General features: G+C 51.6%; 444 protein-coding genes, 11 tRNA genes, 1 other RNA gene, 3 pseudogenes and 2 riboswitches (2 of these 461 only partly in view). Of the genes and pseudogenes, 262 read left to right on the top strand and 197 right to left on the bottom strand.

Annotation, left to right across the window (positions count from 1 at the left end; translation table 11 throughout):
* The 6 genes in view from SK38_RS10430 to otnK are tightly spaced (at most 28 nt apart) and all read right to left on the bottom strand, a layout consistent with a single transcriptional unit that may run on beyond the window.
* Nucleotides 1-32, bottom strand: partial view of a bile acid:sodium symporter family protein gene (locus tag SK38_RS10430; protein WP_048235850.1) — the 5' portion only. It extends 1315 nt beyond the left edge of the window; only the first 32 of its 1347 coding nucleotides appear in the window; its start codon is at nt 30-32; its stop codon lies off the left edge, out of view.
* Between the two features lie 21 nt (nt 33-53).
* Complete coding sequence (locus SK38_RS10425; protein WP_048235849.1) at nt 54-866, bottom strand: beta-keto acid cleavage family enzyme; 813 nt, start codon at nt 864-866, stop codon at nt 54-56.
* A gap of 28 nt (nt 867-894) precedes the next feature.
* Entirely contained in the window at nt 895-1671 is a 777-nt protein-coding gene (locus tag SK38_RS10420) for a hydroxypyruvate isomerase family protein (protein ID WP_048235847.1), read from the bottom strand.
* A complete protein-coding gene (locus tag SK38_RS10415) occupies nt 1652-2461 on the bottom strand; it encodes a DeoR/GlpR family DNA-binding transcription regulator (RefSeq protein WP_188110117.1) in 810 nt (269 codons plus the stop codon). The genes SK38_RS10420 and SK38_RS10415 overlap by 20 nt, the downstream gene beginning before the upstream one ends.
* Nucleotides 2462-2467: 6 nt before the next feature.
* The gene (otnC, locus tag SK38_RS10410) at nt 2468-3112 is read right to left on the bottom strand and encodes a 3-oxo-tetronate 4-phosphate decarboxylase (protein ID WP_048235844.1); all 645 of its coding nucleotides are present in this window, start codon (nt 3110-3112) and stop codon (nt 2468-2470) included.
* The gene (otnK, locus tag SK38_RS10405) at nt 3109-4365 is read right to left on the bottom strand and encodes a 3-oxo-tetronate kinase (RefSeq protein WP_048235842.1); all 1257 of its coding nucleotides are present in this window, start codon (nt 4363-4365) and stop codon (nt 3109-3111) included. The genes otnC and otnK overlap by 4 nt, the downstream gene beginning before the upstream one ends.
* A 372-nt stretch (nt 4366-4737) precedes the next feature.
* On the opposite strand from otnK, the gene SK38_RS10400 reads away from it, so the two are divergent.
* Entirely contained in the window at nt 4738-5631 is an 894-nt protein-coding gene (locus tag SK38_RS10400) for a PocR ligand-binding domain-containing protein (RefSeq protein WP_048235841.1), read from the top strand.
* On the opposite strand, the gene cobA is transcribed toward SK38_RS10400, so the two are convergent.
* On the bottom strand, nt 5610-6398 hold the full coding sequence (gene cobA / locus SK38_RS10395; RefSeq protein ID WP_003831416.1) for a uroporphyrinogen-III C-methyltransferase: 789 nt from the start codon (nt 6396-6398) through the stop codon (nt 5610-5612). The two genes, SK38_RS10400 and cobA, sit on opposite strands and share 22 nt — an antisense overlap.
* Before the next feature lie 405 nt (nt 6399-6803).
* On the opposite strand from cobA, the gene SK38_RS10390 reads away from it, so the two are divergent.
* On the top strand, nt 6804-7706 hold the full coding sequence (locus tag SK38_RS10390) for a LysR substrate-binding domain-containing protein (RefSeq protein ID WP_003022936.1): 903 nt from the start codon (nt 6804-6806) through the stop codon (nt 7704-7706).
* An 82-nt stretch (nt 7707-7788) separates the two neighbouring features.
* On the opposite strand, the gene cobO is transcribed toward SK38_RS10390, so the two are convergent.
* The 10 genes and pseudogenes from cobO to glmS form a co-directional block, all read right to left on the bottom strand.
* The gene (gene cobO, locus SK38_RS10385) at nt 7789-8391 is read right to left on the bottom strand and encodes a cob(I)yrinic acid a,c-diamide adenosyltransferase (RefSeq protein WP_048235839.1); all 603 of its coding nucleotides are present in this window, start codon (nt 8389-8391) and stop codon (nt 7789-7791) included.
* Nucleotides 8392-8400: 9 nt separating this feature from the next.
* Entirely contained in the window at nt 8401-10053 is a 1653-nt protein-coding gene (locus SK38_RS10380; RefSeq protein WP_048235838.1) for a class I fumarate hydratase, read from the bottom strand.
* A gap of 109 nt (nt 10054-10162) precedes the next feature.
* Nucleotides 10163-11164 carry a glutaminase A gene (gene glsA / locus SK38_RS10375; RefSeq protein ID WP_048235836.1) on the bottom strand — a complete coding sequence of 334 codons (1002 nt, stop codon included), beginning with the start codon at nt 11162-11164 and terminating at the stop codon, nt 10163-10165.
* A gap of 151 nt (nt 11165-11315) precedes the next feature.
* Nucleotides 11316-12597, bottom strand: a pseudogene (locus SK38_RS10370) (dicarboxylate/amino acid:cation symporter); the annotation flags it as partial.
* A gap of 169 nt (nt 12598-12766) precedes the next feature.
* Nucleotides 12767-13084, bottom strand: a complete 318-nt coding sequence (locus SK38_RS10365) for a DUF4387 domain-containing protein (protein WP_003831425.1) — start codon at nt 13082-13084, stop codon at nt 12767-12769.
* Entirely contained in the window at nt 13081-14451 is a 1371-nt protein-coding gene (locus SK38_RS10360; protein WP_003022951.1) for an acyclic terpene utilization AtuA family protein, read from the bottom strand. The genes SK38_RS10365 and SK38_RS10360 overlap by 4 nt, the downstream gene beginning before the upstream one ends.
* A gap of 3 nt (nt 14452-14454) precedes the next feature.
* Nucleotides 14455-15696 carry a methylaspartate ammonia-lyase gene (locus SK38_RS10355; protein ID WP_048235834.1) on the bottom strand — a complete coding sequence of 414 codons (1242 nt, stop codon included), beginning with the start codon at nt 15694-15696 and terminating at the stop codon, nt 14455-14457.
* A complete protein-coding gene (locus tag SK38_RS10350) occupies nt 15696-17141 on the bottom strand; it encodes a methylaspartate mutase subunit E (RefSeq protein ID WP_003831428.1) in 1446 nt (481 codons plus the stop codon). The genes SK38_RS10355 and SK38_RS10350 overlap by 1 nt, the downstream gene beginning before the upstream one ends.
* 18 nt (nt 17142-17159) lie before the next feature.
* Nucleotides 17160-18548 carry a methylaspartate mutase accessory protein GlmL gene (glmL, locus tag SK38_RS10345; RefSeq protein ID WP_003831429.1) on the bottom strand — a complete coding sequence of 463 codons (1389 nt, stop codon included), beginning with the start codon at nt 18546-18548 and terminating at the stop codon, nt 17160-17162.
* Nucleotides 18548-18997 (bottom strand): methylaspartate mutase subunit S, encoded by a 450-nt coding sequence (gene glmS / locus SK38_RS10340; RefSeq protein WP_003022963.1) that lies wholly within the window; start codon nt 18995-18997, stop codon nt 18548-18550. Before glmS ends, glmL begins: the two co-directional genes overlap by 1 nt.
* 1217 nt (nt 18998-20214) lie before the next feature.
* Here glmS and cydA point away from each other — a divergent pair.
* The 19 genes from cydA (at nt 20215) to pnuC (ending at nt 32143) form a co-directional block, all read left to right on the top strand.
* A complete protein-coding gene (gene cydA, locus SK38_RS10335) occupies nt 20215-21783 on the top strand; it encodes a cytochrome ubiquinol oxidase subunit I (RefSeq protein WP_048235833.1) in 1569 nt (522 codons plus the stop codon).
* A 15-nt stretch (nt 21784-21798) separates the two neighbouring features.
* Nucleotides 21799-22938, top strand: coding sequence for a cytochrome d ubiquinol oxidase subunit II (gene cydB / locus SK38_RS10330; RefSeq protein ID WP_003831431.1), 1140 nt, complete (start codon nt 21799-21801; stop codon nt 22936-22938).
* 14 nt (nt 22939-22952) lie between these two features.
* Complete coding sequence (gene cydX / locus SK38_RS23940; protein ID WP_003022970.1) at nt 22953-23066, top strand: cytochrome bd-I oxidase subunit CydX; 114 nt, start codon at nt 22953-22955, stop codon at nt 23064-23066.
* Nucleotides 23066-23359 (top strand): cyd operon protein YbgE, encoded by a 294-nt coding sequence (ybgE, locus tag SK38_RS10325; RefSeq protein ID WP_003831434.1) that lies wholly within the window; start codon nt 23066-23068, stop codon nt 23357-23359. The genes cydX and ybgE overlap by 1 nt, the downstream gene beginning before the upstream one ends.
* A 275-nt stretch (nt 23360-23634) precedes the next feature.
* A complete protein-coding gene (gene ybgC / locus SK38_RS10320; RefSeq protein ID WP_003831439.1) occupies nt 23635-24039 on the top strand; it encodes a tol-pal system-associated acyl-CoA thioesterase in 405 nt (134 codons plus the stop codon).
* On the top strand, nt 24036-24728 hold the full coding sequence (tolQ, locus tag SK38_RS10315) for a Tol-Pal system protein TolQ (protein WP_003022976.1): 693 nt from the start codon (nt 24036-24038) through the stop codon (nt 24726-24728). Before ybgC ends, tolQ begins: the two co-directional genes overlap by 4 nt.
* Before the next feature lie 3 nt (nt 24729-24731).
* Nucleotides 24732-25160, top strand: coding sequence for a colicin uptake protein TolR (gene tolR, locus SK38_RS10310; RefSeq protein WP_003022978.1), 429 nt, complete (start codon nt 24732-24734; stop codon nt 25158-25160).
* 64 nt (nt 25161-25224) lie between these two features.
* A complete protein-coding gene (gene tolA, locus SK38_RS10305) occupies nt 25225-26481 on the top strand; it encodes a cell envelope integrity protein TolA (RefSeq protein WP_008784157.1) in 1257 nt (418 codons plus the stop codon).
* Nucleotides 26482-26609: 128 nt separating this feature from the next.
* The gene (gene tolB, locus SK38_RS10300) at nt 26610-27902 is read left to right on the top strand and encodes a Tol-Pal system beta propeller repeat protein TolB (protein ID WP_003022981.1); all 1293 of its coding nucleotides are present in this window, start codon (nt 26610-26612) and stop codon (nt 27900-27902) included.
* Nucleotides 27903-27936: 34 nt separating this feature from the next.
* Nucleotides 27937-28455: a peptidoglycan-associated lipoprotein Pal gene (gene pal / locus SK38_RS10295; RefSeq protein ID WP_003022983.1), complete on the top strand. Its 519-nt coding sequence runs from the start codon at nt 27937-27939 to the stop codon at nt 28453-28455.
* Nucleotides 28456-28464: 9 nt separating this feature from the next.
* Nucleotides 28465-29256, top strand: a complete 792-nt coding sequence (gene cpoB, locus SK38_RS10290) for a cell division protein CpoB (RefSeq protein ID WP_003831441.1) — start codon at nt 28465-28467, stop codon at nt 29254-29256.
* Between the two features lie 165 nt (nt 29257-29421).
* Nucleotides 29422-29497: transfer RNA gene (locus SK38_RS10285), tRNA-Lys, on the top strand.
* A gap of 36 nt (nt 29498-29533) precedes the next feature.
* Nucleotides 29534-29609: transfer RNA gene (locus SK38_RS10280), tRNA-Val, on the top strand.
* Between the two features lie 3 nt (nt 29610-29612).
* A tRNA-Lys gene (locus tag SK38_RS10275) sits at nt 29613-29688 on the top strand.
* Between the two features lie 45 nt (nt 29689-29733).
* Nucleotides 29734-29809, top strand: a tRNA-Lys gene (locus tag SK38_RS10270).
* A 32-nt stretch (nt 29810-29841) separates the two neighbouring features.
* Nucleotides 29842-29917, top strand: a tRNA-Lys gene (locus tag SK38_RS10265).
* Nucleotides 29918-29939: 22 nt separating this feature from the next.
* Nucleotides 29940-30072: non-coding RNA, RtT sRNA (locus SK38_RS23935), on the top strand.
* Nucleotides 30073-30353: 281 nt separating this feature from the next.
* Complete coding sequence (nadA, locus tag SK38_RS10260) at nt 30354-31397, top strand: quinolinate synthase NadA (RefSeq protein WP_048235831.1); 1044 nt, start codon at nt 30354-30356, stop codon at nt 31395-31397.
* Between the two features lie 26 nt (nt 31398-31423).
* Complete coding sequence (gene pnuC, locus SK38_RS10255; protein ID WP_048214653.1) at nt 31424-32143, top strand: nicotinamide riboside transporter PnuC; 720 nt, start codon at nt 31424-31426, stop codon at nt 32141-32143.
* Here the strand turns inward: pnuC and zitB are convergent.
* Nucleotides 32140-33081 (bottom strand): CDF family zinc transporter ZitB, encoded by a 942-nt coding sequence (zitB, locus tag SK38_RS10250; protein WP_032942740.1) that lies wholly within the window; start codon nt 33079-33081, stop codon nt 32140-32142. The two genes, pnuC and zitB, sit on opposite strands and share 4 nt — an antisense overlap.
* Nucleotides 33082-33194: 113 nt before the next feature.
* Entirely contained in the window at nt 33195-33569 is a 375-nt protein-coding gene (locus SK38_RS10245) for a YbgS-like family protein (RefSeq protein WP_003022994.1), read from the bottom strand.
* A gap of 317 nt (nt 33570-33886) precedes the next feature.
* On the opposite strand from SK38_RS10245, the gene aroG reads away from it, so the two are divergent.
* Nucleotides 33887-34939: a 3-deoxy-7-phosphoheptulonate synthase AroG gene (gene aroG / locus SK38_RS10240; protein WP_020996538.1), complete on the top strand. Its 1053-nt coding sequence runs from the start codon at nt 33887-33889 to the stop codon at nt 34937-34939.
* A gap of 108 nt (nt 34940-35047) precedes the next feature.
* Here aroG and gpmA read toward each other — a convergent pair whose 3' ends face one another.
* From gpmA to modE, 7 genes are all read right to left on the bottom strand, one after another.
* Complete coding sequence (gene gpmA, locus SK38_RS10235) at nt 35048-35800, bottom strand: 2,3-diphosphoglycerate-dependent phosphoglycerate mutase (RefSeq protein ID WP_003022999.1); 753 nt, start codon at nt 35798-35800, stop codon at nt 35048-35050.
* A 232-nt stretch (nt 35801-36032) separates the two neighbouring features.
* Nucleotides 36033-37073, bottom strand: coding sequence for a galactose-1-epimerase (gene galM, locus SK38_RS10230; protein WP_048235829.1), 1041 nt, complete (start codon nt 37071-37073; stop codon nt 36033-36035).
* Complete coding sequence (galK, locus tag SK38_RS10225; protein ID WP_032942744.1) at nt 37067-38215, bottom strand: galactokinase; 1149 nt, start codon at nt 38213-38215, stop codon at nt 37067-37069. Before galK ends, galM begins: the two co-directional genes overlap by 7 nt.
* Nucleotides 38216-38218: 3 nt before the next feature.
* Complete coding sequence (gene galT / locus SK38_RS10220) at nt 38219-39265, bottom strand: galactose-1-phosphate uridylyltransferase (protein ID WP_048235827.1); 1047 nt, start codon at nt 39263-39265, stop codon at nt 38219-38221.
* A 9-nt stretch (nt 39266-39274) separates the two neighbouring features.
* Complete coding sequence (gene galE, locus SK38_RS10215) at nt 39275-40291, bottom strand: UDP-glucose 4-epimerase GalE (RefSeq protein ID WP_003831462.1); 1017 nt, start codon at nt 40289-40291, stop codon at nt 39275-39277.
* A gap of 217 nt (nt 40292-40508) precedes the next feature.
* On the bottom strand, nt 40509-41981 hold the full coding sequence (modF, locus tag SK38_RS10210) for a molybdate ABC transporter ATP-binding protein ModF (RefSeq protein ID WP_048235824.1): 1473 nt from the start codon (nt 41979-41981) through the stop codon (nt 40509-40511).
* A 67-nt stretch (nt 41982-42048) separates the two neighbouring features.
* A complete protein-coding gene (gene modE / locus SK38_RS10205) occupies nt 42049-42837 on the bottom strand; it encodes a molybdenum-dependent transcriptional regulator (protein WP_003831465.1) in 789 nt (262 codons plus the stop codon).
* A 129-nt stretch (nt 42838-42966) separates the two neighbouring features.
* Between modE and SK38_RS23930 the strand changes: the two genes are divergently transcribed.
* The 4 genes from SK38_RS23930 (at nt 42967) to modC (ending at nt 45824) form a co-directional block, all read left to right on the top strand.
* Nucleotides 42967-43116: an AcrZ family multidrug efflux pump-associated protein gene (locus SK38_RS23930; RefSeq protein ID WP_020996536.1), complete on the top strand. Its 150-nt coding sequence runs from the start codon at nt 42967-42969 to the stop codon at nt 43114-43116.
* 184 nt (nt 43117-43300) lie between these two features.
* The gene (modA, locus tag SK38_RS10195) at nt 43301-44074 is read left to right on the top strand and encodes a molybdate ABC transporter substrate-binding protein (protein WP_003831470.1); all 774 of its coding nucleotides are present in this window, start codon (nt 43301-43303) and stop codon (nt 44072-44074) included.
* Nucleotides 44074-44763, top strand: coding sequence for a molybdate ABC transporter permease subunit (gene modB / locus SK38_RS10190; protein ID WP_008784169.1), 690 nt, complete (start codon nt 44074-44076; stop codon nt 44761-44763). Before modA ends, modB begins: the two co-directional genes overlap by 1 nt.
* A 2-nt stretch (nt 44764-44765) precedes the next feature.
* Complete coding sequence (modC, locus tag SK38_RS10185; protein ID WP_048235822.1) at nt 44766-45824, top strand: molybdenum ABC transporter ATP-binding protein ModC; 1059 nt, start codon at nt 44766-44768, stop codon at nt 45822-45824.
* Here the strand turns inward: modC and SK38_RS10180 are convergent, their stop codons facing one another.
* Nucleotides 45825-46643: a pyridoxal phosphatase gene (locus SK38_RS10180; protein ID WP_003831476.1), complete on the bottom strand. Its 819-nt coding sequence runs from the start codon at nt 46641-46643 to the stop codon at nt 45825-45827.
* Between the two features lie 165 nt (nt 46644-46808).
* Between SK38_RS10180 and pgl the strand changes: the two genes are divergently transcribed.
* Complete coding sequence (gene pgl, locus SK38_RS10175) at nt 46809-47804, top strand: 6-phosphogluconolactonase (protein ID WP_048235821.1); 996 nt, start codon at nt 46809-46811, stop codon at nt 47802-47804.
* Nucleotides 47805-47859: 55 nt separating this feature from the next.
* Here the strand turns inward: pgl and SK38_RS10170 are convergent, their stop codons facing one another.
* Nucleotides 47860-48810 carry a LysR family transcriptional regulator gene (locus SK38_RS10170; protein WP_048235819.1) on the bottom strand — a complete coding sequence of 317 codons (951 nt, stop codon included), beginning with the start codon at nt 48808-48810 and terminating at the stop codon, nt 47860-47862.
* 178 nt (nt 48811-48988) lie between these two features.
* Here SK38_RS10170 and SK38_RS10165 point away from each other — a divergent pair, with 178 nt between their 5' ends.
* From SK38_RS10165 to SK38_RS10155, 3 genes are all read left to right on the top strand, one after another.
* Complete coding sequence (locus tag SK38_RS10165) at nt 48989-50041, top strand: 4-oxalomesaconate tautomerase (protein ID WP_048235817.1); 1053 nt, start codon at nt 48989-48991, stop codon at nt 50039-50041.
* A 79-nt stretch (nt 50042-50120) separates the two neighbouring features.
* Entirely contained in the window at nt 50121-51554 is a 1434-nt protein-coding gene (locus SK38_RS10160) for an anion permease (RefSeq protein ID WP_048235815.1), read from the top strand.
* A gap of 68 nt (nt 51555-51622) precedes the next feature.
* Nucleotides 51623-53887, top strand: a complete 2265-nt coding sequence (locus SK38_RS10155; protein ID WP_048235814.1) for a hydratase — start codon at nt 51623-51625, stop codon at nt 53885-53887.
* Nucleotides 53888-53982: 95 nt separating this feature from the next.
* On the opposite strand, the gene SK38_RS10150 is transcribed toward SK38_RS10155, so the two are convergent.
* Nucleotides 53983-55266, bottom strand: coding sequence for a putative acyl-CoA thioester hydrolase (locus SK38_RS10150; RefSeq protein ID WP_048235812.1), 1284 nt, complete (start codon nt 55264-55266; stop codon nt 53983-53985).
* A gap of 224 nt (nt 55267-55490) precedes the next feature.
* Here SK38_RS10150 and hutI point away from each other — a divergent pair, with 224 nt between their 5' ends.
* From hutI to hutH, 5 genes are all read left to right on the top strand, one after another.
* Complete coding sequence (gene hutI / locus SK38_RS10145; protein ID WP_048235811.1) at nt 55491-56714, top strand: imidazolonepropionase; 1224 nt, start codon at nt 55491-55493, stop codon at nt 56712-56714.
* Nucleotides 56711-57652 (top strand): formimidoylglutamase, encoded by a 942-nt coding sequence (gene hutG / locus SK38_RS10140; RefSeq protein ID WP_048235810.1) that lies wholly within the window; start codon nt 56711-56713, stop codon nt 57650-57652. The genes hutI and hutG overlap by 4 nt, the downstream gene beginning before the upstream one ends.
* An 87-nt stretch (nt 57653-57739) precedes the next feature.
* On the top strand, nt 57740-58459 hold the full coding sequence (locus SK38_RS10135; protein WP_003831502.1) for a histidine utilization repressor: 720 nt from the start codon (nt 57740-57742) through the stop codon (nt 58457-58459).
* Nucleotides 58460-58596: 137 nt separating this feature from the next.
* Nucleotides 58597-60282 carry a urocanate hydratase gene (hutU, locus tag SK38_RS10130; RefSeq protein ID WP_048214639.1) on the top strand — a complete coding sequence of 562 codons (1686 nt, stop codon included), beginning with the start codon at nt 58597-58599 and terminating at the stop codon, nt 60280-60282.
* A gap of 1 nt (nt 60283) precedes the next feature.
* Nucleotides 60284-61804 carry a histidine ammonia-lyase gene (hutH, locus tag SK38_RS10125; protein WP_048235808.1) on the top strand — a complete coding sequence of 507 codons (1521 nt, stop codon included), beginning with the start codon at nt 60284-60286 and terminating at the stop codon, nt 61802-61804.
* Between the two features lie 95 nt (nt 61805-61899).
* On the opposite strand, the gene SK38_RS10120 is transcribed toward hutH, so the two are convergent.
* A complete protein-coding gene (locus SK38_RS10120; protein ID WP_048214637.1) occupies nt 61900-62376 on the bottom strand; it encodes a kinase inhibitor in 477 nt (158 codons plus the stop codon).
* Between the two features lie 57 nt (nt 62377-62433).
* The gene (bioA, locus tag SK38_RS10115; protein WP_048214636.1) at nt 62434-63723 is read right to left on the bottom strand and encodes an adenosylmethionine--8-amino-7-oxononanoate transaminase; all 1290 of its coding nucleotides are present in this window, start codon (nt 63721-63723) and stop codon (nt 62434-62436) included.
* 76 nt (nt 63724-63799) lie between these two features.
* On the opposite strand from bioA, the gene bioB reads away from it, so the two are divergent.
* From bioB to bioD, 4 genes are read left to right on the top strand one after another with little or no spacing between them, the layout of a single operon-like run.
* The gene (bioB, locus tag SK38_RS10110; RefSeq protein ID WP_008784180.1) at nt 63800-64840 is read left to right on the top strand and encodes a biotin synthase BioB; all 1041 of its coding nucleotides are present in this window, start codon (nt 63800-63802) and stop codon (nt 64838-64840) included.
* Nucleotides 64837-65994: an 8-amino-7-oxononanoate synthase gene (gene bioF, locus SK38_RS10105; protein WP_048235807.1), complete on the top strand. Its 1158-nt coding sequence runs from the start codon at nt 64837-64839 to the stop codon at nt 65992-65994. The genes bioB and bioF overlap by 4 nt, the downstream gene beginning before the upstream one ends.
* Nucleotides 65978-66733 (top strand): malonyl-ACP O-methyltransferase BioC, encoded by a 756-nt coding sequence (bioC, locus tag SK38_RS10100; protein ID WP_048235805.1) that lies wholly within the window; start codon nt 65978-65980, stop codon nt 66731-66733. The genes bioF and bioC overlap by 17 nt, the downstream gene beginning before the upstream one ends.
* The gene (gene bioD, locus SK38_RS10095; protein ID WP_048214633.1) at nt 66726-67424 is read left to right on the top strand and encodes a dethiobiotin synthase; all 699 of its coding nucleotides are present in this window, start codon (nt 66726-66728) and stop codon (nt 67422-67424) included. Before bioC ends, bioD begins: the two co-directional genes overlap by 8 nt.
* On the opposite strand, the gene SK38_RS10090 is transcribed toward bioD, so the two are convergent.
* On the bottom strand, nt 67390-68112 hold the full coding sequence (locus SK38_RS10090; RefSeq protein ID WP_048235803.1) for an ABC transporter ATP-binding protein: 723 nt from the start codon (nt 68110-68112) through the stop codon (nt 67390-67392). The two genes, bioD and SK38_RS10090, sit on opposite strands and share 35 nt — an antisense overlap.
* A gap of 768 nt (nt 68113-68880) precedes the next feature.
* Between SK38_RS10090 and uvrB the strand changes: the two genes are divergently transcribed.
* Nucleotides 68881-70902, top strand: a complete 2022-nt coding sequence (gene uvrB / locus SK38_RS10085) for an excinuclease ABC subunit UvrB (protein WP_048235802.1) — start codon at nt 68881-68883, stop codon at nt 70900-70902.
* Between the two features lie 235 nt (nt 70903-71137).
* On the opposite strand, the gene yvcK is transcribed toward uvrB, so the two are convergent.
* The gene (yvcK, locus tag SK38_RS10080; RefSeq protein ID WP_003831525.1) at nt 71138-72046 is read right to left on the bottom strand and encodes a uridine diphosphate-N-acetylglucosamine-binding protein YvcK; all 909 of its coding nucleotides are present in this window, start codon (nt 72044-72046) and stop codon (nt 71138-71140) included.
* A gap of 329 nt (nt 72047-72375) precedes the next feature.
* A riboswitch (molybdenum cofactor riboswitch) is annotated at nt 72376-72521 on the top strand.
* Here yvcK and moaA point away from each other — a divergent pair.
* The 6 genes from moaA to SK38_RS10050 all read left to right on the top strand — a co-directional run bounded on the left by moaA (nt 72509) and on the right by SK38_RS10050 (nt 75956).
* Nucleotides 72509-73498 carry a GTP 3',8-cyclase MoaA gene (gene moaA / locus SK38_RS10075; protein WP_048235800.1) on the top strand — a complete coding sequence of 330 codons (990 nt, stop codon included), beginning with the start codon at nt 72509-72511 and terminating at the stop codon, nt 73496-73498. Its footprint overlaps the riboswitch before it by 13 nt.
* A 19-nt stretch (nt 73499-73517) precedes the next feature.
* A complete protein-coding gene (moaB, locus tag SK38_RS10070; RefSeq protein WP_003035187.1) occupies nt 73518-74030 on the top strand; it encodes a molybdenum cofactor biosynthesis protein B in 513 nt (170 codons plus the stop codon).
* 2 nt (nt 74031-74032) lie between these two features.
* Entirely contained in the window at nt 74033-74518 is a 486-nt protein-coding gene (moaC, locus tag SK38_RS10065; RefSeq protein WP_003035188.1) for a cyclic pyranopterin monophosphate synthase MoaC, read from the top strand.
* A complete protein-coding gene (gene moaD / locus SK38_RS10060; RefSeq protein ID WP_003831530.1) occupies nt 74511-74756 on the top strand; it encodes a molybdopterin synthase sulfur carrier subunit in 246 nt (81 codons plus the stop codon). The genes moaC and moaD overlap by 8 nt, the downstream gene beginning before the upstream one ends.
* 1 nt (nt 74757) lies before the next feature.
* Entirely contained in the window at nt 74758-75210 is a 453-nt protein-coding gene (moaE, locus tag SK38_RS10055; protein WP_008784190.1) for a molybdopterin synthase catalytic subunit MoaE, read from the top strand.
* Nucleotides 75211-75251: 41 nt separating this feature from the next.
* On the top strand, nt 75252-75956 hold the full coding sequence (locus SK38_RS10050) for a Bax inhibitor-1/YccA family protein (RefSeq protein ID WP_003831536.1): 705 nt from the start codon (nt 75252-75254) through the stop codon (nt 75954-75956).
* A 72-nt stretch (nt 75957-76028) separates the two neighbouring features.
* Here SK38_RS10050 and SK38_RS10045 read toward each other — a convergent pair whose 3' ends face one another.
* From SK38_RS10045 to SK38_RS10035, 3 genes are read right to left on the bottom strand one after another with little or no spacing between them, the layout of a single operon-like run.
* Nucleotides 76029-76991 (bottom strand): lysylphosphatidylglycerol synthase domain-containing protein, encoded by a 963-nt coding sequence (locus SK38_RS10045; protein WP_048235798.1) that lies wholly within the window; start codon nt 76989-76991, stop codon nt 76029-76031.
* Nucleotides 76991-78232, bottom strand: a complete 1242-nt coding sequence (gene clsB, locus SK38_RS10040) for a cardiolipin synthase ClsB (protein WP_032942766.1) — start codon at nt 78230-78232, stop codon at nt 76991-76993. Before clsB ends, SK38_RS10045 begins: the two co-directional genes overlap by 1 nt.
* A complete protein-coding gene (locus tag SK38_RS10035; RefSeq protein WP_048214630.1) occupies nt 78229-78990 on the bottom strand; it encodes an endonuclease/exonuclease/phosphatase family protein in 762 nt (253 codons plus the stop codon). Before SK38_RS10035 ends, clsB begins: the two co-directional genes overlap by 4 nt.
* A gap of 132 nt (nt 78991-79122) precedes the next feature.
* Here SK38_RS10035 and SK38_RS10030 point away from each other — a divergent pair, with 132 nt between their 5' ends.
* Nucleotides 79123-79533: a YbhQ family protein gene (locus SK38_RS10030; protein WP_048235797.1), complete on the top strand. Its 411-nt coding sequence runs from the start codon at nt 79123-79125 to the stop codon at nt 79531-79533.
* Here SK38_RS10030 and SK38_RS10025 read toward each other — a convergent pair.
* From SK38_RS10025 to cecR, 5 genes are all read right to left on the bottom strand, one after another.
* Nucleotides 79495-80601: an ABC transporter permease gene (locus tag SK38_RS10025; protein ID WP_008784194.1), complete on the bottom strand. Its 1107-nt coding sequence runs from the start codon at nt 80599-80601 to the stop codon at nt 79495-79497. The two genes, SK38_RS10030 and SK38_RS10025, sit on opposite strands and share 39 nt — an antisense overlap.
* 115 nt (nt 80602-80716) lie before the next feature.
* Complete coding sequence (locus SK38_RS10020; RefSeq protein WP_003831545.1) at nt 80717-81850, bottom strand: ABC transporter permease; 1134 nt, start codon at nt 81848-81850, stop codon at nt 80717-80719.
* Nucleotides 81843-83579: an ATP-binding cassette domain-containing protein gene (locus tag SK38_RS10015; RefSeq protein WP_048235795.1), complete on the bottom strand. Its 1737-nt coding sequence runs from the start codon at nt 83577-83579 to the stop codon at nt 81843-81845. Before SK38_RS10015 ends, SK38_RS10020 begins: the two co-directional genes overlap by 8 nt.
* Nucleotides 83572-84567 (bottom strand): secretion protein HlyD, encoded by a 996-nt coding sequence (hlyD, locus tag SK38_RS10010; RefSeq protein ID WP_008784196.1) that lies wholly within the window; start codon nt 84565-84567, stop codon nt 83572-83574. The genes SK38_RS10015 and hlyD overlap by 8 nt, the downstream gene beginning before the upstream one ends.
* Nucleotides 84564-85241, bottom strand: coding sequence for a transcriptional regulator CecR (gene cecR, locus SK38_RS10005; RefSeq protein ID WP_048235794.1), 678 nt, complete (start codon nt 85239-85241; stop codon nt 84564-84566). The genes hlyD and cecR overlap by 4 nt, the downstream gene beginning before the upstream one ends.
* 221 nt (nt 85242-85462) lie before the next feature.
* Between cecR and rhlE the strand changes: the two genes are divergently transcribed.
* From rhlE to SK38_RS09985, 4 genes are all read left to right on the top strand, one after another.
* A complete protein-coding gene (rhlE, locus tag SK38_RS10000; RefSeq protein WP_048235792.1) occupies nt 85463-86809 on the top strand; it encodes an ATP-dependent RNA helicase RhlE in 1347 nt (448 codons plus the stop codon).
* A 96-nt stretch (nt 86810-86905) separates the two neighbouring features.
* On the top strand, nt 86906-89056 hold the full coding sequence (gene dinG, locus SK38_RS09995; protein ID WP_048235790.1) for an ATP-dependent DNA helicase DinG: 2151 nt from the start codon (nt 86906-86908) through the stop codon (nt 89054-89056).
* Nucleotides 89057-89085: 29 nt separating this feature from the next.
* Nucleotides 89086-90054: a DNA-binding protein YbiB gene (gene ybiB, locus SK38_RS09990; RefSeq protein ID WP_048235788.1), complete on the top strand. Its 969-nt coding sequence runs from the start codon at nt 89086-89088 to the stop codon at nt 90052-90054.
* 162 nt (nt 90055-90216) lie between these two features.
* On the top strand, nt 90217-91302 hold the full coding sequence (locus tag SK38_RS09985; RefSeq protein WP_048226018.1) for a malate/lactate/ureidoglycolate dehydrogenase: 1086 nt from the start codon (nt 90217-90219) through the stop codon (nt 91300-91302).
* A gap of 97 nt (nt 91303-91399) precedes the next feature.
* Here the strand turns inward: SK38_RS09985 and ybiJ are convergent, their stop codons facing one another.
* The 5 genes from ybiJ to mcbA form a co-directional block, all read right to left on the bottom strand.
* Nucleotides 91400-91660, bottom strand: coding sequence for a DUF1471 family protein YbiJ (gene ybiJ / locus SK38_RS09980; protein WP_003831561.1), 261 nt, complete (start codon nt 91658-91660; stop codon nt 91400-91402).
* A gap of 300 nt (nt 91661-91960) precedes the next feature.
* Nucleotides 91961-92227, bottom strand: a complete 267-nt coding sequence (locus SK38_RS09975) for a DksA/TraR family C4-type zinc finger protein (RefSeq protein WP_048235787.1) — start codon at nt 92225-92227, stop codon at nt 91961-91963.
* A gap of 75 nt (nt 92228-92302) precedes the next feature.
* Complete coding sequence (gene ybiX / locus SK38_RS09970) at nt 92303-92980, bottom strand: PKHD-type hydroxylase YbiX (RefSeq protein ID WP_048235784.1); 678 nt, start codon at nt 92978-92980, stop codon at nt 92303-92305.
* A 43-nt stretch (nt 92981-93023) separates the two neighbouring features.
* Nucleotides 93024-95309 (bottom strand): catecholate siderophore receptor Fiu, encoded by a 2286-nt coding sequence (locus SK38_RS09965; RefSeq protein ID WP_048236464.1) that lies wholly within the window; start codon nt 95307-95309, stop codon nt 93024-93026.
* 290 nt (nt 95310-95599) lie between these two features.
* A complete protein-coding gene (mcbA, locus tag SK38_RS09960; protein ID WP_048235782.1) occupies nt 95600-95860 on the bottom strand; it encodes a DUF1471 family periplasmic protein McbA in 261 nt (86 codons plus the stop codon).
* A gap of 210 nt (nt 95861-96070) precedes the next feature.
* Here mcbA and rlmF point away from each other — a divergent pair, with 210 nt between their 5' ends.
* Nucleotides 96071-96997 carry a 23S rRNA (adenine(1618)-N(6))-methyltransferase RlmF gene (rlmF, locus tag SK38_RS09955; protein WP_048226015.1) on the top strand — a complete coding sequence of 309 codons (927 nt, stop codon included), beginning with the start codon at nt 96071-96073 and terminating at the stop codon, nt 96995-96997.
* Here the strand turns inward: rlmF and ybiO are convergent.
* From ybiO to rhtA, 6 genes are all read right to left on the bottom strand, one after another.
* Complete coding sequence (ybiO, locus tag SK38_RS09950; RefSeq protein WP_048235780.1) at nt 96994-99231, bottom strand: mechanosensitive channel protein; 2238 nt, start codon at nt 99229-99231, stop codon at nt 96994-96996. The genes rlmF and ybiO overlap by 4 nt on opposite strands.
* A 118-nt stretch (nt 99232-99349) precedes the next feature.
* Nucleotides 99350-100072 carry a glutamine ABC transporter ATP-binding protein GlnQ gene (gene glnQ, locus SK38_RS09945; protein WP_003035246.1) on the bottom strand — a complete coding sequence of 241 codons (723 nt, stop codon included), beginning with the start codon at nt 100070-100072 and terminating at the stop codon, nt 99350-99352.
* Entirely contained in the window at nt 100069-100728 is a 660-nt protein-coding gene (gene glnP, locus SK38_RS09940) for a glutamine ABC transporter permease GlnP (RefSeq protein ID WP_003035248.1), read from the bottom strand. The genes glnQ and glnP overlap by 4 nt, the downstream gene beginning before the upstream one ends.
* Before the next feature lie 137 nt (nt 100729-100865).
* Nucleotides 100866-101612: a glutamine ABC transporter substrate-binding protein GlnH gene (gene glnH / locus SK38_RS09935; RefSeq protein WP_048235778.1), complete on the bottom strand. Its 747-nt coding sequence runs from the start codon at nt 101610-101612 to the stop codon at nt 100866-100868.
* A 365-nt stretch (nt 101613-101977) separates the two neighbouring features.
* The gene (gene dps / locus SK38_RS09930; RefSeq protein WP_003035253.1) at nt 101978-102481 is read right to left on the bottom strand and encodes a DNA starvation/stationary phase protection protein Dps; all 504 of its coding nucleotides are present in this window, start codon (nt 102479-102481) and stop codon (nt 101978-101980) included.
* A 303-nt stretch (nt 102482-102784) separates the two neighbouring features.
* On the bottom strand, nt 102785-103672 hold the full coding sequence (gene rhtA / locus SK38_RS09925; RefSeq protein ID WP_008784209.1) for a threonine/homoserine exporter RhtA: 888 nt from the start codon (nt 103670-103672) through the stop codon (nt 102785-102787).
* A 411-nt stretch (nt 103673-104083) separates the two neighbouring features.
* On the opposite strand from rhtA, the gene ompX reads away from it, so the two are divergent.
* Complete coding sequence (ompX, locus tag SK38_RS09920) at nt 104084-104599, top strand: outer membrane protein OmpX (protein WP_048214619.1); 516 nt, start codon at nt 104084-104086, stop codon at nt 104597-104599.
* 140 nt (nt 104600-104739) lie between these two features.
* Here the strand turns inward: ompX and SK38_RS09915 are convergent, their stop codons facing one another.
* On the bottom strand, nt 104740-106320 hold the full coding sequence (locus SK38_RS09915) for a phosphoethanolamine transferase (protein ID WP_048235776.1): 1581 nt from the start codon (nt 106318-106320) through the stop codon (nt 104740-104742).
* A gap of 276 nt (nt 106321-106596) precedes the next feature.
* Nucleotides 106597-106725, bottom strand: coding sequence for a manganase accumulation protein MntS (mntS, locus tag SK38_RS09910; protein ID WP_003831584.1), 129 nt, complete (start codon nt 106723-106725; stop codon nt 106597-106599).
* A 186-nt stretch (nt 106726-106911) separates the two neighbouring features.
* On the opposite strand from mntS, the gene mntR reads away from it, so the two are divergent.
* Both mntR and SK38_RS09900 read left to right on the top strand, forming a co-directional pair.
* Nucleotides 106912-107385 (top strand): manganese-binding transcriptional regulator MntR, encoded by a 474-nt coding sequence (gene mntR, locus SK38_RS09905; protein WP_003831586.1) that lies wholly within the window; start codon nt 106912-106914, stop codon nt 107383-107385.
* Nucleotides 107382-108491 (top strand): anion transporter, encoded by a 1110-nt coding sequence (locus tag SK38_RS09900; protein ID WP_048235774.1) that lies wholly within the window; start codon nt 107382-107384, stop codon nt 108489-108491. The genes mntR and SK38_RS09900 overlap by 4 nt, the downstream gene beginning before the upstream one ends.
* A 94-nt stretch (nt 108492-108585) precedes the next feature.
* Here the strand turns inward: SK38_RS09900 and ldtB are convergent, their stop codons facing one another.
* Nucleotides 108586-109506, bottom strand: coding sequence for a L,D-transpeptidase (ldtB, locus tag SK38_RS09895; protein WP_003845438.1), 921 nt, complete (start codon nt 109504-109506; stop codon nt 108586-108588).
* A gap of 232 nt (nt 109507-109738) precedes the next feature.
* Between ldtB and SK38_RS09890 the strand changes: the two genes are divergently transcribed.
* Complete coding sequence (locus tag SK38_RS09890; RefSeq protein WP_008784214.1) at nt 109739-111331, top strand: ABC-F family ATPase; 1593 nt, start codon at nt 109739-109741, stop codon at nt 111329-111331.
* A gap of 78 nt (nt 111332-111409) precedes the next feature.
* Here the strand turns inward: SK38_RS09890 and SK38_RS09885 are convergent, their stop codons facing one another.
* The 4 genes from SK38_RS09885 to SK38_RS09870 all read right to left on the bottom strand — a co-directional run bounded on the left by SK38_RS09885 (nt 111410) and on the right by SK38_RS09870 (nt 117248).
* Nucleotides 111410-112672, bottom strand: a complete 1263-nt coding sequence (locus SK38_RS09885) for a DUF1479 domain-containing protein (RefSeq protein WP_048235772.1) — start codon at nt 112670-112672, stop codon at nt 111410-111412.
* A 152-nt stretch (nt 112673-112824) separates the two neighbouring features.
* Nucleotides 112825-113640, bottom strand: coding sequence for a Cof-type HAD-IIB family hydrolase (locus tag SK38_RS09880; protein WP_048235770.1), 816 nt, complete (start codon nt 113638-113640; stop codon nt 112825-112827).
* Nucleotides 113641-113910: 270 nt separating this feature from the next.
* Entirely contained in the window at nt 113911-116343 is a 2433-nt protein-coding gene (locus SK38_RS09875; RefSeq protein WP_048235769.1) for a glycyl radical protein, read from the bottom strand.
* A 5-nt stretch (nt 116344-116348) separates the two neighbouring features.
* Nucleotides 116349-117248: a glycyl-radical enzyme activating protein gene (locus SK38_RS09870; protein WP_048235767.1), complete on the bottom strand. Its 900-nt coding sequence runs from the start codon at nt 117246-117248 to the stop codon at nt 116349-116351.
* Nucleotides 117249-117380: 132 nt separating this feature from the next.
* Here SK38_RS09870 and fsa point away from each other — a divergent pair, with 132 nt between their 5' ends.
* A complete protein-coding gene (gene fsa / locus SK38_RS09865; protein ID WP_048235765.1) occupies nt 117381-118043 on the top strand; it encodes a fructose-6-phosphate aldolase in 663 nt (220 codons plus the stop codon).
* An 86-nt stretch (nt 118044-118129) separates the two neighbouring features.
* Here the strand turns inward: fsa and moeB are convergent, their stop codons facing one another.
* Nucleotides 118130-118879 (bottom strand): molybdopterin-synthase adenylyltransferase MoeB, encoded by a 750-nt coding sequence (gene moeB / locus SK38_RS09860; RefSeq protein WP_048235763.1) that lies wholly within the window; start codon nt 118877-118879, stop codon nt 118130-118132.
* A complete protein-coding gene (moeA, locus tag SK38_RS09855; RefSeq protein WP_048235761.1) occupies nt 118879-120114 on the bottom strand; it encodes a molybdopterin molybdotransferase MoeA in 1236 nt (411 codons plus the stop codon). Before moeA ends, moeB begins: the two co-directional genes overlap by 1 nt.
* A 174-nt stretch (nt 120115-120288) precedes the next feature.
* On the opposite strand from moeA, the gene SK38_RS09850 reads away from it, so the two are divergent.
* The 6 genes from SK38_RS09850 (at nt 120289) to gsiD (ending at nt 127540) form a co-directional block, all read left to right on the top strand.
* Nucleotides 120289-121077, top strand: a complete 789-nt coding sequence (locus SK38_RS09850; protein WP_048235759.1) for an aminoglycoside adenylyltransferase family protein — start codon at nt 120289-120291, stop codon at nt 121075-121077.
* Between the two features lie 191 nt (nt 121078-121268).
* On the top strand, nt 121269-122234 hold the full coding sequence (gene iaaA / locus SK38_RS09845) for a beta-aspartyl-peptidase (RefSeq protein ID WP_003836974.1): 966 nt from the start codon (nt 121269-121271) through the stop codon (nt 122232-122234).
* Complete coding sequence (gsiA, locus tag SK38_RS09840; RefSeq protein WP_048235757.1) at nt 122221-124092, top strand: glutathione ABC transporter ATP-binding protein GsiA; 1872 nt, start codon at nt 122221-122223, stop codon at nt 124090-124092. Before iaaA ends, gsiA begins: the two co-directional genes overlap by 14 nt.
* Nucleotides 124093-124120: 28 nt before the next feature.
* Complete coding sequence (gsiB, locus tag SK38_RS09835; RefSeq protein ID WP_048235755.1) at nt 124121-125659, top strand: glutathione ABC transporter substrate-binding protein GsiB; 1539 nt, start codon at nt 124121-124123, stop codon at nt 125657-125659.
* Between the two features lie 46 nt (nt 125660-125705).
* A complete protein-coding gene (gene gsiC, locus SK38_RS09830) occupies nt 125706-126626 on the top strand; it encodes a glutathione ABC transporter permease GsiC (protein WP_048235754.1) in 921 nt (306 codons plus the stop codon).
* A 2-nt stretch (nt 126627-126628) separates the two neighbouring features.
* Nucleotides 126629-127540, top strand: a complete 912-nt coding sequence (gene gsiD / locus SK38_RS09825; protein WP_003831612.1) for a glutathione ABC transporter permease GsiD — start codon at nt 126629-126631, stop codon at nt 127538-127540.
* A gap of 92 nt (nt 127541-127632) precedes the next feature.
* On the opposite strand, the gene rimO is transcribed toward gsiD, so the two are convergent.
* Nucleotides 127633-128940, bottom strand: a complete 1308-nt coding sequence (gene rimO, locus SK38_RS09820) for a 30S ribosomal protein S12 methylthiotransferase RimO (protein ID WP_003831616.1) — start codon at nt 128938-128940, stop codon at nt 127633-127635.
* A 231-nt stretch (nt 128941-129171) separates the two neighbouring features.
* On the opposite strand from rimO, the gene SK38_RS23905 reads away from it, so the two are divergent.
* Both SK38_RS23905 and glgP read left to right on the top strand, forming a co-directional pair.
* Nucleotides 129172-129357, top strand: a complete 186-nt coding sequence (locus SK38_RS23905) for a glycine cleavage system protein T (RefSeq protein ID WP_231587313.1) — start codon at nt 129172-129174, stop codon at nt 129355-129357.
* 51 nt (nt 129358-129408) lie between these two features.
* On the top strand, nt 129409-131859 hold the full coding sequence (gene glgP / locus SK38_RS09815; protein WP_048235752.1) for a glycogen phosphorylase: 2451 nt from the start codon (nt 129409-129411) through the stop codon (nt 131857-131859).
* Nucleotides 131860-131894: 35 nt separating this feature from the next.
* On the opposite strand, the gene SK38_RS09810 is transcribed toward glgP, so the two are convergent.
* Nucleotides 131895-132818 (bottom strand): LysR family transcriptional regulator, encoded by a 924-nt coding sequence (locus SK38_RS09810; protein ID WP_048235749.1) that lies wholly within the window; start codon nt 132816-132818, stop codon nt 131895-131897.
* A gap of 220 nt (nt 132819-133038) precedes the next feature.
* Between SK38_RS09810 and bssR the strand changes: the two genes are divergently transcribed.
* Nucleotides 133039-133422, top strand: a complete 384-nt coding sequence (gene bssR / locus SK38_RS09805) for a biofilm formation regulator BssR (protein WP_003831623.1) — start codon at nt 133039-133041, stop codon at nt 133420-133422.
* Nucleotides 133423-133524: 102 nt separating this feature from the next.
* The gene (locus SK38_RS09800; RefSeq protein WP_048235748.1) at nt 133525-134622 is read left to right on the top strand and encodes a PQQ-dependent sugar dehydrogenase; all 1098 of its coding nucleotides are present in this window, start codon (nt 133525-133527) and stop codon (nt 134620-134622) included.
* Between the two features lie 5 nt (nt 134623-134627).
* Here the strand turns inward: SK38_RS09800 and SK38_RS09795 are convergent, their stop codons facing one another.
* Nucleotides 134628-135254 (bottom strand): glutathione S-transferase family protein, encoded by a 627-nt coding sequence (locus tag SK38_RS09795; protein WP_003831628.1) that lies wholly within the window; start codon nt 135252-135254, stop codon nt 134628-134630.
* A gap of 328 nt (nt 135255-135582) precedes the next feature.
* Between SK38_RS09795 and dacC the strand changes: the two genes are divergently transcribed.
* A complete protein-coding gene (gene dacC, locus SK38_RS09790; protein ID WP_003831630.1) occupies nt 135583-136785 on the top strand; it encodes a serine-type D-Ala-D-Ala carboxypeptidase in 1203 nt (400 codons plus the stop codon).
* 45 nt (nt 136786-136830) lie between these two features.
* On the opposite strand, the gene deoR is transcribed toward dacC, so the two are convergent.
* On the bottom strand, nt 136831-137589 hold the full coding sequence (gene deoR / locus SK38_RS09785; RefSeq protein WP_003831632.1) for a DNA-binding transcriptional repressor DeoR: 759 nt from the start codon (nt 137587-137589) through the stop codon (nt 136831-136833).
* A 64-nt stretch (nt 137590-137653) separates the two neighbouring features.
* The gene (gene ybjG, locus SK38_RS09780) at nt 137654-138262 is read right to left on the bottom strand and encodes an undecaprenyl-diphosphate phosphatase (RefSeq protein ID WP_003831635.1); all 609 of its coding nucleotides are present in this window, start codon (nt 138260-138262) and stop codon (nt 137654-137656) included.
* A gap of 298 nt (nt 138263-138560) precedes the next feature.
* On the opposite strand from ybjG, the gene SK38_RS09775 reads away from it, so the two are divergent.
* Nucleotides 138561-139793: an MFS transporter gene (locus SK38_RS09775; RefSeq protein ID WP_008784235.1), complete on the top strand. Its 1233-nt coding sequence runs from the start codon at nt 138561-138563 to the stop codon at nt 139791-139793.
* Nucleotides 139794-140010: 217 nt separating this feature from the next.
* Here the strand turns inward: SK38_RS09775 and SK38_RS09770 are convergent, their stop codons facing one another.
* The 3 genes from SK38_RS09770 to SK38_RS09760 all read right to left on the bottom strand — a co-directional run bounded on the left by SK38_RS09770 (nt 140011) and on the right by SK38_RS09760 (nt 142423).
* Nucleotides 140011-140292 carry a hypothetical protein gene (locus SK38_RS09770; protein WP_003831642.1) on the bottom strand — a complete coding sequence of 94 codons (282 nt, stop codon included), beginning with the start codon at nt 140290-140292 and terminating at the stop codon, nt 140011-140013.
* Nucleotides 140293-140399: 107 nt separating this feature from the next.
* Nucleotides 140400-141215 (bottom strand): Cof-type HAD-IIB family hydrolase, encoded by an 816-nt coding sequence (locus tag SK38_RS09765; RefSeq protein WP_048235747.1) that lies wholly within the window; start codon nt 141213-141215, stop codon nt 140400-140402.
* Nucleotides 141215-142423, bottom strand: a complete 1209-nt coding sequence (locus SK38_RS09760) for an MFS transporter (RefSeq protein WP_032934393.1) — start codon at nt 142421-142423, stop codon at nt 141215-141217. Before SK38_RS09760 ends, SK38_RS09765 begins: the two co-directional genes overlap by 1 nt.
* Nucleotides 142424-142508: 85 nt before the next feature.
* Between SK38_RS09760 and SK38_RS09755 the strand changes: the two genes are divergently transcribed.
* Nucleotides 142509-143069, top strand: a complete 561-nt coding sequence (locus SK38_RS09755) for a TetR/AcrR family transcriptional regulator (RefSeq protein WP_048235744.1) — start codon at nt 142509-142511, stop codon at nt 143067-143069.
* Here the strand turns inward: SK38_RS09755 and SK38_RS09750 are convergent.
* From SK38_RS09750 to SK38_RS09735, 4 genes are all read right to left on the bottom strand, one after another.
* On the bottom strand, nt 143056-143853 hold the full coding sequence (locus SK38_RS09750; RefSeq protein ID WP_003831650.1) for an SDR family NAD(P)-dependent oxidoreductase: 798 nt from the start codon (nt 143851-143853) through the stop codon (nt 143056-143058). The genes SK38_RS09755 and SK38_RS09750 overlap by 14 nt on opposite strands.
* A gap of 421 nt (nt 143854-144274) precedes the next feature.
* A complete protein-coding gene (locus SK38_RS09745; protein WP_048235742.1) occupies nt 144275-144658 on the bottom strand; it encodes a hypothetical protein in 384 nt (127 codons plus the stop codon).
* The gene (locus SK38_RS09740) at nt 144655-145332 is read right to left on the bottom strand and encodes a hypothetical protein (protein ID WP_048235740.1); all 678 of its coding nucleotides are present in this window, start codon (nt 145330-145332) and stop codon (nt 144655-144657) included. Before SK38_RS09740 ends, SK38_RS09745 begins: the two co-directional genes overlap by 4 nt.
* An 874-nt stretch (nt 145333-146206) precedes the next feature.
* Nucleotides 146207-147892, bottom strand: a complete 1686-nt coding sequence (locus tag SK38_RS09735; RefSeq protein ID WP_003831652.1) for an aspartate:alanine antiporter — start codon at nt 147890-147892, stop codon at nt 146207-146209.
* A 269-nt stretch (nt 147893-148161) separates the two neighbouring features.
* On the opposite strand from SK38_RS09735, the gene SK38_RS09730 reads away from it, so the two are divergent.
* Nucleotides 148162-148542: an inner membrane protein YbjM gene (locus tag SK38_RS09730; RefSeq protein ID WP_003035356.1), complete on the top strand. Its 381-nt coding sequence runs from the start codon at nt 148162-148164 to the stop codon at nt 148540-148542.
* A gap of 34 nt (nt 148543-148576) precedes the next feature.
* Here SK38_RS09730 and SK38_RS09725 read toward each other — a convergent pair whose 3' ends face one another.
* On the bottom strand, nt 148577-148840 hold the full coding sequence (locus SK38_RS09725) for a GrxA family glutaredoxin (RefSeq protein ID WP_003035358.1): 264 nt from the start codon (nt 148838-148840) through the stop codon (nt 148577-148579).
* 172 nt (nt 148841-149012) lie between these two features.
* Here SK38_RS09725 and SK38_RS09720 point away from each other — a divergent pair, with 172 nt between their 5' ends.
* The 10 genes from SK38_RS09720 (at nt 149013) to rlmC (ending at nt 157878) form a co-directional block, all read left to right on the top strand.
* The gene (locus tag SK38_RS09720; RefSeq protein WP_003831656.1) at nt 149013-149303 is read left to right on the top strand and encodes a DUF1418 family protein; all 291 of its coding nucleotides are present in this window, start codon (nt 149013-149015) and stop codon (nt 149301-149303) included.
* Nucleotides 149287-150009, top strand: a complete 723-nt coding sequence (nfsA, locus tag SK38_RS09715) for a nitroreductase NfsA (RefSeq protein WP_048235739.1) — start codon at nt 149287-149289, stop codon at nt 150007-150009. Before SK38_RS09720 ends, nfsA begins: the two co-directional genes overlap by 17 nt.
* Nucleotides 150010-150068: 59 nt before the next feature.
* Nucleotides 150069-150971, top strand: coding sequence for a 30S ribosomal protein S6--L-glutamate ligase (gene rimK, locus SK38_RS09710; RefSeq protein ID WP_003831660.1), 903 nt, complete (start codon nt 150069-150071; stop codon nt 150969-150971).
* A 90-nt stretch (nt 150972-151061) separates the two neighbouring features.
* Nucleotides 151062-151538: a type III secretion system chaperone family protein gene (locus tag SK38_RS09705; protein ID WP_003831662.1), complete on the top strand. Its 477-nt coding sequence runs from the start codon at nt 151062-151064 to the stop codon at nt 151536-151538.
* A gap of 433 nt (nt 151539-151971) precedes the next feature.
* Nucleotides 151972-153084 carry a spermidine/putrescine ABC transporter substrate-binding protein PotF gene (gene potF, locus SK38_RS09700; RefSeq protein ID WP_003831664.1) on the top strand — a complete coding sequence of 371 codons (1113 nt, stop codon included), beginning with the start codon at nt 151972-151974 and terminating at the stop codon, nt 153082-153084.
* A gap of 138 nt (nt 153085-153222) precedes the next feature.
* Nucleotides 153223-154356 (top strand): putrescine ABC transporter ATP-binding subunit PotG, encoded by a 1134-nt coding sequence (gene potG, locus SK38_RS09695; protein ID WP_003831665.1) that lies wholly within the window; start codon nt 153223-153225, stop codon nt 154354-154356.
* A 9-nt stretch (nt 154357-154365) separates the two neighbouring features.
* Nucleotides 154366-155319, top strand: a complete 954-nt coding sequence (potH, locus tag SK38_RS09690; RefSeq protein ID WP_048235737.1) for a putrescine ABC transporter permease PotH — start codon at nt 154366-154368, stop codon at nt 155317-155319.
* Nucleotides 155316-156161 carry a putrescine ABC transporter permease PotI gene (gene potI, locus SK38_RS09685; protein ID WP_003831669.1) on the top strand — a complete coding sequence of 282 codons (846 nt, stop codon included), beginning with the start codon at nt 155316-155318 and terminating at the stop codon, nt 156159-156161. The genes potH and potI overlap by 4 nt, the downstream gene beginning before the upstream one ends.
* A 59-nt stretch (nt 156162-156220) precedes the next feature.
* Nucleotides 156221-156709 carry a YbjO family protein gene (locus SK38_RS09680; protein WP_003035378.1) on the top strand — a complete coding sequence of 163 codons (489 nt, stop codon included), beginning with the start codon at nt 156221-156223 and terminating at the stop codon, nt 156707-156709.
* A gap of 41 nt (nt 156710-156750) precedes the next feature.
* Nucleotides 156751-157878: a 23S rRNA (uracil(747)-C(5))-methyltransferase RlmC gene (gene rlmC, locus SK38_RS09675; protein ID WP_048235735.1), complete on the top strand. Its 1128-nt coding sequence runs from the start codon at nt 156751-156753 to the stop codon at nt 157876-157878.
* 150 nt (nt 157879-158028) lie between these two features.
* On the opposite strand, the gene SK38_RS09670 is transcribed toward rlmC, so the two are convergent.
* The 3 genes from SK38_RS09670 to SK38_RS09660 all read right to left on the bottom strand — a co-directional run bounded on the left by SK38_RS09670 (nt 158029) and on the right by SK38_RS09660 (nt 159820).
* Nucleotides 158029-158116, bottom strand: a tRNA-Ser gene (locus tag SK38_RS09670).
* A gap of 149 nt (nt 158117-158265) precedes the next feature.
* Nucleotides 158266-158943 carry an isochorismatase family protein gene (locus SK38_RS09665; protein ID WP_003831673.1) on the bottom strand — a complete coding sequence of 226 codons (678 nt, stop codon included), beginning with the start codon at nt 158941-158943 and terminating at the stop codon, nt 158266-158268.
* Nucleotides 158944-158959: 16 nt separating this feature from the next.
* Nucleotides 158960-159820, bottom strand: a complete 861-nt coding sequence (locus SK38_RS09660) for a pirin family protein (RefSeq protein WP_003831674.1) — start codon at nt 159818-159820, stop codon at nt 158960-158962.
* Nucleotides 159821-159928: 108 nt separating this feature from the next.
* On the opposite strand from SK38_RS09660, the gene SK38_RS09655 reads away from it, so the two are divergent.
* Nucleotides 159929-160840, top strand: a complete 912-nt coding sequence (locus tag SK38_RS09655) for a LysR family transcriptional regulator (protein WP_048235733.1) — start codon at nt 159929-159931, stop codon at nt 160838-160840.
* Between the two features lie 79 nt (nt 160841-160919).
* On the opposite strand, the gene infA is transcribed toward SK38_RS09655, so the two are convergent.
* The 5 genes from infA to trxB all read right to left on the bottom strand — a co-directional run bounded on the left by infA (nt 160920) and on the right by trxB (nt 166744).
* On the bottom strand, nt 160920-161138 hold the full coding sequence (gene infA / locus SK38_RS09650; RefSeq protein WP_002211347.1) for a translation initiation factor IF-1: 219 nt from the start codon (nt 161136-161138) through the stop codon (nt 160920-160922).
* A 285-nt stretch (nt 161139-161423) separates the two neighbouring features.
* Nucleotides 161424-162128 (bottom strand): leucyl/phenylalanyl-tRNA--protein transferase, encoded by a 705-nt coding sequence (aat, locus tag SK38_RS09645; RefSeq protein ID WP_048235731.1) that lies wholly within the window; start codon nt 162126-162128, stop codon nt 161424-161426.
* A gap of 44 nt (nt 162129-162172) precedes the next feature.
* Nucleotides 162173-163894 carry a heme ABC transporter ATP-binding protein/permease CydC gene (cydC, locus tag SK38_RS09640; RefSeq protein ID WP_048225901.1) on the bottom strand — a complete coding sequence of 574 codons (1722 nt, stop codon included), beginning with the start codon at nt 163892-163894 and terminating at the stop codon, nt 162173-162175.
* Entirely contained in the window at nt 163895-165661 is a 1767-nt protein-coding gene (gene cydD / locus SK38_RS09635) for a heme ABC transporter permease/ATP-binding protein CydD (protein WP_048235729.1), read from the bottom strand.
* 114 nt (nt 165662-165775) lie between these two features.
* Nucleotides 165776-166744 carry a thioredoxin-disulfide reductase gene (gene trxB, locus SK38_RS09630; RefSeq protein ID WP_003831889.1) on the bottom strand — a complete coding sequence of 323 codons (969 nt, stop codon included), beginning with the start codon at nt 166742-166744 and terminating at the stop codon, nt 165776-165778.
* A gap of 547 nt (nt 166745-167291) precedes the next feature.
* Here trxB and lrp point away from each other — a divergent pair.
* From lrp to SK38_RS09590, 8 genes are all read left to right on the top strand, one after another.
* A complete protein-coding gene (gene lrp, locus SK38_RS09625; protein WP_002439523.1) occupies nt 167292-167786 on the top strand; it encodes a leucine-responsive transcriptional regulator Lrp in 495 nt (164 codons plus the stop codon).
* A 134-nt stretch (nt 167787-167920) separates the two neighbouring features.
* Nucleotides 167921-171985: a DNA translocase FtsK gene (ftsK, locus tag SK38_RS09620; RefSeq protein ID WP_048235728.1), complete on the top strand. Its 4065-nt coding sequence runs from the start codon at nt 167921-167923 to the stop codon at nt 171983-171985.
* Between the two features lie 111 nt (nt 171986-172096).
* Complete coding sequence (lolA, locus tag SK38_RS09615; protein ID WP_003831898.1) at nt 172097-172708, top strand: outer membrane lipoprotein periplasmic chaperone LolA; 612 nt, start codon at nt 172097-172099, stop codon at nt 172706-172708.
* Nucleotides 172709-172718: 10 nt separating this feature from the next.
* Entirely contained in the window at nt 172719-174062 is a 1344-nt protein-coding gene (gene rarA / locus SK38_RS09610) for a replication-associated recombination protein RarA (protein WP_048235726.1), read from the top strand.
* 92 nt (nt 174063-174154) lie between these two features.
* Nucleotides 174155-175447, top strand: coding sequence for a serine--tRNA ligase (serS, locus tag SK38_RS09605; protein ID WP_048214580.1), 1293 nt, complete (start codon nt 174155-174157; stop codon nt 175445-175447).
* Between the two features lie 236 nt (nt 175448-175683).
* Complete coding sequence (gene dmsA / locus SK38_RS09600) at nt 175684-178128, top strand: dimethylsulfoxide reductase subunit A (protein ID WP_048235725.1); 2445 nt, start codon at nt 175684-175686, stop codon at nt 178126-178128.
* A gap of 10 nt (nt 178129-178138) precedes the next feature.
* Nucleotides 178139-178756 carry a dimethylsulfoxide reductase iron-sulfur subunit DmsB gene (gene dmsB / locus SK38_RS09595; protein ID WP_003831905.1) on the top strand — a complete coding sequence of 206 codons (618 nt, stop codon included), beginning with the start codon at nt 178139-178141 and terminating at the stop codon, nt 178754-178756.
* A gap of 1 nt (nt 178757) precedes the next feature.
* On the top strand, nt 178758-179621 hold the full coding sequence (locus SK38_RS09590) for a dimethyl sulfoxide reductase anchor subunit family protein (RefSeq protein ID WP_048235723.1): 864 nt from the start codon (nt 178758-178760) through the stop codon (nt 179619-179621).
* 110 nt (nt 179622-179731) lie between these two features.
* Here the strand turns inward: SK38_RS09590 and ycaC are convergent, their stop codons facing one another.
* A complete protein-coding gene (gene ycaC, locus SK38_RS09585) occupies nt 179732-180358 on the bottom strand; it encodes an isochorismate family cysteine hydrolase YcaC (protein WP_048235721.1) in 627 nt (208 codons plus the stop codon).
* A gap of 385 nt (nt 180359-180743) precedes the next feature.
* Between ycaC and SK38_RS09580 the strand changes: the two genes are divergently transcribed.
* Nucleotides 180744-181892 (top strand): MFS transporter, encoded by a 1149-nt coding sequence (locus SK38_RS09580; protein ID WP_003831907.1) that lies wholly within the window; start codon nt 180744-180746, stop codon nt 181890-181892.
* A 213-nt stretch (nt 181893-182105) separates the two neighbouring features.
* Nucleotides 182106-183527 (top strand): amino acid permease, encoded by a 1422-nt coding sequence (locus SK38_RS09575; RefSeq protein WP_003035749.1) that lies wholly within the window; start codon nt 182106-182108, stop codon nt 183525-183527.
* A 54-nt stretch (nt 183528-183581) separates the two neighbouring features.
* Here SK38_RS09575 and SK38_RS09570 read toward each other — a convergent pair whose 3' ends face one another.
* The 5 genes from SK38_RS09570 to ycaO form a co-directional block, all read right to left on the bottom strand.
* Complete coding sequence (locus SK38_RS09570; protein WP_048235720.1) at nt 183582-184376, bottom strand: PA3715 family protein; 795 nt, start codon at nt 184374-184376, stop codon at nt 183582-183584.
* A gap of 86 nt (nt 184377-184462) precedes the next feature.
* The gene (gene pflA, locus SK38_RS09565) at nt 184463-185203 is read right to left on the bottom strand and encodes a pyruvate formate lyase 1-activating protein (protein ID WP_003035751.1); all 741 of its coding nucleotides are present in this window, start codon (nt 185201-185203) and stop codon (nt 184463-184465) included.
* A 310-nt stretch (nt 185204-185513) separates the two neighbouring features.
* Entirely contained in the window at nt 185514-187796 is a 2283-nt protein-coding gene (gene pflB / locus SK38_RS09560) for a formate C-acetyltransferase (protein ID WP_003035753.1), read from the bottom strand.
* A gap of 59 nt (nt 187797-187855) precedes the next feature.
* Nucleotides 187856-188713: a formate transporter FocA gene (focA, locus tag SK38_RS09555; RefSeq protein WP_003831909.1), complete on the bottom strand. Its 858-nt coding sequence runs from the start codon at nt 188711-188713 to the stop codon at nt 187856-187858.
* A gap of 403 nt (nt 188714-189116) precedes the next feature.
* Complete coding sequence (ycaO, locus tag SK38_RS09550) at nt 189117-190877, bottom strand: 30S ribosomal protein S12 methylthiotransferase accessory factor YcaO (RefSeq protein WP_020996515.1); 1761 nt, start codon at nt 190875-190877, stop codon at nt 189117-189119.
* Nucleotides 190878-191013: 136 nt separating this feature from the next.
* On the opposite strand from ycaO, the gene SK38_RS09545 reads away from it, so the two are divergent.
* The 13 genes from SK38_RS09545 (at nt 191014) to SK38_RS09485 (ending at nt 205986) form a co-directional block, all read left to right on the top strand.
* Nucleotides 191014-191706, top strand: coding sequence for a DUF421 domain-containing protein (locus SK38_RS09545; protein WP_048235718.1), 693 nt, complete (start codon nt 191014-191016; stop codon nt 191704-191706).
* Nucleotides 191707-191918: 212 nt separating this feature from the next.
* Entirely contained in the window at nt 191919-193007 is a 1089-nt protein-coding gene (serC, locus tag SK38_RS09540; RefSeq protein ID WP_032942886.1) for a 3-phosphoserine/phosphohydroxythreonine transaminase, read from the top strand.
* 69 nt (nt 193008-193076) lie between these two features.
* Nucleotides 193077-194360: a 3-phosphoshikimate 1-carboxyvinyltransferase gene (gene aroA, locus SK38_RS09535; protein ID WP_048235717.1), complete on the top strand. Its 1284-nt coding sequence runs from the start codon at nt 193077-193079 to the stop codon at nt 194358-194360.
* A 171-nt stretch (nt 194361-194531) separates the two neighbouring features.
* Nucleotides 194532-195215, top strand: coding sequence for a (d)CMP kinase (cmk, locus tag SK38_RS09530; RefSeq protein WP_003831921.1), 684 nt, complete (start codon nt 194532-194534; stop codon nt 195213-195215).
* Between the two features lie 113 nt (nt 195216-195328).
* On the top strand, nt 195329-197002 hold the full coding sequence (gene rpsA, locus SK38_RS09525; protein WP_003035776.1) for a 30S ribosomal protein S1: 1674 nt from the start codon (nt 195329-195331) through the stop codon (nt 197000-197002).
* A 159-nt stretch (nt 197003-197161) separates the two neighbouring features.
* A complete protein-coding gene (ihfB, locus tag SK38_RS09520; protein ID WP_003035780.1) occupies nt 197162-197446 on the top strand; it encodes an integration host factor subunit beta in 285 nt (94 codons plus the stop codon).
* A 206-nt stretch (nt 197447-197652) separates the two neighbouring features.
* Entirely contained in the window at nt 197653-199917 is a 2265-nt protein-coding gene (locus SK38_RS09515; RefSeq protein ID WP_048235715.1) for a ComEC family protein, read from the top strand.
* 36 nt (nt 199918-199953) lie between these two features.
* Nucleotides 199954-201702, top strand: a complete 1749-nt coding sequence (gene msbA, locus SK38_RS09510) for a lipid A ABC transporter ATP-binding protein/permease MsbA (RefSeq protein WP_048214571.1) — start codon at nt 199954-199956, stop codon at nt 201700-201702.
* Nucleotides 201699-202676 (top strand): tetraacyldisaccharide 4'-kinase, encoded by a 978-nt coding sequence (gene lpxK / locus SK38_RS09505; RefSeq protein ID WP_032942888.1) that lies wholly within the window; start codon nt 201699-201701, stop codon nt 202674-202676. The genes msbA and lpxK overlap by 4 nt, the downstream gene beginning before the upstream one ends.
* Before the next feature lie 41 nt (nt 202677-202717).
* Nucleotides 202718-203950, top strand: a complete 1233-nt coding sequence (locus tag SK38_RS09500; protein WP_048235713.1) for a winged helix-turn-helix domain-containing protein — start codon at nt 202718-202720, stop codon at nt 203948-203950.
* A gap of 51 nt (nt 203951-204001) precedes the next feature.
* Nucleotides 204002-204184: a protein YcaR gene (gene ycaR / locus SK38_RS09495; protein ID WP_003035793.1), complete on the top strand. Its 183-nt coding sequence runs from the start codon at nt 204002-204004 to the stop codon at nt 204182-204184.
* The gene (gene kdsB / locus SK38_RS09490; RefSeq protein ID WP_016152452.1) at nt 204181-204927 is read left to right on the top strand and encodes a 3-deoxy-manno-octulosonate cytidylyltransferase; all 747 of its coding nucleotides are present in this window, start codon (nt 204181-204183) and stop codon (nt 204925-204927) included. Before ycaR ends, kdsB begins: the two co-directional genes overlap by 4 nt.
* 165 nt (nt 204928-205092) lie before the next feature.
* Nucleotides 205093-205986, top strand: a complete 894-nt coding sequence (locus tag SK38_RS09485) for a YcbJ family phosphotransferase (protein WP_003831934.1) — start codon at nt 205093-205095, stop codon at nt 205984-205986.
* 93 nt (nt 205987-206079) lie between these two features.
* On the opposite strand, the gene elyC is transcribed toward SK38_RS09485, so the two are convergent.
* Entirely contained in the window at nt 206080-206844 is a 765-nt protein-coding gene (elyC, locus tag SK38_RS09480) for an envelope biogenesis factor ElyC (protein ID WP_048235712.1), read from the bottom strand.
* A gap of 135 nt (nt 206845-206979) precedes the next feature.
* On the opposite strand from elyC, the gene cmoM reads away from it, so the two are divergent.
* The 7 genes from cmoM to SK38_RS09445 all read left to right on the top strand — a co-directional run bounded on the left by cmoM (nt 206980) and on the right by SK38_RS09445 (nt 217664).
* Nucleotides 206980-207783, top strand: a complete 804-nt coding sequence (gene cmoM / locus SK38_RS09475) for a tRNA uridine 5-oxyacetic acid(34) methyltransferase CmoM (RefSeq protein WP_003035803.1) — start codon at nt 206980-206982, stop codon at nt 207781-207783.
* Nucleotides 207776-209098, top strand: coding sequence for a chromosome partition protein MukF (mukF, locus tag SK38_RS09470; protein ID WP_003831939.1), 1323 nt, complete (start codon nt 207776-207778; stop codon nt 209096-209098). Before cmoM ends, mukF begins: the two co-directional genes overlap by 8 nt.
* Entirely contained in the window at nt 209079-209783 is a 705-nt protein-coding gene (gene mukE / locus SK38_RS09465; RefSeq protein WP_003035809.1) for a chromosome partition protein MukE, read from the top strand. The genes mukF and mukE overlap by 20 nt, the downstream gene beginning before the upstream one ends.
* Nucleotides 209783-214243: a chromosome partition protein MukB gene (gene mukB / locus SK38_RS09460; protein ID WP_048235711.1), complete on the top strand. Its 4461-nt coding sequence runs from the start codon at nt 209783-209785 to the stop codon at nt 214241-214243. Before mukE ends, mukB begins: the two co-directional genes overlap by 1 nt.
* A 267-nt stretch (nt 214244-214510) precedes the next feature.
* Complete coding sequence (gene ldtD / locus SK38_RS09455) at nt 214511-216262, top strand: L,D-transpeptidase (protein WP_048235709.1); 1752 nt, start codon at nt 214511-214513, stop codon at nt 216260-216262.
* A 177-nt stretch (nt 216263-216439) separates the two neighbouring features.
* Entirely contained in the window at nt 216440-216988 is a 549-nt protein-coding gene (locus SK38_RS09450; protein WP_003831948.1) for a peptidoglycan L,D-endopeptidase MepK, read from the top strand.
* Nucleotides 216989-217016: 28 nt separating this feature from the next.
* Nucleotides 217017-217664: an MBL fold metallo-hydrolase gene (locus tag SK38_RS09445; protein WP_003831949.1), complete on the top strand. Its 648-nt coding sequence runs from the start codon at nt 217017-217019 to the stop codon at nt 217662-217664.
* Between the two features lie 53 nt (nt 217665-217717).
* On the opposite strand, the gene aspC is transcribed toward SK38_RS09445, so the two are convergent.
* The 4 genes from aspC to pncB all read right to left on the bottom strand — a co-directional run bounded on the left by aspC (nt 217718) and on the right by pncB (nt 223537).
* Nucleotides 217718-218908, bottom strand: coding sequence for an aspartate transaminase (aspC, locus tag SK38_RS09440; RefSeq protein WP_048235707.1), 1191 nt, complete (start codon nt 218906-218908; stop codon nt 217718-217720).
* Nucleotides 218909-219091: 183 nt separating this feature from the next.
* Complete coding sequence (ompF, locus tag SK38_RS09435; RefSeq protein ID WP_048235705.1) at nt 219092-220168, bottom strand: porin OmpF; 1077 nt, start codon at nt 220166-220168, stop codon at nt 219092-219094.
* A gap of 599 nt (nt 220169-220767) precedes the next feature.
* Nucleotides 220768-222168 carry an asparagine--tRNA ligase gene (gene asnS, locus SK38_RS09430; RefSeq protein WP_020996514.1) on the bottom strand — a complete coding sequence of 467 codons (1401 nt, stop codon included), beginning with the start codon at nt 222166-222168 and terminating at the stop codon, nt 220768-220770.
* A gap of 166 nt (nt 222169-222334) precedes the next feature.
* A complete protein-coding gene (pncB, locus tag SK38_RS09425; protein ID WP_003836860.1) occupies nt 222335-223537 on the bottom strand; it encodes a nicotinate phosphoribosyltransferase in 1203 nt (400 codons plus the stop codon).
* A gap of 266 nt (nt 223538-223803) precedes the next feature.
* On the opposite strand from pncB, the gene pepN reads away from it, so the two are divergent.
* Nucleotides 223804-226416, top strand: coding sequence for an aminopeptidase N (gene pepN / locus SK38_RS09420; RefSeq protein ID WP_048235704.1), 2613 nt, complete (start codon nt 223804-223806; stop codon nt 226414-226416).
* A 96-nt stretch (nt 226417-226512) separates the two neighbouring features.
* Here the strand turns inward: pepN and ssuB are convergent, their stop codons facing one another.
* The 5 genes from ssuB to ssuE are packed head-to-tail and all read right to left on the bottom strand — an operon-like array spanning nt 226513 to nt 230763.
* The gene (ssuB, locus tag SK38_RS09415) at nt 226513-227280 is read right to left on the bottom strand and encodes an aliphatic sulfonates ABC transporter ATP-binding protein (RefSeq protein ID WP_008784274.1); all 768 of its coding nucleotides are present in this window, start codon (nt 227278-227280) and stop codon (nt 226513-226515) included.
* Nucleotides 227277-228068 (bottom strand): aliphatic sulfonate ABC transporter permease SsuC, encoded by a 792-nt coding sequence (ssuC, locus tag SK38_RS09410; protein ID WP_048235702.1) that lies wholly within the window; start codon nt 228066-228068, stop codon nt 227277-227279. The genes ssuB and ssuC overlap by 4 nt, the downstream gene beginning before the upstream one ends.
* Nucleotides 228069-228078: 10 nt before the next feature.
* The gene (gene ssuD / locus SK38_RS09405) at nt 228079-229224 is read right to left on the bottom strand and encodes an FMNH2-dependent alkanesulfonate monooxygenase (protein ID WP_048235700.1); all 1146 of its coding nucleotides are present in this window, start codon (nt 229222-229224) and stop codon (nt 228079-228081) included.
* Nucleotides 229221-230195, bottom strand: a complete 975-nt coding sequence (locus SK38_RS09400; RefSeq protein ID WP_048235698.1) for a sulfonate ABC transporter substrate-binding protein — start codon at nt 230193-230195, stop codon at nt 229221-229223. Before SK38_RS09400 ends, ssuD begins: the two co-directional genes overlap by 4 nt.
* Nucleotides 230188-230763, bottom strand: coding sequence for an NADPH-dependent FMN reductase (gene ssuE, locus SK38_RS09395; RefSeq protein WP_048235697.1), 576 nt, complete (start codon nt 230761-230763; stop codon nt 230188-230190). Before ssuE ends, SK38_RS09400 begins: the two co-directional genes overlap by 8 nt.
* A 243-nt stretch (nt 230764-231006) precedes the next feature.
* Here ssuE and pyrD point away from each other — a divergent pair, with 243 nt between their 5' ends.
* Both pyrD and zapC read left to right on the top strand, forming a co-directional pair.
* Nucleotides 231007-232017 carry a quinone-dependent dihydroorotate dehydrogenase gene (pyrD, locus tag SK38_RS09390; RefSeq protein ID WP_003831973.1) on the top strand — a complete coding sequence of 337 codons (1011 nt, stop codon included), beginning with the start codon at nt 231007-231009 and terminating at the stop codon, nt 232015-232017.
* 165 nt (nt 232018-232182) lie between these two features.
* On the top strand, nt 232183-232725 hold the full coding sequence (zapC, locus tag SK38_RS09385) for a cell division protein ZapC (protein WP_003035852.1): 543 nt from the start codon (nt 232183-232185) through the stop codon (nt 232723-232725).
* Here zapC and SK38_RS09380 read toward each other — a convergent pair.
* A complete protein-coding gene (locus SK38_RS09380) occupies nt 232722-233828 on the bottom strand; it encodes a YcbX family protein (RefSeq protein WP_048235696.1) in 1107 nt (368 codons plus the stop codon). The two genes, zapC and SK38_RS09380, sit on opposite strands and share 4 nt — an antisense overlap.
* Before the next feature lie 98 nt (nt 233829-233926).
* Here SK38_RS09380 and rlmKL point away from each other — a divergent pair, with 98 nt between their 5' ends.
* From rlmKL to rmf, 6 genes are all read left to right on the top strand, one after another.
* The gene (gene rlmKL, locus SK38_RS09375) at nt 233927-236035 is read left to right on the top strand and encodes a bifunctional 23S rRNA (guanine(2069)-N(7))-methyltransferase RlmK/23S rRNA (guanine(2445)-N(2))-methyltransferase RlmL (protein WP_003831977.1); all 2109 of its coding nucleotides are present in this window, start codon (nt 233927-233929) and stop codon (nt 236033-236035) included.
* Nucleotides 236036-236047: 12 nt separating this feature from the next.
* The gene (locus tag SK38_RS09370) at nt 236048-237955 is read left to right on the top strand and encodes an ABC transporter ATP-binding protein (RefSeq protein WP_008784281.1); all 1908 of its coding nucleotides are present in this window, start codon (nt 236048-236050) and stop codon (nt 237953-237955) included.
* A 15-nt stretch (nt 237956-237970) separates the two neighbouring features.
* Nucleotides 237971-239224 carry a membrane integrity-associated transporter subunit PqiA gene (gene pqiA, locus SK38_RS09365; RefSeq protein ID WP_032942902.1) on the top strand — a complete coding sequence of 418 codons (1254 nt, stop codon included), beginning with the start codon at nt 237971-237973 and terminating at the stop codon, nt 239222-239224.
* Nucleotides 239225-239228: 4 nt separating this feature from the next.
* Nucleotides 239229-240869: an intermembrane transport protein PqiB gene (gene pqiB, locus SK38_RS09360; protein ID WP_048235695.1), complete on the top strand. Its 1641-nt coding sequence runs from the start codon at nt 239229-239231 to the stop codon at nt 240867-240869.
* Nucleotides 240866-241429 (top strand): membrane integrity-associated transporter subunit PqiC, encoded by a 564-nt coding sequence (gene pqiC / locus SK38_RS09355; RefSeq protein ID WP_048214507.1) that lies wholly within the window; start codon nt 240866-240868, stop codon nt 241427-241429. Before pqiB ends, pqiC begins: the two co-directional genes overlap by 4 nt.
* 256 nt (nt 241430-241685) lie before the next feature.
* Entirely contained in the window at nt 241686-241853 is a 168-nt protein-coding gene (rmf, locus tag SK38_RS23895) for a ribosome modulation factor (protein WP_003035871.1), read from the top strand.
* Between the two features lie 107 nt (nt 241854-241960).
* Here the strand turns inward: rmf and fabA are convergent, their stop codons facing one another.
* Nucleotides 241961-242479 carry a bifunctional 3-hydroxydecanoyl-ACP dehydratase/trans-2-decenoyl-ACP isomerase gene (gene fabA / locus SK38_RS09350; protein WP_003035875.1) on the bottom strand — a complete coding sequence of 173 codons (519 nt, stop codon included), beginning with the start codon at nt 242477-242479 and terminating at the stop codon, nt 241961-241963.
* Nucleotides 242480-242547: 68 nt separating this feature from the next.
* Nucleotides 242548-244308: an AAA family ATPase gene (locus SK38_RS09345; RefSeq protein ID WP_048235694.1), complete on the bottom strand. Its 1761-nt coding sequence runs from the start codon at nt 244306-244308 to the stop codon at nt 242548-242550.
* 185 nt (nt 244309-244493) lie between these two features.
* Here SK38_RS09345 and matP point away from each other — a divergent pair, with 185 nt between their 5' ends.
* Nucleotides 244494-244946 carry a macrodomain Ter protein MatP gene (matP, locus tag SK38_RS09340; protein ID WP_032942905.1) on the top strand — a complete coding sequence of 151 codons (453 nt, stop codon included), beginning with the start codon at nt 244494-244496 and terminating at the stop codon, nt 244944-244946.
* Nucleotides 244947-245033: 87 nt separating this feature from the next.
* On the opposite strand, the gene ompA is transcribed toward matP, so the two are convergent.
* The gene (ompA, locus tag SK38_RS09335; protein WP_048235693.1) at nt 245034-246092 is read right to left on the bottom strand and encodes a porin OmpA; all 1059 of its coding nucleotides are present in this window, start codon (nt 246090-246092) and stop codon (nt 245034-245036) included.
* Between the two features lie 357 nt (nt 246093-246449).
* The gene (gene sulA / locus SK38_RS09330) at nt 246450-246959 is read right to left on the bottom strand and encodes an SOS-induced cell division inhibitor SulA (protein ID WP_008784287.1); all 510 of its coding nucleotides are present in this window, start codon (nt 246957-246959) and stop codon (nt 246450-246452) included.
* A gap of 217 nt (nt 246960-247176) precedes the next feature.
* Between sulA and SK38_RS09325 the strand changes: the two genes are divergently transcribed.
* Entirely contained in the window at nt 247177-247791 is a 615-nt protein-coding gene (locus SK38_RS09325) for a TfoX/Sxy family DNA transformation protein (RefSeq protein ID WP_048235692.1), read from the top strand.
* Here SK38_RS09325 and yccS read toward each other — a convergent pair.
* Nucleotides 247769-249922: a YccS family putative transporter gene (yccS, locus tag SK38_RS09320; RefSeq protein WP_048236463.1), complete on the bottom strand. Its 2154-nt coding sequence runs from the start codon at nt 249920-249922 to the stop codon at nt 247769-247771. The genes SK38_RS09325 and yccS overlap by 23 nt on opposite strands.
* An 18-nt stretch (nt 249923-249940) precedes the next feature.
* The gene (locus tag SK38_RS09315; RefSeq protein WP_003831998.1) at nt 249941-250387 is read right to left on the bottom strand and encodes a YccF domain-containing protein; all 447 of its coding nucleotides are present in this window, start codon (nt 250385-250387) and stop codon (nt 249941-249943) included.
* A 125-nt stretch (nt 250388-250512) separates the two neighbouring features.
* Here SK38_RS09315 and helD point away from each other — a divergent pair, with 125 nt between their 5' ends.
* A complete protein-coding gene (helD, locus tag SK38_RS09310) occupies nt 250513-252567 on the top strand; it encodes a DNA helicase IV (protein ID WP_048235691.1) in 2055 nt (684 codons plus the stop codon).
* 32 nt (nt 252568-252599) lie between these two features.
* Here the strand turns inward: helD and mgsA are convergent, their stop codons facing one another.
* Both mgsA and csgI read right to left on the bottom strand, forming a co-directional pair.
* Complete coding sequence (gene mgsA / locus SK38_RS09305) at nt 252600-253058, bottom strand: methylglyoxal synthase (RefSeq protein ID WP_003035897.1); 459 nt, start codon at nt 253056-253058, stop codon at nt 252600-252602.
* Nucleotides 253059-253151: 93 nt separating this feature from the next.
* Nucleotides 253152-253814 carry a curli synthesis inhibitor gene (csgI, locus tag SK38_RS09300; RefSeq protein WP_016149882.1) on the bottom strand — a complete coding sequence of 221 codons (663 nt, stop codon included), beginning with the start codon at nt 253812-253814 and terminating at the stop codon, nt 253152-253154.
* A 172-nt stretch (nt 253815-253986) separates the two neighbouring features.
* Between csgI and SK38_RS09295 the strand changes: the two genes are divergently transcribed.
* Complete coding sequence (locus tag SK38_RS09295; RefSeq protein ID WP_032942909.1) at nt 253987-254400, top strand: CoA-binding protein; 414 nt, start codon at nt 253987-253989, stop codon at nt 254398-254400.
* Nucleotides 254401-254467: 67 nt separating this feature from the next.
* Here SK38_RS09295 and hspQ read toward each other — a convergent pair whose 3' ends face one another.
* Entirely contained in the window at nt 254468-254785 is a 318-nt protein-coding gene (gene hspQ, locus SK38_RS09290; protein ID WP_003035905.1) for a heat shock protein HspQ, read from the bottom strand.
* Nucleotides 254786-254842: 57 nt separating this feature from the next.
* Nucleotides 254843-256033 (bottom strand): 23S rRNA (cytosine(1962)-C(5))-methyltransferase RlmI, encoded by a 1191-nt coding sequence (gene rlmI, locus SK38_RS09285; RefSeq protein WP_008784294.1) that lies wholly within the window; start codon nt 256031-256033, stop codon nt 254843-254845.
* A gap of 94 nt (nt 256034-256127) precedes the next feature.
* Between rlmI and yccX the strand changes: the two genes are divergently transcribed.
* Nucleotides 256128-256409: an acylphosphatase gene (gene yccX, locus SK38_RS09280; RefSeq protein WP_020996508.1), complete on the top strand. Its 282-nt coding sequence runs from the start codon at nt 256128-256130 to the stop codon at nt 256407-256409.
* Here yccX and tusE read toward each other — a convergent pair.
* Entirely contained in the window at nt 256406-256735 is a 330-nt protein-coding gene (tusE, locus tag SK38_RS09275) for a sulfurtransferase TusE (RefSeq protein ID WP_008784296.1), read from the bottom strand. The two genes, yccX and tusE, sit on opposite strands and share 4 nt — an antisense overlap.
* 88 nt (nt 256736-256823) lie before the next feature.
* Nucleotides 256824-257483 (bottom strand): FtsH protease modulator YccA, encoded by a 660-nt coding sequence (gene yccA / locus SK38_RS09270; RefSeq protein WP_008784297.1) that lies wholly within the window; start codon nt 257481-257483, stop codon nt 256824-256826.
* 270 nt (nt 257484-257753) lie between these two features.
* On the opposite strand from yccA, the gene SK38_RS09265 reads away from it, so the two are divergent.
* Both SK38_RS09265 and SK38_RS09260 read left to right on the top strand, forming a co-directional pair.
* Nucleotides 257754-259382 carry an ABC transporter substrate-binding protein gene (locus tag SK38_RS09265; protein WP_032942916.1) on the top strand — a complete coding sequence of 543 codons (1629 nt, stop codon included), beginning with the start codon at nt 257754-257756 and terminating at the stop codon, nt 259380-259382.
* Between the two features lie 142 nt (nt 259383-259524).
* Nucleotides 259525-259612 (top strand) — tRNA-Ser (locus SK38_RS09260).
* 153 nt (nt 259613-259765) lie between these two features.
* Here SK38_RS09260 and SK38_RS09255 read toward each other — a convergent pair.
* The 8 genes from SK38_RS09255 to SK38_RS09220 all read right to left on the bottom strand — a co-directional run bounded on the left by SK38_RS09255 (nt 259766) and on the right by SK38_RS09220 (nt 266959).
* On the bottom strand, nt 259766-260569 hold the full coding sequence (locus SK38_RS09255; RefSeq protein ID WP_048235690.1) for a cytochrome c1: 804 nt from the start codon (nt 260567-260569) through the stop codon (nt 259766-259768).
* Nucleotides 260570-260571: 2 nt separating this feature from the next.
* A complete protein-coding gene (locus SK38_RS09250; RefSeq protein ID WP_053069337.1) occupies nt 260572-261732 on the bottom strand; it encodes a cytochrome b in 1161 nt (386 codons plus the stop codon).
* A gap of 1 nt (nt 261733) precedes the next feature.
* A complete protein-coding gene (gene petA / locus SK38_RS09245; protein WP_048235688.1) occupies nt 261734-262285 on the bottom strand; it encodes a ubiquinol-cytochrome c reductase iron-sulfur subunit in 552 nt (183 codons plus the stop codon).
* 27 nt (nt 262286-262312) lie between these two features.
* Nucleotides 262313-262753, bottom strand: coding sequence for a pseudoazurin (locus SK38_RS09240; protein WP_048235687.1), 441 nt, complete (start codon nt 262751-262753; stop codon nt 262313-262315).
* A 10-nt stretch (nt 262754-262763) separates the two neighbouring features.
* Nucleotides 262764-263579, bottom strand: coding sequence for an ABC transporter ATP-binding protein (locus SK38_RS09235; RefSeq protein ID WP_048235686.1), 816 nt, complete (start codon nt 263577-263579; stop codon nt 262764-262766).
* Nucleotides 263576-264643 (bottom strand): FecCD family ABC transporter permease, encoded by a 1068-nt coding sequence (locus SK38_RS09230; protein WP_020996505.1) that lies wholly within the window; start codon nt 264641-264643, stop codon nt 263576-263578. The genes SK38_RS09235 and SK38_RS09230 overlap by 4 nt, the downstream gene beginning before the upstream one ends.
* 65 nt (nt 264644-264708) lie before the next feature.
* The gene (locus tag SK38_RS09225; RefSeq protein ID WP_048235685.1) at nt 264709-265764 is read right to left on the bottom strand and encodes an ABC transporter substrate-binding protein; all 1056 of its coding nucleotides are present in this window, start codon (nt 265762-265764) and stop codon (nt 264709-264711) included.
* A 221-nt stretch (nt 265765-265985) separates the two neighbouring features.
* Nucleotides 265986-266208, bottom strand: a riboswitch (cobalamin riboswitch).
* Between the two features lie 247 nt (nt 266209-266455).
* On the bottom strand, nt 266456-266959 hold the full coding sequence (locus SK38_RS09220) for a GNAT family N-acetyltransferase (protein ID WP_174771592.1): 504 nt from the start codon (nt 266957-266959) through the stop codon (nt 266456-266458).
* A gap of 218 nt (nt 266960-267177) precedes the next feature.
* Here SK38_RS09220 and SK38_RS24985 point away from each other — a divergent pair, with 218 nt between their 5' ends.
* The 4 genes from SK38_RS24985 (at nt 267178) to SK38_RS09205 (ending at nt 270279) form a co-directional block, all read left to right on the top strand.
* Nucleotides 267178-267333, top strand: a complete 156-nt coding sequence (locus tag SK38_RS24985) for a hypothetical protein (protein WP_156183252.1) — start codon at nt 267178-267180, stop codon at nt 267331-267333.
* 112 nt (nt 267334-267445) lie between these two features.
* Nucleotides 267446-268153, top strand: coding sequence for a purine-nucleoside phosphorylase (deoD, locus tag SK38_RS09215; RefSeq protein ID WP_048235683.1), 708 nt, complete (start codon nt 267446-267448; stop codon nt 268151-268153).
* Nucleotides 268154-268191: 38 nt separating this feature from the next.
* Nucleotides 268192-269346, top strand: coding sequence for an MFS transporter TsgA (gene tsgA / locus SK38_RS09210; protein ID WP_048235682.1), 1155 nt, complete (start codon nt 268192-268194; stop codon nt 269344-269346).
* Between the two features lie 96 nt (nt 269347-269442).
* Nucleotides 269443-270279 carry a nucleoside-specific channel-forming Tsx family protein gene (locus tag SK38_RS09205; protein ID WP_048235681.1) on the top strand — a complete coding sequence of 279 codons (837 nt, stop codon included), beginning with the start codon at nt 269443-269445 and terminating at the stop codon, nt 270277-270279.
* Between the two features lie 47 nt (nt 270280-270326).
* On the opposite strand, the gene SK38_RS09200 is transcribed toward SK38_RS09205, so the two are convergent.
* The 4 genes from SK38_RS09200 to dsbA form a co-directional block, all read right to left on the bottom strand.
* The gene (locus SK38_RS09200) at nt 270327-271013 is read right to left on the bottom strand and encodes a Crp/Fnr family transcriptional regulator (RefSeq protein WP_048235680.1); all 687 of its coding nucleotides are present in this window, start codon (nt 271011-271013) and stop codon (nt 270327-270329) included.
* A gap of 121 nt (nt 271014-271134) precedes the next feature.
* Entirely contained in the window at nt 271135-271428 is a 294-nt protein-coding gene (gene cbpM / locus SK38_RS09195; RefSeq protein ID WP_003832033.1) for a chaperone modulator CbpM, read from the bottom strand.
* Entirely contained in the window at nt 271428-272348 is a 921-nt protein-coding gene (cbpA, locus tag SK38_RS09190) for a curved DNA-binding protein (protein ID WP_003832035.1), read from the bottom strand. Before cbpA ends, cbpM begins: the two co-directional genes overlap by 1 nt.
* Before the next feature lie 205 nt (nt 272349-272553).
* Nucleotides 272554-273177 carry a thiol:disulfide interchange protein DsbA gene (dsbA, locus tag SK38_RS09185; protein WP_008784313.1) on the bottom strand — a complete coding sequence of 208 codons (624 nt, stop codon included), beginning with the start codon at nt 273175-273177 and terminating at the stop codon, nt 272554-272556.
* A gap of 396 nt (nt 273178-273573) precedes the next feature.
* Here dsbA and SK38_RS09180 point away from each other — a divergent pair, with 396 nt between their 5' ends.
* From SK38_RS09180 to agp, 8 genes are all read left to right on the top strand, one after another.
* Nucleotides 273574-273978 (top strand): VOC family protein, encoded by a 405-nt coding sequence (locus SK38_RS09180; protein WP_082196951.1) that lies wholly within the window; start codon nt 273574-273576, stop codon nt 273976-273978.
* Nucleotides 273979-274048: 70 nt separating this feature from the next.
* Complete coding sequence (locus SK38_RS09175) at nt 274049-274411, top strand: hypothetical protein (RefSeq protein WP_048235678.1); 363 nt, start codon at nt 274049-274051, stop codon at nt 274409-274411.
* Between the two features lie 48 nt (nt 274412-274459).
* Nucleotides 274460-276340, top strand: coding sequence for a cytochrome c biogenesis protein CcdA (locus SK38_RS09170; protein WP_048235677.1), 1881 nt, complete (start codon nt 274460-274462; stop codon nt 276338-276340).
* Nucleotides 276337-276960 (top strand): DsbA family protein, encoded by a 624-nt coding sequence (locus SK38_RS09165; protein ID WP_048235676.1) that lies wholly within the window; start codon nt 276337-276339, stop codon nt 276958-276960. The genes SK38_RS09170 and SK38_RS09165 overlap by 4 nt, the downstream gene beginning before the upstream one ends.
* Nucleotides 276950-277456: a protein disulfide oxidoreductase gene (locus tag SK38_RS09160; RefSeq protein ID WP_048235675.1), complete on the top strand. Its 507-nt coding sequence runs from the start codon at nt 276950-276952 to the stop codon at nt 277454-277456. Before SK38_RS09165 ends, SK38_RS09160 begins: the two co-directional genes overlap by 11 nt.
* A gap of 134 nt (nt 277457-277590) precedes the next feature.
* The gene (locus tag SK38_RS09155; RefSeq protein WP_048214487.1) at nt 277591-278346 is read left to right on the top strand and encodes a sulfite exporter TauE/SafE family protein; all 756 of its coding nucleotides are present in this window, start codon (nt 277591-277593) and stop codon (nt 278344-278346) included.
* 69 nt (nt 278347-278415) lie between these two features.
* Entirely contained in the window at nt 278416-279123 is a 708-nt protein-coding gene (locus tag SK38_RS09150; protein ID WP_048235674.1) for an ArsR/SmtB family transcription factor, read from the top strand.
* Between the two features lie 87 nt (nt 279124-279210).
* Nucleotides 279211-280452 (top strand): bifunctional glucose-1-phosphatase/inositol phosphatase, encoded by a 1242-nt coding sequence (gene agp, locus SK38_RS09145; RefSeq protein ID WP_048235673.1) that lies wholly within the window; start codon nt 279211-279213, stop codon nt 280450-280452.
* A gap of 37 nt (nt 280453-280489) precedes the next feature.
* On the opposite strand, the gene SK38_RS09140 is transcribed toward agp, so the two are convergent.
* Together SK38_RS09140 and wrbA are read right to left on the bottom strand one after the other, a co-directional pair.
* The gene (locus SK38_RS09140) at nt 280490-280717 is read right to left on the bottom strand and encodes a YccJ family protein (protein ID WP_003036015.1); all 228 of its coding nucleotides are present in this window, start codon (nt 280715-280717) and stop codon (nt 280490-280492) included.
* A gap of 20 nt (nt 280718-280737) precedes the next feature.
* The gene (gene wrbA / locus SK38_RS09135) at nt 280738-281334 is read right to left on the bottom strand and encodes an NAD(P)H:quinone oxidoreductase (RefSeq protein WP_003832057.1); all 597 of its coding nucleotides are present in this window, start codon (nt 281332-281334) and stop codon (nt 280738-280740) included.
* Nucleotides 281335-281720: 386 nt separating this feature from the next.
* Between wrbA and SK38_RS09130 the strand changes: the two genes are divergently transcribed.
* The 3 genes from SK38_RS09130 (at nt 281721) to rutR (ending at nt 283667) form a co-directional block, all read left to right on the top strand.
* Nucleotides 281721-281894: a con-10 family general stress protein gene (locus SK38_RS09130; protein ID WP_003036022.1), complete on the top strand. Its 174-nt coding sequence runs from the start codon at nt 281721-281723 to the stop codon at nt 281892-281894.
* Between the two features lie 161 nt (nt 281895-282055).
* A complete protein-coding gene (locus SK38_RS09125; protein ID WP_048235672.1) occupies nt 282056-282970 on the top strand; it encodes a DMT family transporter in 915 nt (304 codons plus the stop codon).
* Between the two features lie 58 nt (nt 282971-283028).
* Nucleotides 283029-283667, top strand: coding sequence for an HTH-type transcriptional regulator RutR (rutR, locus tag SK38_RS09120; RefSeq protein ID WP_003036026.1), 639 nt, complete (start codon nt 283029-283031; stop codon nt 283665-283667).
* Here the strand turns inward: rutR and SK38_RS09115 are convergent.
* Together SK38_RS09115 and putA are read right to left on the bottom strand one after the other, a co-directional pair.
* On the bottom strand, nt 283664-284059 hold the full coding sequence (locus SK38_RS09115; protein ID WP_048235671.1) for a lysozyme inhibitor LprI family protein: 396 nt from the start codon (nt 284057-284059) through the stop codon (nt 283664-283666). The two genes, rutR and SK38_RS09115, sit on opposite strands and share 4 nt — an antisense overlap.
* A gap of 59 nt (nt 284060-284118) precedes the next feature.
* The gene (gene putA / locus SK38_RS09110) at nt 284119-288081 is read right to left on the bottom strand and encodes a trifunctional transcriptional regulator/proline dehydrogenase/L-glutamate gamma-semialdehyde dehydrogenase (protein ID WP_048235670.1); all 3963 of its coding nucleotides are present in this window, start codon (nt 288079-288081) and stop codon (nt 284119-284121) included.
* Between the two features lie 422 nt (nt 288082-288503).
* Between putA and putP the strand changes: the two genes are divergently transcribed.
* The 5 genes from putP (at nt 288504) to phoH (ending at nt 294845) form a co-directional block, all read left to right on the top strand.
* Nucleotides 288504-290012, top strand: a complete 1509-nt coding sequence (gene putP / locus SK38_RS09100; RefSeq protein ID WP_032942939.1) for a sodium/proline symporter PutP — start codon at nt 288504-288506, stop codon at nt 290010-290012.
* A 213-nt stretch (nt 290013-290225) separates the two neighbouring features.
* Nucleotides 290226-291059 (top strand): iron uptake transporter permease EfeU, encoded by an 834-nt coding sequence (gene efeU / locus SK38_RS09095; protein WP_003036041.1) that lies wholly within the window; start codon nt 290226-290228, stop codon nt 291057-291059.
* Between the two features lie 58 nt (nt 291060-291117).
* Nucleotides 291118-292245 (top strand): iron uptake system protein EfeO, encoded by a 1128-nt coding sequence (gene efeO / locus SK38_RS09090; RefSeq protein WP_048235669.1) that lies wholly within the window; start codon nt 291118-291120, stop codon nt 292243-292245.
* Nucleotides 292246-292250: 5 nt separating this feature from the next.
* Entirely contained in the window at nt 292251-293534 is a 1284-nt protein-coding gene (gene efeB, locus SK38_RS09085) for an iron uptake transporter deferrochelatase/peroxidase subunit (RefSeq protein ID WP_048235668.1), read from the top strand.
* Between the two features lie 522 nt (nt 293535-294056).
* A complete protein-coding gene (phoH, locus tag SK38_RS09080; RefSeq protein WP_048235667.1) occupies nt 294057-294845 on the top strand; it encodes a phosphate starvation-inducible protein PhoH in 789 nt (262 codons plus the stop codon).
* A gap of 326 nt (nt 294846-295171) precedes the next feature.
* Here phoH and SK38_RS09075 read toward each other — a convergent pair.
* Nucleotides 295172-295259, bottom strand: a tRNA-Ser gene (locus SK38_RS09075).
* 236 nt (nt 295260-295495) lie between these two features.
* On the opposite strand from SK38_RS09075, the gene ghrA reads away from it, so the two are divergent.
* From ghrA to SK38_RS09055, 4 genes are all read left to right on the top strand, one after another.
* Nucleotides 295496-296434: a glyoxylate/hydroxypyruvate reductase GhrA gene (gene ghrA / locus SK38_RS09070; protein WP_048235666.1), complete on the top strand. Its 939-nt coding sequence runs from the start codon at nt 295496-295498 to the stop codon at nt 296432-296434.
* A 210-nt stretch (nt 296435-296644) separates the two neighbouring features.
* Nucleotides 296645-297382, top strand: a complete 738-nt coding sequence (locus SK38_RS09065) for a phosphatase (protein WP_008784332.1) — start codon at nt 296645-296647, stop codon at nt 297380-297382.
* Between the two features lie 23 nt (nt 297383-297405).
* Nucleotides 297406-297960, top strand: a complete 555-nt coding sequence (locus SK38_RS09060; RefSeq protein WP_003832084.1) for a TorD/DmsD family molecular chaperone — start codon at nt 297406-297408, stop codon at nt 297958-297960.
* Nucleotides 297961-298061: 101 nt separating this feature from the next.
* Nucleotides 298062-298544, top strand: coding sequence for a DUF1097 domain-containing protein (locus SK38_RS09055; protein ID WP_032934412.1), 483 nt, complete (start codon nt 298062-298064; stop codon nt 298542-298544).
* Nucleotides 298545-298590: 46 nt separating this feature from the next.
* On the opposite strand, the gene csgG is transcribed toward SK38_RS09055, so the two are convergent.
* From csgG to csgD, 4 genes are read right to left on the bottom strand one after another with little or no spacing between them, the layout of a single operon-like run.
* Complete coding sequence (gene csgG, locus SK38_RS09050; protein ID WP_008784335.1) at nt 298591-299424, bottom strand: curli production assembly/transport protein CsgG; 834 nt, start codon at nt 299422-299424, stop codon at nt 298591-298593.
* A 25-nt stretch (nt 299425-299449) separates the two neighbouring features.
* Nucleotides 299450-299863, bottom strand: coding sequence for a curli production assembly/transport protein CsgF (gene csgF, locus SK38_RS09045; protein ID WP_003832089.1), 414 nt, complete (start codon nt 299861-299863; stop codon nt 299450-299452).
* Between the two features lie 25 nt (nt 299864-299888).
* The gene (gene csgE, locus SK38_RS09040) at nt 299889-300287 is read right to left on the bottom strand and encodes a curli production assembly/transport protein CsgE (RefSeq protein ID WP_008784336.1); all 399 of its coding nucleotides are present in this window, start codon (nt 300285-300287) and stop codon (nt 299889-299891) included.
* Nucleotides 300288-300291: 4 nt separating this feature from the next.
* The gene (gene csgD, locus SK38_RS09035) at nt 300292-300942 is read right to left on the bottom strand and encodes a biofilm master transcriptional regulator CsgD (protein ID WP_003832092.1); all 651 of its coding nucleotides are present in this window, start codon (nt 300940-300942) and stop codon (nt 300292-300294) included.
* Between the two features lie 760 nt (nt 300943-301702).
* Here csgD and csgB point away from each other — a divergent pair.
* From csgB to SK38_RS09005, 6 genes are all read left to right on the top strand, one after another.
* On the top strand, nt 301703-302158 hold the full coding sequence (csgB, locus tag SK38_RS09030; RefSeq protein ID WP_048235665.1) for a curli minor subunit CsgB: 456 nt from the start codon (nt 301703-301705) through the stop codon (nt 302156-302158).
* 40 nt (nt 302159-302198) lie between these two features.
* Nucleotides 302199-302648 carry a curli major subunit CsgA gene (gene csgA / locus SK38_RS09025; RefSeq protein WP_008784338.1) on the top strand — a complete coding sequence of 150 codons (450 nt, stop codon included), beginning with the start codon at nt 302199-302201 and terminating at the stop codon, nt 302646-302648.
* 60 nt (nt 302649-302708) lie between these two features.
* The gene (gene csgC, locus SK38_RS09020; protein WP_020996502.1) at nt 302709-303041 is read left to right on the top strand and encodes a curli assembly chaperone CsgC; all 333 of its coding nucleotides are present in this window, start codon (nt 302709-302711) and stop codon (nt 303039-303041) included.
* A gap of 150 nt (nt 303042-303191) precedes the next feature.
* Nucleotides 303192-303512, top strand: coding sequence for a type 1 fimbrial protein (locus SK38_RS09015; RefSeq protein ID WP_048235664.1), 321 nt, complete (start codon nt 303192-303194; stop codon nt 303510-303512).
* Nucleotides 303513-303612: 100 nt separating this feature from the next.
* Complete coding sequence (gene ymdB / locus SK38_RS09010) at nt 303613-304155, top strand: O-acetyl-ADP-ribose deacetylase (protein ID WP_003832103.1); 543 nt, start codon at nt 303613-303615, stop codon at nt 304153-304155.
* A complete protein-coding gene (locus SK38_RS09005) occupies nt 304088-305578 on the top strand; it encodes a phospholipase D family protein (protein ID WP_442854877.1) in 1491 nt (496 codons plus the stop codon). Before ymdB ends, SK38_RS09005 begins: the two co-directional genes overlap by 68 nt.
* A gap of 19 nt (nt 305579-305597) precedes the next feature.
* Here the strand turns inward: SK38_RS09005 and mdoC are convergent, their stop codons facing one another.
* Nucleotides 305598-306758 carry a glucans biosynthesis protein MdoC gene (mdoC, locus tag SK38_RS09000; RefSeq protein WP_032942947.1) on the bottom strand — a complete coding sequence of 387 codons (1161 nt, stop codon included), beginning with the start codon at nt 306756-306758 and terminating at the stop codon, nt 305598-305600.
* 271 nt (nt 306759-307029) lie between these two features.
* Between mdoC and mdoG the strand changes: the two genes are divergently transcribed.
* The 3 genes from mdoG (at nt 307030) to SK38_RS08985 (ending at nt 311390) form a co-directional block, all read left to right on the top strand.
* The gene (gene mdoG, locus SK38_RS08995) at nt 307030-308565 is read left to right on the top strand and encodes a glucans biosynthesis protein MdoG (RefSeq protein WP_103014639.1); all 1536 of its coding nucleotides are present in this window, start codon (nt 307030-307032) and stop codon (nt 308563-308565) included.
* On the top strand, nt 308558-311086 hold the full coding sequence (gene mdoH / locus SK38_RS08990; protein WP_048235662.1) for a glucans biosynthesis glucosyltransferase MdoH: 2529 nt from the start codon (nt 308558-308560) through the stop codon (nt 311084-311086). The genes mdoG and mdoH overlap by 8 nt, the downstream gene beginning before the upstream one ends.
* A gap of 76 nt (nt 311087-311162) precedes the next feature.
* Complete coding sequence (locus SK38_RS08985) at nt 311163-311390, top strand: YceK/YidQ family lipoprotein (RefSeq protein WP_003832117.1); 228 nt, start codon at nt 311163-311165, stop codon at nt 311388-311390.
* Here SK38_RS08985 and SK38_RS08980 read toward each other — a convergent pair whose 3' ends face one another.
* Nucleotides 311391-311768 carry a MysB family protein gene (locus SK38_RS08980; protein WP_008784346.1) on the bottom strand — a complete coding sequence of 126 codons (378 nt, stop codon included), beginning with the start codon at nt 311766-311768 and terminating at the stop codon, nt 311391-311393.
* 692 nt (nt 311769-312460) lie between these two features.
* Between SK38_RS08980 and SK38_RS08975 the strand changes: the two genes are divergently transcribed.
* Complete coding sequence (locus tag SK38_RS08975) at nt 312461-313792, top strand: sensor domain-containing diguanylate cyclase (RefSeq protein ID WP_048236462.1); 1332 nt, start codon at nt 312461-312463, stop codon at nt 313790-313792.
* A 63-nt stretch (nt 313793-313855) separates the two neighbouring features.
* Here SK38_RS08975 and mdtG read toward each other — a convergent pair whose 3' ends face one another.
* Entirely contained in the window at nt 313856-315076 is a 1221-nt protein-coding gene (mdtG, locus tag SK38_RS08970) for a multidrug efflux MFS transporter MdtG (protein ID WP_048235661.1), read from the bottom strand.
* 155 nt (nt 315077-315231) lie between these two features.
* On the bottom strand, nt 315232-316152 hold the full coding sequence (locus SK38_RS08965; RefSeq protein WP_003036136.1) for a Kdo(2)-lipid IV(A) acyltransferase: 921 nt from the start codon (nt 316150-316152) through the stop codon (nt 315232-315234).
* A 220-nt stretch (nt 316153-316372) separates the two neighbouring features.
* Between SK38_RS08965 and trhO the strand changes: the two genes are divergently transcribed.
* Nucleotides 316373-317425 carry an oxygen-dependent tRNA uridine(34) hydroxylase TrhO gene (trhO, locus tag SK38_RS08960; RefSeq protein ID WP_048235660.1) on the top strand — a complete coding sequence of 351 codons (1053 nt, stop codon included), beginning with the start codon at nt 316373-316375 and terminating at the stop codon, nt 317423-317425.
* Between the two features lie 45 nt (nt 317426-317470).
* On the opposite strand, the gene SK38_RS08955 is transcribed toward trhO, so the two are convergent.
* The 9 genes from SK38_RS08955 to mdtH all read right to left on the bottom strand — a co-directional run bounded on the left by SK38_RS08955 (nt 317471) and on the right by mdtH (nt 324217).
* A complete protein-coding gene (locus SK38_RS08955; RefSeq protein ID WP_003832130.1) occupies nt 317471-318046 on the bottom strand; it encodes a YceI family protein in 576 nt (191 codons plus the stop codon).
* Nucleotide 318047: 1 nt separating this feature from the next.
* Entirely contained in the window at nt 318048-318614 is a 567-nt protein-coding gene (locus SK38_RS08950; RefSeq protein ID WP_048235659.1) for a cytochrome b, read from the bottom strand.
* Nucleotides 318615-318876: 262 nt separating this feature from the next.
* A complete protein-coding gene (locus tag SK38_RS23880) occupies nt 318877-318990 on the bottom strand; it encodes a YceO family protein (protein WP_003036148.1) in 114 nt (37 codons plus the stop codon).
* 55 nt (nt 318991-319045) lie between these two features.
* On the bottom strand, nt 319046-320161 hold the full coding sequence (gene solA / locus SK38_RS08945) for an N-methyl-L-tryptophan oxidase (RefSeq protein ID WP_048235658.1): 1116 nt from the start codon (nt 320159-320161) through the stop codon (nt 319046-319048).
* A gap of 114 nt (nt 320162-320275) precedes the next feature.
* Nucleotides 320276-320530: a biofilm formation regulator BssS gene (gene bssS / locus SK38_RS08940; RefSeq protein WP_003036154.1), complete on the bottom strand. Its 255-nt coding sequence runs from the start codon at nt 320528-320530 to the stop codon at nt 320276-320278.
* Between the two features lie 340 nt (nt 320531-320870).
* Entirely contained in the window at nt 320871-321116 is a 246-nt protein-coding gene (gene dinI, locus SK38_RS08935; protein ID WP_003036157.1) for a DNA damage-inducible protein I, read from the bottom strand.
* Nucleotides 321117-321181: 65 nt separating this feature from the next.
* Nucleotides 321182-322228, bottom strand: coding sequence for a dihydroorotase (gene pyrC, locus SK38_RS08930; protein WP_048235657.1), 1047 nt, complete (start codon nt 322226-322228; stop codon nt 321182-321184).
* Between the two features lie 105 nt (nt 322229-322333).
* Complete coding sequence (locus SK38_RS08925; RefSeq protein ID WP_020996498.1) at nt 322334-322894, bottom strand: lipoprotein; 561 nt, start codon at nt 322892-322894, stop codon at nt 322334-322336.
* 114 nt (nt 322895-323008) lie between these two features.
* Entirely contained in the window at nt 323009-324217 is a 1209-nt protein-coding gene (gene mdtH / locus SK38_RS08920) for a multidrug efflux MFS transporter MdtH (protein WP_048235656.1), read from the bottom strand.
* 259 nt (nt 324218-324476) lie between these two features.
* Between mdtH and rimJ the strand changes: the two genes are divergently transcribed.
* The 4 genes from rimJ (at nt 324477) to murJ (ending at nt 328426) form a co-directional block, all read left to right on the top strand.
* Nucleotides 324477-325061, top strand: a complete 585-nt coding sequence (gene rimJ / locus SK38_RS08915) for a ribosomal protein S5-alanine N-acetyltransferase (protein ID WP_003832145.1) — start codon at nt 324477-324479, stop codon at nt 325059-325061.
* A 34-nt stretch (nt 325062-325095) separates the two neighbouring features.
* On the top strand, nt 325096-325743 hold the full coding sequence (locus SK38_RS08910) for a YceH family protein (protein WP_048235655.1): 648 nt from the start codon (nt 325096-325098) through the stop codon (nt 325741-325743).
* A gap of 1 nt (nt 325744) precedes the next feature.
* Nucleotides 325745-326668, top strand: a complete 924-nt coding sequence (locus SK38_RS08905; RefSeq protein ID WP_048235654.1) for a Gfo/Idh/MocA family protein — start codon at nt 325745-325747, stop codon at nt 326666-326668.
* A gap of 222 nt (nt 326669-326890) precedes the next feature.
* Entirely contained in the window at nt 326891-328426 is a 1536-nt protein-coding gene (murJ, locus tag SK38_RS08900; RefSeq protein WP_003832150.1) for a murein biosynthesis integral membrane protein MurJ, read from the top strand.
* A gap of 85 nt (nt 328427-328511) precedes the next feature.
* Here the strand turns inward: murJ and flgN are convergent, their stop codons facing one another.
* The 3 genes from flgN to flgA all read right to left on the bottom strand — a co-directional run bounded on the left by flgN (nt 328512) and on the right by flgA (nt 329984).
* Nucleotides 328512-328934, bottom strand: coding sequence for a flagella biosynthesis chaperone FlgN (gene flgN / locus SK38_RS08895; protein ID WP_003036178.1), 423 nt, complete (start codon nt 328932-328934; stop codon nt 328512-328514).
* Nucleotides 328935-328937: 3 nt separating this feature from the next.
* Entirely contained in the window at nt 328938-329231 is a 294-nt protein-coding gene (gene flgM, locus SK38_RS08890) for a flagellar biosynthesis anti-sigma factor FlgM (protein ID WP_048214469.1), read from the bottom strand.
* 93 nt (nt 329232-329324) lie between these two features.
* Nucleotides 329325-329984 carry a flagellar basal body P-ring formation chaperone FlgA gene (gene flgA, locus SK38_RS08885; RefSeq protein ID WP_048236460.1) on the bottom strand — a complete coding sequence of 220 codons (660 nt, stop codon included), beginning with the start codon at nt 329982-329984 and terminating at the stop codon, nt 329325-329327.
* Nucleotides 329985-330141: 157 nt separating this feature from the next.
* Here flgA and flgB point away from each other — a divergent pair, with 157 nt between their 5' ends.
* From flgB to flgL, 11 genes are all read left to right on the top strand, one after another.
* Complete coding sequence (flgB, locus tag SK38_RS08880; RefSeq protein WP_003036189.1) at nt 330142-330558, top strand: flagellar basal body rod protein FlgB; 417 nt, start codon at nt 330142-330144, stop codon at nt 330556-330558.
* A 3-nt stretch (nt 330559-330561) separates the two neighbouring features.
* Nucleotides 330562-330966, top strand: coding sequence for a flagellar basal body rod protein FlgC (flgC, locus tag SK38_RS08875; protein ID WP_003036191.1), 405 nt, complete (start codon nt 330562-330564; stop codon nt 330964-330966).
* Nucleotides 330967-330977: 11 nt separating this feature from the next.
* Nucleotides 330978-331676 carry a flagellar hook assembly protein FlgD gene (flgD, locus tag SK38_RS08870; protein ID WP_003832158.1) on the top strand — a complete coding sequence of 233 codons (699 nt, stop codon included), beginning with the start codon at nt 330978-330980 and terminating at the stop codon, nt 331674-331676.
* Nucleotides 331677-331702: 26 nt separating this feature from the next.
* Nucleotides 331703-332995 (top strand): flagellar hook protein FlgE, encoded by a 1293-nt coding sequence (flgE, locus tag SK38_RS08865; protein WP_048235653.1) that lies wholly within the window; start codon nt 331703-331705, stop codon nt 332993-332995.
* Nucleotides 332996-333015: 20 nt separating this feature from the next.
* Nucleotides 333016-333771 (top strand): flagellar basal body rod protein FlgF, encoded by a 756-nt coding sequence (locus SK38_RS08860; RefSeq protein WP_003832161.1) that lies wholly within the window; start codon nt 333016-333018, stop codon nt 333769-333771.
* 13 nt (nt 333772-333784) lie between these two features.
* A complete protein-coding gene (gene flgG, locus SK38_RS08855; protein ID WP_003036202.1) occupies nt 333785-334567 on the top strand; it encodes a flagellar basal-body rod protein FlgG in 783 nt (260 codons plus the stop codon).
* A 57-nt stretch (nt 334568-334624) separates the two neighbouring features.
* The gene (locus SK38_RS08850) at nt 334625-335323 is read left to right on the top strand and encodes a flagellar basal body L-ring protein FlgH (RefSeq protein WP_046274759.1); all 699 of its coding nucleotides are present in this window, start codon (nt 334625-334627) and stop codon (nt 335321-335323) included.
* Nucleotides 335324-335356: 33 nt separating this feature from the next.
* Nucleotides 335357-336433: a flagellar basal body P-ring protein FlgI gene (locus SK38_RS08845; protein WP_048236459.1), complete on the top strand. Its 1077-nt coding sequence runs from the start codon at nt 335357-335359 to the stop codon at nt 336431-336433.
* Entirely contained in the window at nt 336433-337383 is a 951-nt protein-coding gene (gene flgJ / locus SK38_RS08840; RefSeq protein ID WP_048235652.1) for a flagellar assembly peptidoglycan hydrolase FlgJ, read from the top strand. The genes SK38_RS08845 and flgJ overlap by 1 nt, the downstream gene beginning before the upstream one ends.
* 64 nt (nt 337384-337447) lie before the next feature.
* Nucleotides 337448-339106: a flagellar hook-associated protein FlgK gene (gene flgK / locus SK38_RS08835; RefSeq protein WP_048214465.1), complete on the top strand. Its 1659-nt coding sequence runs from the start codon at nt 337448-337450 to the stop codon at nt 339104-339106.
* Between the two features lie 14 nt (nt 339107-339120).
* Nucleotides 339121-340074 (top strand): flagellar hook-associated protein FlgL, encoded by a 954-nt coding sequence (gene flgL / locus SK38_RS08830; protein WP_048235651.1) that lies wholly within the window; start codon nt 339121-339123, stop codon nt 340072-340074.
* Between the two features lie 78 nt (nt 340075-340152).
* On the opposite strand, the gene SK38_RS08825 is transcribed toward flgL, so the two are convergent.
* Nucleotides 340153-341352, bottom strand: coding sequence for an MFS transporter (locus SK38_RS08825; protein ID WP_048235650.1), 1200 nt, complete (start codon nt 341350-341352; stop codon nt 340153-340155).
* A 21-nt stretch (nt 341353-341373) separates the two neighbouring features.
* On the opposite strand from SK38_RS08825, the gene SK38_RS08820 reads away from it, so the two are divergent.
* Nucleotides 341374-342399: a LysR family transcriptional regulator gene (locus SK38_RS08820; RefSeq protein WP_075553044.1), complete on the top strand. Its 1026-nt coding sequence runs from the start codon at nt 341374-341376 to the stop codon at nt 342397-342399.
* Nucleotides 342400-342439: 40 nt separating this feature from the next.
* Here SK38_RS08820 and rne read toward each other — a convergent pair whose 3' ends face one another.
* Complete coding sequence (gene rne, locus SK38_RS08815; protein ID WP_048235649.1) at nt 342440-345703, bottom strand: ribonuclease E; 3264 nt, start codon at nt 345701-345703, stop codon at nt 342440-342442.
* 574 nt (nt 345704-346277) lie between these two features.
* On the opposite strand from rne, the gene rluC reads away from it, so the two are divergent.
* Nucleotides 346278-347231 (top strand): 23S rRNA pseudouridine(955/2504/2580) synthase RluC, encoded by a 954-nt coding sequence (gene rluC / locus SK38_RS08810; protein WP_003036228.1) that lies wholly within the window; start codon nt 346278-346280, stop codon nt 347229-347231.
* Between the two features lie 82 nt (nt 347232-347313).
* Here rluC and SK38_RS08805 read toward each other — a convergent pair whose 3' ends face one another.
* Nucleotides 347314-347898 (bottom strand): Maf family protein, encoded by a 585-nt coding sequence (locus SK38_RS08805; RefSeq protein WP_003832177.1) that lies wholly within the window; start codon nt 347896-347898, stop codon nt 347314-347316.
* Between the two features lie 197 nt (nt 347899-348095).
* Between SK38_RS08805 and yceD the strand changes: the two genes are divergently transcribed.
* The 14 genes from yceD (at nt 348096) to ptsG (ending at nt 360710) form a co-directional block, all read left to right on the top strand.
* Nucleotides 348096-348617 carry a 23S rRNA accumulation protein YceD gene (yceD, locus tag SK38_RS08800; protein ID WP_003036239.1) on the top strand — a complete coding sequence of 174 codons (522 nt, stop codon included), beginning with the start codon at nt 348096-348098 and terminating at the stop codon, nt 348615-348617.
* A gap of 16 nt (nt 348618-348633) precedes the next feature.
* On the top strand, nt 348634-348807 hold the full coding sequence (gene rpmF, locus SK38_RS08795; RefSeq protein ID WP_003036242.1) for a 50S ribosomal protein L32: 174 nt from the start codon (nt 348634-348636) through the stop codon (nt 348805-348807).
* A gap of 123 nt (nt 348808-348930) precedes the next feature.
* On the top strand, nt 348931-350010 hold the full coding sequence (plsX, locus tag SK38_RS08790; RefSeq protein ID WP_071846967.1) for a phosphate acyltransferase PlsX: 1080 nt from the start codon (nt 348931-348933) through the stop codon (nt 350008-350010).
* Between the two features lie 77 nt (nt 350011-350087).
* A complete protein-coding gene (fabH, locus tag SK38_RS08785; protein WP_003832181.1) occupies nt 350088-351041 on the top strand; it encodes a beta-ketoacyl-ACP synthase III in 954 nt (317 codons plus the stop codon).
* Nucleotides 351042-351056: 15 nt separating this feature from the next.
* Nucleotides 351057-351986 carry an ACP S-malonyltransferase gene (gene fabD / locus SK38_RS08780; protein WP_003832182.1) on the top strand — a complete coding sequence of 310 codons (930 nt, stop codon included), beginning with the start codon at nt 351057-351059 and terminating at the stop codon, nt 351984-351986.
* Nucleotides 351987-351998: 12 nt separating this feature from the next.
* Nucleotides 351999-352733 carry a 3-oxoacyl-ACP reductase FabG gene (fabG, locus tag SK38_RS08775; RefSeq protein ID WP_003036255.1) on the top strand — a complete coding sequence of 245 codons (735 nt, stop codon included), beginning with the start codon at nt 351999-352001 and terminating at the stop codon, nt 352731-352733.
* 154 nt (nt 352734-352887) lie between these two features.
* Nucleotides 352888-353124 carry an acyl carrier protein gene (acpP, locus tag SK38_RS08770; protein WP_000103754.1) on the top strand — a complete coding sequence of 79 codons (237 nt, stop codon included), beginning with the start codon at nt 352888-352890 and terminating at the stop codon, nt 353122-353124.
* 85 nt (nt 353125-353209) lie between these two features.
* Nucleotides 353210-354451: a beta-ketoacyl-ACP synthase II gene (gene fabF, locus SK38_RS08765; RefSeq protein WP_003036260.1), complete on the top strand. Its 1242-nt coding sequence runs from the start codon at nt 353210-353212 to the stop codon at nt 354449-354451.
* A gap of 134 nt (nt 354452-354585) precedes the next feature.
* The gene (pabC, locus tag SK38_RS08760; RefSeq protein ID WP_048235648.1) at nt 354586-355395 is read left to right on the top strand and encodes an aminodeoxychorismate lyase; all 810 of its coding nucleotides are present in this window, start codon (nt 354586-354588) and stop codon (nt 355393-355395) included.
* 2 nt (nt 355396-355397) lie between these two features.
* Nucleotides 355398-356420, top strand: a complete 1023-nt coding sequence (yceG, locus tag SK38_RS08755; protein ID WP_048235647.1) for a cell division protein YceG — start codon at nt 355398-355400, stop codon at nt 356418-356420.
* Nucleotides 356410-357051 carry a dTMP kinase gene (gene tmk, locus SK38_RS08750; protein ID WP_008784374.1) on the top strand — a complete coding sequence of 214 codons (642 nt, stop codon included), beginning with the start codon at nt 356410-356412 and terminating at the stop codon, nt 357049-357051. The genes yceG and tmk overlap by 11 nt, the downstream gene beginning before the upstream one ends.
* Nucleotides 357048-358052: a DNA polymerase III subunit delta' gene (gene holB / locus SK38_RS08745; RefSeq protein WP_048235646.1), complete on the top strand. Its 1005-nt coding sequence runs from the start codon at nt 357048-357050 to the stop codon at nt 358050-358052. The genes tmk and holB overlap by 4 nt, the downstream gene beginning before the upstream one ends.
* Nucleotides 358053-358062: 10 nt before the next feature.
* The gene (locus SK38_RS08740; protein ID WP_020996495.1) at nt 358063-358860 is read left to right on the top strand and encodes a metal-dependent hydrolase; all 798 of its coding nucleotides are present in this window, start codon (nt 358063-358065) and stop codon (nt 358858-358860) included.
* A gap of 416 nt (nt 358861-359276) precedes the next feature.
* Nucleotides 359277-360710, top strand: coding sequence for a PTS glucose transporter subunit IIBC (ptsG, locus tag SK38_RS08735; RefSeq protein WP_003836725.1), 1434 nt, complete (start codon nt 359277-359279; stop codon nt 360708-360710).
* A 55-nt stretch (nt 360711-360765) separates the two neighbouring features.
* Here ptsG and SK38_RS08730 read toward each other — a convergent pair whose 3' ends face one another.
* From SK38_RS08730 to SK38_RS08710, 5 genes are all read right to left on the bottom strand, one after another.
* Nucleotides 360766-362544, bottom strand: a complete 1779-nt coding sequence (locus tag SK38_RS08730) for an aminopeptidase P family protein (protein ID WP_048235645.1) — start codon at nt 362542-362544, stop codon at nt 360766-360768.
* Nucleotides 362545-362559: 15 nt separating this feature from the next.
* Nucleotides 362560-364014: an AMP nucleosidase gene (locus SK38_RS08725; protein WP_032942969.1), complete on the bottom strand. Its 1455-nt coding sequence runs from the start codon at nt 364012-364014 to the stop codon at nt 362560-362562.
* A 118-nt stretch (nt 364015-364132) separates the two neighbouring features.
* On the bottom strand, nt 364133-365449 hold the full coding sequence (shiA, locus tag SK38_RS08720) for a shikimate transporter (RefSeq protein ID WP_003832199.1): 1317 nt from the start codon (nt 365447-365449) through the stop codon (nt 364133-364135).
* A 244-nt stretch (nt 365450-365693) separates the two neighbouring features.
* Nucleotides 365694-366146 (bottom strand): GNAT family N-acetyltransferase, encoded by a 453-nt coding sequence (locus SK38_RS08715; RefSeq protein ID WP_048235644.1) that lies wholly within the window; start codon nt 366144-366146, stop codon nt 365694-365696.
* A gap of 219 nt (nt 366147-366365) precedes the next feature.
* Entirely contained in the window at nt 366366-367136 is a 771-nt protein-coding gene (locus SK38_RS08710) for a DeoR/GlpR family DNA-binding transcription regulator (protein ID WP_003832721.1), read from the bottom strand.
* Between the two features lie 262 nt (nt 367137-367398).
* Here SK38_RS08710 and SK38_RS08705 point away from each other — a divergent pair, with 262 nt between their 5' ends.
* From SK38_RS08705 to SK38_RS08695, 4 genes are all read left to right on the top strand, one after another.
* Nucleotides 367399-368397 (top strand): MFS transporter, encoded by a 999-nt coding sequence (locus tag SK38_RS08705; protein ID WP_331456306.1) that lies wholly within the window; start codon nt 367399-367401, stop codon nt 368395-368397.
* Nucleotides 368394-368522, top strand: a complete 129-nt coding sequence (locus SK38_RS25330; RefSeq protein ID WP_331456304.1) for a hypothetical protein — start codon at nt 368394-368396, stop codon at nt 368520-368522. The genes SK38_RS08705 and SK38_RS25330 overlap by 4 nt, the downstream gene beginning before the upstream one ends.
* Before the next feature lies 1 nt (nt 368523).
* Complete coding sequence (locus SK38_RS08700) at nt 368524-369639, top strand: gluconeogenesis factor YvcK family protein (protein ID WP_032942972.1); 1116 nt, start codon at nt 368524-368526, stop codon at nt 369637-369639.
* Nucleotides 369640-369711: 72 nt separating this feature from the next.
* Nucleotides 369712-370227, top strand: a complete 516-nt coding sequence (locus SK38_RS08695) for a phosphoribosyltransferase (protein ID WP_048235643.1) — start codon at nt 369712-369714, stop codon at nt 370225-370227.
* Between the two features lie 197 nt (nt 370228-370424).
* On the opposite strand, the gene SK38_RS08690 is transcribed toward SK38_RS08695, so the two are convergent.
* Nucleotides 370425-370937, bottom strand: a complete 513-nt coding sequence (locus tag SK38_RS08690) for a GNAT family N-acetyltransferase (RefSeq protein ID WP_048235642.1) — start codon at nt 370935-370937, stop codon at nt 370425-370427.
* A 97-nt stretch (nt 370938-371034) separates the two neighbouring features.
* Here SK38_RS08690 and SK38_RS08685 point away from each other — a divergent pair, with 97 nt between their 5' ends.
* Nucleotides 371035-371256 (top strand): hypothetical protein, encoded by a 222-nt coding sequence (locus SK38_RS08685; protein ID WP_048235641.1) that lies wholly within the window; start codon nt 371035-371037, stop codon nt 371254-371256.
* Between the two features lie 194 nt (nt 371257-371450).
* Here the strand turns inward: SK38_RS08685 and SK38_RS08680 are convergent, their stop codons facing one another.
* The 10 genes from SK38_RS08680 to SK38_RS08635 all read right to left on the bottom strand — a co-directional run bounded on the left by SK38_RS08680 (nt 371451) and on the right by SK38_RS08635 (nt 382503).
* Nucleotides 371451-372605: an MFS transporter gene (locus SK38_RS08680; protein ID WP_048235640.1), complete on the bottom strand. Its 1155-nt coding sequence runs from the start codon at nt 372603-372605 to the stop codon at nt 371451-371453.
* Nucleotides 372606-372683: 78 nt separating this feature from the next.
* A complete protein-coding gene (locus tag SK38_RS08675; protein WP_032942979.1) occupies nt 372684-373286 on the bottom strand; it encodes a TetR/AcrR family transcriptional regulator in 603 nt (200 codons plus the stop codon).
* Nucleotides 373287-373657: 371 nt separating this feature from the next.
* A complete protein-coding gene (fecE, locus tag SK38_RS08670; RefSeq protein WP_048235639.1) occupies nt 373658-374425 on the bottom strand; it encodes a Fe(3+) dicitrate ABC transporter ATP-binding protein FecE in 768 nt (255 codons plus the stop codon).
* Nucleotides 374426-375382, bottom strand: a complete 957-nt coding sequence (fecD, locus tag SK38_RS08665; protein ID WP_048235638.1) for a Fe(3+) dicitrate ABC transporter permease subunit FecD — start codon at nt 375380-375382, stop codon at nt 374426-374428.
* Nucleotides 375379-376377, bottom strand: a complete 999-nt coding sequence (fecC, locus tag SK38_RS08660; protein WP_008784384.1) for an iron-dicitrate ABC transporter permease FecC — start codon at nt 376375-376377, stop codon at nt 375379-375381. Before fecC ends, fecD begins: the two co-directional genes overlap by 4 nt.
* Nucleotides 376374-377273 carry a Fe(3+) dicitrate ABC transporter substrate-binding protein FecB gene (locus SK38_RS08655; RefSeq protein ID WP_048235637.1) on the bottom strand — a complete coding sequence of 300 codons (900 nt, stop codon included), beginning with the start codon at nt 377271-377273 and terminating at the stop codon, nt 376374-376376. The genes fecC and SK38_RS08655 overlap by 4 nt, the downstream gene beginning before the upstream one ends.
* Nucleotides 377274-377347: 74 nt before the next feature.
* Nucleotides 377348-379672, bottom strand: a complete 2325-nt coding sequence (gene fecA / locus SK38_RS08650; protein WP_048235636.1) for a TonB-dependent Fe(3+) dicitrate receptor FecA — start codon at nt 379670-379672, stop codon at nt 377348-377350.
* A gap of 86 nt (nt 379673-379758) precedes the next feature.
* Nucleotides 379759-380712, bottom strand: a complete 954-nt coding sequence (gene fecR, locus SK38_RS08645; RefSeq protein ID WP_048235635.1) for a ferric citrate uptake sigma factor regulator FecR — start codon at nt 380710-380712, stop codon at nt 379759-379761.
* Entirely contained in the window at nt 380709-381230 is a 522-nt protein-coding gene (gene fecI, locus SK38_RS08640; RefSeq protein ID WP_008784388.1) for a ferric citrate uptake sigma factor FecI, read from the bottom strand. The genes fecR and fecI overlap by 4 nt, the downstream gene beginning before the upstream one ends.
* Before the next feature lie 289 nt (nt 381231-381519).
* The gene (locus SK38_RS08635) at nt 381520-382503 is read right to left on the bottom strand and encodes an alpha/beta hydrolase (protein WP_048235634.1); all 984 of its coding nucleotides are present in this window, start codon (nt 382501-382503) and stop codon (nt 381520-381522) included.
* Nucleotides 382504-382686: 183 nt separating this feature from the next.
* On the opposite strand from SK38_RS08635, the pseudogene SK38_RS24980 reads away from it, so the two are divergent.
* Nucleotides 382687-382773, top strand: a pseudogene (locus tag SK38_RS24980) (type II toxin-antitoxin system PemK/MazF family toxin); the annotation flags it as partial.
* Nucleotides 382774-382848: 75 nt separating this feature from the next.
* Here the strand turns inward: SK38_RS24980 and SK38_RS08630 are convergent.
* Nucleotides 382849-382924 (bottom strand) — tRNA-Asn (locus SK38_RS08630).
* 326 nt (nt 382925-383250) lie between these two features.
* On the opposite strand from SK38_RS08630, the gene nac reads away from it, so the two are divergent.
* Together nac and cbl are read left to right on the top strand one after the other, a co-directional pair.
* A complete protein-coding gene (gene nac, locus SK38_RS08625; protein ID WP_008784390.1) occupies nt 383251-384168 on the top strand; it encodes a nitrogen assimilation transcriptional regulator NAC in 918 nt (305 codons plus the stop codon).
* Between the two features lie 101 nt (nt 384169-384269).
* A complete protein-coding gene (gene cbl, locus SK38_RS08620; RefSeq protein ID WP_048214440.1) occupies nt 384270-385220 on the top strand; it encodes an HTH-type transcriptional regulator Cbl in 951 nt (316 codons plus the stop codon).
* Nucleotides 385221-385838: 618 nt separating this feature from the next.
* On the opposite strand, the gene SK38_RS08610 is transcribed toward cbl, so the two are convergent.
* The 3 genes from SK38_RS08610 to SK38_RS25410 all read right to left on the bottom strand — a co-directional run bounded on the left by SK38_RS08610 (nt 385839) and on the right by SK38_RS25410 (nt 387655).
* Nucleotides 385839-385914: transfer RNA gene (locus tag SK38_RS08610), tRNA-Asn, on the bottom strand.
* A gap of 99 nt (nt 385915-386013) precedes the next feature.
* Nucleotides 386014-387501, bottom strand: coding sequence for an EmmdR/YeeO family multidrug/toxin efflux MATE transporter (locus SK38_RS08605; RefSeq protein WP_003846749.1), 1488 nt, complete (start codon nt 387499-387501; stop codon nt 386014-386016).
* Nucleotides 387502-387547: 46 nt separating this feature from the next.
* Nucleotides 387548-387655, bottom strand: a complete 108-nt coding sequence (locus tag SK38_RS25410) for a DUF5951 family protein (protein WP_223115835.1) — start codon at nt 387653-387655, stop codon at nt 387548-387550.
* A gap of 6 nt (nt 387656-387661) precedes the next feature.
* On the opposite strand from SK38_RS25410, the gene SK38_RS08600 reads away from it, so the two are divergent.
* Nucleotides 387662-387737 (top strand) — tRNA-Asn (locus SK38_RS08600).
* A gap of 83 nt (nt 387738-387820) precedes the next feature.
* Here the strand turns inward: SK38_RS08600 and paaZ are convergent.
* Nucleotides 387821-389866: a phenylacetic acid degradation bifunctional protein PaaZ gene (gene paaZ, locus SK38_RS08595; protein WP_048235632.1), complete on the bottom strand. Its 2046-nt coding sequence runs from the start codon at nt 389864-389866 to the stop codon at nt 387821-387823.
* Between the two features lie 285 nt (nt 389867-390151).
* Here paaZ and paaA point away from each other — a divergent pair, with 285 nt between their 5' ends.
* The 13 genes from paaA (at nt 390152) to paaY (ending at nt 401367) form a co-directional block, all read left to right on the top strand.
* Nucleotides 390152-391081, top strand: coding sequence for a 1,2-phenylacetyl-CoA epoxidase subunit PaaA (gene paaA / locus SK38_RS08590; protein ID WP_032942998.1), 930 nt, complete (start codon nt 390152-390154; stop codon nt 391079-391081).
* Nucleotides 391082-391091: 10 nt separating this feature from the next.
* Complete coding sequence (gene paaB, locus SK38_RS08585) at nt 391092-391379, top strand: 1,2-phenylacetyl-CoA epoxidase subunit PaaB (RefSeq protein ID WP_032943000.1); 288 nt, start codon at nt 391092-391094, stop codon at nt 391377-391379.
* Between the two features lie 7 nt (nt 391380-391386).
* Entirely contained in the window at nt 391387-392142 is a 756-nt protein-coding gene (gene paaC, locus SK38_RS08580; RefSeq protein WP_048235631.1) for a 1,2-phenylacetyl-CoA epoxidase subunit PaaC, read from the top strand.
* A gap of 12 nt (nt 392143-392154) precedes the next feature.
* Nucleotides 392155-392652, top strand: a complete 498-nt coding sequence (gene paaD / locus SK38_RS08575; RefSeq protein WP_032943004.1) for a 1,2-phenylacetyl-CoA epoxidase subunit PaaD — start codon at nt 392155-392157, stop codon at nt 392650-392652.
* A gap of 7 nt (nt 392653-392659) precedes the next feature.
* Nucleotides 392660-393730: a 1,2-phenylacetyl-CoA epoxidase subunit PaaE gene (paaE, locus tag SK38_RS08570; protein WP_048235630.1), complete on the top strand. Its 1071-nt coding sequence runs from the start codon at nt 392660-392662 to the stop codon at nt 393728-393730.
* Entirely contained in the window at nt 393727-394494 is a 768-nt protein-coding gene (gene paaF, locus SK38_RS08565) for a 2,3-dehydroadipyl-CoA hydratase PaaF (RefSeq protein WP_048235629.1), read from the top strand. The genes paaE and paaF overlap by 4 nt, the downstream gene beginning before the upstream one ends.
* A 2-nt stretch (nt 394495-394496) precedes the next feature.
* Nucleotides 394497-395285: a 2-(1,2-epoxy-1,2-dihydrophenyl)acetyl-CoA isomerase PaaG gene (gene paaG / locus SK38_RS08560; RefSeq protein WP_048235628.1), complete on the top strand. Its 789-nt coding sequence runs from the start codon at nt 394497-394499 to the stop codon at nt 395283-395285.
* Between the two features lie 3 nt (nt 395286-395288).
* Entirely contained in the window at nt 395289-396707 is a 1419-nt protein-coding gene (paaH, locus tag SK38_RS08555; protein WP_048235627.1) for a 3-hydroxyacyl-CoA dehydrogenase PaaH, read from the top strand.
* Nucleotides 396700-397122 carry a hydroxyphenylacetyl-CoA thioesterase PaaI gene (gene paaI / locus SK38_RS08550; RefSeq protein WP_003832239.1) on the top strand — a complete coding sequence of 141 codons (423 nt, stop codon included), beginning with the start codon at nt 396700-396702 and terminating at the stop codon, nt 397120-397122. Before paaH ends, paaI begins: the two co-directional genes overlap by 8 nt.
* Nucleotides 397122-398327, top strand: coding sequence for a 3-oxoadipyl-CoA thiolase (gene pcaF, locus SK38_RS08545; protein ID WP_048235626.1), 1206 nt, complete (start codon nt 397122-397124; stop codon nt 398325-398327). The genes paaI and pcaF overlap by 1 nt, the downstream gene beginning before the upstream one ends.
* Before the next feature lie 28 nt (nt 398328-398355).
* Nucleotides 398356-399675 (top strand): phenylacetate--CoA ligase PaaK, encoded by a 1320-nt coding sequence (gene paaK, locus SK38_RS08540; RefSeq protein WP_048235625.1) that lies wholly within the window; start codon nt 398356-398358, stop codon nt 399673-399675.
* A 157-nt stretch (nt 399676-399832) separates the two neighbouring features.
* Nucleotides 399833-400759, top strand: coding sequence for a phenylacetic acid degradation operon negative regulatory protein PaaX (paaX, locus tag SK38_RS08535; protein WP_172111175.1), 927 nt, complete (start codon nt 399833-399835; stop codon nt 400757-400759).
* A gap of 11 nt (nt 400760-400770) precedes the next feature.
* Complete coding sequence (gene paaY / locus SK38_RS08530) at nt 400771-401367, top strand: phenylacetic acid degradation protein PaaY (RefSeq protein WP_048235623.1); 597 nt, start codon at nt 400771-400773, stop codon at nt 401365-401367.
* Nucleotides 401368-401389: 22 nt separating this feature from the next.
* On the opposite strand, the gene fhuE is transcribed toward paaY, so the two are convergent.
* Nucleotides 401390-403576, bottom strand: a complete 2187-nt coding sequence (gene fhuE / locus SK38_RS08525) for a ferric-rhodotorulic acid/ferric-coprogen receptor FhuE (protein WP_032943015.1) — start codon at nt 403574-403576, stop codon at nt 401390-401392.
* A gap of 349 nt (nt 403577-403925) precedes the next feature.
* Between fhuE and hinT the strand changes: the two genes are divergently transcribed.
* The 8 genes from hinT (at nt 403926) to SK38_RS08485 (ending at nt 409971) form a co-directional block, all read left to right on the top strand.
* The gene (gene hinT, locus SK38_RS08520) at nt 403926-404285 is read left to right on the top strand and encodes a purine nucleoside phosphoramidase (RefSeq protein ID WP_048236457.1); all 360 of its coding nucleotides are present in this window, start codon (nt 403926-403928) and stop codon (nt 404283-404285) included.
* A gap of 2 nt (nt 404286-404287) precedes the next feature.
* Nucleotides 404288-404662, top strand: coding sequence for a YcfL family putative periplasmic lipoprotein (locus SK38_RS08515; protein ID WP_008784425.1), 375 nt, complete (start codon nt 404288-404290; stop codon nt 404660-404662).
* 13 nt (nt 404663-404675) lie between these two features.
* Nucleotides 404676-405317 carry a penicillin-binding protein activator LpoB gene (lpoB, locus tag SK38_RS08510; RefSeq protein WP_008784426.1) on the top strand — a complete coding sequence of 214 codons (642 nt, stop codon included), beginning with the start codon at nt 404676-404678 and terminating at the stop codon, nt 405315-405317.
* The gene (gene thiK / locus SK38_RS08505) at nt 405298-406122 is read left to right on the top strand and encodes a thiamine kinase (RefSeq protein ID WP_048235622.1); all 825 of its coding nucleotides are present in this window, start codon (nt 405298-405300) and stop codon (nt 406120-406122) included. Before lpoB ends, thiK begins: the two co-directional genes overlap by 20 nt.
* A 10-nt stretch (nt 406123-406132) precedes the next feature.
* The gene (gene nagZ / locus SK38_RS08500; RefSeq protein WP_032943019.1) at nt 406133-407158 is read left to right on the top strand and encodes a beta-N-acetylhexosaminidase; all 1026 of its coding nucleotides are present in this window, start codon (nt 406133-406135) and stop codon (nt 407156-407158) included.
* A gap of 21 nt (nt 407159-407179) precedes the next feature.
* The gene (gene ycfP, locus SK38_RS08495; protein ID WP_003030817.1) at nt 407180-407722 is read left to right on the top strand and encodes an alpha/beta hydrolase YcfP; all 543 of its coding nucleotides are present in this window, start codon (nt 407180-407182) and stop codon (nt 407720-407722) included.
* 236 nt (nt 407723-407958) lie between these two features.
* The gene (ndh, locus tag SK38_RS08490) at nt 407959-409263 is read left to right on the top strand and encodes an NADH-quinone dehydrogenase (protein WP_003832263.1); all 1305 of its coding nucleotides are present in this window, start codon (nt 407959-407961) and stop codon (nt 409261-409263) included.
* A 168-nt stretch (nt 409264-409431) separates the two neighbouring features.
* Nucleotides 409432-409971, top strand: coding sequence for a glycine zipper 2TM domain-containing protein (locus SK38_RS08485; RefSeq protein WP_003030814.1), 540 nt, complete (start codon nt 409432-409434; stop codon nt 409969-409971).
* A gap of 57 nt (nt 409972-410028) precedes the next feature.
* Here the strand turns inward: SK38_RS08485 and SK38_RS08480 are convergent, their stop codons facing one another.
* Both SK38_RS08480 and comR read right to left on the bottom strand, forming a co-directional pair.
* Nucleotides 410029-412209, bottom strand: a complete 2181-nt coding sequence (locus SK38_RS08480; protein WP_048235621.1) for a TonB-dependent siderophore receptor — start codon at nt 412207-412209, stop codon at nt 410029-410031.
* 255 nt (nt 412210-412464) lie between these two features.
* Entirely contained in the window at nt 412465-413100 is a 636-nt protein-coding gene (comR, locus tag SK38_RS08475; RefSeq protein ID WP_008784432.1) for a TetR family copper-responsive transcriptional repressor ComR, read from the bottom strand.
* Nucleotides 413101-413343: 243 nt separating this feature from the next.
* On the opposite strand from comR, the gene bhsA reads away from it, so the two are divergent.
* Nucleotides 413344-413601 (top strand): multiple stress resistance protein BhsA, encoded by a 258-nt coding sequence (gene bhsA, locus SK38_RS08470; RefSeq protein WP_003030810.1) that lies wholly within the window; start codon nt 413344-413346, stop codon nt 413599-413601.
* An 86-nt stretch (nt 413602-413687) separates the two neighbouring features.
* On the opposite strand, the gene ldtC is transcribed toward bhsA, so the two are convergent.
* The 3 genes from ldtC to SK38_RS08455 form a co-directional block, all read right to left on the bottom strand.
* Nucleotides 413688-414653, bottom strand: coding sequence for a L,D-transpeptidase LdtC (gene ldtC, locus SK38_RS08465; RefSeq protein ID WP_032944376.1), 966 nt, complete (start codon nt 414651-414653; stop codon nt 413688-413690).
* A gap of 155 nt (nt 414654-414808) precedes the next feature.
* Nucleotides 414809-418255 (bottom strand): transcription-repair coupling factor, encoded by a 3447-nt coding sequence (gene mfd, locus SK38_RS08460; protein WP_048235620.1) that lies wholly within the window; start codon nt 418253-418255, stop codon nt 414809-414811.
* Nucleotides 418256-418373: 118 nt separating this feature from the next.
* Nucleotides 418374-419438, bottom strand: coding sequence for an acyltransferase family protein (locus SK38_RS08455; protein WP_048235619.1), 1065 nt, complete (start codon nt 419436-419438; stop codon nt 418374-418376).
* 261 nt (nt 419439-419699) lie between these two features.
* Between SK38_RS08455 and lolC the strand changes: the two genes are divergently transcribed.
* The 5 genes from lolC (at nt 419700) to cobB (ending at nt 424675) form a co-directional block, all read left to right on the top strand.
* Nucleotides 419700-420899 carry a lipoprotein-releasing ABC transporter permease subunit LolC gene (gene lolC, locus SK38_RS08450; protein WP_032934420.1) on the top strand — a complete coding sequence of 400 codons (1200 nt, stop codon included), beginning with the start codon at nt 419700-419702 and terminating at the stop codon, nt 420897-420899.
* The gene (lolD, locus tag SK38_RS08445) at nt 420892-421593 is read left to right on the top strand and encodes a lipoprotein-releasing ABC transporter ATP-binding protein LolD (RefSeq protein WP_003832278.1); all 702 of its coding nucleotides are present in this window, start codon (nt 420892-420894) and stop codon (nt 421591-421593) included. Before lolC ends, lolD begins: the two co-directional genes overlap by 8 nt.
* Complete coding sequence (lolE, locus tag SK38_RS08440; RefSeq protein ID WP_003030804.1) at nt 421593-422837, top strand: lipoprotein-releasing ABC transporter permease subunit LolE; 1245 nt, start codon at nt 421593-421595, stop codon at nt 422835-422837. The genes lolD and lolE overlap by 1 nt, the downstream gene beginning before the upstream one ends.
* An 89-nt stretch (nt 422838-422926) precedes the next feature.
* Entirely contained in the window at nt 422927-423838 is a 912-nt protein-coding gene (gene nagK, locus SK38_RS08435) for an N-acetylglucosamine kinase (RefSeq protein ID WP_020996481.1), read from the top strand.
* 15 nt (nt 423839-423853) lie between these two features.
* A complete protein-coding gene (gene cobB, locus SK38_RS08430) occupies nt 423854-424675 on the top strand; it encodes a Sir2 family NAD+-dependent deacetylase (protein WP_048235618.1) in 822 nt (273 codons plus the stop codon).
* Nucleotides 424676-424696: 21 nt separating this feature from the next.
* Here the strand turns inward: cobB and SK38_RS08425 are convergent, their stop codons facing one another.
* The 5 genes from SK38_RS08425 to potA all read right to left on the bottom strand — a co-directional run bounded on the left by SK38_RS08425 (nt 424697) and on the right by potA (nt 429168).
* Nucleotides 424697-425203, bottom strand: coding sequence for a methyltransferase family protein (locus SK38_RS08425; RefSeq protein ID WP_008784438.1), 507 nt, complete (start codon nt 425201-425203; stop codon nt 424697-424699).
* A gap of 137 nt (nt 425204-425340) precedes the next feature.
* Nucleotides 425341-426387, bottom strand: a complete 1047-nt coding sequence (potD, locus tag SK38_RS08420; RefSeq protein ID WP_003030797.1) for a spermidine/putrescine ABC transporter substrate-binding protein PotD — start codon at nt 426385-426387, stop codon at nt 425341-425343.
* 27 nt (nt 426388-426414) lie between these two features.
* Entirely contained in the window at nt 426415-427194 is a 780-nt protein-coding gene (potC, locus tag SK38_RS08415) for a spermidine/putrescine ABC transporter permease PotC (protein ID WP_003030794.1), read from the bottom strand.
* The gene (gene potB, locus SK38_RS08410; protein WP_032943032.1) at nt 427191-428048 is read right to left on the bottom strand and encodes a spermidine/putrescine ABC transporter permease PotB; all 858 of its coding nucleotides are present in this window, start codon (nt 428046-428048) and stop codon (nt 427191-427193) included. Before potB ends, potC begins: the two co-directional genes overlap by 4 nt.
* Nucleotides 428032-429168, bottom strand: coding sequence for a spermidine/putrescine ABC transporter ATP-binding protein PotA (potA, locus tag SK38_RS08405; protein ID WP_003832287.1), 1137 nt, complete (start codon nt 429166-429168; stop codon nt 428032-428034). Before potA ends, potB begins: the two co-directional genes overlap by 17 nt.
* Nucleotides 429169-429418: 250 nt before the next feature.
* Between potA and pepT the strand changes: the two genes are divergently transcribed.
* A complete protein-coding gene (gene pepT, locus SK38_RS08400; RefSeq protein ID WP_020996480.1) occupies nt 429419-430645 on the top strand; it encodes a peptidase T in 1227 nt (408 codons plus the stop codon).
* 102 nt (nt 430646-430747) lie between these two features.
* Here the strand turns inward: pepT and roxA are convergent, their stop codons facing one another.
* From roxA to SK38_RS08350, 10 genes are all read right to left on the bottom strand, one after another.
* Nucleotides 430748-431869, bottom strand: a complete 1122-nt coding sequence (gene roxA / locus SK38_RS08395; protein ID WP_048235617.1) for a [50S ribosomal protein L16]-arginine 3-hydroxylase — start codon at nt 431867-431869, stop codon at nt 430748-430750.
* 92 nt (nt 431870-431961) lie between these two features.
* Entirely contained in the window at nt 431962-433425 is a 1464-nt protein-coding gene (gene phoQ, locus SK38_RS08390) for a two-component system sensor histidine kinase PhoQ (RefSeq protein ID WP_048235616.1), read from the bottom strand.
* On the bottom strand, nt 433425-434096 hold the full coding sequence (gene phoP / locus SK38_RS08385; RefSeq protein WP_003846709.1) for a two-component system response regulator PhoP: 672 nt from the start codon (nt 434094-434096) through the stop codon (nt 433425-433427). The genes phoQ and phoP overlap by 1 nt, the downstream gene beginning before the upstream one ends.
* Before the next feature lie 73 nt (nt 434097-434169).
* Nucleotides 434170-435456 (bottom strand): site-specific integrase, encoded by a 1287-nt coding sequence (locus SK38_RS08380; RefSeq protein ID WP_048235615.1) that lies wholly within the window; start codon nt 435454-435456, stop codon nt 434170-434172.
* Nucleotides 435456-435671: an excisionase family protein gene (xisR, locus tag SK38_RS08375; RefSeq protein ID WP_003832298.1), complete on the bottom strand. Its 216-nt coding sequence runs from the start codon at nt 435669-435671 to the stop codon at nt 435456-435458. The genes SK38_RS08380 and xisR overlap by 1 nt, the downstream gene beginning before the upstream one ends.
* Nucleotides 435672-435737: 66 nt before the next feature.
* The gene (locus SK38_RS08370; protein ID WP_053069336.1) at nt 435738-438209 is read right to left on the bottom strand and encodes a 3'-5' exonuclease; all 2472 of its coding nucleotides are present in this window, start codon (nt 438207-438209) and stop codon (nt 435738-435740) included.
* Nucleotides 438210-438350: 141 nt separating this feature from the next.
* The gene (locus SK38_RS08365; RefSeq protein ID WP_048236454.1) at nt 438351-438677 is read right to left on the bottom strand and encodes an RrF2 family transcriptional regulator; all 327 of its coding nucleotides are present in this window, start codon (nt 438675-438677) and stop codon (nt 438351-438353) included.
* Nucleotides 438678-438688: 11 nt separating this feature from the next.
* On the bottom strand, nt 438689-439027 hold the full coding sequence (locus SK38_RS08360) for a hypothetical protein (RefSeq protein WP_139239836.1): 339 nt from the start codon (nt 439025-439027) through the stop codon (nt 438689-438691).
* Nucleotides 439028-439188: 161 nt separating this feature from the next.
* Nucleotides 439189-439404, bottom strand: a complete 216-nt coding sequence (locus SK38_RS08355) for a hypothetical protein (protein ID WP_048235613.1) — start codon at nt 439402-439404, stop codon at nt 439189-439191.
* A gap of 228 nt (nt 439405-439632) precedes the next feature.
* Nucleotides 439633-440022 (bottom strand): helix-turn-helix domain-containing protein, encoded by a 390-nt coding sequence (locus SK38_RS08350; protein ID WP_032949520.1) that lies wholly within the window; start codon nt 440020-440022, stop codon nt 439633-439635.
* 101 nt (nt 440023-440123) lie between these two features.
* Here SK38_RS08350 and SK38_RS08345 point away from each other — a divergent pair, with 101 nt between their 5' ends.
* From SK38_RS08345 to arsC, 9 genes are all read left to right on the top strand, one after another.
* Complete coding sequence (locus SK38_RS08345; protein ID WP_032949519.1) at nt 440124-440339, top strand: transcriptional regulator; 216 nt, start codon at nt 440124-440126, stop codon at nt 440337-440339.
* A gap of 2 nt (nt 440340-440341) precedes the next feature.
* Nucleotides 440342-440896, top strand: coding sequence for a toxin YdaT family protein (locus SK38_RS08340; protein ID WP_048235612.1), 555 nt, complete (start codon nt 440342-440344; stop codon nt 440894-440896).
* Nucleotides 440897-441148: 252 nt separating this feature from the next.
* The gene (locus tag SK38_RS25195; protein WP_048236453.1) at nt 441149-442060 is read left to right on the top strand and encodes a DnaT-like ssDNA-binding domain-containing protein; all 912 of its coding nucleotides are present in this window, start codon (nt 441149-441151) and stop codon (nt 442058-442060) included.
* On the top strand, nt 441972-442517 hold the full coding sequence (locus SK38_RS08330; RefSeq protein WP_135912879.1) for a replication protein P: 546 nt from the start codon (nt 441972-441974) through the stop codon (nt 442515-442517). Before SK38_RS25195 ends, SK38_RS08330 begins: the two co-directional genes overlap by 89 nt.
* Before the next feature lie 123 nt (nt 442518-442640).
* Nucleotides 442641-442994 carry an As(III)-sensing metalloregulatory transcriptional repressor ArsR gene (arsR, locus tag SK38_RS08325; RefSeq protein ID WP_044711237.1) on the top strand — a complete coding sequence of 118 codons (354 nt, stop codon included), beginning with the start codon at nt 442641-442643 and terminating at the stop codon, nt 442992-442994.
* Between the two features lie 46 nt (nt 442995-443040).
* Nucleotides 443041-443403: an arsenite efflux transporter metallochaperone ArsD gene (gene arsD, locus SK38_RS08320; protein WP_044711234.1), complete on the top strand. Its 363-nt coding sequence runs from the start codon at nt 443041-443043 to the stop codon at nt 443401-443403.
* Between the two features lie 17 nt (nt 443404-443420).
* Nucleotides 443421-445172 (top strand): arsenite efflux transporter ATPase subunit ArsA, encoded by a 1752-nt coding sequence (arsA, locus tag SK38_RS08315; protein ID WP_048235610.1) that lies wholly within the window; start codon nt 443421-443423, stop codon nt 445170-445172.
* A 47-nt stretch (nt 445173-445219) separates the two neighbouring features.
* On the top strand, nt 445220-446509 hold the full coding sequence (gene arsB / locus SK38_RS08310) for an arsenite efflux transporter membrane subunit ArsB (RefSeq protein WP_044711231.1): 1290 nt from the start codon (nt 445220-445222) through the stop codon (nt 446507-446509).
* Between the two features lie 12 nt (nt 446510-446521).
* Nucleotides 446522-446947, top strand: a complete 426-nt coding sequence (gene arsC, locus SK38_RS08305) for a glutaredoxin-dependent arsenate reductase (RefSeq protein ID WP_038641366.1) — start codon at nt 446522-446524, stop codon at nt 446945-446947.
* A gap of 67 nt (nt 446948-447014) precedes the next feature.
* Here the strand turns inward: arsC and SK38_RS08300 are convergent, their stop codons facing one another.
* Nucleotides 447015-447311, bottom strand: a complete 297-nt coding sequence (locus tag SK38_RS08300; RefSeq protein ID WP_038641364.1) for an ArsR/SmtB family transcription factor — start codon at nt 447309-447311, stop codon at nt 447015-447017.
* Between the two features lie 100 nt (nt 447312-447411).
* Here SK38_RS08300 and SK38_RS08295 point away from each other — a divergent pair, with 100 nt between their 5' ends.
* The 8 genes from SK38_RS08295 to SK38_RS08260 all read left to right on the top strand — a co-directional run bounded on the left by SK38_RS08295 (nt 447412) and on the right by SK38_RS08260 (nt 453871).
* Entirely contained in the window at nt 447412-448503 is a 1092-nt protein-coding gene (locus SK38_RS08295; RefSeq protein WP_048235609.1) for a permease, read from the top strand.
* Between the two features lie 286 nt (nt 448504-448789).
* Entirely contained in the window at nt 448790-449023 is a 234-nt protein-coding gene (locus tag SK38_RS08290; protein ID WP_044700595.1) for a DinI family protein, read from the top strand.
* 45 nt (nt 449024-449068) lie between these two features.
* A complete protein-coding gene (locus SK38_RS08285; RefSeq protein ID WP_048235608.1) occupies nt 449069-449344 on the top strand; it encodes a hypothetical protein in 276 nt (91 codons plus the stop codon).
* The gene (locus SK38_RS08280; RefSeq protein WP_081365446.1) at nt 449334-451331 is read left to right on the top strand and encodes an SIR2 family protein; all 1998 of its coding nucleotides are present in this window, start codon (nt 449334-449336) and stop codon (nt 451329-451331) included. The genes SK38_RS08285 and SK38_RS08280 overlap by 11 nt, the downstream gene beginning before the upstream one ends.
* Before the next feature lie 327 nt (nt 451332-451658).
* Complete coding sequence (locus SK38_RS08275; protein ID WP_048235144.1) at nt 451659-451859, top strand: hypothetical protein; 201 nt, start codon at nt 451659-451661, stop codon at nt 451857-451859.
* Between the two features lie 2 nt (nt 451860-451861).
* Nucleotides 451862-452221 (top strand): RusA family crossover junction endodeoxyribonuclease, encoded by a 360-nt coding sequence (locus tag SK38_RS08270; RefSeq protein WP_048235607.1) that lies wholly within the window; start codon nt 451862-451864, stop codon nt 452219-452221.
* Nucleotides 452218-453258, top strand: a complete 1041-nt coding sequence (locus SK38_RS08265) for a DUF968 domain-containing protein (protein WP_048235606.1) — start codon at nt 452218-452220, stop codon at nt 453256-453258. The genes SK38_RS08270 and SK38_RS08265 overlap by 4 nt, the downstream gene beginning before the upstream one ends.
* Before the next feature lie 13 nt (nt 453259-453271).
* The gene (locus SK38_RS08260) at nt 453272-453871 is read left to right on the top strand and encodes a hypothetical protein (protein ID WP_048235605.1); all 600 of its coding nucleotides are present in this window, start codon (nt 453272-453274) and stop codon (nt 453869-453871) included.
* 318 nt (nt 453872-454189) lie between these two features.
* Here SK38_RS08260 and SK38_RS08255 read toward each other — a convergent pair whose 3' ends face one another.
* Entirely contained in the window at nt 454190-454564 is a 375-nt protein-coding gene (locus tag SK38_RS08255) for a FlxA-like family protein (protein WP_048235604.1), read from the bottom strand.
* 144 nt (nt 454565-454708) lie between these two features.
* On the opposite strand from SK38_RS08255, the gene SK38_RS08250 reads away from it, so the two are divergent.
* The 5 genes from SK38_RS08250 to SK38_RS08230 all read left to right on the top strand — a co-directional run bounded on the left by SK38_RS08250 (nt 454709) and on the right by SK38_RS08230 (nt 456588).
* A complete protein-coding gene (locus tag SK38_RS08250; RefSeq protein ID WP_044700587.1) occupies nt 454709-454897 on the top strand; it encodes a hypothetical protein in 189 nt (62 codons plus the stop codon).
* A 153-nt stretch (nt 454898-455050) separates the two neighbouring features.
* On the top strand, nt 455051-455329 hold the full coding sequence (locus SK38_RS08245) for a phage holin (RefSeq protein ID WP_048235603.1): 279 nt from the start codon (nt 455051-455053) through the stop codon (nt 455327-455329).
* The gene (locus tag SK38_RS08240) at nt 455301-455849 is read left to right on the top strand and encodes a lysozyme (protein WP_048235602.1); all 549 of its coding nucleotides are present in this window, start codon (nt 455301-455303) and stop codon (nt 455847-455849) included. The genes SK38_RS08245 and SK38_RS08240 overlap by 29 nt, the downstream gene beginning before the upstream one ends.
* Nucleotides 455846-456361: a DUF2514 domain-containing protein gene (locus tag SK38_RS08235; RefSeq protein WP_044700581.1), complete on the top strand. Its 516-nt coding sequence runs from the start codon at nt 455846-455848 to the stop codon at nt 456359-456361. The genes SK38_RS08240 and SK38_RS08235 overlap by 4 nt, the downstream gene beginning before the upstream one ends.
* Nucleotides 456358-456588, top strand: a complete 231-nt coding sequence (locus tag SK38_RS08230) for a hypothetical protein (RefSeq protein ID WP_000990801.1) — start codon at nt 456358-456360, stop codon at nt 456586-456588. Before SK38_RS08235 ends, SK38_RS08230 begins: the two co-directional genes overlap by 4 nt.
* Nucleotides 456589-456663: 75 nt before the next feature.
* Here the strand turns inward: SK38_RS08230 and SK38_RS25190 are convergent, their stop codons facing one another.
* A complete protein-coding gene (locus SK38_RS25190) occupies nt 456664-456837 on the bottom strand; it encodes a YnfU family zinc-binding protein (RefSeq protein WP_213083834.1) in 174 nt (57 codons plus the stop codon).
* A gap of 141 nt (nt 456838-456978) precedes the next feature.
* Here SK38_RS25190 and SK38_RS08225 point away from each other — a divergent pair, with 141 nt between their 5' ends.
* From SK38_RS08225 to SK38_RS23840, 6 genes and pseudogenes are all read left to right on the top strand, one after another.
* Nucleotides 456979-457176: a hypothetical protein gene (locus SK38_RS08225; protein ID WP_044700634.1), complete on the top strand. Its 198-nt coding sequence runs from the start codon at nt 456979-456981 to the stop codon at nt 457174-457176.
* A gap of 28 nt (nt 457177-457204) precedes the next feature.
* A pseudogene (locus SK38_RS23850) lies at nt 457205-457369 on the top strand (DUF2514 family protein); the annotation flags it as partial.
* A 378-nt stretch (nt 457370-457747) separates the two neighbouring features.
* The gene (gene cspG / locus SK38_RS08220; RefSeq protein WP_000066494.1) at nt 457748-457960 is read left to right on the top strand and encodes a cold shock protein CspG; all 213 of its coding nucleotides are present in this window, start codon (nt 457748-457750) and stop codon (nt 457958-457960) included.
* Nucleotides 457961-457970: 10 nt separating this feature from the next.
* Complete coding sequence (ymcF, locus tag SK38_RS23845) at nt 457971-458159, top strand: cold shock small protein YmcF (RefSeq protein ID WP_057069020.1); 189 nt, start codon at nt 457971-457973, stop codon at nt 458157-458159.
* Nucleotides 458160-458232: 73 nt separating this feature from the next.
* Nucleotides 458233-458463, top strand: coding sequence for a hypothetical protein (locus tag SK38_RS08215; protein WP_000756041.1), 231 nt, complete (start codon nt 458233-458235; stop codon nt 458461-458463).
* Nucleotides 458464-458667: 204 nt separating this feature from the next.
* Nucleotides 458668-458841 (top strand): GnsA/GnsB family addiction module toxin, encoded by a 174-nt coding sequence (locus SK38_RS23840; protein ID WP_001100119.1) that lies wholly within the window; start codon nt 458668-458670, stop codon nt 458839-458841.
* Between the two features lie 372 nt (nt 458842-459213).
* On the opposite strand, the gene SK38_RS08210 is transcribed toward SK38_RS23840, so the two are convergent.
* Nucleotides 459214-459753, bottom strand: a complete 540-nt coding sequence (locus SK38_RS08210; protein ID WP_044700576.1) for a cytochrome b — start codon at nt 459751-459753, stop codon at nt 459214-459216.
* Nucleotides 459754-460028: 275 nt separating this feature from the next.
* On the opposite strand from SK38_RS08210, the gene SK38_RS23835 reads away from it, so the two are divergent.
* The 3 genes from SK38_RS23835 to SK38_RS08200 form a co-directional block, all read left to right on the top strand.
* On the top strand, nt 460029-460391 hold the full coding sequence (locus SK38_RS23835) for an HNH endonuclease (RefSeq protein ID WP_047715729.1): 363 nt from the start codon (nt 460029-460031) through the stop codon (nt 460389-460391).
* A 233-nt stretch (nt 460392-460624) separates the two neighbouring features.
* Nucleotides 460625-461122 carry a phage terminase small subunit P27 family gene (locus tag SK38_RS08205; RefSeq protein ID WP_003832359.1) on the top strand — a complete coding sequence of 166 codons (498 nt, stop codon included), beginning with the start codon at nt 460625-460627 and terminating at the stop codon, nt 461120-461122.
* On the top strand, nt 461119-461373 hold the 5' portion of the coding sequence (locus SK38_RS08200; RefSeq protein WP_048235601.1) for a terminase large subunit. The gene runs 1473 nt beyond the window's last position; 255 of the gene's 1728 nt are visible here — the first part of the coding sequence; its start codon is at nt 461119-461121; its stop codon lies off the right edge, out of view. The genes SK38_RS08205 and SK38_RS08200 overlap by 4 nt, the downstream gene beginning before the upstream one ends.

Below are 461373 nucleotides of genomic sequence, written 5' to 3'. Positions count from 1 at the left end.
CCGGTTTTGTGAATAACAGTGGTCATAGTCATGTTGAAATGTCCTTGCTGTTGTTATTGCTGCCGGGGTGGAATAGATAACATGCGCCGCGCAATTTCCGGCGTAGCAACTTTTTTATCCATACTGCGAATGAGCGTAGCGAGTTTGGCGACCTGCTGATAATTATGCTGAGCTTTTTCTTCGGCGCTTAAATAATAACTATCTTCATAGCCGATTCGCACTTCACTGGCACCCATAGCGACCGCGGCAGCGATAATATCGAAATTCCTTCTGCCAAAATGAGTAATTCCCCATAAGGCGTCGCGTGGGATCATGCTACGCAGAGCAATTAATGCATCAACGGTTGCAGGCGTACTGCCGCGGTGACCGAGAACAATATTAAAGAGCATAGGTTTTTGAAATTTTATTTTATCTTCAAGGTTCAGGATGTTATTAATCATGCCGATTTCAAAAACTTCAAACTCTGGAATAATATTGCGTTCAGTTATTTGCCGTGAACAATATTCCACGTCCGGACCGGGATTAAAATATACCGTATCACCGAGGTTAACGGAACCGACATTCAGCGAGGCCATCTCCACGCCGGGGCAGGCCAGTGGCGCGCAGCGCTCGGCGATGGACATCGAAGAGACGCCGCCGGTAGAAGCCTGAATAATCAGGTTTGAATGGCGCATAACGCGGTCAATTGTTGCCTGAAAGTCGGTAGTATCTGGCGTCAGGCGTCCCTGTTTATCGCGAACGTGTAAATGGACGATGGACGCGCCATGTTCTACGCTGGCGAGTATTTCCTGCGCCAGTTCTTCGGGTATAACTCTGGGGCAATCTGCGGCAACGGGTGCCAGCGAAATAATAACAGTATCCGACATTTTTTCCTCCGGTACAGAGATATTAAAATTATAGGTAAGGCGTTATCCAGCGTAATGATTCCGGCCCTGATGTTGATGGTTGATATTCACAGCCAATCCAGTCCTGGTAATTCATTTTTCTTATAAAATTAAATAGCCATGCTTCATTTAACTCCCCGGTTCCCGGTTCATGGCGATAAGGAACAGAAGCGATTTGAAAATGTTTAATAAGGGTAAAATAGCGTTCGATATTTTTCGCCACGTTGCCATGAGTTTTCTGACAGTGGTAAATATCAAACTGTAAGCCGATATTCTTCTTACCAACCTCGTGAATGATAGATTCAGCCAGCGGGAAACTGTCAATAAAATAACCGGGCATATCCTGCGAATTTAATGGTTCAATCAGTACATCGATTTCCGCGTCTGCCATCACATCGCAGGCGATGCGCAGTCGATTCGTCAGGAGGTCGCGCTGGGCGTGCAGCGTCAGGTGATTGCAGCGCAAGCCGGACATAACGTGAACCCGGCGACAACCCAGTGCCGTGGCGTAATCTCGCGCCACGTTCAGACTGTGATGAAATTCCTGGTCTCGACCGGGCAATGCTGCGAGTCCCCGTTCACCCTGTGCCCAGTTGCCAGCCGGGGCGTTCATCAGCACCACCGGCAGAGATGTTTCCTGCTGAGCGGCCCGCAAATGCTCCAGCGGGTGCTGCCAGAGAAACAGCCCTTCTACGCCGCGAAAACCGGCTGCTTTTGCCGCCTGAAATCGACCCGCTATCGGTAAATCAGTAAATAACCAGTCGAGGTTAGCCGCTAACTTCAGCATGGCGTGCACCCTCCCGGCCATCAACCAGATGCAGCTTAACGTCCTGGCTGGCAATAGTCTGCTGCGCATTTTCCGGTAACCGGTTATCAGAAATAATGTCGGTTAACTGCTCCAGCCCACAGATGTGGAACATGCCGTATTTGCCAAACTTACTGCTGTCGCAGACCAGCACCCGACGCCGGGAGACGGTGAGTACCGCTTCTTTGACCGAGGCTTTCCCTTCACTCGGTGTCGACATGCCGCGCTCGGTATCCCACGACGATGAACTGAGAAACGCCACATCAATATTAATGGTGCGCAGAAAACTGGCGGCGCTTTTGCCAAGACATGAGCGGTTACGCTGATCCACCAGACCGCCGGTGTGATAGAGCGTAATGTGTGGCATATCCATCAGATAGTGGCTGATGGAAAAATCGTTGGTGACGACCGTCAGATTGAAACAGTGGCTGGCGGCTACCGCTTTCGCCACTTCAAACAACGATGTTCCGGCATCCAGATACAGCGTTTGTCCGGGCTCAATGAGCATTGCGGCGAGCTGGCCCATTTTGCGCTTCACATCATGATTCAACTCGGCTTTTTCCCGCCACGGCAGTTCGGATTTCAGCAGGTTATTGAGCTTCACGCCGCCGTTAATGGCGATAACTTTGCCTTCTTCTTCCAGCAACTGAATGTCGCGACGTACGGTCATATGCGACACGCTCATTAGATCTGCCAGTTCATTAAATGAGGCGGCATTCTTTTCGTGCACATAGCGGTAGATAAAATCACGTCGTTGCTCGGGGATCATCATGTCACCTCACGCTTGCCGGGAATGTTCAAGTTCGGCCACCGCCTCTTCTGAGAGCGGAACATAGCCGAGCGGTTTTAATGTCAGCCAGATGCGGGCGCTGTCTTCTAGTTCCTCGGCGTTAAACACCGCCTCACGCAGCGAGCGACCGCTTACTACCGGCCCGTGATTGGCCAGCAACGCAGCCGTATGGTCTGCCGCGATTTCACTCAGTGCGCTGGCAATGCCTTCATGGCCGGGCTTGAAATAAGGCAGCAGCGGTAGTTGTCCGACGCGCATCACATAGTATGGCGTTAGTGGCGGTAGACAGTTTTCTGGTGTGGAGCAAGGCAGACAGGAGAGCGCGGTCAACCATGGAGAATGCAGGTGCACAACCGCGCCGCAGGATGGCTGATGCCGATACCACGCCAAATGCATGGGCACCTCTTTTGACGGTTTGTCGCCGCTAAGATGCACGCCGTTGGCATCCAGCCTACTTAGCGTGGCAGGATCAAGCTCACCCAGGCAGGAGTTGGTCGGGGTCACCAGATAGCCGCCATCCGGCAATTTGACGCTGAGGTTGCCGGAGCCGCCGCTGCTGTAACCACGCATAAACAAGGAACGGCCATAGTGGACGAGTAGTTCGCGTAGTTGGTGTTCACTCACCGGATTCATAATGCGTACTCCTGGGCTGTAAAAAAGAAATCTTCGTCACCAAAGTTGCCTGACTTCAGCGCCAGCGCCAGACCGGAGGAAAATACCCACGGCACGCCAGGCGCAATGGCTTTGCCAACGGACAGACGCTTCACCTGCAGTGCCTCTACCACGGTGCCGGATGTTTCTCCGCCTGCGACGATAAAGGTGTTTACACCTGCAACTTGTAGCTTTGCGCTCAGTCGGGAAAAAGCGTGTTCGATCGCCTGGCTGGCAGTCTGTTCGCCGTACTCTTGTTGAATGCGTTGGAGTACGTCTGGCGGCTGGGTGGCGTATATCATCGGCGCGAATGGGTCGTTGATATGCGTCATCGCCCAGGCACATAGTTCATCAGTGTAGCGTTCTGTATCAGACAGGCAGCGGGCCACGTCGAGTACACGAGAGGCTGCTGCGGCCTTATAGCGATTGACCTGACGATTACTCATTGCAGAACAGCTACCGGAGAACACCACCGTTTTAGCAGGTAGTGGAAAAGCGTCCAGCGGCATGGTTTGCTGAGTTCCGGTGCAGGCGGCCAGTGCGCCACCGAGCCCGGAGCCCCCGGCTAACAGAGGGCTGGCATGGAGTGCCTGCGCCAGCGTGGTGAGATCTGCTTCATCCAGCGTATCGACGATAACGTGACGCATACCTTCAGCCTGAAGTTGGGCCAGAGCGTTAGTGACCGCTTCCACACCTTGACGCAGTATCGTGAGGTTAATGCAACCAACCTTACCTGGCGTTTGCGCGCTCAGCAGGCGCGGCAGGCTGGCATCGGTCATAGGATTAAGCGGATGCTTTTCCATCCCGGATTCGTTAAGCAGTACGCCGTTTACAAAAAGATGACCATGCACCACCGTGCGCCCGTTTTGCGGCAGGGCGGGGCAGTGGACGATCACGGGTGTATGCAGCTCGTTCATCAACGCATCGCTGACCGGTCCAATGTTGCCTGTTGGCGTGGAGTCGAACGTCGAACAATATTTAAAATAGATCTGGCGGACACCTGCCTTTTGTTTCAGCCAGCGGGCACAGGACAGAGATTGTGCGATGGCCTGTTCTGCGGGTAATGAGCGGCTTTTCAGCGAGATGACGATAGCTTCGACCTCTTCATTCCAGCATTGAGTGGTATCAGGCATTCCGGGCAGTAGCGCAACGCGCCACCCCTGCTGCGCCATAAAGCTTGCAATGTCCGTTGCGCCGGTGAAATCGTCGGCGATAACGCCTGTGGTGACGGCCATGGATCAACTCCGTTCAGATTGTTTGCTAATTGAACATATTATTCAGGAGGGCCTTTCACATTCACATGATGATTATCACAAATAAGCACATCATTGATTCACAGTAAAAATGAGTAATCTATTGAAAATAATGGAGAAAGATGTTTTGTTTTGCGAAAAGAGTCTCACAAGAGAGTGTGAAGATTCGTTAATCTTTGAGAAAGCGAAGTCAGTAGCATGCAGCGGAGTATTATCATGGTCGCTTTAACTCTCTTGCCAATTGATCATAATCATCTGCATAAATGAGATTATTTTTTGCGGTGAGCATCATTCTTTCTCTTGATTAAATTCTGCATATTACCGGCTTTAATTTCATTAATGCCGGAGGATACCGTGTCGTTGAAAATCCAGGATGATTATCTACAACGTTTTTTCTCGATAGCAAAAGTATTCTCCAGTGCGACTGGATTAGCCACGGTTGTGGTTGATGTAAACGGAAAAACTCTCTCGGATTGCCATAACTTTAATTCGTTCTGCACATTAATGCGGGCGGATGAACGCTATTGTACGAGTTGCCAAAAGTGTGACAAATATTGTGCTTTTGAAGGTTTAAAACACCTTAAACCCAGAATACTCAGCTGCCACGCAGGGCTAAGTCTGTTTTCTATGCCATTAATTCGCGATGGGCATCTGTACGGTTTTATGCTCTGTGGGCAGGTGCGGGCAAAATATCAGGAATATAAAACTATCGTTATTGATAATGAATGCTCATGGATGGATGAACCAAAAATAAAAGCTGAATGGAGTCAGGTGGCGGTAGTCGATAATAACACGCTGGTGGCATCAGCTAATTTATTAAATTTTATTGTTGATAATTTTGAGACAGAACAGCAACAACCTGATGAGTTTGTTATCCCACCGACCAGTTACATGCGTCATTATTTTACAGAGCCTTCCCGACACGAGAAAAAACTTCTGGCAGCGTTGCGTTATATTGATGAGAATTTATATAGTGAATTATCCCTGGAATCCGTAGCAGCTCACGTTTGCTTAAGCGCAAACTATTTCAGCCGTTTTTTTAAGAAACGGCAGGGCGTTAACTTTAAAACCTGGGTGAATCAGAAAAAAATGCAAAAAGCGGGGGAGTTATTGCACGATCCCGTTCATTCAATAGACAGCATTGCCCGGAAACTCCAATACGCACAAACCAGTTACTTTTGCCGTGTTTTCCGGGCGGCGCATCAAACGTCGCCCCAGTCTTTTCGTCATGCCAGACTGTCACAGTAAAGGTTTTCTGGCAGCGTGATGGCTTCAGGGATAAAAGAGAGCCGATCGCTCAGGGTTACCACATCACCAATCACTATCAGCGCAGGGGGGAGGATGTTAGCTTCCTGCGCCTTGCTCAGTAGTGAACCGAGCGTACAGGTCAGTCGGCGTTGGTTATCGCGGGTGGCGGACATAATTAGCGCTGCAGGCGTATCTGCTGATTTTCCACCCATCAATAATTCCTCACAGATAAACGCCAGATTGGCGATACCCATGACGATAACCAGCGTACCATTCAGTTTGGCCAGCTGACGCCAGTCCTGCTGTTGGTTGCCCTCCCGCGTATGACCGGTTACCACGTGAAATCCCGAGGCGAAATCGCGGTGTGTTACCGGAATCCCGGCATAGGTCAGGCCACCAATGGTTGAGCTGATACCCGGCACCACTTCAAACGGGATGCCCGTCTCGACGAGATCCTCAACTTCTTCAGCCCCACGTCCAAAAACATACGGATCGCCGCCTTTCAGACGCACAATATTATTGTGCGTTTGGGCATACTGGACAAGCAGTGCATTGATTTCATCCTGCGGTACACAATGGAAGCCTGGGTTTTTGCCGACATTGATAAGCAGACAATCAGGTAATGCCCATTCCAAAATTTTAGGATTGACCAGCCGATCGTAAATAATGACATCCGCCTGTTTAATGCACATCATTGCTTTGAGGGTAAGTAATGAAATATCACCGGGACCTGCCCCAACGAGCCAGACCTTTCCGAAAGTTTTCACATTGTGTCCTTTATCACATCGATCAAAAAAAGGCAGAAACCACATCAAGGAATGATAAAAAGCAGTCGTTTGCCCGTAAGTTATAACGTGAAATTATCCAAAATTATCGCACTGATAATATTGATTAATCTCGCAAAGTTTTTTCTGCAATAAACAAGATAACTTGAAAAATTATTAAGAACTTATTGGCACCATTTGCTTAGGTTTAACCTTATTTAAATTGTGTTTATTGCTGCTCTTGAGTATTATTGGTTAATATTTATCCGCCATCAGTGTGAGTAAATCATGGATTGGATCAATGACATTAATGGATGAAATAAAATATAACTCTCGGTGCTTATCTGGGTAGCTTGAATTATTTTTTATAAATTAAACTATTTTTGTACGCTGCATATGGAAGAGGTTATGAGAGGAAAAATACCCAAGACGGAGTTGCTGGTAACTTTTGAAGTTGTTGCGCGTCACGAAAGTTATACCCGGGCAGCTGAAGAGCTGGCTTTGACACAAAGTGCTGTTTTCCGCCAGGTAAATGCACTGGAGGATTTTCTCAATACCGCGCTATTTAATCATGCCAAAAAACGCATTTTCTTAAATGCGGCCGGCAAACACTATTTAAGTATCGTTAAAGAAACGTTAAATAAACTTGAACGAGATACGACGACGATAATGACCTGGCAGCCGACGGTACAGGTTATTGAGCTGGCGGTGAATCCGACGTTCAGCACGCACTGGCTGATCCCAAACCTGCGTGAATTTAACAAACTTAATCCTGATATTATCGTGAACATTCATTCCCTGGCGAATATTGGTGATTTTCTCAATCGAGAGTATGACGCGGCAATCATGCGCGAAGACTTTTATTCGCCATGGTCAGGGGTTGAGTACCTGTTTGAAGAGGAAATTCTGCCGGTTTGCAGCCGCTGTTTGCTGGCCGAACCGGAACGAAAACTGGCGGTGAACGAATTACTAAACGAATTTCCGCTCTTACACCAAAGCACGCGCATCAAAGGGTGGCAGGAGTGGTTTGCGCTGTCAGATGTCAGCAGTCCGCTGGTGAATAAAGGTCCGAGATTTGATTTGTTATCGATGCTGATCGCGGCGGTCCGCTCTAATCTGGGCGTTGCGCTGCTCCCACGTTTTGCCATTCAGCACGATCTGGACAGCGGTGATATGGTCATTCCTTGCGATGTTCCAATGCGTACCGGGAATCGATTTATTATGACGTGGCGTGAAGAGAAATCGGAATCCGAGCATTTACAGATTTTCCGTAACTGGTTGCTCAGTAAGTCCGTGGTATCGGCTGCCTGAAGGTGGCTTGCGCCTTATCAGGCCTACAACGATGGGTAGGCCGGATAAGACGCGTTAGCATCGTTATCCGGCAAAAGAACGTCTACCAGTCGATCCCAACCTGTGCCTGAATACCGCGGTCAAACGCGTGTTTGACCGGGCGAATTTCACTGACCGTATCGGCCAGTTCCAGTAACAGCGTATGGCATCCGCGTCCTGTGACGATAACGCTCTGACCGGCAGAACGATTTTCGATGGCGCTGATAACCTCCTGGGTATCCAGATAGTGGTAAGCAAGCATGTAGGTGAGTTCATCCAGCACCACTAGATCGTAATGCGCATCAGCCAGCATGCGCTTACTTTCCTGCCAGACAACCGTTGCTGCCTCGATATCTGCTTGCCGATTTTGGGTTTCCCAGGTAAATCCGGTACCCATAATATGGAACTCGACGCCGAGGGGGTGCAGGGTGTTGTACTCGCCATTGTCCCACTGACCTTTAATAAACTGCGCGATGCCAACGGTTTTTCCGTGACCCACTGCGCGCGTTGCCGTGCCAAAGGCTGCGGTGGATTTTCCTTTTCCGTTGCCGGTGAAGACAATCAGGATCCCTTTCTTCTCCGTTGCCGCCGCTACGCGGGTATCAACCTGCTCTTTCAGCTTCTGCTGACGCTGACGGTGTCTGTCGTTATTGGCGCGCGCTTCCATGGAAACTCCTTAATGCCCTGCCGGACAAGTTGCGCAGCGATGCTGCTGCTCGAACTGGCTAAAGAAGTTATTGCCTTTGTCATCCACTAATACGAAGGCCGGCATATTTTTAACTTCCATCATCCATACGGCTTCCATTCCCAGTTCGGGATATTCAAGGCACTGCAGGCTTTTCACGTACTGCTGCGCCAGCAGGGCTGCTGCACCGCCAATGCTGCCGAGGCTAAATCCACCGTGTTTGTGACAGGCATCAGTGACCTGCTGGCTGCGGTTACCCTTGGTGAGCATAATGAGGCTGCCGCCTTGTGCCTGGAAAGCATCGACATACCCATCCATGCGCCCGCCGGTGGTGGGCCCCATTGAGCCACAAGCCTGATTTTCCGGGGTTTTGGCGGGACCCGCGTAGTAAACGATATGCTTTTTCATGTATTCCGGCATCGGTTCGCCGTTATCCAGTCGCGCTTTGATGTTCGCGTGGGCGATATCGCGAGCGACAACAATCGGGCCGCTTAACGACAGGCGTGTACCAATGGGCAGAGCGGAAAGGTCATGCAGGATGTCACGCAGCGGACGGTTCAGATCCAGTTGTACGGTCTGAGCGCCGTTTTCTATCCGGTGAGAATCAGGAATGAATTTGCCCGGATTATGCTCGAGTTTCTCCAGCCAGATACCGTGTTTATTAATTTTGGCCTTAATGTTACGGTCGGCAGAGCAGGAGAGGGCCATCGCGATTGGGCAGGAGCCGCCGTGGCGCGGTAAGCGAATTACGCGGATATCGTGGGCAAAGTATTTGCCGCCAAACTGCGCCCCGATGCCAAACTCGCGGCTGGCATTGAGCAACTCGGCTTCCAGCGCCGTATCACGGAACGCCTGGCCCAGCTCGTTCCCGCTGGTGGGTAGATTATCGTAATATTTGGTTGAAGCCAGTTTGGCGACTTTCAGCGCCTGGTCGGCGGATAAGCCCCCAACCACAAAAGCGATGTGATACGGCGGACAAGCGGCTGTACCCAGTGATTTCATTTTTTCGATCAGGAACGCAGTGAGTTTTTCCGGCTGTAGAATGGATTTGGTTTCCTGGTACAGCGCCGCTTTGTTAGCTGAGCCACCACCTTTATTGACGAACAGGAAACGGTATTCGTTACCTGGGGTGGCGCTAATATCGATTTGTGCGGGCAGGTTGGTCTGGGTATTGACCTCTGTATACATATCCAGCGGGGCATTTTGCGAGTAACGCAAGTTGTTTTCGGTAAAGGTGGAATACACGCCTTTGCTTAATGCTTCTGCGTCATCGCCGCCGGTCCAGACATGTTGTCCTTTGCTGGCCACAATGGTTGCCGTCCCGGTATCCTGGCAGTTGGGCAGTACGCCTTTAGCTGAAACCTCTGCATTGCGCAGCAGCTGCAATGCGACGTACTTATCGTTACTGCTGGCCTGTGGGTCGTGCAAAATGCTGGCAATCTGTTTTAAATGTCCGGCGCGCAGGAAAAATGAAGCCTCATAAAACGCCTGCTGTGCTAACAAGGTTAACGCTTCCGGTGCAACCTTGATCACTTCCTCTCCGTCTAACTCCGTTACCGTAACGTGCTGGTTACTAAGTAATTCATACTCGGTACTATCCTTACTCTGAACAAAGAGTTCCTGCCAGACAAATGGTTTAGACATGTTTACTTCTCACCTCTTCGTGTTGTTTACCGAATGGCGCTTCGCTTTTCCAGCCTACGATTAACGCATTGATGTAGGTCGGATAAGCGAAGCGCCATCCGGCGTAAAGTTATTTGGCTAAAAAGACATTGGCTTTTGTCGCTTCGGCGACATATTCGATAGTTTTCTGGGCACGAACGCTGTTTCCGGCTTCATCAAGCGGTGGAGAATAGACCGCAATCGCATATTCGCCTGGGACAACGGCAACCATGCCGCCGCCGACGCCGCTTTTCGCCGGGATGCCAACGGTGTACAGCCATTTACCGCTACCGTCGTAAAGCCCGGCAATTGCCATTTCTGCCAGCACCTGCGGAACATATTTCTCATTCAGCAACTGTTTACCGTTGAACGGAGATTTGCCTTTGTTCGCGAGTACGGCACCCATTTTGGCCAGTTGCTCAACGGTGATATCCACCGAACACTGGCGGGTATAAATTTCAACGGCTTCGTCAGTGTTGCCATAGAAGCTGTTATAGGATTCCATCAGCTTGGCCAGCGCCTGATTGTGCTGGTTGGTTTCCATTTCAGATTTGAAAACCGGTTCGTTCACGGTGAGAGTGGCATCGGCCCAGACGTTCAGGTTGTCGAGGATTTTGTTCCAACGATCGGTTTTGTCTTTGGCTTCGATCAGGCTAACGGTGCTCATGGCCCCGGCGTTTACCAGAGGGTTTTCAGGCGCGCCTTTGGTCAGTTCAACGGCTAAACCTGAGTTGAATGGCATTCCGGTGGCATTGGCGCCAAGTTTATCCAGCACTACCTGAGGACCGTGCTGCTCCATGGCAAGCGCCATGGTGAACACTTTACTCAGGGATTCCATTGGGAAAGGTTTGTTAACATCGCCAACCTGGTAGATCTTGCCGTCCACCGTCGCAATGGTGATGGCAAAATTTTTCGGGCTATAGGTCGCCAGAGCAGGGATGTAGTCGGCGACTTTTCCATCGTTGTTACTTTTGTACTTCTGATGAGCCTGTTCTATCAGCTTGGCGTAGTCGGGCGTGGTTTGCGCGAATGTGGTTGCGCTAAACAAGACGCTGAAAGAAAAGAGACTCACGCCGAGAATTGTTTTTTTCATTATGCATTCCTGTTGGTGTGCTCATCTTGGTGCCGGATGGCGGCGTACCGCCTTATCCGGCCTACGGATGGTTAAACGTTATGTAGGCCGGATAAGCGCGAGCGCCATCCGGCAATGGCGTTGTGTCAGGACATGGCAACTTCTGACGGTTCGGTAACCGGACGTTCCTGCTCCGGGGACTTCACTGGTGCAGAGCCACGGCAACCCTGGCCGAAGTGTTCACCTTCCCAACGGCTGACAATGGCTGCTCCCATGGCGTTACTCATAACGTTCGTGGCGGAACGACCCATATCGAGGAACGGATCGACACCCATCAGCAGAATCAGACCTGCTTCTGGAATGTTGAACTGGTTCAGGGTTGCAGCGATAACCACCATTGATGCGCGCGGTACGCCTGCCATTCCTTTTGAGGTCAGCATCAGGATTAACAGCATGGTGATTTGCTCGCCCATGCTCAGTTCGATGTTGCACGCCTGGGCAATAAAGACGGTGGCAAATGAGCAATAAGCCATGGAACCGACCAGGTTAAAGGAATAACCGATAGGCAGAACGAAGCTGGCAATTTTTGACGAAACACCGAATTTTTCCAGCTTGTCCAGCGTACCCGGGAAGGCGGCTTCAGAGCTTGAAGTGGTAAAGGCCAGCAGAGCGGGTTCGAGGATTGATTTCGTTAAACGCGCGATGCAAGGCCCGACGATCATCGTAGACAGGCCAATCAGGATCGCCCACAGCATACCCAGCGTCAGGTAGAACTCACCCATGAAGATCCCGGCGCTAACCATCACACCCAGACCACGTTCGGCAATCAGACCTGAAATAGCGGCAAACACGGTCAGTGGTGCAAACAGCATGACGTAACCCGTCAGCTTCAGCATGACGTGCACCAGTGAATCCAGCACTTTCACGATAGGATCGGCTTTTTCACCAATCGCAGCGAGGCTGCAACCGAGGAAGATTGAGAACACGACGATCTGCAGAATTTCGTTACGCGCCATCGCATCGACAATACTGGTCGGTACCGCGTGTGAGATGAATACTTTCAGCGTGAATGGCTCTGACTTAACGGCGGCAACGGCTCCGACGTCATGTGGCACAAAGTTGATACCTGCGCCTGGCTGGAAGATATTAACGATAACCAGACCCAGTGCAATTGACACCAGAGAGGCGCAAATAAACAGGAAGAAGGTTTTCGAAAATATACGTCCCAGCGTTTTGGCATCGCCCATTTTGGCAATACCTACAACCAGAGTTGAAATAACCAATGGAGCGATAATCATTTTCACCATACGTAAGAATATGGTGGTGAAAATGGAAATGTCTGCTGCATAAGATTTTGCTGTTTCAGCCGCGGCCATATTATTTATGGCCACCCCGGCAATCATGCCGAGTATCAGGCCTAATATGATCATCTTCGTTAAACTAATTTTCTTCATGTGTACTCCATCGGATAAAGGCTGGTAATTGGAATTGTGTAGGGTGGCGTGCGCCTGAACCTGGACAGCAGCTCAGACGCACGCCTGTTGTGACCAACCGCATGAATAATTCGAAGCACTGTGATACAGCTGAATTCTGTGCTCCAATGGTTGTTATTGTGTTTTTTTGTTACAAGTCGAACTCAATACTTAATAATGGAGCGTGTTGCTGCGCACCATAAACATCATTGTCACCGACGTTGCCGGAAATAATATCTCGTGGCATGACGATTTTTACGGCATTCGCTGGATCGAACCAGACGATATTGTGAATAAATTCAGGCTCAACATTATATAAACCGGCAATAAGCTGCGGTGTTAATTGCTCGCAGGCTTTTACCCGCTGATAGTCTTCCCTTGTTTTAAATAAAATATCTAAAACCAGTTCGTACGGTCCGGCGTTTTTGGAACGAATTACTTGCGCCAGTGAACAAATTGAGTGTTTCATGCCTGAACTCCTTCTGGCGTCACCTGTTCAATGTGGAAATCAAAACGCAGCGCATCGCTCGCTTCAATCAGGTGATAGATCGAGAACTCATACACCGGTCCACTCTGAATATCAGATGGCGAGAACGGGAAGGCGAGGTTGCCCGCAGTCGCAATACGATTTTCATAGCCGTAGTGCAGCAGGGTAGAGCGCACCAGCGAGCAAACGCTGTTAGCGATATCCTGCGTTGGCGCAACGACATCCAGTAAAATTCCCAGTTCATGGCCCGCAGTTTTCATCGGCTCATGGTTGCCCATCACACCGTTCTTACCGTACAGGTGGAACGTCATGCGGATACTGTCGTCATTCAGTGAGAGGTTACGTGCAACGCTTGCCTGTACCTCTTCAAGAATCGTGTCAATCCCGGCAATCATAATAGGGTCACGTGTTCCGGCGATGGTCAGGCAACGGAAGCCAACCTGGCGTGCACCTTCCAGTTTCAACGCATACGGTGTTTCTTCATGCCGTGAACCGCTGACATACACTTCACCCTCGTTAACCTGGGTGAAAGTGCATGCCTTCAGGTTCAGCACACCGCCTGGCCCTGGCAGGAAGTACGGATCTGACTTCTCGTACAGGGTGTGCGCTGCGGCGGAAGTCTCGGTGAACTTACGCTTGGGATTGAACGCCTTCAGCGTAAAGCCGTTATCGTCAATGATTCCCATCGCACAATCTGAGCCGGAGCCAGGGGTGGCGGCAATGGCTGCACACTCAAGGATCTTACCGCAATGAAGCGCCAGACCTTCATCAAAGCCCTGCATAATCGGCAGAGCGGCGAAGCAGGCCGGATCGTAGGCACGTCCGCCCAGGACCACCTGCGCACCGGCTTTCAGCGCACGCTGGAAAGGCTCGACGCCCATCTGCGCGACAATGTAGGTGCTCTCTTCAATGGCCTCGTGAGTCAGTTCAGGCACAAAATCGAGCGCGGTGATTTTGCCGTTATCCAGCGCCTGATGAACGATTTCTTTGTCGACATCAGACGGAATCAGCGCCATTGAGAAAGACAGTTTTTCTTCCTGCGCGATCTCATGGATTATCTGACGACACCACTCCAGATGCGGAGCTGCGCCAGAACCACCGGCTGTGCCGATCACGACAGGGATGTTGTTCTTAACGCCTGCCACAATCATATAGCGCAGATCGCGTTTCACACCGGCCCTGTCAGTAAAGGGTTTACCTGCCCCCAGGTAGTGAGGGCCAGGATCGGAGGAACCTGCGTCAACAGCAATAAGATCCGGTGACTCTTCCATGGCTTTACGAAAACTTTCTTCCGGGAAGCCATAACCCAGGATAGCCGTAGGCGATAAGATCTTAAATGTGCGTGCCATCTCTTAATCCTTAGTTTGCAACAGCGCGATGGTGCGGTTCATTTCGTTAAACACGATGTTGAGACCTTCATCGAAACCCATACCCGGTTTGATCAGCATGCGCATTGGACGCGCAGCCAGCGCGACGTGTACGCAGGTACGAGCACTGATTTCCGTTTCGTTACAGGTACCGCCCTGATAGGCTTCCATTCCGTGTTTGTTGCAATACAGCACTGCATCAACGATGTTGTGAATACCGCCCAGGTCCGGGGTTTTAATCTGCACCATGTGGCAGCTGCCCGCGTCGGTGAAGTCCACGATGTCCTGATAGGTGTTACACCATTCATCCGCAACGATTTTCACGCCAGAACCCAGACGAGTCAGCTCCTGAGTGATCTCGGTTAACATGCGGATCTGATCCGGCTTGTTACCGGCATCAACCGGGCCTTCAATGTACAGCGGCAGGCCTTGCGCTTCGGCTTCCAGGCTGGCGATGTATTCGGCGCAACGCACTGGTTCCATATCGAAGATCAGACCGATGGTGCCGTAGACATCAATGTGCAGCGTTGGGTGATAGCTATCGTTGGTGCGCAGGCTCAGGATGCGGTTAGACAACCAGCGGACGTACTCACGCAGTTTTTCACCTTTAAAGCCCAGCTTCTCTTCAACGTTATTGATCAGCGCATGCGGCAGGACATCCACACCTTTGAGGATCATCTTGTCGACGGCGATATAACGGTCGTCGCCGCTCTGACCAAATAACGGAATGGCTTCCGGGACGCATGGCAGCTGCCATTCATCACAAACCACTTCGGCTTTCAGACGACCGGTAGCCAGTGCCGCTGCGTCGAGCAGCGCCTGAGACAGACCATAACGTACGGCGGTATGCAGCAGATGGCCATCAATACGCAGTTCGTCAAAGAAACGGGCGTTGGTCAGGAACGAATCAACGTCACGACCTTCCAGCAACGGCTTGATGTGGTCGTTGAGGAACGGAATGAAGTTTTCAGCCAGGAACAGCGGGTCACGACCGCCTGCACCTGAATATTGCACCGCTGCGCAATCGCCCACAGCCACCGCGCCGTTTTCCAGAATCAGCTGTACGGAAACACATTCACCCGCCTGACGAACAGACGTAAATCCAGGCGTTACCGGATCGCCGGTATAGATAAACCCGTCATGACCGGCGCCGTTTTTGATGGCCTGCTGATCGTCAAAATAAAATGAGGAGTAGCCAGCTGTGAAAAGGGCCTGTTTAATTTTCATTATGGTCTTCCTATTAATTTACTGTGGGATACGGCGTTGATGTCATCAATGACCATCTGGAAAGAAGGCTTGCGACCTTCGAAATGTGCGCGCTCTGCAACGTAGTCGTGGTGCAGGGCGAGAATATCTTTCGGCAGCGGCACGGCACCGGCTTCAAGAATACGGATTGCGCCTGTGTTATCGCGAACAGGCAGGATCTTACCGGCGTTACAGGCGGCAGGAGCGAAAGGCACATCCAGCACGCCAGCTTCAAAGGCCAGCACCGTACCGCGCGCAATGTCGCCATTGCCCAGTTCGAAGACTTTCTTCAATACCGCGCGGACTTCGCTCTTAATCAGGTCAACTTCCTGCTCCACGGCAGCGCACTGCGGGAATTTCTGATCGCTGACCATGTTGAGCATCTGGCGTGACGCTTTCAGACCCTGGGCGTTAGCTGCCGCGGTTGGGATACCGAATGCTTCGTGCGGACTTTTGGTAATGACTTTTGTGGCACCAGACATACCGGCAACCGCTGCGCCCCAGGCGATAACGGAGAAGGCTTTTGCTTCATCTTCCGGGAATCCGCCCATCCACTGGTGGAAAACGGTGCTCAGCTCGTAATCGTCGAAGCCATGGTTATGGAAGTATTCGTGGGACAGTTCACGCAGTGCCTGAATAGCAGCGATATCCTGTGTCAGGCTACCGACCTGGCCGTAACCGACGGTAATAGACTTCACGCCCTGCTCCAGCGCCAGCAGACCTTCGATAATCGCGACTGAGTGGGACATGAACGGCGGGATCAGCGTGCCGGTCAGCGGACCAAACGGTTCACGGTTGATGCGAATGCCGTTCTCTTCGTACAGACCCATCAGACGGTCGCAGTACTGCCAGTCGCGGATAGATTTTTCCAGGGTGACGCGTTTGGCGTAAGGGATGTTGTAGGAGATACCGCCGCCTTCGTAGCTGGTAAAGCCACTGGCCATGGCGATTTCTGCCAGCAGACGCGCATCCGGTGTACCGTGGCGAACCTGGATCGGTTTATCCAGCGATTCAGTCATACGACGGCAGGCAGCAACCCCGTGATTGACGACCGGTAAACCATTCAGCTTGGATGTACCTGCTTCGATGGATTTTTGGATCCCGACAGCGGCTTCTTCATAGCGGTTCAGACGGGTATAGGCATCGATAGTACTTGGCAGGAGGTCGCACTCTTCCTGCAATGTTTTGAGCAGCGCAATATGCTCATCCATTAATGCCACACCTGCGCGCGGCTGGCTCAGAGTTTTACCTTCCTGATCGGCCTTCAGCAGGGCGAGGGAGAAACGCTTTTTCTCTGGAATTGATTGCTGGTACTTCACGCCATCTTCGAAGTTCTCAACGTCTTTGCCGGTTTCCCAGGTTTGTAACACCTGATGCCTTTCGGTCATGAATTCGTCGTGGGTCAATTTTTTATTTCGAAGTTCCATTCGTAGCTGCCTTAAGTTTTATAGGGTTAAACACTGAATGCTGGTGCGAGCAGCGGCTTGCGGGTACAGCCTGGCGACGTTTGCCAGTAGAGGGAGCAGGCCATTTGAATCGCGGTAATACTCAAACTGATTCGGTAACAGAATTCTTTTACCCTGGTCGTCCAGCTCCCTGTATTTGAGCCAGTTATGGATATCGAACTGGCTGGCGCGAGAGAGCCATCCCCCTGAACCGACGACTTTGCGTACGGTGGTGAGATCGCGACCCATCTGTAAATCCACATTACCCACGCAGGTGCAAACCTGCTTTTTAGTGCCCGCGTGGCGCTCAGCGGCATAGCCCACGCATAAACCTGCCAGCAGGGTGTCGAAATATTTCTCTTCCTCGCTGAGTGGCAGGTAATCCGGTTGCCCAACCAGGTGGCGTAGATAGCGGTAAAACGCTTCCTCGCGCTGTGGCTGCTGGGCGAAGATGACTTTCACCATATCCTGCGTGCTTTCTCCCACCACAACGGCGGAAACGCGCATTCCAAGGTCGCCTTCAACGGTACGTTTGACGAACGGTTCAGGAACACCATGCAGGACGGTATCGGGGGAGAGGGTATTCGCGCTGGCCGAATAGACATCCGTGGTGGCTCCGCCCATATCAATCAGCATGAATTCCTTCCATGCGCTGTCGTAATCGCTAATGGCTTTGACTAACTCATATACCGTCCATGGCGTCGGCATAGGCTCTTCGCCTGTTTCGCCGACGATAACGTCCAGACCTTTGCCTTTGACGATGCGTGACAAGAACACATCGCAAATCGCCTGGCGCGCGGCAAACGGATTCGGGTGATCGAGGTCTGGCAGAATGTTGTCTACCGTGGTCAGATCCTTATGTCCCAGAATCGTTTGTATTTCGTCCTGAATGTCCCGGTTTCCGGCGTAGATAATGGCGCAATCAAGCTTTGAGCCTGCCAGCGCGTGCGCATTCGCCAGGCCGTAACTTTCTTCGCCACCGTCTGTCCCGCCGGTAAACAACAGAATGTCTGGCGGTGATGATTCCAGCTCCTGGATGTCATGACGGTTCAGCTTGTACGAATAATATTGCGCGATTTTCGCTCCTGCCGAATGGGCGGTAACTTTTGCCGACTCCAGCGTAATGGAAGGCACCAGCCCCATTGCTGCAACGGCGAGCCCACCTTTCGCTGAGGAGGAGTATTTCAACTGCACTTCACCACTTTTCAGTAACGGGCGAGCATCGGCAACATTCAGCACCTGATTCAGGCTGGCAAAAAAACCGTCTGCCAGATGATGTGTGGTGGTTGGGGTCAGGACATGGTTTACCAGGGTTAATTCCTCGCCTTCATGTGCGAAGAGGGCTGCCTTGGTCCATGTCGAGCCGATATCGACAGAAACTGTTTGCATCAGATGGCCTCTTCCAGGCAACGCTGTTCGAGGCCATTGTGTTGGTGAATATCATTAGTGATAAGCGCGCAAACATCTTCCAGATCGTGGCTGGGGGCGAAGACCCGGTTAAAACCCATCTCTTTAAACTTCACTTCCACGTCGGCGAAGTCATGTTTACCGACGACCAGGTTGCCGCCGACGTACAGCAGAATGTCGCCAAGGCCGCGTTCGATGCAGCGCTCACGTAGTCCGAGGCAGTCAATGTCGCCATGACCGTAGATAGAGGACACCACGATGGCATCGGCGCCTGTTTCAATCGCAGCATCAATATATTCATCCTGGCTCACCATCACCCCGAGGTTGATTACGTGAAAATCATGAGCAGTAAAAACGCGATCCAGAACTTTATTACCTACTGCATGGCAGTCAGCACCGATGACGCCAATAACAAGTGTAGATTTCTTCATGGGTAATCCTCTGTAGGGCTGATGGTCAATAAGTGAAATTATTTTCTAATATTTAGAACATGGATTGTGACAACCTCTTAATAGGGTTGGAGTTTCTGTGGAAGCGAAAAAGGAAGCAATTGATCTATTTTCAAAATATCCTGAGAAAAATGATTGTTATATTTGTCACCTATAAAATCCTTTCATAATCAATGTGATAGATTATCTTTTCTTAGCTGGTTTTAATTTATTAGAGAATTGGGTAATAAATGACTTGCCATGTTTGTGATCGAAATCTTATTTTGTTATGCGCGCCGTTTATGACGTGTTTTAAATAATTTCAAAAATCCCAATTACTAATTAACTTGTGAACGACATAACGGTTTTTTATTTTTTAATCTTATATGTCACAATTCATTTTTGTTAAATTTAGGATAAAAATGATAAGGAAATGTTTGTGGCATATTTAATCTTTGCCACATAAGAGAAGAGGGGGTGTTAATGATAACTTTCAGTGATGACTTAAGCGAAACGTCAGCGTTCTCTCGCAGAACGACAAACGCAATGCATCGGTCATTGTGGAACGTTTTCGCTTCCAGTTGAGATAGTTACATCTCGGTGTTAATTATAAGTAAAATTTAAATGAATAATTTGTATGAAATAACAAATCCATGACTTGCTAAACAAAAAACTGTGAGCTACCCAGCATTAGTGATTCTTTATCTTCTATCAATTAAGTCATCCGGGCTGGTTAAAAGATCGTGTACATTTAAATAAATATCCTATCATTTGTAGTAACGGCAATTACTCATTGAAAAACATGTTGTTAACATCGCGTTTACTAGTAGCGTGAGTGCTAAACACTATTAACATTAAATTTGAAAATTGATTTAAATCAATGTTTAAAACTTGGAAAACAGCATCAAAAGAGGGTAAATTGCTTCAGATCAAATTGATCTGAAAGTGGTAAATTAGCTATAAATTGATCACTATCGAAAAATGCAAATTTGTCTCGATAAAAACCTGTTTATTGTAAGGATTTTACGGCGTAATATAATTGCGGGATCAATTTGAGTGTTTTATTAACATGTTTGTAACCTTTCATCATTGTCCTTTCTTCAAATGAGAGGAAAGGGTAGCGGCGGAAGGAAGCAGATAAATTTGTATTGGGGCATGCGTGTGACCCTTTCTAACGGGGTTCACTCTCGGAGTCTTCATGCGATGAGCAAGGAGTCATGATGTTAGATATAGTCGAACTGTCGCGCTTACAGTTTGCCTTGACCGCGATGTACCACTTCCTGTTTGTGCCACTGACGCTCGGTATGGCGTTCTTGTTGGCCATCATGGAAACGGTCTACGTCCTTTCCGGCAAACAGATTTATAAAGATATGACCAAGTTCTGGGGCAAGTTGTTTGGTATCAACTTCGCTCTGGGTGTGGCTACCGGTCTGACCATGGAGTTCCAGTTCGGGACTAACTGGTCTTACTACTCCCACTATGTAGGGGATATTTTCGGTGCGCCGCTGGCGATCGAAGGTTTGATGGCCTTCTTCCTCGAATCCACCTTTGTAGGTCTGTTCTTCTTCGGCTGGGACCGTTTGGGTAAAGTCCAGCATATGTGTGTCACCTGGCTGGTGGCTCTGGGTTCTAACCTGTCCGCGTTGTGGATTCTGGTTGCGAACGGCTGGATGCAGAACCCAATCGCAGCGGATTTCAACTTCGAAACCATGCGTATGGAGATGCTGAGCTTCTCTGAACTGGTGCTCAACCCGGTAGCACAGGTGAAATTTGTTCACACTGTGGCATCTGGTTATGTATGTGGCGCGATGTTCGTTCTGGGTATCAGCTCCTACTATATGCTGCGCGGTCGTGACTTCGCGTTTGCTAAACGTTCTTTTGCTATCGCTGCCAGCTTTGGTATGGCTGCTATTCTGTCTGTTATCGTTCTGGGTGATGAATCTGGTTACGAAATGGGCGACGTGCAGAAAACCAAACTCGCTGCGATTGAAGCAGAATGGGAAACTCAGCCTGCACCGGCTTCCTTCACGCTGTTCGGTATTCCGGACCAGGATGCGCAGGAAAACCATTTTGCGATTCAGATTCCTTATGCGCTGGGCATCATTGCCACCCGCTCTGTTGATACACCGGTCATTGGTCTGAAAGATCTGATGGTGCAACACGAAGAGCGTATCCGTAACGGGATGAAAGCGTATCAGTTGCTGGAAGAACTGCGTGCTGGTACTACCGACCGGGCCGTTCGTGACCAGTTCAACAGCATGAAGAAAGACCTGGGTTATGGTCTGCTGTTGAAACGCTATACGGACAAAGTTACCGACGCGACCGAAGCGCAAATTCAGCAGGCAACGAAAGATTCTATTCCTCGCGTTGCGCCGCTGTACTTCGCTTTCCGTATCATGGTGGCATGCGGCATTCTGATGCTGGCAATTATCGCGGTGTCCTTCTGGACTGTGCTTCGTAACCGTATCGGTGAGAAAAAATGGCTGCTGCGCACCGCGCTGTATGCGATTCCTCTGCCGTGGATTGCTATTGAATCCGGTTGGTTTGTTGCAGAGTACGGTCGCCAACCGTGGGCGATTGGTGAAGTGTTACCAACAGCCGTAGCGAACTCTTCGCTGACTGCTGGCGACCTCATCTTCTCGATGCTGTTGATTTGCGGCCTGTATACCCTGTTCCTGGTGGCTGAACTGTATCTGATGTTCAAGTTCGCACGCCTTGGGCCGAGTAGCCTGAAAACCGGTCGTTATCACTACGAGCAGTCCACTGTGACTTCTCAGCCGGCACGCTAAGACAGGAGTCGTCAAATGATCGATTATGAAGTATTGCGTTTTATCTGGTGGCTGCTGGTTGGCATTCTGCTGATTGGTTTTGCGGTCACTGATGGCTTCGACATGGGGGTGGGCATGCTCACCCGTTTCCTCGGTCGTAATGATACCGAGCGTCGAATTATGATTAACTCCATCGCCCCGCACTGGGACGGTAACCAGGTTTGGCTCATCACCGCGGGTGGCGCACTGTTCGCTGCCTGGCCGATGGTCTATGCCGCTGCGTTCTCCGGTTTCTATGTGGCGATGATTCTGGTTCTGGCGTCCTTGTTCTTCCGTCCGGTCGGTTTTGACTACCGCTCTAAGATTGAAGATATGCGCTGGCGCAACATGTGGGACTGGGGCATCTTCATTGGTAGCTTCGTGCCACCGCTGGTGATTGGCGTGGCGTTCGGTAACCTGCTGCAAGGGGTTCCGTTCCACGTAGATGACTACATGCGTTTGTACTACACCGGTAACTTCTTCCAGTTGCTGAATCCGTTTGGTCTGCTGGCAGGTGTCGTGAGCGTTGGGATGATCATCACCCAGGGTGCGACCTATCTGCAGATGCGTACGGTAGGTGAACTGCATCTGCGTGCTCGTGCAACTTCACAGGTTGCGGCGCTGGTGACTCTGGTCTGCTTCGCGCTGGCCGGTGTGTGGGTGATTTACGGTATTGACGGTTATGTTGTGACCTCTGCACTGGATCATCATGCTGCCTCTAACCCGCTGACCAAAGAAGTGGCTCGTGTGGCTGGCGCATGGATGGTGAACTTTAACAATGCACCTATCCTGTGGCTGGTTCCTGCACTGGGCGTGGTTCTGCCGCTGTTGACCATCCTGACTTCTCGTATGGAGAAAGGGGCATGGGCGTTCGTCTTCTCCTCACTGACGTTAGCCTGCATCATCCTGACTGCCGGTATCGCAATGTTCCCGTTTGTGATGCCATCCAGCACCATGATGAACGCAAGTTTGACCATGTGGGATGCCACCTCCAGCCAGCGTACATTGAATCTGATGACCTGGGTCGCGGCGGTGTTTGTACCGATCATTCTGCTGTACACCAGCTGGTGTTACTGGAAGATGTTCGGTCGCATCACTAAAGAAGATATTGAAAGCAACACCCACTCTCTGTACTAAGTAAGGAGCTTAAAATGTGGTATTTCGCATGGATTTTGGGAACGCTTCTTGCCTGTGCATTTGGGATAATCACAGCGCTGGCGCTTGAGCACGTTGAATCAGGCAAAGCCGGGCAAGAAGATAGCTAATGACCAACATTATCGCGATGGTATACAACGCGATGGACAAGCGCCCCTTGCGGGCGCTTTCATTTGTGCTGGCAATCGTGTTGGCTGGCTGCATATTCTGGGATCCGTCTCGTTTCGCGGCCAAAACCAGCGAGCTTGAAATCTGGCATGGTTTCCTGCTGATGTGGGCGGTCTGCGCAGGCATTATTCACGGCGTTGGCTTCCGTCCTCGCGCCGTACATTGGCAGGGCATCTTCTGCCCGCTGATCGCGGATATTGTCCTCGTTGTTGGTCTGATTTTCTTCTTCTTTTGAATAAGAAACATCCTTAAATATTTATGGGCTTGCATAAGCCCATAATTTTTTACTCTCCGTTTACTTTCCCCCATTCCAAAGCACCATTCCCGCGCGTATAGTAGCGAAGTTTGAAAGCACTAACCTTTTGTTGCATTACCGGGATGTACAGTGAAGACAGCGCGATATACAACGACATTCTTGATGCATCGCGGCGGCAAGAGCGCGAATCACCAGACGCTTACAAAGGTAAGTAACTGGTGTGAGTGGGCGAAGCCAACAAAGAGGCAGTAGGAATGAATAAGTATATGTTTCGATGGCCGGTTCGTGTCTATTATGAAGATACCGATGCCGGTGGGGTGGTTTACCACGCCAGTTACGTCGCTTTTTATGAAAGAGCACGCACAGAAATGCTTCGTCATCATCACTTCAGTCAGCAGGTCCTGTTGGCCGAACGTGTCGCCTTTGTGGTGCGCAAGATGACCCTCGAGTATTTTGCGCCTGCCCGGCTCGACGATATGCTCGAAGTTCAAACCGAAATTACGTCAATGCGTGGCACCTCATTGGTTTTCACGCAACGCATTGTCAACGCAGAGAACACCGTGCTGAATGAAGCCGAAGTTCTGATTGTTTGCGTTGATCCACTCAAAATGAAGCCTCGTGCGCTTCCCAAGTCTATTGTCGCGGAGTTTAAGCAGTGACTGACATGAATATCCTTGATTTGTTCCTGAAGGCAAGCCTTCTGGTTAAACTTATCATGTTGATTTTGATTGGTTTCTCAATCGCATCCTGGGCCATCATCATCCAACGGACCCGTATTCTTAATGCTGCTTCACGTGAAGCCGAAGCATTTGAAGACAAGTTCTGGTCCGGCATTGAATTGTCGCGCCTGTACCAGGAAAGCCAGGGGCGTCGTGATAATTTGGCGGGCTCGGAACAAATTTTCTATAGCGGATTCAAAGAATTTGCGCGTTTGCATCGGGCAAATAGCCACGCGCCGGAAGCGGTCGTTGAGGGGGCTTCCCGTGCGATGCGTATCTCGATGAACCGTGAACTGGAAACGCTGGAAACGCATATTCCATTCCTCGGCACCGTTGGCTCCATCAGCCCGTATATCGGTCTGTTCGGTACCGTTTGGGGGATCATGCACGCATTTATCGCGCTAGGCGCGGTAAAACAGGCGACGCTGCAAATGGTCGCACCGGGTATCGCAGAAGCGTTGATTGCAACGGCTATCGGTCTGTTTGCGGCAATTCCAGCGGTTATGGCCTACAACCGTCTGAACCAGCGCGTGAACAAACTGGAACTGAATTACGACAACTTTATGGAAGAGTTCACCGCGATTCTGCACCGCCAGGCGTTTACCGTTAGCGAGAGCAACAAGGGGTAAGCCATGGCCAGAACGCGTGGACGAGGTCGTCGCGAACTCAAGTCCGAAATCAATATTGTACCGCTGCTCGACGTACTGCTGGTGCTGTTGCTGATCTTTATGGCAACCGCACCGATCATTACGCAGAGTGTGGAAGTCGACCTGCCGGATGCGACCGAGTCGCAAGCCGTCAGCAGTAACGACGAACCCCCGGTCATTATTGAAGTTTCCGGTATTGGGCAATACAGCGTGGTGGTTGAGAAAGATCGTATGGATCAACTACCACCGGAGCAGGTTATTGCGGAAGCGAAAAGCCGCCTGCAGACCAATCCGAAAACGGTCTTTTTAATCGGTGGTGCGAAAGACGTGCCTTATGATGAAATAATTAAAGCGCTGAACTTGTTACACAGTGCAGGCGTAAAATCGGTTGGCTTGATGACGCAGCCAATCTGATGACTGCGTTTTGCTGGCTTGAAAGATAGCACGTAACAGGCGAACAGTTTTTTGGGAACCGAGAGTGTCAAAGGCAACCGAACAAAACGACAAGCTCAAAAGGGCGATAATTATTTCAGCGGTGCTGCATGTCATTTTATTTGCAGCGCTGATCTGGAGTTCGTTCGATGAGCACATTGATGCTTCAGCCGGCGGCGGTGGCGGTTCGTCCATCGACGCCGTTATGGTCGATCCTGGCGCCGTTGTGCAACAGTACGACAGGCAGCAGCAACAGCAGGCAAGTGCGAAACGTGCTGAAGAGCAGCGTGAAAAGCAGGCGCAGCAGCAAGCTGAAGAACTTCGCGAGAAGCAGGCAGCTGAGCAAGAGCGACTGAAGCAGCTGGAAAAAGAACGTTTAGCCGCGCAGGAAAAAGTGCGCGAACAGGCGGAACAGCAGAAGCAAGCTGAAGCCGCCGCAGCGAAAGCGCAAGAGCAACAGAAACAGGCTGAAGAGGCTGCGGCGAAGGCTGCTGCAGACGCGAAGGCTAAAGCTGATGCTCAGGCTAAGCAAGCGGCAGATGCCGCGAAGAAAGCCGCTGCGGACGCACAGAAAAAAGCTGAGGCTGAAGCCGCTAAAGCCGCCGCTGATGCGAAGAAAGCTGCAGAAGCACAAGCTGCTAAGGCAGCTGCGGACGCTGCGAAGAAAGCACAGGCTGAGGCCGCTAAGCAAGCAGCAGCCGAGAAAGCTGCTGCTGAGAAAGCAGAAAAAGCCGCTGCCGCGAAAGCTGCCGCTGCTGAAAAAGCGGCGGCTGATAAGAAAGCCGCTGCAGAAAAAGCAGCTGCAGACAAAAAAGCTGCAGCTGAGAAAGCCGCTGCCGATAAGAAAGCTGCGGCAGATAAAGCAGCTGCTGCTAAAAAGGCTGCGGCCGAAAAAGCCGCTGCAGCCTCTGGCGTTGACGACTTGTTGGGTGACCTGAGCTCCGGTAAGAATGCACCGAAATCGGGTGGTGGAGCGAAAGGAAACGGCCAACCGGCGAAAGATAGTGGTACAAGTGGTGCCAATGGCGGTGCATCTGGCGCTGATATCAGTGCTTACGCATCTCAAATTCGCAATGCGATCCAGAGCCGTCTGTATGGTGCAGATTTGTATGCAGGTAAATCTTGCGTATTACATATCAAGTTAGCACCCGATGGTCTGTTACTGGATGTGACCGAAGAGGGCGGGGATCCGGCATTGTGTCAGGCTGCGCTGACGGCTGCGAAAACCGCCAGAATTCCTAAACCGCCTAGCCAGGCAGTTTATGAAAAAGTAAAAGATGCCAAACTGGACTTCAAACTGTAATAACGACCCCTGAGAAATCAGGGGAAACGGTCTAAGGTTGAGACAGAGTTCTGGTAGTTTTGTGTATTTGAGTTTGTTAACATTCTGCTAAATTATCGTGGGCTTTCCGTCCAGATAAGGGAGATATGATGAAGCAGGCATTACGAGTAGCATTTGGTTTTCTGATGCTGTGGGCAGCGGTGCTGCACGCAGAAGTACGTATCGAGATCACCCAGGGGGTGGACTCGGCGCGCCCGATTGGTGTTGTCCCCTTCCAGTGGGCAGGACCGGGTGCTGCACCTGAAGATATCGGTGGTATCGTAGGTGCTGACCTGCGTAACAGCGGTAAATTTAACCCGTTAGACCGTTCTCGTCTGCCTCAGCAGCCCGGTACCGCGCAGGAAGTTCAACCTGCCGCGTGGTCTGCGCTGGGCATTGATGCCGTAGTCGTCGGCCAGGTTACGCCGAACCCGGATGGTTCTTACAGCGTTGCCTATCAGCTGGTTGACACCGGTGGCGCACCGGGTACCGTACTGGCACAGAACACCTATAAAGTGAATAAGCAGTGGCTGCGTTACGCGGGCCATACTGCAAGTGACGAAGTGTTTGAAAAACTGACCGGCATTAAAGGTGCATTCCGTACCCGTATCGCTTATGTTGTTCAGACCAACGGTGGTCAGTTCCCGTACGAATTACGTGTGTCCGACTACGATGGTTACAACCAGTTCGTGGTACACCGTTCTCCGCAGCCGCTGATGTCTCCGGCGTGGTCCCCGGACGGTTCAAAACTGGCGTACGTTACCTTCGAAAGCGGTCGTTCTGCACTGGTTATTCAGACACTGTCTAACGGCGCGGTTCGTCAGGTAGCCTCGTTCCCACGTCACAACGGTGCGCCTGCGTTTTCTCCGGATGGCAGCAAACTGGCGTTTGCCCTGTCTAAAACCGGTAGCCTGAACCTGTATGTCATGGACATTGGTTCCGGTCAGATCCGTCAGGTGACGGATGGTCGTAGCAACAACACGGAACCTACCTGGTTCCCGGACAGCCAAAACCTGGCCTTTACGTCTGACCAGGCCGGTCGTCCGCAGGTATATAAAGTTAACGTCAACGGCGGTGCTCCGCAGCGCATTACCTGGGAAGGTTCGCAAAACCAGGATGCGGATGTGAGCAGCGACGGTAAATTTATGGTAATGGTAAGCTCGGCCAACGGTCAGCAACACATTGCCAAACAAGATCTGGTAGCGGGTGGCGTACAAGTTCTGTCGTCAACGTTCCTGGACGAAACGCCAAGTCTGGCACCTAACGGCACTATGGTAATCTACAGCTCTTCTCAGGGGATGGGATCCGTGCTGAATTTGGTTTCTACAGATGGGCGTTTCAAAGCGCGTCTTCCGGCAACTGATGGACAGGTTAAATTCCCTGCCTGGTCGCCGTATCTGTGATAATAAATAATTGATTAATAAAGGAATCATTGAAATGCAACTGAACAAAGTGCTGAAAGGGCTGATGATTGCTCTGCCTGTTATGGCTATTGCAGCGTGTTCTTCTAACAAGAACGCCAGCAATGACGGCAGCGAAGGCATGCTGGGTGCCGGCACTGGTATGGATGCAAACGGCAGCGGCAACATGTCTTCTGAAGAGCAAGCGCGTCTTCAGATGCAACAGCTGCAGCAGAACAACATCGTTTACTTCGATCTGGACAAGTACGATATCCGTTCTGACTTCGCTGCAATGCTGGATGCTCACGCTAACTTCCTGCGTAGCAACCCGTCTTACAAAGTCACCGTAGAAGGTCATGCGGACGAACGTGGTACTCCTGAGTACAACATCTCCCTGGGTGAGCGTCGTGCGAACGCCGTTAAGATGTACCTGCAGGGTAAAGGCGTTTCTGCTGACCAGATCTCCATCGTTTCTTACGGTAAAGAAAAACCTGCAGTACTGGGTCATGACGAAGCGGCTTACGCCAAAAACCGTCGCGCCGTACTGGTTTACTAAGAGAATTGCATGAGCAGTAACTTCAGACATCATCTGTTGAGTCTGTCGTTACTGGTTGGCATAGCGGCCCCTTGGGCCGCTTTTGCACAGGCGCCAATCAGTAGTGTCGGCTCTGGCTCGGTCGAAGACCGTGTCACTCAACTCGAGCGTATTTCTAACGCTCACAGTCAGCTTTTAACCCAACTCCAGCAACAACTCTCCGATAATCAGTCCGATATTGATTCCCTGCGCGGTCAAATTCAGGAAAATCAGTATCAACTGAATCAGGTTGTTGAACGCCAGAAGCAGATATTGCTGCAGATGAATAATCTTGGTAGCGGTAGTGCACCTGCGGCGCAATCTGCGGGCGGCGATCAGAGTGGGGCAGCAGCAACCCCTGCACCTGATGCGGGTGCAGCGGCAGCGTCAGGTGCTCCGGTACAAACTGGCGATGCGAATACCGATTACAATGCGGCCATTGCTCTGGTGCAGGATAAATCCCGCCAGGATGACGCGATTGAAGCATTTCAGAACTTCATTAAAAAGTACCCAGACTCAACTTACCTGCCAAATGCGAATTACTGGCTGGGTCAGTTGAATTACAACAAGGGGAAAAAAGATGATGCAGCGTTCTATTTTGCTTCAGTAGTCAAAAACTTCCCGAAATCACCAAAGGCTGCAGACGCGATGTATAAAGTCGGCGTCATCATGCAGGACAAAGGTGATAAAGAGAAAGCGAAAGCCGTTTATCAGCAGGTTATCACTAAATACCCTGGCACTGATGGCGCGAAACAAGCGCAAAAACGCCTTGGCGCGATGTAATGAACACCATGCGACCAGAAATCGTGTTAATTCTGGTCGCGTCGTGTGATTCCTAAGCAGTTGAGTTATTTACATCGAAATTTTTGTTGCGCTAAAATCTGAAATCAGTAATATATGCCGCCGTTGCCAAGGGATATCAAACAGCCCGAAAGCGGCAAAAAAAGTGGGTCGTTAGCTCAGTTGGTAGAGCAGTTGACTTTTAATCAATTGGTCGCAGGTTCGAATCCTGCACGACCCACCACTAACTTAGTTAGTAAGTAGTATCCAGCGCAGTATCGGGTGATTAGCTCAGCTGGGAGAGCACCTCCCTTACAAGGAGGGGGTCGGCGGTTCGATCCCGTCATCACCCACCACTCGGGGCGTTAGCTCAGTTGGTAGAGCAGTTGACTTTTAATCAATTGGTCGCAGGTTCGAATCCTGCACGCCCCACCAACTTATTGGTGGCACCGAGTAAAAATTTTCAGGTTATACCCGAGCGGGTCGTTAGCTCAGTTGGTAGAGCAGTTGACTTTTAATCAATTGGTCGCAGGTTCGAATCCTGCACGACCCACCATCCTGAAAGTATAAAGAAGTAAACCCCATAAGGGGGCGTTAGCTCAGTTGGTAGAGCAGTTGACTTTTAATCAATTGGTCGCAGGTTCGAATCCTGCACGCCCCACCAGTGTAAAAAGGCGCCCTAAAGGCGCCTTTTTGCTATGCGCAGAATTAACGATTCGAACCTGCAGCAGGTTCGGGTCTCACGTAGTGAGACAACGGAGCCGTTTACGGCGACGGCCCGGAGGGCGAGCAAAGCGAGTCATCCTGCACGCCCCACCAGTGTAAAAAGGCGCCCTAAAGGCGCCTTTTTGCTATCTGCGATTTATAAGATTCGAAGCTGCTTGCCTGATGCGCTTCGCTTATCAGTCCTACAGACGACACTATTCACGTAGGCCGGATAAGACGTCAGTCGCCTTCCGGCATTCATCACACGCAATTATTGTGACTTTCTTACGCCAATCCGCTATCTTGTTTAGCATATAAAACAAATCTAACCGAATACGGCGTGCGTCACGCTTTTAATCGGTTATTTCGTTAAGCCAGTAAAACGAGAAAGCAAGATGAGCGTGATGTTTGATCCAGAAGCAGCAATTTATCCGTTTCCGCCAAAGCCAGCCCCGCTGAGTGTGGATGAAAAGCAATTTTATCGTGAAAAAGTCAAGCGCCTGCTGAAAGAGCGTGATGCCGTTATGGTCGCGCACTATTACACCGATCCCGAAATTCAGCAGTTGGCCGAAGAGACCGGTGGTTGTATTTCTGATTCTCTGGAGATGGCGCGTTTCGGCTCAAAACATTCTGCCTCTACGCTGTTGGTTGCAGGCGTGAGGTTTATGGGGGAAACCGCCAAAATCCTCAGCCCGGAAAAGACCATCCTGATGCCGACTCTACAGGCGGAATGCTCATTAGATCTGGGCTGTCCGATTGATGCGTTCAGCGCGTTTTGCGATGCGCACCCCGATCGTACCGTGGTGGTTTACGCCAATACCTCAGCCGCCGTTAAAGCACGTGCGGACTGGGTCGTCACATCCAGTATCGCGGTAGAACTTATTGAGCATCTTGATAGTTTAGGTGAAAAAATCATCTGGGCTCCGGACAGACATCTGGGCAGCTACGTACAAAAACAGACCGGTGCAGACGTTCTTTGTTGGCAGGGGGCCTGTATCGTCCACGACGAATTTAAAACTCAGGCTTTAACACGTATGAAGGGGCTTTACCCTGATGCCGCGGTGTTGGTGCACCCGGAGTCCCCTCAGTCTATCGTTGATATGGCCGATGCGGTTGGCTCAACCAGCCAGTTAATCAACGCAGCTAAATCGTTACCGCATCAACAGCTGATTGTGGCGACTGACCGGGGCATATTTTACAAAATGCAGCAGGCCGTTCCGGATAAAGAATTGCTTGAAGCGCCGACGGCTGGTGAGGGGGCAACCTGCCGCAGCTGTGCGCATTGTCCGTGGATGGCGATGAACGGCCTCAAGGCGATTGCTGAGGGCCTGGAACAAGGCGGAGCGGCTCATGAGATACATGTTGATGCTGCGCTGCGAGAAGGGGCGTTGTTGCCGTTAAACCGCATGTTGGAATTTGCGGCTACACTTCGAGCTTAATTAATTATTTTGCTCTGGGGGAAAAGATGGACTTTTTTAGCACGCAGAACATTCTGGTACATATTCCGATTGGCGCTGGCGGTTACGATCTGTCGTGGATCGAAGCTGTGGGGACGATCGCTGGGTTGCTGTGTATTGGCCTGGCGAGCCTTGAGAAAATCAGCAATTACTTCTTCGGCCTGATAAACGTCACGCTGTTTGCGATTATCTTCTTTCAGATCCAGCTCTATGCAAGCCTGTTGCTGCAAGTTTTCTTCTTTGCCGCCAACATCTACGGCTGGTATGCCTGGTCCAGGCAAACCAACCAGCATGAAGCGGAACTGAAAATTCGCTGGCTGCCGTTACCAAAAGCGATCGGCTGGCTGGCGGCTTGCGTGGTGGCGATCGGCCTGATGTCGGTCTATATCGATCTGGTCTTTGCGTTCCTGACCCGCATTGCGGTGAACATTATGCAGGCACTAGGATTGCAGGTTGTTGTGCCTGAGTTGCAACCCGATGCATTCCCGTTCTGGGACTCCTGCATGATGGTGTTGTCGATTGCGGCGATGATCCTGATGACGCGTAAGTACGTTGAAAACTGGCTGCTGTGGGTGATCATTAACGTAATAAGCGTAGTGATTTTCGCCCTGCAAGGCGTATATGCCATGTCGCTGGAATATGTGATCCTGACTGTTATCGCACTGAACGGTAGCAGAATGTGGATTAACAGCGCGCGCGAGCGGGGTTCCCACGCGCTGTCCCATTAATGGTGATGGTGTGAATGGCCGGATACCCCCTGATACAGGTGGCAGTCCGGCCCATTACACGGCTGATACTCCATCTGGATCGTGGCGTGTTCAATCTGGTAGTGATGGATAAGGAAATGCTGAATACGCTCCAGCAGCGCGTCGTGATCGTGCGGCGGGACCACCTGCACATGCAGCGTCATTACCGGTTTTTCACCCACCATCCAGACATGGACATGGTGCACATTGCGGACTTCGGGGATATCCCGGCTGAGATGGCGCTGTAGTGCGGCGATATCCAGCGTCAGCGGGGCGCCTTCCAGTAATTCATTAACGCTATCCTTTAACAGTCGCCAGGCGCTACGCAGTACCAACACGGAAACCAGAATCGAGAGAATCGGGTCCGCAGGCGTCCAGCCCGTCCAGATAATAATCAGCGCAGCGATGATCGCCCCGACCGAGCCGAGTAAATCGCCCATCACATGTAGTGCCGCGGCGCGGACGTTCAGGTTTTTCTCCTCACTGCCGCGGTGTAGAACCCAAAAAGCCAGCACGTTAGCCAGTAAACCCGCGACAGCTATAACCATCATCATGCCGCCAGCCACGGGGCGGGGCGTATGGAAGCGCTCAATGGCTTCCCAGACGATTAAAATGGTGATCACGACCAATGCGATGGCATTAACAAACGCGGCCAGTGTCGTGAGCCTCAGCCAGCCGAAGGTGTGTCGTATTGTGGGCGGGCGATGGGAAAACCGGACGGCCAGCAGCGCAAAAAGGAGCGCTGCGGCATCAGTGAGCATATGCCCGGCATCGGCCAACAAGGCCAGTGAACCTGAAAGTATGCCACCCACCACTTCAACCAACATAAATCCGGCTGTAATGCAGAATGCAAACATCAAGCGGCGGGCATTATTGTCCTTGGGTTGCTCAGAAGAAGTATGAGTATGCGAGTGCGCCATTATGCCATCCCTTTGTTATTCTCATCTTTACTGTATGCCATCATACCGTTTTTGGGATGATAAAATTAAAAAGGAGAGCTATTGCTCTCCCATTATTAGCTTTATTTTCAGCGTTACTGCGTAGTGCCATCAGTTTTTGTCTCAGCATCATTGTTAATGCCGTTTCCGGTCTCAACCTTCTTATTCACATCAGGGCAGCGACCGTCCTTACACATTGTGTTTTTGTGCATCTCGTCTTTGGTCATCCCTTCATGGTTCATTGATGAACCGTTCGGGTGCAGCATTGTGCCACCCGAATTCACGTTACTGTTGTCGACATTATTTGGTGCCACGTTTTCGCGTGCGTCTGGGGCGACCTGACCGGCATCCGCCGAGGAATTTGCCTGGCCGTTATTGGACTGCGTATTGGTTTCAGCTGCCAGCGCCGCGCCGCTGGCGAGGCTGAGTGTAGCGGTAAGAAAGAGTGAAGCCAGCTTTGTCATATGCATAATATGCTCCTGTTATGGTCGATATGTCGGATAACGTCTTCCAACAGTGCATGTGCCAGTTACATCATCAATATGTGGTTAATAGTTTTGCCAGAGAAATTAAACCCAGCATAGAATCTTGAAATTTATGAAAATTAAAGCTGTTACAGTTATAAATTGTAGGTTGGATCTCGTTTTTCGCTACTTTATTGCGTTTTTTTGGCCAATTCCAGGATTAATCCGTCCAAAGTGTAAAACCCCGTTTACACTTTATGACTGAAGATATAGATTGGAGGGATTGCATTCATTTATATAAGTATGGCAACGCTGGAATAATCATGAATTATCAGAACGACGATTTACGCATTAAAGAGATCAACGAGTTATTACCGCCAGTCGCATTGTTGGAAAAATTCCCCGCTACTGAAAATGCCGCAAACACGGTGGCTCATGCCCGTAAGGCGATTCATAAAATCCTGAAAGGGAGTGACGATCGCCTGTTGGTAGTGATTGGGCCTTGCTCTATTCATGATCCGGCAGCCGCCAAAGAGTATGCCGCTCGCCTGCTGGCACTGCGTGAAGAGTTAAAAGACGAGCTTGAAATCGTTATGCGCGTCTATTTTGAAAAACCGCGAACTACCGTTGGCTGGAAAGGGCTTATCAACGATCCGCACATGGACAACAGCTTCCAGATCAACGATGGGCTGCGCATTGCGCGTAAACTGCTGCTGGATATCAATGACAGCGGATTGCCTGCTGCGGGGGAATTCCTCGATATGATTACGCCGCAATACCTCGCCGACCTGATGAGCTGGGGCGCGATTGGGGCACGTACCACAGAATCTCAGGTGCACCGCGAATTGGCGTCTGGTCTGTCCTGCCCGGTTGGCTTTAAAAACGGTACTGATGGCACGATAAAAGTAGCGATTGATGCGATTAACGCCGCAGGAGCGCCGCACTGCTTCCTGTCTGTGACCAAATGGGGTCATTCGGCGATCGTAAATACCAGTGGTAATGGCGATTGCCATATTATTTTGCGCGGCGGCAAAGAGCCGAACTACAGCGCTCAGCACGTTGCCGATGTGAAAGAAGGTCTGATCAAAGCAGGGCTTTCAGCGCAGGTGATGATCGACTTTAGCCATGCCAACTCCAGCAAGCAGTTCAAAAAGCAGATGGATGTCGCGAAAGATGTTTGCGGACAAGTTGCTGGGGGCGAAAAAGCAATTATTGGTGTGATGATCGAAAGCCATCTGGTAGAAGGTAATCAGAACCCGGATAGCGGTGAGCCGCTGACCTACGGTAAGAGCATCACCGACGCCTGCATTGGCTGGGAAGATACCGATGCAGTATTGCGCCAGCTGGCGGATGCTGTAAAAGCGCGCCGCGGTTAAAAAATTCATCCTGGCTACGCTCGGTAGGCCGGATAAGACAACGCCGTCATCCGGCAATAAAAAAGCGTGGAGCATTCCACGCTTTTTTCGTTTGACCCAGGATGAAAATTACTTCGCTTTACCCTGGTTCGCAACGGCTGCCGCTTTTGCTGCGATCTCGTCAGCATTACCCAGATAGTAGTGTTTGATTGGTTTGAAGTTTTCGTCGAACTCATATACCAGCGGTACGCCGGTCGGGATGTTCAGTTCAAGGATCTCATCTTCGCCCATGTTATCCAGATATTTAACCAGCGCACGCAGAGAGTTACCGTGAGCGGCGATAATTACGCGCTCACCGCTTTTCATGCGCGGCAGAATGGTTTCGTTCCAGTAGGGGATAACGCGATCGATGGTCAGCGCCAGGCTTTCGGTAACCGGTAACTCTTTGTCGGTCAATTTCGCATAACGCGGATCGTGACCCGGATAACGCTCGTCATCTTTGGTCAGTTCCGGTGGTGTTACCGCAAAGCCGCGACGCCATTGCTTAACCTGCTCGTCACCGTATTTTTCAGCGGTTTCAGCTTTGTTCAGACCCTGCAGCGCGCCGTAATGACGTTCGTTCAGTTTCCAGGATTTTTCAACCGGCAGCCAGGCCTGATCCAGTTCGTCCAGTACGTTCCACAGGGTGTGGATGGCACGTTTCAGCACAGAAGTATAAGCAAAATCGAAGCTGTAGCCTTCTTCTTTCAGCAGTTTACCTGCCGCTTTTGCTTCGCCCACGCCTTTCTCTGACAGATCAACGTCATACCAACCGGTAAAACGGTTTTCGTTGTTCCACTGACTTTCACCGTGACGTACCAGAACCAGCTTAGTTACAGCCATACACTCACTCCTATAAATCATATTGAATGATAATAATTCTCATTATATTGCCGTAAAGCGTCAGCGGCAATGCTTACGCATAACCATAGCGAAAATAGCGCCACAGTGTAAGGTTCTTGTGAATTCAAGGTTGCGATTTTGTCTTTGAATGGTGGGGATTTGAGCGGTTCTACTGTGATAAACAAATAACAGGCCCGCTACGTTACGTCATCGGGCCTGTGGGGGGAAAGGATCAGACTGGAATAAACTGATATTCCGTCACGCTGGCATACTCTTCGCCCGGGCGTAAGAAGCAGTCCGGCTGCTGCCACTCTGGATGGTTTGGGCTGTCCGGGAGAAACTCACTTTCCAGCGCCAGACCTTGCCAGTCTTCGTAGGCATCAAGCCCACGAGATGGTGTACCGCCGAGGAAGTTGCCGGAGTAAAACTGCAATGCCGGGGCGGAGGTGTATACCACCATCTGCAGTTTTTCATCCTGGGACCACAGTCGGGCGACCGGCGTACGCGCATTGCCCTGTGCCTGAAGCAGGAAGGCGTGATCGTAACCTTTTACCTTGCGCTGATCGTCATCGGCAAGAAATTCACTGCTAATGATTTTAGCCGAGCGGAAATCGAAAGTGCTACCAGCGACGGATTTCAGCCCGTCATGCGGGATGCCCATTTCATCAACCGGCAAGTACTCGTCCGCCATAATTTGCAGCTTATGCTGGCGCACATCCGTTTTGTCACCGTCGAGGTTAAAATAAACGTGATTCGTCAGATTCACCGGACAGGGCTTATCGACCGTGGCGCGGTAGGTTATCGAAATACGATTATCGTCAGTCAGGCGATACTGCGCGGTGGCGCATAGATGGCCAGGGAAACCCTGGTCGCCATCGTCAGATGTTAAGGCGAACAGCACCTGACGGTCATTCTGATTGACTATCTGCCAGCGACGTTTGTCGAAACCGTCTGGCCCGCCGTGCAGCTGGTTGTCGCCTTGACTTGGTACCAACTCAACGGTTTCGCCGGCAAAGGTATAGCGGCTGTTGGCGATACGGTTAGCGTAGCGACCAATTGAAGCGCCCAGAAATGCAGCCTGCTCCGGGTATTGTTCCGGACTGGCGCACCCGAGCAATGCTTCACGCACGCTACCATCGCTAAGCGGAATACGAGCAGAGAGCAGCGTCGCGCCCCAGTCCATGAGCGTGACGACCATCCCTGCGTCATTGCGCAGGGTGAGCAGGCGAAACGGCTGACCGTCCGGAGCCTGCACAGGGATTTCGCTTAACATTGTCCTGCTCCTTGTGAAGGTTTGCAGACGTAGAATGTTTCTTTGATACCGGTTTTTGCTTCGTATTGTTCCGCGACGGCCTGCTGTACGGCAGGTACCAAATCTTGCGGGATCAGCGCCACGATACAGCCGCCGAAGCCGCCGCCGGTCATACGGACACCGCCTTTATCGCCGATGGTCGCTTTGACAATCTCGACCAGCGTATCAATTTGCGGCACGGTAATTTCAAAGTCATCGCGCATTGAGGCGTGAGATTCCGCCATCAGCTGGCCCATGCGCAGCAGGTCGCCTTTTTCCAGCGCCTGTGCGGCTTCAACGGTACGCGCATTTTCCGTGATCACGTGGCGAACGCGTTTGGCGACAATCGGATCCAGTTCGTGGGCGACAGCGTTGAAGGCTTCAAGGCTGACATCACGCAGCGCTGGCTGCTGGAAGAAACGCGCGCCGGTTTCACACTGTTCGCGACGGGTATTGTATTCGCTACCGACCAATGTGCGTTTAAAGTTACTGTTGATGATCACCACCGCTACGCCCTCAGGCATGGAAACGGCTTTGGTGCCCAACGTTCGGCAGTCGATCAGTAGCGCATGATCTTTCTTACCAAGTGCCGAGATCAGTTGATCCATAATGCCGCAGTTACAGCCGACAAACTGGTTTTCAGCTTCCTGGCCATTCAGGGCAATCTGCGCGCCGTCGAGCGGCAGATGATAGAGCTGCTGGAATACCGTACCCACAGCGACTTCCAGTGAGGCAGAAGAGCTTAAGCCCGCACCCTGCGGGACGTTACCGCTGATCACCAGATCCGCGCCGCCAAAGGCGTTATTGCGCTTTTGCAGATGTTTCACTACGCCACGCACGTAGTTTGACCACTGCTGGCTGTCATGAGCGATAATTGGCGCATCAAGCGAGAACTCATCAACCTGATTGTCGTAATCAGCGGCGATCACACGGACTTTTCGATCGTCGCGTGCCGCACAGCTGATAACGGTTTGATAGTCGATAGCGCAGGGCAGAACGAAGCCGTCGTTATAATCGGTATGTTCACCGATCAGGTTCACACGACCAGGTGCCTGAATAGTATGGGTGGCAGGGTAGCCAAATGTTTCAGCAAACAGAGATTGTGTTTTTTCTTTCAGACTCATTATTTAAACTCCGGATTCGCGAAAATGGATGTCGCTGACCGCACGCAGTCGTTCAGCCGCTTGTTCTGCCGTCAGGTCGCGCTGGGTTTCTGCCAGCATTTCATATCCGACCATAAATTTACGCACGGTTGCGGAACGCAGCAGCGGTGGATAAAAGTGTGCGTGCAACTGCCAGTGTTGGTTTTCTTCACCGTTAAACGGTGCGCCGTGCCAGCCCATAGAATAGGGGAATGAGCACTGGAACAGGTTGTCATAACGACTGGTCAGTTTTTTCAACGCCAGCGCCAGGTCAGCACGCTGTTCGTCGGTCAAATCGGTAATTCGCAACACGTGCGCTTTCGGCAGCAGCAGCGTTTCGAACGGCCACGCGGCCCAGTAAGGGACAACTGCCAGCCAGTGCTCGGTTTCAACGACCGTACGGCTGCCGTCCGCCAGCTCACGCTGGACGTAATCAACGAGCATCGGCGCGCCTTGTTCGGCGAAGTACGCTTTCTGCAGGCGATCTTCACGTTCGGCTTCGTTAGGCAAAAAGCTGTTGGCCCAAATTTGTCCGTGTGGATGCGGGTTCGAGCACCCCATCGCTGCGCCTTTATTCTCAAATACCTGCACCCAGGGATAGGTTTTGCCTAAGTCTTCAGTCTGCTCCTGCCACGTTTTCACAATTTCTGTTAGCGCAGGGACGCTGAGTTCCGGCAGCGTTTTGCTGTGATCGGGCGAGAAGCAAATTACACGGCTGGTACCGCGCGCGCTCTGGCATCGCATTAACGGATCGTGACTGTCCGGCGCGTCCGGGGTATCGGACATCAGCGCCGCAAAGTCATTGGTAAAGACATAGGTCCCGGTGTAATCCGGGTTTTTGTCGCCGGTAACGCGCGTATTGCCAGCGCACAGGAAGCAGTCCGGGTCATGTGCAGGCAGTACCTGCCTAGACGGAGTTTCCTGCGCCCCTTGCCACGGGCGTTTGGCGCGATGTGGTGATACGAGGATCCACTGCCCGGTGAGCGGGTTAAAACGGCGATGTGGATGATCGACAGGATTGAATTGCGTCATGATTGGTCCTTAATCCGAATATCCCTGCGGGTGGCGTGACTGCCAGTGCCAGGTATCTTGTGCCATTTCATCCAGTGTGCGGGTCACGCGCCAGTTGAGCTCGCGATCGGCTTTGCTGGCGTCAGCCCAGTAGGCCGGAAGATCGCCATCACGGCGCGGGGCGAAATGGTAATTCACCGGTTTACCGCAAGCTTTGCTGAAGGCGTTGACCACGTCCAGCACGCTGCTGCCGATGCCTGCACCGAGGTTGTAAATATGTACGCCCTGTTTGCCCGCCAGTTTTTCCATGGCAGCAACATGGCCGTCGGCGAGATCCATCACGTGGATGTAGTCGCGTACGCCGGTACCATCTTCAGTAGGGTAGTCATTGCCAAATATGGCAAGAGATTCGCGACGGCCAACGGCAACCTGCGCGATGTAAGGCATCAGGTTGTTTGGAATACCTTGCGGATCTTCCCCCATATCTCCCGATGGATGAGCGCCAACCGGGTTAAAGTAGCGCAGCAGGGCAATGCTCCAGTCGGGCTGTGCTTTTTGCAGATCGGTCAGGATCTGTTCCACCATCAGCTTGCTTTTGCCGTACGGACTTTGCGGCGTGCCGGTGGGGAAGCTTTCAACGTAAGGAATTTGCGGCTGATCGCCATAGACGGTCGCGGAGGAGCTGAAAATGAAGTTTTTCACGTTGGCAGCGCGCATTGCATTCACCAGACGCAGAGTGCCGTTGACGTTGTTGTCATAGTACTCCAGCGGCTTGGCAACGGATTCTCCAACGGCTTTTAAACCGGCAAAATGGATGACCGTATCAATGGCATGATCGTGCAGAATTTCGGTTATCAGCGCTTCGTTACGGATGTCTCCTTCCACGAAGGTCGGATGCTTGCCGCCTAAACGCTCAATGACGGGCAGTACGCTGCGCTTGCTGTTGCAGAGATTGTCCAGGATCACCACTTCGTGACCGTTTTTCAGCAACTGCACGCAAGTGTGGCTTCCAATGTAACCGCTACCACCTGTAACCAATACTCTCATAATTCGCTCCGTTAAGCCTATGGTATGCAATAACCATAGCATAACAAAGATGCGAAAAGTGTGACACGGAATAAATTAGTGGAATCGTTTACACTCCAGTGTTTTCACTCGATACTGCCAGTTACTTTATTATAAATCATTATGTTAGGTTGTTATTTCAGCACTTGTCTGAAAAAAAAACAGAAAAAAGGGCGTGATAAACGCCCTGGCATGAAAATTAACGCAGAGAGGTTTGTCGATAGGCGTAGATATCACCCTCGGGTACAAACTCTAGCCGATGGGTAATGCAGGCAGGGGCATCTTCGGCGTGATGAGAGACAAACAAAAGCTGAGTTTCACCTTCACCGATCAGGACATCCACAAACCGACGGATCAGTTGACGGTTGAGCGGATCTAATCCTTGCAACGGTTCATCGAGGATCAGCAACGTAGGATGTTTCACCAGTGCACGAACAATCAATGCCAGCCGCTGCTGCCCCCAGGAAAGACTATGAAATGGTGCATCCGCGGTATGTTTATCGATGCCCAGAATATCCAGCCACTGTTGTACCAGCTTGTGCTGTCTGTCGGAGACGGCCTGATAAATGCCGATTGAATCGAAATAACCGGAGAGAATAACGTTGCGAACTGTCGTACTTACCCGGTAATCCAGATGCAGGCTGCTGCTGACATAGCCAATGTGTTTTTTGATATCCCAGATAGTTTCACCGCTGCCCCGGCGGCGGCCAAACAGGGTCAGGTCGTTGCTATATCCTTGGGGATGATCGCCGGTGATTAAACTGAGCAGGGTTGATTTCCCCGCACCGTTGGGGCCGATGATTTGCCAGTGTTCCCCCGGATTTACCCACCAGCTCAGATGATGCAGGATAGGGCGATCGTTATACGAGACGGTGCCGTCGTTAAGCACAATGTGCGGCTCGTTATCTGACAGCGTGTGGCGCACCGAAGGCTCATCCGGTTCAGGTAACTGGATGCCTTCCAGCCGTTCGCTATGGGCAAGCTGAGCGATTAATGCCTGTTGCAGAAGGTCGGGTTTTGCACCGGTTTCCGTCAGCGTGCAGTCGGCAAGTACGCCGGCAAACTGCACGAACTCAGGAATTTCATCAAAGCGATTAAGCACCAGTACCAACGTTAAACCGGCCTGGTGCAACTCAGCGAGCAACTCTGCAAACTGGCGACGGGACGCCACGTCCAGCCCGTCAAAGGGTTCATCAAGGATCAGCAAATCCGGTGTGGACATTAATGCCTGGCAGAGCAGGGTTTTGCGCGTTTCACCGGTGGAAAGGTATTTGAAACGCCTGTTAAGTAGGGATGAAATGCCAAACTGCTGCGCCAGCGCAGCGCAGCGGGCGGGGTCGTGAACTTCGTCCTGAATTATTTCTGCGGTAGTGCGCCCGGTGTCGTCTTCACCGGGACTAAGAAGATCGGTGTTGTTTCGCTGCCACTCGTCGCTGACCAGCTTTTGGAGCTGCTCAAAGGAGAGTCGGGTAATACGTGTGAACTGGCTGCGGCGTTCGCCTTTCAGGAGCGGCAACTCGCCCGCCAGCGCGCGGGCCAGCGCAGATTTCCCGCTGCCGTTAGAGCCAACAAACGCCCAGCTATCGCCCGCGTTTAACGTCAACGCATCTAACTGGAGCGTTTTTGTGTCGCTAAGACGAAACGTGCCTTGCGAAATTTGCAACGATGACATTTTGTATCCCATTATTTGCAGCGATGAATAACAGGGATACGTGTTCTTCAGGCTGATGTCAATTAACTCAGCACAGTGTGGCGATAATCACCCTGTCCGCATTAAAATATGCTGTGACGTTAGCGCCTTCCGTTAATGTGTGGGTCTGCTCTATCGGCAAAGTCGCGCACAGCGTCTGGCCGTCTGGCAAGGTCATCAACACTTCGCACTGCTCCGCTCCGCGTTCGATATGGCTAATCGTGCCCTGCAACTGGTTATCGGCGGCCTGAGCGATGGCGTCGTCCTGAGTGATTCCTACCCAAGGCGCTTTCAACAGAATCAGTACTTCTTTGCCTTCCTCAAGCCCTAGACGCTCGCCGCTTTGTGCAGTGATTGCCACTTTCAGGCGCGTTTCGCCATCCGCCAGTAGCACGTCGACATGCTGTTGAACCTGATCGTGGTCGCGGGCGGTAATGGTGCCAAACCACTGGTTACGGGCGCTGGTTTGCAGCGAAAAGCGAGAGATCGCCGCCAGCAGGCTATTGAGCGGCAGTGCGTCGTCATCGCTCAAAACATCGAAGGCTTTCTGTTGGATTTGCGCTAATAAATCATACAGCTGGATTAAGCGTTGGCCGTAGCGCGTTAATACCGCGCCGCCGCCGCCTTTGCCGCCAGTGGCGCGCTCAACCAGCGTCTGCTCGCTGAGCTGATTCATTTCGTTAATCGCATCCCAGGCGCTTTTATAGCTGATACCTGCATCCTTCGCGCCCTGACTGATGGAGCCGGAAAGCGCAATGTGCTTAAGCAGAGAAATGCGACGGGGATCGGCAAACAGTTTTTGCTGAAGTTTCAGCGTAAGAAGGATTTCGGCCTGCATCACAAGCTCCTAGCAAAAGGGGTATTGTGACGGAAAACCGCGCGCGCGCAAAGCCAACCGCACAAAAGGGGAGTGCTTTTCTGTGTTATGTGGTTAGAATACAACTAAGGACTATATCTGGAGTTGACCATGTTAGAGTTATTGAAAAGTCTGGTATTCGCCGTAATTATGGTTCCTGTGGTGATGGCTGTCATCCTGGGGCTGATTTACGGACTGGGTGAAGTGTTCAACATCTTCTCCTCTATCGGTCAGAAAGACCAGTCCAGACAGAATCATTGATTCCCCAAACGCCCGCTCAGTCGGGCGTTTATATTTTTTGCCTGCCAACTCGTTTTCTCAAGATCTTGCTTTCCCTGCCGATATTTTCTTTGTGTAACCTCTAATTGGTATCAATAACCACTGGGAAAATCCTGGTTTACTCGTTATATTTGCGCCTACATAACGAAACGCAAAGGAGTTACAGATGGCACGTACATGGTTACGCTTGTTTGCAGGGGCAACACTTTCTCTTACCGTTGCCGGGCATGCGCTGGCGGATGAAGGAAAGATTACCGTTTTTGCAGCGGCTTCGCTGACCAACGCGATGCAGGACATTGCAACGCAATATAAAAAAGAGAAGAACGTTGATGTTGTCTCCTCTTTTGCTTCTTCTTCCACACTGGCGCGTCAGATTGAAGCAGGCGCACCGGCCGATCTGTTTATTTCTGCCGATCAGAAATGGATGGACTACGCGGTAGACAAGAAGTCGATTGATACCGCATCGCGTGAAACGCTGTTGGGTAACAGTCTGGTGGTGGTTGCGCCGAAAGCCAGCGCACAGAAAGACTTCACCATTGACAGTAAAACCAACTGGACCAGTCTGTTGAATGGTGGACGCCTGGCTGTTGGCGATCCAGAACATGTTCCGGCGGGCATTTATGCCAAAGAAGCGCTGCAAAAATTGGGTGCATGGGATACCCTGGCCCCGAAACTGGCTCCTGCTGAAGACGTGCGCGGTGCGCTGGCGCTGGTAGAGCGTAACGAAGCGCCGCTGGGGATCGTCTATGGTTCCGATGCTGTCGCCAGTAAGGGCGTAAAAGTTGTTGCGACTTTCCCGGAAGATTCGCACAAAAAAGTGGAATACCCTATCGCGATTGTTGATGGGCACAAAAACGCAACGGTTAGCGCGTTCTATGATTACCTGAAAGGACCGCAGGCTGCTGAAATCTTTAAACGTTATGGATTTACGACCAAGTAATGATACTGACCGATCCTGAATGGCAGGCCGTCATCCTGAGCCTGAAAGTTTCTTCCCTGGCTGTGTTGTTTAGTTTGCCGTTTGGGATCTTCTTTGCCTGGCTGCTTGTGCGATGCAAGTTTCCGGGCAAAGCGCTGCTCGACAGCGTCCTGCATTTGCCACTGGTTCTGCCGCCGGTTGTGGTAGGCTATCTGCTGCTGGTCGCCATGGGGCGGCGCGGATTCATTGGCGAATGGTTGTACGACTGGTTTGGCATTACCTTTGCCTTTAGCTGGCGCGGAGCTGTGCTGGCTGCGGCGGTGATGTCTTTTCCTCTGATGGTACGGGCAATTCGTCTGGCGCTGGAAGGTGTCGACGTCAAGCTGGAGCAGGCGGCCCGCACGCTGGGAGCCGGACGCTGGCGTGTATTCATGACGATTACGCTACCGCTGATGCTGCCCGGCATTATTGTCGGTACGGTGCTGGCGTTCGCGCGTTCCCTCGGGGAATTCGGCGCAACCATTACTTTTGTTTCCAACATTCCTGGTGAAACCCGCACCATTCCTTCGGCGATGTATACCCTGATCCAGACTCCCGGCGGCGAAAGCGCGGCGGCGAGGTTGTGTATCATTTCTATTGTGTTGGCGCTGATTTCGCTGCTGATTTCTGAATGGCTGGCGCGTATTAGCCGTGAGCGGACGGGGCGATAATTATGCTGGAACTCAATTTCTCCCAGACGCTGGGGACGCATTGCCTGACGCTCAACGAAACGCTGCCAGCCAGCGGCATCACCGCTATTTTTGGCGTTTCCGGCGCGGGCAAAACCTCACTGATTAACGCCATCAGCGGCTTGACGCAGCCGCAGTCAGGACGCATCGTGCTCAACGGTCGGGTCTTAAACGACGTCGAGAACGGTATCTGTTTAACGCCGGAAAAACGCCGGGTGGGCTATGTTTTCCAGGATGCGCGCCTGTTCCCGCACTATAAAGTGCGCGGCAACCTGCGTTACGGAATGGCGAAAAGCATGGCCGGACAGTTTGATAAGCTGGTGTCGCTGTTGGGCATTGAACCGCTGCTTGACCGTCTGCCTGGCGGTCTTTCTGGCGGTGAAAAGCAGCGTGTCGCCATCGGTCGGGCTCTGCTGACCGCGCCTGAGTTATTGCTGCTTGATGAGCCGTTAGCCTCGCTGGATATACCGCGTAAACGCGAACTGCTGCCTTACCTGCAACGCCTTGCACGTGAAATCAATATTCCGATGCTGTATGTCAGCCACTCGCTTGATGAGATTTTGCACCTGGCGGATAAAGTGATGGTGCTGGAGAACGGGCAGGTCAAAGCGTTTGGTTCGCTGGAAGATGTCTGGGGTAGCAGCGTGATGCACCCCTGGCTGCCTAAGGAACAGCAAAGCAGTATTCTGAAAGTCAGCGTGCTGGAACATCATCCACACTATGCGATGACCGCGCTGGCGCTCGGCGATCAGCATCTGTGGGTCAATAAGCTGGAGCAACCGCTGCAAACCGCGCTGCGTATTCGTATTCAGGCATCTGATGTTTCACTGGTGCTCCAACCCCCCCAGCAGACCAGTATTCGTAACGTTCTCCGGGCAAAAGTCGCGCAATGCTATGACGATAACGGTCAGGTGGAAGTTCAGCTTGAGGTGGGCGGTAAGACGCTGTGGGCAAGGATTAGCCCATGGGCCAGGGATGAACTGGGTATCAAACCTGGCCTGTGGCTGTACGCGCAAATTAAGAGCGTATCGATTACCGCCTGATTACAGCAGGTGGGAGTAGATAAATTTCGCGATGCTGTCTGTGGTGTTGTCACCAATCACGATGTTGGCGCGGGCTTTGACCGCGTCATCCGCGTTGCCCATCGCCACACCGGTACCTGCGGCTTCCAGCATGCTGATATCGTTAAAGTTATCACCAAAGGCAATCACGTTTTCCATTGACCCGCCCTGTGCTTCAATCCACTGGGTAAGGCGTCGTCCTTTGCTGTTGCCTTTACGGGCAATGTCGACCTGATCGTGCCAGGACCATTCACACTCCAGCCCCAGCTGTTGCTCAACGTACTGGCCAAACTGCTGCAGTTTCGGAATATCTTCGTCGGTCAGGGCAAATTTCCAGACGGCGTTGACGTCATGTGCGGCCTGCGCCAGCGAAGGAACCTGGGTGAAGGTCGGGCGCTGTTCCGGCGGCAGAGTTTGCGCCCAGTTAGCGGTACGCACCACATGCCCGGTTGGGCGCTCATACAGCATGGCCTCATCCACATACATCAGCCCGTGGATCTGATGTTCATCCAGCATTTCGATCAGCTGTAATGCCTGGTCTACCGGGAGGGGATCGGATTCCAGTACCTTTTTTGCCTGATAATCATACAAGTAGGTACCGTTACAGCAAATTGCAGGTGTATCCAGCGCCAGTGCCTGATAAAAAGGATGAATAGCAACGTGATGGCGACCTGTGACAATGATAAGTTGGTAGCCTGCTTCTCTGGCGCGCGAGAGCGCTTCGAGGGAGGATGGCAGCAAGGTTTTTTTCGGGGTCAACAGGGTACCGTCTAAATCCAGGGCAATCACGCGTGCGGTCATAGTTTTTTCCAGATTAAGGTTGAGAATTTTGTCTGCTGGAATGGTACACCGAGACGGGAGCCGGACAAAATTCTGAGCCTTAATTAAGCATTCACCGTTAAAAGCGTCTACCTTAGGCGTGTGTCAGGCAATTGCAGCCACCTGCCAAAAAGCAAAGGAGTATTCATGAAGCAAACCGTTTATACCGCCAGCCCTGAAAGTCAGCAAATCCACGTCTGGAGCCTGAATCACGATGGTTCTCTGACGCTGACGCAGGTGGTTGATGTACCGGGTCAGGTACAGCCGATGGTCGTCAGCCCGGATAAGCGTTACCTCTATGTTGGTGTGCGCCCGGAGTTTCGCGTGTTGGCTTATCGTATTGCGCCTGATGACGGAGCGCTGACCTTCGCGGCAGAGTCAGCGCTGCCGGGTAGCCCGACGCATATTTCTACCGATCATCAGGGACGTTTCGTGTTCGTTGGCTCTTATAACGCGGGTAGCGTGAGCGTCACGCGTCTGGAAGATGGCCTGCCGGTGGAACTGGTTGACGTGGTAGAAGGTCTGGATGGTTGCCACTCAGCCAACATCTCTCCGGATAACCGTACCCTGTGGGTTCCGGCGTTGAAACAGGATCGTATCTGCCTGTTTGACGTTAGCGATGATGGTCATCTGGTTGCGCAGGAACCGGCTGAAGTGACTACCGTTGAAGGCGCGGGCCCGCGTCATATGGCGTTCCATCCGAATAAGCAATATGCCTACTGCGTGAATGAGCTGAACAGCTCTGTTGATGTCTGGGAGCTGAAAGATCCGTACGGCAAGATTGAGTGTGTGCAGACACTGGATATGATGCCTGCTGATTTCGCGGATACCCGTTGGGCAGCAGATATTCACATCACACCGGATGGTCGTCATCTGTATGCCTGTGATCGCACCGCCAGCCTGATTACGGTCTTTAGCGTCTCTGAAGATGGCAGCGTGTTGAACAAAGAAGGTTTCCAACCTACCGAAACTCAGCCACGCGGTTTTAATATCGATAACAGAGGTAAATACCTGATTGCAGCCGGGCAAAAATCGCACCATATCGCGGTATACGAGATTGCTGGCGAACAAGGACTGTTGACGGAGAAAGGTCGTTACGCGGTAGGACAAGGCCCGATGTGGGTGGTTGTTAACGCGTACTAAAACGCCAGGCGTTACAAACGATCCGCAATCTTGTGAAGATTGCGGATTTTTTTGCTTATTTAGCAAACGACATGTTTTCCTGACATTTAGCCACAGATGTCCAACGGCTATCTGTATCATCTGCCCATAAATTAAGCAGAAGAGAGAAGAAACGTTCAGCGGGAGGGGAGAGGATAGCGTCTTTACGCCGAATAACTCCCAGCGTGCGTCTAATCACAGGCTCAACCAGTGGGATCCCTATCAGCGTTGGATGCGGCGTTTGCGGCATTGCTAACCCTGGTAATGCGGAAACACCTAGTCCAGCTTCAACCAGACCCAGCGAAGTGGACAGATGACGAACCTCGTAAAACCAGTTCAACTTCCACGGTTTATCGGACAAATGTTGTTCAATCAATAATCGGTTACCGCTTGAGGAACGAACGCCTATCAGTTTGTAATTCAGCAATTCTTGCCACTCAACCAACTGCTTACTAGCGAGCGGATGATCGCGTCGACAAGCCAGAACAAACGGTTCATTAACCAGTGGAGTGAACTCGATAGAGGAATTTGTGATGTTGTTCATGTTTATTCCAAAATCAGCCTCATTGCAAAGTACGGATTCCATACAATTATTCGTACCTTGTTCAATAATTCGCACTTTGATATTGGGATATCGTTCATTAAATTTTCCAATTGCCAACGGCAAGAAATAGAAAACCGCGGTAGGAATACAGGCTAATGTCACTATGCCGTGATGATGAACATTCATTTCACTGATGTTAAAAATGGTCTCATCCAACGCTCTAATTAATTCTCTGGCTTCAGGTAAAAGCATTGCCCCCGCTTTTGTTAATGTGACTTTGCGAGTTGTTCTTTCAAATAGCTGGGTGTGTAAATACTCTTCCATTTTTTTAATCCTGCGCGTTAATGCAGGTTGCGTAATATTGAGTAACTTGGCGGCATTGTTAAAAGAATCGGACTCTGCCAACGTAACAAATGCCTTCATGCTCGATAACTCGTGTTTCATTTTGACTCCGGACTCAATCAGGGAAGCCCCTGTCTAAGATGAAAGTGTTCAGTGTATCCGCAATTCATAAATTTTAATTAATAAAAATAAATCACTAATCACACAAACAAAGTCATTAGCCACCCTATTCATGACATGCAACCATATATGTAGTGGAAATAATATTGAGAGCATTGTTATGAAAAAAATACCTTGCGTTATGATGCGTGGAGGAACCTCCAGGGGTGCATTTTTATTAGCACAAGATTTACCAGAAGAAGAAAAACAGCGGGATGAAATATTGATCGGGATTATGGGTTCTGGCAATGCGTTGGAAATAGATGGCATTGGCGGTGGCAATCCGTTAACCAGTAAAGTCGCGATTATTAGTCTTTCAAACGACCCCAACGCTGATATCGATTATTTATTTGCTCAGGTACTGGTACATGAGCAACGGGTCGATACCACACCCAACTGTGGCAATATGCTTTCCGCCGTTGGTGCGTTTGCTATTGAAAAGGGGTTGATTGCTGCTTCTACGCCGACCACCCGCGTACGCATTCGCAATGTGAACACCAACACGTTTATCGAAGCTGATATACAGACGCCGCATGGTGTTGTTGAGTATGAAGGAACGGCACGAATTGACGGCGTCCCGGGAACATCGGCCCCTATTGCGTTGACGTTTCTTAATGCCGCAGGTTCTAAAACCGGGCATATTTTTCCGACGGGCCAACACATCGATTATATCAACTCAGTTCCGGTGACCTGTATGGATATGGCGACACCTGTCGTAATTATTCCTGCCGAATACCTTGGGAAAACGGGCTATGAATCAGCGGAAGAACTGGATGCAGACAACGAATTATTGTCGCGCATTGAGTCTATTCGTTTACAGGCCGGTGAAGCTATGGGGCTGGGTGATGTCAGCAATAAGGTTCTCCCAAAACCGATTCTCATCTCTGCACCTCAACACGACGGCGAAATTAATGTTCGTTATTTTATGCCGCACTCTTGCCATAAAGCGCTGGCGATTACCGGGGCGATAGCTATCGCCAGCAGCTGTGTCATTAACGGTACTGTTTCGCGTCAGGTAACGGCGGGGGCGCATTACGGGAATATCACTATCGAACATCCTGGCGGCACTCTTGATATTCATTTAACCAATAAAGGGGATGAACCTGAAATTATCAGAGCTTCGGTTATTCGGACCGCCAGAAAAATATTCGCTGGTGATGTTTTCCTTCCCTGACAGCATTGGCCTCATTTCTCTGCGATCGCAGAAAAACGAAAATACTGTATTGCCTGTACAGATTATTCAGGATTAATAAATGAACGTTAAATCATTATGGAAGCTAATTTTAATATTAGCGATCCCCTGTATTATTGGTTTGATTCCTGCCCCAGCGGGATTAAGTGAACTAGCGTGGGTGCTGTTTGGTATTTATCTTGCGGCCATTGTCGGACTGGTGATCAAACCGTTTCCTGAACCGGTGGTGCTATTGATTGCCGTTGCCGCCTCTATGGTAGTTGTCGGAAATTTAGGCCATGGCGTACTGAAGACCAGCAGCGTACTGAGTGGTTATGCTTCCGGTACGACATGGCTGGTTTTCTCCGCATTTACGTTAAGTGCTGCTTTTGTGACGACGGGGCTGGGTAAGCGCATTGCTTATATTCTGATCGGTAAAATTGGTAACACCACGCTTGGTCTTGGCTATGTGACCGTATTCCTTGATCTGGTATTGGCTCCGGCAACACCGTCAAATACCGCGCGAGCGGGAGGAATTGTATTGCCCATTATCAATAGCGTGGCGGTGGCGCTGGGCTCTGAGCCAGATAAGAGCCCGCGCCGTGTCGGTCACTACCTGATGATGACGGTCTATATGGTTACCAAAACGACCAGCTATATGTTTTTTACTGCGATGGCAGGAAACATTCTGGCGTTGAAGATGATCAATGATATCTGTCATTTACAATTGAGCTGGGGGGGATGGGCACTTGCAGCAGCTTTGCCTGGACTGGTTATGCTGTTGGTAACGCCTTTAGTTATCTATTTTATGTATCCCCCTGAAATTAAAAAGGTTGATAACAAAACTATTGCTAAAGCCGGGCTTCAGGATTTAGGGCCAATGAAAGGGCGCGAAAAAATGCTGCTGGGTATCTTCGTCCTTGCGTTATTGGGATGGATTTTCAGTAAAAGCCTTAGCGTTGATGAATCAACGGTAGCGATTGTCGTAATGGGTATGATGCTTTTGTTAGGCGTGGTTACCTGGGATGATGTGGTTAAAAATAAGGGCGGCTGGAATACCTTAATCTGGTATGGCGGTATTATCGGGTTAAGTTCGTTATTATCGAAAGTGAAATTCTTTGACTGGTTAGCTGAACTGTTCAAAAACAATCTCGACTTTGGTAATCACGGCAATGTGGCGTTCTTCGTTATTTTGTTCCTGAGCATTATCGTTCGATATTTCTTTGCCTCAGGCAGTGCATATATTGTGGCAATGATGCCGGTATTTGCCATGCTGGCGAATGTCTCCGGCGCACCATTGATGTTAACCGCGCTGGCATTACTCTTCTCTAACTCCTATGGTGGAATGGTCACCCATTATGGCGGTGCCGCGGGTCCGGTTATTTTTGGCGTTGGCTATAACGATATTAAATCGTGGTGGCTGGTGGGGGGCATGCTGACCTTACTGACCTTTATTGTCCATATCACCCTGGGCGTGTGGTGGTGGATCATGTTGATTAACTGGAACATGCTGTAAACCATAAGCCAGATTCAAATTATTAATTGACTGCGCACTAATATAAGTACGGGATTACGGAGTATCAAATGATTACGTTGTATGAAAAAGGAGTTTATCTCTCCGATAATAATGAAGTTGTAGCTGAGGATTCTTTGCCAGGGCATATCTGCAAAGAGGATGCGAAAAAAGGAACTATAGCGTGGTCGATTCTCTCCGCGCATAATACGTCCGGTGATATGAATAAGCTTAAAATTAAGTTTGATTCATTAGCCTCACACGATATTACCTTTGTCGGTATTATTCAGACTGCAAAAGCCTCTGGCATGGAACGTTTTCCGCTGCCGTATGTTCTGACTAACTGCCATAACTCATTATGTGCAGTAGGGGGAACTATTAATGGTGACGATCATATGTTTGGTCTGTCTGCGGCACAGCGTTACGGCGGAATCTTTGTGCCGCCACATATTGCTGTTATCCATCAATACATGCGTGAAATGATGGCGGGCGGCGGCAAAATGATCCTTGGCTCAGACAGCCATACACGTTACGGCGCATTGGGTACGATGGCGGTAGGAGAGGGGGGCGGTGAGCTGGTCAAGCAGCTGCTAAACGACACCTGGGACATTGATTATCCTGACGTCGTTGCCGTTTATCTGACCGGGAAACCCGCAGCAGGTGTTGGTCCACAGGATGTGGCGTTAGCGATCATTGGTGCGGTATTTAAAAATGGCTACGTCAAAAATAAGGTCATGGAGTTTGTCGGCCCTGGCATTCGCCATCTCTCAACGGATTTTCGCAACAGCGTTGATGTGATGACCACCGAAACCACCTGTTTGAGCTCCGTCTGGCAAACGGATGATGAAACTCGTAGTTGGTTGGCATTACATGGACGTGAGCAAGACTATCGCCAGCTAAGTCCGCAGCCGATGGCCTGGTACGACGGTTGTATTTATGTTGATTTGAGTGCGATTAAACCGATGATTGCGCTGCCATTCCATCCAAGTAATGTCTATGAGATTGATACTCTCAATGAGAGTCTGACGGATATTCTCCGGGAGATTGAAGTTGAATCTGCACGTATCGCGCAGGGTAAAGCCAGCCTCTCGTTGTTGGATAAAGTAGAAAATGGCCGCTTAAAAGTACAGCAGGGGATCATTGCTGGATGCTCGGGCGGCAACTATGAAAACGTGATTGCTGCGGCGCAGGCATTACGTGGTCAATCCTGCGGTAATGATGCTTTCTCGCTTGCTGTATACCCCTCGTCACAACCGGTGTTTATGGATTTAGCACAGAAAGGTGTCGTTACAGATTTACTGGGCGCGGGGGCTGTCATCAGAACCGCATTCTGCGGTCCATGCTTTGGCGCGGGCGATACGCCAATCAACAATGGTCTTAGCATCCGCCATACCACGCGCAACTTCCCTAACCGTGAAGGCTCGAAACCGGGCAATGGTCAAATGTCAGCCGTTGCGCTGATGGATGCGCGATCAATTGCGGCTACGGCAGCCAACGGAGGATTCCTCACTGCTGCGACGGATCTGGACTGCTGGGATACGGTGCCAGACTATGCGTTTAATCCTGCACCTTATAAGAGTCGCGTATACCAGGGATTCGTGAAAGGGGCTACGCAGCAGCCGCTCATTTACGGCCCGAACATTAAAGACTGGCCGGAACTGGGCGCATTAACGGAAAATATTCTGCTGAAAGTGGCCTCTAAGATCCTTGATGATGTGACAACAACGGATGAGCTTATCCCGTCCGGTGAAACCTCGTCGTATCGCTCTAATCCACTAGGACTGGCGGAATTTACGCTGTCTCGACGAGATCCCGGGTATGTGGGAAGAAGTAAAGCGACGTCGGAGCTGGAAAAAAGGCGCGTGGAGGAGGGCGATGTCAGCGAACTGGCGTCAGTTTTCGAACGCATCCAACAGATTGCCGGTCAGGAAAATGTGCAACCGTTGGATACTGAGATTGGTAGCATGATTTACGCCGTCAAACCTGGCGATGGCTCGGCGCGCGAGCAGGCGGCGAGCTGTCAGCGAGTGATTGGTGGCCTGGCAAATATTGCCCAGGAATATGCCACCAAGCGTTACCGTTCCAACGTTATCAACTGGGGTATGCTACCGCTCCAGATGGCAGAGCAACCTTCATTTGAAGTGGGTGACTATATCTATATTCCCGGTATTCGCCGCGCGTTAGATGAGTGCAGTATAGAAATCGAAGCGTATGTGCTTCACGATGATGGTGCGGTGAGTGAAATCAGTGTGTATATGGAAAGCCTGACCGCAGAAGAGCGTGAAATTATTAAGGCAGGGAGTTTGATTAATTTTAATAAGTCGCGTTTGGTGTAACGCTAATTGTATGCCGGAGAGGGCGATTTTCGTCGCCATCCGGCACATTGCCCGGCAGAGCATGAATCTGCCGGGTTTACATCAGAAAATGACGTTTACTGCTTAGGTTCAGCAACCACTTTGCTACCGATACCGCGGTTGTTGTATTCCCACATACGGTTGAAGTTGGTGTCGTTCAGGTTACGCTGGATTTCACCTTTGTCATCTTCCGCACCGGTATTACCGGCAAACGGGCGTTTTGCGATAACGCTGTCAGCCCATGGTTTTGCCATGTTAAAGCCTTCGTTAATCACGCTGTCACGAATCACGACCTGACCGTTAGTGTTGGAATCGACATCCAGCGAGCGGCCTAACTGCGCCACGCCATCGCCACTTGCCGTGAAGCGACTATTAATCGCCAGGAAACCGTAGTAGATGTTTGACAGGGTAGCCGGTGCGAACACATAGGCTTCCTGCTGGGTACGGGAGTTCACTACGCGGAAATCGGTGTTATCGAACACTACGGCACCGCGGCCGGAAACGATATCCACATCGCCTTCAATGTAGCTGTTGGTAACCAGCGTACGCGGCTGACGATCGTTTTCCAGACGGTTTTGTACGCCGCTATTGGTCACGAAGAAGGTATTCTGGCGGCCCAGGATATTGACCTTGTTGATCTGCACTTGATCGCCATCGGTACGCAGTGCAACGGCCGGGTGGTTACCCGCATCAACGCTGTCACCCAGGTTGTTTTCGATGGTCAGGTTCTGCAATTGCAACCCGTTGTTTTGCGACCAGACGACAGCAGAACACATCACGCCAATATTCGTGCCGCGTTTGTTCTGGCAATTATCAAACATATACCACGCAGGTTTACCCGGCATGTATTTACCGGCTGGGTTCACCGTACGACGCCAGTCCGCGGTGCTCATGTCACCGTCAATGGCCTGGCCAATTTTCACATCAAGCGGTTTTTCGCCCATGCCGTACAGCGTCAGGCTACCTGTTGCTGCCGGGATATATACCGTGCCCTGGTATTCGCCTGGCATAATCGCGATGTACTGACGTTTGTTAGTACGTTTGATGATTGCTGCATCAACAGCGGCTTGAATGCTGGTATGGGTGACGCCCTGAGTCCCTGCCGGGCCAACGACGAAGTCAGGCTGTGCAGGCAGAGAAATAGAAGAAGGGCTCCACGGCGCGGTGTTTGGCGTCAGCGCGGAAAAATAGTGCGCAGCAACGAAGTTTTTCGCTTCATTGGCCGACAGGATCGGGCGCGAAGAGGTGCCTGGCGCGGTCTGATCGGAAGGAATTTGATCGGGCGGCGTAGAGCTACAGGCGGTCAGCGTCACGCCAAAAGCCATAGCCAGCGCCAGACGGGAAACTGATGATATGTTCACAGGTTGCTCCGGGCTTTGAAAAGTTATCCATTGAAGCCTGCTTTTTTATACTAAGTTGAGCGAAACGGGAAGGTTAAAAGGTAAAAAGTTGTTTTTATCACCACAAAGCCCGGCGCGGAGAGTCCTTATATCACAAATACATAACAATTACGGTCCTTCAGGTTGACAACATCCCTATAATCAAAAATAAATGTCTATACAACCTATGACAAGTGGTGAGTCGAATGCAGCAATTCTTCCCTGATGATGTTATCTGGCGCAATGTTCGTCTGGCGACTATGGACCCTGAACGTGGTACCCAATATGGGCTGTTGGATGGTCACGCGCTGATCGTCCGCCAGGGCAAGATTCGCGATATCGTCCCGGAATCATCGTTATATCTCACGCATGACAATACTTTTGATATGCAGGGCAGGCTGATTACGCCTGGCCTGATTGATTGCCATACGCATCTGGTCTTTGGCGGAAACCGCGCAGGTGAGTGGGAGCAGCGGCTAAATGGTGTCTCCTACCAGCAGATAAGCGCTCAGGGTGGGGGGATCAATGCCACCGTATCGGCGACCCGCAGCGCCACGGATGAACAACTCTTACACGTAGCCCATCAGCGGATGGAACAGCTGATCAAAGAAGGTGTTACGCTGCTGGAAATAAAATCCGGCTACGGCCTGGATTTGCCGACAGAAGAGAAAATATTGCGCGTGGTGGCAGCGTTGGCGGCAGAGAATATCGTTGAAATCAGCCCGACGCTGTTGGCTGCGCATGCAACTCCAGCGGAATACCGGGATGATCCTGACGGCTATATTACGCTGGTGTGTGAGACCATTATGCCGCAATTGTGGGAACAAGGGCTGTTTGAGACCGTCGATCTGTTCTGTGAAAGCGTTGGTTTTTCGTTGGCGCAGAGCGAGCGGGTGTTTCAGGCTGCACAGGCGCTGGGCATCCCGATTAAAGGCCATGTCGAACAACTGTCATTGCTTGGCGGCGCACAGTTGGTAAGCCGCTACCACGGGCTATCCGCCGATCATATTGAATACCTCGATGAAGCGGGCGTGGCGGCGATGAGCCAAAGCGGTACGGTCGGTGTGCTGCTGCCCGGCGCATTCTATTTCCTCAAAGAGCAGCAGCGCCCACCGGTAGCGTTGCTGCGTCAATATCAGGTACCGATGGCGGTAGCGACAGATTTTAACCCCGGTACCAGTCCGTTTATCAGCCTGCACTGGGCGATGAATATGGCCTGCGTTCAGTTTGGCCTAACGCCGGAAGAAGCATGGGCGGGCGTAACCCGTCATGCGGCCCGGGCGCTGGGGCGTCATGCCACCCACGGTCAATTGAAGGCCGGGTTTGTGGCCGATTTTGTGGTGTGGGATGCAACCCTCCCGGTCGAGATCCTGTATGAACCCGGGCGCAATCCGCTCTACCAACGCGTATTCAAAGGACAAATAGCATGACCAACTGGCAACCAGCCTCACCTGCGCTGTGGCAGGGACGTGATGACCGCGCCGAATCGCCGAATGCGCTGCGCCTGTTTCAGACTATCACCCTGAGCCCGACGTTTAGCCCAGAAATGTACCGCGAGCAGATAGCGTTACTCGGGTTTGCCTGCGACGAAGGCGTTAAACGTAATCAGGGGCGCACGGGCGCCGCCGGAGCACCCGATGAGCTGCGCAAGGCGCTGGCGAATTTAGCCAGCCACGATGGGCACAATCGGCTGGTGGATCTGGGAAATATTGTGGCGCAGCCTCCCGATCTTGAGGGCGCGCAGCAGGCGTTACGTAATGCGGTACAGCGCTGTCAGCAGGAGAACATGCGTACCTTTGTTTTGGGCGGGGGACACGAAACTGCCTTTGCCCACGGCGCTGGCGTACTGGATGCGTTCCCGCAGGCGAAAGTGGGGATAGTCAACTTCGATGCGCATCTCGATTTGCGCAAAGCTGAACAAGCCACATCCGGTACGCCATTTCGCCAGTTGGCGCAGCTTTGCGATGAACAGCAGCGTGAATTTCACTATGCCTGTATCGGCGTCAGTCGGGCGGCAAACACCCAGGCGCTTTGGGATGAGGCCCAGCGGCTCGGTGTTACCGTGGTGGAGGATCTGCATTGCGATACGGCGCAGGCGCAGTTAGCGCAGTTCATTGCCAATCTGGATGTCATCTATCTGACAATCGACCTCGACGTGCTGCCGGTGTGGGAAATGCCCGGCGTGTCGGCCCCCGCCGCGCTTGGCGTACCGTTGGCGACGCTGCTGAGACTGATTGAGCCTCTGTGTCGTAGCGGTAAACTCCTGGCGGTGGATATGGTTGAATTTAATCCACGCTTTGACGATGATGGCAGAGCAGCACGCGTGGCGGCGCGATTAGGCTGGCAAATCGCCCACTGGTGGCACTGATATACCTGATGGCGTTGCGCTTATCAGGTTCGGGTAATGCCTGTAAACTCTACCCACTCACATTTTCAGCTTAAGGAAGGCTCACGCATGCTCCCATCCCGTTCTGCTCCGGCTCCTTTTTACGAAAAGGTCAAACAGGAGATCAGCGAAAAAATTGCCAGCGGTATCTGGCAGCCTCACGATCGCATTCCTTCTGAGGCAGAGCTGGTGGCGCAATATGGTTTCAGCCGCATGACTATCAACCGGGCGCTACGTGAGTTAACGGATGAAGGTTTACTGGTGCGTTTGCAGGGCGTCGGGACGTTTGTCGCCGAGCCAAAAGGCCAGTCCGCGCTGTTTGAAATCCGCAGCATCGCGGATGAAATCAACGCCCGTCAGCATCAGCACCGGTGCGAAGTGCTGACGCTGGAAAAAACCCAGGCCAACGCGCAGCAGGCTTTGGTGTTAAACGTCAAAGAAGGCACATCCATTTTTCACTCTGTCATGGTGCACTACGAGAACGATCTGCCGGTACAGATTGAAGATCGCTGCGTGAATGCCGAAATTGTGCCGGAGTATCTGGCGCAGGATTACAGCCAGACCACGCCGCACGCATACCTGTCACTGATCGCCCCGCTGACGGAAGGTGAACATATTGTTGAAGCGGTACGTGCCAGCGCTGAAGAGTGCGCGCTGCTGAATATCAAAGAACACGATCCCTGCTTGCTGATCCGCCGCAAAACCTGGTCCGCGTCATCTATTGTCTCTCATGCCCGTTTGTTGTTCCCGGGTTCCCGCTATCGCCTGCAAGGACGGTTTATGTCCTGATGTCGGGATATCAAAACCGTGATTGCTGACGCAATATAATAAAAATGTATCTTAATTGTTAAAATCATCCTTGCGATGACTTGTATAGACAAGTATATATTTCTTATCTATCCGACGTTCGCGAGGAGTTTTCTGTCATGTCCCATAGCAAATATCGTCAGCAGGATATTCGTGCCCCACGCGGCACCACCTTAACGGCCAAAAGCTGGCTGACCGAAGCGCCGCTGCGCATGTTAATGAATAATCTGGATCCCGATGTGGCGGAGAATCCGCATGAGCTGGTGGTATACGGTGGGATTGGCCGCGCCGCGCGGGACTGGGAATGTTATGACGCCATCGTCAATGCGCTGACCAAACTGGAGACCGATGAAACTCTGCTGGTCCAGTCTGGTAAACCGGTAGGCGTATTCAAAACTCACGACAACGCACCGCGCGTGCTGATTGCCAACTCCAACCTGGTGCCACATTGGGCTACCTGGGAACACTTCAACGAACTGGACGCCAAAGGGCTGGCGATGTACGGCCAGATGACCGCCGGGAGCTGGATCTACATCGGCAGCCAGGGCATCGTGCAGGGGACTTATGAAACCTTCGTTGAGGCCGGGCGTCAGCATTATCAGGGTAACCTCAGCGGACGCTGGGTGCTGACCGCCGGGCTGGGCGGCATGGGCGGAGCACAACCGCTAGCCGCTACACTTGCGGGTGCGTGTTCGCTGAACATTGAATGCCAGCAAAGCCGAATTGATTTCCGTCTGCGTACCCGTTACGTCGACGAGCAGGCGACATCGCTTGACGATGCGCTGGCGCGTATCGACAAATACACCCGCGAGGGTAAAGCTGTCTCCATTGCGCTGTGTGCTAATGCCGCCGACGTTGTGCCGGAACTGGTGAAGCGCGGTGTGCGCCCGGATATGGTCACCGACCAGACCAGCGCCCACGATCCGCTGCATGGTTATCTGCCGTGCGGATGGAGTTGGGAAGAGTATCAGGCAAAAGCGGTGTCCGATCCGCAGGGCACGGTGCAGGCGGCGAAACGTTCAATGGCAACGCACGTTGAGGCGATGCTGGCGTTTAGCAAAATGGGCGTGCCGACGTTTGATTACGGCAACAACATTCGCCAGATGGCCAAAGAGATGGGCGTGGAAAACGCCTTTGATTTCCCCGGCTTCGTACCTGCTTATATTCGCCCCCTGTTCTGTCGCGGTATAGGCCCGTTCCGTTGGGTGGCACTGTCGGGCGATCCGCAGGATATTTATAAGACAGATGCCAAAGTGAAAGAGATCGTGGCTGATGATAAGCACCTTCATCACTGGTTGGATATGGCGCGTGAGCGGATCAACTTCCAGGGCTTACCAGCGCGTATCTGCTGGGTCGGCCTGGAGTGGCGACAAAAGCTGGGGCTGGCGTTTAATGAGATGGTGCGCAGCGGTGAAGTATCCGCGCCGATTGTTATTGGCCGTGACCATCTGGACTCCGGTTCTGTTGCCAGCCCAAACCGCGAAACAGAAGCTATGCGCGACGGTTCAGACGCCGTATCCGACTGGCCGCTGCTGAACGCGCTGCTTAACACCGCCAGCGGAGCGACCTGGGTGTCGCTGCATCACGGCGGCGGGGTTGGCATGGGCTTCTCTCAGCATGCCGGGATGGTGATTGTTTGCGATGGCACCGATGAAGCCGCGGCGCGCATAGCCCGAGTCTTACATAACGATCCGGCTACCGGGGTGATGCGCCACGCCGACGCCGGGTATGACATTGCGGTGGAGTGCGCCGTTGAAGAAGGGCTGAATTTGCCAATGATTGCTGCGACGCAGGAGAAACGCTGATATGAACACCATGACACTCACGCCGGGCCAACTGAGTTTTACCCAGCTACGTGAAATCTGGCAGCAGCCGGTCAAATTGAACCTGGATGCCGGGGCGATTGATGCAATCAACGCCAGCGTCGCCTGCGTCAATAATATTGTCGCTGAAGGCCGTACGGCGTATGGCATTAATACCGGCTTTGGCCTGTTGGCTCAGACCCGTATCGCCACGGAAGATTTGCAGAATTTACAGCGTTCGCTGGTGCTTTCGCATGCGGCAGGCGTTGGCGAGGCGCTGGACGACGCGATGGTTCGCCTGATTATGGTGCTGAAAATCAACAGCCTGGCGCGCGGTTTTTCCGGCATTCGTTTGAGCGTGATTGAAGCGCTGATTGCGCTGGTGAATGCCGAGGTGTATCCGCTGATCCCGGCGAAAGGATCGGTGGGCGCATCGGGTGACCTGGCGCCGCTGGCGCATATGTCTCTGACGTTGCTGGGTGAAGGTAAAGCGCGCTGGCAGGGGGAATGGCTTCCGGCGACCGACGCGCTGAAAAAGGCCGGGCTGGAGCCGATAACGCTGGAGGCGAAAGAAGGGCTGGCGTTGCTCAACGGAACTCAGGCTTCCACCGCCTTTGCACTGCGCGGGTTAATTGAAGCTCAGGAGCTGTTCGCGTCTGCGACGGTGTGCGGGGCGTTGACCACTGAAGCCGTGCTGGGCTCCCGTCGTCCGTTTGACGCCCGTATTCATGCCGCGCGAGGGCAGCGTGGACAGATTGATGCCGCAACGCTGTACCGTCATGTGTTGACCGACACCAGCGCGCTTTCCCAGTCGCATCATAACTGTGAAAAAGTGCAGGATCCGTATTCTCTGCGCTGTCAGCCACAGGTGATGGGGGCATGTCTGACACAAATGCGCCAGGTGATGGATGTCCTGCTGGTTGAAGCCAACGCGGTTTCCGACAACCCGCTGGTGTTTGCCGAAGAGGGCGATGTGATCTCCGGTGGGAATTTCCATGCTGAACAGGTGGCGATGGCGGCAGATAATCTGGCGCTGGCGATTGCGGAAATCGGCTCGTTGTCAGAGCGGCGCATTGCGCTGATGATGGATAAACATATGTCGCAGTTGCCGCCGTTCCTGGTGAAAAATGGCGGGGTTAACTCCGGCTTTATGATTGCTCAGGTAACTGCCGCCGCGCTGGCGAGCGAGAACAAAGCGCTGGCGCATCCGCACAGCGTGGACAGCTTGCCGACATCTGCTAACCAGGAAGATCATGTTTCTATGGCTCCGGCGGCGGGGCGCAGACTGTGGGAGATGGCAGCAAATACGCGCGGCGTGATTGCCGTGGAGTGGCTGGCGGCGTGTCAGGGGATTGACCTTCGTGAAGGGTTAACCTCCAGTCCGTTGCTGGAGCAGGCGCGACAGGCGCTGCGCGAGCAGGTTGCCCACTACACGCAGGATCGCTTTTTTGCCCCGGATATTGAGTGCGCGACCGAGTTGTTAGCGCAAGGAACGCTGCTGCAATTGCTGCCTGAATTTCTGTAGAAAATTGCCTGATGTCGACGCTGACGCGTCTTATCAGGCCTACGGTCTGCTTTGTAGGCCGGATGAGGCGAAACCGACATCCGGCACAACACAGCTTAGCTAAACATCGCCGTAATCGAGGCGCTGGCGAGCGAGTGGAAATGGACGTTAAATCCAACCATCGCGCCGCTGGCACCTTCATCGACATCAATACGCTCCACATCCAGGGCGTGAACCGTAAAGATATAGCGGTGGGTTTCCCCCTTCGGCGGCGCAGCGCCACCATAACCAGCTTTACCAAAATCTGTACGGGTCTGAATCACCCCATCCGGTTGTGCAACCAGCCCGGAGCCGAATCCTTGCGGGAGTACGCGGGTATCAGCCGGCAGATTTACCACCACCCAATGCCACCAGCCGGAGCCGGTTGGCGCATCAGGATCAAAGCAGGTCACGACAAAGCTTTTGGTTCCTGCGGGTACGTCATCCCACGCCAGGTGCGGGGAAATATTATCCCCGTCATACCCCATGCCGTTAAAGACGTGGCGATGCCCAAGCTTATCGCCATCGCGCAGATCGTTACTGATTAGTTTCATGCTGACTCCTCTCGTTAGCCAAAAAGTGTAGCCAGAAACCGTAGAGCTTACCGCTGATTAATCGCTAAAAAATGTTGCATTGCGCACAGCCTCGTTCACGGCCTGCGTCAGGCGACGCAACTGATCGGGCTGGATGATGTACGGCGGCATCAGGTAGATGAGCTTGCCAAACGGTCTTATCCACACGCCCTGTTCGACAAAGAACTTCTGTAACGCTGCCATATTCACCGGATGCGTGGTTTCGATGACGCCGATGGCGCCGAGCACGCGTACGTCCGCGACCCAACTGGAGTCCGCCGCCGGGGCGAGTTCTGCCCGCAACTGCGCTTCAATGGCCGCTACCTGCGCGCGCCACTCGCCGGTTTCGAGTAACGACAGGCTGGCGGAGGCGACGGCGCAGGCCAACGGATTGCCCATAAAGGTCGGGCCGTGCATGAAGCATCCGGCTTCACCATTGCTGATGGTTTCTGCAACCTGGCGGGTGGTGAGGGTTGCAGAAAGGGTCATCGTTCCGCCGGTTAACGCTTTGCCCAGGCATAAAATGTCCGGAGTGATGTCGGCATGCTCGCAGGCAAACAGCTTGCCTGTACGACCAAATCCAGTAGCGATTTCATCGGCAATCAGCAGGATCCCTTCACGGTCGCACATCTTACGGATGCGTTTTAACCATTCGGGATGATACATGCGCATACCGCCAGCGCCCTGTACGATTGGCTCTAGGATCACCGCAGCAATCTCGTGGCGATGCGCGGCCATCAGACGGGCAAAAGGCACCATATCCAGCTCGTCCCACTCGCCGTCCATGCGGCTTTGTGGGGCTGGGGCAAACAGGTTCTCCGGCAGGTACCCCTTCCACAGACTGTGCATTGAGTTGTCAGGATCGCAGACCGACATCGCGCCGAAGGTATCACCATGATAACCATTACGAAATGTCAGGAAACGCTGGCGGGATTCGCCTTTAGACTGCCAGTATTGCAGCGCCATTTTCATTGCAACTTCTACTGCGACCGACCCTGAATCCGCGAGAAAAACGCACTCCAGCGCCTCTGGGGTCATCGCCACCAACTGGCGGCACAGCGCAATGGCCGGGGCATGGGTAATGCCGCCAAACATCACATGCGACATGGCATCAATTTGCGTTTTCATCGCGGCGTTCAGCTGCGGGTGATTGTAACCGTGGATTGCCGCCCACCAGGATGACATGCCGTCAATCAGCTTCTCACCGCTGGCTAAGGTCAGTTCGCAACCTTCGGCACGCGCCACCGGATAAACCGGCAACGGGGAGGTCATGGAGGTGTATGGGTGCCAGATATGGCGTTGGTCAAACGCAAGATCGTCCGTTGTCATAATCGACTTGTAAACCAAATTAAAAAGATTTAGGTTTACGAGTCTACACCAAACTAACAACGAAACGTATACCAATATGGCTCATTCTTCTCGCTGGACAATGTCGCAAGTCACCGAATTATTTGAAAAACCGCTGTTGGATCTGCTGTTTGAAGCGCAGCAGGTTCATCGCCAGCATTTCGATCCGCAGCAGGTACAAGTTAGTACGCTGCTGTCGATTAAGACCGGTGCTTGCCCGGAAGATTGCAAATACTGCCCGCAAAGCTCCCGCTATAAAACCGGTCTGGAAACTGAACGGTTGATGGAGGTTGAACAGGTACTGGACTCGGCACGTAAGGCGAAGCAGGCTGGTTCAACGCGGTTTTGCATGGGCGCGGCGTGGAAGAACCCGCATGAGCGCGATATGCCGTACCTGGAACAAATGGTTCAGGGCGTGAAAGAACTAGGGCTGGAAGCCTGTATGACGCTGGGCACGCTGGACGAATCTCAGGCCCAGCGCCTGGCCAATGCGGGTCTGGACTACTACAACCACAACCTCGACACCTCGCCGGAATTTTACGGCAATATCATCACCACCCGCTCGTACCAGGAGCGCCTGGATACGCTGGATAAAGTGCGCGAGGCGGGCATTAAAGTTTGCTCCGGCGGGATTGTTGGGCTGGGTGAAACGGTGACCGACCGCGCGGGTCTGCTGCTACAATTAGCGAATCTGCCGACGCCGCCGGAAAGTGTGCCGATCAACATGCTGGTGAAAGTGAAGGGCACGCCGCTTGCCGATAACGACGACGTAGATGCTTTTGATTTTATTCGTACTATCGCCGTGGCGCGTATCATGATGCCGACCTCATACGTGCGTCTTTCTGCCGGGCGCGAGCAGATGAACGAACAAACCCAGGCGATGTGCTTTATGGCCGGGGCCAACTCGATTTTCTACGGCTGCAAACTGCTGACCACTCCGAACCCGAACGAAGATAAAGATTTGCTGTTATTTCGCAAGCTGGGTCTTAACCCGCAGCAAACGGCGGTACTGGCGGGCGATAACGAACAGCAACAACGTCTGGAGCAGGCGCTGCGTACCCCGGATACCGACGATTACTACAACGCGGCAACCGTATGACCTGGCAGCAAAAAATTGACGATGCGCTAACAGCGCGTCGTCGTGCTGATGCCCTGCGTCAGCGCTATGCAGTGACGCAGGGAGCCGGGCGCTGGCTGCAGGCCGACGGTCGCCAGTATCTGAATTTCTCCAGCAACGACTACCTCGGCTTAAGCCACCATCCGCAGATTATCTGCGCGTGGCAGCAGGGCGCTGAGCGTTTTGGCGTCGGCAGCGGCGGCTCGGGCCATGTCAGCGGTTATTCCGTTGCTCATCAGGCGCTGGAAGAAGAGCTGGCGCAGTGGCTCGGCTATTCCCGGGCGCTATTGTTCATCTCTGGTTTTGCCGCCAATCAGGCGGTCATTGCCGCACTGATGGGAAAAGATGACAAGATTGTTGCCGACAGGCTCAGCCATGCCTCGCTGCTGGAGGCTGCCAGTCTTAGCCCTGCCGTGTTACGTCGCTTTACCCATAACGACTCGCAACATCTGGATCGTCTGCTGACAGCCCCCTGTCCGGGGCAGCAGTTGGTGGTCACCGAAGGCGTGTTCAGCATGGATGGCGACAGCGCGCCGCTGGCAGAAATCCACGCGGTGGCGAAACAGCAGGGCGCGTGGCTGCTGGTGGATGATGCGCATGGGATTGGCGTAAGCGGTGAGGAAGGGCGTGGTTCGTGCTCCCGACAGCAGGTGAAACCTGAGCTGTTGGTGGTGACGTTTGGCAAAGGGTTCGGCGTCAGCGGTGCGGCGATCCTGTGTTCTGATAGCGTGGCCGATTATCTGCTGCAGTTTGCCCGTCATCTGATCTACAGCACCAGCATGCCGCCAGCCCAGGCTCAGGCCTTGCGCGCCGCGCTGGCGGTGATCCGCAGCCGCGAAGGCGATGAGCGCAGAGAAAAGCTGGCGATGCTTATCCAGCGTTTTCGCGCAGGGGTGAATACTACGGATTTGACGCTGGCGCATTCAGACAGCGCGATTCAACCGCTGATCGTTGGCGACAATCATAAAGCCTTGCAACTGGCACAGACGTTACGGCAACAGGGATGCTGGGTGACGGCGATTCGTCCACCGACGGTGCCGGTTGGGACGGCCAGGCTGCGGATTACGCTGACCCAGGCGCATGAAGTCCAGGATATCGACAACTTACTGGAGGTGCTGCATGGCGCAGGTCAATAAGCAGGCGATTGCCGCTGCGTTTGGTCGCGCGGCTATGCACTATGAGCAACATGCGGAGCTTCAGCGCCAGAGCGCCGATGCGTTACTGGCACAACTCGATGGCCGGGCGTTCTCACGGGTTTTGGACGCGGGCTGTGGGCCTGGGCGTATGAGTCGCTACTGGCGGGAGCAGGGGAGCGAGGTATGTGCGCTGGATTTGTCGGCGCAAATGCTTACGCAAGCGCAGCGTCACGATGTCGCCCATCACTATCTGCTGGCGGATATCGAAGCCATTCCGCAGGCCGCTGCCACTTTCGACCTGGCCTGGAGCAATCTGGCCGTGCAGTGGTGCAACGACCTGCGCGGCGCGTTACGTGAGCTATACCGGGTGGTGCGTCCTGGCGGGACGGTGGCGTTTAGTACGCTGGCGCAAGGGTCGATGCCGGAACTTCGTCAGGCGTGGCGAGCAGTTGATGACCAGGAGCATGCCAACCGTTTTTTGCCCGTGGAGCAACTGGAAAACGCTCTGTGCGGCTGGGATGTTGAATACCAGTCTCATGCCGTCACGCTGTGGTTTGACGATGCGCTGAGCGCCATGCGCTCGCTGAAGGGCATTGGCGCGACGCATTTGCATGATGGACGCGAGCAGCGTGTGTTGACCCGCTCGCAGTTGCGCCAGTTACAGCTCGCCTGGCCCTGTCAGCAGGGTAAATATCCGCTGACCTATCATCTTTTTTTGGGAGTAATTCAACGTGACTAACACATATTTTGTCACCGGGACGGACACCGAAGTAGGTAAAACTATCGCCAGCTGTGCGTTGCTTCAGGCGGCGGGACAACTGGGGTTGCGAACGGTCGGCTATAAGCCGGTGGCGTCAGGCAGTGAAATGACGGCTGAAGGTCTGCGAAACAGCGATGCGCTGGCTCTACAGCGCAACAGCGTTGTGGCAGTGGATTATGCGGCCATCAATCCGTATACCTTCGCCGAACCTACCTCACCGCATATCATCAGTGCTGACGAAGGGCGCCCCATTCAGGCCTCAGTGATGTCTGCGGGTTTACGTTTGCTTGAAGAACAGGCTGACTGGGTATTGGTGGAAGGCGCAGGCGGATGGTTTACGCCACTGTCGCCAACGCTGAGTTTTTCTGACTGGGTAAAAGCGGAACAACTGCCGGTGATTCTGGTGGTTGGCGTTAAGCTCGGTTGTATCAATCATGCCATTTTGACCGCCCAGGCAGTGCAGCAGGCCGGGCTGACGCTCGCCGGATGGATTGCCAATGATGTGATGCCACCTGGCAAGCGTCATGCTGAATATATGGCGACGCTAAAGCGTGCGCTTGCGGCTCCGCTACTGGGGGAAATTCCCTGGCTGGCAGAAGAGCCGGAACGAGCATCGACTGGTCGTTATATCGATCTTAGCGTTTTGTCTCTGGCGTCCACCAGTCGTTGATTAGCGGGTCGCTGAATTGTGTTATTTGCCCTTGAGCCACGTTGCGTCCACGATGTAACAAGCAATAGCAGTCGGCGACCCGACGAATGAACGGCAGGCTCTGCTCCGCGAGCATAATGGCGATGCCAAGCTCCTGGCTTAGCCTCACAATCAGATTCCCCAGTTTGTGGATATACGCCTGGCCACTTCCTCGCGTCGGCTCATCGAGGATCAGCAGGCGCGGGCGAGTGACCAGTGCACTGGCGAGTGCAAGCTGGTGCTGATTTTCCTCCGACAATGCCACCCCTTTGGCCTGACGCAGTACAAACAGCTGTGGAAACAGGCGGTAAATATCGCTGCTGTTCATCGCTTCGCTTTCCTCAACCGCCTGGCGCGCAATGTGCAGATTTTCCTCTACCGTCAGCTGCGAAAAAATTCGCCGTTCCTGCGATACACAGTTAATACCCAGCGCAATGCGCTTTGCCGCCGGAATCTGAAGCAGATCGCAAGGTGGTGCGCCAGCCTGATGCCAGAACATGGTTCCGCTCTCAATCGGTAAATTGCCAGTGATGCAATTGGCCAGCGTAGTTTTTCCCATCCCTGGAAGACCCAGCACGGCGGTACATTTACCGGGCAACAGGTCGAGATCGACATCCCAAAGCGAGTGTTGATTACCGTAATAGTGATTCACTGCACGAAGACTCAACATAGATTTCTCCCTCATGATGATATCCGCCTCGCGGGCTGATGGTCGGGAGAAAACTGCAAATCTCTTGCCAGAAGCGGAATTAGGGGAAAATACAGCAGAATAGCGTATTGAGCGGGTTGCGGTATCCGGCTTGTTGTGGATGAGAGCCGCAGTGTGCACATTGTCAGTGCCTGGTGGCGTTGTGATGGTGCAGGCAGGAAAATGATGAAAATGCGAGCAAGATCTCGGCTATCCCAGGTCGCTTCGTTAGCTGATAAATATCAAAAAATAGCGATAATTTTTTTTTATCCCACCAGAAAAGATCATCAGGACGTTTTTGCCAGGCTACAGTCCGTACGGGCTGGAGGCAGTTATCCACTATTCCTGTGGATAACCTTGTGTATTAGAGTTAGAAAACACAAGGTAAGCGAGAGAAGACGCGGCCTGCGACTAAATTGATGCGAAAGACGGCTTGAGATAATAATCATTAAATTACAGTGTGTTAGATAAATGCAATGGCTGTCGCAGAAGTGTCATGTGTTGCCACAAAACTTTCATCGGGTAGCTTGACAAATGTTAAAAAAGTCATTGGTTTGGGGATAACACATTTTTGCTGGTGTTTTATCTTGCCTGCGGACAAATTTTAGCCTGTAGTCACGGCCATTTTGCTGGCGTAACAGAAATATTCTGGCGCGTTACTGTTTTTTCATCCAGTATATTTTACTGGCAAAATATACTGCTGCGAGTAAAATTACACACCTGCCCGCCCATTGCTTCAGGTAGCTGCTCATGAGTAAACCGTTCAAACTAAATTCCGCTTTTAAACCCTCTGGCGATCAGCCTGAGGCGATACGTCGCCTGGAAGAAGGTCTGGAGGATGGTCTGGCGCATCAGACGTTGCTGGGGGTGACGGGGTCGGGGAAAACATTCACCATCGCGAACGTGATTGCGGACCTACAGCGCCCTACCATGGTGCTGGCCCCCAATAAGACGCTTGCCGCGCAGTTGTACGGTGAGATGAAAGAGTTCTTCCCGGATAACGCGGTGGAGTATTTCGTCTCCTACTACGACTATTATCAGCCGGAAGCCTACGTGCCAAGTTCTGACACCTTCATCGAGAAGGATGCTTCGGTTAACGAACACATTGAGCAGATGCGTCTGTCAGCAACCAAAGCGTTGCTTGAGCGACGGGATGTCGTCGTCGTAGCGTCGGTTTCCGCGATTTATGGTCTGGGTGACCCGGATCTGTACCTGAAAATGATGCTGCACCTGACGGTGGGGATGATTATCGACCAGCGCGCGATCCTGCGTCGTCTGGCGGAGCTGCAGTATACTCGCAACGATCAGGCATTCCAGCGCGGGACCTTCCGCGTGCGCGGTGAAGTGATCGACATATTCCCGGCGGAATCTGACGACATCGCGTTGCGCGTGGAACTGTTTGATGAAGAGGTCGAACGTTTGTCGCTGTTTGACCCACTTACCGGACAGGTCGAATCCACTATTTCGCGCTTTACCATCTATCCTAAAACGCACTACGTGACGCCGCGCGAACGTATTGTTCAGGCGATGGAAGAAATTAAGGTTGAGCTGGCCGAGCGGCGAAAAGTCCTGTTGGCAAATAACAAACTGCTGGAAGAACAGCGCTTAAGTCAGCGTACCCAGTTCGATCTGGAAATGATGAACGAGCTGGGTTACTGCTCGGGGATTGAAAACTATTCCCGCTATCTGTCCGGGCGTGGTCCGGGCGAGCCGCCGCCGACGCTATTTGATTACCTGCCTGCCGATGGCCTGCTAGTGGTGGATGAATCTCACGTGACTATCCCGCAAATTGGCGGCATGTATCGCGGTGACCGGGCGCGTAAAGAAACCCTGGTCGAATACGGATTCCGTCTGCCGTCGGCGCTGGATAACCGTCCGCTTAAATTTGAAGAGTTTGAAGCGCTGGCCCCGCAAACCATCTATGTTTCGGCGACGCCGGGCAACTATGAGCTGGAGAAATCCGGTGATGATGTGGTCGATCAGGTCGTAAGACCGACCGGCCTGCTGGATCCGGTCATTGAGGTGCGCCCGGTGGCGACTCAGGTTGACGATCTGCTATCTGAGATCCGCACCCGTGCGGCGATTAACGAACGTGTGCTGGTCACCACGCTGACCAAACGGATGGCGGAAGACCTCACAGAATACCTAGAAGAACACGGCGAGCGGGTGCGTTATCTGCACTCTGACATCGATACCGTGGAACGTATGGAAATCATTCGTGACCTGCGTCTGGGCGAGTTTGACGTGCTGGTGGGTATCAACCTGTTACGTGAAGGTCTGGACATGCCTGAGGTCTCCCTGGTGGCGATTCTGGACGCAGACAAAGAAGGGTTCCTGCGTTCTGAACGGTCACTTATTCAGACCATCGGTCGTGCGGCGCGTAACATCAACGGTAAGGCGATTCTTTACGGTGATAAAATTACCGCCTCTATGGCTAAAGCGATTGGTGAAACCGAACGTCGTCGTGAGAAACAGCAGCTCTATAACGAAGAACACGGTATTACGCCGCAGGGGCTGAACAAGAAAGTGGTCGATATTCTGGCGCTGGGTCAGAATATTGCGAAGACCAAAGCGAAAGGCAAAGGGAAGTCACGCGCAGGCGCGAAGTCTGAGGTTGTCGAACTGGATATGACGCCAAAAGCGCTGCAGCAGAAGATTCACGAGCTGGAAGGGCAGATGTTGCAACACGCGCAGAATCTCGAATTTGAAGAGGCCGCGACAATCCGTGACCAGTTGCATCAGTTGCGCGAGTTGTTTATTGCGGCATCGTAAGACGGTGTCGGATGCGGGGTAAACCCTTATCCGACCTACTGGGTAGATAGCGTACGTAGGCCGGATGCCGGAGCAAATCGTTTTGTAGGCCTGATAAGCGCAGCGCATCAGGCATTGTTTGATGCCGGAGCAAATCGTTTTGTAGGCCTGATAAGCGCAGCGCATCAGGCATTGTTTGATGCCGGAGCAATTCGTTTTGTAGGCCTGATAAGCGTAGCGCATCAGGCAAATCCGTTCAGCCCAGCGCCTGCACCGCTTTCTCCAGCGCACTATGCAATAGCTGGCGGTCATGACGGTAGGGAATATCGCTGGCTTCCAGCACTTCCTGGATCACAACGCGGTCGGTAACGGCGGAAGCATCCACTTTCGGCCCCACAACCACCGCATCAATCACTTTCTTCCCGACGTACTGTTCAATAATGGCCAGCTTATCGCTAAGCGTCAGGCTCGCTGCTGGCAGGCTTAATTCGCGCCCAAGATTGCCTATATAGACCATCGGAGCCGGTGTGCGACGTAATGCCTGTGACATTTCATCGAGTAACAGAATCGGCATCAGGCTGGTGTAAAAACTGCCGGGGCCTATCAAAATTAAATCCGCTTCAGCGATAGCCTCAACGGCCTCCCGTGTAGTCGGGACTTTTGGCGAAAGCATCAGTTCCTGAGGTGGGACGGTGAGCTGATCGATATTCACTTCGCCATAAACTTCGTGTCCCTGGTCATCAATGGCCATCAGATCCACCGGCAGCTCCGACATCGGAATTAAATGTGCGTCAACTTTCAGCAGGCTACGAATTAAATTGATAGCTTCCAGAGGCCGCACGCTGAGGTGATCGAGCGCCTTTAACATTAGATTTCCGAGATTATGCCCGGAAAGTTCGCCATTACCGCCAAAACGATACTCAAACATAGCGGATGCAACGCTGGGTTGGGTAATTAACTGGTTCAGACAGTTACGCATGTCTCCCCAGGCAATCCCTCCTTCAGAGCGACGAATACGACCTGTCGACCCGCCGTTATCGGTGGTGGTGACGATACCCGTCAGGCGGGAACCTAATGGGGAAAGAGAGGAGAGAACGCGTCCTAATCCATGCCCTCCGCCGAGAGCGACAACGCGGTCCAGATCTGCCAGCGTGCGAGTGCGCATATATTTTCCTGATATCAATTGATCGGCGCTACAGTAACGTAAATAGCGTGTTTTCAGCAATTATCCAGTCGGCATCTGCCGTAATTTTTTTCTGCGATCTACTCCTTTCTGACGACACTCACCTGATGGCAAGATGATGTATATCAATGCAAAACTGTGATTTTTGCTTATTCTGTAGCGAAATTGCACGATCATGTCGCTATATACATATTTATACAGCGAAAGTGTACATGGCAAAAGCGCCATTTACACGCTAGTATCGGCATAACCACAAAGTACTCTTAATAATTTGAGTTGTCGGAAGCCAACGCATCTGCAACTCGAAGTATGATGAGTATAAACACTCTAGCCTCTGCACCTGGGTCAAATGATACGGTGCTTTGGCCGTGACAAGACTTGAAAAAGTTTGTCACCAGGGCGCAGGAAGAAATGACTACGTCTCCCGTATTTGGAAAGGTGTACATGGGCTCTCAACTTACCGATGCTTTCGCACGTAAGTTTTACTACTTACGTTTGTCGATTACCGATGTGTGTAACTTTCGTTGCACCTACTGCCTGCCGGATGGCTATAAGCCCGGCGGTGTCACCAATAACGGCTTTTTAACCGTTGATGAAATTCGCCGTGTCACGCGTGCGTTCGCCAGTCTGGGAACGGAAAAAGTGCGTCTGACGGGGGGCGAACCTTCACTGCGTCGCGACTTCACTGACATTATCGCCGCCGTGCGCGAAAACGACGCCATCCGCCAGATTGCGGTAACCACCAATGGTTATCGTCTGGCGCGCGATGCTGCCGCCTGGCGCGATGCCGGACTGACCGCGCTCAACGTCAGCGTCGACAGCCTCGACGCCCGTCAGTTTCACGCCATTACCGGACAGGACAAGTTTCAGCAGGTGATGGCAGGCATTGATGCTGCCTTTGATGCCGGTTTTGAAAAAGTGAAAGTCAACACCGTGCTGATGCGCGACGTAAACCATCATCAACTGGACACCTTCCTGGCGTGGATCCAACCTCGACCAATCCAACTGCGTTTTATTGAACTGATGGAAACGGGCGAGGGCAGCTCTCTCTTCCGTAAACACCATATTTCCGGACAGGTACTGCGCGATGAGCTGCTGCGTCGCGGCTGGATCCACCAGATCCGACAGCGTAGCGACGGCCCGGCTCAGGTTTTCTGTCATCCTGATTATGTTGGCGAAATTGGTCTGATCATGCCTTATGAGAAAGACTTCTGCTCCACCTGTAATCGTCTGCGCGTTTCCTCTGTCGGCAAGCTTCATCTGTGTTTATTTGGTGAAGGCGGCGTAAGCCTGCGTGATTTGCTGGAAGACGATGCTCAGCAACCGGCGCTGGAAGAACGTATTTCAGCCGCGCTGCTGGAGAAAAAGCAGACCCATTTCCTGCATCAGAACAATACCGGTATTACGCAAAACTTATCTTATATTGGCGGCTGATCGCTAAAAGGAGTTTTTCATGAGTCAGGTAAGCGCTGAATTTATCCCGACACGCATTGCTATTCTTACTGTTTCCAACCGTCGCGGCGAAGAAGATGATACCTCCGGCCATTATCTGCGTGACTCGGCGCAAGAAGCGGGTCATCAGATTGTCGATAAGGCGATTGTCAAAGAGAACCGCTACGCCATCCGCGCCCAGGTTTCTGCCTGGATTGCCAGTGACGATGTACAGGTGGTGCTCATTACCGGTGGCACTGGTTTAACCGAAGGGGACCAGGCGCCGGAAGCGCTGCAACCGCTGTTCGACAGAGAAGTCGAAGGGTTTGGCGAAGTATTCCGTATGCTGTCGTTTGAAGAGATTGGCACCGCGACGCTGCAATCCCGCGCGATTGCCGGGGTGGCGAATAAAACGCTAATTTTTGCCATGCCGGGTTCGACCAAAGCGTGTCGTACTGCCTGGGAAAATATCATTGCGCCGCAGCTCGATGCCCGTACGCGTCCGTGTAATTTCCACCCACATTTGAAGAAATAAGTATGTCGCAACTGACTCATATTAACGCCGCTGGCGAAGCGCATATGGTGGATGTCTCCGCCAAAGCGGAAACCGTACGCGAGGCGCGTGCGGAAGCATTCGTAACCATGCGTAGCGAAACGCTGGCGATGATCATCGACGGCAGTCACCATAAGGGTGACGTTTTCGCCACGGCGCGTATTGCCGGTATTCAGGCTGCCAAACGCACCTGGGATCTTATCCCGCTGTGTCACCCACTGATGCTGAGCAAGGTCGAAGTCAATCTTCACGCCGAACCGGAGCACAACCGCGTGCGCATTGAAACGCTGTGTCGCCTGACCGGTAAAACCGGCGTTGAAATGGAAGCGTTAACGGCAGCCTCCGTGGCGGCGTTGACCATCTACGATATGTGCAAAGCGGTGCAAAAGGATATGGTGATTGGTCCGGTGCGTTTGCTGGCAAAAAGCGGCGGCAAATCGGGTGATTTTAAGGTGGATGCACATGATTAAGGTTCTTTTCTTTGCTCAGGTACGGGAACTGGTGAACACCGATGCGTTAGAAGTTGCCGCCGAGTTTGCAACGGTAGAAGCGCTGCGCAAGCATCTGGCGGCGCAAAGCGATCGCTGGGCGCTGGCGCTGGAAGACGGCAAGCTGCTGGCGGCGGTGAATCAGACGCTGGTCAGTTTTGACCATCCTCTTAACGCGGGTGATGAAGTCGCTTTCTTCCCGCCGGTAACCGGAGGCTAAAATGGCTGAAACGCGAATTGTTGTTGGCCATGCGCCGTTCAGCGTCGGGGATGAGTATCCCTGGCTGGCAGAGCGCGATGAAGACGGCGCGGTAGTCACTTTCACCGGTAAAGTGCGCAATCACAATCTCGGTGACAGCGTTAAGGCGTTAACGCTGGAACACTATCCGGGAATGACCGAAAAAGCGCTGGCGGAGATTGTCGACGAAGCGCGTTCGCGCTGGCCGCTGGGTCGGGTGACGGTGATTCATCGCATTGGCGAACTGTGGCCGGGTGACGAAATCGTTTTTGTTGGCGTAACCAGCGCGCATCGCAGCAGCGCGTTTGATGCCGGGCAGTTCATTATGGATTACCTGAAAACCCGCGCGCCGTTCTGGAAGCGCGAGGCTACGCCGGAAGGTGAGCGCTGGGTTGATGCCCGCGACAGCGATAAGCTAGCAGCAAAACGCTGGTAGAGTACAATTGTTGTAGGCTCATACTGATTCAGGAGATTGTCATGGACCGATTCCCACGATCCGATTCTATTGTACAGGCCCGTTCCGGCCTGCAAACGTATATGGCGCAGGTGTACGGCTGGATGACCTGTGGACTGTTGCTGACGGCGTTTATCGCCTGGTATGCGGCAAATACGCCCGCGGTGATGATGTTTGTCTTCTCCAGCAAAATCACCTTCTTTGGCCTGATCATCGCTCAACTGGCGCTGGTGTTTGTCCTGTCCGGCATGGTGCAAAGGCTGAGCGCGGGTATGGCGACCACGCTGTTTATGCTCTATTCGGCATTAACCGGGTTGACGCTATCAAGCATCTTTATTGTCTATACCTACTCGTCTATCGCCAGCACCTTCGTGGTCACTGGTGGGATGTTCGGGATCATGAGTTTGTATGGCTACACCACCAAGCGCGATCTGAGCGGCTTCGGCAATATGCTGTTTATGGCGCTGATTGGTATTGTGCTGGCTTCGCTGGTTAACTTCTGGCTGAAGAGCGAAGCGCTGATGTGGGCGGTGACCTATATCGGGGTGATAGTGTTTGTCGGTCTGACCGCCTATGACACGCAGAAGCTGAAAAATATCGGTGAGCAGATCGACCTGCGCGACAGCTCCAATCTGCGTAAATACGCGATTCTTGGGGCCCTAACGCTGTATCTGGACTTCATCAACCTGTTCCTGATGCTGCTGCGTATTTTCGGCAATCGTCGTTAATTGTCTGTTGCCGGATGGTATAAAAAGTAGGCCGGATAAGGCGTTACGCCGCATCCGGCACTATATACATCCTCATTTCGCCATCGCCTTCTCGTTCTTTGCCCGTAGCTTTTTCGCCCGACTCTCCAACAGCAAATAACACATCAGCGCCAGCAGTAGCGGAATAAAATAGTACAGCACGCGATACGCGAGCAGGGCAGCAATGATCGTGCCCTGAGACGTATTCTCTCCCGCCAGCAGCGCCATAAACACCGCCTCCAGCACGCCGATCCCCGCCGGAATATGCACAATAACCCCGGCAATACTGCTTACCAGCAGCACGCCAAGCACGAAGAAATAGTTAATATTCTGACCCAGCAACAACCAGATAATCGCCCCCATAACCATCCAGTTAGTCCCGGATATCGCCATCTGCGCGAGGGCAAATTTCCAGGAGGGGAGCACCAGCTTTTGGCCCTTGATGGTGATGTGACGATGTTTAGCGAAGGTGCAAAACCACAGATAAACAACAATAATCAGCAGCAGCGCTATGCCTAAAATGCGCAATGTGCCTTCATCGATATACCAGTGAGCGGGCAGTTCGACGACGCCGAAGGTAAATATAAAACCGCCCAGCAGAATATAGCCCAGCCAGTTAGTGGTAATGCTCAGCGAAAAAATCCGCGTTATTGTGCCCCCCGGCAACCCGAGACGCGAGTAGAGCCGATATCGCATCCCAATACCGCCCACCCAGGTGCTTAACGTCAGGTTGAACGCGTAACAGATAAACGACACCAGCATGACCTGGCGTTTTGCCAGCTTGTGCCCACAGTAGTAGCGCCCGAGCAGGTCATAACAGCCGTAAAGTAAATAACTGACGATCACCAACCCCACGGCGCTGAGCAGGGCGATCCGGTTGTAATCGCGAATTACCGTCCACACTTCCTGCCAGTTGACCTTGCTGGCATAAACGACCAGCAACACGATCACCGCAATAAAAAAAAGCCATGTGAGGATCTTTTTCACTGACCGCCAGCGTCGGTGGTTTTTTGCCATCAGGTTTTCCCTCCTGCATCCTCAGTTTGTATACGGTCCTGAGTTTCCAGAGCGGGCTGCGCGGGCGGCTCTACCTCGGCCAGGTGCGGGGTATGCGCCGGAAGCCAGCCGACCAGCGCCGGGAAGTGGCGTAAAAAGTGGAAGGCCAGCACGCTCTTAGTCAGGTTCCACCAGGTGCGTTTTGGCAGCATGGATTCATCAACCCGCTTGCAGTCCTGCGCAATAATAGGGTTCAGGTTGTCGCGCAGGGTCTGGTTAAACGTGCGGTCATGAATAATCAGATTCGCTTCCAGATTCAGCGACAGGCTCAGCGGATCAAGATTGCTGGAGCCAACCGTCGCCCAGTGATCGTCCATCAGCGCCACTTTGCCATGCAGAGGTTTACGGCGGTATTCGTAGACATGGACGCCACCTTTAACCAGATAGTTGTACAGTAGGCGGGCACCCACTTTCACAATCGGCATATCCGGTTCACCCTGCACAATGAGTTTTACCCGAACGCCGCGTCGTGCTGCTTTACGCAGGGCATGCAGCAGGCGATAACCGGGAAAGAAATAGGCATTGGCAATGATCACTTCCCGTCGGGCCTGGGTCAGCATTTTAAGATAATGGCGTTCAATATCATCGCGATGCTCTTCGTTATCGCGCCAGACAAACAGCGCCTGCGCTTCGCCGGGGCGATGATTGTCGATTGCCCGGTGATGACGTCGCCACCAGCGTCGTACGGCGCTTTGCCCGGGCAGGTTTTCCAGTACAAAGTTCAGAATGTCAGCAACGACTGGACCTTCAACGCGCACGGCGTAATCCTGCTTGGCCTCCGGGCCGTAATCCGACATATGTTCAGCGGAGTAATTGATGCCGCCGACAAAGGCAACACGGTCATCAATGACCACTATTTTTCGATGCATACGGCGAAAGAGATTGGTGCGCATTCCAAAAAGACGCGGACGCGGATCGTAGTAGCGGAAAACAACACCGGCTACGGTCAGCTCTTCAACAAAACTGTCGCTCAGATCCGGCGAGCCGTAGCCATCCAGCAGCACCTCTGCTTTGATTCCTCGTCGGGCGGCTTCGAGCAACGCGGCATGCAGCTGTTTTCCTACCGCATCTTCAAACCAGATAAAAGTCTCAAGGATAATTTTTTGCTGTGCCTGCTCAATGGCGTCAAATACGGCGGGGTAGAATTGATCGCCGTTTTCCAGCAGTTGAATTTGATTGCCTTCACGCCAGCCATATTTCATAAATGAATCTCCGCACTCAGAGGGGCATGATCGGACAAATGTCGCCAGTGACGCAGCGCAAGCGTCGTTGGGGTACTGGCATTCGCGTTTTTCACATAGATCCTGTCCAGGCGCAGCAGGGGAAACTGCACCGGAAACGTTCGCGCCGGGCGACCGTGGGCGCGGGTAAAAATCTCGTCAAGGCCAGCTTTGGCTTTCAACGGGCGATTGGCCGTTTGCCGCCAGTCGTTAAAATCTCCTGCGATGACCACGGGTTCCGCGTCGGGCAGGGCGTTGACCCAGTCTGCCAGCATAGCGAGCTGGGCCTGGCGGTGAGCTTCACGTAGGCCGAGATGCACACACATCACATGAATGGGGTGGGAGAGCATTGGCGGTACAATGCGGCAGTAAAGGACTCCGCGCTTTTCACTCGCGCCGACTGACACATCACGATTCTCATAATGCTCAATGGGATACCGCGACAACACCGCATTACCGTGATGTCCTTGCGGGTACACGGCGTTACGCCCGTAGGCGAAGTCGCTCCACATAGTGTCCGCCAGAAATTCGTAGTGCGTGGTGTCCGGCCAGTTTTCCACATGCAGTGGATGCACCTCGTGTGCGCCCATTACCTCTTGTAGGCACACAATGTCCGCACCGACCGTTCTGACGGCTTCTCGCAGCTCAGGCAAAATAAAACGCCGATTGAAGGCGGTAAACCCTTTATGAGTATTAATGGTGAGCACATTGAATGAAAACCGTTCTGTTTGTCTGGCCATGATTCTCCCGTTGGCGTCACTTTCCTGATTAAAATAGTGTAGTCGTCGTCACAAAAAGATGCGGTGTTGCGGAATTTTCCGTAAAGTCCGGTACTCTGAACAATTAGTCGAAAATCCTTCAGGAGAATAGCCATGAGGTGGCAACAACGTGTTCGTGTCGCAACGGGTCTAAGTTGCTGGCAGATAGTGTTGCATTTACTGGTAGTGGCGTTGCTGCTAATGGGCTGGATGAGCGGCAGACTGGTGCATGTCGGCCTGGGATTGTGCGTCGTGTACGGCGTTACCGTTTTATTGATGCTTGCATTGCAACGTCACCACGAACAGCGCTGGCGCGACGTGGCTGATGTGCTGGAAGAGTTGACCACGACGTGGTATTTCGGTGCCGCAATGATTGTGCTGTGGCTGCTGTCACGCGTGCTGCAAAACAACGTCTTGCTGGCACTGGCGGGGCTGGTCATCCTTGCAGGACCCGCCGTGGTCTCGCTGCTGGCGAAAGACAAAAAGCTACATCACCTTGCGTCTAAACATCGCATACGCCGCTGATCCGGTCGTGGCTGCTATCACTAATAGCGGCCACAAGCTTCCCCAGACAATCTGCAGACTCGCATCTTTCAGGTAAATCTGTTTCGTGATGTCCGTAAAATGGCGGATCGGGTTTATCCACGTCAGATTCTGCAACCAGACCGGCATGTTTTCTACCGGTGAGACATAGCCCGAGAGTAAAATCGCCGGCATCATAAACACAAACACCCCGATAAACGCCTGCTGCTGGGTGGCGCACAGTGACGAAATCAGCAGGCCAAAGCCGACCAGCGACAGCCCGTAAATCACCATTGTGAAATAGAACAGCCCCAATGAACCGGCAAACGGAATGTGATAAGCCCAGATGCCGATCGCCAGCACAATGGTGGCCTGAAAAGTAGCCACAATTAGCGCGGGCACAGCTTTACCGATAAAAATCTGCCAGGTGGTAAGCGGGGAAACCAGCAGTTGATCCAGTGTGCCTTGCTCGCGCTCGCGGGCAACCGAGAGCGAGGTGACGATCATTACGCCGATGGTGGTGATCATGGCGATCAGCGACGGAACCACAAACCATTTGTAATCCAGATTCGGGTTATACCAGTTACGCACTACCAGCTCGCTGTTGTTCGGTTTCGGCTTGCCGTCCATCAGCTCCTGCTGATACTCCTTAACGATTTGCTGCAGGTAATTCGCGGCAATTTGCGCGCTGTTGGAGTTACGTCCGTCGAGGATAATCTGCATGGGAGCCTGCTGGAAGGTATCCAGATTACGCGAAAAGTTGGCCGGGAAACGCACCAGTAGCAGGGCTTTTTGCGTGTCGATGGTGGGCTGGATCTCCTGCGGGCTTTTCAACAGCAGAACATGCGTAAAGGCGCTGGCGCGGGCGAAGCGCTGGGTTAGCTCTACCGAATGTTTACCGTTGTCTTCGTTATAGATAGCGATAGTGGCGTTGGTGACTTCCAGCGTTGCCGCGAACGGGAACAGGATAACCTGAATCAGCACCGGTAAAATCAGAATGGCTCGCGTCTGCGGTTCGCGTAACAGCGATTGCAGCTCTTTGCGAATTAATGTCCATAAGCGATGAAACATGCCTGTCCTCTCAGTCCAGTTTGTAGGCCTGATAAGCTAAGCGCATCAGGCATAATGCCGGATGGCGACGTGAACGCCTTATCCGGCCTACGGCTACAATTATCCATACACGAATTTAATCCAGCCGACGTTTGGTTTTAAGCCACGTCAGGCCAATAAACATCACCGCCGAAGCGATTAAAAACAGCACGTTGATAATCAGCACCACCGGAATATTTCCCGCCAGAAACAGGCTTTGCAGGGTGCTGACGAAATAACGCGCCGGAATAATGTAGGTTACCGCCCGGATAATCGCGGGCATGCTGTCTATCTGGAAGATAAATCCCGACAGCATAATCGAGGGCAGGAAGGCGGCGTTCAGTGCGACCTGCGCGGCGTTAAACTGGTTGCGGGTGATGGTGGAAATAAGCAACCCCATGCCGAGCGTACTGAGCAGAAACAGGCTGGTAATGAAAAACAGGATCAGCAACGAGCCACGGTAGGGCACGCCAAGAATAAACACCGACACCAGCATACACAGCAGCATCGCCAGCATGCCCAGAAAGTAATACGGGATCAATTTGCACAGCAGCAGCTCGACGCGGGTGACTTCGGTAGACAGCAGCGCTTCCATGGTGCCGCGCTCCCATTCGCGCGCCACCACTAATGAGGTGAGGATGGCGCCAATGACCGTCATGATGATGGTGACCGCCCCGGGAATAATAAAGTGCTGGCTGATGGCCGCCGGGTTAAACCAGTAGCGGGTTTGCACGTCGATCAAAGGTTTGAACGATTCCCCACGATCTTCTGCCCGCTGTTGCTGCCAGATTTGCCAGATGCCTTCGACATAACCCTGCACAAAGTTGGCGGTATTCGGTTCGCTGCCGTCGGTGATCACCTGGATCGGGGCGACATCGTTAGGTCGCGCCATCTGCTGGGCAAAATCCACTGGGATCACCACCAGACCGCGAATGCGCCCGGCCTGCATTTTCTCAATCAGTTCCTGGCGATTATCGCTGATGGTGGCGTCAATATACGGCGAACCGGTCATGGTATGGGTAAAATCCAGCGCCTCTTCACTCTGCTGTTCAAGCAAAATCCCTACCCGCAGCTTGCTGGAGTCGAGGTTGATCCCATAGCCGAAGATAAACAGCAGCAGCAGCGGGATCACCACAGCAATCAGCCAACTGCTGGGATCGCGGACGATCTGGCGCGTCTCTTTCACGCACAGCGCGCGGACGCGACGCCAGGAGAGAGCGGAGTTACTCATGCGTATGCTCCTTATCCCAGTCATTGATTAGCGTGATGAACGCCTGTTCCATGGTCGGGTCCGGCGTGTCGCTGTCGGCAGCCTGAGCCTTCAGGTCGTCTGGCGTACCGCTGGCTATCAGTTTGCCGCGATACACCAGCCCGATGCGATCGCAGTATTCTGCCTCATCCATAAAGTGGGTGGTCACCATCACCGTGACGCCTTTTTCCACCATGCTGTTGATATGCAACCAGAACTCACGACGGGTGAGGGGATCGACCCCGGAAGTGGGTTCATCAAGGAACAGAATGTCGGGTTCATGCATCAGCGAGCAGGCCAGCGCCAGACGCTGCTTAAATCCCAGCGGCAGTTCATCGGTGGCATGGGAAGCGATACTCTTCAGGCCAAATGCTTCGCTCATACGATCGATTTTCTCTTTCTGCGCCCGACCGCGCAGGCCGTAGACGCCGGAGAAAAAGCGCAGATTCTGTTCAACCGTCAGGTTACCGTACAGGGAGAATTTCTGCGCCATATAGCCCAGATGCTGACGCGCTTTACCGGAGCTAACTTTCAGGTCCATATCCAGCACCAGCGCTTTGCCGGAAGTGGGGACCAGCAGGCCGCACATCATTTTAAAGGTGGTGGATTTGCCAGCGCCGTTGGGTCCTAACAGACCAAAAATCTCGCCGCGCTGCACGGCAAAGTCTACGTGGTCGGTAGCGGCAAAATCGCCAAATTTCTTGGTCAGCGCTTTGGCTTCGATCACCGTTTCTCCAGGCGTGCCTTCCACGGTATGCAGGATAGCGCCCAGCGGGGACTCCGATGTTCCGGCTCCGCCGAGTAAATCGATAAAGGCATCTTCGAAGCGGGGTGCGGTTTCGTTGATGGTTATCTCCGGCATGCCGTCAGCGTTTTGGATCTGCTGAGCAGTAGCCTCTTTTTTCAGGATTAAACGGACGGATTTCCCCTGAATCATTCCGTCGCTGACCAGCGGCAGTTTTAACGCGCGTTGTAGCAGTCGGCGGTTGTTTTCCTGCGGACTGCTCATCAGGAAGCTGCGACCCGCCATGGTTTGTGTAAGCTGGGTAGGATCGCCCTGGTATAACAGTTCACCTTCGTTCATCAGCAGCACATCACGGCATTGCTCTGCTTCATCCAGATACGACGTACTCCAGAGGATCAGCATGCCGTCCCCGGCTAGCTCGTGGACCATTTGCCACAGTTCGCGACGGGAAATAGGATCGACACCTACGCCTGGCTCATCCAGCAGCAACACTTTGGGTTCGCCAACCAGCGTACAGGCAAGCCCGAGCTTCTGCTTCATGCCGCCAGAAAGCTTGCCAGCCAGTCGTCCGGTAAATGGTCCCAGCGAGGTGAATTCCAGGAGTCGGGCAAAGGTTTTTTCTCGCGCTTCACCGGTGACGCTGCGTAAGTCGGCATAGAGATTGAGGTTCTCCATGACGGTTAAATCTTCGTACAGACCAAATTTCTGCGGCATATAGCCCAGCACCGCATGTAGTGCGCTGTCGTCTTTGATGGGGTCAAAACCAATCACTTCAGCACTTCCGGCATCAGGTTTTAATAATCCCGCCAGCATTCGCATCAACGTAGTTTTGCCCGCGCCGTCCGGCCCGACAAGCCCGGTCACGTAGCCTGCATGAACGGTACAGTCGAGCGGGGTGACGGCCGGTTTTTCCATTCCGGCAAAGTTTTTCGTCAGCCCTTTAAGCGTAATGACGGCGTCATTCATGCCGTGCCTCATCGCCAAACTTTATCGTTACCGGCATTCCCTGACGCAGCGCATCGTCCGCGTCGGTCACCACAATTCGCAGGCGATAAACCAGGTCGGTACGCAGGTCAGGAGTCTCGACCGTTTTCGGGGTAAATTCGGCGGTAGGAGAAACGAAGCCGATTTTGCCGTGATACGGTTTGTCCGGGCGGCCATCGGTATAAAGCAGGATCTCACGTCCTGGCTGCGCCTGGCTCAGATTTCGTTCGTCAACGTAAGCACGAACCCAAACCGGACGCGTGAGCGACAGCGTCAGTACCGTGCCCCCTTCGTTCAGCATGCTGCCGGGTTCAACTGCACGGGTGAGAAGCGTGCCGTCAGACGGCGAGGTCAGCGTGGTGTCATGCAAATTCAGCTCTGCCTGTGCCAGCTCGGCCTGAGCTTGTTCGAGCGTGGCTTTTGCCTGCTCGATGTCCTGCACACGATTACCGCTGCGATATTGCGTGAGTTTATCCTGTGCGGATTTCAGCGAAGCTAACGCCTGATCGCGAGATGAACGGGCGTTTTCCAGATCGTTGGCTGAAATGGTGCGGCTTTTCCACAATCCGACCTGCCGATTGTAAAAGTTCTGCGCGTAATCATAGGCGGCCTGCGCCTGTTTGACTGCCGCCGCGGTTTGCGCGATCTCTTCTTCGCGATACCCTGCCAGCATCAGATCGTATTGTGCCTGTGCGGCGGCAACGTTGGCTTTTGCCTGCATTAATGCGTTTTCATACGGTGCGCGGTCCAGTTCACCCAGCACCTGACCGGCGGTAATCGCATCGCCTTCGTCAACCGCCAGCGAGGCCAGCCTGCCGCCGACACGAAAACTCAGGTTGACGCTACGGATATCGACATTGCCGTATAGCGTCAGGCCGTTATCTTGCCGACTCTGATACCACCACGTTCCACCGGCAATCACGGCAACGAGGGCCGCGATAACCAGCCCGAGAACGACAGGTTTTTTCATGACTCCAGACTCCTTTGCGTTAAACCTTGCAGAATAAGATCGATGTGACAGGTGATCGTTTGGTCAATCAGCGCGGTTTTATCCTCATCAAATTGTGACCAGCCTGTACGCAACAGAATGGTTTCTTTCCCCAGACGAAAAGCCAGCACCTCGCCGAGTATGGCGTGGGTGTGCAGAATCATTTGGGTATCATTGGCATCGCCGCCCGTATAGGCGGCAATCAGGCGCGTCAGATGTGTATGCAGCGGATTGATAACCTGGTCGTGCACCAGTTGATAAGCCGCGGTGGGGGAAAGCTGTTCGCGCGAGATAAATTTGCTCAGGTTAACGGTGTCGTCCTGAGTTAACAGCATGATCATATTTTTGCAGGCGCGCAGGATCAGTTCGCGCATCGCGCCACGGTCCGGCTTAGGCTGGGCGAATAAACGCTCGGCCTCTTCAGCGTGCGGGCGAAACTGTGCACCGATAAAATCCGCAATCCACTGGGCGCAGGCGAGATATAAATCCTCTTTTGAGCCAAAATAGTAGGTGATAGCCGCAATGTTTTGCCCGGCCTGTGCAGCGATATCGCGCGTCGTGGCGTGCAGACCATACTCACCGAATTGCGCCAATGCGGCGGCAATGAGCTGGTTCTTCGCCTGTTCACCTTTGGTTGTCATGGTGGGTGTATTCATGGCACGACTCTGATCTTAATCAATCGATTGATTAAGATTATGACTGATGTGCAGCCTTGTCCAGTCCGGAGCGTTATTTTCCAGTGAAGGGATAATTTATGCGGCACATCACAAAAACTGCTACACTCCGCCCCTTCATGACATTGTGGTTTTTGTCATCTCTATTGTATGTATCTCCCTGAAAACGACACCGGTAACGGTCAGGGCGGTTCGGAGTTGTTATGTCTTTTGATTCCCTTGGTTTAAACCCTGAAATTTTACGTGCCGTTGCCGAGCAGGGATACCGTGAACCTACCCCTATTCAGCAGCAGGCTATTCCTGCCGTGCTGGAAGGCCGCGATCTGATGGCCAGCGCCCAGACCGGTACGGGGAAAACGGCAGGTTTTACCCTGCCGCTGTTGCAGCACCTGATCACCAATCAGCCGCATGGTAAAAGCCGTCGTCCGGTTCGTGCGCTGATCCTCACGCCAACCCGCGAACTGGCGGCCCAGATTGGCGAAAACGTCCGTGATTACAGTAAGTATCTGAATATTCGCTCGCTGGTGGTCTTCGGCGGCGTCAGCATTAACCCGCAGATGATGAAGCTGCGTGGCGGCGTAGATGTGCTGATCGCTACTCCGGGTCGTTTGCTCGATCTGGAGCACCAGAATGCGGTGAAACTTGAGCAGGTTGAGATCCTGGTACTGGATGAAGCTGACCGCATGCTGGATATGGGCTTTATTCACGATATTCGTCGCGTTCTGGCAAAACTGCCGGCAAAACGTCAGAACCTGCTGTTCTCGGCAACGTTCTCTGATGACATTAAATCGCTGGCCGAAAAACTGTTGCACAACCCGCTGGAAATCGAAGTGGCGCGTCGTAATACCGCGTCAGAGCAGGTTACTCAGCACGTTCATTTCGTTGATAAAAAACGTAAACGCGAACTACTGTCGCAGATGATTGGTCAGGGCAACTGGCAGCAGGTGCTGGTGTTTACCCGTACCAAACATGGCGCGAACCATCTGGCAGAGCAGCTGAATAAAGACGGCATCCGCAGTGCGGCTATCCACGGTAATAAATCTCAGGGTGCGCGTACGCGTGCGCTGGCTGATTTTAAATCCGGTGATATTCGCGTGCTGGTAGCGACCGACATTGCCGCGCGTGGTCTCGACATTGAAGAGTTACCGCACGTGGTGAACTACGAGCTGCCAAACGTCCCGGAAGACTACGTGCACCGCATTGGTCGTACCGGTCGTGCGGCCGCTACCGGCGAAGCGTTGTCTCTGGTGTGCGTCGATGAACACAAGCTGTTGCGTGACATCGAGAAGTTGCTGAAAAAAGAGATCCCGCGTATTGCAACGCCAGGCTATGAGCCAGACCCGTCCATTAAAGCTGAGCCGATCCAGAACGGTCGTCAGCAGCGTGGCGGCGGCGGTGGTCGTGGGCAGGGCGGAGCAGGGCGTGGACAGCAGCCGCGTCGTCAGGATGGCGGTGCGCCAAAAGCGAAGCCGCGTAATGGCGAAGGCAAACCGGCAGGTGATAAACCTCGTCCACCGCGCCGTCCGCGCAAACCGTCTGCAGCTCAGTAATTGCGAGCCCGGCCGAAAGGTCGGGCTTTTCTTTTTGCGACACGGGATAGAAAGTGCCACAATAGTGGCTGTTTATACAGTATTTCAGGTTTTCTCATGGCACTTACGGCTGCGCTAAAAGCGCAAATCGCCGCCTGGTACAAGGCGCTTCAGGAACAGATCCCCGACTTTATCCCCCGTGCGCCGCAGCGGCAGATGATTGCTGACGTCGCGAAAACGCTCTCCGGGGAAGAAGGGCGGCATCTGGCGATTGAAGCACCGACCGGGGTGGGGAAAACCCTGTCGTATCTGATTCCCGGTATTGCCATCGCGCGTGAAGAACAAAAAACGCTGGTGGTCAGTACCGCCAACGTCGCTTTGCAGGACCAGATCTACAGCAAAGATTTACCGCTGCTGCGCAAAATTATCCCCGACCTGCGTTTTACCGCTGCGTTTGGTCGCGGACGCTATGTCTGCCCGCGTAACTTAGCAGCGCTGGCCAGCACTGAACCCAATCAGCAGGATCTGCTGGCTTTTCTCGACGATGACCTGACGCCCAACAACCAGGAAGAACAAAAGCGCTGTGCCAGGCTAAAAGGCGATCTCGACAGCTACAAGTGGGACGGGCTGCTCGACCACACCGATATTGCTATCGACGATGGACTCTGGCAGCGTCTGAGCACCGATAAAGCCAGCTGTCTGAATCGCAACTGTCACTACTATCGTGAATGCCCTTTTTTTGTCGCCCGCCGGGAGATTCAGGAAGCTGAAGTGGTCGTGGCTAATCATGCGCTGGTAATGGCGGCCATGGAAAGCGAAGCCGTTTTGCCGGAGCCGAAAAACCTACTGCTGGTACTTGATGAAGGCCACCATTTGCCGGATGTCGCGCGCGATGCGCTGGAGATGAGCGCAGAAATCAGCGCCCCCTGGTATCGACTTCAGTTGGATCTATTTTGCAAATTAGTGGCTACCTGCCTGGAGCAGTTTCGCCCGAAGACCACGCCGCCACTGGCAAATGCCGAGCGTCTGAACGGTCACTGTGAGGAACTGTATGAGCTGATTTCATCGCTCAATAACATTCTTAATCTGTATATGCCCGCTACCCAGGAGGCAGAACACCGCTTCGCGATGGGCGAATTGCCTACGGAAGTGATGGAGATTTGTCAGCGTCTGGCAAAGCTAACAGAAATGCTGCGCGGTCTGGCGGAACTGTTCCTCAACGATCTCAGCGAAAAAACCGGCACTCACGATATCGTGCGTCTGCATCGGGTTATTTTGCAGATGAACCGGGCGCTGGGCATGTTTGAGGCGCAAAGCAAACTGTGGCGGCTGGCATCGCTCGCGCAGTCGTCAGGCGCACCGGTGAGTAAATGGGCGACGCGCGAGGTGCGTGACGGGCAGATCCACGTCTGGTTCCACTGCGTGGGGATCCGTGTGAGCGATCAGCTCGAACGACTGCTGTGGCGTAGCGTCCCGCATATTATTGTCACTTCCGCAACGCTGCGCTCGCTCAACAGCTTCTCGCGTTTGCAGGAGATGAGCGGTCTGAAAGAAAAAGCAGGGGACCGGTTTGTCGCGCTGGATTCACCGTTTAATCACGTTGAACAGGGCAAAATAGTCATTCCGCAGATGCGCTACGAACCGTTAATTGATAACGAAGAGCAGCATATCGCGGAAATGGCCGCCTATTTTCGCGAACAGCTGGAGAGTAAAAAGCATCAGGGGATGCTGGTACTCTTTGCCAGCGGTCGCGCGATGCAGCGTTTTCTTGAGCATGTTACCGATCTCCGCCTGCTGTTGCTGGTGCAGGGCGATCAGCCGCGCTACCGTCTGGTGGAGTTGCACCGCAAACGGGTGACCAACGGCGAGCGCAGTGTGCTGGTTGGGCTGCAATCTTTTGCTGAAGGTCTGGACTTGAAAGGCGACCTGCTGACTCAGGTGCATATTCACAAAATTGCTTTTCCGCCTATCGACAGCCCGGTGGTGATCACCGAGGGCGAGTGGTTGAAAAGCCTGAACCGCTACCCCTTCGAGGTGCAGAGCCTGCCTGCGGCGTCGTTCAATTTGATCCAGCAGGTTGGGCGACTCATCCGTAGCCATGGCTGCTGGGGAGAAGTGGTTATTTATGACAAGCGTTTATTGACCAAAAGCTATGGCAAGCGTTTACTAAACGCGTTACCCATATTTCCGATAGAGCAACCTGCTGTGCCAGACGTTATAGTAAAACCAAAAGAAAAAGCGAAACCCACGCGCCGCCGTCGGCGTTAACGATGCGAGCAACAGGCAAGGAGTTATCGATGGATTACCGCAAAATCATTAAAGAGATTGGGCGAGGAAAAAATCACGCGCGTGACCTGGATAAGGATACTGCTCGCGGACTGTATACCCATATGATGAACGGCGACGTACCTGACCTTGAGATGGGCGGGGTACTGATTGCGCTACGTATCAAGGGCGAAGGTGAAGCGGAGATGCTGGGCTTTTACGAAGCGATGCAAAACCACACCATTCGACTGACTCCGCCGGTAACCAAACCCATGCCGATTGTCATTCCCAGCTACAATGGCGCGCGCAAGCAGGCGAATTTGACTCCGCTGCTGGCGATTTTACTGCATAAACTCGGTTTTCCGGTGGTGGTGCACGGCGTCAGCGAGGATCCAACCCGCGTACTGACTGAAACCATTTTTGAACTGATGGGGATTACGCCAACGCTGCATGCCGGGCAGGCGCAGGCAAAGCTGGATGGTAATGAGCCGGTGTTTATTCCGGTGAGCGCGCTGTGCCCTCCGCTGGAGAAACAGCTGGCGATGCGCTGGCGCATGGGTGTGCGTAACAGTGCACATACGCTGGCTAAATTAGCCACGCCGTTTGCTGAAGATGCCGCGCTGCGTCTTTCCAGCGTGTCCCACCCGGAATATGTTTCGCGCGTGGCGAAGTTCTTCGGCGATATCGGTGGGCGCGGCCTGTTGATGCATGGTACCGAGGGCGAAGTGTATGCCAACCCGCAGCGCTGCCCGCAGATAAGCCTGATAGATTCATCCGGTGTGCGAGTGCTACAAGACCGACAGAGCGAGATGCCTGACGAGCCGGTACCGCTACCGGTAGCAAAAGACCCGGAAACCACCGTGCGCTGGATTGAGCGTTGTCTGGCTGGCAGTGAGCCTGTTCCGGCATCGTTGAAAATCCAGATGGCCTGCTGCCTGGTGGCAACCGGTGAGTCCGCCTCACTGGCTGAAGGACTTACCCGCGTCGAGCAAAGTTTCTAAACCATTTGTTATCCCGACGGGCCTGTTGCCTGGCCTGTCGGTTCTCTCTTTTCGGCAATGTGAAATTTCTGCACGTTTATTGACCTCCAGCGCACCGTGGCGCAGCATAGTTTGTTGAAAAATAAGAAACACAACAAACACGCGACACAACAGGAGATAACAATGAACAGTGGACATCGCTTCCATGTGCCAACGCTGCACGCCTTTATCCAGGCCGTTTTTCATCAGATGGGAAGCAATGATCAGGAGGCGCGGCTGGTGGCCGACCATCTGATAGCCTCTAACCTCGCCGGTCACGACTCCCATGGCATCGGTATGATCCCAAGCTATATTCGTTCATTCTCGCAGGGGCATCTGCAGATCAACCGTCATGCCAAAGTGGTAAAAGATGCGGGGGCGGTGATTACGCTTGACGGCGACTGTGCGTTTGGTCAGGTGGCGGCGCACGAGGCAATCACGCTTGGAATCGAAAAAGCGCGTCAGTACGGAATCGCCGCCGTGGCATTACATAATTCGCACCATATCGGCCGTATTGGCTACTGGGCGGAGCAATGTGCGGCGGCAGGTTTTGTCTCGGTGCATTTTGTGAATGTGGTGGGGATCCCGATGGTCGCACCGTTTCATGGGCGCGATAGCCGTTTTGGCACCAATCCTTTCTGCGTCGTATTCCCGCGTAAAAATACCTTCCCACTGTTGCTGGACTATGCAACCAGCGCCATCGCGTTTGGCAAAACCCGTGTGGCATGGCATAAGGGCGAGCCGGTGGCTCCAGGATGCCTGATTGATGTGGCGGGTGTTCCCACTACCGATCCTGCGGTAATGCAGGTTTCTCCGCTGGGGTCGTTGCTGACCTTTGCCGAGCACAAGGGGTATGCGCTGGCGGCGATGTGCGAAATTATGGGCGGTGCGCTTTCTGGCGGTAAAACCACACATGAAGAGAGCCTGCAGACCAGCGCGGACGCCATCATTAACTGTATGACCACCATCATTATGAATCCACAACTGTTCGGCGCGCCGGACTGCGACAACCAGGTCGCGGCATTTGCTGAGTGGGTGAAAGCGTCCCCGCATGCTGAAGATGCCCCGATCCTGTTGCCTGGGGAGTGGGAGGTGAACACTCGCGAGGAACGGCTGGAACACGGTATTCCGCTGGATGCCGGAAGTTGGCAAGCGATTTGTGAGGCGGCACTGCAAATTGGGATGCCAGACGCCGTGTTGCAGGAATTCTGCCAACGGCTGAAACAATAGGCAAAAAAAAGCCCGTCCAGTGGCGGACGGGCAAACAAAGGGTAACAAACAGGGTCAATGAGGGTTGGAGCATTGGGTCGTACAGGTAATCTTTCGGTTATTTATAGATAACCGCGGTGCCGCTCATTTTGTCTTTGCCGATAGCGGAAGTGATGCTGTAGCCAGTTGCGCCAGCAGCATTCGCTTTCTCAGCCAGTTTGGCTTCCAGGCCGTCCAGCGTAGTGGCGCCGTCAGCAGATACCACACCAATTTTGTTCATGTTTTGCGCCTGAGTAGAGGAAACCGGCTCGGCAGCGAAAACGCCAAATGACAGGGTAGACAGGGCGATGGCGGCAACAGCAAATTTGATATTTTTCATGATTAATCTCTCGCAGGGTTGTTCTGTTAGTCAGTGTTCTTTAAGAAGACGTTGTTCCGTCGATGTGATAAGTATCACGTTTTTTTGGGTGAGAGAAAATCGAATAGAATTGACGACATCAATCAAAAAAATTGAATGACAAATAACTTATTGAATATTAATAAATTCGAGTAAGGGATTTACAGTTCTTGTCATTGCGCTTTACAGAGAAGGCGACAACGGCACATTTTGCTACACAGGGTGCAAAAAAGCATGCTCGTAAAGGAAATCGTATGCGCTGAAACTTTTGGTAAAGATAAGTCAACGTAGCTGGCTGTCTTTCGAACCCCTGCGATTATATCCTGAAAATGCTGGGTTATGTGAATCTTTATCCTGTTGGCAGGTGATGCATAAGCGTACCCCTGGCACGGCCTCACGTCTGGCCTGAGGGATAGGATTGCCGCATTCTTCGCATTCATACAGACTTTCCCCCGTCGGTAACTCACCGCGAGCGCGGGCAACAGCATCTTCAATAGTATTGTTGATCTGTTCGTTAACCGCGTCGTCATTTGCCCATCCGGATGCCATGTGTACCTCCTGCTGATGTCTACAGACTAAGTATAGCGAAGGTGATGGCTGAAAAACGACCACGCGCCAGCAGTATCAGATTTCAGACCATTCGCGCAGCAGGTTATGGTAGAGATTGAGTAATGACAGGATCTCCCTGCTCTCCCCATGGCGAGCCTTCAGGGATTGAATGTTTTTATCCAGTTCAAAAAGCATGGCGCGATTTTTGTCGTCACGGACCATCGACTGTATCCACATAAAAGACGCTACACGAACGCCATGGGTCACTGGCGTGACGCAATGTAGGCTGCTGGAAGGGTAAAGCACCAGATCGCCTGCCGGAAGCTTCACCGCATGCTGGCCGTAAGTATCATTGACCAGCAGTTCTCCCCCTTCATAATCATTCGGGTTACTCAGGAATAAAGTTGCGGAAAGGTCCGTGCGCATCCAGCCGTTTTGCGGATGGCTACGCACCGCACCGTCAACGTGAAAACCGTAGGTCTCGTTGTCCTGGTAGCGGTTAAACAGCGGTGTGGAGAGCGTTTTCGGTAGTGCTGCGGCGAAGAAAAGCGCGCTGTTATTTACCGCGGTCTGTACCGCCTGTTGTAAAACGCCGTAGCGTTCACTTTGCGTATTCACCTGCTGGTTGTTTTTAACCTGCGCCCCCTGAGCGCCGGTGGTTGCGCGGCCATCAACCCAGTCGGCAGCCTCCAGTTGTTCGCGAAACCAGGCTACATCCTGCGCCGACAGAACGCCGGGAATGTGGTACATCATCAGTGTTTCTCCTGAAAGTGGGGCTTACGCCCCACGCGATGGATTAGAAATGCATATTGGCGGTGAGCAGGAAAGTTCTTGGCTCGCCCGGATGATAGCGGTATCCACTCTTGTTTATGGAAGATACATAATCGGTGTCGAACAGGTTATAGACGTTTAGCTGGAAATCGAGATTGCGATTCACGCGATAGCCCAGTTTGGCGTCAGCGACCCAGTAACCTTCAGTGTAGGATGGCGTACCCACCGCACCGTCGGAACCGCGATGCATACTGCCCACGTAGCGAGCGCCTGCGCCAACGGAGATATCATCGGTAGCCTGATACTGGTTCCACAGCGTGAATGCATGTTCCGGTGTATATGGCAGGGAAGAGGATCCATCTTGAGCAACGTTTTTACCGCTGTGGATGGTCGCGCGTTGCTGGGTGTAACCCCCAATAATCTGCCATGCGGGAGTGATGTTACCTGCTACCGAGAGCTCGTAGCCTTCAACGCGTTTCTCTCCGTACTGGGAATAGGTACCGTCGTCGTTCTGCTCAACTTCATTCTCAATATCTGTGCGGAAAATCGCGGCGGTTAACAGCAGGCGCTTATCCAGCACCTCCCATTTGGTGCCGATCTCGCTGGTTTTCGCTTTCTGCGGTTTGAAATCGGTACGGTTCGCACTGTTACCGCTGCCGCCCTGAGCAAGAGCAAAGTTGCTGCCGCCCGGTGGTTGCTGAGAAACGGCATAGTTGATGTACACGTTACCGTTATCGGTCAGGTGATACAGCGCGCCAGCTTTCCAGTTCACCAGATTGCCTGATTTGGCTGTATCCACAGTGGTGACCGGGGAACCTTTGGCCACGCCTGTCGGGCACGCGACTGCGCCGCGACCGGAAGCGCCACAAGCGGTGGCGCTGTCATATTCAGTGCGGTAATTGTCGAGGCGAATACCACCGTTCAGTTCGAATTCACGGGTAATTTGTAGCGTATCAAAAGCGTATACACCGAAGGTATCTGTTTGCCCGTTAGCGTTGGCGCCATTACGAGACAATCCGCCGATATTCACATTGCTGTCGGGGTGATAGATATTCACCGGTGGTGGGGTGATCGGCGCCACGCCATAGTTGGTTTGTGTTTCGCGCGTCAGCTCCACGCCGGTGCTGATGTCGTGACCGATGGATCCCGTGTAGAACGTTGAGGTCAGGTTGGTCTGGTTGGTCAAGATCTTATTGCTGACATCCTTGGTATTTGCCAGGCGTGACCAGGTCCAGCTGTCGACGCTGCTGGTGGGTTGGGTGATGTTAGACGCGCCGCCCATCACCGCCGTCATCAGATAATCCTGTTTAATGCGCGACCAGCGGGTGGTGTTGCGAATAGTGGTGCTGTCGTTCAGGTCATGTTCAAAACGCATCGTCGCGGTATCGGTTGTCGAATCGTCGTAATCCGAGTTTGTACCGTAGAAATTATGCGTGTCCACTTTGCCTGAATGATTCAGTGCAGAAGTCCCCGCAGAAGGTGCGGAGTATCCCGGCAGGCCAATGGTAGGGATGCCGCCATCCGGTGTGTTGTGTTGGGTGACATGCAGATAGTTCAGGTACAGTCGGTTCTCAGTCCCTAAGCCAAAAGCGAGAGAGGGGGCCACACCGTAACGTTCATTCTTAACATTATCGCGACCAGCATCATGCGTTTTTTCACCCATCAGGTTTAAACGTGCGGCGGTGGTTTCGCCGATGACCTGGTTAATGTCCAGCGTACCACGGCGGAACCAGGCGCTACCGACGCTGGCCGATGCATCGATTCCTGAGTCGGTGCGTGGCTGCTTGCTGATCATATTGATAGAGCCAGTCGGTGCGCTACGTCCATAGTCGGTACCGGAAGGACCTTTGATTACTTCCACCTGTTCGGTATTGAAGGTGTCGCGCGTGACGCTGCCAATATCACGGATACCGTCGATATAAATACTGTTCGAGGTATCCGCACCACGCATGTAAACCGCGTCACCGGTGCTGGAGTTACCGTTCTCACCGGCGAAAAATGCGCCAACGCCCGGGACGTTTTTCAGCGCGTCGGTCAGATTTGTTGCGCCTTGATCCTTAATCACCTGCTCAGAAATCACCGTCATGGTGCGGGTTGTATCCGCCACCGGACGGGAGAATTTAGGGTCGGCAGACTGTGTTGGGGCGTACAGCGAAGGTTTGGCCGCTTCAACGATCAGAGTGTCTTCTTGTTTTTTATCCTTGTCGTCCGCAGCGACAGCCTGAGCTATAGGGGACAGGCCAATGCACAGACCGGCAAAAAAAGTCAGTGAGTGAAAGCTACTGGACGGCAAGTTGCGATTTTTATCCATGTTAATGAGTGACTTATTATTGTTTGAGTGGACGGTTTCACTCGCGCGAAGGGACATCTCTAAGGATGTTATACCCTGCAGGCCTCGCGGAAATGAATGTGTAATTGATAATGATTTTGATAAGCATTACTAATCAGTGCGACGTTTTAGCATTCATTAATTCAAAAATAAATACATTTATTTACATTGGATTCAAAATGCCAACATATTGATTACAAATTGAACTGCAATGAAGTGAACAGCGCGCAGAAAACTGCATTCGGGATGAATGCAGTTGGGCTGAGAAGGGGTTACTTATAGATGGTTGCGGTGCCGTACATCTGATTTTTACCGCCTGCAGAATTAACGACAAAGCCTTTTGCGCCTTGCTCTTTCGCTTTCTCCGCCAGCTTGTCTTCCAGGTCGCTCAGATTAGAGGCGCCGGTAGCGGATACGGTGCCGGAAGCATGTAGCTGACCGGTTGCAGGGCTAGTGTTGGGCTGTGCAGCAAAGGAGGCAAATGTCATGCCGGAAAGTACGGTAGCAGCAAGTAATGTGAGGCATTTCTTCATGGTGATGTCCTCTGAAAAACAACAGGTGTGCCTGATAAGTTTAGGTCGTCAGCGGATGACATTTACCGCAAAAAATTGGTGATGAACTGTCTGTTTTTTGAACAATTAGCAAGGCGTCAAACAGGTGTAAAAAATCAAATTTCCTTGTTGTGTGTGTTTACCGCGTGGCGTTATGCGGGTATCTTACGCCGCTGTTAAAAGGAGAATGCTATGTCCGCCCAGAAACCGGGATTACACCCACGCAACCGCCACAATGGCCGTTATGATCTTGCGACTTTATGCCAGGTTACGCCCGAGCTGACGCAATTTCTCACCCTCACGCCCGGCGGTGAGCAGAGTGTTGATTTCGCGAATCCGCAGGCAGTAAAGGCGCTCAATAAAGCACTGCTGGCGCATTTTTATGCGGTGAAAAACTGGGATATTCCAGATGGTTTTCTGTGCCCGCCGGTGCCTGGTCGTGCTGACTACATACACCATTTGGCCGACCTGTTGGGTGAAACCAGCGGAACCATTCCGGCAAATGCGAGCGTGCTGGACGTGGGAGTGGGGGCAAACTGTATTTATCCACTGATCGGCGTGCATGAATATGGCTGGCGATTCACGGGTAGTGAAACCAGTAGCGAAGCGTTTAACAGCGCTCAGGCGATCGTCAACGCCAATCCGGGATTAACCCGTGCTATTCGTCTGCGTCGCCAGAAAGATGCAACGGCAATCTTCAACGGCATCATTCACAAAAATGAGCAGTATGAAGCCACATTATGTAACCCGCCATTCCATGATTCTGCGGCCTCAGCCCGTGCCGGAAGCGAGCGCAAACGCCGTAATCTGGGACAGGACAAAGACGATGCGTTGAACTTTGGCGGACAGCAGCAGGAGCTGTGGTGTGAAGGCGGTGAAGTGGCGTTCATCAAGAAAATGATTGCTGAAAGCCAGGCCTTTGGTCGCCAGGTGATGTGGTTCACCACGCTGGTGTCGCGCGGTGAGAACTTGCCTCCGCTGTACCATGCATTAACGGATGCGGGCGCGGTGAAAGTGGTCAAGAAAGAGATGGCCCAGGGACAAAAGCAGAGTCGCTTTATTGCCTGGACCTTTATGGATAACGATCAGCGTCGTCGTTTTATGGCGCGTAAACGCTAAAGCGTTGGCTCGGTTGGCGGTAGCGGTTCGCTTGCCGCCGACGCAGGGCCATTCCCTGGTGCAGGTAACACTTGATACGTCTGTACCGGGGCGCGTATGTTGGCCAGATCGAAGTATTTCTTCACCTGGCTGTCGAGTGCAAAACGTACCGTCCACTGCTTCAGCGGCAAGGTGGTAAACGAGACCCGTAGCGTGAATGCCGTATTGGTTAATCCTACAATCCCGGCAAACGACGGCTCGCCGATAATCAGCCCGCGAATATCATCTTTTTCCATCACCGCAGCAACCGCGTCTTTCAACGCCTGATTTGCTTTATCCGCATCCTCATGGCGGTCTACGTCGTAATTGGCGACGACCGATCCAATTCCACGCACAAAGTTGGCGAAGGTCGTTATTGATGACCAGGGAATGATATGGTACGCCCCGGTGTCCTGACGCACGCCCACAGAACGAATGGACATTCGTTCAACCGTACCGGTGAGTGGGCCGATGGTCACCAGGTCGCCGGTGTTCATGCCATTTTCAAACTGAATAAAAATCCCGGTAATAATATCTTTTACCAGCGTTTGCGAGCCGAAAGAGATTGCCAGCCCCAGCGCCCCGGCCCCGGCCAGTAAAGGGGCGATATTAACGCCAATTTCGGACAGCACAATCATGATGGTGATCGTGCTGATGATCACCGCCAGCGCGTTGCGAAACAGCGTCAACAGGGTGCGGGTACGAGCGCTGGGTAGCGGGCGTCCGTGAATATCGGAAGCCAGACGATTTTCAATCAGGCTGGCAAGGATCGTCCAGCCGATGGCGGAGAAGAATAAAATCAGCGCGATACGGATCAGAATATCCACCGTTTTTTCTCCTGCGCCGTAATGCAGCCAGTTCCAGAAGTCGAACAGTCCCCAGGCATTCAGTAGCAGCATCACCGCAACGCACACCGTCAGGATCCTGGCCACGCTTAACGCCGTCGACAGCCAGCCATTCAGCCGCTTTTGGAGTTCCGGATAGCTGCGCTGGGTGTGTGGCGAAAGGGTAATAGTTTTGGCTATCCAGCGGGAAAACATGCCGGAAACAAAGGCGGCAATTCCAATGATTACCAGGCTGCGCAGCGTAGCGCCCATCATGAATTTCAGGCTGTTGCCCGGATCAAACAGCGAAAAGAAAAACAGCACAATGAAATAGGCGCTGGCCAGCCAGTGCCATACCAACGCAAAGGCGCGGATAAACAGGCTGAAAAAAGCTAACGATCTTTCTGCCAGATTCTGTAAATGCAGCGTTATCTCTTTCTTATTTCTGAAAATCAGGTACAGCGCCCATAGCGTGATACACAGCATGATGATGACGTTGGCCATCGCGCCGACCTGCACATTGACCTGATTGGAGATAATGGGAACGGCAACTATAAGCCCGTAACCAATCAAACTGCTTAATGAACTCAAACGCCGATTCCAGTAGCGCGCACCGGTATCCTGAATGTTAAACGGACGCAGTTCGGCCACCGTTGGGCAAAATATCAGACGCAGAATGGCTTTGAAGAATTCAATCAGGGCAAAGGCATTGAGAAACAGGCTTTGCTGAAAGGCGATGGTGCGACTGCCGGCGTTCATTCTGTCGCTCAGTATCTGCCCGACAAACAATGTCAGCGCCAGCAGAAGCAAATCAATAATGAATGCGCCAACGATCATCGCCGGAAGCTGCAGCCAGTTGCTGCGTTCGCGGTTTTTCCGCCGCGCCCATTGCCCCATTTTGCGATACAGCGGCAGCGCGCACAGGCGGATCAGCCAGTAAAACCCGAACACTGACGCCGCCAGCATTAAAAAATGAGTCAGGGCATTGGTGAACGTTTGCGGGTTAAAGGTCTTGTGCGGTGCATCGGTAATATTGCGATAAAGCTGGGCAAAGCGGCTGGAGAGCGCCTCACCGTAGTGCCGGGTGACATCGGTGACGTTTTCCAGCACCGTTTTTTCTTCCGTTAACGTGGGTGGGACGATCGTGGGCACCGGTTCGGCTGGAGGGGTTGTCGCTACTTTGCGTAATTGATCGATCAGTTCCTTCCGCGAGGTGTCATTTTCCAGCACATCAGCCAGTGCGCCGTAAGCCGCTTTCTTCTGTTCAACATCCGGCTCTTTTGCTGGGGCGGTTTGCGCGTTGGTTGACGTTGGCGTGGTGACGCCAGGTATCGTCACTGCCTGAGTCGGAAGACTCAACAGACAAACAAAGATGAACAGGATCCAGCGCATGACTCCTCCCATGAGAAAATAAATTCAAAAGGATAAGTATAGATGTCAGGGCGGGAGGGAATTGAAATGAGAGGATTCTGGTGAAAAACCTCCCTTCGGGCGAAGGGAGGTTGAGCTATCAGGAAACGTGCTGCAAGAATTCCTGTAAGCGTTGGCTGGGTGGATTTTCAATCAGGGCCTGCGGATTACCGTCTTCGGCAATTCGTCCCTTATCAATGAAAATCAGGCGTGAAGCCACTTTTTCGGCAAAGCCGATTTCGTGGGTCACAATCACCATGGTCATCCCTTCTTCCGCCAAATCTTGCATCACTTTCAGAACTTCATGACGCAGTTCCGGGTCGAGTGCTGAGGTTGGCTCATCAAATAGCATCATTTTCGGTTTTACTGCCAGCGCACGGGCGATAGCCACACGCTGTTGTTGACCGCCGGACAGTTCAGAAGGGTAGTGATGTGCACGTTCGGCCAGACCCACTTTTGCCAGCAGCTCTTTCGCCAGTTTCTCGGCCTGTTCTTTATTCGCCCCGCGTACGCGCTGCGGTCCGAACATGACGTTTTCCAGTGCCGTCAGATGTGGGAACAGGTAAAACTGCTGAAACACCATTCCGGCTTCCTGACGGATTAAGCGCTCGTCTACCTTCGGATCGTTTACTTTCAGACCATCGACGATCAGATCACCGGAGGTTATCTCTTCCAGCTTGTTAATGCAGCGCAGCAGGGTAGATTTACCGGATCCTGACGGCCCGATAATCACCACGACTTCACCCTGCTGAATGTTCAGGTCAATATTGTGCAGCACCTGAGTTGGACCAAAGTGCTTAGAAACGTTTTTAAATTCAATCACAGGATTTTCATCCTTCTTTCCAGACGACGCAGAATGAAGCTCAGCACCAGCGTAATGATCAGATAGAACACCGCAACGGCGCTCCAGATTTCCAGTGCGCGGAAGTTACCGGCAATGATTTCCTGGCCCTGACGGGTCAGTTCAGCGACGCCAATGACAATAAACAGCGAGGTATCTTTAATGCTGATGATCCACTGGTTGCCTAGCGGTGGCAGCATACGACGCAGTGCGAGGGGTAAAATAACGTGGCGGATAGTCTCTGTGCGTGAAAGTCCAAGCGCCAAACCGGCTTCGCTGAACCCTTTATGGATTGAGAGCACCGCACCGCGGGTGATTTCCGCAATATAGGCCCCGGAGTTGATCATGATGGTGACAACGGCGGCGCTAAAGGGGTCAATGCGTAAATCGTTAAATGCCATTGGCAGAGCGAAGTAAATAAACATTACCTGCACAACGATTGGCGTACCGCGAATGACTTCGATAAACACCAGCGCTACGTGGTTGGCGATCCAACCGCCGAAAGTGCGCGCAAACCCTGCTGCAAGTCCGATTATCAGACCGCCAGCCAGACCGAGGACCGAGATCCACAGGGTCATTTTGGCGCCTTCAATCAAAAGCGGGATGGCGGGCCAGATGGCACTCCAGTCAAACTGCATATGTCGTTCCTGTTACCGTGGTGTAAATATTCAAATGCCCGTTTTGCCGGATGTGCTGTGCTTATCCGGCCTACAGGTCTCAAAAATCCAGGCGTAGGCCCGGTAAGCATCACGCTACCGGGCAACGCTGCCGGTTATTATTTAGGTTCAGTACCGAACCATTTTTTGTAGATTTCGTTGTAAGTACCGTTCTCTTTCAGCGTTTTCAGCGCGCCGTTCACTTTCTCACGCAGGTCGTCGCTGCCTTTCGGGAAGGCGATACCGTACTGCTGGGCTTCCAGCGATTCGCCTACAGCTTTGAACTGACCATTGCCAGCTGTTTTGATGAAGTAAAGAATGTTTGGTGTGTCGTGCAGTACAGCGTCTGCGCGGTTGGTGCCCAGTTCCATATATGCGTTATCGATATTCGGGAACTGACGCAGGTCTTTGGTTTTGATATTCGCTTTCGCGTAATCAACGGAACCGGTGCCGCTCTTAACTGCAACGACTTTACCATCCAGATCTTTTACGCTTTTGACGTCGTTGTTATTCGCTTTCACCATCACTAACAGACCGCTTTTGTAGTAGCCGTCGGAGAAGTCGATCGCTTTTTTACGCTCTTCGGTGATGGTGATACCTGCCAGTGCCAGGTCGATATTTTTGGTTTGCAGTGCCGGGATGATGCCGCTGAAATCCATCGGTTTCAGTTCATAATCCAGTTTCAGTTCTTTGGCCACGGCAGCCCACAGATCCACATCAAAACCAACGTATTTGTCACCCTGTTTGAATTCAAACGGTACAAACGCGGTGTCGGTTGCGACAACCAGTTTCTTGTCTGCGGCATGGGAGGACACCGCAAAAGCCAGGGTAAGTGCAGCCAGTGAAACTTTTAATACAGACTTCATAGGATTTCCTTTTATATCCACGGGGCGATCCCCTGCGAGAACATATGGCTTAATGAAAAAATCGTGCCAATTTTGCAACTCATTGTTTTAACAAGAGGGTGTCTCGTTTCTCTGCACAATAAGTAGGGCATAGCGAATAATCTGCACTGTTTTGGGGCACTCATTTGGTGCGAACCAGTCACGGTGCAAACGGTATGACTATTTAGCGTAAAAATTGTTGATAAAACAATCTTTCGTTAACGATTGTGTGAGGTGATTATTACAAATAATTTACTTTGGAGTGACGAATGATCAATGTTATGCACCATAGATGTGCAAAACCCCCGCCGGAGCGAGGGTTATATAGGTAATTCTTATGTCTGCTGTTACTCAATGTTGGCTTCGATAAACCACAGGAATTTATCGAGGTCGCGAGAAGCTGCGGTAAAGATATCCGCGGTATCTTCGTCTTTTGCTTCGCTGATAGCTTTACGTACGCTGTTTGCAACTACGGCATAACGTTCGGCCAGCTCTTTTAAGTGGTCCTGTACGCTATGGATATCCAGCGGGTAACTTTTCAGAGGCGTTTTGCTGTTAATAACCTGAGTTGTGCCCAGTGCCACACCGCCCAACTGTACGGCGCGTTCAGCCATGGTGTCGAGGTGATCGGTCAGAGCTGTACGGAAGCCATCCAGCATTTCATGTACTGCAATGAAGTTTGCACCGCGCATGTTCCAGTGAGCCTGTTTGGTGATCAATGACAGGTCAATGAACTGGATTACTTGCTGATTCAGCAGTTCTACGGTCGCTTTCTTTTCGCTATCAGACACATCGTTGCGGGTATAAAGGAGGGCGGATGCTTTTGTTTTTACCAGTTTCGCGGTACTCATATTTTCATATCCTCTTGATATTTATGTCCCAACTCTTCAACGGAATTAAGTATAGCGCTAAATTTGGATTTTTGTTTCCGGTGTTGCCTATCACTTTAATAGCGAAGACGAGGGTGAATATAAAATATAAAATAAAATCAATGTGATGAGTGTTTTGTTACTTGCGTGGTGTTATTTTTATGTTAATTTTAAGATTAAATGAAATATGCGGATGAGAAAATTATATTTATTAGAATTATTATCACGCAGATTTACAATTGGATATTCTGCATGATTATGCAAACCATGCAGAATAATACGTGGTTAATTCACGTCGACTTGTTTTATTTGTGGCTCTTTACGAATAGTGAGCGTAGAGCCCATTGATGCGACAATAATGGCGCCCAGAGCGAGCGTCTGGATAAGCGTCAGCGTTTCACCGAGGAAGATCATTCCGGAAACCGCTGCCAGCGCGGGTTCCATGCTCATCAATGTACCGAAAGTACGCGTAGGCAGGCGCGTCAACGCAATCATCTCCAGTGAATAGGGAAGCGCAGTAGAGAGGACTGCAATGGCCAGACCTAACGGCAGTATGGACCAGTGCCACAGGGCATCTCCGGCCTGGAGTGCGCCGATTGGTACAAATACCAGAGCTGCAATGAATGACCCTACTGCGACGGTTGCCGGACCGTGTTCCGCCCCGGCTCGCTGCCCGGTAAGAATATAGATGGCCCAGCAGGCGCCAGCCCCCAGCGCCAGCGCTGCGCCGGTTAAATCTACGTGAGAAACGTCCTGACCCAGAGGCAGCAGGAACCAGAGCCCGAGTACTGCCAACGCAACCCAAATGAAATCCACCGGGCGTCGGGATGAAAACAGCGCTACCGCGAGCGGGCCGGTAAATTCCAGCGCCACGGCGATTCCCAGTGGGACAGTTTGGATTGACAGGTAGAAAAGGTAGTTCATCCCGCCCAGAGACAGGCCATAAAACAGTAGCGGCAGGCGTTGTTCTTTGGCGAATCGTAAACGCCAGGGCTTAAAGAAAGCGATAAGAATGAGCGTACCCAGCGCAAGGCGCAGCGCGGTAACGCCCGGCGCACCGACGAGTGGGAACAACGATTTTGCCAGTGATGCTCCGCTTTGAATGGAGGACATAGCAATAAGCAAAACCAAAATAGGCAACCAGACTGGCGCTTTACGTGACAACCCCGGCATCCTTTCTCCTGTCAAATGATGATTACACGTCTCCATCTGTGCCACGCTTCAGCATTGTTCCGACGCAGATGATTTTATGTATAGAAAAGTAAAACAGCGAGTGTAATGGAATTACGCTCAACTGGTTGAGTATTCGTTGAAAAAAAAATTGCTCAGTTCCGTACAATGGCATGAAAATGATGGATTAATAATCTGTGTGATTAGGAATGTTCTGGATGAATGTGCCATATTGTGCGCGCAATAATGGTATTTTCAGTTGAAAAAGTGATGTTAATTGAAAGAGATAGCGGGTTTTTGAAATGTTCTGTTACATGAAAGACCCCGTTAGACATCGCGAATCGCAAAGAGTTTCCCATCAATTTTTGGTATATTTAAAACTTAAGATTTACTTGAAGCACATTTGAGGTGGTTATGAAAAAAATTGCATGTCTTTCAGCACTGGCCGCTGTTCTGGCTTTCTCCGCAGGTACTGCTGTAGCTGCTACTTCTACCGTTACCGGTGGTTACGCTCAGAGCGATGCTCAGGGCGCAGCGAACAAAATGAACGGTTTCAACCTGAAGTATCGCTACGAGCAGGACAACAACCCGCTGGGTGTTATCGGTTCCTTCACTTACACTGAAAAAGATCGTACCGATGCTTCTGGCGACTACAACAAAACCCAGTACTACGGCATCACTGCTGGTCCGGCTTACCGTCTGAACGACTGGGCAAGCATCTATGGTGTAGTGGGTGTTGGTTACGGTAAATTCCAGAACGCAGCATCTCCGGCTGACAACCACAGCACCAGCGACTACGGTTTCTCTTACGGTGCTGGTCTGCAGTTCAACCCGATCGAAAACGTTGCTCTGGACTTCTCCTACGAGCAGAGCCGTATTCGTAGCGTTGACGTTGGCACCTGGATTGCTGGCGTGGGTTACCGCTTCTAATCACTTCGGTGATATGAAAAATCCGCCTCTTGGGGCGGATTTTTTTTGCGTGTAATGCAGGAAGGAATGTCGTTGTAGGCCTGATAAGCGCAGCGCATCAGGCATCGGTAGCAAAATGTCTTATCCGGCCTACAAGCGTATTATTTGGTTGAGAAAATATCGGTACCCAGATGGTTGTAGTCCACCTTCTGCAGTTTGAAGTTGGTGATGTACACCGGCCCGGCTTTTTTCTCTGAGATAAAGCGGTAGTTGTTGGTGATTTCTTTTGCGCTTATCCCCGTCCACTGCGAGAAAAAGCTGAGGAAATCATTGGCGGAGCGACGGGCTTTAATCACCCGATGCGCTTTATCATCGCTCGACAGCACCATGAAAGGCACCTGGAAATTCTGCTGGAACTGATCGTCATGCGCCAGGTACTGCACCTCTTTTCCCCGCTCTTTAAACGCGAGGCCATGATCGGAGAAATAGACCATCGAGAAGCTATTACCGCTGTTACGTAACTGCTCGTAAAGCTGGCGCAGCAGGTCATCCGTCTGCGTCATGGTGTACAGATAACAAGATGTCTCTTTTGACTGGACGAAAGTCTCGTATTTACCCTGCGTTCGGTCACAGGCCTGCGGATGCGAGCCCATTAAATGCAGCACGATGAGCTGTGGCTGGGTGCGCTCGGTTGCCAGCACCTGGGCAGTCATCTTCAACAGCGCTTCGTCACGGGTGTTTTTATCCGCTTCGAAGTCACCGCTTTTGAGGAACTGAACCTCATCAGCGCGCTTCGCAATGCTGGCGATGGCCGTATCGTATTCACCAATCTGTCCCTGATTGGAAAACCACCATGTCTGAAAGCCCGCGCGGTTAGCCAGAGTGACAAAGTTATCCTGGAACTGGGGTTTATTATCCACTACCCGATTAAGCGTTAAGCCGAGCGATTTTTGCGTTGAACCGCTGGCAGCAATGTAATCCGCAAAGATATAGCCGTTAACGGAGCTGGCAAACGGGGTGTTATCCCAGTGACCGCCAAACGCGCCTAACGCATCGCGGCGGGCGCTTTCACCGATTACCACGACGTAGGTGTGATACTTCGGTTTAACGGCGGTTACCGTCCAGCTGTCTTTTACGCTCGACAGTTTCGCCATACGCTCTTGTTCGTCGAGCACTTCGTTGTTATTGACGATAACGTCCTTGGCGAAACGGAAAACCGGATAGCCAGTGTCTTTCAGCTTGAACACGCCGCCCCAGGCCAGGTTTTGTACCGGGGTAACAAAGAATGCGACAACGCTAAACAGCAAACAAATGCTGTCGAACTTATTCCAGCTGCGCTGCTGCACATCTTTTTTACGGCGTACGGCGATAACGCCAAGGGCAAAAATAAACACCCCAACCAGATAACTGTACCAGGGGAAGATGGTCAGGATCTCGGTTGACTCTTCCATATTGGTTGAGTGCAGCGCCAGCAAGGTATTGAAGTTCGGTGAGCCGTAAGCCTGGCCGAACGGAAAGTACATTGCCGCAATGAGTGAGCAAATGCCAATCAGTGCTTTCTGCGCGCGCGGCGCGCTACGCCACAGCAGCATCAATATACAGGTGAAAGCAACGCTATAGAGCAGGCTAAGCGGATAGCCCAGAGCAAGGTTTATTAGCAGAGACTGTAAGAAATAGAGGCCAGTCCACGGACTAATTGCCCGGCTACGAGCAATGATTGAATCTTTGAGGGTTAAATTCATATGCCACTGTTACAAAAACGCCATGTGCTTACCCTGGCGCTAAGGGTCATTGCCTGCCTGAGAGAGCGAGAAGAGGGATAGGGTCCGCATCCGCGAGCCGCAATATACGCAGGGCTGCGAAAAGATAGAGTGTGCGCAAGAGAAGGTCAACTACTACAAAGAAATTGTTTTGCGAGGGACGTGGCAAAACTGACAAAAAGAAGGGTTATTGAGACGAAAACCACCACCGTACCCGAATGACGGCAGGAAAATGAAGCGGCGTACCGCGACGCCGCATTATTTTTCTGAAGGTTTATCCTGCTCTGGTTTGCTGTTAATCATGTCACACAGCATAGAGATCAGCATCAACCGTACTTTAAAGGGAGAGTGACTAAACACGCGTATGCACCTCTTAAATTCATTCATGTAAACCTCCTGACTTCACAATCCCATCAGTCCTTGAGGGATGTCTTTATTATATACAGATATAGCACAGGCTATATTATATAGCTATTGCTAAAACGTTAATTTTTTGTGCCCACGCAACTCTGGTTTACAATGAGCGCTCTCTAATCAGATGCCGTTAACGCGTCACAGTAACGAGGAAGCAGAATGAGTCGTCGCGCAGGTATGCCAACAACAAAAAAAGTGACGCAATTGGTGAATGTCGAAGAACACGTTGAAGGATTTCGTCAGGTCCGGGAGGCGCATCGCCGCGAACTGATTGATGACTACGTAGAGCTGATTTCCGATCTCATTATTGAGGTGGGTGAAGCGCGCCAGGTGGATATGGCCGCGCGACTTGGGGTTTCCCAGCCGACGGTTGCTAAAATGCTTAAGCGCCTTGCCTCAGTCGGATTGATTGAAATGATCCCGTGGCGTGGGGTGTTTTTAACCGCAGAAGGTGAACGACTAGCCCAGGAGAGCCGGGAACGTCATCAGATTGTGGAAAATTTCCTGTTGATGTTAGGCATCAGCCCGGAAATTGCCCGTCGCGACGCGGAGGGGATGGAGCATCACGTCAGTAAGGAAACGCTGGAGGCTTTTAGCCGGTTTACGCAACAGCAAGGAACTGGCTCTGAATGAGTTTTCCTTTATTACGTGCCTTACAGCGCGATCGTTTTTTCCAACTGTTAATCATCGTTGGGGTTGTACTGAGTCTGTTCACGCCATTTACGCCCCGGTCCTGGCCAAGGGCAATTGACTGGCACACGATTATCACGCTTAGCGGCCTGATGTTACTGACCAAAGGCGTGGAGCTAAGCGGTTATTTCGATGTGTTAGGTCGCAATATGACCCGCCGCTTCAAAACAGAGCGCCAGCTGGCGATATTTATGGTGCTGGCGGCGGCGTTGTTGTCGACGTTTCTGACCAACGACGTTGCATTGTTTATTGTTGTTCCGCTGACCATCACCCTGAAAAAATTATGTGCCATTCCGGTGAATCGCCTGATTATCTTTGAGGCGCTGGCGGTAAACGCCGGATCGTTGCTTACGCCAATAGGTAATCCGCAAAACATTCTGATGTGGGGACGCTCAGGCTTATCGTTTACCGCGTTTACCTGGCAAATGGCGCCGCTTGCGGGGGCCATGATGCTGACGCTGGTGGTGCTGTGCTGGTTCAGTTTTCCGCATAAAGCGTTGCACTATCATACCGGTACGCGCGCGCCTGACTGGCAACCACGCCTGGTATGGAGCTGTCTGGCGCTGTATATCATCTTCCTGGCGGCGCTGGAGTTAAAGCAAGAGCTGTGGGGTCTGGCGATTGTGGCGGCAGGGTTCATGGTGCTGGCGCGTCGCGTGATCCTCAGCGTGGACTGGACGTTGCTGTTAGTGTTTATGGCGATGTTCATTGATGTGCATTTGTTGACGCAGCTCCCGGCCTTGCAGGGCATTACCCACCAAATTGGCACGCTCTCAGCGCCGGGACTTTGGTTGACGGCTATTGGCCTGTCGCAGTTTATCAGTAATGTGCCGAGTACGATTTTGCTGCTGAACTATGTCCCGCCGACGCTGCTGCTGGCCTGGGCGGTTAATGTGGGCGGCTTTGGTCTGTTGCCGGGATCGCTGGCGAATCTCATTGCGTTACGGATGGCAAACGACCGACGGATCTGGTGGCGTTTTCATTGGTATTCGGTACCGATGCTGATATGGGCGGCGCTGGTGGGGTATGGTTTGCTGCTGTTGATGTAATTGATGTGATGTGCCGGATGGCGGCTGGCGCCTAATCCGGCCTACTGCGTTGGTAGGCCCGATAAGCGTAGCGCCATCGGGCATATATAGCAGATTAGTTCAAACGAACCGGCATACCTGAACGGTTCTGTACCGCCTGCTCAACGACGGCCTGATCGACGTCAGGCTGGCCGGTGATGCTGGTAATGCTCTTGGTCAGGGTAATCGGTACGATTTCTCCGCCTTCGAACTGTGCTTCAGTCGTAGACAGTGGGTTATGTACTTCGATGTAACGGCTGCCGTCTGGTTCGGTAGTGGCTTTTACCGGCTCATCAATAAACTGTACACGGGTGCCGACTGGCACATTTTCAAACAGGAATTTGATGTCGTCGTTACGCAGACGCACGCAACCGTGGCTGACGCGTAAGCCTACGCCGAAGTTAGCATTGGTGCCGTGGATGGCATACAGGCGACCGATATACAGCGCGTACAGTCCCATCGGGTTATCCGGACCTGCCGGAACAACGGCTGGCAGCGGCTCGCCCGCAGCGCGGTATTCCGCATGCATTTTCGCCGTTGGCGTCCAGGTTGGGCCCGCTTTTTTACGTTCTACTTTGGTGGTCCAGTTGATTGGCGTGTCTTTGCCCAGCTGGCCGATACCGATCGGCAGAACAATTACGGTGTTGGTGCCTTTCGGGTAGTAGTACAGACGCATTTCAGCGCTGTTGATAACAATACCTTCATGCACGGTATCCGGCAGGATCAACTGCTGAGGAATGTTCAGCACGGTGCCGCCTTTCGGCAGGAAGGTATCCACGCCCGGGTTGGCTTCCAGCATGTTAGACAAACCCATCTGATACTCTGCTGCAAAATACTCCAGCGGTTGGGTGTTGCCTTCAGGAATAGTAATGACCTGGTTTTGGCCAATCAAACGGCTACCATCGGTCGGCAGCGGGTACGTGACGGCTGAAGCGGTATTACAAAAACCAACTATTGCGAGTGCCGCCGCGAAAAGCGTTGTTAATTTCATATTCATATTCATGTATGCGAGATTCAGTGCCAGGCAGGCTAGTGGGTTGAGATTTATGTAGTGTTGGGCACGCATTATATGTGCAATCTGAGCAACAAGGAATTCGGATGTGTACTAAATCACATTTTTTTCCTTTTGGTTTCACTTTTTCCCTTCCGCATGAAGACGCGATCTTCTTGCAGACTTATGGCATAATAAGCGGTTTGTCACATATTTCTTTCTCTTTCAGGATACGCCAGTGTTAGTTTCCAGCAACGTCACCATGCAGTTCGGCAGTAAGCCGCTGTTTGAAAATATTTCCGTCAAATTTGGCGGCGGCAACCGTTACGGCCTGATTGGCGCGAACGGTAGCGGTAAATCCACTTTTATGAAAATTCTCGGCGGCGACCTCGAACCGACGCTGGGTAACGTTTCCCTCGATCCTAACGAGCGCATTGGTAAGCTGCGCCAGGATCAGTTCGCCTTTGAAGAGTTCACCGTACTTGACACCGTGATCATGGGTCACGCTGAACTGTGGGAAGTGAAGCAGGAGCGCGATCGCATTTACGCTCTGGCCGAGATGAGCGAAGAAGACGGCTATAAAGTTGCTGACCTCGAAGTTCAGTATGGCGAAATGGACGGCTACTCTGCGGAAGCGCGTGCGGGTGAACTGCTGCTGGGCGTAGGTATTCCGGTAGAACAGCATTACGGCCCGATGAGCGAAGTCGCACCCGGCTGGAAGCTGCGTGTGCTTTTGGCACAGGCGCTGTTCTCTAACCCGGACATTCTGCTGCTCGACGAACCAACGAACAACCTGGATATCGACACCATCCGCTGGCTGGAGCAGACGCTGAACGAGCGTGACAGCACCATGATCATCATTTCGCACGACCGGCACTTCCTGAACATGGTCTGTACGCACATGGCGGATCTGGACTACGGTGAACTGCGTGTTTATCCGGGTAACTACGACGAATACATGACGGCGGCAACCCAGGCGCGTGAACGTCTGCTGGCCGATAACGCCAAGAAGAAAGCACAGATTGCCGATCTGCAATCCTTCGTCAGCCGCTTTAGCGCCAACGCGTCTAAATCTCGACAGGCGACTTCTCGTGCGCGTCAGATTGATAAGATTAAGCTCGACGAAGTGAAGGCATCCAGCCGTCAGAACCCGTTCATCCGCTTCGAACAGGATAAGAAACTGTTCCGTAACGCGCTGGAAGTGGAAGCGCTGGCGAAAGGTTTTGATGAAGGCCCGCTGTTTAAAAACTTCAACCTGCTGCTGGAAGTAGGGGAGAAGGTTGCCATCATTGGTGCCAACGGCGTGGGTAAATCCACCATGCTGAAAACGTTGGTTGGCGACTTGCAGCCGGACAACGGTACCGTTAAGTGGTCTGAAAACGCCCAGGTCGGTTACTACGCGCAGGATCATGAATACGAGTTCGAAAACGATCTGACTGTTTTCGAATGGATGAGTCAGTGGAAGCAGGAAGGCGATGATGAGCAGGTAGTACGTAGCTTCCTTGGTCGTCTGCTGTTCAGCCAGGACGATATCAAGAAACCTGCGAAAGTGCTCTCCGGTGGTGAAAAAGGACGCATGCTGTTCGGTAAGCTGATGATGCAGAAACCGAATATTCTGGTTATGGATGAACCGACCAACCACCTGGATATGGAATCTATCGAGTCGCTGAACATGGCGCTGGAAATGTACCAGGGCACGCTGATCTTCGTTTCTCACGACCGTGAGTTCGTCAGCTCGCTGGCAACCCGCGTGATTGAAATTACGCCGGAACGCGTAATCGACTTCACCGGTAACTACGAAGATTACCTGCGTAGTAAAGGCGTCGAATAATTATCCCGTCGTTCTCGTGTTACAGGTGTGATGGTTGCACCTGTAACACGGGATACTTAGGGATAAGGGTATATAAAATTAAACAATCCCCAGCGCGCGTTTGCCGTGGATATTCAAATCCTCCAGCGTGAAGCGTCCTTCCCAGTTAGTTTCATAATCCTCCCGTGGAAAATCACCCGGCGACGCACCTTTTTCCAGCGCGGCCTTCACTTTGTGGGCGTAGGCCAGATTCTTTTCGCACATCGGTGCGGCAGGAATGTACATCACGTTACCCCAACCCTGCTGATTTTCCACCGGTGCGACGGAGTGAATCACATCACAATGCCACCAGACGGAGTCTCCGGCGTCCAGTTGTGGAATGCTGGTTAACGCTTCAATCAGCAGAGGATGCCATTGCGTGGAAATCGGCAGCACCCGGCCGGGCGCAACGCCGCAAAGTTCATCTTCTGGCACATCGTCAAGCAATGGGCGTAACAGCACATACGCCATCGCTTCAGGGATCGGGACCACATGCAACAATCCCTGACCTGGCAGCATATCGGACAGTGCAGTCCAGCCCTGGAAGGTACGGAATACCGAACATTTGGTGGTGTTATCCACCGTGTACTCTTCTACCTCGGTGCGATGCGCCGCCTGCCACGGATTGTAATCTTCCAGCTTGCCATTGAAAACATGAGCAAAGACCTGCTGATATGCCGGAAGAAGCCAGCGTTCCAGCGCGCCGGAATCCGTATGCGCGCCCAGCCCTTTGGACGTGGTTCCCGGCGGTCGACGGCGAATGCGGTCAGGGTAAATAACGCTGATATCCGGGTTAAACCATTGTTTACCTTCGCTTGTAAAGGTCCACAAACGATTGAGGAACGACTGTGCATTGGCCATTTCTTCACTCTGGCGGGCCTGCATCTGCGCCTGGGACCAGTAGATGGGGTAGATTTCAGGCCGTGATGCGCTCAGAGTACCGAAGAAATTATCGCCGGGTCCTTTATAGACGTCGTCAAAGTGGTTGCGGTCCAGATAGTCCAGCATTGAGCTGTCCCATCCGAGAGCCTGTTCGCGAGGGAAATGACCTTTAATGACTGCGCATCCGCGACGCTTAATTTCTTCACGCTGCTCTGCACTTACGTGGCCCGCTTTGATATCTGCATAAGATATCACCGGCCACACCGGGGCACCTTGCGCTTTGAGGGCGTTGATTTCCGCCACGCGGGTGGCGATAGCATCGCTCAACTGATTGAAGATTAACTGAACATCCCCAAGCTGTGCCCGCAGTTGCTGTTTCATCTGCCGGATTGCCGCTTTGTGATCGGCGGGCAGCGTGTCGCTGGTAAAAGTAAAAGCCATATCCACCTCGCATTAACTTTCATTCGAAACTTAACTAACTTACAGATGATAATATAAGTTAAAATTTAGTTAACGCAAGTTTAAAACTTGATGGAGTGAGCAAAATAGAAAAAGTATGAAAACCGGGATGAGGGATACCCCGGTTGGCAGGATTAGACGTTAAAAGGGGAGGTGTTATCCAGCACAGCCTGAATTACGTTCAGCGCGCCCTGATGGTTATTGTCGTCGGTCTGATAGCGAGCAATCGCTTTGATATTCTCTGCCGCGTTGGCCATGGCGAAAGAGTAGTGCGCCATTTTCAGCATTTCCGCGTCGTTTCCGCTATCGCCAATGGCGACTACGTTTTGCGGTGACAGGTTCCAGCGTTTAAGCAAGCGGCTGATCCCATTGGCTTTATGTAGGCCCGGAATGATCAGATCGATAAACCCGAAGCCGCTGGTGACGGGCTTCATGATGCCGTCCAGCGCAGCATGCAGGTGATCGATAACCAATGGGATTTGTTGGTCCGGTAAATTTAGCGAGAACTTGAACAGCACATCGTCGATATCCTGATAATCCTTTACGGGTTTCAGGCGATGGTAGTGTTTTGACATCAATGCGACAAAGGACTCCGGCGCATTTTCGCTAACGTAAGCGCTTTGCAGCCCACAAGCCACAAAGTTGAGCTGCTTATCTTTTAGTAGTTCACCAATGACAATACGGGATTCGTGGCGGGTAAGCTCGCCGTGAAACAGCTGTTTGCCATGTTCAAAGACCAAAGCCCCGTTCTCAGCGACAAAAGAAATTTCCTCTTTGAGCTCCGGGAAAAAGGAGATCAACTGGTAATACTGGTTGCCGCTGGCCACGACAAATTCGATATTTCGTTTTTTCAGTTCCTGATACTGCGCCATAAAACGTGCACGATCGTATTTCTTGGCGTCGTCGAGAAAAGTTCCGTCCATATCGGTGACGATAACTTTGATGGTCATAAAGATAGGCTCCTGGCGATTACTGCAACCAGAAACATTCTAATAACAATGTGACCTGTAGCACAAATTTAATTTCGAATGAAAGTAAAAAGCCGGGTGGTAGCTTCGCCTTACCCGGCTACGGGGAGAGTCGTTGTAGGCCGGATAAGCGTCAGCGTACCCGGCTACGGGGAGAATCGTTGTAGGCCGGATAAGCGTCAGCGCATCCGGCAATGGGTAGGGTAGCGTGCCGGATGGCGGTGTGGAATCTCATCCGGCCGACAATATTGTTTACAGCATATGTTCAGTACGCGCGATGATGTCGTCTTGCGCATCCGGAGAAAGCGCAGTGAAGAAGGCGGAATAACCTGCTACACGGACCACCAGGTCACGATATTGATCCGGGTGTTTTTTGGCTTCCAGCAGCGTTTCACGGGAGACAATGTTGTACTGAATATGCCAGCCTTTGTGCTCTTCGAAGAAGGTACGCAGCAGGATCATCAGCTTTTGCTTATCGGATTCATTTTCCAGCGTGGCCGGGTTGAGCTTCTGATTTAACAGCACGCCGCCGAGAATCGAACCGGTCGGCAGTTTACCCACCGAACCAATTACCGCCGTTGGGCCGAGATGGTCCGTACCGGAGGCCGGGCTTGCGCCTTCTGCCAGCGGAGTGTGTGCTTTACGGCCATCCGGCGTTGCCATCGTTGCTGCGCCAAACGGCACGTTTGCCGAAATAGATGAGGTCCCGGCGTAGTAATTGCCGCCAACCGGGCCACGTCCGTAACGCGGATTATGATACTGTTTCAGTTCATCGATATAGGTCTGATAAGCGCGGGCCAGCAGCGTATCAACGCTATCGTCATCGTTGCCATATTTCGGCGCGCCGTTGATCAGTCGTTGGCGTAACTGCTCATGGGTCAGACCGTCAAAATCATCGGCCAGCGCGGCGGCCAGCTGTTGTTGACCAATAGCGCCCTGTTCAAAGACCAGTTTCTTCACTGCTGCCAGGCTGTTACCGAGGTTGGCAATACCCACCTGCAAACCCGATACCCAGTCATACTTCGCGCCGCCTTGCTTAATGCTTTTCGCCCGTTCAATGCAGTCGTCTACCAGCGCGGAACACAGAATATCGTGCACGTTCTCTTCCAGCATGGTGTCGACGACATACTCAATTTCTATGGATTTACGCGTGTAGTAGCGGATCTGCGTATCCCAGGCATCCATCACTTCGTCGAAATTGTTGAAGTTACCAGCCGAGAGCGCTTTTTCCTGTGGCAGAAAGACTTTGCCACTGGTGGCATCGCGCCCACCTTCCAGTGCCGCCAGCATCACGCGGGCAAAGTTAATAAAGCTCATGCCGGTGCAACGGTAGCCCCATTTCCCGCCAACGGCGGTTTCGATACACCCAATGGCCGCATAGTCATAGGCATCCTGCGGTTCAATACCCAACTTAATGAATTCCGGTATGACGATTTCATCGTTGTTAAAGGCTGGCATCCCGAAACCGCAGCGGATCACCTGCACGCAGGCATCAAGGAAGTCATTACTCATCCCCGCGTGATAACGCACGCTCAGGTTTGGCTGCGTAGAACGCAGACGACCACATGACTCCAGAATCGCGTAGGAGAGCGGGTTGACGGCATCCATCGGCTGGCCGTTGACCAGGTTTTGACCACCAATGGTCACGTTCTGATACAGCGGGCTACCCGCTGAGGCTTTCGAATGGGAGCCGGAACGGATTTTGTTCACTTCCAGCAGTTTCAACCAGCAGCTGTGCAACAGTTCAATAGCGTGCTCACGATCAAGACTCTGGTTCAGCTCGACGTCGCGACGATAGAACGGATAGAGGTATTGATCCATACGACCAAACGACACCGAGTGACCGTTTGATTCAATTTGCAGGATCAGCTGGATGAAATAGCATAACTGCAATGCCTGCCAGAACGTTTTTGGCGGTTCATGGGCGATCACATCGCAGTTTTCCGCCATGGTCAGCAGTTCATCTCGACGGCTGGTGCGGGTTTCCGTGGACGCCATTTTACGCGCCAGCGCGGCAAAGCGCTCAATGTGAAGACTGACGGCTTCCAGCACGATATCAATCGCTTTCAGGAACTGATCGCCATGGAGGTCTTCCAGACACGTCAGATTGATGCGGGAGCGACGTTCATCGACTTTGTGACGCAGGCCGTCGAGACCTTTTTCCAGCAGTAACGGGAAGTTTACCGCCAGGTGTGCGTCGCCGGAGGTCATGTTACCTTCGGCTTTGATAATGCCGGTTTCCAGCAGCCCTTTCTGCTCATCAGTGAACATCCCGTAGCAGCGATCCTGCACGGTTTGACCACGCCACCATGGGCACACCTCATGCAATACACGTTTGTTCTCTTCGCTTACCGCAAAGCCTGCGCCCGGTCTGTCGGCGAGGTCGTCGATCTCTTTTTCAATCCAGGAGACGGTGTATTCCGGGAAGATAGGCGCGGCACGCACTTCGCTTGCCTGGTTACCAATGATCAGTTCGTCATGTTTGATCCAGATGGTGCGTTCCGCCAGATGATGAGCTAGTGCCAGTGCACGACGTACCGGGATAGGCTTATCCAGGTGTTGCTGATACATCTCGGTATAGTGCTGGGCGCGCTCGGTACAAACCGGTGGTTTCACGATGTGGATCAGGGCCGTTTTATGCGCTTTGATACGGTCGCTGAGTGTGTCCAGTTTCAGAGTGGTCATGGCGATTATCCTCGTAGGGTCGCGGTTAAACCTTTAAGGCTGGCGTACTGCAGGGCAAATTCGAGCAGTGCTGGCGCATCAAGCGGTTTATCCGGTGCGTTGTAGGGTTGACTGAGTAAGTGGTATTTGTTGATGCCCAGGGTGTGGTAGGGCAAAAAATGGATCTCACCGACGTGAAGCTCATCGGCGGCAAAATCGGTAATGGCCTGAATAGCGGCTTCGTCTGCGTTGAATCCCTGAATCAGCGGTACGCGGATAATCATTTTTTTACCGGCGGCAGCCAGTTTTTTTAGATTTTTCAGTACGCGAGAGGCACGCCCATCGGTCCATTGTTTAAACGGCGCATCTGCAACGTGTTTTAGATCTGCCAGAAACAGATCGACGTAAGGTAATGATGGTTCAATATACTTCCACGGGACATGCAAACAGGTTTCCACCGCGGTATGAATGCCTGCGTCGTGGCTGGCTTTGAGCAAAGCAGCTGCCAGCTCTGGCTGCATAAACGGTTCACCGCCGGACAGGGTGAGGCCTCCGCCACTGCGGTCGTAAAACGGTTTATCTCGCAATACGGTCGCCATGATATCGTCCACGCTTTTTACCTCTCCGCAGACGGTTAACGCCTGAGTCGGACAGCAGTCGGTCAGTACGGTGAGAGCGTCATCGGTCAGTTTTTCGCGATGAATAAGTAATCCGCCCAGCGCCCGTTCAATCACCGCAGGTGCAGCCTGAGCACAGAGATCGCAACCGTCGAGGCACAAACGCGCGTCATAAAGCAGGTCCTGCGTGCGGGCGCGGCTTTCCGGATTCTGGCACCACCGACAGCCCAGGGAGCATCCCTTAAGGAACACCACCGTACGAATACCGGGACCATCATGCGTGGAGTAGCGCTGGATATTGAAAATCATAAGCGATCTCTCCTCTTTCGTATAAAGATTAAATTACTTTCGAATGAAAGTTATATTGACGTACGTCAACTAACCGTGAGGTTTCGCCGTGCTACCTTTTATTCATGCTAATTATTCGTTTGAGGAAAGGTTATGGAACTCTATTTAGATACGTCTGATGTTGATGCGGTAAAAGCTCTCGCGCGCATTTTCCCGCTGGCAGGGGTGACCACTAACCCGAGCATTGTGGCGGCAGGGAACCAGACGCTGGAAGTACTACTGCCGCAACTGCAGGAAGCGATGGGAGGGCAAGGCCGTCTGTTTGCTCAGGTGATGGCGACGACCGCCGAAGGTATGGTCAGCGATGCGCGTAAACTGCGGACAATCATTGCGGATATCGTGGTCAAAGTACCAGTGACGGCAGAAGGTCTGGCGGCGATTAAGCTTCTAAAAGAAGAAGGGATCCCGACGCTGGGTACCGCGGTATACGGTGCTGCTCAAGGGTTATTGGCTGCTCTGGCGGGTGCGGAATACGTTGCGCCTTACGTTAACCGCGTGGATGCGCAAGGAGGGGATGGCATTCAGACGGTGACCGACCTGCAGACGTTACTGAAAATGCATGCCCCGCACGCCAAAGTACTGGCGGCCAGTTTTAAAACACCGCGTCAGGCGCTGGATTGTCTGCTGGCAGGCTGCGAGTCCATCACGCTACCGCTGGACGTTGCTCAGCAGATGATTAGCTCTCCGGCGGTTGATGCTGCCGTCGCGAAGTTTGAGCACGACTGGCAGAGCGCATTCGGTCGCACGTCGATCTGATGCTGTTGCCGGGTGGTGCTAACGCTTACCCGGCCAACGTTCGAGTTGTTGTAGGTCGGGTAAGGCGAAGCCGTCACCCGACTTTTTTACCGACTACAAACCTCACATCCCGGGTTGCGCATCAGCTTCATTTCGCGAAACTGGCAGGTCATGGCATCGTACATGACGATTTTTCCGGATGCCGGTTTACCGTAGTTTGCCAGTAGCTTAATGGCTTCCATCGCCTGTAACGATCCGATCACGCCGATCAGCGGGGCCATCACTCCGGCTTCTACGCAGGTCAGGGCATTTTCACCGAACAGACGACTCAGGCAACGGTAGCAGGGCTCACCGTCCTGGTATGTAAATACGGTAATTTGTCCTTCCATGCGAATAGCTGCACCGGAAACCAGCGGGACTCTGGCGGCAAAACATCCGGCATTCAGCTGATTGCGGATGCTGACGTTATCCGTACAGTCCAGCACCAAATCGTGTTCGGCAATAAGCGCGTGAATCTCGCTATCGTCAAGCAGCGCATTCACCGGCGTAATGGCGATATAAGGGTTAATCCGCGCTAGCGCGTCACGGGCGGATAGCACTTTGGGTTGCCCGACGGTTGCATCGCTGTGCAGCGTCTGGCGTTGGAGGTTCGACACGGAGACCGTGTCAAAGTCGAGCAGGGTTAAATGCCCGACGCCAGCGCCCGCAAGGTACTGGGTTGCTGCGCATCCCAGTCCCCCCAGACCAACGACCAGTACCCGCGCATCTTTGAGCGCTTCCTGACCTTCGAAATCGAAGCCGCGCAGAATGATTTGCCGGTTATAGCGCATCATCTCCTGGTCGCTGAGTTCTGCCATTACAGGCCTCCAAACAGTGCGTTAAACGGCTCGACCTCAACCCATTCTCCGGCCTCAACGTTACCGCGATCGCGCTCCAGCACGATAAAGCAGTTGCCCTGGCTAAAGGAGCTAAAAATATGCGAGCCCTGGTGTCCGGTGGTGGTGACTTCCAGTTCGCCTTCCGCGGTACGCTGCAATACACCACGTTGAAAATCCAGACGCCCTGGCGTTTTCTTCAGGCGTGAGGCTGTGCGCACGCGCTGGCGCGGAGGTAACCCACAGGCGGTGTTTCCGCTGAGTTTCGCCAGCAGCGGTTGCACCAGTTGATAAAAGGTGAGGGCCGCAGAAACCGGATTACCCGGCAGGCCGCAAAACCAGCTGTTGCTCAGTTTACCAAACGCGAACGGTTTACCGGGTTTGATGGCCAGCTTCCAGAAGGCAATTTCTCCCAGCTCTTCCAGAATGGTTTTGGTGTAATCCGCTTCGCCTACCGAAACGCCACCAGAGCTGATGACGACGTCGGCCTGGCTGTCGGCTTCGATAAACGCGGCCCGCAGCGCGTTGGGATCGTCGCGAATAATTCCTAAGTTGATCACTTCGCAGCCCAGCTGCTGCAGCATCAGGTGAACGGTCAGACGGTTTGTATCATAAATCTGCCCGTCGCCCAGCGGTTGACCCGGCAGTTGCAGCTCATCACCGGTGGAAAACAACGCCACGCGAACTTTGCGAACGACCGGTACTTCGGCAATGCCGAGCGAGGCCAGAACCGGAAGCTCGGCGGTTGTCAGACGAGTTCCGGTGGGGAACACCACCGCGCCGTTTGCGATATCTTCACCGCGCAGACGAATATTTTGTCCGCTGTGGACCTCGGCGGTAAAACGCACACCGTCGTCAGTTTGTTCCGTTTGCTCCTGCATCACCACCGCTTCACAACCGGCAGGCACCGGGGCACCGGTCATAATGCGGATGCAGGTTCCCGCAGGCCACTCGCCGTGGAATGGTTGACCAGCAAAGGCTTTGCCAGCCACCGCAAGAGGCTGGTCTGATTGTAAATCGGCTAATCGCACCGCATAGCCATCCATTGCCGAGTTATCGAATCCCGGCACATCAATCGGGGAGATGACGTCGGTGGCCAGAATGCGGCCAAAGCATTGAACCAGCGGCAGCGTTTCGACGGCGGTGAGTGGGGTAATACGCGAAAGCATCTGAGAGAGAGCCGTTTCAAGCGGCATCAGTCCGGCGGTAAATTCCATGAGAAGACTCCTGCGGGGCAAAATCGAATCCGCTCATTATGTCAGAAAATGGATGCGGACAGTATGCTACCTCAGGCTTAGGATCCGATCTGAGACAGGTTTTCTGCCAGAGAATAGCGCTACAGGAAAAATGCAGTATAGACTCATTATTTCTGCTTTTTTCCAGGAGGCTAAATGGCTGCGACTATCCCGAATTCAATTCGACAACAGGTGAATGCCGCCAGTGCACTGATTGCGCGGATTATAGAGGGCGACCTGGTTGCTGTTCATTTGTATGGCTCTGCTGTTGAAGGTGGCTTAAAGCCCCAAAGCGATATCGATTTACTGGTTACCATTAGGCAGCCACTGAATACCCGGCAAAGAAAAGATCTGATGCAGGGTTTTCTGGAAATATCAGCACCGCCTGGCAGCGTTGATAGCTATCGGGCGCTGGAAGTGACCATTGTGGTCTATTCACAACTTGTGCCGTGGCGATTCCCACCGTCAAGAGAAATGCAATTTGGCGAATGGTTGCGTGACGATATTCGCGCGGGAATTGTTGAACCGAGACAGGTGGATCCTGATCTTTCCATCCTGCTGACCCAGGCCCGGCGCGTCAGCGTAGCGTTGTTCGGTGAACCCGCTGAGACGTTATTCAACGTCATCCCTTTTAGCGATGTCGTGCAAACGTTTCGGCATATCCTTGATATGTGGCAGAAACCGGGCGATTTAGAAGGTGACGAGAGAAATATCATCCTTACTCTGGCGCGTATTTGGTACAGCGTAGTTACGGGCAATATTGTCGCTAAAGATGAAGCAGCCTCCTGGCTTATACCGCAATTACCCGATGAGTATGCTGATACGCTGCAAGCCGCACGTGCGGAATACCTGGGGTTAACCAAAAAGAACTGGGCTGCGTCTATGCCATCTGTTGAACGCTTTGTGTTTTATGCAAAAAAACAGATTGCCGATCGGCTTGAATAATATATTCAACGATGTTGGAAGATACTCTTTCTGTTTATCTCATCTAAATAACCTGATGGGATGGGGCGTGAGGTACGGGCCTTTACCTTTACATGACGTCTGCATCTTTCTATATTCAAAAATCGAATCAATAAGTCACAGAAATTCTGATATTTATAACCCCGGTACCTGCCACCTAATGGACGAAAAAAATGGGTAAAGCAGTCATTGCAATTCACGGCGGCGCAGGGGCTATCACCCGTTCGCAGCTGAGCCAGGAGCAAGAGTTGCGTTATATACAGGCGCTGTCGGATATCGTTGAAACCGGCCAGCGGATGCTTGAAGACGGTCGTAGCGCACTGGATGTGGTGACCGAAGCCGTGCGCTTACTGGAAGAGTGTCCGTTGTTTAATGCCGGAATTGGCGCGGTGTATACCCGTGATGAAACCCATGAACTGGATGCCTGCGTGATGGACGGTAACACGCTTAATGCGGGAGCCGTCGCCGGAGTCAGCCATTTACGCAATCCGATTCTTGCGGCGCGCCTGGTAATGGAACACAGCCCACACGTCATGATGATAGGTGAAGGGGCTGAAAACTTTGCCATTGCGCAGGGTATGGAGCGCGTATCAGCGGATATTTTCTCGACGCCAGAACGCTATGCTCAACTACTGGCGGCGCGAACAGCGGGTGAAACGGTACTGGACCATAGCGCGAGCCCGCTGGATGAAAACAACAAAATGGGTACCGTGGGGGCGGTCGCGTTAGATATGTTTGGCAATCTGGCGGCCGCAACATCGACCGGGGGGATGACCAACAAATTACCGGGGCGGGTGGGTGACAGTCCGTTGGTCGGCGCAGGCTGTTATGCCAATAACGCAAGTGTGGCAGTCTCCTGCACCGGAACCGGGGAAGTCTTTATTCGTGCGCTGGCGGCCTATGACATTGCGGCGTTGATGGACTATGGCGGCCTGAGTTTATCCGAAGCGTGTGAACGCGTAGTGATGGAAAAATTACCGGCGCTTGGCGGCAGTGGCGGTTTAATTGCTATCGATCATGAGGGCAACGTGGCCTTGCCGTTTAATAGCGAAGGCATGTACCGCGCCTGGGGATACGCAGGCGATACGCCAACCACCGGTATTTATCGGGAAAAAGGAGATAGCGTTGCCACACAGTGATGAGCTTGATGCCAGCGACGTGCTGGCAGTCAGCAATCTGAATATTGCCTTTGAACAGGAACAGCAGCGTGTCAGCGCAGTGCGTAATCTGTCATTTCGCCTGAAGCGTGGCGAAACGCTGGCGATTGTTGGTGAGTCCGGTTCAGGAAAGTCGGTAACGGCCTTGTCGCTGATGCATCTGATTGAACAAGCAGGCGGCGAGGTAAGCTGCGATGAAATGCTGCTGCGACGCCGCAACCGGCAGGTTATTGAGCTGGGTGAACAGAGCGCATCACAAATGCGTCACGTGCGCGGTGCGGATATCGCGATGATCTTCCAGGAGCCTATGACATCGCTCAATCCGGTGTTTACCGTGGGCGAGCAAATTGCTGAGTCTATACGCTTGCACCAGGGCGCCAGCCATGAAGAGGCGATGGTAGAAGCGAAGCGGATGCTCGATCAGGTGCGTATCCCCGAGGCGAAGGCGATTTTATCGCGTTATCCACACCAGCTTTCCGGCGGTATGCGCCAGCGGGTGATGATTGCCATGGCACTGTCGTGTCGCCCTGCGGTTTTAATTGCCGATGAGCCGACGACCGCGCTGGATGTCACCATTCAGGCGCAGATCCTGCAACTGATAAAAGTGTTGCAGCAGGATATGTCGATGGGAGTGATCTTCATTACCCACGATATGGGCGTTGTGGCGGATATTGCCGACCGCGTGCTGGTGATGTACCAGGGCGAGGCGGTAGAAACCGGCAGCGTTGAACAAATTTTTCACACTCCCCAGCATCCTTATACCAAAGCGCTGTTGGCAGCCGTGCCGCAGCTTGGGGCGATGAACGGGCATGAGCTGCCGCGCCGTTTCCCGCTCATTTCATTGCACGATCCCAGTCATGTAGAACCGCAGACCGAGCAGGACACCGTGGTTGAAGGCGAGCCTATTCTGCGGGTACGTAATTTGGTGACGCGTTTTCCTCTGCGCAGCGGCATTCTAAATCGCGTGACTCGCGAGGTGCATGCAGTGGAAAACGTCAGTTTTGACCTGTGGCCGGGAGAAACGCTCTCACTGGTGGGGGAGTCGGGCTGCGGGAAATCCACCACCGGGCGGGCGCTGCTGCGCCTGGTTGAGTCTCAGCGTGGGGAAATCATTTTCAACGGACAGCGTATTGATACCCTTGCTGCCAGCAAGTTGCAGCCGCTGCGTCGGGATATTCAGTTTATCTTCCAGGATCCATATGCTTCGCTCGATCCGCGCCAGACCGTGGGATATTCCATTCTGGAGCCGCTACGGGTACATGGGTTATTGCAGGGCGATGCGGGGTCAAAACGGGTTGCATGGTTGTTGGAACGTGTAGGCTTGCTACCTGAGCATGCCTGGCGCTATCCGCACGAGTTTTCCGGCGGTCAGCGTCAGCGTATCTGTATTGCACGGGCATTGGCGCTCAATCCCAAAGTGATTATTGCCGATGAATCTGTCTCGGCGCTGGATGTTTCAATTCGTGGGCAAATCATCAACCTGATGCTCGACCTGCAGCGAGAATTGGGTATCGCATATCTGTTTATTTCCCACGATATGGCGGTAGTGGAACGGATCAGTCATCGTGTGGCGGTAATGTATCTGGGGCAGATCGTTGAGATAGGCACCCGACGGGCGGTGTTTGAAAATCCGCAACATCCGTACACTCGCAAGCTGATGGCGGCGGTTCCGGTCGCCGATCCATCCCATCACCGTCCCCAGCGCGTGCTGTTGTCGGACGATATCCCCAGCAATATTCGTAAACGTGGCGAAGAGATTTCCCCCGTATCACTCCAGTTAGTTGGTCCGGGGCATTATGTTGCGCGTCCGCTACCAGAAAATGCGCTTTCGCGTTTATAACAGGCAGGCAGGGTTTAAGGAGAATAACATGACAAAAATTGTTGCTCGAAAATGGCTGGTTGCTGTGGGAGTGGCCTCTGCGCTGGCCGCATCGCCTGGCTGGGCCGCCAAAGATGTGGTGGTGGCGGTGGGATCCAATTTCACGACGCTCGACCCCTATGACGCGAATGACACGTTGTCACAGGCGGTAGCGAAGTCGTTTTATCAGGGGTTGTTTGGCCTTGATAAAGAGATGAAACTGAAAAATGTGCTCGCGGAGAGTTATACGGTTTCTGATGATGGGCTGACCTATACCCTTAAGCTGCGCCAGGGGGTGAAGTTTCAGGATGGAACCGACTTCAATGCCGATGCGGTAAAAGCTAACCTCGATCGGGCCAGTAACCCGGAAAACCATCTGAAACGTTACAACCTGTATAAGAATATCGATAAAACCGAAGTCGTCGATCCGTCGACGGTGAAGATTACGCTGAAACAGCCGTTCTCTGCCTTTATCAATATTCTGGCGCACCCGGCAACGGCGATGATTTCTCCCGCTGCGCTGGAGAAATACGGTAAGGAGATCGGTTTCCATCCTGTGGGGACCGGGCCGTACCAGCTTGATACCTGGAATCAGACGGATTTTGTGAAGGTTAAGAAGTTCGCGGGCTACTGGCAGCAAGGGCTGCCAAAGCTGGATACGATTACCTGGCGTCCGGTGACCGACAACAACACGCGTGCGGCCATGCTGCAAACTGGGGAAGCGCAGTTTGCCTTCCCGATCCCTTACGAGCAGGCGGCGTTACTGGCGAAGAACAAAAACCTGGAACTGGTGGCCAGTCCGTCTATTATGCAGCGTTACATCAGCATGAACGTCACGCAAAAACCGTTCGACAACCCGAAGGTGCGTGAAGCGCTGAATTATGCCATCAACCGCCAGGCGCTGGTGAAAGTGGCTTTTGCTGGTTACGCGACGCCGGCAACCGGCGTTCTCCCCCCGTCGATAGCCTATGCGCAAAGCTATACGCCGTGGCCCTACGACCCGGCGAAAGCGCGCGAACTGCTGAAAGAAGCAGGTTATCCGAACGGTTTTACCACTACGCTATGGTCTTCGCATAACCACAGTACCGCGCAGAAAGTGCTGCAATTTACCCAGCAGCAGCTGGCGCAGGTGGGCATTAAGGCTCAGGTTACAGCGATGGATGCTGGTCAGCGCGCCGCGGAAGTTGAAGGGAAAGCGCAGAAAGAGAGCGGGGTACGGATGTTCTACACCGGCTGGTCGGCGTCTACGGGTGAAGCTGACTGGGCGCTGTCACCGCTGTTTGCATCACAAAACTGGCCGCCAACTCTGTTTAACACGGCGTTCTACAGCAATAAGCAGGTGGACAGTGATTTATCGGCAGCGTTGCAAACTAACGATCCGGCGCAGAAAGCGAAGCTGTACAAAGACGCGCAGGATATTATCTGGAAAGAGTCGCCGTGGATCCCGCTGGTAGTGGAAAAACTGATTTCGGCGCACAGCACCAGGTTGACCGGATTCTGGATCATGCCGGATACCGGATTTAGCTTTGATGATGCGGATTTAAAATAAGCTATTCATTCGGCCCCGCAGCCCAGGGGCCGGCGAAGGGAGCGTGATGCTTAACTATGTTTTCAAGCGCCTGCTGGGGTTGATTCCAACTCTGTTGATTGTTGCGGTGCTGGTATTTTTATTTGTTCATCTGCTACCCGGCGATCCGGCCCGGCTGATTGCCGGACCGGAAGCTGACGCCGAGGTGATTGAACTGGTGCGCAAGCAGCTGGGTCTGGACCAGCCGCTGCATGTTCAGTTCTGGCATTACATGACCAACGTGTTGCAGGGCGATTTTGGCACGTCGATGGTTTCTCGTCGCCCGGTTTCTGAAGAGATAGCCAGTCGTTTTATGCCATCACTATGGCTGACTATTGCCAGTATGGCGTGGGCGGTATTGTTTGGTATGACGGCGGGGATCATTGCTGCCGTATGGCGAAATCGTTGGCCGGACAGATTAAGCATGACGCTGGCGGTCACCGGGATCTCGTTCCCGGCGTTTGCGCTTGGCATGCTGCTGATGCAGATATTCTCCGTTGAGCTCGGTTGGTTACCCACCGTTGGCGCTGACACCTGGATGCACTATATCCTACCGTCTATTACGCTGGGCGCAGCGGTGGCTGCGGTGTTAGCCCGATTTACTCGCGCCTCGTTTGTTGATGTGCTCAGCGAAGATTATATGCGTACCGCGCGGGCTAAAGGGGTGAGTGAAACCTGGGTGGTGTTAAAACATGGTCTGCGTAATGCGATGATCCCGGTGGTCACCATGATGGGACTACAGTTTGGCTTTTTGCTTGGTGGATCAATCGTGGTTGAGAAGGTGTTCAACTGGCCTGGGCTTGGGCGACTGTTGGTGGACTCCGTCGAAATGCGCGACTACCCGGTGATTCAGGCCGAGGTACTGTTGTTTTCTCTGGAATTTATTCTTATTAACTTAGTGGTGGATGTGCTCTACGCTGCCATTAATCCGGCTATCAGGTACAAGTAAGGATGCGATTTTTTAACTGGCGCCGACAGGCGATTTTAAATGCGATGCCCCTTGTTAAGCCAGAGCAGATACGCACACCGTGGCATGAGTTCTGGCGTCGGTTCCGTCGACAGCACATGGCGATGGTCGCTGGGCTGTTTGTATTGCTCCTGATCATGGTGGCGATTTTTGCCCGCTGGCTGACGCCATTTGATGCCGAGAATTACTTCGATTATGACCGTTTGAATGATGGGCCGTCGATGCTGCATTGGTTTGGCGTTGACTCACTGGGACGGGATATTTTTAGCCGCGTGCTGGTTGGCGCGCAAATCTCGCTGGCGGCAGGGGTCTTTGCCGTGTTTATTGGCGCGGCGATTGGTACGGTACTGGGGCTGCTGGCGGGATACTACGAAGGCTGGTGGGATCGACTGATCATGCGAATCTGCGATGTGCTGTTCGCCTTTCCGGGGATATTGCTGGCGATAGCCGTGGTCGCCGTGCTGGGCAGCGGAATTGCTAATGTGATCATTGCCGTGGCCATTTTCTCCATTCCAGCCTTCGCGCGCCTGGTGCGCGGGAATACGCTGGTGCTGAAGCAACAGACGTTTATTGAGTCTGCGCGCAGTATTGGTGCCAGCGATGCGACCATCATTTTCAACCATATTCTGCCTGGAACGGTCTCATCGATCGTGGTCTTCTTTACCATGCGAATTGGTACGTCGATTATCTCTGCCGCGAGCTTGTCATTCCTGGGATTAGGCGCACAGCCGCCGACGCCGGAGTGGGGGGCAATGCTTAATGAAGCGCGCGCTGATATGGTGATCGCGCCGCACGTGGCGATTTTCCCGGCGGTAGCGATATTCCTGACGGTGCTGGCGTTTAACTTACTGGGAGATGGTCTGCGCGACGCGCTGGACCCGAAAATTAAAGGGTAAACCGTAGGCCTGATAAGACGCTTCAGCGTCGCCATCAGGCATTGCCGGATGCGGCATAAATGCCTTATCCGGCCTACGTTGGGTTACGCTAATTAAACGCGGGTGCCCCACAGATCGTATTCATCTGCGTTTTCGACCTTCACGCGGATGATATCGCCAGGTTTCACCTTGGTTTCACCATTCAGGTATACCGCGCCGTCGATTTCCGGGGCATCAGCCATGCTACGACCAATTGCGCCTTCTTCGTCAACTTCATCAACGATAACCAGAATCTCGCGGCCCACTTTCTCCTGCAAACGTTCAGCAGAGATCTGCTGCTGCAATTGCATAAAGCGGTTCCAGCGTTCTTCTTTCACCTCTTCCGGGATTTGATCCGGCAGGTCATTAGCGCCAGCGCCTTCTACCGGGCTGTATTTAAAGCAGCCCACGCGATCCAGACGCGCTTCCTTCAGGAAGTCGAGCAACATCTGGAAGTCTTCTTCCGTTTCACCCGGGAAACCAACAATGAAGGTGGAGCGCAGCGTCAGTTCAGGGCAGATTTCACGCCACTGCTTGATGCGCGCCAGCTGTCTGTCCACGGAGCCCGGGCGTTTCATCAGTTTAAGAATACGCGGGCTGGCATGCTGTAACGGGATGTCCAGATACGGCAGGATTTTGCCTTCCGCCATCAGCGGGATCACATCATCAACGTGCGGGTAAGGGTAGACGTAATGGAGGCGCGTCCAGATCCCCAGTTTTGATAACTGTTCGCACAGATCAACCATGCTGGTTTTGACCGGCTCGCCGTTATGGAAACCGGTACGATGCTTCACATCTACACCGTAAGCAGAGGTATCCTGGGAGATTACCAGAATCTCTTTCACGCCCGCATCGACCAGACGCTTGGCTTCGCTGAGGACGTCGCCAATCGGACGGCTCACCAGATCGCCGCGCATGGATGGAATAATGCAGAACGTGCAGCGGTGGTTACAGCCCTCGGAAATCTTCAGATAGGCGTAATGGCGAGGAGTCAGCTTAACGCCCTGCTCAGGAACCAGGCTCTGGAACGGGTTGTGTTTTGGTTTTGGCACATAGTGGTGAACGTGCTCCAGAACCTGTTCATAGCTATGCGGCCCGGTGATTTCCAGTACCTTCGGGTGGACTTCACGGATCTGATCGACTTTCGCGCCCAGACAGCCGGTGACAATCACCTTACCGTTCTCATTCAGCGCTTCGCCAATTGCTTCCAGGGACTCCTGAACCGCACTGTCGATAAAGCCGCAGGTATTAACGATAACCATATCCGCGTCGTCGTAGCTTGGCACAACATCATAGCCTTCGGTACGAAGTTCGGTCAGGATGCGCTCAGAATCGACGAGGTTTTTCGGACAACCTAGTGATATAAAACCAATTTTTGCCATTTTCTTATACTGTACATTGCTCGTAATCGGGGGATTATACAGATGCCTTCACGGTACATCTATATCTGATCAGCATAAGACGGAGAGAATAAAGAGCGATACCTATAAAGAGTAGATCGGTCAGTGAAAGGTGTTTAGTGAGTCTAATTCCGGCTTTAAGTGCCGCTTCTTGGCTATAGACACTCATTATCGTAAATTTTATCTCGTCGAGCGTTACTAATGAGGTTTAATTTGAAAGATATTGTTTTGAAGTCGAAACTTGAAATGGCTAAAACTCTTTATGCTAATGGTGTGAGTTTATATTATATCTCACTTGCCACAGGCTTAAGTTGGCGTGTATTAATGACAGAATTAACGTTCATCGCCAGTCATGAAAATATTCGACAAAAAGCTAACGCTTACGTACCCAAACTTTAAATAATTCACCTGTCTATTACCATCCTACAAAATTTGAAAGGTAACGTTAATATGTATATTTCGCCACTTCCGGTCGCCACGGACTCTGATGTTGATAAACTTAGAGATGATATTGCTAATAAGCTTTTATTCACTATTGGCAAAGATCCCGCAATCGCCACGAAACGGGAGTGGCTTAATGCGACGTTATATGCGGTACGCGATCGGATGGTCGAGTGCTGGCACCGTTCTAATCGGGCGCAATTCTCTCAGGATGCGCGCCAGGTATATTATCTGTCGATGGAATTTTTAATTGGTCGTACGCTATCCAATGCATTGCTCTCTTTAGGTATTTATGACGAAGTCAGAAGCGCGCTGGAGGCAATGGGGCTTGAACTGGAAGAACTGATTGATGAAGAAAACGATCCCGGGTTAGGTAATGGTGGTCTCGGTCGTCTGGCGGCCTGCTTCCTTGATTCACTGGCGACGCTTGGGTTGCCGGGATGTGGATACGGTATTCGTTATAACTACGGTATGTTCAAACAAAATATCGTTAACGGTGTACAAAAAGAGTCGCTGGATTATTGGCTGGAATACGGTAATCCCTGGGAGTTCAAACGTCATAATACGCATTATAAAGTACGTTTTGGCGGGCGTGTTCAACAGGAGGGGAATAAAACCCGCTGGCTTGAAACTGAGGATATTCTGGCCGTGGCGCATGATCAAATTATTCCAGGTTATGCGACGGACACGACTAATACGTTACGCTTGTGGAACGTGCAGGTGAATAGCGAAGTTAATGCGGGCAAACTGAATCAGCAGGCCGACTTTGCTACTGAAGTGGAAAACAAATACCACTTCGATCGTATCTCGCGGGTTTTGTACCCGGATGATTCCACCGATGCGGGGCGTGAATTGCGTTTACGCCAGGCCTATTTCCTGGCCTCGGCGACGATTCAGGATATTCTGAGTCGTCATTATCAGTTGCACAAAACATACGACAATCTGGCCGATAAAATTGCGATTCACCTTAATGATACGCATCCGGTACTGGCGATCCCTGAGTTGATGCGTTTATTGATTGATCATCATCAGTTTAGTTGGGATAACGCGTTTGACGTGACCTGTCAGATTTTTTCTTATACCAACCATACGTTGATGAGTGAGGCGCTGGAGACCTGGCCAGTAGAAATGCTAAGTCGAATTTTGCCGCGCCATTTGCAGATTATTTTTGAGATTAACGATCGTTTTCTGAAGACCTTACAGGAACGTTATCGTAATGACAGCGATCTACTGAAACGTGTGTCGTTAATTGATGAATCCAATGGTCGCGTCGTTCGTATGGCCTGGCTGGCGGTAGTTGTCAGTCATAAGGTTAACGGCGTGTCGGCATTGCATTCAAAACTGATGACCGAATCACTGTTTGCAGATTTTGCGAATATTTTTCCCCTGCGTTTCACCAACGTAACCAATGGTGTGACTGCGCGTCGTTGGCTGGCGCTGGCGAATCCACCGCTTGCTAAAGTGCTGGACGAAAATATCGGTGACAGCTGGCGGACTAAATTAATGCAGTTGGGCGAGCTGAAGCAGTTTATAGATTATCCGTCGGTGAATGAGGCTGTGCATCGTGCGAAACGTGAAAATAAGCAGCGGCTGGCGCAACATATTGCCACTCACTACGGCGTGGTGGTGAATCCTGATGCGCTGTTTGATGTGCAGGTGAAACGCATCCACGAGTACAAGCGGCAACTCATGAATGTGCTCCACGTTATTACACGTTATAACCGGATCAAAGCCGCGCCGGATGCCAACTGGGTACCGCGAGTGAATATCTTTGCCGGAAAAGCAGCCTCCTCTTATCACATGGCAAAACAAATTATTCGCTTGATTAACGATGTGGCGCAGTTAGTCAATAACGATCCGCAGATTGGCGGCAAACTGAAAGTAGTATTTATTCCGGATTACAGCGTCAGTCTTGCTCAGCTAATTATTCCGGCAGCCGATCTGTCAGAGCAAATTTCCCTGGCCGGGACGGAAGCCTCCGGGACCAGTAATATGAAATTCGGTATGAATGGTGCGCTGACTATCGGTACGCTCGACGGTGCGAATATCGAAATGCGCGAATACGTTGGGGAAGATAACATCTTTATCTTTGGCAATACGGCGAATCAGGTTGAAACTCTGCGACGTGATGGCTATGACCCGAGGAACATCTTTGAAAAGGATGAGGAACTTCATCAGGTGCTGACGCAAATCGGTACGGGGGTGTTCAGTCCGCAGGAGCCAGGGCGTTATAGAGAGGTGTTGGATTCATTGATTAACTTCGGCGACTACTATCAGGTGTTGGCCGATTATCGCAGCTATGTAGATTGCCAGGATTCGGTGGACGAGTTGTATCGTACTCCCCGGGAGTGGACGACAAAAACCATGCACAATATTGCTAACATGGGGTATTTCTCGTCGGACAGAACGGTTCAGGAATATGCCGACCATATCTGGCGCATAGCAAAAATTCGCGTGTAATCAGTTTTTCTAACGCTCAGCCTCTCTGGTTTTCATCACAGGGAGGCTGTTTGCAAATCAGCCAGAATAGGTGAGAGTATTTTGTGGGTATTGCTTTCTTTGCGCGATGAGGCAAACACGCTAAATTGTGGCAAGGGAAACGGAGTGTTTATTTTTTTTAGTCCATACAGCTGAGCGTGTGTTTCAAATACCTTTTCCGGGATCACCCCTAAACAATGGGTATTGGACACAATCGTCAGAATCGCCGTAAACGATGAGGTAAGCAGGCAGCGTTCTCCGGTTCTGAATTTTTTATCCACAATACTGCGATGATAAATGATTTTCTCATTCTTAGTATTGTAACCGACCAGGTTAGCGTTTCTGAATTGCGCTTCACTGATGGTGTTACCATATAAAGAATTATTCTGCGAGGCCGCCAGCACCAGGCGCATATCGCATATTTTCTGGCATGAAAGACTTGCTGACTCTACAGAAAAGGTCGAAAAAACGACATCTGCCTGACGCATATTCAGCAGTTCAATAATACTCTGTTCATTCAGGTCGGCGGTAAGGTGCAGGAGGCTGATATCGGCGTCAGTCTCGATTATTCTGGCGGTGACATCTGGAATAACGATAGGGGAAATAAAAGATTCCGTATAAAGCGTTAACCTTTTCTTGGCGGCAGGCGTGGAAAGCGGCATCAGCGTTGACAGCTTATCGATAATTGGGATTGTATTATCATACAGTTCATCAGAATAGACCGTCGGTAACAGTGCATTCCCGCTACGGACAAAAAGATTATCACCCATCATTTTGCGCAGTTTTCTTAATGACTGGCTGACGGCGGAAGGTGATATGTTCAGCATGTCAGCAACTCTGGAAATGCTACCCACGCTATAGATCAAACAGAAAATGGTCAGCAGATTGAGATCTATTTTTGATAGTGTGCGTATTTTTTCTGCATCATTTGCTTTCGACATAGACCCCTCATCATCAACACCATGGCAGTAACCACATCAGGTATAGCAAAAAAAGTCAGGCGAGTCAGACACTGGGCGCCTTCGATAAGCGTACAGAATGAAGTTGTAACATTGTAAATTATGTTAATCAATTGGGCTTTATTGATGTAGGACATCTATTTGTTCAAAAAACAACCATACTATTAAGTTGCACCATAGTTGGAAAGAGGAGGAACAAAGTATGGTTGTTGACAGACTGAGAACCGATCTTCTCAACAAATTGATAAACGCCCGTATCGAACTTGCCGCTTATCTGCAGTTGAGAAAAGCGAAAGGCTACATGTCAGTTAGCGAGAGCGATCGCCTGCGTGATGTTTTTTTTGCACTGAATCGCGAATTGCGCGAGCAATCACAGCTTCACGGTATGCATCTTGATCAGGAAGAGTGGAATGCCCTTCATCGTGCTGAAGGGGCGTTAGCCGCCGCCGCTGTTTGTCTTATGAGTGGACATCACGATTGTCCAACGTTTATCGCCGTTAACGCAGAGAAACTGGAAAACTGCCTGACAACGCTGACGCTAAGTATCCAGAGTTTGCAATCTTACCCAACGCTGGAACACGTCTGAATCAGGGGGAGGGCGCTCCCCCTTTTCGTTAAGATTATGTAAATATGGCAGGATAATTCCCCTTGCTGGCTACGCTTTATGCAGAGCTATTCAGGAGGTGTTATGCGTCGACTCTTTCTCTGTGCTATTCCACTTGCGCTATTTTCCACTTATGCCGCCGCGGTAAAAGTGGAAGTACTGCAAACCAAACTCGATCACCCGTGGTCGCTGGCTTTTTTACCCGACAATCGCGGTATGCTCATTACGCTTAAAGGCGGCCAGCTTCGACTCTGGCAGCCAGATAAAGGGCTTTCCGACCCGCTGACCGGCGTACCAAAAGTCTGGGCGAATGGTCAGGGAGGACTGCTTGATGTGGCGTTAGCACCGGATTTTGTACAATCTCGCCGGGTATGGCTAAGCTTCGCTGAAGCCGACCGCGAAGGCAAAGCGGGCACCGCGGTAGGCTACGGGCGATTGAGTGACGATCTCAAACATCTGCAAGGATTTCAGACCGTTTTTCGCCAACAGCCAAAGCTTTCCACCGGGAACCATTTTGGTGGACGTCTGGTATTTGATGGTAACGGTTATCTGTTTATTGGCCTGGGAGAGAATAATCAACGCGCTACCGCCCAGGACCTGGATAAATTGCAGGGTAAATTAGTCAGACTGACCGACGAGGGAAAAATTCCGCCGGATAATCCGTTTGTGAACATGGCGGGAGTGCGGGCAGAGATTTGGTCGTATGGCATCCGTAACCCGCAGGGTATGGCGATGAATCCGTGGAGTGATGTGTTGTGGCTCAATGAGCACGGTCCACGCGGAGGCGATGAAATTAATATCCCCGAGAAAGGGAAAAATTACGGCTGGCCTATCGCGACCTGGGGGGTTAACTACAGTGGTTTGAAAATTCCCGAAGCAAAAGGTCAAATTGTTGCTGGCACGGAACAACCCATCTTTTACTGGGAAAAGTCGCCGGCGGTTAGTGGAATGGCTTTTTACAATAGCGGTACCTTCCCGCAGTGGCGGCAAAAGTTGTTCATCGGCGCGTTGAAAGATAAAGAAGTGATCGTGCTGAGCGTTAAAGGGAATACGGTGACTGAGGATGGTCGCCTGTTGCAGGAAAGGGGGCAGCGGATCCGTGATGTGCGCGTCGGACCAGACGGTTATTTGTACGTGCTAACCGACGAGTCCGACGGGGAATTACTGAAAGTGAGTCCCTGATTTGGTTAGCTGACCGGGATCATCACGATTTTTTGAAACGCCGGGCGCTCGGTCAGTTGTTGATACCAGCGTTCCAGATGCGGGCGCGGGGTCCAGCTCAGGCCAACGTTGAACAGGTTATAGATGAACGGTGCCACAGCGATATCCGCGGTGCCAAATTCAGCCCCGGAGAACCATGGCTGGTCTGCCAGCGCGTTATCCAGAATGGCAAACAGGTTATCGCAAACTTGCTTACTTGCCTCAATGGCCGCCATATCGCGCTGATCGGCAGGTGTTCTGACCAAACCAAATAAGATAACCCGATGCGCAGGGCTTAGCGTCTGATTTGCCCAGTCCATCCATTTTTCACCGACGGCGCGCGCGGCCGGGGCGTCAATCCACAAACGTTTTTGTCCGTACTGAGCGGCCAGATAGCGGACAATGGTATTGGATTCCCACAGAACAACGTCCGTTTCATCATCGCGTAGTAGCGGGACCAGTCCGTTCGGGTTCAGTGCCAGATAGTCGGCATCGCGGTTACCGCCATGCTGCCCGCCCGCCAGAATTTGGTTATATGGCAGTTCCAGTTCCTCGAGCGTCCACAATACTTTTTTTACGTTGGTCGAGTTATTGCGACCCCACAGTGTAATCATAGTAACCCCGCAAATTAATTGAGCAGCTTTATGGCTGCAGATGCCATCTGACTAGCTCACATGGTGGGGTAAACCTAATATTTACGCAACAAAGTCTAAAAAAATCGTGCCAGGAGCAGCGCAGCGCGGCGTTATTGCATAAACTTTAAAAACTTTACCAACTTACGGTTTCTTTAAGCTCGTTAGTGCGTTATTACTCACCGCACTTATTTTACACGTCATCCATCAGACTTTTTCTGCATGGGTTGGTCGAGGTCGCTTGGCCGGTTTTGTGTAAACACGGTGTGGTATGACGTGGTTTTTTGGAATGGATACTCGGGTGGCATTTATGACGCAATACTTCTCTTCACTTCGCAGCTTTGCTGCAGGTTCTGCACTCTTAATCCTTTTGGTGCCGACCGTACAGGCGGCGGAGCAACCGACGGCCCCGCCGAGCGTGGACGCGCGCGCGTGGATTCTGATGGATTACGCCAGTGGTAAGGTGCTGGCGGAAGGTAATGCTGATGAGAAACTGGATCCTGCCAGTCTGACCAAAATCATGACCAGCTATGTGGTTGGGCAGGCGCTGAAGGCCGGAAAAATTAACCTCAACGACATGGTCACCGTGGGCAAAGACGCCTGGGCGACCGGTAATCCAGCCCTGCGCGGTTCGTCGGTCATGTTCCTCAAGCCCGGCGATCAGGTTGCGGTGTCCGATCTGAATAAAGGCGTTATCATTCAGTCAGGTAACGATGCCTGTATTGCACTCGCTGATTACGTTGCTGGCAGCCAGGAATCCTTTATTGGTCTGATGAACGGCTATGCGAAAAAACTGGGGTTGACTAACACGACTTTCCAGACGGTGCATGGCCTGGATGCGGCAGGACAGTTCAGTACCGCACGTGATATGGCGCTGCTCGGGAAGGCGTTAATCCACGATGTGCCGGAAGAGTACGCTATTCACAAAGAGAAAGAATTTACCTTCAATAAAATACGTCAACCGAACCGCAACCGTCTGTTGTGGAGCACCAACCTGAACGTGGATGGTATGAAAACCGGGACCACTGCCGGGGCGGGATACAACCTGGTGGCCTCCGCGACCCAGGGCGATATGCGCCTGATCTCCGTGGTGCTGGGAGCAAAAACCGACCGCATTCGTTTTAATGAGTCAGAAAAGCTGCTGACCTGGGGCTTCCGCTTTTTTGAAACCGTTACGCCGATCAAGCCGGATGCGACTTTCGTGACCCAGCGCGTCTGGTTTGGCGATAAGAGTGAAGTGAATTTGGGCGCCGGAGAAGGGGGTTCTGTGACCATTCCGCGTGGCCAGCTCAAAAACCTGAAGGCCAGCTTTACCCTGACTGAACCACAGCTAACAGCACCGCTGAAGAAAGGTCAGGTTGTGGGCACTATCGACTTCCAGTTGAACGGAAAATCCATTGAGCAGCGTCCGTTGATGGTGATGGAAGATGTGGAAGAGGGTGGTTTCTTTAGCCGCATGTGGGACTTTGTGATGATGAAATTCCACCAGTGGTTTGGTGGTTGGTTCTCTTAATCTTATCTATTGCCGGATGGCGCAATCGCCGTCCGGCAGTATCTGTTAGTACTTCAGCGTGATACGTTGCGCTTTAGCGTACTCAACAAACGCATCGTCAGGGCGGTTATCACTGATGATGGTATCAAAGCGTTTTAATTCCCCCATCCTTGCAGGTCGCACCTTACCAAACTTGCTGTGATCGACCACCAAAACGTGATGCTGCGCCATCGACATTGCCCAGTGCTTCACCGGCAGTTCTTCCAGATTAAAGCAGGTCGCGCCTTTTTCGATGTGAACACCTGCTGCGGAATAAAAGGCGATATCCGGACAGAGGTTGTTCAGCGTTTCCTGGAAATCGAGCGGTTTAAAAATCGCGTTACTGGCATGGAATTCACCACCACACAGAATGACGCGGCACTGCGGTTTTTCCTGCAGTACCAGAAACGTATTCAACGAGTAGCAGATTGCGGTGAAGGGCAGTTCATTGTCGATCGCTTCAATGATCCACGGCGTGGTCGTACCGCAATCGAAAAAGATGGTCTGATGCGCCTGCACGAGACTCGCCGCCTGCTGGGCAGCGCGACGCTTTTCATCAACCAGACGGGATTTTTGATCGCTGATTAAATAGTGGTTAGCGCTGCGGGGTTCCAGAACAATATAGCCCCCGAGCAGCACGACGGGAGCATCATGATTATTCAGGTCGCGACGAATGGTCATCTCAGATACGCCCAGCAACGTCGCGGCTTCTTTGAGGTGTAATTTATCGCTGCGTTTCAGCGCCTGCAGTAATTGACCAATACGCTCGTCGCGTCGAGTTTCCATAATTCCCCTGGAGAATAGATTAAGTGCTCAGTTTCGCGCTTAATACTACTCTTTTTACCGCGGGTTAGTCACGTACCCAACCTTTACGGATGGGGAGAGCGAAGCAGGTGCGATAGCACGTCTGCAAGCCGAGGTACAAGGTTGTGCCGAACCGTTGCCAGATCATCTGGGCGCTCAGGCAACCGATCAACCCGGCCAGTAATCCGCCCAGCATATCCAGCGGCCAGTGAACGCCAAGGTAAACACGTGACCAGGCAATCGCCACGGCGACAACCATCAGCAGAGCACCCGTCCACAAGCGATGCCAGAACAGAAAGGCCAGAGCAAAGGTAAAGATAACCGTACCGTGGTCGCTCGGGAAAGAGTCATCTGCCGCATGGTGCAGGAAGTTATAGCCGATGTGGTTAACGAACGGACGATCGTGGGGGAAAAGATGCCCCATCAGCCAGGAAATCGTCAGACCGACTACTAACGCAATGGCCATTTTGATGACCAACTGGCGCTGGAGCGTAACCTGACCACGAGGTCCCCAAAGCCAGAGCACAACGGCTAACAGCGGCACAATGCTGATCAGATCTTTGGCAATGAAAATGGCGAGCGAAATTGCCCATTGCGCAGAGTCGGGTGTTGCATTGATCAAGTAAAAAAGCGAATTGTTCAGATTTTCCAGCATAACGTCCAGACTCAGTGTAATCGTTAAAAAGGCCCATAGGGGGAAGAGCATAAAATTGCTTTCACGGGATAAAAAGCGGTCTTGTCTTATTTGCCTGTTAAATGACGATTTTTAAGACAATTTATGAGGCTTATTGAGCATGATAGCGGTCTCAACTTAAATTAACCTTAAAGCAAAATGTTCTTGAGCAAATGAGTGTAAAAATGTGCGCATTTTGCTTTCAAATCACATAATTCACTATCACCAGTACGGCGCATTTATTACACTTTGCGCGATTTTTCTATAGTTAAGAGATTGCATGCAGAACCGTTTATCTTCAGGCGTCCGTTTAGGGCGTCAGGCATTACTTTTCCCGCTCTGTCTGGTACTTTACGAATTCTCCACTTATATCGGCAACGATATGATCCAGCCCGGAATGTTGGCGGTGGTGGCGCAATATAACGCCGGATTAGATTGGGTACCTACGTCCATGACCGCCTATCTGGCAGGCGGCATGTTTTTGCAGTGGTTGTTAGGACCGCTGTCGGACCGTATTGGTCGTCGCCCGGTAATGTTAACCGGCGTGATCTGGTTCATCGTTACCTGCCTTGCAACCCTGCTTGCACAGAATATTGAGCAATTTACCTTCCTGCGTTTTTTGCAGGGGATAAGCCTGTGCTTTATTGGTGCGGTGGGTTACGCCGCCATTCAGGAATCCTTTGAAGAAGCGGTCTGCATAAAAATTACCGCGCTGATGGCAAACGTGGCGCTGATTGCGCCACTACTGGGGCCGTTGGTAGGCGCAGCCTGGGTGCATGTTCTGCCGTGGGAAGGGATGTTCATCCTGTTTGCTGCTCTGGCGGCCATCTCCTTTTTTGGTCTGCAACGGGCGATGCCGGAAACAGCGACCCGGCTTGGTGAAAAGCTATCCATTAAAGAGCTGGGCAAGGATTATAAGCTGGTGCTGAGGAACGTGCGCTTCGTTGCAGGCGCGCTGGCGTTGGGTTTTGTCAGCCTGCCGTTACTGGCGTGGATTGCGCAGTCCCCGATTATTATCATCAGTGGTGAACATCTCAGCAGCTACGAATATGGTCTGTTGCAGGTGCCGATTTTTGGCGCGTTGATTGCCGGTAACCTGGTGCTGGCGCGTCTGACTTCGCGAAAAACCGTGCGTTCGCTAATTATCATGGGCGGCTGGCCAATCGCCGTTGGCCTGATTATTGCCGCTGCGGCCACGGTGGTGTCATCCCATGCATATCTATGGATGACGGCGGGTTTGAGTATCTATGCGTTTGGCATTGGCGTGGCGAATGCGGGGCTGGTGCGCCTGACGCTGTTTGCCAGCGAAATGAGTAAGGGTACCGTTTCTGCCGCAATGGGTATGCTGCAGATGCTGATTTTTACCGTTGGTATTGAGCTGAGTAAACACGCGTATCTGCTGGGAGGGAACGGCTTGTTCAGCCTGTTCAATCTGGCAAGCGGCGTACTGTGGCTGATTCTGATGGTTATCTTCCTGAAAGATAAAAGGGTAGGGAATTCCCGGGAAGGCTAAGGTCCGGATTTCCGCAATCCAGCGCAGATAAGCATAATGACGCCGATAAATTCATCATTATGTTGATAATAGAATCACGCTGTAGGCCGGATAAGCGAAGCGCCATCCGGCGGCCTGTAGCAAATTGCCGGATGGCGGCGTAAACGCCTTATCCGGCCTACCGCTCACCAAAGATCTTAACTGACCAGTATTACGGTTGTCCGGGCCTGGCGACAACTTAGTGGTGGTCGTCAATCTGATGTTCGATAACCATCCCTTCACCGACGCTTGCCACATGTCGCGCATAAGGATGTGCGCGATAGACAGGGGCCGGAGCAGGCGCTGGAGCAACATATACCGTTTGTGGTGCGGTCGTTACGCTGACCGCCTGGGGCACGCTGACGGAAGAGGGTACTACCACCACTTTATAACCGCTGGGGACATCAACGGTAACGCTTTGTGCAAATGTTGTCCCCGCAAAGCCCAGCAACAATGTCGCCATCAGTACACTTTTCTTCATGATCCGCTCGCCTGAAATATTCACTGGAAGTAATAATCCAGCGGGTTAATTTGAGGCGGATTATGAATAGATCATGCCATCATTTTGTTGCCGTCTGTGCTGAGCCGTTAATGCGTAAACGGTGCTTCATTCTTTAACACGCGGTCGATAATATCCAGAACGCCCTCTTCGTTGTTCGAGCCTGCGCGATATTTTGCCGCCTCGATCACCGGCTCATGGGCGTTGGCCATTGCAAAACTAAATCCTGCCTGACGCAGCATCTCAATATCATTTCCGCCATCGCCAAACACAACAACTTCATTGTCGTTAATATTCCAGCGTTGTTGCAGCAGGCGCAGACCGTTAGCCTTATGCACGCCGGGAATTATTAAGTCGATGCTGCCGTAGCCGGTATGAACCGGTACCATAATATCGCCAATCGCCTCGTGGAGATCGGCCTGTACCTGTGGAATTCGGTCGTCGGAAATATTCAGCCCGAATTTGAAAAAAACGTCGTTGAGATTGTCAAAATTATCTACAAATTCAAGACGATGATAGTACATGGCGGAAACGGATTTATGCTCATCGCTGTATTTTTTGAGCGTATAGGCGCTGTTTTTACCGCAGGCAATAATGTCGATATCGGCGCGGGTCAGCAGATGATCCACGATGGCATGGAAATCGTCTTTAGCCAGTTCGCCGTTAAAGACATCTTCTCCTTCACTGACCACCCAACCGCCGTTTTCGGCGACAAATGAGATCTCATTGGCCAGTTCGGGGAAAAAGGAAATCAACTGATAATATTGGTTGCCGCTGGCGACCACAAAGCGGATCCCTTGTTCTTTCATCTGGCGGTATTGCACCATAAAGCGCTCACGGTTATAGGTTTTTTGGTCGCTTAAAAATGTGCCGTCCATGTCGACCGCAATTAATTTGATACTCATTAGCTGTTCTCCATCACCGTAGTATTTTTGAGATCCGGTTTCGCTACCGCTTTCGCGACGACGGCGGCGACAAGCACCAGCGCCAGCACCACCAACATAGCGCTGCGCAGGCCATAGTGTTCACCCAGATAGCCTAGCAGCGGCGGTCCAACAAGGAACGCCAGGTAACCGGTGGTCGCCACAACGCTGACGCGGGTTGGGGCATCGGGGCCGGTGTCGCTGGCGGCTGAAATGGTCAGCGGGAAGCCGAGCGATGCGCCGAGTCCCCACAGAATAACGGACACACCGGCCACCCAGGAGCTGTCGACAAAAATAATCAGGCTAATCCCGAGAGCGCCCATCAGCGCACTGGCGCGCACCACCGCAACGCGGCTGTAACGGTCGATGAACCAGCCACCGGTAAATCGCCCAACGGTCATACCCAGCGTAAAACCGGCATAAATCAGCGAGCCTGAGGTCGGGCTAAATCCATGTCCGTCCACCATTAACAGTGGAAGCCAGTCGTTGGCGGAACCTTCAGCAAATGCCATCGCCAGCACTACAACGCCGATCAGCAATAGCTGGATATCACGATAAAAAGGCAGTCCTTTTTCACCGGAGTGAGAACCGTCAGCGGCATTTTTGCCCGTGCCGTCAGGAATAGCTTTGATGGCGATGAAAATAGGTGTGATAGCAACCATTGCAGCCAAAAGAATATGCGCGGTAGCCGGGACGCTGAAGGCGGTAAGCATCATTCCAACTCCAGCCCCTGCCAACGTTCCCAGGCTGTAAAAACCGTGCATCATCGGCAGCACGGTTTTGTTCATTTCGCGCTCAACTGCCGCACCTTCGACGTTGATGGCAACTTCTGCCGCACCAAAGCTGGCGCCAAATACGCCCAGGCCAAACGCGAAAAGCCATGCGGAATGCAGCCAGAGCGCTACGCTGAGGATCGCCATTCCGAGGACTGCACAAGACATGGTGGTGCGAATCACCTTACGCGTGCCAAATCGTTTCACCAGCCAGGCCGAACAAAGTATGCCACTCATCGAACCAATAGAGAGCCCAAACAACACCGCGCCCATTTCGGCAGTGGAGATGGAGAGGATATCTCTGATGGCAGGGGTACGCGTTGCCCAGGAGGCCATTAATAATCCTGGTAAAAAGAAGAACGTGAACAGCGCCCAGGTGCGACGTCTTAAGGCTTTGCGTGATGAGATGCCAGTCATGAATTCGAGCCAAAGAAAAGAAGGAAGGAGACAACATTAGCAAGACTGTGTACATTTGTACACAAATGCAAGAAGAGGAAATGTAGTGCGACGTGCAAACGATCCGCAGCGGCGGGAAAAAATAGTTCAGGCGACTCTGGATGCAGTAATAGACCATGGCATTCATGGGGTTACACATCGTAAAATCGCTATGATTGCCGAGGTGCCACTGGGTTCTATGACCTATTACTTTTCGGGAATTGATGAGCTTTTGATGGAGGCATTTGGCCGTTTTACTGACAGGATGCTGTTGCAGTATCAGGACTTTTTTGCCGACGTTAAGGATGCGTCGCAGGCTTGCCATGCCATTACCGATATGATTTACGGCTCTCAGGTCACAACGCCTGATAATATGGAGCTCATGTATCAGCTGTATGCTTTCGCCAGCCGTAAACCAGCGTTGAAAACGGTGATGCAGAACTGGATGCTACGCAGCCAACAAACGCTGGAGCAGTGGTTTGATCCGGTTACTGCGCGGGCGCTGGATGCGTTTATTGAAGGAATGACGCTGCATTTTGTAACGGACAAAAAACCGCTGCAGCGAGAAGATATCTTGCTGATGGTGGAGCGTATTGCAGGGATACCCGCGACAGTCAGCTGTGCGTAGCGCCTCCGGTAATATTCACCACCGTCGCGGTCATGGCGCTGGCATGATCTGAAGAGAGAAAGGTCATGACCTCAGCGATTTGTGCAAGCGTAGGCAGGCGCGCGAGCATGGTACTTTGCGCCGCACCCCCTAACCATTGATCGACGGTTAAACCCATTGACTGTGCTTTAGCGGAGAAAATTTCTCCGGTATAGGAGCCAGCTGCAACAGCATCCACAATCGCATGCGAGCGCACGCCGACGACCCGGATATTTGCCGGTCCTACCTCGCTGGCGAGCGCTTTAATAAAAGCCTCTGTTCCTGCACAACCAACAATATGACCCAGATGACCAGGCATCGCCATCGGAGCTGCGGGGGCAACAACGCTGAGAATGACGCCCGCACGATTGCCGCCCATGTGCGGCGTTACGGCTTTAGCGATATTGAACTGCGCCGAGAGAAAAGGGGTGATGCCGCTCATAAACTCAGAGAGGGATAATGCGTCAAGGTGTTTGCCCTGTTCGTGCATAAATCCCGTTGCGTTAACCACCACATCTATTCCACCAGTTTGCTGCGCAAGGCGGGTAACTTCCTTCGATGCGTTGTGCTCGTCGAGTACATCGGTGATAAAGGTTTCGACTGTACCACCTGTCGTTCGGATAACACTGGCCGTCCGATCAAGTTTTTCCTGGCTGCGAGCACCCAGACACACATGGGCTCCTTCGCGCGCCATGGCCTGCGCAACCGCACTACCAATAGCCCCGCTACCACCAAAAATTACTGCGACTTTGCCAGTAAGCAATATAGTAAACTCCCGTCACTTTTAAGCACTGTTTAAAAGTATAGGCTCATTATGAATTTGACGATTGGGATTTAGTACGCCATATGGAAATCTGTGAAAGGCAAGCATGGGGTCATAAGAATCGTACACTTGGAGTTTTACTGGTTGGGGAAACAATACATAGAATACACCATTGAGAATGGTAATATATGCCCAAACAGTATTTTTATAAATTAAAGAGAAATTCGGCTCAATAGAGGAGCCGAATTTGTAATTATTTAATGAGCCACTTAAGCATATGATTGGATCATTTTGTGAATTATAGTTGAAATATTTCCACTCATTACTTAATGATTCAATGTGATAAATGCTCTCCTGTTTGTTAAAATTAACTAATCACTTTAAATGGTTGTTTGTAGATGAAATTAAATATTAATTTAAACAATTATTTTTTTGTGCCATAAATAAACCCACCAATACCACCAACTAATGTTGTCATTAATGCCATTAAATTATTAGCGAAATCTGGTAATTTACGATCACTAACACCAAAATAAATTATAATAACAAAAATGGTAAGGATAACAAGGAAAATAAAAATCATTGAAATAAATCTAATTAGATTATCGCCTTCCGCACGAATTTCTTTTTCAGTTTTTGGTCTGTGATTTTTTATCATTTCCTCTATATCTGCACGAACTAAAAGTGCCGTTTGTACGTTAGTGTCACTTTTGGAGGAAGGTGTTCCAAAATTGCTACTTGAAGTTGAGGATGTAAGCGTAACCTTAACGAAGTCTTCAGGATTGTCACCTGCTTTGAAAAATTTCATAGCCCGCATTTCTCCATAGCATGTTGATGGGAGTATGCTTCTGATTTTTCAGAGAAAATGCTAAATAGTAATGCCTCGTCTAGAGGGGTTTCTTTAGGTTCAGTATTATAGTCAAGCTGAACTAAAACCGCTTCACCAGCATAGTTACTTGCACTAACATTCCCTTGGTTAATATTTAACACATTATTTATGGTCACATCTTTTATTGTTGTTTTTTTATTTAATCTTAATGAAATCTCATCATTATCCTTATTTTTATCATTTAGATAAAGTTCAGAGATAATTTTATTGGGATTGTTGCAATGAATGAAAAAATTGCCAACTATACCGATTCGAGTTATTTTTTGTTTTTGCATGCAATTTACGATAAAGCTATTGCATATTCTTTTGAATTCGTTAGTTCCAAGATCAAAGTCTTCATTTGAAGCGTAGTTTCTTAATAAATCAACACGATTAAGTGATACATTCAAACTATATTGACCAAAAGAAGAATTGCCAATTACGCGAGGGATTTCAGGAGGAGCTTCCTTCGGTAAAGGAAGCGTCTGCGGCATCGAATCAATAATTTCGCCGAGGCCTGTATTGATTGAATTGTAGAAAGTATCAGGTCTTGCAATTGTGCTTTCGAAAAATAAAGCAATTTGAGTAGAAATGGTTATCATTTTGGCTTTCATGGCTCAGTTTTTCCTGTGTGTAGCGTTGTTCACGACGAACTTTAAGTAAAATAAAATGACTTATTAATTTAACGATAAATTTTACCAGACTATCTGGTAAGATAATTTTATAACTCCTTCGTTAGTATAAATGCGAGACTGTCATATTTTCTTTTCCCCTCTGACTTCATCTTCCGTATAAAAAATGGTCTAAAAGATGAAATTACGAATAACTCTTTTTAATCTAAGGACTTAGGCGGTGGACGCATTTTCCAGAAATTTTTTCAGACGCAGTTGCTTTCATTCGGATAGCATCAGCGGACGTAACTAATTTCAAAGCATCCTCACTGGAAGCACCATGTAGATCAAATGCTTTCTTATCAGTTGAGATTTCAATTCTAATTCTGGGGGTCGTCTTAAACATCCTCAATACTCTCAATACTTTAGGCGCAGAGGTTGAACTACGCTCTACTACCGTTCTTAGAAGTTCAGATCGTCTAGGGCTTGTCGAAAAGTATTGGATAGGCTTGATATCTAAACCTGCCCTCATCTAAGAACCCTTGCCTTATAGCTTCAGAAATATAAATAACAATTGAAGAATACTTGGACTGGTTGTGGATTTCCACTCAATACATATCCATTAAGAATGGTATGGGTATTTGCTATGCCATTTTGTCATCAATTGCACTGCAAACGGGAACTAACATAGTGATTTTATGTGACAAATATAACAGGCAACAAAAAACCCATCAACCTTGAACCAAAACGGCGGGGTTGATGGGCTCCACAAATTGGGGACATCAAAGAAAAGCAGTGGCAATAGTTATGACTGACGCCTTGAAGAAAAGTTCTGCTTACCTGCAAAAAATTTTTCAATTAAGGGAAAATTTCAGTGCTAACCAAGACCAGGCCATACGATGACGATGAGTGTCCCCGCTAATGTCAGCAGAACGTTGGCAATCGCGTAGGTCCCTGCATAACCTAACGCAGGGATGTTGCTGCGTGCGGTGTCGCTGATGATTTCCATTGCCGGAGCACAGGTACGTGCGCCCATCATGGCACCAAACAGCAGGGCGCGGTTCATGCGTAATACGTAAGCACCAAACAAGAAACAGATGACAACTGGAACCAGGCTGACCACCAGGCCGGCAATCAACATTTGACCACCGACGGCACCCAGGCCATTACCAATGCCACTGCCTGCGCTTAAACCGACGCCTGCCATGAATACCATCAGGCCAAACTCTTTCACCATATTCAGCGCACCCTGTGGGATATAGCCAAATGTGGGGTGGTTGGCTCGCAGGAAGCCCAGCATGATCCCAGCGAACAGCAGTCCAGCCGCATTCCCGATGCCGAAGCTGAAATTACTGAACTGGAATGTGATCATCCCGATCATCAGACCGATGATAAAGAAGGCGCAGAAGGCAAGCAGATCGGTCACCTGACTGTGAATTGAAATGAAGCCGATACGATCGGCAATGGTTTTCACGCGACGAGCATCACCGCTGACCTGCAACACGTCGCCTTTATTGAGCACGACGTTGTCATCGATAGGCATTTCAATCTGGCTGCGGATCACGCGGTTCAGGAAACAACCGTGGTCGGTCAGTTTCAACTGGGCCAGGCGACGACCAACGGCATTGTGGTTTTTTACCACAATTTCTTCAGTGACGATGCGCATATCGAGCAGATCGCGATCGAACACCTCTTTACCGTTACGGAAGCTGGGATCGAGGCGAGCATGGGCGTCCGGATAACCCACCAGGGCTATCTCATCGCCCATTTGCAATACCGCGTCGCCATCCGGGTTGGCCAGAATGCCGTTGCGACGGATGCGTTCAATGTAACAACCGGTCTGGCGATAAATACCCAGTTCGCGCAGATTTTTACCATCGGCCCATGCCACCAGCTCAGGGCCAACGCGATAGGCGCGGATCACCGGGAGGTACACTTTACGATTAGCGTCGGTATCCAGACCTCGTTCACGCGCGATTTGTTGGGCGCTGGTTTGCAGGTCCTGATGCTGCAGTTTCGGCAAATAGCGCGCTCCAACAATCAGGCTGACCAGACCAATCAAATAGGTGAGGGCGTAACCCAGGCTCAGGTTATCGAGAGCGCTTGAAAGTTGTGTCCCTGTCATTCCTGAATGGCGCAAGGTATCACCCGCGCCGACCAGCACCGGCGTTGAGGTCATCGAGCCAGCCAGCATGCCCGCCGTCAGGCCGATATCCCAGCCAAATAGCTTACCCAGCCCCAGCGCGATCAGCATTGCGCTACCGACCATCACCAGGGCAAGCATTAGATAATTTTTCCCATCGCGAAAAAAAATCGAAAAAAAGTTGGGACCGGCTTCGACGCCGACGCAAAAAATAAACAGCATAAAGCCGAGATTTAATGCATCGGTGTTAATACTAAAGTGCTGCTGACCTAATAATAGGGAGACCACTAAAACGCCAATGGAATTACCGAGTTGGACTGAACCCAGACGTAATTTGCCCAGACACAGGCCCAGAGCCAGGACCACAAATAATAACAGGATGTAATTCCCATTTAACAAATCTGCGACGTTTATATTCACGGAGACTAACTTCTTGTTTACTAGTAAGCTATTGAAAGAAATGGCAATTTACGCTAATGTTTTTGCCAGAAATTAAGGGGCGATAGCATCGTACACAGCCCCGAATAATGCAGCATAACAATATATGCGGTTAGTTTAATCTCATTACGTATCAACGGCTATAAGAATCGTGTGGGTGTGTTTTTGGCATGGAATGCCGAGTTACTTTATCTGACTGGACGCCTGCGGGCGAAAAGAGTGTTCGATAGAGAATGTGTCAGGAGGAACGATTGAAACATAAGCAAAGTTGGGCGAGTGCGGTCTGCTGCTTTGTGCTCTTTATTGTGGTGTGTCTTTCATTAACGCTGAACGTGAAAGGGGCATTCAGAGCGGCAGGGCATCCTGAGGTCGGATTGTTGTTTTTTATCTTACCTGGTGCTGCAGCAAGCTTTTTTTCCCATCGTCGGGAAGTGCTCAAACCCCTGCTTGGTGCAATGTTGGCGGCGCCGTGCTGCCTGTTACTGATGCGGTTCGTTTTTATGCCGACGCGTTCATTGTGGCAAGAGCTGGCGTGGTTGTTTAGTGCGGTGTTTTGGTGCGCGCTTGGCGCATTATGTTTTTTATTTATCAGTAGCTTATTCAATCAGCATCAACGGCGGAAAAAGAACTGATGACGCCCTCAAGGTGAGGGCGTAGAAACCGCTATCAGGCGAACAGATTCATGTTCTCTTTTGCCCAAGCTTCAAAATCCGTGCAGCCGCCGATGTGTTTTTGATCGACAAAAATCTGCGGAACGGTTTCAACTGGCTTACCTACCGTCTTTTCCAGATCTGCTTTGGTAATTCCTTCAGCATGGATATCAATGTAGCGGAAGTTAAAATCGTCATGCTCACTGCTTAATTTTTCTGCTAATTCTTTTGCGCGCACGCAATACGGGCACCCTGGGCGACCAAAAATAACGGCAAACATCTCTTTCTCCTCGAACTTATCAGGCCGGATGGCAATACTGGTTATGATGCCGCGATTTGTGACGGATGGAAAGCAGGTTCAGCCTGTTGCTTTGATATCCTCAAGCTATATCTGTTAAACACGGCAAGCCGGAACGTTTTATAATGGAAGCCATTTCGCCGGGAGGCCGCGTATGCGCACAATTGGTGTATTACCCAAAAGCGTATTGATGCTGGAAATAATTGGGATGGTTTTGTTATCGCTGGCACTGCTATCGCTTAACGATTACCTCACCTTGCCCGCACCGCTTAACAGCCCGTTAGCCTGCGTGGTGATGATATTTCTGGGCGTACTGCTGATGCTCCCTGCTGCGGTGGCGTTGATGTGGCGTGTTGCTCAACTGCTGGCACCGCAACTGATGTCTCGCACACCCGGTGATTCAACTGATTCAGACAGAGACAAAAGAGATGACTCCAACCATTGATTTACTCCGCAGCCACCGTTCCATTCGCCATTTTACTGATGATGCCATTTCGGATGCACAGCGTGAGGCGATTATTGCCGCCGCTCAGGGAACGTCAAGCTCCAGTTTTCTACAGTGCACGACGATCATTCGCATAACGGATAAATCTCTGCGCGAATCGCTGGCTACCTTATCTGGCGGCCAAAAGCATGTGGCACAGGCCGCTGAGTTCTGGGTGTTTTGCGCTGATTTTAATCGTCATTTGCAGATTTGCCCTGACGCGCAACTTGGGCTGGCGGAACAGCTGCTGCTGGGCGTGGTTGATACCGCAATGATGGCGCAAAATGCGTTGACGGCGGCAGAGTCGCTGGGACTTGGCGGCGTGTTTATTGGTGGCCTGCGTAACAATATTGAGCCGGTCACCGAACTGCTGAAGCTTCCGCAACATGTTCTTCCGCTCTTTGGTTTGTGCCTCGGCTGGCCTGCGGATAACCCGGATATCAAGCCGCGACTGCCCGCGTCGCTTGTGGTGCACGAAAATCAATATCAGCCACTCAACAGCGATGTGTTGGCGCAATATGATGAGCAGCTCGCGCAGTACTATCTGACCCGAGGCAGCAATACCCGCCGCGACACCTGGAGCGATCATATTCGCCGTACCATCATTAAAGAAAGTCGCCCCTTTATCCTGGAATATTTGCATAAACAGGGATGGGCCACGCGCTAAAGATTTTAACCCAGTGTATGATACGCCAGCTTTTACCAGGTCATTCAGAGAGGTGCAGGGTGAAAATTGCCATTTTGTCCCGGGACGGAACGCTCTATTCTTGTAAACGCCTGCGTGAAGCGGCGATGCAGCGCGGTCACCTGGTTGAAGTTATCGATCCCCTTTCTTGCTATATGAACATCAGCCCAGCGGCATCCTCTATTCATTACAAGGGCCGTCAGCTTCCTCATTTCGATGCGGTGATCCCGCGGATTGGTTCCGCGATTACCTTTTATGGGACGGCGGCGCTGCGCCAGTTTGAGATGCTGGGTAGCTATCCGTTGAATGAATCGGTAGCGATTACGCGAGCGCGCGATAAGCTGCGTTCTCTACAGCTGCTGGCGCGTCAGGGAATTGATTTACCCATCACCGGAATTGCTCACTCTCCGGACGATACCAGCGACATGATTGACATGGTTGGCGGTGCGCCGTTGGTGGTGAAACTGGTTGAAGGCACCCAGGGTATTGGCGTGGTGCTGGCGGAAACGCGGCAGGCTGCAGAAAGCGTGGTAGATGCGTTTCGTGGGGTGAATGCCCATATCCTGGTTCAGGAATATATCAAAGAAGCGAAGGGGCGCGATATTCGCTGTTTCGTGGTGGGCGATGAAGTAGTGGCCGCCATTGAACGACGGGCTAAAGAGGGCGATTTTCGTTCTAATCTCCATCGCGGTGGTGTGGCGACTATTGCGAGTATCACGCCGCGCGAAAGAGAAATTGCGCTCAAAGCCGCCCGGACTATGGGCCTGGACGTTGCAGGCGTTGATATTCTGCGCGCTGATCGAGGGCCACTGGTCATGGAGGTCAACGCGTCTCCGGGGCTGGAAGGCGTAGAGAAAACTACCGGGATAGACATTGCCGCGAAAATGATCCAGTGGATCGAGCGTCATGCTACTCCTGAATTTTGTCTTAAAATCGGCGGCTAAGCGCAATATCGATTGCGATCGTGGTATGACACGCTCTTTTTGCGTAAGCTGTGCCGGTATTTTTTTCATCAATAGAGGTCGCACATTATTATGACATCACTGGTCGTTCCCACTCTGGATACGTTGCGTCAATGGCTCGACGACCTGGGCATGAGTTTTTTTGAATGCGATACCTGTCAGGCGCTGCACTTGCCACACATGCAGAATTTTGACGGCATCTTTGATGCAAAAGTTGATTTGGTCGATAACGTCATTCTGTTTTCTGCGATGGCGGAAGTCAGACCTTCTGCACTGCTGCCACTGGCAGCCGATCTGTCTGCGATCAATGCCAGTTCACTGACGGTGAAAGCTTTTCTGGATATGCAGGATGATAATCTGCCAAAGCTGGTGGTTTGCCAGTCTTTATCCGTTACGCCGGGCGTAACGTTTGAGCAGTTTGAATGTTTTGTTCGCCAGAGCGAAGAGCAAATATCGATGGTGATCCTCGAAGCCGGAGCGCATCAGCTGTTATTTAATGCTGAAGAAGATGCGCAAAACAGCACCGCTGAAATTCATTTCCTCCATTAATTCTTCCTGAATCTGGACATATATTGCGCAGCCGCTGCCAGAGCGGTTGCGTATTGCCTGTTTTTATTCTGCATTTAACCTTTCATTAAAGAATTATTCACCTCGATTCAGCGCCTTCCGCTTTATGTCATAGACAATTTCTGCATAAAAAATTGATAAAAGACGTTTTTTAATCTGGGCTATATCCACAATTCCTGGCTAAAGTTATTCTTGCGAAGCTTACCAACGTCATCATTTAAACAGCCCCTTGTGACTTGACCTGTGGCCACAATGTGTCTTGAATGCATAGGCGGATGCCAGCGAGCAACAGCGGCATGAGGAGAGGTCTCTCTTTTCATCGGTGCTGCATGAAAGAATATGCACGTTTCTTGCATATCATTAGAGTGTGACATTTTTGTTCGTTTGTTAACGAACTTTCAGAAGGAAAGAGATTATGACCGCCTTAAATAAAAAATGGTTATCAGGCCTGGTTGCGGGTGCTCTGATGGCCATCTCTGCCGGCACGCTCGCTGCTGAACAAAAAACGCTGCATATTTATAACTGGTCTGATTATATTGCCCCGGATACGGTGGCTAATTTTGAAAAAGAGACCGGAATTAAAGTTATCTATGATGTATTTGATTCTAATGAAGTACTGGAAGGTAAGCTCATGGCTGGCAGTACCGGCTTTGACCTTGTCGTTCCTTCTGCCAGCTTCCTTGAGCGTCAACTGACTGCGGGCGTATTCCAGCCGCTGGATAAGAGCAAATTGCCGGGCTGGAAAAATCTTGATCCTGAACTGCTGAAGCTGGTGGGTAAACACGATCCGGACAACAAGTTCGCGATGCCGTACATGTGGGCTACGACCGGTATTGGCTATAACGTGGATAAAGTCAAAGCGGTGCTTGGGCCGGATGCGCCGGTTAACAGCTGGGATTTGATCCTCAAACCGGAAAATCTGGAAAAACTCAAAAGCTGCGGCGTCTCTTTCCTCGATGCGCCAGAAGAGGTATTTGCCACGGTGCTGAACTATTTGGGTAAAGACCCAAACAGTACCAAAGCGGATGATTACACCGGGCCAGCAACCGATCTGCTGTTGAAGCTGCGTCCAAATATTCGCTACTTCCACTCCTCGCAATATATTAACGACCTGGCAAACGGTGATACCTGCGTCGCGATTGGCTGGGCAGGGGACGTATGGCAGGCGGCAAACCGTGCGAAAGAAGCGAAAAATGGCGTCAATATCTCCTTCTCAATTCCTAAAGAAGGTGCAATGGCGTTCTTTGACGTATTCGCGATGCCTGCCGATGCGAAAAACAAAGATGAAGCCTATCAGTTCCTCAATTACCTGCTGCGCCCTGATGTGATTGCGCATATTTCCGACCACGTGTTCTATGCCAATGCCAACAAAGAAGCGACAGCACTGGTCAGCCCTGAGGTTCGTGACAACCCGGGTATCTACCCGCCTGCGGATGTTCGCGCCAAGCTGTTCACACTGAAAGTACAGGATCCGAAGATCGATCGTGTACGTACCCGCGCATGGACGAAGGTAAAAAGCGGGAAATAAACCGATGTTTGGGACATGACCCGGTAGGATTTTTGCCTGCCGGGCAGTGTTGAGCCCGGACACATATAACCCGGCAATACGCACCGTTATGGTGCGTTATTTGCACCGTTTCTTTGTTTTATGCCGGAGAGCACCTGAGTGAATGATGCAACCCCACGCCCACAAGCGAAAATCCGCAAGGCGCTGACCCCGCTGCTTGAAATTCGCAATCTGACCAAGTCATTTGACGGTCAGCACGCCGTTGATGACGTCAATCTTACTATCTACAAAGGTGAAATATTTGCTCTGCTCGGCGCGTCCGGCTGTGGCAAATCGACTCTGCTGCGCATGTTAGCGGGATTTGAACTGCCGACTACCGGGCAAATCATGCTTGATGGCGTCGATTTAGCGCATGTCCCGCCTTATCTGCGTCCGATTAATATGATGTTTCAGTCCTATGCCCTGTTTCCGCACATGACGGTGGAGCAGAACATTGCCTTTGGCCTCAAGCAGGACAAACTGCCGAAGGCTGAAATCGCCAGTCGGGTGAATGAGATGCTGGGACTCGTGCATATGCAGGAGTTCGCCAAACGCAAGCCACATCAGCTTTCTGGCGGCCAGCGTCAGCGCGTGGCATTGGCGCGCAGCCTGGCAAAACGTCCAAAACTGCTGCTGCTGGATGAGCCAATGGGGGCGCTGGATAAAAAACTCCGAGACCGCATGCAACTGGAAGTGGTGGATATCCTTGAACGCGTCGGCGTGACCTGCGTGATGGTGACACACGATCAGGAAGAAGCCATGACGATGGCGGGCCGTATTGCGATCATGAACCGTGGCAAATTTGTCCAGATTGGCGAGCCGGAAGAGATCTATGAGCATCCGACTACGCGTTATAGCGCAGAGTTTATCGGTTCGGTAAACGTTTTTGAGGGACTGCTAAAAGAACGCCAGGAAGATGGTCTGGTGATTGAGTCTCCAGGTCTGGTACATCCGCTAAAAGTGGACGCCGATGCTTCTGTTGTCGATAACGTCCCGGTGTATGTTGCGCTGCGTCCGGAAAAAATCATGCTCTGCGAAGCCCCTCCGCCAGAGGGTTATAACTTCGCGGTAGGCGAAGTGGTGCACATTGCCTATCTGGGTGATTTGTCGGTGTACCACGTACGTTTGAAAAGCGGCCAGATGTTGAGCGCCCAGCTACAAAATGAGCATCGTTATCGCAAGGGATTACCAACCTGGGGTGACGAAGTCCGTTTATGTTGGGATGCGGACAGCTGTGTGGTGTTGACGGTTTAAGGAGCGAAGATGAGTACACTTGAACCTCCGGCACGCGTGGATAAAGCAGGGCGATTCACGCTGTTTATGTCGCGGCTGCAAATGAAGCACGGGCGCAATCTGGTGATCGCGCTGCCGTATGTGTGGCTGCTGCTCCTGTTTCTGCTGCCTTTTCTGATCGTCTTCAAAATCAGTTTGGCTGAAATGGCGCGCGCTATACCTCCCTATACGGACCTCGTTTCATGGGCTGATGATCAGCTATCCATCACGCTCAACTTAGCCAACTTCCTGCAGTTAACGGACGATCCGCTCTATTTCGATGCCTACCTGCAATCGTTACAGGTGGCGGGAATTTCGACAATCTGTTGCCTGCTGCTGGGATACCCGCTGGCATGGGCCGTCGCGCACAGTAAACCCTCAACGCGTAATATTCTGCTGTTGCTGGTGATCCTGCCGTCCTGGACCTCGTTTTTAATTCGCGTATACGCCTGGATGGGGATCCTGAAAAACAACGGCGTGCTGAACAACTTCCTGATGTGGCTGGGCGTCATCGACCAACCGTTGACGATTTTGCACACCAATCTGGCGGTCTACATCGGTATTGTTTACGCCTATTTGCCCTTTATGGTGCTGCCGATTTATACCGCGCTGACCCGTATCGATTACTCGCTGGTGGAAGCGGCGCTGGATTTAGGTGCCCGGCCGCTGAAGACCTTCTTTAGCGTGATTGTGCCGTTGACCAAGGGCGGTATTATCGCCGGGTCAATGCTGGTATTTATTCCGGCTGTTGGCGAGTTTGTGATCCCGGAACTGTTGGGCGGCCCGGATAGCATCATGATTGGCCGTGTGCTTTGGCAGGAGTTTTTCAATAACCGCGACTGGCCGGTGGCTTCTGCTGTCGCCATTATTATGCTGCTGTTACTGATTGTGCCAATCATGTGGTTCCATAAATATCAGCAAAAAAGCGTGGGGGAACACGGATGAATAACTTACCGGTCGTTCGCTCGCCGTGGCGTATTTTTATCCTGGTGCTGGGTTTTACCTTCCTGTATGCGCCGATGCTAATGCTGGTTATCTATTCGTTTAACAGCTCGAAGCTGGTGACGGTATGGGCGGGTTGGTCAACCCGTTGGTATGGTGAGCTTTTCCACGATAGCGCGATGATAAGCGCCGTCGGCATGAGTTTAACGATTGCTGCGGGTGCTGCGACGATGGCGGCAATCCTTGGCACCATCGCCGCCGTGGTAATGGTGCGCTTTGGTCGTTTTCGTGGTTCGAATGGTTTCGCCTTTATGATCACCGCGCCGCTGGTCATGCCGGATGTTATTACCGGTTTGTCGCTGCTGCTGCTGTTTGTTGCGTTGGCTCACGCCATCGGCTGGCCAGCGGATCGCGGCATGCTGACCATCTGGCTGGCGCATGTCACTTTCTGTACGGCATATGTGGCGGTGGTGATTTCTTCACGTTTGCGCGAACTGGATCACTCCATTGAGGAAGCTGCGATGGATCTCGGCGCCACGCCGCTGAAGGTCTTTTTCGTCATCACCCTGCCGATGATTATGCCGGCGGTGATTTCCGGTTGGTTATTAGCCTTCACGCTGTCGCTCGATGATCTGGTTATTGCCAGCTTTGTCTCTGGTCCTGGCGCCACAACGTTACCGATGCTGGTGTTCTCCAGCGTACGTATGGGGGTGAACCCGGAGATCAACGCGCTGGCGACGCTGATCCTTGGTGTGGTAGGAATTATCGGATTTATCGCGTGGTATCTGATGGCGCGAACAGAAAAACAACGGATCCGCGATATCCAACGTGCAAGACGCGGCTGAAAAAACTAAAATCTGCCAACCTGTCTATACGGCGCAGCTGTGGTGGTTGCGCCGTTTTCATGGAAGACGACGCGTTGGGATTTTTTAAGAAATCATCCACATCACATGCTCGCTTAAACGTCCCTGCTTTGGTGCAGGTGGCGGCGCTGGCTATTATCATGATCCGCTGTCTCGATCTGTTGATGATTTTTAATACGCTTGGGTTTCGTGGAACCAGTGAGTTTATTCATCGCAGCGTGCAGACCTGGAATTTGACGCTGGTGTTTCTGGGCAGTCTGGTGCTGCTATTTATCGAAATTTACTGCGCATTTTCGCTGGTAAAAGGACGGAACTGGGCACGCTGGATCTATCTGTTGACCCAGATTATCGCCAGCGTCTATCTGTGGGCTGCTTCGCTGGGCTACGGATACCCAGAACTATTCAGTATTGCGGGGGAGTCCAGACGCGAAATCCTGCATACGCTGGTAATGCAAAAACTGCCGGATATGCTGGTATTGCTGTTACTGTTTGTTCCTGCGTCCAGCAGGCGGTTCTTCCGTTTGCAATAACGTGTATAATATTGGCCCCCTGTTAATTTATAGGTTTTTGTATGCAGTGCGCACTATATGACGCCGAGCGCTGCCGCTCCTGTCAGTGGATAACTCAGCCTGTCGCCGATCAACTCTTCGCTAAAACAGCCGATCTGCAGAATCTGCTTGCCGAGCATCCGGTCGGAGAATGGTGCGCGCCGATCAGTGGTCCGGAAAGCGCGTTTCGTAATAAAGCTAAAATGGTGGTCAGCGGCAGCGTGGAAAAACCGCTGCTGGGAATGCTGCATCGTGACGGTACGCCTGAGGATTTGTGCGACTGTCCGCTCTATCCTGAGTCTTTTGCGCCCGTATTTGCCGCGCTTAAGCCGTTTATCGCTCGGGCGGGGCTGACACCCTATAACGTGGCGCGCAAACGCGGGGAACTGAAATATCTGCTGTTAACGGAAAGCCGGTACGACGGCGGTATGATGCTGCGTTTTGTCCTGCGTTCTGACGCAAAACTGGCACAACTGCGCGCGGCGCTACCCTGGTTGCAGGCACAACTCCCACAGTTAAAAGTGATTACTGCCAATATTCAGCCGGTGCATATGGCGATTATGGAAGGGGAGACCGAAATCTTCCTGACTGAACAACAGGCACTGGCGGAACGCTTTAACGATGTGCCGTTGTGGATCCGCCCGCAGAGCTTTTTCCAGACCAACCCGGTGGTAGCGGGGCAGTTATATGCCACGGCGCGCGACTGGGTGCGTCAGCTTCCGGTTAATCATATGTGGGATCTGTTTTGCGGCGTCGGGGGCTTTGGTCTGCACTGCGCCACACCGCAGATGAAACTGACGGGGATTGAAATCGCGCCAGAAGCGATTACCTGCGCGAAGCAGTCAGCGCAGGAGCTTGGATTGCAGAATCTGCATTTTCAGGCGCTGGATTCAACCCAGTTTGCTACCGCTCAGGGCGAAGTACCTGACCTGGTGCTGGTGAACCCGCCGCGTCGCGGGATTGGAAAGCCGCTGTGCGATTTTCTCTCCCGCATGGCACCGCGTTTTATCATTTATTCCAGCTGTAATGCGCAAACCATGGCGAAGGATATTCGTGAGTTGCCCGGGTATCGCATTGAACGCGTCCAACTTTTCGATATGTTCCCACACACCGCGCACTATGAAGTGTTAATGCTGCTCAGCCGACAATAACTGCCATGCCTGATGGCGCTTCGCTTATCAGGCCTACGGAGATATTCAGGGCTGTAGCAATGTAGGCCGGATAAGGCGCTTGCGCCGCATCCGGCAAATGCAACATGCGAAAAAAAAGCCCGTACTTTCGTACGAGCTCTTCTTAAAATATGGCGGTGAGGCGGGGATTCGAACCCCGGATACGTTGCCGTATACACACTTTCCAGGCGTGCTCCTTCAGCCACTCGGACACCTCACCATATTGTATTGCTGCCTGACCGCTTGGGGGGCAACGGGGCGCTACTATAGGGAGTTGCGCTAAAACGGTCAAGCAGAATTTACGTGTTAACTCTCGTTTGGTTACGCAATATACATATTCCTCCGCCCAGGCAGGCGCGGAGGAAAGGATTAGCGCTGAGAGTCCAGTTTTTCGCCGCTGGTCACGACTTCCTGAGCTTTGCTGTAGCTTTCGATCAGCAACTGATAAGCCGGGAAGACTTTGGTATACACTTCCGCCCATTCGGCGGCGTCTTCACGGTTCCAAGTGCCCTGAATTTCAGAAGCGACTGCGGCGGTATCCATCGGCACGACGCCAGCCTGAACAACACGAGCCAGGGTGATTTCCTGCGCCATTTTGCTGTAAGTACCGGAAGCGTCGATCACAGCGAAAACCTTATAGCCTTCCGCAACCGCGCTGATAGCCGGGAAAGCCATGCACACGCTGGTAATTGTACCGGCGATAATCAGCGTTTTACGACCAGTTGCTTTGACCGCTTTCACGAAGTCTTCGTTATCCCAGGCGTTGATTTCGCCTTTACGCGCCACGTATTGGGCATGCGGCGCATTGGCGTGGATCTCAGGGATCAGCGGGCCGTTAGGTCCCTGCGGTACGGATGCCGTGGTAATCACCGGCATCTTCGCCAGAGTCGCCATTTTAGCCAGCGCGGCGGCACGCGCACGCAGTTCTGGCATTGGCATGTCCCCGACGGTCTGGAACAACCCGCTCTGATGATCGATAAGCAGCATGACGGAATCATTCACATCGATGACCGGACGTGAACCATTAAAGTTTGCAGGACTGGACATATTCTTCTCCTTCGATTCAGATTTGGCCAAAGCGGCCGGAGTTAAAATCGCGTACGGCTTCAGCGATTTCTTGTTTCGTGTTCATTACAAACGGACCGTAACCTACAATCGGCTCGTTCAACGGTTCTCCAGAAAGCAGCAGCACGCTGGCGTCGCTGGAGGCTTCAATATGCAGCGTTTTCCCCTGCTGGCTCAGCACCACCAGTTGCGCTTCGCTGGCAGACGTAGTGCCGTTTACGGTGATATTCCCTTTCAATACCACCAGGGCAGTGCTCCATCCTTCCGGCTGGGACAACGTGAGCTGATGATTACGTTGCAAACGCATATCCCAGACGTTCAGCGGCGAGAAGGTATGTGCCGGGCCTTTTGTATCCTGATAGCTGCCCGCAATCACACGAACGCTCCCTGCTTCATCAGGCAGGGCGACAGTGGGGATCACATCGCTGCTGATGCCCTGGTAACCCGGAACGGCCATTTTGTCTTTTGCTGGCAGATTGACCCACAGCTGTACCATTTCCAGTTCGCCACCCTGACGGGTAAATTCAGGTGAATGGAACTCTTCGTGTAATATTCCTGCTCCTGCGGTCATCCACTGCACGTCGCCGGGGCCGATAATGCCGCCGCGACCGGTTGAATCACGGTGTTCAACTTCGCCGCTGTAAACGATGGTCACCGTCTCAAAACCACGGTGAGGGTGTTCGCCTACGCCGCGTTTTTCGTTACCCGGCGTAAACGTATGTGGACCGGCGTAATCCAGCAGCAGGAACGGACTTAGCTGTTCAGCATGAGACTGGTAAGAAAACATCGAGCGAACCGGAAATCCATCGCCAACCCAGTGCGGGCGAGGTGCGGTGTAGACGCCTGTTACTTGTTTCATATGTGTCTCCTCTGTGGCGTTATCTTGATGTGAATAAGCTTATATTCATGACAGCGAGCTGAGTAGTAGCTAAAATAGTCCTCACTGTCTCATAAATAGGACAATTAGATGACAAAGCCGGATCTCAATGATTTTGCATGGTTTGTGCATGTTGTAGAGGAAGGGGGATTCGCGGCGGCGGGTCGGGCGCTTGATGAACCGAAATCAAAACTAAGCCGACGGATAGCGCAACTGGAAGAGACGCTGGGAGTTCGACTGATTCAGCGAACCACCCGCCAGTTTAACGTGACTGAAGTTGGACAAACCTTTTACGAACACTGTAAGGCGATGCTGGTGGAAGCGCAGGCAGCGCAGGATGCGATTGCCGCGTTACAGGTTGAACCGCGTGGCGTGGTGAAGTTGACGTGTCCGGTCACGCTGCTGCATGTGCATATCGGGCCAATGCTTGCCCGTTTTATGGCGCGTTATCCCGACGTATCAGTGCAACTGGAGGCCACTAACCGCCGCGTGGACGTGGTTGGAGAGGGCCTGGACGTGGCGATTCGCGTCAGGCCCCGACCATTTGAGGATAGCGACCTGGTGATGCGTGTGCTGGCGGACAGGGGACATCGTTTGTATGCCAGCCCGCAGTTAATCGAGCAAATGGGAACGCTACATTCTCCGGCGGAGCTGACGCGTTGGCCTGGCCTGAGTCTGGCGACGGGTAAACATGTGCATCGTTGGGAGTTATTCGGGCCGCAGGGCGCACGTGCGGAGGTGCATTTCACGCCGCGTATGATCACCACCGATATGCTGGCGTTACGTGAAGCCGCAGTTGCCGGTGTGGGGGTAGTTCAACTTCCACAGCTGATGGTAAAAGATCAAGTAGCCGCGGGTGAACTGGTGGCATTGCTCGACGGCTGGGAACCGAAGCGAGAAATAATTCACGCAGTCTTTCCACCACGCAGGGGATTATTGCCGTCAGTACGCACATTAGTGGATTTCTTAACGGAAGAATATGCGCGGATGATTGAGGATTAAATACCTGACCTTGGCCCACAAAAAAGGCCGGTTAAACCGACCTTTTATTATCTGGACGCCATTCGGGCGTTAAAAACAATCAGCGACTACGGAAGACAATGCGGCCTTTGCTCAGGTCGTACGGGGTCAGCTCAACAGTCACTTTGTCGCCCGTCAGGATGCGGATATAGTTTTTACGCATTTTACCGGAGATGTGTGCAGTAACCACGTGACCGTTTTCTAACTCTACGCGGAACATGGTATTAGGTAACGTATCGAGAACGGTACCCTGCATTTCAATATTGTCTTCTTTGGCCATCTAATCCTCTGGGGTATCACTACCGTAATTTGAACCGGCAAGATAATGCCGAAGTTCTTTTAATAAGTAAAGATTTGTGCGTTTAAAACACAGCAAATCGGGTTTGGCGCATTACTCTAACCACACACGGCAAAGCCGCACTTAAAGCGCAACGTGTAAGGGAACGAGGAGATAAACGATAGGCGTTGCCTGACGCGAACTGTTCCTTAACGGCGGCGGGGTAATGGGCTAAACCAACTCTGCGCGACAATTATAACACCCCGACAAAAAATGTGCCGAAAACATTCACCTTTGAGGCGAAAATAACGTCCTGGGAACCCAGAAATGGCTCGGTAGCCGCTGCTGGCGCAGTCTGCTCAGGTGTTCAAGGTACTCCCGACGTGGGGTTTCGACGGCGCCCAGCGAAGCTGTGTGGCTATTTAATACCTGGCAGTCGATTAATTTTCCGCCCTGACGGATAAATTCAGCGCAAAAAACAAGCAGTGCGGTTTTGGACGCATTTTCCTGACGGCTGAACATTGATTCGCCACAAAATAGCGTACCTTGCGCCACGCCATACATACCGCCCACTAATTCATTTTGTCGCCATACTTCAATGGAGTGCGCATGGCCCAGCTCGTGCAGGCGATGGTAGGCGTCCACTACATCATGCGTTATCCAGGTACCTTCTTCCCGGTCGTTGGCGCAGCCTTCAATCACCTGACCGAACGCGTAATTGAGCGTCACGCGATAAGGCGAATTTTTATGAAAGCGTTTCATGCTGCGGCTGAGATGAAATTTCTCGGGCCAAAGAATGGCGCGTGGATCGGGCGACCACCAAAGGATGGGGTCGCCAGGTGAAAACCACGGGAAAATTCCGCGCTGGTAGGCCATTAACAGTCGAGCTGGACTGAGATCGCCGCCAAGCGCCAACAAACCGTTAGGCTCGCGTAAAGCGCCTTCCGGTGAAGGGAAGGCTATAGAATGGCGGGACAATTGCACCAGGCGCATGACAGCGAAACTCCACTACGCGAGTTTGATCGTTCAATAATAGCTTACAGACGTTGCTTAAACTGGTAATAACGCCCCTGCCGGGCTAGCAAATCTGCGTGATTACCTTGCTCAATAATGTGTCCGTTGTCCATCACTATTATTTGATCAAAACGTGACAAGCCGCGCAGACGATGTGTCACCATCAGCACGGTTTTATCGCGCATGACATCGCCAATTAATTCAAGCATTTGGCTTTCTGTTGTGGCATCAAGCCCTTCGGTCGGTTCATCCAGCAGCATCAGTGGGGCATCGTGCAATAAGGCGCGAGCGATAGCCAGACGACGGAGTTCGCCGCCAGAAAGCTGACGACCGCCTTCGCCTAACCAGGCATTGAGTCCATCACCCTCTAGCAGTTTGTCCAGACCGACGCGGCACAGCATTGCGGATAATGTGTCATCACTGGCGTGCGGTGCTGCCAGCAGCAGATTATCGCGAAGCGTCGCGCTGAACAGGTGCACGCGCTGTGGCACGACGCTGATGCTCTGGCGCAGCGCGGCTTCACTGAGGGCTGAAATCGGCTGCTCATTAATCAGAATTTCGCCATGCTGCGGATCCCATGCGCGGGTCAGCAATTGTAGTAACGTTGACTTACCGCAGCCAGTGCGACCGAGAATCGCAATGTGTTCACCGGGCTGAGCCTGCAGCGAAAGGGTGTCGAGCGCTTTTTGTGTTTGCCCCGGATAGCTGAATGAAACATCGCGTAGCGTGAGAGTGACCTGCTCAGAAACTGGAGAACCGGCATCCGGGAAGGTGACTTCTGGCTGCTGTTCGGTCAGTTCGGTGATGCGCAGCGCAGAGGCAATAACCTGTCCGAGATGCTGAAATGCCCCGGTGACGGGTGCCAAAGCTTCAAACGCGGCCAGCGCACAGAAGACAAACAGCGCGATCAGCGCGCCAGGCTGGGTATTGCCACCCACGCCGCCGGAGGCCATCCATAACATCACAACCACTGCCAGTGCGCCGACTAACAGCATGACCGCCTGTGATAGCGCCGTTAATTCAGACTGACGTCGTTGGGCTTCATGCCACTGCAACTCGGTGGCTTCCATTTGGGCGCGGTAACGTTCACTGGCGCCAAAGATGGTCAGTTCAGCCTGGCCCTGCAGCCAGGATGTTAACTGCTGACGATACTGCCCACGTAAATGCGTCAAACTTTGCCCGGTGCTTTTACCTGCCTGATAAAAGAGTGGGGGCAGGATAAATAAGGTCAGCAGCATAATACCGCCGAGAGTGATAGCCAGCGTGAAATCGAGAACGCTTAGCCCCAGCGTGACCACCATGATGACGACAAAAGCGCCCACAAGTGGGGAGAGCACGCGCAAATAGAGATGATCGAGCGTGTCGACATCCGCCACCACGCGGTTAAGCAATTCACCTTGTCCATAACGGGACAGGCCAGCAGGGGAGAGCGGCAGCAGTTTGCTGAAGGTATAAATACGCAAATGTTGCAGCACGCGGAACGTCGCGTCGTGGCTGACCAATCGCTCGAAATAGCGGCCCGCGGTTCGGGTGATTGCCGCACCGCGTACCCCGGCAGCAGGGAGCATATAGTTAAAACTGTAAATCCCGGTGACACCCACCACAGCAGAAGCCGACAGGAACCAGCCGGAAAGCGTCAGCAAACCAATACTTGCCAGCAGTGTGACGATCGCCAGAACGATCCCCAGGGTTAACATCCATTTGTGACGTTTATACAGCGTCAGATAAGGTAGCAAAGCGCGCATTTAAATGTCCTCCTGACGATGAGCCAGTAATGTCGCAAACGCCCCGTTGGCTGCGCTAAGTTCGGCATAAGCGCCTTGTTCAACGATCTGTCCGTCCTGCATCACCCAGATAACGTCCCAGTCGGCAAGATCTTCAAGTTGGTGTGTCACCATCAGCGTGGTCTGGCGGCGTGACGCTGCTTTCAACGCCTGCATCACGCGTTGTTCGCTGTGTGCATCAAGGCTGGCGGCGGGCTCGTCAAGCAGCAACAACTGACATGGATTGAGTAAGGCGCGAGCCACGGCAACGCGCTGCGCTTGTCCGACAGAAAGTCGAGCAGCCTGATCGCCTACTGGTGTATCCACACCCTGTGGCAGAAGTGGTAAAAACTCACTGACCCAGGCGCTGTCGAGTGCGGCTTGCAGCTGTTCTTCGCTGGCATCGGGGCGAGCGAGCAGCACGTTATCGCGTAACGTGGCGGCAGGGAGCTGCGGGTTTTGTCCAACCCAGGACAGCTGTTTGCGCCAGCAATCAGGCGACAGGTCGCGCAGCTCAAAGCCGTTAATCCGCAGCGATCCCTGATAAGAGAGAAAACCGGACAGGACATTGAGCAACGAACTTTTGCCGGAGCCGCTGCGGCCAACCAGCACCGCGCGTTGGCTCGCTGGCAGGGTAAAGTTGAGCGGACCTGCAAGCACTTTACCTTCCGGCGAGGTGATGACCAGATCTTCTGCTTCAATTGAAACTGCGTCTTTTGTTGTCAGCTCAATATCACCACGCTCAGGATGTGCAAGCGGGGTTTCCATGAAGGTTTTCAGACTGTCTGCTGCACCAACGGCTTGTGCTTTGGCGTGATAAAACGTGCCCAGATCGCGCAGGGGTTGGAAAAATTCCGGCGCCAGAATGAGCGCCAGGAAGCCAGCTGCCAATGTGACGCCAGTCCCGTAGTGGCCAAAATCGAGTTCACCGAGGTAGGAAAAACCGAAGTAAACCGCGACCAGTGCGATGGACAGGGAGGTAAAGAACTCAAGGACACCGGATGACAGAAACGCCAGGCGCAGGACTTCCATGGTGCGCTGGCGGAAATCCTGTGACGCTGCGCGGATGCTTTCTGTTTCAGCTTCACCGCGGCCAAAGATTCTTAGCGTTTCCATGCCCCGCAGGCGATCGAGGAAATGGCCACTGAGGCGAGCAAGAGCCTGAAAGTTGCGGCGGTTAGCATCGGCTGCACCCATACCAACCATCGCCATAAATAACGGGATCAACGGGGCAGTTCCAAGCAGAATAAGGGCGGCTACCCAGTTTGACGGGAATACCGCCGCCACGATCAATAAAGGGACGCATACAGCCAGCGCCATTTGCGGCAGATAACGTGCATAGTAATCATGCATGTCATCAATCTGTTCCAGGATTAGCGTAGCCCAGCTCCCGGCTGGTTTGCCTTGTATCCAGGCGGGACCTGCTTGTTGCAGACGGTCAAGCACCTGGCGGCGAATCTCAAAGCGGATATGTTGGCCAGCATGAAACCCGACGCGTTCGCGTAACCAGACGACCCATGCCCGCAGGATGAAAATCAATACCAGCACAATGAAAGGGAGCAGAAGCGCCTCTCTGGGGATATTGTCCATGATCATATGGTCGAGAATTCGGGCCATGAGCCAGGCCTGAGCGACAATTAACAGGCCGCTCACGAACCCCAACAGGCGTGAAATGTTCAGCCATCGTTGGGAAATTACACTTTGCTGTTTTAACCAGCGGGTCAGCTCTTTTTGACGGGTTTTATTCATTGCACGCTTAGCAGGTGAGTTATTGGAATTTTTGGGCAGGACAATGTTACAACGAGGCAAAAATAAAGGCGACTTATAGTCGCCTTTTTTACTTTTGTTACTGATTTGTAAAACTTATTTGCAAGCGTCTGCCAGACCGTCGAGATAACGCTCTGCGTCAAGCGCAGCCATACAACCGGTGCCTGCTGAAGTGATCGCCTGGCGATAAATATGGTCCATCACGTCACCGGCGGCGAATACACCCGGAATGCTGGTTTGGGTGGCGTTACCATGAATCCCGGACTGAACTTTGATGTAGCCATTTTCCAGTTCAAGCTGACCGTCAAAAATGGCGGTATTCGGGCTGTGGCCGATAGCGACAAACAAGCCTGCAACGTCAAGTGACTCGACGTTGTCAGTGTTTTGCGTATCGCGCAGGCGCAGTCCGGTTACGCCCATTTGATCGCCGGTCACTTCTTCCAGTGTGCGGTGGGTATGCAGCACGATGTTGCCGTTTTCGACTTTATCCATCAAACGCTTGATCAGGATTTTCTCGGCGCGGAAGCTGTCGCGACGGTGAATCAAATGCACTTCAGATGCGATATTCGCCAGGTACAGCGCTTCTTCAACAGCAGTGTTGCCGCCGCCGATCACCGCAACTTTTTGGTTACGGTAGAAGAAACCGTCGCAGGTCGCGCAGGCGGAAACGCCACGGCCTTTGAAGGCTTCTTCTGAAGGCAGACCCAGGTAGCGTGCTGACGCACCGGTGGCGATGATTAGTGCGTCACAGGTGTATTCACCGCTGTCGCCGGTCAGACGGAAAGGGCGGTTTTGCAGATCAACTTTGCTGATATGATCAAAAATAATTTCAGTTTCAAATTTGGTCGCATGTTCGTGCATGCGTTCCATCAGCAATGGGCCTGTGAGATCGTGCGGATCGCCAGGCCAGTTCTCCACTTCTGTTGTTGTGGTCAACTGACCACCTTTTTCCATACCGGTAATCAGTACCGGTTGCAGGTTCGCGCGTGCAGCGTAGACCGCAGCGGTATACCCCGCAGGGCCAGAGCCCAGAATAAGAAGTTTACTGTGTTTGGTTGCGCCCATGAGATCCCCATAGTTGTTAGCAGGCAATGAGCAGGATTGTAGGGAATTTACAGGCGTAAAAAAAGAGTATGGCGATTTTGTTAACAATATGTGTAATAGCGGGAACCGATGAACGGCAGAATTAGTCGTAATACTATAACGATTTCTACTTAAAATCGGTCAGTTATAAGGTGATAAAATGACGATTTTCCATCACTGCGAATGAATAACTGGCATGTTGTACTAAAAATCGATGTTTTGCTTTGACAATCCCCTGCTGTTTTGCGAAAACATTCAAGGAAGAAAAAAACTGTGTCATGTATGTGCTGCATAATCATGCATGTAGATACCATGTTTACCGTGTTAGCGAAATCTACGCATGGTGTGGACAGATGCCATTCGTGATGTCGATAGCCGCCGACAGGCAACGGTCTTCTCACCATAAACCCAGACATTGCGAACCGAAAATCCCTCTGGGTTGCGGTTTATTTTGATGGGTAGCGACTCTGAACAGTGATGTTGGTAGAGTCAGGCAGGAGTAGGGAAGGAATACAGAGAGACAATAATAATGGTAGATAGTAAGAAGCGCCCTGGCAAAGATCTCGACCGTATCGATCGTAACATTCTTAATGAGCTGCAAAAGGATGGGCGTATTTCTAACGTCGAGCTTTCTAAACGTGTGGGACTTTCACCAACGCCCTGCCTTGAGCGTGTGCGTCGGTTGGAAAGACAGGGTTTTATTCAGGGCTATACAGCGCTGTTAAACCCGCATTATCTGGATGCATCACTTCTGGTTTTTGTTGAGATTACTCTGAATCGTGGCGCCCCGGATGTGTTTGAACAATTTAACTCTGCAGTACAAAAACTTGAAGAAATTCAAGAGTGTCATTTGGTTTCCGGTGATTTCGACTATTTGCTGAAAACACGCGTACCGGATATGTCGGCATACCGTAAGCTGTTGGGGGAAACCCTGCTGCGTCTGCCTGGCGTGAATGACACACGTACTTATGTAGTAATGGAAGAAGTCAAACAGAGCAATCGTCTGGTAATTAAGACGCGCTAACACGGAACAGGTGCAAAATCGACGCAGTTTGATTACACTCCTGTTAATCCATACAGCAACAGTGCCGGGGCAACCCGGTGCTGTTGTCCGTTTTAGCATCGGGCAGGAAAAGCCCGAAACCTGGAGAGCCGTTTTTGAGCCAGGAATACACTGAAGACAAAGACGTCACATTGACGAAGTTAAGCAGCGGGCGCCGACTTCTGGAAGCGCTACTGATTCTTATTGCCCTTTTTGCCGTCTGGTTGATGGCTGCCTTACTCAGCTTTAACCCTTCGGATCCCAGTTGGTCGCAAACCGCGTGGCATGAGCCTATCCATAATCTGGGTGGAATACCTGGAGCATGGCTGGCGGACACGCTGTTCTTTATTTTTGGCGTCATGGCCTACACCATCCCCGTCATCATTGTCGGTGGCTGCTGGTTTGCCTGGCGACATCAGGCCAGCGACGAATACGTCGATTATTTTGCCGTCTCGCTACGCATTATTGGCGTTCTGGCGCTGATTCTCACTTCCTGCGGGCTGGCCGCAATTAACGCCGATGACATCTGGTATTTCGCCTCTGGCGGCGTGATCGGCAGTCTGCTCAGCACCACGCTACAACCATTGCTGCACAGCAGCGGCGGCACGCTGACGTTGTTGTGCATTTGGGCAGCGGGATTAACGCTGTTCACCGGTTGGTCATGGGTGAGCATTGCGGAAAAACTGGGCGGCTGGTTACTCAATATCCTGACGTTTGCCAGCAACCGTACCCGCCGCGACGATACCTGGGTCGATGACGAAGAATATGAAGACGAAGAAGAGTCTGTCGACGCCGCTGATGGCAAACCCCATGAATCGCGCCGAGCTCGTATCCTGCGCGGTGCGTTAGCGCGCCGTAAACGTCTGGCGGAGAAATTTACCAACCCGCTTGGTCGTCATACCGATGCGGCGCTGTTTTCCGGCAAACGCATGGATGATGAAGACGAAATTGAATACAGCGCCCGTGGCGTGGTTGCCGATCCTAATGATGTGCTGTTTTCCGGTAATCGCGCGACGCTGCCTGTATATGACGAACTTGATCCACTGCTTAACGGCCACTCGGTGACCGAGCCTGTGGCTGCAGCAGCTGCAGCTACAACAGCCGCTCAGGCCTGGAGCGCACCGGTCGATCCGTTACTGCAAACGTCACCCGTGACCAACACTGTTATGGAGCAACCGGTCCCAACTGTGGCCTGGCAACCCGTGCCTGGCCCGCAAGCCGGTGATGCCGCGATTGCACCAGCGCCTGAAGGTTATCCGCAGCCAGCCCAGTACGCGCAACCTCCGGTGCAGCAGCCGTATGAGCCATGGCAACAACCGGTTGTGGAGCAGAGTCCGCAGCCGCAATATTACGCACAGCAGCCCGTTGAACCTGTTTATACGCAGCCTGTCGCGCCGCAGCCGGAACCTGTTTATCAGCCGGAGCCCGTGCTGCAACCTGTCTATCAACAGGATCCGACCTCTCAACAGAACACCGCATTCCAGCAGCCTGGTTATCAGCCGGAGCCTGTGCAGCAACCTGTTTATCAGCAGGATCCAACTTTTCAACAGAGCACTACGTTCCAGCAGCCTGTGGTTGAACAACCAACAGTGGTGGAACCTGAGCCGGTGGTTGAAGAAGTTAAACCGACTCGTCCGCCGCTCTATTACTTTGAAGAAGTCGAAGAGAAACGTGCGCGTGAGCGTGAGCAACTGGCCGCATGGTATCAGCCGATTCCAGAACCTGCTCAGGAGCCTGAGCGTATTAAGCCGTCTACGCCATCTATGCCGACGACTGTATCCATACCACCCGTTGAGTCTGTTGCTGCCGTTGCACCGCTGGCCGCTGGCGTAAAAAGCGCCGCGTTAGGGGCAGGTGCCGCTGCCGCAGCACCTGTCTTTAGCCTTGCAGGCAGCGGTACGCCGCGTCCGCAGGTGAAAGAGGGCATTGGCCCGCAGTTGCCGCGTCCGAATCGTGTGCGCGTGCCTACTCGTCGTGAACTGGCTTCATATGGCATAAAACTGCCGTCACAGCGTATGGCTGAAGAGAAAGCGCGCGAAGAGCAGCTTGATACAGATGCGTACAGTGACGATGAAATGGATGCAATGCAGCAGGACGAGCTGGCACGTCAGTTCGCTCAGTCGCAGCAGCATCGTTATGGCGAAGAGTATCAGGACGATACCCACCAGACTGATGACGAAGATTCAGCCGCAGAAGCGGAACTGGCTCGCCAGTTTGCTTCTTCTCAGCAGCAGCGTTATTCCGGTGAACAGCCTGTCGGAGCGAATCCGTTCTCCCTCGATGACTTTGAATTTTCGCCAATGAAAACACTGGTGGATGAGGGTCCGCATGAGCCGCTGTTTACGCCTGGCATAATGCCGGAGCCCGCGCCGCAGTACCAGGAACCAGTTGCACCGCAGCAGCACTATCAGCAACCGGCGCAGCCAGTTGCACCGCAGCAGCACTATCAGCAACCGGCACAGCCAGTTGCACCACAGCAGCATTATCAGCAACCAGCGCAGCCAGTTGCATCGCAGCAGCACTACCAGCAACCGGTGCAGCCAGTTGCATCGCAGCAGCATTATCAACAGCCAGCGCAGCCAGTTGCACCGCAGCAGCATTATCAGCAGCCAGCGCAGCCTGTTACACCGCCGCCGCAGGATAGTCTGATCCATCCGCTGCTGATGCGTAATGGGGATAGTCGTCCGGCGCACCGTCCAAGCACGCCGCTGCCATCGTTAGATCTGCTCACGCCGCCGCCGAGCGAAGTTGAGCCGATAGATACGTTCGCACTGGAACAAATGGCACGTCTGGTGGAAGCGCGTCTGGCGGATTTCCGCATTAAAGCCGATGTAGTGAACTATTCTCCTGGCCCGGTGATTACCCGCTTTGAGCTTAATCTGGCTCCAGGGGTTAAAGCAGCGCGTATTTCTAACCTGTCACGAGATCTGGCGCGTTCATTGTCGACCGCGGCGGTACGTGTGGTCGAGGTTATTCCAGGCAAACCGTATGTCGGACTGGAGTTACCGAACAAAAAACGTCAAACCGTCTATCTGCGAGAAGTGCTGGATAACGCTAAATTCCGTGATAACTCATCTCCGCTGACTGTGGTGCTGGGCAAAGATATTGCGGGCGAACCGGTGGTGGCCGATCTGGCTAAAATGCCGCACCTGCTGGTGGCAGGGACAACCGGTTCCGGTAAGTCTGTTGGGGTGAACGCCATGATCCTCAGCATGCTGTACAAAGCGCAGCCGGAAGACGTTCGCTTTATCATGATTGACCCGAAAATGCTGGAACTTTCTGTTTATGAAGGTATTCCACATCTGCTGACTGAAGTTGTGACCGACATGAAAGATGCCGCCAATGCCTTGCGTTGGAGCGTCAATGAAATGGAACGTCGCTACAAACTGATGTCGGCGCTTGGCGTGCGTAACCTTGCCGGTTATAACGATAAGATTGCTGAAGCCGCCCGTATGGGACGTCCGATTCCAGACCCATACTGGAAGCCGGGCGACAGCATGGATGTTCAGCATCCGGTGCTGGAAAAACTGCCGTATATCGTGGTGTTGGTGGATGAATTCGCTGACCTGATGATGACCGTTGGCAAAAAGGTGGAAGAACTAATCGCTCGTCTGGCGCAAAAAGCGCGTGCGGCGGGTATCCACCTGGTGCTGGCAACCCAGCGACCGTCAGTTGACGTTATCACTGGTCTGATTAAAGCGAACATCCCGACGCGTATCGCCTTTACAGTGTCCAGTAAAATTGACTCGCGTACCATCCTTGACCAGGGCGGCGCGGAATCGCTGTTGGGTATGGGTGACATGCTTTATTCTGCACCAAACTCGACGATCCCTGTGCGTGTACACGGCGCCTTTGTACGCGATGAAGAAGTTCACGCGGTAGTTCAGGACTGGAAAGCGCGCGGCCGTCCACAATACGTTGATGGCATTACCTCTGACAGCGAAAGCGAAGGCGGCGGTGGCGGCTTTGATGGTGGTGAAGAACTGGATCCGCTGTTCGATCAGGCGGTGAACTTTGTTACTCAGAAACGCAAAGCCTCAATCTCCGGCGTCCAGCGTCAGTTCCGTATCGGTTACAACCGAGCGGCGCGCATCATCGAACAGATGGAAGCGCAGGGAATAGTCAGCGAACAAGGGCATAATGGTAATCGTGAAGTGCTGGCTCCGCCGCCCTTCGAATGATTGCAAAGTTAAGTAATTCAGTATTTTCTACTTTCCTCATGCTGATTTTTGGCCTGAAATGGATAGCAGAGGGATCTCCCCGTTGGGAGTGACGTATTTTGAGGAATAACGATGAAAAGAATCGCAATCACCTGTGCATTACTGTCTAGCTTTGTGGTGAGCAGCGTCTGGGCTGATGCTGCCAGCGACCTGAAAAGCCGTCTGGATAAAGTCAGTAGCTTCCATGCCAGCTTTACTCAGAAGGTCACGGACGGTAGCGGCGCGGCGGTGCAGGAAGGTCAGGGCGACTTATGGGTTAAACGCCCTAATCTGTTTAACTGGCATATGACGCAGCCTGACGAGAGCATTCTGGTTTCCGATGGTAAAACGCTGTGGTTCTTTAACCCGTTTGTTGAGCAGGCGACTGCGACCTGGTTGAAAGACGCTACGGGCAACACGCCGTTTATGCTGATTGCGCGTAACCAGGCCAGCGACTGGCAACAGTACAACATTAAGCAAAACGGCGATGATTTCGTGCTGACGCCAAAAACCAGCAGCGGTAACCTGAAGCAGTTTACTATCAATGTTGGGCGGGACGGGACGATCCATCAGTTCAGTGCCGTTGAGCAAGACGATCAGCGCAGCAGCTATCAGCTGAAATCTCAGCAGAATGGTGCGATTGAACCTTCGAAATTCACCTTTACCCCGCCGCAAGGTGTAACGGTTGACGATCAACGTAAGTAGAGGCGTGTGAGTGAGCAATCTGTCGCTCGACTTTTCTGATAATACCTTTCAGCCACTGGCCGCACGTATGCGGCCAGAAAATTTAGCGCAGTACATCGGCCAGCAGCATCTGCTGGCTGCGGGTAAACCCTTGCCGCGCGCCATCGAGGCCGGGCACCTGCACTCTATGATTTTATGGGGTCCGCCGGGGACGGGGAAAACCACGCTAGCCGAAGTTATTGCCCGTTACGCTAACGCCGATGTTGAACGAATTTCGGCGGTCACGTCTGGTGTAAAAGAAATTCGTGAAGCGATTGAGTGGGCGCGTCAGAATCGTAACGCGGGTCGACGTACGATCCTGTTCGTGGACGAAGTTCACCGTTTTAATAAAAGCCAACAGGATGCGTTTTTACCGCATATTGAAGACGGTACCATCACGTTTATTGGCGCTACCACTGAAAATCCCTCGTTTGAACTGAACTCGGCACTGTTGTCGCGGGCGCGTGTTTATTTACTGAAATCGTTAACCACCGACGATATTGAACAGGTGCTGGACCAGGCGATGTCAGATAAAGCCCGGGGTTACGGCGGCCAGGATATCGTACTGCCACCAGAGACGCGTCGGGCGATTGCCGAACTGGTTAATGGTGACGCACGGCGAGCGCTGAATACGCTGGAAATGATGGCCGATATGGCCGAAGTTGATGATTCTGGCAAGCGCGTATTGAAACCAGAATTGCTCACTGAAATTGCCGGTGAACGCAGCGCACGCTTCGATAATAAAGGCGATCGTTTTTACGATCTCATCTCCGCATTACACAAATCGGTTCGCGGCAGCGCCCCGGATGCGGCACTTTATTGGTATGCGCGCATCATTAGTGCAGGCGGTGACCCGCTGTATGTTGCCCGTCGCTGTCTGGCCATTGCCTCTGAAGATGTCGGCAATGCCGACCCTCGCGCCATGCAGGTGGCAATTTCCGCATGGGACTGCTTTACCCGCGTGGGACCCGCGGAAGGTGAACGAGCGATTGCTCAGGCGATTGTTTATCTGGCCTGCGCGCCGAAAAGTAATGCGGTTTACACCGCCTTCAAAGCCGCGCTGGCTGATGCCCGCGAACGTCCGGATTACGACGTGCCGGTCCACCTGCGCAATGCGCCAACTAAGCTGATGAAAGAAATGGGCTATGGTCAGGAGTATCGTTACGCCCATGATGAACCAAATGCCTATGCCGCCGGAGAAGAGTACTTCCCGCAGGAAATGGCACAAACGCGCTATTATCACCCCACAAACAGAGGTCTTGAAGGCAAGATTGGCGAAAAGCTCGCCTGGCTCGCCGGACAGGATCAAAATAGCCCTATAAAACGCTACCGTTAGTGTTATCGTTGCGGTAATGTTGTCTCTGTATCCCTGTGACCGCAGGCTGTGGTCACTTTCTCCTATTTTAATTCGATAAGCACAGGATAAGCATGCTCGATCCCAATCTGCTGCGTAATGAGCCAGACGCAGTCGCAGAAAAACTGGCAAGCCGGGGCTTTAAGCTGGATGTAGATAAGCTGCGCGCTCTTGAAGAGCGTCGTAAAGTTCTGCAGGTACAAACTGAAAACCTGCAGGCAGAGCGTAACTCTCGATCGAAATCCATCGGCCAGGCAAAAGCGCGCGGGGAAGATATCGAGTCTTTACGTCTGGAAGTGAACAAACTGGGCGAAGAGCTGGATGCCGCGAAAGCTGAACTTGATACCTTACAGGCCGAGATCCGCGACATTGCGCTGACCATTCCTAACCTGCCAGCGGACGACGTTCCGGTGGGTAAAGATGAAAATGACAACGTTGAAGTCAGCCGTTGGGGGACGCCACGTGAGTTTGATTTCGAAGTGCGCGATCACGTTACCCTGGGTGAAATGCACACAGGTCTTGATTTTGCCGCTGCGGTTAAGCTGACCGGCTCTCGTTTCGTCGTGATGAAAGGGCAGATCGCGCGCATGCACCGTGCGCTGTCTCAGTTCATGCTGGATCTGCATACCGAACAGCATGGTTACAGCGAAAACTACGTTCCGTATCTGGTTAACCATGACACGCTGTACGGAACAGGGCAACTGCCGAAATTTGCTGGCGATCTGTTCCACACCCGTCCTCTGGATGAAGAAGCTGACAGCAGCAACTATGCGCTGATCCCAACGGCAGAAGTTCCGCTGACCAACCTGGTTCGCGACGAAATCATTGACGAAGATGCGCTGCCGATCAAAATGACCGCGCATACGCCGTGCTTCCGTTCTGAAGCAGGTTCTTACGGTCGTGATACCCGTGGTCTGATCCGTATGCACCAGTTCGATAAAGTTGAAATGGTGCAGATCGTTCGCCCGGAAGACTCTATGGACGCGCTGGAAGAGATGACCGGCCATGCTGAGAAGGTTCTTCAGCTGCTGGGCCTGCCGTACCGTAAGATCGTCCTGTGCACAGGCGACATGGGCTTCGGCGCATGCAAAACGTACGATCTGGAAGTGTGGATCCCGGCGCAGAACACCTATCGCGAAATCTCCTCTTGCTCCAACGTGTGGGATTTCCAGGCTCGTCGTATGCAGGCGCGTTGCCGCAGCAAATCCGACAAAAAGACCCGTTTAGTACATACGCTGAACGGTTCCGGTCTGGCGGTTGGACGTACGCTGGTTGCGGTGATGGAAAACTATCAGCAGGCTGATGGCCGTATTCAGGTTCCGGAAGTGTTACGTCCGTACATGAATGGCCTGGAATTTATCGGCTAAGCTGCCTTTCTTTGCTAAAAAAGCGCCTCAGGGCGCTTTTTTTATGCCCGTTTGACGTCGGACAATAACGCCTACCTCCATAGGAGTAATACTGCCTTCGAATGAAAGTCAGTATTTATCTCTGTCTTTTCGCAAATTCAGTATCTACCAGTCTGTATATTGATATTAACGCTATATAAAAATCTATATAACGAGTATTTCTCTTTTGTTTATTGTGAGCAGCAGAGTGAGCCACTATGAAAACTAAGATCCCCGATGCCATGCTGGCAGCTGAGGTTAGTCGCCGAGGTTTGGTGAAAACGACGGCGATAGGCGGACTGGCGGTGGCCAGTAGCGCGTTTACCCTGCCATTTACCCGTATTGCAAATGCTGCAGAAGCCCTTAATCCGACACAGGCCAATGAGAAAGTCATATGGAGCGCGTGTACGGTGAACTGTGGTAGCCGCTGTCCTCTGCGTATGCACGTGGTAGACGGTGAAATAAAGTATGTTGAAACCGACAACACCGGTGATGACAACTATGACGGCTTGCACCAGGTCCGCGCCTGTCTGCGTGGTCGCTCCATGCGTCGTCGCGTTTATAATCCCGACCGGCTGAAATACCCGATGAAACGCGTCGGCAAACGTGGAGAAGGCAAATTTGAGCGCATCAGTTGGGATGAAGCCTACGACATCATTGCCAGCAATATGCAGCGTCTTATTAAAGACTACGGCAACGAGTCTATCTACCTGAACTACGGCACGGGTACGCTGGGCGGCACCATGACGCGCTCGTGGCCGCCGGGTAAAACGCTGGTGGCACGGTTGATGAACTGCTGCGGCGGCTACCTTAACCACTACGGTGACTACTCTTCAGCGCAAATCGCTGCCGGGTTGAATTACACCTACGGCGGCTGGGCTGACGGTAACAGCCCGTCCGACATTGAAAACAGCAAGCTGGTGGTTCTGTTCGGGAATAACCCTGGTGAAACCCGTATGAGCGGGGGTGGGGTAACCTATTACCTTGAACAGGCGCGACAAAAATCCAATGCCCGCATGATCATTATCGATCCCCGCTACACGGATACCGGCGCGGGTCGTGAAGATGAGTGGATCCCGATCCGCCCAGGTACCGATGCGGCGCTGGTGAATGGTCTGGCGTATGTGCTGATCACCGAAAACATGGTTGATCAACCGTTCCTTGATAAATACTGCGTGGGTTACGACGAGAAAACCTTACCGGCCGACGCACCGAAAAACGGTCACTATAAGGCGTATATTCTTGGGCAGGGCAAAGACGGTATCGCCAAGACCCCGGAATGGGCAGCGCAAATTACCGGTATTCCTGCTGATCGAATCGTCAAACTGGCACGTGAAATCGGTAGTGCTAAACCGGCATATATCAGTCAGGGGTGGGGACCGCAGCGTCATGCTAACGGTGAAATAGCGACCCGTGCCATTTCTATGCTGGCAATCCTTACCGGTAACGTTGGGATTAACGGCGGCAACAGCGGGGCGCGTGAGGGCTCATACAGTTTGCCGTTTGAACGTATGCCTACGCTGGAAAACCCAGTCGAAACCAGCATCTCTATGTTTATGTGGACGGACGCCATTGAGCGAGGTCCGGAGATGACGGCGCTGCGTGACGGTGTTCGTGGCAAAGATAAGCTCGATGTTCCGATTAAGATGATCTGGAACTATGCCGGTAACTGTCTGATTAACCAGCACTCTGATATCAACCGCACACATGAAATCCTACAGGATGATAAGAAGTGCGAGATGATCGTTGTCATCGACTGTCATATGACCTCCTCGGCGAAATACGCGGATATTTTGCTGCCGGACTGCACCGCTTCGGAGCAGATGGACTTCGCACTGGATGCCTCCTGCGGAAATATGTCGTATGTGATTTTCACCAATCAGGCGATCAAACCACGCTTCGAATGCAAGACTATCTACCAGATGACCAGCGAGCTAGCGAAACGCCTTGGTGTTGAGCAGCAGTTTACAGAAGGTCGTACTCAGGAAGAGTGGATGCGTCATCTGTACGAGCAGTCGCGCAAAGCCATTCCTGAACTGCCAACGTTTGAAGAATTCCGCAAGCAGGGGATCTTTAAACAGCGCGACCCGCAGGGACATCACGTGGCCTACAAGGCGTTCCGTGAGGATCCTAACGCCAATCCGCTGACCACGCCGTCAGGTAAGATCGAAATTTATTCGCAGCAGCTTGCCGAGATCGCGTCCACCTGGGAACTGCCGGAAGGTGATGTGATTGATCCACTGCCGATTTATACCCCAGGCTTTGAGAGCTTAAACGATCCGCTGGTGGAGAAATTCCCTCTGCAGTTGACTGGCTTCCACTATAAGTCTCGCGTCCACTCGACCTATGGCAACGTGGATGTTCTGAAAGCATCCTGCCGCCAGGAAATGTGGATCAACCCGATGGATGCCCAGCGACGCGGCATTAACAACGGCGACAAGGTGCGCATCTTTAACGATCGTGGTGAAGTGCACATCGAGGCGAAAGTAACGCCGCGTATGATGCCTGGCGTGGTGGCATTGGGCGAAGGGGCGTGGTATGACCCGGACGCAAAACGAGTGGACCAGGGCGGTTGTATTAACGTCCTGACGACCCAGCGTCCGTCTCCTCTCGCGAAGGGGAACCCATCACACACGAACCTTGTTCAGGTTGAAAAGGTGTAAGGAGTAACCGATGACAACCCAGTATGGATTTTTTATTGATTCCAGCCGTTGCACCGGTTGCAAAACCTGCGAACTGGCGTGCAAAGATTTCAAAAATTTAACCCCTGAAGTCAGCTTCCGCCGCATTTATGAGTACGCGGGCGGTGACTGGCAGGAAGACAACGGCGTCTGGCATCAGAACGTCTTTGCCTATTACCTCTCCATTGCGTGTAACCACTGTGAAGACCCGGCCTGTACCAAGGTGTGTCCGAGCGGTGCGATGCACAAACGTGAAGATGGTTTTGTCGTTGTCGATGAAGATGTGTGCATCGGCTGCCGCTATTGCCACATGGCCTGTCCTTACGGCGCACCACAGTATAATGCTGACAAAGGGCACATGACCAAATGCGATGGCTGCCATGAGCGCGTCGCTGAAGGTAAGAAACCTATTTGCGTCGAGTCCTGTCCACTGCGTGCGCTGGATTTTGGCCCAATTGATGAACTGCGCAAAAAACACGGTACTTTGGCTGCGGTTGCGCCACTGCCGGGCGCGCACTTTACCAAACCGAGCATTGTCATCAAACCTAACGCCAATAGCCGCCCGACCGGGGATACCACAGGTTATCTGGCTAATCCGAAGGAGGTGTAAGATGGGAAGTGGATGGCATGAATGGCCGCTGATGATCTTCACGGTCTTTGGACAGTGTGTGGTTGGCGGTTTTATTGTTCTGGCGCTGGTGTTGATGAAAGGGGGCTTACGCCCAGAATCGCAGCAACGCGTAATTACCTGCATGTTTGGGCTTTGGGTATTAATGGGCATTGGTTTTATTGCCTCTATGCTCCACCTGGGCTCACCGATGCGCGCCTTTAACTCACTCAATCGCGTTGGGTCATCTGCGTTGAGTAACGAAATTGCCAGCGGCTCACTCTTCTTTGCCGTTGGCGGTATCGGCTGGCTGCTGGCTATGTTGAAGAAAATGTCGCCCGCATTACGCAATCTGTGGTTAGTTGTCACCATGGTGCTGGGTGTGGTTTTTGTCTGGATGATGGTGCGCGTGTATAACACCATCGATACCGTACCGACCTGGTACAGCGTCTGGACACCGCTGGGCTTCTTCCTGACGATGTTTATGGGCGGTCCGCTGCTGGGATATCTGTTACTGAGAATTGCTGGCGTGGATGGTTGGGCGATGCGCCTGCTGCCGGCTATATCAGTGCTTGCTCTGGTCGTGAGTGCCATCATGTCGGTAATGCAGGGGACTGAACTGGCGACGATCCATAGTTCTATTCAACAGGCCTCTGCGCTGGTTCCGGATTACGGTTCGCTGATGGCGTGGCGGATTGTGGCACTGGCGTTAGCGTTGTGCTGCTGGATAGTACCGCAAGTGAAGGGTTACCAGCCTGCCGTTCCGTTGCTTTCTGTCGCGTTTATTCTGCTGTTAGTCGGCGAGCTGATTGGTCGTGGCGTGTTCTACGGGCTGCATATGACCGTCGGTATGGCGGTGGCGAGTTAATCCATAATACGCCGGATGGCGCCTCGTGCTTTATCAAGCCTACAATATCCGTAGGCCTTAAAGCTGCGCGCTATCCGGCTACATGTCAGGTCAGGGTTTTGCCCCAGTCTTTACTTCTGCTTAGTTAACGTGTCATAGCTGGTCATCAGATTGCGATAATCCGGAATGTGATTAGAGAACAACGTCGCCAGACCTTCGATATCGTTGCGCCAGTCGCGGTGCAGTTCGCATGCTACTCCGAACCATGTCATCAATTGAGCGCCTGCTTGAGACATCCGATCCCATGCTGAATGGCGGGTAATTTCATTAAACGTGCCTGAAGCATCGGTGACAACAAAGACGTCAAAACCTTCTTCAATAGCCGAGAGCGCTGGGAAAGCGACGCAAACTTCCGTCACGACACCAGCGATAATCAGCTGCTTTTTGCCGGTCGCTTTTACTGCTTTCACGAAATCTTCGTTATCCCATGCGTTAATGTTTCCTGGGCGAGCAATGTAGGGCGCATCCGGAAATTGAGCTTTCAGTTCCGGTACCAGCGGTCCGTTTGGTCCTGTCTCAAAACTGGTTGTCAGAATGGTTGGGAGGTTGAAGTATTTTGCTAAGTCACCGAGCGCAAGCACGTTGTTTTTAAATTTATCGGGATCGATATCCCGAACCAGAGAGAGCAGGCCAGCCTGATGGTCGACCAGCAGTACTGCCGCATTTTCTTTATCAAGTCTTACGTAAGGTTTAGTCATGGTATTTCTCCTGTTCAGTATCAGTGGGGGAAATTTGATGAGTTTAAGTCTACGAAAAGAACGATATTTGGATTAGATAGATAAATAAGAACTCACTGTTCTATTTTGAAGACAATGCAGCTCAGCATCCCGCATAGAGTTTAGTAAGAAATAAAAGTAAGGGGAGTCCATGAAATTTTTCGACTGAACGTAACGCGAGATTTTTGTTTTAGATCAATAAAAACAAGCAGATGTGTTTTTGTATTTTTTATCTATTCACATTAAGAATCAGTAATGCAAATCGATCGACCAGAAAGCGCCTCAGCCCTCTGATTCCGCCGATTGACAATGTTTTTAGCAGTGGCATGATGCGCATGAAATTTGAACTTCCTCACGGTTTTTATTCATGTCCACCTATACCCGTCCCGTCATGCTATTGCTGTGCGGGCTACTTCTGTTGACCCTGGCGATCGCCGTGTTAAACACGCTCGTCCCGCTTTGGCTCGCCCATGAAAATCTGCCTACCTGGCAGGTAGGCGTGGTGAGCTCGTCTTACTTTACCGGTAATCTGGTAGGGACGTTGCTGACAGGGTATTTAATAAAACACCTTGGTTTTAACCGCAGCTATTACATCGCCTCGCTTATTTTTGCCGCGGGCTGTGTCGGGTTGGGGATTATGGTGGGATTCTGGAGCTGGATGACATGGCGTTTTATCGCCGGTGTTGGCTGCGCCATGATCTGGGTGGTCGTGGAAAGCGCGCTGATGTGCAGCGGGACGTCCCGTAATCGCGGACGGTTACTTGCCGCCTATATGATGATCTATTATGTGGGAACGTTTTTAGGCCAACTGCTGGTTAGTAAAGTATCAACAGAATTGATGAACGTCCTGCCGTGGGTGACGGGTACTATCCTGGCGGGTGTTTTGCCACTGCTCTTTACGCGCATTGCTAATCAGCAGGGCGATGAACAGCAGTCTACGCCTATTGTCTCCATGCTGAGGTTGCGTCAGGCGCGCCTGGGCGTTAATGGCTGCATTATTTCCGGGATCGTGCTGGGGTCTTTGTATGGCCTGATGCCGCTGTATCTCAACCATCAGGGGGTGAGCAACGCCAGCATTGGTTTCTGGATGGCGGTTCTGGTAAGTGCCGGTATTCTGGGGCAATGGCCGATTGGCCGTCTGGCGGATAAGCTGGGACGTCTGCTGGTTTTACGCGTCCAGGTCTTCGTGGTGATCGTCGGGAGTATCGCCATGCTGAACCAGGCGGCGATGGCACCCGCGTTGTTTATGTTGGGTGCGGCAGGCTTTACCCTCTATCCGGTCGCGATGGCCTGGGCCTGTGAAAAGGTGGAACATCATCAGTTGGTCGCCATGAATCAGGCATTGCTATTGAGCTATACCGTGGGCAGTCTGCTGGGACCTTCGTTTACTGCGATGCTGATGCAGAATTATTCAGATAGCTTGCTGTTTATCATGATCGCCAGCGTATCGTTTATTTATTTACTAATGCTGCTGCGTAAGACGGGCCATACGCCCAATTCCATTGCGCACATTTGACCTGATTTAACAGAATATGAACAGGTTCCCATACATACTGTTTATGTATGCTTTATGGGAACCTGCATTATTTAATCGCACACGTCTGTCCTGAAAATAAAGTGTGCAGAAGGTTATAGTTTTACATCCTGCCGTTTCCGCTCGCTCATTTTACCGCGCATAATCCCACGCCTCATATATTGATAATCAAAAAGCTTCCACAAAGGATTGCGTATGGCTGGTGTGCAGGAAAAACAATTGCGATGGTACAACATTGCATTAATGTCATTTATTACCGTCTGGGGTTTTGGTAACGTCGTCAACAACTATGCTAATCAGGGATTGGTTGTTGTCTCCTCCTGGATATTTATTTTCGCGCTCTATTTTATTCCTTATGCGTTGATCGTCGGGCAGCTTGGCTCAACCTTTAAAGAGGGTAAAGGCGGTGTCAGTACCTGGATTAAACATACCATGGGGCCAGGGTTGGCCTATCTTGCTGCCTGGACCTATTGGGTTGTTCATATACCTTATCTGGCGCAAAAACCGCAGGCTATTCTGATTGCGCTGGGATGGGCGCTGAAGGGCGATGGTTCGTTGATTAAAGAGTACACCGTCGTGGCGTTGCAGGGGCTGACGCTGGCGCTGTTTGTCTTTTTCATGTGGGTTGCGTCCCGTGGCATGAAGTCACTGAAAATTGTTGGGTCAGTTGCAGGCATCGCGATGTTTGTGATGTCCATTTTGTATGTCGTGATGGCGGTAACCGCGCCTGCAATTACGGATGTGCAAATAGCGACAACCAATATCACCTGGGAATCGTTTATCCCGCACATCGATTTTACCTACATTACTACGATCTCCATGCTGGTCTTTGCCGTGGGCGGTGCGGAGAAAATTTCGCCATACGTTAATCAGACACGTAATCCGGGCAAAGAATTTCCAAAAGGGATGCTCGTTCTGGCTGTTATGGTAGCGGTATGCGCGATTCTCGGGTCGCTGGCTATGGGAATGATGTTTGACTCCCGGCATATTCCAGATGACCTGATGACGAATGGTCAATATTACGCCTTCCAGAAATTGGGTGAGTATTATGGTATGGGTAATTCGCTGATGGTTATTTACGCGATTGCCAATACGCTGGGACAGATTGCGGCATTGGTATTTTCTATTGATGCACCGCTTAAAGTTCTGCTGGGTGATGCTGATCGTAAATATATTCCCGAGAGCCTGTGTAAAACCAACGCTTCCGGTACGCCGGTAAATGGTTATATTCTGACGCTGGTGCTGGTGGCGATTTTGATTATGTTGCCAACACTGGGAATTGGCGATATGAACAACCTGTATAAATGGCTATTGAATCTTAACTCTGTCGTGATGCCATTGCGTTATTTATGGGTGTTTGTGGCGTTCATTGCCGTTATTCGCCTGGCGCAAAAATATAAATCGGAATATGTCTTTATTCGCAACCGCTCGCTTGCGATGACCGTGGGGATCTGGTGCTTTGCCTTTACCGCATTTGCCTGTCTGACCGGGATTTTCCCGAAAATGGAAGCCTTTACCCCTGAGTGGACATTCCAGCTCACGCTGAATATCGTGACGCCATTTGTGCTGGTTGGGCTGGGATTGATTTTCCCGCTACTGGCGAGAAGAGGACGCTAAAGACAAGTGTGGCAGAAGAGCAGGAGATAGTGATGCTATCTCCTGCTTTGCCTCTCAAAACAACGGGGACAGTTCTTTTGGGATGGTATACTGTTTGCCATCATAACGCAGTACCCAACTGGCTTTCCCCGGTTTATCCTTTGATGCACACTGCTCGTTGGCGTCTGTATAGGCCGTTGATTCCACGTTTTTCTCGTTTACCCGAATATCGAAGTATCCATTATGTGAATCAGGCGCAAGGGCAAGGGTGCGTTTAATATCGTGGAATGTTCCCACACAGTTCCCGTCCCATTCACCGGTGCTATTCTCAAGTACGATTCCGTTTAATACCGCCCGTAGTTGATTATTTTCAATAACAAACAGCGATAGCGCATCTTCACTAAAAGGATTTACACGGGAACTGCCGGTGCGGGCGACTCGTAAGCCAAATGCGGTCTGATCTGGGGTAACTTTCCAGCGCGCAGTATCCAGCGCCAGACCGGTAATTTGAATGGCATCGTCATTCATACGTTCGGGCAGGCGTAGCCGCTGTTTTACGTCGAGGTTTGTGGAATCCAGTACCAGAAGCTCCAGATCGCCAATGCGATCGTAATCGCTATATTGTTGTGCCATCAGCGGAATCGCCGCTAGGGTCAGTTCCGGGTGGGCTGGCCAGACACGGCAAAGTGCGCTTTGCGGTGAGTTACCTGTGATATCGATAACCTGATTATGTTGTGTGAGTAGCTTGCCTTCCGCTGTCGGTTTTGCATCTGGCCACGCATGTTGCACAATGGCGTTGATATCACAGTTGCTGGCGGCATTTACGTATTGGACAGATAACAGCAACATGCCAGAAATGAATAACCGCATGGCGTCCTTTCCTTTAATTCGAGTGGTTGTCGCTTAGATAGCAAAACGGCTGCCGTTCAGGGCAGCCGTTTCGTGGTGGCTAAAACTCAATACATCACTTTATGTCCATATTGCTCGAGAATGCCCTTCACGCGCTCCATGGTCTCTTTCTTCGGTGGTTTGACGCCATCCAGTTTGTACTCTTCGCCCATTGCCACCCATTTGTGTTTGCCCAGCTCGTGGTAAGGCAGCAGCTCGATTTTTTCAACGTTACCCATATCGCGGGTAAATTCGCCGAGGCGGTGTGCGGAGTCATCGTCATCAGACCAGCCAGGTACGACAACATAGCGGATCCACACTTTGATGTCTTTATTTGACAGGTAACGCGCGAACTCCAGCGTACGATGGTTAGATACGCCGACCAGATTCTGATGGATTTCATCGTTCATCTGTTTGAGATCGAGCATGACCAGATCGGTGACTTCCAGCAGCTCATCGATCACCGGATCGTAGCGGCGAACAAAACCGTTGGTATCCAGACAGGTATGAATACCTTCTTTTTTACAGGCTCGGAACCAGTCACGTACGAATTCAGCTTGCAGGATAGCTTCGCCGCCAGACGCCGTCACGCCGCCGCCGGATGCGTTCATAAAGTGGCGATAGGTCACCACCTCTTTCATTAATTCGTCGACGGTGACTTCTTTACCGCCGTGTGTATCCCACGTGTCACGGTTATGGCAATACAGGCAGCGCATCAGGCAGCCCTGAAAGAAGGTAATAAAGCGGATGCCCGGGCCATCAACAGTGCCACAGGATTCAAAGGAGTGAATGCGACCAATAACTGACATTGCGGTGTTTCTCCAGGTGTGGCCCATCCGGGGCCAGTGTTAGTGCACAGTTATTAACTGTGTCGAGTCTGTTTTGGCTGCTATCCATACTTTTCGTCTTTCAAGCTGCATCTTTGTTAGCTTCCTTCGCTCACCCCAGTCACGTACTTCTGTACGCTCCAGGGGATTCACTCCGTTGCCGCCTCAATGCAACTCGAAATCCATCGAGTATATAAGTATAGATAGCTGACAAAGCAGGCTATTAAAAAGGCCCCACTTACGTGGAGCCTTTATTGTACGCTTTTTAAAGTACGATTTCAGTCAAAACCAATTACATGGTCTGAGTGAAGGTACGAGTAATAACGTCCTGCTGCTGTTCTTTAGTCAGGGAGTTAAAACGTACTGCGTAGCCAGAAACGCGGATGGTCAGCTGCGGATATTTTTCCGGATGTTCCATCGCATCCAGCAGCATTTCGCGGTTCATGACGTTCACGTTCAGGTGCTGACCACCTTCGATGGACGCTTCGTGGTGGAAGTAACCATCCATCAGACCAGCCAGGTTGGTCTTACGAACTTCGTCGTCTTTACCCAGAGCGTTCGGAACGATAGAGAAGGTGTAAGAAATACCATCTTTAGCGTAAGCAAACGGCAGTTTAGCAACGGAGGTCAGAGAGGCAACAGCACCTTTCTGGTCACGACCGTGCATTGGGTTAGCACCCGGTCCGAACGGCGCGCCAGCACGACGACCATCTGGGGTGTTACCAGTTTTCTTACCATAAACCACGTTAGAGGTGATGGTCAGAACAGACTGAGTCGGGATAGCGTTACGATAAGTAGTCAGTTTCTGAATTTTCTTCATGAAACGTTCTACCAGGTCAACCGCCATGTCATCAACGCGAGAGTCGTTGTTACCAAACTGCGGGTATTCGCCTTCGATTTCGAAGTCGATAGCCAGACCGTCTTCGTCACGAATCGGTTTAACTTTCGCATATTTGATTGCAGACAGGGAGTCAGCAGCAACGGACAGACCAGCGATACCACACGCCATGGTGCGGATAACGTCACGGTCGTGCAGCGCCATCAGAGAGGCTTCGTAGCTGTACTTGTCGTGCATGTAGTGGATAACGTTCAGCGCGGTGACGTACTGTTTAGCCAGCCAATCCATGAAGTGATCCATGCGGTCCATAACTTCGTCGAAGTTCAGAACGTCGCCTTTGATCGGTTCAGATTTAGGACCAACCTGCATTTTCAGTTTTTCATCAACGCCACCGTTGATTGCGTACAGCATGGTTTTCGCCAGGTTTGCACGCGCACCGAAGAACTGCATTTGTTTACCAACAACCATCGGGCTTACGCAGCAAGCGATAGCGTAGTCGTCGTTGTTGAAGTCCGGACGCATCAGGTCATCGTTCTCGTACTGCAGAGAAGAGGTGTCGATGGACACTTTAGCGGCGAATTTCTTGAAGTTCAGAGGCAGTTTTTCAGACCACAGAACAGTGATGTTCGGCTCCGGAGAAGGACCCATGGTGTACAGGGTGTTCAGGAAGCGGAAGCTGTTTTTGGTAACCAGAGTACGGCCATCAACGCCCATACCACCGATTGATTCAGTTGCCCAAATCGGGTCACCGGAGAACAGTTCATCATATTCAGGAGTACGCAGGAAGCGAACCATACGCAGTTTCATGACCAGGTGGTCGATCATTTCCTGTGCGTCTTGCTCGGTGATTTTGCCTGCTTTCAGGTCACGTTCGATGTAAGCATCCAGGAAGGTGGATACGCGACCGAAGGACATTGCTGCACCGTTCTGAGATTTAACTGCGGCCAGGTAGCCGAAGTAAGTCCACTGGATAGCTTCCTGAGCGTTGGTAGCCGGACCAGAGATATCGCAGCCATATTTAGCAGCCATTTCTTTGATCTGACCCAGAGCGCGGTGCTGTTCAGCGATTTCTTCACGCAGACGGATAGTTGCTTCCAGGTTTACGCCGTTTTCCAGATCGGACTGCAGAGAGACGAACTGAGCGTATTTGTCTTTCATCAGGTAGTCGATACCGTACAGCGCAACGCGACGGTAGTCACCGATGATACGGCCACGGCCATACGCATCTGGCAGACCAGTCAGAACACCGGATTTACGGCAGTTCAGAATGTCTTTGGTGTAAACATCGAATACGCCCTGGTTGTGGGTTTTGCGGTATTCGGTGAAGATTTTTTTCAGCATCGGGTCCAGTTCGCGATTGTACGCTTTGCAGGAACCTTCAACCATTTTGATGCCGCCAAACGGAATGATCGCACGTTTCAGCGGAGCTTCAGTCTGCAGACCAACAATCTTCTCGAGCGCTTTGTTGATGTAGCCAGCGTCGTGAGAAGTGATGGTAGAAGCAACGGAGGTGTCAAAGTCAACAGGCGCGTGAGTGCGGTTTTCCTGTTTAACGCCTTCCATCACGCTGTCCCACAGTGCAGTGGTCGCATCAGTTGCGCCAGCCAGGAAGGACTCGTCACCCTCATACGGAGTGTAGTTTTTCTGAATGAAGTCACGTACGTTTACTTCATTCTGCCAATCACCTTTGGTAAAACCTTCCCAGGCTGTGGCTAACTTTTCATTAAGCTCGGACATGTAACACCTACCTTCTTAAGTGGATTTTTTATTTACTGCGTGTAATGGGCATCAACAGATTAATGATGATCGTTACCACGCAGATAAATGACCCAGTATGTCAACCCGACCAACAAACCGCCGCCGATAATGTTACCGATCGTAACCGGAATCAGGTTATCGGTGATGAAATTCATCACGGTCAGGTGAGAAAAATTCTCCGGAGAAGACCCAACTGCGGTCCAGAATTCCGGGGTGGCGAAATCGCGTATTACAATACCCATAGGGATCATAAACATGTTTGCGATACTGTGCTCAAAACCGCTGGCAACAAACATTGCGACCGGTAATACCATGATAAACGCTTTGTCCATCAGGCTGCGGCCTGAGTAGCTCATCCATACGGCCAGACACACCATCAGGTTAGCCAGGATACCAAGGCTCACTGCCTCAACAAAAGTATGGTGCACTTTGTGGTCGGCTGTTTGCAGAACGTTGAGCCCCCATGCGCCGTTGGCGGTCATATACTCGCCAGAAAGCCACATGAGTAACACAAAGATCAGAGCGCCAATCAGGTTGCCGACATAAACGTTAAGCCAGTTTTTCGCTAACTGACCCCAGGTAATACGACCACTGGCTTTAGCAACGACGATCAGTACGGTTGAAGTGAAGAGGTCTGCACCGCAGACAACACAAAGGATCAGCCCCAGGGAAAAGCAGATACCACCTACTAATTTCGCCATGCCGAAAGGCATAGTACCAGTGCCGGTTGTGGCGGTGATATAGAAAACAAAGGCAATTGAAATGAATACACCGGCAGTAATTGCCAGATAGAACGTCTTAAGCGGATGTTTCGTTGCTTTATAGACGCCTGCTTCTTCGGCAACTTTGGCCATTGCAGCAGGTAGAATAAGATCAAAAGGGTTGTCAGCTTTCACACTAACTCTCTCTTTATTAAGTCGGCGACGAGATACTAACAAAGCATTATAGATGAGAATTTGATATAGATCATATCTCGCCTGGCTTATAGGCCCGTAAGACGCATGGTTTTTATGCGATTACGGTGTAACATGTTGATTATCCATATAAAAATAAATTTTAAAATTTATAAAGTGAGTTGAATTTTTTCTTTCAGCCTCCTATGGGATGGTTAATTAAAATGGAGTAATTGAGATAAAAAACCACATTAATAAGCTAATTTTTTAATATCAACCACTAATATTTAACCTTGCTTTTACATTTATTTTTTGGTTTGACCAAAATAAAAAACGGGGCGCTTTAAGCGCCCCGTAATATAGCTCAGACAATACATTTAGCCTACTCGAGGCAAGTTGTTTGTCACTATTTTGACCAGTGTGCCGCTTTCGCGCGTTGCAATTTCTCATAGGCTTTCAGCAGAGACTGATGTGCCGGGAATGCGTGCAGATCGCTGTCTACTGGCTGAAGTCCATAAAACGGCGCTTCACCACTCAGTGCCGCACTTGCCGCTTCAACCGCCTCAGCGCCGTACATGCGGACGAATGCGTTCAGATACTGCAGCGGCTGACGGTCTTCTTCCTGAGACAGTAGCAACAATGTTTGCAGGCAGCGATAGTAGTTTGCACGTTCCGCGCTAAAGACGGAGGCGTTAAATTCCATCGTCCATTCGGTCCACACCAGGGCCTGCTCCAGATCGCCACCGGCCAGCGCCAGCATCACTTTAAGCTCGCCAATACGCAGGGTGTACCAACCGTTATCCGCACCGGTCGCCAGACCGAGCAGCTCGCGCACGCGGGTGAAGTCGTCAAAACCTTCTTCATCCAACTGTTCAATCAGATTGAGGTAGTCTTCTTTATCCCACTCACTGCCTGGCAGAGAGAGAATGGTGTCACGCAGATGGGTGCCCATAGCGTTGTTGGCTAACCACAGATCTTCTGCCGGATAGATGTCAGACATTCCCGGAACAATAATGCGGCACGCGTAAACGCCCAGGTGCTCATAGTCAGCGATATACACTTCTTTATCTTCAGCATTGAAGATGGCCATCAGGGTGGCGAACTCTTCTTCCGTGGTGCCGGAGAAATTCCAGTCAACGAACGGATAGTCGGCATCCTGCTTGAACAGATCCCAGGAGATCAGACCGCTGGAATCGATGAAGTGAGTTTCAAGGTTGGTATGTTCTGCCACTTCCTCATCGTCGAAGGTCGGTGGGGTGAAGACATCAAGATCCTTCAGACCACGGCCCTGCAGCAGTTCAGTCACGGTACGCTCCAGCGCAACGCCGAAATCCGGGTGTGCGCCGAAGGAGGCAAAGCAGGTACCGTTGGCTGGGTTGAACAGGACAACGCAAATCACCGGATACTTGCCGCCCAGCGAGCCATCGTAGGCAAAAATTGGGAAACCTTCCGCTTCCAGTGTGGCGATGGACTCCACCACTGCCGGATAGCGCGCCATCACCTCGGCCGGGATTTCCGGCAGGCTGATGCTTTCGGCGATAATACGGTTCTTCACATGGCGCTCAAAGACTTCAGACAGGCCCTGAACGCGAGCTTCGTTAGGTGTGTTACCCGCAGACATGCCGTTAGAAACATACAGGTTGCCGATAATATTCATCGGAATGTAGACGGTCTGGTTATCAGACTGGCGGGTAAACGGCAGGCCACAGACGCCACGCTCTTCATTACCAGACTGTAGATCGATAAGCATGCTGCCGGTCAGTTCGTTATCTGGATCGTAAAATGCACGCAGACGCGCATCCAGTAAACCTTCTGGAACATCGTCTTCTTCAGTCAGCGGGAACCATTTTTCGTTCGGGTAATGTACGAACGGGCCATTGGCGATAGTTTCGCCCAGCCAGAAATCTGCAAAGAAGTAGTTAGTCGACAGACGCTCAAAGTATTCGCCCAGCGCAGAAGCCAGCGCCGCTTTTTTTGTCGCGCCTTTACCGTTGGTGAAGCACAGCGCGCATTCTTTGTCGCGAATATGTACAGACCAGACGTTAGGGACGGGATTCAACCACGAAGCTTCTTCAATTTGAAAACCGAGGTCGAGCAATTTTTGCTGGAAGCGAGCGATGGAGTCTTCCAGAGCGGCATCTTTGCCGGGGATAAATGTTTGCGTCATGAAAATCACTTTTGTCGTACGGAAAGCGCGCAATGATACGGGTTTTCAATGAACGGCGCTATCGTCGCCGGAGCCCATGCGTAAATAAAAGCATTGGCTATGCTTTCTTACAGCCAATCACGTTTAGAGCATATTAATGAAAGCTTTCGATTTACACCGTATGGCGCTTGATAAGGTGCCCATGGATTTTCTGGGGGAAGTTGCGCTACGCAGCCTTTACACCTTTATATTGGTTTTTCTGTTTTTAAAAATCACCGGACGTCGTGGCGTACGCCAGATGTCGCTTTTTGAAGTCCTTATCATCCTTACGCTGGGTTCCGCCGCGGGAGACGTGGCGTTTTATGACGATGTTCCGATGCTGCCGGTGCTGGTGGTCTTTATTACTCTTGCTGTGCTGTATCGGCTGGTAATGTGGCTAATGGCGCATAGTGAAAAAATGGAGGACCTGCTGGAGGGCAAACCCGTTGTGATCATTGAAGACGGCGAGCTGGCATGGTCAAAGCTCAATAGCGCCAATATGACGGAATTTGAATTCTTTATGGAACTGCGTTTGAACGGCGTGGAGCAATTGGGACAAGTGAAACTGGCTATTCTGGAGACGAATGGGCAAATCAGCGTCTACTTCTTTGCCGATGAAGACGTAAAACCGGGTCTTAGCATTCTGCCTAAACATTGTACGCAGCGATTTAAGGTGGTACCTGAAACAGGCGACTATGCATGCGTACGGTGTAGTGAAGTGGTGCAAATGAGCGCGGGGGATCATCAATTATGTCCGCGCTGTGCAAATCCAGAATGGTCGAAGGCCAGCCGGGCAAAACGGGTTACCTGACAGCAAAAATCTCGGTTTTTACCCGTCAATCCGATAGATTCTGTTGTGTGACCGATGACACATTTTTACCCTTGCCAGTTTTACCCATTGCGGCGCGTGTCACTGAATGATAAAACCGATATCCACAGGAATAACTTATACCAATGTCTGTCACCGGATTATCGTCAATGACAGGATGTTGATTGGACAACAACACAACGTGGTGAGGGGAAATGGCTCAGGTCTTCAATTTTAGTTCAGGTCCGGCAATGTTACCGGCAGAAGTACTTAAACTGGCTCAACAGGATCTTTGTGACTGGAACGGTCTTGGCACGTCAGTGATGGAAATTAGCCACCGTGGCAAAGAATTCATCCAGGTCGCAGAGGAAGCGGAGCAGGATTTTCGCGATCTTCTCAGCATCCCCTCCAACTATAAAGTGTTGTTCTGCCATGGCGGTGGTCGCGGGCAGTTCGCGGGTATCCCGTTAAATATTCTGGGCGATAAAACCACCGCGGATTACGTCGATGCCGGTTATTGGGCCGCCAGCGCAATTAAAGAAGCGAAAAAATACTGCACGCCAAACGTTATTGATGCCAAAGTCACCGTGGACGGCCTGCGTGCTGTTAAGCCGATGAGTGAATGGCAACTTTCTGATAACGCGGCATACCTGCACTATTGCCCGAACGAAACCATCGATGGCATAGCGATCGATGAAACGCCGAATTTTGCCAGCAACGTTGTGGTCACGGCGGATCTGTCCTCTACCATTCTTTCCGCACCGCTTGACGTTAGTCGTTATGGCGTAATTTATGCCGGGGCACAGAAAAATATCGGCCCGGCCGGTCTGACGATTGTCATCGTCCGTGAAGATTTGCTGGGTAAAGCTCATGTCTCATGCCCGTCAATCCTCGACTATACCGTGCTGAATGACAACGATTCCATGTTCAATACGCCGCCAACCTTTGCCTGGTATCTGTCTGGCCTGGTCTTTAAATGGCTGAAAAAGCAGGGCGGTGTTAATGCGATGGATAAAATTAACCAGCAAAAAGCGGAATTGCTCTACGGCGTAATCGATAACAGCGATTTCTACCGTAACGATGTGGCGAAATCCAACCGTTCACGCATGAACGTACCGTTCCAGTTGGCTGACAGCGCATTGGATAAACTGTTCCTGGAAGAGTCTTTTGCTGCGGGCCTGCACGCGCTGAAAGGGCATCGTGTAGTCGGCGGTATGCGTGCGTCCATCTACAATGCCATGCCGCTTGAAGGTGTTAAAGCACTGACCGATTTCATGGTCGATTTCGAACGCCGCCGCGGCTAATCTGCTGTACTTTTCATCCCCACAGCCCGTCTGTGGGGTTTTTATGTCTGTTTTTGAGAGTCGAGTTTCATGGAATCCCTGACGTTACAACCCATTGCGCGGGTGGATGGCACCATCAATCTGCCTGGATCCAAAAGTGTTTCTAACCGCGCTTTGCTGCTGGCTGCATTAGCCAATGGCACCACTGTCCTGGCCAATCTGCTGGACAGCGATGATGTTCGCCATATGCTCAATGCTCTGAATGCGTTAGGGATTAGCTATACCCTTTCTGCCGATCGTACCCGCTGCGAGATAATTGGCAATGGCGGTGCGTTGCACGCAGAAGGTGCAGTTGAGCTGTTCCTTGGCAACGCCGGAACCGCAATGCGCCCGCTGGCCGCAGCGCTATGTCTGGGCAGCAATGACATCGTGCTGACGGGCGAACCGCGCATGAAAGAGCGCCCGATTGGCCATCTGGTTGATGCGCTGCGCCAGGGCGGAGCCAAAATTGACTATCTGGAGCAGGAAAACTATCCCCCTTTACGTCTGCGCGGTGACTTTACCGGAGGCCAGGTTGAGGTAGACGGTAGCGTTTCCAGCCAGTTCCTCACTGCGTTGCTGATGACTGCGCCGCTGGCGCCGCAGGATACGACGATCGCAATTAAAGGTGACCTGGTATCCAAACCTTACATTGATATCACACTGAACCTGATGAAAACGTTTGGTGTTGAAATTGAAAATCAAAACTACCAGCGCTTTGTCGTGAAGGGGCAGCAGCAGTATCAGTCACCGGGTGCATACCTGGTTGAAGGTGATGCTTCTTCCGCTTCCTATTTCCTCGCGGCAGGTGCTATTAAAGGCGGTACGGTAAAAGTTACCGGGATTGGCCGCAACAGCATGCAGGGTGATATTCGTTTTGCCGATGTACTGGAGAAAATGGGCGCAACCATTACATGGGGCGACGATTTTATTGCCTGTACTCACGGCGAGTTGAACGCAGTGGATATGGATATGAACCATATTCCTGATGCGGCGATGACCATTGCAACGGCGGCGCTGTTCGCTAAAGGCACCACGACATTACGTAATATCTACAACTGGCGCGTCAAGGAGACCGATCGTCTGTTCGCGATGGCGACGGAGTTACGCAAAGTGGGCGCGGAAGTGGAAGAGGGGCATGACTTTATCCGCATCACCCCGCCTGCAACATTGCAATTTGCGGACATCGCGACCTACAACGATCACCGCATGGCGATGTGTTTCTCGCTGGTGGCGCTGTCTGACACGCCGGTGACCATTCTTGACCCAAAATGTACCGCCAAAACCTTCCCGGATTATTTCGAACAGCTGGCTCGTATTAGTACATCTGCCTGATTTTATTGCCGCACTTTCGGGTGCGGCACATTCTGACATCTCCGATTGCCTATTTATTCTACACTCAGCTTCAATGATTCTGCATTTTTCACACAAAGATAACGATCGTTGGCGTTGGCGCGTATAATGCGCGGCGTTCACGTTAATGTACGCCCGTTTAAGGAGAAAAAGATGACGGCAATTGCCCCGGTTATTACCATTGATGGCCCAAGTGGTGCAGGTAAAGGCACCTTGTGCAAGGCAATGGCGGAAGCATTGCAGTGGCATCTGTTAGATTCAGGCGCGATCTACCGCGTACTGGCGCTCGCAGCGTTACATCACCATGTTGATGTCACATCTGAAGATGCTCTGGTACCGCTTGCCTCACACCTTGATGTGCGTTTTATCTCAACAGACGGCAACCTGGAAGTCATTCTTGAAGGTGAAGATGTCAGCGGTGAAATACGTACTCAGGAAGTAGCGAATGCCGCCTCTCAGGTTGCGGCGTTTCCCCGTGTGCGTGAAGCGTTATTACGTCGTCAACGCGCATTTCGCGAATCCCCAGGTCTGATTGCTGATGGACGTGATATGGGCACCGTGGTGTTCCCGGATGCGCCAGTGAAAATTTTTCTGGACGCCTCCTCGCAAGAACGTGCGCATAGACGTATGCTACAGTTGCAGGAGAAGGGCTTTAGTGTTAACTTTGAACGCCTTTTGGCCGAGATCGAAGAACGCGATTATCGCGATCGTAATCGTGCTGTAGCGCCGCTGGTTCCCGCTGCTGATGCTTTAGTTTTGGATTCAACCCGATTAAGCATTGAGCAAGTGATTGAAAAAGCGTTACAATACGCGCGCCAAAAACTGGCTCTCGCTTAAGTGCGACCGAATTTGCAGTACCCCCGTTGCAATGGATTGACAGCGGGTATGTTAAACAACCCCATCCGGCATGGAGCCAGGTGGACGTTAAATATGAAACCTGAAGATTAAACATGACTGAATCTTTTGCTCAACTGTTTGAAGAATCCTTAAAAGAAATCGAAACCCGTCCGGGTTCCATCGTTCGTGGTGTTGTTGTTGCTATCGACAAAGACGTAGTACTGGTTGACGCTGGTCTGAAATCTGAGTCCGCCATTCCGGCAGAGCAGTTCAAAAACGCCCAGGGCGAGCTGGAAATCCAGGTTGGTGACGAAGTTGACGTTGCTCTGGATGCAGTAGAAGACGGCTTCGGTGAAACCCTGCTGTCCCGTGAAAAAGCTAAACGTCACGAAGCTTGGATCACGCTGGAAAAAGCTTACGAAGAAGCTGCAACCGTTACTGGTGTTATCAATGGCAAAGTCAAGGGTGGCTTCACTGTTGAGCTGAATGGTATTCGCGCGTTCCTGCCGGGTTCCCTGGTAGACGTTCGTCCGGTCCGCGACACGCTGCACCTGGAAGGCAAAGAGCTTGAATTCAAAGTCATCAAGCTGGATCAGAAGCGTAACAACGTTGTTGTTTCCCGTCGTGCCGTTATCGAATCCGAAAACAGCGCAGAACGCGATCAGCTGCTGGAAAACCTGCAGGAAGGCATGGAAGTTAAAGGTATCGTTAAGAACCTCACTGACTACGGTGCATTCGTTGATCTGGGTGGCGTTGACGGCCTGCTGCACATCACCGACATGGCATGGAAACGCGTTAAGCATCCGAGCGAAATCGTAAACGTTGGCGACGAAATCACTGTTAAAGTGCTGAAGTTCGACCGCGAGCGTACTCGTGTATCTCTGGGCCTGAAACAGCTGGGCGAAGATCCATGGGTAGCTATCGCTAAGCGTTATCCGGAAGGTACCAAACTGACTGGTCGCGTGACCAACCTGACCGACTACGGCTGCTTCGTTGAAATCGAAGAAGGCGTTGAAGGCCTGGTTCACGTTTCCGAAATGGATTGGACCAACAAAAACATCCACCCGTCCAAAGTTGTTAACGTTGGCGATGTAGTGGAAGTTATGGTTCTGGATATCGACGAAGAACGTCGTCGTATCTCCCTGGGTCTGAAGCAGTGCAAAAACAACCCATGGCAGCAGTTCGCGGAAACCCACAACAAGGGTGACCGTGTTGAAGGTAAAATCAAGTCTATCACTGACTTCGGTATCTTCATCGGCCTGGACGGCGGCATCGACGGCCTGGTTCACCTGTCTGACATCTCCTGGAACGTTGCAGGCGAAGAAGCAGTTCGTGAATACAAAAAAGGCGACGAAATCGCAGCAGTTGTTCTGCAGGTTGACGCAGAGCGTGAGCGTATCTCTCTGGGCGTTAAACAGCTCGCAGAAGATCCGTTCAACAACTGGGTTGCACTGAACAAGAAAGGCGCAATCGTAAACGGTAAAGTCACTGCAGTTGACGCTAAAGGCGCAACCGTAGAACTGGCTGACGGCGTTGAAGGTTACCTGCGCGCTTCTGAAGCTTCACGTGACCGCGTTGAAGATGCAACTCTGGTTCTGAGCGTAGGCGACGACGTTGAAGCTAAATTCACCGGCGTTGATCGTAAGAACCGTGCAATCAGCCTGTCTGTTCGTGCTAAAGACGAAGCTGATGAGAAAGATGCAATCGCAACTGTTAACAAACAGGAAGATGCTAACTTCTCTAACAACGCAATGGCTGAAGCTTTCAAAGCAGCTAAAGGCGAGTAATATCGAGTGCTCTAAATCCTTTGTGCTGTTAACGGCACAAAGGGTGACGAGTAGCTTGACAGATTACAGGATTCGTCCTGTAATCAATGACAAAGGGCGGCTACGGCCGCCCTTAATCAATGCAGCAGCTAATTATGCCTTTAAGGAACCGGAGGAATCATGACCAAGTCAGAATTGATTGAAAGACTTGCAACCCAGCAACCTCATATTCCCGCGAAAGCGGTTGAAGATGCAGTTAAAGAGATGCTGGAACATATGGCCTCGACTCTTGCGCAGGGCGAGCGTATTGAAATCCGCGGTTTCGGCAGCTTCTCTTTGCATTACCGCGCACCACGCACCGGACGTAATCCGAAGACCGGCGATAAAGTGGATCTGGAAGGGAAATACGTTCCGCACTTTAAACCAGGTAAAGAACTGCGCGATCGCGCCAATATTTACGGTTAAGTTTTTAGCGAGACTTAACGCCGAGAAAAGCACCCAAATGGGTGCTTTTTTCATTTCTGTCCACCTATCCTGGAATCCTCATCCCAGTTAATTTGTACGTTACAACCATCACTAAATGTCTGCGGAACTCAGGTCGTATAACGATAAATTGATGCCAGACAACCGTCGAAGAGTACTGCACACTCCCTGTAACAGGGAGGTGATTGATGAAAATAACAACGGTGAGTACCTGCGCATTACTCGGCATTCTCCCACTCATGCTATTACCTATGCTGCCAGGCATGTTGTGTATCGGCATTGTATTTTGTCTGGCATGTCTGCTCTGTTTTCTCCCCTACAAATATATGCGTTCCGCCGGACTAACCCTGCTGTTTTTTCTTTGGGGAATCCTGGCCGCGAAAGAGGCTATGTGGGCCGGTAATACGCTGCCTGCGAAAACCCAGCAAGCCATTGTGCGGATAACCGGAACTGACAATATGACAACGCACTACGGCCAGATCACTCACCTTCAGGGGAAACGAATCTTTCCTGCGCAAGGAATCGTCTTGTACGGGCAGTATTTACCCGGTGATGTTTGTGCGGGTCAGACATGGGCGATGACGTTGAAAGTCCGAGCTGTACACGGTCAATTAAACGAAGGCGGATTTGATAGCCAGCGTCACGCATTGGCGCAGCATCAACTGCTGACGGGACGATTCTTGCAGGCTTCGGTAATCACACCACAATGCAGTTTGCGTTCGCGGTATCTCGCCTCGCTGAAAACGGCACTCACCGACTTTCCCTGGCAGCAGGTCATACTGGGTCTGGGAATGGGGGAGCGCTTGTCTGTGTCACAAGAGGTGAAAACGATTATGCGTGATACCGGCACGGCTCATTTGATGGCTATCTCCGGGCTGCATATTGCGTTTGCAGCATTACTGGCCGCAGGATTGATTCGTGCTGGACAGTTTTTTATGCCAACAAGGTGGATTTGCTGGCAGATGCCATTAGTGGGTGGAATTGTCTGCGCCACATTTTATGCCTGGCTGACGGGGCTGCAACCCCCGGCATTACGAACGGTTGTTGCGCTGCTAGTCTGGGGGGCGCTGAGACTTAGCGGCAGGCAGTGGAGTGGATGGTCGGTCTGGATCTGCTGTCTGGCAGCCATCGTGGTGGTGGATCCTGTTGCTGTTCTTTCGCAAAGCCTATGGTTGTCTGCATCCGCCGTTGCGGCACTGCTGTTCTGGTACCAATGGGTACCGCTCCCGGACTGGCCGCTGTCGCGTGCTGGACGTCAATTTCTGGCGCTGGCGCATCTGCAATTGGGTATTACGCTTCTGCTTTTTCCCGTGCAAATCGCAATGTTTCACGGTTTTAGTCTGACCTCGTTTCTGGCAAATTTGTTTGCCGTCCCTTTGGTCACGTTTGTTTCCGTACCCTTGATATTAGCAGGCATGATCGTGCATTTAGCCGGGACGGTGATGGTTGAATCAAGCCTGTGGTATCTAGCGGATCGTTCTCTGGCGCTGCTATTTTTGGGGCTCAGAAGTCTGCCTGAAGGGTGGATCAATATTGATGCGCGCTGGCAATGGCTGGCATTTTTACCCGGAATGATGATTATCGCATGGCGACTAAATATCTTGCGTACGCTACCGGTGATCTGTTTCTCTGTGCTCCTTTTGCTGAGTGGGCCGCTTTGGCGTGCACCGCGTACTGATGTGTGGCAAGTGCATATGCTGGATGTCGGGCAGGGGCTGGCAATGGTGATCGCGCGAAATGGGAAAGCGCTGCTTTACGATACCGGTCTGGCATGGCCTGAAGGCGATAGCGCACAACAGCTGATTATTCCTTGGTTGCGTTGGCATAATCTGGAGCCAGAAGGAATTATTTTAAGCCATGAGCACATGGATCACCGCGGCGGGTTGCACTCCTTACAACAAGCCTGGCCGTCGCTATGGGTAAGAAGTCCGCTGAGCTGGAAAGGTCATCTCCCGTGTTTTCGCGGAGAGCATTGGCAATGGCAAGGGTTAACCTTCAGTGCGCACTGGCCTGTGCGTGGAAATACAGACCAGGGGAATAACCACTCCTGCGTGGTTAAGGTCGATGACGGATATCAGAGTATTCTGCTGACCGGTGATATCGAATCTCCTGCTGAACAAAAAATGCTAAGTCACTATTGGCAGCACCTACAGTCGACGGTGATGCAGGTTCCACATCATGGCAGCAATACTTCATCATCACTGGCACTCATTCAGCGGGTTGACGGGCAGGTCGCACTCGCCTCTGCATCCCGTTACAACGCTTGGCGTCTGCCGTCCTGGAAAGTGAAGCAACGTTATCGGCAACAAAATTATCAATGGCTGGATACCCCCCATCAGGGACAGATTACGCTGGATTTTTATCAAAAAAACTGGCGCATACGCAGCATGCGGGATCAGATTTTACCTCGTTGGTATCATCAGTGGTTTGGCGTGTCGGAGGATAACGGGTAGAATATGCGGCTATTCTAACAAATGCTGGTTTTTTGAATGCATAACGATAAAGATCTCTCTACGTGGCAGACGTTTCGCCGACTATGGCCAACCATAGCGCCTTTTAAATCGGGTCTGATCGTGGCGGGTATAGCGTTAGTCCTTAACGCGGCCAGCGATACCTTCATGTTATCGCTCCTTAAACCATTACTGGATGATGGTTTTGGTAAAACGGATCGCTCGGTGCTGCTGTGGATGCCGCTGGTGGTCATTGGGCTGATGATAGTTCGTGGCTTAACCAGCTATGTCTCCAGCTACTGTATCTCATGGGTGTCAGGCAAAGTGGTCATGACCATGCGCCGCCGCCTGTTTGGCCATATGATGGGCATGCCCGTCTCCTTTTTTGATAAACAGTCTACAGGGACATTGTTATCGCGTATTACCTATGATTCAGAACAGGTTGCGTCATCGTCTTCCGGCGCGCTGATCACCGTGGTGCGTGAAGGGGCCTCAATTATTGGCCTGTTTATCATGATGTTCTATTACAGCTGGCAGCTGTCACTGATCCTGATTGTACTGGCGCCAATTGTGTCAGTGGCAATCCGTGTGGTTTCCAAGCGCTTTCGTAGCATCAGTAAAAACATGCAAAACACCATGGGTCAGGTTACGACCAGTGCGGAGCAGATGCTGAAAGGCCACAAAGAAGTTCTGATTTTTGGTGGTCAGGAAGTCGAAACCAAGCGCTTTGATAAGGTCAGCAACAAGATGCGTTTGCAGGGTATGAAGATGGTTTCCGCTTCTTCTATCTCCGACCCTATCATCCAGCTGATTGCGTCTTTGGCACTGGCCTTCGTGTTATATGCGGCTAGCTTCCCAAGCGTAATGGAAAACCTGACAGCAGGGACAATTACGGTTGTCTTCTCCTCAATGATCGCATTAATGCGTCCGTTGAAATCGCTGACCAACGTCAACGCGCAGTTCCAGCGCGGTATGGCGGCATGCCAGACCTTATTTACGATTCTGGATAGTGAACAGGAGAAAGATGAAGGTAAACGTGTGATCGAGCGTGCTACCGGCGATCTCGAGTTCCGCAACGTGACTTTCACTTATCCGGGACGTGAAGTACCGGCTCTGCGTAACATCAACCTGAATATTCCCGCGGGTAAAACTGTTGCTCTGGTCGGCCGTTCTGGCTCAGGGAAATCCACCATCGCCAGCCTGATTACGCGCTTCTACGATATTGATGAAGGGCAGATTCTGATGGACGGACACGATCTGCGCGAATATACCCTGGCATCACTGCGCGATCAGGTTGCGTTGGTTTCGCAGAATGTGCACTTGTTTAACGATACGGTTGCCAACAACATCGCCTACGCTCGTACCGATATGTACAGCCGTGAGCAGATCGAAAAAGCGGCACAGATGGCCTACGCCATGGATTTCATCAACAAGATGGATAATGGCCTGGATACGGTGATTGGTGAAAACGGCGTCCTGCTTTCCGGCGGACAACGTCAGCGTATCGCTATCGCCCGTGCCTTGTTGCGTGACAGCCCAATTCTGATCCTTGATGAAGCAACATCGGCTCTTGATACTGAATCTGAACGCGCGATTCAGTCTGCGCTGGATGAGCTACAGAAAAACCGTACTTCTCTGGTCATTGCTCACCGTCTTTCAACCATTGAACAAGCCGACGAAATCATCGTGGTGGAGGATGGTCTGATTGTCGAACGCGGAACCCATAGCGAGCTGATTGAGCAGCGCGGGGTGTATGCGCAATTACACAAAATGCAATTTGGTCAATGATCGCACGTATCTGGTCTGGTGAATCGCCGCTGTGGCGATTGTTACTTCCACTCTCCTGGCTGTATGGCTTGGTGAGTGGTGCGATCCGCTTATGCTACAAGTTGGGGCTTAAACGCGCATGGCGCGCGCCAGTCCCGGTAGTGGTGGTCGGAAACCTTACCGCGGGCGGAAACGGTAAAACGCCGGTGGTGATTTGGTTGGTTGAACAACTGCGACAACGCGGGATTCGCGTGGGTGTGGTGTCGCGTGGTTATGGCGGGAAAGCGACTGCTTACCCGCTGTTGCTAACCGCTGATACTACTACCGCAGAAGCGGGCGATGAACCTGTGCTGATCGCCCAACGTACCGGCGTGCCGGTAGCGGTATCCCCGGTAAGATCGGATGCGGTAAAAGCCATTTTGGCCCAACACGACGTGCAGATTATTGTGACGGACGATGGACTACAGCACTATCGTCTGGCGCGAGATGTTGAAATCGTAGTCATTGACGGCGAACGTCGGTTTGGCAACGGCTGGTGGCTTCCCGCTGGTCCAATGCGGGAACGCGCAGGTCGCCTTAAATCGGTGGATGCGACTATTGTTAACGGTGGCGTTGCGCAACCAGGGGAAATCCCTATGCGACTTGAACCGGGGCTGGCCGTTAATTTACGTACAGGTGAACGCCGTGATGTGGCGCAATTGTCCAATATTGTCGCCATGGCGGGCATTGGTCATCCACCGCGTTTTTTTGCCACGCTGAAAGCATGTGGTGCCAGCGTGCAAAAAAGCATTGCGCTGGCAGACCATCAGTCTCTGACCTACAGTGACGTCAGTGCGTTTGTAGACGCTGGGCAAACGCTGGTCATGACGGAAAAAGATGCGGTTAAGTGCCGGGCATTTGCTGATGAAAACTGGTGGTATTTACCTGTTGATGCACATTTGTCAGGCGATCGGCCTGATGTATTGCTGAATAGCTTAATCTCGCTGACTCGCTAACTGATTCACGCTGCGGCAGCGAATCATTTATGAGGCCATAAATGTCGTTGCCGCGCCTTTCTCTGACGGATGCCCGTCATCTTCACCTTGCTGCTCAAGGCCTGCTGAAAAAAACACGCCGCCGGGCAACCCCGGCAGATATTCTCGCGACCATTTCGCGCATGTCGTTACTGCAAATCGACACCATCAATATTGTGGCGCGCAGTCCTTACCTGGTGCTGTTTAGTCGTTTAGGCGATTATTCCCCCCAATGGCTGGACGACTCGTTACAGCAGGGCGAACTGATGGAATACTGGGCGCACGAGGCCTGTTTTTTGCCGCGCAGCGATTTTATGCTGATACGTCACCGCATGCTGGCCCCGGAGAATATGGGCTGGAAATATAAAGCGGCGTGGATGAAAGAACATGCGCATGATATTGAGCAACTGCTCCAGCACATCCAGCATAACGGGCCGGTACGCTCAGCTGATTTTGAGCATCCACGCAAAGGGACCAGCGGCTGGTGGGAATGGAAACCGCAGAAGCGTCATCTTGAAGGGTTGTTTACCGCCGGGAAAGTGATGGTCGTGGAACGGCGTAATTTCCAGCGAGTGTATGATTTAACCCATCGCGTCATGCCGCACTGGGACGATGAACGCGACCCACTTTCGCAGGAAGATGCGGAAAGTGTCATGCTGGATAACAGCGCCCGCAGTCTGGGGATTTTCCGCGAACAATGGCTGGCAGACTACTACCGCCTGAAGCGCCCGGCGCTAAAAAACTGGTGCAACGAACGGGCGGAACAGCAGCAGATTATTCCTGTCGACGTTGAAGGGCTGGGAACTTTGTGGCTGCATAGCCACCTTCAGCCGCTGCTTGAACAGGCGCTGGCGGGCAAATTAACGGCGACTCACAGTGCAGTATTATCACCTTTTGATCCGGTGGTCTGGGATCGTAAACGGGCAGAGCAGCTATTCGATTTTAGCTATCGGCTGGAGTGTTACACGCCAGCACCGAAACGTCAGTATGGTTATTTTGTCTTGCCGTTGCTGCATCGTGGACAGTTGGTTGGGCGGATGGATGCCAAAATGCACCGCAAAACAGGTGTGCTGGACGTTATTTCGCTGTGGTTACAGGATGGGGTTAAGCCTGGAGTGACGTTGCAAAAAGGATTGTTTCAGGCGATTGACGATTTTGCCCGCTGGCAACAGGCAACACGCGTGACGCTGGGACGTTATCCTGAAGGTTTATTTGCTGATGCACGCCATGGTTGGGAAATAGACCCAGCCCTTTAAGCGATTATGTTAATATTTACGGATTCACAATCCGGTCCATCTGGAGGAACTATGGATCATCGTCTGCTTGAAATCATTGCCTGCCCGGTATGCAATGGCAAACTCTGGTTTAACCAGGAAAAACAGGAACTGATTTGTAAACTGGATAACCTTGCTTTCCCACTGCGTGATGGCATTCCCGTGTTACTGGAAACCGAGGCCCGCGTTCTGACTGCTGATGAGAGTAAATCATGAGTTTTGTGGTCATTATTCCTGCGCGTTATGCGTCCACACGTCTGCCGGGTAAGCCGTTGCTGGATATCAACGGTAAACCGATGATCGTGCATGTACTGGAGCGTGCGCGTGAATCTGGCGCTGAACGTATCATCGTTGCCACCGATCACGAGGATGTCGCTCGCGCGGTAGAAGCGGTGGGTGGCGAAGTGTGCATGACTCGCGCCGATCACCAGTCTGGTACGGAGCGCCTGGCGGAAGTCGTCGAGAAATGTGGTTTTAGCGATGATACCGTTATTGTGAACGTACAGGGTGATGAGCCGATGATTCCTGCGGTCATTATTCGCCAGGTGGCTGAGAATCTGGCGCAACGTCAGGTCGGTATGGCGACTCTTGCGGCTCCGATTCACAGTGCGGAAGAGGCATTTAATCCGAATGCGGTAAAAGTCGTGTTGGACGCTGAAGGATATGCTCTCTATTTTTCACGCGCGACCATCCCATGGGATCGCGATCGTTTCGCCAAAAGTCTGGAAACGGTGGGGGACACCTTCCTGCGCCATCTGGGCATTTACGGCTATCGCGCCGGTTTTATTCGCCGCTATGTTAACTGGCAGCCTAGCCCGCTTGAGCATATCGAAATGCTGGAGCAGCTGCGAGTGCTGTGGTACGGCGAAAAAATTCACGTTGCCGTCGCAAAAGAAGTCCCGGGTACCGGCGTAGACACTGCCGAAGATCTTGAGCGCGTTCGCGCCGAAATGCGTTAGTTTTTCTCACGGCACTCCCCCCATATTGAGGCGTATTTTTGGGAGGAGTGTCGTATCGTTGCGCTTTCCCTCCACTTTTCTTTTCATCAATTGATCTCATCCGGGTGACATCTGTCTGCACGACGCTCATTATGAAAGCAGTAGCATTTATGAGGGCAATCTGAAATGGAACAGTTGCGTGCCGAACTCAGCCACCTGCTGGGCGAAAAACTCAGTCGCATAGAATGCGTGAATGAAAAAGTGGATACGGCCCTGTGGTCACTGTACGACAGCCAGGGAAATCCGATGCCGCTGATGGCGAGAAGTTTCACCACGCCAGGTATGGCGCAGCAGCTGGCATGGAAAACCTCCATGTTGGCGCGCAGTGGTACGGTGCGAATGCCCGTCATTTATGGGGTCTTAACCCACGAGGAGCATCCCGGTCCCGATGTGCTACTGCTTGAGCGTTTACGTGGCGTGCCGGTGGAAGCGCCAGCCCGAACGCCCGAACGCTGGGAGCATTTAAAAGATCAGATCGTAGAAGGTCTGCTGTCATGGCATCGGCAGGATAGCCGTGGCTGCGTGGGAATGGTGGATAACACGCAAGAGAATATCTGGCCATCCTGGTATCGTCAGCGTGTTGAAGTGTTGTGGACCACGTTAAATCAGTTCAACAATACCGGGCTGACGATGCAGGATAAGCGGATCCTGTTTCGTACCCGTGAGTGTTTGCCCGCTTTATTTGAAGGATTCAATGATAACTGCGTGCTGATCCACGGTAATTTTAGTTTACGTAGCATGCTCAAAGACGCCCGTAGCGATCAGCTTCTGGCCATGGTCGGACCGGGTTTGATGCTGTGGGCGCCCAGAGAGTATGAATTGTTCCGTTTAATGGATAATGCGCTGGCGGAAAGTCTGCTTTGGCAATACCTGCAACGCGCGCCCGTGGCGGAGTCCTTCATCTGGCGGCGCTGGCTGTATGTGTTATGGGATGAGGTGGCGCAACTGGTCAACACCGGACGTTTTAATCGATCTAACTTTGACCTGGCCACGAAATCACTGCTGCCGTGGCTCGCCTGATGAACATGTGAACGCCTTATCCGGCCTACAATTCTGCGCTGAACACGTAGGCCTGATAAGACGCGTTAGTGTCGCTATCAGGCAACATTACTGTCAATGTTCCGACCCCTTTAGCCACTGCCAGATACGCCCCAACGTTTCGTAACCAGCACGATCGCTATGCATCAACCAGACGGGAGAGGGGATCGCGCGCTCCCACGGATTAAGCGGTGAATCAATCGCTAACTGGTTGGCTGGCGCGGGCAACGGATGTAGTCCGGCCTGTTGGAAGAAAATCATTGCTCGCGGTAAGTGCGATGCGGAGGTCACCAGCAGGAACGGCGCGCTGCCGATGGCCTGCTTAACCGCTGCGGCTTCTTCTTCGGTGTCTTTAGGTTTATCCAGCGTGATGATATCACCGGGTGGCACACCCAGTGACTGCGCTACGCGGGCGCCCGCTTCTGCAGTACTGACGTTATTGCTCTTTGCCGCAGCACCGGTAAAGATAAGCTTCGATCCCGGGTTAGCACGCCAGAGGCGAATACCTTCATTCAGACGCGGAAGACTGTTGCTGATCAGGTTTGAACTCGGCGCCCACTGTGGATTCCAGGTATACCCTCCGCCCAGCACCACAATGTATTCCACTTTTTGTGTATCCTGCCAGGTTGGATAGCTATCCTCAATCGGTTTCAGCAGACTGTCGGCGACGGGCTGCAAGCTTAGAAGTAACAGTGCCAGCCAACTCAGGCTAATGCACACTTTCCCTATTTTTTGAAAGCGGCTAAACCAGAGCAGCGCCAGGCCTATACCCATGATAATGAGCATTAGCGGAAGTGGCAGCATCATACCGCCAATCACTTTCTTCAGCGTAAAAAGCATCCTTTTTGGTTCCTTTTTTAACCATACAGCAGGGGATCAGCAGGGATATTACACCAGGAAGGTTCATTCTCGGCGTGGGTGTGACAAAATAGCGGTTTTACTTAGTCACCCTAAAGCCAGCATGTGGAGAGCCCGATGCGGGATCGCAATTTTGATGACATTGCAGAGAAGTTTTCCCGTAACATTTACGGCACCACCAAAGGTCAGCTTCGTCAGACGATCCTCTGGCAGGATCTGGACAAACTTCTTGCCGACTACGCGGGCCAAACGTTGCGTGTGCTTGATGCGGGTGGCGGAGAAGGGCAGACAGCCATTCTGATGGCGCAGCGGGGCCATCACGTCACCTTGTGCGATCTTTCTGCTGAGATGGTGGCGCGAGCGCAACGGGCGGCAGAAGAGCAAGGTGTGAGCGACAACATGCATTTTATACATTGTGCCGCTCAGGACATCCCACAGCATTTGGATTCTCAGGTTGATCTGATATTGTTTCATGCTGTGCTGGAATGGGTGGCCGATCCGCAAGCCGTCTTAAAAACATTGTGGTCGATGTTACGCCCGGGCGGTGCTTTATCGCTGATGTTCTACAATGCAAACGGTCTGTTGATGCGTAATGTGTTGGTCGGTAATTTCGGCTATGTACAGCAGGGAATGTATAAAAAGAAACGGCGCACGTTGTCTCCCGATTTTCCGCGCGACCCTCAGCAGGTCTATGGCTGGCTGGAGGAGATTGGCTGGGAGATAACCGGTAAAACGGGCGTGAGGGTGTTTCATGATTATCTGCGTGATAAACAAAAACAGCATGACTGTTTTGATGCTTTAACAGAAATAGAAACACGTTATTGCCGCCAGGAACCGTATATCAGCCTTGGGCGCTATATTCATGTCACCGCGATTAAACGTCCGGCCCGAGCCGCAGATGCAAGGATAACCTATGAGTGAATTTTCCCAGACAGTCCCCGAACTGGTTGCCTGGGCCAGAAAAAATGACTTCTCCATCTCTCTGCCGGTAGACAGACTTTCGTTCCTGCTGGCTGTTGCCACACTAAACGGTGAGCGACTTGACGGTGAGATGAGTGAAGGTGAACTGGTGGATGCGTTCCGCCATGTGAGTGATGCGTTTGAGCAAACCAGCGAAACCATCGGCGTCCGCGCCAACAACGCGATCAACGATATGGTGCGTCAACGTCTGCTGAACCGCTTTACCAGCGAGCAGGCTGAAGGCAACGCCATTTACCGTTTAACGCCGCTCGGGATTGGCATCACAGATTACTATATTCGTCAGCGCGAATTCTCTACGCTACGTCTTTCTATGCAGCTGTCAATTGTGGCAGGCGAACTGAAGCGCGCGGCGGATGCGGCAGCGGAAGGTGGTGATGAGTTCCACTGGCATCGCAACGTCTATGCGCCATTGAAATACTCGGTGGCGGAGATTTTCGACAGTATCGATCTGACCCAGCGCATCATGGATGAACAGCAGCAGCAGGTAAAAGACGACATCGCACAGTTGCTAAACAAAGACTGGCGGGCGGCGATTTCCAGCTGTGAAATGCTGCTGTCTGAAACATCTGGTACGCTGCGTGAGCTGCAAGATACGCTGGAAGCGGCAGGGGATAAGCTGCAGGCTAACCTGTTACGCATCCAGGACGCCACGATGACGCATGACGATTTGCATTTTGTCGATCGGCTGGTGTTTGATTTACAAAGCAAGCTCGACCGCATTATTAGCTGGGGCCAGCAGTCAATTGACTTGTGGATCGGCTACGATCGTCACGTGCATAAATTTATCCGTACCGCGATCGACATGGATAAAAACCGCGTCTTCGCCCAGCGTCTGCGTCAGTCCGTGCAGACCTACTTTGACGACCCATGGGCGCTGACCTATGCCAACGCCGATCGTCTGCTGGATATGCGTGACGAGGAGATGGTGCTGCGTGACGAAGAGGTCACCGGTGAACTTCCGGAAGACCTGGAATATGAAGAATTTAACGAGATCCGTGAGCAGCTGGCGGCGATCATCGAAGAACAGCTGGCTATCTACAAATCCAGACAAACACCACTGGATCTCGGCTTGGTAGTGCGCGAGTATCTGGCGCAATACCCACGTGCGCGTCATTTCGACGTCGCGCGTATTGTTATCGATCAGGCGGTACGCCTTGGCGTAGCGCAAGCAGACTTCACCGGACTGCCAGCCAAATGGCAGCCGATTAATGATTACGGAGCCAAGGTACAGGCGCATGTCATTGACAAATATTGAACAAGTGATGCCGGTAAAGCTGGCGCAGGCGCTGGCGAATCCGTTATTTCCGGCACTGGATAGTGCCTTACGTTCGGGCCGCCATATCGGTCTGGATGAACTGGATAATCATGCCTTCCTGATGGATTTTCAGGAATATTTTGAAGAGTTTTACAGCCGCTATAACGTGGAACTGATCCGTGCGCCGGAAGGGTTCTTCTACCTTCGTCCGCGTTCAACGACGCTCATTCCGCGTTCGGTCCTGTCTGAACTGGACATGATGGTGGGTAAAATTCTTTGCTATCTCTATCTCAGCCCGGAACGCCTGGCGAACGAAGGGATTTTTACCCAGCAAGAGCTGTACGACGAGCTGCTAACGCTGGCAGATGAAGCGAAGTTACTGAAGCTGGTGAACAACCGTTCAACCGGTTCTGACGTTGACCGCCAGAAGCTACAGGAAAAAGTGCGTTCTTCGCTCAACCGCTTGCGCCGCTTAGGCATGGTGTGGTTTCTGGGCCACGACAGCAGCAAATTCCGTATTACGGAATCTGTCTTCCGCTTTGGCGCGGATGTGCGTAGCGGTGACGATCCGCGTGAAGCACAGCGTCGCTTAATTCGTGATGGTGAAGCGATGGCGGTCGAGAACCGTCTGCAGCTCAACGATGAGCCCGAAGAGAATCAGCCGGACAGTGGAGAAGAAGAATAATGATTGAACGTGGTAAATTTCGCTCACTTACGCTGATTAACTGGAATGGTTTTTTTGCCCGTACGTTTGATCTCGATGAGCTGGTCACCACGCTGTCCGGTGGTAACGGTGCGGGTAAATCCACCACCATGGCGGCATTTGTTACGGCGCTCATTCCGGACTTAACCCTGCTGCATTTCCGTAACACCACCGAAGCCGGTGCAACCAGCGGTTCACGTGATAAAGGCCTGCACGGTAAGCTGAAAGCAGGGGTTTGTTATTCAATGCTCGACGTCCTTAATTCGCGTCATCAGCGCGTGGTCGTGGGGGTGCGTCTGCAACAGGTTGCTGGTCGCGATCGCAAAGTGGATATCAAACCGTTTGCCATTCAGGGGCTGCCGATGTCGGTACAGCCAACCCAACTGGTGACGGAAACGCTGAACGAACGCCAGGCGCGCGTACTGTCTCTACCTGAGCTGAAAGAGAAGCTTGATGAGATGGAAGGCGTGCAGTTTAAGCAGTTCAACTCAATAACCGATTATCACTCATTGATGTTCGATCTGGGCATCATTGCCCGTCGTCTGCGCTCTGCGTCCGATCGTAGTAAATTCTACCGTCTGATTGAAGCCTCGCTGTACGGCGGGATCTCCAGCGCCATTACCCGTTCACTGCGTGACTACCTGCTGCCGGAAAACAGCGGCGTACGTAAAGCGTTTCAGGATATGGAAGCCGCGCTGCGTGAAAACCGTATGACGCTGGAAGCGATTCGCGTAACCCAGTCTGACCGCGACCTGTTTAAGCATTTAATCAGTGAAGCGACCAACTATGTGGCCGCAGATTATATGCGCCACGCCAATGAACGTCGTATCCATCTGGATAAAGCACTGGAATATCGTCGTGAACTGTATACCTCGCGCAAGCAGCTGGCGGCAGAGCAGTACAAACACGTGGATATGGCGCGTGAACTGGGTGAGCACAACGGTGCGGAAGGTGATCTGGAAGCTGATTACCAGGCCGCGAGCGATCACCTGAATCTGGTGCAAACCGCGCTGCGTCAGCAGGAAAAAATTGAACGCTACGAGGCGGATCTCGAAGAATTGCAGGTCCGTCTTGAAGAACAAAACGAGGTGGTCGCGGAAGCCGTTGACCGCCAGGATGAAAACGAAGCCCGCGCAGAAGCCGCTGAGCTGGAAGTGGATGAGCTGAAAAGCCAGCTTGCCGATTACCAGCAAGCGCTGGACGTCCAGCAAACGCGAGCCATCCAGTATACCCAGGCGATCCAGGCCCTAAACCGGGCGAAAGAGCTCTGCCACTTACCGGACCTGACAGCCGACAGCGCCGCCGAATGGCTGGAGACTTTCCAGGCCAAAGAGCAGGAAGCCACTGAAAAGCTGCTGACGCTAGAACAAAAAATGAGCGTGGCGCAAACCGCGCATAGCCAGTTCGAACAAGCTTATCAGCTGGTGGCGGCTATCAACGGCCCGCTGGCACGCGGTGAAGCCTGGAGCGTGGCGCGTGAACTGCTGCGCGAAGGCGTGGAACAGCGCCACCTGGCAGAACAGGTTCAGCCGTTGCGCATGCGACTGAGCGAACTGGAGCAGCGTCTGCGCGAACAGCAGGATGCCGAGCGTCTGCTGGCCGAATTCTGCAAGCGTCAGGGTAAACAGTTCGATATTGATGAGCTGGAAGCGCTGCACCAGGAGCTGGAAGCACGCATCGCCGCCTTGTCGGACAGCGTCTCGTCTGCCAGCGAACAGCGTATGACGCTGCGTCAGGAGCAGGAACAGCTGCAATCCCGTATTCAGTATTTGATGAAGCGGGCACCTGTCTGGCTGGCTGCGCAAAATAGCCTGAATCAGCTTAGCGAGCAGTGTGGCGAAGAGTTTACCTCCAGCCAGGACGTGACCGAGTATCTGCAACAATTGCTGGAGCGCGAGCGTGAGGCCATTGTTGAGCGTGATGAAGTCGGCGCGCGCAAAAATGCGGTTGATGAAGAGATTGAACGTTTAAGTCAGCCGGGCGGGGCGGAAGATCAGCGTCTGAACGCGCTGGCAGAACGCTTTGGCGGCGTACTGCTGTCAGAAATTTATGATGACGTTAGCCTTGAAGATGCACCGTACTTCTCTGCGCTATACGGTCCTTCGCGTCATGCCATTGTGGTACCGGATCTGTCGCTGATTACCGAACAGCTTGAAGGGCTGACGGATTGCCCGGAAGATCTCTATTTCATCGAAGGGGATCCGCAGTCGTTTGATGACAGCGTCTTCAGCGTTGATGAACTGGAAAATGCGGTGGTGGTGAAAACTGCCGAGCGTCAGTGGCGTTATTCTCGCTTCCCGACGGTGCCTATTTTTGGGCGTGCAGCACGTGAAAGCCGTATCGAAACCCTGCATGCCGAGCGTGAAGGGCTGTCTGAACGTTTCGCCACGCTCTCCTTTGACGTCCAGAAAACCCAGCGTCTGCATCAGGCGTTCAGTCGCTTTATCGGCAGCCATCTGTCGGTGGCGTTTGAAGCCGATCCAGAAGCGGAAATTCGCCAACTGAATAGCCGTCGCGTTGAACTGGAACGTGCGCTGACCAATCATGAAAATGATAACCAGCAAAGCCGTATGCAGTTTGAACAGGCGAAAGAGGGCGTCTCTGCGCTGAACCGCCTGCTGCCGCGCTTGAATCTGCTGGCAGATGATACGCTAGCCGATCGCGTAGACGAAATTCGCGAGCGTCTGGATGAAGCTCAGGAAGCCGCGCGTTTTGTACAGCAACATGGCAATCAGTTGGCGAAACTGGAACCTATCGTTTCGGTTCTGCAAAATGACCCTGAGCAGTTTGAACAACTGAAGGAAGACTATGCGTATTCCCAGCAGATGCAGCGCGATGCGCGTCAGCAGGCTTTTGCGCTGACCGAAGTCGTACAGCGTCGGGCGCACTTTAGTTATTCCGACTCAGCCGAAATGCTGAGCGGCAATAGCGATCTGAACGAAAAATTGCGTGAACGCCTGGAACAGGCGGAAGCCGAACGTACCCGCGCTCGCGAAGCGCTGCGCAGCCACGCCGCACAGTTAAGCCAGTACAACCAGGTGATGGCATCGCTGAAAAGCTCTTATGACACCAAAAAAGAGCTGCTTAACGATTTACAACGTGAACTGCAGGATATCGGCGTTCGTGCGGACAGCGGTGCCGAAGAGCGCGCGCGTATCCGTCGTGACGAACTGCATGCGCAGCTCAGCAACAACCGTGCACGCCGCAACCAACTTGAGAAAGCACTGACCTTCTGCGAAGCGGAGATGGAAAACCTGACCCGCAGACTGCGCAAGCTGGAACGTGATTATCATGAAATGCGCGAGCAGGTAGTCACCGCCAAAGCCGGCTGGTGTGCAGTCATGCGGATGGTGAAAGATAACGGTGTGGAACGGCGTCTGCACCGCCGCGAGTTGGCCTATCTTTCCGGTGACGAGCTGCGTTCGATGTCGGATAAGGCGCTCGGTGCGCTACGTCTGGCGGTTGCGGATAACGAGCACCTGCGCGATGTGTTGCGTCTGTCTGAAGATCCAAAACGTCCAGAGCGTAAAATTCAGTTCTTCGTCGCGGTTTACCAGCATCTGCGTGAACGTATTCGCCAGGATATTATTCGTACCGATGATCCGGTTGAAGCCATTGAACAGATGGAGATTGAGCTGAGCCGTCTGACGGAAGAGTTAACCTCACGCGAACAGAAGCTGGCGATCAGCTCACGCAGCGTGGCGAACATTATTCGTAAGACCATTCAGCGTGAACAGAACCGTATTCGCATGCTGAACCAGGGGCTGCAAAGCGTGTCGTTTGGCCAGGTCAACAGCGTTCGCCTGAACGTCAATGTGCGTGAAACACATGCTACCTTGCTGGACGTACTTTCAGAGCAGCATGAACAGCATCAGGATCTGTTTAACAGCAATCGCCTGACCTTCTCCGAAGCGCTGGCGAAGCTGTATCAGCGTCTGAATCCGCAGATAGACATGGGGCAACGTACGCCACAAACCATTGGTGAAGAGCTGCTGGATTACCGTAACTATCTGGAAATGGAAGTTGAGGTTAACCGTGGCTCTGACGGCTGGCTGCGTGCTGAGTCTGGTGCGTTGTCAACGGGTGAAGCGATCGGGACCGGGATGTCTATTCTGGTGATGGTGGTGCAAAGCTGGGAAGATGAAGGCCGCAGATTGCGCGGGAAAGATATCTCTCCTTGCCGCCTGCTGTTCCTTGATGAAGCTGCACGACTCGATGCGCGTTCTATTGCGACCTTGTTTGAGCTGTGTGAGCGTTTGCAGATGCAGCTGATTATCGCTGCGCCGGAAAACATCAGCCCAGAGAAAGGCACCACCTACAAACTGGTGCGTAAAGTCTTCCAGAACACCGAACACGTTCACGTGGTGGGGCTGCGCGGATTTGCGCCTCAGTTACCGGAACCACTGCCGGGGACTGAAGATGCCTCCTCGCAGGCAAGCTAAGTAATAAGTAAAAAGGCGGCTACATGGCCGCCTTATCTTTTTCCGAAAAGACTTCATGCCTGGTGTAATTTCTTTAGACTTCTTTACATTAGGTTAGGCAAAAAGTTTTTGATGTTTATATACTAAAGGTGAGCCTAACGCGTCACAGGCTTGCTCGTCATACTTCAGTTTGTATTGGCGTTTTACAGGTCCGACCCTCGTCAGAATAAAGAGGAATACAGACGGCCTGGCTATTCAGAGTATGATAAAGAAAACAGGGGGCAAGGGATGTTGCTTAATAAAATGTGTGGTCGTCGGCTGTCGGCAATCAGTTTGTGCCTGGCCGTAACATTCGCTCCACTGTTCAATGCTCAGGCCGATGAGCCTGAAATGATCCCTGGCGATAGCTCTGCGACCGTCAGTGAACAGCCAACAGCGTTATCGCAGCCGCAGGTTCAATCTTCTGCGACGGCTATCATGGCGGGTATTCAACCGCTGCCAGAAGGCGTGTCTGTCGATAAAGCCCGCGCCGAAATACACTCTCAGCTGCCAGCAGGTTATACGCCGGTTTACATGAGCCAGCTGGAACTGCTGTATGCCGCACGCGAAATGAAGCCGATGTGGGAAAATCGTGATGCGGTAAAGGCATTTCAGCAACAGTTAGCCGAGGTCGCAATTGCCGGCTTTCAGCCGCAGTTCACTACCTGGGTTGCACTTCTGACTGACCCGGCAGTAACCGGTCAGGCGAGAGACATCGTGCTCTCTGATGCGATGATGGGGTATCTGCACTTTATCGCTAACATCCCTGTCAAAGGTAATCGCTGGCTTTACAGCGATAAGCCCTATGCGCTAACGACGCCGCCGATTTCCGTCATCAACCAGTGGCAGGTCGCACTGGATAACGGTCAACTGACTTCATTTGTGGCCAGCCTTGCGCCTCAACATCCGCAGTATGCAGCCATGCATGAATCACTGCTCAAGCTGGTGGGCGATACACGTCCCTGGCCACAGCTCACCAGTACAACAACGCTGCGTCCGGGGGAGTGGAGTAATGACATCCCCGCGCTACGTGAAATTTTGCGCCGAACCGGGATGCTGGAGCCTGCCGTCAGTACGTCTGGCAAAGAAGGGCGTGGCACCTACGATCGTGAATTGGTTGATGCGGTAAAGCGTTTTCAGACGTGGCAGGGACTTGGCGCAGATGGCGCGATTGGCCCAGCCACACGTGACTGGCTGAACGTGACGCCTGCTCAGCGTGCGGGCGTGCTGGCGTTAAATATTCAGCGCTTACGCCTGCTGCCGAGTGAGCTGTCTACCGGTATCATGGTGAACATTCCTGCCTATTCGCTGGTTTATTATCAGAATGGCAATCAGGTGCTGGCCTCGCGCGTTATTGTCGGGCGTCCCGATCGTAAAACGCCGATGATGAGCAGTGCGCTGAATAACGTGGTCGTTAACCCACCGTGGAACGTGCCGCCAACGCTGGCCCGAAAAGATATCCTGCCTAAGGTCTGGAATGATCCGGGGTATCTTGAGCGTCACGGTTATACCGTGATGCGCGGCTGGAACAGTAAAGAGACGATAGATCCGTGGCAGGTTGACTGGGCGACCATCACTGCGTCCAATCTGCCGTTCCGCTTTCAGCAGGCTCCGGGTGCACGTAACTCGCTCGGACGCTATAAATTCAATATGCCGAGTTCGGACGCTATTTATCTGCACGATACGCCGAACCACAATCTGTTCCAGAAAGATACGCGGGCGTTAAGCTCCGGATGCGTGCGTGTGAACAAGGCATCTGAGCTGGCGAATATGCTGCTACAGGACGCGGGTTGGAATGATTCACGCATCTCGGATGCCCTGAAGCAAGGGGATACGCGGTATGTGAATATTCGCCAGAATATTCCGGTCAACCTCTACTATCTGACCGCATTTGTCGGCCCTGATGGGCGCACGCAGTATCGTACAGATATTTACAATTACGATCTGACAGCGCGATCCAGCGCACAAATTGTGTCAAAAGCCGAGCAATTAATCAGATAAATGAAGCAGTTCGAGGAAAATGATTGTCGTAAGTTATGCTGGAAACGGGGCAAAATGGCTGTGAGCCCCGTATTTCCTGGGGTTGGGAGCCTTGACGTGGACTACTTAGCCAGATAAGGTTTCCCGCGTGCGCTAGAGCATACATACGATAACATTGACCTTGTAGACCTTAATACCATGGACAAATTTGACGCTAATCGCCGCAAACTGCTGGCGCTTGGTGGCATTGCCCTCGGCGCTGCCATCTTGCCTACGCCTGCGTTTGCAACACTCTCTACCCCACGTCCGCGTATATTGACTCTGAATAACCTGCATACCGGTGAGTCAATAAAAGCAGAGTTTTTTGATGGCAGGGGCTATATTCAGGACGAATTAGCAAAACTTAACCACTTTTTCCGTGATTTTCGGGCCAATAAAGTGAAATCCATTGACCCGGGACTGTTTGATCAACTCTTCCGTCTGCAGGGCCTGCTGGGCACGCGTAAACCCGTACAGCTGATCTCAGGCTATCGCTCTATCGATACCAATAATGAACTCCGTGCACGTAGCCGTGGTGTGGCCAAGAAAAGCTACCACACTAAAGGTCAGGCCATGGATTTCCATATTGAAGGCATCGCATTAAGTAATATTCGCAAAGCTGCGTTATCTATGCGCGCAGGTGGTGTAGGATACTACCCCAGCAGTAACTTTGTGCATATTGACACCGGCCCTGCACGGCACTGGTGATCCATAAGCTTAATGAAACAGGAGCTGTATGAACTATCGTATTATTCCGGTCACTGCATTCGCCCAGAACTGCTCGCTAATCTGGTGTGAGCAGACTCGTCTGGCCGCGCTGGTCGATCCCGGCGGCGATGCCGAGAAAATCAAACAGGAAGTGGATGCCAGCGGTCTGACGCTAATGCAGATCCTGCTTACTCACGGTCATCTTGACCATGTTGGGGCGGCGGCTGAACTGGCACAGCATTATGGTGTACCGGTTATTGGCCCGGAAAAAGAAGATGAGTTCTGGTTACAGGGACTCCCTGCTCAGAGCCGCATGTTTGGCCTGGGAGATTGTGAGCCGCTGACGCCCGATCGCTGGTTGAATGAAGGTGACCGGATAAGCGTTGGCAACGTGACGTTACAGGTTCTGCATTGTCCGGGTCATACACCGGGACATGTAGTCTTCTTTGATGAGCAATCAAAGTTACTGATTTCTGGTGACGTGATTTTCAAAGGTGGCGTAGGGCGCAGCGATTTCCCGCGCGGTGATCACAGCCAACTGATCGATTCGATTAAACGTAAACTGTTGCCGCTGGGCGATGACGTAACGTTTATTCCGGGTCACGGCCCACTTTCTACGCTGGGTAACGAACGGCTACATAACCCGTTCCTGCAAGATGAAATGCCTGTCTGGTAATTCGTTTAATAAATAAAAAGGCCGCATTTGCGGCCTTTTTTGTGCGCGATAGATTACAGTACTGCGACAATCGCTTCGCACAGCGGCGCCATGTTGTCTGGCGTCATTCCTGCCACGTTTACGCGTCCGGAAGCGACAGCGTAGACACCAAACTCTTCACGCAGACGCAGAACCTGCTCTTTGGTCAGGCCGCTAAACGAGAACATGCCGTTCTGTTTGATGATAAAGCTGAAGTCGCGGTTTGCACCTTTCTCTTGCAACGTATTCACAAACAGTAAACGCATGCGCTGAATGCGCTGGCGCATATCAGTCAGTTCCTGTTCCCAGATGGCACGCAGCGCATCGTTGCTCAGAATCGTGGCCACTACGGATGCACCGTGTGCTGGTGGGTTGGAATAGTTAGCGCGAATGGCTGATTTCATCTGGCTGAACGCACGGTCAACGGTTTCAGTATCGGCAGCAACCAGCGTACAGGCGCCTACACGCTCATTGTACAGTCCAAAGTTCTTGGAGTAGGAGCTGGCAACGATCAGCTCTTTGTGCAGAGCCGCAAATGCGCGCAGACCTTCTGCATCTTCTTCCAGACCACGGGCAAAGCCCTGGTATGCGAAGTCAAACAGCGGTAACCAACCTTTTTCGACAGACATCTGAGCCAGCGTTTGCCACTGTTCCAGCGTAGGATCGATGCCGGTAGGGTTATGGCAGCAGCCGTGGAATAGCACTACGTCGCCAGCCTGCGCTTCGCTGAGGCTTGCCAGCAGCGCATCAAAATCTAACGAGTGGTTTGCTGCATCGTAATAGTTGTATTCACAAACTTCCAGGCCTGCAGAGTTAAAGACGCTCTTATGGTTCGGCCAGCTTGGATTGCTCACCCATACGCGTTTAGCCGACGTATTTTTTGCCAGGAAATCAGCTGCCACACGCAGTGCACCAGTGCCGCCAGGGGTCTGTGCGGTACGTGCACGCTTATCGTTGATCAGCGAACTTTCTTTACCAAACAGTAATTCCTGAGTGCAGCGACCAAACTCTGGAATACCGTCAATGCCAAGGTAATTTTTGGTGGTTTCATTTTCCAGTATATATTGCTCGGCTTTTTTAACGCTGGTCAGCACCGGCGTTTTGCCTGTCTCATCTTTATATACACCGATCCCGAGGTTTATTTTTCCAGGGCGGTCATCGGCACGAAACAAATCAGCCAGACCCAAAATGGGGTCGGCAGGAGCGGCGGTAATGTTCTCAAACATGACGAGGTTCCATAGTGATTACAGAAGGGAAGTCCGCTATCAGGTTAACGGTAGATTTACAAAATGCCAACCGTTACTGACGAAAAGCTGAGGTGTTTTTTTAAGACGCAAGAATTCGCTAGCAGATATAAAAAAACAGGACCGAAGTCCTGTTTTATAGGCATTTAACAAAGAGGTCTGCTATTAGAACTGGTAAACGATACCGACTGCTACGGTGTCGTCAGAGTTCACGCCCAGTTTGTTATCAGAGTCGATCTGGTTGATCTGGTAGTCAACATAGGTGGACATGTTTTTGTTGAAGTAGTAGGTAGCGCCTACTTCAATGTAGTCAACCAGATCTTCGTTACCCACGCCTTCTACGTCTTTCGCTTTAGATTTGTTGTAGGAGAGGGATGGACGCAGACCGAAATCGAACTGGTACTGAGCGACAACAAAGAAATCTTCAGTTTTGTTGGCGAAGCCACTGTTTCCGGCACCTGAGATGCGAGTTGCGTTACGGGTTTCACCGTAGTTCGCTGCCAGGTAGATGTTGTTAGCATCGTATTTAACGCCAGTTGCCCACTGCTCAGCTTTTTTGCCGCCGTTAGCGTAGAATGAGTTTTCCTGCGCGTTGGTACGGTCAGCTGCACCGTAAGCACCAACGATACCGAAGCCATCCATTTCGTAGCTTACAGAACCGCCAACGCCGTCACCGTTAGAACGACCGGTATTGCCATCACGCTCGTTTTTACCCAGATACTGGATACCGAAGTTCAGGCCGTCAACCAGACCGAAGAAATTAGAGTTACGGTAGGTTGCAACACCACCCACACGGCCAACGAAGAAGTTGTCGCTGTATGCGGTATCACCACCAAATTCTGGCAGCATATCGGTGTAACCCAGTGCATCGTAAACGATACCGTAGTTACGACCGTAGTCGAAAGAGCCCAGATCGGCATATTTCAGACCAGCAAATGCCAGACGGGTTTTGTTGCCGTTCTGAGCGTCGCTGCCGCCTTCAGAGTTATTACCGGCAAAGTTGTATTCCCACTGACCGTAACCGGACAGATCGGAATTAATCTGAGTTTCCCCTTTGAAACCAAGACGGGCATAAGTCTGATCGCCATCGTTGCCAGCGTTATCAGAAAAATAGTGCAGACCTACGGTTTTACCGTATACATCCAGCTTGTTGCCATCTTTGTTATAAACTTCTGCAGCGTTAGCTGCCCCGGCTACCAGCAGAGCAGGGATAACCACTGCCAGAATATTGCGCTTCATCATTATTTATTACCCTCATCGGTTTTTATATGACACCTGCCACTGCCGCCAATAAATTCCGTCAATCAAAATTTACGGAACTATTGATGAGAGTTTGGTGTCTTTATGTGTCTGACAGGCATCTTTCCATTCAAACTACCGTTTCGCTACCGTCAAAGTGCTACAAATATAAAGATTTGGTTTCAAAAAGAAAAAATGTGTAACAAATTGTTATTTTTGTGCAACTTTGTGAACAGCGTCAAACTTCGGATGCCCCTGCGCTTAAAATTCTCGTTTTTATTTCTATTTATATGATTTTCTTATGTTTAATTTTGATAAGGTCATTTTTTCTCCGTTATGCCGGAAAGTTCGGATTTTACAGGTAACGATTTTTGGACGTCTGGAGTGCCGTGCGAGAGGCTAAAAAATGTACTATTTAATCAGAAAATGCTAATCCACAATAAAATTGCTGATTATTTTTTGTGCAAATGTATTGCGATGAAATATTACGTAACAGGTGGAGGGGATTGAAAGGTTGTGTTTAACGTGAGATGGGTATCCAGATAACACGAAAAGGGTATAAAAAAGGCCAGCAATGCTGGCCTTTGAAACAATAACGCACGTTAGAAGGTGGCGTTACGTGGAGTACGCGGGAACGGAATAACATCACGGACGTTCTGTACGCCGGTGACGTAAGCGATCAGACGCTCGAAGCCCAATCCGAAGCCGGAATGCGGAACGGTACCGTAGCGACGCAGGTCGCGATACCACCAGTAATCCTCTTTGTTCAGACCCATTTCCAGCATACGGGCATCCAGCACGTCCAGGCGCTCTTCACGCTGAGAACCACCGATGATTTCACCGATTCCCGGGGCCAGTACGTCCATTGCAGCAACGGTTTTACCGTCTTCGTTAAGGCGCATATAAAACGCTTTGATATCTTTCGGGTAGTTTTTCACTACCACCGGCGCTTTAAAGTGCTCTTCAGCAAGGTAACGTTCATGCTCAGAAGACAGATCCACACCCCAGTAAACAGGGTTTTCGAACTGTTTACCGCATTTTTCCAGAATGCTTACCGCGTCGGTGTAATCCACCTGCGCGAAGTCAGCGTCAATGAAACGTTCCAGGCGTGAAATCGCGTCCTTGTCGACACGTTCAGCGAAGAATTTCATATCATCCGCACGCTCTGCCAGTACGGCTTTAAACGCGTACTTCAGCATCGCTTCAGCCAGGCCTGCAACATCATTCAGGTCAGCAAAAGCCACTTCTGGTTCCAGCATCCAGAACTCTGCCAGGTGACGACTGGTGTTAGAGTTTTCTGCACGGAATGTCGGGCCAAAAGTATAAATTTTAGACAGGGCGCAGGCGTAGGTTTCACCGTTCAGCTGACCGGAAACGGTCAGGAAGGCTTCTTTACCAAAGAAGTCTTTGTCGAAATCGACTTTGCCCTGATCGTTACGCGGCAGGTTTTCCAGATCCAGCGTAGAAACACGGAACATTTCACCGGCACCTTCCGTATCGGAAGCGGTGATCAACGGAGTCGATACCCAAAAGAAACCCTGCTCGTGGAAGAAACGATGCAGAGCTTGCGCCAGCGTATGACGTACACGCGCTACCGCACCAATCATGTTGGTACGCGGACGCATGTGCGCCACTTCACGCAGATACTCAATGCTGTGACGCTTGGCTGCCATTGGGTAAGTGTCAGGATCTTCAACCCAGCCCGTTACTTCAACCTCAGTGGCCTGAATTTCAAAGCTCTGTCCTTGTCCAGGAGATGCAACGACTTTACCCGTTACGATAACTGAACAACCCGTCGTCAGGCGCAGTACGTCCTGATTGTAATTGGGCAGAGAATTATTGATGACGGCCTGTACAGGATCAAAGCAGGAACCGTCATAAACGGCGAGGAAGGAGATGCCAGCTTTTGAATCTCGGCGGGTACGCACCCATCCGCGCACGGTGACTTCGCTGTCAACGGCTACGCGGCCCTGGAGTACGTCGGCTACAGGCACAACGCTCATAATATTCTCTCTGTTAATAGTCGGATATATAAACACATGTCCACCCGTAATGGGGGGATACCTATGTTACCTGGCATCTGCAATCAGACAAGCAGAATTCGTAGCTGGAGTGAAAGATTTCGGAAATAAACGCGAAAAAGGGAGCCAAAATGGCTCCCTGGAAGGCTTAACTGGCTTTTTTGATATGCGGAAGATCGAAGGCTTTGCGCAATGCACGAACAAATGCTTTATCGTGGCAGATGGTTTTACCCGGGCTGTCAGATAACTTCGCCACCGGTTTGCCGTTACATTCCACCAGCTTGATCACAATATTGAGTGGCTTAACCTGCGGAATGTCGCATGTTAGCCGTGTCCCAATACCAAAACTCAACTGTACACGGGAAGAGAAGTGGCGGTAGAGTTCAATCGCTTTTTTCAGATCGAGATTATCTGAGAAGACCAGCGTTTTGCTTAGCGGATCAATACCCAGTTTTTCATAATGGGCGATGGCTTTTTCACCCCATTCCACCGGATCGCCTGAGTCATGGCGTAACCCTTGGTAGCGGGTAGCGAACTCAACGCCAAAGTCGCGTAAAAATGCGTCCATGGTGATGCAATCGGTCAATGCAATGCCGAGTTGATCAGGGTATTCATTTAACCAGGCTGCCAGGGCTACGCGCTGGCTGGTGGCAAGTTCTGGACTGATTTGCTGATGAGCCTGGAACCACTCATGCGCCTGCGTACCCATTGGGGTTAATGACAGGCGGCGGGCCAGATCGTAGTTACTGGTGCCGACAAACCAGGGCTCTTGCTGCAGGCGTTTAACGATAGCCTGCTGTACTTCGCGCGAAAAACGACGACGCGTACCGAAATCCATCAAATGGAAGCGGGACATATCGACATCTTTCGTTAAAGCAGAGAATTCTACTAGTTTGCTTTCCAGCTCATCGAGTGCCTGCGGGACGCCTGATTCAGGTGAACGGTAACGATGTACCAGTTCGCTAATCACCGCTAACAGCGGGACTTCCCACATGATCACTTCACGCCACGGACCGGTTAAGCGGATGTTTAGCTTGCCGTTATCATTGGTGACGCAAACCTGTTCCGGGTTATAGCGGAAATCACGTAACCAGGTGAGGTAATCAGCTTTAAAGAAAGGCAGGCCGGAGAGCCACTGGTACTCATCCTCCTGCAGTCGCAGGTGCTGCATAGCATTCACCTGCTCACGAATAGAATCGGCATAAATACCGAGCAGGTCATCGCCACGGCAACGAAATTCAGCCGCTACTTGTACATCATAGTAGTGGTGAAAAACGGCTTGCTGCATATGCAACTTATAAGCGTCTGTATCCAGCAGCGAGTGCAGAACAGGAGAAGCGAATTGTGTCATAGGTGCGCAGTAGCATCCTCTCACGGGAGCGTTTAGTACAATAAACAACTAAGAAAACCGCTGGAGTATACCCTGTTTAGCGATTTATTGAACCCCGATCACACCATAAGCTCTCTTTCTGGTCGAGGGCAATTCGTGCCACGTGTTATGAAAATGTAGCAAAAAGGGTGTTTGTGCCTGAAAAGATGAACATTCTGCGTAGCGCGATTTACGCAACAGGAATAGACTGAAGCCGAGACTCTATTAAAGATGCTAAAGGTTTTTTTATGACACAACAGCCACAAGCCAAATACCGTCACGACTATCGTGCGCCGGATTACCAGATTACTGATATTGACTTGACCTTTGACCTGGATGCTGAAAAAACCGTGGTCACCGCAGTGAGCCAGGCTGTCCGTCATGGCGCGTCCGATGTGCCCCTGCGCCTGAATGGCGAAGATCTGACCCTGGTGTCGATCCACGTGAACGACGAGCCGTGGACAGAGTATAAAGAAGAAGAGGGCGCTCTGGTCATTAGTCAGTTGCCGGAACGTTTTACGCTGCGTATCGTGAATGAAATTAGCCCAGCGGCCAATACCGCGCTGGAAGGACTGTACAAGTCTGGCGAAGCGCTGTGCACCCAGTGTGAAGCGGAAGGGTTCCGCCATATTACCTGGTATCTGGACAGGCCTGATGTCCTGGCGCGTTTTACCACCAAAATTATCGCCGATAAAACCCAATATCCGTTCCTGCTCTCTAACGGCAACCGTGTGGCGCAGGGCGAACTGGAAAATGGTCGTCACTGGGTACAGTGGCAAGATCCGTTCCCGAAACCGTGCTATCTGTTTGCGTTGGTAGCCGGCGATTTCGACGTTCTTCGCGATACCTTTATCACCCGTTCCGGGCGTGAAGTGGCGCTGGAACTGTACGTCGATCGCGGCAACCTTGACCGCGCGCCGTGGGCGATGACCTCGCTGAAAAACTCCATGAAATGGGATGAAGAGCGCTTTGGCCTCGAGTATGACCTCGACATCTATATGATTGTCGCTGTGGATTTCTTCAACATGGGCGCGATGGAGAATAAAGGTCTGAACATCTTTAACTCCAAATATGTGCTGGCACGTACCGATACCGCCACCGACAAAGACTACCTCGATATTGAGCGCGTTATCGGTCATGAGTATTTTCACAACTGGACCGGCAACCGTGTGACCTGCCGTGACTGGTTCCAGTTGAGCCTGAAAGAAGGCTTAACCGTGTTCCGCGATCAAGAGTTCAGTTCCGATCTCGGCTCACGCGCGGTAAACCGCATCAGCAATGTGCGCACCATGCGTGGTCTGCAGTTTGCTGAAGATGCCAGCCCGATGGCGCATCCTATCCGTCCGGATATGGTCATTGAAATGAACAACTTCTATACCCTGACCGTGTACGAAAAGGGCGCTGAAGTCATTCGTATGATCCACACCCTGCTCGGTGAGGCTAACTTCCAGAAAGGGATGCAACTGTACTTTGAGCGTCATGACGGCAGTGCTGCAACCTGTGATGATTTCGTGCAGGCGATGGAAGATGCTTCTAACGTTGATCTCTCCCATTTCCGCCGCTGGTACAGTCAGTCCGGTACGCCGATTCTGACCGTGCGTGATGACTACAATCCGTCAACTGAGCAGTACACGCTGACGATCAGCCAGCGCACGCCGGCCACGCCGGATCAGGCCGAAAAACAGCCGCTGCATATTCCTTTCGCCCTCGAGTTGTATGACAACGAAGGGAAAGTGATCCCGTTACAAAAAGGCGGGCACCCGGTGAATTCTGTACTCAACGTCACCCAGGCAGAGCAGACCTTTGTTTTTGATAACGTCTACTTCCAGCCGGTTCCGGCGCTGCTGTGCGAATTCTCCGCGCCGGTAAAACTGGAATACAAATGGAGCGATCAGCAGCTGACCTTCCTGATGCGTCATGCGCGTAACGATTTCTCTCGTTGGGACGCGGCGCAAAGCCTGCTGGCGACCTATATTAAGCTTAACGTTGCTCGTCATCAGCAGGGACAACCGCTGTCGCTGCCGGTACACGTGGCTGATGCATTCCGCGCAATTTTACTGGATGAGAAAATCGATCCGGCGCTGGCGGCAGAGATCCTGACGCTGCCTTCAGTAAATGAAATAGCCGAACTGTTCGACATCATCGATCCGGTGGCGATAACCGAAGTACGCGAAGCGTTAACCCGCACGCTGGCGGCCGAGCTGGCAGATGAATTCCTTGCCATCTATAACGCTAATCATCTTGATGAGTACCGCGTTGAGCATGCCGATATTGGCAAGCGTACGCTGCGTAACGCCTGCCTGCGTTTCCTGGCCTTTGGCGAAACCCATCTGGCTGACACGCTGGTAAGCAAGCAGTATCGTGAAGCGAACAATATGACCGATGCGCTGGCGGCGCTATCCGCGGCAGTGGCTGCGCAGCTGCCTTGTCGCGACGCGCTAATGCAGGAGTATGACGATAAGTGGCACCATGACGGTCTGGTGATGGACAAATGGTTTATCCTGCAATCCACCAGCCCGGCGAAAAACGTGCTGGAAACGGTACGCGGCCTGCTGAAGCATCGCTCTTTCAGCATGAGTAACCCGAACCGAATCCGTTCGCTGATCGGTGCCTTTGCAGGTAGCAACCCGGCGGCATTCCATGCGGAAGATGGTAGTGGATATCAGTTCCTGGTCGACATGTTGACTGAGCTTAATAGCCGTAACCCGCAGGTGGCGTCACGTCTGATTGAGCCGCTGATTCGCTTAAAACGTTATGATGCAAAACGTCAGGCGAAAATGCGTGCGGCGCTGGAACAGCTGAAAGTTCTGGAGAATCTCTCCGGCGATCTGTTCGAGAAGATTGACAAAGCGTTAGCCTGAAACGTTGACCTGTAGTTTAGTAGGCCGGATAAGGCGGTAACGCCGCCATCCGGCAAAAGGTCCGGTAAGCGCTACCGGGCCTGGTTTACTGAGCGGTTATCCATGTCGAAGAATCGGTTGTTCCGTCTCGCCGCGTTTCATAACCCGGTTCAACACTTCCGCTTCCAGATCGGATAACCGTACCGATCCCAAACGGCGGGGGCGCTGAATATCCACCGTCAGATCCAACCCGATTTTTCCGTCCTCAATCAGCAACACGCGATCGGCCATTGCCACCGCTTCACTGACGTCATGAGTGACCAGCAGTACGGTAAAGCCGTGCTCTTGCCATAAGGAGACGATCAGATCCTGCATTTCAAGGCGGGTTAGGGCATCCAGAGCGCCGAGGGGTTCATCCAGCAGCAGCAAACCGGGGCGATGAATTAATGCCCGTGCCAGGGCTACACGCTGTTTTTGTCCACCGGACAGCGCAGCCGGCCATTCGTGAGCACGACTCTCCAGCCCAACGGCGGCCAGCGCATCTCGGGCCGCATCGCGCCACTGACCTTTCAGACCCAGGCCCACATTATCGATAACCGTCTTCCATGGCAGCAGACGCGCATCCTGGAACATCATACGCGTATCATCCTGAATTTCCGCCAGTGGGGTGGTTCCGGCAAGTAATGCGCCTGAGGTCGGCGATTCCAGCCCTGCCAGCAGACGCAGCAACGTACTTTTACCACCGCCGCTGCGGCCAACCACGGCAACAAACTGTCCGGCCGGAATATGCAAATCTAATTGATTGAGCACTGTATTGGCGGCGTATTGTTTTGTCACGGCGCTCAGCAACAGCGGTGTACCCTGGTTCAGGCGAGCGGTATTCATACGGTAGCCTCCTTTACATGGTAAGCCGGATGCCAGCGTAGCCAGACTCGCTCCAGCAGTTGGGCGCTGACGTCGGCAAGTTTGCCGAGCAGGGCGTAGAGAATAATGGCCACCACGACCACATCGGTTTGCAGAAATTCGCGGGCGTTCATCGCCAGGTAACCAATACCGGCATTGGCAGAAATGGTTTCCGCCACAATCAGCGTCAGCCACATCAGCCCGAGAGCAAAACGCACGCCGACCATAATCGAGGGCAGGGCGCCGGGGAGGATCACATGAACAAACAGTGAAAAGCCGGATAATCCATAGCTGCGCGCCATTTCTACCAGCCCACGATCGATACTACGGATCCCATGCCAGGTGTTGATGTAAATTGGGAACAGCGTGCCCAACGCCACGAGAAAGATCTTGGCGGATTCATCAATGCCGAACCACAAAATCACCAGCGGGATCAGCGCCAGATGCGGTACGTTACGCAGCATCTGCACCGAGGTATCCAGCAGGCGTTCTCCCCAACGCGAAAGACCGCTGATAAGTCCCAGTGTCAGGCCAATCGATCCACCGATGGAGAATCCGATCAGCGCGCGCCAGGAACTGATGGCCAGATGCTGCCAAAGCTCGCCGCTGGCGGAAAGCGTCCAGAAAGCTTCGATAACACCTTCCGGAGAGGGCAGAATGCGAGTGGACAGCCAGCCCATTGAAGATGCGAGCTGCCAGAGCGCCACCAAACCTACCGGTAAAAACCAGGGCGCGAGGCGTAATAACCACCTGTTTTTCGGCGTTGCCATTAGCCGCTCCTTAGCTTTGCGCGACTTTGCGCGGGATAAATTCGTTTGCCACCGCTTCACCTTGTTGTTGCAGGCGTTGCGGCTGCGGAATTTCCGGTATAGCAACATCCAGATGCGGGAACAGCAGCTCGCCAACCTTGTATGCCTCTTCCAGATGTGGGTATCCGGACAACACAAAGCTGTCGATTCCCAGCGCGGCATACTCGTTGATACGCGCCGCGACAGTCGGACCATCTCCGACCAGCGCGGTACCCGCACCACCGCGTACCAGTCCAACGCCTGCCCACAGGTTCGGACTAATTTCCAGTTTGTCGCGTTTACCATTGTGCAGTGCAGCCATTCGCTGCTGACCAACCGAATCCGTTCTTGAGAAGGCGGCCTGGGCTTTGGCAATGGTGTCGTCATCAAGGTGGGCTATCAGACGATCCGCTGCCTGCCACGCCTCGTGGGTTGTCTCCCGTACGATCACATGCAGACGAATACCAAAGCGGACCTTGCGCCCGAGCGCCGCTGCTTTGGCCCGCACCTGTTCAATCTTCGCTTTCACCTGTTCCGGCGGCTCGCCCCAGGTCAGATAAAGATCAACCTGCTCGGCAGCAAGGTCTTGTGCGACATCAGACGAGCCGCCGAAATAAAGCGGTGGCCGGGGTTGTTGTACGGGAGGGAAAAGCAGCTTCGCGCCGCGGACATGAATATGTTTGCCGTTGAAATCCACCGTTTCACCTTGCAGCAAGCGCCGCCAGACCTGAGTAAATTCAGCAGAGGCTTCATATCGTTCTGTGTGATCGAGGAACACGCCGTCACCTGCCAGCTCCAGTGGATCGCTGCCGGTCACCAGGTTAAATAACGCCCGGCCATTTGAGAGTCTGTCGAGCGTCGCAGCCTGACGTGCGGCAACCGTTGGCGAGGTGACACTTGGGCGCAGCGCGACCAGAAACTTTAATCTCTGGGTGACCGGGATCATCGAAGCGGCGACCAGCCAGGCATCTTCGCAAGAGCGACCGGTTGGGATCAGGACGCCGGTAAATCCAAGACGATCGGCCGTTTGCGCGATTTGTTGCAGATAACTGTGATCAACCGGGCGCGAACCTTCTTCCGTTCCAAGATAATGACCGTCACCGTGGGTGGGTAAAAACCAGAACATATTCAGACTCATAATTTTTCTCCTGCCTGCTGAGTGGGTTGCCAGATACGCTGGCGAATATCGATTTTTTTCGGCACCAAACGGTTGTCATAAAACAGATCGGCGGTTTGTTGTTGTAGGGCAGCAACAGAGGCGTTGACTGGCACAATGGTGGTTGGCGGACGATGATCCAGATAAGACGCAATCACCGGTTCGGGTAGCCCCATGGTTTTGGCCAGCAGGGTAATGCTTTGCTGGCGCTGACTGAGCGTTAACGCATCGGCCTGGCTAAAGGTATCCAGTACGCCAAGTACAAAAGCGCCATTTTTCTCGGCATAAGGACGGGCGGCGAGATAAAACGAACCGGTTTGCTTGAGGTCTGAGCCGTCTTTCAGTACGCGTACATCACCTTGCAGTAACGCGGCGGAATAATAGGGATCCCAGATAGCCCACGCATCCACGTTTCCTTGCTGAAAGGCCGCTCGCGCATCGGCGGGAGTCAGATACGTCGGTTGAATATCGGTAAATTTCAGTCCGGCCTGTTGCAGCGCCCGGAGCAGTAAATTGTGGGCGCTGGAGCCTTTCTGGAAGGCGACTTTATGTCCTTTAAGCTGCGCGACGCTCTGGATCGGGCTATTTTTTGGCACCAGAATCACTTCGGCTTTCGGTTTGGGCGGCTCGACGCCCACGTAAACCAGATCGGCCCCGGCTGCCTGGGCGAAAATCGGCGGAATGTCACCGGTACTGCCGAGATCGATACTGCCGATATTGAGTGCTTCCAGCATTTGTGGTCCAGCCGGGAATTCGACCCACGAGATTTTAGTCTGCGGATAGCGTTTCTCGAGTAGCTGATGGCTTTTGGCCAGCACCATACTGACGCTTCCTTTCTGGTAACCAATACGCAGGGCATCGGGGGCCGATTCTGCGGCATGCCCCAGCGTTGACAGCGACAACAACCCGGTCAGTGCCAGCCATGACGTGTGACGCCTGAGAAAATCAAGCATGAGCGGCACCTCGCAGGGTGTTCAGTTGAGGAAGTTGGACATCGCGACGATGCAACGCCAGCCAGAAGGTATCGAGCGCACTGTCCAGACGCTGCAGAAGGTTGGGCGTAAACTGAGGTTTATGCTGATAATCAATCACCTGTGAATCATCGGCAAACACACCGTGCAGGATCTCCTGGGCCTTTAATGCGCTCAGTACCGGTTTCAGCGCGTAATCGACGGCAAGTAAATGCGCCACGCTGCCGCCGGTCGCCAACGGCAAAACCACTTTCCCTTCCAGCGCCCGCTCGGGGAGTAGGTCGAGCAGGGTTTTCAGGGCGCCAGAGTAAGCGGCTTTATAGACTGGTGTTGCGACAATCAGCCCGTCTGCATCCTGCAATTGTTCGATAAATGTGTTCAGCGCCGGACTGTCGAAACGAGCATAGATCAGGTCTTCCGGGGCAAAATTGTGCAGGTTCCAGTGAAAGATTTCGACATCCTGACCGTGAAGTTTTTCTCGGGCATATTCCAGTAACGCACTGGATCGAGAGGGAAAGCGAGGGCTCCCCGCCAGAGTGATGACGCGCATAATTTCATTCTCCCCTTATAACTAATTGTTTGCTTTTGGTTAACATTGATAACAATTTGAGCAGTCTGGCAGAGAGATTTTGTTTATCGAAATGATTTATACGGGATAGAAAAGTTAGAAATTGAATAAAAAGGCAGAGGCGAGGAAAACGATTGCTATTTATTGCCGCAGGTCAATTCCCTTTTTGCTCGCGATCGCACATAATACGCCCCCGGTTTGCACACCGGGAATCCAGGAGAGTTCATGTACTACCCCTTCGTTCGTAAAGCCCTTTTTCAGCTCGATCCAGAGCGCGCTCATGAATTGACATTCCAGCAATTACGTCGCATTACCGGCACACCGCTTGAAGCGCTTGTACGCCAGAAAGTACCGGCAAAACCGGTTACCTGTATGGGGTTGACGTTTAAAAATCCGCTCGGGCTTGCTGCCGGACTGGATAAAGACGGGGAGTGCATTGATGCGCTCGGCGCGATGGGATTTGGTTCCATTGAGATTGGTACCGTGACGCCACGCCCTCAGCCGGGTAACGATAAACCGCGTCTGTTCCGTCTGGTCGATGCAGAAGGTTTGATCAACCGCATGGGGTTTAATAACCACGGGGTTGATAACCTGGTTGAGAACGTTAAAAAATCGCATTTCGACGGTATTCTGGGGATTAATATTGGTAAGAACAAAGATACCCCAGTAGAGAACGGCAAAGATGACTATCTGATTTGTATGGAAAAAGTCTATGCTTATGCTGGTTATATCGCGATTAATATCTCTTCGCCGAATACGCCGGGATTACGTACGCTACAATACGGCGAGGCGCTGGACGATCTCCTGACGGCAATTAAAAATAAGCAAAACGATCTGCAAGCGATCCACCATAAATATGTTCCGGTGGCGGTAAAGATCGCGCCGGATCTTTCTGTGGAAGAACTGATCCAGGTCGCCGATAGTTTAGTTCGTCATAATATTGATGGCGTAATTGCGACTAACACCACCCTCGATCGTTCTCTTGTTCAGGGAATGAAAAATTGCGATCAAATGGGTGGTCTGAGCGGTCGACCGTTGCAATTAAAAAGTACAGAAATTATTCGCCAGTTGTCTCAGGAATTAAAAGGTCAGCTGCCGATTATTGGTGTTGGTGGTATCGACTCGGTGATTGCTGCACGTGAGAAAATAGCTGCTGGTGCAACCCTCGTACAGATTTATTCGGGCTTTATTTTTAAAGGTCCGCCGTTGATAAAAGAAATCGTCAGCAATATCTGAATGCTACCTTAATCACAAACCAGGGCTTTATTTCTAGCCCTGGTTGTTTTATATTCCTTTACTGTTGCTTATTTAAACATTCTGAGCTTTTATTATTAGGGCAATAAACGAAGCGGCAAAAGGATACTGTCGTAACGGTGATGATTAAGGAAAGGAGAGAAACTGATGCGAATTAAACCCGACGATAACTGGCGCTGGTATTATGATGAAGAGCACGATCGAATGATGCTCGATTTAGCCAATGGCATGTTATTCCGTTCGCGTTTTGCTCGTAAAATGCTCACTCCTGATGCATTTTCTCCGTCAGGTTTTTGTGTTGATGACGCCGCGCTTTATTTTTCCTTTGAAGAAAAATGTCGCTACCTGGATTTAGCCAAAGAACAAAAAGCGGAACTGGTGCTTAATGCGCTGGTGGCGATTCGTTATCTCAAACCGCAAATGCCAAAAAGCTGGCACTTTGTCGCACACGGTATTAACTGGTCGCCGGTCGTGGGTGACGCAGCCTGTGTTGATTTAAGCGATACCGATGAACAGGTAAACCTGTTAGTGGTTGAGCCGGGTGAAAACGCCGCGCTTTGCCTGCTTGCGCAACCTGGCGTGGTTATCGCCGGGCGTACGATGCAGCTTGGCGATGCAATTAAAATAATGAATGACAGACTGAAACCGCAGGCCGTTGTTGACAGTTTCAGCCTTGAGCAGGCGGTTTAGCTCTCCAGCCTGATTGCCGTTTTGGGAACACAGCTACAGCACAGAATCGTTCCGTCGTCCCCCATCGCTGATTTCTTCAACGGGCTAACTTCGCCTTCTACCAGTCGAATTCGACAGCATCCGCAAATGCCTGCCCGGCATGAATAGGGAACCCGGATACCCTGGTTTTCCAACTGCTCAAGCAATACCTGCTGATTATTTCCGCGAAAGGTCTGTCCCTGCCAGTCAATAAGCACCGTGGCATCAGGTTGTTGTTCGGGTGTAGTTTCGTCTGATTCAGCCGCGCCGTACGCTCTGGCGGGGCCGGTTGCCAAAATTTCTACCTCATCGCCGACGCGAATAACGCCACTGTTACGCGCGATAAGATTCTGACCGAAATCGACATCGCCGTTATCTACCGCAGTACGGAAGGTTTGCAATGTGGCAAGCGGTTCACCGGATGGATGTTTCTGGCCTTTTTCCGGGCTAACTGTCGTGAAAATACAGCGGCTACAGGGTTTTGCTACATCAAAAATGACGTCGCCAATACGAATCACTTTCCAGGTATCTTCTTCCCAGGCACCAGCTCCCGAAACTACTATATTGGGGCGAAACTGTTCCATTTTGACGCTTGCCGGACAGCGCTGTTGCAGATCGCGCAGGGATGCTTCGTTGGCCAGCAGATAGGGATAACCATCAGCGAAGGATAAAGGAACATCAACATGGCGTTTTACACGGCGCGTCAGCTGCGGGCCGACCCAGCGTAATTGCACGTTACGGGAGAAAAAGCCGCTAAGCCACTGGTTGATAGCCGCTGGCGCAATACGCGCGGTAAAATGGTTTCCCCATACTTCCGTCGGCGCATCCTGGCTAGCGAAATCGGCAAATCGCACGAGCGCGCTGCTGCCATCTGGAGCTGTAAGATGCAGCCCATCGTGGAATGGGGAAGGCGTAAAACGGACCATTTGTGGGAACTGGCGGGCAGTTATGAACGTTCCGTCAGGTTCAGTGATCATAAATATGCGATCAAAGGCGAGACCGCTAATATCTGCCAGGGCATGCGTAAGCCCAATGCCGCGCATTGATTTAACCGGATGAATAAAAAGTCGGGTTAACGTGACCACTGTACAGCCCCTCGAATGAAAATAAGCCTTCAACTTTATGACATACAGCCCATATTAGCTATAATGCGCAGCAATTTTCTCGGAGTAAAAGTGACATTATGAATTCTCTGTTTGCCAGTACGGCCCGCGGGCTGGAAGAGCTGTTAAAAACTGAACTGGAAAACCTCGGCGCGCTGGAGTGTCAGGTCGTTCAGGGTGGGGTCCATTTTAAGGGCGACACACGGCTTGTTTACCAGAGCCTGATGTGGAGCCGCCTGGCCTCGCGCATTATCCTGCCGATGGGAGAGTGCAAGGTCTACAGCGATCTTGATCTGTACCTCGGCGTTCAGGCAATCGACTGGACAGAGATATTTAACCCTGGTGCTACGTTTGCCGTCCATTTTAGCGGACTGAACGAGACCATTCGTAACAGCCAGTACGGCGCGCTGAAGGTCAAGGATGCGATTGTCGATGCCTTTACCCGCAAAAATATGCCGCGTCCGAATGTGGATCGTGAATCTCCGGATCTGCGCATCAACGTCTGGTTGAACAAAGATACTGCCAGCATTGCGCTCGATCTGAGCGGTGACGGTTTGCATCAGCGTGGCTATCGCGATCGCGCGGGTCAGGCACCGATTAAAGAGACGCTGGCCGCGGCAATTGTTATGCGTTCTGGCTGGCAGCCGGGAACCCCGTTACTCGATCCGATGTGTGGTTCCGGCACGCTGCTGATTGAAGCGGCAATGTGGGCGACCGATCGCGCGCCGGGTCTGCACCGTGGATACTGGGGCTTCAGCGGTTGGGCGCAACACGACGAAGCTGTCTGGCAAGAAGTTAAAGCCGAAGCGCAGGTGCGTGCGCGTAAGGGACTGGCTGACTATACCTCGCATTTTTATGGATCCGATAGCGATGCGCGCGTGATTGAAAAAGCGCGTAGTAATGCTCGCCGCGCCGGTATCGCCGATCTGATGACGTTTGACGTGAAAGATGTCGCCAAACTGAGCAATCCGCTGCCGAAAGGACCTTATGGGACAGTTATCAGTAACCCGCCTTACGGCGAACGTCTGGATAGCGAACCGGCGCTGATTGCCCTGCACAGCCTGCTGGGCCGTACGATGAAAAACCAGTTTGGCGGCTGGAATTTGTCGCTGTTCAGCGCCTCGCCGGATCTGCTCAGCAGCCTGCAATTACGTGCCGACAAGCAGTTCAAAGCGAAAAACGGCCCGCTGGATTGTGTGCAGAAGAATTATCACGTTGCAGAGACCACTGCGGACAGCAAGCCGGCTACGGTAGCGGAAGATTATGCCAACCGCCTGCGCAAGAATATTAAGAAGCTGGAAAAATGGGCGCGTCAGGAAGGCATTGAATGCTATCGCCTGTATGACGCTGACCTGCCGGAATACAACGTTGCAGTAGATCGTTACGGTGATTGGGTCGTGGTTCAGGAATACGCACCGCCGAAGACGGTTGATGCGCAAAAAGCACGTCAACGCTTGTTCGACATCATTGCCGCCACGCTGTCAGTACTGGAAATCGCGCCAAACAAACTGGTGCTGAAAACCCGTGAGCGTCAGAAAGGCAAGAATCAGTATCAGAAGATGAATGAGAAGGGTGAATTCATTGAGGTAAGCGAGTACAACGCGCGCCTGTGGGTTAACCTGACTGACTACCTTGATACGGGTTTATTCCTCGATCACCGTATTGCGCGCCGCATGTTGGGGCAGATGAGTAAAGGTAAGGACTTCCTCAACCTGTTTTCCTACACCGGTAGCGCCAGCGTACATGCAGGATTGGGCGGTGCGCGTAGCACCACGACGGTCGATATGTCGCGTACCTATCTGGAATGGGCGGAACGTAACCTGCGCCTGAACGGATTGAGCGGTCGTGCTCACCGTTTAATTCAGGCCGATTGCCTGGGCTGGCTGCGTGATGCGAATGAACAGTTTGATCTGATTTTCATCGATCCGCCGACGTTCTCTAACTCAAAACGTATGGAAGATTCGTTTGATGTGCAGCGCGATCATCTGGCGCTGATGAAAGATCTGAAACGTCTGCTGCGTAAAGACGGCACGATCATGTTCTCCAACAACAAACGTGGGTTCCGTATGGATCTCGACGGTTTGGCTGAACTGGGATTGAAAGCACAAGAAATTACCCAAAAAACGCTTTCCCAGGATTTTGCCCGTAACCGTCAGATCCACAATTGCTGGCTGATTACCGCAGCCTGAAAGGATAAATAAATGTCATTGATCAGTATGCATGGTGCATGGCTGTCGTTCAGCGATGCGCCGCTTCTTGATAATGCAGAACTGCATATCGAAGATAACGAACGCGTCTGTCTGGTTGGCCGTAACGGCGCAGGTAAATCGACGCTGATGAAGATCCTGAACCGTGAGCAGGGGCTTGACGACGGGCGTATCATTTATGAGCAGGATCTGGTTGTGGCGCGTCTGCAACAGGATCCGCCGCGTAATGTTGAGGGCAGCGTGTATGATTTCGTTGCCGAGGGTATCGAAGAGCAGGCCGAATATCTCAAGCGTTATCACGATATTTCGCGTCTGGTGATGACTGATCCGAGCGACAGAAATCTGAATGAGATGGCGCGGGTTCAGGAAATGCTCGATCACCACAATCTGTGGCAGCTCGAAAGCCGTATTAATGAAGTGCTGGAGCAGTTGGGGCTGGATCCAAACGCCGCACTTTCTTCGCTTTCTGGCGGTTGGCTGCGTAAAGCGGCGCTGGGCCGCGCGTTAGTGAGTAATCCGCGTGTATTGCTGCTGGATGAGCCAACGAACCACCTGGATATTGAAACTATCGACTGGCTGGAAGGGTTCCTGAAATCCTTCAATGGGACAATCATCTTCATTTCCCACGACCGTTCATTTATACGCAATATGGCGACGCGTATCGTCGACCTCGATCGTGGCAAACTGGTGACTTATCCGGGGAATTACGATCAGTATCTGCTGGAGAAAGAAGAAGCGCTGCGCGTAGAAGAGTTACAAAATGCAGAGTTTGACCGCAAGCTGGCGCAGGAAGAGGTCTGGATCCGTCAGGGGATCAAAGCGCGCCGTACCCGTAATGAAGGCCGAGTGCGCGCACTGAAAGCCATGCGTCGCGAGCGTGGCGAACGCCGCGAAGTGATGGGCACGGCGAAGATGCAGGTCGAAGAGGCGAGCCGTTCAGGCAAGATTGTTTTCGAAATGGAGAACGTGGATTACCAGGTTGATGGAAAGCAGCTGGTAAAAGATTTCTCCGCACAGGTACAACGTAGCGACAAAATTGCGCTAATCGGACCGAACGGCTGCGGCAAAACAACGCTGCTGAAGCTGATGTTAGGCCAGCTTCAGGCTGACAGTGGACGCATTCACGTCGGCACCAAGCTGGAAGTGGCCTATTTCGATCAGCACCGCGCCGAACTGGATCCAGATAAAACCGTGATGGACAACCTGGCTGAAGGTAAGCAAGAGGTGATGGTTAACGGTAAACCTCGCCATGTGCTGGGTTATCTGCAGGACTTCCTGTTCCATCCGAAACGCGCGATGACGCCAGTGCGAGCGCTCTCTGGTGGGGAACGAAATCGCCTGCTGTTGGCGCGTCTTTTTCTGAAACCCAGCAATCTTTTGATTCTCGATGAACCAACGAACGATCTTGACGTCGAAACGCTGGAACTGCTTGAAGAACTAATTGATAGCTATCAGGGGACTGTACTGCTGGTAAGCCACGACCGTCAGTTTGTGGATAATACTGTAACTGAATGCTGGATCTTCGAAGGCGGCGGTAAAATTGGTCGTTATGTCGGTGGTTATCATGACGCGCGCAGCCAGCAATCTCAGTATGTGGCGTTTAAACAACCGGTCGCGAAAAAAACAGAGGAAGCTGTTGCTCCTAAAGCAGAAATTGTCAAACGTGGCACGAGCAAACTAAGCTATAAACTGCAGCGCGAACTGGAGCAGCTCCCCGCTCAGCTTGAAGAACTGGAAGCTAAACTGGAAAGACTACAAGCTCAGGTTGCTGACGCCGCTTTTTTCAGTCAGCCACATGAGCAAACGCAGCAGGTATTAGCTAATCTGAACGAAGCGGAACAAGAACTTGAGCAAGCCTTTGAGCGCTGGGAGTATCTTGAGTCTTTGAAGAACGGCGCATAATTTAAAGGAGCACATATGTGCGAACATCACCATGCCGCGAAGCATATTTTGTGCTCGCAGTGTGACATGCTGGTGGCGTTACCTCGCCTTGAGCATGGTCAAAAAGCGGCATGTCCACGATGTGGCACTACGTTAACGGTTGAGTGGGACGCGCCGCGGCAGCGTCCTACCGCCTATGTATTAGCAGCATTATTCATGCTGCTTCTGTCAAACCTCTTCCCCTTTGTGAATATGAACGTCGCAGGGGTGAGCAGTGAAGTGACGTTGCTGGAGATCCCCAGCGTTCTCTTTTCTGAAGACTACGCCAGTCTCGGCACCTTCTTTTTATTATTCGTGCAGTTGGTCCCCGCGTTTTGCCTGCTGACTATCTTGCTGCTGGTGAATCGGGTGCAGATGCCCGCCAGACTTAAGGCTGGTCTTGCACGCGTCCTGTTCCAGTTAAAAAGCTGGGGGATGGCGGAAATCTTCCTCGCTGGCGTGCTGGTCAGCTTCGTTAAGCTTATGGCTTACGGCGATATCGGCGTGGGCAGCAGCTTTATTCCGTGGTGCTTCTTTTGCGTTTTGCAACTGCGCGCATTCCAGTGCGTTGACCGTCGCTGGCTGTGGGATGATATTGCGCCAATGCCAGTGATTAAGCAGGAGTTAAAACCTGGCGTGCCCGGCATTCGACAGGGACTGCGTTCCTGCTCTTGCTGCACCGCGATTCTTCCCGCTGATGAACGGGTGTGTCCGCGCTGCCAGACGAAAGGCTATGTGCGGCGTAAAAACAGTCTGCAATGGACGTTGGCATTACTGTTCACGTCGATCATGCTTTATCTTCCTGCCAATATTTTGCCGATTATGATTACCGATCTGCTCGGGTCAAAGCTGCCATCAACGATACTTGAGGGGGTGGTTTTAATCTGGAGCGAAGGCTCTTATCCGGTGGCTGCGGTTATTTTTATCGCCAGTATTATGGTGCCGACGTTGAAAATGATTGCCATTGCCTGGTTATGTTGGGATGCCAAAGGCCACGGCAAACGCGACAGCGAACGTATGCACCTGATTTATGAAGTTGTGGAATTTGTCGGTCGCTGGTCAATGATCGACGTCTTTGTGATTGCGGTACTCTCTGCGCTGGTGCGCATGGGAGGGTTAATGAACATTTATCCTGCAATGGGTGCTTTGATGTTTGCTTTAGTCGTCATTATGACAATGTTTTCTGCGATGACATTTGATCCGCGTCTGTCGTGGGACCGTGAACCAGAACCAGGCCATGAGGAGTCCTGACAGCATGGAATCTAAAAGTGGGGAAGCCAAAGTGCAAAAGGTAAAAAACTGGTCGCCCGTGTGGATATTCCCTATCGTCACTGCACTCATTGGCGCGTGGGTTCTGTTTTATCACTACAGTCATCAGGGGCCGGAAGTCACGCTGATTACCACCAATGCCGAAGGTATTGAAGGGGGCAAAACGACGATTAAAAGCCGCAGCGTGGATGTCGGTATCGTCGAGAGCGCAACCCTGACTGATGATTTGACCCATGTGGAGATTAAAGCGCGTCTTAACTCCGGAATGGAAAAGCTGCTGCATAAAGATTCTGTCTTTTGGGTGGTGAAGCCGCAGGTTGGACGTGAAGGTATCAGTGGGCTCGGCACGCTATTGTCCGGGGCTTATATTGAACTGCAGCCTGGCAATAAAGGCAGTAAGCTGGAAAATTACCAACTGCTGGATTCACCGCCGCTGGCCCCGCCAGATGCAAAAGGGATTCGTGTGATTCTGGACAGCAAAAAAGCCGGTCAGTTGAGCCCAGGCGATCCGGTGCTTTTCCGCGGCTATCGTGTGGGCTCGGTTGAAACCAGCACGTTTGATGCGCAAAAGCGTACGATCAGCTATCAGCTTTTCATCAATGCGCCTAACGATCGTCTGGTGACCAGCAATGTACGTTTCTGGAAAGACAGCGGGATCGCCGTAGATCTTACCTCAGCAGGTATGCGCGTAGAAATGGGATCGCTCTCCACGCTGTTTGGCGGTGGTGTAAGTTTTGATGTGCCCGAAGGGCTGGAACAAGGTCAACCGGTTGAGCAGCAGGCCTCATTTAACCTCTATGACGATCAAAAAAGTATTCAGGATTCCCTGTATACCGATCATATTGATTACCTGATGTTCTTTAAAGATTCGATTCGTGGCCTACAGCCTGGTGCACCGCTGGAATTCCGTGGCATCCGCTTGGGTACGGTGAGTAAAGTACCTTTCTTCTCACCGAATATGCGTCAGGTATTTAACAATGATTACCGCATTCCGGTGCTGGTGCGTATTGAACCTGAACGTCTGAAGGCACAGCTGGGAGAAGATACCGATGTTGGCGCTCATTTGGAGCAACTGCTTAAACGCGGATTACGAGGATCGCTCAAAACCGGGAACCTGGTAACCGGCGCGCTGTATGTCGATCTCGACTTCTACCCGAAAGAGCCGCCGATTACCGGTGTACGCGAATTCAATGGTTATCAAATTATTCCGACCGTGAGCGGTGGTCTGGCGCAGATCCAACAGCGTCTGATGGAAGCGTTGGATAAGATTAACAATCTGCCGCTGAACCCGATGATTGAGCAGGCAACCAATACGCTGTCGGAAAGCCAGCGCACAATGAAACATCTGCAAACCACGCTGGATAATATGAACAAGATCACGTCCAGCCAGTCGATGCAGGATCTGCCGGCGGATATGCAGAACACGCTACGTGAACTGAATCGTAGTATGCAGGGCTTCCAGCCTGGTTCCGCGGCCTACAACAAGATGGTGGCGGATATGCAGCGTCTTGATCAGGTACTGCGTGAACTGCAACCGGTACTGAAAACGTTGAACGATAAGAGTAATGCGCTGGTATTTGAAGCGAAGGACAAAAAAGATCCAGAGCCGAAGAGGGCGAAACAATGAAAAAGTGGCTAGTGGTGATGATGGCGGTCTGGCTGACGTCATGCAGCTCCAGCGGAGAAAATAAAAGCTATTACCAGCTCCCTATCGCACAAGGCGGTGTGCAGAGCTCTGCCAATCAGGGAAACCGTCTGCTGTGGGTTGAACAGATTGCGGTACCTGATTATCTGGCCGGTAATGGGGTGGTTTACCAGACCAGCGATGTGCAATATGTGATAGCCAATAATAATCTCTGGGCCAGCCCATTAGATCAGCAATTGCGCAATACACTGGTTGCGAACCTCAGTATGCAGTTGCCTGGCTGGGTTGTCGCTTCACAACCGCTGGGAAGCACTCAGGATACGCTGAACGTGACCGTAACCGGCTTCCACGGTCGGTACGATGGTAAGGTTATTGTGAGCGGTGAATGGTTGCTGAATCATCAGGGACAACTGATCAAACGCCCGTTCCACATCGAAGTTGTGCAGACGAAAGACGGCTACGATGAGATGGTGAAGGTTCTTGCCAACGCCTGGAGCCAGGAAGCAACGGCCATTGCTCAAGAGCTGAAACGCATCCCTTAAGCTTAAATAATTGTAAATTATACCGCCCCTGGTTCATTGCCCGGGGCGGTTTTTTTTATTTTATTAGCCGTGGAGATAGCTGTTCTGACTGACTATTTTTGTACAAATGATTTAGCGAGTAGCTCACAAATATGACACTGGCGTGAATTTTGCGCATTGACGAGCCTGATGTTTAGGGGTATTCGTTTAGTGTGATTGCACACTTAGTAATCACTGTTTTCTTTTCCACCAGACCCAAAAATGAGGGAAACGAGGCATGAAGAGACAAAAACGAGATCGCCTGGAACGGGCACATCAACGTGGATATCAGGCCGGCATTGCCGGACGCTCAAAAGAAATGTGTCCCTATCAGACGCTGAATCAGAGGTCATACTGGCTGGGAGGCTGGCGAGAAGCCATGGGGGATAGGGTTTTAATGGCCTGATTCTGTCTCTTTAGATAAAAGAAACCTCCGCAGAGCGGAGGTTTCGCCTTTTTGCACACCAGATAAAACGGGGAAACGTTAATGTCTGGCTGCTTCGCAGTTCTGGATTAGAACGCGGAAGTGTCCTGGAACAGACCCACTTTCAGATCGTTTGCAGTGTAGATCAGACGACCATCAACCAGTACTTCACCATCTGCCAGGCCCATGATCAGGCGACGGTTAACGATGCGTTTGAAGTGAATGCGGTAAGTGACTTTCTTCGCGGTCGGCAGAACCTGGCCGGTGAATTTAACTTCGCCTACGCCCAGCGCACGGCCTTTACCTTCGCCGCCCAGCCAGCCGAGATAGAATCCAACCAGTTGCCACATGGCGTCGAGACCCAGGCAGCCCGGCATCACCGGATCGCCGATAAAGTGACAACCGAAGAACCACAGGTCTGGGTTGATATCCAGTTCAGCTTCAACATAACCTTTGTCAAAGTTGCCACCGGTTTCGGTCATCTTGATGACACGGTCCATCATCAGCATGCTTGGTGCTGGCAGTTGTGGCCCTTTAGCGCCAAACAGCTCACCGCGACCAGAGGCAAGAAGGTCTTCTTTCGTATAGGATTCGCGTTTATCTACCATGTTCTCTGTAAGCCTTATTTTATTGAAGCACGCAGGATAGCTAACACGTGTACGCTGAACAAGTCCGATCAGTTCGGAATAATCCAGTTCAGCCAACGTAGCGGCCATGGAAAACGGTGACGACCTTCCTGTTGCGTTGCCGTGGCAATACGCTCCTGAATGGTTTGCATCAGCGTTGTCTGGCCTTCGCCATCCCACACCAGATTTAACAACAGTGGCAGCGCATCGGTCACGTCGTCCACCGCCCAGATAGTGAATTTTTCTTCTTCTATGGCCTGTAGCAGCGCAGGCTGCAGGCTGAGGTGTCTAACGTTAGCCGAAGGAATGATAACGCCCTGCGTGCCCGTCAGCTCACGCTGCTGGCAGATGGTGAAGAAACCTTCAATTTTCTCATTCAGACCACCGACAGGTTGTGCCCGACCAAACTGATCGACAGAACCGGTAATGGCGATACTTTGATTTACAGGAACGTCGGCGAGAGCGCTAATCAATGCGCACAGTTCTGCCATAGACGCGCTGTCACCGTCCACCTCACTGTAAGATTGCTCAAAGGTCAGCGAGGCAGAGAAGGGGATTTGTTGCTCCAGCTGGAGTTCCGACATCAGGAACGCCTGCATAATCATCATACCCTTGGCATGAATATTTCCGCCAAGCTCGGCTTTGCGCTCAATATCCGTAAACTCGCCGTCGCCAATATGCACGACGCAACTGATACGAGAAGGCTCGCCAAATGCACGTGGGTGGCCTGGAAACTCAATCACCGACAAGGCGTTGATCTGGCCAATACGCTCGCCTTCTGTCTCGATAAGGATCTGCTCTTGCAGAATTTCATCCTGCATGCGTTCAGCCAGGAATCCCTCACGCCATTCGCGCTGAGCCAGCATCAGGCTGAACTGTTCAGCGTTACAGGTTTCGTCCTCGCATAACGGAGCCACCTCTTTGAACTGTCGGGTGATCCACAGCGGGTTAAGCGGCAATGTATCCTGTTCACCGGTATAGCGAACGGCTTCACGGATCAGAACCTGCCAGGCATCGGGAGCGGGGTAAGGCAAATTATTGCGCATGGCAGTATGCGTGACCCATTGACACCACTGTGTCATGGTTTCGGCATCGACTATCTGCAGGTTGTCTTCAAATTCGCTGTAAATGGCCTGCTCAGCCAGTTCTGGCTCCATGTCCTGAAAATCCGCCAGTGATTCGCGTTCGCCGACTAAAATCACTTTCAGTTTAAGCGGCATAGGCGGAACGGAAACGGGTAATGGGCGAGACTCATCAAAAGCTACCCAGTCAAAACGCTCGTGGCTGACAATGGCTTTCAGGCGCATCCACAACAGGGGTTGGGCCAACAGCGTGCGCAATGAGATAACCAGCACACCCCCATTGGCCTGATGTACCAGACCTGGCTGCAGCGTAATTTCGCCATTGAACTGACGCAGACAGCCAAACAGTTGTTCGGCTTCGGCCCAGTCAGCGCTGACCACCTGCGTCAACGTCGCAAAATTGTCTTCCGCTTTCTCAGCTGTACGATAACGAATAGTGTGACCGGAGATGTCGTAATGACCGCCAGTCAGGCTTCCTGCATCCGTGTGCAAGGGACGTACAGCCTTTGCAATAAGGTTGAGATACTCAAGCTCTTCCGGTGCTTTTACCAACATGAACGAGGATGTTGTCCAGTGCTGAAGAAGCTGCTCTAGCGCGAATTGTAAACGTGGCTGAGTATCACTAAGTAAGGTGTCGGTGTCGTCAGTGACGTGCGGCTGTGCAAATACTTCCTGATAACTGTCGGTATCAGGAACCAGATCACGCCATGCAAGTTTCGTAATGGTCAAAGTTGATGTTTTTTAGTCTGTTGTAAAAAACGAGATTATACCGTAACCCTCACCACTAAACACCTGGAAAGCACCGTGAAACGGTTGTGATGACACGCGACAGTTCACAGGCTGGATATTCTTTTCTTCAGATGCCGAAAAAGCTGATATTCTGATAAGAGTTACACGGTAACATTGAGATCGCAATGAAATATCAACAACTTGAAAACCTTGAAAGCGGCTGGAAATGGAAGTATCTGGTGAAGAAGCATCGTGAGGGGGAATTAATCACCCGTTACGTCGAGGCCAGCGCTGCCAAAGAAGCCGTTGATTTATTGCTAACCCTCGAAAATGAACCGGTTCGGGTCAATAGCTGGATTGAAGAACACATGAATCCTGCGCTGCTTAATCGTATGAAACAAACCATACGTGCCAGGCGCAAGCGGCACTTTAATGCTGAGCATCAGCATACCCGGAAGAAATCCATCGATCTGGAATTTATGGTCTGGCAGCGTCTGGCTGGTCTTGCGCAGCGGCGCGGAAAAACGCTTTCTGAAACTATTGTGCAGCTAATTGAAGACGCAGAGCATAAAGAGAAGTACGCGAACAAAATGTCGACATTGAAACAGGATTTACAGGCGTTGCTGGGGAAAGAGTAGCGGTCGGCTGGTTTAATGCGTGGCTTACTTTGGATGAAAACAGATGAAAAAAACCCCGCATAGCGGGGTTTTTTATAAGACGATAACTTAAGCCTGAGGCTGAGTTACAACGTCTTTGATGCCTTTAACTTCGATCTCAACACGACGATCCGGAGCCAGGCAGTCGATCAGTGCAGCGCGAGCTTTCACGTTGTCACAGGTGTTGCCAGTAACTGGGTTGGATTCACCCATGCCACGTGCAGAGATTTTGTCAGAAGGAATACCTTTAGAGATCAGGTAATCAACAACGGACTGAGCACGTTTCTCGGACAGAGCCTGGTTGTAAGCGTCAGAACCGATACGGTCAGTGAAGCCCAGAACTACTACGGAACCGTCTTTCGGATCCAGGTTGCTCAGCTGGCTGTACATCTGATCCAGAGCCTGCTGGCCTTCTGGTTTCAGAGTTGCTTTGTTGAAGTTGAACAGAACGTCAGACTTCAGAGTGAAGTGCTTGGTCTGTACTTCTGGAGCCGGAGCCGGAGCAACAACTACTGGAGCTGCTTCTTCCTGCTGGCCGAAACGGTAAGAAACACCAACGCTCAACAGACCGTTATCCGGACGACCGCCAACGGTGTTCGCGTCACCGATGTTGTTGGTCCACTGGTATTCCAGACGGGTAGCGATTTCAGGAGTAATTGCATACTCTACGCCACCAGCGAATACTGGGGATACACCAGTGTCGTGGTCTTTGAAGCCTTCGTTGTTTTTAGCGTCTGCACGCCAAACCATACCACCCAGACGGGTATAAACGTCCAGATCGTCAGTGATTGGGTAACCCAGTTTAGCGGTCAGCTGAACGCCCTGAGCTTTGAAAGCGCCGTTTTGATGAGTCGAGTCGGTGTAGCCTTTGTACGGCATACGGCCCAACCAGTCGTAACCCATTTCAAAACCAACGTACGGGTTAACCTGATAACCACCAAACGCACCAGCACCCAGTTGGCTTTCGTGGGTAGGACCGGCGTTGTTGATCTGGTTGTTGCCAATATCATGGTACTGAGACCAGCCCATTTTAGCACCAGCGTACCAGGTGTTATCTTTCGGAGCGGCCTGCGCCACGGTAGCGAAACCAGCCAGTGCCACTGCAATTGCGATAGCTGTCTTTTTCATTTTTTGCGCCTCGTTATCATCCAAAATTCGCCATGAATATCTCCGAAGAGAGATAACACGGTTAAATCCTTCACCCGGGGACCAGTTCAATAGTTACTCTACCGATATCTGCGGCTTACGCCGAGCACCCCTGGCGATGTAAAGTCTACAACGTAGTTGAAAACTTACAAGTGTGAAGTCCGTCAGGCATATGAAAAAAAAAGGCTTGTATACACAATATTTAACATTTATGGCTTAATAAATGTACTGAGGATATCCTGAAAACCGCTTCAGACAAGCGTTCAGACGAAAAACACATTACAGCTCAAAGACAAATTGAGAGATGAAAAAAAATTCCAGGATAAATCCTAATTTTACTCAATGATACAAATTCGAGTGAATTTTTAGCCCGGAATGCTGTCTCCCCGCAAGTGTCTGGGCGCGAACCGGACGCATGATAAAACCCATCGCATTACCTTCATCAGCCGCTTTGACCAGTTCGGCATGTTCATCTTCCGTTAATTCTTCCGCCAGCCAGCCAATAACGACGCTGTAATTACCCGTGCGCAGCGCACGAATCATCGATTCCAGCGTATTGCAGGGGGAGAGCTGACTAATTTGCATGACTTTCGTCAATGGAAGTCCAGCTGACTGCACCCACTCCCGGCTTAATTTTTGCTGAGGCGTCAGCCACAGCTGCCAGCGTGATTGTTGCCCTAACTGTTGCAGCAGGGGAAGCAGCAGCAGTTGTGTCATCATGGGCTGGTCCTCGCGATAGACAACTTCACTGATAAGCCCAGCGGTTGCGTTCTCTGATGAAACGCGCGCAATGTTGCTTGATGTGGAAGAGAACGACGATGAACGATTTGCATAGCCTGAAGTGTACATAATCAATCCAGCCCTGTGAGTTACTGTATGGATATACAGTAACCCTGCCATCAACAAAGATCAACCTTATTTTCGGAAACAGGTTCGCAATTTTTAGTCGTCGTCACGGGAAAAATAAAATTCATCTTGCCCCATACGCATAAGTTGCCTATTTTCGTCATTAACGGATCCGCTACTGAAAATCATTTGCTTACGTTATGATTTAAAAAGGATTTTTATGAAAGAGCTTTCTTATGCAAGGATCTATAAATCGCAGGAATATCTGGCTTCTCTGGGGACAATTCACTATCGCTCACTGTTTGGTGGCTACAGTCTGACGGTTGGCGATACGGTCTTTGCCATGGTCGCTAATGGTGAGCTGTATCTTCGCGCCTGTGAGCAGAGCGCCCAGTATTGTGTACAAAATTCTCCTGCCTGGCTGACATTTATTAAGCGCGGACGTCCTCTTGTACTTAATTATTACCAGGTGAACGATGCCCTGTGGCAAAACCAGCAGCAGCTGGTGTCGCTATCGCGATATTCGTTGGATGCAGCGGTTAAGGAAAAACAGAGTCGCTTTGCCCAGCATCGTCTGCGGGAATTGCCGAATATGACGTTTCATCTGGAGACTCTGTTGAATGAAGCTGGAATTAAAGATGAGGGGACCATGCGATCGTTGGGGGCACAAATGTGCTGGCTGAAACTTCGGCAAAATAACCCGGCTCTGACGGTAAAAGTACTCTATGCCCTTGAAGGCGCGGTAGGGGGGATACATGAAGCCGCGCTCCCGGCGACGCGTCGCCAGGAGCTGGTTGAGTGGGTAAGTTCTCTTACGCTGGAGCCGGGGTATTAGACGGCAGCACGTCAATTTGCTGCTGTAATCGCCGGATCTCTGGGAGCAGGGCGATCAATAGCCCAACTTGCTGAACGACCAGCGGCTCTTTACTGTCCGGGCGTGGTTCCAGGTGCTGAATTCGCTGCTTCAGCCCTTCTAACGCCTGATATACACGCTGCTCGTCAGCGGGTTGATGGTGAAGGGCATCATCAACATAGCAAACAGCGTCATCCAGCAATGCCAAAACGTCTGGATTGGTCAGTTGTTCGCGATGTGCGCCCAGCGCAGAAATATAGCTGGTAAACGTATGGTTGAGACACAGTAAACGGAACGCCGTTTCGCGGGTTTGGGCCGTGACATCCGGCTCGCTTGACATGTTTGATACCACGGAGGCGAGTTCAGCATCACGATTATGCGCATCACGGCGAGCGATACGGTAGGCCAGACGATTATCACGGCCCTGATGATATTGCTCGAGAATAGCATCAAGGTAGCGGCAGTTAGCGTCAGTCGCCCGTTCAATTACCCGTGGTAGGTTACGAAAACGCCAGTCTGGCCAGATGAAACTGACAGCAGCCCAGGCGATAGCACAGCCAATTAGCGTATCGATGACACGCGGCAGTGCAACCTCAAAGCCTTCGCCGAGCAGGTTAAAGCACAGTAACACCAGCAGCGTGATAAACATGGTGGCGTGTGCATACTGGACGTTGCGAAAGGCAAAAAACAGTACACCTGTGATCACCAGGAGTATCAGCTGCCCTTCGAGAGAGGGCACAAACCACAGGATCGGTAAACCAATGGCAATCCCAACCAACGTGCCGATAATCCTGAGCGCCAGGCGATGTCGGGTGGCGTTGTAGTTTGGCTGACAGACAAACAGGCTGGTCAGCAAGATCCAGTATCCGTGATTCATGCCGGTTATCTGGATAATGGCATAACCAACACAGAGCACTAACGACATGCGAACGGCATGGCGAAACAGAGCAGACTCAGGGGTGAAATTACGGCTCAGGCGTAACCAGATATCACTGAATCCATGGGGACTGTCATCGGCAAGCTGATTTTCAGACTCATTGCGCGAGAGTACCTGAGCCTGTTCAGACTCTATGGTAGCAAGCTGCGCGTCGATTGCCCGTAGGTTTGACAGTAAAAAACCCAGCGTATTGAGCAGGTCGGCAGGTTCACCACTGGCACGCATGCGCTCAAGTGCGGCATCTATATGGGTGAAGGCGCGCTCAAAGTGCGGATCGTGCTGGTAAGGCGTGCGCAATAAAATACAGCGAGATAATTGTGAACAGGCTTGTCCTTGCATCGACATCAACCGCTGGAAACGGAACATCACATCGCTGTGACGGAAATGATCGCGTAGCGTTTGATACTGAATGTGTGAAGAGCTTGCGCGTTCATGAATATCCTGCGCCACAAAATAGTAATGTAGCGTGCGACGTGTTCCCCGTTGTCCACGGTCACCGCGCAGGCGGGTCAGCAGCGACACTTTAGTCTGATTCAGCGTTGCCATCAGTTGGCCATTCGCGAGAGCTAAATCATACAACGGTGCCTGGCTTTCATCTTCTATGTCGGGGTCAAAAAGACGCGATTTCAGTTCCAGGTAGTGCGCTAACTGTTCGTAGCTGCGTGCCAGATTGTCCTGTAAGGGGCGGATGGGGAACAGAAGATGTCCGGTGAGCGTCAGCAGGTTATACCAGATAGCGCCAGCGAGCAGCAGGATGGGTTGTTGATACCACTGATCGTAAAGTGAGGTGCCCAGCATCGTGTAAATGGCGATCAGCAATGCACCAAAAGCAATAGTTGCATAGCGCTGGCCTAATCCCCCCAGCAGAATAAAGCCGCTGGTGGAAAGCGTTAAACCAATAGCAAAAAGCCATGGCCATGGGAAGAGCAGTTCAACGGAGGCTGAGGCAATAAAAAAGCACACCAGTGTGATGATTAAATTGCGCAGTCGGCCTGCGAGACGATCGTCCAGATCGGTAAGTGCGGCAGCGACCATACCTAGCGTGAGTGGGATAGTCAGCTTGACGTCACCCAGCCACCAGGGTAGCGCCGTTGTGCCGCATAGCGCGATAAAAATCCGCACGTAGTACAGCCATGTGCTGTTCCAGGTATAGCGTTTGAGCAGAGGACTTAACATAAAGGCCATCGGTCCTGATTATTCAAAACGACGACGTGCATTGGCTTCACGCGCTGCACGGGCAACTTCTACTGAAACCACCCGGCGACCCACCGGCCAGAGCGCAATGGCAGCGATTTTAAAGTTCGCAATGCCAACCGGAATACCAATAATCGTTATGCACTGGGCAATACCAGAGATAATGTGCATCAGGCACAACCACCAGCCGAAGAAAATCAGCCAGAAAATATTGAGCACGGTGCCGCCGGTATTTAACAGGACGCTTTTACCGGCCGGATTCAGTTCATCGACATGAATCGCTTCGTTACCATAGGGAAACAGCGAAAGTCGGGTTATCTCCCAACATGAACGGGTCAAGGGTAAAGTAAAAATAAGCACGACACTGACCAGCGTTGCCAGTAACCAGGCCAGGGTGGTGGCGAACCCCCCAAGCACAAAATTTAAAATATTCAGAACAGTACGCATAAACCCTCGGTTAACTCTGGTTTTCTGTGAATTCGGCAATTGTAACGTTTTTTTGGGCTGGAGCACGTTTTCTCTGGCGGTTACACTGATAAGCAAACCTCTTCGTGTGGATCCGCTTGAGTCTTATGGAACTGAAAGCAACTTCTCTTGGAAAACGTCTGGCACAACACCCTTACGATCGGGCCGTTATTCTCAATGCCGGGATTAAAGTTTCCGGCGATCGTCACGAGTATCTTATTCCCTTCAATCAGTTACTGGCTATTCATTGCAAACGCGGCCTGGTATGGGGCGAGCTGGAGTTTGTACTCCCGGATGAGAAGGTGGTTCGTCTTCACGGTACAGAGTGGGCGGAAACCCAGCGCTTCCATCATCATTTGAATGCGCTCTGGCAACAGTGGAGCCAGGAAATGAGTGACGTTGCTGCCGGGGTTTTACAGCAGCAGTTGGATGCGATAGCGGCGCGTACTAGTGAAAGTAAATGGCTGACGCGCGAACAAACGTCAGGGCTGCAGCAGCAGATTCGCCGTGCCTTTGCCGCGTTACCGCTCCCGGTTAATCGGCTGGAGGAATTTGAAAATTGCCGGGAGGCGTTACGTCAATGCCAGGCATGGTTGAAAGACATTGAAGCCTGTCGCTTACAGCACAATCAGGCGTACACCGATGCAATGCTGGAAGAGTATGCCGAGTTTTTCCAGCATATTGAATCTTCGCCGTTGAACCCTGCTCAGGCGCGCGCGGTGGTGAATGGTGAGCAATCATTGTTGGTACTTGCAGGTGCTGGAAGCGGTAAAACATCTGTGTTGGTTGCCCGGGCTGGTTGGTTGCTTGCACGAGGAGAAGCTGCACCAGAACAGATCCTGTTGCTGGCGTTTGGACGCAAAGCAGCCCAGGAGATGGATGACCGCATCCGTGAGCGTCTGCATACGGATGAGGTCACCGCACGGACGTTCCATTCACTCGCGTTGCACATTATTTCGCAAGGTAGCAAAAAAGTTCCAACGGTGAGCAAGCTTGAAAATGATGCTATCGCGCGCAACAAACTCTTTATAACAACCTGGCGTCAGCAGTGCAGTGAGAAAAAGGCTCAGGCTAAAGGCTGGCGACAATGGTTAGAAGAAGAAATGCAGTGGTCTGTACCCGAAGGTAACTTCTGGGATGACGAAAAATTACAGCGCCGTCTGGCTTCCCGGTTGGATCGCTGGGTTAGTTTGATGCGTATGCATGGCGGAGCACAGGCGGAGATGATTGCTAATGCTCCGGAGGAGATCCGTGATCTGTTCAGTAAACGCATAAAGCTAATGGCGCCGCTGCTCAAGGCCTGGAAGAGTGCCCTGAAGGATGAGAATGCCGTCGATTTCTCCGGGTTGATCCATCAGGCTATTGTCATTCTGGAGAAGGGGCGGTTTATCAGTCCGTGGAAACATATTCTGGTCGATGAATTTCAGGATATTTCCCCTCAGCGCGCCGCCCTGTTAGCCGCCTTGCGTAAGCAAAACTCGCAGACCACGCTGTTTGCCGTGGGAGATGACTGGCAGGCAATTTACCGGTTCAGCGGGGCACAGCTTTCTCTGACAACCGCATTCCAGCAAAACTTCGGCGAGGGCGATCGCTGTAATCTGGATACGACTTACCGTTTTAATAGCCGTATTGGTGAGGTAGCAAACCAGTTTATCCAGCAAAATCCCCATCAGCTCACGAAACCGCTGAACAGTCTGACGACCGGTGATAAAAAAGCCGTCACGTTGCTCGACGAAAGCCAGTTAGATCTGTTGCTGGATAAGCTGTCGGGTTTTGTGAAAGCCGAAGAGAGAATTCTGGTGCTGGCGCGATACCATCATCTCAAACCTGCCAGCCTGGACAAAGCGGCCACCCGCTGGCCCAAGCTGCAGCTGGATTTTATGACTATTCATGCCAGCAAAGGGCAGCAGGCGGATTACGTCATTGTGATGGGGCTTCACGAAGGGAATGACGGTTTCCCGGCTCCGGCTCGCGAGTCGATTATGGAAGAGGCGTTACTCCCGGCTGTTGAAGATTTTCCTGATGCGGAAGAGAGACGGTTGCTGTATGTGGCGCTAACGCGTGCGCGGCATCGGGTATGGCTACTGTTTAGCAAAGACGCGCCATCATGCTTTGTTGATGAGCTTAAGCAATTAGACGTTCCGGTGACCCGGAAACCCTGAAAAGCAGGCGGCAATTACCGCCTGCTTAGCGTTTATTTGAGGCGTTCTGCCAGATAACGGGCGTAATCCGGGATCAAGATATCCGTTGCGTCGTTGAAGTTTGGCGACTGGATAATAAAATCAGCCGTTGACACGTTGGTGGCGACTGGAATGTTCCAGACTGTGGCCAGACGTAGCAGGGCTTTAACATCAGGATCGTGGGGAACGGCGTTGAGCGGATCCCAGAAGAAAATCAGCACATCAATTTTCCCTTCTGAAATCAGCGCACCCACCTGCTGGTCACCCCCCATCGGGCCGCTCAGCATGGCGTTGACGTCCATTCCTGTCGCGCGTTGAATTAAGTTTCCTGTTGTTCCTGTAGCATACAGAACGTGTTTTTCCAGTAATGGCTGGTGGCGTTCAACCCAGCTCATCAACATCTTTTTGCAGTGATCGTGTGCGACCAACGCAATATGTTTCTGCGCTGGCAATGTGCGAGTCGTTAATTCCATAGTACAGCTCCCAAGTTAACCTTGTTACAGAGTACTGGAAGCACTTGACGCTGCAAGAGAAAGACAAAAAAAATGCGTATACGAACATAAATGTCACGATGGGGGTTGTTTCTCCGCCCATTGTAAGAAGTTACTTCGCGTTTGTGCGTCAGCCTGTTGAAACCAATATTTTAAGCGCTGCTCGGTCAGTGTTTGCGACTGAGGCGGCACGCGATCCAGTTCTGACACCCCGGAAAGCAGCGAACTGTCATCGGCCATCATTGTGGCAAATTGCGGTAAAGACGCATGCTTAGCCGCTTTGTTATAGCGCTCTGTTTCCATTTCATAATCTACGATTTTTGCGGTGGACGTGATTGACAGAATATCCAGCTTAACCGGTATAGGCATGGAGTCCCCATCCAGCAGTTCTACGCGCGGGGCATCATCAAAATGCGTTGCATCCCGCTCGTTGCTCAGACGTGGGAGGTGGAAATTAACCTGACTGACGAGTTGGGTATCAAAGCTGATGACCAACGGAGGCGAAATATACAGACGTTCTTCGTGGCTGGACAGGCGAATGGTTTTTTCTACGCGAAACACGAGCTGGTGCCGACCATTTTCCAGCTCAATACTGTCGGCACCACGCAGTAATGAGCTGGAGACTTTTTTTCCGTCCAGTACCAGAAGGTCAATATCATTAGACAGACGTAAAGAGGTAGCAAAAACGGTTACCGGCAAACATAGGGCAATCAAGGCTGTCACAATGCCGGCTTTCATAGGTTTCTCCTGTCCAGAAAATATCTCTATAAGATGTATCTAAATTTTTCGATAATCATGTTTACTAACATATAGACATATTTTTGAGTTTAGCTCTCATGCGCCAGTATGGGATGAATGGTTGCGGGGGCAGGTTTGTCGTACACTTTGCTAAACAGCCTGGAGGAAAACGATGAAAGAGACCGATATTGCTGGCATTTTGACAACGACCCGTACGATTGCGCTGGTGGGGGCAAGCGATAAACCCGATCGTCCAAGCTATCGGGTGATGAAATATTTACTCGATCAGGGCTATCACGTTATTCCTGTTTCACCGAAGGTTGCCGGAAAAACGCTGCTGGGGCAGCAGGGCTATGCGACGCTGGCAGATGTACCAGAGAAAGTGGATATGGTAGATGTCTTCCGTAATTCTGAAGCGGCGTGGGGTGTTGCTCAGGAGGCAATTGCCATCGGCGCGAAGACCCTATGGATGCAGCTCGGCGTGATTAACGAGCAGGCAGCCGTGCTGGCTCGCGATGCAGGGATGACGGTGGTGATGGATCGCTGCCCGGCGATTGAGATCCCGCGGCTGGGACTGGCGAAGTAAGGCTGATCTGTAGCCGAACAAAACGCACAGGCCCGATTAGCGAATCTCCATCGGGCCTGTGTTAGCATCAATTGCGCAGGCGCGGGGCCTGAAGCTGTTTTCGAATTGTTCGCGCCAGTTCATCCATCGACGGTTGCTCCGGATGTTCTTCCTGTAGCTCACTACTCAGTTGTGCTTCGGCCAGATACGTATGCACTGGCAGACCATTATCGTCTTCCATCACCACGTGATACCAGGGAGCGGCGCGAAGTTCGTCGTTAACCGCCAACTCATCGGCTGACGGTTGATCAAGCGAATATTCCGGGTCGATATCCACGACCACTCCGAGGTAACCTAACAGGGAATGGCGGACCTGCTGGCCGATACCGAATTTGCTGGCAATCATAGTCACCTCCCGGGAAATAGATACCCTCTATGTAAGGGTAATATTCCACTTTTCAAGTTACATGATGCGACAGGCAAACCCTTTCAGATACAGCCCTTCCGGGTAGGTAGCGATCACCGGGTGATCGGCGGCCTGACGGAACTGCTCTATAAATTGTACATCACGACCAGCATCTATTGCGGCATCAGCGATGATTTTCTGAAATAAATCGGTGGTCATAAGCCCAGAGCAGGAGAAAGTCAGCAGCACACCGCCCGGATTGAGCAACTGAATAGCCAGCATATTGATGTCCTTATAGCCGCGGCAGGCGCCCATCAACTGGCTTTTGTTTTCGACAAATTTCGGCGGATCCATCACGATGACGTCGAATTTCTCACCACGATCGCGATAAGCACGCAGAAGTTTGAACACATCATCACGCACGAACTCAGCTTTGCTCAGATCCAGCTTGTTCAATTCTACGTTCTGGCGGGCAATATCGAGCGCTTCCTGAGATGTGTCAACGCTGACAACCTGACGGCATCCGCCCATTAATGCTGAGACCGCAAAGCCGCCGGTATAAGAGAAACAGTTCAGCACACGCTGATTTTCCACATAACGACGCGTGGCCAGGCGGCTGTCGCGTTGATCGAGGTAATAGCCGGTTTTGTGACCATGCTGAATATCAACCAGCAGCTTCATTCCGTGCTCTTCAATTGGCAGCAGGGCTGGCGGAAGCTCACCCGTTACTGGCCCTTGAGTCAGCTCCATACCTTCTTTTTTACGTACGGCCACATCGCTACGGTCATAAATGGCGCAGTCCGGGAAAACAATTTGCAGAGCGCTAATCAGCGCGGCGCGTTGGTATTCAGCCCCCGCACTGAGCAACTGCAACACCAGGAAGTTGCCGAAGCGGTCAATGGTGATGCCCGGCAGGCCATCGGATTCTCCGGCGATCAGACGGTAACTGTCCAGACCGTCTTTTTTCGCCAGCCAGTCACGCCATGTCTGCGCCTGCTGCAGACGACGGGTGAAGAAATCAATATCGATGGACTCAGACTTGTCGAATGTCCAGACGCGTGCACGGATCTGCGACGCGGGTGAGTACGCGCCGCGTGCTAACCATTTACCCTGATGGTCAACAATATCGATGGTTTCACCGAGGTTGGCTTTTCCTTCCATACGTGCGACAGCACCGGAAAATACCCACGGATGGCGGCGCAGTAATGATTTTTCGCGCCCTTTGGCTAACACTAAACGTACACTCATAATTTACTATTCTGTCAATTCAAAGAAATGGGCGCCATTGTCCTGAGTTTTACGCATATTTGCAACGCGCGCTGTGATGATAAGGAGAACCGCAATGTCGAAAGTCTGCATAATCGCCTGGGTCTATGGCCGGGTTCAGGGGGTAGGATTTCGCTACACCACCCAGCATGAAGCACAACGGCTGGGGTTGACCGGCTACGCGAAGAATATGGATGACGGCAGCGTAGAGGTTGTCGCCTGTGGTGAAAGCGACCGGGTAGAACAACTGATGAAGTGGTTGAAAGCCGGGGGGCCGAGCAGCGCCAGGGTTGACCGGGTTCTTAGTGAACCACATCGTCCTGGCGACGAGCTAAAGGGATTTAGTATCCGCTATTAAATACATTTCACCGGTTTCGGCAGGCCGGCAATTTTAGTCGCCTGCTTGGCCGGACCTTTCGGGAACAGGCGGTAGAGATAACGGCTGTTGCCTTTCTCTTCGCCAAACTTGTTGGCCATTGCTTTTACCAGCATGCGGATAGCGGGGGAGGTATTAAACTCCAGATAAAACTCGCGGACAAAACGCACCACTTCCCAGTGTTCCGCGGAGAGCGTAATGCCTTCGTTTTCGGCGATTCTCTCCGCCAGCGCCTCGCTCCACAGCGTGGTATCTTTCAGATAGCCTTCGCTATCGGTACTGATTTCTTTACCTTCAAAGATCAACATAATTCGTCACTGCGTTAGTCAAACTGGCGGCAGTTTACCAAAAAAGAAAGCCCCGCATAAGCGGGGCTGGATAATGCGTGTGGACATCTTAATCGCGGCTGGCGAAGCCCAGAATACTCAGCAGGCTGACGAAGATGTTGTACAGCGAAACATACAGGCTAACGGTGGCACGAATATAGTTGGTTTCACCGCCGCGGATGATATTGCTGGTTTCAAACAGGATTGCGCCTGAAGAAATCAGAATGAACACCGCGCTGATTGCCAGATGTAATGCTGGCAGTTGCAGGAAGATATTGGCAACCATACCAATCAACACCACTACAACACCCGCCATCAGCATACCGCCGAGGAAGGACATATCTTTACGCGTGGTCAGCACATAGGCTGAGCAGCTGAAGAAGACCAGCGCCGTACCGCCCAGCGCCATGGCGATAACATCACCCATGCCTGCGGACAGGTATGTATTCAGCATCGGTCCCAAGATGTAGCCCAGGAAGCCAGTGAAGGCGAACGCTGACAAAATACCAACCGGTTTATCTGCCGTTTTATAGGTCAGGAACATCAGACCATACATACCCACCAGCGTCAGGATAAGTCCCGGAGAAGGTAACATCAGTACGGTACTGGCGGTTGCAGTGATCGCTGAAAACGCCAGCGTCAGGCTGAGCAGGAAATAGGTATTGCGCAGCACCTTATGCGTGCTGAGTAGCGATGTACGCTCGCGCGAAGAACTAATAATACGATCCATGAGTCACTCTCTTATGACAGATGTAATTAATGATGGAGGATAATGAAATCAAGGGGAATGACACAGCGGTTTTACCCATCTTTACGCATTCTAGCCCGCCAGACTTAAGCATATTATTTCAACAAAAGTTCCCGAATTAGATGTTAGCACTGTATGTGCAAAAATGTCAGATCGCTATCTACCAGGTAACTGAAAAATATTGCGTTATTCCTGAATCTCTCTGACAGTGACAGCGGTGTCTACATAAAACAGAGCAATAAGGTAAAGGGAATGATTCAACATAAATCGAAGATATTGACGTTTACGCTGTTGGCTGTCTGTTTGATGTCTATAAACGGCGCGGCGAGGGCGGCAAATGTTCCCGCAGGAACACTACTGGCAGAAAAACAGGAACTGGTCAGAAACAACGGCAGTGAGCCGGCATCGCTGGATCCGCATAAAGTTGAAAGCAACGTTGAGTTTAATTTAATCAGCGATATGTTCGACGGTCTGGTTGCTGTCAAGCAAGATGGGTCTATCGAACCCCGTCTAGCCTCGTCCTGGGAGAATAAAGGCAACACTGTCTGGACCTTCCATTTACGCCCGGGCATAACCTGGTCAGATGGATCTGCTATTACCGCACAGGATGTCGTCTGGAGCTGGCAGCGTCTGGTCTCGCCGCAAACGGCTTCACCTTATGCTTCGTATCTGGGCAACATGCACGTTGCGAACGCGGTTGATATTGCCCAGGGGAAAAAAGATCCCGCCACGCTGGGAGTCAAAGCCCTGGATGATACCACCCTGGAAATTACCCTGACGCAACCGACGGCGGCGTTTCTGGCGATGCTGGCGCATCCATCTCTGGTCCCGCTGGATAAAGTGCTGATAGGTCGTTTTGGCGATAAGTGGACCCGGCCAGAGCATTTTGTCAGCAGCGGGCCGTACAAATTATCGCAGTGGGTGGTTAATGAGCGCATCGTTGCCGAGCGTAATCCACATTACTGGGACGATCGGCATACGGTTATTAATAAAGTTACTTATTTGCCCATTAGCTCAGAGTCGGCTGACGTAAATCGCTATAAGGCCGGTGAAATCGACATAGTGTATAGCGTACCGGTTAATCAGTTCGCGCAACTGAAAAAAACAATGGGGGATGAACTGCATGTCTCGCCTCAGCTTTCAACGTATTACTATCAGTTCAATACAACCCGCGCGCCGTTTAATGATCCGCGCGTGCGCCGGGCGCTGAATATGGCGTTGGATAAAGACATCATTGCGCAAAAGGTGATGGGGCAGGGGCAGCGAGCAGCGTGGGTTATCAGCCAGCCGGAAATAGGTGGGGTGAAACTGCATGCGCCGGAGTATGCGTCATGGCCGCTCGAAAAACGTATTGCTGAAGCCAAAAAACTGCTGGCTGAAGCCGGTTTTGGTCCTGAGCATCCGCTTAGCTTGAATCTGCTCTACAACACCTTCGAAACGCACCAGCGTATTGCGATTGCCGCATCGTCGATGTGGAAGAAAAACCTTGGCGTCGAGGCGAAGCTGCAAAACCAGGAATGGAAAACCATGCTGGACACTATGCACACCGGTAATTTTGATGTCGTGCGCTATGCGTGGATAGCCGACTATGATGATGCCTCAAGTTTCCTCAATATCTTCCGGACCGGTGATAGCGAGAACACCACCAAGTACAGTAACCCCGCCTTTGATGAAGCGATGCGTAATGCGGCAAAAGCAAGTTCACTGGAAGAACGCGGCAAATACTATCAGCAGGCTGAAGACCTTTTAGGTGAGGATGTGCCCGCGATTCCGGTTTACCACTATGTCCGCACGCATCTGGTGAAGCCGTGGGTGGGGGGATTTGCGCCGGATAACCGGGGAAATTACTACACCAAAGATATGTACATCAAAAAACATTAAGCGCTATAGCCGGTATTCGTGCTGAATAAATGGTCAATTTGTTGTTATTTCAGTCGATTAACAACATTTTGGCTGTTTTTCAGGCAAACGAACACATTGATGCTTTACAGGTCCGTTCGGGATGTTTATAGTGCGCCTCATTGGAAGCGTGGCCGAGCGGTTGAAGGCACCGGTCTTGAAAACCGGCGACCCGAAAGGGTTCTAGAGTTCGAATCTCTACGCTTCCGCCAAACATAAACCCCAAGCTATAAAATAGCTTGGGGTTTTTTCATTTTGCTCGGTTTATATTTTGCCTTCCTTTACTCGTCTTACTCGCGCAAGGGCAACTGCGCACCTGACCGGTTGAATGCTGGTGAACTGAGTAATCCCCCGCCTCGCAAGACCTACATGAGCGAACGTCTCTTCATTAGTCGTGCTATCCATAGCAAGCCCAGCATAATAGCCAGATAGCCCATAACGTAATTTCCCTGTTGCTTTCGTTCAGAAATCGTCGGGTCGGCAGCCCATGCCAGAAAGGCGGTAACATCCCTGGCATATTGCTCCTCAGTTTCAGCTTTTTTCGACGCCGGGCTCCATTGGATCTCCCCACTCGTCAGCGGTTTTGGCATGTTAATCACACCGCCAGGAAAATAGCGATTAGTCTTCAGTTCGGGATCGGCAGGCAGATAGCCGGTTAGGAGCGCGTAAACGTAATCTGCCCCCTGGTCCGTGTAGGGCAGAAAAGCATCTAACAAAAATTGTGGGAATCCGCGATCGTATGAGCGGGCACGGACGATATAGCTCAGGTCAACGGGTTCAGCGCCATTATTAAGGTAGCGTGCTTCCCGGTCGTTTAGATATGGTGATATGAAGCTGTCATTTAGCGTACCGTCGCGCTCACCTATCTGGCCGTCATCCTGAATCGCAGGAAACTGATAGCCGCTGGCGATACTTCTTGCTTCTTCAACCGTGAGTTCCAGACCACCGGGTCTGGTCAACGTCCGAAAGGTAAGGTGTTTCATGCCGTGACAAGCGCGACACTTCTCTTCATAAACCTGCAGACCACGTCTAAGCTGTTCCTTATCATATTGACCGGTAATGCCGCTGAAGCTCCATTCCTGGCGTTCAGGCGTGGCTTCCTGCGCATATGAGGAACCCAGCCCCAATAGAGAAAAGGACAGGACGCTGAATTTCAATAGTTGTTTCATCCTCAATCCTGTTTTTCCAAAAAACGACGGCAAGGTAAGACGATTAAAAACCAGGCAAACCAAATCAGTGTCGAAAGCTGGGATGCGGCACGAATCCAACCCTCTTCATTACGAAAGCCATCAAGAAGATCCGGGCCAACCAGCGCTTTCGACCCTAACCAGCCTAAAAAGCAGGCATTAATAACCCATAGCCAGTATCCGCACTTAACCAGTTTGCTGTAATGGCGAAAACGAGCTCGGGAAGTATCAAGCCAGGGCAGAAAATAGAAAATCAGTATCGAACCGCACATCGCGGCTAGTCCCACGAATTCATTCGGGAAGCAGCGCAAGATGGAGAAGAAGGGAAGGAAATACCATTCCGGCGCAACAATCGCGGGTGTAATCGTTGGGTCCGCAGCAATAAAGTTGTCGGCGCTGCTCAGATAGTGCGGTGCGAAGAATAAAAACCAGGCGAAAACCATCAAAAAAAGAGTGATTTTGATAGCATCGAGATCGGTAATTTTGTAATCGAACAACAGGCTCCTGGACTCTTTCTCGCTAAACTTCTTTTTCATCGCTTGGGCAAACGCCGACTGTACGGTACGTATATGGATAACCGTGGCGACGATAATCACGAAGGGAAGAATAAAGTGGATAACAAAAAAGCGGCCAAGCATCGGTGTCCCCGGCGTATGGCTGCCGACTAAATATGCGTAAATTGAATCACCCACCAGCGGGATAGCCTGGGCAAAACGGGTAATTACAGTTGCCGCCCAGTAGCTTTTTTGCCCCCAGATAAGGCTATAACCAAGAAACGCAGTTATCATCAGCAGGATATACAGCGTGACGCTAACCATCCACATTGTCGTCCAGGGCTTGCGGTAAACGTTGTAGTACATACCACGAAAAATATGCAGATAGCAGGCAAAGAAAAAGAGCGACGCGCCAATAGCATGCATGTTGCGTAACAGCTCTCCATGGCGAACCGCGCGCATAATATGAATAATGGAGTCAAATGCCAGCTCAGCCGTCGGCACGTAAAACATCGCCAGCACAATACCCGTAAGGATCTGCACCCCGAGCATAACCAGCAGGATAGCGCCGATTGCAAATACCCAGAGTCCAGCAACAGAGCGAGGAAAAGGGATACGCCCGCGAAGCGAATAGACAAGCTCATTCCTCATTTCAGACTTCCTTCGTGCCGATACGCACGACCTGCCCATCGGAATGAATAACGTAGTCTGGGATTGCCAGGTTGGCAGTCGCGGGCCCGCGTGTCACGCGCCCGGAGGTATCAAACTCAGAACCGTGGCACGGACAAATCCACCCCTCCCCTCCCGGTCGGGCGTTGGGTACACACCCGGCATGTGGGCAATAACCTTGAACTACCAGCCATTGAGGATGGGCTGCAGAGACCCTGGCGCTGTCTGGCTGTGGGTCGATAAGCGTATCCAGGTAGGCACTTCTGGCAGTAATGATTTCATCCGTGGTGCGATGGTGAATAAGAATCAACTTTCCTTGCCATACACGTCTGACGGTTTGTCCAGCAGCAACACCTGCAAGAGAGACATCAATCGGTTCATTTTCCCCAAGCGCTTTTTCATCCGGACCCAAGGCCGAAACCAGCGGCCAGACTGCAGCCGCGATGCCTGCTGCACCGACAAATTTTGTCAGTTTACACAGGCATTCCCTACGTTGTTCCTGGATTTCGCCGTCTGGAAGTTTATTCTCTGCCACCTCGTATACCTCCCTGAGTATCGCGGATTAACGTTTGTCGATACGCGCGTAAATTTCCTGAAAGCGCTTGTCAGCAATACCTGGTGCTTTGAACGCTCGGTAGCTTTCTGGTAACGAGGCATCTCCAACCTTAATCAGCATCACCATGCCCTGTGCGTAATGCGGTGTACATTTGATGCCGTAAAACCCGGCATTGTCATAAGTAACTTCGATCTCTTCATCTATTTTTCCCATAAATCCAGGATAGCCAGCCGGAGACAATTCAGCGATTGAAGCCGCGTTGTGGCTCTTATGTTTACGGATAAACTTCACCGTATCCCCTGGCTTGATCTCCAGATAATCTGGCTCATAGACCATTGGTCCCCCAGCCCCACGATTTTTCATCAACACTTCGTGAGTTTGTGCGAAGGTAGAAGAGGCGAAGGCGAGTAAACACAAAATTTGCAGACTCTGTTTGAGGTATTTCATTGATTCTTCCTTAAAATTCATCAGGCCGTTGATAACGAATAAAACAATTTTCACCACCCGCATCCTTTTCAATGATGGCGTTGATTCCAAACCAGGTGTGGAGGTTTTCGCGGGTAAAAACGGTGCAAGGTTTCCCCTGCATCGCCATATGTCCGGACGTCATTACGATGATGCGATCGCAGAACATCGCGGCATGATTAAGATCGTGCAGAGCGGCAATCACCGTGAGCTTTTCACGTTTAACCAGACTCAGCAGGCCAATCTGATGTTGAATGTCGAGGTGGTTGGTGGGCTCATCCATCAGCAACAACTGCGGTTGTTGCGCCAGCGCCCGGGCGATATGCAGGCGTTGTTTTTCTCCCCCTGAAAAGGTATGCCAGCAGCGATGCTGTAATTCACTGAGATCGACCTTTTCCAGCATAGTTTGAACAATATCGTCATCTTTGGCGGACCAGGGGGAGAGCATGCTAAGCCAGGGGGTTCGCCCCAGAGAAACGGCTTGTAAAGCAGTAAGACGCTCGCTGGTTTCAGCCTGTTGTTCGACCAGCGCCACCTGTTGCGCAAGATGACGCCGCGAATAATGCTGTAGTGCCTTATGCTGCAGAGTGATATACCCGGAGGTCGGCTTCAGCAAACCGGCCAGCAGTGAAATCAGTGACGTTTTGCCCGAGCCGTTGGGACCAATGATGCCGACAAACTCACCGGGCGTAACGCTGAGTGAAATATCATCAACAATCGTCTTACCTTTTACCTTCCAGCGCAGATTACAGGCTTCAATAACGGCTTGTGCAGAGGTCACAAGGGGGGATTTGAGATTCACCGTCATTTGTTCTGGTTTCCTCTAATCAGAATGATTGAAAACGCAGGGGCGCCAACCAGAGCTGTGATCACGCCTATTGGTAGAACCTGGCCGGGGAGTAACGTGCGGGAAATAACATCTGCGATAATGAGGAAAATCGCGCCGGTAAGCGCACTCACTGGCAGCAGTCGATGATGCTGGTTGCCGACCAGCAGACGAGCGGCATGCGGGATAACCAGACCGACGAAGCCGATCGCACCAACAATGGAGACCATAATTGCCGTCATGCCGGTGACGGCGGCAATCAGTACTGCACGGGTACGTTTTACTGGAATGCCCAACGATGCCGCAGACTCAGCGCCAAAAGAGAAGGCGTCGAGATGACGGGCATAACAGAAGCACAGCACAATACCGACCAGAGCGGTAGGAATGGCTAAGACAACATCGGGCCAACGTACACCGCTCAAATTACCTAACAACCAGAACATAATTCCACGCGCTTGCTCGGCATTTGCTGAGCGGGTGATGATGAGCGACGTAATTGCATTGAAAAGCTGCGAGCTGGCGATGCCGGCAAGAATGATTTGGGTTGTCACACCGCCGCCTTGTCTACCGCCAGCAGCCATTGCCAATAGTGCAACGAACATAAATGCCGTTAGCGCGCCAATGAAAGCCCCCAATGACATGCTGATAACGCCGGCCCCAAGCCCGGTGAGAGCAATCAGCACCGCTCCGGTGGATGCTCCGGCAGAAATCCCCAGTAGATAAGGTTCGGCGAGTGCATTGCGTAGCAGCGACTGTAACACTACGCCGGAAACAGCCAAGCAGGCACCGCAACTGGCAGAGACCAGCGCTCGGGTCAGGCGATAGTTCCAGACGATCCCTGCATCCAGCGCATCGACAGGATAGTGGGTATCAAAAAGATGATTTGCCAGCGTACTGAGCACATGCCGCCAGGGGATCAGCGTTTCGCCGATGGAAATCCCCGCCAGCAGTACGCAGCACATCAGCGCACTGACCCAGACGGTATGCCCACCGACTCTCACTGCAAGCAGACCAAAGGCACGACGCATCCTGCGTGGATCACTCATGATTATCTGCGTTCCTGAGTAACAGAGATGCGCTATACCGCGCAAGATATAGCGCAAAAAGTAGATTAATGAGCAGCCTGCGGATGAGCTAAGCCATATTCAACCAGGGCATCAGCCAGTTTTTCTAGCCCATCAATAGTTCTGATCCCAGCATTCATTGTCTGTACGTCGATGACCGGCAGATGGTTTTCCTTAACGGCAGGAACCAGCGTGGTGACAGGATCGGACTTGAGGTATTCCATCTTGATCTTCCAGTCATCTGCCGGGAAGCGGCGACGGCTCATCTCGCCGAGCACAATGACAGAAGGATTAGCTTTAGCGATAGTTTCCCAGCCCACTGTTGGCCATTCTTCGGCAGAATCAATCACATTCTTCACACCCAGTGTTTGGGCTATCCATGCTGCTGGGCCAAACTTTCCGGCAACGTAAGGATCGAGCTGTAAATCGGCACTTGAAAACCAGAACACGGCAGAAACATTCTTATCAATACCGGTAATTTTATTTTTCGCTGCGGCTTCACGTGCTTTAAGGCTGGCAATCAGCGCTTCGCCTTTATCCTGAACATCGAAGATTTTTGCCAGATCGGCGACTTCCTGATACACCATGGTGATATCAAACATTCCTTTACGGACACCATCACCACCATCTTCGTTATCTTTCGCACAGTCAGCTGGCGCGGTGTAAACAGGAACCTTCAGTTCACTAAACTGTTCATAAGAGGCAACCGTGCCAGCTGGGCCGATTTGCCACTCAAACTGGCTGGCGACCAGATCCGGTTTTTTAGCCAAAATCCCTTCAAAGCTCGGAATATTTTGCGCAATAACGGCAACTTTTTCATTTTCTGTTTTATAGGTGTCCAGTACCGGGCCAAACCACAATGAAGTACCGACGACGCGATCAGCAAGCCCTAATGAATAGAGGATCTCGGTACTGTTCTGACCCACCGTTGCCACGCGCGTTGGTGCCTGATTAAAGGTAATATCGCGGCCGCAGTTTTTAATCGTCAGAGGATATTCAGTTTTTGCCGCGTCAGAAAAACCGGAAGCGAGCAGCAGAGCAGTGGTACCAAAAATAGCCAGAAGCGTTTTTTTAGAGGAGTAAAAGGTAGAATTAGCGTGCATTGTCATCGTCCCGTTGATGCCAGAATCTTAAGGTCTGGTCATGGCTCATTTCATTCCATATATCGGGAGGAGACATGAAGATAGATGACATTGAATCGTGAAATTTAAGAATAAAGATATGCGAAAAATGCAAATAATCCTGACTTAGCCAAAATCTTATTCATAAATACACTACTGCTTGTGTCAAATAATTCATCCCATGGACCATCCCGTCCACTCAATGGTATACATCATTGACAGCAGGTCTCCTGACTCACGGTAATCAGAATATCAGCCTTCCCATAAAGATAAACTTTACAGTGACCAGTGGCTTATTAGCCACACAAGGATATTCTGCATCCGCCTACAGTTGCGGGGGCAGTTATGGAATTGAATTAAATAATTCTCACCATATTCCTATTCATACACAAAATGTAATGAAATGCTGTCGAAAGTGACTCTAACGGCAATTGTTAACAAGGTCAACCACGGAATGTAAGAGGTAAAGAGATAATGCCGTTCTGAAAATGATCAGTAAAAACAATAGGATGTAGATGCATTCCTCTGTGTGTTGCTATAAATGAAAATAACAACAGAAAGCTAAATGAGAATTGATTGATGTTGATCAAACTACGAGCATGATTCAATCTCTGCGTATGAAACATATTGATCACCATCAAAAATGCTGCGGATTGGTGTTTGAATCCTTTTTTTATGAACTCTCCATATGTACCAATTGCCATTCATCCTGCATATCCATAATTACCTTAAAATTATTACGCAACCAGAAGTGATATCCTCCGGGTAAAAAATGATGGGTGTGAAGATACAACGTTTTATATTGATGTTGCTGGCAGAATACATCTGCTAAAGCAAACAATTGGCTACCAATCCCCTGTCTACGATAGCGTTCATCCACGTAGCAACGACAAATTTCTGCCGTTTCACGCAAGTTGTAACGCCCACGCAGTTCAGTAATACGATCATTATATTGACATACCGCCAGTGTGGCGATTAATTCTTGGTTTTCACTCCATGCGCAAAGCAATAAATTTCTTTCCTGTAACAGATACTGTTGTTCGAGATCAAAGAGATCTTCTTCGGCAGAAGGCATGGATCTGCCGGCATTGAAGAATAAATTAAGATGCTCAATAAGGAACGACTGAACAGCAGGAATATCGGCGTGAGCCATCTCACTAAATCTAAATGGGATCATGGCATGCATAACTCAATCTTAGAATGGAAAACGATAATAACAATAAGCCTCCTTTAAAAACAATATTGAGCGGCAAGAGTCAGAAATGCAATTATCTTTGGCGCTATTCTGCATACGGATTATAAATGGGAATCGTAAGTCCCTGCTGCTGGCGACGGTAGTGACCACGCCGCTGAGGGGATTTGGGGGGCCACAATCGGATGGTGAGGCGCTTGCTTGTGACTGGTTCCCGTCGCAGCCGTCGCCTTCATCTGGCAGTGCGAATTTGCCATGAACAACGTACTGCTTCTTTGCGTCGGGATGCTGACGTTACTCACCGCACGCCAGAAGACCAACACGCTGTGTTCCGTTTTACCACTTACCTGCACCACTAACTCTCAAAAATGAGAGGCCGATCCTCTGAGCAGGACTTTTGTCCTCAATCACCTCACAAACGTCTGGTTACAATCCCTGCATATCTTCAATACCCATAATTCAGGAATTGTTATGACTGCACATATTAATGCCAAGCCAGGTGATTTCGCGCCAACCGTTATTATGCCGGGCGATCCGCTCCGCGCTAAATTTATTGCCGAAAATTATCTAGTGGATTACCGCGAAGTCACCAATGTACGTAATATGCTGGGTTATACCGGTTTATATTTTGGGCAACCTGTTTCGGTGATGGGACATGGAATGGGCATTCCTTCAATGACGCTTTATGCCCATGAATTGGTACATGATTTTGGTGTGCAAAGAATTATACGCGTCGGCAGTTTAGGGGCAACACAACATCATGTCAATATGCGCGATATTATCCTGGCCGTCGCCGCCGGAACGGATTCAGTCACAAATTTAAAACGTAGCGCAGGCTATGCGATGGCAACATCCGCCTATTTCCCATTATTGCAGCAGGCGTGGACGCTGGCACAGAAGGCCGGTATCGATATTAAAGTCGGCAATGTTTTTAGCGGCGATCTTTATTACGATCCTGACGATAATTTAATACCGGCACTGGAAAAATTCGGTGTGCTCGGTGTGGATATGGAAGTAGCAGGATTATACGCTTTAGCGCATCAGTTTAATATTGAAGCGCTGGCTATTTTAACTGTCTCCGATCATTGCCTGACAGGTGAAGAAACAACTGCAGAAGAACGACAATTGACCTTTAATAACATGATTGAGCTGGCGTTAAATACTGCTGTTACCGCTTAGTTCCGGCTTTTAATTGAACCAATCAGAGATGGCATTATATGAAGAATAAAATAGCACTTACGCTGATTAGTTTTCTGGCAAATTTTATTATGGCAGGGTTTGCCAGTCAGTTCGGTATGCTAATCGAACCGATTGCAGTACGCTACGGCGCCGATGTGAATACCGTTGCTTCAATATTTTCGTTGCTCAATGGTGGAGCATTAGCCGGCACTATCGCCGCCTTTTTCCTGATTGAGAAAATCGGTGTGAAGCGTATGACGCTCATTATCTATTCGATAGTGTTCCTTTGCGCTCTGGTAATGCATTTAAGCCCTGGCTTATGGCCAGTGATGGTCGCCATGACCCTGGTGGGTTTTTGCGGTGGGATCGGTCTGTGCGTGGCGGGAACGATTGTGGTATCGGTCTGGCAGGATCGTATTCAAAGTACGATGCTGGTGGTGCAGGACGCCACTTTCAACGTTGCGGGCGTGGTTTTTCCGCTGATCACGACCTTCGCCCTGACGCACAATATGTCGTGGAGTTACAGCTATCTGAGCGTAGGTATGGTGGCCTTACTCACGCTGGGCGTTGTGGCGCTCACCCGCTTTACTGCCTGCGAGGCGGCGCCCACGGCAGATCGGACAGACAAGGTAAAATCGGAGTGGAACCCAGGGATCATCAGCGGAGGCATTGGCCTGTTCTTAGGTATGCTGGCGCTGTACACCTTCCTGACCTGGGCACCATTATTTGTGAAGAACAAATTTGGCATTCCCTTTGAAGAAGCAGGAAATATTATTACGCAATACTGGGGCGCTGCGCTGGTCGGGGCATTAGTATCAACCGTCATTGTTTCTCGGGTGAAGATACATTATTTCCTGCTAAGTATTATTCTGCTGGCTAGCATTATTACCACAATTATCGTCACGAAGGATAATATCTCCGGGCTTGATTATCTGGCCTACAGTTACGGGTTTGTCTGTGCTGCGCTGTATAACTCATTTATTGCCTACGGTGTTTCTTTCGTGAAGCGTGCGAGCAGTCAGAACGTTTCTTATATTTTAATTAGCGGCAGTGCCGGGGCCATGTTTAGTCCGGCGATCAGCGCGCTCATGGAAAAAACAATGGGATTGCAGAAAATTATGTACGCGATACCGGTGTTGTATTTAATTATCTTTGTCATGTTGATGGTGACATTAAAACTCAAACGTAATTAAAAGCACTGATAACACTTACCTCTTTAATTAAATAGCCAGTCGCCACACCATTTATATGGTGGGGCGATACTCAACCTTACTCAAAGGAATTGAAAAATGCTGAAGAACAATAAGTTAATGATTAAAAAAACAATCCTGGGTGCAGTAGTGGCAATGAGCTGTATGCAAGCATTCGCGGCTGACTATACTGATGGCAACATCCGTAAAAATGATTTTAACTGGATGCAGATGAACTTAATGCAAAGTGTGGACGCGAAAGTGCCATATGGTATTCGCAATGACACCTATCTGGAACTGGAGTTTGGTGCACGCTCTGGCATTATCGATCTGTACGGTTATGTGGATTTTTTTGATATTTTGGATCGCGAGCAGGACGATCGTCACGGCGGTGATAACTTCTTTGCCAAGATATCTCCGCGTTTTTCCCTGGACGCCATTTTTAATAAAGATTTATCCGTTGGGCCGTTTAACGAATTCTATATTGCAACGGTAAATAACATTGGCGACCGGGAATTATTTGAACATTACGTTGGCCTGGGTACAGATGTGAAGATCCCGTGGTTTGGTCTGGTGGGAATGAACATCTATGCGCATTATGTTCGTGAAAACTACGGTGCGGATAACGAAGGAAAGTGGGATGGCTATATGTTCTCGACTAACTGGTCGACGCCATTCTATACCTTTGCCAACGGCAGTTATCTGAACTATCAGGGGTACTTTGACTACCAGTTCGCCGCGAATAAGATTGCTAATCAACCGTTATACAGTAATAACGCGATTGAATGGTATAACGGTATCTACTGGCATTCAGAGCATTATGCAGTCGGTTATGGCTTGAAGTATTTCCGTAACATGGCATTGATGGAAAACCACGGCGGAGCAGGGCGTACCACCGGGCTCGGTCACTATTTCAGCCTCACCTATAAGTTCTGATTGCGCCGAAATGACACACCAATGTTCTGTTAACGAGCGTTGGTGTGTCAGTCAATGATGTCATTGCCGAGAAATTTACGCAGCCCATCCAGATCCTTAATTTCCAGTCCTTGCTTCGTTCGCGTTACCAGCCCGGCATCCGTCAGCGCTTTAACCGCCCGCCGATAGACCCGGTCGGTAGTACCGAATCGCTCAGCTTCCTGGTATTTTTTATGGAAACCATCCATCGGCTGCTTGTTCTGATGCTGGCGATACAGGTCATACGCCACGTTATGTACGATAGGGTAGAGCATCCGGTGCAGGAAGATTTCCAGCATATCCTGATAATCAATCGCCATTGCACTGGCAAAAAATATCGCCAGTCTGGGGTGCTGATTCAGCGCTTCTTCCAGACGGTCACAGCTGCACACCGCTACGGTCAGTGGTTCTTCCGCGACGATATCAAGCTGGCAGAGATACCCGGTAAAAAACTCCATTTCACCAAACAGCTGCTCGTCGCATTCCATGGCGCCCAACTGGAATCGGCGACCATTCTCCGCGCTGTAACGCAGCGAAATTCTTCCGGATTGCACCATGATCAGTCGATCGACAACTTGTCCCTGGCGGTATAGATACTCATCTTCCTGGATAATCTGCGTTTCAGAGAGCAGTTCCTGAAATATCTTCTCAATCAAGGCATCATCCTGCTGCCAGATGTTGTGAAAACGACCTTTCGTGAGGGGTTTAAGCTGCATGACTCAACGTCTTATTGTTTAAGATAATTCTTATCTCAGACTGTATGCCATCTGCTGGGCAATGTCATTAAGAGCGCGGGGCGGATAATAAAAGGACCAGCACCATGCTGGTCCTGACACACTAAGGATGGCTGATAAAGCGAGACAGGCGCTGGCGCAGCAGGCGGTTTTCCTGGCGTAACTGAGCGTTCTCCTCCAGCAACGTCAGCGCAACGGCAATCCCTGGCCAGTCAAGTTCCAGCTCCTGACGCAGGCGCACCGCGCGACGCATTACTGTCAGCGCATGATCGTCAAACGTCTCGTCTTCATGAGGTTCTATCACCCCTAAGCCGACAATCTCATGCAGTTCTTCTTCTGACACACCGGTGTACAGACAAAATTCTGTAATGGTAAAAGTGACGGTAACGTTAGCCATTATGCTTTCCCCCACTCTTTGCGCGGATCAAAGGTCTTTTGTGCATCCGCCAGTTGTTGCCACAGGGCGGCACTGGCGTCGTCAGGTTTCGGTGGCATGACGATCTTGATCACCGCATACAAATCGCCGGTATGTTTTTTACTTACCAGACCCTTGCCCTTAATGCGGAGTCGCTGGCCGGCCTGACTGCCTGCAGGAATGGTCAGCAGGATGCTCTCTTTCAACGTCGGAACGGTTACTTTCGCACCCAGCGCAGCTTCCCACGGCGCGAGGGGAACGACAACTTCCAGATCCTGATTAACAATATCGAACAGCGGATGCGGCGCAATATGAATCACCAGCCACAAATCACCGTTCGGCCCACCGTTTTCGCCGGGGGTACCCTGGCCTTTCAGACGGATACGCTGACCGTTACCGACGCCAGCCGGAATTTTCACATTCAGCGTTTTAGGAATTTCTCGTTCTACCATGCCAAACGCATTATAGACTGGCAGGTTGTAACTGATAGTGCGGCTATGCTCAGTAAGCGTTTCTTCGAGGAATACGGCAACTTCAATTTCAATGTCGTGCCCGCGGCTGGCAGGGCGCTGGCGCGACTGGTGCGCACGCTGGCCAAAAATGGAGGAGAAGATATCGTCGAAATCTTCGGCGCTGTAGCTTTGATTCTCTCCTTGCTGGAATTGACGGCTGAACTGTGGGTCGTTGCGGTGCTGCCACAGCTGGTCGTACTCGGCGCGTCGCTGCTCATCACTCAAAACTTCCCAGGCTTCTGCAACCTCTTTAAACCGGGCCTCTGCGTCAGTCTCTTTGCTGACATCAGGATGATATTTACGGGCGAGTCGACGATAGGCGGTCTTGATTGTCTTGAGATCGTCTGTCGGTTTCACGCCCATAATGGCGTAATAATCCTTTAATTCCATAGCGTTCTCTCGTGTAAATCAACACTTGCAGAAGGTGAACCCTGACAACAGGTATCACCGCTAAGTTTAGGGTAATCCTGATAACGGCGAATGCCAACCGGGAAGGGAGGATATTGCGATAAACGATGCAGGCATTGCACCACCAACAGCGCAGTTGAGGTTATGGCATCTGTTGTGTGGTGCGAAAAATGAGATTAGCTAAACATCAGGATTTGCTTATCAGGAAGCGGACCGTATCAGCATAGTTTTGCACGAATGCATTAAGATCATCTGACTTCAGTCCTTTTGGATTGATCATATATTTTCCGTTGATAAAAATGGCGGGCACACCGGTTAAATCAACTGCCTTCGCCATTTCTTGCTGCTTAGCGGTCAGTGATTTCACGGCAAAGCTATTCCATGCCGCATCATAATCACTGGCGCTGACGCCCGCGCTGATAAATACGTTACGAATATCGTCCGCTGTTTTAACGGTTTGTTTTTTCTGAACGGCATCAAAAAGCAACGGCTTAACTTTATCTTGTACGTTCAACAGCATGGCGACGGACCAGGCGTGGGTCATGTCTTGCCCCAGCGGACCTAAAAAGTCGACGTGGTATTCGGTGAGTTTGACATCTGCAGGCAATACTTTTTTCACGTTATCAGTGATTTCAAAAACTTCATCGTACTGATAACAGGAAGGGCAATAGAATGAGAAAAACTTCAGTGCGGCTGGAGCGGAAGCGACAGGTTTTTCCAGTGAGATATACTCTTTGCCGTCGGTAAATGATGCTGCCTGAGCGCTAACTGTAAAAAGTAACCCAATCAGGGGTAATAAATATTTTTTCATTTCCATATACTCTAAATAACATTTAATAAACAAATTATCTGCTAATGAATACGTTATTCATTGCGTCTGAATATAATAAGGAAATTCTCTGGAAATGCGCTGACCCTTACTTTCATTTACGCATCAGTACGTGGTGGGCATTATCCGTGTGCTGTCATGGAAATATCTTTCGGCATTCTTCGTAAATAGTGAATGGTAACTTGCGTGATATTTTCAGGGGTGTTTTTAGCAATGTTATAGTGTAATAAATAAAGGCGGGAATATGATTAATTATCATTTCGTTTTTAAAGCGTGAATTGCAGGTTGTTGCGTTAAGTTCTGCAAATAACTCCGTAGATTTTCTTTTTCTTGTCGCGCGTGAATGAATAGGGTAAGTGTCAGAGATGAGCAACCCAAATGGATATCGCTATGATCGACCACCTGGATCACCTGGTACTAACCACCAATCATGAAGAGGCTTGCGTACGTTTCTATGTCGAGCTTTTAGGCATGAGGCTGGAAACCTTCGCGCAAGGTCGGAAAGCCTTCGTCTTTGGCAATCAGAAAATCAATCTCCACATTCGGGGAAAAGAGTTTGAACCCAAAGCCTACGCGCCAACGCCGGGGGCGCTGGATTTATGTTTAATCACCACGCGTACGCTGGAAGAGGTGATGGAGACGTTTCAAACCCACGGGGTCGAGATTATTGAAGGGCCCGTTGCACGTACCGGTGCGACAGGACCTATTCGCTCGGTGTATGTCAGGGATCCCGATCTCAATCTGATTGAAATCGCGGTATATCCAGCAGATGGCAGGACATAACTTTACAGCGTAAAGGTTGCCAAAACCTGGCGAGTGGTTAAGATAACTCGCATCAATGAGTGAGGGTATAATGGCGAAACGTCAACGGATGGGATGGTGGTTCCTCTGTCTGGCATGTGTTGTGGTGATGGTTTGCACCGCACAACGCATGGCGGGCCTGCACGCGTTGCAGATGGACACCGCCGTTACAAGCGTTGTCGCCAGCGCACAAGTGCAGACCGCTGAGGCCTCACCCGTTACCCCTTGTGAACTGAGTGCGAAATCATTACTGGCTGCGCCACCAGTACTGTTTGAAGGTGCTATTCTGGTGCTGTGCCTGCTGCTGTCGTTGCTGGCGCCAGTGCGGGCGTTTCGTCTACCTTTTTTCCCACCGCGAGCCATCTCGCCGCCCACTCTCCGGGTGCATCTCCGATTTTGCGTCTTCCGTGAATGACAGAACAGCAGTTGCTGACTGTTAGATAATTATTCACGGAGAAAAACTATGATGACTGTTTTCAGACAGGCGCTGCTCTGTCTGTTATTGCTATGGCTGCCCGTATCCTGGGCGGCTGAACCCGGCTGGCTGCGTTCACCCGATAACGATCACGCCAGCGTGCGGTTACGCGCTGATACGTCCGCAGGCGGAGAAACCCGTCTGTTGCTGGATGTCAAACTGGAGGACGGCTGGAAAACCTACTGGCGTTCTCCAGGCGAGGGGGGCGTTGCGCCTGCTATCGCCTGGAAAGGGGAAATGCCCGCGGTCGACTGGTTCTGGCCAACCCCTGCTCGTTTTGAGGTCGCCAATATCACTACTCAGGGGTATCACGATAAGGTGACGTTCCCGATGGTGGTGCGCGGTAGAGCGCCCGCCATGCTTAGCGGCGTTTTGACGCTATCCACCTGTAGCAACGTTTGCCTGTTGACGGATTTTCCTTTTTCCGTGAAGCCCACAGCCCAGGACCCGACTTTTGCACATGACTATGCTCAGGCGATGGGACAGATCCCACTTGCCAGCGGCCTGACCGATGCTCTGAGCGCAGGCGCACGGGCGGGAGAGTTAGTCGTCGAGGCTCGCCGTGCGGGAGGCTGGACTGAACCAGGGCTGTATCTGGATGCTGTTGATGATGCGGATTTTGGCATGCCGCAAATTCATGTTGAGGGGGAGACGTTACGCGCCACGGTACCCGTTCATGACGGTTGGGGAGAAGGCGCGCCGGATCTGCGTGGTAAGTCAGTCACGCTGGTGCTGGCAGATAACGGTGTTGCCCAGGAGAGTCGTCTTGCGATTGGCGAAGCCCCGGTTGTTGAGAACGCCTCACTCCCACTGTGGCAAGTGGTGCTCATGGCGCTGCTGGGCGGTTTGATCCTCAATCTGATGCCTTGTGTGTTACCGGTTCTGGGCATGAAGCTGGGCTCTATTTTGCTGGTCGAGGAAAAAAGTCGTCGCCAGATCCGTCGTCAGTTCCTCGCATCGGTAGCCGGAATACTGGTCTCGTTTATGGCTCTGGCGCTATTGATGACGGTGCTGCGTTTAACCAATCAAGCCCTTGGCTGGGGGATCCAGTTTCAGAATCCGTGGTTCATTGGCGTCATGGTATTGGTGATGCTGACATTTAGCGCCAGCCTGTTCGGGTGGTTTGAATTCCGACTCCCTTCTGCGATGACCACCACGCTGGCGACTCACGGCAGCAACGGACTGTCGGGACATTTCTGGCAAGGTGCATTTGCGACACTGCTTGCCACGCCGTGCAGTGCCCCGTTTCTGGGAACGGCGGTGGCGGTAGCATTGACTGCTTCGCTGCCGACGTTGTGGGGATTGTTTATCGCACTTGGGCTAGGGATGAGCTTACCGTGGCTGCTGGTGGCCCTGCGTCCCGGTCTGGCGCTGCGTTTGCCGCGGCCAGGGCGGTGGATGAATATTTTGCGGCGTCTGCTTGGCGTGATGATGCTGGGTTCGGCTATCTGGCTTGCGACGTTGTTGCTCCCACACTTAGGGGTTAGCGGACAAAGTAGCGCTAAAGAAAGCGTGAACTGGCAACCGCTAAGCGAGCAGGCGATTGAGGATGCGCTGGCGCAACATAAGCGCGTGTTCATTGACGTCACAGCCGACTGGTGCATCACCTGTAAGGTAAACAAATACAACGTGTTGCATAAAGAAGACGTACAGGCCGCATTGCAACAGCCGGATGTGGTGGCGCTGCGCGGCGACTGGACACTCCCTTCTGAAGCTATTACCGAATTTCTAAAAAAACGCGGCCAGGTTGCTGTGCCGTATAACCAAATTTATGGCCCCGGTCTGCCGGATGGCCAGGCGTTACCCACGTTGTTAACCCGCGATGCGGTACTGCAAACGTTGAATGATGCCAAAGGAGTAACCCCATGAAAATGATGATTGTTCTGTTGTTAACCCTGTTTTCTGCCATCAGTATCGCGAAAGAGCCTGCGCCGTTTACCCCGGAACAGGAAAAGCAAATTGAAGCATTAATTCAGGAAGCCTTGTTTAACGATCCCAACAGCCCGCGGATTGGCGCGAAGCAGGCGAAACTGACCCTGATAAACTTCACCGATTACAACTGCCCATACTGCAAGCAGTTGGATCCAATGCTGGAAAAAATTGTGCAGAAATACCCTGACGTGGCGGTAGTGATTAAACCGTTGCCGTTTAAAGGTGAAAGTTCGGAACTGGCGGCGCGGACCGTGCTGACGACATGGCATGAGCATCCGCAACAGTCCCTGGCATTACATGAAAAATTGATGCAGAAGAAGGGCTACCATACCGACGTCAGTATCAAACAGGCGCAGGAAAAAGCGGGGGCCAGTCCGGTGACGCTGGACGCCCAAAGTGCTGAAACGCTGAGCACTAACCTGCAACTGGCGCGACTGGTGGGGGTGCAGGGAACCCCGGCAACGATTATTGGTGATGAACTTATTCCCGGCGCGGTGCCGTGGGAAACCCTTGAGGAAGTGGTAAAAGAAAAACTGGCGGCGGCCAATGCTCAGTAAACTGCGCCGCTGGTTGCGCGAAGGGCTGATCTTACTGGCACTGTTGGCGGGGGCAATGCTGCTGATGGATGTCTGGCGCGCGCCGCAGCTCCCTGCCTCCTTTGACAGCACGCCTTTACAAACACTGGATGGTGAAACCGTCACGCTGGCGGCGCTCAGCAAAGACGAGCCGGTGTTGCTTTATTTCTGGGCGAGCTGGTGCGGCGTATGCCGCTTCACGACGCCGGAAGTCGCCAGGCTGCGTTCGGAAGGGGAAAATGTGATGACCATTGCGTTACGTTCCGGAAATGAAGCTGAGGTATCTCGCTGGCTGTCGCGTAAAGGCGTGGACTTTCCGGTCATCAATGATGCGAACGGGGCCATTTCCCGCAGTTGGGCAATCAGCGTCACGCCAACGCTGGTGGTGATGTCACAAGGTCGGGTAGTATCAACCACCAGCGGCTGGACCAGCTACTGGGGCATGAAACTTCGGTTGTGGTGGGCGAAAACGTTCTGATAAATGTGCCGGGGAAACCCGGCATTTTTTATGGCGTCGCCCTCCCCAGGAAGGCATATTTCGTTGCCTGACGAAGCAAACACGGTGATTAACGTCCAGAATCAGTCATCTTCTCTTTTCCAGGAAAGTGCAACATGACGAGTTCTTTAGCGTTTGGACCCGCCCTGGTGGTGATGATTGCCGCCACATTTGTCCTCGCCGGGATGGTGAAAGGCGTTACGGGTATGGGGTTACCCACCGTGGCTATGGGGATCCTCGGATCGCTTATTTCGCCAGTTGCCGCGGCGGCCATGCTGTTATTGCCTTCGCTGATAAGCAATTTGTTCCAGTTTGGCGGTGGTGGAAATACACGGCAATTACTCAAACGACTGTGGCCAATGCTGCTGACAGTAGTGGTGGCGACACTGCTTGCCAGCGCCTGGATTACCGGTGGTGACACCACCCGAACTCAGTTTGCACTCGGCGTAGCGCTGGTGGCCTACGCTATCTGGACGCTGGCGGGAAAGAAAATCGCGGTGGCCCCGCAGCGTGAAAAACCGTACTCCCTCGTTATTGGATTTGTGACCGGCTTATTGACCGGCGGAACCGGGGTGTTTGTGATGCCCGCCGTGCCCTGGATCCAGTCCCTCGGCTTTGAGAAAGATGAACTGGTGCAGGCGCTCGGGATCTCTTTTACCTTTTCGACCCTGGCATTGGCGCTGGGTCTGTGGTGGCACAACGCGCTGCCCATACAATCGCTAAGTTTGTCGGCTTTGGCCATTGTTCCTGCGCTGATTGGCCAATGGATAGGTACCCGTGTGCGAAGGGTTATTTCTCCGCTCGTGTTTAAACGCTGTTTTCTGTTTTGTCTGGTCGGGTTGGGTACAGAGATGATGCTGCGTGCTGTGTGATCGGTGCGGTGACTTTGCGCGACTTTCATGGCATCGTTAATTCAGATATTCAGGGCCAATGAGGTCGTTATGGCATCCGTGATATTACATGAAGAAGAGGGCGATCTGGAGTCGAAAATGGCACTCACTGCGGCAGTGATGGCCGATAAATCGCGCTCGCGTATGTTGTGCGCCCTAATGGATGGCTGCGCCTGGACTGCAACTGAGCTCAGCGCGGTGGCGGATATATCCGCGTCGACCGCCAGCGCGCATCTGGCGCGTCTGTGCGAACAACGTTTTGTTGTCGCGTTGGCGCAGGGCAGACATCGTTATTTTCGCCTTGCAGGTTCCGATATCGCTGAACTGCTGGAACGCCTGATGGGCGTTGCGTGGGCGACATCAACGCCCCGCAGAATCACTACACCGCCAGGTTTGCGCCATGCCCGCACCTGCTACGACCATCTCGCCGGAGAGGTTGCGGTGAGGTTGTTCGATACGCTGGTTTCCCGTCAGTGGTTAACGCCGGATGGTGAAACGCTGACTCCTCTTGGGCAGGAAAAGCTGGCACAGATGGGGATTGTCCTGGCGGCTGGCTCATCCCGGCGGAAGTTAACCTGCGGTTGTCTGGACTGGAGCGAACGACGTTATCATCCTGGTGGTGTGCTTGGCGCAACGCTGCTGCGCTGGTTCAGTGAACAGCGATGGATAAAAACCGAACAGGGCAGCCGTCAAGTCATCTTCACACCTCTTGGCATTCGTAAACTCGAAACCGAGTTTGGTGTTAAAACGACACGCTAGATGGTCTGTTTTGCGAAAGCGTTCCCGGAAATATGTCATATTTCTGTCACACTCTGTTGTGATTGATAACAACAAGAGGTCGTAGGGATGAATAAATCGTTAATCGCCACAGCCGTGGCAGGGGCTGTCTTATTGTCAACCGCCGCGCAGGCGCAGACCGCGCCGGAAGGCTATCAGCTTCAGCAAGTATTGATGATGAGTCGGCATAACTTACGCGCACCTTTAGCCAATAATGGCAGCGTTCTTGAGCAGTCCACCCCCAAACAATGGCCAGAATGGGATGTCCCCGGCGGACAACTCACTACTAAAGGCGGTGTGCTGGAAATCTATATGGGCCACTACATGCGAGAGTGGCTGGCAGAGCAGGGGATGGTGAAATCGGGCGAATGCCCGGCACCGAACACGGTCTATACCTATGCTAACAGCCTGCAGCGTACGGTCGCCACGGCGCAGTTCTTTGTCACCGGTGCTTTCCCTGGTTGCGATGTTCCGGTCCATCATCAGGAAAAAATGGGCACCATGGATCCCACCTTTAACCCGGTGATCACCGATGATTCCGCCGCCTTCAGCCAGCAGGCCGTTCAGGCCATGGAGAAAGAGCGCAGCAAAATGCAGCTCAACGATAGCTATCAGTTGCTTGAGCAAATGACCGACTACAAAGACTCTCCGTCCTGCAAAGAAAAACAGCAGTGTTCCCTGACCGATGCCAAAGATACGTTTAGCGCGAAGTACCAGCAGGAGCCAGGCGTTTCGGGGCCGCTGAAGGTGGGAAATTCGCTGGTTGATGCCTTCACGTTGCAATATTACGAAGGCTTCCCGATGGACAAAGTTGCCTGGGGCGAGATTAAATCCGATCAGCAGTGGAAGGTTCTGTCGAAGCTGAAAAACGGCTATCAGGATAGCCTGTTCACCTCCCCGGAAGTGGCGCAGAACGTCGCCAAACCGCTGGTGAAATATATTGATAATGCGCTGGTTACTGAACGCGCGAAAGCACCGAAAATAACCGTGCTGGTGGGGCATGATTCAAATATCGCTTCGCTGCTCACCGCGCTGGATTTTAAACCGTACCAGCTTCACGATCAGAACGAGCGTACGCCGATTGGCGGGAAGATTGTCTTCCAGCGCTGGCATGACAGCAATGCAAATCGTGATCTGATGAAAATCGAGTATGTGTATCAGAGCTCGCAGCAGTTGCGTAATGCAGACGTTCTGACGCTGAAATCCCCGGCGCAGCGCGTAACGCTGGAGCTGAAAGGATGTCCGATAGATGCGGATGGTTTTTGCCCGATAGATAAGTTCGATAGCGTGCTGAATGAGGCGGCTAAGTAAAAGAAAACTCCCCCGTGTTCGCGGGGGAGTCAGCGCGCTAGACGTTTTTGCGTTCGATAGTCTGTTCACCCCAAAAGAGCGAATCTTTGTCTGTTTTTTCAAAGGCTTTGATGAGTACCTCATCGCTACCTTCTTCCCAAATTTTTTCCGCCAGTTTCTCGTCATAATGTGCGACTTCAAAAATGGCTTCGGCTATTTCCGGCGATGTATTGCGCAGACTTGCCCATTCGCCGACGCGATGGGCTTTCGCTTCTTGAGTTGGCATTCGAATCCTCCTGTTGAAGATTAGCCGTTGAGTTTTACTGCCAGACCTGCGACATATTCACCCTGATAGCGGGCGATAGATAATTCTTCCTGACTTGGCTGGCGGGAGCCGTCGCCTCCGGCAATGGTGGTTGCACCGTAAGGGGTACCGCCGCGAACTTGAGAGACATCAAACAGCTCTTGCGCCGCGTAACCGATAGGTACAATCACCATCCCATGGTGGGCAAGCGTAGTCCAGGTTGATGTAATGGTTTGTTCCTGACCGCCGCCGGTTCCCGTTGAGCTGAATACGCTGGCGAGTTTGCCGTACAGGCCGCCAGAGGCCCACAGCCCGCCAGTCTGGTCGAGGAAGGTACGCATCTGACCGGACATATTGCCAAAGCGCGTGGGGGTACCAAAAATGATGGCGTCGTAATCAGCCAGTTCTTGCGGGGTTGCGACTGGTGCGTTTTGTGTTTTGCCGCCAGCCTTAAGGAAAATCTCGGGCTGCATGGTCTCTGGTACACGCTTAATAATCACTTCCGCGCCATCTACCTTATTTGCGCCTTCTGCGACTGCGTGGGCCATAGTTTCAATGTGTCCGTACATGGAATAATAAAGCACCAGAACTTTTGCCATTTTACACTACTCCTCGAGTTAACCGTGTCCGTAGCGATTCGCTACCTACCTTTAAAGATATGACGTACTGTCAGGAGTGCAAATTTCACAATCACTTCTTTGATTTATAACAATTTTTATAACAATCTTCTTTGTAGCAAAATGATACATATTTAACCGGGTAGAATTCGGTAGTCATAAGAAAGACTTATTGATTTCTTATGGTGATTATTTCTTTGTCACTCCTGATCCTGTTGCAGGATATTACAGTTAGCGTCTGCCCTGGTCACACTTCACTATGCTTATTCCCACGCAGTTATTTTCAGGGCCTCGCCCGTAACGCTGCGTGAGGTATCACTCCTCAGTACCTATGCAATATGATGTCTAATCAATGACGGAGGTCAGTAATGGCAAACCATCGGGGCGGTTCCGGCAACTTTGCGGAAGACCGCGAAAGAGCATCAGAAGCAGGTCGAAAAGGTGGCCAGCACAGCGGGGGCAACTTCAAGAATGACCCGCAACGCGCTTCAGAGGCAGGCAAAAAAGGGGGCAAAAATAGTCACGGCAACAACAAATCGTAATTGCCGGGCTATCTGTCAGATATGTCGTGACGGCTGAGAGTCAGAGACAGACGTTACGTAGCCACCGCCGCCGGGTCTTTCCGGCGGTTTTTTTTGTCTGCAAGGTTGAACTGTAACAAAACGCAACGCAGACTAATGACATTCAGTTAATCGGGTGTCTCATGTCATTACTTTCTCGTTATTCCTTCTCTGTTAAACCTCAGGAAGCGATCCTCATTGTGATCACCATGTTCTGGGGTGGCACGTTTTTGGCGGTGCAATATGCCGTTACCCTGAGCGGCCCTTTTTTCTTTGTCGGTGTGCGTTTTGCCACTGCCGCGGTGGCGGTCGCGCTTTTGTCGTTACACACACTGCATAAGCTGACGTGGCTGGAAGTTAAAGCAGGGGTTGCAATCGGTATTGCAATTGCGCTGGGCTATAGTCTGCAAACCTGGGGGTTACAGTTTATTCCCAGCAGTAAATCGGCGTTTATTACCGCGATGTACGTACCGTTGGTGCCGCTTTTACAATGGTTGTGTCTGGGACGCATGCCAGGTCTGATGCCCTGCGTCGGCATTGTGCTGGCCTTTATCGGATTGATTTTTCTGGCCGGACCGGGAGGCAATTTACTGGCTTTAGGCGAAGGCGAGTGGATCACGCTCGCCGGTGCGGTGGCGATTGCGGCAGAAATTATCCTGATTAGCGCGTGGGCAGGAAAAGTGGATGTTCGTCGGGTAACGGTAGTGCAACTGGCAACCGCTTCGATAGTGGCGTTTATGGCGATGGGACCGGCCGGAGAGACCGTACCACCAATGTCTACCGGATTGCTGGTGGTGGCGCTGGGGCTGGGGATTTTTAGCGCGATTATTCAGGTCACCATGAACTGGGCGCAGCGCAGCGTTTCGCCGACGCGCGCGACGGTTATTTATACCGGTGAACCGGTGTGGGCGGGGATCTTTGGCCGTCTGGCGGGTGAACGCTTACCGCTACTTGCATTGCTTGGTGCGGCATTCATTATTGTTGGCGTACTGGTCAGCGAGCTGAAGTTCAAAAAGAAAAAAGCGCTTGGACAAGAGGCGCCGCCGGAATCGCTTTAATTTAACCATTCACCGTGTGATTTGGTATGCTGACGCCCTCACAAGAAGGAGAGGGCGCATGGTCCAACGCGCAGAGAAAAAAACAGGTAAGCGCTCGCAGGCCGTCAGTGCAAAACGCCAGGCCATCTTAACCGCGGCATTAAATATCTTCTCCCAATATGGGATCCACGGCACGCGCCTGGAGCAGGTGGCAGAGCAGGCGGGCGTGTCAAAAACCAATCTACTTTATTACTACCCGTCAAAAGAGGTGCTTTATATCGCCGTTTTACGGCAGATCCTCGACATCTGGCTGGCTCCATTGAAAGCTTTTCGCGAAGACTTTGCGCCGCTGGTGGCCATTAAAGAATACATTCGCCTTAAGCTGGAAGTGTCGCGCGATTACCCTCAGGCCTCACGGCTGTTTTGTATGGAGATGCTGGCCGGAGCGCCTTTATTGATGGCAGAACTGGAAGGGGATCTCAAAACGCTAATTGATGAGAAATCCGCGCTGATTGCCGGTTGGATCAAAAGCGGAAAACTGGCTCCGGTCGATCCGCATCATCTGATTTTTATGATTTGGGCTTCAACTCAGCACTACGCCGATTTTGCCCCACAGGTAGAGGCGGTGACGGGCGCAACGCTGCGTGATGAAGCCTTTTTTAACCAAACGGTGGAGAGCGTACAGCGGATGATTATTGAAGGGATCCGCGTGCGTTAACTGGCCGGTGGTAACGGGCAGCTTAAATCGCCTTCTTCACACTGCAAGAGCGAGGCGAGAAACGCTTCGCGCTCGTTGGTCTTATCCGTCAGGCACTGGCTGGAAATCATCGCCTGAACGCTACCGCCTTCAGTGCCAGAACTGATTAACGCACAGTCCGCATCGCGCAAAGTTATCCAGGATACTTGCGCTTTTTTCAGTAAATCGCGCTGGGTTGGGGCGGCGCGCTTCAGCGCATTCTGATAAGTTTCATTAAGTTTGGCGTCGGCCGCTTTATACTGCTCTGCCGCACAGGTGTTCATCTCAATCTGCGTGTTCGCGTTGGCGCAGTCATCCGCCAGCGCCTGGCCGCCCAGCAGCAGCGCTGCACATGTCAGTACGATTCGTTTCATGCTTCCCTCTGGCTTCATAAAAAAAGGCCCCGTTACCGGAGCCTTAATTAACCACAACCTTAGCCGATTGTCATCAGGCTGGCGTTCCCCCCGGCTGCGGCGGTATTGACGCTCAGGGAGCGCTCAATATACAACCTTTCCAGCAGGATATTGCTTTCGCCGCGGGCAAAGCCCTGGACCGACACAATCGCCCCTTCGCGGGCCGCCACCGCTTCACACAGTGCGCGAAGCTGATCGGAATCACCGTGGAAAATAACCGCATCAAACGGCTGCGCAGTGATGTTGTCCGCTTTGGCAAACTGGATGCGCCCGGAAACTACTGCTGGCAGACGTTTTGCCTGGTCGCGATGGAATGTATCATCCGGCCACAGAATTAAGCTACCAACGGAAGTTACAGCGGCAACCTGTACCAGCGCATCCTGTTCATCATCGGCGATACACAGCACGCGTTCGCGCGGCAACAGCGTCCAGGTATTGCGCTCGCCGGTGGGTCCTGGCAGCAGGCGTTGCGTTCCGGCCTGCGCCAGTTCACCAAACTGTTGGCAGAGCGCACGCAGTGCTGGACGATCGGTTGCCCATTCGCTAAGCGCTTCCAGCGGCTGAACGAGCGCCGTTTTAAGCTGTGCATCGACAGGGTATTCGGCATCCTGACGGGCAAGCGTAATGCCTAACGCATTTTCCGGACGGTTTGCCAGCAGGCGGTACAGATACAGCGGTCCACCCGCTTTTGGCCCGGTTCCTGACAAGCCTTCTCCACCGAATGGCTGCACTCCGACGACGGCGCCGACCATATTGCGGTTAACGTACAGGTTCCCCACATGTGCCGAACCCGTGACCTGGGCGATGGTTTCATCGATACGGGTGTGCACGCCCAACGTCAGGCCGTAGCCGGAGGCATTAATTTGCTCAATCAGACTGCCCAGATTGTTGCGGGTGTAACGCACAACGTGCAGTACCGGACCGAACACCTCTTTTTGCAATTCGTCGAAGCTTTCCAGCTCGATAAGCGTCGGCGCGATAAAGGTACCGGTTTGCCATTCACGCGCATCGTCGCTGTTTTCGCGCGCAGCCTGGAACACCGGACGCCCTTTGGCGCGCATGGCCTGAATATGGCGCTCAATGTTGGCTTTGGCTTCTTCATCGATTACCGGTCCAATATCGGTGGTCAGGCGACCCGGGTTACCCATGCGGCATTCCGCCATTGCGCCACGCAGCATTTTCAGCGTATGGTCGGCGACATCGTCCTGCAGACACAGGACGCGAAGCGCGGAGCAGCGCTGTCCGGCGCTGTCAAAGGCAGAAGCCAGAACGTCGACCACGACCTGTTCCGTTAACGCAGAAGAGTCGACGATCATGGCGTTCATCCCGCCGGTTTCGGCGATAAGCGGGATTGGACGCCCCTGAGCATCAAGGCGGGTCGCGATATTACGTTGCAACAGCGTGGCGACTTCCGTTGAGCCAGTAAACATGACGCCGCGTACGCGCTCATCGGAAGTGAGCTGTGCCCCTACCGTTTCACCTTGACCAGGCAACAGTTGCACCACGCCTGGCGGCACGCCTGCTTCGAGTAAAATGGCAATACCCTGGGCGGCAATCAGCGGAGTTTGTTCCGCGGGTTTTGCCAACACGCTGTTGCCCGCCGCCAGCGCAGCGGCAATCTGCCCGGTGAAAATGGCCAGCGGGAAGTTCCAGGGGCTGATACAGACCACCGGCCCTAACGGACGATGGGTTTCATTATCGAAGTCATCGCGGACCTGACCGGCATAATAGTGCAGGAAGTCTACCGCTTCGCGCACTTCCGCAATGGCGTTGCTGAAAGTTTTTCCCGCTTCGCGCACCAGAATGCCAATTAACTGCTGCATCTGGCCTTCCATCAGAACGGCGGCGCGATGCAAAATAGCGGCGCGCTCTTGTGGCGGTGTGGCGAACCAGATCGGCGCGTTATTTACCGCGTTCTGCAATGCCTGTTCCACTTCGCTGTGAGTCGCTTCACGCACGTAACCGACAATGTCTTTCGGTTCGGCTGGGTTGACGACTGGGGTCATTTCACCGTCAGCAACCGGATGTTCGAGCATCGGTTTAGCGTGCCATTTTTGCAGCGCGCTGTTGAGCAGGGCGGAGGACAGTGAGGCCAGACGATGTTCGTTCGCTAAATCCAGTCCGCCTGAGTTTTCGCGGCCTTTACCGTACAGGTCACGCGGCGGGGCAATCTTCGGATGTGGCAGACCAGCCTGGCCTTCCTGCTGCGCCAGTTTTTCAACGGCTTCGACCGGATCGGCTACCAGTTCATCCAGCGGCAGGGTAGTGTCTGCAATGCGGTTGACGAACGAGGTGTTGGCGCCGTTTTCCAGCAGACGACGCACCAGATACGCAAGCAGCGTTTCATGCGTGCCTACCGGTGCATAAATGCGGCATGGACGATTCAGTTTGCCATCGGCAACTTTACCTGTGACCTGCTCATACAGCGGTTCGCCCATACCGTGCAGGCACTGGAACTCGTACTGACCCGGATAGTAGTTTTGACCGGCCAACTGATAAATCGCCGCCAGCGTATGGGCGTTGTGGGTGGCGAACTGCGGGTAGATCAGATTCGGCACCGCAAGCAGCTTTTTCGCACAGGCCAGATAGGAAACGTCGGTGTAGACCTTACGGGTATAGACCGGATAACCTTCCAGACCGTCCATTTGCGCACGTTTGATTTCGCTATCCCAGTAGGCGCCCTTAACCAGACGGATCATCAGGCGACGGCGGCTGCGCGTGGCGAGGTCAATCAGGTAGTCGATAACATACGGGCAGCGCTTCTGGTAGGCCTGAATAACAAAGCCGATACCGTTCCAGCCCGCGAGTTCAGGTTCAAAGCACAGTTTCTCCAGCAGATCGAGGGAGATCTCCAGTCGGTCGGCCTCTTCAGCATCGATATTGATACCGATGTCGTACTGGCGGGCCAGCAGAGTAAGCGACTTCAGGCGCGGATAGAGTTCATCCATTACGCGGTCATACTGCGCGCGACTATAACGCGGATGCAGCGCTGACAGCTTGATAGAAATGCCCGGCCCTTCATAGATGCCGCGACCATTTGAGGCTTTACCAATGGCGTGGATTGCCTGTTGGTACGAAACCATATAAGCCTGGGCATCGGCGGCAGTCAGAGCTGCTTCGCCCAGCATGTCGTAAGAGTAGCGGAAACCTTTTTCTTCCAGTTTACGGGCGTTAGCCAACGCTTCGGCGATAGTCTCTCCGGTGACGAACTGCTCGCCCATCAGGCGCATTGCCATGTCGACGCCTTTACGCACCAGTGGTTCACCGCTTTTACCGATAATACGGTTGAGTGAGCGTGAGAGGCTGGCTTCATTATGCGTAGAAACCAGACGACCGGTAAACAACAGCCCCCAGGTCGCCGCGTTGACGAACAGGGACGGGCTACGTCCAATGTGCGACTGCCAGTTGCCGTTGCTGATTTTGTCGCGGATTAACGCATCGCGGGTTGCCTTATCTGGAATACGCAGCAGGGCTTCGGCCAGGCACATCAGCGCGACCCCTTCCTGCGAAGAAAGTGAGAATTCCTGCAATAAACCCTGTACCATCCCGGCGCGGCCGCTGGCGGTCTTTTGGTTACGCAGTTTGTCAGCCAGATCGTACGCCAGCTTGTGCGCTTGCTCCGCGATGGGTTGCGGCAGACGAGCCTGCTCCATCAGCATCGGCACAGCATCTGTTTCGGCTCGGCGGTACGCGGCGGTGATTGCTGCGCGGGAAACTGACTGCGGCAGGATCTGTTCGGCAAATTCCAGGAAAGGCTGATGCGCTTCATTCTGCGGCGTGGTTGACTCCTCACCCTCATTCGCGGCACCCGCCAGCAGGGCCGGCAGTTCAGGAAGCGCGTCGTCATTTTCCAGTCTTTCGAGATAATTAAAGATGGCTTGCTTGATCAGCCAATGTGGCGTGCGATCGATTCGTGATGCTGCTGTTTTAATACGCTCGCGAGTGGCGTCATCCAGTTTAACCCCCATCGTGGTGGTTCCCATGCCGTTTACTCCTGTTGTACTGAAATACGGGTCTGATAGTTACCGAGAAATATCCACTATGTTGCAACTTTGTGCAACCATGTTAAATGTGACTTGGTTTGCAAGCTTGGAAATGAATGAGATGTTAATAAATATGAGTCTTATGATGTGGGCTGTATAAATTACAGAATCTTTTTCTCTGCGGTAGTTAACACTTTTAAAAGGTGCAACCGAAAAAAATGTGAGAGAGTGCAACCTACAGAAAAATGCTATCTACTCTGGATTAAATTTGATGTAAATGGTGTGTTAAATCGATTGTGAATAACCATCGCTTCCGGCAGGATACGGTCGCCCTGGTCAACATAGATATCTTTGCCACGTTCCGGCAGGGTAATAAAACGGCAAGCCACGGCATTGCTGATACATAATTTTGGAGAGTTTTGATGGCTATTAGCACACCGATGTTAGTGACATTCTGTGTCTATATTTTCGGCATGATATTGATAGGGTTTATTGCATGGCGTTCAACCAAAAACTTTGACGATTACATTCTGGGTGGACGCAGTCTGGGTCCATTCGTGACCGCGTTATCCGCCGGGGCATCTGACATGAGCGGCTGGTTGCTGATGGGGCTGCCTGGCGCGATTTTCCTGTCGGGGATTTCAGAAAGCTGGATCGCCATCGGCCTTATTTTGGGCGCCTGGATCAACTGGAAGCTGGTGGCCGGACGTTTACGCGTACATACCGAATACAATAACAATGCGCTGACGTTACCGGATTACTTTACCGGTCGCTTTGAAGATAAAAGCCGAATTCTGCGTATTATCTCCGCGCTGGTTATTCTGCTGTTTTTCACCATCTATTGTGCTTCCGGTATTGTGGCAGGGGCTCGTCTGTTTGAAAGCACCTTTGGCATGAGCTACGAAACAGCACTGTGGGCGGGCGCGGCCGCGACGATCATTTATACCTTTATTGGTGGTTTCCTGGCGGTTAGCTGGACCGATACCGTCCAGGCCAGCCTGATGATCTTTGCTTTGATCCTGACGCCGGTGATGGTAGTCATTGGCGTGGGTGGATTCGACGATTCGCTGGAAGTGATTAAACAAAAGAGCATTGAGAACGTGGACATGTTCAAAGGGCTGAATTTTGTTGCCATCATTTCCCTGATGGGCTGGGGTCTGGGCTACTTTGGTCAGCCGCATATTCTGGCGCGCTTTATGGCTGCAGATTCCCACCATAGCATCGTTCATGCTCGCCGCATTAGCATGGCCTGGATGATTCTGTGTCTGGCAGGTGCTGTGGCCGTGGGCTTCTTTGGTATTGCTTACTTTAACAACAACCCACAGCTTGCCGGTGCCGTTAACCAGAACGCCGAGCGTGTGTTTATTGAACTGGCGCAAATCCTGTTCAACCCGTGGATTGCCGGTATTCTGCTGTCTGCTATCCTCGCTGCGGTTATGTCGACCCTGAGCTGCCAGCTGCTGGTGTGCTCCAGCGCAATCACCGAAGATTTGTACAAAGCGTTCCTGCGTAAAAATGCCAGCCAGAAAGAGTTGGTGTGGATTGGCCGCATCATGGTGTTGGTCGTGGCGCTGGTGTCTATCGCGCTGGCGGCGAACCCGGAGAACCGTGTACTTGGTCTGGTAAGCTACGCCTGGGCGGGCTTCGGCGCTGCGTTTGGTCCGGTAGTCCTGTTCTCCGTAATGTGGTCGCGTATGACCCGCAACGGCGCGCTGGCAGGGATGATCATTGGTGCGGTGACGGTAATCGTCTGGAAACAGTTTGCCTGGCTGGGTCTGTATGAAATCATCCCGGGCTTTGTTTTCGGCAGCATCGGTATTGTGGTCTTCAGCCTGTTGGGTAAAGCGCCTTCAACTGCTATGCAGCAACGTTTTGCCGAGGCTGATGCGCATTATCACTCAGCTCCGCCATCGCGTTTACAGGCAGAATAATCTGCCTCAGTCTTCAAGCCCGCCGCGTGCGGGCTTTTTTATTGCTTCCGTTGTAAACCTGCTATAACCATTACCCGCCTGGCTTTTTACATTCAGTCATCATTCTCAAAACATTCTGCTTGAGTTTTTCTTTGCTGTAATGATAATCAATATCACTGTAATTTACTTTTCTTTTCATCAATTGACTGAGAATAACGTTTAAGGGTTCTTCGCATGTTTGTTCCATTTCTAATTATGTTGCGCGAAGGGTTAGAGGCCGCGCTGATTGTCAGCCTGATTGCCAGCTACCTGAAACGGACTCAGCGTGGTCGATGGATTGGTGTGATGTGGATTGGTGTTCTGCTGGCGGCGGCGTTATGCCTGGCGTTAGGGATTTTCATCAACGAAACCACCGGTGAATTTCCGCAAAAAGAACAGGAGCTGTTTGAAGGCATCGTGGCGGTCATTGCCGTGGTGATCCTCACCTGGATGGTGTTCTGGATGCGTAAAGTTTCGCGCAACGTCAAAGTCCAGCTTGAACAGGCTGTCGATAACGCGTTGCAACGCGGCAACCATCACGGCTGGGCGCTGGTGATGATGGTCTTTTTTGCTGTTGCCCGTGAAGGGCTGGAGTCGGTGTTCTTTCTACTGGCAGCATTCCAGCAGGATGTAGGTATCTGGCCGCCGTTAGGCGCGATGCTCGGGCTGGCTACCGCGGTGGTTCTGGGTTACCTGATTTACCTCGGCGGTATTCGCCTCAACCTCGGGGCATTCTTTAAATGGACCAGCCTGTTCATTTTGCTGGTGGCTGCCGGTCTTGCCGCTGGGGCAATCCGCGCTTTCCACGAAGCCGGGTTGTGGAATCATTTTCAGGATGTGGCGTTTGACCTGAGCAGCGTGCTGTCGACGCATTCACTGTTTGGCACATTGATGGAAGGCATTTTCGGCTATCAGGAAGCGCCAAGCGTTAGTGAAGTCGCTGTCTGGTTTATCTACCTGATTCCGGCGTTGATTATGTTTGCGTTACCGCCGCGTTCAGGCACTACGGCATCGCGTACCGCACCTTGATAAAAACGCGATGCAGAATACTTTTTAGTTACAACATACTTATTTATAGGGATAGGTTATGACGTTTAATTTTCGCCGTAGTGCGCTGCAGCTAGGTATCGCCGCGCTGTTTGCCTCCGCTTTTAATGCACAAGCTGCCGATATTCCGCAGGTGAAAGTCACGGTTAACGACAAACAATGTGAACCGATGACTATCACGGTTAATGCCGGGAAAACGCAGTTCATCATCCAGAACCATAGCCAGAAAGCGCTGGAGTGGGAGATCCTCAAAGGCGTTATGGTGGTTGAAGAGCGCGAAAACATTGCACCAGGCTTTAGCCAGAAAATGACCGCTAACCTCCAGCCTGGCGAATATGATATGACCTGCGGTCTGTTGACTAACCCGAAAGGCAAACTGATCGTAAAAGGTAGCGCAACGGCGGATGCCGCGCAAAGCGATGCTCTGCTGAGTCTGAGCGGCGCGATTACCGAATACAAAGCCTATGTGACAGCCGAAACCGCGCAGTTGGTTGCGGGCACTAAAGCCTTTACCGATGCGATTAAAGCAGGCGATCTGGAAAAAGCGAAATCGCTGTATGCGCCAACCCGTCAGCATTATGAGCGTATTGAACCGATTGCTGAACTGTTCTCCGATCTCGACGGCAGCATCGATGCGCGGGAAGATGATTACGAACAAAAAGCCGCCGATCCTAAATTCACCGGCTTCCACCGCCTGGAGAAAGCGCTGTTTGGCGACAATACCACCAAAGGTATGGATAAGTACGCCGACCAATTAAACAGCGATGTTCTTGACCTGCAAACGCGTATTAGCGAGCTGGCTTTCCCACCGTCTAAAGTTGTTGGCGGGGCAGCAGGACTGATTGAAGAAGTTGCTGCCAGCAAAATCAGTGGGGAAGAAGATCGCTATAGCCATACCGATCTGTGGGATTTCCAGGCCAACGTCGATGGTGCGCAGAAAATTGTCGATCTCCTGCGTCCTCAGTTGCAAAAAGCCAATGCTGAACTGCTTGCGAAGGTGGATGCGAACTTCAAAAAGGTCGATACCATTCTGAGCAAGTACCGTACCAAAGACGGCTTTGAAACCTATGACAAACTGACTGATGCCGATCGTAATGCACTGAAAGGGCCAATCACGACGCTGGCGGAAGATTTGTCGCAATTACGCGGTGTTCTGGGTCTGGATTAAGCACTATGCAGCAAGATAATGAAAACGGCGTGAGCGAACCGTCACGCCGACGTTTACTGAAAGGGATGGGCGCCCTGGGTGGGGCGCTGGCGCTGGCGGGTGGGTGTCCGGTTGCCCACGCGCAAAATCCACAAAGCGCGCCGGGCACGTTGTCTCCGGATGCACGTAGTGAAGCGCAGCCGTTTTATGGTCAGCATCAGGCGGGGATCCTGACGCCGCAGCAGGCATCAATGATGCTGGTGGCGTTCGATGTTCTCGCCAGCGATAAGGCCGATCTTGAGCGTTTATTCCGGTTGCTGACCAGCCGATTTGCGTTTCTGACCACCGGTGGACCGGCGCCGGATACGCCGAATCCGCGTCTCCCCCCTATGGATTCAGGTATCCTCGGCGCATACATTGCGCCAGACAACCTGACGATGACGTTGTCAGTCGGCTCCTCGCTGTTTGATGAACGCTATGGACTGAAATCGCAGATGCCGAAAAAGCTGCAAAAAATGACCCGTTTCCCGAATGATTCGCTGGATGCGGCGCTGTGCCATGGCGATGTGCTGCTGCAGATTTGTGCCAACACCCAGGACACCGTCATCCACGCGTTGCGCGATATCATTAAACATACGCCCGATCTCCTTAGCGTGCGCTGGAAACGTGAAGGTTTTATTTCCGACCACGCCGCACGTAGTAAAGGCAAAGAGACCCCGGTCAATTTGCTTGGCTTTAAAGACGGCACCGCGAATCCGGACGCTACGGATGCGAAGTTGATGCAAGACGTGGTGTGGGTTACGGACGGGCAGGGCGAGCCTGCCTGGGCGCAAGGCGGAAGCTATCAGGCCGTCAGGCTCATTCAGTTTCGCGTTGAGTTCTGGGATCGTACGCCGCTGAAAGAGCAGCAAACGATTTTTGGTCGCGATAAACACACCGGCGCACCGCTGGGTATGCAGCATGAGCATGATGTGCCTGACTATGCCAGCGATCCTGAAGGCGAGGTGATTGCGCTCGACAGCCATATCCGTCTCGCAAATCCGCGTACGAAAGAGACCGACTCCAGCCTGATGATGCGTCGTGGCTACAGTTATTCGCTCGGTGTGACTAATTCCGGTCAACTGGATATGGGGCTGTTGTTTGTCTGCTATCAACACGATCTGGAAAAAGGTTTTTTGACAGTGCAGAAACGTCTGAACGGTGAAGCGCTGGAAGAATATGTCAAACCGATTGGTGGGGGATATTTCTTTGCTTTGCCGGGTGTTAAAACTGCAGATAATTATCTGGGACAGTCTCTGCTTGAAGCCTGATGATTATGCCCCGCAGTACAGCGGGGTTTTTCCTGACATCTTGATGAAGGAACAAACTATTTTTTATGATCGGTATGCGACTGAAATAATTCAGTCATCTTTCTGCAAGAGACTGTCTCTGGTGATAAGATAGAATTTAAGTTAACAGCAAGTAAAAATATTGTTGCATTAGCGAAAGGTTATGATGTACTTATAAGTAATAGCGGTAGTTCCCGGCGGTGATTGTCATTCACTATGGAGATCGCGAATGGAAAAGTCCTGTATTGGACACGTTTTTCACAGTAACAGCAGTACCTTACGCGGACGTTTCTCTTCCGGTAGCCTCCTCGTCACCGCTAAATCTCTCTCTCATTCACTTCTTATCTTCGCAACTGACGCCCTGTACGGTGCGCGTAGCTGTGCGTGGCGTCTTATCCGAAAGCAAGCAATGGCTTACAAGGAAGCCAACCCTCAGATGTTCGTGCGCATAATCGTGCCGCCAACGGCGCGTGTGATGTATACCTACAACTCAAGGTGCTATCCATGGGAAGACAAAAAGCAGTGATCAAAGCTCGTCGTGAAGCAAAACGTGTGCTGAGGCGGGATTCGCGTAGCCATAAGCAACGTGAAGATGAATCGGTCACCTCGCTTGTGCAGATGGGCGGCGTAGAAACGATTGGTATGGCGCGTGACAGTCGCGACGCCTCGCCAATCACGGCGCGGAATGAAGCTCAGGCGCACTACCTGAATGCTATCGAGAGTAAACAGCTGATCTTCGCCAGCGGTGAAGCCGGGTGTGGTAAAACCTGGATCAGCGCGGCAAAAGCAGCAGAGGCCCTGATCCATAAAGATGTGGACAGGATCATTGTAACCCGTCCAGTTCTGCAAGCTGATGAAGACCTCGGCTTCTTACCTGGAGATGTTTCCGAGAAGTTTGCTCCCTATTTTCGCCCCGTGTATGACGTGCTTGTCAAACGGCTGGGAGCCTCCTTCATGCAATATTGCCTGCGACCTGAGATTGGTAAGGTGGAAATCGCGCCGTTCGCCTATATGCGTGGACGTACCTTTGAAAATGCAGTGGTCATTCTTGACGAGGCTCAGAACGTCACTGCTGCGCAAATGAAGATGTTTTTGACCCGCCTCGGGGAGAATGTGACGGTGATTGTGAATGGGGATGTGACCCAGTGCGATCTACCAGCCCACGTTCGCTCAGGGCTTAGCGATGCGCTGGCCCGTTTCGAAGAAGATGAGATGGTTGGGATTGTTCGTTTCAATAAAGACGATTGCGTCCGCTCTGCGCTCTGTCAGCGGACGCTCAACGCTTACAACTGATAAGTACTCCGTCTTCAAGGCCCGGGAAACCGGGCTTTGTTGTTTGACGCCAGTACATGACCGGTCGGGGCTTCTCATCCCCCCGTAGATGTGCAACATGCGAAAAAAAGCCCGTACTTTCGTACGAGCTCTTCTTAAAATATGGCGGTGAGGGGGGGGATTGACTCGCTTTGCTCGCCCCTGCGGGGCAGCCCGTTCGCTGCGCTCCCGGTCTGTCCAACTGGCTGCGCCAGTAGTCGAACCCCGGTCGGGGCTTCTCATCCCCCCGCAGATGTGCAACAAGCGAAAAAAAAGCCCGTACTTTCGTACGAGCTCTTCTTAAAATATGGCGGTGAGGGGGGGATTCGAACCCCCGATACGTTGCCGTATACACACTTTCCAGGCGTGCTCCTTCAGCCACTCGGACACCTCACCATATTGTTGTTCCTGTGCTACCGGAACGGGCGCTAATGTAGGGGAAATACCGCCCCGCCGTCAATCAACTTTTTGAAAAAAATGTGCATTTACACAAACTTCAAGCAACATGGAGCATAAATAAGCGGGAATTGTTTTTTTTGCCAGCATCCTAAAATTTGCTACTCTGATGTTCCCTCGAAAAATGATGATAATAAGTGCGAGAAAGTTCCGCACAACAATGTTCAGGAGACAATATGGATATAATTTTCTATCACCCAACATTCGATACGACCTGGTGGATTAATGCGTTGGCAAAGGCAATACCTGGTGCGAACGTACGTGAGTGGAAAGCGGGTGATAATGCACATGCTGACTATGCGCTGGTCTGGCATCCGCCGGTTGAAATGCTCGCAGGACGAAAATTAAAAGCCGTATTTGCGCTGGGAGCGGGTGTCGATTCTATTCTCAGTAAACTCAATGCTCATCCGGAAATGTTGGATGCGTCGATCCCGCTTTTCCGTCTGGAAGATACGGGTATGGGCCTGCAAATGCAGGAATATGCTGTCAGTCAGGTGCTGCACTGGTTTCGTCGCTTTGATGATTATCAAGCATTGAAAAATCAGGCGAAATGGCAGCCGTTGCCAGAATATACTCGCGAGGAGTTTACCGTCGGGATCATGGGGGCTGGGGTATTGGGCGCAAAAGTTGCCGAAAGCCTGCAAGCATGGGGGTTCCCACTGCGCTGCTGGAGTCGTACGCGTAAATCCTGGTCTGGCGTGGAAAGCTTCGCCGGTACTGAGGAACTGGGCGCGTTTTTGAGTCAAACTCGCGTGCTGATCAACCTTCTGCCTAATACGGCAGAAACCGTAGGCATTATTAACGCTGATTTACTTAGCCAATTGCAGGATGGCGCCTACGTGCTGAACCTTGCACGCGGTGTTCATCTCAATGAAGACGACCTTCTGGCATCGCTGGAAAGCGGCAAGGTGAAGGGGGCCATGCTGGATGTTTATAGCCGTGAACCGCTGCCAGAAAACAGCCCATTATGGAAACATCCGCGTGTGGCGATGACGCCACATATTGCCGCAGTTACCCGTCCGGCAGAAGCGGTGGACTATATCTCCCGCACGATTATGAACTTGGAGAACGGGCAAGTTGTAACAGGTCAGGTCAATCGCGTTCGGGGATATTGATGGTAACCCGGCAAGTGCCGGGTTTCAGCTAAAATACCCGTCATACTTCAAGCTGCATGTGCGTTGGCTACGGTTGCTCACCCGAATCACATACTTAAGGGAGTGATTCGGGTATCACTCCCTTGCCACCTGCCTGCGACTCGAATTTTTAGGGTATTAATGGCGGAGATACCTGCTATCCTTGACGAAAAATGACTACAGGAGAGAGTTATGTATCCCGTTGACCTGCATATGCATACCGTCGCCAGCACCCACGCCTACAGCACCTTAAGTGATTACATCGCGGAAGCTCGTCGCAAAGGCATCAAGCTATTTGCCATTACCGATCATGGACCGGATATGGCGGATGCGCCTCACCACTGGCACTTTATCAATATGCGTATTTGGCCACGTGTCGTGGATGGCGTGGGGATCCTGCGCGGAATAGAAGCCAATATTAAGAATATTGAAGGTGAAATTGACTGTTCAGGTCCGATGTTTACCTCCCTGGACCTCATTATTGCGGGCTTCCATGAGCCGGTTTTTGCTCCTCACGATAAAGACACCAATACCCAGGCAATGATAGCTACGATGGCCAGCGGTAATGTGCACATCATCAGTCATCCGGGAAATCCAAAGTATCCTGTTGATATTAAAGCAATTGCTCAGGCGGCGGCAAAGTACCAGGTTGCACTGGAAATCAATAATTCTTCGTTTTTGCATTCGCGTAAGGGCAGTGAGGATAATTGTCGTGCGGTTGCTGCGGCTGTGCGTGATGCTGGTGGCTGGGTGGCGTTAGGGTCGGATTCACATACTGCTTTCACGTTGGGAGAATTTGGCGAATGCCGTAAAATCCTGGATGATGTTAATTTCCCTGAAGACAGAATTTTAAACGTCACACCTAAACGTCTATTGGCGTTTCTGGAATCGCGAGGCATGGAGCCGATCGCGGAATTTGCTGAACTGTAATTGTTACTAACTGGAATATATCAATGAACGAGTTTTCTATCCTGTGTCGTGTACTGGGCTCGCTGTTTTACCGCCAACCGCAGGACCCTTTACTGGTTCCCCTGTTTACCCTGATTAGTGAAGGTAAACTGTCCGCCAACTGGCCGCTGGAACAGGACGAACTGCTCACCCGTTTACAGAAGAGCTGCGATATGCCCCAGTTGGCTGCAGATTACAACGCGCTGTTTGTCGGTGACGAGTGTGCAGTGCCGCCTTATCGTAGTGCCTGGGTAGAAGGGGCGAAAGAATCCGATGTTCGTGCATTTCTTTCAGCCCGGGGCATGCCGCTTGCTGATACACCGGCAGATCACATTGGTACGCTGTTGCTGGCGGCTTCATGGCTTGAGGACCAGTCTGCGGAAGATGAAAGTGAGGCGCTTGAAACCTTGTTTGTAGACTACTTGCTGCCCTGGTGCGGTACGTTCCTTGGTAAAGTTGAAGCGCACGCGAACACGCCTTTCTGGCGTACTATAGCACCGCTGACGCGTGATGCCATTGGTGCGATGTGGGACGAATTGCAGGAAGATACAGACGAATAAATGTGATGTACGTCACTTAAAGGTGCAACTCAATTTATAAGCTTGCATAAATTGTGTGCGCGATCTCATTACCATGCCGTTTTTCTGCTAAGATGCGCGGCATGAACATACTTCTCTCAATTGCAATCACAACGGGCATTCTCTCCGGGATCTGGGGATGGGTGGCCGTTTCTCTTGGTTTACTCAGTTGGGCTGGCTTTCTGGGTTGCACGGCTTATTTCGCCTGCCCGCAAGGTGGGTTAAAAGGACTGTGGATCTCGGCGTGTACGCTGCTAAGCGGTGTGGTGTGGGCGTTGGTGATTATTAACGGTAGTGCGCTTGCTCCGCATATGGACATTATTGGTTATGTCATGACAGGAATTGTCGCGTTTCTGATGTGTATCCAGGCAAAGCAATGGCTGCTTTCATTTGTACCGGGCACGTTCATTGGCGCATGTGCAACATTTGCAGGGCAGGGCGACTGGCGACTGGTTGTACCGTCACTGGCACTGGGCCTCGTATTCGGCTATGCAATGAAAAACAGTGGTCTGTGGCTGGCATCTCGCCGTGAAAATAGAATATCGTCGACGCTGACCAGTAAATAAAAAAGCGTGAGGGTTTTCCTCACGCTTTTTATGCTGTATAGACCCATCAGGATTCTGGCGGTACCGACATATGACGGTATTTAACCAGGATGTCATTATCAACTTGTTTCTTATCCTGCAAATCCCACAATCCGCGATCGATGCCGTCATTAATCAGGAAGATAACGCCCGTTTCAATCGCTGACATCAGACAAAGCATAACCGGTTCGTTAGAGGTGTAGCCAATTTCACCTTCCAACAGACGCTGGTAGTCAATAAAGCGGAACACCCCAGCCTGTACTTCATAAGACAGAATGGTTTTACTGGTATTCACTGACGACAGGATCTCACCGGTGCTGACGTTAACTACGCGCAGGTTTACCGCTATCTGGTCGAGCTGGTATTGCGTATCGGCGCCAATACCAAAATAACGTGCACCGACACCACCCGATTTAACGTTGCTTTCATAACCGATAATTGATCCTTCCACCATGACGTTTGCCGCGGTCAGGGACTGTAGCGGGATCCGGTTATTAATCGCAACCGTACCGTTTTCCTGAGCTGCACGAATGATTTTGCGTTCGTTAAGCAAGTTCTGTAACCCCTGACGTTCCAGTGGGATGAACCAACGAGAATCTTTCAATGCGGTGACAAGCATAGCCGTGGCGCTTTGCGGGACGGCGGTTGAGAAGTTACTTGCCGGGTAAGGTTTAAATTGGCCAGTCTCATCCTGAATGTTGTATACCGACACAAAGATCTTACCTGTAGGCATAGGCAGATGCGTCAAGTCTTTATAGCTTTGGGCTCGGGGCATTAATGTCGGCTTAGCGGCTTCTTGAGGCGGAGCTGTTAAACATCCGCTGAGTAAAATTACTGCCACCATGATAAGTAAACGCTGCATGATTATTTCCTTTCGTGGCTATAACTTAGAAGTCGGTCGACTGTGTTTGTAAACCCGACACTTCAATTGTCGAAGTTTTCCCCGATTTCCTGTCGGTGACATTCAATTGCAGTTGTCCGTCCCGGTTGGCGATATCAATGATAAAATCATTGGTCACCATTCTTCCTGGTTTACCGGTATTAATGTTGGTGAGTAGGCCACCGAGAATTTGTGACTGAATCGCCTGAGTAAAGTTATCCAGAGCTGACGGGGTTTCAATACCGTAATCGTCATAGCTTGGATCTTTATATGAGTTCTGGGCCTGGGCGCTGTTCAACAGAAAAGCACCATTATTCGGGTTTCCACCAAAGTTTGGGTTGCGAAACTGGAACGTCATGTTTCCGGCCCAACTTAATGGCGAAATTAGCATGAGCAAAACCACTGCATGTTTAACACGCATGAAAGCCTCCGGACAAAATCATGTTTTAGAATTCATCACGCGCTAAATCGCTAGTGCTTAATAGTGTTTGATCTATTTGCCGGCGATTTAATGCTTCCTCAGTTTGTGCCAATGCGAAGACTACAATTTTGTCGAAGTCTTTTTTCGTCGGAAATAAAAAAGTCTGGAAGATAACGTCCTGATTGACCGTTATGGTGATCCAACTTCCCCAACGCGCACTGGGTCTTTCATTAATGGTTAAGTTTCCTGTGTACTCGCTTTCCCACTTATCACTAAAGGCCCGATAAAAATCATGCCCGATTGAAGAGACAGTGTGGTCAGTTAACAGCCCGGGAACCTCCACCTCTACGGTTGTCGCTGCGTGCAGACTCCCGGCAGCAAAGAATAAATTTGCTGCCACAATCCAGGTCAAATACCGTTTCATGGCTTTATCGCCTGAGGTTATCATTGGCCCATGAGACCGCCTGCGTACGGTTTTTGACAGCTATCTTTTTGAAAAGATTATAAAGATGTGTTTTTACCGTATTTTCACTGATAAACAGTGAGCGAGCGATTTCAATATTTGAGGCGCCGATACGCAATTTATTAAGGATCTCTTTTTCACGGTGCGTCAGCAGTGCCGACTCCGTGCTGTTATAACGATAATTTCCAGAGTGCGTGATCAGATAACTGGCAAGTTTTTGCGTGAAGTAACATTCACCGCGCAAGATACCCTGCAAGCCGCTTACGACACGCTGCTCGTCTTCAGTTGCGTAAAAAACACCATTGATATGCGGCCAGTTTTCGATATCCCGATAAGGGTAATCATCAGGAGTATTCAACAATAACGTCTTTATATTGTTGTTTTTTCTACTCAAATTATCTTGCCAGTAATGGATCAGTTTTTTATCTGCCTCCATCATATCCAGTAAAACAATGCAGCTGGAGGATATATCATCCAGAGAACGTTGAATATTATGTAGTTTTCCGGTGAGTGCCAGTGATTGTTTTAAATGCTGTAATAATGCAGTTGCCTGCAAAGAAGGTTTTGTGATCAACAATAATGTATGACCATGAATACTATGGACTTCATTAAACATGATGAAACTCCACTTTTTAGTCGCACACCTGACAGCTGTCTCTACTAAAATAGAGGCACCAGAAGTACTGACAGATGTTGCACTGCTGTGTAGATATAAAATATCGACCCAAAGGGGTGAAAATATTAAAACAAATGGACTTCAACTGATTTCAATCTAGCTATTACAAATCTTAAAGCAAGTGTTAAACATGTAACAACTTGTAAAATTATATATTAAAATGTGATTTTATGGTTTTATTAGAGTTTAGATTTGATAGGAAAGTTGTACATTTTACCTTTGCTGCATAGATTTAAAAAATCATACAAATTATAGTAACGCATTGATTTTAAATCAGTTAATTAATGGTTGTTGAGTTTTAGATTTCTAATGAATTCTAAAATCCTTGTCTCAATTTACGTTGGTCAATTTTAGATGGAAAAAAATGACTTTTGTCACGACTTGTACCGACGTCTATCTCGACGTTGTACTGAGAGGCCCTGATATCGTGCAAAATGCACTTTCTCAGTGACTGCATAGAAATTCATTACTGATAGCAAAATAAAAATAAAAGCCAGACCTGAAGCGGTGTTATTCACTGTTAATTAGTACTTTGGTGTGAATCCGGATATAAAAATACCACTCGCGGGTGAGTTATTTAAAATGTTTCCACGGACATACTCTTCATCGTAACGTGGCGTTAACAAATGTAAGTCATGTTAACAACAATTTGAGTGGTAATTAATTTAACTTCATGTACGACCAGGTCCAGGGTGACAACATGAAAAACAAGTTGTTATTTATGATGTTTACAATACTGGGTGTGCCTGGGATTGCATCCGCAACCAGTTATGATTTAGCTAATTCAGAATATAACTTTGCGGTAAATGAATTAAGTAAGTCTTCATTTAATCAGGCAGCCATTATTGGTCAGGTTGGTACTGCTAATAGTGCAAATACTCGCCAGGAGGGCACCAGGTTATTGTCGGTCATTTCGCAAGAAGGTTCAGGTAACCGGGCGAAAACAGATCAGACGGGATCAAATAACTTTGCATATATTGATCAAACGGGTAGCTCTAATGATGCGAGTATTAAACAAAGCTCTTACGGTAATACGGCGATGATTATCCAGAAAGGCTCTGGTAATAAAGCCAATATTATCCAGTACGGTACACAAAAAACAGCAGTTGTGGTGCAGAGACAGTCGCAAATGGCAATTCGCGTTACTCAACGCTAATCCATAAACGACGTTTAAATCAATCCGATGGGGGTTTACCATGAAACTTTTAAAAGTGGCAGCATTCGCAGCAATCGTAGTTTCTGGCAGTGCTCTGGCAGGTGTTGTTCCGCAATGGGGCGGTAATCATCATGGTGGCGGTAGCAACTATGGCCCAGACTCTTCAATGAGTATTTACCAATTTGGCTCTAGTAACGTTGCGAATGCGCTGCAAAGTGATGCACGTAAATCAGACGTGACTATCACACAACACGGACATGGTAACGGTGCGACCGTCGGCCAAGGTGCTGATGACAGTACCATTAGCCTGAAACAGACCGGCTTCCAGAACAGTGCTGATATCAATCAGTGGAATGCAAAAAATGCTGATATCAGCGTAACTCAGTTCGGTGGTCGTAACGGTGCTGTGGTTAATCAGACAGCGTCTGACTCCAATGTGCTGATTCAGCAGGTTGGTTATGGCAACAATGCTACAGCTAACCAGCACTAATTCAGTTTTCTGACTGATAATAAACAGGGCGAAAGCCCTGTTTTTTTTCGGGAGAATATTATGCACACGCTATTACTCATTGCCGCGTTGGCAAATCAAATAACATTCAATACAACTCAGCAAGGTGACATGTACACCATTATTCCTCAGGTGACATTAGCTCAACCGTGCGTATGTGAAGTGCAAGTCCTTGCCGTACGTAAAGGAAAGGGCGGACAAAGTCAGTCACAGCAGAAAACAAGCCTTTCGGTCCCTGCTAATCGGCCAATTGAATTAACAAAAATGAGCTTTAATATTTCACCGGAGGATTCGGTCAAAATTATCGTTACCGTTTCTGACGGGCAGTCTCTGCATCTGTCGCAACAATGGCCTGACTCAAACAGTCACCCATAATTTTTTGCCGGATTTGCATTAAGGGTGTGGCTGGGAGTGCAGTGCTGTTCTATGAATATAGAAACGAACAAACGTTTTATTTGATCGTAACTCGCAGCGGTGAAGGATCATTGCGATCCCTCAAGGATGATTAATCATTGAGGAACCCTTATGTGTACATTATTAAAGCGTATTTTAAATACCGGTTTGTGGGCTTTTTCTCTTTTCACCCTCCCCGCAATGGCGACGCAAATCTTACCCGGCGGGGTTATTCATTTTCGTGGTGCAATAGTTGAAGCACCTTGCGACGTTAACACTCGACAACAACAGATTGAATTGTCATGTATGCGTGATGGCACGATGAGTAATAGTCTCTACGACCTGCAACAGGTCACGACAGCGCCTCAGAGTGTGGAACAAATTGCCACGGTGAAAATGCATTACCTCAATGAACAGAAAAGCATGGCTATTCTGAATATTGAATATAAATGAATCATTCTGGCGTAGGTATGCATGCTTATGGCTAAAAAGTGAGATTTCAAGGAAAACCCTGCTGTACACTTAACGGAGAGTGTTTTGTCAGGGGGAACTTATGCAATCGCGTGTTCATGTGTTACAGGGCGACATTACGACGATCGCGGTAGATGTGATCGTCAATGCGGCCAACTCCTCGTTACTCGGAGGAGGTGGAGTCGATGGCGCGATTCATCGTGCTGCCGGGCCTGCGTTGTTGGAGGCCTGCAAACAGGTTATACAACAACAGGGAGAATGCCCGACCGGGCATGCCGTTATCACGCTGGCTGGCGCGCTTCCGGCAAAAGCAGTTATTCACACCGTAGGACCCGTCTGGCAAGGCGGTGATCACCACGAGGCTGAACGACTTGAAGAGGCCTATCTAAATACATTGCAACTGGCCTTAGCCAATGGTTATCAATCCATTGCTTTTCCAGCTATAAGCACCGGAGCTTATGGTTACCCACGTGCTGCAGCGGCAGAGATCGCGGTGAAAACGGTGTTGAAATTTATCACCCGACGTACGCTACCCGATCAAATATACTTCGTGTGCTTTGATGAAGAAAACGCTCGACTATACAAGAGATTACTTACCCAACAAGGCGATGAACGCACGGACTGATATGACGCGACTTGAGCGTGCCATCACGCCGCTATGCGTAAACCACCCGGGAGAATGCGGCATTCTGACGTTGGATGACAGCCTGGATGCGTTTGCTGCTCGCTATCGGTTGACGGAAATGGCGGAACGTACCCTGGATGTTCAGTATTACATCTGGGAAAGCGACATGTCCGGGCTATTGTTATTTTCCGTTTTGCTGGCCGCAGCGAAGCGGGGCGTCCGGGTGCGTTTGTTGCTGGATGATAACAACACGCCAGGTCTGGATGACACGCTGCGTTTGCTGGACAATCACCCTAATATTGAAGTCCGCCTGTTTAATCCCTTTTCCTTTCGCATCCTGCGTGCCCTGGGCTATTTAACCGATTTTGCCCGGTTGAATCGACGTATGCACAACAAAAGTTATACCGCTGACGGCGTCGTAACTCTTGTGGGGGGGCGAAATATAGGCGATGCCTATTTTGGCGCAGGCGAACAACCACTGTTTTCCGATCTGGACGTTATGGCTATTGGACCGGTTGTCCAGGATGTTGCAGACGACTTTGAGCGTTACTGGCGCTGCCGCTCGGTTTCAACATTGCAAAACGTACTTGAGGTGGCTGAACCAGCTTCTACGCAAAAAATCGAACTTCCGGAATCCTGGTATAACGATGACATAACGCGTCGCTATCTACATAAGCTGGAAACCAGCCAGTTTATGACCCATCTCGATCAGAGATCGCTGCCGCTAATTTGGGCGAAAACGCGCTTGCTGAGTGATGATCCTGCTAAAGGAGAGGGGAAAGCGCCGCGCCACCCACTATTACCGCAGCGTTTGTTTGACGTGATGGGATCTCCCACCGAGCGTATTGATATTATTTCCGCCTACTTTGTACCAACTCGCGCCGGTGTGGCGCAGCTCCTGAGACTGGTGAGAAAAGGCGTTAAGATCGCAATTTTAACTAATTCTCTGGCGGCGAATGATGTCGCGGTTGTTCACGCAGGCTATGCGCGTTGGCGAAAAAAACTCCTGCGCTACGGCGTGGAGTTATACGAGCTCAAACCAACCCGCGATCGCGTTTCAGCAGTACACGACCGGGGATTAACCGGTAATTCAGGCTCCAGCCTGCATGCGAAAACCTTCAGTATTGACGGTCGTAAAGTGTTTATAGGATCGCTTAATTTTGATCCCCGTTCAACGTTGCTCAATACGGAAATGGGGTTTGTGATTGAGAGTGAAGTACTGGCTGAGTTGATTCATAAACGTTTTATGCAAAGCCAGCGTGACATGGCCTGGCAACTACGTCTTGACCGTTGGGGCAGAATCAACTGGGTTGATCGGCTTTCTGGCAGCGAACAGGTACTGAAAAAAGAACCCGCTACAGGATTCTGGAAGCGGGTTCTGGTGAGGCTTGCATCCGTGTTGCCCATTGAATGGCTGCTCTGAACCATTCAATGCAAGAAAACTAACCGGCTACCGCCTTGTTTTTATCCTGCTTAATGGGCGGTTTACCCGAAAAGAGAAACTTCAGCACCGGGATCCGTAAATGGATTTCGTACAGTATGACCGCAATTCCAACCACAAAAAGCAGACCGCAGAGAAAACCCAGCAGATTCGACTTGATATGCGGTGTGATATACGCGCCAAAAAACAGCGTTAACGGGTGGTGCACCAAATAGATGAACAGCGACGCGTTGACAAAATAGGTCACGCGAGCCGACTGGAAATTCAGTAAACGGTGGCCAAGCGAAAAGACGACATTCACCATCCATAGCCCCATGACCATGGTAATGACATATTCGGTTTCATACATCCAGGCATCGCCGTTGCCGTAACGTTGATTGAGCAGGTATGCGACAAATGCGAATGCGGCGCCTAGCGTGCAGCCGCGCGATGGCGTGGTAAACAGTGCTTTCAGATTCGGATTGATAAACGCCAGCGCACCGAGCATAAAGAAAGGCACATAGAACAGAGTTTGCATAACGATAAAATTAAACATGCCATCGCTGAGAATCGAAGGGTAGAGGATGAAAATCGTTCTTCTGACGGCGGCATAGCCGACACCCAACAATATAAAAATCAGCGTTAATTTGGTCATTGACACCCCCGATGCAGGGGTACCGTCTCCACGCGATAGTCTGTTTTTCATCTGGGTAAACACCCACATGCTCAGGGTCGTTAACACCACCAGAACCAGTAAAAACCACAGATGGGAAATCAGCTCCCAGGCCAGCGCATTGTATTTGTCATAGCCGCTGAGGGTATGCCAGCTGTCTGCTTTCCCTTTCACGTATTGCAGCATGATAAATTGCGGCAGCGTAAGCAGCGGAATCGCGGTCAGCATGGGGATCCCCACGCGTTCTACACGCACCTTCCACCAGCGTTTTAACGGATAGCGCAAAAAAAGCATGTAGGAAAAATAACCTGAAATGACAAAGAAGACCTGCATGCGAAATGCATGGATAAAGTCGTTAAAAAGGGTTAACCACCATGACGGTTCTGCGCTGTTCACGTGCCAGGTGTGGGTGGAGTAGATCAATGAAATATGGAATGGGATCCCTAACAACATTAGCCAGGCACGGATGGAGTCAAGAAAATATTCACGTGGTGGTGATACAGAGCTCATAGACAGTTACGTATTCTCAGACTTTTCGTCTTATCCCTAAGACGAATAATGGTTACATTCGAGGGCAACCCTACACGAAGTCCAACAACCTGTCTCCAGGATAAGCACGCAAAGTGAAAACAGGCAGATGAACCTGCTTAAACCATGAGCCAGCGCGCGAACAATACAGGGATTCAGTTGTCGGAGTACCCGATTATCCATTAAAATGGATCGGATCAATATAAGCACACAAAGGGGGAAGTGCTTACTAATTATGAAACATAAACTACAAATGATGAAAATGCGTTGGTTGGGTGCAGCAGTCATGTTAACGCTGTATACATCATCGAGCTGGGCGTTCAGTATTGATGATGTTGCAAAACAAGCTCAATCCTTAGCCGGGAAAGGCTATGAGGCGCCAAAAAGTAACTTGCCCTCCGTTTTCCGCGACATGAAATATGCGGATTATCAACAGATCCAGTTCAATCGCGATAAAGCGTACTGGAGCAATCTCAAGACCCCATTTAAGCTCGAGTTCTACCACCAGGGTATGTACTTCGACACGCCGGTCAAAATCAACGAAGTTACCGCCACGGCGGTGAAAAGAATCAAATACAGCCCGGATTATTTTAATTTTGGCGATGTTCAGCATGATAAAGACACGGTAAAAGATCTCGGCTTCGCCGGGTTCAAAGTGCTGTATCCGATCAACAGCAAAGATAAAAACGATGAAATCGTCAGCATGCTCGGTGCCAGCTATTTTCGCGTTCTGGGTGCAGGTCAGGTCTACGGCCTGTCAGCGCGTGGCCTCGCGATTGATACCGCTCTGCCTTCTGGTGAAGAATTTCCCCGCTTCCGTGAGTTTTGGATCGAACGTCCGAAACCGACTGATAAACGTTTAACCATTTATGCTTTGCTGGATTCTCCGCGTGCAACCGGAGCGTATCGTTTTGTCATTATTCCAGGCCGTGACACGGTCGTGGATGTTCAGTCCAAAGTTTACCTGCGCGACAAAGTGGGCAAACTGGGTGTGGCACCGTTAACCAGTATGTTCCTGTTTGGACCGAACCAGCCGTCTCCGGCGACAAATTATCGTCCGGAACTGCATGATTCTAACGGTTTGTCTATCCATGCCGGCAACGGGGAGTGGATTTGGCGTCCGCTGAATAACCCGAAACATCTCGCGGTGAGCAGCTTCGCTATGGAAAACCCGCAAGGATTCGGACTGTTGCAGCGTGGCCGTCAGTTCTCGCGTTTTGAAGATATCGACGATCGTTACGATCTGCGCCCAAGCGCTTGGATCACGCCAAAAGGTGACTGGGGTAAAGGTAAGATTGAGTTAGTTGAAATCCCAACTAACGATGAAACGAACGATAACATCGTTGCGTACTGGACGCCGGATCAACTGCCTGAAGCGGGCAAAGAGATGAACTTCAAGTACACTTTGACGTTCACGCGTGATGAGGACAAGCTTCATGCGCCGGAAAGCGCCTGGGTACAGCAGACTCGTCGTTCTACCGGTGATGTAAAACAGTCCAACCTGATTCGTCAGCCTGACGGTACCATCGCGTTTGTGGTGGACTTTACCGGCACAGATATGAAAAAGCTGCCGCAGGATACCCCGGTTACCGCACAAACCAGTATTGGCGACAACGGTGAAATCGTTGAAAGCACTGTGCGCTATAACCCGGTATCTAAGGGTTGGCGTTTGATGCTGCGCGTGAAAGTGAAAGACGTGAAGAAAACCACTGAAATGCGTGCTGCCTTGGTCAATGCCGATCAGACGCTGAGTGAAACCTGGAGCTACCAGTTACCTGCCAATGAATAAGACAACTGAGTATATTGACGCAATGCCGCTTTCGGATATCGAGAAAGCGGCACTGCCGAAAACTGACATCCGCGCCGTTCATCAGGCGTTGGATGCCGAGCATCGTACTTACTCGCGCGAAGATGATTCACCGCAGGGTTCTGTGAAAGCTCGCCTTGAGCAAGCATGGCCGGATTCTTTGGCTAAAGAGCAGTTGGTTAAGGACGATGAGGGCCGCGATCAGCTGCAGGCGATGCCAAAAGCAACGCGTACCTCTATGTTCCCCGATCCCTGGCGTACCAACCCGGTTGGTCGTTTTTGGGATCGCTTGCGTGGGCGCGATGTGACGCCGCGTTATCTTTCGCGTTTGACGAAAGAAGAACAGGAAAGCGAGCAAAAATGGCGTACCGTAGGCACCATCCGCCGCTATACGCTGTTGATTCTAACGCTGGCGCAAACGGTCGTAGCAACCTGGTATATGAAGACGATCCTCCCGTATCAGGGGTGGGCATTTATTAATCCGGTAGACATGATGGGACAGAACTTGTGGGTCTCCTTTATGCAACTGCTGCCCTACATGCTGCAAACCGGAATTCTCATTTTGTTTGCCGTGCTTTTCTGTTGGGTGTCTGCGGGATTCTGGACCGCGCTGATGGGCTTCCTGCAACTGTTGATTGGACGAGATAAGTACAGTATCTCGGCCTCAACGGTCGGGGACGAACCGCTGAATCCCGAACACCGTACCGCGCTGATTATGCCTATCTGTAACGAGGACGTTGACCGCGTATTTGCGGGACTTCGCGCCACGTGGGAATCGGTCAAAGCAACGGGCAACGCCGAACATTTCGATGTTTATATCCTGAGCGACAGCTACAACCCTGATATCTGCGTGGCAGAACAAAAAGCGTGGATGGAGCTGATTGCTGAGGTGCAGGGCGAAGGGCAGATTTTCTACCGCCGTCGCCGTCGTCGCGTGAAGCGTAAAAGCGGCAACATTGATGACTTTTGTCGTCGCTGGGGAAATCAGTACAGCTACATGGTGGTGCTGGACGCTGACTCAGTGATGAGTGGTGACTGTCTGAGCGGCCTGGTGCGTCTGATGGAAGCGAATCCGAATGCCGGGATTATCCAGTCTTCACCGAAGGCTTCCGGTATGGATACGCTGTATGCGCGCTGCCAGCAGTTTGCGACCCGTGTTTACGGACCGCTGTTTACCGCCGGGCTTCACTTCTGGCAGTTAGGGGAATCACACTATTGGGGCCACAACGCAATTATCCGCGTGAAGCCATTTATCGAGCACTGTGCGCTCGCGCCGTTACCGGGCGAAGGCTCGTTTGCGGGATCGATCCTCTCCCATGACTTCGTGGAAGCGGCATTGATGCGTCGTGCTGGCTGGGGTGTGTGGATTGCTTACGATCTGCCGGGATCTTATGAAGAGCTGCCGCCGAACCTGCTGGATGAACTCAAGCGCGACCGCCGCTGGTGCCACGGTAACCTGATGAACTTCCGTTTGTTCCTGGTGAAAGGGATGCACCCGGTTCACCGTGCGGTATTCCTGACCGGTGTAATGTCCTATCTGTCTGCGCCGCTTTGGTTTATGTTCCTCGCGCTCTCTACCGCATTGCAGGTGGTGCATGCGTTGACGGAGCCGCAGTACTTCCTGCAACCGCGTCAGCTGTTCCCGGTTTGGCCGCAGTGGCGACCTGAACTGGCGATCGCGCTGTTTGCTTCAACGATGGTGCTGCTGTTCCTGCCGAAGCTGCTGAGTATTTTGCTCATCTGGTGTAAAGGGACGAAAGAGTACGGCGGGTTTATCCGCGTCACGCTGTCGCTACTGTTGGAAGTTCTGTTCTCCGTGTTGCTGGCGCCGGTGCGTATGTTGTTCCACACCGTCTTCGTCGTGAGTGCCTTCCTCGGTTGGGAAGTTGTGTGGAATTCGCCGCAGCGTGATGACGATTCGACCCCGTGGGGTGAAGCGTTTATGCGTCACGGTTCTCAGTTACTGCTGGGGCTGGTGTGGGCTGTGGGTATGGCCTGGCTGGATCTGCGTTTCCTGTTCTGGCTGGCACCGATTGTCTTCTCGCTGATCCTGTCACCGTTTGTTTCCGTGATTTCCAGCCGTTCCACGGTGGGGTTACGTACCAAGCGCTGGAAGCTGTTCCTGATCCCGGAAGAGTATTCTCCGCCGCAGGTGCTGGTGGATACCGATACTTATCTGGTGATGAACCGTAAACGTACGCTGGACGATGGCTTTATGCATGCGGTGTTTAATCCGTCGTTTAACGCACTGGCCACGGCCATGGCGACTGCACGCCACCGCGCCAGCAACGTGCTGGAGATTGCACGCGATCGTCATGTGGAACAGGCACTGAACGAAACGCCGGAGAAACTGAATCGCGATCGTCGCCTGGTGTTGTTGAGCGATCCGGTGACCATGGCGCGTTTACATTACCGTGTCTGGAATTCACCTGATAAGTATTCTTCATGGGTGAACTACTATCAGGGACTGACACTGAACCCGCTGGCGCTCAGGAAAAAATAAGCGTTCTGTAACGTGAAAATACCGGCCTAGTGCCGGTATTTTTTTATATTGAATAGAATGAGTCGTGAGGTAGCAGGTGCGAATATTGGCTGTAGGAATAATGATCTTCTTCCTGAGCGGATGCGGCAGCATTATTAGTCGTACCATCCCAGGGCAAGGACACGGAAACCAATACTATCCTGGCGTGCAATGGGATGTTAGGGACTCCGCATGGCGCTACGTCACTATCCTCGATCTGCCATTTTCGCTGGTGTTTGATACGTTGCTGCTGCCGCTCGACATACATCATGGACCTTACGAGTAATTATCGCTCATCCCATTCATCGGCTGCGGTCTGTCCCTCTTCAGTATCAAGGGGAGGTTCCAGCTGGAATTCACCTTCATCCCATTCGTGAAGCGTATTTTCTTCCTGCCACTCCTGGCGGATTTCAATTTCATCATAGTCGCCATCAAAAACGCTCTGGGCCGCTTCTCCGCTCAGGATTGGAAGACATTCACCATCTACATCATCCTCGTCAGCAAAGAATTCCGCCTGCCACATAATGTCGCCATCCTGTAGCACGTATTTTTGGACGCTTAGCTGTTGAACGCTGGCGTCGTCTGACTCAAGGTCAGGGTTATCAGCCAGAAACACTTCACGAGCTGCATCAATAGCCTCTTCCAACGTGGCATAAAAATTCATGTCATTCTTTGCCATATTTCTTCTCCTAAGGCGAACAATAAAGGGGGATGATTCAATCTATAGACGGCGATCCGCAGAGCGTCAAACCCGTTAGCTGCATGGCTCACTCAATCAGATGATTACTGCCTGCAATGCCTACGAGACTGGGGGAAAGTAACTTCGGTTGTTTATGAAAAAATTTACATTGGCAGATACTGAAGCCGACGTAATATCAGGAAAAAAATTCAAGAAAAAATAGTAATGTATGTGATTTGCAATGTAGTAATGAAAATCAAAAAATTAAAAAATGACGTTATATAAGGAAATCTTCAGGGTTGAACGTTATTTTTTATGTGTTTTAGAGAGGGAATCCGATCGCTTATGACGTAATATTTCATAACTTAATAAAAACAAAGAAGAAAATTAATGCCCAATACGGAAGTGTCGCAGGTGCAATCAATGAAAGTGGCTAAACTTAGTGGTGTCTCTGGTAGTGACAAAGTATCTTTTGTGTATGGGGGCTGTGAATGGTGTGAGTGATACTAAAATAGTATACATAATAAAATGTTATTAATGACAAAGGTTATAAATCTATAAGAAACCATTAAATAAGAAATGAATTAGTGTCATTGAATCTGTGCAGATATAATAGTTTGCAAAATCTTATGCTTTATTATATAAAATGCAAAATTAAGAGAGCCCTTAAGGTTGTTATGGATAACGGCAATTCAAATAATAGAAGGTTAATGGCTTTCTATATAATCTGTTTGGCTAGCTATGTTCTTGGTGGAGTGTGTCTTACACAATTTAAATTAACGATACAAAGTGTGCCGCAAACAGTATATCTGATTATAATTGTAGGGTTATTCTTTTTATATGGGATAATCTTCCTGTTTATGTTATTCCAGTATCTTTGTAGAAAAGATCTCACCTGCCTTATGATATTAGGTATGGCGTTTCTTGGGAATAACATATTTTTCATCGAGACTATCTACATCGTTCAGGACTTGATTAATGATTATGCCTCAATCGAAAAAAGAACTAACGATATAGCCATATTCTATTACTTTCGGCAGATTAGTTTCATTGCTCTGCTATTTGTTTCATTAAAATCTTATAAAGTATCCTCGACAGTTATTGAAACCAAAGAAAGAGAACCTTGCTATATCGTTCTGTCTTTTTTAATCATGCTTGTTATCGCGGTGGTGGCGCACGCTCTGGCCAGTTACAACCCTAATTTTACACTCGAGATCACAAGCCTGAAGCCTGATAATGTCACCGTGCACTGGCATATTGGGTACATTTATTCGCTTATTGTATCCTGGGGACTGGTCCTGTTGTATTTAATCATTAAAACCAGAACGCATAACATCTTGTGGAAAAGTATAGGGCTACTGTGTTGCTCAGCAATATTGACCAATGTACTACTTCTGAGCCTGGATGAATATAGCATGTATATTTGGTATGTAAGCCGGGGGATTGAGGTGATAAGTGCCCTGTGTATAATCTCAATACTGATGTACAACACCTTCATCATCTTAAAAAAAGAAACGGATTCAGCTATTAAAGACGCAATGACTAAAATATATAATCGTAAACTATTCTATAAGTCATTAAAATCATCATTAGCAAAAGGCACAGTATGTGTAATGGTTCTGGATATTGATAAATTCAAACGGATTAATGATACTTACGGTCATCAGGAAGGTGACAGAGTGATAATCAGCATTGTCGACATTGTCAATAAATCAATCAGAGATACGGATATTTTTGCCAGAGTAGGCGGCGAAGAATTTGCGATCCTTCTTAAGTGTAACGATAAAGATGAGGCAATTGTTGTTGCAGAGCGAATTAGGCGAAATGTAGAGAATGGTACGACAATACCAAATTCTTATGAGTTAAAAGAAAAAATGACGATAAGTATCGGTGTATATTGCAGCAAAATTGATGATGAATCAGCGGATAAAGTTGTTTCATACGCCGATGCCGCATTGTATGAAGCCAAAAATTCTGGCAGAAATAAGGTGTGTTACTATTATCATTAAGGTGAAATATACGCCGTGTAAGATAAGTTTATTATTCCGAACCGGCGAATACAAATACACAAATCATCCCACGACCTCTGTACTCCGACGACGGCGCAGGCTATTCCACGAGTACAGGGCGTTAAACAGTACGACGCCCGCGGTCACACAGAAAACGGCACGAAAACCGTAGTTGGCGGATATCGCTGCCCCCATTAGAGGTCCTGTTACGTTACCGATATCGCGAAATGACTGGTTATAACTGAAAATACGTCCAGCTATTTGATTGGTCGAGTTGTAAACCAGCAGCGTTTGTACCGCCGGGAGCAGAGCGCCGTCGGCCGCACCCAATAAAAAGCGCAGAACACCAAGCTGCAAGGGCGTATGGACAAATGACATTGGAATAAGCAGTAACACAGAAACGATCAGCGCGACGATCAGGATCTTCTCCGGGCCAATTCGATCGCCTAATTTGCCAAGTTTCGGGGCGCTGATTAATGCCGCAACGCCGGGGACAGAGGCTATCATCCCACTGATAAACGCAATATTGCTGACGTTGCCAGCCAACTCTCGAACGTACAGGGTCAGTATTGGCGCGATAGAACCGGTGGCTACCTGAATGATCAAAGTGGTGATAAACAGGCTCAGCACCAGTTTGGGGTTCTTTAAAGAGGCCACGACTTCACGAATGTGCAGCATCTCCTTCTTGCTCACCGGCTGGAAACGCTCGCGGATAAAAAATAGCGTCAGGATGAAGCAGACCAGCAGCACGCTGGCGGTGATGAAAAATACCGGGCGTAATCCGTACTGATCCGCGAGTAGCCCGCCAGCTAGCGGCCCGAGCAGTGCGCCACTAACGCCACCGGTTGAAAGCGTTCCCAGTGCCCAGCCGCTTTTATTGCGTGGAACCTGGGTGGCGATCAGTGCATTCGCATTGGGGATGAATCCACCAAGCAGCCCTAACAAGGCGCGCAGGATTAAGAACTGCCAGATATTTTGCGCCAGTCCCATCAGCAGCATCACAATTGCCATGCCCAACGCGGAACGCAGCAGCATGATTTTTCGTCCTTTGCGATCGGCAAGGCCACCCCAGAAAGGAGAGGCAATGGCTGAAAAGAGAAAGGTGATGCTGAAGACCAGGCCTGACCACATATTCAGGGCGCTATGACCCGTGACGCCGAGACTCTCGACGTAAAGAGGCAAAAAGGGCATGACCAGGCTAAATGCTGCTCCGGTTAAAAAACAACCTAACCAGGCAACGGTGAGGTTGCGTTTCCAGTTTATGGGGGCATCTGAGGGTGACATAGCGATCCGCAGTGTGATGCGCTGTTTGCGCTATCGATTGAATATAAGTAAGCAGGCTAATTATGCGCCTGGTTGATAGTTGCTGCAATGCGGATAGCAGTTAAACCTAAAACGGGTAGGGAGCGGGTTGCAGCCCACTGGGCTGCAACACTGCGTCAGTACAGAGAAGGGGAGCCTTCAGGACGCGTCTTGAAGCGACGATGCAGCCACATATACTGCTCTGGCGCCATCATTATGCATTGCTCAACAATTTTGTTCATCCACGCGGCTGTGGTTTCTGCGTCGTCCAACGGTGGTGAGCATTCTGGAGGCAACATAATCAATTGATACCCTTTACCGTCAGGTTTGCGGCGGGGAACAAACGGTACCAGGCAGGCATTGGACATGCGTGAAAGCATCCAGGTCCCTGAGGTTGTTGCGGCTTGTTCAACGGCAAAAAGTGGTACAAACACGCTGGCGCGAGGGCCGTAATCATGATCCGGCGCGTACCAGACCACTTCGCCCTTTTTCAAGGCTTTAATCATCCCTTTCAGGTCTTTACGATCGAGCATTGATTTATTCGAGCGCATGCGGCCCCAGGTTTGTAGCCAGTCCAGCAGCGGATTGTCATTAGGGCGATACACACCAATACCCGGCTCCTGCAAGCCAAACTGGCGCGCACCCAGTTCCAGAGTCAGAAAGTGCAGACCCACTAACAGAATCCCGCGTTTTTGCGCCTGAACATCACGGATATGTTCCATTCCGATCACTTCCGTCCAGCGCGAAATACGCTTATCGGACCAAAACCAGGCCATCCCGGTTTCCATTACGCCCATGCCTACTGATTCAAAGTTCTTGACGACCATCTGCTGGCGTTCCTGCTCACTCATCTGCGGGAAGCACAGTTCCAGATTTCGGGAAACAATTTTTGCCCGACGTTTCATCAAACGTAGCGCCAGTCGACCTAATGCACAGCCCAACTTAAAGAGGATGGGGTAGGGTAACTGCACGATTAACCAAAGGATGCCAATACCCAGCCAGGTTAACCAATAGCGTGGATGCAGTAACGCAGCCGAAAACTTGGGTAAATTCGTCATGTCTATCCTGTCTTCAAACGACCAATTCCCTGTATTGTCGCATTTTTTCGCGCGTATCAAAAATTTGTGACGGGAGAACGGTGATTAATTCCGCAATTGTTGTTGCGGTTTTATCGTGAAGTATGAAATGTAGCGTAAAATGTGTGGATGTAAATTGGCGATGTTTGCTTTATTATGCCGCCGATTTTCATTTATTCCTTATTTGCAGGATACGTACACCATGCCAGTGTTACACAACCGCATTTCGAACGACGCCCTCAAAGCCAAAATGCTGGCCGAGACCGAGCCGCGCACGACGATCTCATTCTATAAATATTTCACCATTGCCAATCCTCAGCACACGCGTGATGCGCTGTACCAGATGTTCACCGCATTGAACGTCTTCGGGCGAGTATATCTTGCCCATGAAGGAATTAACGCGCAAATCAGCGTACCGCAAAGCAACGTCGAGGCATTTCGCCAGCAGATCTATGCGTTTGATGCTGCATTGAAGGATTTACGTCTGAATATTGCGCTGGATGATGACGGTAAATCGTTCTGGGTACTGCGTATGAAAGTCCGCGAACGTATCGTGGCGGATAGTATTGACGATCCAGACTTTGACGCCAGCAACGTGGGGGATTATCTCAAGGCTGCAGAAGTAAATGCCATGCTGGACGATCCTGAAGCGGTATTCATTGATATGCGCAACCACTATGAATATGAGGTGGGTCATTTCGAGAATGCGCTGGAGATCCCGGCAGACACGTTCCGCGACCAGTTGCCGAAAGCTGTTGAAATGATGCAGGCGCATAAAGATAAAAAAATCGTGATGTACTGCACGGGTGGGATCCGTTGTGAGAAAGCCAGCGCCTGGATGAAACACAATGGATTTAGCAAAGTCTGGCACATTGAGGGAGGTATTATTGAGTATGCCCGCAAGGCGCGTGAACAGGGACTTCCGGTACGTTTTGTCGGTAAAAACTTTGTCTTTGATGAGCGTATGGGCGAAAGGATCTCTGAAGATGTTATCGCGCATTGCCATCAGTGCGGCACGGCGTGCGATAGCCATACTAATTGCAAAAATGATGGCTGCCATCTGTTGTTTATTCAGTGCCCGGCTTGTGCGCAGAAATATAAAGGCTGCTGTAGCGAGCTGTGTAGCGAAGAGAGTGAGTTGCCGGAAGAGGAACAACGGCGTCGTCGTGCGGGACGTGAAAATGGCAATAAAATCTTCAATAAATCACGCGGTCACCTGAATACCAAACTGGGTATTCCAGACCCTGCGCAATAACATGATGCCGGATGAGGGGCAGAACCTCATCCGGTAATTCATGCGTTACTTCTGCTGAACACCTTCCACTGAGATGATCAAATCGACTTCCTGCGATGCAGGTCCGAGATCGGTGGTGATGTTGAAATCCTTCAGCTTAATCTTACCTTGCGCTTCAAAACCAGCGCGCGTACCGCCCCAGGGATCGCCACCCTGACCGATGAGCTTCGCGTCCAGCGTAACCGGTTTAGTAACGCCGTTCAGGGTCAAATTACCGGTGATATCCAGGTCATTCCCCTCTTTTTTCACGCTGGTGGAGCTGAAGGTAGCCTGCGGGAATTTTGCCACGTTAAGGAAATCTGCACTGCGCAGATGCTTGTCGCGTTCGGCGTGATTAGTGTCAACGCTGTTGGTGTTGATGGTTACGTTAACCTTATCGGCTGCGGGATTTTTCTCATCAAAGGTAAACGTACCGTCGAAATCTTTGAAAGTGCCGTACAGCCAGCTGTAACCCAGATGCTGAATACGGAAATTAACAAAGGCATGCTGTCCTTCCTTGTCAATTTTGTAATCTGCCGCCACGGCCGACCCGGTGGTGAATAAAAGAGAAGCGAGTGTAAGTCCCAGCAGGTTTTTTTTCATTTTAAGCTCCATAGTCAGATGACGATTTTCCCAACATGCGATTGAGGGTATCGTCGTTATCAATAAAGTGATGTTTCAGGGCCATCAGTCCGTGTAGTAGGGATAAAATCACCACGGTCCACGCAAGCCACAGGTGCAAGCTACCGGCGAGGTCGGCCTGGGAACCCGCATTGGCCAGGGTGGCGGGAATGTCGAACCAGCCAAAGACGCTTATCGCTTTGCCATCTGCGGTGGAAATCAGATATCCGCTGATGACTATTGAAAAGAGCAGCAAATAAAGTACGAGGTGACCCATTGCCGCGGCGATACGGGTTAAACGGGAGTAGCTTGCCAACGCAGCAGGCGGAGGGGAGAACAACCGCCAGATAACGCGGATAACCAGTCCCATCATGAGTAGGATGCCGATGCTTTTATGCAGTTCGGGGGCCTGGTGATACCAGCCATCATAGTAGCTAAGCGTGACCATCCATAACCCCAACGCAAACATGCCATATACAGCAATCGCAACCAGCCAATGTAATGTGGCTGACACTACGCCATAGCGCTGTGGAGTATTATTGAATTGCATAAGCACACCGATTGATATTTCAGAAGTGAATGAAAATGGCGTGTAAAAGACATTAATGCAACTAATAAATAACAATAGTGATGATATTTATTTTTTGTTCAATAAAGTTGACTGATTGTTGAGGTAATCATCAAGGGATTAGTGCGAAAATATGTGGCGGGGCTTAGTCTATGGGATGTTATGGTTTTTGTTATTGTTCAGTTTATTGCAATGAAAATTAAGCTAGTCTCAATTTTTGTCAATTATTGTCAGCGCGCAGGAATCAGAAAAACATAATATATATTACATCCATAATGGCCAGCAGTGACCATAAAATAATGTAGAGCATAAGATGCTCGCGAATATTATTAACCAGATAGTGAAAGATACGGCGCATTGACGTTATTCCTGTCATTAAAAATGGCCTCACCAACGAGGCCATTCATTTATTATCACTTAAAACGGCTTAGCCTGAAGGGGGTCAGGTCAAATTCAGACGGTTTGTCCTGAGCGAAGTCTGCCGCAATCTCTCCCAGTACAGAAGCAAACTTAAAGCCATGTCCGCTCAGCCCGGTAATGATCAGCGTATTGTCATGTTCCGGCAGAGTATCAATTATAAAGTCTTCATCTGGTGAATTATCGTAAGTGCAGGATGCGCCGTGCAGGCAACAGCCAACGCCAGGCAGAATTGTGCGCAGGAATGGGAAGGCTTCAGAACCGTCGCTGGCTACAGCGGCAAATGGCTTACGCTCTTCTGCAGAGTGAATTACCTGTCCGCCATTGTGCTTACCAATTTTCAGCTCGTCGTTTTCAGCCGGGAAACCGTAGTATTGATCGCCATTTGGCAGTTCGCCGGTGAAGGCCGGGAAGTTATTCTTAACGCTGTAGCGCCCATCGGCCTGATACCAGGCGAACACTTTGCGCACAGGTTGTATCGGTAGTTCAGGGACTAAAGCCTGCACCCAGGTACCGGCGCTGATCACTGCTTTCTTCGCGAGGTAGTCACCGTCAACCGTTTCTACCGTGATGCCATCATCACCGTGATGAATTGCGCTGACCGGGCATTTAAACAGTTGCGCACAGCCTGCTTCTTCCGCCAGACGGATCCAGGTTTTAATTGCTAACTCACTGCGTAAAAAACCGGACTCCGCTTCAAACAGACCGATATAGTTGTCAGGTACGCGAATTTCCGGCCAGCGAGCCATGATGGCCGCTGCATCTAATTGTTCAACGTTAAGTTGCCACTGTTTTGCGCTTTGCGCTGCAGTTGCTAAGAAGGTTGACTCTGCCGGACCGAGGTTGATAACTCCGGAGCGAACAAAAATCGGTTCTTCATTATGGGTGGACAGTTCATCCCACAATGTTTGCGCACGTAGCACCAGCGGAACGTATTTTTCGCCTTCGCCATAAGCATGACGAATTAATCGAGTATCGCCGTGGTGGCTGCCCTGTTGATGTGGTGGCATATGCGCATCGATCATCAGAACCTTCAGACCGGCACGAGTGGCATAGTATCCAGCTGCGGCGCCTACCGAACCGCTGCCAATAATGATTAAGTCGTATTTCATCCGCTTCTCTCTGCAATCGCGATAGTAGAAGGGTAAATAACTGACCTGGAATATTCAACCTGGAAATAAGAAAGGCACCGCTAAGGTGCCTTTTGATGGTTGGATGTATCAGGTTTAATGTCGCTGATACTCATTTACCTGGTAATCGCCAGATTCAATTTTGGCGATTCCTGCTTCTAATATCGAAATAAATTGCCTGGCAACATCAGTGGTTAACCAGAGCGTTTGACCAACTTCAGTCCCATCCGGGTCAGGGCGGTTCGGGGTTTGGTAGTGCAAACGCAGCATCAGCGCATCGTAGCTATCAACAGTGCTGATGTCCCACCCTACAAGCGGATGAGTCTGAATGACTTCATTATTCTTTTCCATCATGCCCCCTAATTCGTGTTACTAGACAACGGTTTTCGAGGTTCAATGCGTTTTTTTCTGAAGCAACTTCAGTATATCAATAAATAAGGGTATTCATTGAAAATTTAAAGAGGGAAGGGCATAAATTTTTTGTTTTCAGCGTTATCTGACTAAGAAACCGACATGTTATTCATTTTTTTTTAGTATGTTGCACAATTATTTTGTTGTTTTGGTTAAAAGATAATCGGTGGGTTAATATTAAATTAAATGCTCGTCAGAAGAAATGCGCGATTGATTACAAGATAGCGTGTATAAAAAAGCCGGGGCGACCCGGCAAACAAACATCACTGCATATCATTATTTATTCGTTAATGAACCAGTCATCCGCGCTTTCCCAGGTTTCCTGTAGGATCTCGCTGATGCGCTCTTTGTCCTCTTTGGTCGCGCCAATAACCGACAGATTGTTTGCGCCGGCATAACGGACGGTAACGTTACCTTCGTTATCCGGAAAATGGTGCTGAATACGGCGGGAGAGTTCACCTGCCAGTGCGTCAATTGCACCGGCAGGTAAAGGTGAAGTTTTGGCAATAGTGACTTCAATACGCATAGTAGCCCCCTGTGGAATATACTGTTTATTTATACAGTTATTCGAATCGGTTGGCTACACTTTTTTTAGCTTTTTACTGACCAGCGTACCGTTTCGCCACCCAGGAAAGGCACCAGCGTATCGTCTTCCAACGCTATGCTCTCAGGAACCAGGTGCTCCACGCGTTCCAGCTCAATAAAGGTCTCATTTACCGGCAAACCATAGAACTGTGGGCCGTTGAGTGAGCAGAAGGCTTCGAAATGGTCCAGCGCATTCATCTCTTCAAACACGGTGGCATAGCTGCCTAGTGCGGTCGGTGCATTAAAGCATCCAGCACAGCCACAGCTTGACTCTTTGCGATGACGTGCGTGCGGCGCTGAGTCGGTACCGAGGAAGGCGCGCGTAAACCCGCTGGCAACCAGTTCACGCAGCGCCTGTTGGTGGACGTTACGTTTGAGGATCGGCAGGCAGTACAGGTGAGGACGAATCCCGCCAACCAGCATGTGGTTGCGGTTAAACATCAGGTGCTGTGGCGTAATAGTCGCTGCCAGATGCTCGTTACCGTCGCGCACGTATTCGGCAGCATCTTTGGTAGTGATATGCTCGAACACTACTTTCAGCGAGGTCAAACGCTGGCGCAGCGGTTCCATCACCGTTTCAATAAAGCGCGCTTCGCGATCGAAAATATCGATATCTGCATGCGTCACTTCGCCGTGCACCAGCAGCGGCATACCCAATTTTTCCATCCTCTCCAGCACCGGCATGATGGCGTCAATAGAGGTTACGCCATGCGTCGAGTTGGTGGTGGCATTGGCCGGATAGAGTTTTGCTGCGGTGAATACGCCTTCGTTAAATCCACGTTCCAGCTCGTTGGGATCCAGCGTATCCGTTAAGTAGCAGGTCATTAATGGTGTGAAGTCGTGTCCAGCAGGTACCGCGTCAAGAATGCGCTGGCGATAAGCGATAGCCGCGTCAACCGTGGTGACGGGCGGTGCCAGGTTCGGCATGACAATGGCGCGACCATAAATTTCACTGGTGTAGGGCACGACAGTTTTTAACATGTCGCCATCGCGAAAGTGAAGATGCCAGTCGTCTGGGCGGCGGATCTTTAAAACCTGGGATGGTGCAGTCATTAATATGCTCCGGCTGAGGATAGTCTTTTTTGCCGGAAACAAAGGATAAGCGGAAACGTTTTCGTTTGCACGAAAAAAAAGGGCGCATCGGCGCCCTCAGTTTTATTAGTCGGTGAACGGGATGATGATTTCCCCCGGTTTCACCTCAATTCCCTTCGCCAGTTTTTTCGCCAGTGCTTCACCCTGGCTACTGTCATCCTGCAGAATGTAGGCTGGCTGCTGGTTGAAATAGTTACGCAGCGACTGGTTTAAATAAGGCATCAGCGTTTGCAGTACCGACTGCATTTTTTCTGGTGTAACGGTCGCATCCACGACTTCCATCTCTTGCAGATAAATTGCGCCTTTCTCTTTGTTGAATACCGGTAAGGCTTTTAACTTCAGCTTCATGGTCGCTTTTTGGCTGCCAAACAGGGAATTCATGTCCAGGTTGGCATCACCGGTCAGCGTCACTTTATTGGGTTCTTCACGGCCAATCTGACTGGCGAGATTATTTAGTACGATGTGTGCTTCAGCAACGCCGGGCAAGCCGATATCTTTAGAAAAGTTATTATGCTTTGCCAGGGCCTGATTAATTTCTTGCTCGCTAACCGTGTATTGCGTGAGTTGATTACAACCAACCAACAGGCCGCTGACAATCAGTGCAGCGGCAAAAAAAAACTTTTTCATGGGGTTCCTCAACATGATGCATGTGGCGTAATCGTGACACAAAGCATCATCGAGTACCAGCGCCCCGGACGCCAGCAGAAAAAACTGAAAAGCGCCCGGACGCAGGTTCGGCTATCAGGCGTCTGGCTCCAGCATGCCTCTCGTTGGGCGTTTGATACTGAATTGCCAGCCCAGCGCCAGGAAGGTGATGAGGCCGATAATACCGAGCATCATCCAGGGCAACTCAGGCTGTGCCAGGGCCTTGCCCATGTCAAACAGCCAGCCGCCGCCGATATATCCAATTGCGCCGCCGATAGCGAGCCCCAGTCGACTGAAGCCCATATAGCTTCCTCGGGCACGTGCATTCGCCAGTGAGGCGCTAAGGGTTTCACGCGCTGGTTCGGCGATGATCGAGCCAATATAGAACGTACAGATCAGGGTGAACAACTGCTGCAAATTCCCCACCAGACCGATCGGCATCATGCTCAGAGACATCACCAGCAGACCGGCCATCAGACGATGTTCAAGGCGAAAACGTTTTTCACTCCAGCGGGCAATTGGGTAGAGCAGCGTCAATGAGAGGCACGCCTCGATGGCATACATCCATTTCACGGCGGCCGGTGAACCTGCGATGTCGTTCACCATGATTGGCAGCATCAGCATCACCTGTACCGCCAGCATGTAATAGCCCGCCAGCGTCAGCACATAGGTGACAAAGCGCTTGTCATGCATCACGTGGCTCATCCCTTCGCGCACTGGAATTTTCACCGTCGACAGCTTCCATGCCGGGAGCAGCCAGGCGTTAAACGCCGCGCACAGAACGAACAAAATTGCGCCGGTGGCACAGACAAGACGGAAATCGTATTGCAATAACCAACTGCCAAGCAACGCGCCAACCACGGCCCCGGCGCTATCCTGCATCATCAGAATAGAGAAAAAGCGCCCGCGCTTTTCCGGGCGGATCAGTTTAACCACCAGCGCCGAGCGGGGTGGGTCGAATAGTGTACCGCCCAGTCCGGAGAGAAAGCAGGAAAACCACAGCAGCCACGGCTCATGGGCAATGCCCATGGTGGCGAACCCGGCAGCGCGCATCAGCATGCCGGTGACGATCATCGGTTTTGCACCGAAACGGTCCGCAATAGCACCGCCGAAAATACCCAACCCCTGCTGGATAAATTGACGTAATCCTAGTGCAATACCGACCATCACGGCGGCCCAGCCCATTTGGTCGACGAAACGAATTGAGATCAGCGGGAAAACGACGAAGAAACCCAGCACGACCAGCATATTATCGATGAGAAGGAAGTATTTACCCAGGTTCCTTGCCTGCGAGACTTGCGACATTTCCCCTCCAGGGAAAAACTCGTCACTCTGGATAGAGTTTAAAAGATAAGCACCTCCTATTCTGCGGTGTCGTCATCGCTTTTCCCACCCTTCGCGGGACAATATTTTTTTATCAAAAGTCCGTCTTGATAGAGAGTTTTCATCAAAATGTGTGAATAATTCAAAAAATGGCATTTTGCTCTTTTCACAGGGCGTATTCGCACAGGTATAGTAATGCGAATAGCGTATTGAAGACGTTACGGGAAGGAGTAGGTATAGAATGTTTGGCTATCGCAGTAACGTGCCAAAAGTGCGCTTAACCACCGACCGCCTGGTCGTGCGTTTAGTGCATGAGCGTGATGCCTGGCGTCTGGCAGATTATTACGCAGAAAATCGTCATTTCTTAAAACCCTGGGAACCTATTCGCGATGAAAGCCACTGCTATCCGTCCGGCTGGCAGGCGCGTCTGAGCATGATCTCTGAGTTTCATAAACAGGGCACCGCCTATTATTTTGCGCTGCTCGATCCGGACGAAAAAGAGATTATCGGCGTTGCGAACTTCTCAAACGTGGTGCGGGGATCCTTCCATGCCTGTTATCTCGGCTACTCCATTGCGCAGAAATGGCAGGGGCAGGGGCTAATGTATGAAGCCTTAACCTCGGCCATCCGTTATATGCAGCGCACGCAGCATATTCACCGCATTATGGCTAACTACATGCCACATAATAAGCGCAGCGGTGACCTGCTGGCGCGACTGGGTTTTGAAAAAGAAGGGTATGCCAAAGACTACCTGCTGATTGACGGGCAGTGGCGCGATCACGTGCTGACGGCGTTGACCACATCAGAATGGACCCCCGGCCGCTAAGTTTCAGATGCAGCCATGATTAATGGAGAAGACGATGAAATACGAATTAACCGCCACCGAAGCACGAGTGATTGGCTGTTTATTAGAAAAACAAGTGACCACGCCGGAACAGTACCCACTCTCCGTTAATGGAGTCGTAACAGCCTGCAATCAAAAAACGAATCGTGAACCGGTGATGAACCTGTCGGAATCGGACGTGCAGGAGCAGTTGGATAACCTGGTTAAGCGACATTTTCTGCGCACGGTGAGCGGTTTTGGCAATCGCGTCACGAAATATGAGCAGCGTTTCTGCAACTCTGAATTTGGCAATCTGAAGCTTAGTGCCGCAGAGGTGGCCATAATCACCACACTGCTGCTGCGGGGCGCTCAGACGCCTGGTGAACTGCGTAGCCGCGTATCCCGTATGTACGAATTCAGCGATATGGCCGAAGTGGAGTCGACGCTGGAAAATCTGGCGAACCGGGAAGATGGGCCTTATGTGATCCGCCTGGCGCGTGAGCCGGGCAAACGTGAAAGTCGCTATATGCACCTGTTTTGTGGTGAGGTTGATGAAGCCATTGCCGCGGCAGATGAACCCCCTGTAGCCTCCGGCGATCTGCAGGCGCGCGTGGAAGCGCTGGAAACGGAAGTCGCAGAGCTTAAGCAGCGACTTGATTCCTTGCTGGCGCACCTGGGAGACTAACGTGAAAAAATTACGTATCGGCGTAGTCGGCCTGGGCGGTATTGCACAAAAGGCCTGGCTACCCGTGCTAGGCACCTCCGCGGACTGGACGCTGCAAGGCGCATTTTCACCTTCACGCGATAAAGCACAGCGTATCTGTGACACCTGGCGAATACCCTACGTGGATTCATTGAAGAATCTGGCGCAAACCTGCGACGCGGTTTTCGTCCATTCCAGTACCGCGACGCACTATGCGGTAGTTAGTGAATTGCTGAATGCCGGAGTTCACGTGTGTGTGGATAAACCGCTGGCGGAAAACCTGCACGAGGCTGAGCAACTGGTCGAGCTGGCCGCGCGGAAAAAACTCACGCTGATGGTCGGGTTTAACCGTCGATTTGCACCGCTGTACCAGGATCTCAAAACCCAGTTGAGCACCGCAGCGTCTGTACGTATGGATAAGCACCGTACGGATAGCGTTGGGCCGCACGATCTGCGCTTCACTCTGCTGGACGACTATCTGCACGTGGTCGATACCGCTTTGTGGCTGGCGGGAGGGCAGGCGCAGTTAAAAAACGGCACGCTGCTGACCAATGAATCTGGTGCGATGCTCTACGCCGAGCATCATTTTTCTGTCGGTCAAATGCAGATAACGACCAGTATGCATCGCCGTGCCGGTAGCCAGCGCGAGAGCGTGCAGGCGGTGACGGACGGCGGCCTGATTGACGTAACTGATATGCGGGAATGGCGGGAAGAGCGTGGGCAAGGTGTTGTTCATAAGCCGATAGCGGGCTGGCAAACGACCTTAGAACAGCGTGGTTTTGCCGGATGTGCCCGTCATTTCATTGAGTGCGTGCAAAATCAGACGGTTCCCCAGACGGCAGGCGAGCAGGCGCTACTGGCCCAGCGTGTTGTTGAAAAGCTGTGGCGGGAGGCGATGGCTGAATAACCCCCTGTAACATCTGGCGGTAGTAATTCATTGTAATCCAGGTACTATATGCCCACTCAAAATAACACCTCTTTTCAACCATAGGCTGGTTTGTCGGCCTGATAAGGTGCCAGGGTGTCGCCATCAGGCACAGCAAAAGTGTCGGATGGCGGCGAGAATGCCTTATCCGACCTACGGGCAGGTTTGTCGGGGTTTTGCCTCAGAGTCTGGAATACAACATAGATGAATTTATTAAAGTCGCTGGCAGCCGTCAGCTCGATGACGATGTTTTCACGTGTGCTGGGTTTTGCGCGTGATGCGATTGTCGCCAGAATCTTTGGTGCAGGGATGGCGACAGATGCCTTTTTTGTGGCATTCAAACTTCCTAACCTGTTACGCCGAATTTTTGCCGAAGGCGCATTTTCGCAGGCGTTTGTGCCGATTCTTGCTGAGTACAAAAGCAAGCAGGGGGAAGATGCTACCCGCGTGTTTGTTGCCTACGTTTCCGGACTGTTGACGCTGGCGCTGGCCGTGGTGACGGTAGCCGGGATGTTGGCTGCGCCATGGGTGATATTAGTCACCGCGCCGGGATTTGCCGACACAGCGGATAAATTTGCGCTGACCACTCAACTGCTGCGGATCACTTTTCCCTATATTCTACTGATTTCACTGGCCTCACTGGTTGGTGCGATCCTTAATACCTGGAACCGCTTTTCCATTCCTGCGTTTGCCCCGACCTTTCTGAATATCAGCATGATCGGCTTCGCGCTATTTGCGGCACCCTATTTTAACCCGCCGGTGCTGGCGCTGGCGTGGGCCGTTACGGTTGGTGGCGTGCTACAGCTGATTTATCAGCTTCCGCACTTGAAGAAAATTGGCATGCTGGTGCTGCCGCGCGTGAACTTCCGTGATGCGGGGGCGATGCGTGTCGTCAAGCAAATGGGCCCGGCGATCCTTGGGGTATCTGTCAGCCAGATTTCACTGATCATCAATACGATTTTCGCCTCGTTTCTGGCCTCTGGCTCAGTTTCATGGATGTATTATGCCGACCGTCTGATGGAGTTTCCGTCCGGTGTTCTGGGCGTGGCGCTGGGGACTATCCTGCTGCCATCGCTGTCCAAAAGCTTTTCCAGCGGTAATCATGATGAATATTGTCGCCTGATGGACTGGGGCCTGCGCTTGTGTTTCCTGTTGGCATTACCGAGTGCCGTAGCGTTGGGTATTCTGGCCAAACCGCTGACGGTGTCTCTGTTCCAGTACGGTAAATTTACCGCCTTTGATGCCGCGATGACCCAGCGTGCGCTGGTGGCGTACTCGGTAGGTTTGATTGGCTTGATCGTGGTGAAAGTGTTGGCTCCGGGCTTTTACTCGCGCCAGGATATTAAAACGCCAGTGAAGATTGCCATTGTGACGCTGATTATGACCCAGGTGATGAACCTGGCGTTTATCGGGCCGTTAAAGCATGCCGGATTGTCGCTGTCGATTGGTCTGGCGGCATGTCTGAACGCTTCACTGCTGTACTGGCAACTGCGGAAACAGAAAATCTTTACCCCACAACCGGGCTGGAGCTGGTTCCTGGCGCGTCTGGTGATTTCCGTGCTGGTGATGTCTGCGGTGCTGGTTGGGATGCTCTACATCATGCCGGATTGGTCGCAGGGAACGATGTTGTGGCGTCTGCTGCGTCTGATGGCGGTCGTGGTGGCAGGTATTGCCGCTTACTTCGCAGCACTCGCCGTACTGGGCTTTAAAGTAAAAGAGTTTGTGCGCCGGACGGCGTAATGGATCAATGCCGGATGGCGGCATAACGCCGTATCCGGCCTACAAAAGGCGTAGGCCTGATAAGCAAAACGTTATCAGGCTGACATCAAATAGAGAATTTTTTCCCGCCGCGGTGCGCAGCAGAGGTTTGACCGTTTGCGCCATACAACGCCGGTTCCTGGTGCGGTTTCAGCACTTGTATTGCTTGTTGATTACGCTCGATCTGCCCTTCCAGCAGCCAACCGTTGTGCTGGTTGAGGTCGCGTAAATGCTGTGTTTTCTTGGTGATAGTCTGCCAGCGTTCAGCAATCTCATCATTGGCGCTGCGCGTGGCGTCATGCTCCAGGCGGCGCTGCTGCTCAAGATAATCAAGGGTTGCCAGCAAGGAGCTTTTTTCTTCTGTAATACGCTGTAGCTGGCTGCCGTTGATATGCCCTGCGGAAAGCTGCTGCTGTTCAGCATCCATTACCGTTTTCAGGTCATTGAGGACGGTCGTCATCTGGTCAAGTATTTCTGACAAACGAGTCATACTTTATTTACTCTGTAGGTAGCTCTGCGCCTCGCGAATCAGCGAGTCGGCAATTTTTCCGGTATCCATTTTCAATTCACCGTTACGGATTGCGGTTTTCAGTGCTTCCACGCGTTCCATATTGATGTCATTGCTGCCGGGCTGCATCAGTTTGGCCTGGGCGTCGCTCAGCATGACGCTGGTGCTGGTGGTCGCGGTGGTTTTTTCCTTCAGCGCTTTTTGTACCGGCGCATCGCTGGTTTCACGCGGCTGAACGGTGCTTACTGGCTTCAATGGTGAGGTACGATCAATGCTCATTTTATTTTTCCTCATCGAGGGGTTACGCTATAGCGGCCCGCTGTAATCATTGGTTGTTTATCTATCGGCACACGCTAAAAAATCTTTAACCTATTATAGGTTAATAAGAATATTCCCATCAGAATCGACGACGCCGCTCACCACCTGGCCTGAAATCATCCGCACTCGCGCATTCTGTGCGACAGCGGCGTTGTTCAGCGCTTTACCTTCGGCATTGACCCGAAAGCCATCTCCGTTAGCAATTACCAGCACGCGCTGACCGGCCTTGATCCGCCATGCCTGGCGCAACATCGAAAGCTGTATCGGTTGGCCCGGCACCAGATCGCGCAGGCTCACTGCATCCTGCACCTGACTCATATCCAGCACCGCGCGCGGCGGTAGTTGGTCCAGTCGACCACGTTTCAGCGTTACGCTGGCTGGGGTCAAGGTGCTACCTCGCGCTACGGACGCAGCGGCAACAACGTAGTTTCCCGTCGCCTGCACGTTCACTTGCAGATAACGTTTTTCGTTGGCACAGCGGGCCAGCACATTCACATTGCCCCACAGTTTCGCGCTACCTGACACGCTTAATGCTGGTTGTTCGCAGTTGGGCAATAAGTTTGGTGACGTTCGGATAGTGACCACCACCTCATCGCTAAATCCGGCCAGGCGCTGGGAAAACCATGCCGTTAGCTGCGAATTCAGGTCTTGCGCCAGCGTCATAGGGCTGAACAGCATTGCTGCCACGACTATTCCACGTTTAAACGTTTGCATCAAAACCTCGCGCTTTTTCAGGTAGTGGCAGGATTTTACCTGTGTGACGCAGTCATCAACGCAACAAATAGCGACGCATTTTGCGTTTATTCCGGCGATAACGCGCGCGTAATGGGATTTAAGCTGTCGGCTGAATTTTGTCATTTGCGGAGGAGATATGCTCGATAAGCTCGACGCCGCCTTACGTTTTCAACAGGAAGCGCTGAATTTGCGCGCCCAACGCCAGGAAATATTGGCGGCCAACATTGCCAATGCCGACACGCCGGGGTACCAGGCGCGCGATCTGGATTTCGCCAGTGAATTAAAAAAAGTCATGGTGCGAGGACGGGAAGAAACCGGCGGCGTTTCGTTGACGCTGACCTCTGCACAACACATCCCAGCCCAGACCGTTTCTGCGCCGTCTACGGAGCTGCTCTACCGTATTCCTGACCAGCCGTCTCTTGATGGCAACACGGTAGATATGGACCGGGAGCGCACGCAATTTGCAGACAACAGCCTCAAATATCAAATGGGGCTGACGGCGCTGGGTGGACAAATCAAAGGCATGATGAACGTGCTGCAAGGAGGGAACTAATTCGTGGCGCTGTTAAATATTTTTGATATCGCAGGTTCTGCGCTGACGGCTCAGTCTAAACGCCTGAACGTCGCGGCCAGCAACATGGCGAATGCGGATAGCGTCAGCGGACCCGACGGTCAGCCGTATCGCGCGAAGCAGGTTGTTTTTCAGGTAGATGCTGCGCCAGGCGCGGCAACCGGTGGCGTAAAAGTTGCTGACGTCATTGAAAGTCAGGCGCCGGATAAGCTGGTTTATGAACCCGGTAATCCCCTGGCCGATGCGAACGGCTACGTAAAAATGCCGAATGTGGACGTTGTTGGCGAGATGGTCAACACCATGTCTGCCTCACGTAGCTACCAGGCAAACGTCGAAGTGCTCAACACCGTGAAAAGCTTGATGCTTAAAACGCTGACGCTAGGCCAGTAAAGGAGGCGCACATGTCTATTGCTGTAAAAATGAATGACCCGAGCACGACGGGGGTTAATGCCGCCACGGGGAACAGCTCCCTGACGGGCAGCAACGCCGCTGACCTGCAAAGCAGCTTTCTTACGCTGCTGGTTGCACAACTGAAAAACCAGGACCCTACCAACCCGTTGCAAAACAACGAACTGACTACCCAGTTGGCGCAAATCAGTACCGTGAGCGGGATTGAGAAACTGAACACTACGCTGGGATCGATCTCTGGGCAGATCGACAACAGTCAGTCGCTGCAGGCCAGTACGCTGATTGGCCACGGTGTCATGATCCCGGGTACGACCATTCTGACCGGTAAAGGGACAGAAGAAGGTGCCAAAACTACGACAACCCCATTTGGCGTTGAGCTGCAGCAACCGGCAGATAAGGTTACCGCAACCATTACCGATAAAGACGGCAAAGTGGTACGCACCATTGACATTGGTGGATTGAAAGCGGGCGTTCATACCTTTACCTGGGACGGCACCATGACCGATGGCACGGATGCACCAAGCGGTTCTTACAACGTGTCAATTGCTGCCAGTAATGGCGGAACGCAACTGGTGGCACAGCCGCTTCAGTTTGCGCTGGTGCAGGGCGTTATTCGCAGTAACGGCGGTAATACGCTGGATCTGGGCACTTATGGAACCACCACCCTCGACGAAGTACGGCAGATAATTTAAGCCTTCACACTTATCAGGAGTAAGTCATGGCCTTTTCTCAAGCGGTCAGCGGTCTGAACGCTGCAGCGACCAACCTCGATGTCATTGGTAACAACATCGCCAACTCCGCCACCTACGGTTTTAAATCTGGCACGGCATCTTTTGCCGATATGTTTGCCGGTTCGAAAGTCGGTTTGGGCGTTAAAGTTGCGGGTATTACTCAGGACTTTACCGACGGTACGACCACCAACACCGGACGTGGTCTGGATGTTGCTATCAGCCAGAACGGTTTTTTCCGTATGGTAGACAGCAACGGTTCCGTTTTCTACAGCCGTAACGGTCAGTTCAAGCTCGATGAAAACCGCAATATCGTTAACATGCAGGGGCTGCAGCTGACGGGCTATCCGGCTACCGGTACACCACCGACGGTTCAGCAGGGTGCGAACCCGGCACCGATCACTATCCCGAATACGCTGATGGCGGCTAAATCCACCACCACTGCGTCAATGCAGGTCAACCTGAACTCCACTGACAAGGTTCCTACCAAGACCCCGTTTAACCCAAGCGATGCCGATTCCTACAACAAAAAAGGCAGCGTTACCGTTTTCGATAGCCAGGGTAATGCCCATGACATGAACATTTTTTATGTCAAAACAGGCCCTAACAAATGGGATGTCTACACCCAGGACGCCAGCGTTGCAGGTTCAGTGGCCAGCAAAAATGCGGTGATGAACTTTAGTTCTAACGGTACGCTGACTTCTGTGAATAATTATATTCCAGGGACGGTGCCAGTCGATCCAGCAGATCCGACTGGACCAAAAATCCCCGTTGAAGGTCCTGCTAATGCCCAACCGCAAATTCAGATCTCCACCGGTACGATCAATGGCGCAGTTCCGGCGAATTTCTCCCTGAGCTTCCTGAACTCCATGCAGCAGAACACCGGTGCCAACAACATCGTTGCCACGAATCAGAACGGCTACAAGCCGGGCGATCTGGTGAGCTACCAGATTAACAATGACGGTACCGTGGTCGGTAACTACTCCAACGAACAGCAACAGGTTCTGGGGCAGATCGTGCTGGCAAACTTTGCCAACAACGAAGGTCTGGCGTCTCAGGGCGACAACGTCTGGGCGGCGACTCAGTCTTCTGGCGTGGCGCTGCTGGGTACCGCAGGCGAAGGTAACTTCGGCAAGCTGACCAACGGTGCGCTGGAAGCGTCAAACGTGGATTTGAGTAAAGAACTGGTGAATATGATTGTCGCCCAGCGTAACTATCAGTCGAACGCGCAGACCATCAAAACCCAGGATCAGATCCTCAACACGCTGGTCAACCTGCGCTAAGCGCCTGACGGGATGGCTTAATGGATCACGCAATTTATACCGCCATGGGCGCGGCCAGTCAGACGCTGAATCAACAGGCGGTGACGGCCAGCAACCTGGCAAACGCCTCCACGCCAGGATTTCGTGCGCAGCTCAATGCACTGCGTGCGGTTCCTGTAGAAGGATTGTCTTTACCGACGCGTACGCTGGTGGTGGCCTCCACGCCGGGGGCTGATATGACGCCCGGTCAGATGGACTATACCTCCCGCCCGCTGGATGTGGCGCTGCAACAGGATGGCTGGTTGGCTGTGCAGACCGCAGACGGTAGCGAAGGATATACCCGTAACGGCGCTATTCAGGTAAGTCCAACGGGTGAACTGACTATTCAGGGACACCCGGTAATTGGCGAAGCTGGACCGATAGCCGTACCAGAAGGCTCGGAAGTCACCATTGCGGCGGACGGGACAATTTCTGCACTTAACCCAGGCGATCCGGCTAATACGGTCGCGCCAGTGGGGCGGTTGAAGCTGGTGAAGGCTACAGGGCTTGAAGTGCAACGTGGCGATGACGGTATGTTCCGTCTGACCCAGGCCGCGCAGGCTACCCGCGGTGCAACGTTACAGGCCGACCCCAGCATCCGTGTGATGTCGGGCGTGCTGGAAGGCAGTAACGTTAAACCGGTTGCTGCGATGAGCGACATGATCGCCAACGCCCGCCGCTTTGAAATGCAGATGAAAATTATCAGTAGCGTGGATGATAACGCGGGCCGCGCCAACCAACTGCTGTCGATGAGTTAATACAGGACATTTTATGATCAGTTCATTATGGATCGCCAAAACCGGCCTGGATGCACAGCAAACCAACATGGATGTGATTGCCAACAACCTGGCAAACGTCAGCACCAACGGATTTAAACGCCAACGTGCCGTGTTTGAGGATCTGTTGTACCAGACGATTCGTCAGCCTGGCGCACAGTCTTCTGAGCAGACCACACTGCCGTCTGGTTTGCAGATTGGTACCGGTGTACGTCCGGTTGCGACCGAGCGTTTACACAGTCAGGGTAACCTGTCGCAGACTAACAACAGTAAAGATGTGGCGATTAAAGGCCAGGGCTTTTTCCAGGTCATGTTGCCCGATGGTACGTCCGCTTATACCCGCGACGGTTCTTTCCAGGTGGATCAGAACGGTCAGTTGGTGACGGCGGGTGGTTTTCAGGTTCAGCCTGCCATCACCATTCCGGCTAACTCGCTCAGTATCACCATTGGACGCGACGGTATTGTCAGCGTGACCCAACAGGGGCAGGCGGCGCCTGTTCAGGTAGGGCAGCTTAACCTGACAACCTTCATGAACGATACCGGTCTGGAAAGCATTGGTGAGAATCTGTACACCGAAACGCAGTCATCCGGTGCGCCGAACGAGAGCACGCCGGGGCTGAACGGCGCGGGTCTGCTGTATCAGGGCTATGTTGAAACCTCTAACGTCAACGTGGCGGAAGAGCTGGTAAACATGATCCAGGTTCAGCGCGCTTACGAAATCAACAGTAAAGCGGTATCGACCACCGATCAGATGCTGCAAAAACTGACGCAACTCTAAAGTGGAGTCCGGTGGGGTGAAAACCTCACCGGCACACTGATTTTGAAGATGACCGCAATGCGAAAATACGCGCTTCACCCATACCCAATTTTAGCCCTGCTGGTGGTTTCACTAACAGGATGTGCCTGGATCCCGGCCACGCCGCTCGTGCAGGGCGCAACGTCTGCCCAGCCCGTTCCAGGTCCAACGCCAGTGGCGAATGGCTCAATCTTCCAGTCGGCACAACCGATTAACTATGGTTATCAGCCACTCTTTGAAGATCGTCGTCCACGCAATATTGGCGATACGCTGACCATCGTATTGCAGGAAAACGTCAGCGCGAGCAAAAGCTCTTCGGCGAACGCCAGCCGCGACGGCAAGACAAACTTTGGCTTTGATACCGTTCCGCGCTATCTGCAAGGATTGTTCGGTAACGAACGTGCAGACGTAGAAGCCTCCGGCGGTAACTCCTTTAACGGTAAAGGTGGCGCGAACGCCAGAAATACCTTCAGCGGTACGCTGACCGTAACGGTCGATCAGGTACTGGTGAATGGCAACTTACATGTCGTGGGTGAAAAACAGATCGCTATAAATCAGGGCACTGAATTCATCCGCTTCTCCGGGGTTGTTAACCCGCGCACCATCAGTGGCAGCAACTCCGTACCGTCAACCCAGGTTGCGGACGCGCGTATTGAGTACGTCGGTAACGGCTACATCAATGAAGCGCAGAATATGGGCTGGTTGCAGCGTTTCTTCCTTAACTTGTCGCCGATGTAAGCGAGGTACCCAGTGTTTAAATCTTTTGTTGGAATGGTACTGGTGCTGATAACCACCTTTGCGCATGCTGACCGTATTCGTGACCTGACAAGCGTTCAGGGGGTGCGGGAAAACTCGTTGATAGGTTATGGGCTGGTAGTCGGTCTGGATGGTACGGGTGACCAGACCACCCAGACGCCGTTTACGACGCAAACGCTCAATAACATGCTTTCGCAGTTGGGGATAACCGTGCCAACTGGCACCAATATGCAGCTGAAAAACGTGGCGGCGGTGATGGTTACCGCGTCATTTCCTGCATTCGGTCGTCAGGGACAAACCATCGACGTAGTGGTCTCCTCTATGGGGAACGCCAAAAGCCTACGCGGCGGTACGCTGCTGATGACCCCGTTAAAAGGGGTCGATAGTCAGGTGTATGCCTTGGCTCAGGGGAATATTTTGGTGGGCGGTGCGGGCGCGGCTGCAGGTGGCAGTAGCGTGCAGGTTAACCAGCTCAATGGTGGACGCATTACCAACGGCGCGATTATCGAACGTGAATTACCCAGCCAGTTCGGCGGTGGTAACACCATTAATCTGCAGCTCAATAATGAAGATTTCACGATGGCGCAGCAGATTACCGACACCATCAACCGCTCGCGTGGCTTTGGTAACGCAACAGCGTTGGATGCCCGAACCATTCAGGTTCGCGTACCAAGTGGCAACAGCTCGCAGGTGCGTTTCCTCGCTGATATCCAGAATATTGAGGTGAACGTCACGCCGCAGGATGCGAAAGTGATTATCAACTCGCGCACCGGATCTGTCGTCATGAACCGTGAAGTGACGCTGGATAGCTGTGCTGTGGCACAAGGCAACTTGTCGATTACGGTAAACCGCCAGGCGAACGTCAGCCAGCCGGACACACCGTTTGGCGGTGGACAAACCGTGGTGACGCCTCAAACCCAGATTGACCTGCGCCAGAGCGGTGGTTCGCTGCAAAGCGTGCGTTCCAGCGCCAACCTGAACAATGTGGTACGTGCGCTGAATGCGCTGGGGGCAACGCCGATGGATCTGATGTCCATTCTGCAATCGATGCAGAGCGCGGGTTGCTTACGCGCCAAACTGGAAATCATCTAATGATTGGTGACAGCAAACTGTTGACCAGCGCTGCCTGGGATGCGCAATCACTGAACGAACTGAAAGCGAAAGCGGGCCAGGACCCGGCGGCGAATATCCGTCCGGTCGCCCGTCAGGTTGAAGGGATGTTCGTGCAGATGATGCTGAAAAGCATGCGTGAAGCGCTGCCGAAAGATGGCGTGTTTAGCAGCGATTCAACGCGCTTGTATACCAGTATGTATGATCAACAAATTGCGCAGCAAATGACCGCAGGCAAAGGTCTGGGGCTGGCTGAAATGATGGTCAAGCAGATGACTGAAGGGCAAGCGCAACCTGAGGATGACGCGCCGCAGGTGCCGATGAAGTTTTCACTGGAAACGGTGACCAGCTATCAAAATCAGGCATTGACGCAACTGGTCCGCAAAGCCATCCCCCGGGCGACGGAAAGCAATGATGAGCCGCTGTCAGGTGACAGTAAAGACTTCCTCGCCCAGCTATCGCTGCCGGCTAAGCTGGCCAGCCAGCAAAGCGGCGTCCCGCATCATCTGATTCTGGCACAGGCGGCGCTGGAGTCCGGATGGGGGCAGCGACAAATTCGCCGTGAGAACGGTGAACCGAGCTTTAACATTTTTGGCGTGAAGGCTTCAGGAAGCTGGAAAGGTCCAACCACTGAAATCACCACGACTGAATATGAGAACGGTGAGGCGAAAAAGGTGAAAGCCAGATTCCGCGTCTATAGCTCTTACCTTGAGGCGTTGTCGGATTATGTCGGTCTGATATCGCGTAACCCGCGCTATGCGGCAGTGACCGCTGCCTCGACCGCCGAGCAAGGGGCGCAGGCATTGCAAAATGCGGGTTACGCCACGGACCCTAACTATGCGCGAAAATTAACCAGCATGATCCAGCAGTTGAAATCGATGAGTGAAAAAGTGAGCAAAACCTACAGCACGAACATCGATAATCTCTTTTAAATAGCTCAAGTCTACCGACCTGCTGCCGATAATAACGAGTATTGAAGGATTACAAGGAACCTCCATGTCCAGCTTGATTAATAATGCGATGAGTGGACTCAGCGCAGCGCAGGCCGCGTTGAATACTGCCAGTAACAACATCTCCAGCTATAACGTTGCCGGATATACCCGACAGACGACAATTATGGCGCAAGCGAACAGCACGCTGGGTGCGGGGGGCTGGGTAGGCAATGGTGTCTATGTTTCTGGTGTACAACGTGAATATGACTCCTTTATCACTAACCAGTTGCGAGCAGCGCAGAACCAGAGCAGCGGTCTGACGACACGTTATGAGCAAATGTCAAAAATCGACAATCTGCTCTCCAGCAAAACCAGTTCTATTTCGACCTCCATGCAGGACTTTTTTACCAGCCTGCAAACGCTGGTCAGCAACGCCGAAGATCCGGCGGCACGCCAGGCGCTAATCGGTAAAGCTGATGGATTGGTAAATCAGTTTAAAACGACCGACCAGTATCTGCGCGATCAGGATAAGCAGGTCAATACCGCGATTAAAGCCAGCGTTGATCAGATCAACAACTATTCGAAACAAATTGCCAGCCTCAACGACCAGATTTCTCGTATGACAGGCGTCGGCGCAGGTGCGTCTCCTAACGACCTGCTTGATCAGCGCGATCAGCTGGTCAGTGAATTGAATCAGATTGTCGGTGTTGAAGTCAGCATTCAGGATGGTGGCACTTACAACCTGACCATGGCCAACGGCTATTCGCTGGTGCAGGGCAGCAATGCACGTCAACTGGCGGCAGTGCCTTCCAGCGATGATCCTAATCGTACAACTGTGGCCTACGTTGATGGCGTTGCCGGAGCTGTTGAAATTCCGGAGAAACTGCTGAATACCGGTTCACTGGGTGGACTGCTCACCTTCCGTTCTCAGGAGCTGGATCAGACGCGTAATACCCTCGGCCAACTGGCGCTTGCATTTGCCAGTGCATTTAACGCTCAGCATAAAGAAGGTTTTGATGCCAACGGCGATCAGGGTAAGGATTTCTTTGCTATCGGCAGCCCGGAAGTCTTCAACAACGCGAAAAATACGGGCACAGGATCGTTAAGCGCTAAGATCACTGACAGCTCCGCTGTACAGGCGACAGATTATAAAATCGTTTTTGATGGGAAGGACTGGCAGGTTACTCGCCTGGCGGATAATACCAGCTTCAAAGCCACCGTTACCGGTGGAAAAATGTCCTTTGACGGGATGGAAATCACCGTTAATGCTGGCGCGAAAGCTAATGACAGTTTTACTGTAAAACCCGTGAGTAACGCTATCGTTGATATGAAAGTTATGGTGACCGATGAGTCGAAAATCGCCATGGCTCAAGTGTCTAAAAATGATACGGACCCCACGATCGATAAAGGCAAGAGCGACAACCGTAACGGTCAGAAACTGTTAGATCTGCAAACCAAAGCGACTGTCGGCAATAAGACCTTCAACGATGCATATGCCACGCTGGTAAGCGATGTCGGGAACAAAACCGCTACGCTGAAAACCAGTGCCACCACCCAGAACAACGTGGTGACACAGCTTTACCGGCAGCAACAGTCTATTTCCGGCGTTAACCTCGACGAAGAGTACGGTAATTTACAGCGTTTTCAGCAGTATTACCTGGCTAACGCGCAAGTGCTGCAGACCGCGAATGCGTTGTTTGATGCACTGATTAATATCCGCTAAGGGAGAGGGACACAATGCGTATCAGCACCCAGATGATGTACCAGCAGAATATGCGTGGCATCACTAACTCTCAGGCTGAATGGATGAAGTTCGGCGAGCAGATGTCAACGGGCAAACGCGTGATCAACCCATCAGACGATCCGATTGCCGCCTCGCAGGCCGTGGTACTTTCTCAGGCTCAGGCGCAGAACAGCCAATATACGCTGGCACGCTCATTCGCGACGCAAAAGGTGTCGCTGGAAGAGAATGTTCTGAGCCAGGTGACGACGGCAATTCAGGCTGCACAGGAAAAAATCGTTTATGCCGGGAACGGAACGTTAAGTGATGACGACCGTGCATCGCTGGCCACCGACCTACAGGGGATCCGCGATCAGCTGATGAACCTGGCAAACAGTACCGACGGTAATGGTCGCTATATTTTCGGTGGATATAAAACAGAATCCGCACCGTTTGCCCAGGCAGATGGCGCTTACAGCGGCGGTACAACAAACGTTACCCAACAGGTCGATGCCTCCCGAACCATGGTGATTGGTCATACTGGCGATAAAGTATTCGCCAACCTGACAAGCAACGCGGTACCGGAACCTGGTGGCGGCACTCAGGAAAAGAACCTGTTTAAAATGCTGGATAGCGCGATTGCAGAGCTCAAAATCCCGATTGCGGGTGATGATGTGGCAAAAGACAAAGCCGCTGCTGCCATTGATAAAACCAGCCGTGGCCTGAAAAACTCGTTGAATAACGTCCTGTCTGTTCGTGCAGAATTAGGTACGCAGCTGAGTGAATTAAGCTCGCTGGATTCACTGGGTGCCGATCGTGCATTAGGCCAAACTCAGCAGATGAGTAATCTGGTGGATGTCGACTGGAACGCCGCGATCTCGTCTTATGTCATGCAGCAGGCTGCGCTACAGGCATCCTATAAAGCGTTCACCGATATGCAGGGAATGTCGTTGTTCCAGCTCAATCGTTAACGCCTCGTTTTGAAACATATCTTGAAACTGGGTATGTTTGTCTGCCCGCTCCTTTAACACCCCGGAGCGGGCATTTTTTTAGGCAACCGACGTCTTACTAAGCGACGGGTTCCCCGTCAGTCTTATGACCAACGCAATTGCACTGCTGAAGGTAGCCAATGCAACGACACCTTCCCAATTTGCCAGGGCGTAGACCTGACTTCCGAGAACCGAACCCAGCGACATACCGATAAACACCATCGTAAACAGCAGAGCGTTCAATCGTCCTCGTGCCAGAGGTTCCAGGCTATAGACCAGATTCTGGTGGGCAACCAGGCTGGATTGCAATCCGAGATCAAAACCTACCGCCGAAAGGGCGATGAGCAGCCACTGCCCCTGAACGGGCAGGGCGGGTAACAAAAACATCAGTGCGAAAGATACCGTTACCAGCAAAGCACCCAATTGCGTTACTTTTGCCGCACCCACTTTATCGGCAAGATGGCCCGCCATCGGTGCGGCAAGCGCTCCGGCTGCTCCCGCGATACCAAAAGCACCCGCTATAGCGCTACCCATGTGGTAATGCTCAGATAACATTACCGCCAGCGTAGACCAGAAGGCGCTAAAAGCAATGGACAGAAAGCCTTGTGCCAGTGCTGCGCGGCGCAAGGTGGAATATCGTTGCCAAAGTTGCGCCATTGAGAACATTAATGATGGATAGCTCAACGTGGAATGGACCGTAAAGCGAGGCAGTACTTTCCACATAATCGCGGTAATTACGGCAATGCTGACGGCAGCGAGTTGGTACATCTCGCGCCAGCCAAACGCTTCGCCCACCACTCCACTGACGGTACGTGAGAGTAAAATCCCCAGCAGAAGGCCCGTCATCACCGTGCCCACCGTTTTTCCCTGCTTGCCTTCGGGCGCCAGTATTGCCGCCGCAGGCACAATATCTTGTGCCATGGTTGCCGCCATTCCCATCAGCAGGCTCACCAGTAATAGCGAATGCAACTGACCGGTAAAGCTACAGGCCAGCAGCAGCGCGGCAAGAGAGATGCTTTTCAGCAGGATTAATGTCCGGCGGTCATAACGATCGCCTAATGGCAATAAAAACAATATACCTAACGCATATCCCGCCTGGGTCAGCGTCGGGACCAACCCCATACCGGTGAGACTTAAGGCCAGATCCTGACCCATTAAAGGCAGAAGAGGCTGGGCGTAGTAGATAGCGGCCACGCTGAATCCGGCGCCCATTGCCAGAACAAAAATGACCCAACGGGAAAGTGCGGTATGTGTGTTCACAAATGATTCCTCAATCACAGGATGTGCGGCTATTTTTATCCTTCAGCGAGTGGCGCGGTAGCGAGCGCAGTGGTAAAACAGTTATACGTCAGGCGTATGATGAAACTGAAAATGATAAAAAATGAGCGTATAGACAGGGTGGAGCTGATGCGTACGTTTGTACGTATTGTTGAAGCAGGATCGCTTTCGGCAGCAGCAAAACAGATAGGGACGACGCAGGCGACCGTTAGCCGACGGCTGCAATCGCTGGAAACGCTGCTGGGTGTGAAACTGCTTATGCGTACCACGCATGCGATGAAATTGACCGACGATGGTGAAAGAGGCTATCAGCATGCTAAGAAGATTATTGATGCCTGGCTGGCGCTGGAAGATGGACTTAATGTCACAGAAGATGAACCGGTGGGGACGTTGCGAGTCCGCGCACCGCATGCGTTCGGGCAACAACAACTACTTGAGCCGCTTTTGCAGTTTCTTTCGCGCTATCCCCAGTTGGCAGTAGAGTGGATGCTCAACGATAAAACCGTTGATTTTCTGAGCGATAATATTGATTGCGCGATCAGGGTTGGTGCTGAGGTGGATCCGGCCACGGTTTCCGTCTTACTGGCTGAAGTTCCCCGTAGTATGGTGGTGAGTCCAGGACTGCTGGAGCAATATGGCGAGCTTTCTCATCCTGAGCAGTTATCAGCGCTGCCCTGGATTGCCGTGAACACGTTTTATCAGCATAGCGTTTCGTTGTTGCACCAATTGCGTAATGAGCCAGTCACGCTGAATATTTCACCCAGATTAAGCACAGACAGTATTTATGTCGCAAGAAATGCCGCGCTGGCGGGGTTGGGAGTGACAATTGTTTCAAGCTGGATGGTGGCGGAGGATATTGCCAATGGACGTCTGGTTGCGTTGCTACCTGAGTGGCATGCGGCGCCGTTGCCTGTACATTTGGTTTATCCGTGGGCGCGTTACTATCCGACCCGCTTACGCAAGTTTCTGGCCCTAATGAAGGATGTTATGCCGCAGCTGACGGGGATGAAAGGTGTAGATCAGATATAAAAAAGCCGACCCGAGGGCCGGCTTTGATATTGATTATGGCTTACTCAACAGGCTGTGGACGTGTTGCTGGCGCAGTCGCTTGATGCGTTGCGCTGTGTCCACCTGCGGCACCTTTGCCTTCAAAGGCGAATGCCGGACGCTGCCAGTCGCTATGACGCGGCGCTTCTGGCACATATTCCGGTGCCGGAGCGCGGGTCATTGGCGCGGTTGCATGGCTGTGCAGGTGTTCAGCATCAGCGCTGGCTGCGACAACTTCAGCCTTAACGACTTCAGTTTCGACGACAGGCGCGGCAACAACGTCTTTCGGCGCTGCAACCTCTTCAACAACTGGCGTTGTTTCCACAACCTCAGTAATCTCTTCAACCACTTCTGGCTGGGGAATAACAACCTCTGCAGGCTCTTCGGCAACCGGTGCAGTCACAACGTCAGCCACAGGTTCGGCTTCAGCGGTGATTTCTTCTGCTACGGGCGCATCAGATGCAGCGATAATTTGCGGTTGTTCCTCGACCGGGGTCGCAATCACTTCCGGATGCGTGGTTTCAACCTGTGTGGTTTCAACAACGGCGGCCTGAGGCTCAGCTACGACAACCTCTGGTTGCACGGCTTCAACCGGCGCAGGGGTATCCACAATGTGTTCAACGGCAGCGGCAGCAACCTGAGGTTCTACGGCGACAGGTGCAGCTTGCTGCTGGATCATTTCCTGTTCGCGCTGTTCTTCAACCTGCTGATCCTGAGGACGTGCAACAGGGTAGCGGATCCAAACCTTACCGGACGCTAATTCAGGAGATGCGCAGGCGACCGTTAACGGCATCGGCGACTGAACCGGATAACGCTCGTCACGGTAACGACGACGACGCTGTCCACTGACGCGCAGATGGCGAGGAGAGCGGCGAGAACGACGCGGCATACCGTTGGCGTCACGAGCTTCGCTGTTGTCTTCCTGCTCAGTCGCAACGACGGCTGGCAGATCAACTTTCGCCAGTTCGGTGCGCTGTGCCGGTACCGGCTGTTCTGTTGGTTGAGCAACAGCAGTTTCAGCGATTGCAGCAACAGTAGCCACTTCGGCTTCAACCGCCGGACTGTCTGTGAAACGCACTTTCTGAGTCAACTGACGCTGTTTGCGGCGGGTTTGAGGCTGACGTACGCGCTCTTCCTGCTCGGTATCCTGCACAGGTTGTTCAGCCTGGTTCAGCTCTTTAACTTCCTGCTGAGCCTGACGCTTGTCATCGTTACGACGGCGGTTGCGTTCACGACGCGGCGCCTGCTGTTCATCACCGGATTTCGCTTTGTCTACAACATCAGTGGTTTGCTGGCGGTTATCGCGAGCTTCCGCATTTTGCTGCTGGGACTGACGACGGTTACGGCGGTTATCTTCACGGTTTTCGCCGTTTTCTGAACGTTCGCTACGGTTGTCACGGTCACCGCGATTATCACGGTTATCACGACGATCGTTACGGTCGCGACGATTGTTCTGACGCGGTTTACGACGATCCTGCTGGCGTTCGGTTTTCTCTTCAGCTTTCGGCGCAGGTTGTTCAACCGGTTTCACTTCTTCGCTACCACCGAAGATGGACTTCAGTGCGCCAAAGAAACGGCTAATCAAACCGGGCTGTGCGGCAACGGCTGCGGTTGCTGCTGCAGCTTTAGGCGCGGCGGCTTTCGCGGCAGGTTCCTGCAGAGCAGGGGCTGGCGGAACGTCAGGCATGGCGAAGGTGGCCAGCGCCGGTTGCTCAGGCTGTTTACGCTCGACGTACTCTTCTTCCGTCGGCAATGCCATTGCCTCTTCATGCAGTTTCGGCAGCAGGTAGCTCAGGGTCGGTGTTTCTTCCCCTTTGCGTACGCGCAGCACAGAATAGTGCGGGGTTTCCATCTGATCGTTTGGCACGATCACACAGCGCACGCCATTCTGACGCGTTTCGATAGCATTAACCGCGGTACGTTTTTCGTTAAGCAGGTAAGAGGCGATTGGCACAGGAACAATAGCGTGAACTTCTTGCGTATTTTCTTTCAGTGCTTCTTCTTCGATCAGACGCAGAATAGACAGCGACAGTGATTCGTTATCACGTACGGTACCGGTGCCGGAGCAGCGCGGGCACACGTGATGGCTGGATTCACCCAGAGACGGGCTCAGACGCTGACGAGACATCTCCAGCAGACCGAAGCGAGAAATATGACTGATCTGAATACGCGCTCTGTCCTGGCGTACGGCCTCGCGCAGACGGTTTTCAACCGCGCGCTGGTGGCGAACCGGCGTCATATCAATGAAGTCGATTACAATCAGACCGCCGAGGTCGCGCAGGCGCAGTTGACGCGCAATTTCATCGGCTGCTTCAAGGTTAGTGTTGAACGCAGTTTCTTCGATGTCGCCGCCGCGAGTTGCGCGTGCGGAGTTGATATCGATAGCGGTCAGTGCCTCTGTGCTGTCAATAACGATTGAGCCGCCGGACGGCAGACGTACTTCGCGCTGGAATGCGGACTCAATCTGAGACTCGATCTGATAGTGGCTGAACAGCGGGATTTCGCCGGTGTACAGTTTGATTTTGCTGCTGAAATCCGGACGACCCAGTGCGGCGATGTGCTGACGCGCCATCTCCATCACTTTCGGGTTATCGATAAGGATTTCGCCGATGTCCTGACGTAAGTAGTCTCGGAAAGCGCGAACGATAACGTTGCTTTCCTGGTGGATCAGGAACGGAGCAGGGCGGCTGTCAGCGGCTTTTTGAATCGCTTCCCAGTGCTTCAGGCGGAAGCTCAGGTCCCACTGCAGCGCTTCGGCGGATTTGCCGACCCCTGCGGTACGCACGATAAGGCCCATGCCATCAGGCAGTTCCAGGCTTGCCAGCGCTTCTTTTAATTCGGTACGGTCGTCGCCTTCAATGCGGCGGGAGATACCGCCCGCGCGCGGGTTGTTCGGCATCAGAACCAGATAACTACCCGCCAGGCTGATAAAGGTAGTCAGCGCAGCGCCTTTATTGCCGCGTTCTTCTTTATCGATCTGAACGATGACTTCCTGACCTTCGCGCAACACGTCTTTAATGTTGGGACGACCATGGGAGTTGTAGTTAGCGGGGAAGTATTCGCGGGCAATTTCTTTTAACGGGAGGAAACCGTGACGTTCAGCGCCGTAATCAACAAAAGCAGCTTCCAGACTCGGTTCAATACGGGTAATTTTGCCTTTATAGATGTTGGCTTTTTTCTGTTCGTGTCCAGGACTTTCGATATCCAGATCGTACAGACGTTGCCCATCTACAAGGGCGACACGCAACTCTTCCTGCTGAGTTGCGTTAATTAACATTCTTTTCATCGTAACTTACTCATTATTCTTACATTGACGACTAAGCTGCGGGCAGAGTAATGCCTTTCCGGGTGTGAACCGATGGCCTCGTGTCTATTCGCGTCGCCAACCTCACGGTTATCGTCAGCTCAAAGAGGCGCAGAGTGTCGGTTGCCTGCATTTCATACGGAAACACAGCGCAATTATCAGGGGAACAGTCTGGGTGTTACTCTCCAGAAAAGCTTCCATATTACCGGTAAGGACTGCAACCCGCAGCCCGCTAACTGCCTGAAAGATCAATACGTCTTACGCCATTGCTGCGTTGATGATCGGTCGGGCAAAATTGGGTCATTCCGGAAAAGTTCTTGTTTTAACAAGATTCAACACGGAAACAACCTCATTATTCCACTGCTAACCTTGTTATAGCAAGATGACTTTTGCCATTTATCACCCGGTTACTCACAGTTTTTTCACTTCCGCGTAGTGATTGCTTTAATAACCACCAAATCGGCTATGTCAAACTTAAGTAATAAGGTATAGCAGTTAATATAAGCATAGAAAAATGTGTGGCGCGAATCTTGATGGCTATTTAAAATCGGCCCCCATGAAAACAGAGACTCCAGCCGTAAAAACAGTTGCCATTACTGCCGACGAAGCAGGGCAACGCATCGATAACTTTTTGCGCACCCAGCTTAAGGGCGTGCCGAAAAGTATGATTTATCGCATTTTGCGTAAAGGCGAAGTGCGGGTGAATAAAAAACGCATTAAACCCGAGTACAAACTCGAAGACGGGGATATTGTGCGTATTCCACCTGTGCGTGTCGCTGAACGTGAAGAAGAGGCCATTTCACCGAACCTGCAAAAGGTCGCGGCGCTGACCGACGTCATTTTATATGAAGATGACCACATTCTGGTGCTTAACAAACCTTCAGGTACGGCCGTACATGGCGGAAGCGGGTTAAGCTTTGGCGTCATTGAAGGATTACGTGCGTTGCGACCTGAAGCGCGTTTCCTTGAACTGGTGCATCGCCTCGACCGGGATACCTCCGGCGTTTTGCTGGTGGCTAAAAAGCGCTCAGCCTTGCGTTCATTGCATGAACAACTGCGTGAAAAAGGCATGCAGAAAGACTATCTCGCGCTGGTTCGAGGCCAATGGCAGTCGCATGTCAAAACCGTGCAGGCGCCGCTGTTAAAGAACATTCTGCAAAGCGGCGAGCGTATCGTGCGGGTGAACCAGGAAGGCAAACCGTCAGAAACACGTTTTAAAGTGGAAGAGCGCTATGCGTTTGCCACGCTTGTGCGCTGTAGCCCGGTGACCGGACGTACGCACCAGATTCGTGTGCATACCCAGTATGCCGGTCATCCAATTGCTTTTGACGATCGCTACGGTGACCGTGAGTTCGATAAGCAACTGGCGGATACGGGGTTGAACCGACTTTTCCTGCACGCCGCAGCATTGAAATTTACCCATCCGGGAACGGGTGAAGTGATGCGTATTGAAGCGCCGATGGATAAGCAATTGAAGCGCTGCCTCGAGGTTTTACGCAGTAAAGCCTGATGCTCGTTGCTTATCAGGCCTACAACCGTGTGATGCACCGTAGGCCTGATAAGACGCATCGCGTCGCCATCAGGCAAATCAATCAGGCATTCAACGGGTTCATCTCTTCCCGCCGCAGCATTTGACACAACGCGATAAGCGGCAAACCGATCAGGGTATTTGGGTCACGACCCTCCAGGCGTTCAAAGAGTGCAATACCTAACCCTTCACTTTTGAAGCTACCTGCACAATGGAGCGGGCGCTCTTTGCGCAGATAATCATCAATTTCCGCCTCGCTTAAATGACGGAAATGGACGTCAAAAGGTTCTACTTCGGTTTGTAAATGTCCGGTCGCAGAATTATACAGCGCCAGTCCGGTGTAAAACGTCACAATATTGCCACGGGCTTTGAGTAATTGTTGGCGCGCATTTTCTTCAGTTAATGGTTTGCCGGTTATTTCACCATCAAGAACACAAATTTGATCGGAGCCAATAATCAGATGCGATGGGTAACGGTGGGCGAGAGATTGCGCTTTTTTCTGCGCCAGTCGCAAGACTAAATGGCGTGGTGCTTCGCCGGGCAACGGCGTTTCATCAACCTCTGGCGCAGCGCATTCAAACGGGATTGCCAGTTTTTCGAGTAAAGCGCGACGCCAGGGGGAGGTAGAAGCAAGAATAAGTTGAGGCATATTTTTTCCCTCGCATATAGCGTATTGATGAGAGCCATTTTAAACTATGGACTTCGACCTACAAGCTGGCTGTAGTGGCTTGTCTTGAGCGATTTTAAGTCGATGACCCGCAATGTGTGCGAATTATTGGCAAAAGGCAACCACAGGCTGCCTTTTTCTTTGACTATATGACGTTACAAAGTTAATATGCGCGCCCTATGCAAAAGGTAAAATTACCCCTGACTCTTGATCCGGTTCGTACGGCTCAAAAACGCCTCGATTATGAAGGTATCTATACTTCTGATCTGGTTGAGCGCGTCGCCGATTCTGTAGTCAGTGTGGACAGTGATGTGGAATGCTCCATGTCGTTCGCTATCGATAACCAGCGTCTCGCCGTTATAACCGGTGATGCGAAGGTATCGGTTACGCTCGAATGTCAGCGTTGCGGGAAACCGTTCCCACTTCATGTTCACACAACATATTGTTTTAGTCCTGTCCGTTCTGACGAGCAGGCTGAAGCACTCCCGGAAGCGTATGAGCCGATTGAGGTTAACGAATTCGGTGAAATCGATCTGCTTGCAATGGTTGAAGATGAGATTATCCTCTCCTTGCCGGTAGTTCCGGTGCATGATTCTGAACACTGTGAAGTGTCCGAGGCGGACATGGTCTTTGGCGAATTGCCTGATGAAGCGCAAAAACCAAACCCATTTGCCGTATTAGCCAGCTTAAAGCGTAAGTAATTGAGGAGTAAGGTCCATGGCCGTACAACAGAATAAACCAACCCGTTCCAAACGTGGCATGCGTCGTTCTCATGACGCTCTGACCGCAGTCACCAGCCTGTCTGTAGACAAAACTTCTGGTGAACAACACCTGCGTCACCACATCACTGCCGACGGTTTCTACCGTGGCCGTAAGGTAATCGCTAAGTAATCACGCATGACTCAATGGCTTTCCCACTTCTGGTGAGAAAGACAAAGAGTGAACGCGTGATGAAGCTTAGTGAGGCTTTCCCCGGGTGACTGGGGAAACACCTAACCGGGCAGCGACGATACCTTGACACGTCTAACCCTGGCGTTAGATGTCATGGGGGGAGATTTTGGCCCTACCGTGACAGTGCCTGCAGCATTGCAGGCACTGAATTCTAATTCGCAACTCACACTTCTTTTAGTCGGGGATCCCGATACAATCACGCCATTACTTGCCAAAGCTGACTTCGAACAACGTTCGCGTCTGCAGATTATCCCTGCTCAGTCAGTTATTGCCAGTGATGCCCGGCCCTCGCAAGCTATTCGCGCCAGTCGTGGAAGCTCAATGCGTGTTGCCCTAGAGCTCGTGAAAGAAGGTCAGGCACAAGCTTGTGTCAGCGCCGGTAATACGGGCGCACTCATGGGACTTGCGAAGTTATTGCTCAAACCTCTTGAGGGGATTGAGCGTCCTGCGTTGGTGACGGTGTTACCCCATCAGCAAAAGGGCAAAACGGTGGTGCTGGATTTGGGCGCCAACGTAGATTGTGATAGCACGATGTTGGTGCAATTTGCCGTCATGGGTTCCGTGCTGGCAGAAGAGGTTGTTGGCATTGCCAATCCTCGCGTGGCGTTACTCAACATCGGCGAAGAAGAAACGAAAGGTCTCGACAGTATTCGAGATGCTTCAGCTGTGCTAAAAACAATCCCTTCCATTAATTATATTGGCTATCTTGAAGCCAATGAGTTACTGACTGGCAAAACCGATGTGTTGGTCTGTGACGGTTTTACAGGTAATGTCACATTAAAGACGATGGAAGGTGTTGTCAGAATGTTCCTTTCACTGCTGAAATCTCAGGGTGAGGGCAAAAAACGGTCGTGGTGGCTTCTGTTATTAAAACGTTGGTTACAAAAAAGCCTGACAAGGCGATTTAGTCACCTCAACCCCGACCAGTATAATGGCGCCTGTCTGTTAGGATTGCGCGGCACGGTGATTAAGAGTCATGGTGCGGCCAATCAGCGAGCATTTGAAGTCGCGATTGAACAGGCAGTGCAGGCGGTGCAGCGACAAGTTCCTCAGCGAATTGCCGCTCGCCTGGAATCTGTATACCCAGCTGGATTCGAACTGCTGGACGGTGGCGAAAGCGCAAAATCACGAGCACACAGATAACGGTGCGTTTGTGAATGTGGCCACCGTATCAGCGATTTGCTCGTAGCGGTATATAACCAAAAAGTGACTGAGCGTACATGTATACGAAGATTATTGGTACTGGCAGCTATCTGCCTGAACAAGTGCGTACTAACGCCGATTTGGAAAAAATGGTTGAGACGTCTGATGAGTGGATCGTCACTCGTACAGGTATCCGTGAACGCCATATTGCAGCGCCAAATGAAACAGTTGCGACGATGGGCTTTGCCGCCGCAAACCGTGCGATTGAAATGGCGGGCATCGACAAAGAACAAATTGGTCTGATTGTGGTTGCTACCACATCATCCACTCACGCATTTCCAAGCGCGGCGTGCCAGATCCAAAGTATGCTGGGGATCAAAGGCTGTCCGGCGTTTGACGTTGCAGCCGCTTGTGCTGGCTTCACTTACGCCCTGAGCGTTGCCGACCAGTACGTTAAATCTGGCGCAGTTAAGCATGCTCTGGTCGTTGGCTCCGATGTCCTGGCCCGTACCTGCGATCCAACCGATCGCGGAACGATCATCATTTTCGGTGATGGGGCTGGTGCGGTTGTACTGAGCGCATCAGAAGAGCCAGGTATTCTCTCCACGCATCTGCACGCTGACGGTCGCTACGGCGAACTGTTGACGCTGCCTAACGCCGATCGCGTGAACCCGGAAAACCCGATCCACCTGACGATGGCGGGTAACGAAGTATTTAAAGTCGCGGTGACCGAGCTTGCGCACATCGTTGATGAAACGCTGGAAGCCAATAATCTCGACCGTTCTGCGCTGGACTGGCTGGTGCCGCATCAGGCTAACCTGCGCATTATCAGCGCGACAGCTAAAAAGCTGGGTATGTCGATGGATAATGTTGTCGTGACGCTCGACAGACATGGTAATACCTCTGCTGCCTCCGTACCGTGCGCGCTGGACGAAGCCGTCCGCGACGGGCGTATTAAAGCTGGGCAGTTGATATTGCTTGAAGCCTTCGGGGGTGGATTCACCTGGGGCTCCGCGCTGGTTCGTTTCTAGTATAAGGATTTAAACATGACGCAATTTGCATTTGTGTTTCCGGGGCAGGGTTCCCAGACCGTTGGGATGTTGTCTGAAATGGCAGCAAACTACCCAATTGTTGAAGAAACATTTGCTGAAGCATCAGCTGCACTGGGCTATGATCTGTGGGCGTTGACTCAGCAAGGTCCGGCTGAAGAACTGAATAAAACCTGGCAGACGCAGCCCGCGCTGTTGACCGCATCCGTTGCGCTTTATCGCGTATGGCAGCAGCAGGGGGGTAAAACACCTGCGCTGATGGCGGGTCATAGCCTGGGCGAATATTCTGCTCTGGTATGTGCGGGTGTTATCGGTTTTGCCGATGCCGTACGTCTGGTTGAACTGCGTGGCAAATTCATGCAGGAAGCGGTTCCGGAAGGCACTGGCGGCATGTCTGCTATTATCGGTCTGGACGATGCCGCTATCGCTAAAGCGTGCGAAGAGTCTGCCGAAGGCCAGGTGGTTTCACCAGTAAACTTTAACTCACCGGGTCAGGTGGTTATTGCCGGGCATAAAGAAGCCGTAGAACGTGCTGGTGCTGCCTGTAAAGCCGCGGGCGCTAAGCGTGCGCTGCCGCTGCCGGTCAGCGTTCCTTCTCACTGCGCGCTGATGAAGCCTGCCGCTGAGAAACTGGCCGTTGAGCTGCAGAAAATCACCTTTAACGCGCCGACTGTTCCGGTTGTGAACAACGTCGACGTGAAGTGCGAGACCACGGCAGACGCAATTCGCGATGCGCTGGTTCGTCAGCTGTATAGCCCGGTTCAGTGGACTAAAACCGTTGAATTTATGGCATCCCAGGGCGTAGAGCACCTGTATGAAGTCGGTCCGGGTAAAGTTCTGACCGGTCTGACGAAACGTATTGTTGACACCCTGACTGCTTCGGCACTGAATGAGCCGGCGGCACTGTCTGCGGCGCTAGAGCAATAAAAGAGGAAGACCATGAGTTTTGAAGGAAAAATCGCGCTGGTTACCGGTGCAAGCCGTGGCATTGGCCGCGCAATTGCTGAGACACTTGTTGCCCGTGGCGCGAAAGTTATCGGTACTGCTACCAGCGAAAGCGGCGCGCAGGCCATTAGCGATTACTTAGGTGCAAATGGTAAAGGTCTGATGTTGAATGTGACCGATCCGGCATCTATCGAATCTGTTCTGGAAAATATTCGCGCAGAATTTGGTGAAGTCGATATCCTGGTCAATAATGCCGGGATTACTCGTGATAACCTGTTAATGCGCATGAAAGATGACGAGTGGAACGATATCATCGAAACCAACCTGTCATCTGTTTTCCGTCTGTCAAAAGCGGTAATGCGAGCTATGATGAAAAAGCGTCATGGGCGTATTATCACTATCGGTTCTGTGGTTGGTACCATGGGAAATGCGGGTCAGGCTAACTACGCTGCGGCGAAAGCGGGTCTGATCGGCTTCAGTAAATCACTGGCGCGCGAAGTTGCGTCTCGTGGCATTACTGTAAACGTTGTTGCTCCGGGCTTTATTGAAACGGACATGACGCGTGCGCTGTCTGATGATCAGCGTGCGGGTATTCTGGCGCAGGTTCCTGCGGGTCGCCTTGGCGGCGCTCAGGAAATCGCCAGTGCGGTTGCATTTTTAGCTTCTGACGAAGCAAGTTACATCACAGGTGAGACTTTGCACGTCAACGGCGGGATGTACATGGTTTAACCACGATGAAAAATATTTGCGTTATTGTAGGTCTTGGCCTCAAAATAACGTAAAATCGTGGTAAGACCTGCCGGGATTTAGTTGCAAATTTTTCAACATTTTATACACTACGAAAACCATCGCGAAAGCGAGTTTTGATAGGAAATTTAAGAGTATGAGCACTATCGAAGAACGCGTTAAGAAAATTATCGGCGAACAGCTGGGCGTTAAGCAGGAAGAAGTAACCAACAATGCTTCCTTCGTTGAAGACCTGGGCGCAGATTCTCTTGACACCGTTGAGCTGGTAATGGCTCTGGAAGAAGAGTTTGATACTGAGATTCCGGACGAAGAAGCTGAGAAAATCACTACCGTTCAGGCTGCCATTGATTACATCAACGGCCACCAGGCGTAAGTGAACATCTCCAGGCGGTCATTCGACCGCCTGAGTTTTATCTTTTTATCCCACTTGAATTATTTTCCCTCCCTGGAGGACAACCGTGTCTAAGCGTCGTGTAGTTGTGACCGGACTGGGCATGTTGTCTCCTGTCGGCAATACCGTAGAGTCTACCTGGAAAGCTCTCCTTGCCGGTCAGAGTGGCATCAGCCTGATCGACCATTTCGATACTAGCGCCTATGCAACGAAATTTGCTGGCTTAGTAAAGGATTTTAACTGTGAAGACATTATCTCGCGTAAAGAACAGCGCAAGATGGATGCCTTCATTCAATATGGAATTGTCGCTGGCGTTCAGGCCATGCAGGATTCTGGCCTCGAAATTACGGAAGAGAACGCTCATCGTATTGGCGCCGCTATCGGCTCTGGTATTGGCGGTCTCGGTCTGATCGAAGAAAACCATACCTCACTGGTAAACGGTGGACCGCGTAAGATCAGCCCGTTCTTCGTTCCGTCGACGATTGTTAACATGGTGGCTGGTCACCTGACCATCATGTACGGCCTGCAAGGGCCAAGCATCTCCATCGCGACTGCTTGTACTTCAGGCGTGCATAACATCGGTCATGCCGCACGTATCATTGCATACGGCGATGCAGACGCGATGGTTGCGGGTGGTGCTGAAAAAGCCAGTACGCCGTTGGGTGTGGGTGGCTTTGGCGCGGCACGTGCACTGTCTACGCGTAATGATAACCCGCAAGCGGCAAGCCGCCCATGGGACAAAGAGCGTGACGGCTTTGTGCTGGGCGACGGTGCTGGCATGGTGGTACTGGAAGAGTACGAGCATGCGAAAGCGCGCGGTGCAAAAATCTATGCTGAAGTCGTTGGCTTCGGTATGAGCAGCGATGCTTACCACATGACGTCGCCACCGGAAAACGGTGCAGGCGCTGCGCTGGCAATGGTCAACGCACTGCGCGATGCGGCTATTGAAGCGGGTCAGATCGGCTATGTCAACGCACATGGTACGTCTACGCCTGCAGGCGATAAAGCTGAAACCCAGGCAGTGAAATCTGTCTTTGGCGATGCGGCAAGCCGTGTGATGGTAAGCTCCACCAAATCCATGACCGGACACCTGTTGGGTGCGGCGGGCGCGGTAGAGTCTATTTTCTCTATCCTGGCGCTTCGCGATCAGGCTATTCCGCCAACCATCAACCTGGATAACCCGGATGAAGGTTGTGACCTGGACTTCGTACCTCACGAAGCGCGTCAGGTTAGTGGTCTGGAGTATGCGCTGTGTAACTCCTTTGGCTTCGGTGGTACCAACGGCTCTTTGATCTTTAAAAAGATTTAAGTCCGTCAGGTGATGCGCTAGCATCGATAGCAAATTGAAAAGGTCCGCTTGTCGGGCCTTTTTTATTCGGTTTTCCGCCCTTGTCCTGTGTTACTCATCCTGCCAAACTAGCGGACCAGAAATAAGGAGCCACCATGTTCTTAATTAATGGCTGCGAGCAAGATATGCTGGCCGCAAGCGATCGAGCGACCCAATTTGGTGATGGCTGTTTTACCACTGCCTGTATTATCGACGGTGAAATCCCTCTCTTTGCAGCGCATCTTGAGCGTTTACAAGACGCTTGCCAAAAACTGCTGATCTCTTTTGAAGATTGGTCCGAGCTGCAAAATGAAATGAAAATGCTGGCGAAAGGGCACGTACGCGGTGTGTTGAAAGTGATTATCAGCCGTGGCAGTGGAGGCCGGGGTTACAGTGGCAAAAATTGTCATAGTGCCACACGCATCCTCTCCGTTTCAGCCTGGCCCGATCATTACGATCGTTGGCGGCAAGAAGGTATTACGCTGGCGCTAAGCCCAGTGCGGCTGGGACGTAATCCACTGCTTGCCGGGCTTAAACACCTGAATCGACTGGAGCAGGTGTTGATTCGCTCTCATCTTGAACAGACGGACGCCGATGAAGCGCTGGTTCTTGACAGCGAGGGATGGGTTACGGAATGCTGTGCGGCTAATTTGTTCTGGCGTAAAGGTGATGTGGTTTACACGCCCCGGCTGGACCAGGCCGGAGTGAACGGTATTATGCGACAATTCTGTATCCGGATGCTGGCACAATCGCCATTCAGTATTGTCGAAGTGTATGCCGGGTTGGAGGAGGTAATGCAGGCTGATGAAATCGTCGTCTGTAACGCGTTAATGCCCATTTTTCCCGTGCGTGCCTGTGGCGACACGTTGTTGTCTTCACGTTTGTTATTCGATTATTTAGCCCCACTTTGTGAGCACCCGAATTAGTCATGAAAAAACTGTTACTTGTTGTCCTGTTATTGCTGGTTGTGCTGGGCATTGCCGCTGGAGTGGGAATGTGGAAAGTTCGCCATCTGGCGGACAGCAAATTATTGATTAAAGAAGAAACGATTTTTACGCTGAAAGCGGGGACGGGCCGTCTGGCTCTCGGCGAACAGCTGTATGCAGACAACGTTATCAATCGTCCGCGCGTGTTCCAGTGGCTGCTGCGTGTGGAGCCCGAGCTGTCGCATTTTAAGGCCGGAACATATCGCTTCACGCCTGACATGACGGTGCGGGACATGCTGCAACTGCTGGAAAGCGGCAAAGAGGCACAGTTCCCGTTACGTCTGGTTGAAGGGATGCGCCTGAGCGATTACCTCAAACAGCTGCGTGATGCCCCGTATATCAAACATACGTTAAGCGACGATAGCTATGAGACCGTGGCCGAGGCGCTGAAGCTTGAAAACCCGCAATGGGTAGAAGGCTGGTTCTGGCCAGATACCTGGATGTATACCGCCAATACTACTGACGTAGCGTTACTAAAACGCGCGCATCAGAAAATGGTTAAAGCGGTGGATACTGTCTGGGAGGGACGCGCTGATGGCCTGCCTTATCAGGACAAAAATCAGCTGGTAACCATGGCTTCTATTATTGAAAAAGAAACTGCGGTTGCCAGCGAGCGCGACCAGGTGGCTTCGGTCTTTATTAACCGCTTACGTATCGGTATGCGTTTACAAACCGATCCGACCGTGATTTACGGGATGGGTACACGGTATAATGGCAAATTGTCGCGTGTGGATTTAGACACCCCGACCGCCTATAACACCTATACCATTACGGGACTGCCGCCAGGCCCGATTGCCATGCCGGGAGAGGCTTCATTGCAGGCCGCGGCGCATCCGGCAAAAACGCCGTATCTCTATTTTGTGGCTGACGGTAAAGGCGGCCACACGTTTAACACCAATCTTGCCAGCCATAACCGGTCCGTGCAGGATTACCTGAAAGTGCTTAAGGAAAAAAATGGGCAGTAACTATATCGTCATTGAAGGCCTGGAAGGCGCCGGAAAAACCACCGCGCGTAACGTGGTGGTGGAGACACTTGAGCAACTCGGTATTCGTGACATGGTTTTCACCCGTGAACCTGGTGGAACGCAGCTGGCTGAGAAACTAAGAAGTCTGGTGCTGGATATTAAATCGGTCGGTGACGAGGTCATTACCGATAAAGCCGAAGTTCTGATGTTTTACGCGGCGCGTGTACAGTTGGTCGAAACCGTTATTAAACCTGCACTGGCGAAAGGCGCGTGGGTAATTGGCGATCGTCACGATCTGTCGACCCAGGCGTATCAGGGCGGCGGACGCGGTATCGATCAAAACATGCTGGCAACCTTGCGCGATGCGGTGCTTGGTGATTTTCGCCCGGACCTGACGATCTATCTGGATGTGACGCCAGAAGTCGGGTTGAAGCGTGCCCGTGCCCGCGGCGAGCTGGATCGTATTGAGCAGGAATCTTTCGACTTCTTTAATCGTACTCGCGCGCGCTATCTTGAGCTGGCTGCCAAAGACACCAGCATTCGTACTATAGACGCTACGCAGCCGTTGGAGGCTGTGATGGCTGATATCCGTCATACCATCACCCAATGGGTGAAGGAGCAGGGCGCATGAAATGGTACCCATGGTTACGACCGGATTTTGAAAAACTGGTAGCCAGCTACCAGACGGGTCGTGGTCACCATGCGTTACTGATTCAGGCGTTACCCGGAATGGGCGACGACGCGCTGATTTACGCCCTCAGCCGCTATTTAATGTGCCAGCAGCCGGAAGGGCATAAAAGCTGCGGACAGTGCCGCGGCTGTCAGCTAATGCAGGCGGGGACGCACCCTGACTACTATTCGTTGCTGCCGGAAAAAGGCAAAAGCACGCTGGGGGTTGATGCGGTACGCGAAGTCAGTGAAAAGCTGTACGAGCATTCGCGTCTCGGCGGTGCGAAGGTCGTGTGGATCCCGGATGCTGCCCAGTTAACCGATGCCGCCGCCAACGCCTTGCTGAAAACGCTGGAAGAACCCCCGGCACAAACCTGGTTTTTCCTCGCCAGCACAGAGCCTGCTCGCTTGCTGGCGACATTACGCAGTCGTTGCCGGTTACATCATCTTGCGCCACCTCCGGAGTCGTATGCGATCTCCTGGCTTGCTCGTGAGGTGACTGCGTCGTCAGAAGCGCTGCTGAGCGCGTTACGCCTGAGCGCAGGTTCGCCAGGCGCGGCACTCACGTTGTTACAGGCTGAAAGCTGGGCGCACCGCACAGATTTTTGTGCGGCACTGGTGAACACATTAAACACAGGCGACTGGTATATACTGCTCGCGGCGTTAAACCACGATCAGGCTGCCGCCCGTTTACACTGGCTGGCAACGTTGTTGACCGATGCGTTGAAACGTCCGTATGGCGTTTCCCATTTAACGAATCCTGATGCGCTGGACCTGATATCTTCTATCGCAGAACGGTTATCCGTTGCCCAGATACAGGCGATACTCGGTGACGTTTGTCATTGTCGTCAGCAACTGCTGAACGTAACAGGCGTAAACCGTGAGCTGGTGTTAACCGATCTTATTCTTCGTATTGAGCATTACCTGCAACCAGGCACCGTACTGCCTGTTCCCCATCTTTGAGAGAGACATTATGTTTTTAGTCGACTCACACTGCCATCTTGATGGCCTGGATTATCAATCTCTGCATAAGGACGTGGATGACGTGCTGGCAAAAGCGGCCGCACGTGATGTGAAATTCTGTCTTGCCGTCGCGACCACCCTGCCAGGATATCGCAGTATGCGCGAACTGGTCGGTGAGCGTGACAATGTGGTTTTCTCCTGCGGCGTGCATCCGTTAAATCAGGATGAAACCTATGATGTTGAGGACCTGCGTCGTTTTGCCGCCGAAGAGGGGGTTGTGGCGATGGGAGAAACCGGGCTGGACTATTTTTACACGCCGGAAACAAAGGTGCGCCAGCAGGAATCTTTTATCCACCATATTCAGATCGGCCGTGAGTTACAGAAGCCGGTTATCGTGCATACCCGCGATGCGCGAGCCGATACGCTGTCTATTCTGCGCGAAGAAAAAGTGACGGATTGTGGCGGCGTACTACACTGTTTTACAGAGGACAGAGAAACGGCGGGCAAATTACTGGACCTTGGATTCTATATCTCGTTTTCCGGCATCGTCACGTTCCGAAATGCAGAGCAGCTCCGTGATGCCGCCCGCTATGTTCCTCTGGACCGGTTATTGGTCGAGACGGATTCTCCCTACCTTGCGCCTGTACCGCATCGTGGAAAAGAGAACCAGCCCGCCATGACTCGTGACGTTGCAGAGTACATGGCCGTAGTGAAAGGTGTTGCCGTTGAAGAACTGGCGCAGGCAACCACTGATAACTTTGCCCGCCTGTTTCACATCGACGCTTCTCGCCTGCAATCTGTTCGTTAACTGACTTTTTTTAAAGCTCGTAATTAATCACTAATGCGAGTAAAGTTCACCGCCACAAAATGGGCGGTGAATAATCAGTTTGACACATTCAGAAACGCATTTTATCGGAATGTGCGGATTTTGCGGCCATTCACGACTGAACTGTGATAGCCGTCAAACAAAAACAAACTGAATTATTTTACTCTGTGTAATAAATAAAGGGTACTTAGATGCCCTGTACACGGCGAGGTTCTCCCCCCTCGCCAATGCGTGAGAACGTAGAATACACAAAGTCAATCAAGCTGCATCAAGGCGGCAAGTGAGTGAATTGCAGGAGCTTACTAGAGTAAGTGACTGGGATGAGCGAGCGCAGCCCGCCCTGAGGCGGTTTGAAGGATGAAGTGTATAAGCACAAATACTCAGGAGCACTCCTAATTATGTTTAAGAATGCATTTGCTAACCTGCAAAAGGTCGGTAAATCGCTGATGCTGCCGGTATCCGTACTCCCGATTGCAGGTATCCTGCTGGGCGTCGGTTCCGCTAACTTCAGCTGGCTGCCAGCCGTTGTATCGCACGTAATGGCAGAAGCAGGCGGTTCTGTTTTTGCGAACATGCCGCTGATTTTTGCTATCGGTGTTGCGTTAGGCTTCACTAATAATGACGGTGTATCTGCACTGGCATCCGTTGTTGCTTACGGCATCATGGTTAAGACCATGGCTGTTGTTGCGCCGCTGGTTCTGCATTTACCTGCTGAAGAGATCGCCGCTAAACACCTTGCTGATACGGGTGTTCTCGGGGGGATTATCTCCGGTGCGATTGCAGCGTATATGTTCAACCGTTTCTACCGTATCAAATTGCCTGAGTATCTTGGCTTCTTTGCGGGTAAGCGCTTCGTTCCTATCATTTCTGGTCTGGCTGCCATCTTCACAGGTGTGGTTCTGTCCTTCATTTGGCCGCCGATTGGTACTGCTATTCAGACGTTCTCTCAGTGGGCTGCATACCAGAACCCGGTCGTGGCGTTCGGTATCTATGGCTTCATTGAGCGCTGCCTGGTACCGTTTGGTCTGCACCATATCTGGAACGTTCCATTCCAGATGCAGATCGGTGAATACACCAACGCTGCGGGTCAGGTGTTCCACGGTGATATTCCTCGCTATATGGCGGGTGACCCGACTGCGGGCAAACTGTCCGGTGGCTTCCTGTTCAAAATGTACGGTCTGCCGGCTGCTGCTATCGCTATCTGGCACTCTGCTAAACCAGAAAACCGCGCGAAAGTGGGCGGTATCATGATCTCCGCGGCGCTGACCTCGTTCCTGACCGGTATTACCGAGCCGATCGAGTTCTCCTTCATGTTCGTGGCGCCGATCCTGTACATCATCCACGCGATTCTGGCTGGTCTGGCATTCCCGATCTGTATCCTGCTGGGTATGCGCGACGGTACGTCGTTCTCCCACGGTCTGATCGACTTTATCGTTCTGTCCGGTAACAGCAGCAAACTGTGGCTGTTCCCGATTGTCGGTATCGGTTATGCGATAGTTTACTACACCATCTTCCGTGTGCTGATCAAAGCGCTGGACCTGAAAACGCCAGGTCGTGAAGATGCTACCGAAGACAGCAAAGCAGGTGCGACCGGTGAAATGGCTCCGGCTCTGGTTGCTGCATTCGGCGGTAAAGAAAACATCACTAACCTCGATGCGTGCATCACTCGTCTGCGTGTCAGCGTGGCTGACGTTGCTAAAGTGGATCAGGCTGGCCTGAAGAAACTGGGTGCGGCAGGCGTTGTGGTAGCTGGTTCCGGTGTTCAGGCTATCTTCGGGACTAAGTCCGATAACCTGAAAACTGAAATGGATGAGTACATCCGTAACAGCTAAGCAGTAAGAAGTTGGGGAGAACTAAGGCAGCCTGCGGGCTGCCTTTTTTATTGCATTAATTAGCCTGAACGCGAATCGGTGCGGTGGCGGCGAACAGCCAGGGACGAGCCTCTGCGTTCACGCGCGGGGATAGCGTCTCTCTGACCTGCTGGTGGTAATCATCAATCCACTGTTTCTCAGCATCACTCAGCAGATGCAGTTCGACCAGATTCAAATCAATCGGTACCAGCGTCAGCGTTGAGAAACGACAGAAACCAGGACGACTGTTGATAATCTCCACCTGATTCTCAATACGGATCCCATATTGTCCGGCCAGATAATAACCCGGCTCGATAGTGATGATGTTGCCTGCGACCAGTGGCCACGGGTTTACTTTTTTGGCGATGCGATGGGGTTGCTCATGAATAAGCAACTGGTGACCCACGCCGTGTCCCGTGCCATGATCAAAATCCAGTCCCAGCTCCCATAACGCCCGGCGGCTAAAAGCATCCAGTTGATGGCCCTGAGTCCCGCAGGGAAACTGCAGCGAAATAAGCGACAAAAAGCCTTTCAACACGGCAGTGTAATGCAGGCGACGTTGCGGATCCTGTGGGCCAAATGCGAGGGTACGCGTCGTATCCGTCGTACCATTGTGGTACTGGCCACCGGAATCATTCAGATACATGGCCTGCGAGGTAATTGGCGTATTGGTTTTTTCACTGGAGTGGTAATGGCACATTGCGGCATTGCTGGCAGAGGCCGAAATCGTGCTGAAACTTTGCTCGATAAATCCCGGCTGCTGCTGGCGAAATTCCAGTTGCTTGGCTTGCGCTTCCAGCTCAGTGACCGGATTGCCTGCCGCTTCGCGCAAAGGAACTTCATGGGCCAGCCAGGCAAGGAAGTTTACCCAGGCTGCGCCATCTTGTTCATGGCATTCCCGATAGCCTGCCAGTTCAACGTCATTTTTGTGGGATTTCATCAGAGTGATGGGATCGGGCGCCCATAAGACGTTGCCACCGTGTTCTTCAATGGCAAAACGCAATGCGACCGGGGCGTAGTCTTTATCGACCAGGAAACGCTTCCCATTAGCTAATTGCTGGCAGCGAGTCAGAAAATTATCTTGCGGGGCCAGAGTAAGCGTATCCAGCAGTGATGCGGGGAGCTGTTGCGTTTTATTGCTATCCACAAACCATTCCAGCTCACCGCTGCGATGGAGCAGGGCAAACGAAAACGGCACTGGTACCATGGCCAGATCCGAACCACGCACATTCAATAACCAGGCAATGTTATCCGGCAGGGTAATTGCCAGCACGTCAGCCTGGTGTTGAGCGAGTTGTTCCACGACGCGGGCACGCTTTTGCGTGCTGCTTTCCCCGCTGATTTCAATGGGCATTTCACGAATGATGCCGCAGGGTGCTGCCGGGCGGTCTAGCCATACCTGGTCAAAAGGATCTTGCTCAAGAGGCACCAGCTCGCAGTGGGTTGCCGACAGTGCTTCAAACTGACTATTGACCATCAGCATTGGTTCAAAGCCGATACGTTTACCTGCTGCAACATGAGACTGCAAATAGTCGGCCAGCGGCTCATCGTGTAAATGATGAATTTCAAAATCATCCAGCGAGACTTCATTGCGTACCTGGACCTGATAGCGTCCATCGACAAACATTAACGCGCGATCCCGAAGGACCAACGCGAGGCCAGCAGAGCCGCTAAAACCGGTCAGCCAGGCTAGTTTATTGTCATGCGGCGTACAATCTTCACTTTGATGAGCATCGGCGCGCGGAACAATCATGCCATCCAGCCCCTGCGCTATCAGCAGGTTGCGCAGGGCGGAAAGAGGAGTTGAGTTGTGCATAGTTACCTTCAGGTCTTAACGGAACGGCGGTTCGTTGAATGTACGTAATTTACGGGAGTGCAGTCGGTCGCCTTCAGCACGCAAACGATCGATAGCCCGGATACCTATTTGCAGATGCTCAGAAATGGCACCTTCATAAAAACGGTTGGCCTGACCCGGCAGTTTGATCTCACCGTGCAGCGGCTTGTCGGAAACGCACAGCAGCGTGCCGTACGGAACGCGGAAACGGTATCCCTGGGCGGCGATGGTGGCGCTTTCCATATCGATAGCCACCGCACGGCTGAGGTTAAAGCGTAGCGCAGAAGCGGAATAGCGTAGCTCCCAGTTGCGATCGTCAGTGGTGACGACGGTACCGGTACGCAGGCGCTGTTTAACCTCTTCGCCGGGCATACCGCTGACTTCTTTGGTAGCGTCATACAGTGCGCGCTGCACTTCCGCGATGCTCGGAATTGGAATATCTGGCGGCAGTACGGCATCCAGCACGTGGTCGTCACGCAGATAAGCGTGGGCCAGAACATAGTCGCCAATCGCCTGGCTTTCACGCAGCCCGCCACAGTGACCAATCATCAACCAGACGTCAGGACGCAGTACGGCCAAATGATCGCAAATGGTTTTGGCGTTAGACGGGCCAACGCCGATATTAACCAGCGTGATCCCCTGACCGTCGGCGGTGATTAAATGCCAGGCGGGCATCTGGTGTTTCTTCCAGGCGAGATCGGAGATGGCTTCTTCAGGCGCTTCAGTTTCAGCGGTGATCCAGATCCCGCCCGCACAAGAAAGCGCGATATACGGGCTGTCCGGGTCGAGGATCTGGCTGCAACCCCAACGCACAAACTCATCGACGTAGCGGGTGTAGTTGGTGAACAGCACAAACGGCTGAAAATGTTCAACCGGTGTTCCCGTGTAGTGGCGCAGTCGCGCCAGCGAAAAATCTACTCGTCGGGCGTCGAAGTGCGACAACGGGGAGAATTCCGCCGGATGATAGGTACCGTCGGCTGTTTCATCGCCAATCTGTGACAGCTCGGTTGTGGGGAAGTGGCGCGTTAGGCCGGCACTCATCGAGCGGTCGAGCGTCAGTTCAGAACCGTCAATGACATACGGATAGGGGATTTCATGCTGCGACGGCTCAACGGAGATATGCGCATCATAATCCTGATACAGCAGCGTGAGTTGTTCTTCAAGATACGGACGAAAAAGCGACGGACGGGTAATCGTAGTGGTGTAGCAGCCCGCATGGGTAAAACGACCATAGGCGCGGGTTTTCGGGGGATTGGTGGCGCTGCCATCCCAGGTGACACACAGTGATGGGTAAACAAAAAGACCGTTATGGCGGGCGATTACGTCAGGGAGCGTCCCTGTTTCAATATACTTACCAATGGCGCTACGCAGTGCTTTTACCGACTGCTCGTACAGCGCGTCCAGTTTATCCAGTGCCTGAGCCGGGGTCAGGCTGGAGCCCTTATTGTTCATGTCTGTCTCCTTGTTCCACAGATGTACTGCTCTCCCGATAGTATGTCACAGGAATGTGAAACAAAAGTCAGACGTTGAGGAAGATTGTGCGAAGACCGGACGGCCTCCGCACCCGGGCTTAACCGTGCTGCTTATCCCGCATCAGCAATGCTGTAGTGGCGGAAATAAGACAACCCGCCATCAGATAAATGGCCACACTGTGCCAGTCTCCGCCGGAGAATGTTACCAGTGCAGCAGCAATGAAGGGGGTAAAACCGCCGCCAACCACACTTGCTACCTGATAGCCAACGCCCGCGCCGCTGTAGCGATAGCTTGCGCCAAACAAACCGGTAAACATAGGCTGCTGCACGCAGACCACCATATCGTGTGCAATGTTGGCCAACATAATCGCGAAGAACACGATCCAGAAAATGGATTGCGCTTCTAACGCCATAAAGAACGGGAATGCGCTGAGCGTCCCGACCAGTGCGCCGGTAATGTAAACGCGCCGGCGACCAAAGCGGTCGGCGAGCCAGGCAAAGCAGGGGATGGTCAGACAGCTCAGCCCACCCACCAACAAGCCGATATTCAGAAACAGTTCGCGAGGTAAGCCCAGATTCTGCGTGGAGTAATTAAGGGCAAACGCGGTGACGATATACATCGTCAGCAGTTCACACAGGCGCAGAGCGATAATTTTCAAAAAGGCACCTGGATGACGGATTAACGCCTCGACTACCGGTAGTCTCTTTTTCTCTGGTTGCGGTGCCTGCTGCTGCTGTTCGAATTCGGCTGATTCATCCATTCGGTTACGCATCCACAACGCGCCCAATACCAGCACGATGCTGAACAGGAATGGAATACGCCAGCCCCAACTCAGGAACTGCTCATCGGTGGTTTGCGAGCTAATCAGCGAGACCAGACCGGTAGAAAGCAGTAGCCCGACGCCATAACCGACCTGAACACCGCTGCTGTAGAAGGCTTTTTTATTTTTCGGCGCGCTTTCGACCGAGAGCAACGCCGCGCCGCCCCATTCACCGCCAACGGCGAATCCCTGAATAGCACGCAGCGTCACCAGCAGAACGGGAGCCCACCAGCCAATGGTGTCAAAGGAAGGAATAATCCCTATCAGTGCAGTGGCGATCCCCATCATCCAGACGGTGAGCATAAGCATACGTTTACGCCCCAGGCGATCGCCGAAGTGGCCGAAGATCACCCCACCTAACGGACGGAACAAAAATCCGACGCCAAAGGTAGCAAATGCGGCAAGTGTCCCCATTGCCGGGCTGACCTGCGGGAAGAACTCGCGGTTAAAGACCAGTGCGGCAGTGATGCCGTAAAGCAGAAAATCATACCAGTCGACCACGGCACCCGCGAAGCTACCAAGCGCAGCGCGTCGGGCGCGGTTAAGTGAAGAGGCGTCCTGTTGGGGACCCGTGGAGGTGAGGGAGGAATCCATAGTTATCCTGTCTGTACTGTTTTTTAGTTATTAGTATTTGAGTTGGGTTACACACATTGCAGTCGCAATATTAACGACCGTTATGAGATTACCGCGACAGACGGGAAGTGAAAACGATTATCTCCCTCATCTGATGGCAACATGAAAAATAAGATGAATGAGAAATCTGAACCTGGTGGAATCGTGGGCTGTCAGGGGTGTTCTGATTTCAGGTGGAGCATTAGGAGCGCTGTATTTGGGGAAGTTATAAACCCACTTTCATAATGGTATACGGAGATTCGGTGAAACCACATCGCTCATAAGCACGAATCGCACGCCCGTTATCTCCATGGACATATAAACGAAGCTCCAGTGCCTTTTCTGATTTAGCTTCTTTTGTAAGATGTTTGATGAGCTCATCAGCTAACCCCATCCCACGATGCTCCGGGGCGATATAAAAACTTTGGATCCACCAGTAGTCATTTCCATGAAAATCACTCCATTCTTTTACGACAGAGGTATTGGCGATCACTGTTCCTGAAGAATCTTCCATGACCCAATATTTTGAACGTGGGTTTTCACTAAACGCCGACGAAACGCCACGCTCCACAGCAACAAGGTCAATGACTGAACCTTCAGATTCTTGTGCTTCCTGAGTGGTGAATTCGATGATTTTATTGATATCGTCAGGCGTAGCTGGTCGAATAAAGTAGTTCATAAGTCTGGCTCTCATTAACGTTGCGGCTATACGAATCGCGCAATACCCTACATCAAATCTTGTTCAATGTCCGCTCTTGGCACGAAGCGGACCAGGTAACTGAGCTGAAGGTCCGCTGTGAGCGAACAGCAGACGTTTGCACTTCCCCCCCCCCCCACAACGGCGTTAGCATAAACAGTCAGACATGGGGGTTATGCGGACTGGCAGCACAGTCTTACCCTAAATTTCATAAATCTGAAGATCAGCTTCCTGGAATACTTCAGCATATTTTTTGCTCACCCCCCCCTCAATGACGAGCACATCTATCTGGCTGCTACTTGCAACGACATAGCGAGCGGCCGCAGGGATCTTGTCGGATGTTAATCCCACAATCACTTCGCTGCACTGTCTGATAACCGCTTTCTTGAACTCACAATCAGCATAATCGAAACCAGTCAGACCTGATTCTAACGACATTGCACAACCTCCGATGAAACCCTGATCGAAGATAATTGCTTTAATTTGTTCAAGGGCAGGACTGCCAACACACCCTCCAGATGAGCGTTGAACCGCTCCACCCAGCATGATGACTTCGCATAACGGTTTTCTTAATAGAATGGCAGCTATTTCTGGCGAGTTTGTCACCACAGTTAAAGCCACTGACTCCGGAAGAGCTATGGCCATAGCAAGATTCGTCGTGCCTGAATCGATAAAGATACAGCTATTTGCTTTGATAAGTTGCGCGCACTTTTGCGCGATCATGCTCTTTTCATCTGTTTTTGTAGTTGTGCGATCAGCATAATTCCCTACTTCAGGCAGTGTGGCCACAGCCCCACCGTATACCTTTTTGCAAACGCCATCCTTACTAAGCTCATGTAAATCACGGCGAATTGTGTGTTCTGACACACCTAGTTGAGCAGAAAGCTCGACACAAACAACCCGTCCTTTTTCTTGTAAGAGCTCACGAATTAGGGCTTGTCGTTGATCCGGGAAAGCTGCATAATCGAGCACGTTAACTCCTAAGTTCATTTAAACGAGCAAGAGGGTGCATGATCGTGCATTCATATTATCTGTGTCAACTCCGTTGATTTACATTACTCCCCGGCGCATAGGGGATTCATAAATCAACATAAATTTCAGCTGGTTAAAGCATGTTTCGACCGTGCCCCTTTATCTCATTATCAGAGCAACATTTGTGTATCCATGAGTCAGGCTGGTGCAGTGCGAAAATGCGAAAGACCGCTCTCGTAACGAACGCAAAGCGAGCACAAGAATGAACGAAAAAGTTGCAACACGATGCATATTCTTCATCGCAGGATTGGCAACGTCAGCCTGGGCTGTGATGGTCCCTTTTGCAAAAATTAATACTGGAGCTAACGAGGCAGTTTTGGGTGTTTTACTCCTGTGCCTAGGAGGGGGCGCTATTATTTCTATGCCCCTTGCAGGGCCTCTCACAGCTCGCTTCGGCTGTCGTAAAATTATCGGCTGTGCAGTACTGATTATTCTGTTATCCATGCCGTTTTTAACATTAGCCAATGACCCCGTTTCACTTGGCCTTCTTCTACTCACGTTCGGCACTGGGATTGGCCTTGCCAACTGCGCCATGAATATTCAGGCAATACTGGTAGAGAAAAACGAAAGCATCCCACTTATGTCCGGTTTCCATGGGATGTATAGCGTAGGAGGTATTGCGGGAGCTGGCGTAATGACCTGCCTGCTCACTGTTGGTCTGAACATTCACACAGCATCATTGTCAGTCTGTCTCATTATCTTCTTGTTGTTAATAGCCAGTTACAGACAACTTCTTACCTATGCCAGCCCAGCAGAAGGCCCATCATTTTCCTTTCCTAAAGGAGATGTCCTGCTCTTAGGTGTCATCTGCTTTATCGTTTTTCTGGCTGAAGGAACCGTACTTGACTGGAGTGCTGTTTATCTGTCGGAAGTAAGGCAAGTTGCGGATTCTCAGGCAGGTCTCGGTTTCACTTGCTTTGCTGTCGCTATGACGGTGGGAAGACTTAGCGGTGATGCGGTCATTAGTCGCCTTGGCGCTTTGCCTGTCGTCATTTACGGTGCAATTCTGGCCTTTTTCGGTTTTTGCCTCATTATCCTGGTTAGCTCAATTCCCGCACTCCTTGCCGGCTATTTCTTTATAGGCGCAGGCTGCGCAAACATTGTACCTGTTATGTTCAGCCAGATTGGCAAACAGCAGAGCATGCCGCAGGCAGTTGCAGTTCCAGCGGGTATATCGGCGTACTTGCAGGACCAGCCATGATTGGTTTTATTGCCCACCGAAGTTCTTTGCCTGCTGCCTTTATCTTTGTAGCGGCACTCATGATTCTCGTATTAATGCTAAGTCTGGCATTAAGTAAAACACTAAAATTGCACCAGGAGATTTAAAGTGAAGCGTATTGTTTTGTTTTCTGGTGGCAGTGCATGCCGTTCTCTGAATATTGCGCTTTGCCACCATCCAGTTTCTTTGACTCGTATTGTTCCTGCGTGGGATAGCGGTGGAAGCTCACGATCAATTAGAGAAAATATCGATGTATTATCTGTAGGTGATATCCGCCAGGCGCTAATGACCATGGCCTATGGTGAAAACTGTTCGGGTGATATCGTTCGCATCTGCAATACCCGTTTATCATCCGAGGGGGAAACTCAGGAAGCTTTGAGAGAATTTCAGGCTTATGCGGAGGACAGACATCCTTTGCTTGAGCGCCTCGATACTGGATTGAGAGGCGCAATTGTTAATTATCTCCAGATTTTTTCTACCACGGTGGGTGTCGCATTTGACTACCGTAATGGCAGTATCGGGAATTTCATCTTAACCGGCGCCTATTTGGCACATAATCGGGATATGAATACCGCGATTTTTGTTTTCAGAAAACTCTGCGGCATTACAGGAGAAGTCTGGCCTTCTTCACTCAATAATGATCTTGTGCTTTCCGCTAATCTTAATGATGGGCAGCATGTTTCACCTCAGGACAGAATTACCCATCTTTCTAGGCAACAGGCGGAGATTGGCATCAATTCTGTCACATTGCAAACGTCCAACGGAAGCAATGCTCAGGTAAATACTGCCGTGCTGGAAGCCATAAAGAACGCGGATCTTGTCGCTTTCGGTCCTGGCAGTTTTTATACCAGTATCATGCCACATCTTCAGGTTAAGGGCGTAATCGCAGCCATAGCAAAAGCAGGATGCCCCGTAGCACTGATCGCTAATATTTTAGAATGCCGTGAGAGTCATGGACTGGGTTTGCAGGATGTTGCTAATCGTTTTATCCAGCAATGGCACGATGCAGACGCATCCATTGCCTTGCCTGAGTTGATGGTTCTGGGAAATCAGAGATTTCTTTCAATTGAAAAATATGTGGGTGAATTTGCCTATCTCTCGGATGAAATCAATGAATCAACCCGCTACACCTGTGTGCTGGATGAGTTTGAAGATGTCTGGGTGCGTGGTAAACACGATGGTGAAATACTTGCAAACAGGCTATTGTCTCTGGTTGAAAATTAATCGGAAAGAAGTCTTTTTGATTGATAAGTTGAATGCTTAGTTCGTTATTACAACATACGTGGAGTTCGAACGATGAATCATCATATTGGTGAAGTTATTCTTGATGAAGAAAGTATTGCTGTCGGTGTCAGTCGTGTGGCTGAGCAGTTGAACAATGACTACACCGATGCTGTTGTTATAACTGTTGTTCCAGGCGGTATTCTCTATACAGCAGACTTAACAAGAAAGCTGAAGTTTGATGTAAGCATGGATTACATATCCTGCCCTCACACACCTGGGGAACGAAATAACAACTCCACTATTGTTTACCATCAAAATATTGAGATTGAAAATCGTCATGTCATTCTTATTGATGATGCAATAGAATCAGGTGGTACAATGAAGCGCCTTATTAAATATATCTTAGATAATTTCAATCCAGCATCCCTGTCTGTTGCCGTCCTCTTCGTCAAACCTGGAAGAGTGAATATTCCTGTAAAACAGTATGTTGCCTATGAAATGGAGAGTGATGATCTACTCATTGGCTATGGTATGCCATGGGATAATAAATATCGCAATCGGCCCAATATTACTAAATTAATGAAATAACCAGTCGTGCACTTATGTTAAGTGGGGCTCGGTTACGGATAAATTGCCTTTAATGGTTAATTTTCTGGATCACTTTTCTGTGTGCTCGCAGATTCAATTCCCGCCAGCCCCACAAAAACAGTCAGTTAAGAAAAGTTACAACACTGACAGTAGACCGAAACAATGTCCGCTGTTGGCACGGAGCGGCCGGTCACCCGCTAGACAGCAATCCCCATAATCCTGATGACGCTCTGCTGTGAAGCTGTTTTGAAATAGTCTCTTTTAATTAAGGTCATGCCCTGTTTGCGGTAGAAATTACAGGCGCGTTCGTTCTGTTCAAGAACCTCCAGCCATACAAAGTCTTTCCCCCTGGCCCGGGCCAGGTCTTTGACGGTGTCAAACATGACCTGACCGTAACCTTTACGGGTGTCTGCAGGATCAAGATAGAATTTGTTAAGCAGCATCCCTGACATATTCGTATCAGGGATGCTGCTTTCATAGGTCACTTTCGCAAAACCAATTGGCCTATCGGTCTCTGCTACATACCAACAGACCGTTTGCTCATTCAGGCTCTGTTCCAGCTCGTCCAGAGAATATTCGCTTGCTAAAAAAGCTTCCAGTTCAGACTTTGACTCCCACAGATGTTCAAAGTGTGCGCGGTAGATGCGGTAGCCCAGCGCATTAAGCAACATCGCGTCGGCAGGTGTGGCTTCACGGATTTGTAATGTCATGAATGATTCCTGTCCTGGTAATAAATTAACGATTACTGAACTATATCAAAACTGTCAGTGATACAGTGGTATGCGAATATTTCAGAGGCTTATCAGTATGAAGATTGTTTTTATCCCTGCGTTGATCGCCGTCCTGATTGATAAAGAACAGGACATAGGACGGGAATTGACCCGCTATGAGGTTGAGTCCATCCGCGATGGCGCTACAGCCATCCGCCTGCCGGCCGAAGCAGCCGAGGGCATAATCAGAGAGCGCGGCTACCGCGATATTGATCCTGAGAATGTCTGGCGCGAGTGGCAGGCGTATAAAGCTGACTGAATGTCGAAGGGAACACGCTGCTTTAGTGGCACATGAAAATTATGCTCTTACACGGATGCGTTTACTCCGTGCCTGACGTGGAGCTGAGGAGCAACTTTGAGCGATATGCGGCCAGTTAGCTTTGAATAAAATTTAACGGCTATATCGACGCCCCGTGATTTTTATAAGTGGGGCATTTTTATCTTCAGAACCTATTAACTCCAGCCTTGTTTACTACGACGGATATAAGGTAATACGGATAATAAAGCCAGAACCGCTAATACCATTCCAATCCATAGAGCTGAACGTAAACCGAATCCAGATGAAATTGCCATTCCACCTAAATAAGAACCGCCACCTAATCCAATATTGATCACGGAAGTATGAACGGCATTGACCATTGGCCCTGGATGTGCCACGCTGACAATTCTTGCCATCATTGCCGGATTCATTGGTACGCCAGATAAACCGATAAGTATAACAGCCAGAATAGCAATGACCTGATATTGAACAAATAGCGCCATGCCGAGCAAAGAAATACTCAATATTGTTAAGCCGACAACCATAACAGTTAAACTATGGCGATATGCAAGACGTCCCGTTACCATATTCCCGATGATATTGGCTAGTCCATAAAGCATCAAAATGAAGGGAACCGTCTGCATTGTAAATTCACTGACATCAGTCAGCACGGGAACAAAATAACTGAATGCCGCAAAACTTGCTCCCAAAATCAAACAGCTGGTTGCACAGGCTTTCCAATAGGCTTTATTTTTAAATGCCTTAATCTCTTCAGCCATCTTGATAGCACCGCCGCCGCTCATATGTGGCAATAAACGTACTAATGCTAGCAGGCATATGAAAACCAGGACCGCGACCAGCCCAAAACTCATTTTCCAGCCCCAGTGCTGGTCAATGATTGTCGCGATAGGTACACCAAAGACATTGGATACCATAAAACCTGCTATCACTATTGATGCGGCACGAGGGCGATTTTCAACAGATACAAGAGCCATACTTGTCGCGAGTGAAAGACTTAAACACCCTGCACATAAAATACCTGTCACGATGCGAATGGCAACTAGCACATTGTAATCAGAGGCAAAGACGCTTAATCCTTGTACGATAACATATAACCCTAACAGCCATAATAATGTTGAGCGATAGGGCGCTTTAAACTTAAGAAAGGTGTAGGTTAATACCGGGCCACCTAGCATTACACCGAATGCATAATATGAAATCAAATGCCCGACTTCGCCGACTGTAACACCAAATGCTTCCGATAGCGTGGTCATCATACCCGCCACCATTAACTCTGCTGTACCTAATGAAAAAATGGCTAACCCTAAAATATAAACGACTAATGGCATGTTTTTTTATTTTTCCTTGTATTGGAATGATCGTTACAAAAATGAGTGCAAGTAAATAATGAATTTTTTCGCTTAAATTTATAAATTGATTAACAGACCAGCGACGACATCTTCGAGGATTTTTCTATCTGTAATGTTTTTATTCAGTACACGTAAACCGTAATAGCCTGCCATAAAGCCTCTCGCCATTTCGACGGCTGATGCTTTATTGTTCAGTTCGCCGCTTCGTTGGCCTTCGATGAATACCGACACCAGCGTTTTTTCTAAATGCTGACGATATTCATTATTCAGGCTCGCAACGGCTTCATCTTTACTGCCCATCTCTAAGGCTGAAAATAAGACCATCGCATCATGCTGCTCTGGCTGAGAAAGATCTTCGGCAATACCCCAGAGCAGAAGGGTATGCAATCGCTCTTTTACCAGACCTGGCTGTGTGAGTATTGTTAACTGTGCTGACATAGTTTGTTCGTGGCTGCGCAACAAAGCTTGCTCGTACAGGGCTTGCTTGCTTCCAAAGGCATTGTATAGGCTTCCCCGCCCTAATCCCGTACCATTGCATAAATCTTGCGCAGAGGTGCCTGCATAACCATTGGCGCTGAAAACAGCGACGGCAGCATCAATGACATCCTGATCTTCGAACTTTCGTGGACGACCTGGAAAGGTTGGTTTTTCAGCACTCATAGGGATGTGGGACTTGAAATGAGTTGAGGCGGCATAGTATTGATTATGGAACGATCAGTCAAATAATTTTCATAAAAAAATCAGTGGTGATGCGCAGACAGATTTTCTTATGAATTGCTATGCGTTTCTATAGAGGGATGTGTGGATTTTATCCTTTCCAGGATAGTACGTTGATACAACGGCAACCACGCGTAATGGTTAATCATCACACCGGAATCTGCCGTATTCTAGTGAACGTCCAACGTCCCCCTTCGATTAAGGATAGCGTTGCATCGACCGATTGAACTCACAGGGCAGAGTGAAGTCATCGCAGCATGAGTGATATGACAAGCGACCTGTTGAGACCCTGGTACCATTACAGACTGTATCATCTACCTCACTACACACATCGGCCTGCCAGATACTGGTTCGGGGTGTATCTCCGTATCCACGCTGAATACGGTTCTCAGCAATCCAGGGTTCATCACCTCTTCTGGTGTGCCTTGCGCCATAACATGTCCGTTCGCCATGACCACCAGATGGTCGCAGTACCGGCTGGCCTGATTAAGGTCGTGCAGCACGGCGACCACCGTTTTCCCCTGAGCCCGGAGTTCGCCCATCAGCCGCATCAGTTCCACCTGATGATTGATATCGAGATAGGTGGTTGGCTCATCGAGTAGTACAACGGGCGTATCCTGCGCCAGGACCATTGCCAGAAATGCGCGCTGTCGCTGACCGCCAGAAAGATCGGTTAACCGTCGGTCGGCAAGATGTTGGATCCGGGTCTGGTTCATAGCATCATGGACCCGCGTATTGTCTTCAACGGAGAGACGCCCCCAGAGTGACAACCACGGGTTGCGACCGTACGAAACAAGCTCCTGGACGGTGATCCCCTCGGGAGTTAAATGGTGCTGGGGCAGCAGCGCCAGCCTGCGGGCTAGCTGGCGTGATGAGAGCGTATTGATGGCACTATCGCCGAGAAATACGCCTCCGGACTGCGGCGTTAACAGTCGTGAAAAACAGTTTAACAACGTTGACTTCCCGCAGCCGTTAGGGCCGAGCAGGGCGGTTGTCTTCCCCGCTGGTAGGGCGAGTGAAACGCCATCAAGCACCTTGTTTGTACCGTAACAGACCGTCAGATTTTCAGTTCGTAATGTCATTTATCGCATTCTCACAAGCAGCCAGACAAACCATGGTGCACCGATAATGGCGGTCAGCACGCCAGCCGGAAGTTCCAGAGGAGGATGAATAATTCGCGCCAGCAGGTCGGCAACCACCAGCAGCAACGCACCTGTCATGGCTGAAACGGGCAGCAGCCAGCGGTGACGTCCACCGGTAATGCTGCGCACCATATGCGGCACCACAAGACCAATAAAGCTAATTGGGCCGCAGACGGCCACGCCGGTCGATGTCATGGCGACGGCCAGTAGCAAAGCCTGGAGCCGAATACGCGGCACCGACACACCGAGCGTGGTGGCGCGCGCATCGCCCAATGCCAGGAGGTCGAGATCGCGGCAAAAACGCAGACTCAGCGGCAGAAACAAAATCAGCAGTGGGGCGGCTATTTTCACAAAGCTCCAGTCACGGCCCCATAAGCTGCCGGTCAGCCACAGCAGGGCGCTGTTCACATCCTGCGGGTGCGAAAGCATCAGATAATCCGTCAGGCTGGCCCAGCAGGCAGAGAGCGCAACACCCGTGAGCGCCAGCTTCATCGGCTGGCTGGTGTTCGCCAGTATTCTCAGCAGGATCAGGCCCGCCATGCCACCGGCAAAGGCCAGTAGCGGCAGAGTAATCACCGGTAGTGACGGTAAGAGAAGCAGCGCGCCCACAGAGGCCAGGCTGGCGGCATGGTTTACGCCGAGGATATCCGGTGATGCCAGAGGGTTACGCACGATCCCTTGCACCAGCACGCCTGCCACCGCGAGGGCTGCACCGACAAGCAGCGCCAGCAGCAGTCGCGGCAGGCGGTACGACGTTAATACGAAATGATATTCGCGCCCGGTCTGCCAGTCGCTCAGCAGAGCACGCCAGGGAACGGCGATCACCCCCATTTGTAGTGACAAAACCGAAAGTCCTGCCAGCGCGAGGGCGATGAAAATGACGAACGCAATTTTCATCCACGCCTCCTGACCAGCCAGACAAAACAGGGTGCACCAATCAGCGCCACTACTGCCCCCGCGGGCAATTCGCCAGGGAAGGCCAGCGCTCGGGCCAGAACATCAGCCAGCAGCAGCAGCGTGGCGCCCATAAGCATGCTCATCGGCAGGACCTTGCGCTGATCGAATCCTACCCAGAAGCGAGCCAGATGCGGCATCAGCAGGCCGATAAAGGCTACCGGGCCCGCCACGCTAACGCAGGCGCCCACCAAAATGAGCACCAGAAGATTGAGCGCCAGGCGCAGCCGGGTCAAATTCACCCCCAGCGTTTGCGCAGTGCTGTCGCTCACGTTAAGCAGGTTCAGTTGATTAGCCAGCAGCAATACCACCGGTACAGCAACCACTACCATTGGGAAAAGCTGCCAGAACTCCTGCCAACGTGCGTGGGATACGCCTCCCGCAAGCCAGTAAAAAATGCCGTAGGCGTGATCTTCCGTCAGCAGCAGAGTGATGCGGGTAAGGGCCATGCAGAAAGCCGAGAACGCGATGCCCGCGAGGATCAGTTTGTTTCTGTCCTGGGTGTGGCGAAATCCACCACCTGCGGTCATCACCATCAGCCAGCTTACGCCGCCACCGCAGGCGGCGATAAAGGCGATGGAGTAACCCGTAACGGGCGCAGGGCTGATAGCACTGGTAAGCGCCATCGCCAGCGCTGCGCCACTGTTAATACCGAGTAGTGAAGGGGAGGCCATTGCATTATGCGTCAGGGTCTGCAGCAGCGTTCCCGCCAGAGCCAGGCTTGCGCCGATCAAAATGGCGACCAGGCTTCTCGGCAAACGAAGGTTTTGCACCAGCGCTTGTGGAAGCGTCGGCGTATGGCCTGGCAGCAGGGCGTGAATGGCATCAACGCCAGAAACAGGAATGGCCGAGTAGCAAAACAGACTCAGCCAGAAGATAGCGATAAGCGCGACAAGGGGAAGCCCCCACTGTAGCGCTGGATGTTTGAAAACTGTCATTTCACATCGGATAAAGGCTGGTGGTGAAAGATGTCTACCGTGTCGCTGGCAATGCGTTCGGCTGCGAAAATGCCGCGCATCCGCGCCCAGGCGTTACTGTCGACCGACGCCGTCTGCTGTTTTTGCGCCGCAGTTAACATCTGCCACAGCGGGTCTTGTTGCCAGCGTTTCACGATGCTCTCTTCACGATAGTGCGCGACCAGCAGCCATGCCGGATTGAGCGCCAGCAGCTGTTCCAGACCGATGGACGGCATAGACGAACCCGCCATAGCTGCAGGCACCGTCAGCCCCAGAGAGGTCAAGACGCCCCCGGTCCAGGTCTCCTGAGTATGCAGGTTGAACTGCTGCTCCCGGGACGTACCAAACACCACCATCGTGTCTTTTGGCAGTTGGCTGGCCCACGCTGACATCTGTTGTTGGTGTTGCGCCAGGCGTGACTGCATCTGTGCTTTTTTACCCACAATTTCACCGATGATGGCCGCAGATTGCAGATTTTCAGCGTAGGTTTCATTGCGAGACTTGAGCAGCAGCACAGGTGCTATTTGCTGTAAGGCGATGTAAATACCCGCATGGCGGCTGCTGTCGGCAATGATCAGATCCGGTTTCAGCGCGCTGATGGCTTCTAAACTCGGCTGCGCACGCGTGCCGACAGACTGCCAGGGTTTCAGATGGGCACGAACCTCTGGAAGAATGCGTGTGGCATCGTTATCGTCGGCAATGCCGACCGGACTGACATCGACAGCAGCCAGTGCGTCCGCGAACGACAGTTCCAGCACCACTATCCGTTGTGGCGTTTTATCAAGCGTAAAGGTGCCATGTTCGTCATGAACCGTGGCGGCAAAAGCATGGCCGGTGAGCAGCAGAGCGGCGAATAGCGTGCGTAATGGTGTGAACATGTAAATTGCCTGCGTCGGGTGGCGTTTCGTTTGCCCGACCTACAAAAACAGCATGCAGGCCGGGTAAACGGGGTTTAGAACTTCAACGAACCCTGCATATACAGCGTGCGCGGCTGGCCTGCGTAGATGCCTTTGTTGTTGTCGTCGTAAGAGCGGGTGAAATACTCTTGGTCGAAGATATTTTTCACACCGAACGCCAGGTTCAGGTCTGCCAACTGCGGGCCGAAGTCATAGGCTACGCGTGCGCCCCAGAGCATAAAGCCAGGGATGCGACCGGTACTGCCGTCAGCGCTCTCTTTAACGGTGTTGGCGTTATCCGCAAACTGGCTGGACTGGAAATCACTATTCAGATTGAAGGTCCAGTTGCCCGGCTTATAGTCCACGCCCAACGTGCCTTTGTGTTTTGGTGAGAAGGGCACCTGATTGCCATAGGTATCACCTTTCTCGCGAATCTCAGCGTTCACATACGCATAGCTTGCGTAGACTGAAACGTTGTCGAGCGTTGGCGTCAATGTGCCGAGATCATAGCGAGTCTGAGTTTCCAGTCCGGTATGACGCGTTTTACCGCGTGCAGTAACGGTGTCGTTGGTTTGGTTGGAATCGTACTGATTATTAAAGTTAATCAGGAACAGCCCCATTTCCGCCGTCAGCGCGCCATCGTCGTATCGGGTTCCGAGCTCCCAGGTTCGCGCTTTTTCCGGTTCCACATTGCCGCTTTGCACAGCCTTGCCAATTTGGCTGTACTGTACGGTGCCGAATGAGCCTTCAGTGTTTGCATAAAGATTCCAGCTATCAGTCAGGTGATAAAGCACATTTAGCGCCGGAAGTGGGGCGTTGTAGCTTACTTCCTCATGTGTGCCTTTGATGGCGTTGTTCTGGTATGACTCGATATGTTCAAAGCGCATACCCGGTGTGATAGTCCAGTTGCCAATGTCGATTTTGTCATCCAGATACCAGGCGTGCGCTTCGGTGCCCGAACGAGTGTCGCGATCGTAAGGGCTGGCGTTGGACGGCAGTTGTCCGCTGCTGGTGGCCGTGTAGTAACGCATTTCATGCGTCGACTCGCTCACATAACGGTATCCCACGCCCACTTCGTGCGCGGAAGGACCCACCATAAAGCTCTGACTGTAGCGTGGTTCAATGCCGCGTACCCAGTAGTTACGCGGTGAAAGGGTGAGGCGTTTTCCCTGTTCCAGGTAGCCGCTGCGCAGGGTTTCAGTGTAGAAGCCCTGAATATTGAATTTATGCTGGCTGTCCGGCTGGAACTGATAGCCGAGGCTTGCCAGCTTGCGGCGCCCCCAGAAGCGATCGTAAGGGCGCGTGGATTGCCAGCGGTCGGCGTCGTAATCCGCGCGAGACAGGCCACCGGGCATGTCAGCTTCACCGTCGTAGTATTGCAACAGACTGTTGAAGGTATGCACTTCGTTTGGCGCATATTTGCTTTTCAGCATCAGGTCGTCGATGCGGGTCGCGCTGTGTTCGCGCCAGTCGCTTCCACGTGTACCGGAGTAAAGCAGGGCGGTACCAAAACCGTTATCCGCCGTGCCGCCCACCATCAGGTTGTGCGTTTCTTTTGGGTTATTTTGTGAAGATGTTGGGCTGAGCTGGCCTTCCACGCCGGCTTCCATGCCGAAGTCTTGCGGAATAGCGCGGGTAACAAAGTTCACCACCCCGCCCACGCTCTGTGGCCCGTAACGCACTGCGCCACCGCCGCGAACCACGTCGATGGCGTCCATATTTCCGAGTGAGACAGGCGCCAGTGAAAGCTGCGGCTGGCCGTAAGGGGCAAACGGCACGGGAATACCGTCCATCAGTACCGTTGAACGGCTGGCCAGGCGCGGATTCAGGCCGCGAATACCAAAGTTCATCGCCAGATCGTGGCTACCGGTGCCGTTGTTTTCTGGGGCGGTAACGCCAGGAATGCGGTTCAGTACCTCGCGCATGGATGTTGCGCCGGTTTTGGCGAAATCCTCACGGCGGATAACGTCACGTGCGCCAGCATGTTCGAAAACGTCGTTTTCGCGCGCATCCCCCAGCCAGTCGCCCACCACGGTCAGGGCATCTTCTTGCGGTGTTGGTGCGGGCTCCAGCGTCCAGCTGTTATTACCCAGCGGTTTCACCTGCAGGCCACTACCGTTCAGCAGGTGTTGCAGGCCGGTTTCGACGTCGTAGTCACCGTAAAGACCGTTACTCTGTTTGCCGCGCGTCAGGCTGGCGTCAACCGACAGGGTAATTCCGCTGAGCGCGGCATACTGATTAAGGACTTTGTCGAGCGAACCCGGTGCAATATCAACCTGCGCTGCGAAGGCGGATAACGACAGCCCGGCAAGCGGCAGCAGGCTCAGGCGAACGGCGTTAACCAAAGGTGTTGTTTTGCGAAAAACGCGTAAAGGCGTCATACCTTCTCCATCATCATTTTTGTTGTGTTCATCTATGAGTCGAATGAGAAGGGGAAAAAGGACAATCGAAATGAGAATTATTTTTCTTATAGTGCGGAAATATTTACCCAGTATCGCGTAACTGACTGAATTTTCACTGGAAGAGTCTTGGCAATAACATCCAGGATTGCATCAGTATTTTTCAGCGGGAAAGTGCCACTCAGGCGTAACCCGGCTACAGCCGGATCGCAGCGCAGCACGCCGTTGCGATAACGGCTCAGCGTGGCAATCACTTCACTCAAAGGTTTATCGCTGAAGCTCAGAATGCCCTGCGTCCAGGTGGCGCTTTCATCATCCGCTGAGGCTATTGCACCAAATTCAGACGCGCTAAACTGCAGGCTCTCGCCAGCGCTGACGATGCGTTTTTCCTGCGGACGATTTGCCAGTAAGACTTCAACAGCGTGTTGTTGAACGACAACGCGTGTGACGTTGTCCTGCTGGTAGACGGTAAATTCTGTGCCTAATGCGGTGAGCTGGCCCTGACGGGTCACAACGCGGAAAGGTCTCTGCTGCGCGTCTTTTGCGGTAGTAATAGCAATTTCTCCGTACCAGAGATGGACAACTCGTTGACGCGTATCAAAATGAACGTCCGCGGCGCTTTGTGTGTTGAGCGTCAGCAGCGAGCCATCTTCCAGCCGCTGATGGCTGACCGCGCCTTTGGCGGTGCGGTAATCCGCGCGCAGACCTTCACCGGCTTCAGACTGCCAGAGCTGCCAGCCGCCGCCCACGCCGAGCAGCAGCAGTAGCCCTTTCATGACATGACGACGGGTAAGGCGCGTATCGTGCAGCGCCCGGCTGGCAACATCGCCCGGTACGCGGCTGAGCTGGCTGCGCAGGTTTTCAACCTGTTGCCAGGCCCACTGATGATCTTTGTCCTCTTCGTACCATTGTTGCCAGCGCGCTTCTTGCTGTGGGCTGACACGCTCGCCGCTCAATACAGCATACCAGTGCGATGCCGAGCGCAATGCCTGGCGGCGAGAATCGGTGATAGAAGCGTTCACAGACCGTGCTCCAGACGAAACAGCAGACAATGTTCGATAGCCTTTGCCATATACTTTTTCACCGAACTGACGGAGATACCGAGCTTCAGCGCGATCTCGCTGTATGTCAGACCATCCAGTTGCGAAAGCAGAAACGCTTCTCGTGTTTTTCCGTTCAGCCCGTCAAGCATGCTGTCGATGAGTTGCAGGGTTTCGAGCTGGCTCTCGCGTTCCTCGGGGGAAGGCGCGAGCGCCTCCGGCATAAGCGCCAACATCTCCAGATAGGCTTTTTCCAGCGCGTTTCGGCGAAACAGGTCGACCATCACCCGTTTGGCGAGAGTGCACAGAAAGGAGCGCGGATCGCGGATCGTCGAGAGCGAGTCGCTGCCCATTACCCGTAGAAAAGTGTCCTGGGCAATGTCATCTGCATCAAAGGCGGACTGGAGTTTGCGCGTCAGCCAGCTTTTCAACCAGCCGTGATGTGCGCCATAAAGCGACTCGAGCGTAAAGGAAGCAGTGGTAGTGGCGTGGTCAGACATGTGGAATGTATCAAAAGTTAATTATCACGCGATTATAGTAATATGAGAATGGTTATCATTACAATTAGAAATATAATTGTATTACGTTGAACTTCTTAATGCGTTGTTATTTATAAAAATGTTATGAGGTGGATATCGGATGGGGAAGGGGAGTCTGCTTCTGGCATGTGACGGTTGGAATGACATCTGACCATGTCTGCTGTGAGCATGGAGCAGACGAATGCTTTAAAGCATGCTGAACTCTTTAAAAGTAAACCGTCTTGGGAGGACACCGAGAGCAGAGCAGCTGTTACTTTTCGGGAAAAGGTGAGTTGCGGATCAGGAAATGCTCAATCGAGTCGATTAAACCGGGAGCTAAGGGGAGCGCGGGTTCAGCGTATGTCGCGATATTCGCTTTGCGATCGTCCGAAGTCACCTCTTTCATAACATGGTTCATATTGGGCAGTATAACCAGGGACGCTTGAGGATTCGCGGCCTTAAGCAGTCTTGCATCCGTTTCTTCCACCTGGAGATCGCGTTGCCCTTGTAGCACTAACACGGGTTTGGAAATACTCGAAATGAGATGACCCGGATTATATGAAAATGCATTGATCAAAAACCCCTGAACAGCAGGATTAAAGATACTTTGCAGTGCTGGGTGAATATTCGTAATATCGACTCGCCGCCGATGCTCCAGAGCATCAATTATCGGCAGCGCCTGCTTTAATAGAATTTCATTTTCCGGATTAGCGTTAAGTTGCCCCCTCAACACCTCGCCCATCGGCCTCCCAGGCGTTGCGATAAGAACCACACCGCACACATTCTCTTCTTGAGCCGAGGCAAGTGCGACTACACCCCCTTCGCTGTGTCCTGAAACCCAAACACAGGGAGTGTGCATGTGACGTCTAAGCACGTCTACCCAGGATCGAATGTCGTCAACATAGTCAGCAATCGTCACCGCATTGGCATCGTCTACGGCCATTGCGCTAGCGAACATTCCACGTTTGTCGATACGAAGCGTCGCAAAACCTTTGGCAGCCAGGCCTTCAGCAAGAAGTCGGTAAGGCGATGCATTCACACCAAGCGGGTTGTTTCCATCCCGATCGGTTGGCCCGGAGCCAGGAACGATAAGAACAACGGCTGTTGGTTTTGAATTCGGGGTGAGTAACGTGCCTTTCAAAGGGCCTTTTGGCCCTGCGGCATCCAGGGCAGTTTCGGAAAAGGTCTCCGGTACTGCCGCCAGACTCACAAATGGGCAAGCGCCCAAAAGGGCAATTGAGGCGGCAATATTCATTGGAGATGTTCCTGTAAAATTCAGCGTACCCGTCAATTTATATTATAAATATGGCCTGCTCTACATTGATTAATATATCAGCGGTGATAGAAAAGTCCTCTGCTGGCACAGAGCGAAGGTACTGGGTGAGTTTAAAGTCTACTGTGAGCGAAGAGTGGACATCTCAACTCATTGTTGTTCCTGTCTATTGATATGGAAGCCCGGAACGGTAAGCGTCTGGAACAAATACCTGCGGCTATTATGAATGAAGTGTTGGCCAGACTAAGTTGAGGTTTTGATATGCGCACTGAGCAATGGCATAAAAGCAAAAAGCCTGCTTAGTTTCCTAAGCAGGCTTCTTAAATATGGCTCCTCTGACTGGACTCGAACCAGTGACATACGGATTAACAGTCCGCCGTTCTACCGACTGAACTACAGAGGAATCGTTTGAACGAGGCGCATATTAGCGAGGGTGGTGAGGCTTGTCAAAGGGGTAAATACATTTGTGTGTTCGTTTGCTGACAAAATCAGCAAAGCGGCGATCTTTCCGTCTTTTTATGCTTTTGCCCCATTCTGGTGCGTGTCTACCTCTTCCAGGGCAGCCTGAATGAGATACTTAGGTGTGCAGAATGATCTTCCTTCGCTTTTACTCCTGACTTTACGCGGCTTTAACCGTAAAACACCGTTTTAGACGAAAGTGGCAAGCATCTTGCAATCCTGAATTTAATGACTGCCAGCACGGGTTCTGGTATTCCGACAGGAGGCAAAATGAACTTCAGACGACTGAAATATTTCGTGAAAATCGTCGATATTGGTAGCCTGACCCAGGCAGCGGAAGTGTTGCACATTGCGCAACCCGCGCTGAGCCAGCAGGTCGCTACGCTGGAAGGTGAGCTGGATCAGCAATTGCTGATTCGTACCAAGCGTGGCGTCACGCCGACGGAAGCAGGAAAAGTGCTATATACCCACGCCCGGACGATTTTACGTCAGTGCGAACAGGCGCAACTTGCGGTTAATAACGTGGGCCAGACCTTGAGTGGACAGGTCTCTATCGGCCTTGCGCCGGGGACAGTCGCGTCATCCATTACCATGCCGTTATTACAAACGCTACGTGCCGAACTGCCTGATGTGCTGGTCTATTTGCATGAAAACAGTGGGGCAGTGCTGAATGACAAGCTGCTCAGCGGGCAATTAGATATGGCAGTGCTCTATGAGCGTTCTCCTGTGGCGGGCATCAGCAGTCAACCGTTGCTTAAAGAGGATCTGTACCTGGTCGGCACGCGTGAGTGTCCGGGGCAAAGCGTCGATTTAGCCGCAGTGGCGCAGATGAATTTGTTCTTGCCACGGGATTACAGCGCGGTTCGCCTGCGCGTGGATGAAGCTTTTTCGCTACGTCGCTTAACGGCTAAAGTGATTGGCGAAATTGAGTCTATCTCCACCCTAACGGCCGCCATTGCCAGTGGTATGGGTGTCACAGTGTTGCCTGAGTCGGCCGCCCGTTCATTATGCAATGCGGCGAACGGCTGGATGGCGCGCATCACAACACCATCGATGAATCTGCCATTATCGTTGAACGTATCAGCCAGAGGGAGTTTATCGCCCCAGGCGCAGGCCGTGAAGGAGATCCTGTTGTCGCTGGTCAGCCGTCCGGCGCTGGAAAATCGCGAGCTGCAGCTGGTCAGCTAAACCTTATTCCCACAAGGAATAAGATGCAGGTTTTTATTATTTGTTATGCCGGGCATCAGACTTTAACAATAGCGTAATGTCTGATGTGCCCGGAGCGAAACGTGAATTTCCAGCAACTTAAAATAATCCGCGAGGCGGCCCGTCAGGATTACAACCTGACAGAGGTCGCGAATATACTGTACACCTCGCAGTCGGGCGTCAGCCGACACATTCGTGAACTTGAAGATGAACTTGGTATCGAGATTTTTATCCGTCGCGGTAAACGCCTGTTGGGCATGACCGAACCGGGTAAAGCCTTGCTGGTTATTGCCGAGCGTATTCTGAATGAGGCCAGTAATGTTCGTCGACTGGCGGATCTGTTTACCAATGACACGTCCGGCGTTCTGACGATTGCCACCACGCATACCCAGGCACGCTATAGCTTGCCTGCGGTGATAAAAGCTTTTCGTGAGCTGTTCCCTGAGGTGCGTCTGGAACTTATTCAGGGTACGCCACAGGAGATTGATGTCCTGCTACAAAATGGCGGGGCAGATATCGGAATTGCCAGTGAGCGGCTGAGCAGCGATCCATTGTTGGTGGCTTTTCCCTGGTTTCGTTGGCACCACAGCCTGCTTGTTCCTCACGACCATCCATTAGTGAAAGCCTCTCCGCTCACGCTGGAGTCTATTGCTCACTGGCCGTTAATTACCTATCGTCAGGGGATTACAGGGCGTTCCCGCATCGATGAAGCATTTGCTCGCAAAGGGCTGATACCGGATATTATTCTCAGCGCCCAGGACTCGGATGTGATTAAAACTTACGTGTCGCTGGGGTTGGGGATTGGGCTGGTGGCAGAGCAATCCAGCGGCGAGCAGGAAGAGGGGACCTTAACCCGTCTGGATACCCGGCATTTGTTTGATGCAAATACCGTTTGGCTAGGGCTTAAACGCGGACAGCTGCAGCGCAACTACGTCTGGCGATTCATCGAGCTATGCAATGCAGGGTTATCCGTCGATGAAATTAAGCGTCAGGCTATGGAGCCAGATGAGGCGGTGATTGATTATCAGATTTAATTACAAAAGCCCGTGAGTAAACGGGCTTCTCTGACGTCACCGAATGGCGGGGAGAACTCTGCGTTACCTCAAGGTCTCCAGCCTCAGATCCTGCGTCGGCACCCGCGACAATATCGAACAAGACACCGCCCGTCCCGAATCCGCATAAATAAACTGAAATCCATTCTTCACCGAAAGAACATCTCGATTGGTAAACGTATAGAATTTATTACTCTGACTACGCCGGGCATCGGAAACATAAAAACTATTGTTTTCCCACAGCACGCTAACGTGCTGGAACAGATGAAATGTCACCTCCGCCCAGCCTCTGTCCGGGCAACGTAGCGTGACTTTCTCACCGGCTATTGTACTCAATGGAATTACTAATAAAGCGGTTAGCGCTGCTTTCAGCAGTATCGGCATGGGCAAGTATGGGTCTCATTCTGATGTCGTTGCACGATAAGATACTTAACCATGACGTTAACGAATTGGATCATAGAGACATTTTGCATAAGCAGACGGACATTCTCCCGTCGGCAGTATGGAAAAACCTGGTGTGGAGTGAAGCGGTCTACTTGGCGAATAGGATCGCAGAAAAGCAAAAAGCCTGCTTAGTTTCCTAAGCAGGTTTCTTAAATATGGCTCCTCTGACTGGACTCGAACCAGTGACATACGGATTAACAGTCCGCCGTTCTACCGACTGAACTACAGAGGAATCGTTTGAACGAGGCGAATATTAGCGATGCCGCTCAGCGTTGTCAAAGCCTGAATGGATAAATGCGATCGTTTGCTGAAATATTCCCCATTTCGCCGCTTATTCAGACGCAACCGGTTGTTTTATGCACTTTTCGCGTTCGGGGCGCGGGTATTTCCACAGCCAGCGGCCGGTGACCATACGCCAGTAAAATAACGCGGCGCGCACGGCCCAGTCGAAGAACATACCTAACCAAACGCCGACAACTCCCCATCCTAATACGATACCCAGGGTGTAACCCGCGACTACGCGGCAGCCCCACATGCCCAGCATCGATACCCACATAGCAAAACGTGCATCTCGCGCACCTTTAAAGCCTGCTGGTAATACCCAGGAGGCTGCCCATATCGGCATAAATGCTGCGTTGAGCCAAATCAGGATGACTATGACCTCTTTTACATCCTGATCGTGGGTATAAAATGAGGCCATCACCCCGGCGAAAGGAGCGGTTAACCAGGCAATTGCCGTCAGGCCGATCGTCGACAGCCAGAATACATGCCGTAGCTGGATTTCAGCCTGGGCAATCTGGCCATTTCCCAAACGCCTGCCGGTAATGATTGTCGACGCGGAACCTAAAGCATTACCCGGTAAGTTGATAAGCGCGGCGATAGAAAATGCAATAAAGTTCCCGGCGATAACGCTGGTTCCCATGCCTGAAACAAACATCTGCGTCAAAAGTTTACCGCCATTGAACAGCACTGACTCGATACTTGCCGGAATGCCGATCCCCATCACCTCCCAGATAATGGCGAGATTGAGTGGCTTAAAATAGCTTTTGAAGGGAATTCGCAGCGCGGGGTTAAAACCAATCATCAGTACCCAGATGATGGCAATCGCCCCGATGTAGCGCGAAATGGTCAGTCCCAGACCTGCTCCCACAAATCCCAGACCTTGCCAGGAAAAGATCCCGTAAATCAGGATGCTACTGATGATGATATTCAGGATGTTCATGCCGCCGTTAATCAACAACGGTATTTTTGTATTTCCGGCTCCACGTAGTGCGCCACTGCCAATCAGCGCAATGGCTGCTGCCGGGTAGCTGAGCACCGTCAGCTCCAGATAGGTGAGTGCCAAAGCTTTAACGTCTGGCGTTGCTTCACCTGCGACAACGTCAATAATCTGTTGACCAAAATAGTGAATGACCGCTGCCAGAACGGTAGCAAAAATTGTCATGATCACCAGTGATTGTCTGGCCGCGGCTCTGGCCCGTCGACGATCTCGTTTCCCGAGGCTAAATGCTACAACCACAGTGGTGCCCAGATCGATGGCGGCGAAAAATGCCATGATGACCATATTAAAGCTGTCGGCGAGTCCGACACCGGCCATCGCTTCTTTTCCCAACCAGCTGACCAGGAAGGTACTGAGAACACCCATCAATAGCACACAGGTGTTTTCCAGAAAAATGGGGACAGCCAGCGGAGTGATTTCGCGCCAAAAGAGAACCTTATAACTCTTGCGTTTGGCATACCAGGGCGTGCGGGAAGCGACCTGGCGTAAGGCAGCGGAGACGTTCAAAGTGGACCTTAACGAAGAAAGTTGAAACCTCATTTCAAATGATGAGGGAGAATCAAAAAAGCTGCAAAGTTTTTTCTATTTAAAATGTCTGTAAATGCAACAAACTGTCGAGAGAAGCATCAATTGATTCGCATTTGAGGAAATGGAGTTTGACAAAATTTTTTTCGCCGCTAAGATAAGCCTCCACAACGATTCCTCTGTAGTTCAGTCGGTAGAACGGCGGACTGTTAATCCGTATGTCACTGGTTCGAGTCCAGTCAGAGGAGCCATATTTAAGAAGCCTGCTTAGGAAACTAAGCAGGCTTTTTGCTTTTTTGTTTCAAGCCTAATCGAGCGAAGCTACGCCGGAATCTTACGCCGGGAAATCCCCATGCTGACGCGCAACCAACGTCAGAATGGAATACAGCGCCACCGCCTGCTGGTGCTGATTAAAGATCTCCACCGACCACTCCACCACGCCGGTCGCTTTTTCTTCGGCATTGCGCTGACGTTTCACCGTTTTGCGTTTGCAGGTTAAACGCACCTGGATAGTGTCGCCCGGCTTAACCGGCTCGATAAAGCGCAGGTTTTCCATGCCATAGTTGGCAATCACCGGACCGACGCCCGCGTCAACAAACAGACCGGCTGCGGCGGAAATCAGGAAGTAACCGTGCACCACGCGCTCGCCGAAAATGGAATCGGCTGCTGCAATCTTGTCCATATGGGCGTAGAAGTGGTCACCGCTGAGGCAGGCAAAGTTAACGATATCCGCTTCGGTCAGTGTACGACGTGGCGTCAGCAGGCTGTCGCCCGGCTGGATCTCTTCGAAGTATTTACGGAACGGGTGAATACGATCTTCCTCCACCCGAGCGCCACGCACCCACTGTTGGCTTACCGCCGCGAGCATGGTTGGGCTGCCCTGAATGGCGGTGCGTTGCATGTAGTGTTTCACCGCGCGCAGACCACCCAGCTCTTCACCGCCGCCTGCACGTCCAGGCCCGCCGTGGACCAGCTGTGGCAGCGGAGAGCCGTGACCGGTCGATTCCGCCGAGGACTCTTCGTTCAGCACCTGAATACGCCCGTGGGCGCGGGCCGCACCGAGGACAAACTCTCGCGCCAGTTCGCCGCTCGCCGTCACCAGCGTTCCTGCCAGACTGCCTTCACCGGCGCGCGCCAGCGTCATGGCATGCCCGGTATTTTGATACGGCATCAGCGTGGCGACCGGACCAAAGGCTTCAATTGCATGTACCGCGGCAATTTCATCCGGCTGCGGACAAAACAGCAGCGTTGGCGGGAAGAAAGCCCCAGCCGTGCTCAGATCTGCTTTTCCGCCCAGCAGCACCTCACACCCGGCTTCAACCAGACGATTCACATTATCCTGTACGTCCTGACGCTGATCGTTATTCACCAGCGACCCCATCTTCACGCCTTCCTGCGCCGGATCGCCCATTACCACTTTTTGCAGACGGGTAATCAGCGCCTCGCTGACTGCTTTCACCTGCGACTGTGGCACGATAATGCGGCGGATAGCGGTACATTTCTGCCCGGCTTTGGTCGTCATCTCGCGCACTACTTCACGTACAAACAATGCAAACTCAGGCTGTTCTGGGGTGACGTCATCACCCAGCACGCAGCAGTTGAGTGAATCCGCTTCCATGGTGAAAGGAACCGATTTAGCCACCAGATTGGGGTGCACGCGCAGCTGCTGTCCGGTATGAGCAGAACCGGTAAAGGTCACCACATCCTGGCTGTCGAGGTGATCGAGCAGGTCACCCGCGCCGCCGCAGATAAGGCTAATTGCGCCGTTCGGTACCAGGCCACTGTCGATAATCGCTTTCACCATTGCCTGAGTGAGCTGCGCGGTGGCGGTTGCAGGTTTGATAATGGCTGGCATCCCGGCAAGCCAGGTTGGCGCCAGCTTCTCTAACATACCCCAGCAGGGGAAGTTAAAGGCGTTGATATGCACCGCAACACCGGATTTGGAGGTCAGCACGTGGCGTGCGGCAAAACCGCCCTGTTTGGACAGCGGGATCAGTTCGTCTTCCGGCCACAGCGTATCGTCCGGCAGCTCGCGGCCACCGAGACTGGCATAAGTGAAAAGCGTGCCAATACCGCCTTCGATATCGACCCAGCTGTCACCGCGCGTTGCTCCGGTTTGCGCGGATATGGCATAGAAATCGGCTTTCAGTTCCATTAAATGCTTCGCCACCGCTTTTAGCATCGCGCTGCGCTCAATAAAACTCATTGCCTGTAACGCTTTGCCGCCGTGCTCAATCGCAAAGCGGCGCGCCTGCGCCATATCCAGTCCAACGCTTGTCACTTCCCAAAGCGCTTCACCGGTAAGGGCGTGGTGGATGGTGCGGGTGCGGCCCCGGCCTGTCTGCCAGGCACCGGATAAATAACTGGCTAACTGCTGCATCGTTAATCTCCAGATGTGTTCCGTAATATCTCTTTAAATAGTTCTTTTATGAATCACAAAATGCAAGTGAGATTTTAATAATTTGTTAACAATGAGATCGCGAACACTTTACCTTTATTGGTTATCTATCTGTTATTAATGAATAAACAAAAACCCTTTGCGACAAGTATCGCAAAATCAGTAAACAAAATTTGTGGTTTTATTTAACCAAGATGTAACTTTTATAAAACAAAGTGATTCGCAAATATTGATTTGTTGAAATTATCGGAATCATAAGGTGATGACGTGACAGAAGAACAACGTTTTGACCAGCGCATCGCGCAGGAAACGGCCATCGAGCCGCAGGACTGGATGCCGGACGCATACCGTAAGACGCTGATCCGCCAGATTGGCCAGCATGCGCACTCGGAAATTGTCGGCATGCTGCCGGAAGGCAACTGGATAACCCGCGCACCCACGCTGCGGCGTAAGGCCATTCTGCTCGCAAAAGTACAGGACGAGGCCGGACACGGTCTGTACCTCTACAGCGCGGCGGAAACACTGGGCTGCGCGCGTGAAGATCTGTACCAGAAGATGCTCGACGGCCAGATGAAATACTCCTCCATCTTCAACTACCCAACCCTGAGCTGGGCGGATATCGGTGTGATCGGCTGGCTGGTCGATGGCGCGGCGATTGTTAACCAGGTGGCGCTGTGTCGTACCTCCTACGGCCCGTATGCCAGGGCGATGGTCAAAATCTGCAAAGAAGAGAGCTTCCATCAGCGTCAGGGCTTCGAAGCGTGTATGGCGCTGGCTACCGGTAGCGAGGAACAGCGTCAGATGCTGCAGGACGCCATCAACCGTTTCTGGTGGCCTGCGTTGATGATGTTTGGCCCGAACGACGACAACTCACCGAACAGTGCCCGCAGTATGGCGTGGAAAATCAAACTGCACTCCAACGACGAACTGCGTCAGCGCTTTGTTGATAACACGGTCCCGCAGGTAGAAATCCTCGGTATGACCGTGCCGGACGCCGACCTACAGCTTGATGAAGCGACGGGGAAATATCGATTCGGTGAGATCGACTGGCAGGAATTTAATGAGGTCATCAACGGTCGTGGTGTCTGCAACCACGAACGTCTGGGCGCAAAGCGTAAGGCCTGGGAAGAAGGGGCATGGGTGCGCGAGGCCGCACTGGCGCACGCCGAAAAGCAACAGGCCCGCGACGCGGCGTAAGGAGAGAGTCATGAGCAAAACATACTGGCCGTTATACGAAGTTTTTGTCCGCAGCAAACAGGGGTTATCACACCGTCACGTTGGCAGTCTGCATGCCGCCGATGACCAGATGGCGCTGGAAAATGCACGCGATGCCTATACACGCCGCAGCGAAGGCTGCTCCATCTGGGTGGTGAAAGCCAGCGAAATTGTTGCGTCACAGCCGGAAGAACGCGGTGAATTTTTTGACCCGGCGGAGAGCAAAGTCTATCGCCATCCCACGTTCTACACCGTGCCGGACGGCATGGAACATATGTGAGGCAACGATGAATAACCTGAATCCCGTTGCAACCTATGCCCTGCGTCTGGGCGATAACGGCCTGGTGCTGGCTCAGCGTCTGGGTGCCTGGTGCGGTCATGCGCCGGAGCTGGAGATTGATCTGGCGCTGGCTAATATCGGCCTCGACCTGCTGGGGCAGGCGCGCAACTTCCTCAGCTACGCCGCCGAACTGGCGGGTAACGGCGACGAAGACACGCTGGCTTTTGGTCGTGACGAGCGTCAGTTCCGCAATCTGTTGCTGGTGGAACAGCCTAACGGCAACTTTGCCGACACGATCGCTCGCCAGTTCTTTATCGACGTCTGGCATGTGGCGCTGTTCACTCGTTTGGTTAACAGCCGCGATAAGCAGATTGCGGCTATCGCTGCCAAAGGACTGAAAGAAGTGCGTTATCACCTGCGCTTCAGCCGCGGCTGGCTGGAGCGACTGGGGAATGGTACTGACTACTCCGCGCAACTGATGCAGAAGGCGGTGGACAATCTGTGGCGTTACACCGGCGAATTGTTCCTTGCCGACGAACTGGAGATCGCTCTGGCCAGGCAGGGCATTGCCGTCGATCCGCGCGAACTGCAAACCGAATGGCAAATGACGGTACACACTGCGCTGATTGATTCTGGTTTACAGGTTCCGCAAGAGGCGGCGTTTCGCAACGGCGGTAAGCAGGGGCTACACAGCGAACATCTCGGGCCTATGTTGGCCGAGATGCAGTACTTGCAGCGTGCGTATCCTGGGCAGCAGTGGTAGCAGGAGGTGGCTATGCAACGTCTTACCGCGATCGCACCGCCAGAGGTGCACACCGTTTGGGGGCTGTTAAGTGCGATTTCCGATCCGGAAGTGCCGGTGCTGACCATCACCGATCTCGGCATGGTACGCAGCGTTGAGCGCTGCGGCGACGGCTGGGTAATCGGCTTTACGCCGACGTACTCCGGCTGCCCGGCCACCGAGCATCTACTGGGTGAAATTCGCATGGTGATGGCGGAGCACGGCTATACGCCAGTACATATCGTCTTGCAGCTTGACCCACCGTGGACCACTGACTGGATGAGCCCGGATGCCCGCGAACGCCTGCGCCAGTATGGTATCAGCCCGCCGCAGGCCCACGCCTGTCATGCCGAAATGCCAACTGACGTACAGTGCCCGCGCTGCGCCAGCACCCATACCTCGCTGATTAGCGAATTCGGATCCACGGCCTGTAAAGCGTTGTATCGCTGCGACAGCTGCCGTGAACCCTTTGATTACTTTAAATGTATTTGAGGTTGCGATGACAACATTTCATTCGCTTACCGTGGCCAACGTCGAAGCGGAAACGCGCGATGCGGTGACCATCACTTTCACCATTCCTGACGCGCTGCGTAATGACTACGCCTTTCGACCGGGCCAGCATTTGACGCTGAAAGCTCACCTCGGTGGAGAAGAGCTGCGTCGGTGTTACTCCATTTGTCGCAGCCGCTCGCCGTCGGAAATTAGCGTCGCGGTTAAAGCTATCGACGGTGGGCGTTTCTCCCGCTATGCCCAGCAGGATATCCAGCAGGGTATGGCGCTGGAGGTGATGGTGCCGCAAGGGCACTTCGGCTACCAGCCGCAGGCCGAGCGCGAAGCCGAATATCTGGCGATTGCCGCCGGGTCCGGCATTACGCCGATGATGGCGATTATTGAAGCGACGCTGACGACCGAACCGGCCAGCCAGTTCACCCTGATCTACGGCAACCGCAGCAGCCACAGCATGATGTTCCGTCAGGCGCTGGCCGATCTGAAAGACCGCTATCCGCAGCGTTTACAGGTGGTGCACCTGTTCAGTCAGGAGTCGATGGACAGCGATCTGCTACAGGGTCGTATCGACGGCGACAAACTGCGTGCGCTGGGCAAAAACCTGCTCGATTTCAGCCGCTTTGACGACGCCTTTATCTGTGGCCCATCGGCAATGATGGATGAAGCCGAAGTGGCACTGCGCGAACTGGGCATAGCGGAAAAATCCATTCACCTTGAGCGTTTCAATACGCCGGGGACCAGCGTGAAACGCGCCACCGGCGTGCAGGCGGAAGGCCGCACGGTCACCCTTCGTCAGGATGGGCGCGATCGCCTGATTTCACTGAGTGCGGAAGATGACAGCATTCTCGACGCCGCGTTGCGCCAGGGCGCTGACCTGCCGTTCGCCTGTAAAGGCGGCGTGTGCGCCACCTGCAAATGCAAGGTGGTCAGCGGCGAGGTGGCGATGGCCGCCAACTACAGCCTTGAAGCCGATGAACTAGCGGCGGGCTATGTGCTGAGCTGCCAGGCGCTGCCAACCAGCGGTGACGTAGTGGTCGACTTCGATGCGCGGGGGATGGCATGAGCGAACTGCTGATTTCCCGTCACGACCGTGTACTGCAACTGACCCTGAACCGTCCGCAGGCGCGTAACGCCCTGAACAATGCGCTGCTAACGCAGATTGCTGACGCGCTGGAAAGCGCGGCGGCGGACGCCAGCATCAGCGTTTGCGTGATTGGCGGCAACCCGCGCTATTTCGCCGCCGGGGCCGATCTTAATGAAATGGCGGAAAAAGATCTGCCCGCCACTTTCGACGATATTCGTCCTCGCCTGTGGGCACGTATTGATGCCTTCAACAAGCCGTTGATCGCGGTGGTTAACGGTTACGCGCTGGGAGCCGGGTGCGAGCTGGCTCTGCTGTGCGACCTGGTGATTGCCGGGGATAACGCCCGCTTTGGTCTGCCGGAGATTACTCTCGGCACCATGCCAGGGGCGGGCGGTACGCAGCGGCTTATCCGTTGTGTTGGCAAAGCGCTGGCCAGCCGAATGGTGCTGAGCGGTGAAAGCATTGATGCCGAACGAGCGCAACAGGCCGGGCTGGTGAGTGACATTCACCCGGCGAACCTCTCCGATGAATACGCGCTCAAGCTGGCGGCGACCATCGCCCGTCACTCACCGCTGGCGCTGCGGGCGGCAAAACAGTCTCTACGCGCTGCGCAAGAAGTGGGTCTCCAGGCCGGTCTGGTGCAGGAACGTCAGCTGTTTACGCTGCTGAGCGGCACCGAAGATCGTCGTGAAGGCGTCAGCGCCTTTTTAGAAAAACGCACACCGGAATTTAAAGGACGCTAATCGTGGACGCATTTATTCTCAGCGAAGTGGAGCAGGGCGTGATGACTATCATCCTGAACCGCCCGGACCGACTCAACAGCTTTAACGACGTGATGCACCAGCAGCTTGCCGATTGCCTGAAACTGGCCGAGCGCGACGACACCATTCGTTGCCTGCTGATCACCGGCGCCGGGCGCGGATTTTGCGCCGGACAGGATCTGAACGACCGTAACGTTGACCCGAGCGGCCCCGCGCCGGATCTGGGCATGTCGGTGGAACGCTTCTACAACCCGCTGGTGCGCCGCTTAGCCGCGCTGCCGAAGCCGGTTATCTGCGCCGTCAACGGCGTTGCCGCTGGTGCTGGTGCCACGCTGGCCTTGGGCTGCGACATCGTCCTTGCCGCGCGCTCGGCGAAGTTTGTCATGGCCTTCAGCAAGCTAGGCCTGGTGCCGGACTGCGGCGGAAGCTGGGTGCTGCCGCGCGTAGCCGGTCGTGCTCGCGCCGTGGGTTTGCTGATGCTTGGCGATAACCTCAGCGCCGAACAGGCCGCGCAGTGGGGCATGATCTGGCAAGTGGTCGACGATGCCGAGTTGAAAGATACCGCGTTGACCATGGCGCGCCATTTCGCGACGCAGCCGACCTATGGCCTAGGGCTGATTAAGAAAGCCTTGCAGCTTTCCGAAACCAACACGCTGGATCAGCAGCTTGAGCTTGAGCGCGACTACCAGCGCATGGCCGGTCGCAGCGATGACTATCGCGAAGGGGTCAGCGCCTTCCTCGCCAAACGTCCACCACAGTTCAGCGGGAAATAAGCCATGACGCAAACTCTTCCCCGCGTTGCCGTGATCGGCGGCGGAACAATGGGTGCAGGCATTGCCGAGGTGGCTGCCAGCGCCGGACATTCGGTCCTGCTGTATGACATTTCCGCTGAGGCGATTACTCGCGCCATTGAGGGTATACGCCAGCGACTCGACGTTCGTGTTGGTCGTGGAAAAATCAGTGCGGAACAGGCCAGTGAGCTGCTGGCACGGATCGCCCCCGCGACTGAACTGAATCAGCTTGCCGATGCACAACTGGTGATTGAAGCCGCGTCCGAGCGGCTGGAAATTAAAAAAGCGCTGTTTAGTCAGTTGGCGGAGATCTGTTTGCCGTCAACGCTGCTAACCAGTAATACCTCGTCGATCTCAATTACCGCGATTGCGGCGGGAGTGAAGCATCCGGAACGTGTGGCGGGGCTGCACTTCTTTAACCCGGCACCGGTGATGAAACTGGTGGAAGTGGTGAGCGGCCTTGCCACCTCAACGGAAGTGGTCGAGCAGCTTTGCCAGTGCGTGACTGCCTGGGGCAAACAGCCGGTGCGCTGCCGCTCTACGCCAGGCTTTATCGTTAACCGCGTGGCCCGTCCGTACTACGCCGAAGCCTGGCGTGCACTGGAAGAACAGGTTGCGTCAGCGGAAGTGATTGATGCCGCACTGCGCGACGGCGGCGGGTTCCCGATGGGACCGCTGGCGCTGACCGACTTGATTGGCCAGGACGTCAACTTTGCCGTGACCTGTTCGGTGTTTAACGCCTTCTGGCAGGACCGCCGTTTTCTACCGTCTTTGCTGCAACAGGAGCTCGCTCTGGCGGGGCGTCTGGGCAAGAAGAGCGGCCACGGCGTCTATTGCTGGCCTGCTGAGGTATCGCCTGAACTGGCTGTTGCAGCGGTAGCGCCTGAAAATGCAGCAAAAAATATCAAGCGTGACGTTGTCACTGAACTGGATGATGTGCTGCTCCTTGAAACTACCGGTGAAACCGCGCTGGCCTTAAGCGCGCAGCACCAGCGCCCGGTGGTGGTGTATGACCATGCTGCGGGCGACACCGTCGTTCTGGCAAGCGCACCAACCAACCCGGCTTCAGCCACCGACAAAGCGGTGTACTACTTCCAGCAGCAGGGCAAAAAAGTGCTGCGTATTGCCGACTATCCAGGGCTGCTGGTATGGCGCACGGTAGCGATGCTGGCGAACGAAGCGCTGGATGCGCTGCAAAAAGGAGTCGCCAGCGCCGAGGATATCGATACCGCCATGCGCTTGGGGGTCAACTACCCGCACGGGCCGCTGGCCTGGGGCGAATCGCTCGGCTGGGGACGTGTGCTGCGTCTGCTGGAAAATCTACAACAGCACTACGGCGAAGAACGCTATCGCCCGAGTGCGCTGCTGCGCCAGAAAGCGCTGATGGAGATGCGTCATGAGTAACGAAGCCTGGCGCAACGCCCGCGCCATGTATGTGAAAGACACCTGCGCGCAGGCGCTGGGGATTGAAATTATTGAGATGGACGACGGTTATTCACAGATGACCATGACCGTGTCGCCGTCGCAGCTGAATGGCCATCAGACCTGTCACGGCGGGCAACTGTTTTCACTGGCAGATACTGCCTTTGCTTACGCCTGCAACAGTCAGGGACTGGCAGCAGTAGCCTCAGCGGCCAGTATCGACTTTCTGCGTCCGGCCTTTGCAGGTGACAAACTGACCGCCACCGCGCGGGTCAAGCAGCAAGGCAAACTCACTGGCGTTTACGACATTGAAATTGTCAATCAGCAACACAAAACCGTGGCTCTGTTTCGCGGCAAATCCCACCGCATCGGTGGCACGATTACAGGAGAAGTCTAATGCGTGACGCATTTATTTGTGACGGTATTCGTACCCCGATTGGTCGCTACGGCGGGGCGCTGGCAGGCGTGCGTGCCGACGATCTGGCGGCCATCCCGTTGCGTGAATTACTCAACCGCAACCCACGCCTGGATCCCAGCGCTATTGACGATGTGATCTTCGGTTGCGCCAACCAGGCGGGCGAGGATAACCGCAACGTGGCGCATATGGCGACCTTGCTGGCGGGGTATCCGCACAGCGTTGCCGGCACGACCATCAACCGTCTGTGCGGCTCCGGGCTTGATGCGATCGGCTTCGCTGCTCGCACGATCAAAGCCGGTGATGCCGACCTGCTGATCGCTGGTGGTGTTGAGTCAATGTCACGCGCGCCGTTTGTAATGGGCAAAGCGACCGTGCCGTTTCAGCGTCAGGCAGAAATGTTTGATACCACCATTGGCTGGCGTTTTGTGAACCCGCTCATGCAGCAACAATTCGGAACTGACAGCATGCCTGAAACGGCGGAGAATGTAGCTGAATTGTTAAATATAAGCCGAGGGGACCAGGACGCCTTTGCGTATCGCAGCCAGCAGCGCACGGCGAAAGCCCAGCGTGACGGCATTCTGGCGCAGGAAATTGTGCCGGTACAAATCATTGGCAAGAAAGGGGCAGTTAGCGCAATACGTGAAGATGAACATCCGCGTGCAGAAACCACGCTGGAGCAACTCGCACAACTGAAAACACCGTTTCGTAAGAACGGCGTGGTCACCGCAGGCAATGCCTCTGGGGTGAACGACGGCGCGGCAGCAATGATCGTAGCCAGCGAGCAACACATAAAGGCCCAGGGACTAACGCCGCGTGCACGCATTGTCGCGATGGCGACGGCGGGCGTGGAGCCGAAGTTTATGGGGCTTGGGCCAGTTCCTGCGGTACGAAAAGTGCTGGAGCGCGCCGGGCTGAATATCAACGATATGGATGTGATTGAGCTGAATGAAGCCTTTGCCGCCCAGGCGTTGGGTGTGATGAGACAGCTTGGACTGGCAGATGACGCAGAACACGTGAATCCCAATGGGGGGGCTATCGCTTTAGGTCACCCGCTGGGGATGAGCGGTGTGCGGTTAGCGCTGGCCGCAACGCTGGAGCTGGAACGACGCAATGGACGTTATGCGCTGTGTACGATGTGTATTGGCGTGGGTCAGGGCATTGCCATGATCCTTGAGCGAGTGTGAGCTAATTGACCTGCGAGTGCCCTACAAAATGACAACGACAACAACAAAATTAGATCCGATTGAAACCGCATCGCGTGACGAATTACAGGCTTTGCAAACCGAGCGCCTGAAATGGACGTTAAAACACGCCTATGAAAATGTCCCGATGTACCGCCGTAAGTTCGACGCGGCGGGGGTTCACCCGGATGATTTCCGTGAGCTGAGCGATCTGAGCAAGTTTCCCTGCACCACCAAGCAGGATCTGCGTGACAACTATCCCTTCGACACCTTCGCGGTACCGATGGAGCAGGTGGTGCGTATCCATGCATCATCCGGCACCACGGGTAAACCGACGGTGGTGGGCTATACGCAAAATGATATCGATACCTGGGCTAACATCGTCGCCCGCTCGCTGCGTGCCGCAGGCGGTACCGCGAAAGATAAAATCCACGTCGCTTATGGCTATGGCCTTTTCACCGGCGGACTGGGCGCGCACTACGGCGCGGAACGCCTGGGGGCAACGGTTATCCCGATGTCCGGCGGTCAAACCGAGAAACAGGCGCACCTGATTCGCGATTTCAAACCTGACATGATTATGGTCACGCCATCCTACTGTCTGAACCTGATTGAAGAGCTGGAGCGCCAGATGGGCGGTGACGCGCGGGGTTGTTCGCTGCGTACCGGTGTCTTTGGCGCAGAGCCGTGGACAACGGGGATGCGCGCGGAGATCGAACGTCGCCTGGGTATTACGGCGCTGGATATTTATGGCCTCTCGGAAGTGATGGGGCCGGGCGTGGCGATGGAGTGCATCGAAACGGGTGATGGTCCGACAATATGGGAGGATCATTTCTTCCCGGAAGTGGTCAATCCGGATGACGGTACACCACTGGCTGACGGCGAGCACGGCGAATTGCTGTTCACCACGCTGACGAAAGAAGCGCTACCGGTCATTCGTTATCGTACCCGCGACCTGACGCGCCTGCTGCCGGGTACCGCGCGCACGATGCGTCGTATGGATCGCATTAGCGGGCGCAGCGACGATATGCTGATTATTCGCGGCGTCAACGTCTTCCCATCGCAGGTGGAAGAAGAGATCCTCAAGATTGAACATCTGGCTCCACATTACCAGTTGGAAGTGGATCGCCGAGGGCATCTTGATTCGCTTTCGGTACGCGTGGAGCTTAAAGAGAGTAGCCTGGTGCTAAGCCATGAGCAGCGCTGCCAGATTTGCCATCATTTGCGTCATCGTATTAAGTCGATGGTCGGTATTTCAACGGACGTAAGCATTGTTAACTGCGGCAGCATCCCGCGCTCAGAAGGAAAGGCGTGCCGGGTGTTCGACCTGCGCAAAGTTGCCGCCAACGGTTAAGACTCGTAGGCCTGATAAGCGCAGCGCCATCAGGCGAGAGCGCACAAGTTACCGGATGGCGGCGTTGCCTTATCCGACCTACAAATTCCTGCCATATCGCGGAAATTATCCTGTGCTATGATTCAAAAAGGACAAAAAAGACAACAGTATGAATCATATGGAAAAACTCGATAGTTTTATTCAGCAGGCGGTAACCGCAATGCCGGTCAGCGGCACCTCTCTTATCGCCTCGCTTTACGGGGACTGTTTATCGCAACGCGGTGGAGAAGTCTGGCTCGGTAGCGTTGCCGCGCTGCTGGAAGGGCTTGGCTTCGGTGAGCGTTTTGTACGTACCGCGCTGTTTCGCCTTAATAAAGAAGAATGGCTGGACGTAGTACGTATCGGCCGCCGCAGTTTCTACCGCCTGAGTGATAAAGGGCTACGCTTGACGCGCCGCGCCGAGAGCAAAATCTACCGTGCCAGCGCCCCTGAGTGGGACGGTACCTGGCTGCTGCTGCTGTCGGAGGGGCTGGAGAAAAATACCCTGGCCGAAGTTAAAAAGCAGCTGTTATGGCAAGGTTTTGGCGTACTGGCGCCGAGTCTGCTGGCGTCGCCATCGCAAAAGCTGGCGGACGTACAGTCGCTGCTTCATGAAGCTGGGGTAGCGGAAAACGTCATCGTTTTTGAGGCGCATTCGCCGTTGGCACTCTCCCGCGCTGCGCTGCGTGAGCGGGTAGAAGGGTGCTGGCACTTAACCGAACAAAATGCCATGTACGAGGCGTTTATCATGCTGTTCCGTCCGTTGTTACCGCTACTGCGTGACGCCGGGCCGGACGAACTTACGCCAGAGCGCTGCTTCCAGATCCGCCTGTTGCTCATTCACTTCTATCGTCGGGTTGTGCTCAAAGATCCGCTGCTGCCGGAAGAATTGTTGCCTGCTCACTGGCTGGGTCAGACGGCGCGTCAGCTGTGCATTAATATTTATCAACGTGTTGCGCCCGGCGCCCAGGTTTTTGTCAGCGAAAAAGGCGAGAGCTCGGTGGGGGAACTGCCCGCGCCGGGGCCGCTCTATTATCAACGCTTCGGCGGATTAGCCGAGGTGTAACAGGAGAAGCCATGCCGATTTACCAGATTGACGGGATGATCCCGGTAGTTCCTGCAGAAAGCTATGTTCACCCAACCGCAGTGCTGATTGGCGATGTCATTCTCGGCAAAAGTGTTTATGTTGGTCCCAACGCCAGCCTGCGCGGAGATTTTGGGCGTATCGTGGTTAAAGATGGGGCGAATATCCAGGATAACTGCGTGATGCACGGATTTCCCGGCCAGGATACGGTAGTGGAAGAGGACGGACATATCGGCCACGGCGCGATTCTGCATGGCTGTGTGATTGGGCGTAACGCGCTGGTCGGCATGAGCGCGGTGATTATCGATGGCGCGACCATCGGTGAAAACAGTATCGTTGGTGCTTCGGCGTTTGTGAAAGCGCGCGCTGAGATGCCCGCCAACCATCTGATTGTCGGCAGCCCGGCAAAAGCGATTCGCATGTTAACTGAGCAGGAACTGGTGTGGAAAAAACAGGGCACTCGCGAGTATCAGGTGCTGGTGGAGCGCTGTCAGCAGACGCTTGCAGAAGTGAAGCCGCTGACTGCGGTAGAACCCGACAGAAAGCGGCTGGAGTTTGATGAGAATTTGCAACCTAAGTCAGCGAGTTAGCGATTCTACGCAATACCCGGTGTCAGAACTGATAGCTGGCGGTAACACTGACGTTACGCGGCTCACCATAAACGATAGAACCGTCGATATTCGTGTCGTAGGTTTTATCGAACAGGTTATTAAGGTTACCCTGCACTGAGAAGTTTTTTGTTACCTGGTAGCGGGTGAACAAATCTACCAGGGCGTAGCTTCCTTGTTCCGCGCGGAATGTGCCATAAGGCGTGACCGTATCGCTGTAAACACGGTTCTGCCAGTTAACTCCACCGCCGACGGTCAGTTCCGGCATGGCTGGCAGGCGATAACGGGTAAACAGTTTTACCGTGGTCCGCGGCAGGTTTGGGTTTACTGCATTGCCTTCGTTGTCTTCTGCAACATAGCGTGTCGCACCAAACGTCATCTGCCAGTTATCAGTGATCGCACCGTTAATCTCGAATTCGACCCCTTTGCTGACCGTACCATCCATCGCTTTAAAGGCCGTGTCGCCATTGCTACCGGCGATTGGCACGCCGGTTGATTGCGCTACGTTATCCTGTTCAATGCGGAACACCGCGAGCGTGGTGGTTAAACGGCTGTTCATCCAGTCGGACTTCAGGCCAAGCTCATAGTTGTTGCCGGTGATCGGAGAGAGATATTTACCGGAACTGTCGCGCTTGTTCTGCGGCTGGAAGATTGAGGTATAGCTGGCGTAGGTAGACCAGTTATCGTCAATGTCATAGACCAGACCCGCATACGGCGTGGTGTGGTTTTGCTCCATGCTGTAGGTCAGGGTGTCGATACGCCAGTTGGTGTAACGTGCGCCAACAATCAAATGCAGTGGGTCGGCCAGCGAAATACGCGTTGCGGCGTACAGCGATTTCATGTGCGTGGTATCGTCCTGAGCTAATGACTGCGGGTTCCAGTTGGTTTCCGGGAAGTTACCATCGTAGGTATAGAAGCTGCCGATTTCGTTGGGGAAAACGTTCGCCCACGAGCTTTCATAACGGTTATTCTGTTTACTGTAGCTGCCGCCCAACATCAGATTATGCTGGCGACCAAACAGATCATAACCGCCGTCGGCGAATAGATCGACAGCATCCACTTTACGTTTGCCGCTGTTCCAGCCGGTTCCTCCGACGTAGTCATATCCTGGACCATAGTTACCATATGGGCCAATCAGCGTGCCGTCGGCCTTATTAACATAGGCATCGACGTACATCATTTTACTGTCGAACTTGACCTCGGAGTGGGTGGCGTTCATGGTCGCCTGCCAGGTATCGGCAAAACGTTGTTTGATGGTGACAAACACTTTGTTGAAGTCTTTATCGTTGTAAGCCCAGTCCGGCGCAGTGCTACGCGAGCGGTCGTAGCTGTTTTTACTGCCATCGGTATTCCAGCGCGGCAATCCACCCCAGGTTGGGCTGTTGATATCAATGCGCTGATATTCATAGCCCGCAGACAGGCTGGTGGTGTCACCCAAATCGGCATCGACAATCCCGGAGAAGAACATTTTTTCGCTATTGTAGCGATCAAGCCAGGAGTCGTTATTCTGGTAACCCGCCACGATGCGGCCGCGCACGTTGCCGTCTGCTGTAAGCGGGCTTTGCAGATCGGTCACATAGCGTTGTTTGTTCCAACTGCCATATTCCGCTGAAACATTACCGGTGAACTCGCGGCTGGTGGCATGCTTACGGATCATGTTAATTGAGGCTGAAGGGTTACCCGTCCCGGTCATTAGCCCGTTTGCGCCACGGACCACTTCGACACGCTCAAAAAGGGCGGTGTCAGAAAGGGCGTCACCGAGATTCCAGCGGGATTCAAAATAGGTCGGGATCCCATCGACCATATAGTTATCAATCTGAAATCCGCGCGAGTAATAGCTGCTGCGATCTGAATCCGCCTGGCTTTTGCTTATCCCCAACGTGTTGTCCATCACATCGCCCAGCGTTTGCAATTGCTGATCTTCCATGCGTTGCTGGCTGACAATGCTGACCGATTGCGGAATATCGCGCTGTGTCATTTGCATTTTTGTGCCAGCTGTCGTCGATTTAACACTGTAATCCTGCTCCTCACTGGATGCGGATGGAGCAGAACCCTCCACGATCACTGTCTCTTCTGCAGGGGCTGCGAGGCTGGTGGAAGGTAAAAGGGCTAGCGTGACGCATGCTGCCAGCAAAGAAGGGGCAAGCCCCGGTTGGCGTTGAACATTCCCGTTGAGTGTTGTGAAAGACATCGAAAAGTCCTTGATAATTATTAATATTAAGTTCAAATCACCGGTAGTTGTGATGAACCCTTTGGTTGTAAATTATTAAATGCGCATGTAAATACAAATGCGAAATATACGCATTAGCACTCAATGTGTAAACAGATGCTACGGCATAAATGAAATATTGTTTCAGTACTATGCTTAAGCAATAGCGCAGGGAAATGGTTATAAGAGCAGCACTGACTGGGGTTTTCGCTTAAAAAATCGAGGGTTAAAGTTGAAAGAGCGTGAGTAACTCGCTCATACTCTATACTCGCAGAGTTACCCGGCGTAGCATGGCAAAACGCTTGGGCTGTTAATGAAAAAGGAAAACGTCGTGGCAGAAGAAACTATATTCAGCAAAATTATTCGTCGTGAGATTCCGTCGGATATCGTATACCAGGATGAACTGGTCACTGCGTTTCGTGATATTTCCCCTCAGGCACCAACGCATATCCTGATCATTCCTAACATTCTGATCCCAACTGTCAACGATGTGACGGCGGAACATGAAAAGGCATTGGGCCGCATGATCACCGTTGCGGCGAAAATTGCTGAGCAGGAAGGCATTGCTGCAGATGGGTACCGCTTAATCATGAACACCAACCGCCACGGGGGGCAGGAGGTGTATCACATTCATATGCACCTGCTGGGTGGACGTGCGCTTGGCCCAATGCTTGCGCATAAAGGTCTGTAAGCATGACCAGAGGATGCATTGCGCTTTCACTGGGTTTGTTGTTGCTGGCGGGTTGTCGAACACATCCTGAAATCCCGGTAAGTGATGAACAGTCGCTGGTGATGGAATCAACAATTCTGGCGGCGGGTATTACAGCAGAGCAGCCCACGTTAACAACGTCTGATATTCAGGCTTCGGCATCCTCTCGACTCTATAACGAAAGACAAGAACCCGTTACCGTTCATTATCGGTTTTACTGGTATGACGCCAGAGGGCTGGAAATGCACCCTCTGGAAGCGCCACGCAGTGTGACTATTCCGGCTCATTCGTCGGTGACGCTGTACGGCAGCGCCAATTTTCTGGGGGCGCACAAGGTTAGACTTTATCTTTATTTGTAAGGGGTGAATCTTGATGAACAAAATGAATCGCTACGCATTGATTGCCGCGCTGGCGATGTTTCTCTCTGGCTGTGTGGCGCAACGTGAGCCCGCGCCGGTAGAGGAAGTGAAGCCGGTACCGGAACAGCCTGCGCAGCCGCAACAACCGGTGCCGGTTGTGCCAACGGTGCCAAGTATACCGCAGCAGCCGGGCCCAATTGAGCATGAAGACCAAACGGCGCAGCCTACGCCACGTCAACGTCACTATGACTGGAACGGGGCTATGCAGCCGATGGTCGGCAAAATGCTGCAGGCAGACGGCGTCAAAGCGGGCGGCGTTCTGCTGGTTGATAGCGTGAATAACCGCACCAACGGCTCGTTGAACGCGGGTGAAGCCACCGAAACCTTACGTAACGCGCTGGCGAATAACGGTAAGTTTACGCTGATTTCTGCCCAACAGCTGGCTGTCGCCAAACAGCAGTTAGGTCTGTCGCCGAATGACAGTCTGGGAACGCGCAGTAAAGCGATTGGTATCGCCCGTAACGTTGGCGCGCAGTATGTGCTTTATTCCAGCGCATCCGGCAACGTCAATTCGCCTGCGCTGCAAATGCAATTAATGCTGGTACAAACTGGCGAGATAATCTGGTCAGGTAAAGGTGCCGTTCAGCAACAATAACAGACTCACGCGCGGCGAAGTGTTGTCGCGCTATTTCCCGCAGTATCATCCCGTCGCAACCAGCCAAACCGGCCTGAGCGGCGGGAGCTGCATCATTGAACACCGTTCCCACCGACTGGTACTGCGCTGCCATCACGACCCTGACGCGCCGGAATCTCATTTCTTACGCCAATATCATGCGCTAAAACACCTGCCAGAAAGCCTTGCGCCACGTCCTCACTTTTATACGCGTGGGTGGATGGCAGTCGAGTTTTTTCACGGTAAGGTAGAATCCAGATTACCGGACGCCGACGAACTCGCAGGCTTACTGTATCATCTGCACCAGCAACCCCGATTGGGCTGGCGAATCAACCTGCTTCCGCTACTTGAACAGTACTGGCAGTGTGGCGATCCGGCGCGTCGTACACCATGCTGGCTGCGCGCGCTGAAGCGGCTAAGGAAACGAGGTGAGCCTCGACCTTTGCGCCTGGGGCCGCTGCATATGGATGTTCACGGTGACAACATCGTACGTACGGCATCAGGGCTGCGGCTGATTGACTGGGAATACGCCGGAGACGGTGATATTGCTCTGGAGCTGGCGGCAGTATGGGTTAGCGATGAATCCCAGCACCAACAGTTGGTTAGCACCTACGCCCAACGAGCGCACATTGAGCCAGACGTTTTGTGGCGACAGGTCAGACAATGGCAACCCTGGATAATGATGCTGAAGGCGGGGTGGTTTGAGTATCGCTGGCGGCAAACCGGCGATCGACAATTTATCAGGCTGGCCGATGAAACCTGGCGGCAGCTAACAATGAAAGGATAAGGAGAGCAGTGTGGGCCCAGTAATGTTGGATGTCGAAGGGTATGAGCTGGACGCTGAAGAGCGTGAGATTCTGGCACATCCGCTGGTAGGTGGGTTGATCCTCTTTACCCGAAATTATCATGACCCGGAACAGCTGCGTGAATTAGTGCGTCAGATCCGGGCTGCGTCACGTAACCATCTGGTGGTGGCGGTAGATCAGGAAGGCGGACGCGTACAGCGTTTTCGTGAGGGCTTTACCCGCCTGCCTGCGGCTCAATCCTTTGCTGCGTTGCACGGTTTGGAAGAGGGCGGCAAACTGGCTCAGGACGCCGGGTGGTTGATGGCCAGCGAAATGATCGCGATGGACATTGATATCAGCTTTGCACCCGTGCTGGATGTGGGCCATATCAGCGCGGCAATCGGCGAGCGTTCTTACCATGCCGATCCGCTAAAAGCGCTGGCGATGGCGACCCGCTTCATTGACGGGATGCATGCTGCTGGCATGAAAACGACCGGTAAACATTTCCCAGGACATGGGGCGGTGACGGCGGATTCACACAAAGAAACGCCAACCGATCCACGCCCAGAAGCCGAGATTCGTGCGAAAGATATGTCCGTGTTCCAGACGTTGATTACGGAAAACAAACTGGATGCCATTATGCCTGCGCATGTCATCTACAGTGATGTCGATCCGCGTCCGGCGAGTGGCTCACCTCACTGGTTGAAAACGGTGCTACGTCAGGAACTTGGCTTCGATGGTGTCATTTTCTCCGACGATTTGTCGATGGAAGGGGCGGCGATTATGGGAAGCTATGCGGAGCGTGGACAGGCGTCGCTGGATGCAGGTTGCGATATGATCCTGGTCTGCAATAATCGTAAGGGAGCGGTCAGTGTGTTAGATAATCTGTCGCCGATCAATGCAGAACGTGTTACACGTTTGTATCATAAAGGTTCATTTTCACGTCAGGAACTGATGGACTCGGCACGCTGGAAGACGGTAAGCGCTCAGCTTAACCAACTTCATGAGCGCTGGCAGGAAGAGAAAGCAGGTCATTAACGCAAGTTTGGCGAGGATGCGATGATTATCTATTTACACGGTTTTGACTCTAACAGCCCGGGCAACCATGAGAAGGTGTTGCAGCTGCAATTCATCGACCCGGATGTCAGGCTGATTAGCTACAGTACGCGGCATCCTAAACATGATATGCAGCATCTGCTGAAAGAAGTGGACAAAATGCTGCAGCTGAATGTGGATGACCGTCCGCTGATTTGTGGTGTGGGGCTCGGGGGATATTGGGCTGAACGGATTGGTTTCCTGTGTGATATTCGTCAGGTAGTGTTTAATCCCAACCTGTTCCCGTATGAGAACATGGAAGGCAAAATCGACAGACCTGAGGAGTATGCAGACATCGCAACAAAATGCGTGACCAATTTCCGTGAGAAGAATCGCGATCGCTGCCTGGTGATCCTGTCACGTCATGATGAAGCGCTTAACAGTCAGCGTTCGTCGGAAGAGCTGCATCATTTTTACGAGATAGTCTGGGACGAAGAGCAGACGCATAAGTTTAAGAATATCTCTCCGCATTTGCAGCGCATCAAAGCGTTCAAGACGTTAGGTTAATTCTTATTGAGTGTGTAAAAAACCAGCCGCCGGGCTGGTTTTTTTGTTCTTAAAGTTCCGGTTGTCTATCTTTTCAGCATCAAAACTTGATACACATCAATTTTGGTATGACCAATGCACCGTTCGTGTTATTCTCACTCTCGAAGAACATTTTCATTGCCGTAACTTGTTGTTAATTAAAGGCTATGTTCATAACTTTTAATTAACAATTGGTTAATAAATTTGAGGGGGTCACGTTGACTACACCATTGAAAAGGATCGTGATTGTCGGCGGCGGTGCTGGCGGACTGGAAATGGCGACGCAGTTGGGTAAAAAACTCGGGCGTAAGAAAAAGGCCAAAATCACACTGGTAGACAGAAACCACAGTCACTTGTGGAAACCGTTACTGCATGAAGTGGCGACGGGTTCACTGGACGAAGGTGTGGATGCGCTGAGTTATCTGGCACATGCCCGTAACCATGGCTTCCAGTTCCAGTTAGGCTCGGTGGTGGATATCGATCGTGAAGCGAAGACCATTACTCTTGCTGAGCTGCGCGATGAGAAGGGTGAGCTGCTGGTTCCTGAGCGTAAAGTGCCGTATGACACGCTGGTGATGGCGTTGGGCAGTACGTCCAACGATTTCAACACCCCTGGCGTGAAAGAAAACTGCATTTTCCTCGATAACCCGCATCAGGCGCGTCGTTTCCACCAGGAGATGCTGAATCTGTTCCTGAAGTATTCCGCGAATCTGGGCGCTAACGGAAAAGTGAATATCGCCATTGTGGGTGGCGGTGCGACGGGTGTTGAACTCTCCGCTGAGCTGCACAATGCGGTAAAACAACTGCACAGCTATGGTTACAAAGGGCTGACCAATGACGCGCTGAACGTTACGCTGGTCGAAGCCGGTGAGCGTATTCTGCCTGCGTTGCCGCCGCGTATTTCCGGTGCTGCGCATAATGAGTTAACCAAACTGGGTGTACGCGTACTGACCCAGACGATGGTAACCAGCGCTGATGAAGGCGGACTGCACACCAAAGATGGCGAATACATTAAAGCCGATCTGATGGTGTGGGCGGCGGGTATCAAAGCGCCAGACTTTATGAAAGACATTGGCGGTCTGGAAACGAACCGTATTAACCAACTGGTGGTTGAGCCAACTCTGCAGAGCACGCGCGATCCTGACGTGTACGCGATTGGCGACTGCGCTTCCTGCGCTCGCCCGGAAGGCGGTTTTGTGCCTCCGCGCGCTCAGGCAGCACACCAGATGGCGACCTGCGCGATGAACAATATTCTGGCACAGATGAACGGTAAGCCGCTGAAAGCGTATCAGTACAAAGATCACGGCTCTCTGGTCTCGCTCTCTAACTTCTCTACCGTGGGTAGCCTGATGGGCAACCTGACCCGTGGTTCGATGATGGTGGAAGGACGTATTGCGCGCTTTGTGTACATCTCACTGTACCGCATGCACCAGATTGCTTTGCACGGCTACTTCAAAACCGGGCTGATGATGCTGGTCGGCAGTATCAACCGGGTGATTCGCCCGCGTCTGAAACTGCATTAATATCGACCTGTGGCGTCGGATGATTTTACGCATCCGACGCCTTCCTTCAGAGTTGTCTGAATCATTCCGCTTTCGCTCCACCTCCCGCTATTTTCATCCGTAATCTGATTGGCATTCCTTACCTTCTGTTGCAAAGTTGTTGCTAATAGCAAAAAAGGAGGTAGTCCCGTGAATAAATCAATGTTGGCGGGTATAGGGATTGGCGTAGCTGCTGCGCTGGGTGTTGCAGCGGTGGCCAGTCTGAACGTTTTCGAGCGTGGCCCACAGTATGCGCAAGTTGTCTCTGCAACACCGATTAAAGAGTCGGTAAAAACACCGCGTCAGGAGTGCCGGAACGTAACGGTCACCCACCGCAAGCCGGTACAAGATGAAAACCGTATCGCGGGTTCCGTACTGGGCGCGGTTGCGGGTGGTGTTATTGGGCATCAGTTTGGCGGTGGACGTGGTAAAGATATTGCTACCGTGGCCGGTGCTTTAGGCGGCGGCTATGCAGGTAACCAGATTCAGGGTTCGATGCAGGAAAACGATACTTACACCACCACGCAGCAGCGTTGTAAAACGGTGTATGACAAATCTGAAAAGATGCTGGGCTACGACGTGACGTACAAAATTGGCGATCAGCAGGGGAAAATCCGTATGGATAAGGACCCCGGCGCGCAAATTCCGTTGGATAACAACGGACAGTTGGTACTGAATAACAAAGCGTAAAATAGCATTATCCTGAACATTAGCCCCCCATTCGCTCAGGCTGGGGGGCTTTTTTTATCAGAAGGTTAAGGCGTAGTTCAGACCAAAAGTACGACCCCTGCCCTTGTATTCATACAGTGACGGGCTGCCGTAGGTTGGGCTATACAGCAGTGGCGCACGTTGTCCCCACAGTGTGGTGTACTCTTCATTCAGCAGGTTTTCCACGCTGAAGGTCAGCTTACCCAACGGGAGCTGATAGCTGCCGATAAAGTCCATCGTGTTATAGCCATCCAGCTTGTTACCGCTGGCGTCGGTCAGATCAAATGTTTGCTGGCTCTGTACGCGCAAGGTCCACGGTTCTGGTGCCCAGCCGACCCACGCGGTTGCTTTGGACGGTGAGGCCAGCGTGACATCCCATTTTTGCCATTTACCGTTCTGTTTCACTTCCGATTTAATGACGTTGAAGTTGCCACCCAGGCTCCAGTCCGTGTCCGCAATGAAATAATCCACCGCACCTTCAACGCCATAAATGCGGCGATCGTCGGGCTGAACGTTAATGGTCATATCGCTGCGGTTGATAACGATCGATTTATCTGAAGTCGAGTAGTAAGCGGCCAGTTGCGTGCGCAGACTATCGCCGGTGTAGCGCCACCCCAGTTCGTACGAGTTAACTTTAATCCCTTCCAGACGTGAATCCGCCACGTTGACGCTGCGCTGGAGCTGGTAATGATCGCCAACCAGCGAATAGGTACCGTTACCGTAATATTTCCCTGGGTCCGGAAGCTCCACGCCCTGAGAAAAGTTAAACCACGTTTGCTGACGGTCGGTCAGGTGGGCAAGGATACCGGCGTTGAACAGGAAATTATCGTAATCGGTTTTGCCGCCCGGAATAGTATCGGCAGAGTTCGCAAGCCCGGTCGCGATTCCCTGCTGTTGAGCATAGCCAACGAAATCATCAACCCTGTTTTCGGTCCACTGATAGCGCACGCCGCCGCTGAGGGTAAAAATGTCGTTAATGTCATAGCTGTTTTGCAGGAAAGGCGCGAAGTTGGTGATGCTGTAACCGGGGTAACGCCCGGTGGTATAAGCGGTACGGTTGTCCATGCCGCCGGAGGGCAGGGACCAGGCCAGATCGAAGAATTTCTGATTGGAGTCGAAGGTTTCGTGATCGGCATCGACACCCCACGTCAGCTCCCAGTTATCCATCAACTGGCTGTTGAGGGTAATTTTGGCACCAAACTGGTCTGTGTCCTGCTGTGATGCGGAGAAACTGGTGACTTTGCCTTTGCTGAGCGTAGGGAAGGGGTAGAATTTCAGCGATTCGTCACGGTAATAGATTTGGCTGACCAGGTTTTGGCCAAAAAAATCCGCATCTGAATATTGCAGGCTAATAAGATGACGTTCGGTGCCGGGAATACGATCGGAATTCAGTCCGCTGCTGGTATATGCTTTGCCGTTTCCGGTCACGGCGGACATGTTCTCGCCGAGATCCAGCCCGTAATCGTCATCCCCCTGACTTTTATAGTACTGCGTAACCAGTTGCAACTGACGGTTGTCGTCAAGTTCAATCGTCCCTGTGCCCATGACGTCCAGACGATCGGAGTGCTGTAACCCGGTTTGGGTGTTATCGAGCAGCAGGGCATCGTGATTACCGTCATACCAGCCGCCAAATCGTTGATACGCGACGGACATACGCCCGGAAGCGCGATCGGTTCCGCCACTCACCGCCGCGGCAACGCGTTCATCATGATCGTTGCTATTGTTGAAGCCGCTTTTGCTCCCCAGTTCGAGTTCTACTTCACGCTCCGGCTGACCTTTTTTGGTAACAATGTTGATTAATCCGCCGGTACTGCCACCGCCATAAAGTGAGGTTGCGCCTGAAATGACTTCAATGTGCGCAATGTTAAATGGGTCAATGGAGTCAAGCTGACGGCTGTCGGTTCGCGAGGAGTTCAGACGGACACCGTCAATTAGCACGACAATGGCGCGACCGCGCATGTTCATGCCGTAGTTTGTGCGTCCCTGGCTACTAACATCGATTCCTGGGATTAGCTGAGCAAGAACATCCTTGAACTCTTTTCCTCCCTGAACCTGTTGTTCAATCTCGCTTCCTTCAATAACCCAGGTTGTTTGCGCCATTTCTGCCACTGTGCGCTGGCTACGGTTGGCGCTGACGATGAGGTTCTCTTCCTCAGCCGCAACAGCGGGTAGAGTTAAAGATAACAGGAGAGGATTGAGCACCCAGAGACGCTTATGCATTTGTATTCCTTTTAAAAAAAGTCGGTCTGTTTTTGTTATAGCGGTAGAGAAACCGATGGTTACATTGTGAAACAGGCATTAAAACAAATGCGAATATTGCTGATAATAATTGTCGTTATCAATACTTTTTACAAAAAATGATCGGGTAACACGATGAAAACAATGAGAAATGTAGGGACAATAGAACGGGAATCTAACCGGGGGCTTTATCAGCTCCCGGTGGTGTGAGTACAGCGGGGGAATTGCGGGAAAGGGTTAAGCTTTGACGAGTTCGGGCCACAGTCGCAGGGTTGTGTGTGCGATCTGCATCAGTTTTTCAAACGTTGCGCCTTCACGGGCGCTGATCGACATACCTTGTAAAATACAGTTCAGGTATTCGGCCAGTTTTTGCACGTCGCAATGGGCCGGAATTTCGCCTCGTTGCTGGCGCTGGTGAAGGAACTGGGTAAGCGTCTGTTCCTGCATTGCATGGCGGGATTTCACCGTGTGTGCAATATCGCGAGAAGAGGCTGCCAGCGTCGCAGAAGTATTAATCATGAAACATCCCGCCGGGGTGTCCTTGCTGGTAAAGCAGGTCGCTATAGCGGTGAAATAGTCTTCCAGTGCGGACTCAAGGCTTTTTTCTTCACAAAACAGCTGGGCTTCGTGTTTCGCCGCAAAGCGGGTGATGTAGCGGTCCAGTACGGCACGGAACAACCCTTCTTTATTGGTGAACTCCGCATACAGCGTGGGCGCTTTTGCGCCGGTGGCTTCCACGAGATCGGCGAGCGAGGTCGCTTCATATCCGTGCTGCCAGAAGAGTGTCATGGCCTTATCAAGCGCGGCTTCCCTGTCGAACACTTTTGGTCGGCCACGGCTTTTTTTTGCACAACCTGTCGTTTCAGTTGTCATGGCGCCGATGTACCTTTGTTGGGTTTATTGAATAACCATTATAAAAATATTCGACTGCACACTCCAGCGGATTCACGATAAAAATAATTTATAGCTATTAGTATGAAAAATAAGACCTTTATATTTTATATAACGATCATTATAAAAAAATGTTGACGTGTGACCTGGATCACATCTATGATTTACCTATCGATCGTTAAGTTAATCTTTTCGACACCCATTCATCTGCTAAAGGTCACTATTATGAAAAACGTAAAAACACTGTTTGTTGCTGCTGTTCTTAGCTCACTGTCATTTGCAAGCTTTGCCGCTGTTGAAGTTCAATCCACTCCTGCGGGCCAAGAGAAAGTCGGTACTATTTCTGCGAATGCGGGGACTAACTTAGGTTCTTTGGAAGATCAACTGGCGCAGAAAGCCGATGAGATGGGTGCGAAGTCTTTCCGTATTACTTCCGTTACCGGTCCTAACACTCTTCACGGAACTGCTGTTATCTACAAATAAGATTTAACCCATCGCAATGCCACTGCGAGTTAAATAAAAAACCCCCGCGGAATAAAATCCAGCGGGGGTTTTTTTATACACTACGTTTACAGCGGTTGTTGAGCAACGTCATGATGACGGGTCACATCGACCGGCATGCCTGAGCGAATCTCCATCGCATGATCCATGACGGCGGTATCTGTTTGCGCCGCATTTTTAAATGTCTGCATGGACGCGTTCAGCACGATCGGCAGCAGTTGCGGGTCGTCATTGATTTTTTCGGACAGCGGTTGGTGTACTTCCACCAGGCGCACGCCGTTAGGCTCAACGGATGCTTTGATCGGCGTATTGATAATATTGACCTTAGTTCCGGGCGTTACCTGACGGAACAGGGTTTCTATATCACCGTCGCGCAGACGAATACAGCCGGAGCTGACGCGCATTCCGATGCCAAAATCAGCATTTGTACCGTGCAACAGGTACACGCCGCCGTATGCCGCTAAGCGAATCGCATGATGGCCCATCGGGTTATCCGGACCGGCAGGCACAACGGCAGGCAGGTCAATCCCGTTTGCTTTGTATCGCGCGCGGATATTTGCCGTCGGCGTCCAGGTGGGGTTGGCGCGTTTATCAGAGATGGTGGTTACCATCGTAGGCGTCAGCGTGTCACCACCTAACTGGCCAATACCAATAGGATACACGGTCACCGAATTGGTCCCCGGCTGGTAATAATAAAGACGCAGTTCGGCGAGGTTGATAACAATACCTTCGCGCGGGGCGTCAGGTAGCAGAGTTTGTAACGGGATCGTCAAAACGCTGCCCGGACGTGGTACGTAAGGGTCAACGCCAGGGTTGGCCTGCAGCAGCGCGAGAAAGCCGACATTGTACTTTTTCGCAATCGCTTCCAGAGAACCGCCATTGTCTTCAACAACGTGAACGGCATTCTGACCCACCAGACGGCTTCCCGGTGGCGGCAGCGGCCAGGTGTTTGCCTGAGCCGGAAGTGCTAACGCGAATGTCGCTGCAAGCGTAAAAAACGCGAGCCAGCGAGAGAGTCGTTTATTGTTTAACATCACCATAAATCCATTGTTTTTACGTGGTTTTTATTATGTAAAAGTAAAGGAGAATTATGGCTGTTTGCTGTGTCGGGAAGTGCAGGGAAGTGCAAAGAGTTTGTAAATTCATCAGGCCGGGTGAGTGGTGTGCTCACCCGGCCTGTTCACTATGCTTATGCTACGGCGTTTTCTTCAAGCTGACGCATAAACTGGCGGACCCAGTCGATCCGCGTTTTACGCTCGCTCAACTCCTGCATAAATTTCAGCCGGGTTGGACCGTCCAGACGGAAGTGCTGCGGCTGCTTTTGCAGTAAACCAATCAGCCAGACCGGGTTGACGTGGTTTTTCTCGGCAAATTCAATGGTACCGCCTTTTTCATTGCCTTCGAGCTTTCTGATCCCCAGTTTCTGCGCCTGCTGGCGTAAACGGGCGATATCCAGCAGCGTACGAGCCGGGTCGGGCAGCAGGCCAAAACGGTCTATCAGCTCAACCTTAATTTCTTCCAGTTCGTTTTCGCCTTTCGCACTGGCAATGCGCTTGTAGAACGACAGTCGGGTGTTTACATCCGGGATATAGTCATCCGGCAGCAGAGACGGCATGCGCAGTTCAACTTCGGTTTGCTGGCTGGTGAGATCTTCCAGTGACGGTTCACGCCCTTCTTTGAGCGCATCGACCGCGTTTTCCAGCAGTTCCATATACAGCGAGAAGCCGATGCTTTCCATGGAACCACTCTGATCTTCACCCAGTAATTCCCCGGCGCCGCGAATTTCGAGGTCGTGGGTCGCCAGCGCAAAACCTGCGCCCAAATCTTCCAGCGAGGCGATGGCTTCCAGACGTTTTTGCGCGTCGGTGGTCATTGCTTTCGGATGCGGCGTCAGCAGCCAGGCGTAAGCCTGGTGGTGAGAACGTCCCACACGACCGCGCAGCTGGTGTAATTGCGCTAAACCGAAGTGATCCGCTCGTTCGATGATGATGGTGTTAGCGGTGGGGATGTCGATCCCGGTTTCGATAATGGTGGTACACACCAGCACGTTAAAACGCTGATGGTGGAAATCGTTCATCACGCGTTCCAGTTCGCGCTCGCGCATTTGTCCGTGACCGATACCAATACGCGCTTCCGGCACCAGTTCTGCTAATCTGTCAGCGGTTTTCTGGATGTTTTCGACGTCGTTAAACAGATAATAAACTTGTCCCCCGCGCAGAACTTCACGCAGGATCGCCTCGCGTACCACCAGGTTGTCGTATTCGCGCACGAAGGTTTTGACCGCCAGACGACGAGCGGGTGGCGTGGCGATAATCGACAGATCGCGCATGCCGCTCATTGCCATATTGAGCGTACGTGGAATTGGCGTTGCCGTCAGGGTCAGAATATCGACATCTGCGCGCATCGCCTTGATGCGTTCTTTGTGGCGCACGCCGAAACGGTGCTCTTCATCGACAATCAGCAGACCCAGATCTTTTAACTTCACATCCGCTTGCAGCAGTTTGTGCGTGCCGATGAGAATATCAATTTTTCCCTCGGCAACTTGCTCCAGAATCTGCGCTTGCTCTTTGGCGCTACGGAAACGGGACAACATCTCAATGCGTACCGGCCAGTTGGCAAAGCGGTCGCGGAAGTTGTCGAAGTGCTGCTGTGCGAGCAGGGTGGTCGGCACCAGCACGGCAACCTGCTTGTGGTTCTCTACGGCGAGAAAGGCCGCGCGCATCGCGACTTCGGTTTTACCAAAGCCGACGTCGCCGCAGACCAGGCGGTCCATGGCCAGCGGTTGACACATATCGCTGAGTACTGCGTTAATCGCCTGCGCCTGGTCAGGCGTGGTTTCAAACGGGAAGCTGTCGCAAAACAGCTGATACTGTTCACGGTCATGCTTAAAGGCAAAGCCTTCTTTCGCCGCGCGCTGGGCATAAATATCCAGCAGCTCTGCCGCAACATCGCGCACCTTCTCAGCGGCTTTCTGTCGGGCACGTGACCAGGCATCGCCGCCAAGTTTATGCAGCGGCGCATTCTCTTCTGCGCCACCTGCATAGCGGCTGATCAGATGCAGTGACGACACCGGCACGTACAGTTTGGCGTCGTTGGCATAGGTGAGCATCAGATATTCACCGGTGATGCCGCCCGCTTCCAGCGTGGTCATACCGGCATAACGACCCACGCCATGCTCCAGATGCACCACCGGCTGACCGGGATGCAGCTCTGCGAGGTTACGAATTAACGTATCCGGGTTGATGGTGCGACGAGAATCCTGGCGGCGGCGCGCCACGCGTTCCCCAAGCAGATCGCTTTCACAAATCAGCGCCAGATTGCGTTTGCTATCGATGAAGCCGTGCTCAGCTGCGCCAATCATCAGATAACGACCGTTATCTACGGCTTCATCGAGTCGCAATATCCGCTTCGGCGCCACTTTGATACGGGCGAGCAGTTCGCCAAGTGCTTCACGGCGGCCTTCACTTTCCACCGAGAAAATCACCGGACCGGTGAAGCCTTCAAGGAATTTACGTAACGCATCTAACGGCGCTTTTTGCTGTGCCTGAACGGCGATATCCGGCAGCTTCTGGAACCCGAGGTTAGTATTCGCTGCTTTGTTCGCCAGACTCTCGGTTTTCAGTTGAACGCGCGGCCAGCGTTTAAGTTCAGAAAACAGCTCATCAACCCGCAGCCACAGCGATTCCGGCGGCAGAAGCGGGCGCATCGGATCAACACCGCGATTTTCAAAGCGTGACAGGGTATCGGCCTGGAAGCGTTCTGCGCTGGTCTCGATATCACCGGTATTCACCAATAACGTATTGGCGGGGAAGTAGCTGAACAGCGGCGGCAGCGGCTCGCTGAAAAACAGCGGTTGCCAGTATTCAATACCCGCAGGTAACGTGCCTTTGCTGACCTGCTGGTAAATATGTTCGGCGTCGCGTTTCACCTCAAAGGCATCGCGCCACTGGCTACGGAATAGTTCGATGGCCGTTTTGTCAGTCGGGAATTCGTGTGCGGGAAGCAAATTAATGGCATCGACTTCTTCCAGCGTGCGCTGGGTGTCGGTATCAAACAGACGCAGGCTGTCGATTTCGTCATCAAAGAAATCCAGACGATAAGGCAACTCGCTGCCCATCGGGAACAAATCCAACAACGCGCCGCGCGTGGCATATTCGCCGTGTTCCATGACCTGATCAACATGGCGATAGCCCGCACTGTCCAGCTGTTCACGCAGAGCGTCACGTGAAAGTCGCTGGCCCTTTTTCATGACCAGCGCATGACCGTGCAGATAGCTGTGCGGACAAACGCGCTGCATCAGTGTATTTACCGGAACGATCAGCACGCCGCGCTGCATGGCAGGCAGTTGATACAGCGTGGAGAGCCGCGAGGAGATAATCTCCTGATGGGGAGAAAAGCTGTCGTAGGGTAGCGTTTCCCAGTCGGCCAGGTTCATCACCATCTGGTCAGTAAACTGACGAATTTCATCATGCAAACGCAGCGCATTTTGCATGTCCGGCGCGATCAGGACCACTGGACCCGCGTGATGTTCGGCGATTTCGGCGACCAGCGTTGCGCAGGCGGCACCGGTAAGCTCACCTAACTGGCGCTGATCGCCAGCTTTCGCCGGGAGCGTGTAACGATGTTGTTCAGGCATTCGGTTGTCAGGATCTCGTTTAGATATACATCTGATAAGCAATGTTCTTTATTATCCGTGATCGTTTCTCATAAGCAAATTGATTCGCCCCCTGATGGGGGCAAAAAGCGCGTAGGGGTTAGCGCGAGACAACTGATAAAGAAGGTGGGGAAAAGAGCAGGTCGGCCACTGTTTTTTGTGAAATTTTACGTACCAACAGGCCAAACAAGGTGCACAGTAGCAGGCAGGCGAACGGATACACCAGCAGCAGGGCCAGCTCCGCATATGCAGGCCAGGCGGTATGATTGATTTTGGGGATTAGCGTTAAGCTGAACAGCTCAACCAGAATACGGTGGGTGGTGTAGATGGCGATGGTATTGGCACCAATCACGCTTAACGGGCCGGACTCACGCATACCAAAGCGCAACTCAAATTGATAAAACAGCTTCATGATCAGCACAATGGAAAGCAGAGAAAGTAATAGTGAGACATTTGCCAACCACGCGACGACGGCGGCAATTGCGCTAACCAGAACAATGACCGCATGGCGGCGCAGGGGCACCTCCTTGATCCATACCATTAGCGTTGCGCCAAACCATGCACCGAGGCTGTACCAGGGCAGATTGCGAATCACGCTGTTCATTCCCCACCACGGCGTCGGGACAAAATTGATCGCCACGCTCAGCACCACAAATAACGCCAACAGCGGCACCGCCCAGCGGCTGAAAATCTTACACAGAACAAAATAGACAATCAGCGCGTACAGATACCACAAGCTGGTGCTGGCGGTCAGCATTCCGTGGGTAAAACCCGCGATCGAATCGGCATACGCGGCGTTGGCGGCATGACTCAGATCGCGCTGTGGGGCCAGCCAGTTATTGAGCGCGACTAACGCCAGCCATTGCACCACTCCCCAAAGCACCAGCACCCAGGCAATGCTCCAGATCCGCTTATCCACGCAGGTAGGCCACGGGACGCTATCAATGTAGCGACGGATCAGATACCCAGAAATAAAGAAAAAGACCGGCATGCGAAACGGCGCCAGGTACAAATTGAGGTAAATCCAGCATTTGCTCAGCAGCTCTGAAAGCGGATGCTGAAAAGTAGTGAGGTGCGGGTAAAACGTGATTACCGAGTGGTAAATCACCACCAGACAAATACATAACCCTTTGATTTTATTAATCCATAGTTCTTTTTTCTTCATCGAGACGGCGTATCCATATTGTTGGCTATAGCCTGCCATCCTGCGCAACCCGCTGTGCGCTGTAATGCGTAACTGTCTGCATTTTGTTTTTTTAAGATAAAGATCAGGGACCCGGGCTGAAGGGTAGAGGGACAACTTTAGCGAATTGATTTATTTATACTTTTAGGAATAGTGCTGACGAACACTTACGGTTCAGTCATTTACCCATTCCGCTTTCGCTTATATACTCGTGACTTTGCTAACAGCAACCAGACGGATTTCATGTACCAACCTGTCGCTCTATTCATCGGCCTGCGTTATATGCGTGGGCGTGCAGCAGATCGCTTCGGTCGCTTCGTTTCCTGGCTCTCCACCATAGGCATTACTCTCGGGGTAATGGCGCTGGTCACGGTGTTGTCGGTGATGAACGGTTTCGAGCGCGAGCTGCAAAACAATATTCTTGGCCTGATGCCTCAGGCCGTACTCTCGTCTGAACAGGGTTCCCTCAACCCGCAACAACTGCCGGAAAAAGCGGTGGTGTTGAACGGCGTCAACCGCGTTGCACCCATAACTACGGGAGATGTGGTGCTGCAAAGCGCGCGTAGCGTGGCGGTCGGCGTGATGCTCGGTATCGATCCGGCGCAAAAAGATCCGTTAACACCGTATCTGGTCAATGTGAAGCAAACAGATCTGCAACCGGGTAAGTATAATGTCATCCTCGGCGAGCAACTTGCCGGGCAACTGGGCGTGAACCGTGGCGATCAAATCCGTGTGATGGTGCCCTCGGCCAGCCAGTTTACGCCGATGGGGCGTTTGCCGAGCCAGCGTTTGTTTACGGTGATTGGCACTTTCGCCGCCAACAGCGAAGTCGATGGCTACCAGATGCTGACCAACATTCAGGATGCCTCGCGTCTGATGCGCTATCCGGTGGGTAATATCACTGGCTGGCGTCTGTGGCTGAACGAACCGTTAAAAGTTGACACGCTGAGCCAGCAAACACTGCCGCAGGGCACCAAATGGCAGGACTGGCGCGAGCGCAAAGGGGAACTGTTCCAGGCCGTGCGCATGGAAAAGAACATGATGGGGCTGCTGCTTAGCCTGATCGTGGCGGTGGCAGCTTTTAATATTATTACCTCGCTGGGTCTGATGGTAATGGAGAAGCAAGGGGAAGTGGCGATTTTACAAACGCAGGGGCTAACGCCGCGGCAGATAATGATGGTGTTTATGGTTCAGGGGGCCAGTGCCGGGGTGATTGGCGCGCTGCTGGGCGCTGTACTGGGTGCCTTGCTCGCCAGCCAACTGAACAATCTGATGCCAATTATTGGTGTGCTGCTGGATGGCGCTGCGCTGCCGGTCGCTATCGAGCCGCTGCAGGTTATCGTCATTGCGCTGGTGGCGATGGCCATCGCGCTGCTGTCTACGCTTTATCCTTCCTGGCGCGCTGCCGCCACTCAACCCGCTGAGGCTTTACGTTATGAATAAGATCCTGTTGCAATGCGACAACCTGTGCAAACGCTATCAGGAAGGCACTGTGCAGACCGATGTACTGCACGATGTCAGTTTTTGCGTCGGCGAAGGTGAGATGATGGCGATTGTCGGCAGCTCAGGCTCCGGCAAGAGTACGTTGCTGCATCTGTTAGGTGGGTTGGATACCCCGACTTCCGGCGACGTCATTTTTAGCGGTCAGCCAATGAGTAAGCTCTCGTCGGCGGCGAAAGCGGAACTGCGTAATCAGAAGCTGGGCTTTATTTACCAGTTCCACCATTTGCTGCCGGATTTTACGGCGCTGGAAAACGTAGCGATGCCGCTGCTGATCGGCAAGAAAAAACCGGCTGAAATTACCGAGCGCGCACGGGATATGCTGAAAGCGGTAGGGTTGGATCATCGTGCCAGTCATCGCCCGTCTGAACTGTCTGGCGGCGAACGCCAGCGGGTGGCCATCGCGCGTGCGCTGGTGAATAACCCGCGTCTGGTCCTGGCGGATGAGCCAACGGGTAACCTGGATGCGCGTAACGCGGACAGCATTTTCGAGCTTCTGGGTGAGCTGAACCGCTCTCAGGGCACGGCATTTCTGGTGGTGACGCACGATCTGCAACTGGCGAAGCGGATGAGTCGCCAGCTTGAAATGCGCGATGGTCGCCTGACGGCTGAACTGAGCCTGATGGGAGCTGAGTAATGGCTTCGCCTTTATCGTTATTGATTGGTCTGCGCTTTAGCCGTGGTCGGCGGCGCGGCGGTATGGTTTCGTTAATTTCGGTGATATCTACCGTTGGCATCGCGTTGGGTGTGGCGGTGTTGATCGTCGGTTTAAGTGCCATGAACGGATTTGAGCGTGAGCTGAATAACCGTATTCTGGCCGTAGTCCCACACGGAGAGATTGAAGCCGTAAATCAGCCGTGGAATAACTGGCAGGAAGCGCTCGACAAGGTACAAAAAGTGCCGGGTATTGTCGCCGCGGCGCCTTATATCAACTTTACCGGACTGGTGGAGAGCGGGGCGAACTTACGCGCGGTGCAGGTGAAGGGCGTAGACCCGAAACAGGAACAGCGTTTAAGCGCGTTGCCATCCTTTGTGCAAAACCACGCCTGGGATAATTTTAAAGCCGGTGAACAACAAATCATCATTGGTAAGGGTATTGCCGATGCGCTGAAGGTGAAGCAGGGTGACTGGGTGTCGATTATGATCCCTAACGCCAGTGCGGATCATAAGCTACAGCAGCCTAAACGCGTGCGTTTGCACGTGACGGGGATCCTGCAACTGAGCGGTCAGCTCGATCACAGCTTTGCCATGATTCCAATGGAAGATGCGCAGCAATATCTTGATATGGGAACCAGCGTTTCCGGGATCGCGCTGAAGGTTAACGACGTGTTTAACGCCAATAAGCTGGTGCGAGACGCGGGTGAAGTCACCAATAACTATGTTTACATCAAGAGCTGGATCGGCACCTACGGCTATATGTACCGCGATATTCAGATGATCCGCGCCATTATGTATCTGGCTATGGTGCTGGTAATTGGCGTGGCCTGTTTTAATATCGTTTCCACGTTAGTGATGGCGGTAAAAGACAAAAGCGGCGATATTGCGGTATTAAGAACCCTCGGGGCGAAAGATGGGTTGATCCGTGCCATTTTTGTCTGGTACGGCCTGCTGGCGGGTCTGTTCGGTAGCCTGATAGGCGTCGTCATCGGGGTGGTTGTCTCGTTGCAACTGACGCCGATCATAAACGGGATTGAGGCGCTTATCGGCCATCAGTTCCTGTCCGGCGATATCTATTTCATTGACTTCCTGCCATCGGAATTACACTGGCTGGATGTGATTTACGTGCTGGTGACAGCACTCGTGCTGAGTCTTTTGGCAAGTTGGTATCCGGCGCGTCGCGCCAGCAATATTGATCCTGCGAGAGTACTTAGCGGCCAATAACAACAATAATACACGACAGCATTCATGCTGCATCAAGGCGTAACTAACGTAGAGGCATCTTGAAGGATGACGTGTATCAAGGAGCGGTGATGTATTACGGATTTGACATCGGCGGGACCAAAATTGCGCTGGGCGTGTTTGATAAGCAACGTCGTCTGCAATGGGAAACTCGCGTTCCTACGCCTCGCGACAGCTACGACGCTTTCCTTGATGCGGTCTGCAATCTGGTGACGGAAGCGGATCAGCGGTTCGGCATCAAAGGTTCGGTAGGCATCGGCATTCCGGGCATGCCGGAAACCGAAGACGGCACGCTGTACGCGGCCAATGTTCCTGCCGCCAGTGGCAAACCGCTCCGCGCCGATCTCAGCGCTCGCCTTGACCGCGATGTGCGTCTGGATAACGATGCGAACTGTTTTGCTCTCTCCGAAGCCTGGGATGACGAGTTCACCCAATATCCGCTGGTGATGGGGTTGATCCTCGGTACGGGCGTCGGCGGCGGCCTGGTGCTTAACGGGAAATCCATCACCGGACGCAGCTATATCACCGGTGAGTTTGGTCATATTCGTTTGCCGGTCGATGCGCTGACGCTGATGGGCTTTGATTTCCCGCTGCGCCGCTGCGGATGCGGTCAACTGGGATGCATCGAAAGCTATCTTTCCGGCGGTGGATTTGCGTGGTTGTATCAGCATTACTACCATCAACCGCTGGATGCCCGCGAAATCATCGCGCTGTGGGAGCAGGGTGACGAACACGCGCGTGCCCACGTTGAACGCTATCTGGATTTGCTGGCAGTGTGTCTTGGGAATATCCTGACTATCGTCGATCCTGATTTGGTGGTGATTGGCGGAGGCTTGTCGAATTTTACCGCTATTACGACGCAACTGGCGGATCGACTGCCACGTCATCTGCTGCCGGTTGCCCGGGTACCGCGTATTGAGCAGGCACGGCACGGTGATGCCGGCGGGATGCGCGGGGCTGCTTTCCTACATCTTACCGATTAATACAAAGAGGTTGTTATGCTGTCGCGTCGGGGTCATCGGTTAAGCCGCTTTCGTAAAAATAAACGCCATTTGCGCGATCGCCTGCGTCAACGAATCTTTTTCAGAGACAGAGTGGTGCCTGAATTGATGGAAAAACCAAGAGTGCTGGTACTGACTGGAGCGGGAATCTCCGCTGAGTCAGGAATTCGAACATTCCGCGCGGCGGATGGTCTCTGGGAAGAACATCGGGTAGAGGACGTTGCGACTCCGGAAGGATTTAGTCGAAACCCGGAACTGGTTCAGTCGTTTTATAACGCCCGTCGCCATCAGTTGCAGCAGCCTGAAATCCAACCCAACGCGGCGCATATCGCACTGGCAAAACTCGAAGCCGAGCTGGGCGATCGTTTTTTACTGGTGACGCAGAACATTGATAATCTGCATGAGCGTGCGGGCAGCCAGAACGTTATCCATATGCACGGCGAGTTGCTCAAAGTTCGCTGTTCGCAAAGCGGGCAGATTCTGGAATGGACGGGCGATGTGACACCGGAAGATAAATGTCATTGCTGCCAGTTTCCGGCACCGCTGCGACCACACGTAGTGTGGTTTGGTGAAATGCCGCTGGGTATGGATGAAATTTATATGGCACTGGCAATGGCAGATGTGTTCATTGCGATTGGCACATCGGGACATGTTTATCCGGCAGCGGGTTTTGTGCATGAGGCGCGACTGCATGGGGCACATACGGTAGAACTCAATCTCGAACCGAGCCAGGTAGGCAGCGAGTTTGAAGAGAAGTATTACGGTCCGGCAAGCCGGGTAGTGCCTGAGTTCGTTGAGAAGTTATTGAAAGGGCTGTAACGGCTATCCGGATAATACTGTTTAAGCCTGTACAAGCTGGCGGTCCTCACGCAGGGCCGCCATAATCAAAAATCCTACGATGTAAAAACAACAGATCAGCCCCAGTGCGCTCAGCCATATGGGTAGTCGGGTAATGTAAACCAGGCTGCACGAGATAATCACCAGAATAATTCCGGTATACATGGGGTGCGCAATCCAGGCAAAAATGCCGCGCGTAACCCTTTTTGCACGAGGTAAATAGTAGCCTGTCCATGTGTGGCTCTCCCCCAAATCCCATTTTCCTTTGATGACCAGCGCGTTACCTACGATCGCCAAAATCAGACATCCCCACTCCACCGGGCCAATCTGATGACTGAAAAACAGGCTATAACCAAAAACCAGGATCGGTATTAAAAAGGTGAGCCGTAGCAGGCGGGTTGCGGTGACAGGCAGCAAAGGACGAGCGTTTACCGGCTGCTTACGTGGGAGAATCACCAGCGTAAATACGATCAGATTAGCCAACTCAAGTAGCAGCCAGAGTGTTGTCATTGGAAGCCTCAGATGCCGGCCTGGAATACTGTAAGCATAGCCAGAAACTGGGGAGCGGGAATCAGCCGAAAGGCGTAAAAAGTAGGGATTGGCAGGTAGCAACCCGGCGCAGCGACGCCTGCCGGGTTGCACGAGTATTAGCGTCCTGCTTTTAGCTTCTGATAATACTCTTCGTAGATAGCGCTGGCGGAACCGACATCGTTTTGCCATTCCCCTTTGTTGATGGTTTCCGCGTCAGGGTAGAGCGTTTTGTCGTTCGCGACCTCAGGACTTAACAGCTTGCGTGCTGCCAGGTTCGGCGTCGGGTAACCGATAGTTTCTGCGACTTCTTTCGCGACGTCCGGGCGCAGCAGGAAGTTAATCAGCTTCAGCGCACCTTCTTTGTTTTTCGCGTTAGCCGGAATAGACAGGCTGTCCATCCAGAAAATGCCACCTTCTTTCGGCCATACCACTTCCAACGGTGTGCCCGCCTGACGCGCAACATACGCGGAGCCGTTCCACACCATCCCCAGATTAACTTCGCCTTCCATATACGGGTTGGCCGGGTTGTCAGAGTTAAATGCCGCAACGTTAGGCATCAGCTTCTTCAACTCGTTATAGGCGGCTTCAATCTCTTTAGGATCGGTGGTATTGCCGGAATATCCCAGCTTGCGCAGCGCCATCTGGAACACTTCTCGCGCATCATCCGTTAACAGCAGACTGCCTTTGTACTCCGGCTTCCACAGATCGGCCCAACTGGTGACGGTTTTCGGATCGATAGCATCGCTGTTGACGCCAATGGCCGTTGCACCCCAGATATACGGGATGGAGTAGTCATTGTTTGGGTCAAACGGCTTGTTGAGCATTTCCGGATCGAGGTTGTGGAAGTTGGTCAACGTCGACTTGTCGATCTTCTGGATCATGCCTTCTTTACGCATTTTATCGACGTAATAGGTGGACGGAACCACCAAATCGTATGCGCCGTCTTTATAGGTTTTGAGCTTGGCGTACATGGTTTCATTCGACTCGTAGGTCGAATAGATAACCTTAATGCCGGTTTCTTTGGTGAACTGTTCCAGCAGACCCGGTGGGACATACTCGGTCCAGTTATAGAAATAGAGCGTGTTGTTGTCATTCGCGTGAGCGGCGCTCATGCCCAGTGCCAGAGCACCCGCCGCGAGCAGGTGGCGTGACCATTTTTTCATCATTTAACGTCCCCTGAATTAAGGGCCTTAGCGGCCCTTGGTTTTATCACGTGCAATAAGCTGGCTGGCAATCACCATAACCAGCGACAGAACCAACAAAATGGTCGCCAGCGCGTTCACCTCTGGCGATACGCCGACTTTAACCATTGAGTAGATTTTTAATGGCAAAATTTCATAACCCGGTCCGGTGACGAAAGATGAAACAACAACATCATCCATCGACAGCGTAAAACTCAGCAACCAACCCGCAGCCACCGCAGGCATAGCCAGTGGCAGTATTATCTTGCGCAGAATAGTTACTTCGCTGGCACCCAAATCTTTAGCCGCCTCAAGCATGCGGACATCAAAACCTTTCAGGCGAGAGTAAACCGTCACCACCACAAAAGGCAGACAAAAAGTGATATGCGAGAACAGCAGCGACCAGAAGCCCAGTTGAATGCCGATCAGCATAAACAGCACCAGCAGAGATATTGCCATCACAATATCCGGCGACATCATCACCACGAACAGCATGCCACTGACGAACGGTTTACCGCGAAAACGGTAACGGTACAGCGCAACCGCAGTGAGTGAGCCGATCAAGGTGGCAAAGGTGGCGGATAGCACCGCCATCGTCAGCGAGTGCTGCGCCGCCTGCAACAGGCTGTCGTTATTCATCAGCAGGCCGTACCATTTAGTAGTAAAACCCTGCCAGTTGATGCCAAAGCGCGAACTGTTAAAGGAGTTCACAATCAGAATGATGATTGGAATATACAGATACGCGTAGATAGCGGTCATAAAACCGCCGCGAAGCAGTCGACCGATCATTCGAGTTCCACCTTCTTGTTCAGTAAGCGGGAGGCGCGCCAGTAGATCAGCAGCATCAGACCCATCACGATGGTCAGCGTAATGCTGGTGGCTGCACCAAACGGCCAGTCGCGGATGTTCAGGAACTGAACTTTAATTACGTTACCAATCAGCAGGTTTTTCGCGCCGCCCATTAAGTCGGAAACGTAAAACAGCCCCATTGCGGGCAGCATGACCAGCAGGCATCCGGCGATAATTCCCGGCATCGTCAACGGAATAATGATGCGGGTGAAGGTCTGAAGCTTACTGGCGCCTAAATCGCGTGCGGCTTCCAGCAGCGGTTTATCGAGCTTTTCAATGCTGGAATAGAGCGGCATCACCATAAACGGCAGCAGGATGTATACAAGCCCGATAATCACCGCGCTGGGTGTAAACATAATGCGAATGGGTGTATCGATAACGCCGAGCCATAACAGAAACTCGTTGAGATAGCCTTTGGTACTGAGGAAAATTTTGAGTCCGTAGATGCGAATCAGAGAATTGGTCCAGAACGGAACAATCAGCAGGAACAGCAGCAGCGGGCGTACTTTTTCCGGCAGTTTCACCAAAAACCAGGCAAACGGGTAGCCGAGTACCAGACAGGCGAGCGTGGCAATCAGCGCCATATTGAGGGAGTGAACCAGTACCTCAAAATAGAGCGGATCGAGCAGGCGCGTATAGTTCTCCAGCGTAAAGACCATTTTGACGAAATTGGCGTCGTCACGGGTCAAAAAGCTGGTGCCGATGATCATCAGGTTGGGCAGAAAGACAAATAACACAAGCCAACCGACAATGGTGAAGATCACCACACTCTGGAATTTACTTGTGCTCTTCATCAGCCAGTACGACCTCCCAGCTTTCTACCCAGTTAATTGCCATTTTCTGGTCGAGCGAGTGGTCAAAGTCAGGATCGTCTTCGTTGAAGAATTCGCTGACCATCACCATCTTGCCATTTTCCAGTTCCACAACCGACTCCAGCGTCATGCCTTTGTAGTTGCGTTCGCGCACGTAGCCGATCAGGCCTTCGATATGATTATCATCATTGATTTCATCAACGCGCAAATCTTCAGGGCGTAACAGGACGTGCAGCTTTTGTCCGGGAACTACCGCGAAGTTGACATAAATATTGCACTCGCGGCCTTCAACGTTAGCACGAACACGCTGTTCATCCAGACGTTCAATCACCGTGGCGTTAAACATATTGATCTCGCCGATAAACCCGGCGACAAACAGATTCTTTGGCTCTTCGTAGATTTCGCGCGGCGTACCGTCCTGCTCAATCTTACCATCGCGCATCACCACGATGCGGTCGGACATGGTTAGCGCTTCTTCCTGATCGTGTGTGACAAAGACAAAAGTGATACCAAGCTTACGCTGCAGTGCTTTCAGTTCATTCTGCATCTGCTTACGCAGTTTGTAGTCCAGCGCAGAGAGGGATTCATCTAACAAGAGTAAGCGGGGTTTGTTGACCACTGCTCGGGCAATCGCTACGCGCTGCTGCTGTCCGCCGGAAAGTTGATGCGGTTTTCTCTGGGCGAACTCTTCCAGTTGCACCATGCGCAGGGCTTCGGTAACGCGGGGAGAAATGTCGGCTGCGGGCGTTTTTTGCATGCGCAAACCAAAGGCCACATTCTCAAACACAGTCATGTGGGGGAATAGCGCATAGCTTTGGAAGACGGTATTCACGTAGCGATTTTCCGCTGGAACGTGAGTGATGTCCTCGTTGTCCAACAAAATATGACCGGAATCAACCGTTTCCAGACCGGCAATCAGGCGAAGAACGGTTGTTTTACCGCAGCCAGAGGGGCCAAGCAGCGTAAGAAACTCGCCATTATTGATGGTCAAATCCAGGCTGGAAATCACCTCTTTGCCATCGAAACTTTTGCGAATTCCCGCTAATTGCACCAATGGAGAAAGCGAACGCGGTTGTTTATTCAATTTTTTACTCTGTCCCATGTAAACGCAACGGATGGCTGACCGATGCGGGGTTTGTGGTTAACCACCTTGATGACTCTTAATGAGGGCCGTTATTCTACGGCAAACCATTGTAATCGCCAATCCTTGTTGCGAATTACTGACTTAGCCCTATAGTCAGAGGGGATGTCAGGGCGAAATATTCTCACTTGCGGGGATAAAAGTGACCTGACGCAATATTTGTCTTTTGTTGCTTATTGATAATGTTGTCACAAAAAGTGAGGGTGACTGCATGGATAAACTACTTGAGCGTTTTTTACACTACGTGTCGCTGGACACCCAATCAAAATCGGGCGTGCGGCAGGTTCCCAGCACCGAAGGACAGTGGAAATTATTACAACTGCTCAAACAACAGCTCGAAGAGATGGGGCTGGTTAATATTTCACTGAGCGAAAAAGGTACGCTGATGGCAACGTTACCCGCGAACGTTGCTGGTAATATTCCTGCGATCGGCTTTATTTCCCATGTGGATACCTCACCGGATTTCAGCGGTAAAAATGTCAATCCGCAAATCGTTGAAAACTATCGCGGTGGCGATATTGCGTTAGGCATTGGTGATGAAGTTTTATCGCCGGTGATGTTCCCGGTGCTGCATCAACTTCTGGGTCAGACGCTGATCACCACAGACGGTAAAACGTTGCTGGGCGCGGATGATAAAGCAGGCGTGGCGGAAATCATGACCGCGCTGGCTGTGCTTATCCAAAAAGATATTCCGCACGGTGATATCCGCGTAGCCTTTACGCCGGACGAAGAAGTGGGTAAAGGGGCGAAGCATTTTGATGTTGCGGCATTCGATGCGCAGTGGGCCTATACCGTTGACGGTGGTGGCGTAGGTGAGCTGGAGTTTGAAAACTTCAACGCCGCGTCGGTCAATATCAAAATTGTTGGCAACAATGTGCATCCCGGCACCGCAAAAGGGGTGATGGTGAATGCGCTGTCGCTGGCGGCGCGTATTCACGCTGAGGTCCCGGCAGATGAAAGCCCGGAGAAGACGGAAGGCTACGAAGGCTTTTATCATCTGGCGAGCATGAAAGGGACGGTCGATCGGGCGGATATGCACTACATTATTCGTGATTTTGACCGTAAGCAGTTTGAAGCGCGTAAACGCAAGATCATGGATATCGCCAAGAAGGTCGGCAAAGGGTTACACCCGGACTGCTATATCGAACTGGTGATTGAAGACAGTTACTACAATATGCGCGAAAAAGTGATTGAGCATCCGCACGTGCTGGATATCGCCCAGCAGGCGATGCGCGATTGCGATATTGAGCCGGTACTGAAACCGATCCGTGGCGGCACTGACGGCGCACAGCTGTCATTTATGGGATTACCATGTCCGAATCTGTTCACCGGCGGCTACAACTATCATGGTAAGCATGAGTTTGTAACCCTGGAAGGAATGGAAAAAGCGGTGCAGGTGATTGTGCGTATTGCTGAATTGGCCGCGAAACAAAAATAAAATATGTGTAGTTGCCGGATGGCGCTTTGCTTATCCGGCCTACAATATTTCACTCCAGTAGGCCTGATAAGACGCATGGCGTCGCATCAGGCACAGTCCGCATTACCCTTCGAAGAACCAGTACCCGCTGTTGACCAGCGCGGCAAGCATGGCAAGGAAAGAAGGATCTTCCAGCGCATCCTCAAAGTTCTCAGCCGTCAGCACAATATGACTGGCCAGCGCTTCCAGCGCAGGACGATGCGGCGAATCAATTTTCTCACCGTTAGCGTAGACGTCATCGCCAATGCGCAATACGCGCAACCCGCCCAGACGCACTAACACATCACCTTGTTTCAGGGCATCATAAATTTCGTCTGGCTGATACGGTGGCTCCGGCGGGGCGATATCCAGCTCATGACGAGACTGAGAGATAAATTCGCCAAACCATTGCTGGAAATGTTCTGGCTGATTAATCAGGCCCAGCATCATTTCGCGCAGTTTGTCCATCTCCTGCGGTAGAACGTCGGCAGGATGATCGCGCGGTGGCAGATCAGGATCGCTGTAATAGGTGCTGCCCAGTTCGCGTTGTAAAACGTAATCGGCGAACCCGCTGATCAGCTCGCGAGTGTTTGGCGCACGGAAACCGACCGAATAGTTCATCGCGTTTTCTAACGCATAGCCTTCGTGCGGGAATCCCGGTGGAATGTACAGGATATCGCCGGGTTCCAGCTCTTCATCGATGATAGCTTCAAACGGGTCGACCTGAAGGAGATCCGGGTGAGGGCAGTGCTGCTTCAACTGCAGCTTTTCGCCTACGCGCCAGCGACGACGACCGATTCCCTGAATGATAAATACATCGTACTGATCCAGGTGCGGGCCAACGCCTCCACCGGGTACAGAGAAAGAAATCATCAGATCGTCGATACGCCAGTCCGGTAATTCACGGAACGGGCGCATCAGCGCGGCGGTAGGTTCGTGCCAGTGGTTGACCGCCTGCACCAGCAAAGACCAGTTGTTCTCGCCAAGATGGTCGTAGCTTTCGAAGGGACCGTGGCTAACCTGCCATTTACCATCCTGATGGCTGACGAGTCGGCTGTCGACTTCGCTTTCCATTGCCAGTCCAGCCAGTTCGTCAGGAGAAAGAGGATCAATAAAGTTATTAAACCCGCGTTTTAAGACCACCGGGCGTTTCTGCCAGTGGCGTTCAAGAAAATCGGGCCAATTAAGTGTGAGTTGGTATTCCATAGTGAGCATCCCGCAGGCTGGTATCTGCAACCGATTATAACGGATACTTAACCTCAAGCGTGAAGTCAGTACATATTTATTACATGCGACGATTACTCGTCTTTCTGGCCCGGCTGCTGGCGACCAAAAATAACTTCCATGCGCGCGCCACCCAGCAGGCTATCACCAGCAATAATCTGCCCGTCATACTGTTCGGTGATTTCTCGCGCCACCGCCAGACCGACGCCTTGTCCTGGACGTAGCGTATCTACGCGCTGTCCGCGGTCAAACACCACTTCCCGTTTGCTTTGCGGAATACCAGGACCATCGTCTTCGACCAGAATATGCAGCTGATCCTCAGACAGTTGCGCCGAAATCTCGACAAACTCCAGACAATATTTACAGGCGTTATCCAAGACGTTGCCCAACACCTCGACAAAGTCATTCTGTTCGCCCACAAAGCTGATCTCAGGTGAGATATCGAGATTAATGTTGACCCCTTTACGCTGATACACTTTATTCAGCGCCGAGGTGAGCTTATCCAGCAACGGCGCGACCGGGTGCAGCTCGCGGCTGAGTAGGGCACTGCTGCCACGCATACTGGCGCGATGCAGGTAATAGCCTATCTGTTGGGAAATACGGCTGATTTGTTCCAGCATGATAGGCTCTGCGTCGCTGACGTTCATTTTTTCATTACGCATTGAGCGCAGCGTACTTTGCAGTACCGCCAGTGGCGTTTTCAGGCTATGAGTGAGATCGGTTAATGTGGTGCGGTATTTATCGTAGCGCTCACGTTCACTTTTTAAAAGTCGATTGAGATTACGAACCAGGCTGGTCAATTCGCGTGTGGTAGCGGGGTTTAGCATCTCACGATGATGTTCCTCAAGCTCACGGACTTCGCGGGCCAGCGATTCAATCGGCCGCAGGCTCCACCAGGCGGCCACCCATAACAGCGGAATGACCAGCAACAGATTGGCGACCAGCACATAAATAAACCAACTCCAGACCATATAAGAGCGCTTCAGCTCTATAGGAATAGTGTCGACAACCACAATGGTCAGTTGCGGCATTCTGGCAGTGGCGGGGTAGACGTTCACCGCCACCGAGTGGGTCATTTCGGCGTCGTCATCATCTTCTCTGACCTCTTTTAACTGTTGCTGAGCGGAGTGATCTTCGCCCAGTAAAATGCTGGTGGCGTCTACATTGGCTTCAATTTCATGAAAACCGTTCGTTTTTAGCCAGTCCGGTTGGATACTTTTCGTCAGCCAGGGAACATTGCGCTGCGCCCACAACAACTCACCGCTTTCGTTATAGATCAGCGACATTGTTGGGCTTTGCATATCGAGATTTTCAGGCAACTCGACGTTTATCTTGCCGTTTTCCCACTTTGCCAGGGTATAAAACAGATTACTTTCACCCCGTAGCAGGCGAAACGTTGTCTTATCAAAGCTGACGCTGTAGCCCACCAGAGCAACCATGCCGTAGGCCAGCGAGAGCACTAATACAACGCCTGCGGTTGCCAGTAAAAAGCGCAACCGTAGCGATAGCGGGAAAAAATGACGCAATAGTTTATTCATTAGCGCAGTTCAAAAAGATATCCCTGACCACGCACGGTGGTGATGACGTCGTCCGGATACTGCGCCTGAATTTTCTTACGCAGACGCCCCATTAGAACATCAATGGTGTGACTTTCGCGCAGCTCGGCATCCGGGTAAAGCTGCAGCATGAGCGAATCTTTACTGACCACTTTGCCATTATTACGGATGAGGGTTTCCATAATGGTGTATTCAAATGCAGTGAGCTTGATAACTTCATCATTGACGGATAACTCGCGTCGAGAGAGGTCCACCTGAAAAGGCGGAAGGGAGATAATTTGCGATGCCAGACCGCTGTTGCGGCGCATCAGTGCCTGCATGCGCGCAGCCACTTCTTCGATGTGAAACGGTTTGGTGACGTAATCGTCAGCACCGGCGCTGAGGACTTCCACTTTATCCTGCCAGCCTTCACGCGCGGTTAATACCAGAATTGGCAGCGAAACCTCATTACTGCGCCAGCGGCGGATCAGCGACAAACCATCTTCATCGGGGAGTCCTAAATCAACGATCGCGATATCCGGCAGATGTTCATTCAGATAATAGTCCGCTTCCTTCGCATCTTCTGCATCATCCACCTGATGCCCTAAATCCTGTAACTGAACCTTGAGGTGGTGGCGTAATAAAGCATTATCCTCGACAACCAGTACGCGCATCATCGTTTCTCCCTAAAATAATGGTATGAATAGTTTAACGCTGATTATGTGGATTGAAAGCAGCGCTATGAAATTAAATAACTTTTCTCATGCTCCCTTGCCCGTGGGGGCGTCCTGGGGGCAATGCCGTTGGCATCTGATTGTTCAGCATGTTGACCTGATCCTGGTTCATATCGCCAATCCACTTGGAGTAAACCTCGTACACCATGCGCGCATCTTCATGTCCCATCTGACTCGCTATGAATGACGGGTTCGCTCCGGCCATCAACGTCCAGCATGCGTAGGTATGCCGTGACTGATAAGGATTCCTTTCGCGGATATTGGCAAGTTTAGTGCCTCGCTTCCAGCCATAGGCAATCGAGTTCTTGGAGAAGTAACTGCCTTTCCTGGACGAATATGCTGTCGGTGAAAAAACGAAGCGAAGAGATTGCTGCTCAGTTTTTCCGATCTCCCGATGGTGAAATCGAATTTCTTGCTTCGGATTAGCGCCGGTGATTTCGTATTGTTCCTTTAGTGCATCCAGCGCAGGTTTAAGCAACGTTATCGTCCTTATTCCGGCATCTGTCTTAGGGGGGACAAATACTCGCTTATTCGTCAAACTTCTGGATACGTGGATTTCACCTTTTACCAAATCAATGTCTTCCCATGCCAGGGCGCATATCTCGCCCGGCCTCATCCCCGTATGTACGGCAACAATAATGATTAATGCCTGGCTACGGGGAAGGGCGGCTATCAGAGCCTGGTACTCATGAAGTAAAAGTGGGTCGGGATCATTTTTAGATAACTTGAGTCGCGACACTCCTTCATAAGGAGCATGCAATATAAACTGGCTTCGGTTTGCGAGCTTAAGCATTTCTGATAAAACTGCCATCTGTTTATTGACTGTTGAGGGCGCGCGGCCCTGCCTGGTCAGATTCGGCATTGCCGGGTTAATAATTGTCCCGGTCAATAACTCCTTTCGGTAATGCAAAATATCGGCATGCTCAATATCTACCAGACGGGTATTTTCTCCGATTACACGCAGTAACGTATTTACGACCGAAGTAAGCGATAGCAGTGTTGCGCCAGATACCTCTAAGGCTTTGGTGTCTGTAAAAAAATCACTCAGTTCTTTAAACGTGGTGATTTTTTTGGTTGTGATGAACTTCTTAAGCGCTTTGGATTCCGGGAAACGTTCCGCATAGTCGAACTTACCGAGCTGTATTTCGCTTGTTATGAGCGCGCGAAGATTTCCAGCTTTTTTGATGTTGCTGCTGTTCACCGTCCATCCGCGAAGGACTTCGCGGCAACGTTTGCCGCGATAGGTAAATGTGATCCGTATTTTTCCATTATGCAGCTCAACGCCGGTTGGAAAGTCCATCATGCTTCCTGTACTAATTGGTTAATCTTTGGATAGTTGTACCAAAGCAGACCTTTAGAATTGTCAGTTTCCCCGAGAGCTGTCAGATGTTTGAAATGCACGCCTTCGATCCACAAATTCAACCGATAACTTTTAATTTGTCTTTCCGACAAGCCGGTCTTTTCTGTTAGTCGCGCTTCAACCATCCACTCTTCGCTGAAAATGAGTTGCGACATACATAACTCCGATGCCGCCAGCTACAACAGTACATGCTGTAGCTGGCTGTAAGTGAAAACCTAAAATCAGTTTTTTGTCAGGCGCTGCCAGATTGCAGATACGTATTTGACCTGATGCCGGGCGTCAGAAAGCGCATTGTGCATGCCGCCTTCAAATGGGATGTCGAAGCGCGGGTTGATACCGACAGATTTACCCAGTTCAACCATGGTCCTTACGTCCCTGTCATTCCAGAACGGAACAGCGAAGGGAGTCTCTGTTAATGCATATGCGCGGCGGAGAATGACGTTATCAAACGAGCATCCATTACCCCACAGCTGAACAGTGTGACTACCGTTAGCAGCATTTTCAGCAATGAAGTCAGCCAGTAGTTCAAGGGTTTCACGCAGCCCCATGGCCTCATCAACCAGAATTGCAGAGCGGGCTTCAGATGATTGTTTCAACCACCACTGAATTGTTGACGCATCCGGTTTCATGCCAAACGACATCGATGATTCAAGACTGACAACCTGGTAAAATTCGGCACCAGTGTTACCAGTTGAAGGATCAAAATATACGGTGCCGATAGAGACTATTGGTGCATCAGGACCGCTGCCCATAGTTTCCAAATCAACCATCAGGTGAGTATAAAAAGCGTTCAGGTGATCCGTATCTATATGGTGAACGGGTTCATTATTCAGGGACGCTTGAGGCTCACCAGTTGCATCAGTGCTTTCAACTGGCAAAGCTGCTGCTTCGCCCTGAGGCACATCAGGATTGGCTTTGATTTCGCTGTTGTCAGTTTTTTCCATCTGCACATCGTTGGTGGTTTCCTCGGTATTGGCTTGATGTAATTTTTCTTCGACGGCGCGCTGGCGTACCTGGTCTACGACAGAAAGCGCTGGCGCCGGCTGGTTACCCATCAGGCCATCAATGGAGAAAACACCGTTGCCCATGTTGGCGATTTCTGGTTGCTCGGCTATTGCCTTCTGTTCAGCTGTGGACTTCTCTTTAATCTCGTTTTCCCAGCTTTTTTCTGGTACGTGACCGGCTGCCGCCAGGGTTTCTTCAGTTGGGTGCTGGTGGTCGGTTTCAGTCAGGTTTTTGTTGATGTAACGGCTCAGCAGTTCCGGGAAATGGTGAGTGTTTTCTTCTGCACTACGAATAAGCGCGAAAATAGCTGCGCGGGAATAATCCAGGATGCCAGCGCGTTTGCGCAGGGCGGCGGACCACTCTTTGAACGGACTTTCGTTTTTAGAAATGATCTCTTTTGCACGACGGAAAACGCCACCAGGAATATCGTAGATGTTGAAATCCATTGGAAGTGTGGCCAGCGCAATATCAATGTCCAGAGTATCCAGCGTGTGGACAAGCTGCGGGTTGCGATCGGTCTTATTGCCTCCACCAGCGTTGGTTCCGGAGTCAGTGCGCTGAATCTGCGACACACGATTGCCCTTACACCACTCTTTAACCAGCAGCCCACGGTCAATGTGTTCAGTGTTGAACCAGGCCTTAAAGAACTGAATGACGGTGACCAGTTCAACTCGTTTTCCATCAACTGGAAAAACGGTTTTCAGCGCGCTGACAATCTTCCAGATATCGATCTCTGGCGCTTTCCTGAATGGTTCTACATTCTCGGCGGCAAGCAGCAGGTTCTGCACATAGCTGTTATCCACATCCAGTTCGAGTTCCTGAATAGTTTTCTTCTGCTCAGTATCAATATGGTAAGCATATTCTTCAGAAATAAACTGAGCTAAGAGGCGCTGGCGTAGCGGCAGAGTCGCAACGGTAATAAGCTCTGGCGTTACAGGTGGAGTGTCATGTTCATCACCCGCAACTCGTGCTTTCTTATTATTAACCCACTCCTGAACGATAAGATCCCGCTTTTCTGGTTCTTCAATCCATTCGGTAATAAATTGCTCAAATGAAGCAACGGTATAGACCTGCTCACGGTCAAAAACTTCTTTTATTGCATTTGCCAGCTTCCACTCAACATGAGCAGAAAGCTCTTTCACCGCCGGCACATTCGCAACGGCCAGTAACAGGTTTTGTACATAGAGATCATTTTCGTCCAGTACCATTTGTCCGATCTGGATGTGCTGCGCTTCGCTGATTTCCTTCTCTTCAGTGTCATTGACCAGGTGCGCAATCAGTCGCTGAGACAGGCGCAGGCGAGATATGGGGCGGAGCAACGCGGGTGCATCGCTGGTGGGTACATTGGCACTGGTGGTTTCAGGTTTTTGCTGGCAGGAAGTCTCCTGATTTTCATTATCAGGCTTCTGTTTCAGTTGCCACGTTTGTTGGTCTTCTGCCAGTTCGTAGCGATCGCACCATGTGTCATCAAGTGTGCTTTCCTCAGGAAGATCGTTAACAACAAACCAGTTGGTGCGGACAGGTAATTGATAGTCGGCGCCACGACCGACGGCAATACCGTTGTCTTCGAGAATATTGAGGATTTCGCGTTCTGCACGGGAATCTGATTTCGCAGAGAACCAGCAAAACAGGTTTTTTGCCTCAGTTGCTTTTGCTTTGGCTTTAATAAGATACGCATACGTTAACATTGCGTTCGGGCTCCATAGGATTGTAAGATACCCGGCAGCTGATGATCGCCGCCTAAGGTAGTGGTTATTGGTCAAAACTCGTTCCGGAAAGCTTTGGTCGGCTGACCGGGTACTTAACCCGCCTTGCGCGGGTTTTGTGCTTTATGGGGTAGGGGATTTTCCCTGCGCCAGCTGTGCGACGGGGACCCACTCCAGAGCATTCAGCACGGGGTCAAATGAATCAGGCGTGTGAGTAACGGCGCGAACGACGTCAGCCACGCTGGGGTTTGCTTTGCTAAGGTGGTACCCGCCACCAGCGCCACGCTGGCTGGTGACGATTTCACTGCTGCGCAGCTTCGAGAAAATCTGCTCGAGGTAAGACACAGACAGCTTTGATTCTTTACTGATAGATGCGATGGAAACCGGACTGCCGTTGTAAATCCTGTTGAGGATGGCAACGACCTGAACAGAAGCCACCACGCGTTTCATTCCAAACTCCATCATGCATCCTTTGCCGGTTCGCGACCGTATCCCGGGTTATCGTTTAAGGCGTCATTCAGAACCTGCATTGCCTCATTATGTGGGAGAGTCAGAGCAAGTTTGATCGCCGTTCCAAGAGCTTCAGCCGCACATTCAAACTTACGAGCGAGCCTGGCTGTTTCATCAACTTGTTCACCCATCGCTTCCATTTCAAAGTTGTGCTCAGTCCAGATTTCATCCACCACATCACTTTCAACTTCTTCACGTAATGCTTCTTTTACTTCCAGAACAGGCAAAACCCCGATTAATGCCTCGGCTGGTGCGCTGCTGAAGCGCAATGCCAGATCGTTAGCTGACATAAAAACCTCCGGAAAAAAGCCCGCCACGGGACGGGCAAAGAACACTTTTCCAATTTAACCAGAACAGGTCTTCGTCTCCTGTTTGGTTACGATGGTGGTATTACCATCACAATGCCCTGTGCACCGGGCATGAGGCTGGCAACAGCCATTGGTCAAACTCGTTATGAACGAACAGCAGTCTGTTGGTCGGCAGACGGGTCGCCCTTCTGGGCAAGCGTGTAGCAAATCAGTCGAATGATTACTTCAATGCGATTTAGATGTACGGCCTGACACCGCACTGGTTTACGTGCGAAATCGATCATGGATTTATCCTCTTGTGTTGCCCTTGTCGCCAGGCTGGCGGAACGTTGAACCTGCTGCGTGTTAATGCCTGTCATCTCATCCGGTGATTCGTATGCCGCCGGCAGCTACTTCGTGGGCGTCCTGCCTCGATGACGTTTTCGATAGAATGATTAAATCATTGGTTTAATGTTTGTGTCAATCATCAATTGATGTAGAGGCAAACATTTGCTTTATCAGTCGTGAAAAACTAAGGGGAGGGAGGTTCTGACAAAAGGGCGAAAAAAAACCGGCAAACGCCGGTTTCAATGGATGGGAATAAACTCTTAGTTCACATCGTTAGCCTTAAAACGACCACGAAGATATTTCTCCACGTAATCATCAATTTCCTTTAACCGCAGTGCAAAGGTATCGATCATTCGCTCTTGCTCTGCCTCTGGTAGCTGCCTAAACAAGTTAAGCATTTTGCTCTCGTTAGGCTTGAGACCTGAATCTTCTGATACTTTCTCACCTAACAACCAAGTAACGGACACGTTGGCGGCTTCCGCAATTGCTATGGCGGACTTCTTACTGATAACTCCCTTCTTAAACCACCCATTCACAGCTTGAGGCGTAACTCCTGCAATGCGAGCCATATCAGCTTTGCTGATCCCTCTTTGAGTAATTTCTTCTAAGCGGGCTACCAGTTGGTTATTGAGATCGTCAGTGTTTTTCATACACCCATTGTAAATGTTTGGTTTATAGTCACAATAAATTTAAAGTTTGCAATTGATGTAAACCTATGGTTTATTACTCCCAATTTAAAAAGGAGATAGTTATGACAGCCATTGATAACGCAATTCGACTAGCTGGCTCGGCCAATAAATTAGCTTGCACGATTGGTGTAAGCGGAATGGCAGTAAGTCAGTGGAAAGCAAAAGGTACTGTTCCTTCGTCACGGGTACTTCAAGTCTTTAGCGCTACAGGGGTTACCCCCCACGAACTTAGACCCGACTTATACCCAAATCCAACGGATGGATTACCTAAGGAGTGACCATGCAAACCATCTCTTTTAAAAACCATACCCCGACGATGGTGAGAACTCAGAAAACAAAAAATCAGTTTTCTGTTTGTCGCCGGGATTGGATGAAGTGCAAAAAAATCTGGGTCGCCGTTCGTGAATGGGAATCGACATTACCAGGACAGGCACAGGAACGGATCGCTCAGCTGGTGGCTGAAGAGTGGGCCAAAGTAGATGGCCGTGGAATTGCTGTTAATAAACAGAATTTATTCCGATATCTGAAAAACGAGGGCGGTTCGGAAAAGTACACGGCTTACGTTATGCAACTGTCAGGTTCAATTATTGCTGCTATGCCAGTTCAGATTGCCAGAAAGCACGGATTAAGTAATGCGAGCACAGAAGCAGAGCTGGTGGCGAACGCTATCAAAGAATGCAGTGAGGCACACCATGCGAAATTAATTGGCGCGCCATTACAAAAGCTCGAGAAGGAAATTCGTGAGGCGGCAATCGCATTATTCAACATGTTACCTGCTGATGCGGCGGGACCACTACTGGCGAGCATAAGCGCCGTAGCGCCGCAATTGTTTTAATCGAGTTTTGACCAATGACCATTATTACTGCAACTCGCGGGGTGAAGTATGCCTAATCCTTTGGCTAAGGCCATGCCTAAGAGTAAGGCTAGTAACGAGCCTTACCGTAAGGTGAAGATCACCATGTGGGATGATCCTAAGTTTCGAGCCTTATCACCACTCCCGCCAAGTGGGCAGAGTCTGTTTATTTACCTGCTTACGGGTCCATTCACAGGGATTATTCCCGGGCTGTATAAGGCGGGAAGGGCGGCTATGGCCGAAGAATTAAACTGGGATGTCGAAGCCTTCGACTTAGCCTTAGGCGAAGCCATAGCGTTAGGTATGGTGGAAGCCGACCTTAAAGCCAGAGTTTTTTGGTTGCCTAACGCGGTGAAACATAACCCGCCAGCATCAGTGAACGTGATCAAATCATGGGCAAGATCGTTTGAATTACTGCCTGAATGTTCACTGAAAGATAAAGCATATGAAGCTCTCAAAGCCGCCTGCTACGGGGTTTCTGACGCTATGGGGACGGCTTTTGATAAGGCTTTCGCCTTGCCTAAGGATAAGGCTAAGTCTTTGGCTAAACCTTTGCCATCAGGTATCCAGAAAGCAGTAAGCAGTAAACAGATCTTAAACCCCTCTCTTAACGCGGGCGCGATGAAAAATCCGAATGGGGATGTACTGCCATCCCCGGCCATGCCCCGATACCTGGACGGTGTTGATGAACCGATCGGGAAATTCAGCATGACAGATAGCTGGCTTCCCTCCAGAGACTTCCGACAGCGCGCTGCATCGTGGGGTATCTCCCTGCCTGAACCAGATTACCTTCTGACTGAACTCGCAGAATTCACCGCGTATTGGGAGTCGGAAGGGAAAGTTTTTACACAAATCCAGTGGGAACAAAAATTTGCCCGACATGTAGCCCGGGTTAGAACGCAGGTAAAACCAGAAACCGGAGGTAACAGTCATGTGGGAGCAGGATCCGAACCAACAGCATCCCGGGCAGTTCAGCAAATTCAGTCAGCACACGCAGAGTGGCGCCGCAGGAATGGACTTGATGGCGACGGAAACAGCCTGGCGACTGTGGCAGGTCATGGGGGAGGTGTATTCGAACCGATGGACCCAGAAAAACGGGGCGGAGCCTTCGCCTATCTGGATAGCCCAGATAGGTTCGATGACTGAACCTCAAATTCGGCTGGTCTGTCAGCAGTGCATGGAGCGCTGCGCGATGGGAAATACATGGCCGCCTGACTTGGCTGAGTTTGTTTCTCTGGTTTCAGAGAGTGGGGCGAATCCATTCGGACTGACATCGGAGCAGGTTATGACGGAATACCGGCGCTGGCGCAATGAGTCATATCGGTATTCAGGAAGCGATAAATATCCATGGCCTCAGCCCGTGCTGTATCACATCTGCATCGAAATGCGCAGAACGGGCGTTGAACGACAAATGACAGAGGGGGAACTGAAACGACTGGCGGAAAAGTTACTTACGAAGTGGTCGAAGCATGTTGGTAACGGACTAAGTGTGCCACCAATTCGACGTCAACTGGCGGCGCCGCACCATCCGGCGGGACCAACGCCAGCGCAACTACTGATGGATGAATACAGGCGTCGAAAAGCGGCAGGGTTAACGAATTGAAGAATAAACAAATTGTAAACACGAAATGAAATTCACGTAACTATCATATTTGAATTTTCGAATATGATAGTTGACGGCACTCAACTATTGCAGGAAACTACGGAGAGAATTCAGGAGATTAAAATGGTTGAACTAACTTCTCTACAACTTTTCAAAAATCTCTCAGATGAAACCCGGTTGGGTATCGTGTTATTGCTTAGAGAGATGGGAGAGTTGTGCGTGTGCGATCTCTGCACTGCGCTGGAACAATCTCAGCCCAAGATCTCCCGCCATCTGGCGATGCTTCGGGAAAGTGGATTATTGCTGGATCGCAAGCAGGGGAAATGGGTTCATTACCGCTTATCCCCGCATATTCCTTCCTGGGCTGCTCAGATTATTGAGCAGGCCTGGTTAAGCCAACAGGACGACGTTCAGGCCATCGCCCGTAAGCTGGCTTCAGCCAACTGCTCTGGTAGCGGGAAGGCTGTCTGCATCTAAAAAATTTGCCTGAACATATATGTTTTTTCAAATGTGAGGTATTGAAATGAAAACGTTAACGGTATTTGACCCAGCGATGTGTTGCAGCACCGGAGTCTGCGGTACAGATGTTGATCAGGCTCTGGTCGATTTTTCTGCGGATGTACAATGGCTCAAACAACGTGGTGTACAAATTGAGCGTTTCAATCTCGCACAACAACCGATGAGCTTTGTACAGAACGAGAAGGTCAAAGCGTTTATAGAGGCTTCCGGGGCAGAAGGTTTGCCATTGTTGTTACTGGATGGCGAAACAGTGATGGCTGGGCGTTATCCGAAACGCGCTGAGCTGGCTCGCTGGTTTGGCATTCCACTGGAGAAAGTGGGATTAGCGCCAACAATCTGCTGTGGTGGTAATACTTCTTGTTGTTAAGTATGTCAGGAGGACATATGAACTTCTTACAGAATATCCCCCCTTATCTGTTTTTTACTGGTAAAGGAGGCGTTGGTAAAACCTCTATTTCATGCGCCACGGCGATCCGTCTGGCAGAACAGGGGAAACGGGTGCTGCTGGTCAGTACCGATCCGGCCTCAAACGTAGGTCAGGTGTTTGGACAGACGATTGGCAATACCATTCAGCCAGTAGCTTCTGTTCCAGGATTATCGGCACTTGAGATTGATCCTCAGGCCGCTGCACAACAGTACCGGGCCAGAATCGTTGACCCCATTAAAGGCATCCTGCCTGATGACGTCGTTTCCAGCATCAACGAACAACTGTCGGGGGCATGCACAACAGAGATTGCGGCTTTTGATGAATTTACCGGATTACTGACAGATGCTTCTCTACTGACCCGGTTTGACCATATCATTTTTGATACCGCACCGACGGGTCATACCATTCGCCTTCTCCAGTTGCCAGGTGCCTGGAGTAGCTTTATTGATAGCAATCCCGAGGGTGCGTCCTGCCTCGGCCCGATGGCCGGTCTGGAAAAACAGCGTGAACAGTATGCCCAGGCTGTTGAAGCATTATCTGATCCAGCACGTACCCGACTGGTTCTGGTTGCTCGTCTGCAAAAATCCACGTTGCAGGAAGTTGCCCGGACTCATCTGGAGCTTGCCGCCATCGGTCTTAAAAATCAGTACCTGGTCATCAACGGCGTTCTGCCCAAAACTGAAGCAGCAAACGATACACTGGCTGCGGCAATATGGGACCGTGAACAGGAGGCGCTGTCCAATCTTCCCTCTGATCTTTCCGGTCTGCCAACTGACACGTTATTCCTCCAGCCGGTCAATATGGTCGGCGTGTCTGCACTCAGCGGACTTCTCTCCACTCAGCCTATAGAGGCGTCATTCTCTGAAGAATACATTCAACAGCGCCCTGACATTCCGTCACTTTCTGCGTTGGTCGATGATATTGCCCGTAATGAGCATGGCCTGATCATGCTGATGGGTAAAGGTGGTGTAGGGAAAACCACGATGGCGGCTGCCATTGCTGTCAGACTGGCCGAAATGGGATTTGATGTCCATCTGACAACATCTGATCCTGCAGCGCATCTCAGCACAACCCTCAACGGCAGCCTCAACAATCTGCAGGTCAGCAGGATCGATCCTCTCGAGGAAACTGAACGCTATCGTCAGCATGTTCTTGAGACGAAGGGAAAAGAACTGGACGATGCGGGAAAACGCCTGCTGGAAGAGGACTTACGCTCACCCTGCACCGAGGAAATTGCGGTATTCCAGGCCTTTTCACGGGTGATTCGCGAGGCGGGTAAGCGCTTCGTGGTGATGGATACGGCACCGACCGGACACACGCTCTTGCTGCTTGATGCCACCGGGGCATATCACCGCGAGATTGCCAGAAAAATGGGGGAAAAAGGCCATTTCACCACACCGATGATGCAACTGCAGGACCCGGAGCGAACCAAAGTGTTACTGGTCACGCTACCGGAAACCACGCCGGTACTTGAGGCGGCAAATTTACAGGCCGACCTTGAACGTGCAGGAATTCACCCCTGGGGCTGGATTATCAATAACAGCCTTTCCATCGCGGATACCCGTTCACCGCTGCTCCGCTTGCGAGCGCAGCAGGAACGTCCGCAGATCGAGAGCGTTAAAAATCTACATGCCAGCCGTGTAGCACTTGTACCCGTACTGGCGTCAGAACCAACCGGCATCGATAAACTCAAACAACTCGCGGGTTAGTTATTACCATCATTCGGGGCAGCATTGCTGCCCTTTCAGGAGGTTATATGTTACTGGCAGGAGCCATTTTTATCCTGACCATCATATTGGTTATCTGGCAGCCAAAGGGATTAGGGATTGGCTGGAGCGCCACGCTGGGGGCCGTACTGGCTCTGGCATCGGGTGTGATTCACATTGCTGATATTCCGGTGGTGTGGAATATCGTCTGGAACGCGACGGCAACATTTATCGCCGTTATTATCATCAGTCTGTTGCTTGATGAGTCAGGCTTTTTCGAATGGGCAGCGCTGCACGTTTCTCGCTGGGGGAACGGTCGTGGCCGCCTTCTGTTTACGTATATCGTTCTGCTCGGCGCGGCAGTCGCGGCACTGTTTGCCAACGATGGCGCGGCACTTATTCTGACGCCGATTGTTATCGCTATGCTCCTGGCGCTTGGCTTCAGTAAAAGCACCACACTTGCTTTCGTGATGGCCGCAGGGTTTATTGCCGATACCGCCAGCTTGCCGCTTATCGTATCGAACCTGGTCAATATCGTTTCGGCTGATTTCTTCAAACTGGGATTCACGGAATATGCCTCGGTAATGGTGCCGGTGGATATCGCCGCCATCGTCGCCACTCTGGTGATGCTGCATCTATTTTTCCGCAAAGATATCCCGCCCACTTATGATATTGCACGACTGAAAGAGCCCGCAAAAGCCATCAAAGATCTGGCAACATTCAGAACAGGTTGGATTGTATTAATTCTTTTATTAGTGGGCTTTTTTGTACTCGAACCACTGGGTATTCCGGTCAGTGCCATTGCAGCAGTAGGGGCAGCAATCCTGTTTGCTGTGGCAAAAAAAGGTCACGGCATTAACACCGGTAAAGTGTTGCGTGGGGCACCATGGCAGATCGTGATCTTCTCGCTGGGAATGTATCTGGTGGTCTATGGGCTGCGTAACGCAGGGCTGACAGAATATTTGTCTGACGTGCTGAACTTACTCGCAGATAAAGGCCTGTGGGCAGCCACGCTGGGAACGGGATTCCTGACCGCATTCCTCTCTTCTATCATGAATAACATGCCTACCGTATTGATTGGCGCATTGTCGATTGATGGCAGTACCGCGTCGGGCGTTATCAAAGAAGCAATGATTTATGCCAACGTCATTGGCTGCGATCTGGGGCCGAAAATTACCCCTATTGGTAGCCTGGCAACGCTGCTCTGGCTACACGTACTTTCACAGAAGAATATGACCATCACCTGGGGATACTATTTCCGCACCGGGATCGTCATGACTCTGCCTGTGCTGTTTGTAACGCTGGCCGCGCTGGCGCTACGTCTCTCTTTCACTTTGTAATGAGATACTGATATGAGCAACATCACCATTTATCACAACCCAGCCTGCGGCACATCGCGTAACACGCTGGAGATGATCCGCAACAGCGGTAATGAGCCGACCGTTATTCTTTACCTTGAGACTCCACCTTCACGCGATGAGCTGGTCAAACTCATTGCTGATATGGGCATTTCCGTCCGGGCGTTACTACGTAAGAACGTCGAGCCATATGAGGAACTGGGTCTTGCCGAAGATAAATTTACTGACGACCAGTTAATTAACTTTATGTTGCAGCATCCGATCCTGATTAATCGCCCCATCGTTGTAACACCGCTGGGAACCAAACTGTGCCGTCCTTCTGAAGTTGTTCTGGATATCCTTCCTGATGCTCAGAAAGGGGCTTTCGCCAAGGAAGATGGCGAGAAAGTCGTTGATGATGCAGGCAAAAAATTGAAATAAGCGACAGGAGAGCCGCCTGTTATTTAGGCGGCTCCTTTATCAAATAAAAACAATGGATTGCCTCGATTTAAATCTTTGGACTGTTGATGCAACATTCTTCGCGTAGAAAATCAATAATCGACTCTAACTTGTCATATTGAGAAACGCAGATTAAGGAGCGGCTTTCGCGATTTTGTTTGACCAGACCTACGGAAACAAGAGCGGATATATGATGACTCAGTGTTGAAGATGGAATCGCAAGTTGTTTTTGTAGATCACCTACAGGTAAACCTTGTTCACCGGCTTTAACAAGGTGTTTGAAAATAAACAAACGTGTCGGATGTCCTAATTCTTTCATAGCTTTAGCTACTTCTTCTAGTTGCATGGTGCCTTCCTCGTCTAGTGATATTTCGATAATACCAGAAATATGTTGATCTAACCTCAATAATTCGATTATTCTAGAAATATAGTTTATAGGGGGTTTCATGAATAGCTGGATTTCTATGTTTACTAACGCGGCAGAGATGTTCTTGTTTCTTGCTGTCGAGTTGTCTGCGCTTTTTTTTCTGATTAGTGCGGGTGTTAGCCTTATCAGGCAAAAAATTCCGGACCAAAAGATTCAAAGAATGTTAGGGGCGAGAAAGGGGAGAGGTTACATACTTGCATCGCTGTTAGGAGCTGTAACACCGTTTTGCAGCTGCTCTACAATTCCCATGTTACGCGGACTGTTATCAGCAAAAGCAGGCTTCGGTCCAACACTTACATTCTTGTTTGTTTCACCTCTGCTTAACCCGATAATCATTGGTCTGATGTGGGTTACTTTTGGTTGGAAAGTTACCCTGCTATACGCTGTTATAGCTGCAACAGTTTCCGTACTGGCAAGTATTTTGTTAGATGTGCTTGGTTTTGACCGACATATTGTCGAAAAATCAAAACCGCTGGCTAGCTGTTGTGGTGTTAGCAGTGGAAAAACTCTTGAAACTAAACTACGGAGTGTTTCAGCTTGCTGTTCTGTATCAAATCAACAGGACATAGGGGCTAATAGTTGTTCTAAACCACAAGAAACGTTTAAGAGTTTCTCAGCATTTCAGGGCACAAATTGTGAATTGACCTGCGAGACAGGTCAAACAAATAAACAATTCTTCCCGAAATGTGTAGTAAGAGATCCTGGTGCGATACGTCTGGCATTTCAGGATGCCTGGACTCAATTTAAAGATGTATTACCTTATCTGATGTTAGGTATTGTTATAGGGTCGTTTATCTACGGTTTTATACCTGCAGAGTGGATTGCTGCTCATGCTGGGAATGATAATCCGTTTGCGATTCCACTAAGTGCAATTATTGGAATACCGTTGTATATACGTGCTGAGGCAGTAATTCCGTTGGCATCAGTCTTGATGGATAAAGGCATGGGAACGGGAGCAGTAATGGCTCTGATTATTGGTAGCGCAGGAGCTAGTCTGACGGAAGTAATACTGCTTAAATCAATGTTCAAAACACCCTTGATTGCTGCATTTCTGACCGTTATTTTGGGCATGGCGATTATTATGGGATACCTGACACAGTTGTTATTTTGATTGGGTATGTTAGACAGAACCTGAAAAAGTTGCAGGGGGAGACGAGCATATGAAAGTTGCGCAATCAATCCCAATCAAAGCAGTTATCCAAATTTAAGGACGTTGATATCTCAATACTTACAATGGTGTCAAAACAACAAGTCCGCATTGGATTGAACCCGCTTCGGCGGGTTTTTTTTGCATCTCATTTATAGGCTAAGGTTAACAATTTGTGCTCTTAAGTCATTGATCATTTCAATGTATCGGTGTACTGTACAAATATACAGTATATGCAGTGGAGGCTAATATGAAAGTTGAACTCACCATTGATCGTACTAAAGAACTTCCAAAGGGAGCAGTGCCGGCGCTGGAGAAAGAGTTACTTAAAAGGTTGGGTAATCAGTATGAGAACTGCAGCCTGAGCATACGTCGTACAGGCTCTGATGGCTTAAGTGTTCTTGGTGGTGACAAGGAAGATAAAAAGAAAATAGAGACTATCCTCCAGGAAACCTGGGAAAGTGCTGACGACTGGTTTTATTAATTATTTTGGGTGTTACTTTTATCCCGTTTGCATGGGGGAGTTTAAGTGAAAGAAAAATTAGGATTGCCCAAAAAAGGCTACGCAGTCATCAGATGTCACGATGGAGTCATCGTTGCCAGGCTGCAATCATTTCCTGAGTATGAGCGCGCCCTGATGTACCGACGCGATAGCATGGTGTCATTTTTGCCTCTTCAGGATGATGAAATTGTCGGATCACCTTCACTTTTTACAAAAATGCTTGAAAAGGCTGGCTACCGTGTATCATATTGCAGTGAAAACCAACAAGAAGATTCGTTTTTGGTGTTAAAGCATGAAAATTAAACCCCAGCAACACTTAATTAACATTCTAACCTCAACAAAGCAACACCACCCTAACTTTACACTTTTTCTTGGTGCCGGTGCGAGTATATCAAGCGGAGTAGAAAGCGCCGGAGGGATGGTCAAACGCTGGAGAGCAGCTTATAGCTCTATGCATGGTGATGAGGAATTAAAAGCTCAACCTTGGTTTGACAAAGAGAATGAATATTCTGAACTTTTTGAATCTTTATACGATCAACCCACGCAACGAAGAGAATTTATTGAAAGCTGTATAACAGGTGCAAAGCCGTCTTGGGGTTATGTATATCTTACAAATCTTTTAGATAAGGGGCATTTTAATACAATATTTACAACCAATTTTGATGATTTGGTTAACGAGGCCTGTTTTACATTTTCTAATAATTTAAGGCCAATAGTTTGCGCTCATGATTCAAGTATTGCTAGTGTTAGATTAACGACAACTCGCCCGAAAATAATCAAGCTACACGGGGATTTTTTATTCGACAATATTAAAAATACCATCCGTGAGTTAGAGTCTCTTGAAGATAATATGAGGGCAAAATTCAGGCAGTTTGCCACTGAGTTTGGTATGATTGTTATCGGATATTCGGGACATGATCGTTCAATAATGGATACCTTGAATACCCTACTGCATTCTGGTACTTGTTTTCCTCATGGTATCTATTGGTGTATAAGAGACAATGCTGAAAACTTACCTGAACCTTTGAAAAACCTAGCCCGTTTTCCACATTTTCATTTAATTAAAATTGATGGTTTCGATGAGTTCATGGCCGAGCTACATGAGTCGCTTGGTTGCACTCTTCAGCAGGAAGTAGTTGAACCTTATTCTGCTTTATCTAATAAATTAGATAGATATTTCTTAGTTTCTGAAGATGAAGATGATGATGAGAATCAACATGAAATAATTAAAAGAGATATGAATAACCTCGCAGACCACGTCAGGCGTGTAAATACGGTTAGTCAATTCGTCAAAAAGATAAAAATTCTCTTGTCTGAAAAAGCATCCTCTCTCGATGACGATTCCATTACAAAATCGCTTGAGATTATGCTTAAGGAAACTCAATTTGCGGGTTCACCAGAAAACCTTCATTTTTATAACACTCCCAATTATCTTATTGCCAATTCAGCTTTCAGGGCTGGAGAGTATAAAGAATGTGTTGAATATGCTACTAAGCATTTAGCTAATGGCCCATCCATCGAGACAGAGGCACTTTTACTTCGTTCCTACATTCATTTAAAAGATGATGAGCAAATTTTGCTCTCAATGAAAAGGCTGGAACAGTATAAGAAGCTAAAAGAAGGGGAAATTACTAAAATTATTAATGCGTTAGTAGATTTAATGGATTTTGAAAAATATACTATCGCTGAAAACTTGATGGAAATCTTAGGTGCACGCGCAATTCCACTCAAACATAAAAATCTCTTAACCATAAACAGGGCGCTTTGCCAAAAGTTGCAAGATTTGCCTATCAAGACAGAACTTAAGGCAGATCTTGAGGAATTACTTACTGAATCAATAGAAAATGACGAAGCATGGATCGCTCTGGGGGCTGCTATACTTCTTGAAAAGGACGAAGTGGCAGAAGAAGTTTCTGATTCTTTGACTGAAACAGAGATCATAGCTGTTGTAACTCAATCTATGCCGATTTTCAGATTGATTTCTTCTTCACTTTATGAAAAGGTCAAAGCATTAGCTGTCAATAAAGGTTTTGAAGTGTCATTCGAAGAGGTATCAGAGGAAGATACAGGGGCTGATGAAAATGACTCCTCAAGCACTCAAAACCCTGAGCAAACAGGCCATGATTCAAACGTGAGTCATGAATCAACTGATAACGATCATTCTGCTCTGGTTGACGCTCTATCACTTGATACTGAGAAGCCAGCAGAAAATGATGAAGCATTTGTTGGTGAACCGGAAGATGAGCTCTTGAATACTCTTCAAGATGATCTTTCTGAAAGACCTGCTTAAATATTTTTCTTGTTAGTCGACCATGAGGGAGCTTATGAAACAAAAAAGCCAACACGCAAGCAGCAAAATTTCTGAAGAAAGCAAAAAAAAGCTGAAGGAACTGCTTAAAAAACAGTAGATTAACATGAACACAAAAGCCCCTTCGGGGGCTTTTTGCTTGTTATGTATTTCGATGCTTTTTATGTGTTAAGATAAAAACTAACAGCCTGAACAGCTGACCCTGCTGCGCCTATGGAGAGATACCAAGGTGCATATTCAAATCCAAAGTACTTATCTGACGTTAACCAACGCCAGCGATTTTCTTTTTGCCGCATCCAGAGGTGCGTTATGAAGAAAAGCTGGTTTCAACATACCCAACTCACCACTGAGCAGGCTGACGAACTGGAAGCCCGCTATCGCGCAAAGCAGATTAAGACAGAGCGGAGTCTGGATAATGACTTCATTCACTGGACGATCAGCGCGTTCTTGCCAGAAGTATCTAAGCCTCCGCGTCAGGACAGAACCTGGCAACAACGGATCTGGAGGTGAATGTGAAAATCTACGATATCACCCCAATGGGCAAGCCCAGAATGACGCGCGCTGACAAATGGAAAAAGCGCCCCGAGGTTCTGCGTTACCGGGCTTTCTGTGATGAAGTTCGTCTGCAGGGTGTTGAGCTGCCGGAAAGCGGTTCACATGTCACCTTCATTATTCCGATGCCAGCGAGCTGGGGCAAAAAGAAACGAGCAGAGTTCAACGGTAAACCACACCAGGCTAAACCCGATTTCGACAACATGATGAAAGCCCTGATGGATGCCATTTACGAAGATGACGCTCATATCTGGGATTCACGCGTAACTAAATTATGGGGAGAGAAGGGACAAATAATTATCGGGGAGATAGCAGAATGAGGGCGCTGCTGAAGCCGGTTGTTGCGCGTGAGCTTGGAATTGTGCTGCTCAAACCGGGCAGCGAGCTGATGTCATTATTCAGTTGTGAACGTGTGCTTGTGGAAAGCCAGCCGGCAGGCATGGACCGGTTGCCTGCTGGCCGTGTTCCTGATGTTCGTCAGCCGCTTGCCAGTGACGACTCCCTGAGGCCGTTCTTCCTGGATGAAAAAGTTATTAAGGCTGCTGGCGGTTTGAGTGGCCTTGATTACTGGCTTATGCGTTATGGCGGTCATTGCTGTCAGTGGCCACACAGCGATTACCATTATCACGAGTTAACTCTTCTGCGCCATGACCCCGGATCGGTTCTTCTGTGCGGACATTGTGATAACCATTTGCGCGACCACTACAGCGTACAACTTGCAGAGCTGGCGAGACGTAATGTTATTAACTGGATTATCAACAGCATCATGGTGGCGCTGAATCAGGATCCGTCCAGAGAACTGTCGCTGGCGGAGCTTTGCTGGTGGGGGGTACGTATGGGGGTTACCGACGCAATTCCCGAATCAGTAGCCAGCCGGGCGCTTCGTATTCCTTCAGAAGAGCATCTGTCAGTCATGCGTGAATGCGATATCGAACCGGGGGTAACCGCCACCAGCATCATTACAGCCAAAGCCAGCACGTTAACCGTATACATGCCATCAGCGCAGGTTCCTGCGCTCAAGCCTGTAGTTGGTGTTCTGGTCGATCCAGAGTCCCCGCAAACCTATATAAAACGTCCAAAGCGGATCCGATGGACGGCCCCCGGGTATCTGGAATGGATTAAAACACAGCCCTGCGAATGCTGCGGCAAACCATCAGATGACCCACACCATTTAATCGGCTGGGGGCAGGGAGGGATGGCAACGAAGGCGCATGATATTTTCGCGATCCCCTTGTGTCGTCAGTGCCATACAGAACTACATAACGACCCGGTGAAGTTTGAGCGAAAGCATGTGCCTCAGCCGGTAATGATTATCAGAGTGCTGGACCGGGCTTATGGGCTCGGCGTTCTGGCGTAAGGAGAAGAACAGGATGACACCACGTCAACGCCGCAATCATCTGGAAGCGCTGGGTAAAGCGGCTTCTGCTCCACGCAAAAGCTGGCTGGGTAAATGTATTCTCCTTACAGGGATCCAGTCCGGATGGATTAAATCCCTGCTCACTATATGGGGCGAGGGGGTGGGAGGAAAAACTGCACCCCGTTTGCTGCGAAGTCATGCATGCTGGAATGTTATTAAAGGACGGATTTGGTCAGATAAGGCGTTAGAGCGATTCACTGTTGCGTTAAATCAGGCGAGAGAAGAGGGATTCCGTGGACAGCAGGCAATGAACAGGGCACATAGCATTCTCTGGCCGCAGTCATCCGCTAGTGTGATTGATGAAGCCCTGCATAATGATGATGTCGATTTTGTTGAGCAATGCGTACTGCAGGCGCTGGATATTAATGATCCGGTTTATGTGGTCGGTCTTCAGTATTACACCACCCGAAAAAAAATCTCAGACATAACCCGGGAGTTGCAGGCGATTGCGCCATGGTTAACTGATGGGGAGGCAAGAAAGCGCGTGCGCTGGTGCCTGGAAATATTCAGAGCAAAGGTCTTTTTGGAAGCACGCAAACTGTTATCTGAATAGACTCACTGAAATCATTTTTTAGCTATTGATGCTATTTTTTGATAATGGTGTTGAAAACGGGCCAGAAAATCAGATAATTTATTCATGCTTGGCAGAGCTGCTGCCACTATGGCAGCGACAAAAAGCGAACAATTTGAACATAACGAGAACCCCGCCACAGCGGGGTTTTTGGTTTCCGGCGATACGACAGGGGTATTCGCGAGGTGCATAGCACCAGTACCCCTGTCATATCGCCGATCTGAAATCGTTAACTCGAAAACAAGTTCTCACAATCCTTTTTCGTTTCTAACTCAGAGGAAAAATGATAGGGGGTCACTGCTAAACGTAGACATCAATATTTTTAGTATTATTCCCTGCAACGTTCGAACTTGATTTGTCACTTACCGTAGGTAATGCACCCGATGCCATTTGGTTTTTTTCTGCTTCTTGTTTTTGTAATTGAGCAATTTTTGCGTACATAGACTCGATTTGCCTTTGAATCATCTCCATCTGCTGTTTAAGCAGTTTTGCCTCATCTTCGGAGGTTACTTCATTTATTTTTGAACCCATGGCGCTGAGTTCTTTTGTCAACTCTCCAATTTGTTTTTTCAGGTTTTGAATTTGTTGTGAAACAGAGTTGCCAGTACTTGAAGATGTTTGTTTTACTGTGCTTTGCAGTATGTCCTGACCCAAAGTGCTAACGGTCATGCTCATGGTGGTTCCTCCGGCCTTACATTTATTACCCATTATCGTCATCTTTCGAAATTACTTTATTAGCAAAGGTTAAGTTGTGGTTTCCTGCACCACAGCATTATTTGTGCCGCTCTATACTATCTGCTGAGTATCGCGGAGGAGCTTATGAAAGAGGGCTATTACTGGATTCAGCATGTTGGCATTGTACAGGTGGCGTACTACACGAATGACACTGTTGATGATCTGGAGACGGGTAAAACAATCACAGGTGTCTGGCATCTGACCAGAGGCGATGACATTTGCCATAACGGTGAAGCAGAGGTGTTAGAAGGTCCTCTCTCTCCACCATTGTAAACAACTGTACTTACTTCGAGGCTGCCGCATGGCGGCCTTTTTCATTTCAGGCTCACGGGAATCATCCGCTACGTGCTTTGTTGATAAATCCAGCCCGTGAAGCCTGACCCTTTAATCACACACAGCGCCATCCGAAGAATCGGAGGTGAGGCTATGACCAGAATGAGCACCATTTACAGCAGACTTTCATATGGAACAGGAACCACGCTGACCGGTTGCGGTGTATCAGCGAAGGCATATGCCGAAACAGCTAAAACAGCAAAAGAGGTGTCCTGGATGTTGGCCGACAGAATTGCAGGGTTAAGCCTGAGTGACTGGGCAATTATTGTCGGTATTGCATGCACCGTTATCACCTGTGCTGTGAACTGGTATTACAGGAAAAAGGAAAGGGAGGACCGGCTTAATGGCAATGTCACCAAAGCTGGAGAATAAACTGAGCGCAGCGGTCGTTGGTCTGATTCTTGCGGGAGCCTCCGCGCCAGTTATTCTCGATCAGTTTCTGGATGAGAAAGAGGGTAATAGTCTGACGGCGTATCGCGACGGCGGAGGGCTCTGGACGATTTGCCGTGGCGCCACGATGGTTGATGGTAAGCCAGTAGTTCAGGACATGAGGCTTTCTGCTGAGAAATGTGCCCAGGTAAACGCCATAGAACGCGACAAGGCGCTGGCATGGGTTGAACGAAATATAAAAGTTCCGTTGAGTGAGCAGCAGAAGGCAGGTATCGCTTCTTTCTGTCCTTACAACATTGGTCCAGGCAAATGCTTCCCGTCAACGTTCTACCAGCGTATCAACGCCGGAGATACAAAAGGGGCATGTGAGGCGATCCGCTGGTGGATTAAAGACGGTGGCCGCGATTGTCGTCTGACCAAAGGCCAGAAGAATGGTTGCTATGGACAGGTTGAACGACGAGACCAGGAAAGTGCACTGGCGTGCTGGGGGATAGACCAGTGAGCCTGCGCTATCAGTTTATTGCCATTTCTCTGCTGGTGGCCATCGCATTCATCGCGGGTAGTGTATGGAGCAGCCGCGGCTGGGAAAAAAAGTGGGCGGAACGTGACAGCGCGGAATCATCGCGAACAGCGAACGCGCAGACCGCCGCCCGCATGATTGAGCAAGGGCGCATAATTGCCCGTGATGAGGCTGTAAAAGATGCACAAGCACAAGCCGCTAAATCTGCTGCCACTGCTGCTGGCCTGTCTGCCACTGTTAACCAGCTGCGTACCGAAGCAACAAAGCTTGCCACCCGCCTGGACGCCGCAAAGCACACCGCAGATCTTGCCACTGCCGTCAGAAGCAAAACAGCCGGAGCCGACGCCGCAGTGCTCGCCGACATGCTCGGACGCCTTGCAGAAGAAGCTCGATATTATGCTGAGCGATCTGACGAAAGCTACCGGGCAGGAATGACGTGTGAGCGCATTTACGACTCAGTGAGGCAGTCAAACAACAACAGGGTTAGAAGATGAACGCAGAAAACCTAAGTGAAGCGTATTACCTCAATAACGATATAAAAGAACTACAACTTCAGAAAAGCATACTGGAAAGTGGTGCCGGACTTGGTGTGACAATCCAGTCTACCTATCAGGATAACGCCTTTCTTGATGCCATACGCCCGCATGCAGTGGCTGAACTTGATCGCCGTATTGTGGAGAAGAAAAAAAACCTCTCCACTCTGGGTGTTACATTCTCTTAAATGAGAACAACAATAAAAGGTTATGTCTGCTTTGCCACATTCTGAGAGTATGAGTTTTATTTGGTAGTCAATCAGTTACTTTATTGGTTTGCTTTCCGATGGAAGATAGATGTTTCCACAGAAGGGGCAAATTAACGTTATATTGTTTTTTATTCTCGACAGACTGTGCTTTGACTGGCGGGAGCAATGAGGACAAGTACTTTTCACATGGCGTAAAGTACGCATCTTGATATCTTTGAGTATCGACATGTTTATTGTCCTGGTGGGCGGTTAACAACCATACACCACATGTTGGCTAATAGCTTCTTTTATAACCGTTACGATGTAGTCGTTAGCCATAATCAATCAAGCCTCGCAATAGCGGGGCTTTTTAACAACTGAGGAATGAGCATTACAGTAGTTCTTACAGCTAAGCAGATTGAAGACCTGGCTGCCTTCGCAAAAGAAGATGGCCAGCCACAATACACCATCACTACCGGAACAATCCCTGAGTTCGAAGCGGATGATGGCGAGGTTATCCCTGAGTACACCGGGCTGATTGCCTATTCCAAGTCGCTAGAGCATAGCGTTCTACAGCTCGATAACTAACGAATCAACAAAACTTTCCATCCGCCATGACACCACAATGCTCGTAGACATGCCAGGAAGCCTGACAGAAGAAGCTCGATACCATGCTGAACGCGCTGATGAAAACTACCGGGCAGGAATGACATGTGAGCGGATTTATGAGTCCGTAAAAATACTAACAATGAACCGTAGAGGAAAAATAATAGCTCTATAAATTAAGATGTTGACGGTTTTCGTGGATAAAATTGTGAATTTTTACTATGAAGGAAATACGACTCTTCCTTGAGTCAAAATCCCTGACAACTTAGGGTGATAGATAAAGGTCTTACGCAGCATGACATAATTTTCGATTTAAGCTATTTAAATTAATTTTTATGATCAAAACCCACTGAGATTTACTTACAAAACTAAACCTTGCTATGTTTGGTTAATCATGCGTTAATGAATGTCTGGTTTGTAACGAATTTATCTGAAGCAGTCGCTGTAATAATTTTATTCCTTGTTCCTGTTGAGATTTCCTTGTTAGCTTTTCTCTCTGATAATTTTTTTCGGACCATTCTGCCCAAGGGCTTACTCAATAAAGGTAATGTTTATGTCTAATAAAATGACTGGTTTAGTTAAATGGTTTAATCCTGAAAAAGGTTTTGGTTTTATCACTCCAAAAGATGGTAGTAAAGATGTGTTTGTTCACTTCTCTGCTATCCAGAGTAATGATTTCAAGACGCTGAATGAGAATCAGGAAGTTGAATTTAGTGTTGAACAGGGACCTAAAGGCCCCACGGCAGTTAATGTCGTGGCTGTATAAGGTAACTGTTATTACTAATAATATTCACTTCAGATGTCCGTGTTGCCACGGATCTCAGTACCGAACGTCAAACTTTGATGTTACTGAAAAAAATCCTTTCGGAGCAAAATGTATTTTTTGCAAATCAACAATGATTACATTTGATAATATTGCACTGTACATTCGTTCTGGTCAGTCTTCGTTAGAATTCAGAAAATAAATTTCAGGCTCCTTATGGAGCCTTTTTTGTATGCTGAACCGACAATCTCTGTAAGAGACATCACGGTAAAATTATGAAAAAAGTCATCGTTTTTTTTAATGCAGAACCTGCAGTTGTTGTAACCGTAATGAAAGGTATTACTACGATAATGCGTGAGTTTCCCAATGGGGAAAAAGCACACCTACCCGTGATGTCAGCGGGATTTCCATCTCTGACAGGAGACCATAAAATAGTTTATGTAGCCTCTGATCGTGATGTCAGTTCAGAAGAGATCCTCGAGGCAGCATCGAAGCTTTTGAAATGAGATCTGGTTGTTTCGTGACCGACCCGGATTTTAGTACAGTGGTTTGTGTGGTCGCGAGCTCTTTTGTATGAAGATTGTACTGCAAACTATTGATAATTGAGTCTTTCTATTCTATCTTTTAAACATATCAGCGCTTATACAAGTGCTCTACGGGGAATGTAACATGCTTGGCGTTGATACGTTAGAGATCAAGAGAGGTAAACAATGAACGTCGAAGATTTAAAAAGAAAAACTGAAGCGGATATTTCTGAATTCATCACAAAAAAAATTATTGAACTCAAAAAAAAGACAGGAAAAGAAGTTTCCGATATCCAGTTTAATGCTCGTGAAAAAATGACTGGGCTTGAAAGCTATGATATTAAAATCACATTAATCTAATTGTTATAAGATTCAGTTCGAGTGAAAAAGCATTATCTTGAAAGGTAATGCTTTTTTATTTCTGTCATAAAATTTAGAACGTTGTCAAAGCCTTCACTTCTAACCACAGATTTTCTGCTTACCTTTTAACGGGTCCTCCTTGACGATTCTGACCATCGAGGGGCAGCAGCGGCGCGGGATTTGGAGCATTTTTGATTCTTCACGCAACCATTTCAGCATTTGATGCTGATGACGGAACACTATCCCCGAATACACTGGGTTTGTTGCATTCTCTGATTCAAAAGAACACGGTGTGCTTCAACTTGGCTGAGCAGGCATTACAGCAGACATTCACTGAGTGCCTGCTGTAATGTTAAACATTAAAATTTGTATTTATTTCTTATCGTTACAATCAGGGATCATCCTCAAAAGAGTGTTATCTTTCTGGACGTAGTGATGGAATAACGCTGCACCAGCATGCGCTGCGATTAAAAAATATCCGATGTTTGCCAGTGTTTCGTGAGTATCTTTGATAAGTGATTTTGTTTCCCCGTCAGGAGTAACGAACGATGCAACGTTAAAACCTAATAAACTCCAGTCCTTTCCACCGTAAGCCATAATTGCAATACCTAATAATGGTAGAGCCAAAAAAGAAATGTACAGCAGGATATGCATTATTTTAGCAGCCATCATCTGCCAGGCTGGTGGGGGGGGAGTGATAGCTGGATCATGATACTTATGTTTAATAATTAATCGTATTATCATTAAAAACCAGACAAACACCCCAACATTGTAATGTGTTTCTTTCATGAGAAGGTAGGTGTTACTGCCTTTGGGAAACCAGCCACGAAGCTCCATAGCTGCATAGGTTATCGCTATTAATATCAGGGTTAGCCAGTGTAAGCGAATCTGAAGTTTTGAGAATTTGACCATTATTCTTGCCTCAAACGGTGTATTACATCGACCATAAATCATGAAGCTTAACAAATCCTTATTTTTGTTGAGAGATTAAGAGTTTGTTATTCCAGCGATCTCACTTGAATGTTTTGATAATAATTCTCATTTTTATTTCTTTCTGATAATCCTTGATGTTACGGGGCAAGAACCACGCTGATTCTCGCTATTTATGAGAACTTTCAATCAACTACTGGTTCATTTTTACTTTCCGCCTATTACACAATTTGTATCCAACAAACAGGACTATGCCGATGCCAGCACGTGCTAAACGCCCATGCCGACACAAAGGGTGTGCGGCAATCACCAACGATGTCAGCGGATATTGTGACCAACACCGAAAGCAGCATGCTGGTGACGGCTGGCGGAATTATCAGTCAGGAAAGAGCAGACAAGAACGTGGATATGGGCGGCTCTGGGAAATTAAACGAGCGCGTATCCTTCAGCGTGATAAATACCTGTGTCAGAACCATCGCCGGCAGAAGATAGCGAAGAAAGCGGAAAGCGTTGACCACATCATTCCAAAAGCTCATGGCGGTACTGATGACGATTCCAACCTTGAGTCGTTGTGCTGGGAATGCCACAGAGCAAAGACAGCAAGAGATCGTATTCGATGAGTTATGCCCATTACATATACTGTGGGCTGAGTGGCTATTTTTCGAATTCCTGTTCGCACAATGCGAGCAGTTGTAGTCGCCGCAATCTGAATTACGATTTTCATCTCGATTAAATCAGACGGATGTCTGGGGAAGGGGGGATCAAATCCCTGACTCCTTTCGCACTTCAGGACTGCCCGCTTCCTCGTATTTTTATACCCGCGAAAAATGAAATTTAACCAGGAGTGTCGCTTATGGCTGGAACGGCGGGGCGTTCCGGGCGTCGCCCCAAGCCAACGGCGCGCAAGGAGCTGGCAGGGAACCCCGGCAAACGAGCCCTGAATAAAGAGGAACCTGTATTCACACCGATTAAAGGTGTGGCACCACCTGACTGGTTTTCTGAGGATGATGGTCTGCCAATGGCGGCCGTCATGTGGGAACTGACCACGAAAGAATTATGTGGACAGGGATTACTGTGTGTTACCGATCTTGCCGTACTTGAGCGCTGGTGTGTTGCATATGAGTTCTGGCGCAGGGCGGTTAAAAATATCGCCAGAGAAGGGCTGACTATCACTGGTGCTATGGGGGGGAAGATAAAAAACCCTGAGCTAACCGCAAAGAAAGAGCAGGAATCGGAGATGAGCTCTACCGGCTCCATGCTTGGCCTTGATCCCAGCAGTCGACAACGCCTAATCGGCCTTGCCGGACAGAAGAAAACCTCTAACCCATTCCTGAAGATGATCAACTCATGAGCCGGAAATCGTACCCCAACGTAAACGCCGCGAATCAATACGCCCGCAACGTTGTGCGGGGGAAGATTCCGGCGTGCCAGTTTGTCATTCAGGCCTGCCAGCGTCATATCGATGACATGGCGGCTGAAAAGAGTAAGAAATTTCGTTACCGCTTCGATAAAGACATGGCAGAAAAGGCCGCGAAATTTATCCAGTTGTTGCCACATACAAAAGGAGAGTGGGCATTCAAGCGGATGCCGATCACTCTGGAG

The sequence above is a fragment of the Citrobacter sp. MGH110 genome (assembly GCF_001037515.1).
In the GTDB taxonomy this organism is placed as follows: domain Bacteria; phylum Pseudomonadota; class Gammaproteobacteria; order Enterobacterales; family Enterobacteriaceae; genus Citrobacter; species Citrobacter portucalensis.
This window is presented reverse-complemented; position numbering and strand designations above follow the sequence as displayed.

Excerpts from the sequence above, each read along its gene's own strand:
- SK38_RS08240 (WP_048235602.1), top strand. The coding sequence starts at position 455,301 with ATGGCAATGTCACCAAAGCTGGAGAATAAACTGAGCGCAGCGGTCGTT.
- paaZ (WP_048235632.1), bottom strand. The coding sequence starts at position 389,866 with ATGCAGCAGTTAGCCAGTTATTTATCCGGTGCCTGGCAGACAGGCCGG.
- rhtA (WP_008784209.1), bottom strand. The coding sequence starts at position 103,672 with ATGCCGGGGTTGTCACGTAAAGCGCCAGTCTGGTTGCCTATTTTGGTT.
- SK38_RS09660 (WP_003831674.1), bottom strand. The coding sequence starts at position 159,820 with ATGAAACAAGTAACAGGCGTCTACACCGCACCTCGCCCGCACTGGGTT.
- SK38_RS08955 (WP_003832130.1), bottom strand. The coding sequence starts at position 318,046 with ATGAAAAAAAACCTGCTGGGACTTACACTCGCTTCTCTTTTATTCACC.
- SK38_RS08230 (WP_000990801.1), top strand. The coding sequence starts at position 456,358 with ATGAACGCAGAAAACCTAAGTGAAGCGTATTACCTCAATAACGATATA.
- arsA (WP_048235610.1), top strand. The coding sequence starts at position 443,421 with ATGAACTTCTTACAGAATATCCCCCCTTATCTGTTTTTTACTGGTAAA.
- SK38_RS09140 (WP_003036015.1), bottom strand. The coding sequence starts at position 280,717 with ATGCCAACTCAAGAAGCGAAAGCCCATCGCGTCGGCGAATGGGCAAGT.
- paaI (WP_003832239.1), top strand. The coding sequence starts at position 396,700 with ATGAGTAACGAAGCCTGGCGCAACGCCCGCGCCATGTATGTGAAAGAC.
- SK38_RS09665 (WP_003831673.1), bottom strand. The coding sequence starts at position 158,943 with ATGTCCAGTCCTGCAAACTTTAATGGTTCACGTCCGGTCATCGATGTG.
- ghrA (WP_048235666.1), top strand. The coding sequence starts at position 295,496 with ATGGATATAATTTTCTATCACCCAACATTCGATACGACCTGGTGGATT.
- mntR (WP_003831586.1), top strand. The coding sequence starts at position 106,912 with ATGAGTCGTCGCGCAGGTATGCCAACAACAAAAAAAGTGACGCAATTG.
- SK38_RS09160 (WP_048235675.1), top strand. The coding sequence starts at position 276,950 with ATGCTCAGTAAACTGCGCCGCTGGTTGCGCGAAGGGCTGATCTTACTG.
- ybiO (WP_048235780.1), bottom strand. The coding sequence starts at position 99,231 with ATGCGCTGGATCCTGTTCATCTTTGTTTGTCTGTTGAGTCTTCCGACT.
- paaB (WP_032943000.1), top strand. The coding sequence starts at position 391,092 with ATGAGCAAAACATACTGGCCGTTATACGAAGTTTTTGTCCGCAGCAAA.
- SK38_RS08980 (WP_008784346.1), bottom strand. The coding sequence starts at position 311,768 with ATGAATTTTTATGCCACGTTGGAAGAGGCTATTGATGCAGCTCGTGAA.
- tolR (WP_003022978.1), top strand. The coding sequence starts at position 24,732 with ATGGCCAGAACGCGTGGACGAGGTCGTCGCGAACTCAAGTCCGAAATC.
- SK38_RS09230 (WP_020996505.1), bottom strand. The coding sequence starts at position 264,643 with ATGAGTGATCCACGCAGGATGCGTCGTGCCTTTGGTCTGCTTGCAGTG.
- hutI (WP_048235811.1), top strand. The coding sequence starts at position 55,491 with ATGCAGCAATTCTTCCCTGATGATGTTATCTGGCGCAATGTTCGTCTG.
- cmk (WP_003831921.1), top strand. The coding sequence starts at position 194,532 with ATGACGGCAATTGCCCCGGTTATTACCATTGATGGCCCAAGTGGTGCA.
- mgsA (WP_003035897.1), bottom strand. The coding sequence starts at position 253,058 with ATGGAATTAACGACTCGCACATTGCCAGCGCAGAAACATATTGCGTTG.
- SK38_RS08355 (WP_048235613.1), bottom strand. The coding sequence starts at position 439,404 with ATGACAGGCATTAACACGCAGCAGGTTCAACGTTCCGCCAGCCTGGCG.
- pqiA (WP_032942902.1), top strand. The coding sequence starts at position 237,971 with ATGTGCGAACATCACCATGCCGCGAAGCATATTTTGTGCTCGCAGTGT.
- rluC (WP_003036228.1), top strand. The coding sequence starts at position 346,278 with ATGAAAACAGAGACTCCAGCCGTAAAAACAGTTGCCATTACTGCCGAC.
- SK38_RS08950 (WP_048235659.1), bottom strand. The coding sequence starts at position 318,614 with ATGCAATTCAATAATACTCCACAGCGCTATGGCGTAGTGTCAGCCACA.
- SK38_RS10425 (WP_048235849.1), bottom strand. The coding sequence starts at position 866 with ATGTCGGATACTGTTATTATTTCGCTGGCACCCGTTGCCGCAGATTGC.
- SK38_RS08345 (WP_032949519.1), top strand. The coding sequence starts at position 440,124 with ATGACAGCCATTGATAACGCAATTCGACTAGCTGGCTCGGCCAATAAA.
- shiA (WP_003832199.1), bottom strand. The coding sequence starts at position 365,449 with ATGGATTCCTCCCTCACCTCCACGGGTCCCCAACAGGACGCCTCTTCA.
- ymdB (WP_003832103.1), top strand. The coding sequence starts at position 303,613 with ATGCAATCGCGTGTTCATGTGTTACAGGGCGACATTACGACGATCGCG.
- SK38_RS10415 (WP_188110117.1), bottom strand. The coding sequence starts at position 2,461 with ATGATGATCCCCGAGCAACGACGTGATTTTATCTACCGCTATGTGCAC.
- SK38_RS08845 (WP_048236459.1), top strand. The coding sequence starts at position 335,357 with ATGGTACTGGTGCTGATAACCACCTTTGCGCATGCTGACCGTATTCGT.
- nfsA (WP_048235739.1), top strand. The coding sequence starts at position 149,287 with ATGACTCCAACCATTGATTTACTCCGCAGCCACCGTTCCATTCGCCAT.
- glmL (WP_003831429.1), bottom strand. The coding sequence starts at position 18,548 with ATGCAAACAGTTTCTGTCGATATCGGCTCGACATGGACCAAGGCAGCC.
- phoH (WP_048235667.1), top strand. The coding sequence starts at position 294,057 with ATGGGAAGACAAAAAGCAGTGATCAAAGCTCGTCGTGAAGCAAAACGT.
- ycaO (WP_020996515.1), bottom strand. The coding sequence starts at position 190,877 with ATGACGCAAACATTTATCCCCGGCAAAGATGCCGCTCTGGAAGACTCC.
- fecI (WP_008784388.1), bottom strand. The coding sequence starts at position 381,230 with ATGTCTGACCACGCCACTACCACTGCTTCCTTTACGCTCGAGTCGCTT.
- lolA (WP_003831898.1), top strand. The coding sequence starts at position 172,097 with ATGAAAAGAATCGCAATCACCTGTGCATTACTGTCTAGCTTTGTGGTG.
- tsgA (WP_048235682.1), top strand. The coding sequence starts at position 268,192 with ATGAAGAATAAAATAGCACTTACGCTGATTAGTTTTCTGGCAAATTTT.
- flgK (WP_048214465.1), top strand. The coding sequence starts at position 337,448 with ATGTCCAGCTTGATTAATAATGCGATGAGTGGACTCAGCGCAGCGCAG.
- cbpA (WP_003832035.1), bottom strand. The coding sequence starts at position 272,348 with ATGGAATTAAAGGATTATTACGCCATTATGGGCGTGAAACCGACAGAC.
- SK38_RS10090 (WP_048235803.1), bottom strand. The coding sequence starts at position 68,112 with ATGTTGAGTCTTCGTGCAGTGAATCACTATTACGGTAATCAACACTCG.
- pal (WP_003022983.1), top strand. The coding sequence starts at position 27,937 with ATGCAACTGAACAAAGTGCTGAAAGGGCTGATGATTGCTCTGCCTGTT.
- rhlE (WP_048235792.1), top strand. The coding sequence starts at position 85,463 with ATGTCTTTTGATTCCCTTGGTTTAAACCCTGAAATTTTACGTGCCGTT.
- SK38_RS09965 (WP_048236464.1), bottom strand. The coding sequence starts at position 95,309 with ATGGATAAAAATCGCAACTTGCCGTCCAGTAGCTTTCACTCACTGACT.
- SK38_RS10420 (WP_048235847.1), bottom strand. The coding sequence starts at position 1,671 with ATGCTGAAGTTAGCGGCTAACCTCGACTGGTTATTTACTGATTTACCG.
- fabD (WP_003832182.1), top strand. The coding sequence starts at position 351,057 with ATGACGCAATTTGCATTTGTGTTTCCGGGGCAGGGTTCCCAGACCGTT.
- nadA (WP_048235831.1), top strand. The coding sequence starts at position 30,354 with ATGAGCGTGATGTTTGATCCAGAAGCAGCAATTTATCCGTTTCCGCCA.
- cbpM (WP_003832033.1), bottom strand. The coding sequence starts at position 271,428 with ATGGCTAACGTTACCGTCACTTTTACCATTACAGAATTTTGTCTGTAC.
- SK38_RS08690 (WP_048235642.1), bottom strand. The coding sequence starts at position 370,937 with ATGACATTACAAATCCGTGAAGCCACACCTGCCGACGCGATGTTGCTT.
- csgC (WP_020996502.1), top strand. The coding sequence starts at position 302,709 with ATGCACACGCTATTACTCATTGCCGCGTTGGCAAATCAAATAACATTC.
- hutU (WP_048214639.1), top strand. The coding sequence starts at position 58,597 with ATGTCCCATAGCAAATATCGTCAGCAGGATATTCGTGCCCCACGCGGC.
- rlmF (WP_048226015.1), top strand. The coding sequence starts at position 96,071 with ATGTCCGCCCAGAAACCGGGATTACACCCACGCAACCGCCACAATGGC.
- wrbA (WP_003832057.1), bottom strand. The coding sequence starts at position 281,334 with ATGGCAAAAGTTCTGGTGCTTTATTATTCCATGTACGGACACATTGAA.
- galE (WP_003831462.1), bottom strand. The coding sequence starts at position 40,291 with ATGAGAGTATTGGTTACAGGTGGTAGCGGTTACATTGGAAGCCACACT.
- otnK (WP_048235842.1), bottom strand. The coding sequence starts at position 4,365 with ATGGCCGTCACCACAGGCGTTATCGCCGACGATTTCACCGGCGCAACG.
- csgF (WP_003832089.1), bottom strand. The coding sequence starts at position 299,863 with ATGCGTGTTAAACATGCAGTGGTTTTGCTCATGCTAATTTCGCCATTA.
- ptsG (WP_003836725.1), top strand. The coding sequence starts at position 359,277 with ATGTTTAAGAATGCATTTGCTAACCTGCAAAAGGTCGGTAAATCGCTG.
- paaF (WP_048235629.1), top strand. The coding sequence starts at position 393,727 with ATGAGCGAACTGCTGATTTCCCGTCACGACCGTGTACTGCAACTGACC.
- fabH (WP_003832181.1), top strand. The coding sequence starts at position 350,088 with ATGTATACGAAGATTATTGGTACTGGCAGCTATCTGCCTGAACAAGTG.
- SK38_RS09775 (WP_008784235.1), top strand. The coding sequence starts at position 138,561 with ATGCAGAACCGTTTATCTTCAGGCGTCCGTTTAGGGCGTCAGGCATTA.
- SK38_RS09770 (WP_003831642.1), bottom strand. The coding sequence starts at position 140,292 with ATGAAGAAAAGTGTACTGATGGCGACATTGTTGCTGGGCTTTGCGGGG.
- SK38_RS10245 (WP_003022994.1), bottom strand. The coding sequence starts at position 33,569 with ATGCATATGACAAAGCTGGCTTCACTCTTTCTTACCGCTACACTCAGC.
- ompA (WP_048235693.1), bottom strand. The coding sequence starts at position 246,092 with ATGAAAAAGACAGCTATCGCAATTGCAGTGGCACTGGCTGGTTTCGCT.
- ldtD (WP_048235709.1), top strand. The coding sequence starts at position 214,511 with ATGTTGCTTAATAAAATGTGTGGTCGTCGGCTGTCGGCAATCAGTTTG.
- rlmI (WP_008784294.1), bottom strand. The coding sequence starts at position 256,033 with ATGAGTGTACGTTTAGTGTTAGCCAAAGGGCGCGAAAAATCATTACTG.
- ssuB (WP_008784274.1), bottom strand. The coding sequence starts at position 227,280 with ATGAATACCGCTCGCCTGAACCAGGGTACACCGCTGTTGCTGAGCGCC.
- fhuE (WP_032943015.1), bottom strand. The coding sequence starts at position 403,576 with ATGTCTTTCACAACACTCAACGGGAATGTTCAACGCCAACCGGGGCTT.
- rmf (WP_003035871.1), top strand. The coding sequence starts at position 241,686 with ATGAAGAGACAAAAACGAGATCGCCTGGAACGGGCACATCAACGTGGA.
- SK38_RS08675 (WP_032942979.1), bottom strand. The coding sequence starts at position 373,286 with ATGAGTGCTGAAAAACCAACCTTTCCAGGTCGTCCACGAAAGTTCGAA.
- efeB (WP_048235668.1), top strand. The coding sequence starts at position 292,251 with ATGCAGCAAGATAATGAAAACGGCGTGAGCGAACCGTCACGCCGACGT.
- mdoC (WP_032942947.1), bottom strand. The coding sequence starts at position 306,758 with ATGAGCTCTGTATCACCACCACGTGAATATTTTCTTGACTCCATCCGT.
- pncB (WP_003836860.1), bottom strand. The coding sequence starts at position 223,537 with ATGACACAATTCGCTTCTCCTGTTCTGCACTCGCTGCTGGATACAGAC.
- modB (WP_008784169.1), top strand. The coding sequence starts at position 44,074 with ATGATACTGACCGATCCTGAATGGCAGGCCGTCATCCTGAGCCTGAAA.
- ompX (WP_048214619.1), top strand. The coding sequence starts at position 104,084 with ATGAAAAAAATTGCATGTCTTTCAGCACTGGCCGCTGTTCTGGCTTTC.
- uvrB (WP_048235802.1), top strand. The coding sequence starts at position 68,881 with ATGAGTAAACCGTTCAAACTAAATTCCGCTTTTAAACCCTCTGGCGAT.
- SK38_RS10025 (WP_008784194.1), bottom strand. The coding sequence starts at position 80,601 with ATGTTTCATCGCTTATGGACATTAATTCGCAAAGAGCTGCAATCGCTG.
- tusE (WP_008784296.1), bottom strand. The coding sequence starts at position 256,735 with ATGTTGATCTTTGAAGGTAAAGAAATCAGTACCGATAGCGAAGGCTAT.
- SK38_RS09400 (WP_048235698.1), bottom strand. The coding sequence starts at position 230,195 with ATGCTTGATTTTCTCAGGCGTCACACGTCATGGCTGGCACTGACCGGG.
- SK38_RS08360 (WP_139239836.1), bottom strand. The coding sequence starts at position 439,027 with ATGTCAGCTAACGATCTGGCATTGCGCTTCAGCAGCGCACCAGCCGAG.
- SK38_RS08605 (WP_003846749.1), bottom strand. The coding sequence starts at position 387,501 with ATGAGGTTTCAACTTTCTTCGTTAAGGTCCACTTTGAACGTCTCCGCT.
- ihfB (WP_003035780.1), top strand. The coding sequence starts at position 197,162 with ATGACCAAGTCAGAATTGATTGAAAGACTTGCAACCCAGCAACCTCAT.
- SK38_RS09725 (WP_003035358.1), bottom strand. The coding sequence starts at position 148,840 with ATGTTTGCCGTTATTTTTGGTCGCCCAGGGTGCCCGTATTGCGTGCGC.
- cydA (WP_048235833.1), top strand. The coding sequence starts at position 20,215 with ATGTTAGATATAGTCGAACTGTCGCGCTTACAGTTTGCCTTGACCGCG.
- SK38_RS10390 (WP_003022936.1), top strand. The coding sequence starts at position 6,804 with ATGAGAGGAAAAATACCCAAGACGGAGTTGCTGGTAACTTTTGAAGTT.
- lolE (WP_003030804.1), top strand. The coding sequence starts at position 421,593 with ATGGCTTCGCCTTTATCGTTATTGATTGGTCTGCGCTTTAGCCGTGGT.
- glnH (WP_048235778.1), bottom strand. The coding sequence starts at position 101,612 with ATGAAGTCTGTATTAAAAGTTTCACTGGCTGCACTTACCCTGGCTTTT.
- SK38_RS23840 (WP_001100119.1), top strand. The coding sequence starts at position 458,668 with ATGAACGTCGAAGATTTAAAAAGAAAAACTGAAGCGGATATTTCTGAA.
- comR (WP_008784432.1), bottom strand. The coding sequence starts at position 413,100 with ATGACAACTGAAACGACAGGTTGTGCAAAAAAAAGCCGTGGCCGACCA.
- pabC (WP_048235648.1), top strand. The coding sequence starts at position 354,586 with ATGTTCTTAATTAATGGCTGCGAGCAAGATATGCTGGCCGCAAGCGAT.
- roxA (WP_048235617.1), bottom strand. The coding sequence starts at position 431,869 with ATGGAATACCAACTCACACTTAATTGGCCCGATTTTCTTGAACGCCAC.
- pflA (WP_003035751.1), bottom strand. The coding sequence starts at position 185,203 with ATGTCAGTTATTGGTCGCATTCACTCCTTTGAATCCTGTGGCACTGTT.
- SK38_RS08805 (WP_003832177.1), bottom strand. The coding sequence starts at position 347,898 with ATGCCTCAACTTATTCTTGCTTCTACCTCCCCCTGGCGTCGCGCTTTA.
- csgI (WP_016149882.1), bottom strand. The coding sequence starts at position 253,814 with ATGAAAGCCGGCATTGTGACAGCCTTGATTGCCCTATGTTTGCCGGTA.
- SK38_RS08480 (WP_048235621.1), bottom strand. The coding sequence starts at position 412,209 with ATGCATAAGCGTCTCTGGGTGCTCAATCCTCTCCTGTTATCTTTAACT.
- aat (WP_048235731.1), bottom strand. The coding sequence starts at position 162,128 with ATGCGCCTGGTGCAATTGTCCCGCCATTCTATAGCCTTCCCTTCACCG.
- SK38_RS09250 (WP_053069337.1), bottom strand. The coding sequence starts at position 261,732 with ATGAGGAATGAGCTTGTCTATTCGCTTCGCGGGCGTATCCCTTTTCCT.
- acpP (WP_000103754.1), top strand. The coding sequence starts at position 352,888 with ATGAGCACTATCGAAGAACGCGTTAAGAAAATTATCGGCGAACAGCTG.
- SK38_RS09225 (WP_048235685.1), bottom strand. The coding sequence starts at position 265,764 with ATGCACGCTAATTCTACCTTTTACTCCTCTAAAAAAACGCTTCTGGCT.
- dps (WP_003035253.1), bottom strand. The coding sequence starts at position 102,481 with ATGAGTACCGCGAAACTGGTAAAAACAAAAGCATCCGCCCTCCTTTAT.
- SK38_RS08910 (WP_048235655.1), top strand. The coding sequence starts at position 325,096 with ATGAAATACGAATTAACCGCCACCGAAGCACGAGTGATTGGCTGTTTA.
- SK38_RS09205 (WP_048235681.1), top strand. The coding sequence starts at position 269,443 with ATGCTGAAGAACAATAAGTTAATGATTAAAAAAACAATCCTGGGTGCA.
- SK38_RS08260 (WP_048235605.1), top strand. The coding sequence starts at position 453,272 with ATGACACCACGTCAACGCCGCAATCATCTGGAAGCGCTGGGTAAAGCG.
- SK38_RS09875 (WP_048235769.1), bottom strand. The coding sequence starts at position 116,343 with ATGACCACTCTGAAACTGGACACACTCAGCGACCGTATCAAAGCGCAT.
- flgL (WP_048235651.1), top strand. The coding sequence starts at position 339,121 with ATGCGTATCAGCACCCAGATGATGTACCAGCAGAATATGCGTGGCATC.
- yceD (WP_003036239.1), top strand. The coding sequence starts at position 348,096 with ATGCAAAAGGTAAAATTACCCCTGACTCTTGATCCGGTTCGTACGGCT.
- SK38_RS08705 (WP_331456306.1), top strand. The coding sequence starts at position 367,399 with ATGAACGAAAAAGTTGCAACACGATGCATATTCTTCATCGCAGGATTG.
- paaH (WP_048235627.1), top strand. The coding sequence starts at position 395,289 with ATGACGCAAACTCTTCCCCGCGTTGCCGTGATCGGCGGCGGAACAATG.
- glgP (WP_048235752.1), top strand. The coding sequence starts at position 129,409 with ATGTATATTTCGCCACTTCCGGTCGCCACGGACTCTGATGTTGATAAA.
- dmsB (WP_003831905.1), top strand. The coding sequence starts at position 178,139 with ATGACAACCCAGTATGGATTTTTTATTGATTCCAGCCGTTGCACCGGT.
- efeU (WP_003036041.1), top strand. The coding sequence starts at position 290,226 with ATGTTTGTTCCATTTCTAATTATGTTGCGCGAAGGGTTAGAGGCCGCG.
- mukB (WP_048235711.1), top strand. The coding sequence starts at position 209,783 with ATGATTGAACGTGGTAAATTTCGCTCACTTACGCTGATTAACTGGAAT.
- cecR (WP_048235794.1), bottom strand. The coding sequence starts at position 85,241 with ATGAATACACCCACCATGACAACCAAAGGTGAACAGGCGAAGAACCAG.
- modC (WP_048235822.1), top strand. The coding sequence starts at position 44,766 with ATGCTGGAACTCAATTTCTCCCAGACGCTGGGGACGCATTGCCTGACG.
- dmsA (WP_048235725.1), top strand. The coding sequence starts at position 175,684 with ATGAAAACTAAGATCCCCGATGCCATGCTGGCAGCTGAGGTTAGTCGC.
- nagK (WP_020996481.1), top strand. The coding sequence starts at position 422,927 with ATGTATTACGGATTTGACATCGGCGGGACCAAAATTGCGCTGGGCGTG.
- SK38_RS10360 (WP_003022951.1), bottom strand. The coding sequence starts at position 14,451 with ATGGCACGCACATTTAAGATCTTATCGCCTACGGCTATCCTGGGTTAT.
- phoP (WP_003846709.1), bottom strand. The coding sequence starts at position 434,096 with ATGCGCGTACTGGTTGTCGAGGATAATGCTTTATTACGCCACCACCTC.
- fecE (WP_048235639.1), bottom strand. The coding sequence starts at position 374,425 with ATGACATTACGAACTGAAAATCTGACGGTCTGTTACGGTACAAACAAG.
- dinG (WP_048235790.1), top strand. The coding sequence starts at position 86,906 with ATGGCACTTACGGCTGCGCTAAAAGCGCAAATCGCCGCCTGGTACAAG.
- SK38_RS08850 (WP_046274759.1), top strand. The coding sequence starts at position 334,625 with ATGCGAAAATACGCGCTTCACCCATACCCAATTTTAGCCCTGCTGGTG.
- SK38_RS08205 (WP_003832359.1), top strand. The coding sequence starts at position 460,625 with ATGGCTGGAACGGCGGGGCGTTCCGGGCGTCGCCCCAAGCCAACGGCG.
- paaX (WP_172111175.1), top strand. The coding sequence starts at position 399,833 with ATGGAAAAACTCGATAGTTTTATTCAGCAGGCGGTAACCGCAATGCCG.
- rimJ (WP_003832145.1), top strand. The coding sequence starts at position 324,477 with ATGTTTGGCTATCGCAGTAACGTGCCAAAAGTGCGCTTAACCACCGAC.
- SK38_RS08255 (WP_048235604.1), bottom strand. The coding sequence starts at position 454,564 with ATGAGCATGACCGTTAGCACTTTGGGTCAGGACATACTGCAAAGCACA.
- SK38_RS09745 (WP_048235742.1), bottom strand. The coding sequence starts at position 144,658 with ATGAAATTTTTCAAAGCAGGTGACAATCCTGAAGACTTCGTTAAGGTT.
- ybiB (WP_048235788.1), top strand. The coding sequence starts at position 89,086 with ATGGATTACCGCAAAATCATTAAAGAGATTGGGCGAGGAAAAAATCAC.
- SK38_RS08330 (WP_135912879.1), top strand. The coding sequence starts at position 441,972 with ATGGGGGAGGTGTATTCGAACCGATGGACCCAGAAAAACGGGGCGGAG.
- dinI (WP_003036157.1), bottom strand. The coding sequence starts at position 321,116 with ATGCGTATTGAAGTCACTATTGCCAAAACTTCACCTTTACCTGCCGGT.
- SK38_RS08860 (WP_003832161.1), top strand. The coding sequence starts at position 333,016 with ATGGATCACGCAATTTATACCGCCATGGGCGCGGCCAGTCAGACGCTG.
- deoD (WP_048235683.1), top strand. The coding sequence starts at position 267,446 with ATGACTGCACATATTAATGCCAAGCCAGGTGATTTCGCGCCAACCGTT.
- SK38_RS08280 (WP_081365446.1), top strand. The coding sequence starts at position 449,334 with ATGAAAATTAAACCCCAGCAACACTTAATTAACATTCTAACCTCAACA.
- SK38_RS09175 (WP_048235678.1), top strand. The coding sequence starts at position 274,049 with ATGGCGAAACGTCAACGGATGGGATGGTGGTTCCTCTGTCTGGCATGT.
- cydX (WP_003022970.1), top strand. The coding sequence starts at position 22,953 with ATGTGGTATTTCGCATGGATTTTGGGAACGCTTCTTGCCTGTGCATTT.
- dacC (WP_003831630.1), top strand. The coding sequence starts at position 135,583 with ATGACGCAATACTTCTCTTCACTTCGCAGCTTTGCTGCAGGTTCTGCA.
- SK38_RS08680 (WP_048235640.1), bottom strand. The coding sequence starts at position 372,605 with ATGCCATTAGTCGTTTATATTTTAGGGTTAGCCATTTTTTCATTAGGT.
- gsiD (WP_003831612.1), top strand. The coding sequence starts at position 126,629 with ATGCGATTTTTTAACTGGCGCCGACAGGCGATTTTAAATGCGATGCCC.
- glmS (WP_003022963.1), bottom strand. The coding sequence starts at position 18,997 with ATGAAGAAATCTACACTTGTTATTGGCGTCATCGGTGCTGACTGCCAT.
- agp (WP_048235673.1), top strand. The coding sequence starts at position 279,211 with ATGAATAAATCGTTAATCGCCACAGCCGTGGCAGGGGCTGTCTTATTG.
- otnC (WP_048235844.1), bottom strand. The coding sequence starts at position 3,112 with ATGAATCCGGTGAGTGAACACCAACTACGCGAACTACTCGTCCACTAT.
- arsB (WP_044711231.1), top strand. The coding sequence starts at position 445,220 with ATGTTACTGGCAGGAGCCATTTTTATCCTGACCATCATATTGGTTATC.
- SK38_RS09575 (WP_003035749.1), top strand. The coding sequence starts at position 182,106 with ATGGCTGGTGTGCAGGAAAAACAATTGCGATGGTACAACATTGCATTA.
- SK38_RS08350 (WP_032949520.1), bottom strand. The coding sequence starts at position 440,022 with ATGAAAAACACTGACGATCTCAATAACCAACTGGTAGCCCGCTTAGAA.
- SK38_RS08740 (WP_020996495.1), top strand. The coding sequence starts at position 358,063 with ATGTTTTTAGTCGACTCACACTGCCATCTTGATGGCCTGGATTATCAA.
- dsbA (WP_008784313.1), bottom strand. The coding sequence starts at position 273,177 with ATGAAAAAATATTTATTACCCCTGATTGGGTTACTTTTTACAGTTAGC.
- flgG (WP_003036202.1), top strand. The coding sequence starts at position 333,785 with ATGATCAGTTCATTATGGATCGCCAAAACCGGCCTGGATGCACAGCAA.
- rne (WP_048235649.1), bottom strand. The coding sequence starts at position 345,703 with ATGAAAAGAATGTTAATTAACGCAACTCAGCAGGAAGAGTTGCGTGTC.
- SK38_RS25190 (WP_213083834.1), bottom strand. The coding sequence starts at position 456,837 with ATGTCGATACTCAAAGATATCAAGATGCGTACTTTACGCCATGTGAAA.
- ssuE (WP_048235697.1), bottom strand. The coding sequence starts at position 230,763 with ATGCGCGTCATCACTCTGGCGGGGAGCCCTCGCTTTCCCTCTCGATCC.
- SK38_RS08695 (WP_048235643.1), top strand. The coding sequence starts at position 369,712 with ATGAATCATCATATTGGTGAAGTTATTCTTGATGAAGAAAGTATTGCT.
- SK38_RS08515 (WP_008784425.1), top strand. The coding sequence starts at position 404,288 with ATGACCAGAGGATGCATTGCGCTTTCACTGGGTTTGTTGTTGCTGGCG.
- SK38_RS09130 (WP_003036022.1), top strand. The coding sequence starts at position 281,721 with ATGGCAAACCATCGGGGCGGTTCCGGCAACTTTGCGGAAGACCGCGAA.
- hlyD (WP_008784196.1), bottom strand. The coding sequence starts at position 84,567 with ATGAAAAAACCTGTCGTTCTCGGGCTGGTTATCGCGGCCCTCGTTGCC.
- cspG (WP_000066494.1), top strand. The coding sequence starts at position 457,748 with ATGTCTAATAAAATGACTGGTTTAGTTAAATGGTTTAATCCTGAAAAA.
- bssR (WP_003831623.1), top strand. The coding sequence starts at position 133,039 with ATGGTTGTTGACAGACTGAGAACCGATCTTCTCAACAAATTGATAAAC.
- SK38_RS09115 (WP_048235671.1), bottom strand. The coding sequence starts at position 284,059 with ATGAAACGAATCGTACTGACATGTGCAGCGCTGCTGCTGGGCGGCCAG.
- SK38_RS08725 (WP_032942969.1), bottom strand. The coding sequence starts at position 364,014 with ATGAACAATAAGGGCTCCAGCCTGACCCCGGCTCAGGCACTGGATAAA.
- SK38_RS08365 (WP_048236454.1), bottom strand. The coding sequence starts at position 438,677 with ATGAAACGCGTGGTGGCTTCTGTTCAGGTCGTTGCCATCCTCAACAGG.
- mdtG (WP_048235661.1), bottom strand. The coding sequence starts at position 315,076 with ATGTCACCCTCAGATGCCCCCATAAACTGGAAACGCAACCTCACCGTT.
- hutH (WP_048235808.1), top strand. The coding sequence starts at position 60,284 with ATGAACACCATGACACTCACGCCGGGCCAACTGAGTTTTACCCAGCTA.
- fecC (WP_008784384.1), bottom strand. The coding sequence starts at position 376,377 with ATGACAGTTTTCAAACATCCAGCGCTACAGTGGGGGCTTCCCCTTGTC.
- SK38_RS09500 (WP_048235713.1), top strand. The coding sequence starts at position 202,718 with ATGTCGTTGCCGCGCCTTTCTCTGACGGATGCCCGTCATCTTCACCTT.
- SK38_RS10180 (WP_003831476.1), bottom strand. The coding sequence starts at position 46,643 with ATGACCGCACGCGTGATTGCCCTGGATTTAGACGGTACCCTGTTGACC.
- gsiC (WP_048235754.1), top strand. The coding sequence starts at position 125,706 with ATGCTTAACTATGTTTTCAAGCGCCTGCTGGGGTTGATTCCAACTCTG.
- SK38_RS09515 (WP_048235715.1), top strand. The coding sequence starts at position 197,653 with ATGAAAATAACAACGGTGAGTACCTGCGCATTACTCGGCATTCTCCCA.
- tolB (WP_003022981.1), top strand. The coding sequence starts at position 26,610 with ATGAAGCAGGCATTACGAGTAGCATTTGGTTTTCTGATGCTGTGGGCA.
- moeB (WP_048235763.1), bottom strand. The coding sequence starts at position 118,879 with ATGGCAGAACTCAGCGACCAGGAGATGATGCGCTATAACCGGCAAATC.
- SK38_RS08685 (WP_048235641.1), top strand. The coding sequence starts at position 371,035 with ATGAAGATTGTTTTTATCCCTGCGTTGATCGCCGTCCTGATTGATAAA.
- asnS (WP_020996514.1), bottom strand. The coding sequence starts at position 222,168 with ATGAGCGTTGTGCCTGTAGCCGACGTACTCCAGGGCCGCGTAGCCGTT.
- potD (WP_003030797.1), bottom strand. The coding sequence starts at position 426,387 with ATGAAAAAATGGTCACGCCACCTGCTCGCGGCGGGTGCTCTGGCACTG.
- pcaF (WP_048235626.1), top strand. The coding sequence starts at position 397,122 with ATGCGTGACGCATTTATTTGTGACGGTATTCGTACCCCGATTGGTCGC.
- rutR (WP_003036026.1), top strand. The coding sequence starts at position 283,029 with ATGGTCCAACGCGCAGAGAAAAAAACAGGTAAGCGCTCGCAGGCCGTC.
- pqiB (WP_048235695.1), top strand. The coding sequence starts at position 239,229 with ATGGAATCTAAAAGTGGGGAAGCCAAAGTGCAAAAGGTAAAAAACTGG.
- zapC (WP_003035852.1), top strand. The coding sequence starts at position 232,183 with ATGCGAATTAAACCCGACGATAACTGGCGCTGGTATTATGATGAAGAG.
- SK38_RS10050 (WP_003831536.1), top strand. The coding sequence starts at position 75,252 with ATGGACCGATTCCCACGATCCGATTCTATTGTACAGGCCCGTTCCGGC.
- potI (WP_003831669.1), top strand. The coding sequence starts at position 155,316 with ATGAATAACTTACCGGTCGTTCGCTCGCCGTGGCGTATTTTTATCCTG.
- SK38_RS09570 (WP_048235720.1), bottom strand. The coding sequence starts at position 184,376 with ATGCGGTTATTCATTTCTGGCATGTTGCTGTTATCTGTCCAATACGTA.
- paaY (WP_048235623.1), top strand. The coding sequence starts at position 400,771 with ATGCCGATTTACCAGATTGACGGGATGATCCCGGTAGTTCCTGCAGAA.
- SK38_RS08250 (WP_044700587.1), top strand. The coding sequence starts at position 454,709 with ATGAAAGAGGGCTATTACTGGATTCAGCATGTTGGCATTGTACAGGTG.
- SK38_RS23930 (WP_020996536.1), top strand. The coding sequence starts at position 42,967 with ATGTTAGAGTTATTGAAAAGTCTGGTATTCGCCGTAATTATGGTTCCT.
- SK38_RS09765 (WP_048235747.1), bottom strand. The coding sequence starts at position 141,215 with ATGAGTATCAAATTAATTGCGGTCGACATGGACGGCACATTTTTAAGC.
- elyC (WP_048235712.1), bottom strand. The coding sequence starts at position 206,844 with ATGCTTTTTACGCTGAAGAAAGTGATTGGCGGTATGATGCTGCCACTT.
- SK38_RS09235 (WP_048235686.1), bottom strand. The coding sequence starts at position 263,579 with ATGACGGTGAATCTCAAATCCCCCCTTGTGACCTCTGCACAAGCCGTT.
- rpsA (WP_003035776.1), top strand. The coding sequence starts at position 195,329 with ATGACTGAATCTTTTGCTCAACTGTTTGAAGAATCCTTAAAAGAAATC.
- moaD (WP_003831530.1), top strand. The coding sequence starts at position 74,511 with ATGATTAAGGTTCTTTTCTTTGCTCAGGTACGGGAACTGGTGAACACC.
- xisR (WP_003832298.1), bottom strand. The coding sequence starts at position 435,671 with ATGTCGCAACTCATTTTCAGCGAAGAGTGGATGGTTGAAGCGCGACTA.
- SK38_RS08275 (WP_048235144.1), top strand. The coding sequence starts at position 451,659 with ATGAAGAAAAGCTGGTTTCAACATACCCAACTCACCACTGAGCAGGCT.
- mdoH (WP_048235662.1), top strand. The coding sequence starts at position 308,558 with ATGAATAAGACAACTGAGTATATTGACGCAATGCCGCTTTCGGATATC.
- potC (WP_003030794.1), bottom strand. The coding sequence starts at position 427,194 with ATGATCGGTCGACTGCTTCGCGGCGGTTTTATGACCGCTATCTACGCG.
- SK38_RS09255 (WP_048235690.1), bottom strand. The coding sequence starts at position 260,569 with ATGAAACAACTATTGAAATTCAGCGTCCTGTCCTTTTCTCTATTGGGG.
- moaC (WP_003035188.1), top strand. The coding sequence starts at position 74,033 with ATGTCGCAACTGACTCATATTAACGCCGCTGGCGAAGCGCATATGGTG.
- lpxK (WP_032942888.1), top strand. The coding sequence starts at position 201,699 with ATGATCGCACGTATCTGGTCTGGTGAATCGCCGCTGTGGCGATTGTTA.
- yvcK (WP_003831525.1), bottom strand. The coding sequence starts at position 72,046 with ATGCGCACTCGCACGCTGGCAGATCTGGACCGCGTTGTCGCTCTCGGC.
- SK38_RS09680 (WP_003035378.1), top strand. The coding sequence starts at position 156,221 with ATGGAAGACGACGCGTTGGGATTTTTTAAGAAATCATCCACATCACAT.
- SK38_RS10355 (WP_048235834.1), bottom strand. The coding sequence starts at position 15,696 with ATGAAAATTAAACAGGCCCTTTTCACAGCTGGCTACTCCTCATTTTAT.
- ybgC (WP_003831439.1), top strand. The coding sequence starts at position 23,635 with ATGAATAAGTATATGTTTCGATGGCCGGTTCGTGTCTATTATGAAGAT.
- trhO (WP_048235660.1), top strand. The coding sequence starts at position 316,373 with ATGCCAGTGTTACACAACCGCATTTCGAACGACGCCCTCAAAGCCAAA.
- aspC (WP_048235707.1), bottom strand. The coding sequence starts at position 218,908 with ATGTTTGAGAACATTACCGCCGCTCCTGCCGACCCCATTTTGGGTCTG.
- ycaC (WP_048235721.1), bottom strand. The coding sequence starts at position 180,358 with ATGACTAAACCTTACGTAAGACTTGATAAAGAAAATGCGGCAGTACTG.
- kdsB (WP_016152452.1), top strand. The coding sequence starts at position 204,181 with ATGAGTTTTGTGGTCATTATTCCTGCGCGTTATGCGTCCACACGTCTG.
- SK38_RS09200 (WP_048235680.1), bottom strand. The coding sequence starts at position 271,013 with ATGCAGCTTAAACCCCTCACGAAAGGTCGTTTTCACAACATCTGGCAG.
- potB (WP_032943032.1), bottom strand. The coding sequence starts at position 428,048 with ATGAAGAGCACAAGTAAATTCCAGAGTGTGGTGATCTTCACCATTGTC.
- SK38_RS09545 (WP_048235718.1), top strand. The coding sequence starts at position 191,014 with ATGAAAGCTTTCGATTTACACCGTATGGCGCTTGATAAGGTGCCCATG.
- ycaR (WP_003035793.1), top strand. The coding sequence starts at position 204,002 with ATGGATCATCGTCTGCTTGAAATCATTGCCTGCCCGGTATGCAATGGC.
- SK38_RS10035 (WP_048214630.1), bottom strand. The coding sequence starts at position 78,990 with ATGGCCAGACAAACAGAACGGTTTTCATTCAATGTGCTCACCATTAAT.
- ybjG (WP_003831635.1), bottom strand. The coding sequence starts at position 138,262 with ATGCTGGAAAATCTGAACAATTCGCTTTTTTACTTGATCAATGCAACA.
- glnP (WP_003035248.1), bottom strand. The coding sequence starts at position 100,728 with ATGCAGTTTGACTGGAGTGCCATCTGGCCCGCCATCCCGCTTTTGATT.
- bioC (WP_048235805.1), top strand. The coding sequence starts at position 65,978 with ATGGCGCAGGTCAATAAGCAGGCGATTGCCGCTGCGTTTGGTCGCGCG.
- potF (WP_003831664.1), top strand. The coding sequence starts at position 151,972 with ATGACCGCCTTAAATAAAAAATGGTTATCAGGCCTGGTTGCGGGTGCT.
- csgG (WP_008784335.1), bottom strand. The coding sequence starts at position 299,424 with ATGCAGCGTTTACTTATCATGGTGGCAGTAATTTTACTCAGCGGATGT.
- bssS (WP_003036154.1), bottom strand. The coding sequence starts at position 320,530 with ATGGAAAAGAATAATGAAGTCATTCAGACTCATCCGCTTGTAGGGTGG.
- SK38_RS09450 (WP_003831948.1), top strand. The coding sequence starts at position 216,440 with ATGGACAAATTTGACGCTAATCGCCGCAAACTGCTGGCGCTTGGTGGC.
- SK38_RS09975 (WP_048235787.1), bottom strand. The coding sequence starts at position 92,227 with ATGGCATCCGGATGGGCAAATGACGACGCGGTTAACGAACAGATCAAC.
- cydC (WP_048225901.1), bottom strand. The coding sequence starts at position 163,894 with ATGCGCGCTTTGCTACCTTATCTGACGCTGTATAAACGTCACAAATGG.
- fabA (WP_003035875.1), bottom strand. The coding sequence starts at position 242,479 with ATGGTAGATAAACGCGAATCCTATACGAAAGAAGACCTTCTTGCCTCT.
- potH (WP_048235737.1), top strand. The coding sequence starts at position 154,366 with ATGAGTACACTTGAACCTCCGGCACGCGTGGATAAAGCAGGGCGATTC.
- iaaA (WP_003836974.1), top strand. The coding sequence starts at position 121,269 with ATGGGTAAAGCAGTCATTGCAATTCACGGCGGCGCAGGGGCTATCACC.
- SK38_RS10350 (WP_003831428.1), bottom strand. The coding sequence starts at position 17,141 with ATGGAACTTCGAAATAAAAAATTGACCCACGACGAATTCATGACCGAA.
- gpmA (WP_003022999.1), bottom strand. The coding sequence starts at position 35,800 with ATGGCTGTAACTAAGCTGGTTCTGGTACGTCACGGTGAAAGTCAGTGG.
- modA (WP_003831470.1), top strand. The coding sequence starts at position 43,301 with ATGGCACGTACATGGTTACGCTTGTTTGCAGGGGCAACACTTTCTCTT.
- SK38_RS09870 (WP_048235767.1), bottom strand. The coding sequence starts at position 117,248 with ATGATTTTCAATATCCAGCGCTACTCCACGCATGATGGTCCCGGTATT.
- flgD (WP_003832158.1), top strand. The coding sequence starts at position 330,978 with ATGTCTATTGCTGTAAAAATGAATGACCCGAGCACGACGGGGGTTAAT.
- pqiC (WP_048214507.1), top strand. The coding sequence starts at position 240,866 with ATGAAAAAGTGGCTAGTGGTGATGATGGCGGTCTGGCTGACGTCATGC.
- SK38_RS09055 (WP_032934412.1), top strand. The coding sequence starts at position 298,062 with ATGAACATACTTCTCTCAATTGCAATCACAACGGGCATTCTCTCCGGG.
- yccA (WP_008784297.1), bottom strand. The coding sequence starts at position 257,483 with ATGGATCGTATTATTAGTTCTTCGCGCGAGCGTACATCGCTACTCAGC.
- SK38_RS10020 (WP_003831545.1), bottom strand. The coding sequence starts at position 81,850 with ATGAGTAACTCCGCTCTCTCCTGGCGTCGCGTCCGCGCGCTGTGCGTG.
- gsiB (WP_048235755.1), top strand. The coding sequence starts at position 124,121 with ATGACAAAAATTGTTGCTCGAAAATGGCTGGTTGCTGTGGGAGTGGCC.
- lolD (WP_003832278.1), top strand. The coding sequence starts at position 420,892 with ATGAATAAGATCCTGTTGCAATGCGACAACCTGTGCAAACGCTATCAG.
- fecA (WP_048235636.1), bottom strand. The coding sequence starts at position 379,672 with ATGACGCCTTTACGCGTTTTTCGCAAAACAACACCTTTGGTTAACGCC.
- ybiJ (WP_003831561.1), bottom strand. The coding sequence starts at position 91,660 with ATGAAAAATATCAAATTTGCTGTTGCCGCCATCGCCCTGTCTACCCTG.
- nac (WP_008784390.1), top strand. The coding sequence starts at position 383,251 with ATGAACTTCAGACGACTGAAATATTTCGTGAAAATCGTCGATATTGGT.
- yccX (WP_020996508.1), top strand. The coding sequence starts at position 256,128 with ATGTCGAAAGTCTGCATAATCGCCTGGGTCTATGGCCGGGTTCAGGGG.
- tmk (WP_008784374.1), top strand. The coding sequence starts at position 356,410 with ATGGGCAGTAACTATATCGTCATTGAAGGCCTGGAAGGCGCCGGAAAA.
- moaA (WP_048235800.1), top strand. The coding sequence starts at position 72,509 with ATGGGCTCTCAACTTACCGATGCTTTCGCACGTAAGTTTTACTACTTA.
- mukF (WP_003831939.1), top strand. The coding sequence starts at position 207,776 with ATGAGTGAATTTTCCCAGACAGTCCCCGAACTGGTTGCCTGGGCCAGA.
- arsD (WP_044711234.1), top strand. The coding sequence starts at position 443,041 with ATGAAAACGTTAACGGTATTTGACCCAGCGATGTGTTGCAGCACCGGA.
- moaE (WP_008784190.1), top strand. The coding sequence starts at position 74,758 with ATGGCTGAAACGCGAATTGTTGTTGGCCATGCGCCGTTCAGCGTCGGG.
- SK38_RS09720 (WP_003831656.1), top strand. The coding sequence starts at position 149,013 with ATGCGCACAATTGGTGTATTACCCAAAAGCGTATTGATGCTGGAAATA.
- SK38_RS09915 (WP_048235776.1), bottom strand. The coding sequence starts at position 106,320 with ATGAATTTAACCCTCAAAGATTCAATCATTGCTCGTAGCCGGGCAATT.
- SK38_RS09015 (WP_048235664.1), top strand. The coding sequence starts at position 303,192 with ATGTGTACATTATTAAAGCGTATTTTAAATACCGGTTTGTGGGCTTTT.
- SK38_RS09655 (WP_048235733.1), top strand. The coding sequence starts at position 159,929 with ATGACAAAGCCGGATCTCAATGATTTTGCATGGTTTGTGCATGTTGTA.
- zitB (WP_032942740.1), bottom strand. The coding sequence starts at position 33,081 with ATGGCGCACTCGCATACTCATACTTCTTCTGAGCAACCCAAGGACAAT.
- moeA (WP_048235761.1), bottom strand. The coding sequence starts at position 120,114 with ATGGAATTTACCGCCGGACTGATGCCGCTTGAAACGGCTCTCTCTCAG.
- ybiX (WP_048235784.1), bottom strand. The coding sequence starts at position 92,980 with ATGATGTACCACATTCCCGGCGTTCTGTCGGCGCAGGATGTAGCCTGG.
- galK (WP_032942744.1), bottom strand. The coding sequence starts at position 38,215 with ATGAGTCTGAAAGAAAAAACACAATCTCTGTTTGCTGAAACATTTGGC.
- trxB (WP_003831889.1), bottom strand. The coding sequence starts at position 166,744 with ATGGGCGCAACCAAACACAGTAAACTTCTTATTCTGGGCTCTGGCCCT.
- cmoM (WP_003035803.1), top strand. The coding sequence starts at position 206,980 with ATGCGGGATCGCAATTTTGATGACATTGCAGAGAAGTTTTCCCGTAAC.
- ycfP (WP_003030817.1), top strand. The coding sequence starts at position 407,180 with ATGATTATCTATTTACACGGTTTTGACTCTAACAGCCCGGGCAACCAT.
- rpmF (WP_003036242.1), top strand. The coding sequence starts at position 348,634 with ATGGCCGTACAACAGAATAAACCAACCCGTTCCAAACGTGGCATGCGT.
- modF (WP_048235824.1), bottom strand. The coding sequence starts at position 41,981 with ATGTCATCGTTGCAAATTTCGCAAGGCACGTTTCGTCTTAGCGACACA.
- SK38_RS25330 (WP_331456304.1), top strand. The coding sequence starts at position 368,394 with ATGATTGGTTTTATTGCCCACCGAAGTTCTTTGCCTGCTGCCTTTATC.
- SK38_RS09880 (WP_048235770.1), bottom strand. The coding sequence starts at position 113,640 with ATGACCATCAAAGTTATCGTCACCGATATGGACGGAACTTTTCTCGAC.
- SK38_RS09985 (WP_048226018.1), top strand. The coding sequence starts at position 90,217 with ATGAACAGTGGACATCGCTTCCATGTGCCAACGCTGCACGCCTTTATC.
- SK38_RS09220 (WP_174771592.1), bottom strand. The coding sequence starts at position 266,959 with ATGATCCCATTTAGATTTAGTGAGATGGCTCACGCCGATATTCCTGCT.
- galT (WP_048235827.1), bottom strand. The coding sequence starts at position 39,265 with ATGACGCAATTCAATCCTGTCGATCATCCACATCGCCGTTTTAACCCG.
- ybgE (WP_003831434.1), top strand. The coding sequence starts at position 23,066 with ATGACCAACATTATCGCGATGGTATACAACGCGATGGACAAGCGCCCC.
- paaK (WP_048235625.1), top strand. The coding sequence starts at position 398,356 with ATGACAACGACAACAACAAAATTAGATCCGATTGAAACCGCATCGCGT.
- SK38_RS10015 (WP_048235795.1), bottom strand. The coding sequence starts at position 83,579 with ATGAATGACGCCGTCATTACGCTTAAAGGGCTGACGAAAAACTTTGCC.
- potA (WP_003832287.1), bottom strand. The coding sequence starts at position 429,168 with ATGGGACAGAGTAAAAAATTGAATAAACAACCGCGTTCGCTTTCTCCA.
- flgJ (WP_048235652.1), top strand. The coding sequence starts at position 336,433 with ATGATTGGTGACAGCAAACTGTTGACCAGCGCTGCCTGGGATGCGCAA.
- cydB (WP_003831431.1), top strand. The coding sequence starts at position 21,799 with ATGATCGATTATGAAGTATTGCGTTTTATCTGGTGGCTGCTGGTTGGC.
- mukE (WP_003035809.1), top strand. The coding sequence starts at position 209,079 with ATGTCATTGACAAATATTGAACAAGTGATGCCGGTAAAGCTGGCGCAG.
- holB (WP_048235646.1), top strand. The coding sequence starts at position 357,048 with ATGAAATGGTACCCATGGTTACGACCGGATTTTGAAAAACTGGTAGCC.
- pgl (WP_048235821.1), top strand. The coding sequence starts at position 46,809 with ATGAAGCAAACCGTTTATACCGCCAGCCCTGAAAGTCAGCAAATCCAC.
- efeO (WP_048235669.1), top strand. The coding sequence starts at position 291,118 with ATGACGTTTAATTTTCGCCGTAGTGCGCTGCAGCTAGGTATCGCCGCG.
- serS (WP_048214580.1), top strand. The coding sequence starts at position 174,155 with ATGCTCGATCCCAATCTGCTGCGTAATGAGCCAGACGCAGTCGCAGAA.
- SK38_RS10165 (WP_048235817.1), top strand. The coding sequence starts at position 48,989 with ATGAAAAAAATACCTTGCGTTATGATGCGTGGAGGAACCTCCAGGGGT.
- SK38_RS09900 (WP_048235774.1), top strand. The coding sequence starts at position 107,382 with ATGAGTTTTCCTTTATTACGTGCCTTACAGCGCGATCGTTTTTTCCAA.
- pflB (WP_003035753.1), bottom strand. The coding sequence starts at position 187,796 with ATGTCCGAGCTTAATGAAAAGTTAGCCACAGCCTGGGAAGGTTTTACC.
- SK38_RS09885 (WP_048235772.1), bottom strand. The coding sequence starts at position 112,672 with ATGGCTTTTACTTTTACCAGCGACACGCTGCCCGCCGATCACAAAGCG.
- pnuC (WP_048214653.1), top strand. The coding sequence starts at position 31,424 with ATGGACTTTTTTAGCACGCAGAACATTCTGGTACATATTCCGATTGGC.
- fabG (WP_003036255.1), top strand. The coding sequence starts at position 351,999 with ATGAGTTTTGAAGGAAAAATCGCGCTGGTTACCGGTGCAAGCCGTGGC.
- SK38_RS09740 (WP_048235740.1), bottom strand. The coding sequence starts at position 145,332 with ATGAAAGCCAAAATGATAACCATTTCTACTCAAATTGCTTTATTTTTC.
- SK38_RS09125 (WP_048235672.1), top strand. The coding sequence starts at position 282,056 with ATGTCATTACTTTCTCGTTATTCCTTCTCTGTTAAACCTCAGGAAGCG.
- SK38_RS09810 (WP_048235749.1), bottom strand. The coding sequence starts at position 132,818 with ATGTCGAAAGCAAATGATGCAGAAAAAATACGCACACTATCAAAAATA.
- yccS (WP_048236463.1), bottom strand. The coding sequence starts at position 249,922 with ATGTTAAGTCCTCTGCTCAAACGCTATACCTGGAACAGCACATGGCTG.
- SK38_RS09705 (WP_003831662.1), top strand. The coding sequence starts at position 151,062 with ATGACATCACTGGTCGTTCCCACTCTGGATACGTTGCGTCAATGGCTC.
- paaC (WP_048235631.1), top strand. The coding sequence starts at position 391,387 with ATGAATAACCTGAATCCCGTTGCAACCTATGCCCTGCGTCTGGGCGAT.
- SK38_RS09325 (WP_048235692.1), top strand. The coding sequence starts at position 247,177 with ATGAAAGAGCTTTCTTATGCAAGGATCTATAAATCGCAGGAATATCTG.
- mcbA (WP_048235782.1), bottom strand. The coding sequence starts at position 95,860 with ATGAAGAAATGCCTCACATTACTTGCTGCTACCGTACTTTCCGGCATG.
- SK38_RS08820 (WP_075553044.1), top strand. The coding sequence starts at position 341,374 with ATGTGCGGCTATTTTTATCCTTCAGCGAGTGGCGCGGTAGCGAGCGCA.
- rlmKL (WP_003831977.1), top strand. The coding sequence starts at position 233,927 with ATGAATTCTCTGTTTGCCAGTACGGCCCGCGGGCTGGAAGAGCTGTTA.
- SK38_RS08300 (WP_038641364.1), bottom strand. The coding sequence starts at position 447,311 with ATGCAACTAGAAGAAGTAGCTAAAGCTATGAAAGAATTAGGACATCCG.
- ssuD (WP_048235700.1), bottom strand. The coding sequence starts at position 229,224 with ATGAGTCTGAATATGTTCTGGTTTTTACCCACCCACGGTGACGGTCAT.
- sulA (WP_008784287.1), bottom strand. The coding sequence starts at position 246,959 with ATGTACACTTCAGGCTATGCAAATCGTTCATCGTCGTTCTCTTCCACA.
- rlmC (WP_048235735.1), top strand. The coding sequence starts at position 156,751 with ATGCAGTGCGCACTATATGACGCCGAGCGCTGCCGCTCCTGTCAGTGG.
- murJ (WP_003832150.1), top strand. The coding sequence starts at position 326,891 with ATGAATTTATTAAAGTCGCTGGCAGCCGTCAGCTCGATGACGATGTTT.
- csgB (WP_048235665.1), top strand. The coding sequence starts at position 301,703 with ATGAAAAACAAGTTGTTATTTATGATGTTTACAATACTGGGTGTGCCT.
- aroA (WP_048235717.1), top strand. The coding sequence starts at position 193,077 with ATGGAATCCCTGACGTTACAACCCATTGCGCGGGTGGATGGCACCATC.
- arsR (WP_044711237.1), top strand. The coding sequence starts at position 442,641 with ATGGTTGAACTAACTTCTCTACAACTTTTCAAAAATCTCTCAGATGAA.
- flgE (WP_048235653.1), top strand. The coding sequence starts at position 331,703 with ATGGCCTTTTCTCAAGCGGTCAGCGGTCTGAACGCTGCAGCGACCAAC.
- flgM (WP_048214469.1), bottom strand. The coding sequence starts at position 329,231 with ATGAGCATTGATCGTACCTCACCATTGAAGCCAGTAAGCACCGTTCAG.
- SK38_RS08245 (WP_048235603.1), top strand. The coding sequence starts at position 455,051 with ATGACCAGAATGAGCACCATTTACAGCAGACTTTCATATGGAACAGGA.
- SK38_RS23880 (WP_003036148.1), bottom strand. The coding sequence starts at position 318,990 with ATGCGCCGTATCTTTCACTATCTGGTTAATAATATTCGCGAGCATCTT.
- SK38_RS08210 (WP_044700576.1), bottom strand. The coding sequence starts at position 459,753 with ATGGTCAAATTCTCAAAACTTCAGATTCGCTTACACTGGCTAACCCTG.
- SK38_RS09295 (WP_032942909.1), top strand. The coding sequence starts at position 253,987 with ATGAAAGAGACCGATATTGCTGGCATTTTGACAACGACCCGTACGATT.
- SK38_RS08380 (WP_048235615.1), bottom strand. The coding sequence starts at position 435,456 with ATGGACTTTCCAACCGGCGTTGAGCTGCATAATGGAAAAATACGGATC.
- SK38_RS09315 (WP_003831998.1), bottom strand. The coding sequence starts at position 250,387 with ATGCGTACTGTTCTGAATATTTTAAATTTTGTGCTTGGGGGGTTCGCC.
- SK38_RS08925 (WP_020996498.1), bottom strand. The coding sequence starts at position 322,894 with ATGAAAAAGTTTTTTTTTGCCGCTGCACTGATTGTCAGCGGCCTGTTG.
- SK38_RS08425 (WP_008784438.1), bottom strand. The coding sequence starts at position 425,203 with ATGACAACACTCTGGCTGCTACTTGAGTTGGCTAATCTGATCGTATTT.
- cpoB (WP_003831441.1), top strand. The coding sequence starts at position 28,465 with ATGAGCAGTAACTTCAGACATCATCTGTTGAGTCTGTCGTTACTGGTT.
- bioA (WP_048214636.1), bottom strand. The coding sequence starts at position 63,723 with ATGACAACGGACGATCTTGCGTTTGACCAACGCCATATCTGGCACCCA.
- lolC (WP_032934420.1), top strand. The coding sequence starts at position 419,700 with ATGTACCAACCTGTCGCTCTATTCATCGGCCTGCGTTATATGCGTGGG.
- ldtC (WP_032944376.1), bottom strand. The coding sequence starts at position 414,653 with ATGTTAAACAATAAACGACTCTCTCGCTGGCTCGCGTTTTTTACGCTT.
- putA (WP_048235670.1), bottom strand. The coding sequence starts at position 288,081 with ATGGGAACCACCACGATGGGGGTTAAACTGGATGACGCCACTCGCGAG.
- csgE (WP_008784336.1), bottom strand. The coding sequence starts at position 300,287 with ATGAAACGGTATTTGACCTGGATTGTGGCAGCAAATTTATTCTTTGCT.
- SK38_RS10170 (WP_048235819.1), bottom strand. The coding sequence starts at position 48,810 with ATGAAACACGAGTTATCGAGCATGAAGGCATTTGTTACGTTGGCAGAG.
- yceG (WP_048235647.1), top strand. The coding sequence starts at position 355,398 with ATGAAAAAACTGTTACTTGTTGTCCTGTTATTGCTGGTTGTGCTGGGC.
- SK38_RS08635 (WP_048235634.1), bottom strand. The coding sequence starts at position 382,503 with ATGAATATTGCCGCCTCAATTGCCCTTTTGGGCGCTTGCCCATTTGTG.
- SK38_RS08455 (WP_048235619.1), bottom strand. The coding sequence starts at position 419,438 with ATGAAGAAAAAAGAACTATGGATTAATAAAATCAAAGGGTTATGTATT.
- SK38_RS09800 (WP_048235748.1), top strand. The coding sequence starts at position 133,525 with ATGCGTCGACTCTTTCTCTGTGCTATTCCACTTGCGCTATTTTCCACT.
- SK38_RS25195 (WP_048236453.1), top strand. The coding sequence starts at position 441,149 with ATGGCCGAAGAATTAAACTGGGATGTCGAAGCCTTCGACTTAGCCTTA.
- SK38_RS09850 (WP_048235759.1), top strand. The coding sequence starts at position 120,289 with ATGGCTGCGACTATCCCGAATTCAATTCGACAACAGGTGAATGCCGCC.
- pepT (WP_020996480.1), top strand. The coding sequence starts at position 429,419 with ATGGATAAACTACTTGAGCGTTTTTTACACTACGTGTCGCTGGACACC.
- SK38_RS08655 (WP_048235637.1), bottom strand. The coding sequence starts at position 377,273 with ATGTTCACACCATTACGCACGCTATTCGCCGCTCTGCTGCTCACCGGC.
- SK38_RS09170 (WP_048235677.1), top strand. The coding sequence starts at position 274,460 with ATGATGACTGTTTTCAGACAGGCGCTGCTCTGTCTGTTATTGCTATGG.
- aroG (WP_020996538.1), top strand. The coding sequence starts at position 33,887 with ATGAATTATCAGAACGACGATTTACGCATTAAAGAGATCAACGAGTTA.
- moaB (WP_003035187.1), top strand. The coding sequence starts at position 73,518 with ATGAGTCAGGTAAGCGCTGAATTTATCCCGACACGCATTGCTATTCTT.
- mfd (WP_048235620.1), bottom strand. The coding sequence starts at position 418,255 with ATGCCTGAACAACATCGTTACACGCTCCCGGCGAAAGCTGGCGATCAG.
- cydD (WP_048235729.1), bottom strand. The coding sequence starts at position 165,661 with ATGAATAAAACCCGTCAAAAAGAGCTGACCCGCTGGTTAAAACAGCAA.
- SK38_RS09580 (WP_003831907.1), top strand. The coding sequence starts at position 180,744 with ATGTCCACCTATACCCGTCCCGTCATGCTATTGCTGTGCGGGCTACTT.
- bioF (WP_048235807.1), top strand. The coding sequence starts at position 64,837 with ATGACCTGGCAGCAAAAAATTGACGATGCGCTAACAGCGCGTCGTCGT.
- galM (WP_048235829.1), bottom strand. The coding sequence starts at position 37,073 with ATGTTAAGCGAAATCCCTGTGCAGGCTCCGGACGGTCAGCCGTTTCGC.
- pepN (WP_048235704.1), top strand. The coding sequence starts at position 223,804 with ATGACACAACAGCCACAAGCCAAATACCGTCACGACTATCGTGCGCCG.
- SK38_RS08730 (WP_048235645.1), bottom strand. The coding sequence starts at position 362,544 with ATGCACAACTCAACTCCTCTTTCCGCCCTGCGCAACCTGCTGATAGCG.
- arsC (WP_038641366.1), top strand. The coding sequence starts at position 446,522 with ATGAGCAACATCACCATTTATCACAACCCAGCCTGCGGCACATCGCGT.
- SK38_RS09760 (WP_032934393.1), bottom strand. The coding sequence starts at position 142,423 with ATGACTGGCATCTCATCACGCAAAGCCTTAAGACGTCGCACCTGGGCG.
- SK38_RS10045 (WP_048235798.1), bottom strand. The coding sequence starts at position 76,991 with ATGGCAAAAAACCACCGACGCTGGCGGTCAGTGAAAAAGATCCTCACA.
- SK38_RS10365 (WP_003831425.1), bottom strand. The coding sequence starts at position 13,084 with ATGAAACACTCAATTTGTTCACTGGCGCAAGTAATTCGTTCCAAAAAC.
- bhsA (WP_003030810.1), top strand. The coding sequence starts at position 413,344 with ATGAAAAACGTAAAAACACTGTTTGTTGCTGCTGTTCTTAGCTCACTG.
- csgA (WP_008784338.1), top strand. The coding sequence starts at position 302,199 with ATGAAACTTTTAAAAGTGGCAGCATTCGCAGCAATCGTAGTTTCTGGC.
- SK38_RS08370 (WP_053069336.1), bottom strand. The coding sequence starts at position 438,209 with ATGTTAACGTATGCGTATCTTATTAAAGCCAAAGCAAAAGCAACTGAG.
- solA (WP_048235658.1), bottom strand. The coding sequence starts at position 320,161 with ATGAAATACGACTTAATCATTATTGGCAGCGGTTCGGTAGGCGCCGCA.
- SK38_RS10160 (WP_048235815.1), top strand. The coding sequence starts at position 50,121 with ATGAACGTTAAATCATTATGGAAGCTAATTTTAATATTAGCGATCCCC.
- SK38_RS08290 (WP_044700595.1), top strand. The coding sequence starts at position 448,790 with ATGAAAGTTGAACTCACCATTGATCGTACTAAAGAACTTCCAAAGGGA.
- SK38_RS09150 (WP_048235674.1), top strand. The coding sequence starts at position 278,416 with ATGGCATCCGTGATATTACATGAAGAAGAGGGCGATCTGGAGTCGAAA.
- SK38_RS10380 (WP_048235838.1), bottom strand. The coding sequence starts at position 10,053 with ATGTCTAAACCATTTGTCTGGCAGGAACTCTTTGTTCAGAGTAAGGAT.
- ssuC (WP_048235702.1), bottom strand. The coding sequence starts at position 228,068 with ATGGCAACGCCGAAAAACAGGTGGTTATTACGCCTCGCGCCCTGGTTT.
- ldtB (WP_003845438.1), bottom strand. The coding sequence starts at position 109,506 with ATGAATATGAAATTAACAACGCTTTTCGCGGCGGCACTCGCAATAGTT.
- SK38_RS08715 (WP_048235644.1), bottom strand. The coding sequence starts at position 366,146 with ATGAACTACTTTATTCGACCAGCTACGCCTGACGATATCAATAAAATC.
- SK38_RS09060 (WP_003832084.1), top strand. The coding sequence starts at position 297,406 with ATGAACGAGTTTTCTATCCTGTGTCGTGTACTGGGCTCGCTGTTTTAC.
- cobO (WP_048235839.1), bottom strand. The coding sequence starts at position 8,391 with ATGGAAGCGCGCGCCAATAACGACAGACACCGTCAGCGTCAGCAGAAG.
- bioB (WP_008784180.1), top strand. The coding sequence starts at position 63,800 with ATGGCTCATTCTTCTCGCTGGACAATGTCGCAAGTCACCGAATTATTT.
- mntS (WP_003831584.1), bottom strand. The coding sequence starts at position 106,725 with ATGAATGAATTTAAGAGGTGCATACGCGTGTTTAGTCACTCTCCCTTT.
- SK38_RS09590 (WP_048235723.1), top strand. The coding sequence starts at position 178,758 with ATGGGAAGTGGATGGCATGAATGGCCGCTGATGATCTTCACGGTCTTT.
- SK38_RS09180 (WP_082196951.1), top strand. The coding sequence starts at position 273,574 with ATGGATATCGCTATGATCGACCACCTGGATCACCTGGTACTAACCACC.
- hutG (WP_048235810.1), top strand. The coding sequence starts at position 56,711 with ATGACCAACTGGCAACCAGCCTCACCTGCGCTGTGGCAGGGACGTGAT.
- SK38_RS10155 (WP_048235814.1), top strand. The coding sequence starts at position 51,623 with ATGATTACGTTGTATGAAAAAGGAGTTTATCTCTCCGATAATAATGAA.
- SK38_RS09165 (WP_048235676.1), top strand. The coding sequence starts at position 276,337 with ATGAAAATGATGATTGTTCTGTTGTTAACCCTGTTTTCTGCCATCAGT.
- pyrC (WP_048235657.1), bottom strand. The coding sequence starts at position 322,228 with ATGACTGCACCATCCCAGGTTTTAAAGATCCGCCGCCCAGACGACTGG.
- SK38_RS09445 (WP_003831949.1), top strand. The coding sequence starts at position 217,017 with ATGAACTATCGTATTATTCCGGTCACTGCATTCGCCCAGAACTGCTCG.
- clsB (WP_032942766.1), bottom strand. The coding sequence starts at position 78,232 with ATGAAATATGGCTGGCGTGAAGGCAATCAAATTCAACTGCTGGAAAAC.
- modE (WP_003831465.1), bottom strand. The coding sequence starts at position 42,837 with ATGCAGGCCGAAATCCTTCTTACGCTGAAACTTCAGCAAAAACTGTTT.
- msbA (WP_048214571.1), top strand. The coding sequence starts at position 199,954 with ATGCATAACGATAAAGATCTCTCTACGTGGCAGACGTTTCGCCGACTA.
- SK38_RS08265 (WP_048235606.1), top strand. The coding sequence starts at position 452,218 with ATGAGGGCGCTGCTGAAGCCGGTTGTTGCGCGTGAGCTTGGAATTGTG.
- SK38_RS09370 (WP_008784281.1), top strand. The coding sequence starts at position 236,048 with ATGTCATTGATCAGTATGCATGGTGCATGGCTGTCGTTCAGCGATGCG.
- SK38_RS23835 (WP_047715729.1), top strand. The coding sequence starts at position 460,029 with ATGCCAGCACGTGCTAAACGCCCATGCCGACACAAAGGGTGTGCGGCA.
- SK38_RS08340 (WP_048235612.1), top strand. The coding sequence starts at position 440,342 with ATGCAAACCATCTCTTTTAAAAACCATACCCCGACGATGGTGAGAACT.
- flgA (WP_048236460.1), bottom strand. The coding sequence starts at position 329,984 with ATGCAAACGTTTAAACGTGGAATAGTCGTGGCAGCAATGCTGTTCAGC.
- infA (WP_002211347.1), bottom strand. The coding sequence starts at position 161,138 with ATGGCCAAAGAAGACAATATTGAAATGCAGGGTACCGTTCTCGATACG.
- SK38_RS09065 (WP_008784332.1), top strand. The coding sequence starts at position 296,645 with ATGTATCCCGTTGACCTGCATATGCATACCGTCGCCAGCACCCACGCC.
- SK38_RS08965 (WP_003036136.1), bottom strand. The coding sequence starts at position 316,152 with ATGACGAATTTACCCAAGTTTTCGGCTGCGTTACTGCATCCACGCTAT.
- SK38_RS09265 (WP_032942916.1), top strand. The coding sequence starts at position 257,754 with ATGATTCAACATAAATCGAAGATATTGACGTTTACGCTGTTGGCTGTC.
- serC (WP_032942886.1), top strand. The coding sequence starts at position 191,919 with ATGGCTCAGGTCTTCAATTTTAGTTCAGGTCCGGCAATGTTACCGGCA.
- putP (WP_032942939.1), top strand. The coding sequence starts at position 288,504 with ATGGCTATTAGCACACCGATGTTAGTGACATTCTGTGTCTATATTTTC.
- cobB (WP_048235618.1), top strand. The coding sequence starts at position 423,854 with ATGCTGTCGCGTCGGGGTCATCGGTTAAGCCGCTTTCGTAAAAATAAA.
- glsA (WP_048235836.1), bottom strand. The coding sequence starts at position 11,164 with ATGAAAAAAACAATTCTCGGCGTGAGTCTCTTTTCTTTCAGCGTCTTG.
- fecD (WP_048235638.1), bottom strand. The coding sequence starts at position 375,382 with ATGAAAATTGCGTTCGTCATTTTCATCGCCCTCGCGCTGGCAGGACTT.
- SK38_RS10135 (WP_003831502.1), top strand. The coding sequence starts at position 57,740 with ATGCTCCCATCCCGTTCTGCTCCGGCTCCTTTTTACGAAAAGGTCAAA.
- SK38_RS08215 (WP_000756041.1), top strand. The coding sequence starts at position 458,233 with ATGAAAAAAGTCATCGTTTTTTTTAATGCAGAACCTGCAGTTGTTGTA.
- mdtH (WP_048235656.1), bottom strand. The coding sequence starts at position 324,217 with ATGTCGCAAGTCTCGCAGGCAAGGAACCTGGGTAAATACTTCCTTCTC.
- flgN (WP_003036178.1), bottom strand. The coding sequence starts at position 328,934 with ATGACTCGTTTGTCAGAAATACTTGACCAGATGACGACCGTCCTCAAT.
- SK38_RS08975 (WP_048236462.1), top strand. The coding sequence starts at position 312,461 with ATGGATAACGGCAATTCAAATAATAGAAGGTTAATGGCTTTCTATATA.
- helD (WP_048235691.1), top strand. The coding sequence starts at position 250,513 with ATGGAACTGAAAGCAACTTCTCTTGGAAAACGTCTGGCACAACACCCT.
- rimO (WP_003831616.1), bottom strand. The coding sequence starts at position 128,940 with ATGGCAAAAATTGGTTTTATATCACTAGGTTGTCCGAAAAACCTCGTC.
- hspQ (WP_003035905.1), bottom strand. The coding sequence starts at position 254,785 with ATGATTGCCAGCAAATTCGGTATCGGCCAGCAGGTCCGCCATTCCCTG.
- csgD (WP_003832092.1), bottom strand. The coding sequence starts at position 300,942 with ATGTTTAATGAAGTCCATAGTATTCATGGTCATACATTATTGTTGATC.
- lrp (WP_002439523.1), top strand. The coding sequence starts at position 167,292 with ATGGTAGATAGTAAGAAGCGCCCTGGCAAAGATCTCGACCGTATCGAT.
- SK38_RS09240 (WP_048235687.1), bottom strand. The coding sequence starts at position 262,753 with ATGAAATACCTCAAACAGAGTCTGCAAATTTTGTGTTTACTCGCCTTC.
- paaE (WP_048235630.1), top strand. The coding sequence starts at position 392,660 with ATGACAACATTTCATTCGCTTACCGTGGCCAACGTCGAAGCGGAAACG.
- SK38_RS09155 (WP_048214487.1), top strand. The coding sequence starts at position 277,591 with ATGACGAGTTCTTTAGCGTTTGGACCCGCCCTGGTGGTGATGATTGCC.
- matP (WP_032942905.1), top strand. The coding sequence starts at position 244,494 with ATGAAATATCAACAACTTGAAAACCTTGAAAGCGGCTGGAAATGGAAG.
- ompF (WP_048235705.1), bottom strand. The coding sequence starts at position 220,168 with ATGATGAAGCGCAATATTCTGGCAGTGGTTATCCCTGCTCTGCTGGTA.
- SK38_RS10030 (WP_048235797.1), top strand. The coding sequence starts at position 79,123 with ATGAGGTGGCAACAACGTGTTCGTGTCGCAACGGGTCTAAGTTGCTGG.
- fsa (WP_048235765.1), top strand. The coding sequence starts at position 117,381 with ATGGAACTCTATTTAGATACGTCTGATGTTGATGCGGTAAAAGCTCTC.
- flgB (WP_003036189.1), top strand. The coding sequence starts at position 330,142 with ATGCTCGATAAGCTCGACGCCGCCTTACGTTTTCAACAGGAAGCGCTG.
- deoR (WP_003831632.1), bottom strand. The coding sequence starts at position 137,589 with ATGGAAACTCGACGCGACGAGCGTATTGGTCAATTACTGCAGGCGCTG.
- lpoB (WP_008784426.1), top strand. The coding sequence starts at position 404,676 with ATGAACAAAATGAATCGCTACGCATTGATTGCCGCGCTGGCGATGTTT.
- SK38_RS09795 (WP_003831628.1), bottom strand. The coding sequence starts at position 135,254 with ATGATTACACTGTGGGGTCGCAATAACTCGACCAACGTAAAAAAAGTA.
- pyrD (WP_003831973.1), top strand. The coding sequence starts at position 231,007 with ATGTACTACCCCTTCGTTCGTAAAGCCCTTTTTCAGCTCGATCCAGAG.
- SK38_RS08295 (WP_048235609.1), top strand. The coding sequence starts at position 447,412 with ATGAATAGCTGGATTTCTATGTTTACTAACGCGGCAGAGATGTTCTTG.
- phoQ (WP_048235616.1), bottom strand. The coding sequence starts at position 433,425 with ATGAATAAACTATTGCGTCATTTTTTCCCGCTATCGCTACGGTTGCGC.
- mdoG (WP_103014639.1), top strand. The coding sequence starts at position 307,030 with ATGATGAAAATGCGTTGGTTGGGTGCAGCAGTCATGTTAACGCTGTAT.
- paaD (WP_032943004.1), top strand. The coding sequence starts at position 392,155 with ATGCAACGTCTTACCGCGATCGCACCGCCAGAGGTGCACACCGTTTGG.
- SK38_RS10120 (WP_048214637.1), bottom strand. The coding sequence starts at position 62,376 with ATGAAACTAATCAGTAACGATCTGCGCGATGGCGATAAGCTTGGGCAT.
- SK38_RS09485 (WP_003831934.1), top strand. The coding sequence starts at position 205,093 with ATGGAACAGTTGCGTGCCGAACTCAGCCACCTGCTGGGCGAAAAACTC.